The 461373-nt window shown below is 56.4% G+C and carries 446 protein-coding genes, 10 tRNA genes, 4 pseudogenes, 5 riboswitches and 1 other annotated feature (1 of these 466 cut by a window edge); of the genes and pseudogenes, 153 read left to right on the top strand and 307 right to left on the bottom strand.

Features of this window, described 5'->3' with window-relative positions:
- On the top strand, window positions 1-446 hold the end of the coding sequence (locus EJL02_RS00490; protein ID WP_125114463.1) for a stalk domain-containing protein. It extends 496 nt beyond the left edge of the window; 446 of the gene's 942 nt are visible here — the last part of the coding sequence; the start codon falls outside the window, past its left edge; the stop codon is at window positions 444-446.
- Between the two features lie 136 nt (window positions 447-582).
- Here the strand turns inward: EJL02_RS00490 and EJL02_RS00495 are convergent, their stop codons facing one another.
- From EJL02_RS00495 to EJL02_RS00510, 4 genes are all read right to left on the bottom strand, one after another.
- A complete protein-coding gene (locus tag EJL02_RS00495; protein WP_125114464.1) occupies window positions 583-828 on the bottom strand; it encodes a hypothetical protein in 246 nt (81 codons plus the stop codon).
- Window positions 829-930: 102 nt separating this feature from the next.
- On the bottom strand, window positions 931-1908 hold the full coding sequence (locus EJL02_RS00500; RefSeq protein ID WP_125114465.1) for an NADH:flavin oxidoreductase: 978 nt from the start codon (window positions 1906-1908) through the stop codon (window positions 931-933).
- Window positions 1909-1931: 23 nt separating this feature from the next.
- The gene (locus EJL02_RS00505; protein ID WP_243114365.1) at window positions 1932-3305 is read right to left on the bottom strand and encodes an MATE family efflux transporter; all 1374 of its coding nucleotides are present in this window, start codon (window positions 3303-3305) and stop codon (window positions 1932-1934) included.
- Between the two features lie 157 nt (window positions 3306-3462).
- Window positions 3463-4251, bottom strand: a complete 789-nt coding sequence (locus tag EJL02_RS00510; protein WP_125114467.1) for a MerR family DNA-binding transcriptional regulator — start codon at window positions 4249-4251, stop codon at window positions 3463-3465.
- Window positions 4252-4355: 104 nt separating this feature from the next.
- Here EJL02_RS00510 and EJL02_RS00515 point away from each other — a divergent pair, with 104 nt between their 5' ends.
- Window positions 4356-4637, top strand: coding sequence for a TIGR03905 family TSCPD domain-containing protein (locus tag EJL02_RS00515; RefSeq protein ID WP_125114468.1), 282 nt, complete (start codon window positions 4356-4358; stop codon window positions 4635-4637).
- Between the two features lie 219 nt (window positions 4638-4856).
- Here the strand turns inward: EJL02_RS00515 and EJL02_RS00520 are convergent.
- A tRNA-Ala gene (locus EJL02_RS00520) sits at window positions 4857-4932 on the bottom strand.
- Between the two features lie 143 nt (window positions 4933-5075).
- Here EJL02_RS00520 and EJL02_RS00525 point away from each other — a divergent pair.
- Window positions 5076-6467 carry a glycine--tRNA ligase gene (locus EJL02_RS00525; protein ID WP_125114469.1) on the top strand — a complete coding sequence of 464 codons (1392 nt, stop codon included), beginning with the start codon at window positions 5076-5078 and terminating at the stop codon, window positions 6465-6467.
- 52 nt (window positions 6468-6519) lie between these two features.
- On the opposite strand, the gene EJL02_RS00530 is transcribed toward EJL02_RS00525, so the two are convergent.
- The 3 genes from EJL02_RS00530 to EJL02_RS00540 form a co-directional block, all read right to left on the bottom strand.
- Window positions 6520-6738 carry a DUF378 domain-containing protein gene (locus EJL02_RS00530; protein WP_125114470.1) on the bottom strand — a complete coding sequence of 73 codons (219 nt, stop codon included), beginning with the start codon at window positions 6736-6738 and terminating at the stop codon, window positions 6520-6522.
- A gap of 84 nt (window positions 6739-6822) precedes the next feature.
- On the bottom strand, window positions 6823-7539 hold the full coding sequence (locus EJL02_RS00535; protein ID WP_125114471.1) for an NAD-dependent protein deacylase: 717 nt from the start codon (window positions 7537-7539) through the stop codon (window positions 6823-6825).
- A 14-nt stretch (window positions 7540-7553) separates the two neighbouring features.
- A complete protein-coding gene (locus tag EJL02_RS00540) occupies window positions 7554-8075 on the bottom strand; it encodes a nitroreductase family protein (protein WP_125114472.1) in 522 nt (173 codons plus the stop codon).
- 167 nt (window positions 8076-8242) lie between these two features.
- Between EJL02_RS00540 and EJL02_RS00545 the strand changes: the two genes are divergently transcribed.
- The 3 genes from EJL02_RS00545 to EJL02_RS00555 all read left to right on the top strand — a co-directional run bounded on the left by EJL02_RS00545 (window position 8243) and on the right by EJL02_RS00555 (window position 10976).
- Window positions 8243-9847: an ABC-F family ATP-binding cassette domain-containing protein gene (locus EJL02_RS00545; RefSeq protein WP_125114473.1), complete on the top strand. Its 1605-nt coding sequence runs from the start codon at window positions 8243-8245 to the stop codon at window positions 9845-9847.
- Window positions 9848-10213 (top strand): DUF2752 domain-containing protein, encoded by a 366-nt coding sequence (locus tag EJL02_RS00550; protein WP_125114474.1) that lies wholly within the window; start codon window positions 9848-9850, stop codon window positions 10211-10213.
- Between the two features lie 151 nt (window positions 10214-10364).
- Complete coding sequence (locus EJL02_RS00555) at window positions 10365-10976, top strand: CpXC domain-containing protein (protein WP_125114475.1); 612 nt, start codon at window positions 10365-10367, stop codon at window positions 10974-10976.
- Between the two features lie 44 nt (window positions 10977-11020).
- Here the strand turns inward: EJL02_RS00555 and EJL02_RS00560 are convergent, their stop codons facing one another.
- The gene (locus EJL02_RS00560; RefSeq protein ID WP_125114476.1) at window positions 11021-11872 is read right to left on the bottom strand and encodes a putative manganese transporter; all 852 of its coding nucleotides are present in this window, start codon (window positions 11870-11872) and stop codon (window positions 11021-11023) included.
- A 129-nt stretch (window positions 11873-12001) separates the two neighbouring features.
- On the opposite strand from EJL02_RS00560, the gene EJL02_RS00565 reads away from it, so the two are divergent.
- From EJL02_RS00565 to EJL02_RS00575, 3 genes are all read left to right on the top strand, one after another.
- The gene (locus tag EJL02_RS00565; protein WP_125114477.1) at window positions 12002-13612 is read left to right on the top strand and encodes a DEAD/DEAH box helicase; all 1611 of its coding nucleotides are present in this window, start codon (window positions 12002-12004) and stop codon (window positions 13610-13612) included.
- A 60-nt stretch (window positions 13613-13672) separates the two neighbouring features.
- Complete coding sequence (locus EJL02_RS00570; RefSeq protein WP_125114478.1) at window positions 13673-14854, top strand: phosphodiester glycosidase family protein; 1182 nt, start codon at window positions 13673-13675, stop codon at window positions 14852-14854.
- Between the two features lie 89 nt (window positions 14855-14943).
- Window positions 14944-15034, top strand: a tRNA-Ser gene (locus EJL02_RS00575).
- Window positions 15035-15122: 88 nt separating this feature from the next.
- Here EJL02_RS00575 and EJL02_RS00580 read toward each other — a convergent pair.
- On the bottom strand, window positions 15123-15962 hold the full coding sequence (locus tag EJL02_RS00580) for an aldo/keto reductase (protein WP_125114479.1): 840 nt from the start codon (window positions 15960-15962) through the stop codon (window positions 15123-15125).
- A 146-nt stretch (window positions 15963-16108) separates the two neighbouring features.
- Here EJL02_RS00580 and EJL02_RS00585 point away from each other — a divergent pair, with 146 nt between their 5' ends.
- The 26 genes from EJL02_RS00585 (at window position 16109) to EJL02_RS00710 (ending at window position 44794) form a co-directional block, all read left to right on the top strand.
- The gene (locus EJL02_RS00585; RefSeq protein ID WP_164510214.1) at window positions 16109-17584 is read left to right on the top strand and encodes a DUF3794 domain-containing protein; all 1476 of its coding nucleotides are present in this window, start codon (window positions 16109-16111) and stop codon (window positions 17582-17584) included.
- 14 nt (window positions 17585-17598) lie between these two features.
- Window positions 17599-19074, top strand: coding sequence for a stage IV sporulation protein A (gene spoIVA / locus EJL02_RS00590; RefSeq protein WP_125114481.1), 1476 nt, complete (start codon window positions 17599-17601; stop codon window positions 19072-19074).
- 163 nt (window positions 19075-19237) lie between these two features.
- Window positions 19238-19612 carry an ArsR/SmtB family transcription factor gene (locus tag EJL02_RS00595; RefSeq protein ID WP_243114366.1) on the top strand — a complete coding sequence of 125 codons (375 nt, stop codon included), beginning with the start codon at window positions 19238-19240 and terminating at the stop codon, window positions 19610-19612.
- 4 nt (window positions 19613-19616) lie between these two features.
- Window positions 19617-22067: a heavy metal translocating P-type ATPase gene (locus EJL02_RS00600; protein ID WP_125114482.1), complete on the top strand. Its 2451-nt coding sequence runs from the start codon at window positions 19617-19619 to the stop codon at window positions 22065-22067.
- 108 nt (window positions 22068-22175) lie between these two features.
- Window positions 22176-23999, top strand: coding sequence for a TIGR03960 family B12-binding radical SAM protein (locus tag EJL02_RS00605; RefSeq protein ID WP_206426941.1), 1824 nt, complete (start codon window positions 22176-22178; stop codon window positions 23997-23999).
- Window positions 23992-24660, top strand: a complete 669-nt coding sequence (locus EJL02_RS00610) for a TIGR03936 family radical SAM-associated protein (RefSeq protein WP_164510215.1) — start codon at window positions 23992-23994, stop codon at window positions 24658-24660. Before EJL02_RS00605 ends, EJL02_RS00610 begins: the two co-directional genes overlap by 8 nt.
- 13 nt (window positions 24661-24673) lie before the next feature.
- A complete protein-coding gene (miaB, locus tag EJL02_RS00615) occupies window positions 24674-26068 on the top strand; it encodes a tRNA (N6-isopentenyl adenosine(37)-C2)-methylthiotransferase MiaB (protein WP_125114485.1) in 1395 nt (464 codons plus the stop codon).
- A 15-nt stretch (window positions 26069-26083) separates the two neighbouring features.
- Window positions 26084-28678, top strand: a complete 2595-nt coding sequence (gene mutS / locus EJL02_RS00620; RefSeq protein WP_125114486.1) for a DNA mismatch repair protein MutS — start codon at window positions 26084-26086, stop codon at window positions 28676-28678.
- A gap of 22 nt (window positions 28679-28700) precedes the next feature.
- Window positions 28701-28988 (top strand): hypothetical protein, encoded by a 288-nt coding sequence (locus EJL02_RS00625; protein WP_125114487.1) that lies wholly within the window; start codon window positions 28701-28703, stop codon window positions 28986-28988.
- A gap of 26 nt (window positions 28989-29014) precedes the next feature.
- On the top strand, window positions 29015-30967 hold the full coding sequence (gene mutL / locus EJL02_RS00630; protein ID WP_164510216.1) for a DNA mismatch repair endonuclease MutL: 1953 nt from the start codon (window positions 29015-29017) through the stop codon (window positions 30965-30967).
- Window positions 30968-30977: 10 nt separating this feature from the next.
- On the top strand, window positions 30978-31919 hold the full coding sequence (gene miaA / locus EJL02_RS00635; RefSeq protein WP_125114489.1) for a tRNA (adenosine(37)-N6)-dimethylallyltransferase MiaA: 942 nt from the start codon (window positions 30978-30980) through the stop codon (window positions 31917-31919).
- Between the two features lie 30 nt (window positions 31920-31949).
- On the top strand, window positions 31950-32198 hold the full coding sequence (gene hfq, locus EJL02_RS00640; RefSeq protein WP_206426942.1) for an RNA chaperone Hfq: 249 nt from the start codon (window positions 31950-31952) through the stop codon (window positions 32196-32198).
- 18 nt (window positions 32199-32216) lie between these two features.
- Window positions 32217-33497, top strand: coding sequence for an HlyD family efflux transporter periplasmic adaptor subunit (locus EJL02_RS00645; protein WP_125114491.1), 1281 nt, complete (start codon window positions 32217-32219; stop codon window positions 33495-33497).
- On the top strand, window positions 33494-34225 hold the full coding sequence (locus EJL02_RS00650; RefSeq protein ID WP_243114367.1) for a YggS family pyridoxal phosphate-dependent enzyme: 732 nt from the start codon (window positions 33494-33496) through the stop codon (window positions 34223-34225). The genes EJL02_RS00645 and EJL02_RS00650 overlap by 4 nt, the downstream gene beginning before the upstream one ends.
- A 12-nt stretch (window positions 34226-34237) precedes the next feature.
- Window positions 34238-34738 (top strand): cell division protein SepF, encoded by a 501-nt coding sequence (locus EJL02_RS00655; RefSeq protein WP_243114368.1) that lies wholly within the window; start codon window positions 34238-34240, stop codon window positions 34736-34738.
- Between the two features lie 12 nt (window positions 34739-34750).
- A complete protein-coding gene (locus EJL02_RS00660) occupies window positions 34751-35017 on the top strand; it encodes a YggT family protein (protein ID WP_125114492.1) in 267 nt (88 codons plus the stop codon).
- A gap of 93 nt (window positions 35018-35110) precedes the next feature.
- The gene (locus EJL02_RS00665; RefSeq protein WP_125114493.1) at window positions 35111-35740 is read left to right on the top strand and encodes a DivIVA domain-containing protein; all 630 of its coding nucleotides are present in this window, start codon (window positions 35111-35113) and stop codon (window positions 35738-35740) included.
- Between the two features lie 26 nt (window positions 35741-35766).
- Window positions 35767-38559, top strand: a complete 2793-nt coding sequence (ileS, locus tag EJL02_RS00670; protein WP_125114494.1) for an isoleucine--tRNA ligase — start codon at window positions 35767-35769, stop codon at window positions 38557-38559.
- Window positions 38560-38627: 68 nt separating this feature from the next.
- Window positions 38628-39134 carry a signal peptidase II gene (lspA, locus tag EJL02_RS00675; protein ID WP_125114495.1) on the top strand — a complete coding sequence of 169 codons (507 nt, stop codon included), beginning with the start codon at window positions 38628-38630 and terminating at the stop codon, window positions 39132-39134.
- Window positions 39127-40047, top strand: coding sequence for an RluA family pseudouridine synthase (locus tag EJL02_RS00680; RefSeq protein ID WP_125114496.1), 921 nt, complete (start codon window positions 39127-39129; stop codon window positions 40045-40047). Before lspA ends, EJL02_RS00680 begins: the two co-directional genes overlap by 8 nt.
- Complete coding sequence (locus EJL02_RS00685) at window positions 40044-40856, top strand: HAD-IIB family hydrolase (RefSeq protein WP_125114497.1); 813 nt, start codon at window positions 40044-40046, stop codon at window positions 40854-40856. Before EJL02_RS00680 ends, EJL02_RS00685 begins: the two co-directional genes overlap by 4 nt.
- Window positions 40857-41013: 157 nt before the next feature.
- Window positions 41014-41385: a GntR family transcriptional regulator gene (locus EJL02_RS00690; RefSeq protein ID WP_125114498.1), complete on the top strand. Its 372-nt coding sequence runs from the start codon at window positions 41014-41016 to the stop codon at window positions 41383-41385.
- Between the two features lie 14 nt (window positions 41386-41399).
- A complete protein-coding gene (locus EJL02_RS00695) occupies window positions 41400-42116 on the top strand; it encodes a hypothetical protein (RefSeq protein ID WP_125114499.1) in 717 nt (238 codons plus the stop codon).
- Window positions 42103-42579 (top strand): hypothetical protein, encoded by a 477-nt coding sequence (locus tag EJL02_RS00700; protein ID WP_125114500.1) that lies wholly within the window; start codon window positions 42103-42105, stop codon window positions 42577-42579. The genes EJL02_RS00695 and EJL02_RS00700 overlap by 14 nt, the downstream gene beginning before the upstream one ends.
- Window positions 42580-42595: 16 nt before the next feature.
- Window positions 42596-43348, top strand: a complete 753-nt coding sequence (locus EJL02_RS00705; protein WP_125114501.1) for an ATP-binding cassette domain-containing protein — start codon at window positions 42596-42598, stop codon at window positions 43346-43348.
- A gap of 3 nt (window positions 43349-43351) precedes the next feature.
- Window positions 43352-44794, top strand: a complete 1443-nt coding sequence (locus EJL02_RS00710) for a hypothetical protein (protein WP_125114502.1) — start codon at window positions 43352-43354, stop codon at window positions 44792-44794.
- 155 nt (window positions 44795-44949) lie between these two features.
- Here EJL02_RS00710 and EJL02_RS00715 read toward each other — a convergent pair whose 3' ends face one another.
- From EJL02_RS00715 to EJL02_RS00750, 8 genes are all read right to left on the bottom strand, one after another.
- The gene (locus tag EJL02_RS00715) at window positions 44950-45798 is read right to left on the bottom strand and encodes a metallophosphoesterase (RefSeq protein WP_164510217.1); all 849 of its coding nucleotides are present in this window, start codon (window positions 45796-45798) and stop codon (window positions 44950-44952) included.
- Between the two features lie 68 nt (window positions 45799-45866).
- Window positions 45867-46481 (bottom strand): ECF transporter S component, encoded by a 615-nt coding sequence (locus EJL02_RS00720; RefSeq protein ID WP_125114504.1) that lies wholly within the window; start codon window positions 46479-46481, stop codon window positions 45867-45869.
- Window positions 46482-46571: 90 nt separating this feature from the next.
- Window positions 46572-46703, bottom strand: a riboswitch (FMN riboswitch).
- A gap of 44 nt (window positions 46704-46747) precedes the next feature.
- Entirely contained in the window at window positions 46748-47353 is a 606-nt protein-coding gene (locus EJL02_RS00725; RefSeq protein WP_125114505.1) for a toprim domain-containing protein, read from the bottom strand.
- 1 nt (window position 47354) lies between these two features.
- Window positions 47355-48401 (bottom strand): DNA polymerase III subunit delta, encoded by a 1047-nt coding sequence (gene holA / locus EJL02_RS00730; RefSeq protein WP_164510218.1) that lies wholly within the window; start codon window positions 48399-48401, stop codon window positions 47355-47357.
- Between the two features lie 4 nt (window positions 48402-48405).
- Window positions 48406-50640 (bottom strand): ComEC/Rec2 family competence protein, encoded by a 2235-nt coding sequence (locus EJL02_RS00735; protein ID WP_125114507.1) that lies wholly within the window; start codon window positions 50638-50640, stop codon window positions 48406-48408.
- 63 nt (window positions 50641-50703) lie between these two features.
- Window positions 50704-51042 (bottom strand): histidine triad nucleotide-binding protein, encoded by a 339-nt coding sequence (locus EJL02_RS00740; protein ID WP_125114508.1) that lies wholly within the window; start codon window positions 51040-51042, stop codon window positions 50704-50706.
- A gap of 43 nt (window positions 51043-51085) precedes the next feature.
- Window positions 51086-53713, bottom strand: coding sequence for an alanine--tRNA ligase (alaS, locus tag EJL02_RS00745; protein ID WP_125114509.1), 2628 nt, complete (start codon window positions 53711-53713; stop codon window positions 51086-51088).
- Between the two features lie 353 nt (window positions 53714-54066).
- The gene (locus EJL02_RS00750; protein ID WP_125114510.1) at window positions 54067-55437 is read right to left on the bottom strand and encodes an MATE family efflux transporter; all 1371 of its coding nucleotides are present in this window, start codon (window positions 55435-55437) and stop codon (window positions 54067-54069) included.
- A 154-nt stretch (window positions 55438-55591) separates the two neighbouring features.
- Here EJL02_RS00750 and EJL02_RS00755 point away from each other — a divergent pair, with 154 nt between their 5' ends.
- Window positions 55592-56458: a helix-turn-helix domain-containing protein gene (locus EJL02_RS00755; RefSeq protein WP_125114511.1), complete on the top strand. Its 867-nt coding sequence runs from the start codon at window positions 55592-55594 to the stop codon at window positions 56456-56458.
- 53 nt (window positions 56459-56511) lie between these two features.
- Here EJL02_RS00755 and EJL02_RS00760 read toward each other — a convergent pair whose 3' ends face one another.
- The 20 genes from EJL02_RS00760 to EJL02_RS00855 all read right to left on the bottom strand — a co-directional run bounded on the left by EJL02_RS00760 (window position 56512) and on the right by EJL02_RS00855 (window position 81717).
- On the bottom strand, window positions 56512-58704 hold the full coding sequence (locus EJL02_RS00760; RefSeq protein ID WP_125114512.1) for an S-layer homology domain-containing protein: 2193 nt from the start codon (window positions 58702-58704) through the stop codon (window positions 56512-56514).
- 106 nt (window positions 58705-58810) lie between these two features.
- Window positions 58811-60061, bottom strand: a complete 1251-nt coding sequence (locus tag EJL02_RS00765) for an ABC transporter permease (RefSeq protein ID WP_125114513.1) — start codon at window positions 60059-60061, stop codon at window positions 58811-58813.
- On the bottom strand, window positions 60058-60816 hold the full coding sequence (locus EJL02_RS00770; protein ID WP_125114514.1) for an ABC transporter ATP-binding protein: 759 nt from the start codon (window positions 60814-60816) through the stop codon (window positions 60058-60060). The genes EJL02_RS00765 and EJL02_RS00770 overlap by 4 nt, the downstream gene beginning before the upstream one ends.
- 11 nt (window positions 60817-60827) lie before the next feature.
- A complete protein-coding gene (locus EJL02_RS00775) occupies window positions 60828-62792 on the bottom strand; it encodes an efflux RND transporter periplasmic adaptor subunit (protein WP_125114515.1) in 1965 nt (654 codons plus the stop codon).
- Window positions 62793-62877: 85 nt separating this feature from the next.
- Entirely contained in the window at window positions 62878-63390 is a 513-nt protein-coding gene (locus EJL02_RS00780) for a hypothetical protein (RefSeq protein ID WP_125114516.1), read from the bottom strand.
- A 130-nt stretch (window positions 63391-63520) separates the two neighbouring features.
- Window positions 63521-64432: an SPFH domain-containing protein gene (locus EJL02_RS00785; protein WP_125114517.1), complete on the bottom strand. Its 912-nt coding sequence runs from the start codon at window positions 64430-64432 to the stop codon at window positions 63521-63523.
- Between the two features lie 25 nt (window positions 64433-64457).
- On the bottom strand, window positions 64458-64901 hold the full coding sequence (locus EJL02_RS00790) for an NfeD family protein (RefSeq protein WP_164510219.1): 444 nt from the start codon (window positions 64899-64901) through the stop codon (window positions 64458-64460).
- 93 nt (window positions 64902-64994) lie between these two features.
- A complete protein-coding gene (locus EJL02_RS00795) occupies window positions 64995-66428 on the bottom strand; it encodes a hypothetical protein (RefSeq protein WP_125114519.1) in 1434 nt (477 codons plus the stop codon).
- Window positions 66429-66435: 7 nt separating this feature from the next.
- The gene (locus EJL02_RS00800) at window positions 66436-67254 is read right to left on the bottom strand and encodes a sensor histidine kinase (protein ID WP_125114520.1); all 819 of its coding nucleotides are present in this window, start codon (window positions 67252-67254) and stop codon (window positions 66436-66438) included.
- 9 nt (window positions 67255-67263) lie between these two features.
- Window positions 67264-68847: a response regulator transcription factor gene (locus EJL02_RS00805; RefSeq protein WP_125114521.1), complete on the bottom strand. Its 1584-nt coding sequence runs from the start codon at window positions 68845-68847 to the stop codon at window positions 67264-67266.
- Between the two features lie 127 nt (window positions 68848-68974).
- Entirely contained in the window at window positions 68975-69946 is a 972-nt protein-coding gene (locus tag EJL02_RS00810; protein ID WP_125114522.1) for a sugar ABC transporter substrate-binding protein, read from the bottom strand.
- 69 nt (window positions 69947-70015) lie between these two features.
- A complete protein-coding gene (locus EJL02_RS00815) occupies window positions 70016-70963 on the bottom strand; it encodes an ABC transporter permease (RefSeq protein ID WP_125114523.1) in 948 nt (315 codons plus the stop codon).
- A 15-nt stretch (window positions 70964-70978) separates the two neighbouring features.
- On the bottom strand, window positions 70979-72454 hold the full coding sequence (locus EJL02_RS00820; RefSeq protein ID WP_442857992.1) for a sugar ABC transporter ATP-binding protein: 1476 nt from the start codon (window positions 72452-72454) through the stop codon (window positions 70979-70981).
- Between the two features lie 297 nt (window positions 72455-72751).
- Window positions 72752-74377 carry a chaperonin GroEL gene (gene groL, locus EJL02_RS00825; RefSeq protein ID WP_125114525.1) on the bottom strand — a complete coding sequence of 542 codons (1626 nt, stop codon included), beginning with the start codon at window positions 74375-74377 and terminating at the stop codon, window positions 72752-72754.
- A 29-nt stretch (window positions 74378-74406) separates the two neighbouring features.
- On the bottom strand, window positions 74407-74691 hold the full coding sequence (locus EJL02_RS00830) for a co-chaperone GroES (RefSeq protein WP_125114526.1): 285 nt from the start codon (window positions 74689-74691) through the stop codon (window positions 74407-74409).
- 189 nt (window positions 74692-74880) lie between these two features.
- On the bottom strand, window positions 74881-76005 hold the full coding sequence (locus EJL02_RS00835; RefSeq protein WP_125114527.1) for a THUMP domain-containing class I SAM-dependent RNA methyltransferase: 1125 nt from the start codon (window positions 76003-76005) through the stop codon (window positions 74881-74883).
- A gap of 108 nt (window positions 76006-76113) precedes the next feature.
- Window positions 76114-77676, bottom strand: a complete 1563-nt coding sequence (locus EJL02_RS00840; RefSeq protein WP_125114528.1) for an oligosaccharide flippase family protein — start codon at window positions 77674-77676, stop codon at window positions 76114-76116.
- Between the two features lie 94 nt (window positions 77677-77770).
- Window positions 77771-78913, bottom strand: coding sequence for a tRNA guanosine(34) transglycosylase Tgt (gene tgt, locus EJL02_RS00845; RefSeq protein ID WP_125114529.1), 1143 nt, complete (start codon window positions 78911-78913; stop codon window positions 77771-77773).
- Window positions 78914-78946: 33 nt separating this feature from the next.
- Window positions 78947-79972, bottom strand: coding sequence for a tRNA preQ1(34) S-adenosylmethionine ribosyltransferase-isomerase QueA (gene queA, locus EJL02_RS00850; protein WP_125115023.1), 1026 nt, complete (start codon window positions 79970-79972; stop codon window positions 78947-78949).
- A 62-nt stretch (window positions 79973-80034) separates the two neighbouring features.
- Complete coding sequence (locus EJL02_RS00855; RefSeq protein ID WP_125114530.1) at window positions 80035-81717, bottom strand: SpoIID/LytB domain-containing protein; 1683 nt, start codon at window positions 81715-81717, stop codon at window positions 80035-80037.
- Window positions 81718-81798: 81 nt separating this feature from the next.
- Window positions 81799-81980: riboswitch (Lysine riboswitch) on the top strand.
- Window positions 81981-82114: 134 nt separating this feature from the next.
- Between EJL02_RS00855 and asd the strand changes: the two genes are divergently transcribed.
- Genes asd through dapB form a run of 3 tightly spaced genes read left to right on the top strand, consistent with a single transcriptional unit; the run spans window position 82115 to window position 84898 of the window.
- Window positions 82115-83197 (top strand): aspartate-semialdehyde dehydrogenase, encoded by a 1083-nt coding sequence (gene asd, locus EJL02_RS00860; protein WP_125114531.1) that lies wholly within the window; start codon window positions 82115-82117, stop codon window positions 83195-83197.
- 14 nt (window positions 83198-83211) lie between these two features.
- A complete protein-coding gene (gene dapA / locus EJL02_RS00865) occupies window positions 83212-84102 on the top strand; it encodes a 4-hydroxy-tetrahydrodipicolinate synthase (protein WP_125114532.1) in 891 nt (296 codons plus the stop codon).
- 28 nt (window positions 84103-84130) lie between these two features.
- A complete protein-coding gene (dapB, locus tag EJL02_RS00870) occupies window positions 84131-84898 on the top strand; it encodes a 4-hydroxy-tetrahydrodipicolinate reductase (protein ID WP_125114533.1) in 768 nt (255 codons plus the stop codon).
- A gap of 44 nt (window positions 84899-84942) precedes the next feature.
- On the opposite strand, the gene EJL02_RS00875 is transcribed toward dapB, so the two are convergent.
- Complete coding sequence (locus tag EJL02_RS00875; RefSeq protein ID WP_125114534.1) at window positions 84943-85968, bottom strand: tyrosine recombinase XerC; 1026 nt, start codon at window positions 85966-85968, stop codon at window positions 84943-84945.
- A gap of 132 nt (window positions 85969-86100) precedes the next feature.
- On the opposite strand from EJL02_RS00875, the gene EJL02_RS00880 reads away from it, so the two are divergent.
- Both EJL02_RS00880 and EJL02_RS00885 read left to right on the top strand, forming a co-directional pair.
- The gene (locus EJL02_RS00880) at window positions 86101-86625 is read left to right on the top strand and encodes an O-acetyl-ADP-ribose deacetylase (protein ID WP_125114535.1); all 525 of its coding nucleotides are present in this window, start codon (window positions 86101-86103) and stop codon (window positions 86623-86625) included.
- Window positions 86618-87616 (top strand): helix-turn-helix transcriptional regulator, encoded by a 999-nt coding sequence (locus EJL02_RS00885; protein ID WP_125114536.1) that lies wholly within the window; start codon window positions 86618-86620, stop codon window positions 87614-87616. The genes EJL02_RS00880 and EJL02_RS00885 overlap by 8 nt, the downstream gene beginning before the upstream one ends.
- A gap of 228 nt (window positions 87617-87844) precedes the next feature.
- On the opposite strand, the gene EJL02_RS00890 is transcribed toward EJL02_RS00885, so the two are convergent.
- From EJL02_RS00890 to metF, 3 genes are read right to left on the bottom strand one after another with little or no spacing between them, the layout of a single operon-like run.
- Window positions 87845-90217 carry a homocysteine S-methyltransferase family protein gene (locus tag EJL02_RS00890; protein WP_125114537.1) on the bottom strand — a complete coding sequence of 791 codons (2373 nt, stop codon included), beginning with the start codon at window positions 90215-90217 and terminating at the stop codon, window positions 87845-87847.
- Window positions 90218-90219: 2 nt separating this feature from the next.
- A complete protein-coding gene (locus EJL02_RS00895; RefSeq protein ID WP_125114538.1) occupies window positions 90220-90867 on the bottom strand; it encodes a vitamin B12 dependent-methionine synthase activation domain-containing protein in 648 nt (215 codons plus the stop codon).
- Entirely contained in the window at window positions 90864-91724 is an 861-nt protein-coding gene (metF, locus tag EJL02_RS00900; protein WP_125114539.1) for a methylenetetrahydrofolate reductase [NAD(P)H], read from the bottom strand. Before metF ends, EJL02_RS00895 begins: the two co-directional genes overlap by 4 nt.
- A 104-nt stretch (window positions 91725-91828) precedes the next feature.
- On the opposite strand from metF, the gene EJL02_RS00905 reads away from it, so the two are divergent.
- Window positions 91829-92737, top strand: a complete 909-nt coding sequence (locus EJL02_RS00905) for a radical SAM protein (protein ID WP_125114540.1) — start codon at window positions 91829-91831, stop codon at window positions 92735-92737.
- Window positions 92734-93516 (top strand): bifunctional hydroxymethylpyrimidine kinase/phosphomethylpyrimidine kinase, encoded by a 783-nt coding sequence (gene thiD / locus EJL02_RS00910; RefSeq protein WP_125114541.1) that lies wholly within the window; start codon window positions 92734-92736, stop codon window positions 93514-93516. Before EJL02_RS00905 ends, thiD (EJL02_RS00910) begins: the two co-directional genes overlap by 4 nt.
- 48 nt (window positions 93517-93564) lie before the next feature.
- Here the strand turns inward: thiD (EJL02_RS00910) and pyrB are convergent, their stop codons facing one another.
- The 5 genes from pyrB to EJL02_RS00935 all read right to left on the bottom strand — a co-directional run bounded on the left by pyrB (window position 93565) and on the right by EJL02_RS00935 (window position 98977).
- Window positions 93565-94626 carry an aspartate carbamoyltransferase gene (gene pyrB, locus EJL02_RS00915; RefSeq protein WP_125114542.1) on the bottom strand — a complete coding sequence of 354 codons (1062 nt, stop codon included), beginning with the start codon at window positions 94624-94626 and terminating at the stop codon, window positions 93565-93567.
- 71 nt (window positions 94627-94697) lie between these two features.
- On the bottom strand, window positions 94698-95870 hold the full coding sequence (locus tag EJL02_RS00920; RefSeq protein ID WP_125114543.1) for an ABC transporter permease: 1173 nt from the start codon (window positions 95868-95870) through the stop codon (window positions 94698-94700).
- The gene (locus EJL02_RS00925) at window positions 95867-96826 is read right to left on the bottom strand and encodes an efflux RND transporter periplasmic adaptor subunit (protein ID WP_125114544.1); all 960 of its coding nucleotides are present in this window, start codon (window positions 96824-96826) and stop codon (window positions 95867-95869) included. Before EJL02_RS00925 ends, EJL02_RS00920 begins: the two co-directional genes overlap by 4 nt.
- A gap of 80 nt (window positions 96827-96906) precedes the next feature.
- Window positions 96907-98262, bottom strand: coding sequence for a DNA repair protein RadA (gene radA / locus EJL02_RS00930; protein ID WP_125114545.1), 1356 nt, complete (start codon window positions 98260-98262; stop codon window positions 96907-96909).
- A gap of 10 nt (window positions 98263-98272) precedes the next feature.
- Entirely contained in the window at window positions 98273-98977 is a 705-nt protein-coding gene (locus EJL02_RS00935) for an N-acetylmuramoyl-L-alanine amidase (RefSeq protein ID WP_164510220.1), read from the bottom strand.
- 137 nt (window positions 98978-99114) lie between these two features.
- Here EJL02_RS00935 and EJL02_RS00940 point away from each other — a divergent pair, with 137 nt between their 5' ends.
- The 5 genes from EJL02_RS00940 (at window position 99115) to EJL02_RS00960 (ending at window position 102105) form a co-directional block, all read left to right on the top strand.
- A complete protein-coding gene (locus tag EJL02_RS00940) occupies window positions 99115-99675 on the top strand; it encodes a cysteine hydrolase family protein (RefSeq protein WP_330548615.1) in 561 nt (186 codons plus the stop codon).
- A gap of 225 nt (window positions 99676-99900) precedes the next feature.
- Window positions 99901-99976, top strand: a tRNA-Pro gene (locus EJL02_RS00945).
- A 90-nt stretch (window positions 99977-100066) separates the two neighbouring features.
- Window positions 100067-100660, top strand: coding sequence for a sugar O-acetyltransferase (locus EJL02_RS00950; protein WP_125114547.1), 594 nt, complete (start codon window positions 100067-100069; stop codon window positions 100658-100660).
- 156 nt (window positions 100661-100816) lie between these two features.
- Complete coding sequence (locus EJL02_RS00955) at window positions 100817-101341, top strand: TetR/AcrR family transcriptional regulator (protein WP_330548616.1); 525 nt, start codon at window positions 100817-100819, stop codon at window positions 101339-101341.
- A gap of 89 nt (window positions 101342-101430) precedes the next feature.
- Window positions 101431-102105 (top strand): hypothetical protein, encoded by a 675-nt coding sequence (locus EJL02_RS00960; protein WP_125114548.1) that lies wholly within the window; start codon window positions 101431-101433, stop codon window positions 102103-102105.
- A gap of 486 nt (window positions 102106-102591) precedes the next feature.
- Here EJL02_RS00960 and EJL02_RS00965 read toward each other — a convergent pair whose 3' ends face one another.
- From EJL02_RS00965 to EJL02_RS00980, 4 genes are all read right to left on the bottom strand, one after another.
- Window positions 102592-104361 (bottom strand): ATP-binding protein, encoded by a 1770-nt coding sequence (locus tag EJL02_RS00965; protein ID WP_125114549.1) that lies wholly within the window; start codon window positions 104359-104361, stop codon window positions 102592-102594.
- A 6-nt stretch (window positions 104362-104367) separates the two neighbouring features.
- Window positions 104368-105657, bottom strand: coding sequence for a hypothetical protein (locus EJL02_RS00970; RefSeq protein ID WP_125114550.1), 1290 nt, complete (start codon window positions 105655-105657; stop codon window positions 104368-104370).
- Window positions 105658-105752: 95 nt separating this feature from the next.
- On the bottom strand, window positions 105753-105950 hold the full coding sequence (locus EJL02_RS14370) for a helix-turn-helix domain-containing protein (RefSeq protein ID WP_442857993.1): 198 nt from the start codon (window positions 105948-105950) through the stop codon (window positions 105753-105755).
- 24 nt (window positions 105951-105974) lie between these two features.
- On the bottom strand, window positions 105975-106451 hold the full coding sequence (locus EJL02_RS00980; RefSeq protein ID WP_125114552.1) for a hypothetical protein: 477 nt from the start codon (window positions 106449-106451) through the stop codon (window positions 105975-105977).
- A gap of 110 nt (window positions 106452-106561) precedes the next feature.
- Here EJL02_RS00980 and EJL02_RS00985 point away from each other — a divergent pair, with 110 nt between their 5' ends.
- Complete coding sequence (locus tag EJL02_RS00985; protein ID WP_050624078.1) at window positions 106562-106873, top strand: helix-turn-helix domain-containing protein; 312 nt, start codon at window positions 106562-106564, stop codon at window positions 106871-106873.
- Window positions 106874-106930: 57 nt separating this feature from the next.
- Here the strand turns inward: EJL02_RS00985 and EJL02_RS00990 are convergent, their stop codons facing one another.
- The 5 genes and pseudogenes from EJL02_RS00990 to EJL02_RS14635 form a co-directional block, all read right to left on the bottom strand.
- Window positions 106931-107176 carry a DUF6061 family protein gene (locus EJL02_RS00990; RefSeq protein ID WP_125114553.1) on the bottom strand — a complete coding sequence of 82 codons (246 nt, stop codon included), beginning with the start codon at window positions 107174-107176 and terminating at the stop codon, window positions 106931-106933.
- A gap of 421 nt (window positions 107177-107597) precedes the next feature.
- Window positions 107598-108773 (bottom strand): annotated as a pseudogene (locus EJL02_RS01000) (AAA family ATPase).
- Window positions 108763-109098 (bottom strand): plasmid mobilization protein, encoded by a 336-nt coding sequence (locus EJL02_RS01005; protein WP_125114555.1) that lies wholly within the window; start codon window positions 109096-109098, stop codon window positions 108763-108765. The pseudogene EJL02_RS01000 and the gene EJL02_RS01005 overlap by 11 nt, the downstream one beginning before the upstream one ends.
- 2 nt (window positions 109099-109100) lie before the next feature.
- Window positions 109101-110174, bottom strand: a complete 1074-nt coding sequence (locus EJL02_RS01010) for a site-specific integrase (RefSeq protein WP_125114556.1) — start codon at window positions 110172-110174, stop codon at window positions 109101-109103.
- A 76-nt stretch (window positions 110175-110250) separates the two neighbouring features.
- Window positions 110251-110370: a helix-turn-helix domain-containing protein gene (locus tag EJL02_RS14635; RefSeq protein ID WP_442857994.1), complete on the bottom strand. Its 120-nt coding sequence runs from the start codon at window positions 110368-110370 to the stop codon at window positions 110251-110253.
- A 302-nt stretch (window positions 110371-110672) separates the two neighbouring features.
- Here EJL02_RS14635 and EJL02_RS01020 point away from each other — a divergent pair, with 302 nt between their 5' ends.
- Both EJL02_RS01020 and EJL02_RS01025 read left to right on the top strand, forming a co-directional pair.
- Window positions 110673-111161 carry a helix-turn-helix domain-containing protein gene (locus EJL02_RS01020; protein ID WP_022289261.1) on the top strand — a complete coding sequence of 163 codons (489 nt, stop codon included), beginning with the start codon at window positions 110673-110675 and terminating at the stop codon, window positions 111159-111161.
- Between the two features lie 173 nt (window positions 111162-111334).
- The gene (locus tag EJL02_RS01025) at window positions 111335-111670 is read left to right on the top strand and encodes a helix-turn-helix domain-containing protein (RefSeq protein ID WP_125114557.1); all 336 of its coding nucleotides are present in this window, start codon (window positions 111335-111337) and stop codon (window positions 111668-111670) included.
- 141 nt (window positions 111671-111811) lie between these two features.
- On the opposite strand, the gene guaA is transcribed toward EJL02_RS01025, so the two are convergent.
- The gene (guaA, locus tag EJL02_RS01030; protein WP_125114558.1) at window positions 111812-113356 is read right to left on the bottom strand and encodes a glutamine-hydrolyzing GMP synthase; all 1545 of its coding nucleotides are present in this window, start codon (window positions 113354-113356) and stop codon (window positions 111812-111814) included.
- Window positions 113357-113559: 203 nt separating this feature from the next.
- Between guaA and EJL02_RS01035 the strand changes: the two genes are divergently transcribed.
- On the top strand, window positions 113560-114498 hold the full coding sequence (locus tag EJL02_RS01035) for an S-layer homology domain-containing protein (protein ID WP_125114559.1): 939 nt from the start codon (window positions 113560-113562) through the stop codon (window positions 114496-114498).
- 52 nt (window positions 114499-114550) lie between these two features.
- Here EJL02_RS01035 and EJL02_RS01040 read toward each other — a convergent pair whose 3' ends face one another.
- The 16 genes from EJL02_RS01040 to trpS all read right to left on the bottom strand — a co-directional run bounded on the left by EJL02_RS01040 (window position 114551) and on the right by trpS (window position 130464).
- Window positions 114551-116326 carry an Rqc2 family fibronectin-binding protein gene (locus EJL02_RS01040; RefSeq protein WP_125114560.1) on the bottom strand — a complete coding sequence of 592 codons (1776 nt, stop codon included), beginning with the start codon at window positions 116324-116326 and terminating at the stop codon, window positions 114551-114553.
- Window positions 116327-116338: 12 nt separating this feature from the next.
- Window positions 116339-117115, bottom strand: a complete 777-nt coding sequence (locus EJL02_RS01045) for a Nif3-like dinuclear metal center hexameric protein (protein ID WP_125114561.1) — start codon at window positions 117113-117115, stop codon at window positions 116339-116341.
- Complete coding sequence (locus EJL02_RS01050) at window positions 117112-117801, bottom strand: tRNA (adenine(22)-N(1))-methyltransferase (RefSeq protein ID WP_125114562.1); 690 nt, start codon at window positions 117799-117801, stop codon at window positions 117112-117114. The genes EJL02_RS01045 and EJL02_RS01050 overlap by 4 nt, the downstream gene beginning before the upstream one ends.
- Before the next feature lie 49 nt (window positions 117802-117850).
- Window positions 117851-118051, bottom strand: a complete 201-nt coding sequence (locus EJL02_RS01055; RefSeq protein ID WP_125114563.1) for a DUF1858 domain-containing protein — start codon at window positions 118049-118051, stop codon at window positions 117851-117853.
- A 156-nt stretch (window positions 118052-118207) separates the two neighbouring features.
- Window positions 118208-118486, bottom strand: a complete 279-nt coding sequence (locus EJL02_RS01060; RefSeq protein WP_125114564.1) for a zinc-ribbon domain containing protein — start codon at window positions 118484-118486, stop codon at window positions 118208-118210.
- 77 nt (window positions 118487-118563) lie between these two features.
- Window positions 118564-119181, bottom strand: a complete 618-nt coding sequence (locus EJL02_RS01065; RefSeq protein WP_125114565.1) for a sigma-70 family RNA polymerase sigma factor — start codon at window positions 119179-119181, stop codon at window positions 118564-118566.
- Window positions 119182-119297: 116 nt separating this feature from the next.
- Window positions 119298-121142 (bottom strand): glutamine--fructose-6-phosphate transaminase (isomerizing), encoded by a 1845-nt coding sequence (glmS, locus tag EJL02_RS01070; protein ID WP_125114566.1) that lies wholly within the window; start codon window positions 121140-121142, stop codon window positions 119298-119300.
- Between the two features lie 310 nt (window positions 121143-121452).
- Window positions 121453-122805, bottom strand: a complete 1353-nt coding sequence (gene glmM, locus EJL02_RS01075; protein ID WP_125114567.1) for a phosphoglucosamine mutase — start codon at window positions 122803-122805, stop codon at window positions 121453-121455.
- 37 nt (window positions 122806-122842) lie between these two features.
- Window positions 122843-123883, bottom strand: coding sequence for a Holliday junction branch migration DNA helicase RuvB (ruvB, locus tag EJL02_RS01080; RefSeq protein WP_125114568.1), 1041 nt, complete (start codon window positions 123881-123883; stop codon window positions 122843-122845).
- 12 nt (window positions 123884-123895) lie between these two features.
- Window positions 123896-124504, bottom strand: a complete 609-nt coding sequence (gene ruvA, locus EJL02_RS01085; protein WP_125114569.1) for a Holliday junction branch migration protein RuvA — start codon at window positions 124502-124504, stop codon at window positions 123896-123898.
- Window positions 124505-124999: a crossover junction endodeoxyribonuclease RuvC gene (gene ruvC, locus EJL02_RS01090; RefSeq protein WP_125114570.1), complete on the bottom strand. Its 495-nt coding sequence runs from the start codon at window positions 124997-124999 to the stop codon at window positions 124505-124507. It abuts the gene before it with no gap.
- Between the two features lie 106 nt (window positions 125000-125105).
- Window positions 125106-126359 (bottom strand): methionine gamma-lyase family protein, encoded by a 1254-nt coding sequence (locus EJL02_RS01095; RefSeq protein ID WP_243114370.1) that lies wholly within the window; start codon window positions 126357-126359, stop codon window positions 125106-125108.
- Complete coding sequence (locus EJL02_RS01100; protein WP_125114571.1) at window positions 126349-127134, bottom strand: hypothetical protein; 786 nt, start codon at window positions 127132-127134, stop codon at window positions 126349-126351. Before EJL02_RS01100 ends, EJL02_RS01095 begins: the two co-directional genes overlap by 11 nt.
- Window positions 127131-128279 (bottom strand): non-hydrolyzing UDP-N-acetylglucosamine 2-epimerase, encoded by a 1149-nt coding sequence (wecB, locus tag EJL02_RS01105; RefSeq protein ID WP_125114572.1) that lies wholly within the window; start codon window positions 128277-128279, stop codon window positions 127131-127133. The genes EJL02_RS01100 and wecB overlap by 4 nt, the downstream gene beginning before the upstream one ends.
- On the bottom strand, window positions 128266-129429 hold the full coding sequence (locus EJL02_RS01110; RefSeq protein ID WP_125114573.1) for an MraY family glycosyltransferase: 1164 nt from the start codon (window positions 129427-129429) through the stop codon (window positions 128266-128268). Before EJL02_RS01110 ends, wecB begins: the two co-directional genes overlap by 14 nt.
- A 24-nt stretch (window positions 129430-129453) precedes the next feature.
- Window positions 129454-130464: a tryptophan--tRNA ligase gene (trpS, locus tag EJL02_RS01115; RefSeq protein WP_125114574.1), complete on the bottom strand. Its 1011-nt coding sequence runs from the start codon at window positions 130462-130464 to the stop codon at window positions 129454-129456.
- A gap of 275 nt (window positions 130465-130739) precedes the next feature.
- Here trpS and EJL02_RS01120 point away from each other — a divergent pair, with 275 nt between their 5' ends.
- The 3 genes from EJL02_RS01120 to EJL02_RS01130 all read left to right on the top strand — a co-directional run bounded on the left by EJL02_RS01120 (window position 130740) and on the right by EJL02_RS01130 (window position 132347).
- A complete protein-coding gene (locus EJL02_RS01120) occupies window positions 130740-131108 on the top strand; it encodes a VOC family protein (RefSeq protein ID WP_125114575.1) in 369 nt (122 codons plus the stop codon).
- Between the two features lie 133 nt (window positions 131109-131241).
- Entirely contained in the window at window positions 131242-131784 is a 543-nt protein-coding gene (locus EJL02_RS01125; RefSeq protein ID WP_125115027.1) for a chromate transporter, read from the top strand.
- A complete protein-coding gene (locus EJL02_RS01130) occupies window positions 131781-132347 on the top strand; it encodes a chromate transporter (RefSeq protein ID WP_125114576.1) in 567 nt (188 codons plus the stop codon). The genes EJL02_RS01125 and EJL02_RS01130 overlap by 4 nt, the downstream gene beginning before the upstream one ends.
- 56 nt (window positions 132348-132403) lie before the next feature.
- Here EJL02_RS01130 and EJL02_RS01135 read toward each other — a convergent pair whose 3' ends face one another.
- From EJL02_RS01135 to hprK, 6 genes are all read right to left on the bottom strand, one after another.
- Window positions 132404-132817 (bottom strand): DUF6514 family protein, encoded by a 414-nt coding sequence (locus EJL02_RS01135; RefSeq protein WP_330548618.1) that lies wholly within the window; start codon window positions 132815-132817, stop codon window positions 132404-132406.
- A 13-nt stretch (window positions 132818-132830) separates the two neighbouring features.
- On the bottom strand, window positions 132831-133235 hold the full coding sequence (locus EJL02_RS01140) for a C-GCAxxG-C-C family protein (protein ID WP_125114578.1): 405 nt from the start codon (window positions 133233-133235) through the stop codon (window positions 132831-132833).
- Between the two features lie 21 nt (window positions 133236-133256).
- A complete protein-coding gene (locus EJL02_RS01145) occupies window positions 133257-135035 on the bottom strand; it encodes an N-acetylmuramoyl-L-alanine amidase (RefSeq protein ID WP_164510222.1) in 1779 nt (592 codons plus the stop codon).
- 146 nt (window positions 135036-135181) lie between these two features.
- A complete protein-coding gene (locus EJL02_RS01150) occupies window positions 135182-136102 on the bottom strand; it encodes an ROK family protein (RefSeq protein ID WP_125114580.1) in 921 nt (306 codons plus the stop codon).
- 21 nt (window positions 136103-136123) lie between these two features.
- Window positions 136124-136846 (bottom strand): phosphatase, encoded by a 723-nt coding sequence (locus tag EJL02_RS01155; RefSeq protein WP_125114581.1) that lies wholly within the window; start codon window positions 136844-136846, stop codon window positions 136124-136126.
- A gap of 138 nt (window positions 136847-136984) precedes the next feature.
- Window positions 136985-137917, bottom strand: coding sequence for an HPr(Ser) kinase/phosphatase (gene hprK, locus EJL02_RS01160; protein ID WP_125114582.1), 933 nt, complete (start codon window positions 137915-137917; stop codon window positions 136985-136987).
- A 201-nt stretch (window positions 137918-138118) separates the two neighbouring features.
- Here hprK and rpmB point away from each other — a divergent pair, with 201 nt between their 5' ends.
- The 4 genes from rpmB (at window position 138119) to EJL02_RS01180 (ending at window position 141660) form a co-directional block, all read left to right on the top strand.
- Complete coding sequence (gene rpmB / locus EJL02_RS01165; RefSeq protein ID WP_078096872.1) at window positions 138119-138307, top strand: 50S ribosomal protein L28; 189 nt, start codon at window positions 138119-138121, stop codon at window positions 138305-138307.
- Window positions 138308-138400: 93 nt separating this feature from the next.
- Window positions 138401-139090 carry an AzlC family ABC transporter permease gene (locus tag EJL02_RS01170; RefSeq protein WP_125114583.1) on the top strand — a complete coding sequence of 230 codons (690 nt, stop codon included), beginning with the start codon at window positions 138401-138403 and terminating at the stop codon, window positions 139088-139090.
- Complete coding sequence (locus EJL02_RS01175) at window positions 139087-139416, top strand: branched-chain amino acid transporter permease (RefSeq protein ID WP_125114584.1); 330 nt, start codon at window positions 139087-139089, stop codon at window positions 139414-139416. Before EJL02_RS01170 ends, EJL02_RS01175 begins: the two co-directional genes overlap by 4 nt.
- Window positions 139417-139512: 96 nt before the next feature.
- Window positions 139513-141660 (top strand): Tex family protein, encoded by a 2148-nt coding sequence (locus tag EJL02_RS01180; RefSeq protein ID WP_125114585.1) that lies wholly within the window; start codon window positions 139513-139515, stop codon window positions 141658-141660.
- 57 nt (window positions 141661-141717) lie between these two features.
- Here EJL02_RS01180 and EJL02_RS01185 read toward each other — a convergent pair whose 3' ends face one another.
- The 4 genes from EJL02_RS01185 to EJL02_RS01200 are packed head-to-tail and all read right to left on the bottom strand — an operon-like array spanning window position 141718 to window position 145625.
- Window positions 141718-142260 (bottom strand): VanZ family protein, encoded by a 543-nt coding sequence (locus EJL02_RS01185; protein ID WP_125114586.1) that lies wholly within the window; start codon window positions 142258-142260, stop codon window positions 141718-141720.
- A complete protein-coding gene (locus EJL02_RS01190) occupies window positions 142257-144386 on the bottom strand; it encodes a hypothetical protein (RefSeq protein ID WP_125114587.1) in 2130 nt (709 codons plus the stop codon). The genes EJL02_RS01185 and EJL02_RS01190 overlap by 4 nt, the downstream gene beginning before the upstream one ends.
- Window positions 144361-145260: an ABC transporter ATP-binding protein gene (locus tag EJL02_RS01195; RefSeq protein ID WP_125114588.1), complete on the bottom strand. Its 900-nt coding sequence runs from the start codon at window positions 145258-145260 to the stop codon at window positions 144361-144363. Before EJL02_RS01195 ends, EJL02_RS01190 begins: the two co-directional genes overlap by 26 nt.
- Window positions 145257-145625 carry a GntR family transcriptional regulator gene (locus tag EJL02_RS01200; protein WP_125114589.1) on the bottom strand — a complete coding sequence of 123 codons (369 nt, stop codon included), beginning with the start codon at window positions 145623-145625 and terminating at the stop codon, window positions 145257-145259. The genes EJL02_RS01195 and EJL02_RS01200 overlap by 4 nt, the downstream gene beginning before the upstream one ends.
- A 143-nt stretch (window positions 145626-145768) precedes the next feature.
- Between EJL02_RS01200 and ung the strand changes: the two genes are divergently transcribed.
- Complete coding sequence (ung, locus tag EJL02_RS01205) at window positions 145769-146446, top strand: uracil-DNA glycosylase (protein WP_125114590.1); 678 nt, start codon at window positions 145769-145771, stop codon at window positions 146444-146446.
- Window positions 146447-146499: 53 nt separating this feature from the next.
- Here the strand turns inward: ung and EJL02_RS01210 are convergent, their stop codons facing one another.
- Entirely contained in the window at window positions 146500-149868 is a 3369-nt protein-coding gene (locus EJL02_RS01210; protein WP_125114591.1) for an S-layer homology domain-containing protein, read from the bottom strand.
- A gap of 347 nt (window positions 149869-150215) precedes the next feature.
- The gene (locus EJL02_RS01215) at window positions 150216-151286 is read right to left on the bottom strand and encodes a LacI family DNA-binding transcriptional regulator (protein ID WP_125114592.1); all 1071 of its coding nucleotides are present in this window, start codon (window positions 151284-151286) and stop codon (window positions 150216-150218) included.
- A gap of 506 nt (window positions 151287-151792) precedes the next feature.
- Between EJL02_RS01215 and EJL02_RS01220 the strand changes: the two genes are divergently transcribed.
- The 3 genes from EJL02_RS01220 (at window position 151793) to EJL02_RS01230 (ending at window position 155537) form a co-directional block, all read left to right on the top strand.
- Window positions 151793-153241 (top strand): MFS transporter, encoded by a 1449-nt coding sequence (locus EJL02_RS01220; RefSeq protein WP_125114593.1) that lies wholly within the window; start codon window positions 151793-151795, stop codon window positions 153239-153241.
- A gap of 389 nt (window positions 153242-153630) precedes the next feature.
- Window positions 153631-154644, top strand: coding sequence for a Gfo/Idh/MocA family protein (locus EJL02_RS01225; protein WP_125114594.1), 1014 nt, complete (start codon window positions 153631-153633; stop codon window positions 154642-154644).
- Window positions 154645-154670: 26 nt separating this feature from the next.
- Window positions 154671-155537, top strand: a complete 867-nt coding sequence (locus EJL02_RS01230) for a sugar phosphate isomerase/epimerase family protein (protein ID WP_125114595.1) — start codon at window positions 154671-154673, stop codon at window positions 155535-155537.
- An 82-nt stretch (window positions 155538-155619) separates the two neighbouring features.
- On the opposite strand, the gene hcp is transcribed toward EJL02_RS01230, so the two are convergent.
- On the bottom strand, window positions 155620-157263 hold the full coding sequence (gene hcp, locus EJL02_RS01235; RefSeq protein ID WP_125115028.1) for a hydroxylamine reductase: 1644 nt from the start codon (window positions 157261-157263) through the stop codon (window positions 155620-155622).
- A gap of 123 nt (window positions 157264-157386) precedes the next feature.
- Between hcp and EJL02_RS01240 the strand changes: the two genes are divergently transcribed.
- Complete coding sequence (locus tag EJL02_RS01240) at window positions 157387-158061, top strand: Crp/Fnr family transcriptional regulator (protein ID WP_125114596.1); 675 nt, start codon at window positions 157387-157389, stop codon at window positions 158059-158061.
- Window positions 158062-158152: 91 nt separating this feature from the next.
- Here EJL02_RS01240 and EJL02_RS01245 read toward each other — a convergent pair whose 3' ends face one another.
- From EJL02_RS01245 to mtaB, 11 genes are all read right to left on the bottom strand, one after another.
- Window positions 158153-158686 (bottom strand): HdeD family acid-resistance protein, encoded by a 534-nt coding sequence (locus EJL02_RS01245; protein WP_125114597.1) that lies wholly within the window; start codon window positions 158684-158686, stop codon window positions 158153-158155.
- A gap of 19 nt (window positions 158687-158705) precedes the next feature.
- Window positions 158706-160550, bottom strand: coding sequence for an ATP-dependent zinc metalloprotease FtsH (gene ftsH / locus EJL02_RS01250; RefSeq protein ID WP_125114598.1), 1845 nt, complete (start codon window positions 160548-160550; stop codon window positions 158706-158708).
- 1 nt (window position 160551) lies between these two features.
- Window positions 160552-161010, bottom strand: coding sequence for a MarR family winged helix-turn-helix transcriptional regulator (locus EJL02_RS01255; protein ID WP_164510223.1), 459 nt, complete (start codon window positions 161008-161010; stop codon window positions 160552-160554).
- Window positions 161011-161281: 271 nt separating this feature from the next.
- On the bottom strand, window positions 161282-161428 hold the full coding sequence (locus tag EJL02_RS14065) for a hypothetical protein (protein WP_164510224.1): 147 nt from the start codon (window positions 161426-161428) through the stop codon (window positions 161282-161284).
- A gap of 138 nt (window positions 161429-161566) precedes the next feature.
- Window positions 161567-162079, bottom strand: a complete 513-nt coding sequence (locus EJL02_RS01260; RefSeq protein ID WP_125114600.1) for a deoxyuridine 5'-triphosphate nucleotidohydrolase — start codon at window positions 162077-162079, stop codon at window positions 161567-161569.
- A 28-nt stretch (window positions 162080-162107) separates the two neighbouring features.
- Entirely contained in the window at window positions 162108-162593 is a 486-nt protein-coding gene (nrdG, locus tag EJL02_RS01265; protein ID WP_125114601.1) for an anaerobic ribonucleoside-triphosphate reductase activating protein, read from the bottom strand.
- Window positions 162593-164713, bottom strand: a complete 2121-nt coding sequence (nrdD, locus tag EJL02_RS01270; protein WP_125114602.1) for an anaerobic ribonucleoside-triphosphate reductase — start codon at window positions 164711-164713, stop codon at window positions 162593-162595. The genes nrdG and nrdD overlap by 1 nt, the downstream gene beginning before the upstream one ends.
- Before the next feature lie 167 nt (window positions 164714-164880).
- A tRNA-Val gene (locus EJL02_RS01275) sits at window positions 164881-164956 on the bottom strand.
- A 41-nt stretch (window positions 164957-164997) separates the two neighbouring features.
- On the bottom strand, window positions 164998-165558 hold the full coding sequence (gene efp / locus EJL02_RS01280) for an elongation factor P (protein ID WP_125114603.1): 561 nt from the start codon (window positions 165556-165558) through the stop codon (window positions 164998-165000).
- A 197-nt stretch (window positions 165559-165755) separates the two neighbouring features.
- Window positions 165756-165908 carry a hypothetical protein gene (locus EJL02_RS14070; RefSeq protein WP_164510225.1) on the bottom strand — a complete coding sequence of 51 codons (153 nt, stop codon included), beginning with the start codon at window positions 165906-165908 and terminating at the stop codon, window positions 165756-165758.
- Between the two features lie 69 nt (window positions 165909-165977).
- On the bottom strand, window positions 165978-167258 hold the full coding sequence (mtaB, locus tag EJL02_RS01285) for a tRNA (N(6)-L-threonylcarbamoyladenosine(37)-C(2))-methylthiotransferase MtaB (RefSeq protein WP_125114604.1): 1281 nt from the start codon (window positions 167256-167258) through the stop codon (window positions 165978-165980).
- 167 nt (window positions 167259-167425) lie between these two features.
- Here mtaB and EJL02_RS01290 point away from each other — a divergent pair, with 167 nt between their 5' ends.
- On the top strand, window positions 167426-167725 hold the full coding sequence (locus EJL02_RS01290; RefSeq protein WP_125114605.1) for a hypothetical protein: 300 nt from the start codon (window positions 167426-167428) through the stop codon (window positions 167723-167725).
- 34 nt (window positions 167726-167759) lie between these two features.
- Window positions 167760-168686 (top strand): C40 family peptidase, encoded by a 927-nt coding sequence (locus tag EJL02_RS01295; RefSeq protein WP_164510226.1) that lies wholly within the window; start codon window positions 167760-167762, stop codon window positions 168684-168686.
- A gap of 72 nt (window positions 168687-168758) precedes the next feature.
- Here EJL02_RS01295 and EJL02_RS01300 read toward each other — a convergent pair whose 3' ends face one another.
- The 21 genes from EJL02_RS01300 to EJL02_RS01395 form a co-directional block, all read right to left on the bottom strand.
- A complete protein-coding gene (locus EJL02_RS01300; RefSeq protein ID WP_125114607.1) occupies window positions 168759-169322 on the bottom strand; it encodes a hypothetical protein in 564 nt (187 codons plus the stop codon).
- A 123-nt stretch (window positions 169323-169445) separates the two neighbouring features.
- Complete coding sequence (locus EJL02_RS01305) at window positions 169446-170378, bottom strand: hypothetical protein (RefSeq protein ID WP_206426930.1); 933 nt, start codon at window positions 170376-170378, stop codon at window positions 169446-169448.
- Window positions 170379-170444: 66 nt separating this feature from the next.
- Window positions 170445-171647, bottom strand: a complete 1203-nt coding sequence (locus EJL02_RS01310; protein WP_125114608.1) for a class I SAM-dependent methyltransferase — start codon at window positions 171645-171647, stop codon at window positions 170445-170447.
- Between the two features lie 108 nt (window positions 171648-171755).
- Entirely contained in the window at window positions 171756-172319 is a 564-nt protein-coding gene (locus EJL02_RS01315; RefSeq protein WP_164510227.1) for an ABC transporter ATP-binding protein, read from the bottom strand.
- Window positions 172316-173083 carry an ABC transporter permease gene (locus tag EJL02_RS01320; RefSeq protein ID WP_125114610.1) on the bottom strand — a complete coding sequence of 256 codons (768 nt, stop codon included), beginning with the start codon at window positions 173081-173083 and terminating at the stop codon, window positions 172316-172318. Before EJL02_RS01320 ends, EJL02_RS01315 begins: the two co-directional genes overlap by 4 nt.
- Window positions 173058-174083, bottom strand: coding sequence for an ABC transporter substrate-binding protein (locus tag EJL02_RS01325; RefSeq protein ID WP_125114611.1), 1026 nt, complete (start codon window positions 174081-174083; stop codon window positions 173058-173060). Before EJL02_RS01325 ends, EJL02_RS01320 begins: the two co-directional genes overlap by 26 nt.
- A gap of 12 nt (window positions 174084-174095) precedes the next feature.
- Window positions 174096-174332, bottom strand: coding sequence for a TM1266 family iron-only hydrogenase system putative regulator (locus EJL02_RS01330; RefSeq protein ID WP_125114612.1), 237 nt, complete (start codon window positions 174330-174332; stop codon window positions 174096-174098).
- Between the two features lie 260 nt (window positions 174333-174592).
- Window positions 174593-174763 carry a DUF1540 domain-containing protein gene (locus EJL02_RS01335; protein ID WP_125114613.1) on the bottom strand — a complete coding sequence of 57 codons (171 nt, stop codon included), beginning with the start codon at window positions 174761-174763 and terminating at the stop codon, window positions 174593-174595.
- A gap of 68 nt (window positions 174764-174831) precedes the next feature.
- A complete protein-coding gene (locus tag EJL02_RS01340; RefSeq protein WP_125114614.1) occupies window positions 174832-175407 on the bottom strand; it encodes an RNA polymerase sigma factor in 576 nt (191 codons plus the stop codon).
- Between the two features lie 314 nt (window positions 175408-175721).
- Entirely contained in the window at window positions 175722-177824 is a 2103-nt protein-coding gene (locus tag EJL02_RS01345) for an ATP-dependent helicase (RefSeq protein ID WP_125114615.1), read from the bottom strand.
- A 1-nt stretch (window position 177825) separates the two neighbouring features.
- Complete coding sequence (gene yaaA, locus EJL02_RS01350; RefSeq protein ID WP_125114616.1) at window positions 177826-178590, bottom strand: peroxide stress protein YaaA; 765 nt, start codon at window positions 178588-178590, stop codon at window positions 177826-177828.
- 78 nt (window positions 178591-178668) lie between these two features.
- Window positions 178669-179130, bottom strand: a complete 462-nt coding sequence (gene bcp / locus EJL02_RS01355) for a thioredoxin-dependent thiol peroxidase (RefSeq protein ID WP_125114617.1) — start codon at window positions 179128-179130, stop codon at window positions 178669-178671.
- A 233-nt stretch (window positions 179131-179363) separates the two neighbouring features.
- A complete protein-coding gene (locus EJL02_RS14075; RefSeq protein ID WP_164510207.1) occupies window positions 179364-179540 on the bottom strand; it encodes a hypothetical protein in 177 nt (58 codons plus the stop codon).
- 19 nt (window positions 179541-179559) lie between these two features.
- Entirely contained in the window at window positions 179560-180012 is a 453-nt protein-coding gene (locus tag EJL02_RS01360; protein WP_125114618.1) for a hypothetical protein, read from the bottom strand.
- Window positions 180013-180281: 269 nt separating this feature from the next.
- Complete coding sequence (gene tsf, locus EJL02_RS01365) at window positions 180282-181214, bottom strand: translation elongation factor Ts (RefSeq protein WP_125114619.1); 933 nt, start codon at window positions 181212-181214, stop codon at window positions 180282-180284.
- 131 nt (window positions 181215-181345) lie between these two features.
- Window positions 181346-182083 carry a 30S ribosomal protein S2 gene (gene rpsB / locus EJL02_RS01370; RefSeq protein ID WP_125114620.1) on the bottom strand — a complete coding sequence of 246 codons (738 nt, stop codon included), beginning with the start codon at window positions 182081-182083 and terminating at the stop codon, window positions 181346-181348.
- Between the two features lie 152 nt (window positions 182084-182235).
- Window positions 182236-183171 carry a DMT family transporter gene (locus EJL02_RS01375; RefSeq protein WP_125114621.1) on the bottom strand — a complete coding sequence of 312 codons (936 nt, stop codon included), beginning with the start codon at window positions 183169-183171 and terminating at the stop codon, window positions 182236-182238.
- 71 nt (window positions 183172-183242) lie between these two features.
- Complete coding sequence (locus EJL02_RS01380) at window positions 183243-183482, bottom strand: YlmC/YmxH family sporulation protein (RefSeq protein WP_206426931.1); 240 nt, start codon at window positions 183480-183482, stop codon at window positions 183243-183245.
- A 4-nt stretch (window positions 183483-183486) separates the two neighbouring features.
- Window positions 183487-184344: a polysaccharide deacetylase family protein gene (locus EJL02_RS01385; protein ID WP_164510228.1), complete on the bottom strand. Its 858-nt coding sequence runs from the start codon at window positions 184342-184344 to the stop codon at window positions 183487-183489.
- A gap of 84 nt (window positions 184345-184428) precedes the next feature.
- Window positions 184429-184980, bottom strand: a complete 552-nt coding sequence (locus EJL02_RS01390; RefSeq protein ID WP_125114623.1) for a FumA C-terminus/TtdB family hydratase beta subunit — start codon at window positions 184978-184980, stop codon at window positions 184429-184431.
- A 2-nt stretch (window positions 184981-184982) separates the two neighbouring features.
- The gene (locus EJL02_RS01395) at window positions 184983-185708 is read right to left on the bottom strand and encodes a hypothetical protein (protein ID WP_125114624.1); all 726 of its coding nucleotides are present in this window, start codon (window positions 185706-185708) and stop codon (window positions 184983-184985) included.
- Between the two features lie 192 nt (window positions 185709-185900).
- Here EJL02_RS01395 and ilvA point away from each other — a divergent pair, with 192 nt between their 5' ends.
- From ilvA to EJL02_RS01410, 3 genes are all read left to right on the top strand, one after another.
- The gene (gene ilvA, locus EJL02_RS01400; RefSeq protein ID WP_125114625.1) at window positions 185901-187112 is read left to right on the top strand and encodes a threonine ammonia-lyase; all 1212 of its coding nucleotides are present in this window, start codon (window positions 185901-185903) and stop codon (window positions 187110-187112) included.
- 181 nt (window positions 187113-187293) lie between these two features.
- The gene (locus EJL02_RS01405; RefSeq protein ID WP_164510229.1) at window positions 187294-189267 is read left to right on the top strand and encodes a CapA family protein; all 1974 of its coding nucleotides are present in this window, start codon (window positions 187294-187296) and stop codon (window positions 189265-189267) included.
- Window positions 189268-189291: 24 nt separating this feature from the next.
- Complete coding sequence (locus EJL02_RS01410; protein WP_125114627.1) at window positions 189292-189936, top strand: YczE/YyaS/YitT family protein; 645 nt, start codon at window positions 189292-189294, stop codon at window positions 189934-189936.
- Window positions 189937-189979: 43 nt separating this feature from the next.
- Here EJL02_RS01410 and EJL02_RS01415 read toward each other — a convergent pair whose 3' ends face one another.
- Window positions 189980-190321: a phenylpyruvate tautomerase MIF-related protein gene (locus EJL02_RS01415; RefSeq protein ID WP_125114628.1), complete on the bottom strand. Its 342-nt coding sequence runs from the start codon at window positions 190319-190321 to the stop codon at window positions 189980-189982.
- A gap of 170 nt (window positions 190322-190491) precedes the next feature.
- Between EJL02_RS01415 and EJL02_RS01420 the strand changes: the two genes are divergently transcribed.
- Window positions 190492-191460 carry an alpha/beta fold hydrolase gene (locus tag EJL02_RS01420; RefSeq protein ID WP_125114629.1) on the top strand — a complete coding sequence of 323 codons (969 nt, stop codon included), beginning with the start codon at window positions 190492-190494 and terminating at the stop codon, window positions 191458-191460.
- A gap of 55 nt (window positions 191461-191515) precedes the next feature.
- On the opposite strand, the gene EJL02_RS01425 is transcribed toward EJL02_RS01420, so the two are convergent.
- The 3 genes from EJL02_RS01425 to rpe all read right to left on the bottom strand — a co-directional run bounded on the left by EJL02_RS01425 (window position 191516) and on the right by rpe (window position 193927).
- The gene (locus EJL02_RS01425) at window positions 191516-192136 is read right to left on the bottom strand and encodes an HAD family hydrolase (RefSeq protein WP_125114630.1); all 621 of its coding nucleotides are present in this window, start codon (window positions 192134-192136) and stop codon (window positions 191516-191518) included.
- On the bottom strand, window positions 192117-193115 hold the full coding sequence (locus EJL02_RS01430) for an ROK family protein (RefSeq protein WP_125114631.1): 999 nt from the start codon (window positions 193113-193115) through the stop codon (window positions 192117-192119). The genes EJL02_RS01425 and EJL02_RS01430 overlap by 20 nt, the downstream gene beginning before the upstream one ends.
- Before the next feature lie 128 nt (window positions 193116-193243).
- Window positions 193244-193927, bottom strand: coding sequence for a ribulose-phosphate 3-epimerase (gene rpe, locus EJL02_RS01435; RefSeq protein ID WP_125114632.1), 684 nt, complete (start codon window positions 193925-193927; stop codon window positions 193244-193246).
- A gap of 290 nt (window positions 193928-194217) precedes the next feature.
- On the opposite strand from rpe, the gene EJL02_RS01440 reads away from it, so the two are divergent.
- From EJL02_RS01440 to EJL02_RS01460, 5 genes are all read left to right on the top strand, one after another.
- Entirely contained in the window at window positions 194218-194796 is a 579-nt protein-coding gene (locus EJL02_RS01440; RefSeq protein WP_206426932.1) for an RNA polymerase sigma factor, read from the top strand.
- Window positions 194711-195730 carry a hypothetical protein gene (locus EJL02_RS01445; RefSeq protein ID WP_125114633.1) on the top strand — a complete coding sequence of 340 codons (1020 nt, stop codon included), beginning with the start codon at window positions 194711-194713 and terminating at the stop codon, window positions 195728-195730. The genes EJL02_RS01440 and EJL02_RS01445 overlap by 86 nt, the downstream gene beginning before the upstream one ends.
- Window positions 195731-195906: 176 nt before the next feature.
- Entirely contained in the window at window positions 195907-199638 is a 3732-nt protein-coding gene (locus tag EJL02_RS01450) for a phosphoribosylformylglycinamidine synthase (protein ID WP_125114634.1), read from the top strand.
- Window positions 199639-199774: 136 nt separating this feature from the next.
- Window positions 199775-200359, top strand: coding sequence for a helix-turn-helix domain-containing protein (locus tag EJL02_RS01455; RefSeq protein ID WP_125114635.1), 585 nt, complete (start codon window positions 199775-199777; stop codon window positions 200357-200359).
- 162 nt (window positions 200360-200521) lie between these two features.
- Complete coding sequence (locus tag EJL02_RS01460) at window positions 200522-200962, top strand: acyl-CoA thioesterase (protein ID WP_125114636.1); 441 nt, start codon at window positions 200522-200524, stop codon at window positions 200960-200962.
- 79 nt (window positions 200963-201041) lie between these two features.
- Here the strand turns inward: EJL02_RS01460 and EJL02_RS01465 are convergent, their stop codons facing one another.
- From EJL02_RS01465 to EJL02_RS01510, 10 genes are all read right to left on the bottom strand, one after another.
- A complete protein-coding gene (locus EJL02_RS01465) occupies window positions 201042-202067 on the bottom strand; it encodes an ABC transporter substrate-binding protein (RefSeq protein WP_125114637.1) in 1026 nt (341 codons plus the stop codon).
- A gap of 31 nt (window positions 202068-202098) precedes the next feature.
- Complete coding sequence (locus EJL02_RS01470) at window positions 202099-202848, bottom strand: ABC transporter permease (RefSeq protein WP_125114638.1); 750 nt, start codon at window positions 202846-202848, stop codon at window positions 202099-202101.
- Window positions 202845-203600, bottom strand: a complete 756-nt coding sequence (locus EJL02_RS01475; protein WP_125114639.1) for an ABC transporter ATP-binding protein — start codon at window positions 203598-203600, stop codon at window positions 202845-202847. Before EJL02_RS01475 ends, EJL02_RS01470 begins: the two co-directional genes overlap by 4 nt.
- Window positions 203601-203604: 4 nt before the next feature.
- Complete coding sequence (tenA, locus tag EJL02_RS01480) at window positions 203605-204276, bottom strand: thiaminase II (RefSeq protein WP_125114640.1); 672 nt, start codon at window positions 204274-204276, stop codon at window positions 203605-203607.
- Window positions 204277-204342: 66 nt separating this feature from the next.
- On the bottom strand, window positions 204343-205170 hold the full coding sequence (gene thiM, locus EJL02_RS01485; RefSeq protein WP_243114371.1) for a hydroxyethylthiazole kinase: 828 nt from the start codon (window positions 205168-205170) through the stop codon (window positions 204343-204345).
- Window positions 205167-205676, bottom strand: coding sequence for an energy coupling factor transporter S component ThiW (gene thiW, locus EJL02_RS01490; RefSeq protein WP_125114641.1), 510 nt, complete (start codon window positions 205674-205676; stop codon window positions 205167-205169). Before thiW ends, thiM begins: the two co-directional genes overlap by 4 nt.
- 6 nt (window positions 205677-205682) lie before the next feature.
- Window positions 205683-206474 (bottom strand): bifunctional hydroxymethylpyrimidine kinase/phosphomethylpyrimidine kinase, encoded by a 792-nt coding sequence (gene thiD / locus EJL02_RS01495; protein ID WP_125114642.1) that lies wholly within the window; start codon window positions 206472-206474, stop codon window positions 205683-205685.
- A gap of 84 nt (window positions 206475-206558) precedes the next feature.
- Window positions 206559-206662, bottom strand: a riboswitch (TPP riboswitch).
- Between the two features lie 26 nt (window positions 206663-206688).
- Window positions 206689-207456, bottom strand: a complete 768-nt coding sequence (locus EJL02_RS01500) for a carboxymuconolactone decarboxylase family protein (protein ID WP_125114643.1) — start codon at window positions 207454-207456, stop codon at window positions 206689-206691.
- Between the two features lie 21 nt (window positions 207457-207477).
- Window positions 207478-208017 carry a flavodoxin family protein gene (locus EJL02_RS01505; RefSeq protein WP_125114644.1) on the bottom strand — a complete coding sequence of 180 codons (540 nt, stop codon included), beginning with the start codon at window positions 208015-208017 and terminating at the stop codon, window positions 207478-207480.
- Between the two features lie 16 nt (window positions 208018-208033).
- Window positions 208034-209200: an iron-containing alcohol dehydrogenase gene (locus EJL02_RS01510; protein WP_125114645.1), complete on the bottom strand. Its 1167-nt coding sequence runs from the start codon at window positions 209198-209200 to the stop codon at window positions 208034-208036.
- Window positions 209201-209377: 177 nt separating this feature from the next.
- On the opposite strand from EJL02_RS01510, the gene EJL02_RS01515 reads away from it, so the two are divergent.
- A complete protein-coding gene (locus tag EJL02_RS01515) occupies window positions 209378-210268 on the top strand; it encodes a LysR family transcriptional regulator (protein WP_125114646.1) in 891 nt (296 codons plus the stop codon).
- A 44-nt stretch (window positions 210269-210312) separates the two neighbouring features.
- Here EJL02_RS01515 and EJL02_RS01520 read toward each other — a convergent pair whose 3' ends face one another.
- Window positions 210313-210966 (bottom strand): peptidylprolyl isomerase, encoded by a 654-nt coding sequence (locus EJL02_RS01520; protein WP_125114647.1) that lies wholly within the window; start codon window positions 210964-210966, stop codon window positions 210313-210315.
- A 40-nt stretch (window positions 210967-211006) separates the two neighbouring features.
- Window positions 211007-211756: a GntR family transcriptional regulator gene (locus EJL02_RS01525; RefSeq protein WP_125114648.1), complete on the bottom strand. Its 750-nt coding sequence runs from the start codon at window positions 211754-211756 to the stop codon at window positions 211007-211009.
- A 302-nt stretch (window positions 211757-212058) separates the two neighbouring features.
- On the opposite strand from EJL02_RS01525, the gene treP reads away from it, so the two are divergent.
- Entirely contained in the window at window positions 212059-214017 is a 1959-nt protein-coding gene (treP, locus tag EJL02_RS01530; protein WP_125114649.1) for a PTS system trehalose-specific EIIBC component, read from the top strand.
- An 18-nt stretch (window positions 214018-214035) separates the two neighbouring features.
- On the top strand, window positions 214036-215688 hold the full coding sequence (gene treC / locus EJL02_RS01535) for an alpha,alpha-phosphotrehalase (protein WP_125114650.1): 1653 nt from the start codon (window positions 214036-214038) through the stop codon (window positions 215686-215688).
- 62 nt (window positions 215689-215750) lie between these two features.
- On the opposite strand, the gene EJL02_RS01540 is transcribed toward treC, so the two are convergent.
- The 5 genes from EJL02_RS01540 to EJL02_RS01560 form a co-directional block, all read right to left on the bottom strand.
- Window positions 215751-217088 (bottom strand): MATE family efflux transporter, encoded by a 1338-nt coding sequence (locus EJL02_RS01540; protein ID WP_125114651.1) that lies wholly within the window; start codon window positions 217086-217088, stop codon window positions 215751-215753.
- A gap of 76 nt (window positions 217089-217164) precedes the next feature.
- Window positions 217165-217240, bottom strand: a tRNA-Pro gene (locus EJL02_RS01545).
- 158 nt (window positions 217241-217398) lie between these two features.
- Window positions 217399-218397: a M42 family metallopeptidase gene (locus EJL02_RS01550; RefSeq protein ID WP_125114652.1), complete on the bottom strand. Its 999-nt coding sequence runs from the start codon at window positions 218395-218397 to the stop codon at window positions 217399-217401.
- Window positions 218394-219416, bottom strand: a complete 1023-nt coding sequence (locus EJL02_RS01555; protein WP_125114653.1) for a M42 family metallopeptidase — start codon at window positions 219414-219416, stop codon at window positions 218394-218396. The genes EJL02_RS01550 and EJL02_RS01555 overlap by 4 nt, the downstream gene beginning before the upstream one ends.
- Window positions 219413-220447: a M20/M25/M40 family metallo-hydrolase gene (locus tag EJL02_RS01560; protein WP_243114372.1), complete on the bottom strand. Its 1035-nt coding sequence runs from the start codon at window positions 220445-220447 to the stop codon at window positions 219413-219415. The genes EJL02_RS01555 and EJL02_RS01560 overlap by 4 nt, the downstream gene beginning before the upstream one ends.
- 243 nt (window positions 220448-220690) lie before the next feature.
- On the opposite strand from EJL02_RS01560, the gene EJL02_RS01565 reads away from it, so the two are divergent.
- Complete coding sequence (locus EJL02_RS01565) at window positions 220691-221002, top strand: DUF6442 family protein (protein ID WP_125114654.1); 312 nt, start codon at window positions 220691-220693, stop codon at window positions 221000-221002.
- Between the two features lie 3 nt (window positions 221003-221005).
- Window positions 221006-221215: a helix-turn-helix transcriptional regulator gene (locus EJL02_RS01570; protein ID WP_125114655.1), complete on the top strand. Its 210-nt coding sequence runs from the start codon at window positions 221006-221008 to the stop codon at window positions 221213-221215.
- 38 nt (window positions 221216-221253) lie between these two features.
- On the opposite strand, the gene EJL02_RS01575 is transcribed toward EJL02_RS01570, so the two are convergent.
- From EJL02_RS01575 to EJL02_RS01675, 21 genes are all read right to left on the bottom strand, one after another.
- Window positions 221254-221670, bottom strand: a complete 417-nt coding sequence (locus EJL02_RS01575) for a hypothetical protein (RefSeq protein WP_125114656.1) — start codon at window positions 221668-221670, stop codon at window positions 221254-221256.
- A complete protein-coding gene (locus EJL02_RS01580) occupies window positions 221667-223205 on the bottom strand; it encodes a Y-family DNA polymerase (RefSeq protein ID WP_125114657.1) in 1539 nt (512 codons plus the stop codon). The genes EJL02_RS01575 and EJL02_RS01580 overlap by 4 nt, the downstream gene beginning before the upstream one ends.
- Window positions 223206-223383: 178 nt before the next feature.
- Window positions 223384-223884: a hypothetical protein gene (locus EJL02_RS01585; protein WP_125114658.1), complete on the bottom strand. Its 501-nt coding sequence runs from the start codon at window positions 223882-223884 to the stop codon at window positions 223384-223386.
- 45 nt (window positions 223885-223929) lie between these two features.
- A complete protein-coding gene (gene gatB, locus EJL02_RS01590; RefSeq protein ID WP_125114659.1) occupies window positions 223930-225354 on the bottom strand; it encodes an Asp-tRNA(Asn)/Glu-tRNA(Gln) amidotransferase subunit GatB in 1425 nt (474 codons plus the stop codon).
- 15 nt (window positions 225355-225369) lie between these two features.
- Window positions 225370-226839 (bottom strand): Asp-tRNA(Asn)/Glu-tRNA(Gln) amidotransferase subunit GatA, encoded by a 1470-nt coding sequence (gatA, locus tag EJL02_RS01595; RefSeq protein WP_125114660.1) that lies wholly within the window; start codon window positions 226837-226839, stop codon window positions 225370-225372.
- A gap of 16 nt (window positions 226840-226855) precedes the next feature.
- Entirely contained in the window at window positions 226856-227143 is a 288-nt protein-coding gene (gatC, locus tag EJL02_RS01600) for an Asp-tRNA(Asn)/Glu-tRNA(Gln) amidotransferase subunit GatC (protein ID WP_125114661.1), read from the bottom strand.
- A gap of 1 nt (window position 227144) precedes the next feature.
- Entirely contained in the window at window positions 227145-229133 is a 1989-nt protein-coding gene (gene ligA, locus EJL02_RS01605) for an NAD-dependent DNA ligase LigA (protein ID WP_125114662.1), read from the bottom strand.
- Between the two features lie 65 nt (window positions 229134-229198).
- Entirely contained in the window at window positions 229199-229891 is a 693-nt protein-coding gene (gene yunB / locus EJL02_RS01610) for a sporulation protein YunB (protein WP_125114663.1), read from the bottom strand.
- An 87-nt stretch (window positions 229892-229978) separates the two neighbouring features.
- Entirely contained in the window at window positions 229979-231910 is a 1932-nt protein-coding gene (locus EJL02_RS01615; protein WP_125114664.1) for a bifunctional 4-hydroxy-3-methylbut-2-enyl diphosphate reductase/30S ribosomal protein S1, read from the bottom strand.
- Window positions 231907-232494, bottom strand: a complete 588-nt coding sequence (locus EJL02_RS01620) for a lysophospholipid acyltransferase family protein (protein ID WP_125114665.1) — start codon at window positions 232492-232494, stop codon at window positions 231907-231909. The genes EJL02_RS01615 and EJL02_RS01620 overlap by 4 nt, the downstream gene beginning before the upstream one ends.
- Window positions 232491-233171 carry a (d)CMP kinase gene (cmk, locus tag EJL02_RS01625; protein WP_125114666.1) on the bottom strand — a complete coding sequence of 227 codons (681 nt, stop codon included), beginning with the start codon at window positions 233169-233171 and terminating at the stop codon, window positions 232491-232493. The genes EJL02_RS01620 and cmk overlap by 4 nt, the downstream gene beginning before the upstream one ends.
- A gap of 3 nt (window positions 233172-233174) precedes the next feature.
- Entirely contained in the window at window positions 233175-234404 is a 1230-nt protein-coding gene (locus tag EJL02_RS01630; protein WP_125114667.1) for an NAD(P)/FAD-dependent oxidoreductase, read from the bottom strand.
- The gene (locus tag EJL02_RS01635) at window positions 234401-235270 is read right to left on the bottom strand and encodes a MurR/RpiR family transcriptional regulator (RefSeq protein WP_125114668.1); all 870 of its coding nucleotides are present in this window, start codon (window positions 235268-235270) and stop codon (window positions 234401-234403) included. Before EJL02_RS01635 ends, EJL02_RS01630 begins: the two co-directional genes overlap by 4 nt.
- Before the next feature lie 84 nt (window positions 235271-235354).
- Window positions 235355-236080, bottom strand: a complete 726-nt coding sequence (locus tag EJL02_RS01640; protein WP_125114669.1) for a pseudouridine synthase — start codon at window positions 236078-236080, stop codon at window positions 235355-235357.
- Between the two features lie 24 nt (window positions 236081-236104).
- On the bottom strand, window positions 236105-237190 hold the full coding sequence (locus EJL02_RS01645) for a D-alanyl-D-alanine carboxypeptidase family protein (protein ID WP_164510230.1): 1086 nt from the start codon (window positions 237188-237190) through the stop codon (window positions 236105-236107).
- Window positions 237191-237263: 73 nt separating this feature from the next.
- Window positions 237264-237695, bottom strand: a complete 432-nt coding sequence (ytfJ, locus tag EJL02_RS01650) for a GerW family sporulation protein (RefSeq protein WP_125114671.1) — start codon at window positions 237693-237695, stop codon at window positions 237264-237266.
- A complete protein-coding gene (locus tag EJL02_RS01655; protein ID WP_164510231.1) occupies window positions 237688-238338 on the bottom strand; it encodes a DUF2953 domain-containing protein in 651 nt (216 codons plus the stop codon). Before EJL02_RS01655 ends, ytfJ begins: the two co-directional genes overlap by 8 nt.
- Window positions 238339-238345: 7 nt before the next feature.
- Entirely contained in the window at window positions 238346-238963 is a 618-nt protein-coding gene (gene scpB, locus EJL02_RS01660; RefSeq protein ID WP_125114673.1) for an SMC-Scp complex subunit ScpB, read from the bottom strand.
- A gap of 6 nt (window positions 238964-238969) precedes the next feature.
- Complete coding sequence (locus tag EJL02_RS01665) at window positions 238970-239680, bottom strand: segregation and condensation protein A (RefSeq protein WP_125114674.1); 711 nt, start codon at window positions 239678-239680, stop codon at window positions 238970-238972.
- A gap of 12 nt (window positions 239681-239692) precedes the next feature.
- A complete protein-coding gene (locus EJL02_RS01670) occupies window positions 239693-240349 on the bottom strand; it encodes a site-2 protease family protein (protein ID WP_125114675.1) in 657 nt (218 codons plus the stop codon).
- Window positions 240350-240584: 235 nt separating this feature from the next.
- On the bottom strand, window positions 240585-241160 hold the full coding sequence (locus EJL02_RS01675; RefSeq protein ID WP_125114676.1) for a hypothetical protein: 576 nt from the start codon (window positions 241158-241160) through the stop codon (window positions 240585-240587).
- A gap of 250 nt (window positions 241161-241410) precedes the next feature.
- Between EJL02_RS01675 and EJL02_RS01680 the strand changes: the two genes are divergently transcribed.
- Together EJL02_RS01680 and EJL02_RS01685 are read left to right on the top strand one after the other, a co-directional pair.
- Window positions 241411-242487, top strand: coding sequence for a sensor histidine kinase (locus EJL02_RS01680; RefSeq protein ID WP_125114677.1), 1077 nt, complete (start codon window positions 241411-241413; stop codon window positions 242485-242487).
- 2 nt (window positions 242488-242489) lie between these two features.
- The gene (locus tag EJL02_RS01685) at window positions 242490-243197 is read left to right on the top strand and encodes a response regulator (RefSeq protein WP_125114678.1); all 708 of its coding nucleotides are present in this window, start codon (window positions 242490-242492) and stop codon (window positions 243195-243197) included.
- A 65-nt stretch (window positions 243198-243262) separates the two neighbouring features.
- On the opposite strand, the gene EJL02_RS01690 is transcribed toward EJL02_RS01685, so the two are convergent.
- Entirely contained in the window at window positions 243263-243685 is a 423-nt protein-coding gene (locus EJL02_RS01690; RefSeq protein ID WP_125114679.1) for an HIT family protein, read from the bottom strand.
- Between the two features lie 70 nt (window positions 243686-243755).
- Entirely contained in the window at window positions 243756-244823 is a 1068-nt protein-coding gene (locus EJL02_RS01695) for an FkbM family methyltransferase (RefSeq protein ID WP_125114680.1), read from the bottom strand.
- Between the two features lie 153 nt (window positions 244824-244976).
- On the opposite strand from EJL02_RS01695, the gene EJL02_RS01700 reads away from it, so the two are divergent.
- Window positions 244977-245582 carry a hypothetical protein gene (locus tag EJL02_RS01700; RefSeq protein WP_125114681.1) on the top strand — a complete coding sequence of 202 codons (606 nt, stop codon included), beginning with the start codon at window positions 244977-244979 and terminating at the stop codon, window positions 245580-245582.
- Window positions 245582-246445 carry a hypothetical protein gene (locus EJL02_RS01705; protein ID WP_125114682.1) on the top strand — a complete coding sequence of 288 codons (864 nt, stop codon included), beginning with the start codon at window positions 245582-245584 and terminating at the stop codon, window positions 246443-246445. The genes EJL02_RS01700 and EJL02_RS01705 overlap by 1 nt, the downstream gene beginning before the upstream one ends.
- Before the next feature lie 49 nt (window positions 246446-246494).
- Here the strand turns inward: EJL02_RS01705 and EJL02_RS01710 are convergent, their stop codons facing one another.
- The 8 genes and pseudogenes from EJL02_RS01710 to EJL02_RS01740 all read right to left on the bottom strand — a co-directional run bounded on the left by EJL02_RS01710 (window position 246495) and on the right by EJL02_RS01740 (window position 254247).
- Window positions 246495-247457 carry a carbohydrate kinase family protein gene (locus EJL02_RS01710; protein ID WP_125114683.1) on the bottom strand — a complete coding sequence of 321 codons (963 nt, stop codon included), beginning with the start codon at window positions 247455-247457 and terminating at the stop codon, window positions 246495-246497.
- Entirely contained in the window at window positions 247454-248320 is an 867-nt protein-coding gene (locus tag EJL02_RS01715; RefSeq protein ID WP_125114684.1) for a Cof-type HAD-IIB family hydrolase, read from the bottom strand. The genes EJL02_RS01710 and EJL02_RS01715 overlap by 4 nt, the downstream gene beginning before the upstream one ends.
- A 14-nt stretch (window positions 248321-248334) precedes the next feature.
- Window positions 248335-249729: a glycoside hydrolase family 32 protein gene (locus tag EJL02_RS01720; RefSeq protein WP_125114685.1), complete on the bottom strand. Its 1395-nt coding sequence runs from the start codon at window positions 249727-249729 to the stop codon at window positions 248335-248337.
- 23 nt (window positions 249730-249752) lie between these two features.
- Window positions 249753-251639 (bottom strand): PTS beta-glucoside transporter subunit IIBCA, encoded by a 1887-nt coding sequence (locus EJL02_RS01725; protein WP_125114686.1) that lies wholly within the window; start codon window positions 251637-251639, stop codon window positions 249753-249755.
- A 213-nt stretch (window positions 251640-251852) separates the two neighbouring features.
- Window positions 251853-252659, bottom strand: a complete 807-nt coding sequence (locus EJL02_RS01730; protein WP_330548619.1) for a trehalose repressor — start codon at window positions 252657-252659, stop codon at window positions 251853-251855.
- Window positions 252660-252707: 48 nt separating this feature from the next.
- Window positions 252708-252839: pseudogene (locus EJL02_RS14605) on the bottom strand (LacI family DNA-binding transcriptional regulator); the annotation flags it as partial.
- Window positions 252840-252860: 21 nt separating this feature from the next.
- The gene (locus EJL02_RS01735; RefSeq protein ID WP_125114688.1) at window positions 252861-253376 is read right to left on the bottom strand and encodes a M48 family metallopeptidase; all 516 of its coding nucleotides are present in this window, start codon (window positions 253374-253376) and stop codon (window positions 252861-252863) included.
- The gene (locus tag EJL02_RS01740; RefSeq protein WP_442857995.1) at window positions 253363-254247 is read right to left on the bottom strand and encodes a DMT family transporter; all 885 of its coding nucleotides are present in this window, start codon (window positions 254245-254247) and stop codon (window positions 253363-253365) included. Before EJL02_RS01740 ends, EJL02_RS01735 begins: the two co-directional genes overlap by 14 nt.
- A 173-nt stretch (window positions 254248-254420) precedes the next feature.
- Here EJL02_RS01740 and selD point away from each other — a divergent pair, with 173 nt between their 5' ends.
- Window positions 254421-255458 carry a selenide, water dikinase SelD gene (selD, locus tag EJL02_RS01745; RefSeq protein WP_125114690.1) on the top strand — a complete coding sequence of 346 codons (1038 nt, stop codon included), beginning with the start codon at window positions 254421-254423 and terminating at the stop codon, window positions 255456-255458.
- Here selD and EJL02_RS01750 read toward each other — a convergent pair.
- A complete protein-coding gene (locus EJL02_RS01750) occupies window positions 255445-256596 on the bottom strand; it encodes an aminotransferase class V-fold PLP-dependent enzyme (protein ID WP_125114691.1) in 1152 nt (383 codons plus the stop codon). The genes selD and EJL02_RS01750 overlap by 14 nt on opposite strands.
- 130 nt (window positions 256597-256726) lie before the next feature.
- Here EJL02_RS01750 and yedE point away from each other — a divergent pair, with 130 nt between their 5' ends.
- Genes yedE through yqeC form a run of 4 tightly spaced genes read left to right on the top strand, consistent with a single transcriptional unit; the run spans window position 256727 to window position 258965 of the window.
- On the top strand, window positions 256727-257815 hold the full coding sequence (gene yedE, locus EJL02_RS01755; protein ID WP_206426945.1) for a YedE family putative selenium transporter: 1089 nt from the start codon (window positions 256727-256729) through the stop codon (window positions 257813-257815).
- The gene (locus EJL02_RS01760; protein WP_125114693.1) at window positions 257812-258024 is read left to right on the top strand and encodes a sulfurtransferase TusA family protein; all 213 of its coding nucleotides are present in this window, start codon (window positions 257812-257814) and stop codon (window positions 258022-258024) included. Before yedE ends, EJL02_RS01760 begins: the two co-directional genes overlap by 4 nt.
- Window positions 258021-258263, top strand: coding sequence for a DUF3343 domain-containing protein (locus EJL02_RS01765; RefSeq protein WP_125114694.1), 243 nt, complete (start codon window positions 258021-258023; stop codon window positions 258261-258263). Before EJL02_RS01760 ends, EJL02_RS01765 begins: the two co-directional genes overlap by 4 nt.
- A gap of 3 nt (window positions 258264-258266) precedes the next feature.
- Window positions 258267-258965, top strand: coding sequence for a selenium cofactor biosynthesis protein YqeC (gene yqeC, locus EJL02_RS01770; RefSeq protein ID WP_125114695.1), 699 nt, complete (start codon window positions 258267-258269; stop codon window positions 258963-258965).
- A 66-nt stretch (window positions 258966-259031) separates the two neighbouring features.
- Here the strand turns inward: yqeC and EJL02_RS01775 are convergent, their stop codons facing one another.
- The 3 genes from EJL02_RS01775 to EJL02_RS01785 all read right to left on the bottom strand — a co-directional run bounded on the left by EJL02_RS01775 (window position 259032) and on the right by EJL02_RS01785 (window position 265883).
- Window positions 259032-264503 (bottom strand): S-layer homology domain-containing protein, encoded by a 5472-nt coding sequence (locus EJL02_RS01775; protein WP_125114696.1) that lies wholly within the window; start codon window positions 264501-264503, stop codon window positions 259032-259034.
- A gap of 173 nt (window positions 264504-264676) precedes the next feature.
- Entirely contained in the window at window positions 264677-265519 is an 843-nt protein-coding gene (gene yqeB, locus EJL02_RS01780; RefSeq protein ID WP_125114697.1) for a selenium-dependent molybdenum cofactor biosynthesis protein YqeB, read from the bottom strand.
- A 7-nt stretch (window positions 265520-265526) separates the two neighbouring features.
- Window positions 265527-265883 (bottom strand): winged helix-turn-helix domain-containing protein, encoded by a 357-nt coding sequence (locus tag EJL02_RS01785; RefSeq protein ID WP_125114698.1) that lies wholly within the window; start codon window positions 265881-265883, stop codon window positions 265527-265529.
- 247 nt (window positions 265884-266130) lie between these two features.
- Here EJL02_RS01785 and EJL02_RS01790 point away from each other — a divergent pair, with 247 nt between their 5' ends.
- The 12 genes from EJL02_RS01790 (at window position 266131) to EJL02_RS01845 (ending at window position 274503) form a co-directional block, all read left to right on the top strand.
- The gene (locus tag EJL02_RS01790; protein WP_125114699.1) at window positions 266131-267156 is read left to right on the top strand and encodes a molybdopterin-binding protein; all 1026 of its coding nucleotides are present in this window, start codon (window positions 266131-266133) and stop codon (window positions 267154-267156) included.
- A 1-nt stretch (window position 267157) separates the two neighbouring features.
- Window positions 267158-268126, top strand: a complete 969-nt coding sequence (gene moaA, locus EJL02_RS01795; RefSeq protein WP_125114700.1) for a GTP 3',8-cyclase MoaA — start codon at window positions 267158-267160, stop codon at window positions 268124-268126.
- 1 nt (window position 268127) lies between these two features.
- Window positions 268128-269060: an MOSC domain-containing protein gene (locus EJL02_RS01800; RefSeq protein ID WP_125114701.1), complete on the top strand. Its 933-nt coding sequence runs from the start codon at window positions 268128-268130 to the stop codon at window positions 269058-269060.
- Window positions 269061-269137: 77 nt separating this feature from the next.
- Window positions 269138-269983, top strand: coding sequence for a molybdate ABC transporter substrate-binding protein (gene modA, locus EJL02_RS01805; RefSeq protein WP_125114702.1), 846 nt, complete (start codon window positions 269138-269140; stop codon window positions 269981-269983).
- 67 nt (window positions 269984-270050) lie between these two features.
- Window positions 270051-270719: a molybdate ABC transporter permease subunit gene (modB, locus tag EJL02_RS01810; protein ID WP_125114703.1), complete on the top strand. Its 669-nt coding sequence runs from the start codon at window positions 270051-270053 to the stop codon at window positions 270717-270719.
- Window positions 270716-271759 (top strand): sulfate/molybdate ABC transporter ATP-binding protein, encoded by a 1044-nt coding sequence (locus EJL02_RS01815; protein WP_125114704.1) that lies wholly within the window; start codon window positions 270716-270718, stop codon window positions 271757-271759. Before modB ends, EJL02_RS01815 begins: the two co-directional genes overlap by 4 nt.
- A gap of 12 nt (window positions 271760-271771) precedes the next feature.
- Window positions 271772-272725, top strand: coding sequence for an XdhC family protein (locus tag EJL02_RS01820; RefSeq protein WP_125114705.1), 954 nt, complete (start codon window positions 271772-271774; stop codon window positions 272723-272725).
- 129 nt (window positions 272726-272854) lie between these two features.
- A tRNA-Leu gene (locus tag EJL02_RS01825) sits at window positions 272855-272939 on the top strand.
- Between the two features lie 22 nt (window positions 272940-272961).
- A tRNA-Leu gene (locus tag EJL02_RS01830) sits at window positions 272962-273047 on the top strand.
- A gap of 187 nt (window positions 273048-273234) precedes the next feature.
- A tRNA-Leu gene (locus EJL02_RS01835) sits at window positions 273235-273319 on the top strand.
- Between the two features lie 22 nt (window positions 273320-273341).
- A tRNA-Leu gene (locus EJL02_RS01840) sits at window positions 273342-273427 on the top strand.
- Window positions 273428-273597: 170 nt separating this feature from the next.
- The gene (locus tag EJL02_RS01845) at window positions 273598-274503 is read left to right on the top strand and encodes a DUF2806 domain-containing protein (protein ID WP_164510232.1); all 906 of its coding nucleotides are present in this window, start codon (window positions 273598-273600) and stop codon (window positions 274501-274503) included.
- A 94-nt stretch (window positions 274504-274597) separates the two neighbouring features.
- Here EJL02_RS01845 and EJL02_RS14530 read toward each other — a convergent pair whose 3' ends face one another.
- A complete protein-coding gene (locus EJL02_RS14530; protein ID WP_125114707.1) occupies window positions 274598-276328 on the bottom strand; it encodes an ammonium transporter in 1731 nt (576 codons plus the stop codon).
- Window positions 276329-276465: 137 nt separating this feature from the next.
- Window positions 276466-278553, bottom strand: coding sequence for a glutamine synthetase III family protein (locus tag EJL02_RS01855; RefSeq protein ID WP_125114708.1), 2088 nt, complete (start codon window positions 278551-278553; stop codon window positions 276466-276468).
- 479 nt (window positions 278554-279032) lie between these two features.
- Between EJL02_RS01855 and EJL02_RS01860 the strand changes: the two genes are divergently transcribed.
- The 11 genes from EJL02_RS01860 (at window position 279033) to EJL02_RS01910 (ending at window position 290545) form a co-directional block, all read left to right on the top strand.
- The gene (locus tag EJL02_RS01860; RefSeq protein ID WP_125114709.1) at window positions 279033-280130 is read left to right on the top strand and encodes a class II glutamine amidotransferase; all 1098 of its coding nucleotides are present in this window, start codon (window positions 279033-279035) and stop codon (window positions 280128-280130) included.
- Window positions 280130-281635 carry a glutamate synthase-related protein gene (locus EJL02_RS01865; RefSeq protein WP_125114710.1) on the top strand — a complete coding sequence of 502 codons (1506 nt, stop codon included), beginning with the start codon at window positions 280130-280132 and terminating at the stop codon, window positions 281633-281635. Before EJL02_RS01860 ends, EJL02_RS01865 begins: the two co-directional genes overlap by 1 nt.
- A 14-nt stretch (window positions 281636-281649) precedes the next feature.
- Window positions 281650-282078: a 4Fe-4S dicluster domain-containing protein gene (locus EJL02_RS01870; protein WP_125114711.1), complete on the top strand. Its 429-nt coding sequence runs from the start codon at window positions 281650-281652 to the stop codon at window positions 282076-282078.
- A 5-nt stretch (window positions 282079-282083) separates the two neighbouring features.
- Window positions 282084-283322 (top strand): NAD(P)/FAD-dependent oxidoreductase, encoded by a 1239-nt coding sequence (locus tag EJL02_RS01875; protein WP_125114712.1) that lies wholly within the window; start codon window positions 282084-282086, stop codon window positions 283320-283322.
- Window positions 283322-284050, top strand: coding sequence for a glutamate synthase (locus EJL02_RS01880; protein WP_125114713.1), 729 nt, complete (start codon window positions 283322-283324; stop codon window positions 284048-284050). Before EJL02_RS01875 ends, EJL02_RS01880 begins: the two co-directional genes overlap by 1 nt.
- A 51-nt stretch (window positions 284051-284101) precedes the next feature.
- Window positions 284102-285421, top strand: coding sequence for a glutamine synthetase family protein (locus EJL02_RS01885; protein WP_125114714.1), 1320 nt, complete (start codon window positions 284102-284104; stop codon window positions 285419-285421).
- A gap of 39 nt (window positions 285422-285460) precedes the next feature.
- On the top strand, window positions 285461-286036 hold the full coding sequence (locus EJL02_RS01890; protein WP_125114715.1) for an ANTAR domain-containing response regulator: 576 nt from the start codon (window positions 285461-285463) through the stop codon (window positions 286034-286036).
- 179 nt (window positions 286037-286215) lie between these two features.
- Entirely contained in the window at window positions 286216-287061 is an 846-nt protein-coding gene (gene dapF, locus EJL02_RS01895) for a diaminopimelate epimerase (protein ID WP_243114373.1), read from the top strand.
- Window positions 287058-288674, top strand: a complete 1617-nt coding sequence (locus EJL02_RS01900; protein ID WP_125114717.1) for a CTP synthase — start codon at window positions 287058-287060, stop codon at window positions 288672-288674. Before dapF ends, EJL02_RS01900 begins: the two co-directional genes overlap by 4 nt.
- Entirely contained in the window at window positions 288661-289839 is a 1179-nt protein-coding gene (locus EJL02_RS01905) for an LL-diaminopimelate aminotransferase (RefSeq protein WP_125114718.1), read from the top strand. The genes EJL02_RS01900 and EJL02_RS01905 overlap by 14 nt, the downstream gene beginning before the upstream one ends.
- A 55-nt stretch (window positions 289840-289894) precedes the next feature.
- Complete coding sequence (locus EJL02_RS01910) at window positions 289895-290545, top strand: ComF family protein (RefSeq protein ID WP_125114719.1); 651 nt, start codon at window positions 289895-289897, stop codon at window positions 290543-290545.
- Window positions 290546-290557: 12 nt separating this feature from the next.
- Here EJL02_RS01910 and EJL02_RS01915 read toward each other — a convergent pair whose 3' ends face one another.
- The 6 genes from EJL02_RS01915 to EJL02_RS01940 all read right to left on the bottom strand — a co-directional run bounded on the left by EJL02_RS01915 (window position 290558) and on the right by EJL02_RS01940 (window position 296024).
- Window positions 290558-291709 carry a helix-turn-helix domain-containing protein gene (locus EJL02_RS01915; protein WP_125114720.1) on the bottom strand — a complete coding sequence of 384 codons (1152 nt, stop codon included), beginning with the start codon at window positions 291707-291709 and terminating at the stop codon, window positions 290558-290560.
- Window positions 291710-291871: 162 nt separating this feature from the next.
- Window positions 291872-292060, bottom strand: coding sequence for a hypothetical protein (locus EJL02_RS01920; protein ID WP_125114721.1), 189 nt, complete (start codon window positions 292058-292060; stop codon window positions 291872-291874).
- 115 nt (window positions 292061-292175) lie between these two features.
- A complete protein-coding gene (locus EJL02_RS01925; protein WP_125114722.1) occupies window positions 292176-293384 on the bottom strand; it encodes an aspartate kinase in 1209 nt (402 codons plus the stop codon).
- Between the two features lie 48 nt (window positions 293385-293432).
- Window positions 293433-294323, bottom strand: a complete 891-nt coding sequence (gene thrB, locus EJL02_RS01930) for a homoserine kinase (protein ID WP_125114723.1) — start codon at window positions 294321-294323, stop codon at window positions 293433-293435.
- Window positions 294324-294341: 18 nt separating this feature from the next.
- Entirely contained in the window at window positions 294342-295553 is a 1212-nt protein-coding gene (locus EJL02_RS01935; protein ID WP_125114724.1) for a homoserine dehydrogenase, read from the bottom strand.
- Window positions 295554-295583: 30 nt separating this feature from the next.
- A complete protein-coding gene (locus tag EJL02_RS01940) occupies window positions 295584-296024 on the bottom strand; it encodes an ACT domain-containing protein (RefSeq protein WP_125114725.1) in 441 nt (146 codons plus the stop codon).
- 231 nt (window positions 296025-296255) lie between these two features.
- Between EJL02_RS01940 and EJL02_RS01945 the strand changes: the two genes are divergently transcribed.
- Window positions 296256-297581, top strand: coding sequence for a sodium-dependent transporter (locus EJL02_RS01945; RefSeq protein ID WP_125114726.1), 1326 nt, complete (start codon window positions 296256-296258; stop codon window positions 297579-297581).
- A 40-nt stretch (window positions 297582-297621) separates the two neighbouring features.
- On the opposite strand, the gene EJL02_RS01950 is transcribed toward EJL02_RS01945, so the two are convergent.
- The 8 genes from EJL02_RS01950 to EJL02_RS01985 all read right to left on the bottom strand — a co-directional run bounded on the left by EJL02_RS01950 (window position 297622) and on the right by EJL02_RS01985 (window position 306442).
- The gene (locus EJL02_RS01950) at window positions 297622-297816 is read right to left on the bottom strand and encodes a helix-turn-helix transcriptional regulator (RefSeq protein WP_125114727.1); all 195 of its coding nucleotides are present in this window, start codon (window positions 297814-297816) and stop codon (window positions 297622-297624) included.
- A gap of 4 nt (window positions 297817-297820) precedes the next feature.
- Entirely contained in the window at window positions 297821-298285 is a 465-nt protein-coding gene (locus EJL02_RS01955) for a hypothetical protein (protein WP_125114728.1), read from the bottom strand.
- Window positions 298286-298424: 139 nt separating this feature from the next.
- A complete protein-coding gene (ftsH, locus tag EJL02_RS01960; RefSeq protein ID WP_125115033.1) occupies window positions 298425-300404 on the bottom strand; it encodes an ATP-dependent zinc metalloprotease FtsH in 1980 nt (659 codons plus the stop codon).
- A gap of 42 nt (window positions 300405-300446) precedes the next feature.
- Window positions 300447-301001, bottom strand: coding sequence for a hypoxanthine phosphoribosyltransferase (hpt, locus tag EJL02_RS01965; RefSeq protein ID WP_243114374.1), 555 nt, complete (start codon window positions 300999-301001; stop codon window positions 300447-300449).
- Window positions 301002-301003: 2 nt separating this feature from the next.
- The gene (tilS, locus tag EJL02_RS01970; protein WP_164510233.1) at window positions 301004-302341 is read right to left on the bottom strand and encodes a tRNA lysidine(34) synthetase TilS; all 1338 of its coding nucleotides are present in this window, start codon (window positions 302339-302341) and stop codon (window positions 301004-301006) included.
- 4 nt (window positions 302342-302345) lie between these two features.
- Window positions 302346-303710, bottom strand: a complete 1365-nt coding sequence (dnaB, locus tag EJL02_RS01975; RefSeq protein WP_442857996.1) for a replicative DNA helicase — start codon at window positions 303708-303710, stop codon at window positions 302346-302348.
- Between the two features lie 236 nt (window positions 303711-303946).
- Entirely contained in the window at window positions 303947-304393 is a 447-nt protein-coding gene (rplI, locus tag EJL02_RS01980) for a 50S ribosomal protein L9 (protein ID WP_125114730.1), read from the bottom strand.
- Between the two features lie 51 nt (window positions 304394-304444).
- The gene (locus tag EJL02_RS01985; RefSeq protein WP_164510234.1) at window positions 304445-306442 is read right to left on the bottom strand and encodes a DHH family phosphoesterase; all 1998 of its coding nucleotides are present in this window, start codon (window positions 306440-306442) and stop codon (window positions 304445-304447) included.
- Window positions 306443-306609: 167 nt separating this feature from the next.
- Here EJL02_RS01985 and glpK point away from each other — a divergent pair, with 167 nt between their 5' ends.
- Window positions 306610-308100, top strand: a complete 1491-nt coding sequence (gene glpK / locus EJL02_RS01990; RefSeq protein WP_125114732.1) for a glycerol kinase GlpK — start codon at window positions 306610-306612, stop codon at window positions 308098-308100.
- 18 nt (window positions 308101-308118) lie between these two features.
- Here glpK and EJL02_RS01995 read toward each other — a convergent pair whose 3' ends face one another.
- From EJL02_RS01995 to EJL02_RS02055, 13 genes are all read right to left on the bottom strand, one after another.
- Window positions 308119-309342: a peptidase U32 family protein gene (locus EJL02_RS01995; RefSeq protein WP_125114733.1), complete on the bottom strand. Its 1224-nt coding sequence runs from the start codon at window positions 309340-309342 to the stop codon at window positions 308119-308121.
- Between the two features lies 1 nt (window position 309343).
- Window positions 309344-310504: an endolytic transglycosylase MltG gene (mltG, locus tag EJL02_RS02000; RefSeq protein ID WP_125114734.1), complete on the bottom strand. Its 1161-nt coding sequence runs from the start codon at window positions 310502-310504 to the stop codon at window positions 309344-309346.
- A gap of 29 nt (window positions 310505-310533) precedes the next feature.
- Complete coding sequence (locus EJL02_RS02005; RefSeq protein WP_125114735.1) at window positions 310534-311424, bottom strand: CPBP family intramembrane glutamic endopeptidase; 891 nt, start codon at window positions 311422-311424, stop codon at window positions 310534-310536.
- Window positions 311411-311983 (bottom strand): 5-formyltetrahydrofolate cyclo-ligase, encoded by a 573-nt coding sequence (locus EJL02_RS02010; protein WP_125114736.1) that lies wholly within the window; start codon window positions 311981-311983, stop codon window positions 311411-311413. The genes EJL02_RS02005 and EJL02_RS02010 overlap by 14 nt, the downstream gene beginning before the upstream one ends.
- Window positions 311970-312521, bottom strand: coding sequence for a DJ-1 family glyoxalase III (locus EJL02_RS02015; RefSeq protein WP_125114737.1), 552 nt, complete (start codon window positions 312519-312521; stop codon window positions 311970-311972). The genes EJL02_RS02010 and EJL02_RS02015 overlap by 14 nt, the downstream gene beginning before the upstream one ends.
- Window positions 312522-312535: 14 nt before the next feature.
- A complete protein-coding gene (locus tag EJL02_RS02020; RefSeq protein WP_125114738.1) occupies window positions 312536-313333 on the bottom strand; it encodes a GNAT family N-acetyltransferase in 798 nt (265 codons plus the stop codon).
- Entirely contained in the window at window positions 313330-314244 is a 915-nt protein-coding gene (locus tag EJL02_RS02025) for a DUF2156 domain-containing protein (RefSeq protein ID WP_125114739.1), read from the bottom strand. Before EJL02_RS02025 ends, EJL02_RS02020 begins: the two co-directional genes overlap by 4 nt.
- Window positions 314245-314410: 166 nt before the next feature.
- Window positions 314411-315145 (bottom strand): WecB/TagA/CpsF family glycosyltransferase, encoded by a 735-nt coding sequence (locus EJL02_RS02030; RefSeq protein ID WP_125114740.1) that lies wholly within the window; start codon window positions 315143-315145, stop codon window positions 314411-314413.
- Window positions 315146-315311: 166 nt separating this feature from the next.
- On the bottom strand, window positions 315312-315632 hold the full coding sequence (locus EJL02_RS02035; RefSeq protein WP_164510235.1) for a phage holin family protein: 321 nt from the start codon (window positions 315630-315632) through the stop codon (window positions 315312-315314).
- An 81-nt stretch (window positions 315633-315713) separates the two neighbouring features.
- Window positions 315714-316790: a 3-isopropylmalate dehydrogenase gene (gene leuB / locus EJL02_RS02040; RefSeq protein WP_125114742.1), complete on the bottom strand. Its 1077-nt coding sequence runs from the start codon at window positions 316788-316790 to the stop codon at window positions 315714-315716.
- Window positions 316791-316793: 3 nt separating this feature from the next.
- Window positions 316794-317285 (bottom strand): 3-isopropylmalate dehydratase small subunit, encoded by a 492-nt coding sequence (gene leuD / locus EJL02_RS02045; RefSeq protein WP_125114743.1) that lies wholly within the window; start codon window positions 317283-317285, stop codon window positions 316794-316796.
- A gap of 18 nt (window positions 317286-317303) precedes the next feature.
- Window positions 317304-318566 (bottom strand): 3-isopropylmalate dehydratase large subunit, encoded by a 1263-nt coding sequence (gene leuC, locus EJL02_RS02050; protein WP_125114744.1) that lies wholly within the window; start codon window positions 318564-318566, stop codon window positions 317304-317306.
- A gap of 21 nt (window positions 318567-318587) precedes the next feature.
- A complete protein-coding gene (locus EJL02_RS02055; RefSeq protein ID WP_279221161.1) occupies window positions 318588-320132 on the bottom strand; it encodes a 2-isopropylmalate synthase in 1545 nt (514 codons plus the stop codon).
- A 31-nt stretch (window positions 320133-320163) separates the two neighbouring features.
- Window positions 320164-320405 (bottom strand) — a binding site (T-box leader).
- A 142-nt stretch (window positions 320406-320547) separates the two neighbouring features.
- Here EJL02_RS02055 and EJL02_RS02060 point away from each other — a divergent pair.
- Genes EJL02_RS02060 through EJL02_RS02070 form a run of 3 tightly spaced genes read left to right on the top strand, consistent with a single transcriptional unit; the run spans window position 320548 to window position 323760 of the window.
- Window positions 320548-321744: a cation:dicarboxylate symporter family transporter gene (locus tag EJL02_RS02060; RefSeq protein WP_206426934.1), complete on the top strand. Its 1197-nt coding sequence runs from the start codon at window positions 320548-320550 to the stop codon at window positions 321742-321744.
- A 24-nt stretch (window positions 321745-321768) separates the two neighbouring features.
- Entirely contained in the window at window positions 321769-322341 is a 573-nt protein-coding gene (locus tag EJL02_RS02065; RefSeq protein ID WP_164510236.1) for a phosphatase PAP2 family protein, read from the top strand.
- Window positions 322342-323760: a lipopolysaccharide biosynthesis protein gene (locus EJL02_RS02070; RefSeq protein WP_125114748.1), complete on the top strand. Its 1419-nt coding sequence runs from the start codon at window positions 322342-322344 to the stop codon at window positions 323758-323760.
- Window positions 323761-323805: 45 nt separating this feature from the next.
- On the opposite strand, the gene EJL02_RS02075 is transcribed toward EJL02_RS02070, so the two are convergent.
- Both EJL02_RS02075 and EJL02_RS02080 read right to left on the bottom strand, forming a co-directional pair.
- Entirely contained in the window at window positions 323806-324234 is a 429-nt protein-coding gene (locus EJL02_RS02075; protein WP_125114749.1) for an RrF2 family transcriptional regulator, read from the bottom strand.
- A gap of 62 nt (window positions 324235-324296) precedes the next feature.
- Window positions 324297-326867: a translation factor GTPase family protein gene (locus EJL02_RS02080; protein WP_125114750.1), complete on the bottom strand. Its 2571-nt coding sequence runs from the start codon at window positions 326865-326867 to the stop codon at window positions 324297-324299.
- Between the two features lie 248 nt (window positions 326868-327115).
- Here EJL02_RS02080 and EJL02_RS02085 point away from each other — a divergent pair, with 248 nt between their 5' ends.
- On the top strand, window positions 327116-327331 hold the full coding sequence (locus tag EJL02_RS02085; protein WP_125114751.1) for an alpha/beta-type small acid-soluble spore protein: 216 nt from the start codon (window positions 327116-327118) through the stop codon (window positions 327329-327331).
- A gap of 72 nt (window positions 327332-327403) precedes the next feature.
- On the opposite strand, the gene ptsP is transcribed toward EJL02_RS02085, so the two are convergent.
- Window positions 327404-329116 carry a phosphoenolpyruvate--protein phosphotransferase gene (ptsP, locus tag EJL02_RS02090; RefSeq protein WP_125114752.1) on the bottom strand — a complete coding sequence of 571 codons (1713 nt, stop codon included), beginning with the start codon at window positions 329114-329116 and terminating at the stop codon, window positions 327404-327406.
- A gap of 211 nt (window positions 329117-329327) precedes the next feature.
- Between ptsP and EJL02_RS02095 the strand changes: the two genes are divergently transcribed.
- The gene (locus EJL02_RS02095) at window positions 329328-330638 is read left to right on the top strand and encodes a DUF1015 domain-containing protein (protein ID WP_243114375.1); all 1311 of its coding nucleotides are present in this window, start codon (window positions 329328-329330) and stop codon (window positions 330636-330638) included.
- Here the strand turns inward: EJL02_RS02095 and EJL02_RS02100 are convergent.
- The 5 genes from EJL02_RS02100 to EJL02_RS02120 all read right to left on the bottom strand — a co-directional run bounded on the left by EJL02_RS02100 (window position 330631) and on the right by EJL02_RS02120 (window position 334428).
- Complete coding sequence (locus tag EJL02_RS02100) at window positions 330631-331245, bottom strand: hypothetical protein (RefSeq protein WP_125114754.1); 615 nt, start codon at window positions 331243-331245, stop codon at window positions 330631-330633. The genes EJL02_RS02095 and EJL02_RS02100 overlap by 8 nt on opposite strands.
- 71 nt (window positions 331246-331316) lie before the next feature.
- On the bottom strand, window positions 331317-331679 hold the full coding sequence (locus EJL02_RS02105) for a type II toxin-antitoxin system PemK/MazF family toxin (RefSeq protein WP_125114755.1): 363 nt from the start codon (window positions 331677-331679) through the stop codon (window positions 331317-331319).
- A 152-nt stretch (window positions 331680-331831) separates the two neighbouring features.
- Entirely contained in the window at window positions 331832-332953 is a 1122-nt protein-coding gene (gene alr / locus EJL02_RS02110; protein ID WP_125114756.1) for an alanine racemase, read from the bottom strand.
- 19 nt (window positions 332954-332972) lie between these two features.
- Window positions 332973-333530 (bottom strand): hypothetical protein, encoded by a 558-nt coding sequence (locus tag EJL02_RS02115; protein ID WP_125114757.1) that lies wholly within the window; start codon window positions 333528-333530, stop codon window positions 332973-332975.
- A gap of 19 nt (window positions 333531-333549) precedes the next feature.
- On the bottom strand, window positions 333550-334428 hold the full coding sequence (locus EJL02_RS02120) for an NAD(P)H-hydrate dehydratase (protein WP_164510237.1): 879 nt from the start codon (window positions 334426-334428) through the stop codon (window positions 333550-333552).
- Window positions 334429-334575: 147 nt separating this feature from the next.
- Here EJL02_RS02120 and EJL02_RS02125 point away from each other — a divergent pair, with 147 nt between their 5' ends.
- Window positions 334576-335148, top strand: a complete 573-nt coding sequence (locus tag EJL02_RS02125; RefSeq protein ID WP_125114759.1) for an N-acetylmuramoyl-L-alanine amidase family protein — start codon at window positions 334576-334578, stop codon at window positions 335146-335148.
- A 49-nt stretch (window positions 335149-335197) separates the two neighbouring features.
- Here the strand turns inward: EJL02_RS02125 and ymfI are convergent, their stop codons facing one another.
- The 13 genes from ymfI to EJL02_RS02190 all read right to left on the bottom strand — a co-directional run bounded on the left by ymfI (window position 335198) and on the right by EJL02_RS02190 (window position 349102).
- Window positions 335198-335911, bottom strand: coding sequence for an elongation factor P 5-aminopentanone reductase (gene ymfI / locus EJL02_RS02130; RefSeq protein ID WP_125114760.1), 714 nt, complete (start codon window positions 335909-335911; stop codon window positions 335198-335200).
- Complete coding sequence (gene pfkA / locus EJL02_RS02135) at window positions 335911-336885, bottom strand: 6-phosphofructokinase (protein ID WP_125114761.1); 975 nt, start codon at window positions 336883-336885, stop codon at window positions 335911-335913. The genes ymfI and pfkA overlap by 1 nt, the downstream gene beginning before the upstream one ends.
- A gap of 51 nt (window positions 336886-336936) precedes the next feature.
- A complete protein-coding gene (locus EJL02_RS02140) occupies window positions 336937-340452 on the bottom strand; it encodes a DNA polymerase III subunit alpha (RefSeq protein ID WP_125114762.1) in 3516 nt (1171 codons plus the stop codon).
- A complete protein-coding gene (gene whiA / locus EJL02_RS02145; protein ID WP_125114763.1) occupies window positions 340453-341346 on the bottom strand; it encodes a DNA-binding protein WhiA in 894 nt (297 codons plus the stop codon).
- Between the two features lie 25 nt (window positions 341347-341371).
- Window positions 341372-342229 (bottom strand): RNase adapter RapZ, encoded by an 858-nt coding sequence (gene rapZ, locus EJL02_RS02150; RefSeq protein WP_125114764.1) that lies wholly within the window; start codon window positions 342227-342229, stop codon window positions 341372-341374.
- A 31-nt stretch (window positions 342230-342260) separates the two neighbouring features.
- A complete protein-coding gene (murB, locus tag EJL02_RS02155) occupies window positions 342261-343175 on the bottom strand; it encodes a UDP-N-acetylmuramate dehydrogenase (RefSeq protein ID WP_125114765.1) in 915 nt (304 codons plus the stop codon).
- 167 nt (window positions 343176-343342) lie between these two features.
- Window positions 343343-343831 (bottom strand): DUF6376 family protein, encoded by a 489-nt coding sequence (locus EJL02_RS02160; protein WP_125114766.1) that lies wholly within the window; start codon window positions 343829-343831, stop codon window positions 343343-343345.
- 20 nt (window positions 343832-343851) lie between these two features.
- Window positions 343852-344865: an NAD(P)H-dependent glycerol-3-phosphate dehydrogenase gene (locus EJL02_RS02165; protein WP_125114767.1), complete on the bottom strand. Its 1014-nt coding sequence runs from the start codon at window positions 344863-344865 to the stop codon at window positions 343852-343854.
- Window positions 344862-345506 (bottom strand): glycerol-3-phosphate 1-O-acyltransferase PlsY, encoded by a 645-nt coding sequence (gene plsY, locus EJL02_RS02170; RefSeq protein ID WP_125114768.1) that lies wholly within the window; start codon window positions 345504-345506, stop codon window positions 344862-344864. Before plsY ends, EJL02_RS02165 begins: the two co-directional genes overlap by 4 nt.
- Window positions 345507-345541: 35 nt before the next feature.
- Window positions 345542-346867, bottom strand: coding sequence for a ribosome biogenesis GTPase Der (der, locus tag EJL02_RS02175; RefSeq protein WP_125114769.1), 1326 nt, complete (start codon window positions 346865-346867; stop codon window positions 345542-345544).
- Window positions 346868-346897: 30 nt separating this feature from the next.
- Window positions 346898-348202 carry a DUF512 domain-containing protein gene (locus tag EJL02_RS02180; RefSeq protein WP_125114770.1) on the bottom strand — a complete coding sequence of 435 codons (1305 nt, stop codon included), beginning with the start codon at window positions 348200-348202 and terminating at the stop codon, window positions 346898-346900.
- A gap of 150 nt (window positions 348203-348352) precedes the next feature.
- Window positions 348353-348538, bottom strand: coding sequence for a 50S ribosomal protein L32 (gene rpmF, locus EJL02_RS02185; protein ID WP_125114771.1), 186 nt, complete (start codon window positions 348536-348538; stop codon window positions 348353-348355).
- Window positions 348539-348586: 48 nt separating this feature from the next.
- Window positions 348587-349102 (bottom strand): YceD family protein, encoded by a 516-nt coding sequence (locus EJL02_RS02190; RefSeq protein WP_125114772.1) that lies wholly within the window; start codon window positions 349100-349102, stop codon window positions 348587-348589.
- A gap of 172 nt (window positions 349103-349274) precedes the next feature.
- On the opposite strand from EJL02_RS02190, the gene EJL02_RS02195 reads away from it, so the two are divergent.
- The gene (locus EJL02_RS02195) at window positions 349275-350246 is read left to right on the top strand and encodes an RluA family pseudouridine synthase (RefSeq protein ID WP_125114773.1); all 972 of its coding nucleotides are present in this window, start codon (window positions 349275-349277) and stop codon (window positions 350244-350246) included.
- A gap of 48 nt (window positions 350247-350294) precedes the next feature.
- On the opposite strand, the gene EJL02_RS02200 is transcribed toward EJL02_RS02195, so the two are convergent.
- From EJL02_RS02200 to EJL02_RS02370, 35 genes are all read right to left on the bottom strand, one after another.
- Window positions 350295-352112 (bottom strand): polysaccharide deacetylase family protein, encoded by a 1818-nt coding sequence (locus EJL02_RS02200; RefSeq protein ID WP_125114774.1) that lies wholly within the window; start codon window positions 352110-352112, stop codon window positions 350295-350297.
- Between the two features lie 104 nt (window positions 352113-352216).
- The gene (locus tag EJL02_RS02205; protein WP_243114376.1) at window positions 352217-353116 is read right to left on the bottom strand and encodes a DegV family protein; all 900 of its coding nucleotides are present in this window, start codon (window positions 353114-353116) and stop codon (window positions 352217-352219) included.
- A 12-nt stretch (window positions 353117-353128) separates the two neighbouring features.
- Window positions 353129-353317 carry a hypothetical protein gene (locus EJL02_RS02210; protein ID WP_125114775.1) on the bottom strand — a complete coding sequence of 63 codons (189 nt, stop codon included), beginning with the start codon at window positions 353315-353317 and terminating at the stop codon, window positions 353129-353131.
- A gap of 221 nt (window positions 353318-353538) precedes the next feature.
- On the bottom strand, window positions 353539-354342 hold the full coding sequence (locus EJL02_RS14315; RefSeq protein WP_206426936.1) for a collagen-like protein: 804 nt from the start codon (window positions 354340-354342) through the stop codon (window positions 353539-353541).
- Complete coding sequence (locus EJL02_RS02220) at window positions 354326-355969, bottom strand: recombinase family protein (RefSeq protein ID WP_243114377.1); 1644 nt, start codon at window positions 355967-355969, stop codon at window positions 354326-354328. The genes EJL02_RS14315 and EJL02_RS02220 overlap by 17 nt, the downstream gene beginning before the upstream one ends.
- Before the next feature lie 31 nt (window positions 355970-356000).
- Window positions 356001-356249, bottom strand: coding sequence for a DUF6870 family protein (locus EJL02_RS02225; RefSeq protein WP_330548620.1), 249 nt, complete (start codon window positions 356247-356249; stop codon window positions 356001-356003).
- A gap of 324 nt (window positions 356250-356573) precedes the next feature.
- Window positions 356574-357353 (bottom strand): sirohydrochlorin cobaltochelatase, encoded by a 780-nt coding sequence (locus tag EJL02_RS02230; protein WP_125114777.1) that lies wholly within the window; start codon window positions 357351-357353, stop codon window positions 356574-356576.
- Window position 357354: 1 nt separating this feature from the next.
- The gene (locus tag EJL02_RS02235) at window positions 357355-357993 is read right to left on the bottom strand and encodes a precorrin-8X methylmutase (RefSeq protein WP_125114778.1); all 639 of its coding nucleotides are present in this window, start codon (window positions 357991-357993) and stop codon (window positions 357355-357357) included.
- Entirely contained in the window at window positions 357987-358517 is a 531-nt protein-coding gene (locus tag EJL02_RS02240) for a cob(I)yrinic acid a,c-diamide adenosyltransferase (RefSeq protein ID WP_125114779.1), read from the bottom strand. The genes EJL02_RS02235 and EJL02_RS02240 overlap by 7 nt, the downstream gene beginning before the upstream one ends.
- The gene (locus tag EJL02_RS02245; protein ID WP_125114780.1) at window positions 358514-360016 is read right to left on the bottom strand and encodes a cobyric acid synthase; all 1503 of its coding nucleotides are present in this window, start codon (window positions 360014-360016) and stop codon (window positions 358514-358516) included. Before EJL02_RS02245 ends, EJL02_RS02240 begins: the two co-directional genes overlap by 4 nt.
- On the bottom strand, window positions 360016-361071 hold the full coding sequence (locus EJL02_RS02250) for a pyridoxal phosphate-dependent aminotransferase (protein WP_125114781.1): 1056 nt from the start codon (window positions 361069-361071) through the stop codon (window positions 360016-360018). The genes EJL02_RS02245 and EJL02_RS02250 overlap by 1 nt, the downstream gene beginning before the upstream one ends.
- Before the next feature lie 13 nt (window positions 361072-361084).
- Entirely contained in the window at window positions 361085-362053 is a 969-nt protein-coding gene (gene cbiB, locus EJL02_RS02255; protein ID WP_125114782.1) for an adenosylcobinamide-phosphate synthase CbiB, read from the bottom strand.
- Window positions 362044-362379, bottom strand: coding sequence for a bifunctional adenosylcobinamide kinase/adenosylcobinamide-phosphate guanylyltransferase (locus EJL02_RS02260; protein WP_125114783.1), 336 nt, complete (start codon window positions 362377-362379; stop codon window positions 362044-362046). The genes cbiB and EJL02_RS02260 overlap by 10 nt, the downstream gene beginning before the upstream one ends.
- Entirely contained in the window at window positions 362376-363164 is a 789-nt protein-coding gene (gene cobS, locus EJL02_RS02265; RefSeq protein WP_125114784.1) for an adenosylcobinamide-GDP ribazoletransferase, read from the bottom strand. The genes EJL02_RS02260 and cobS overlap by 4 nt, the downstream gene beginning before the upstream one ends.
- Window positions 363161-363691, bottom strand: coding sequence for a bifunctional adenosylcobinamide kinase/adenosylcobinamide-phosphate guanylyltransferase (locus EJL02_RS02270; RefSeq protein WP_125114785.1), 531 nt, complete (start codon window positions 363689-363691; stop codon window positions 363161-363163). The genes cobS and EJL02_RS02270 overlap by 4 nt, the downstream gene beginning before the upstream one ends.
- A gap of 31 nt (window positions 363692-363722) precedes the next feature.
- Window positions 363723-364781, bottom strand: a complete 1059-nt coding sequence (cobT, locus tag EJL02_RS02275) for a nicotinate-nucleotide--dimethylbenzimidazole phosphoribosyltransferase (protein ID WP_125114786.1) — start codon at window positions 364779-364781, stop codon at window positions 363723-363725.
- A 6-nt stretch (window positions 364782-364787) separates the two neighbouring features.
- Window positions 364788-366128 (bottom strand): cobyrinate a,c-diamide synthase, encoded by a 1341-nt coding sequence (locus EJL02_RS02280; protein ID WP_125114787.1) that lies wholly within the window; start codon window positions 366126-366128, stop codon window positions 364788-364790.
- On the bottom strand, window positions 366118-367311 hold the full coding sequence (gene cbiE / locus EJL02_RS02285) for a precorrin-6y C5,15-methyltransferase (decarboxylating) subunit CbiE (RefSeq protein ID WP_125114788.1): 1194 nt from the start codon (window positions 367309-367311) through the stop codon (window positions 366118-366120). Before cbiE ends, EJL02_RS02280 begins: the two co-directional genes overlap by 11 nt.
- Window positions 367312-367555: 244 nt before the next feature.
- Window positions 367556-368836: a glutamate-1-semialdehyde 2,1-aminomutase gene (gene hemL / locus EJL02_RS02290; protein WP_125114789.1), complete on the bottom strand. Its 1281-nt coding sequence runs from the start codon at window positions 368834-368836 to the stop codon at window positions 367556-367558.
- A complete protein-coding gene (hemB, locus tag EJL02_RS02295; protein WP_125114790.1) occupies window positions 368836-369822 on the bottom strand; it encodes a porphobilinogen synthase in 987 nt (328 codons plus the stop codon). The genes hemL and hemB overlap by 1 nt, the downstream gene beginning before the upstream one ends.
- Entirely contained in the window at window positions 369812-371311 is a 1500-nt protein-coding gene (gene cobA / locus EJL02_RS02300; RefSeq protein ID WP_125114791.1) for a uroporphyrinogen-III C-methyltransferase, read from the bottom strand. The genes hemB and cobA overlap by 11 nt, the downstream gene beginning before the upstream one ends.
- Window positions 371308-372171, bottom strand: coding sequence for a hydroxymethylbilane synthase (gene hemC, locus EJL02_RS02305; RefSeq protein ID WP_125114792.1), 864 nt, complete (start codon window positions 372169-372171; stop codon window positions 371308-371310). Before hemC ends, cobA begins: the two co-directional genes overlap by 4 nt.
- Window positions 372168-373373 (bottom strand): precorrin-6A reductase, encoded by a 1206-nt coding sequence (cobK, locus tag EJL02_RS02310; RefSeq protein WP_125114793.1) that lies wholly within the window; start codon window positions 373371-373373, stop codon window positions 372168-372170. The genes hemC and cobK overlap by 4 nt, the downstream gene beginning before the upstream one ends.
- On the bottom strand, window positions 373370-374098 hold the full coding sequence (gene cobJ / locus EJL02_RS02315) for a precorrin-3B C(17)-methyltransferase (RefSeq protein ID WP_125114794.1): 729 nt from the start codon (window positions 374096-374098) through the stop codon (window positions 373370-373372). Before cobJ ends, cobK begins: the two co-directional genes overlap by 4 nt.
- On the bottom strand, window positions 374095-375300 hold the full coding sequence (hemA, locus tag EJL02_RS02320) for a glutamyl-tRNA reductase (RefSeq protein ID WP_125114795.1): 1206 nt from the start codon (window positions 375298-375300) through the stop codon (window positions 374095-374097). The genes cobJ and hemA overlap by 4 nt, the downstream gene beginning before the upstream one ends.
- Entirely contained in the window at window positions 375297-376346 is a 1050-nt protein-coding gene (locus tag EJL02_RS02325; RefSeq protein ID WP_125114796.1) for a cobalt-precorrin 5A hydrolase, read from the bottom strand. Before EJL02_RS02325 ends, hemA begins: the two co-directional genes overlap by 4 nt.
- On the bottom strand, window positions 376343-377098 hold the full coding sequence (gene cobM / locus EJL02_RS02330) for a precorrin-4 C(11)-methyltransferase (protein WP_125114797.1): 756 nt from the start codon (window positions 377096-377098) through the stop codon (window positions 376343-376345). Before cobM ends, EJL02_RS02325 begins: the two co-directional genes overlap by 4 nt.
- On the bottom strand, window positions 377095-377787 hold the full coding sequence (cobI, locus tag EJL02_RS02335; RefSeq protein WP_125114798.1) for a precorrin-2 C(20)-methyltransferase: 693 nt from the start codon (window positions 377785-377787) through the stop codon (window positions 377095-377097). The genes cobM and cobI overlap by 4 nt, the downstream gene beginning before the upstream one ends.
- Window positions 377784-378920 carry a cobalt-precorrin-5B (C(1))-methyltransferase CbiD gene (cbiD, locus tag EJL02_RS02340; protein WP_243114378.1) on the bottom strand — a complete coding sequence of 379 codons (1137 nt, stop codon included), beginning with the start codon at window positions 378918-378920 and terminating at the stop codon, window positions 377784-377786. Before cbiD ends, cobI begins: the two co-directional genes overlap by 4 nt.
- A 65-nt stretch (window positions 378921-378985) precedes the next feature.
- Window positions 378986-379318, bottom strand: a complete 333-nt coding sequence (locus tag EJL02_RS02345; protein WP_125114799.1) for an energy-coupling factor ABC transporter substrate-binding protein — start codon at window positions 379316-379318, stop codon at window positions 378986-378988.
- Window positions 379315-380064, bottom strand: coding sequence for an energy-coupling factor ABC transporter permease (locus EJL02_RS02350; protein WP_125114800.1), 750 nt, complete (start codon window positions 380062-380064; stop codon window positions 379315-379317). The genes EJL02_RS02345 and EJL02_RS02350 overlap by 4 nt, the downstream gene beginning before the upstream one ends.
- A 147-nt stretch (window positions 380065-380211) precedes the next feature.
- A riboswitch (cobalamin riboswitch) is annotated at window positions 380212-380406 on the bottom strand.
- Between the two features lie 59 nt (window positions 380407-380465).
- Entirely contained in the window at window positions 380466-381293 is an 828-nt protein-coding gene (locus EJL02_RS02355; RefSeq protein WP_125114801.1) for an energy-coupling factor ABC transporter ATP-binding protein, read from the bottom strand.
- 17 nt (window positions 381294-381310) lie between these two features.
- Window positions 381311-382096 (bottom strand): cobalt ECF transporter T component CbiQ, encoded by a 786-nt coding sequence (gene cbiQ, locus EJL02_RS02360; RefSeq protein WP_125114802.1) that lies wholly within the window; start codon window positions 382094-382096, stop codon window positions 381311-381313.
- Window positions 382097-382206: 110 nt separating this feature from the next.
- A complete protein-coding gene (locus tag EJL02_RS14080) occupies window positions 382207-382368 on the bottom strand; it encodes a hypothetical protein (protein ID WP_164510238.1) in 162 nt (53 codons plus the stop codon).
- Window positions 382369-383315: 947 nt separating this feature from the next.
- A complete protein-coding gene (locus EJL02_RS02370) occupies window positions 383316-384383 on the bottom strand; it encodes a glycosyltransferase (protein WP_125114804.1) in 1068 nt (355 codons plus the stop codon).
- A gap of 171 nt (window positions 384384-384554) precedes the next feature.
- On the opposite strand from EJL02_RS02370, the gene EJL02_RS02375 reads away from it, so the two are divergent.
- The gene (locus tag EJL02_RS02375; RefSeq protein ID WP_125114805.1) at window positions 384555-385871 is read left to right on the top strand and encodes a hypothetical protein; all 1317 of its coding nucleotides are present in this window, start codon (window positions 384555-384557) and stop codon (window positions 385869-385871) included.
- A 54-nt stretch (window positions 385872-385925) separates the two neighbouring features.
- Here EJL02_RS02375 and EJL02_RS02380 read toward each other — a convergent pair whose 3' ends face one another.
- The 5 genes from EJL02_RS02380 to rpsT all read right to left on the bottom strand — a co-directional run bounded on the left by EJL02_RS02380 (window position 385926) and on the right by rpsT (window position 388828).
- The gene (locus EJL02_RS02380; protein WP_164510239.1) at window positions 385926-387017 is read right to left on the bottom strand and encodes an S-layer homology domain-containing protein; all 1092 of its coding nucleotides are present in this window, start codon (window positions 387015-387017) and stop codon (window positions 385926-385928) included.
- Window positions 387018-387237: 220 nt separating this feature from the next.
- The gene (locus tag EJL02_RS02385; RefSeq protein ID WP_125114807.1) at window positions 387238-387891 is read right to left on the bottom strand and encodes an SdpI family protein; all 654 of its coding nucleotides are present in this window, start codon (window positions 387889-387891) and stop codon (window positions 387238-387240) included.
- Window positions 387875-388159, bottom strand: a complete 285-nt coding sequence (locus EJL02_RS02390; protein ID WP_125114808.1) for an autorepressor SdpR family transcription factor — start codon at window positions 388157-388159, stop codon at window positions 387875-387877. Before EJL02_RS02390 ends, EJL02_RS02385 begins: the two co-directional genes overlap by 17 nt.
- A complete protein-coding gene (locus tag EJL02_RS02395) occupies window positions 388156-388395 on the bottom strand; it encodes a hypothetical protein (protein WP_125114809.1) in 240 nt (79 codons plus the stop codon). The genes EJL02_RS02390 and EJL02_RS02395 overlap by 4 nt, the downstream gene beginning before the upstream one ends.
- Window positions 388396-388564: 169 nt before the next feature.
- A complete protein-coding gene (rpsT, locus tag EJL02_RS02400) occupies window positions 388565-388828 on the bottom strand; it encodes a 30S ribosomal protein S20 (protein ID WP_054326254.1) in 264 nt (87 codons plus the stop codon).
- A gap of 139 nt (window positions 388829-388967) precedes the next feature.
- Here rpsT and gpr point away from each other — a divergent pair, with 139 nt between their 5' ends.
- From gpr to EJL02_RS02430, 6 genes are all read left to right on the top strand, one after another.
- Window positions 388968-389855 carry a GPR endopeptidase gene (gene gpr / locus EJL02_RS02405; protein WP_125114810.1) on the top strand — a complete coding sequence of 296 codons (888 nt, stop codon included), beginning with the start codon at window positions 388968-388970 and terminating at the stop codon, window positions 389853-389855.
- A 75-nt stretch (window positions 389856-389930) separates the two neighbouring features.
- Window positions 389931-390992 (top strand): stage II sporulation protein P, encoded by a 1062-nt coding sequence (spoIIP, locus tag EJL02_RS02410; protein WP_125114811.1) that lies wholly within the window; start codon window positions 389931-389933, stop codon window positions 390990-390992.
- Window positions 390993-391037: 45 nt separating this feature from the next.
- On the top strand, window positions 391038-392489 hold the full coding sequence (locus EJL02_RS02415) for a spore germination protein (protein WP_125114812.1): 1452 nt from the start codon (window positions 391038-391040) through the stop codon (window positions 392487-392489).
- Complete coding sequence (locus EJL02_RS02420; protein ID WP_125114813.1) at window positions 392486-393118, top strand: Ger(x)C family spore germination protein; 633 nt, start codon at window positions 392486-392488, stop codon at window positions 393116-393118. The genes EJL02_RS02415 and EJL02_RS02420 overlap by 4 nt, the downstream gene beginning before the upstream one ends.
- Window positions 393111-393944 carry a hypothetical protein gene (locus tag EJL02_RS02425; protein WP_125114814.1) on the top strand — a complete coding sequence of 278 codons (834 nt, stop codon included), beginning with the start codon at window positions 393111-393113 and terminating at the stop codon, window positions 393942-393944. The genes EJL02_RS02420 and EJL02_RS02425 overlap by 8 nt, the downstream gene beginning before the upstream one ends.
- Before the next feature lie 61 nt (window positions 393945-394005).
- Entirely contained in the window at window positions 394006-394341 is a 336-nt protein-coding gene (locus tag EJL02_RS02430; RefSeq protein WP_125114815.1) for an arsenate reductase family protein, read from the top strand.
- A 72-nt stretch (window positions 394342-394413) separates the two neighbouring features.
- Here EJL02_RS02430 and EJL02_RS02435 read toward each other — a convergent pair whose 3' ends face one another.
- Window positions 394414-395736, bottom strand: a complete 1323-nt coding sequence (locus EJL02_RS02435; RefSeq protein WP_206426946.1) for a class II D-tagatose-bisphosphate aldolase, non-catalytic subunit — start codon at window positions 395734-395736, stop codon at window positions 394414-394416.
- Between the two features lie 211 nt (window positions 395737-395947).
- Here EJL02_RS02435 and fba point away from each other — a divergent pair, with 211 nt between their 5' ends.
- Window positions 395948-396799 carry a class II fructose-1,6-bisphosphate aldolase gene (fba, locus tag EJL02_RS02440; RefSeq protein ID WP_125114817.1) on the top strand — a complete coding sequence of 284 codons (852 nt, stop codon included), beginning with the start codon at window positions 395948-395950 and terminating at the stop codon, window positions 396797-396799.
- A gap of 52 nt (window positions 396800-396851) precedes the next feature.
- On the opposite strand, the gene EJL02_RS02445 is transcribed toward fba, so the two are convergent.
- Together EJL02_RS02445 and nagA are read right to left on the bottom strand one after the other, a co-directional pair.
- Entirely contained in the window at window positions 396852-397382 is a 531-nt protein-coding gene (locus EJL02_RS02445; RefSeq protein ID WP_125114818.1) for a hypothetical protein, read from the bottom strand.
- Window positions 397375-398520, bottom strand: a complete 1146-nt coding sequence (nagA, locus tag EJL02_RS02450) for an N-acetylglucosamine-6-phosphate deacetylase (protein ID WP_125114819.1) — start codon at window positions 398518-398520, stop codon at window positions 397375-397377. Before nagA ends, EJL02_RS02445 begins: the two co-directional genes overlap by 8 nt.
- 185 nt (window positions 398521-398705) lie before the next feature.
- Here nagA and EJL02_RS02455 point away from each other — a divergent pair, with 185 nt between their 5' ends.
- Entirely contained in the window at window positions 398706-399881 is a 1176-nt protein-coding gene (locus tag EJL02_RS02455) for a helix-turn-helix transcriptional regulator (RefSeq protein ID WP_125114820.1), read from the top strand.
- A 15-nt stretch (window positions 399882-399896) separates the two neighbouring features.
- On the opposite strand, the gene yajC is transcribed toward EJL02_RS02455, so the two are convergent.
- From yajC to lepA, 18 genes and pseudogenes are all read right to left on the bottom strand, one after another.
- Complete coding sequence (gene yajC, locus EJL02_RS02460; RefSeq protein WP_125114821.1) at window positions 399897-400172, bottom strand: preprotein translocase subunit YajC; 276 nt, start codon at window positions 400170-400172, stop codon at window positions 399897-399899.
- A 191-nt stretch (window positions 400173-400363) separates the two neighbouring features.
- Window positions 400364-401545 (bottom strand): SIS domain-containing protein, encoded by a 1182-nt coding sequence (locus EJL02_RS02465; RefSeq protein WP_125114822.1) that lies wholly within the window; start codon window positions 401543-401545, stop codon window positions 400364-400366.
- 112 nt (window positions 401546-401657) lie between these two features.
- The gene (gene agaF / locus EJL02_RS02470; protein WP_125114823.1) at window positions 401658-402086 is read right to left on the bottom strand and encodes a PTS galactosamine/N-acetylgalactosamine transporter subunit IIA; all 429 of its coding nucleotides are present in this window, start codon (window positions 402084-402086) and stop codon (window positions 401658-401660) included.
- Between the two features lie 30 nt (window positions 402087-402116).
- Entirely contained in the window at window positions 402117-402812 is a 696-nt protein-coding gene (locus tag EJL02_RS02475) for a hypothetical protein (protein ID WP_243114380.1), read from the bottom strand.
- Window positions 402813-402922: 110 nt separating this feature from the next.
- Window positions 402923-403924 (bottom strand): PTS system mannose/fructose/sorbose family transporter subunit IID, encoded by a 1002-nt coding sequence (locus EJL02_RS02480; RefSeq protein ID WP_125114824.1) that lies wholly within the window; start codon window positions 403922-403924, stop codon window positions 402923-402925.
- Complete coding sequence (locus EJL02_RS02485; RefSeq protein ID WP_125114825.1) at window positions 403914-404738, bottom strand: PTS mannose/fructose/sorbose/N-acetylgalactosamine transporter subunit IIC; 825 nt, start codon at window positions 404736-404738, stop codon at window positions 403914-403916. Before EJL02_RS02485 ends, EJL02_RS02480 begins: the two co-directional genes overlap by 11 nt.
- A 34-nt stretch (window positions 404739-404772) precedes the next feature.
- Window positions 404773-405249 (bottom strand): PTS N-acetylgalactosamine transporter subunit IIB, encoded by a 477-nt coding sequence (agaV, locus tag EJL02_RS02490; RefSeq protein ID WP_125114826.1) that lies wholly within the window; start codon window positions 405247-405249, stop codon window positions 404773-404775.
- Between the two features lie 390 nt (window positions 405250-405639).
- Window positions 405640-405716 (bottom strand) — tRNA-Pro (locus tag EJL02_RS02495).
- An 87-nt stretch (window positions 405717-405803) separates the two neighbouring features.
- Complete coding sequence (locus tag EJL02_RS02500; RefSeq protein WP_125114827.1) at window positions 405804-406622, bottom strand: purine-nucleoside phosphorylase; 819 nt, start codon at window positions 406620-406622, stop codon at window positions 405804-405806.
- A 15-nt stretch (window positions 406623-406637) separates the two neighbouring features.
- Window positions 406638-407924: an amidohydrolase gene (locus EJL02_RS02505; RefSeq protein ID WP_125114828.1), complete on the bottom strand. Its 1287-nt coding sequence runs from the start codon at window positions 407922-407924 to the stop codon at window positions 406638-406640.
- An 85-nt stretch (window positions 407925-408009) separates the two neighbouring features.
- Window positions 408010-408297: pseudogene (locus EJL02_RS02510) on the bottom strand (sigma-70 family RNA polymerase sigma factor); the annotation flags it as partial.
- A gap of 143 nt (window positions 408298-408440) precedes the next feature.
- The gene (locus EJL02_RS02515; protein WP_125114830.1) at window positions 408441-408932 is read right to left on the bottom strand and encodes a GNAT family N-acetyltransferase; all 492 of its coding nucleotides are present in this window, start codon (window positions 408930-408932) and stop codon (window positions 408441-408443) included.
- A gap of 72 nt (window positions 408933-409004) precedes the next feature.
- Window positions 409005-409706 (bottom strand): RNA polymerase sporulation sigma factor SigE, encoded by a 702-nt coding sequence (gene sigE, locus EJL02_RS02520; protein WP_206426937.1) that lies wholly within the window; start codon window positions 409704-409706, stop codon window positions 409005-409007.
- A 14-nt stretch (window positions 409707-409720) separates the two neighbouring features.
- Window positions 409721-410560: a sigma-E processing peptidase SpoIIGA gene (locus EJL02_RS02525; RefSeq protein ID WP_125114832.1), complete on the bottom strand. Its 840-nt coding sequence runs from the start codon at window positions 410558-410560 to the stop codon at window positions 409721-409723.
- A gap of 121 nt (window positions 410561-410681) precedes the next feature.
- Window positions 410682-412040 carry a PFL family protein gene (locus EJL02_RS02530; protein WP_125115040.1) on the bottom strand — a complete coding sequence of 453 codons (1359 nt, stop codon included), beginning with the start codon at window positions 412038-412040 and terminating at the stop codon, window positions 410682-410684.
- A gap of 16 nt (window positions 412041-412056) precedes the next feature.
- On the bottom strand, window positions 412057-412326 hold the full coding sequence (locus tag EJL02_RS02535) for an ACT domain-containing protein (protein WP_125114833.1): 270 nt from the start codon (window positions 412324-412326) through the stop codon (window positions 412057-412059).
- 51 nt (window positions 412327-412377) lie between these two features.
- Complete coding sequence (gene hemW / locus EJL02_RS02540) at window positions 412378-413550, bottom strand: radical SAM family heme chaperone HemW (RefSeq protein WP_125114834.1); 1173 nt, start codon at window positions 413548-413550, stop codon at window positions 412378-412380.
- Window positions 413547-415358: a translation elongation factor 4 gene (gene lepA, locus EJL02_RS02545; RefSeq protein ID WP_125114835.1), complete on the bottom strand. Its 1812-nt coding sequence runs from the start codon at window positions 415356-415358 to the stop codon at window positions 413547-413549. Before lepA ends, hemW begins: the two co-directional genes overlap by 4 nt.
- Before the next feature lie 343 nt (window positions 415359-415701).
- Window positions 415702-415833: riboswitch (FMN riboswitch) on the top strand.
- A gap of 163 nt (window positions 415834-415996) precedes the next feature.
- Here lepA and ribD point away from each other — a divergent pair.
- The 4 genes from ribD to ribH are packed head-to-tail and all read left to right on the top strand — an operon-like array spanning window position 415997 to window position 419469.
- Complete coding sequence (gene ribD, locus EJL02_RS02550) at window positions 415997-417082, top strand: bifunctional diaminohydroxyphosphoribosylaminopyrimidine deaminase/5-amino-6-(5-phosphoribosylamino)uracil reductase RibD (protein ID WP_279221132.1); 1086 nt, start codon at window positions 415997-415999, stop codon at window positions 417080-417082.
- Between the two features lies 1 nt (window position 417083).
- Entirely contained in the window at window positions 417084-417737 is a 654-nt protein-coding gene (locus EJL02_RS02555; RefSeq protein ID WP_125114836.1) for a riboflavin synthase, read from the top strand.
- A gap of 23 nt (window positions 417738-417760) precedes the next feature.
- Window positions 417761-418969: a bifunctional 3,4-dihydroxy-2-butanone-4-phosphate synthase/GTP cyclohydrolase II gene (locus EJL02_RS02560; RefSeq protein WP_125114837.1), complete on the top strand. Its 1209-nt coding sequence runs from the start codon at window positions 417761-417763 to the stop codon at window positions 418967-418969.
- Between the two features lie 38 nt (window positions 418970-419007).
- Complete coding sequence (gene ribH / locus EJL02_RS02565) at window positions 419008-419469, top strand: 6,7-dimethyl-8-ribityllumazine synthase (RefSeq protein WP_125114838.1); 462 nt, start codon at window positions 419008-419010, stop codon at window positions 419467-419469.
- Window positions 419470-419565: 96 nt separating this feature from the next.
- Here the strand turns inward: ribH and EJL02_RS02570 are convergent, their stop codons facing one another.
- The 6 genes from EJL02_RS02570 to EJL02_RS02595 all read right to left on the bottom strand — a co-directional run bounded on the left by EJL02_RS02570 (window position 419566) and on the right by EJL02_RS02595 (window position 426318).
- Complete coding sequence (locus EJL02_RS02570; protein WP_125114839.1) at window positions 419566-420990, bottom strand: DUF4340 domain-containing protein; 1425 nt, start codon at window positions 420988-420990, stop codon at window positions 419566-419568.
- Window positions 420977-422431 carry a GldG family protein gene (locus EJL02_RS02575; RefSeq protein WP_125114840.1) on the bottom strand — a complete coding sequence of 485 codons (1455 nt, stop codon included), beginning with the start codon at window positions 422429-422431 and terminating at the stop codon, window positions 420977-420979. Before EJL02_RS02575 ends, EJL02_RS02570 begins: the two co-directional genes overlap by 14 nt.
- A complete protein-coding gene (locus EJL02_RS02580) occupies window positions 422431-423294 on the bottom strand; it encodes an ABC transporter permease (protein WP_125114841.1) in 864 nt (287 codons plus the stop codon). The genes EJL02_RS02575 and EJL02_RS02580 overlap by 1 nt, the downstream gene beginning before the upstream one ends.
- Complete coding sequence (locus EJL02_RS02585; RefSeq protein WP_125114842.1) at window positions 423291-424298, bottom strand: ABC transporter ATP-binding protein; 1008 nt, start codon at window positions 424296-424298, stop codon at window positions 423291-423293. Before EJL02_RS02585 ends, EJL02_RS02580 begins: the two co-directional genes overlap by 4 nt.
- Window positions 424299-424436: 138 nt before the next feature.
- Window positions 424437-425648 (bottom strand): sensor histidine kinase, encoded by a 1212-nt coding sequence (locus EJL02_RS02590; protein ID WP_125114843.1) that lies wholly within the window; start codon window positions 425646-425648, stop codon window positions 424437-424439.
- Window positions 425641-426318, bottom strand: coding sequence for a response regulator transcription factor (locus tag EJL02_RS02595; protein WP_125114844.1), 678 nt, complete (start codon window positions 426316-426318; stop codon window positions 425641-425643). Before EJL02_RS02595 ends, EJL02_RS02590 begins: the two co-directional genes overlap by 8 nt.
- Window positions 426319-426555: 237 nt before the next feature.
- Between EJL02_RS02595 and EJL02_RS02600 the strand changes: the two genes are divergently transcribed.
- Window positions 426556-427287 carry a YoaK family protein gene (locus EJL02_RS02600; protein WP_243114381.1) on the top strand — a complete coding sequence of 244 codons (732 nt, stop codon included), beginning with the start codon at window positions 426556-426558 and terminating at the stop codon, window positions 427285-427287.
- 91 nt (window positions 427288-427378) lie between these two features.
- Here the strand turns inward: EJL02_RS02600 and EJL02_RS02605 are convergent, their stop codons facing one another.
- The gene (locus EJL02_RS02605; protein WP_125114846.1) at window positions 427379-428416 is read right to left on the bottom strand and encodes an aldo/keto reductase; all 1038 of its coding nucleotides are present in this window, start codon (window positions 428414-428416) and stop codon (window positions 427379-427381) included.
- A gap of 11 nt (window positions 428417-428427) precedes the next feature.
- Entirely contained in the window at window positions 428428-428907 is a 480-nt protein-coding gene (locus tag EJL02_RS02610; RefSeq protein WP_125114847.1) for a flavodoxin, read from the bottom strand.
- Between the two features lie 145 nt (window positions 428908-429052).
- On the opposite strand from EJL02_RS02610, the gene EJL02_RS02615 reads away from it, so the two are divergent.
- From EJL02_RS02615 to EJL02_RS02640, 6 genes are all read left to right on the top strand, one after another.
- A complete protein-coding gene (locus tag EJL02_RS02615; RefSeq protein ID WP_125114848.1) occupies window positions 429053-429940 on the top strand; it encodes a LysR family transcriptional regulator in 888 nt (295 codons plus the stop codon).
- 82 nt (window positions 429941-430022) lie between these two features.
- Window positions 430023-430394 (top strand): MerR family transcriptional regulator, encoded by a 372-nt coding sequence (locus tag EJL02_RS02620; RefSeq protein ID WP_125114849.1) that lies wholly within the window; start codon window positions 430023-430025, stop codon window positions 430392-430394.
- 61 nt (window positions 430395-430455) lie between these two features.
- A complete protein-coding gene (locus tag EJL02_RS02625; RefSeq protein WP_125114850.1) occupies window positions 430456-430695 on the top strand; it encodes a flavodoxin in 240 nt (79 codons plus the stop codon).
- A gap of 182 nt (window positions 430696-430877) precedes the next feature.
- A complete protein-coding gene (locus EJL02_RS02630) occupies window positions 430878-431852 on the top strand; it encodes an alpha/beta hydrolase (protein WP_125114851.1) in 975 nt (324 codons plus the stop codon).
- Between the two features lie 24 nt (window positions 431853-431876).
- Window positions 431877-432371, top strand: a complete 495-nt coding sequence (locus EJL02_RS02635) for a cyclophilin-like fold protein (RefSeq protein WP_125114852.1) — start codon at window positions 431877-431879, stop codon at window positions 432369-432371.
- A gap of 207 nt (window positions 432372-432578) precedes the next feature.
- Window positions 432579-433313 carry an EFR1 family ferrodoxin gene (locus EJL02_RS02640; protein ID WP_125114853.1) on the top strand — a complete coding sequence of 245 codons (735 nt, stop codon included), beginning with the start codon at window positions 432579-432581 and terminating at the stop codon, window positions 433311-433313.
- A gap of 44 nt (window positions 433314-433357) precedes the next feature.
- Here EJL02_RS02640 and EJL02_RS02645 read toward each other — a convergent pair whose 3' ends face one another.
- Complete coding sequence (locus EJL02_RS02645; protein ID WP_125114854.1) at window positions 433358-433807, bottom strand: helix-turn-helix transcriptional regulator; 450 nt, start codon at window positions 433805-433807, stop codon at window positions 433358-433360.
- A 285-nt stretch (window positions 433808-434092) separates the two neighbouring features.
- On the opposite strand from EJL02_RS02645, the gene EJL02_RS02650 reads away from it, so the two are divergent.
- Entirely contained in the window at window positions 434093-434638 is a 546-nt protein-coding gene (locus EJL02_RS02650; protein ID WP_125114855.1) for a pyridoxamine 5'-phosphate oxidase family protein, read from the top strand.
- A gap of 80 nt (window positions 434639-434718) precedes the next feature.
- Here EJL02_RS02650 and EJL02_RS02655 read toward each other — a convergent pair whose 3' ends face one another.
- The 3 genes from EJL02_RS02655 to amrA are packed head-to-tail and all read right to left on the bottom strand — an operon-like array spanning window position 434719 to window position 437526.
- Entirely contained in the window at window positions 434719-435279 is a 561-nt protein-coding gene (locus tag EJL02_RS02655; RefSeq protein ID WP_125114856.1) for a flavin reductase family protein, read from the bottom strand.
- A gap of 37 nt (window positions 435280-435316) precedes the next feature.
- Complete coding sequence (gene amrS, locus EJL02_RS02660) at window positions 435317-436141, bottom strand: AmmeMemoRadiSam system radical SAM enzyme (protein ID WP_125114857.1); 825 nt, start codon at window positions 436139-436141, stop codon at window positions 435317-435319.
- Window positions 436138-437526: an AmmeMemoRadiSam system protein A gene (gene amrA / locus EJL02_RS02665; RefSeq protein ID WP_125114858.1), complete on the bottom strand. Its 1389-nt coding sequence runs from the start codon at window positions 437524-437526 to the stop codon at window positions 436138-436140. Before amrA ends, amrS begins: the two co-directional genes overlap by 4 nt.
- A gap of 356 nt (window positions 437527-437882) precedes the next feature.
- Between amrA and EJL02_RS02670 the strand changes: the two genes are divergently transcribed.
- Window positions 437883-442832, top strand: coding sequence for a M60 family metallopeptidase (locus EJL02_RS02670; RefSeq protein ID WP_164510240.1), 4950 nt, complete (start codon window positions 437883-437885; stop codon window positions 442830-442832).
- A gap of 25 nt (window positions 442833-442857) precedes the next feature.
- Window positions 442858-444123 (top strand): S-layer homology domain-containing protein, encoded by a 1266-nt coding sequence (locus tag EJL02_RS02675; RefSeq protein WP_125114860.1) that lies wholly within the window; start codon window positions 442858-442860, stop codon window positions 444121-444123.
- 230 nt (window positions 444124-444353) lie between these two features.
- Here EJL02_RS02675 and EJL02_RS02680 read toward each other — a convergent pair whose 3' ends face one another.
- Both EJL02_RS02680 and EJL02_RS02685 read right to left on the bottom strand, forming a co-directional pair.
- Entirely contained in the window at window positions 444354-445241 is an 888-nt protein-coding gene (locus EJL02_RS02680) for a helix-turn-helix domain-containing protein (RefSeq protein WP_125114861.1), read from the bottom strand.
- Between the two features lie 37 nt (window positions 445242-445278).
- Complete coding sequence (locus EJL02_RS02685) at window positions 445279-446211, bottom strand: sugar phosphate isomerase/epimerase family protein (protein ID WP_125114862.1); 933 nt, start codon at window positions 446209-446211, stop codon at window positions 445279-445281.
- 244 nt (window positions 446212-446455) lie between these two features.
- Between EJL02_RS02685 and EJL02_RS02690 the strand changes: the two genes are divergently transcribed.
- A complete protein-coding gene (locus EJL02_RS02690) occupies window positions 446456-447307 on the top strand; it encodes an AraC family transcriptional regulator (RefSeq protein ID WP_125114863.1) in 852 nt (283 codons plus the stop codon).
- Between the two features lie 40 nt (window positions 447308-447347).
- Here the strand turns inward: EJL02_RS02690 and EJL02_RS02695 are convergent, their stop codons facing one another.
- The 4 genes from EJL02_RS02695 to EJL02_RS02710 all read right to left on the bottom strand — a co-directional run bounded on the left by EJL02_RS02695 (window position 447348) and on the right by EJL02_RS02710 (window position 452557).
- Window positions 447348-448979, bottom strand: coding sequence for a solute:sodium symporter family transporter (locus EJL02_RS02695; protein WP_125114864.1), 1632 nt, complete (start codon window positions 448977-448979; stop codon window positions 447348-447350).
- A 121-nt stretch (window positions 448980-449100) separates the two neighbouring features.
- Window positions 449101-450105 carry a sugar ABC transporter substrate-binding protein gene (locus EJL02_RS02700; protein ID WP_164510241.1) on the bottom strand — a complete coding sequence of 335 codons (1005 nt, stop codon included), beginning with the start codon at window positions 450103-450105 and terminating at the stop codon, window positions 449101-449103.
- Window positions 450106-450181: 76 nt separating this feature from the next.
- Window positions 450182-451360 carry a Gfo/Idh/MocA family protein gene (locus tag EJL02_RS02705; protein ID WP_125114866.1) on the bottom strand — a complete coding sequence of 393 codons (1179 nt, stop codon included), beginning with the start codon at window positions 451358-451360 and terminating at the stop codon, window positions 450182-450184.
- Window positions 451361-451966: 606 nt separating this feature from the next.
- On the bottom strand, window positions 451967-452557 hold the full coding sequence (locus EJL02_RS02710) for a DUF1349 domain-containing protein (RefSeq protein ID WP_125114867.1): 591 nt from the start codon (window positions 452555-452557) through the stop codon (window positions 451967-451969).
- Window positions 452558-453061: 504 nt separating this feature from the next.
- On the opposite strand from EJL02_RS02710, the gene EJL02_RS02715 reads away from it, so the two are divergent.
- Both EJL02_RS02715 and EJL02_RS02720 read left to right on the top strand, forming a co-directional pair.
- Window positions 453062-453643: a GNAT family N-acetyltransferase gene (locus EJL02_RS02715; RefSeq protein ID WP_125114868.1), complete on the top strand. Its 582-nt coding sequence runs from the start codon at window positions 453062-453064 to the stop codon at window positions 453641-453643.
- A gap of 15 nt (window positions 453644-453658) precedes the next feature.
- Window positions 453659-454012 (top strand): DUF3795 domain-containing protein, encoded by a 354-nt coding sequence (locus tag EJL02_RS02720; RefSeq protein WP_125114869.1) that lies wholly within the window; start codon window positions 453659-453661, stop codon window positions 454010-454012.
- Between the two features lie 111 nt (window positions 454013-454123).
- Here EJL02_RS02720 and EJL02_RS02725 read toward each other — a convergent pair whose 3' ends face one another.
- Window positions 454124-454741 (bottom strand): cyclic nucleotide-binding domain-containing protein, encoded by a 618-nt coding sequence (locus EJL02_RS02725; protein ID WP_125114870.1) that lies wholly within the window; start codon window positions 454739-454741, stop codon window positions 454124-454126.
- A 92-nt stretch (window positions 454742-454833) separates the two neighbouring features.
- On the opposite strand from EJL02_RS02725, the gene EJL02_RS02730 reads away from it, so the two are divergent.
- The 6 genes and pseudogenes from EJL02_RS02730 to EJL02_RS02755 all read left to right on the top strand — a co-directional run bounded on the left by EJL02_RS02730 (window position 454834) and on the right by EJL02_RS02755 (window position 459170).
- Window positions 454834-456168, top strand: coding sequence for an MATE family efflux transporter (locus EJL02_RS02730; RefSeq protein ID WP_125114871.1), 1335 nt, complete (start codon window positions 454834-454836; stop codon window positions 456166-456168).
- A gap of 317 nt (window positions 456169-456485) precedes the next feature.
- Window positions 456486-456764, top strand: a pseudogene (locus EJL02_RS14640) (hypothetical protein); the annotation flags it as partial.
- Between the two features lie 46 nt (window positions 456765-456810).
- Window positions 456811-457050, top strand: a complete 240-nt coding sequence (locus EJL02_RS14535; protein ID WP_279221138.1) for an EFR1 family ferrodoxin — start codon at window positions 456811-456813, stop codon at window positions 457048-457050.
- An 11-nt stretch (window positions 457051-457061) separates the two neighbouring features.
- Entirely contained in the window at window positions 457062-457784 is a 723-nt protein-coding gene (locus tag EJL02_RS02740) for an alpha/beta fold hydrolase (RefSeq protein WP_125114872.1), read from the top strand.
- Between the two features lie 139 nt (window positions 457785-457923).
- Window positions 457924-458433, top strand: a complete 510-nt coding sequence (locus EJL02_RS02750; RefSeq protein WP_125114873.1) for a GNAT family N-acetyltransferase — start codon at window positions 457924-457926, stop codon at window positions 458431-458433.
- Window positions 458434-458657: 224 nt separating this feature from the next.
- Window positions 458658-459170 (top strand): helix-turn-helix domain-containing protein, encoded by a 513-nt coding sequence (locus EJL02_RS02755; RefSeq protein WP_125114874.1) that lies wholly within the window; start codon window positions 458658-458660, stop codon window positions 459168-459170.
- Between the two features lie 111 nt (window positions 459171-459281).
- On the opposite strand, the gene EJL02_RS02760 is transcribed toward EJL02_RS02755, so the two are convergent.
- The 3 genes from EJL02_RS02760 to EJL02_RS14540 all read right to left on the bottom strand — a co-directional run bounded on the left by EJL02_RS02760 (window position 459282) and on the right by EJL02_RS14540 (window position 461369).
- Window positions 459282-459665 (bottom strand): rhodanese-like domain-containing protein, encoded by a 384-nt coding sequence (locus EJL02_RS02760; RefSeq protein WP_125114875.1) that lies wholly within the window; start codon window positions 459663-459665, stop codon window positions 459282-459284.
- Between the two features lie 225 nt (window positions 459666-459890).
- Window positions 459891-460970 (bottom strand): endonuclease NucS domain-containing protein, encoded by a 1080-nt coding sequence (locus EJL02_RS02765; RefSeq protein WP_125114876.1) that lies wholly within the window; start codon window positions 460968-460970, stop codon window positions 459891-459893.
- Between the two features lie 270 nt (window positions 460971-461240).
- On the bottom strand, window positions 461241-461369 hold the full coding sequence (locus EJL02_RS14540; protein WP_279221139.1) for a hypothetical protein: 129 nt from the start codon (window positions 461367-461369) through the stop codon (window positions 461241-461243).
- Window positions 461370-461373 lie beyond the last annotated feature (4 nt).

Consider the following 461373-nt stretch of genomic DNA (forward strand, 5'->3'; position numbering starts at 1 on the left):
GGCAGATTGAGGTGGTTTGGGAGCCGGATGACCAGCGCGTCATCCTTACGATGGCAAGAAACGAAAACGGCATACCGGGGTTTGCTGTCGGAAGCGACTTCAGCGGGCTGGATGATGCGGTTCAGGAACGGTTTTACCCTGTGGAAGATGCCCATCCCGCGCTGGGTCTGGGAGGGTATTGTGAGCAGACCTATACGGATGGCGATATTGAACTGGTTCTGGGTTCCGGATACCGCGAATGGCCGGCCTCCCGAAAGGAGATACGGAGCGTAAAGCTGGTTACAGACCGTTATTCCTCGATCCGGGGACTGCGGGTCGGCGACAGCATGGAGCGGTATAAAGATCTATATGGAACCACCTTGACGGTATCAAAAGACAAGATGCCTATCGAGGTAATAGATGGCCGGATCACATCGATCAGCTTTGTGGCGCAATCCCTCTACTGAACTATCATATTGTTACAGAAAGCCCTGCTTTTGCAGGGCTTTCCATGTGATAAAGCTTATTTTGTGAACACAGAGTAATAATTGCCAGAAGTACAGGAGGTAACCTGTTATTTTTCCCAGCGATGGCAAATGCGTATCACCGGATATTCATACTGTTTGTCACTATTTTTCTTCCATCAATCAGTTGGTATTCTGGGCATATATGCAACATATAAACACCGTAATACTCATTTACAGCGCTGCGAACATCCTCAACATAATTGTTTATCATGACGCTGCCCAAAGTACCACTTATTGCTTTATAAGGTTCTCCCTCATAGCAAATGATGAGTTCCTTCGTTACATCTGCAAGATGAGGGGATTCTTCATAGTAAAGCAGCATTTCACTTTTTGCTTTTATACTGCACGCTGCATCCGAATCCTGTCAGATAGGGTCTGCAATTACATGTGAGTTTCCCCAAAGGGGGGATACAAAACGGAAAACTCAGTCTGCCCAGTGGGCATTTTTAAAGATTGCTCGGCCCACGCCGATGAGGTCGGCACAGCCCTCCAGCAGGAGGGTTTCGGCCTGTGCTGGGGTGGTGACCCCTCCTGTCAGAAGAACAGGGAGACAGACAGCCTGCTTTACGGGAACAGACAGATCCCGGAAATACCCGGGTTCGGTGTGTCCGGGTCGAATGAAGCCGTGCATGCCGCCGGTGAGATGAATCAGATCGATGCCGCTGTGCTCCAGCAGCCGACAAGCCTCCACACAGTCCAGAGCGGTACTTCCTCCCTCTGCATAGTCACAGCCGCCCAGCCGCAGGGCAATGGGAAAGTCATCCCCCACAGTCTGTCGAACTGCCTGAATGACTTCCCGATGGAAGCGGATGCGGTTTTCCACTGACTGAGGACCGTACGCATCGGTTCTCTGGTTGGCCAGCGGGGAGAAAAACTGATTGAGGAGATAGCCGTGGGCGGAGTGGATCTCCACGCCGTCAAAGCCAGCCTGTTTTGCCCGAACGGCAGCCTGCGCAAACCATTCGGTTACCTGCCGGATCTGTGCAAGCGTCATCTCCGCAGGCGGTTCTTCCTGCTGCTTGGGGTGGCAGATCGGGCTGGGGCCTACGGGCGGCTGCCCAGTGATCTTGGACAGCGCCGCCGACCCCGCGTGGCTGAGCTGCGCAAAGACTTTGACACCCTCCCGGTGGATGCAGTCGGTCAGCTGCCGAAAAGAGGGGATCACATCATCCGAGGCCAGCGAGGTTTGGCCTGGATGGGCCTTGCCTTGCAGATGAATATAGCTGTGTTCGGTGATGATCAGGCCGATTTTGCTGTATTTTGCGCGTTCGCGGTAGTAGTCGCATACCGCATCTGTCACATGGCCGTTTTCGTCCGCCTTTGCGGTGGCCATGGGAGGCATCACCAGACGGTTGGACAGGGTCAGGTTCCGGATGGTAATGGGATCGGAAATATGAGTCATAACAATATCCTCCATAGAAAACTTTATGTTTGGGATTGGCCACAGCGTCCGGTTTTTCTCCATTCCGCAAAGCCAAAGGCCAGTGCCAACACAAAGGCGCAGGCGTCGCCTACCGGTCCGGCCCACAGGGCACCTTCCACCCCAAAAAAGCGGGGCAGGATCAACAGAGCCGGCAGCAAAAAGAGCACTTGACGGGATAGAGAGATCAAAGTGGCCTGTATCGGCTTTCCGATTGCCTGAAAAAAGGTGCCTGTGCACAGCTGAAATCCGTTCAAGAGGATGAGCAGCAGAAAGATCTTCAGGCTCTTGACTGCAAATTCTCGATACAGCTCGGACTCTGAGCCAAAAATACTGACGATCGAGTCGGGGAACAACTGAAACAACAGCGTACCTGCACCCATGACGATCGTGGAAAAGATGATCGCCAACAAGTAGGTTTTCTGCGCCCGTGCTGTCTTTCCGGCACCATAATTGTATCCAATGATGGGTTGGGAGCCAACAGAAATTCCGATGACAATGCCGGTGATAATCTGGTTGACCTTCATGGTAATGCCCAGCGTGGTCATGGGGATTTCAGCGCCATACTTGGAGGCTGCGCCGTATTTGACCAGCACATTGTTCATTACAGTGATCACAATGGTGGCCGCCAGCTGAAGAAAGAAACTGGAAATGCCAAGGCTGCATACCTTGCCGCACAACTTCCATCGGAGGAGCAAACAGTCAGGGGTCAGGGTGATGCACCGGAATTTTCTCAGATAAAGCAGGGTCATGATGCAGGAAACGATCTGCCCCAGAACCGTGGCTATGGCAGCTCCCTTTACCCCCATGTGGAAAACAAAAATAAAAACTGGGTCCAGAATGGTATTCAAAATCGCGCCGCTCAGTGTCGCCAGCATGGCATAGACCGGGCTCCCGTCCGCACGCATAATGGAGTTAAATCCCATGCTGAACATATAAAAGGGAAAGCCCAATACAATGATGTACCCATACTCCAGAGAGTAGGACATGGTGGCGTCTGTGGCGCCAAACAGAACGCAGAGGGGTTTCAGAAAGAGCAGAGACAGGGCGGTCAACAGAATGCTGACTATCACCGTCAGGGTAATGGCATTGCCTACGCCCTGTGCGGCTCTCTGACGGTTTTCCTGCCCCAAGCACAGACTGAAATAGGCTGTGGTACCGTCTCCGATCATCAGGCCAAGCGCCAGGGCAATTACGGTCAGGGGCAGGATTACATTGGTTGCACCGTTTCCCAAATAGCCGACACCGCGGCCTATGAAAATCTGATCGACGATATTATACAGGGTACTGACTACCATGGAAATAATGCTGGGCACGGCGAAGGTGCCAAGCAGCTTTCCGACCGGCTCATACCCAAGGGGATTGGTTTGCGCCTGCATGGTTTTTCTTCCTCCATTTTGGTTTTGATTGGGCGGGAAATCCCCGCAATATGCAATCATAAACCTTACTATAATAGGAAAGTCAAGGGGATTTTTTGAGTAAAAATTATTCAAAGAAAGAGGGCGCGGGGAGAAATGCTCCCAGCGCCCTTTGGGGTCAAATTGGTTGCTGTAATTCGAGTAGCGGTCCTTTCAGATCAAAAAATGCGGAAGTCAGATTGGTGATGATCACCTGATTTGCTTCGGGATGCTGCACAAAGTATTCTGTGATCAACGCATCCACATGTTCCAGCGCCTGTGCGGGTCTCTGCTGGCAGAGATAATTCCCTTCGGGCAGCACGTCCAGATTGGTAATCCCATCTTCCTGCTGGAGTACCTCCAGAAAAATATCAGTATCTGTGCGGTCTCCCTGTCGCTGGGCAATTAGTCCAATGGGAAAAGTGAAGGCGGGCAGCAGACCCAGGGATTGTCCGCGGAGAAAAATCTCCGTGGAGCTCTGCTTGAACGCCAACTCTCCGCCGGAGGGAGTGAAGGGTTGCCGCAAAATAAGCCGCTGGCGCAGATGCCGTCGATAAACACCCTCCTGTTCCTGATAGCGTTTGTTTTCTTCGATCCGGCGGAGCGCTTCCTCCATTTGCTGCATGGTGTTGCGCAGGTGGGCCAGCTTTTCGTGTGCTTTTTGCTGGCCATCCTCGAGCAAGCGGCGAATGTCCAGCGTCTGGTCGGACTGCCGGTATTGCTCTGCATTTCGCAGGGGAATGTCCAGCTCCAGACACATCAAAATCATGTCCATTTCCACCAGCTGCTCCAAGGCATAGTACCGGTAGCCAGTTTCCGGGTCGATATATGCTGGAATCAGCGCACCGATCCGCTCATAATATCGCAGCGATTTGGGGTTTACATTGCGAAGCTTGGCAAAGTCACCGATGGAAAGAAAGCCCTGCATCTGTCATTCCTCCTGATTACTACTTGACTTTCCTATTATGGGAAGGACTATTTTGTTATTATACAGCAAATCGTCAAGGATTGCCAGAGACAGGAGAGAACCGTATGATTTATGAGACCAAAGGCACCTGTGCCAAGGAAATTCGATTGGAAGTAGACCATGGAGTGATTCGGTCGGTGGAATTTGTGTTGGGCTGTCCAGGATTTACGCAGGCGCTCAGCCGCCTGCTGATAGGGATGCATGTGGAGGACGCGATTGCGCGGTTACAGGGAATCCAATGCCTGGATAAAGGGACTTCCTGCCCGGATCAGTTAGCCCTGGCACTGGCACAGGAATTGGAACAGGCAAATGGGGAAAAGAGTATAACAAGATCATGTCCTGGATGATCTGTATGCGGGGAGCCATATAGATGGAAAGAGGACGATCCTGCGGCAAATTATTGAGCGGGTAAATATTAGGCAGAAGTTTGAAATCGAAGTGGAATTTAAAATCAGTGTCACACAGCTCTTTGACTGATTACATCCGGAAGGGGACAAGAGTGTGTATCATCACGCATCCTGGGAGCATAAAAAATCGGGAGATCTCAAAACGAGATCTCCCGAGCATGGTGGACCTGAAGAGATTCGAACTCTCGACCTCTCGGATGCGAACCGAACGCTCTCCCAACTGAGCTACAGGCCCATATTTTGTTTTTTACAGTGTTTCGTAACTGCTCTTGACAAGTAAATATTATACATGTAGAATAAACACATGTCAAGCATTTTTTTGATGCCTGATCAAAAAAAGCGTGCATCAGCCAGATGCGCCAAAAGGAGAATTGAAAAATGAAAAACAGCGAAAAGACAATGGAAAAAATCGTTGCCCTGTGCAAGGGCCGTGGCTTCGTGTATTCCGGCTCGGAGATTTACGGCGGTCTTGCCAACACTTGGGACTACGGCCCGCTCGGCGTTGAGTTTAAGAACAACGTCAAGGCTGCATGGCGGAAAAAGTTCGTGCAGGAAAGCCCGTACAATGTCGGTTTGGATGCAGCCATTCTGATGAACCCGACGACTTGGGTGGCTTCCGGCCATGTAGGCGGTTTTTCCGATCCGCTGATGGATTGCAAGGACTGCAAGACCCGTCATCGTGCCGACCAGCTAATCGAAGATGCGACCGGCGAAAATCCGGCCGGCTGGACCAATGAGCAGATGAAGGCCTATATCGATGAGCATCAGATTGCCTGCCCGAACTGCGGCGGTCATAACTTCACTGATATCCGTCAGTTCAACCTGATGTTCAAGACCTATCAGGGTGTTACGGAAAACGCAAAGAATGAGATTTATCTGCGTCCTGAAACCGCGCAGGGCATCTTTGTCAACTTCCAGAATATCCAGCGCACCACCCGTAAGAAGATCCCGTTCGGCGTCGGTCAGGTGGGCAAGTCTTTCCGCAATGAGATTACGCCCGGCAACTTTACCTTCCGTACCCGTGAGTTCGAGCAGATGGAACTGGAGTTCTTCTGCAAGCCCGGTACCGATCTGGAGTGGTTCAAGTATTGGAAGGACTATTGCCACAACTGGCTGCTGTCCCTCGGTATGAAGGATGAGAACCTGCGTCTGCGTGACCATGATCCGGAGGAGCTGTCGCACTACTCCAATGCGACCACCGATATCGAATTTCTGTTCCCGTTTGGCTGGGGCGAGCTGTGGGGCATTGCCGACCGCACCGACTTTGACCTGACTCAGCATCAGAAAACTTCCGGTGTGTCGATGGAATACTTCGATCAGGAAGCGAACGAAAAGTATATTCCGTATGTTATCGAGCCTTCGCTCGGTGCCGACCGTGTTGCGCTTGCATTCCTGTGCGATGCGTACGACGAGGAAGTCGTGGGCCAGGATAAGAACGGCAAGGACGATGTCCGCACCGTACTGCGTCTGCATCCGGCGCTCGCGCCGTTCAAGGCTGCGGTGCTGCCGCTGTCCAAGAAGCTGTCCGACAAGGCAATGCCGATCTGGCAGGAGCTGTCCAAGCAGTTCTCGGTGGACTTTGACGACGCCGGTTCGATCGGCAAGCGTTACCGTCGTGAGGACGAGATCGGCACGCCGTACTGCGTCACGGTGGACTTTGAAACCGAGCAGGACGGCTGCGTGACCGTCCGTGACCGTGATACGATGGAGCAGGTGCGCATCAAGGTAGAAGATGTGGCTGCATATATCGCAGAAAAGGTTGCGTTTTAAGCAAAGATAAGTAGAAAAACCGCTGCTTTGAGCAGCGGTTTTTCTTTTTGCGTCAGGAAGTATGTCGTTCTTCGGAATCGTTGTTGCCGCGGAACAGCAGGGAAATGCACCATAGTGCCGCCAGACCTACAAGGGAAAAGATAATGCGGCTCATGGCGCTCGCTTGTCCGCCGAAGAGAAATCCCACCAGATCGAAACCGAACAGACCGATGCTGCCCCAGTTCAGACCGCCAATAATGGCCAGAATCAATGCAAGTTTATCAAGAAACATGAAAACTCCCCTTTCCGGTTTTTCGTAGTATTGCCGGAAAGGGGAGAAACCATGCAGAAAAATGGATTTTTTCGATGCTATCGATTAAAGCTGAGAAAACACTTGCCCAATCGGCGCGTGGATTACCAAATCGGCGCGGCGGTCGGCCGGGGTTGCGGATTTGTTGACCAGAACCAACTTGTTGCCGCGGTAATAGTCGATGAGTCCGGCCGCGGGATAAACGGCGAGGGAAGTGCCGCCGATAATGAGGATATCGGCATTCCGGATATACTCCACGCTCTTGTTGATCGTGTAACTGTCCAGACTCTCCTCGTACAGAACAACATCCGGTTTGATCGTGCCGCCGCACTCGCACTTGGGCACACCCTTGCCGGCAGCGATGTCGCGCACATCATAGGGCTTGTGGCAGCGCATGCAGTAGTTGCGCAGCACCGAGCCGTGCAGTTCGAGCACTTCTTTGGAACCGGCTTTCTGGTGCAGGCCGTCGATGTTTTGGGTGACGACCGCGCGGCATTTGCCCATGCGTTCCCATTCCGCCAGTTTCAGATGCGCAGCATTGGGCTGCGCATCCAGCGCAAGCATTTTGGCGCGGTAAAAACGGTAAAATTCCTCCGGTTCTGCCATAAAAAAGGTGTGGCTCAAGATGGTTTCCGGCGGATATTTATATTGCTGGTTGTACAGGCCGTCCACCGAGCGGAAATCCGGGATGCCGCTTTCGGTCGAAACACCGGCGCCGCCGAAAAACACGATGTTATCGCTGGCATCAATCCATTCTTTCAGCTTGGCAACTTGTGCATCCATTGAGAGGACCTCCTTTATTCCACGACAGAAATGGTGCCTTCCTTGCGGGGCTTTGCCGGGGTTTCCTTGGCGATATAGCCGATCGCGGCAGAGCAGATGACGATATGATCTTCCGGCACACCGTATTCGGTCAACAGCGCGCGCACCTTCGGGTCATCGCAGCATTCCCGGATCTGGTTGATCCAGCAAGAGCCCAGTCCAAGTTCGGTCGCCATGAGCAGCAGGTTTTCCATTGCTGCGGCGCCATCGACAAAAGCGTGATGCTCGTCGCGTTTGTAGGAAATAATAATGTTGACCGGCGCACCGTAGAAGTTGTATTCCGGGCCGCGGTTGTCCGCTTCTGCAACGGCGCGTGCCAATGCGAGGGATTTATCGGCGCTGTAAACCACCGTGAAGTGCCAAAGATATTTGCTCATGCCGGAGGGCGCCCATTCGGCGGCCTCAACCAACTGCATGATTTGGTCTTTCGGGGCGAGCTTGGATTCAAACGCGCGCGTGGAGCGGCGGGATTTGATGATTTGCATCAGGTTGGACATGGAAAAACCTCCTTGATAAGAATAAATATAGTATAGACCCTGTGCGGTCCGGTTTCAATACAACATCACCAAAAATGCGGACGGACGTGTAAAAAAACTGTGAAAAGCAAAGTTTGTATGATATACTGTTACAGATCGAAAAAAGACAAACAGGAGGCGGATGCAGCATGATTACCATCAGCGATCTGAGCTTGAATTTCAGCGGGGAGCCGCTTTTTAAGGACGTCAATCTGAAGTTTACGGAAGGAAATTGTTACGGCGTGATCGGCGCAAACGGCGCCGGCAAATCCACGTTTCTGCGCATTTTGTCGGGTGATCTGGACCCGTCCACCGGCACGGTTTCCATCGCGCCCAAAACGCGTATGAGCGTCTTGAAGCAGGACCATTTTGCGTTTAATGAGGAGACCGTACTCAATACTGTGCTCGGCGGCAATCCGCGCCTGCTGGAGGTCATGCAGGAAAAGGATGCGCTTTATATGAAGGACCCCTTTACCGAGGAGGACGGCAACAAGGCGGCGGAACTGGAAGCGGAATTTGCTGAGATGGGCGGCTGGGAAGCGGAAACCGAAGCCAGCCAGCTGCTCAACGGCCTTGGTCTGGATGCCGACGCGATCCTTTATACCGAAATGCAGTATCTGGGCGACGTGGAAAAGGTAAAGGTGCTGCTGGCGCGCGCCTTGTTCGGCAAGCCGGATATCCTGCTGCTCGACGAGCCGACCAACCATCTGGATATCCAGGCAGTGCGCTGGCTGGAAGATTTCCTCGCGGACTTTGAAGGCACCGTGCTGGTTGTTTCGCATGACCGTCACTTCCTCAATAACGTTTGTACGCATATCGTGGATATTGACTATGGCAAGATCAAGCTGTACGTCGGTAACTACGAGTTCTGGTATGAGTCCTCTCAGCTGATCCAGCGCATGATTAAGGACCAGAACCGCAAGAACGAAGAGAAGATCAAGGAGCTGCAGAACTTCATTCAGCGTTTTGCGGCAAACAAATCCAAGTCCCGTCAGGCGACCAGCCGCCGCAAGCTGATCGACAAGCTGACGGTGGAGGAACTGCCGGCGTCCTCGCGCCGCTATCCGTGGGTTTCGTTTGCGGCGGATCGCGAGGCGGGCAAGGATATTCTCGAGGTGCGCGGCATTTCCAAGACAATCGACGGCGAAAAGGTGCTGGACAACGTCTCCTTTATTGTGCGCCGCGGGGATAAGATCGCATTCATCTCGGACAACGAACTGGCGATGACTACGCTGTTCCAGATTCTGATGGGAGAGATCAAGCCGGACGAGGGCAGCTTTAAGTGGGGCGTTACTACGTCGCAGAGCTATTTCCCCAAGGACAACAACGAGTTCTTTGAAGGACATACCGAAAACATGCTGGACTGGATTGCGCCGTATTCGCGCACGGACACGCTGGAAAGCACGCTGCGCGGCTTCCTTGGCCGCATGCTGTTCTCAGGCGACGATGTGTATAAGCCGGTGCGTGTACTGTCGGGCGGTGAAAAAGTGCGTCTGATGCTGGCGCGGATGATGCTGTTTGGCTCCAACGTGCTGGTGATCGACCAGCCGACCAACCATCTGGATCTGGAATCCATCACGGCGGTCAACAATGGCGTGCGCGATTTCAAGGGTACGGTGCTTTTTGCTTCGCATGACCATGAGTTCGTGCAGACCATTGCAACGCGCATCATCGAAATCCGTGACAAGGGCGTGCTGGACAAGGAGTGCACCTATGACGAGTTCCTGGAGTTCCGCGAGACCTATCAGGGTTAAATGAAAAAAGGGGTATGCGGCCTTTTGGTGCTGCTGGCCATGACTGCGGCGGCGTTTGTGTCCTCCTCGATTTTGGGATGGGGCTGTCCGCTGCAGCATTTTACCGGTATTCCTTGCCCGGGCTGCGGGTTGTCGCGCGCGGCGGTCGCGCTGCTGCGGTTGGATTTTGGGCTGGCGTTTCGCTATCACCCCATGATTTATGTGCTGCCGCCGGTGGTGCTTCTGGTTCTGTTCCGGCAAAAACCGCTGCTCGGCTCCAACCGGCGTGAGCGAATCTTCCTTTGGGGCGTGATGGCGCTGTGGGCAGGGATTTGGATCGTACGACTGCTCTTGCGCGATCCGCTGATTTGCGGCACGGCGATATAGAGATAAGACCACAAAAACGCATGGCAGCAAACCATGCGTTTTTCCTTTATAATATTTAAGAAACAGGATATGCTGCATCGCTTGCTTCGAGCGTTTAAAATATGGTATAATACATTGAATTGGGTATATACCGAGGAGGAAAACCAAAAACATGCTTATCACTTGTCCGCACTGTCAGGCCGAAACCGACCATAAGGTGCTTGATCATATCAATATTGACCGGAGCCCGGAACTCAGGGCACAGGTGCAGGATTTGTCCTGTTTCCGCGTCAAATGCCCCAATTGCGGCGAGACGGCGTTGGTGGTGCATCCCTGTCTGTATCACGATATGGCTAACCAGTTCATGGTCTGGCTGTGGCCGGAGGAAGGGGAAGCTCCCAAAGCGCAGTTTGATCCGCTGTCCGGGTACACGCTGCGCATTGTGGACAGCCTGAACGCATTCCGCGAAAAGATCAACATTCTGGAAAAGGGATTGGATGATCGCGCGGTGGAGATTATGAAGCTGCTGCTGTTTTCGCAGCTGACCCATGATCTGGACGTTGTGGAACTGCTGTTTCACGAGCTGGATGAGCGCACGGGCGATTTCCGTTTTGTGGCGGTGTTGTCTGACGGCGCAGAGCAGTATGCTGCCATGCCCGGTACGGTGTATCAGCGACTGCGGGAGGACGTGGAAACCTATCTGTATACACCCGGTGGTGATTTTTCCAAGATCGATATGGCGTGGGCGCACAGCGCGCTGGAGCTGCTGCACGAACTGGGATAAAAAAACGGCCTTCCCGTAAGGGAAGACCGTAGAGAGTCCTTGTATCAGCCGATCAACACCTGCACAAGCGTACCGCCGATCACGGCGACAGCAAAAGTAGCTGCAATGACGGGAAGCGCACGGCGACGGCCTTCTTTTTCTTCGAACAGCACGATGTAGCCGAAGCCTGCGCCGGTCGAAAGGCCGGCGATCAACGCGCCGAAGCTGATGGTGCCGCCGACAAACAGTTCGCTCAGCAGCACGCTCATCGCACAGCTGGGGATCAAACCCAGGATGGCGCACAGCAGCGGCTGGAAAATGCTGTCGGAAAGCAGAAGGGACGCCAACACCTCTTCACCGATGATATGAACGACCGTGTTGAGAATGAACAGAACGGCAAACAGGAAGAACGCGGTTTTCAGCGTATGCCAGACCACGCTCCAAACCGGGGAACCGGCGCTGCAGTCGCAGGCGGACATTTCAATTTCCAGTTCTTCGTCGCTGTTCGGGCGGTGGCTGCGGAATACGGTATAGCGCAGGATGTATCCACCGATGACGGCGATGGCAAACTTGATCACCAGCAGCCAGACCACTTGCGGTACACTGGCGCCGCCCGCCAGCATGACGGGAACGGCTTCATCCGAGGTAGCCAGAAAGACGGCAACCAAGGTGGCAGGCGCCAAATACCCGGCAGAGAAAAGCGCAGCCGCGGCGGCGGAAAAGCCGCACTGCGGGATGGTTCCGGCGAGCGCGCCGACAACCGGACCGAATTGCGCTGCGCGGGAAAGCAGTGCCGGTGTATTGGTCAGGCGGTTTTCGATATAATATAGAAGAGCATATACCACAAGTAAAAGCGGAATGGTCTTTAATACATCGAAAAACGCTTCCGGCAAAACATGAGATAGGATATCGAGCAAAAATTTCACCTCATAGCTATTTTCAGTTAAACGGAGACAACTGTAAAACAGTATAACACATGATTGTGCAATCGGGCAAGCGAGATTTGCTGAAATGCACCAGTTTTGAAAAGGAAACGAAGTACGGTTATGAAATTTAGTGATTTGAAGATTGAAAGAAGTATACTCAAGGCGCTGCGCGAGGCGGGGTATGAGGAACCGACGCCGATTCAGCAAAAGGCGATTCCGCCGGTGCTGGCGGGACACGATCTGATGGGCTGCGCACAGACCGGCACAGGCAAGACCTGTGCGTTTTCGGTGCCGATCATTCAGCGGCTGGATCGGGAAAGCGGAAAGGCCGGTACGATCCGCGCGCTGATCCTGACGCCGACGCGCGAACTGGCGCTGCAGATTTATGAAAATGTCTGCCAGTATGCGCGCTATACGCCGTGCACCGCAGCGGTTATTTTCGGCGGCGTGTCTCAGGTGCCGCAGGTGGAAGCGATCGCACGCGGCGCGGATATCCTGATCGCCACGCCCGGCCGCCTTTGGGACCTGATGGGACAGGGGATTGTCAAGCTCAATAAAGTGGAATGCTTTGTGCTCGATGAGGCGGACCGCATGCTGGATATGGGCTTTTTCCCTGATGTCAAGCGGATCATTAAGTATCTGCCGTCCAAGCGGCAGACCCTGCTGTTTTCCGCGACCATCCCGAATGAGATCGCCGCGTTGGCGGACAGCCTGCTGACCAATCCGGCGCGCATTTCGATCACGCCGTCGGCAAAGCCGGTGGAAAAGATCGAGCAGAAGGTTTTCCTGGTGGAAAAAGCGGAAAAGCGGGAACTGTTGGTTGACCTCATTCGTCAAAGCAATGTGCACCAGACTTTGGTGTTTACACGAACCAAACACGGTGCGGACCGCGTTGCCCGCGATCTGAACCGCGCAGGCATCAAGGCAAAGTCCATCCACGGCGACAAAAGCCAGAATCAGCGGCAGCGCGCACTGGAGGATTTTAAGGAATGTAAGATTGCTGTCCTTGTTGCGACCGACATCGCCGCACGCGGCATTGACATCAACGAATTGCCGCTGGTCATTAACTTTGATCTGCCCAATATTCCGGAAACCTATGTCCATCGTATCGGCCGGACGGGCCGCGCGGGACAGGAAGGTACTGCTATTTCTTTCTGCGATCAGTCCGAGCGTCCGTATTTGGCGGATATTGAAAAGCTGATCGGCAAGCGCATTCCGCTGGCAGGGGAAATCCCGCATGTGGAAAAAGAGAAAGAACACACAGGACGGGACAGCGGGCAGCGCAAGACCACCAACGTGCGTACGCGCCGCAAGCCGGTTTCGGAGAATGCTTCGGCGGAAGAGGTCGCGGCGGATGTGGCCAGAGAAAAGGCTGCAAAGCAGAAGGCGCGCAGAAATGCGGCGGCCAAGCGTCCGTCCCGCAAGGAAAAAGCAGCGGAGATTCAGAACGAGCAGCGTGCCAAGGCGTCTGCGCCCCGCGCGCGGAAAACGGGTGCGGCTTCGCGCGGAAGAGGCCGCCGCAATGATCCGTACGCGCGTTATGAAAAGAATGAGCCGCGTGTGGATGCACATACGCCTTCGCGCGCCTATGCGCTGAGCGAGGAAGCGGCAGCGCGCATTCGCAAAAAGGTGGAAGCCGGTCTCGCGGCACGCGCACAGAAAAAAGCAGCGGCTCCTGCGGAGCCAGCCAAAAAGCCTGCTGCACGTCGCAGACGCCGTCGCGCAAAATAAACAGAGTTAAAAACATCCTTTTGATAGAAAAATACGGAACGGGAAAAGGAGTAAACGACAATGAACGGCGCACGACACCGCTTTGCCCTTGGGCTCACCTGCTTTTTTATGATATGCCTGACCGTGGTTTACCCCTTTTTGCTGTATACTCCGAACGAGTTCATCACGCGGTGGCGGGAGTGGTATATCGAAACGGCGATGGGCACCATGACGCATCAATGGCTTGCCACCTGGTTCATTCCGGGCGATATCATTGAAGAAGTGATGACCAAGCGGTATTTGCTCAACCAGAAACAAGAAGGCGTGGTCAGCGCGTGGGGCAATGTAGATGATGAAGACCGCACTGCATCCACGCCGGAAGAGCAGTTTTATCAGACGTTTTCCGAGTTGGACCGGGATAGCTTTGAGGCTTTCCTCCGGGACAATCCGGATTACATAGCCAATGGGTATGAGCATATCAATATCGATTTGATTGGGGACGCGACGCAAAAGAATTACAACACCGGCATTGTGACCAAGCAGGGAGATACCGTTTTGGCCATCAACGCGGAACACGGCATCATGATCGCGGAAATTGTCGGCGAGGACTCTCTCGGTATGGAATATGCGGGCAAGATCGCGCTCTGCAAAAAACCGGAAAATATTTTTGTTGGGACTTGTGAAGGCCTGTTTTCCTATGGTTCTTATGTTTCGGACATGGTGCGTAAGTATGATGCGATCCTGGGTATCAATGCGTCGGGCTTTGCGGATTATGAAGGAAACGGTACCGGTGGCCTGCCGTACGGTTTCCTCAAGAGCGAAGGCGTGAAATTACAGAATGCCGTAGGGGACACCTGGAAAATCATCGGCTTTGACGAGGATGACCATTTGCAGATCGGCGCGTTCAACGATACTTCCAATCTGCGCGATGCGGTGGAGTTCCATCCGGCGCTCATCATCAACGGAGAAAATTTGGTTGCCGGCACCGGCTTGAATGAGCAGCAGCCGCGCACTGCGATCGGTCAGGCGGAGGACGGAACGGTCATGATGCTGGTCGTCGATGGTCGCCAGTTCCATTCTTTCGGTATTTCGATCGAAAAATGCGCGGATATTATGGAAAAATACGGCGCGTATCAGGCATCGATGCTGGATGGCGGTTCGTCCTCGGTCATGGTGTACAGCGGACGGGAAATCACCAGCCCGACCACCTTGTCCAAAAATCCGGAGGGACGATATCTGCCGGACGCATTTTTGGTGCGATAAAAAAGATAGCATTGAATTTGAAAAAAGGCTTGTTTTTCTTTGCTTTGCATGGTATAATAATCAAGCGCCTGTAAGACAGGCGCTGTCATGGAGAAGTATCGAAGTGGTCATAACGAGCTCGACTCGAAATCGAGTTGACGGTAACACGTCACGTGGGTTCGAATCCCACCTTCTCCGCCACAAAAACAGCACTTTATCTTATGATAAAGTGCTGTTTTTTATTTCATTTCTATATACGAAAAAGCGGGGCGTTGACGCCCCGCTTTTTTCATGAATCCGCTTTGGGATAGTCCGGATGCAGACCGGACCAGCCGAATTGCGGCAGAGTGAGAATGCGATCCATATCCTCATCCGAGATGCAGAAGTCGAAAACATCCAGATTTGCGGCCATCCGTTCCGGGGAAGAGGATTTTGGCAGCGGAAGCACGCCGCATTGCAGCGCGAACCGGACGCAAAGCTGTGCGACCGATTTGTGGTAGTTTGCCGCGATCTCAGCCAGACGCGCATCCTGCAGAACGCGCTGGCGGCCGAGTGGACTCCATGCTTCCGGCAAAATATTGTTTTTGCGGCAAAACTCTACCGTGTAGGTTTGCGGGTAACCGGGATGGAATTCGATCTGATTGACCATAGGCATGATGTCCGCGCTTTCCATCAGGTTTCTCAGATGATGCGGCAGGAAATTGCTCACGCCGATGGCGCGGACGCGTCCGGCGCGGTAAAGATCTTCGAGCGCACGCCAGGTATCGTGGTCCAGCTGCCGCCATTCGGCGGACAGATCATCCGTGCGGGGCCAATGGATCAGATACAGATCCAGATAGTCGGTATGAAGCTTTTGCAGTGAACGTTCAAATGCCGCCAGCGCGCCATCATATCCCATTTCGGTTTTCCACAGTTTGCTGGTCAAGAACAGTTCGCTGCGCGGCACATGGGAGGATTGGAGCGCGTCGCCGAGCGCCTGCTCCGTGCCGTAGAAGGAGGCGGTATCAAAATGCCGGTATCCGGCCTCAAGCGCAGCTGCCACAGTTCCGTCGTCCCGCTCGCTGGTGAGATAGGTGCCGAAGCCGACGGCCGGGATGACAACGCCATTTATTAAAGTAAAGTTGTCCATGCGGATCACATCCTTGTCTGTTTGGTATTCTCAGTATACCATGATCCCGTGTTCTTTGCATGAGGAATTGCTGGTACTTCTCATATTTTCTTTTGGGTGGACATATCGTTATACAGGAGCGCAGCGAAAAGGAGGAGACAGCATCAATGGAACTAAACCAAACAAGCATCCAATATTATGACAAGCGACTCGCGCGAATATCGACATGCAGCGAAACGGCAGATTCGATTGTACCAGACACGTTTCCGGATATCGGGAGGATTGTTTGCGCGTATGGCACCGCTGCGGTACGCGACCAATCGCCGCAGAGCGGCCGGCTGCTGGCTTCCGGCATGGTACAGGTTGTTGTTTTGTATGAGCCGGAAAAAGGGGATGGACTGCGCCGGCTGACGGTGCCGGTCAGTTTTGCGCACATTGAAGAGTGCGAGGGAATCGATGCGGAAACTGTAAACATCGTGGATTGCCGGGTGGCGACGGTCGATGTGGTTGCCGTCAACAGCCGCAAGGTAAATGTGAAGGTACAGCTTTGCTTTTCGATGGAAGGATATTGCCAAACTCAGTGTGAAATTACCGAGGGCACACAGGAAAAGCAGGTGCAACTGCTCAGTGAAATGCAGACGGTGACGCTGACCGAGCAGGCGCGCGCCTATCCGATCACAATTTTGGATGATGTCACCATGCAGGAAGCGGACGACGCAGCGCTTCTGCATGCCAAATGCATGTTGCGCACGTCCGAGTGCCGCGCCATGCGGGGAAAGATCGTCCTGAAAGGGGAAGCTGAGGTGCAGTGCCTTGTGCTGCAGGAAGACGATGCGGTGCGGGTGTTATCCAATACGACGCCGTTTACGCAGATCCTCGAGCTGCCGGAAGTGGAGGAGCAGGATACTGTCGCTGCACAGCTGGCGGTGCGGGAAATCGACTGCCGCTTGGAACAGGACGGTTTGCTTTCGTATACCGTATCGGTAACCGCGCTGATTACCGTCCGGCGCACCAGATCCCTGTGCTGCATCAAGGATCTCTATTTACCGGGACAGACGCTGCGGTTAAGTGAAGAAAAAACGCTCCTGCATTCCACGCCGCCCTGCGTACCGTTTACCGCCGATGCCACGGAAACACTGCCCACCGCGCAGCATGCGGCGCATATCGTGGCAGCGGAAGCGGTTTGCTGCGGCGCAAAACGCAGCAAAGAAGGCGAGATCCAGATGACGGCTGCCGTGCGCATCCTCTATTTGAGCGATGAGCAGCAGCTATATATGTTGGAACGGTTGGTGCCGCTTAGCATGTCGTGCATTGCGACGGGAGAAGTTTCGGATATCACACTGGCGGTGCGCGCATCGGCTGCCGGGGAAACCGGGATTTTGCTGAACATGACGGCGTCAGGCATGGCGTCAGCAGAAGAGCGGGTCGCATTTCGCCACATCAAATCGCTGGAAGCCGGAGAGGCACAGCAAAAAACGGCGGATGCAACGCTGCTGCTTCGCTACATTGAGCAGGAACAACAGTTATGGGAAATTGCCAAAGACTGCGGCACGACGATGGATGAGATCCGGCAGGCAAACGATCTTCCAGCGGATGCCACCTGTGTTTCCCATACGGTATTGCTGATACCGATTCAGGTATGAAAGGCGGGGGAATCTTGGATCATCAAATTTACAATCAGATCAGCGCGCGCACCGGCGGCGATATCTATATCGGTGTGGTGGGACCGGTGCGCACCGGTAAGTCAACGTTTATCAAGCGGTTTATGGAAACCATGGTGCTGCCCGGCATGGATAACGTGTATAAGCGGGAGCGGGCGCGCGATGAACTGCCGCAATCGGGCGCGGGCAAGACCATCATGACGGCGGAACCCAAATTCGTGCCGGAGGAAGCAGCGGAGATCGCCCTGCCGGACGGCGGTATGTGCCGCGTGCGTTTGGTGGATTGCGTTGGTTATCTGGTGGATGGTGCATTGGGCGGCATGGAGGACGATATGCCGCGCATGGTTTCCACGCCATGGCGCGAAGAGCCGATGACTCTGGCTGAAGCGGCGGAAACGGGTACACACAAAGTCATCGGCGAGCATTCCACAATCGGCCTTGTGGTGACGACCGACGGCAGCTTCACAGAGATCCCGCGGGAAAACTATGTTCCGGCGGAACAGCGCGTGATCGAAGAACTGCGGGCGTTGGGCAAACCGTTTTTGGTGTTGGTCAATTCCGCGGAACCGGATGGAGAGCGCGCCAAGGCGGTGTGCGAGACGCTACGCACCCAGTATCAGATCGAACCGCTTGCCGTCAACTGCATGGAACTGGATGAAAACGACATTGCGTTCATCATGCAGCGGGTTCTGTATGAGTTTCCAGTGTGTGAAATTGCCTTCGTTTTGCCACGGTACATCAGCGCCTTGCCGGCGCAGCATGCAGTCCGTCAAAGCATTTTCCAATCCGTTCGCACTTCGGCGCAGGGCGGAGAAAAAATGCGGGACATCCGCAGTATCTGCGAGAAGATCGGACAAAACGAATATGTCGGGCGCGTGGATATCGATCAGATGGCGTTGGGTAACGGAAAGGCCAGTATCCGGATCGAAATTCCGGAACGGGTGTTTTACGAGATCGTCGGCGATCAGACCAATATTCGTGTGCAGGACGCGGCAGATCTGATCTCTGTGCTCAGCGATTTCGCAGAGGTGAAAAAGAAATATGAACGGCTGCGCGGTGCGCTGGATCAGGTTTATCAGACCGGTTATGGCATTGTCATGCCGTCGGTGGATGAACTGACGCTGGAAGCGCCGGAAATTGTCCGACAGGGCGGCCGGTACGGTGTTCGCTTGCGTGCGTCGGCGCCGTCCATTCATCTCATGCGTGCCAACATCAAGGCAGAGGTCAATCCGATCGTAGGCACGGAAAAGCAGTCGGAGGAGCTGGTGCATTATCTGCTTAGCGAATTTGAGGAGCAGCCGGAAAAGATTTGGGATACAAATATTTTCGGCAAATCCCTCAATGAGCTGGTGCGGGAAGAGCTGTCTCACAAACTCAGCCGCATGCCGGATGATGCGCGGGGTAAAATCCGGGAAACACTGGAAAAAATCATCAACGAAAGCGCGGGCGGACTGATCTGCATCATTCTTTGACGCGTCAAGCGGGTATCCATGTGATACCCGCTTTTTTCTGCTGCAAAGCAAGCGGCAGCGCGGAAAAACTCCTGTTTGCCGCATTTTGATGTATTCTTGACAGGAGAGACATTCGATGATACTATAATTTAATAGATAATTGTGTGTTGCGGGAGGGATCCGGTTGGCTGATACGCGTATCAATGAGGAAGTGGAATGCTGCGAAGAGCATGTCATTCATACCGATGCCGTGTCGCATGCGCGTGCAGCTATGCCGGGGGATGAGATCACCTCTGCGGCTTCGGATTTTTTTAAGGCTTTTTCCGATAAAACGCGTTTGCGTATTTTGACTGCGCTGGTTGCAGACGAATTGTGCGTATGCGATATTGCCTCGCTGTTGGGGATGAGCCAGTCGGCGATCTCGCATCAGCTGCGGTTTTTGAAGCAGGCCCGTCTGGTGAAAAGCAGGAAAAGCGGAAAAACAGTGTATTATGCGCTTTGCGATGACCATATCCAAGTGATTTTAGCGCAGGGAATCGCACATGTGCAGGAGGGATAGATGAATGAGTGATATGAATAACCGCCTTGCGGGACAGCCGGAAGAGGATCAGCGGCTGGAACAAAACGGTTCGGTGACTGAGACGCCTGCTGCGGATTCGGCTGCTCCGGTGCAGGAAACCGAACTGCCTTCTCCGACGGAACTGCTCAATAATCTGTTGTCCGGTTTGGAAAACAGTGTGGCGCAAGCGCAGCCGGTGCAGGCTGAACAGCCGGAAGCCGTCACCGAAGAAACGACGGAAGAGCAGCCTTTGGAAGAGGCAGCGCCGCAAACCATGCCGGAGCAAACCGAAGAGGTGCCCTCGGCGGAAGCGGTACCCGAGCAGACTGCGGAGCAGGAAGGGGAACCGGAAGATACGGCCGAAGATGCTGCGTCTCAAGTAGTGCTCGAGACGGAACCGGCAGAGGCGGAAGAAGAGGACGAAACCGAACTGCCGCCGATTTCGGAAACGGCTTTGACGGTGAAGCCGAGCGGCGCGGATGAAACCGAAGGCATGACGCTGATTGAGCGTGCGCAATACCATGCGCGGATGCGCCGGCGTGAACAGACACGTCTGCGCCGTGAAAACGCCAAGCGGGGCGCTTCCGGCGGAGAAGTGCCGTATCAGGCGATGACACCGATGGATATGCGCTTTACGCTGGTTCGTTTGGCCATTGCTGCTATTTTCCTGATCTTTGGCGTTTTCCTGCGGCAGACCGGCGTCGGTGTCGTATTTTATCTGATCGCGTATTTGATTACGGTTTTGCCGATTCTGACGAAGGTTGCATATCATTTTACCCATGGCAAGTATTTTGACGAATATCTGCTGATTTTTATTGCATCGCTCGGCGCGTTTCTGCTGGGTAATCACGCGGAAGCCAGCGTAGTGCTGATTTTGCATGGGGTCGGCAAAATTGTCAGCGATTTGGTGCTCAGCTCCACCCATAAATCGCTCACGCAGCAGACGGATTTCATTCCGGACCGCGCATCTGTGGTCAATATGCAGGGCGAGGAGCGTCAGGTCGCTCCCAGTGAAATCAAAATCGGCGATTTCATTCTGGTTCGTTCGGGAGAGCGTATCCCGATCGACGGTGTTGTCCTTCGTGGCGAAGGCACGGTGGATGACACGGTTCTGACCGGTGAAAATGAACCGGTTCCGGTTGTCAAAAACGCAAAGGTGCTGGCCGGCAGCCTGTATAACGGCTCGCTGCTGCTGCTTCGTGCAGCAGCCCGGTTTGATGACTGTGCGGTAAATCAGATCCTGCGCGTGCAGGAAGAAGGCAAAGATCGAAAAGCAGCGCTGGAGAACAGTGTAGTGCAGGGCGCGGCGCGCGTGATTCCGGTGATCATTGTGCTGGCGGTGCTGTTGTCTGTGATCCCGCCGCTGTTTAATTCCGGTACGTCGATGTCCAACTGGGTGTATCGCGCGCTGACCATTTTGGTGGTTTGCTGCCCGACCGCACTGATGATTTCGGTACCGCTGTGCTTCCTGTGCGGCGGCGGACGATTGATGCAAAAGGGTATCCATGTCAAGGGCAGTGAGGCCATTGAGAAAATGGCAGAACTGCGCATGGTGGTGTTTGACAAGACGGGTACGCTGACCGAAGGCAATCTGCGCGTCAAGGAAATTCATGGCACGCAGGACTTCAATCAGGAGAGCTGCCTTGCATTGGCGGCGGCTGCCGAGCAGCTGTCTCAGCATCCGGTTGCCCGTGCGGTGGTTGCGGCCTATCAGGGCGTGCCCCAGAAGATCAGCGAGTTTGAAGAGTTCCCCGGCCGCGGCGTGCGGGCAAGAATTGGAAACCGCAATCTGCTGGCCGGTAACCGCAGGTTGATGATCTCCCGTGGTGTGAAGGGCGTACCGGATATCCGCGGCACGGTGGTATATGTCGCGTACGAAGGCGATTATGCAGGTGCGATCGTGCTGGAAGATACCGTTCGCGCGGAAGCGTCGGACGCGATCAAGGAACTGAAAAATCAGGGCGTTCTGCGCACGGTCATCCTGACTGGTGATACCGAGTTGCCCACGCATCAGGCGGCGGAAGCCATCGGCATCGATACGGTGCATTTCGGCTTGCAGCCGGAAGAGAAGGCATCCAAAATGGAATTCCTGATGCGCACCATTCCGACAGACGGTACGGCAGCTTATGTTGGCGACGGCGTCAATGACATCGAAGAACTCAAAATGGCGGATGTCGGTGTCGCAATGGGTGTCGCTGGTTCGCAGCAGTCGGCGTCGGCGACCAATGTGCTCGTGATGAGCAATGATCTGACGCGTCTGAGCGATACGTTGCGGATTTGCCGCCGGACGCACAGCATTGCGCTGCAGAACATGGTTGTTGTGATCTTGATCAAAATCGTTTTGGCGCTGCTGACGTTGGTGGGCGTTGCCTATATGTGGCAGGCCGTTGCGGCAGATGTCTTGCTCACGGTGCTGACCGTTTTGAATGCAGCCCGTATTTTAGGCATTAAGTAAATATAGGAAAAGGGGCCATGCCGGCGCAAGTCGGTATGGCCTTCTTGCACCTTTTATGCTATAATAACTTTGTATTTTGCTTTGGAGGAAAACGACTTGCATAAGAAAATGGAAGCGATCCTGTCCCGCGTGCAGAAGCCGGCGCGCTATGTCGGCGGAGAGTGGGGTTCAGTGACAAAAGATAAGGCAGAAGTCGACTTGCGCTTCGCTTTTTGTTTCCCGGATACCTATGAGGTTGCCATGTCGCATCTTGGTTCCCGTATTCTGTATGGTCTGCTCAACGACCAAAAGGGAATCTGGTGCGAGCGCGTTTGCGCGCCTTGGATCGATATGGAAGCCGAAATGCGCGCCGCCGGCATTCCACTGTACGGTTTGGAAAGCGGCGACCCGCTCTATGATTTTGATATCATTGCATTTACCCTGCAATATGAGCTTTCTTTCTCGAATATTCTGAACATGCTTGATCTCGGCGGTGTCCCGGTGCTGGCGAAGGACCGCACGGAGCTCAAGCACATTGTCGCCTGCGGCGGACCATGCGCGTATAACCCTGAGCCGCTTTGCGACTTTGTCGATCTGTTTATGATCGGCGACGGCGAGGAGATCATGCTCGAGTTTACCGACCTGTACCGCAAGGCAAAGCGGGAAAACTGGAGCAAGCAAGAGTTTTTGATCGCGGCCGCTCAGATCGAGGGCATGTATGTGCCGTCGCTTTACGAGGTTAGCTATCATGAGGACGGAACGATCGATCAAGTGACGCCGACGCACGGCGCGCCCGCCATGGTACAAAAGCGCATTGTCAAGGATTTGGATACCATGTATTATCCGGAATCCTTTGTTGTACCGTCTACCGACATCGTATTCGACCGCGCGATGATCGAGCTGTTTCGCGGCTGTCCGCGTGGCTGCCGGTTCTGTCAGGCGGGACACACCTATCGTCCGCTGCGCACCAAATCCAAGGAGACGCTGCTTCGGCAGGCGAAAGCGGTGCTGAAAAAATCGGGCTATGAGGAAATCTCGCTTTCCTCTCTGTCCACCAGCGACTATGGCGATCTGTCCGGCTTGACCGAGTGCATGCTTGACTACTGCGAGCCGCGTCACATCAGCCTGTCGCTGCCCAGCCTGCGTGCAGACAGCTTCAGCGCCGAACTGATGCAGCGCGTGCAGAAAACGCGCAAGAGCGGTCTGACCTTTGCCTGCGAAGCGGGCACGCAGCGCCTGCGCGACGTCATCAACAAGAATATCCGTGAAGAGGACGTGCTGCACGCGTGTGAAATCGCGTTCCAGGGCGGTTGGAACAATGTAAAGCTGTATTTCATGATCGGCCTGCCGACCGAAACGACCGAAGATCTGGACGGCATTGCGGAGATCTGCAAAAAGGTGGCCTACTGCTGGCGCATGAACACCAACAACCGCGCGCGCGGCGTGCGCATCACGGCGTCGGCATCCTGCTTTGTGCCCAAGCCGCAGACCCCGTTCCAGTGGGACGCGCAGGACACGCTCGAGCAGTTTGTTGAAAAGCAGGCGCACATGAAGGAGATCATGCGCACGCGCAATGTGACGTATAACTGGCACGACGCCAAAACCTCGGTGCTGGAGGGGGTCATTGCCCGCGGCGACCGCCGTCAGGGCGCAGCGATCTATCTGGCATGGCAGCGCGGCTGCAAGATGGATGGTTGGGACCAGTGCTTTGACTTTGATAAGTGGATGCAGGCGTTTGCCGACTGCGGTCTTGATCCTGCGTTTTACGCGTCCCGTCAGCGTCCGCTGGATGAAGTGTTCCCGTGGGATCACATCGGCTGCGGCACGCGCAAAGAGCATTTGAAGCGGGAATGGGAGCGCTCGCGTGAAGCGGCCATCACGCCCGACTGCATGCATCAGTGTGCCGGCTGCGGCGCAAATGCGCTGCTGGAAGGGGGCAAGTGTCATGTTTAAGGCGCGGATGAAGTTTGCCAAAGAGGGGAGAGCCAAGTATATCTCCCACCTCGACTTGATGCATACCATGCAGCGCGCGATGGCACGCTGCCAGATGCCGCTCTGGTTTACCGAGGGATTTAACCAGCATGCGTATGTGTCGGTCGCTCTGCCGCTTTCGACCGGATATTCGGGCGAATGTGAGTTTTTGGACTTTAATATCATCGCGGATGCTGTGCCGGAAAACGCGGTCGAGGCGCTCAATGATGTATTCCCGGAAGGGCTGCGCGCGATCGAGATTTATCCGCTGGAGGACGGCGGCATGAAGGTCGGCGCGATCGCATGGTCGCAGTACCGCATTACCTGGGGCTTTGAGGACGGAATCCCGTCCGGCTTTTTGCCCGCGGTGCGCGAACTGTTTGGACGGCAGAAAGTCGAGATCGTAAAGCGCAGCAAGCGCGGCGAAAAGACGGTCAATATGAAGGAACTGATGCGCGATCTGACCATCAACGAGCAGGATGGGGAGATCGTGGCAGTCGTGACGACGGCTGCCGGCAATAACAATATGAGCCCGGAATACCTGACCCGTGCCATTCGCCAATATCTGCCGCAGTTTGAAATCCCATTCTGCGCCTATCACCGTCTGAATGTGTTCACGGCAGACGGCACTCCATTCCGATAAGAGGAGGCACAAGATGCCTGTTACCGTTTCTCAAGAACAACTGCAAAGTCAGTTCACTTATATCGACGCAGTCGCCGCGCTGATCCGCGGTAAACAGCTGCGCGCTTATACCCACACCTTTGGCTGCCAGCAGAACGAAGCGGATACCGAACGCATCCGCGGCATGCTGCATGAGATGGGATACACCATGACCGACAAGCCGGAAGACGCGGATTTTATCCTGTTCAATACCTGTGCGGTGCGTGAGCACGCGGAGGACCGTGCGTTTGGCAATATCGGCGCGCTCAGCCATTTGAAAAAACAGCGTCCCGACGTGGTGATTGCGCTGTGCGGCTGTATGGCGCAGCAGGAGAAAAACGTCGAAAAAATCAAGAAAAGTTATCCGCAGGTTAGCCTTCTGTTTGGAACGCATGCGCTGTGGCGTTTTCCGTCGCTTCTGTATCGGGCGCTGACCGAGAAAAAACGGGTGTTTGACATCGGCGGTGAGGATGATATTGCCGAAGGTCTGCCGGTGCTGCGTGCGCAGGGCCCGAAGGCGTGGCTGTCAATCATGTATGGCTGCAACAACTTCTGCACTTACTGCATTGTGCCCTATGTGCGCGGACGCGAGCGCAGCCGCCGGCCGGAGGAGATTGAAAAAGAGCTGCGTGAGCTGGTGGCAGCAGGCTATAAGGAGATTACGCTGCTGGGCCAGAATGTCAATTCCTACGGCAAGGATCTGGGATTGGATATCGACTTTGCTGACCTGCTGCGGCGGCTCAATGCCGTGCCGGGCGACTTCTGGCTGCGGTTTATGACCAGCCACCCGAAGGACGCGTCGCCCCGTCTGTTTGACGCGATGGCCGAGTGTGACAAGGTGGCCAAACAGCTGCATCTGCCGTTCCAGTCGGGCAGCGACGAGATCCTGCGCCGCATGAACCGTCGGTACACAGCGGAAGAATACCGCGCGTTGATTGCGGATGCACGGGCAAAAATGCCGGATATTACGCTGTCGAGTGATATCATTGTCGGTTTCCCGGGGGAAAACGAGGAGGATTTCCAGCAAACGCTGCGTCTGGTGAAAGACGTCCGTTTTGATCTGCTGTTTACGTTCCTGTATTCGCCCCGTACCGGGACGCCGGCAGCTTCCTACGAGGATAACGCCACTTCGCAGGAAAAGCAGGACCGCTTTGAACGGCTACTCAAAGCACAGGATGAGATCGTCGCTGAGCGGCAGGCAGCATATCAGGGGAAAACGCTTCGCCTGCTGGTAGACGGCACGGCAAAGGGGCCAGAATACCCGTTTACTGCGCGCACGGAGGGTAATCTGCTGGTATGCGTGCGCGGTGAGAATATCCAAATTGGTCAGTTCATCGAAGCAAAGATTGAAAAGACCAGCCTGCGCTGTCTGTTTGCGCAGAAATTGTAGAAAGAGGTAGAATCAATGGCAGAACTCACGCCCATGATGAAACAGTATTTTGAAATCAAAAACAAAAACAAGGATTATATCCTGTTTTATCGTCTGGGCGATTTCTATGAAATGTTCTATGAGGATGCCAAGCTGGCCTCCCGTGAACTCGAGCTGACGCTGACCGGCCGTGACTGCGGACAGGAAGAACGCGCGCCCATGTGCGGCGTGCCGTATCACAGTGCGGAAGGATATATTGCAAAGCTGGTGCGCAAGGGGTATAAAATTGCCATCTGCGAACAGGTGGAAGATCCCAAGCTGGCCAAAGGGCTGGTGAAACGAGAGATCGTCCGCCGTGTCACGCCCGGCACGGTTGTGGAAGCCTCTATGCTGGACGAGGGACGCAATAACTTCCTCGGCTGTGTTTACGCGGAGCAGGGCGGCATCGGCGTGAGCTTTGCCGATATCACCACTGGTGAGGTCTGGGCGACCGGTTCGGATAACTGGCAGGATATTGCCAGTGAACTGGGACGGTTTGGCCCGCGCGAGGTGTTGGTCGGCGGTGTGGCCGCGTCTGCAGAAGCTTTTCTGACGTTTTTGAAAGATCGGCTGGAGGCCCTTGTCGAGCCCATGGCGGAGGAGAGCTTTGAAACGCAGCATGCCGCGGAACGGATCCGCTCGCATTTTCAGGTGGAGGATTTCGATGCTGCGGGTCTGACCGATCTGCCGCAGACGATTCAATGTCTGGGCGGATTGCTCGAATATCTGGAACAGACCCAGCAGGCAAGTCTTGCGGCGCTCAATCATTTGCAGGTCTATCATCAGGGACAGTACATGGAGCTCGATCTGATTGCACGCCGCAATCTTGAGCTGTGCGAGACCATGCGAACCAAAGAGAAAAAGGGTACGCTGCTTTGGGTGCTCGACCGCACCAAAACCGCGATGGGTTCGCGGCTGATTCGCCAGTGGCTGGAGAAGCCGCTGTATAATCCGCTGCACATTGTTCGCCGCCAGCAGGCGGTAGGGGCGTTGTGTGATGATGTGATCGCACGAACCGCGCTGTCCGACGCCATGAAAAAGGTGTTTGATATCGAGCGCTTGATCGGGCGCGTCACCTACGGCACGGCCAATGGCCGTGATCTGCACGCGCTTTCGTCGGCGATCGCCTGCCTGCCGGAAATCCGAGAGCAGGCGGCGCAGTTTTCTCAGCCCATGCTACGGGAGATCACGCAGAATATGGATTTGCTGGAAGATATCCATGCGCTGGTGGAACTGGCCATTGTGGATGAGCCGCCCATTCTGCTGCGCGAAGGCGGTTTGATTCGGACCGGCTATAACGAGGAAATTGATTATCTGCGCGATCTGGCATCCGGCGGTAAAGGCAAAATCGCCGCGATCGAGCAGACCGAGCGCGAAAAAACCGGCATTAGCAAGCTGAAAATTGGATACAACCGTGTGTTTGGATATTACATTGAAGTCAGCAAATCCAATGTGGATGCCGTGCCGGATTACTATATCCGCAAACAGACGCTTGCCAACGGCGAGCGGTACATTACAGAAGAGCTCAAACAGCTGGAAAGCACGGTGCTTGGCGCGCAGGAGCGGCTGACGACGCTGGAATACGAGGTGTTTGTATCGGTTCGCGATCAGATCGCGGAGCAGGTACACCGCGTGCAGAAAACTGCACAGGCGGTCGCGGCGCTCGATGTTCTGTGTGCGCTGGCAGAAGTTGCATGCGATAATAATTACACCTGCCCGGTCGTTGATTTCTCCGACAAGATTGAGATTCATGACGGCCGCCATCCGGTTGTCGAGAAAATGTTGGCGGACAGCCTGTTTATCCCGAATGATACGCTTTTGGACAGCGGCGAAAACCGTGTGGCGATCATCACGGGTCCCAATATGGCAGGTAAGTCCACTTATATGCGGCAAGTGGCACTCATCACGATCATGGCGCAGATCGGCTCGTTTGTGCCGGCGTCCTCTGCCCATATCGGCGTTGCCGACCGGGTGTTTACCCGTGTAGGTGCGTCGGATGATCTGGCAAGCGGCCAGTCCACTTTTATGGTGGAGATGAGCGAAGTTGCGGACATTCTCAAGCACGCCACCAAGTCCAGCCTGCTGATTCTGGACGAGATTGGCCGCGGCACCTCGACGTACGACGGTATGTCGATTGCCCGCGCGGTCATTGAATACGTCGCGGACAAGCGGAAGGTAGGTGCGCGCGCGCTGTTTGCCACGCATTATCACGAGCTGACCGTGTTGGAAGAAATGGTCAAGGGAGTCAAGAATTATAACATTGCGGTCAAAAAGCGCGGCGACGATATCACGTTCCTGCGCAAGATCGTACGCGGCGGCGCGGATGACAGCTACGGCATCGAGGTGGCGAAGCTCGCAGGCATTCCCAATGCGGTCATCAAGCGAGCTAAAGCTGTGCTGGCTGATTTGGAGTCAACGATGCCCAAACCAGAACTGCACGAGCTGTCTGACGCCGAGGACGAAGGCCCGCAGATCACGATGGAAACACTGGCGGACAGCGCGGTCGCGCAGCGTCTGCGTGCGCTGCAGGTGGATACCATGACGCCGATCGAAGCGCTCAACGCCCTATATGAACTGAAAAAACTGCTCTGATGACGCTGGGAGGCGGATGGATATGACCGAGCGAAACTGTTTGCAATGCGGCGTGCCGCTGGAGCCAATCGTTTGCAGCACGATCCAGCTTGGCAAAACCAGCTGGATTTTTGGCGATCTGCCGAATCTGATATCCGGTGGGCTGGATGTGATGATTATGTCCTGCCCGCAGTGCGGCCGGATCGAGCTGTTTCAGCCTACCGATGAGGACCGCCATTTGACGCAGTCCAAAGTTACTTGTCCCAAATGCGGCAAGCAGTCCGTGCTCGGTACACGGCGCTGCCCGGACTGTGGGCATACTTTTTACTGAGAATCCCAAGTGGAAAGGACACTGGAATGGCAGTTATCCATGAATTATCTCCGCATCTGGCGGATTTGATTGCAGCCGGCGAGGTTGTGGAGCGACCTGCTTCGGTTGCAAAAGAGCTGGTCGAAAACGCGATCGACGCGGGTTCGACCCGTATTACCGTGGAAATTGAAAACGGTGGAATCACTTATCTGCGCATTGCGGATAACGGCTGCGGCATGTCTGCGGAAGACGCGCCGGTGGCGTTTCGACGTCACGCGACCAGTAAGCTGCGCACGGAGGCGGATCTGGCGGCAATCGGAACGCTGGGCTTTCGAGGAGAAGCACTGGCGGCAATTTCTTCGGTCACCCGCATCGATCTGTTTACAAGGCAGAAAGGCGCGATCGCGGGCCTGCATCTGCACCTGGAAGCGGGGGAGATCCTGACCCAGGAGGAAGCCGGTTGCCCGGAGGGCACCACCATCGTGGTGCGGGATTTGTTTTACAACACGCCTGCGCGCATGAAGTTTTTGAAGAAAGATTTTACCGAAGCGGGTTACATTTTAGGCGTTGTGCAGCATGCAGCGCTTTCGCATCCCGAAATCGCCTTTTGCCTGATCCGTGACGGCAAGCAGGTGTTTTCCACCGATGGCAAAGGCAAACTGATGGCGCCTGTGTTTGCGGTATTCGGCAAAGAAATGACGGCCAACATGATCGAAGTGCCGCGCTCTGAGCGAAACGGCATGACGGTTTACGGATACATTGTCAAGCCGCACGCCGGGCGGCCCAACCGCTCCATGCAGCACTTTTTTGTCAACGGCCGATATGTGAAAAGCCGCCTGATGCAAGCGGCGCTGGAGGAAGCCTATCGCAACGCCATTATCACGGGGAAATACCCGTCCGGCGCGGTATTCCTGGAAATGCCGCTTTCTGCGGTGGATGTCAATGTACATCCGGCCAAAACTGAGGTCAAATTTTCGCAGGAAAAGCCTGTGTTTGAAGCGGTATATGTTGCCTGCAAGAACGCCATCGCGGCAAACGACAATATACCGCGTTTGGCGCACCAGGAGAAGGCTTCGGCGGAGGAAAAACCGAAGGAAAGTGTTCCTGTGTATACGCAGCAGCGCTTTGCGGTGCCCAAACCGACGTCCCTCCCATCTTCCGGCAAGACGTTGGATCCGCCGGATCTGGAAGATTTTCTGGTTGCTGTGCCGCCGCGTGCCAAAAAGCCCGTACATACAGGCACCGTGCTTTCATCACCGCGCATTTTGCAGGATCGGCCAACCGAATTCGTGCAGGACCACTCGTTTGTAAGTTCGCCGCGCGCAGTTGAGGAGCCTGTGTCTGCCGTGCCTGAAAACGTTTCTGTATCGCGCAGTCCGGCAGAACCGATCGAAGAACAGGTGTCGGAACACGAGGTACTGGAACCGATCGACAGCGGTGCGCGGGTGATCGGGGAATGCTTCCAGACCTATTTGATCGCGGAAGATCAGGACGGCCTGATCCTGATCGATAAGCATGCGGCGCATGAGCGACTGTTGTTTAACAAATTGCGCAAGGAAACCCAGATGCCGCAGCAGGAATTGCTGACGCCTGTTGTCGTGGAACTGACCGGGGAAGAGGCGGCTGCGGTGCAGGCTGGTTTGGAGGAAATCCGGCAGGCTGGTTTTGTGATTGATGCGTTCGGGGAAAACAGCTTTGCGGTGCGCAGTGTGCCGGCCTATCTGGACAGCGCTGATGTCCCGGCCGTTATCGGAGAGCTGGCGGAAAAGCTGATGAACAGCCGCATAGCGGTGCCGGACCGGCTGGACGATCTGATCCATACGGTTGCCTGTAAGGCGGCAATCAAGGCAGGAAAATCCTCCAGTCTGACTGAATTGCAGGATCTGTGCGACCGAGTATTGGCGGACGACGATGTGCGGTCTTGTCCGCATGGACGGCCGACCACGGTACGGCTGACCAAATACGAGCTGGATAAAATGTTTAAGCGAGTCAATCAATGAGGAGAACAGAATGGAAAACCGTTTGATCTGCATTTGCGGACCGACCGCCAGCGGGAAAACCGCGTTGTCGGTTGCGCTGGCCAGACAACTGCACACAGAAATCATATCGGCGGATTCGATGCAGATCTATCGCGGCATGGATATCGGTACGGCAAAGCCGACCATGGAGGAACGGCAGGGTGTGCCGCACCATTTGTTGGATGTTTGTGAGCCGAACGAGGCTTTTTCCGTGGCCCGATATGTGGAATTGGCGGATGCCGCCGCGCAGGACATCCTTTCGCGTGGTATGACGCCGATCGTCGTTGGCGGCACAGGGCTGTATATGGATGCGCTCATCGAATGCAGCACGTTTTCCGGCGATGAGACCGATCTGACGGTGCGGCAGAAATATCAGCAAATCGCAGATACACAGGGCAATTTAGCGGTGCATGCGCTGCTGGCTAAGGTGGATCCGGAAAGCGCGCAGCGCCTACATCCGAACAATCTCAAACGAGTGATTCGAGCACTCGAAGTATATGAACAGACCGGCATGACGATCGGTGAATTCAATCGCATGCACAAGCGCCCGGAACCAAAATATCAGGCGGTCAAGATCGGTGTTTGCCCTGCGGAGCGGCAGGTGCTTTATGATCGAATTGATCGGCGCGTGGATGAGATGCTTTCGGCGGGGTTACTGGAAGAAACACGGCGTTTGCTGCACCAGGGCGCTCTGTCCAGTACGGCGGCGCAGGCCATTGGCTACAAGGAGCTGCTGACCTATTTGGACGGGTCGGATTCTTTGGATTCTTGTGTGCAATTGCTCAAACAGCGCAGCCGGAATTATGCAAAAAGACAACTAACATGGTTAAAAAGGGATGACAGCATCCATTGGATTTATTATAATAGAGAAGAGGACTTCTCTTGCGTCTTACAGGATGCGACAGAATATCTGCAAAATCAAAGAGTACAATGATACCATAAATTGTAAAATATTGGAGGAGTCATTGTGCGAAACGAAATGAATCTGCAGGATCGGATGCTGTGCGCGCTGCGCCAGCAAGGAGTTACCACCACTGTTTTTTTGACAAATGGGTTTCAGATGCGCGGGGTTATCCGCGGGTTTGACAGCTTTGTTGTGATTCTGGACAGCGATGGCAAACAGCAAATGATATACAAACATGCCATTTCCACGTTGATCCCGCAGAATCGCATAGATCTGCATGCGCCGCGAGAGGAGCGTGCAGCAGAATGATTCGATACGAGGTTCTATATGCAGCAGCAAACCGAAAACAAACAACAACATAGAAGAAACCGTATTGACGGCAGCCGCCTCATTTTTTTGCTGATTGTTGTGGTCATTGTGGTCTACATGGGACAAAAAGTGATCAGTGCATTCTCTGTTACCACAGAAACCGTTCCTGCGGTACAGGTATCTGTCAACGACAGCATCGAAGCGGAAGGTTGGTTTTTCCGTGACGAAGTTCCGATCAGCGGCAGCACGGGAGGATCGGTCAAACATATCGTATATAGCGGTGAACGGGTACAGCAGAATGCGCCGCTTGCCATTGTGTATTCGGATGCGGATGCGCTTGCTTTGAGTCAGCAGCTGGATCCGCTGGAAAACCGGATTTCGCTGCTGAACACAGCTCTGCAATCCGCGACGGACGGCTCGGATGCGGCAAAACTCGATCAAATGATTATCTTGTCGCTGCAGCAGATGGCCGATCAGGCGAAAACCGGCTCGGGCAGTGCACTGTCGTCCTCTGCGGATTCGCTGCGTACCCTTTCTCTCCGACGGGAATCGGATAGCGTGGACACGGCGGCAATCACCGAAGAGCGCAATACCTTGGAAGCAGAACGAGATAGCCTGAATGCGCAGCTGTCCGGTCACACGACACAGTTGACTGCGCCGGCCGCCGGCTATTTTTCCGAAGTGGTGGACGGTTATGAAGATATCCTTACATTGGATGCGCTGGATGACCTAACAGTCGATCGTTTTCGGGAGCTGACACAGACCCAGCCGGCTGCCAGCACAGACAGCTGGGGCAAGATCATTCAAGGGTATACCTGGTATTTGGTTGCAGAAATTTCGCAGGAGGACGCTTCCCGGCTTTCGGTGGGGAAGAGTCTTCGTGTGAATTTTACGCAGGCATCTTTGGAGGCGCCGGTTACCGTCTACTCCATTGTGAAGGATCGCAACAGCGACTCTGCGTTGGTCATTTTGGCGGGCACGGAATTCAACAGCGAGATGGTTTCTATGCGCCAGCAACCGGTCGAAATCATCATTGCAACTTACACCGGCTTGCGCGTGCCGAAGGAAGCGGTCAGCGTGCAGGAAGTCACGGAAAGCGATGGTACGGTAACACAGGAGACCGGCGTATACATTCTCAGCGGTTCGTTCTCCAAGTTTAAGATTATCAATAAACTGTACGAGGCAGATGACTATTATGTAGTGGAGCAAAGTGCAACGAATTCGGACATGCTGGTGGAGCAGGACCAAATTATCGTGCGAGGAAAAAATTTGCAAAACAATATGGTGGTGAAGACATGACGGAGCAAGAAAACATGGAACTGACAGAGCGTATTAAGTCAGTTAAGGAGCGCGTAGCGCAGGCCGCTTTGCGCGCAGGAAAAAAGCCGGAAGATATCATTCTGGTGGCGGCGTCTAAAATGAATGATGCAGAGCGGGTTCGCGCTGCAATTTCTGCCGGAATCAAGGTTTGCGGAGAAAACCGGGTGCAGGAGCTGCTGGAGAAATATGAGCAGCACGCATATGACGGTGCGGATCTGCAATTTATTGGTACGCTTCAGACCAACAAGGTGAAATACCTGATCGGAAAGGTATCGCTCATCCAGTCGGTCGGTTCGGTCCATTTGGGCGAGGCCATCGCGAAGGAAGCGGCAAAACACAATGTCCGTCAGGATATCCTTCTGGAAGTCAATATCGGCAGAGAAACCGCTAAAAGCGGCTTGCTGATCGAGGAATTGGACGAAGCGATTGCACGGTTGAGCGAGAAACCGTCGCTTCATATTCGCGGCTTGATGGCAATTCCACCCATTGCGGATGAAATATCGAAAAATTCAAGCTACTTTACTGAAATGCATCAAGTATTTGTTGACATTTTGACGAAAAAATACGATAATGTAAATATGGATTATTTGTCTATGGGAATGACGAATGATTTCGAAACGGCGATTGAGTGCGGTGCGAATATGGTTCGCATCGGCACGGCGATTTTTGGTGCGCGTCCGTATCAGATCGTTTCGCCTAAAACATAAGGAGGAACTTTCATGGGTTCGATCAAAGGCTTTATCGATTGGGTTAAGGGCGAGGATGTAGAGGACGAATACGAAGAAGAAATGCCCCGTCAGCGCAGTGAAGAACCGGTGAAGAGCAGTGCAGCATCCTCGTATGAGCGGTCTTATGACAGATCGTATGACCGTTCCTATGATACCGCATCTGCAGACGCGGCTTCACCCCGTCGTGGAAATAAAGTAGTCAACATCAATACAACGACACAGCTTGCGGTTGTTCTGGTCAAGCCGGACCGCTTTGAAAATGCAGCAGAGATTGCAGATCATCTCAAGGACAAGCGCACGGTTGTGCTCAATCTGGAGCAAACCAACAAGGATGTGGCGCGTCGTCTGGTTGATTTTCTCAGCGGCGTTGCGTATGCAAACGAAGGAAAAATCAAGAAGGTTGCGAACAGCACATACATCATTACGCCCTATAATGTCGATATTATGGGGGATTTGATTGATGAACTGGAAAGCAGCGGAATGTATTTTTAAGGTCATAGCGCCGTGAATACAATAGTGGTATATGTGGTCAGCAGCCTGCTGCGGATTCTGGAATTTCTGTTTTTTGCACGGGCGATCATGAGCTGGTTTGCACAGGGCAGCAGTTCACAAATATACGAATTTCTGTGTTTGGTTACCGAGCCGCTGATCCAGCCGTTCCGCAGTTTGCTCAGCCGTATTGATGCGCTGCGAAACAGTCCGTTTGACTTGGCGTTTTTGGTGGCGTTCTTTGTTCTGATCGCGTTGGAACAAGTTTTATACATGCTCTAAGCCTGTCGAAAATACGGCAAAATAAGTGGTCGGGCTGCGCCCGACCATTTTCCCGTAAGGACGACAAAAGATAAAAAAACGGAGGAGAAACATATGACGGTACAGGAAATTCAGGAAATCGGCTTTGAAAAGGCGGTTTTCGGTGGGTATGATATGAAATCAGTCGATACCTTCCTGGAGCGCGTTGCAGAAGAATTCGCTGCCATGCAGAAGGAAAACGCTGCTCTGAAAGCGAAAATGAAGGTGCTGGTGGATAAGATCGAAGAGTATCGCGGCGTGGAAGACGGCATGCGCCGCGCACTGATGAGCGCTCAGACGATCGCGCAGGACACGATCGATAAGGCGAAAAAGGAAGCGCAGGATATCGTCTCCGCGGCAAAGGACGAGACGGAAAACAAGGTTAAAAATACGCGCGATGAGATCGAGCTGGAAGAGCAGAAGCTCGAAGCTGCGAAAAAGAATACGATTGAATTCATTGCGCGTGTTTCTGCGGTTTATCAGGCGCAGGCAAAGGCTTTGGTGGAACTGGCCAAGGCGGAGCAGCTGGTGCGTCAGCAGCAGGAACCGGCTAAGCCGGCAGCCCAGCCTGCGGAGCAGCAGGCGCCGGCGCAGCAGCCGAAGCAGGAAGAAAAAGCCGATGCCCCGATTGAGGACGCCACGCGCAAGTTTGATTTTGGCGAACTGAAATTCGGCGCCGATTATGACCCCAAGGAAGTAAAGTAACAAGCGAAAGGACTGAATACTGCACAATGCAGCAGGATTACAATAACACGATCAATTTGCCGAAAACCGACTTCCCGATGCGTGCGGGACTGCCCAAGCGTGAGCCGGGCTTTCTGGAAAACTGGGAAAAGAACGATCTGTACCACGAACTGATGAAGAAGAACGAAGGCAAGCCGCTTTTCGTTCTGCATGACGGCCCTCCGTATGCAAACGGCAATCTGCATATGGGGCATGCGCTCAACAAGATTTTGAAGGATTTCATCGTCCGTTCCCGCAATATGATGGGCTATCAGGCGCCTTATATTCCGGGCTGGGATACGCACGGCCTGCCGATCGAGCGTCAGGCGATCAAGGCATACGGCATGGACCGCGACAAGGTTTCCACGGCGGAATTCCGTTCCAAGTGCGAAGAGTTTGCGCATGACCATGTCAACACGCAGCGCAGCCAGTTCAAGCGTTTGGGCGTTGTGGGCGATTGGGATCGTCCGTATCTGACGTTGACGCATGATTATGAGGCAACGCAGATTGAGATCTTTGGCGAGATGGCCAAGAAGGGCTACATCTACAAGGGCATGAAGCCAGTTTACTGGTGCCCGCATGATGAAACGGCGCTGGCTGAGGCGGAGATCGAATATCAGGATGAGCCCTGCTCTTCGATTTATGTCAAGTTCCATGTGACCGATGATAAGGGCGGCAAGATTTCTGCCATCACCGGCAGCTTGGACAATGTTTACTTTGTCATTTGGACCACGACGACCTGGACCCTGCCGGGCAACCTTGCGATCTCGGTCAATCCGGTCTTTGAATATGATCTGGTTAAGGTTCCGTCGGGTGATATCTATGTGCTCGCCAAGGAACTGGTGGAGTCTGTGATGCAGGCCGCCAAGATCGACTCTTGGGAAGTGCTGGGCACGCTGCTTGGCTCGGATCTGGAACTGATGCGCACCAAGCACCCGATTATGGATCGTGACAGCGTTGTTATCTGCGGCGACCATGTTACGCTGGATGCCGGTACCGGCTGCGTTCATACAGCGCCTGGCTTTGGTGCGGATGACTTTATTGTCTGCCAGAAGTATGATATTCCGATCATCGTTCCGGTTGACGGCAAGGGTATGACGACAGAGGATGCCGGTAAGTACGCAAACATGTACTACGAAAAGACCACGCCGATCATTCTGGAAGATCTGAAGGCTTGCGGTGCGCTGCTGGCGATCGAAGAAATCGTGCATAGCTATCCGCATTGCTGGCGCTGCAAGAACCCGATCATTTTCCGCACGACCGAACAGTGGTTCTGCTCTGTGGATGCGCTCAAGGACGATGCGGTCAAGGCATGCGAAGGCATCCAGTGGATCCCGGGCTGGGGTCAGGAGCGCATGACCTCCATGATCCGCGAGCGTTCGGACTGGTGCATTTCCCGTCAGCGTGTTTGGGGTGTGCCGATCCCGATCTTCACCTGCAAGAAGTGCGGCAAGCCGCTGGTCAACGAGCAGACGATCAAGATTGTAGCCGATCTGTTCCGCGAAAAGGGTTCGAATGCTTGGTTTGATATGGATCCGTCCGAGATCCTGCCGGCTGATATCAAGTGCGAATGCGGCTGCGGCGACTTCGATAAGGAAACTGACACCATGGACGTATGGTTTGACTCCGGTTCGTCTTGGCGTGCGGTCATTGAGAATCGTGAGCATCAGTCTACGCCGGTTGATGTCTATCTGGAAGGCAACGACCAGTATCGTGGCTGGTTCCAGTCCTCTATGCTGACGTCGATCGCAACGCAGGGCAAGGCACCGTACAAGACGGTCATCACGCACGGCATGATCGTGGATGAAGAGCGTCAGAAGATGTCCAAGTCGCTTGGCAACGGTATTGCGCCGGAAGATATCCTGAACCAGTATGGTGCAGACGTGATGCGCCTGTGGGTTGCTTCTTCCGATTATCGTCAGGATATGCGTATTTCCAAGGACATGCTCAAGCATCTGTCCCAGAACTACCTCAAGATCCGTAATACGGCGCGGTATATCCTGGGTAATCTGTTTGATTTCGATCCCAAGACCGATATGGTTGCTTACGCGGATCTGCCGGAGCTGGATAAGTGGGCACTCATGCGCCTCAATGAACTGGTCGCAAAGGTTCGTGAGGGGTACGATTCCTATGAATTCCATACGGTATTCCATGCGATCCATAACTTCTGCGTTGTTGATATGTCCAACTTCTATCTGGATGTCATCAAGGATCGTCTGTATTGCGACGAAACGACCGGGCTGAGCCGCCGCGCTGCACAGACCGCGATTTATCGCATTCTCAGCGCTTTAGTGCGCATGCTGTCCCCGATCCTCTGCTTCACCGCTGATGAGATCTGGCAGTCCATGCCGCATACGGCGGAGGATGACGTGCGCAACGTGGCATACAACGAAATGCCGGTAGCAGATGAAACGCTGGCGTTCAGCGATGCGGACGTTGAGAAGTGGTCCAAGCTGACGGCGTTCCGCGATGATGTGAATAAGGCGCTGGAAGGTGCGCGCAATGCCAAGACGATTGGCAAGCCGCTGGAAGCCAGCGTGACGGTTTACGCAGATGCGGATTTGGCCGTGTTCCTGAACGGCTGCGGTCAGGATTTGGCGGATCTGTGCATCGTGTCCGAGCTCGCGGTTGTCGAAGGTGCTGGTGAGGGCACGGCAAGTGAGAACCTGCCGGGTATGACGATTGCAGTTGCCCGCGCGGCAGGCGAAAAGTGCCTGCGCTGCTGGAAGCAGTCCAAATCGGTTGGCACGGATGCAAAGCATCCTGGCCTGTGCGCTCGTTGCGCCAAAGTTGTTGGTTAACAGGACAAAGGGGAAGGGGAACAGAATGTTTTCTGTTCCCCTTTTTAAGCGGTAAGGAGTTTGCTCAGATGCTGTATTTTATCATTGCAGTGCTTATGATTGCACTGGATCAGGCCGTAAAATATTGGGCCTATACCAGCTTGCAGGCGCAGCACACGATCCCGCTGCTGGATAACATTTTCCATCTAACCTATGTGGAAAATCGCGGCGCTGCATTCAGTATGTTTGCGCAGTTTGATTCGCGCTGGATTTTTACTTCTTTGGCCGTTATCATTACGGTTGCAATCATCATTGCGCTGCGAAAGCATTGGGTGCAGACTGCGCTGGGGCGTTGGTCGCTGGTGCTCGTGGCGGCCGGTGCAATTGGCAATGCGATCGATCGTGTGGTGCATGGATTTGTGGTGGATTTCTTTGATTTTCGCCTGATTCATTTCCCGGTTTTTAATATTGCGGATATTTTTATTTGCGTTGGCGGTGTTTTGTTCATCGTATATTTTATGTTTCAGCACAAGGATGAGCAAAAAAGTATCGAGGATCAAAACACAGAGATGACGGAGCAGGATGACCATGAATGAACTGTGTTTGACCGCATCGGCAGATCAGGCTGGCGTTCGGGTGGACAGTTGGCTGGCGGAGCAAATTGATGGTTTGACCCGCTCTGCGGTGCAAAATCTGCTTTCGGAAAAGATGGTTTGCTGCAACGGACAGCCGCTCAAGAAAAATTATAAGCTGATCGGCGGGGAATGCATTACTGTTACTTTGCCGGAACTGCGCGAGGTCGATCTGGTTCCGGAGAATATCCCACTGGATATCATTTACGAAGATTCAGATATCATCGTTGTCAATAAGCCGCGCGGCATGGTGGTGCATCCGGCGCCTGGAAACTGGTCCGGCACGCTGGTCAATGCACTGATGTATCATTGCGGCGATAGCCTGTCCGGTATCAACGGCGAACATCGTCCCGGTATCGTGCATCGCATCGATAAGGATACCAGCGGATTGCTGGTGGTGGCCAAGAATGATGCCGCGCATCAAAGTCTTGCATCACAGATCGCTGCGCACACGGCATACCGTGGTTATGAAGCGATTGTCGTCGGAAGCCCGCGCGAGGATTCCGGAACGATCAATAAGCCGATTGCACGGCATAAGACCGACCGCAAGAAAATGGCGATCATGGAGGGCGGCCGGGAAGCCATCACGCATTATCGGGTGTTGCAGCGCTTCCGCGGATATACGCATATGGCGTTTCAGCTGGAAACCGGACGTACGCATCAGATTCGTGTGCACATGGCGTCTATTGGGCATCCGATTATTGGAGACCCGGTTTATGGCCTCAAAAAGGATCGTTTTTCCGACATTGGCGGGCAATGCCTGCATGCAGCACGTTTGACGCTTTGCCATCCGACGACACAGGAAATGATGCACTTTACTGCTCCGCTGCCGGAGTATTTTACGCAGATTCTGGATAAATTGGAGAAGATGGGATGAAAAAGTTTGATGGAATGCTGCTTGCCTGCGATATGGATGGTACGCTGCTGGACAGTGACCGTCAGATATCGGACGCAAATCTTCAGGCACTGCGTTATTTCACAGCACAAGGCGGACTTTTTTCTCTCGCGACCGGGCGCGCTTTTGCGGCTGTGACCGACTATATCGATTTGCTGCCGATCAATGCGCCATACAGCTTGCTCAATGGTTCGCTTGTGATGGATGCGCAGCATCGTGTGCTGCACTGCGCCGGTATGCCGGAACAATCACCAGATTTGACTCAACAGATCTTATCTGCTTTCCCGCAGGTCGGCTGTGAGGTGTTCCTGCCGGATCGGATTTTGGTTTGCCGGATGAGTTCGGAAACCGAGCATCACATGCGTGTGCTGCATTTGGCATATGATTGTGTGGAGGTGACGGATCTTCCGGATCCGGCTGGGTGGTGCCAAATCAATTTTACTGGAAAAGCATCCGAGGTGGATCCGGTGCGCGCATTTTTATCTCCACTGGCGGATAGCTTTCACGCGGTTTACACCATGCCGACATTTTGCGAAGTGACACGGTGTGGCGTCAGCAAAGGGGCGGCTATGATGCAGATTGCAGCGGATTGTGGTGTGCATCCCAAAAACATTTATGCCGTTGGTGACAGCGACAACGATTTGTCCATGCTTTGCCATGCGGCGGTATCTTTTGTGCCGCAAAATGCTGCACCGGATATTTTGCAGCAGGGAACCATACAGGTGCGTGACAACGATCATGATGCTGTGGCGCATGTAATTGAATATTTGGATCAATTTCAAAACGTCTGACAGAATGAACAATTCTGCCAGACGTTTTTCTATATCCGGGAAGCACTGCATGGAACGGTATTCTATTGACGTACAACCGTATTATAGATATAATACAGTTACAGAGAAGTGTATTATAGGAGTGATACACTTTGAGTGGGAAGGAGGCTGATACGGATTGATTTCATTTGATGATTTTCATATGGAAGAGGGAATACCGATCTATCAGCAGATCCTTTTGTACCTGAAACGAGGGGTTGTGGCAGGGGAGTTTCATAACGGGGATGAGCTTCCTTCACGCCGCATGCTAAGCGCGCTACTTGGAGTAAATCCGAATACCGTCCAAAAGGCCTATCGGCAGCTGGAAGAGGAGAACCTCATCTGTTCGCATACCGGCGCCAAAAGCTATATGGTTTTGGATGAAAAAAAGGTCGAACAAATTCGCAGGGAATTGCTGAAAAGCGATGTGAAAAGTGTGGTGCAGTCGATGAAGCAGATGGGGCTGTCCAAATCGGAGGCACTTCGATTGATTCAGGCATATTGGGATTGAGAGGAGGAAGGAACATGGGGAGAAAACATCTTTCTGTATTGATGTTATATGTGCGTGGCTGCATCTATCCAGCGCTTGCGGTACTGCTCCTTTTGGCTGCTGTGCAAACAGGATTATTCTGTTGGCTGATACAGCGTGGCGCAGGTTCGTTAGATGCCATTATGCAAAACAGAGGTTGGTGGATCACTTGGATGGTCGGCATCGTGCTGGTAATTGTGCTATTGTTCCGTATGCATGGAGGCAATTATACGGTACGCCGTTTGCGCATTTCTGAGCGCGCAGCCTTTCTATGGCAAAGCTTATCCTGCTTATTCTGTTATGTGCTTCTTTGGCTGACAGAGGTAATCCTTTTTACAGTGCTGTGTCGATATTATCTTAAGTTGCCGGCAGCAGCCAGCGCTTCAGAACAGACGCTGTTTCTTACGTTTTATCACAATACATTTTTGCATAGTATGCTGCCGCTCGAAGAGCTCAGCCGGTGGGTTTATTTGTTGACAGCTTTTGTGGCGTTGTCCATGGGAACTGCAAATGCAGTAGTACGCATGCGATATGGCAGCAAGCCGTTTCCGCTGCTTTTGGCAGTAATATCATTTCAATGGTATTTTTCGCGGTCGCTTGGCAGCCTGACGTCCGATGTTCTTGTCAGCCTGCTGCATTTAGCAATCATTGCTTACACCATTTGGGATGCATGGTTCAATATGGAGGAGGTGCCAAGTGATGAAAACAATTGATCTTTCGCGTCTCGCACCGCCGGGCACCGCGATCAAAGAGGAAATTAGACGCTTATGCGTTGGTCTTGCGGGTGCGACCGGCTGCGCGGTTCTGATTTATGGAGTCAATTATCGAAACGCTTATGATCTTCTGTTTGATCGTTATGGTGTGGATCGCGTACTGCGTCCAGATGCGGTCATGCCGCCCTTTGATGCATTATCATGGGGATCGTTGACGTTCTTTTATTTCGTCGCGCTTGGTTCGCTTGCGGCAGCGATTTTCCATCACTTCAGCTTTTATTCCGGCGGCAGCAAAAGTATCTATCTCATGCGTCGCCTGCCGCAGCGCTGGGAACTACTGCGGCGGGATATCACGCTGCCGATTGCAGGGGCGGCGATCAGCCTGCTGGCAGCGCTGCTGCTCAAGCTGCTGTTTATGGGAGTGTATTATTTTGTGACACCAGAGCAGTGTCTGGGAATTTGAATAGGGGGGATTTCAGATGCTGGAAATCAAGAACGTGAGCAAAAGCTATACGCTGAACCAGCGGCTGCATGGAAAACAGGCGCTCCAGTCAGTCGATCTGTCGATCGGTCCGGGCGAGATTGTCGGCCTGTTTGGAGAAAACGGTGCAGGCAAGACAACATTGATGAAGTGTATCCTTGGTTTTCTGCGGTACGATGGCGAGATCCTGCTGGACGGGGCGCCGATTACCTGCAACAATATCGAGCGATTGTCCTTCGCAACGAGTGAGCACTCTTTTTTTCCCAATCTAACCGCAGAAGCACATCGGCAGTTCTACAAGGAACACTTTCCACGTTTCATTGACAAACGATTTTATGGATTGATGGAGTTCTTTGAACTTCCGCTGCACAAGCTGCTGCACAGTTTTTCGACCGGTCAGAAAAACCAATTTGAAGTGATTCTTGCGCTGTGTCAGGGTGCGGATTATATCCTAATGGATGAACCGTTTGCAGGCAACGATGTGTTCAACCGGGAGGATTTCTATAAGGTACTGCTCGGCATTCTCGAGCCGAATGAGACGGTTATCCTGTCCACACACCTGATCGAAGAGGTTTCCAACTTCATCAGCCGCGCGGTGCTGATCCGCCAAGGGCAGATCGTGGGAGATGTATTGGCTTGTGATCTGGATGAAAGCGGCATCAGTCTGATGGATTATATTAAACAAACCTACCATTACAGCGCCGACCGCGTCAGCCGTGCGCTGAACGACATCACAGGTGGGGAGGGATGAGCCATGCGCAAAGCATTGGGTTTGATGGCGATACTGCTGATGCTGGGCATTGCTGCATTCGGCTGGTGCGCAAAAACCGTGTATGAGCCACACGATCAGGTGCAGTTTACCCAAACCGTGTTAGCCGGCGATCCAGCTGCGGCAAAAGGATTATCTGTCCAGACACATGCTACGTTAGGAAACCAGTTGTTCTGGGATTGTGCAACACTGTTGCAAGGGGATGCGCCTTCGATCACGCAGACGGAATACCGCTTTTCCAACACGAAGCAGCAGGAGGAAACAGAACAGTCTTATCCAGGCGTTGTGCTGTTTTCTGGACTCGATTCCAGCAGTGACTTTCTGGATATACCGGAAAGCCAATACACAGGCCTGGACCGTGCCTATCGGGAACTGTATGACAGTGCAGTACCTGGACAGGAATCGCAGAAAACCATCAAGGTTGCGGATTATTACGATTATTATCCGCTCGCGGGATATATCAGCTTACAAGGTATCCGTTACGATTTCGACATTTGGAGCCGCATGCTTCCGGGATATGATGCCTCGATACAGAATAAACTGGAGGAGTTTTTTCGTATTCCAGTGCTTCCGGATGAGAAACTCACGATTTTATTGGAAAAAGACAGCGCTGGTACGGTTATCTCCTCCGGAACGAGTACGGACGAAGGGGATCAGTTCAGTTTTTACACACAAGGAGTTGTTACGCCGCAAACTGTTTATTTCTCTTTCTATAATCGTACAAGTCAAAACAATATCGTAGATACTAGTTTGATTCCGGGTGGATATGGTATTTATGCGATGGACTATACGGCAGGAACAGTACAGCAGCAAGGAAATGCAACACAAACATTAGAAAGTGGGGAGTTGAATCTCGACAGTCTGCGGCTTGCATATCCGATTGATCCCAAAGAGGAGCTCCTTGATCTGCGTCAGTGGTCGGATGGAAAAACATTACTTTTATATACGCGAGAAGATAATACATACTATTTAACTGTGATCTTAATGGATACTATGCAGCGGGTGCAGCGACTGAAAATCCAGACAATAGCCAATTCTTATCTAGTCAATAATATGGTGTTGGAAAATCGTAGTTTTTTGGTCACTGTCATCGGTAAGACGGTAACTGTTTTGCTGCCAAACGGCGACGGAACATTCCGGATTGATATGCAGACGCCCAATACACTGGATTATCAGCAAATGCGATTTCTTGACGGTGAATCGATGGATTATCGGGATGGCAAATTGGCCGTGGTCTATGGAGCTGATGGCAGCTATACGGAAACACGCGATTACACAGGTTTTGATGTCATAATTCTGGATCAAGACGGCCTACAGTTTTGGGCGCGATACAAAAGCAGTCTGCAAAATGATCTGACAGGCGGATATAATACCGATGAAATTGTGCGGCTATTGTACAATCATCCAGTTGATGTGACATGGCAATAAGAAAAATCCGGATGCGAAAACGGTATGATCGTATCCGGATTTTCTATCGGCAATATCAAATTTTATATCCCCTCAATTATACAAAACTTTTCTTTTGTATAATTAAATATATTGCTTATTTCATTACCCTATGGGATGATAGATTCGTTTACTTGTCAGTTCATACCAACGATATCTACTACGACAATTTCCGGCGGATTAAAGATACGCGGTTTCCAGTCGCGTGCCAAGCCGCGGCCGACGATTTCTGTCATGGTTCCGCAGGTGTATACGCCGCCAGCGTATTTGGGAAACAATCCTTGGTTTGGTGCAATCAAGCCGTTGAGTAAATATGGGATACGCCATTGTCCGCCGTGTGCATGACCGCACAAGACCAGATCAAACGGATATTTTGCATATTCCAAAATATACTCCGGACGATGCGCCAGAAGAATGTTTAGCTGCTTGGATGGCAAATTGTGAAAGGATTGTAAGATACGCTGATACGTCGTTGCCTCTCCATAAGATTTGGGTCGTTGGTCACCTGTGGCCGCCGGGTCATCCACGCCGCAAAGCGTAAAACTGACTCCCTGGATCGTCACAGTTTCCTGCTCGTTACGAAGCACACGAATTCCATACGATTCGATCATATCAAAGATCTCTTCCGCTTGATTGCTCCAAAATTCATGATTCCCTGAGACATAATAGCATGGCGCAATGTCGGTGATTTGCTGCAACAACTGTTCGGCTCCAGCACGTGGCGCCTTATCATCTACTATATCGCCGCACAGCAAAATACAATCCGGTTTTTGCTGTTGGATTTGATAAATCAATTGACTTTGATTTTCGCCATATATACAACTATGCAGGTCGGAGAGCATCAGGAAGCGGATCCCCTGCCCCTCCCTTATCTTATTGGTCTCTAATTTGTAATATCGTGTGATCAATCCGCATTGCAGGCCGGCAATGCCGATACCAACAGCGCATAATACCAGTGCATGCAGAAATTTCTTTTTGATGGCCATGATGTGTCCTTTCTGAAAACAGAAAGGGACACGAACAGCAGTTCTGTTCATGTCCCCCATTTGACAGATTAGTTTGCTTTTTGTTTGGTATGAATGGCGATTTGCTTGGATTTGATGAAAACACTCAGCTTCTTATATGCAACCATTGTGATGATGGTCAGGATCACACCTTTGATCAAATTAAACGGTAAAACGCCAATCAGAAGATAGGCTGCCATACCGTTGATTGCAGGATTGACAGCACGACACAGATCAAAAATCGCATCCAGATTCCAACCCATGCCGTTGACGTAAAACGGAATGATGAGGAAGTAATTGGTCAGCATACCCATACACGCCATGGCAAGCGAACCGCACAAGCAGCCGACTACCGCCATCTTACGGGTTTTGTGTGCACGATAGATCAGAACCGCAATAATAACCAACGTTGACAGCATCAGAAAATCAGCCAACTCGCCGGAACCCGCTGTCTGGGTCTGCGTTAAATGAATCAAATCCTTGATGCCGATCATGGTGATTGCCGGGCCGATACCAAAAATGAAAGCACCGATCAATACCACTGCGCCGGACAAATCGACTTTAAGAAACGGCGGCATCAGTGGAATGGGAAATTCAAAATACATCAAAACGGTTGCGATAGCCGCAAAGACAGCGGTATAGGTGATTTTGCTTGTTTTGGTCATGAAGAATATCTCCTTTTTCAGGAGTTCTGTTTGGTTGGGTAATAAAAATGCCCTTGGAAAGCTCCAAGGGCGTGCAGACGTACCGAAATACACCTGTTTCTTCCATCCGGACTATAACCGTCGGTCGGGATTTACACCCGTCATGCCTTGCGGCTCGCAGACTATCGGACACAAGATCCGTATACTGCCGGTGGAGACTTTCACTCCGCCCTGAAACAGAACTGTTTATTTTTACAGTGCTATTATAGAACGATCAGCTGTTTTTGTCAATCCCCTACTGTTATGCTGGAAATAACCTTCTCGATTTCCGCGCGTGTGCTGACGGCGTTGATATATTCCAACAACGCATTGGCCGTCATATGCGCGGGTAGATCCAATGCTTTGAGCACGGCAGCGCGGCGATTTGCGCTGTCCTTTTGTCCGGATAAGCCCCAAGCGAAGAAATCCGCTTTATTAATGGGTTTGGCTTTCTGTGTTGCTTGCTCTTCCTCGTCCTCAAAGGTTGCTCCAGCGCGGCGCAGGGCCTCCAGAATCACTTCCGGACGCATCCCCTCCACGCCGAGCTTCCCTTCTTTGGAACCATGCCGTTTGCGACGTTCTTTGCCGGCAATATCCGGTATATAAGCCTGCTTGATGCTGCCGGGCGGCAATGCCCCTTTGAGGTAATTGCGAATGACAAATCCGGCTCCATCGCTGTCGGTCAGCACAATCAACCCGCGTGAAGAAGCGATGCGCCGCAGCAAGCGGAGCTGATCTTTGTCGTTAAAGATGCGAAATCCGCCGCTTTCCAGAACCACTGCATCCACAACCTGCCGAACTGTATTGACATCGTATCGCCCTTCAACCAAAATGGCTTCCCGAATGCGCTGCATGCTATCCCTCCTTCAGAGCGGACGCCATGGAAAGAAGCGTCAACTCAATTTGCTTTTGCCGATCCACCGCGCTGCCTTTGAGCGCGGCATCAGTCTGTGCGCACAGCGAAGCGGCTTTGCGAAGCCAACGCAGAGAGACACGGCGTGCGGCTGTTTGAATCTGTTTGGCGTAATATGGGGACTTGGAGCCGATCATCTCCATCAGCTGCTTCTCCCCGGCACGCGCTTCTGCGCATAACTTTGCGGCATACAATCGCTGGATATGCCGGGTGATGGTGGTGAAAATCATCACTTCATTATTTTTTTGCGCAATTAGATCACCGACCAAAGACACCGCGCGATCAAATTTTCCGGCCGTGATGGCGTCGGTCAAGTCAAAGACAACGGCATCCAAAACCGGCGAACAGACAGCGTCGATGTTATATTTCTTGATTTGCCCGGTGGTCGTATGGGCTGCGGCTTTTTCCATTTCCCCAGCGAGATTGGTCATGGAATTGCCGCACAGAAAAATCATATACGAAGCATCATCCGGTGCAATCATGCAGCCGAGCGCACGGGCGCGCCGCTCCAGCCAGGCCACCAGTTCGCGTTCTTCCATATGCGAAAACTCGGCAAAGCAGCCGATTTTTTGCAGCACCTTATATAATTTCGTACGCTTGTCCGGTTTGCCGTCCAAAATATCAAAATAGAACACCAAACACACATATTCAGGCAGATCGCTCAGTAACGCAGGCAGCATGTCAGAGAAGCCGGCGGGCGGTTTGTACAGGTCAAAATCCGTCAAGATAATCAGCTTTTTTTCCGACATCGCCGGGTAGCTGTCCACCGCTTCGGTCAGCTGTTCCGGTGTCATCCCCTTCCCTTCCAGTTCGATCAAATTGAAGTCTGCAAAGGTGGGATCGATCACGTTTTCCCGCAGCTGCTGCAAATAATATTCTTTCAAATAGCTTTCTTCACCGGAAATCAGATAGAGTGGTGCAAACTCCCCTGTTTTCAAATCGCGAATCAGCTGTGCCTTTCCGTTTGATTTGCTTTTCTCCTGTGACATGGTTTCACTCCTTTGTAAACTGCCGTACGATTTCGCCCTCAATATACGGACTTTGTATCGGCAGCCCATCATATTGCGATGCAACTTCTCCAAATCCGGCTTGTACGATAATCTTCTCCGCATGCATCGCGGTCAATGCCTGTGTCAGCAAGGCTTCATCTTCCATGTTGCTTTGTGAAAGCACGATTTCCGGAGCAGAGATCGAAACGGTTTCCAGATATGCGGCTAACTGCTTTTGCGTCGGACTGTGCAAAACCAGAATTTGATCGGCAATTTGCACGCCGGTTTTGCCGTCGGTGATTGGAAAGACCGTAATGGGTGCGGCGCCGGAATACAAGATCTCTGTCTGATCGATTTCTATGGCGCCGTACTGTGTGCAAAGTGCCAGCAGATCCGTATTGTACTTGGTGGTTTTGCATCCAGCCGGCATCAGAATCTCGCCTACCGGAACTGTTTCCAGCAGCGCCGGCAGATCTCGCGCGTGTCCCCGATCCACCGCAGTCAAAATCAGTGTATCGATGCGGTCAATGTTGTGGTAGCGCATCCATTTTGCAACCAGTTGCGCTGCGTCCCGATATCCGCCGTCTCCGGCACAATCGATCAAGGTGGCATGGCTCGTATCGGAAACCAGTATTGCTTGCCCGGTGCCGCATGGCAAATAGGTGACGCGATAGGTTTGCTGATATTGGTAGGTGCTCAAACCGCTGAAAAGAAGCAGAAATACACAAATCGTCGGCAATACGATCTTCCATTTGACGTGGCTGCCTACCATCAGCCAAAGTAAGACTGCGGCGAAAAAGAGAAACAGCGCGGCAAGACCGTAATTGTCGCCCCAGTTGACCAGGCCGAACGGAATGGATGATATCCGTTCAGAAACCCAAAGGATGTAATGCAGTGGCGGCTGGGTAAGCGCAGCTAAAGCCGGAACTGCGCCAGGGAAAATCGCTGATGCAATACACAGGAGAAACCCTCCGATAAAGCAAACCGCTGTGACCCCAACGACCAACAAATTGCTCAAAACGGACAAGATTGATACATAACCAAAGGCAGACAGTAAAATGGGTGTTGTAAATATGGTAGCGCAAACCGTACAGGACAGTGCGCCTGCGAAAAAAGCAAGGATTTTTCTTGAAATGTGTGACAGCCCATGAAATGGGTGCAGCAGTTTGGCCTGCATCTTCCCTGCAAACAGCACCAATCCCAGTGTAGCAGCAAAGGAAAGCTGCAAGCTGAGACTTGCGATGGCATAAGGATTTTGTATCAATAAGATCGCGAGCGCCGCAAACAAAGAATTTAGGGTGTTTGCCTCTTTGCGCGTGATAAATGCAGCAGCCGCGATCAGATACATGATTGCGGCGCGGATGACCGACGGGGACGCACCTGCGATCGGGACAAACAAAAGAATCAGAGGAATGGAACAATAGGTTCCCCATCTGCGGCCGAAAAGTAAATAGCAAAAGGCAACCAGAAATCCGACATGCAGGCCGGAAACAGCCACCAAGTGGCTCAGTCCGGCAATACGCAGCGACAGTGTATCACCGGAAGAAAGGTTGTCCGTGTTGCCGATCAGCAGGCCGGTCAAGAGGCCGGCTTCCCGCTCCGGCAAAGCAGTTGCAATGGCTTGCCGGCAGAAGCGCGCGATGCGCTGCGGCAGCCAACGGATCGATTTATTTTCCGTTTGCGTGACAGCAAAGGAAACCGGGGTATCATCTTCGTTTTTCGTATAGGAAGCGGTGATATAGCAGCCTTCGGATGCCTGATAGGCTGCCCGGTCAAACCCTTCCGAATTACCCGGCAGATAAAACCCGACATTGACTTTGATCCGATCTCCGGCTTGCAGCGGCGTTTCGGTCAACGGCAGATAGCAATACATCCGAAAACTGCGTGGCAGGACGTCGTTATCTTCCGCGGTTAATTCGGCGCGCTGATTGTCCTCATATACGGCAGCATCCTGCAAAACGGTTGCCGTGATTTCTGCGTGCGTTTCCGCAAGCAGACGTACCGGCTCGACGAAAACGGTTTGATACGCAGCAAAGCAGGCAGACGCAAGGAAAAAGGCGGAGAGCATACAAGAGAGCGTAAATAGCCGCCGGAAATCGATCAGCGCACCAGCTGCTGCCAGAGAAACCGCCAGCAAAAGGAGCGAGAGACTGGGCGGCAATGCCCAATGCAGGCATACAGTGCTGTACACGGCCGCCGCAGCTGGCGGCACCAAAAACACAAGCGGTCGCTCACGCATCTGTCTCCCTCTTTCCTGTGATGAGAAAAAAGAAGTGGCGGTGAGGCCACTTCTTTTTGTTAATCAGCCCGGAGGCCAGGTCATATCACGGCCGGAAAGCACATGGAAGTGCAGATGGAACACGCTCTGCCCCGCCTGCTCTCCAATATTGGAAACCACGCGGAAGCTGTCCATCTTCATATCTGCCGCAATCTTCGCGATCACCTCAAAGCAATGTGCGACAATTGCACTGTTGGAGGCATCCACAGCAGCCACCGATTTGATATGCTGCTTGGGAATCACCAGAAAATGTGTCGGTGCCTGCGGATCGATGTCATAAAAGGCATAGCACAGGTCATCTTCATAAACCTTGTTGGAAGGAATCTCTCCAGCAACGATTTTACAGAACAGGCAATCTTCCATTCAAACCGCTCCTTTCTGTTCTTCTGCTTCCATTATACCGGATTTAGATCAGCGATTCAACAATATTGTTGACCGCTTCCAGCGCTTCTTCCAGCTTCTCCGGCTGCTTGCCGCCAGCGGTTGCGCTGTCCGGACGGCCACCGCCGCCACCGCCGACCATCTTGGCGACTTCCTTGATGATCTTGCCGGCGTGTGCGCCCTTCTTGACGGCTTCTGCGCCGCAAACGCACAGCAGATTGATCTTGCCGTCGTTGACTGCAGAGAGAACTGCCACCATATTCGGCGCCTTTTCCTTGACGCTGTCGCCCATGGTGCGCAGGACATCCGCGGTTGCGTCCTCCAGCTTGGTTGCAACAACGTTGACGCCCTTGACATCGCGAGAAATGTTGAGCAGATCCACCATCTGCATCGATGCGATCTTGCCGTTAAGCTTTTCCAGCTTTTTGTTCATCGCACGCAGTTCGCCAACCGTCTGCTCAATCTTGGCAGGCAGCTCGTTCGGCGAAGTTTTGAGCGCTGCAGAAGCCTCGGTCAGCAACTGCTGACGCTCGTTGAGGTAGTTGAGCACTGCCTTACCAGTTACCGCTTCGATACGGCGTACGCCGGCCGCAACGGATGCTTCACCGATGATTTTGAACGAACCGGCCTTTGCAGTGTTGTCCAGATGTGTGCCGCCGCACAGTTCGATCGAATCACCGGCCTGTACCACGCGGACAACAGCGCCGTATTTCTCGCCAAACAGCGCCATGGCGCCCTTTTTCTTGGCGTCGTCAATGGACATTTCCTCGGTGATCACCGGGCTGCCGGCCAGAATTGCATCGTTGACCAGCGTTTCCACCTGTGCCAGTTCTTCCGCAGTCAGTGCAGCAAAGTGCGTGAAGTCAAAGCGGATATGGTCGTTGGCGGTGTAGGAACCGGCCTGCTCAACGTGATCGCCCAGCACCTTGCGCAGCGCCTTCTGCAGCAGGTGGGTCGAAGTATGCGCACGGCAGATCGCCTGACGGTATTCCGCATCGACCTTAGCCTGCACCTCATCCTCTACCGAGATTTCGCCCTCGGTGACGACACCGATGTGCATATACTTGCCGTCCTTGGTCTTCTGCACATCGGAAACGGTTACGGCACCATTCTTGCCTTCCAGAATACCGTGGTCGCCGATCTGGCCGCCCATTTCTGCGTAGAACGGCGTATGGTCGAGAACAACGGTAATTTTTTCACCCTTGGCTGCGGCTCCGGACGGTTCGCCCTCGTTAACGATCGCCAGCACCTTGGCTGCCTCGCCCAGCGTTTCATAGCCGTCAAAACGGGTCTTGATCGACTTGTCCAGACCCAGATCCTCGCTCTGCCAGCCCAGATCGCCCATCTTCTTGCGGTCTTCACGCGCGCGTTCGCGCTGCTCGTTCATCAGGCGGTCAAATTCCTCACGGTTGGTGGTCATGCCCTGTTCTTCGAGGATCTCGAGCGTCAGATCGATCGGGAAACCGTAGGTGTCATACAGCTGGAAGGCATCTGCCGCCGGCAATTCCTTGCCATTTGCTGCTGCAATGCGTTCGTTCAGAATAGACAGGCCGCTGTCAATCGTCTTGTTGAAGCTGGCTTCCTCGTTTTCAATGACCTTATGGATATACTTCTGCTTCTCGACCAGTTCCGGATAAGCGCCGCCGGATTCCTGGATGACGGTCGTTGCTACATCAGACAGGAACGGATGATCGATGCCGAGCAGCTTGCCGTGACGCGCAGCGCGGCGCAGCAGGCGGCGCAGCACATAGCCGCGGCCTTCGTTGGACGGGATAACGCCGTCGCAGATCATCATAACGGTCGAACGGATGTGGTCGGTGACGACGCGCAGCGAAATATCGGTCTTTTCGCTTTCGCCATAGTGTTTGCCGGCGATCTCGGAAACTTTGTTGGTGATGTTGCGGACGGTATCAACGTCAAACAGAGAGCCGACGCCCTGTACCACACAGGCCAGACGCTCCAGGCCCATGCCGGTATCGATGTTCTTCTGCTTCAGTTCGGTATAGTTACCATGGCCGTCATTGTCAAACTGCGAGAATACGTTGTTCCAGACCTCCATATAACGGTCGCAGTCGCAGCCGACCGTGCAGCCCGGCTTGCCGCAGCCGTATTCCGGTCCGCGGTCGTAGTAGATCTCGGAGCAAGGGCCGCACGGACCGGAGCCATGCTCCCAGAAGTTATCTTCCTTGCCAAAGCGGAAGATACGCTCAGCCGGAATACCGATCTGCTTGTTCCAGATTTCAAATGCCTCGTCATCATCCTCATAGATAGACGGATACAGGCGGTCCGGGTCAATGCCAACCCAGTCCGGGCTGGTCAGGAATTCCCAGCTCCAGGCAATAGCTTCCTTCTTGAAATAATCACCGAACGAAAAGTTGCCCAGCATTTCAAAGAACGTGCCGTGACGCGCCGTCTTGCCAACGTTTTCGATATCGCCGGTGCGGATGCACTTCTGGCAGGTGGTAACACGATGACGCGGCGGCTCCTGCTCGCCGGTGAAGTACGGCTTCATCGGCGCCATACCGGAGTTGATCAGCAGAAGCGACGGATCGTTCTGCGGGATGAGCGAAAAGCTCGGCAGGCGAAGATGCCCCTTGGTTTCAAAAAACTTCAGGTACATTTCGCGCAGTTCATTCAAACCTCTGTACTGCATTTTTGTTATCCTCCAAATTTTGATTTACAAAACAAAAAAGCCTCCGCCCACTCGTTAGGGGCGAAAGCATTTCTTCCACGGTACCACCCTAATTTGTGCCCATCAGGACACATCTTAGTGATCGGATATCGCGGATCAGGCGGTCTGCTTTCACAGACTGCTCGGAAGTGGCTGTCATTCGGATTGGCAAAGGGCTTGCACTCTCCCCTCTCGCTATCTGCCAAAGATCGAAAAACTCGTTTCCTCATTGCATTTGCATATTGGCTCTTATAAAAGTATATCATTTATTCCGCGTTTGTCAACAGAAAAACCGGCCTTTCGGCCGGCTTTTCGGGAGAGAGAAAGAGAAATATTCATGTAGATGATGCGGAATCCGGTCGGGTGACCTTTTTGACCCATTTCCAGCTGCGCAGCCGGATGACCACCGGAATCGCTTTATAGAGCTGATCCCATTTGAGTAGGAAGAAGACAATGATCGGCGGGCACTTCCACCAGAAAGCCGCCATGGCAGAAAATGGAACGATAATCAGCCACATACTGATGAGATTCATTTTGGCGCTGAAAGTGGTGTCTCCGCCGCCGCGGATGATGCCGTTGTCACAGGCCATTTGATAAGAAGTACCGACAGTCGTAATGGCGAGCACCAACATAAACTGCATGGACAGCTCATAGGCACGCTCGGTCAATGTGCCGCCAAACACCGCGAGGATGGGCACGCGCAAAATAAAAATCAAAAATCCGGAGCAGATTCCGATGGTAATAAACAATACTTGCAGTGTGGTGACAAGTGGATGCAGACGCTGCTCGTTTCCCTCGCCGATGGTGCGTCCAACCACAATACCCGAAGCGGAGGCTGCACCGTAGGCCACAACCGACAGCACCTGATATACCTGAACTGCGATGGCATTTGCCGCGGTCACGTCTCCGCCGAGATGGCCGAGAATACCGGTCTGCACCATTTGAGCCACTCCCCAAAGCGCCTGATTGATCAGAACCGGCGAGGAAACCCGGCCGTAGTCGCGGACATAGCTGGTATCGATATGCAGCAGCTTTTTTAGGGTCAAATTGAGTTTATGCTCTTTGAATTTCAGGTAATAGATGACGATCAAGAGTTCCACGCAGCGGGAAACCAGTGTTGCAACAGCCGCACCGCGTACACCAAGCTCCGGGAAACCCAGATTGCCGTAAATCAGGCAGTAGTTGAGGCAGACGTTGATGACCAAGGTGGAACCGGAAATGACATATCCGATTTTAACAATGCCGATCGAACGCAGCGACGCCACCAGGATGTTGGTTACGGTGAAAATGATGTAAGTAAAGCAGATGATCTGAAAATATTTTGCCCCTTCCGCAATCACCGCGCTGTCGTTGGACAACAGGCTCAAAAGCTGCGTCGGAAAAAGCAGCACAATGCCAAACATGATCACGGCCAGACTGCCGCCGAAGCGCAAAGCCACGCCGATGATGTGCGGGATGGGTTCCAGCTTTCCTTTGCCCCAGTATTGCGAACCGAGTACCACTGCGCCTTCCCCTGCGCCGACAACCAGCATTTGCAGCAAATACTGCACTTGGTTGCACAAGCTGACGCCGCCCATGGCGTCCTGACTGTATCGGCCAAGCATGACCGTATCCATCATGTTGACACCGTAAGTCAGCAGGTTTTGAAGCGCCAATGAAAGCGCCAAAACCATGAAGGATTTATAAAATGTCTTTTCCTTAATCATGTAAAACACCTTTGAAAAATGAGGATAAAACCGCATTTGTGACATCTTGCTGATTTCTATGATAGCATACTGGATTATGTTTCGTTTTGCAATAATAAAACACTGCAATTTATTTATATTTTGTGCTATCATAAAAACAGAGAGGTGATTTCACTTGAAGGTAACCAATGAACCGGGGGTTCTGCTTCGGTCGGAACGTTTTTTTTCCACGCCGTCTGCTATGGCGCGTTCGTTGTTTTTCTATGTCACTCGTGTCGGACATTACTACTATGATGAACGATATAACTTTTTGGATTCTTGTGACGTTGCCAATCAGGAAAGTCATAAAAACTTCTTTCTAACTTATGTTCGTTCGGGCACCATTTACTATGAGACATCTCAGCAATTTGCTGCCGAACAAGGACAGGTTGCATTGGTGGATTGCCGTAAACCGCACCGTTTTTACACCAAAGGCCCGGCAGAAGCCATGTGGATCCATTTCGATGGCGCCAATGCGGCTGCTTTTTTCGATCAGATTACCGCGTTTCGCGGCGGAAAGCAATCTTTCCGTCCTGCGCCGGACGGCAGGATCGAGCAGGAAATGGCGCAGATCATTTCCGGACTGCGCAGCGCAACCATCAGCGAAGTAGAGTGCTCCAAGTGTATTTATCGCATCCTATGCGCGTTGCTGTTTCCGGCTTCTGCGAAAAAGAACGTGATTGGAAACGATGCGATTTCAGAGGCGATCGGGTATATTGACCGGCATTTGTTTGAGCAGCTCAATGTGAACCAAGTGGCGTCTAAGGTGAATTTGAGCGCTTCGCATTTTTCCCGCTTATTCCGCAGCACAACCGGTTTTTCTCCGCACGAATATATCATGCTGCATCGCATTGACGAGGCGAAGGCCCTGCTGCAATCAACTTCCCTGTCCGTAAAGGAGATTGCTTTTCGAGTCGGCTACCGCAGTGAGGTGAACTTCATCATCGCATTCACGGACAAAACCGGTATGTCTCCAACGCAGTTTCGAAAAAATACATATTAACAAACAAAAGAGCAGCCGCAGAATGAATCTGCAGCTGCTCTTGGTTTATGGACTCAGGAGGCAGTGATCACGCGGATCTTACCGCCGTTCTCCGCAGTTTTATTGGCATAAACCCGGAAGGAAGTGTAATTGGACTTGGCGCTTTGCAGTGAAATAAATTCGCCTTGCGCCGGGATATAGACGCCGATATTGCTTGCCAAAGCGTAATAGCCATCCTTGGTTTTGACACCGGACGAGCCGTCAAACGCCGTTACATCGACGGTATCCACAAGGGTCAGTTTCTGCGTAGAAAGCGAAGTATTGACAATATCCTTGTTGGTAGAATATCCCTTCGGAATACCAACAGGCGTTCCGTTCAAAGTGCTTGTCAGCACAGGAACGCGATATTTTACTTCTGTTTCTGCTGAACCGGACCAGTATTTCAGCTTGATGAAATACGTTTTGTCGGAATCGCTGGACTCATCGCCAATGGTTTCACCATTGGCAATGCCGTATACCCAACTTTCGCCGGTCACATCGCCAAGCACAATATCCGTTACCGTACCTGCGGTGTCAGTCACCGTATAGCGGATCTGCTGCGACGGCACCGTGCTGAGCGCGATGTCCGAAGCATTGATGGCGCAAAGCGGTGCACCGGACAGTACCTCCTCATATACTCGCACCTTCGGCGATACCACGCGATCACCGAGCTTGTTTTCCGCAATGTTCCAACTGCCGGATACCTTGCCGGACAAGGTGCGCTTTGTGAGGTATATACTGCCGTTGGTGGACTGGCCAACCGTTACCACGCGGCCCAGCATGCTGGTCAGTTCATCCGCTTGGACGGAAATGTCCCGCAGCGTCAGTCCGTTAAACAGCGCGATCGTTGCCGAGGAATTCTCCTTGATATCGGTGACAATACCCTGCATATCTGCGTTGATTGCACTCTTGGGATATGCAGCTGCAACATTTCCATCCGCATCGAACAAGAGCGTGATGAAATCTTTGAGCTTGATATCCTTAAAGGTCGCGGCTGCACTATCTGAAATGGTGAAATTCTTACCAAACAGTGTGATCGTCTGCGGATAGCTAAAGGTCGGCGTACCGCTTTGATATTGGCCGCTCAGCTTTGCATCCGAAACAAGCGCCTGCTTGTTTGCAGCGTCCAGTGTTACCACGTCATACTTTTTCAGCTTGGTGCGATCGACAACCGTACCGTTCTTTATGATCTGATACTCTTCCGGAATGTTGATGGAAGTCGAAACACCATAAACGAACGTTCTTCCGGAGGAGGTGGAAATACGCGGCAGTACGGCCATCAGTTCCATCGTGCCATATTCGTTATAATAGCACGTCAGGGTATCGCCGGGCTGAATGCTCGACCACATTTCCGCAAAGGTGCCCAGTTTTCTGCCTTCGCTGGAAACATACAGGTTGGCATTCCGATCCGGGCGCAGCATCTGGGTATCCGTCTGGATCCCATCGGCAGTAACAGCACGCACCGTATACGTTTCAACCTTATTGTTGTTGGGCACCACACCGAGTGCAACCTTGTCGCCTTCCTTGCCGATCACAATGGTGCCATAAACACCGATCAGGCTCTTGTCCAGCGTACCGGCTGTCTTGCGCGGTGTTTCGGTAACCGAACCGCCTTCATAGAAAATCGCTTCATCGACGCCCAATTCGCTGTCAGTATCGCAGGTTTCGAGCAGAATGCTGTCCTTAATGGTGGCAGAAGCCACACGGTCCAGCAGCAGGCCGCCCTCATTGCCCTTGAGCGGCGTACCGAGCGTGTTGAGCAACATGGTTGCGGCATCCGAGCGCTTGACAACGGATTTGGCATCCGTCAGCGACACATTGCGGGTCAAGCCAAGGGACTGTGCTTTTGCGACATAGTCCGCAGGCCAGAAAGGACCGACATCCGCTTCGGAATAGCCGAGCATGCGCAGCAGCATCGTACAGACCTCACCGAAGTTTACCGTTTTATCCGGGCCAAACGTGCCATCGGCATAGCCACGGATAATCGCCTGTTCCTTCAGGTCCGGATGACGGACCGCAGCGTTGATGTATTGTGCCGCCCAGTGGGTGTTTTTCACATCGGGGAAAATGGTGTAGCTGCCATAGGCACTGACATCAGAGAAGCCCAAAGCGGTCACCGCCAGTTTGCAGAACTGCGCGCGTGTCAACGAGCTGTTCGGATCGAAACGGTTGTTGCCCATGCCCTGCATAATGCCAAGTGCATCCAGAACGGAAGCCGTCTGTGCCAATCTGGTATCCGAGATATCAGAAAAAGCAGCAGAGGCGGAAGATAAGACAAACAATAGAGATAATAATATGCTGATAAATCGCTTTTTCACGATGGTTCACCTCGCTTTATTGCGTGCGCAGCGCGTCAACCGGCTGCAAATTGGAGGCCTTATTGGCAGGATAAAGGCCGAAAATAATACCAATCAATGCAGAGAACAGGAAAGCACCAATGATCAGGCCGAAGGACGGCAAAACCGTAAACTGTTCAATGGTCGGCATATAGCTGTTCTGCATTTGCGGCACCAAAAGTATATTGCCAAGGATCGCGGACAAGAAGCAGCCGAGTATAATTCCGATGATGCCGCCAAAACACGATACAACTGCCGCTTCGATCAGAAATTGGCTGATGATATCGCGCTTTCGAGCGCCGATTGCCATACGGATACCAATTTCCCGTGTGCGTTGCGTGACGGACACCAACATAATATTCATAATTCCGATGCCGCCAACCAGCAAGGAAATGCCGGCAATGCCGCCACCGATCATGGCATACATGTTGGCCGATGCTTCGGATTGCTCCTGCCACTGGCTGTTGGAATAAGCACTGAAATATCCGCCGTTGGATTCGCATCGACTCTGCATAAAATCAGGCAGCAGCTTATCCGTCAACTCTGGGATATCCTCTTTCGTGGCGGCCTTGATGACATATTGTTTATCCGACATGCCACTTATGCTCATCATGCTGTTTTGCAGCGTATAAGGGAATACGATCAATTGGTCCTCGGTATTTAATTTACCGTCATATTTGCCGGTATACACACCGACGACTTCAAAACTCTTGCCGCCGATGCGCAGTTTCTGTCCCAGCGGACTCATCGCACCGAAAAAGTACTTTTTCAGGGTTTCACCAATGACACAGACGCGTGCGCGGGTATTACAGTCCTCCTTGGACAGGTCGCGGCCAATCGAAATCGTTCGGCTGGTCACTTCTCCATAATCCTGATTGCCGAAATACATATAGGTATAACCGTTGTCATTGGTCAGTTTCTTGGTGCGATATTGGATGCCGTCACTCTGCCAGTCATAATACTGGCTCTGCGGCGACCAGGCGGCAATTTTATCCGCAAGTTCGGTGTCCAGGTATTCTTCAAAATCCTGCCAGTCCTTGCTCTTGGCTCCATATCCGTATACATCAATACGATTGAGGCCCATCGCTTCATATTGCAGGCGCTGCAGCTTGGTACCGCCTTGGATGTATGAGACGATGGCGATAACCGAAGCTACGCCGATGATAATGCCAAGCATGGTCAAAATCGATCGCACTTTATTATCCATAATGGATTTCAAAGCCATGCGCATGCTTTGCAGCCAGTTCATGCTTCCAATCCTCCTTTCGCGGGAGCATCGGAAATAATATGTCCATCCTGAATGGTCACAATCCGCTTTGCCATTTGAGCAAGATGATTATCATGAGTGATCAGGATGATGGATGTTCCCTGCTCGTTCAATGTCGTCAGCTGCCGCATGATTTCCAAACCGGACGCGGAATCCAGATTGCCGGTAGGCTCATCTGCCATGATGATCGGCGGTTTTGCCGCGACGGCGCGTGCAATCGCAACACGCTGCTGCTGGCCACCCGACATCTCGCCCGGACGATGGTCCATGCGCTTTTCCAGTCCAACCGAAGTCAGTGCGTCGATTGCCAACTGCCTGCGCTCTTCCCTGCCCATACCGCGATAAATCAGCGGCAACTCGACATTTTCCAGCGCGGTCAGCGCGGGGATCAGATTGAACCCCTGAAAGATAAATCCAATTTCACGATTTCGGATACCGGACAAGACGGACGGCTTCATATCGCTGACTGCCTGTCCGTTCAGGTAATACGTTCCATAAGTCGGGATATCCAGGCAGCCGAGAATATTCATCAGTGTGGATTTGCCGGAACCGGATTGTCCCAAAATGCAGAGAAACTCTCCCCAATGGACCGCCAGTGAAATGTTATCCAAAGCACGGACTTCATTTTCCCGGCCTTCATTATAGATTTTACTCATTTGCTGAACATCAATCAGCAGATCGGTTGCGGCCGTTTCCACATCGGCCTGCACCGACTGAGGCGCTTTTTTCCAGAACATTGCGCCCCTCCTTATCCAACCGCCATCACGCCGGAATCGCCACCCATATCCGCATACAGATCCTGCGGTCCTGCAAGGAATACGGTTGTTCCTTCATCAATACCCCAGAGGATTTCCGTGTTGGTGGAATCCGCAATGCCAATTTCAACCGGCACCAGAACAAAACCTTCCGGGATATCCTCGGTTCCTTCTGGAATCGGCAGCGTTTCAGTAAAGGGAATTTCCTCGCCATTTTCATCGATCAGCGGTTTTGCAAATACAGCTGTGCCGCTGTCCGTATTGACGATTGCGCGGGACGGAACCATCAGACAATCCATCGAAGACGCGGTTGTGATTTGATATTCCACCATCATACCGCTGTAAATGGACTGTCCTTCGATCGGATCGATGGAAATAACAGCGCGGAACGTGGGCATGCTGCCCTGTCCGCCGCTGCTGTCTTGCGAGGGCTCCAGCGCCACCGAGTCCACCGTTCCGGTAAGCGAGAGCTGCGAACCATCATAAGTATACATACTCATGGTGGCAGGCTGGCCGGGCTGCACGGCTCCGACATCCGTGGACAGAATGTCTGCATTAACTACGATATCATTCAGGTCGGCCACAACAACCAGCGCGTCCGTTCCAGTGACTTCCTGATCCGGGACCGCATTCAGACTGACGACTACGCCGTCAATCGTGGATTCCACCGTGGAATTTGCAATCAATTTTTTTAGTTCTGTGATGCGCTCCTGCTTATCCTTGACCAGATTTTGCGCTGTCGTGACGCCGTTGCGCGCCGTTGTCACGCCGTTCTGCGCATTTTTCACTTCATCCTGTGCCGCATCGCTCGACAGACGCATAATCGTTGCACCACTATTATAATTATAATAGTCGATGCCATTGAGGGACGTGATTTCACCGCTGATCTGTGCGGTGACTGCTTCCTCACGGTTATATTCCAGCGTGCCGGACTCCGCCGGATAAACGGTGCCTGCACTGCTCGTGGAGATCGTTGCTGTCGCCGTCATACCCTTGGTCAGCGTACCCGGGTTCTTCATGGAAATTACAACGCGAAATACTTTGACACCCTCAGCCGAGATCTTTTCTGTCTTTTCCACCGAAGAAACCGAGCCCGAGATCTCGCTCATTGCCGACGGGATCGAAACGGTTGCCGACTGGCCGCTCTTGATATTATTGATGTAAGCGGAACTGAAATACAGCGAAAGGTTCATCTTGCTGTCATCGACCATGTAACCGATAACTTCGCCTTCGCTGATCTGCTGACCTACGCGATAGGACGTGGAATTGCCATCCGAATCCGTGGAAGGAATGATCTTGCCGGTAAACGGTGCGGTAACATTCAGCTTATTCAGCTTTTTCTGTGCAGTGCTCAATGTATTCTGCGCCTGCGTTACTTCAGCCTGCGCATCGGTAACGGAACGCTGCGCATCCGCCAATTCGTTTTGCGCGGTTTCCAGTTCCTTGCGCGTTTCAGTGGGATTGACAACGACAAGCTTGTCTCCCTTCTTGACCTCGTCACCAACCTCTACCAAAACATCGGTGACCTTACCCTTTAAATCCCGGCCAAGCTCTTCCCGCTTTTTGGCCGCGGTCACGCCGCTGCCTTCAATATAGGTTTCCAACATGCCGCGAGATGCGACAGCCGTTGTTTCGCCCTGCAGTTCGGTTCCCGTGTTGCGGGTTTTGAAAACCAGGAAGATTCCGGCGGCGATCAGCAAAACGATGACCGCAATGCCGATGCCGATACGCACGCCTTTGCTCAGACGGCTTTTCTTCTTATTCATCTTATCTGCATACTTGTTGCGTTTGGGGAGCGCGTTTTTATCCCCTTCCGCTTTGGCCGGTTCCGCGGCGGCTGCGGCAGTGGTAGTCTTTGCAGCCGTGGATGCAGCTACTGCAACCTTGCTGCCTGCTTTGGCGACATGTGCGCCGCCCTTGGAAGCGGTTTGCGGCTTCTGCTTGTTTTCTTCACTCATAAACGTCGTTCCTTTCTCTTCTCTATCCTGAAGCTATATGCGGAAAGCATGCACAGGGGTTTATGTTGATTTGATTTTTGGCTTGTCACAGCGTCATAAATTGCTGAAAAAACGTGTGAACCTGATCCGGCAAATGCTCCAGTGTTCCGTCGTTGACGAAGATGCCGTCATAGGTGTAATTGTTGACACCATCATCCGAACGGTTTCCAAGTGCACCACGGGCCTGTTCCAGACTGGGTCTATGCACCAGAACAGTTTTACAGTCCCCACCGACCGCTTGTCGGAAGCGTTCAATCGCTTCCGGTTCCCGTATATGGACAAACAGTATTTCTGCATCGCTTTGCAAAAACTGCTCATATTGCTCCATACAATACCGGAATGGCAAATCGTTAAACTCTGTGCAGATTTCCTTGAGTTGGGATAAGAAACGCCGCGCTTCCGGCGTTTTGTTGCCATCCCATCCCGCGGAACGTGCTACTTGAAGGATCGGAGTGATGGAAGATATGTTCTGCACTTTCCAAAAAGCGGCTGCTGTTTGGCAAATGGTATCTTTTCCTACGCCGCCGCTGCCATTGATAATAAACACATGCTTCTGCATCAAAACGCCCCTCCAAAGCACACTTTAACGCATATAGTGTACCACAATATATTGCGCGTTGCAAGCAAAGGCGCAGGCGATATCGTGAAAAACAGCCCGCCTAAAACGGCGGGCTGCATGAGTACCAGAGTTACTTTTCGGTTTTGGGGTCGGTAATGACTTCTTTGAACGAAGTCGCAAGGCCGGCAAGGCTCTGGATCTCGCTCGGGATGATGATTTTGGTGGATTTACCATCCGCTGCTGCGCTGAACGCTTCGAGGGATTTGAGTTTGATGACCTGTTCGGTCGGTGCCGCTTGGTTGAGCATGGCAATCGAATCGGCCAGTGCTTTTTGCACTGTCAGCAGTGCTTCAGCTTCGCCTTCCGCTTCCTTGATCTTTGCCAGGCGATTTGCTTCCGCAGCCAGAACAGTGGCTTCCTTTTCGCCTTCTGCCACCAGAATCGCGGATTGCTTTTTGCCTTCCGCCACCAGAATGGATTCGCGGCGTTCGCGCTCTGCCTTCATCTGCTTCTCCATGGATTCCTGGATTGCAGCCGGCGGGATGATGTTCTTCAGCTCCACGCGATTAACCTTAATGCCCCAAGCGTCGGTTGCTTCGTCCAGAATCGAACGCATCTTGGTGTTGATGATATCGCGGCTGGTCAGCGTCTGATCCAGTTCCAAGTCGCCGATGATATTACGGAGTGTGGTTGCTGTCAAGTTTTCGATCGCAGCCATCGGGCTCTCAATACCATAGGTGAACAGCTTGGGATCGGTGATCTGGAAATATACGACTGTGTCGATCTGCATCGTAACATTATCCTTCGTGATAACCGGCTGGGGCGGGAAATCCACAACCTGCTCTTTGAGGGTCACTCTGCGTGCCACGCGCTCAAACAGCGGCACTTTAATATGCAGACCGGTGTTCCAAGTGCACTTGTATGTGCCCAGTCGTTCCACAATATAGGCTTTTGCCTGCGGAACAATAACGATGTTGCTTGCCAGAAAAGCAATCAGCAGGATGGCTAAAACGATCCAAAGTCCATAAATCAAAAACGGCATACTGTTCTCCTTTACTCCTCAAAAATTATCCAACCTTTTGCACCACGGCTTTGACGCCGCGGATTGCAACAACCTTGACTGTCGTGCCTTCCGGGATAACAGAATCATCCTCGCTGCGGGCGGTCCAAATAGATCCCATAATCTTGACCGCGCCGGTTTCATGCACATTATCAATCTGCTCCGTAACCACTGCGATCTCACCGATGATACGATCTGCATTGGTGGGTTCATTTTTTGTTTTCAGAAATTTGCGGCAGAACGGACGAACCAGTGCAAGCAGCGCCGCGGAAAACAGGACGAAAATCGTCAGCTGCGCAGAGATCTCCAACGAAAGGCTTGCGGCGATCAAGGCGGCAACACCACCGACTGCAAACCAAATGGCACACAGATCCAGAGTGAATGCCTCAACTGCTACACATATAATGATGACACCCATCCAGATATAAAGGGTGTTGATTCCAAACAGCATCTTGCAGATCCCTCCTTTGGCAACAGTATAGCATGCAGGTGTGAAAATGTACAGTAAAACCATAGTAACAATCAGCGGTGGGAATGCATCAATTCATTCGTTGATATAATGCAGCCTCTGCAGAAATTCCTTGTTCTGTGTTTTCTCACAAATTGCATCAATGCCGGAGGATATGACCCAGATCGCCATGCCCCGTCTGGCGCAAGTCACAAGCATATCGATGATCATTTCATGGTGTGCCGACTCCTGCCCGGCAAACGGGAAAAAGCAGATCAGCAGCCGTGGATTGATCAAATACCATTTATAATAGGAAAACCGTAACCGCTCCGGTAAGGTCCATTCGCATAAGGGACGCAATAACGCTTCCCGCGTGAACCACCCGGAGGCTTCCTGCAAAATATTTTCCATGATTTTCTTTCGGACGATATGCCGTCCGGCTTTGGGAAGCAGGCAGGTGCTGAGATTGTCTAATGCGGTCAATTTGTCAAACAAGACACCGCTTGGACGATCCGGGCGTTCAATTTGAATCCCGATATCCGTACCTATGATTTTTGACAGTTCACTGTGCTCATATTTTTTCCCATCCAAACGAAATTCCCCGCTCAACCAGCTTTTTTCCCGCAAAAAACAATCCCGGATCTGTGATACGGTATTGTAATTCTCATCCCGCAGGAACGCGATCTCACCGCTGCGGATCTGAAAATTCATCGGTTTTAACGTAGGGAAAGTCAGATTGGCAACTGACAGGATAACTTTTTCATCATCACGAGGCTCCGAACGCACCGCGCTGTTGCTGCTTCGGCGTTTCCACCCCAATATTTCATACAGCCGGTCATCGTATTCTTCCGGATACAGCCGATAGAACGATTTCCGGTTTTTGATGATATCCACCCGGTTTGCATACTGATACAGAAATTCCTCATTCATATCGCAAACCAACACTGCAGAGCCCTGCTTGAGCAAATACTGGACGCATTGCATCAGCTGTTTCAGATCTCTCCAACGAAGGATTTCTGTCAAACGATCCAGAATCAGCAGCTCACTCTTCCAAAACCAAACACGAAAGACCGAAAGGCGATAATAATCCAACAGAGAAAGCGCGGAAAGCTTCTGTTCCCATGACAAAAACAACCCCATCTGCTGCATCATGTCTGCGGTTGCTTTTGCATGAAGTTCTTCTTCCGCAGCCTTGTTTTTTCTCCACCGAGTGGGTTTTCCCAAAGACATGACAAAATCCCATACGGTCAGTTCCTTGGAATCGAAGCGGAATTTGTCGGCGATCATGCTGCGCTGCGTGATCCAACGCTCCAAATCAATGGAACCAGCACGGCGGCCATACAGGAATACTTTGCCGCTTCTCATATGGGAATATCCTTTGAAAATGTCCAGGAAAGCCGTACCGGAAGTAAGGTGATCATCAACGTATATGCCAATACATTCCCCGCGTGAGATAGCAATATCAAATTGATAGTCGCTGCCTTCACGCTGGAAATGGCCATTCTCAACGCGGATCAGTTCCTCTTTCATTGATTCCTCAGTCCTCCTGCGAAAGCAGCGGCAATGTGATACAGCACTCTGTGCCGATGCCTGCAGCACTGTAAATGCGCAGGCCGTAATCCTCTCCGAACATCAAACGGATACGACTGTTGACATTTCGCAGCGCGATACCGCCTCGCTGTTGTCCGCTTACGGTTGTGCTGTCCCCCGCGAATTGTGCATTTAATCGCTCGACCTGTTCTTCCGGCATACCGATTCCATCATCCCGTACACGCAGAAACAAAGTTTGTTCACTGTTTTCTACGATGATCCGCACGGTACCATGTTCGATTTTTCCTTCCAGGCCATGCGAAACCGCATTTTCAACAAGCGGCTGCAAAATGAGCTTGGGCATACGCGCTTCCAGCAGCTCTTCGTTTTCCATTTCAAGCTCGAGAGAAAGCTTATCGCCAAAACGACAGCGCTGAATGGTGAAATAATTTTCTGCATTATCCAGTTCATCAGAAAAGGTGACATATTCCTGCACATTGGAAATGGTATAACGAAAAAAAGTGGCCAATGCCTCTGTGGTTTCTGCAATTTCTTCGCAGTCTGCTAAAAGGGCATCCGCGCGGATCGCTTCCAATGCATTATACAGAAAATGCGGATTGATTTGGTTTTGCAGGGCGAGATATTCCGCCTGCTTTTGCTGTAGCTTCGTGATTTCTTCGCCATGCAGCCGGTCTTCGATGTCGCCCAGAAACACATTCAGATCGGGGCTTTTGCTCCAATCCATATGTAATACGGCTTCCAGGTTTTTATCATTGCGATAACGCCGCAACGCACGCCAAAGTTTCCATCCACCTCTCAGCGACATATGCTCACCTTACTTGTACAACTTTTTATAGTCCGACGGACTGACGCCCGTTATTTTCTTAAACAGACGGGAGAAATATTTCAGATCCCGGTAACCCACCATCTCCGCGACGTCCTGAATGGACAAATTATCCGTGCAAAGAAGTTCTTTGGACTTATTGATGCGCAGTTCGGTCAGGTAATCCATGAAATTCTGACCGGTTTCCTTTTTAAACAGCGCAGAAAAATAGGTTGCGTTAAATCCGACCGCACTGCTGACATCTTCCAGGCGCAACGCTTCCTGATAGTGCTGTTGGATATAGTGTTTAGCTTCTGTGATGGGACGTGTTTCCTGCATGGATTTTACTTCCCGAAGGCGCTGGATCTGCCTTTGAACCCCTTCCCGCAGCAACCGGAATATATCCTGAGCGTTAGTGCAGCGCCAGAAGTTTTCCTGCATGGTTTCCTCAAAACGCTCCTCTACATTGCCGCTCTGCTTCATACCATAATTGGCAGCCTCCAAAATCTGCTCGAACCAATCTTCGAGCATTTGTCCGTTGAGCGGTTTCCGGGGTAAAATGCAGCGATAACTATCCTCCAATTCCTGTTTGAAGCGCTCCTCGTCCAGATACTCTGCCGCTTCCTGGAATCGTTTTTTCTGTGCAGGGTCCATTTGGTACCGTTCGTCGAAGGCGGGCGGTTCAGTTTCCGCGTCACGCCACGGCTGCACCCGGCAAAGCCGATCCAGACAAAGCCAAAGTGCCTCGCGCATAGATTCATCCATTTGTTCCAGACTGGATTTTCGACTTCCAAGGCAAATAGTGCCTCGAATATCCCAAAAAAGATCCCGCTGTTTTTCAATTTCTTTCCGGATTTTAGTAAAGCACTGTTTCACCTCAACCGCCTGATAATCCCGCAGGAACAAAACGGCGGCTACGCCTTCCTTCTGCACGGAGACTGCATATTCATCAGCCAGCTGCTGTACCTCTCGCCGCACAATCTCCAATGTGTGGTGCATCATGATCTGGTACCCATCCAAATACTGTTCCGCATTGGAAATATCGGGTTTGACCAATACAGCAAAATAGCTTCCCGCACCAAAGTGGAAGCCGTATTCTGATTCGGCCTGTTCCGCGCTCAGAAAAGGTTGCTGCCGTTTGGTGGCATTTTTCAGTGCAGTCATCAGCAGTTCCTGACGCCGCTCGCCGCTCTTTTTCAATTGGAATTCCAACGCGGCTTCCTCGCCCAATTTATCTTTCAATCGAAGCAGAATCCCGTAGAGTTCTTCCTGCTTGAGCGGTTTGAGCAGATAATCCTCTACACCATATTTCAAGGCATTCTGCGCGTACTCGAATTGGCGGTATCCACTGATTACGATTGAGTGCAATTTAGGCTGCAGCTCTTTGGCGCGGCGTATCAAATCAATCCCATCGCAACCAGGCATGCGAATATCGGTTATGAGCAAATGCGGCTGTTTTTCTTTCACCAGCTCCAGTGCCCGATAACCGTCGTTGGCAATTCCGACGACTTCGTAACCAAGCGATTGCCAGTCGATCAATTTCTGCATCAGCAAAATCACTTTGATCTCATCGTCTGCAAGAACTACCCTTAACATAATCCACCCCCGGTAAAATACGGATCCTATGAGAAAAGGGAAAACGAATTCGTTTTCCCTTTTCCATATTCATCATAACACGTTCGCTGGCATTTGCCAAATGGAAATCATGCGCATACGAATTATCTTATTCGTAATCTGCAACGTTGGATGCATCGATCCAAGTGTTGTCCGTAATGATAACATTCTCATCCAGCGTGCCGCCGCCAAGCAGCGTAACCGCAGCTTCGATGGCATTTGCCGCCATTGCGCCGCCGTTCTGAGAAACCGTACCGGTGATGCGGCCGTCATTGATCGCTTCAAAGCCGTCCGGCGTGCCGTCAACACCCGTGATAATAATACCGCTGTTCGCGCCTGCTGCATTACCGGCGCCAACCGCCATGCCGTCGTTCTCGCAGATGATCGCATCCAGATCATATGCGGACAGCCAGCTCTCAACCGTTGCCTGTGCGCTTGCAGTATCCCACTGGCAGTCTGCCGGTGCAACCACCTGAACCATGTCCGGATAGTTCTTCAGGACATTCTCATAGCCTTCCATGCGCTGCAGTCCGCCGGAGTCGCCGGAGGGGCCGGTCAAGATTGCGATGTTGCCCTTACCATTCAGCAGGTCCGCAACATGCTGCATTTCGGTTTCGCCAGCCTTGACGTTATCGCCGTAAGAAACTGCCGAGATACCGTAGTTTTCCCAATCGGTGCATGCAGAAATGATATTGATGACCACGACGCCCGCATCCGCCGCGCTCTTAGCCGCATCACACAGGCCGTCCGGATCAACAGGCTCGAACAGGATTGCGTCATACCCCTCAGAGACACACTGCTCGATCTGGCTGATCTGCGTTGCAGCGTCCTGATCTGCGCTCAGGATCGTCAGGTCAACGCCCATTTCCTCTGCCTTTGCCTCAGCCGCTTCGGATACTGCGATCTGAAATGCGTTGGTCTGATGCTGCTGGATCAGTGCGATCTTATAAGCACCATCGGTCGAATCTGTACTCGCGTCGGAATTCTGCGAGTCGTCGGTTGCGGTGTTGCCGCAGCCGGTTGCCATACCAAGCGTCATTGCGCCGGCCATTAACATGGCAAGAAGTCTCTTTTTGCTCATTTTACTTCCTCCTCAAAAGCTTTTATGATAAGAACAGGACGCAACACTTGTCCTCGTTCCTAACATCCGTCAGTTTTTCTTGCTTTTTCCCTTGACATCGATCAAAACGGCCAAAACGATGATGACGCCCTTGACAATCTTCTGCCAGTGAGACGAAACGCCCATGATGTCCAAGCCGTTTGCAATCACCGTAATCAACAGACAGCCGATCACAACGCCCCACGGCTTGCCGACGCCGCCCGACATGGATACGCCGCCAACCACGCATGCCGTAATGGCATCCATTTCATAGCTTTCGGCTGCAGTCGGCTGACCGATGGTGACACGCGAAGTCATCAGAAAACCGCTTAAACCCGCCAGCAGGCCTGCGATCGCAAATGTGGAAATGCGAATCAAGGTCGTATTGATACCGGAAACACGCGCAGCCTGCAAATTACCACCGCAGGCATAGACGCGGCGGCCGTAAACTGTTTTGGCCAAAATAAAAGAGCAGATAAGAATGACTATCACAAGGAAAACTGCCAGCATCGGAATGCCTGCAATCGAGCTTGCTGCAACAGCCTTGTATTCCGCGCTGATACCGGTGATCGGTTTGCCGTTGGAAGTCAGGAGCGCCAAGCCGCGCACTGCGGTCATGGTACCAAGCGTCATAATAAACGGAGGCAAATCTCCTACTGCAACGCCAACGCCATTGACAACTCCGACAGCCAAACCCGCCAGCATGGCGACAACAAGCGGAACGATCAGCGGATACTGCCCCTGCCCCAGCATAGCAGCCAAAATGCCGGCAAATGCGACAGTGGAACCGACCGACATATCAAAACCGCCGGCAATGATGACAAACATCATGCCAAAGGCCAAAATACCGTTGATAGAAGCTTGCTTCAAGATGTTGACCAAGTTGCCTGGCTGAATGAAACTGGGCTTTAAGCACGTCAACACAATGACCAGCACAATAAAGATTACAAAGATAAAGTATTCGCTGATCAGCGCTTTTGCATTTTTCGTCTTTTTCATGTTTTCCCCTTCCTTTTATACCTCGATGGCAGAGGCAAGCGTCATAATCCGCTCCTGAGAGAACTCTTCTCGCGTGACCTCACCCGAAAAATTGCCTTCGCACATTACCATGATCCGGTCACAAACACCCATCAGTTCCGGAATTTCCGAAGAAATCATGATAACCGCCTTGCCCTGCTGTACCAGACTGCCCAGCAGCAAGTAAATATCGCGCTTTGCACCGACGTCAATGCCGCGAGTGGGTTCATCCAAAATGATGATATCCGGATCATTCAGCAGCCACTTTGCAATAACCACTTTCTGCTGATTGCCGCCGGACAAATTCCCGACAATCTGATCTCCGGAAGGAGTTTTGATATTCAGCTTTTCGATATACTCTTGTGATGCGCTGCGCGCTTTGTTTTTGTTATACAAGCCGTTGGTGACCAGTTTTTGGATGGCTACCATTGCAATGTTGTCATTGACCGAACCGCTCAGATTCAGACCGGTTACCTTGCGATCCTCGGTAATCAGTGCGACGCCTTCCTTGATGATATCGCGCGGCGAATGCACATGGACCTTTTTGCCCTTCACAATAATTTCTCCGCCGGACAATTCATGCATCCCGAAGATACCTTCTACCAATTCACTGCGTCCTGCGCCGACCAGACCGCCAATGCCAAGAATTTCGCCCTTGCGAACAGAAAGGCTGACGCCCTTGACTTTATTGTCCGCACGAACGATGTCCTTCGCTTCAAAAATCACTTCGCCGATCTTGGCTTCCAGCTTGGGAAATACATCCGTGATTTCACGACCGACCATCATTTTGATCAATTGTGCTTCATTCAGATCTTTTGTCTCACCGGAACCAATGTATTGGCCGTCCCGATATACACTGACACGGTCACAAATGGAGAAAATTTCATCCATACGATGCGATATGTAAATGATCGCAACGCCCTTTTCCTTCAATCTGCGAATATGACCAAACAGAAGCTCAACTTCGCGCTCGGTAATGGCCGCTGTCGGCTCATCCATAATGATAACCTTTGCGTTGATCGAAATCGCCTTGATGATCTCGATTAACTGGCATTGTGCAACCGTCAGGTTGCGAAGCCGTTCTTTGGGAGAAACATGCAGACCACATTCTTCAATCAGACGCTGCGCTTCTTCGATTTCCGCCTTGTTATCTACCAAGCCATGCTTGCGCAGCTCCCGGCCTACAAAGATGTTTTCAAACACGGTCATATCCAGAATCGGATTCAGCTCCTGATGGATCATTGCAACACCATGATCCATGGCCTCCTTTGGATTGGCTACTTTATAAGGCTGTCCGTTGAAAAGGATCTCGCCGCCTTCGTCCTTTGTGTAAATACCCATCAGGATTTTCATCAATGTGGACTTGCCGGCGCCGTTCTCGCCCATCAATGCATGCACTTCTCCAGGCTTCACCTGCAATTGCACATGATCCAGCGCTTTGACACCCGGGAAGGTCTTGCTGATATCCTTCATTTCCAGTATATATTCCATGCTTTCTTCCCTCCTCACTCTTCATTTCTTTGTGATTATTTTATCAAAGCATTTATCTTCGCGAAACTTCTATTTTTCACATGAGGGGGGAGATTCTTTGGAAATTTCTCAAAAAAGTCAATTTAGAAAAAAATAGAACCAATACTTTGTATGATTTGCATATATTTTACATAAGACGCACAGCAAAATACCCAAAAAGAAATTGCCTGTTTAGTAAAAATACAAAAAGGACAGCAATTTTCATTGCTGTCCTTTGAGAACGATGTTTGAGGGAAGCTATTAATACATGCCGCCCATATCCGGAGCTGCCGGTGCCGGAGCAACCGGTTCCTTCTTATCGGCAACCAGGCTCTCGGTGGTCAGAACCATAGAGGCAACGGAAGCCGCATTCTGCAGGGCCGAACGGTTTACCTTGGTCGGGTCTACGATGCCGTTGGCAATCATATCGCCGTAGGTTTCGGTAGCCGCATCAAAGCCATAACCCACCTTGCCGGAATTCTTGACCTTATCGACAACGATAGCACCTTCGATGCCCGCGTTGTAAGCGATCTGCGTCATCGGTGCTTCCAGGCCGCGTGCAACGATCTGCATGCCGGTCTTCTCGTCGCCTTCTGCCGCCTCAGCCAGTGCTTCAACCGCTGCGATTGCGTTGACATATGCTACGCCGCCGCCGGCAACAATGCCTTCTTCCACAGCTGCACGGGTTGCATTGAGTGCATCCTCGATGCGCAGCTTCTTTTCCTTCATTTCGGTCTCGGTAGCAGCGCCAACCTTGATGACGGCTACGCCGCCAGCCAGCTTAGCCAGACGCTCCTGCAGCTTCTCACGGTCAAAGTCAGAAGTGGTGCGCTCAATTGCGCCGCGGATCTCAGCCACGCGGTTTGCAATTGCCTGCTTGTCGCCAGCGCCGTCTACAATCGTGGTATTCTCCTTGGTAACCTTGATCTGACGCGCGGTGCCCAGCATATCCATGGTCGCATCCTTCAGCTCGATGCCGACTTCCTCGGAGATAACCGTGCCGCCGGTCAGGATCGCGATATCACGCAGCATATCCTTACGGCGATCGCCAAAGCCCGGCGCCTTAACAGCAACACAGGTGAAGGTGCCGCGCAGGCGGTTGACGATCAGGGTGGACAGGGCCTCGCCCTCGATATCCTCTGCGATGATCAGCAGCTTCTTGCCGGACTTAACAACCTGCTCGAGGATCGGGAGCAGCTCCTGAATGTTGGAGAGCTTCTTATCGGTGATCAGCACGAGGGCGTCATCCAGATTGGCTTCCATCTTCTCGGTATCGGTGCACATATAAGGAGTGACGTAACCGCGGTCAAACTGCATGCCCTCGACAACCTCGGAATAGGTCTCAGCGGTCTTGGACTCTTCCACGGTGATAACGCCGTCGGTGGAAACCTTCTCCATTGCCTCAGCAATCAGCTTGCCGATCTCGTCGTCGCCGGAAGAGATCGCACCAACACGGGCGATATCATTGGTGCCGTCAACAGCCTTGGAGTTCTTTGCAATGGCCTCAACTGCAGCATTGACAGCCTTGGAGATACCGCGGCGCATTACCATCGGGTTTGCACCGGCTGCAACATTCTTCAGGCCCTCGCGTACGAATGCCTGCGCCAGAACGGTTGCGGTGGTGGTACCGTCGCCCGCGATGTCGTTGGTCTTGGTCGCAACTTCCTTGACCAGCTGCGCGCCCATGTTCTCATACGGATCGTCCAGTTCGATTTCCTTGGCGATGGTGACGCCGTCGTTCGTGATCAGCGGAGCGCCGTACTTCTTATCGAGCACTACGTTGCGGCCCTTCGGACCGATGGTTACCTTAACGGTATCGGCGAGCTGATCAATGCCGCGCTGCAAAGCCTTGCGTGCATCTTCGCCGTAAATAAGCTGTTTCGCCATGATAAATTACCTCCTGATAAACCTGATTCTTACTCAACGATTGCAAGGATATCGCTCTGACGAACGATGATATACTTCTCGCCGTCCAGCTTGACCTCGGTGCCAGTGTACTTGCCGGTGATAACCTTCTGGCCCTTCTTTACTTCCATCTTGATTTCCTTGCCGTCTACCACGCCACCCGGGCCGACCTCAATAATCTCAGCAATCTGCGGCTTTTCCTGCGCAGACGCAGTAAGGATGATGCCGCTGGCAGTAGTTTCCTCTGCCTCGACCATCTTGATAACAACACGATCGCAAAGGGGTTTGAGTTTCATAACGGATGCCTCCTATGAAAATTAAATTAACAAAGTCAATGTTTTAGCACTCGAATCACCTGAGTGCTAACTCGAGTATTATATTACATCAAGTCTTTCCATTTATCAAGAGGTTTTTTGGAAAACGCACCAAAAAAATTATGAATTTTTTGTGAATCCCACGCAGCATTTTGCTGGTTGATTAGCAATTCAATGCCGGGAGTGCTTAAAGTACATATGCAGTTCACATTTGATCATGCCGTTATACAATTTCCGGCGTTTGTCCGCTTTTCGGCCGAAACAACGTTCAAACAACGGATCTGAGCTGAGAATATACTGTTTCATTGGCGATTTTCCAATCGCAGCGCCCAGTTTCTGATACAGCGCTTCGGCTTCCTGCAGATCCATCAGGCGTTCCCCGTACGGCGGATTGGCAATCAATACGCCGTTTCCGGTATAATCCCGCGAAACCGCATCGGCCTGTTCAAAAAATACGGTATTGGCAACGCCTGCCTTGCGTGCGTTCTCGATCGACAGCTGTACACACGCCGGATCGATATCACTGCCAACAATGTCAAACCGTGCTCCGCCATCTGCCATGCCAATGGCATCCTCTCTTGCCCGTCGCCAAACCGAAGAATCAAAGCAGGGCCACTTTTCGGCGTCAAATGCGCGCATGAGACCGGGCGCGCGTCGCTGCGCAATCATCGCCGCTTCGATCGCAATGGTGCCGGAACCGCAGAACGGATCGACAAACGGCTCTCTTCCCCGCCAGCGTGCCAATTTTACCATAGCCGCCGCGAGCGTTTCCCGCAGCGGCGCCGCATTGCTGTTGGCGCGATAGCCACGCTTGTGCAGTCCGGCGCCCGACGTATCCAGATACAGCTCTGCGGTGTCGTGCATGATCGAAAACTGGATCTGGTATTTTGCGCCGCTTTCCTCAAACCAGTTCTGATGGTACTGCGCGCCCAACCTAGATACCACGGCCTTTTTGATGATCTTCTGGCAATCCGGAATGGAATGCAATGCGGAATTCAAACTATGCCCCTTGACCGGAAACGCGCCATCCTTCGTGATAAACTGTTCCCATGGCAGCGCACGCACCCCTTCAAACAACTGGTCAAAGGTTTTCGCCGGGAAAGAACCCAGCCGAATCAGCACTCGCTCCGCGCAGCGCAAGTTCAGGTTGGCCCATGCCAATGTATTTTCATCGCCTTCAAACAATACCCGCCCGTTTTCCGCATGCACGTCGTTCAGCTTTCCGCCAAAGCGGAGCTCATCTGCAACAAGGCCTTCCAAACCGAACAACGTCGGGCAACACAGGGTCAATTCCATGTATGCACTCCCCTTTTCTCCTGCAAAAAGGCTCCTGCCGGAATCGAGGGCAGGAGCCGTCCTATTGTGTGTTTATCTTATCTGTTTCCCACCTGTTTGTCAAGCGGTTTACCAGAGATGCATCTGCGGCAGCGTGGGTTTTTCCATCCGTTTGGACAGATAATACAGCAGACGAATCCCCATCAGACGCAGCACGAGCACATACAAGATGCCTGCACCGACCGTCGTACATGCAAGCGCGGAAAGCTCGGAAGCGAACATCTGTGAAAAAAATTGAAAGAAAATGCGCGTCCAGAAAAACAATGCGGCTCCGCACAGCATCGGAACGCCGAATCGGCGCATCAGCCGCAGAGAAAAGCCCACTTTTCGGTGAAGAAGAATAAAATCCAACAGAAAAGCGACCGATTCGGTCAGTAACATGGCAATCAGATATCCGTATATCCCAAGGGACGGATTGGCACACCACCAATACATCAGAACCACCTGACACAGTTCGGACCCAACCGAAATCAGCACATTCCAATGCTGCAACCCCAACGCGTTGAGCAGACTGCCGGACGCCATCTGATAATAGCAAACCGCGGCCGCGGCGCCCAGCATGCAAACATACGGCGTACTGAGCGATTGCCCGAAAAACAATATGCTCAGTTTTGGCGCGATCGGAATAAGAACCGCCGTTGCCGGCACACCGATTAGCCCTACGGTCGTAATGGCTCTGCCGACCAAGACACGCACTCGTTTATCATTACCGGTTGCCTGCGCGCCGGTGACCGCCGGGAGCAGCGCGGTGCAGACTGAACTGACCAGTGCAATCGGCAAAAGCAGCAGCGGCATCGCCATTCCGGAAAGCACGCCCAGCGCAGACAGCGCCTGCTCATAACTCAACCCGGCAACCATCAGCCGTTTTGGCAGCAGAATCGAACCGGCCGATCCGATCACATTGCCCAGCAGCGCAGATGCGGAAACCGGCAGCGCAATAAAGAAAAACTGACGCACGGTCTCGCGTTCCAGCGGCGTATATTTGACGCCGCGCACCTTCCAGTTTCGGAACAACAGGCTTAAAAAAGCCGCGCTGAATATTTCGCTGACGACCATACCGGCAAAAATCAGCATGGCGATGGTGCCGTAATCGTCGCCCTGATATTGATACAGCAAAAACCAAACCGTTCCGATGCGGATCAGCTGTTCGCAAACCTCGGATGTTGCTGCATACTGCATGCGCTCCAGCCCGATAAAGAGCGACTTGAAAATATTCTCCACACCGGTCAGTGCCAAACAGAGCAGCATAAAGGGAAAAGCGCGCGCACATCGGATATCGCCCAAAATATCGGACGCAATCCAATGCCCGCCCAGCAGCAGCCCTGCGCCGCAAAACAGGCAGGCCGAAAAGAATACCCAAAAGGCAAGGCGCAGGATGGCGCCAATCTTACGCCGCTCGCCTCTGGCTTCGCTTGCCGCACTCAGCCTGGAACATGCCATCGTGACGCCCGACAGGCACCCGGCATTGCACACCAGATAAACCGAGTTGACCAGCCGGTAAACGCCAAGGCCTTCTGCGCCGGCATAATGGCTGAGCAGCACACGATAGAGAAAGCCAAGGGCCTGCAAGGCAATGTTGCCGCATGCAAGCACACCCGCCGCGTATAAAATGGTTTTTTTCTCAATTCGCACGGCAAAACCCCATTTCAAAACAAGGTATGCGGCGAAAAAAAGGAATATGTATGGCAAAAGCCGGATTTCAAATGAAATCCGGCTTGCATTTTGGTTAAATTCGTTTGCTCATTTTGTCACTGTATTCCGCACGGAATGCCGCGAAGGTGCCGTTGTCCAGCGCATCGCGGATCTCCTGCATCAGATGGTTATAGAACCACAGATTATGCATGACGAGCAGCCGCTGGGACAGCATTTCCCCACTCTTGAGCAGATGGCGCAGATAAGCGCGCGAGAACTTGCGGCAGGTCGGGCACTGGCAGCCTTCTTCAATCGGGCGGTCATCCGTCTGATACTTGGCGTTCATAATATTGAGAATGCCGTTGTGCGTGAACAGATGCCCGTGCCGCGCGTTGCGCGTCGGCATAACGCAGTCGAAAAAGTCAATGCCACGGGCAACGCCCTCAATGATGTTGGACGGGGTTCCGACGCCCATCAGATAACGCGGCTTGTTCACTGGTGCGTGCGGCAGCACCACATCCAGAATATGATACATCACTTCTGTGCTTTCTCCCACGGCCAGACCGCCAATGGCATAACCGGGCAGATCGAGCTCCGCGATCTGCTCCATGTGCTCGATGCGCAGATCGTCATAGGTGCCACCCTGATTGATGCCGAACAGCATCTGATGCGGGTTGATGGTGTCCGACAAGCTGTTCAGTCGATCAAGTTCCGCCTTGCAGCGTTTGAGCCAGCGCGTTGTGCGGTCGATTGAATTTTTGACATATTCCCGCGGCGCCGGGTTTTCAATGCACTCATCAAACGCCATGGCGATATCCGAACCCAGATTGGACTGGATGCGCATGCTCTCCTCCGGCCCCATGAAGATTTTGCGGCCGTCCACATGGGAATGGAAAGTGACGCCTTCTTCCTTGATCTTGCGCAGCGTTGCCAGCGAAAACACCTGAAATCCACCGGAGTCGGTCAGCATAGGGCCGTCCCACCGCATGAATTTATGCAATCCGCCCATTTGCTTGACGATCTGGTCACCCGGACGCACATGCAGATGATAGGTATTGGAGAGTTCGATCTGGCAGCCGAGTTCTTTTAAGTCGAACGCATCCACCGCGCCTTTGATCGCGCCGGCGGTGCCGACATTCTGAAACACCGGCGTCTGCACGGTGCCATGTGCCGTACAGAATACACCTCTTCTGGCGTTTCCTTCGGTTTTTAACAGCTCAAAAGTTCCGATTTGCATAATTCCCTCTTTGTTGTTGTGATATTACTTCGGTTAATAAAGCAGCATGGAGTCGCCAAAGGAGAAAAAGCGGTATTCCTCTTCGATCGCCTGGCGATAGGCTTCCATGACCATTTCGCGCGTTGCAAAGGCAGAAATCAGCATCATAAGCGTGGATTCCGGCAGATGGAAGTTGGTGACCAGATGATCGATCGCTTTGAAATGATACCCCGGATAAATGAAAATATCTGTCCAGCCGGACTGCGGCCGCACCATGCCGTTCTCATCTGCAATGGTTTCCAGCGTGCGGCATGCCGTCGTGCCGACCGCCCAGATCTTGCCGCCAGCCTTGCGGGTGCTGTTGATTTGTTCTGCGGTTTCCTCGTCCATGATATAATATTCCGAGTGCATCACATGATCGGTGATTTCATCTTCCTTGACCGGACGGAAGGTGCCAAGGCCGACATGCAGCGTGACAAACGCCAATTTGACACCTTTTTCCCGCAGCTTGTCCAGCAGATCAGGGGTAAAGTGCAGTCCCGCCGTCGGCGCCGCCGCCGAACCCGGAGTTTTGGAGTATACCGTTTGATATCGCTCGGGATCGTCCAGTTTTTCCTTGATATAAGGCGGCAGCGGCATCGTGCCGAGCTTGTCGAGAATTTCCAGAAAAATACCGTCATAGTGGAAACGGATCAGACGGTTGCCGTCCGGCTGCACCGACTCCACCGTCGCGGTTAGCAGGCCGTCGCCGAAAATCAGTTCTACCCCTTCGCGCGTTTTGCGGCCCGGACGGGTCAGACATTCCCACAGTCCATCGCCCTTATCCGTCAGCAGCAGCACCTCGATCGGCGTGGTCTTGCCAACCGCATGGCCCATCAGACGTGCCGGAATGACGCGGGAGTTGTTGAACACCATACAGTCGCCCAGCTGCACATATTCCAGCAGGTCGCGAAAATGGCGGTGTGTGACCGAGCCGTCTGCGCGGTCCAGCACCAGCAGACGCGACGCATCCCGCTGCTCCAGCGGATGCTGAGCGATCAAACGCTCGGGCAAATCAAAGTAAAAATCGCTTTTTTTCATTGCAAAAGCATGGGCGCTCACAAGGAGCACCCATGCCATACGCCTCCTTTATGGTTGGATCATCAGCCGGCAATCGAAATGCCGGTATAATAGAATTTCAGGATCTCTTCATAGCTGAAGCCCTGCTGTGCCATTGCATAGGCACCCCACTGGCTCATGCCGACACTGTGTCCCCAGCCCGAGCCGGTAAACGTGTAGCTGACGGGCGGAACCGTGGTATCTGGCGTAGACGGGCCTTCGGGGTCAGTGGATGCAGACGAACCGGACGAAATCAAAACGGTTTTGTTGGCATCATCATAATCCACATCAAAGCCGAGGGCCGCGCCGACGTCGCGCAGTTTATAGTAGTTATTGTCATTGACAAGATAACCGGTCAGGGAAACCGTTTTCCCATCCAGCACAATGGAAGAGCTGGACGGAATGCAGTTTTTGATCTGCGAGGAAACCGATCCCGTCATTTCGCCGCCGACCGACTGATACGCCTTGCCGCTTTCCAACAGAATGCGATTGTTTTCGGAATCCCAGGTCACATTGAACTGGCTGTCCGTTCCGTTCAGTATGTAAGCAATGTCGCGCAGCTTATAGTAATTGTTATCCTGGATATTATACCCCTGCGGCGCGACCGCCTTGCCGTCCAGCGTCACCTTATGGGTAGACGGGCTGATTTTCAGGCTGGCACTCTGCGGCAGCGAAGCCGATACAGACTTGGCCGCATTGGGCGTAATGGTATAGCGGATGCTGTTCAGGCCGAACACCGTGCGGACCTTATCACGCTGGATCGTGACGGTCTTGCCATCCGTATCCGTTACGGTAACTTCGTTGACGTTATCCGTATCCGTGCGCTTGGTCACTTCCACATTGGCAACCGTACCGATCGAATATCCTGCATTGAGCAGTTTCTGCCGCACTTCATTTGCTGTCAGAGTGACGCTCCAGGAGCTGTCATAGGTTTCGTACGGGTCTACCTTGCCCTGCAAATACGGATAATCGCCGCCCCATACATTGACAGCGTCTTCCGTTGCGCCACCGTCCGACGAGAAGAAGTAGCCGATTACCAGCTCACCGTTATAGGACAGATATTCACCGCGGGTCGCTTCGACCGCAGCATCGGAGGCAGCCGTTGCAAGGTTGGCGCCAAGATACACCTGACAATTGGTGGTGTTGCAAAGGTCGTAGCCTTCGCTGGTGTGCTTATGCGTGCCGAGCGCAAAGGAACGGGCGCACACTGCCTGTGCCTTCTGCGCTTCTGCCGGCCAGCTGGCGCTAATCTCATACGGCAGAACGCCCTTCACATAATCTTCCAAACCAACATAATTTATAACAGTCAGATTGTTGCCGGAGGCACGGCGGTATACAAAATTGCCATACCACTTATACCCTTTGAACCAGGTCAGAGCGCTGTTGGGCCGAATCGCCAGATGATCCGCGCCCTGTGCCGAGGTATACAGCACTTTTCCCGTTGCGGTATCACTTACCTGAAAAGCATCGTTTACCAGCTGAATAGTCAGCTGCGAAGAAGATACCGTTGTCGAGCCTGTGAACGTGGTCCCCTGCATCTGGCCGATTGCATAGCCGGTCGGTTCACCGGATACGTTTTCCAGCTTGGGATCTGCAAAACTGCTCGCACCGTTGATCGTCAAGCCAACCCGGAGTGTAACATTGGTATCGACTGCGGAAGCCGGAACAGCGCACAGACCGCCAATTGAGATAATCATACAAAGCAATAAGGAAACGATCCTTTTCATTGTTTCAACTCCTTTTAATTTTTTGTGCGTTCTATTGACAAATAAATTGCCTTACCTTACAATAAGAACGAAAAGTACATTTTCACAGATAGAGGCGCGGTTTTCATCAGTATCGTCTGGGAGGGTCCGTAAACCCGTTAAGCAGCCGAGAAAGGGTCTTCCGCCGAAGCCGGTTCTTGTTGCGGCAAGGCCGTGCTGGACGTTCCGGAGAATATCCCTGCGTCTGTCATCAGCAGAAATGCCGGTGGAGAGCTATTCTGTTTAGAAAGTCGTGGCCCGTCCACTCTTTCTATTATAGTATAGATCATACCGGTTTTTCAACCGGTATTTTTCTTTGTTTCCCCTGTGTGGCAAAAAATCAACATGTTAGTAAATCTTTTGGAAGGATTTGATCAAAATGAATCACTACAAAGTAGGTATTGTCGGTGCAACCGGCATGGTGGGACAGCGCTTTTCGCTGCTTCTGGAAAACCATCCCTGGTTCGAAGTGGTAGCGCTTGCCGCTTCCGCGCGCAACCGCGGCAAAACCTACGCCGAAGCCTGTGAAGGCCGCTGGAAGATGACTGTTCCGATGCCGGAAAAGTTCAAGGACATGGTTATGTACGACGCGACGGCGGATGCAGAGGAAATTGCCTCCAAGGTTGATTTTATTTTCTGCGCAGTGGACATGAAAAAGGATGAAATCCGCGCGCTGGAAGAAAAATATGCAAAGCTGGAATGCCCGGTATGCTCCAACAATTCCGCGCACCGCATGACGCCCGATGTGCCGATGATCATTCCGGAAATCAACGCGGATCACGCCAAGATCATTCCCGCGCAGCGCAAGCGTCTTGGCACCAAGCGCGGCTTCATTGCCGTCAAATCCAACTGCTCGATCCAAAGCTATGTCCCGGCACTGTCCGCACTGATGGATTTTGAACCGACCGAAGTTGCGGTCTGCACCTATCAGGCGATTTCCGGTGCTGGCAAAACCTTTGAGACTTGGCCCGAAATGGTGGATAACGTCATCCCCTACATCGGCGGCGAAGAAGAGAAGAGCGAAAAGGAACCGATGAAGGTTTGGGGCCACATTGAGGGCGACCACATTGAACCTGCCACCACTCCGGTTATTACGGCACAGTGCCTGCGCGTGGCCTGCTCGGATGGCCATATGGCTGCGGCATTTGTCAAGTTCAAGAACAAGCCCACCAAGGAGGAGATGATCGCGCGCTGGCGCAGCTATAAGGGCCGCGCACAGGAGCTCAACCTCCCCTCTGCCCCGGAACATTTCCTGACCTATTTTGAAGAAGACAATCGTCCGCAGACCCGCCTCGACCGCGATCTGGAAGGCGGTATGGGTGTTTCGATCGGCCGTCTGCGTGAGGATGCTCTGTATGATTACAAGTTTGTCAGCCTGTCGCACAACACCCTGCGCGGTGCAGCCGGCGGCGCCGTCCTGATGGCGGAACTGCTGTGTGCCGAAGGCTATATGGACCGCTAAAGGAGGCAGCTTAAATGAAGAACCCTGTTTTCACCGGCGCTGGCGTTGCCATTATCACTCCGTTCAAGTCCACCGGCGAAGTAAACTATGAAGAATTTGGTCGCATTGTGGATTATCAGATCGCGCACGGCACGGATGCCATCATTGTTTGCGGCACGACCGGCGAGTCCTCTACTCTGCACGACAAGGAGCACCGCGAAGCGATTGCATGGTGCTGCGAATACGTCAACCACCGCGTCCCCGTTGTGGCCGGTGTTGGCTCGAACGATACCGATTATGCCATTCAGCTGACTAAGTTTGCCAAAGAATGCGGTGCAGACGCTGGTCTTTCGGTCACGCCGTATTATAACAAGACTTCTCAGCGCGGCCTGATCGCGCACTACACCGCAATTGCGGACAGCTGCGATCTGCCGATCATCCTGTATAACGTCCCCAGCCGCACCGGCGTCTGCTTCACCGCAGACACCCTTTACGAGCTGTCCAAGCATCCGAACATCAATGGCTTGAAGGCGGCTTCCGGCAACTTCAGCCTGATTGCTTCTGTAATGGCAAAGTGCGGCGACAATCTGAATGTCTGGTCCGGCAACGACGACCAGATCGTACCGCTCATGGCATTGGGCGGCAAGGGTGTCATTTCGGTGCTTTCCAATGTCGCACCGCAGGAAACCCACGATCTGACCCAGCTTTGTCTGGAAAATCGTTATCCGGAAGCTGCAAAGATGCAGTTTGCGTATCACGATCTGATCGACGCCCTGTTCTGCGAAGTCAATCCCATCCCGGTCAAAAAGGCGATGGAAATCCTCGGCTGGAACGTCGGTGCGCTGCGCCTGCCGTTGGTCGAGCCGACCGAAGAACATATCGCCCTGATCCGCAAGGAACTCGCGGCGGCTGGCTGCAAGATCTGAACAGGCATTTAAAAGGAGTTTTAAAAAGATGTTGAAAATTGCACTTTCCGGCTGCAACGGTCGGATGGGCCATGTCATCACCGATATTGTGGGTCAGAAAAAGGATATGGAGATTGTCGCCGGCTTTGATATCAATACCGAAAAGCAGGCTGATTTTCCGGTTTATGCCGATCCGTTTGAATTCAAAGGCGAATGCGACGTCATCATTGACTTTTCCAATGCATCGAGCACGGAACACCTGCTCGCCTATTGCGAGCAGCATCATACGCCGATTGTCATCTGTACAACCGGACACTCGGCGGAACAGCTGCAAAATATCCGTGCGGCATCGGCAAAATTCCCTGTCTTCCGTTCTGGCAACATGTCCATCGGCATCAACCTGCTGATGGATCTGCTTCGCAAATCCGCATCGGTACTCGGAGAGAACTATGATGTGGAAATCATCGAAAAGCATCATAATCAGAAGTTGGATGCACCGTCCGGTACTGCGCTGATGCTTGCGGATGCAGTAGCAGACGCTCTCCCCTATGACGCAGAGTATGTCTATGATCGCCATGAGCGCCGCGAAAAGCGCCCTGCGCATGAGATCGGCATTTCCGCGATCCGCGGCGGCACGATCGTCGGTGAGCACAGTGTTATGTTCTGTGGCCGGGATGAGATCATTGAAATCAAGCACACTGCACTTTCGCGTGAAGTATTTGCGGTTGGCGCGGTAGATGCGGCTGCTTTCATGGCCGGCTGTACACAGCCCGGCATGTATGACATGAGTGATGTCATTGCCGCACACGGCAATTAACTTAAATCAAAAAAGCTGCACTGCCTTTTGGCAGTGCAGCTTTTTTATTGTTGTTTACTTTCCTGTGGTTTTACCGATGCCAATGGGTTTTTGGCCGCAGCTTCCCGCAGGCTGCTATCCTCAATATGCGTATAGATCATCGTCGTATTGACACTGGTGTGTCCCAGAATATTTTGCAAGGTACGAATATCTACGCCGTTTTGATACATCAGAGTTGCGGCTGTATGACGAAGCTTATGTGCAGAATATTTCTGCGTATCCAAACCGGCCTGCTCCAAATGTTTTTTGACCAGCCACTTGACCGTCTGCACATTGATCCGATTGTGATTCCGGCTGATAAACAGCGCGTTTTTGTCACGCTCGTGCGGTGTCAACCGTTTGGGCAAATAGTTTTCCAGCGCCAGTTTACAGGCCTCATTGAGATATACTGTGCGCTCTTTGTTGCCCTTGCCGAGTACTCGTACGGTATCACCCTGAAAATCGGTCAGATTGAGGCCGACCAATTCGGAAACACGCAGACCACAATTCAGGAACAACGTCAGGATACAGAAATCCCGTTCCGCATATTCTCCTTGCACAGACTGCAGCAAGCGTACGCTGTCGTCTGTTGTTAGATACACGGGCAGAGTTTTACGGATCGTAGGAGATTCCAGATTACTGACCGGGTTATTGTCCAACACATGCCGCTTATCCGTCAGATATCGGAAAAATGCGCGGATTGCAGAAACTTTTCGTGCGCGGGATGTGCCGCTTAGACCATAATCCGTAAACGCGCTGTTTTGCTGCGTCGGTCTTTCACCGGACATATACTCCAGATAATCATAGGCATCCGAAAGCGTAACCTGCGATAAAAAGTCGACATCAATATCATCGATCGGAATCTGGTCCATCGGCATATCCTTTGATACCAGCCCCTTATTATGTTTGAGAACACGAAAGAACAGCCGAAGATCCAGATAATATTCATGTGCTGTTTTCGCGGATTTTCCTTGGATGGTGGAGATATAGGTCAAAAAATCTCTGAGTACACGAGGCGCATCCGCCGCATATTGCGACATTGGTTTGTCCATTGCGCAGCCTCCTTTGCGTGACTTTTATTCTATTTTTATTATAACGTATCGTTTCAAAACCGTCAAACTTGCTTTATCCTCACCACGGATGTATAATAAGTCCAATAAATCACCCTGAAAGAAGGCATGTTTATGGAACGGCTGCAAATCATCCAAGGCGACATCACCAAATGCCAAACGGACGCGATTGTCAATGCTGCGAACACCTCTCTGCTGGGCGGCGGCGGTGTGGACGGCGCGATTCATCGTGCCGCGGGGCCGGAACTTCTGGCAGAGTGCCGCACGCTTGGCGGCTGTCCCACCGGCGAAGCCAAGGCAACCAAAGCGTACCGGCTGCCCTGCCGGTATGTCATCCATACGCCGGGACCTATCTGGCGCGGCGGCAAAGCGAACGAAGATCAACTTCTGGCTTCCTGCTATCGCAATTGCCTTGCACAGGCATCCGCACTCGGGTGCAAGACCGTTGCATTCCCTTCGATCAGCACTGGCGTCTACCATTTTCCGCTGCAAAGAGCGGCACACATTGCCATTCAGACCATTTCGGAGTATCTGCAAGCTCATTCAGACATCCAAGTCGTGACCATGGTCTGCTTTGACGGTGCTTCTCTAGCTGCGTATCAGCAGGCGCTTGCAGAATGGGAGCAGCAGCATGGCTAAAAATCCAAATCAAAAGCTGAAGCTGTTGTACCTTTATCAAATTCTTCTCAAAAAGACGGATGAAGAGCATAAACTGAGCATGGAGGAACTGCTGCGCGCCTTGGCTCGCTGCGGGATCGAAGCAGAACGGAAAAGCATTTATTCAGATATCGCGGCGCTGCAGGATTTTGGATTGGATGTGATGCTGCAGCGCGGACCGGGCGGCGGATATTACGTTGCCTCCCGCGATTTTGAGCTGCCGGAGCTCAAACTTCTGGTGGATGCGATCCAGTGCTCGCGTTTTATCACGGAAAAAAAGTCCGGCGAACTGATTCGAAAAATCGAATCGCTGGCAAGCGAGCCGCAGGCACGGGTATTGCAGCGGCAGGTTTATATCGCCGACCGGATCAAAACCATGAACGAGAGCATCTACTACAATATTGATACCCTGCATGCTGCGATCTCGGCCGGTGTACAGATCACGTTTCAGTATTTTGAGTGGACGCTGGATTTCTCTTCTCAGCAGCGGATTCAAAAGCGATACCGCCGCGATGGCGCGTTCTATCAGGTCAGCCCATGGGCGTTGACCTGGGATGACGAAAACTACTATATGATTGCCTACGAGCAGGCTTCGGATTCCATCCGGCATTACCGCGTGGATAAAATGGAACACATCGCATTGACTGAGCAAGCGCGTGAAGGACAGCGTTTGTTCCACGACCGTTTCAATCTGGCAGACTACTCCCGCAAGGTGTTCGGTATGTTTTCCGGTGAGGAAAAAACTGTGCGTCTGCGGTGCGAGAACCGGTTTATTGGAGTATTGCGGGATCGTTTTGGAGCAGATCTTATGGTGCAGCCCGTAGACGACACGCATTTTGCAGTCAATGTGACGGTTGCCGTCAGTCCACAGTTTTTTTCCTGGGTGTTCGGCCTTGGCGGCGGCGTGCAGATCGTGGAACCGCTGGATGTGCGCGAGCAATTCCAACAGCAACTGCATCAGCTTCTTGAATGAGTCCGTTTTATGGTACTCCTTCTTTGGTACACTAAGTACATCAAAGGAAAGGAGAACCGCAAATGGATTACTCGATGGAATATGTAAACGGACACATTGAAGTGTATGATGAAAACGGCGTGTTTCTGTTTTCCGCCGACAGCAAGCAGGAAGCGCTCAGCGAACTGGCTGCGGCATAAGTGGATGAAATCAACAGGGCTGCGGGAGAATCCCCGCAGCCCTGCTTTTTTAATTTCCGAAAACCTGATCGGCAAAGTGTACCGTTGCCATGGCGTCCCGCGCATAGCAATCCGCACCGATCGAGTCTGCATACTCCTGCGTCAACACCGCACCGCCGACTACGATCTTCGTATCTGGTTTTTCCGCACGAAGCAGACGGATGGTCTGTTCCATGCTGACGACAGTGGTCGTCATCAGCGCACTCAGTCCAACCAGCTGGATGTTCTCCCGCTTCGCTGTATGCACGATCAGCGACGGATCTACGTCCTTTCCAAGGTCGATGACCTGATATCCGTAATTCTCCAGCAGCACTTTTACGATATTCTTGCCGATATCATGGATATCGCCTTTGACCGTCGCCAGAATGATCTTTCCACGGCTTTGCTGCGGCGCACCACGCATGGCGTCTTTCACGACCTCAAACGCAGCTTTGGCCGCTTCCGCGCTCATGAGCAGCTGCGGCAGGAAAATGGTTCCCCTCTCAAAGCCCTTGCCCACGCGATCCAGTGCAGGAATCAGCTCGGTATTGACGATTTCAAGCGGCGCAGTATGCCCAAGCGCTTCACGGGTCGCCTGTGCTGCACGTTCACTGAGGCCACGCTCAATACTCTCCCCCAGCGTCATTGCCGCGCCAGCAGAGGTATTTTGCGGAATTGCCGCAGGCTGGTTGCCGTAAGCTGCGATATACTCGCTGCACTGTGCATCCTGATTGGTCAGCGCCAAAAATGCGCGGTACGAGCGCATCATGGCCTCGGTGTTAGGATTGATGATCGCACAGGACAGGCCATTTTGCAGCGCCATGGTGAAGAAGTTGGCGTTGATGATCTCGCGCTGCGGCAAGCCGAACGAGATGTTGGACACACCCAAAATCGTATGACCACCCAGCTCATCACGCACACGGCGCAGCGTTTCCAAGGTCACCAATGCCGAACCACTGTCCGACGAAATGGTCATTGCAAGGCCGTCAATCACAATGTCATCGCGCGAGATGCCGTATGCCGCTGCGGTGTCATAGATTTTCCGGGCAATCTGCACACGGCCTTCTGCCGTGTTCGGAATCCCGTTTTCATCCAGCGTCAAGCCGACCACCACGCCGCCATACTTCTGCACCAGCGGGAATACGGCGCGCATGCTTTCCATCTTGCCGCTGACCGAGTTGATCATTGGTTTGCCGTTGTACAGCCGCATACCCCGCTCCATCGCTTCTGTGTTGGAGGTATCAATTTGCAGCGGCAGCGCGAGTACACTTTGCAGACGCGACACAACGGTTTCCATCATCTTGGGTTCATCAATTTCGGGCAGGCCGACATTGACATCCAGAATATGTGCACCGCTGTCCTCCTGCGTAAGCCCTTCGGACAGGATATATTCAATATTATTTTCGCGCAGCGCCGCTTTGAATTTGCTCTTACCGGTCGGATTGATGCGTTCACCGATAATCACCGGCTTTTTCCCGATCTCCACAGCCTGCGAGAAAGACGATACCACCGTGCGATGCTTCGGGGTAACGGGCGCAACTGGCTTTGCCTTGCAGGCTTCGATCATGCGGCGAATATGATCCGGTGTTGTACCGCAGCACCCGCCCAACACCTGCACGCCCATATCTGCGATTTCCGCCATGAGCTGTGCGAAAGCATCTGCATCGATATCAAAGACGGTTTTGCCGTTTTCACTGCGCGGCAGGCCGGCGTTGGGATTGACAATGATCGGCAGCGAGCTGACCTGCGTTAAACGCTGTACGATCGGTTTCATTTGCTCCGGTCCCAGACCGCAGTTGACGCCGAGCGCGTCCACACGCAGTCCTTCGAGCATCGCGACAACCGAATCCACGGTGCCGCCGGTGAGCATTTTGCCGTTTTCATCAAAGATCATCGTGGCAAACACCGGCAGATCGCAGTTTTCCTTCGCCGCGAGCACCGCAGCTTTGGCTTCGTAGCTGTCGCTCATGGTTTCGATCAGCACCAGATCCGCGCCCGCAGCGGCGCCGATGCGAACCACCTCGCCAAACAGCTCCACCGCGCGTTCAAACGGCAAATCGCCCATCGGTTGGAGCAGACGGCCGGTCGGTCCGATATCCAGCGCAATATAAGCATCGCTTCGACCGGACAGCGCCCGCGCTTTTTTTGCATGCATGACCGCGGCTTCCACGATCTCCCGCAGGTTGTCCGGATATTTGAGCGCATTGGCGCCGAACGTATTCGTATTGATGATATCGCTTCCGGCCTCAAGATAGCCGCAGTGCAGCGATACAATCTCCTCCGGATGCGTCAGATTCCATGTTTCCGGCAGCTCGCCTGCCGCAAGGCCGCGCTCCTGCAGGATCGTGCCGGTGCCGCCGTCAAAAAATAGCCATTCCCGGCCCAGTTTTTCCAATAGATTCATTGTTATCTCCTAAATGCACAATCCTTTTTATCACATTCTTCACAGCCCTTGCGATGGCATGGCTGCGGTGAGTTAGACAGGCCGATCACAGCTGTGACCGATTTGATCGGAACGAGCAGACAGCTTTCGGTCACGGTCAGTCCGATTTTTTTCGGCGTATTCAGCAGTCTGCTGAAGTCCCGCTGGTGTTCAATGCGGAAGTCGCCGTATCCGGGGCTGAACCGCGGACGGCAATACAGCCCAACGCGCTCGGCCTCCTGCCGCAGGACTTCATTGACTTCGTCGCAATAGGCTTCGATCATGGCTGCTGCGATCGCCTGATACATTACCGCGTCGCTCATCCGAACCGCACTGGCACGGGCAATGAGCCGATCAACGTCAATACCCAGCGTTGCCGCCATCAGATATACGCTGGTGCAGCCCTTGAGGGTGCGGGACAGATTCTTGCTGTGAATAAAGACATCCGCCAGCTTCATTGTCCCTTCCACCGGATGTGTTAGTGGAAACGCTTGGAACACCGACTTGGGTGCCACTACATTTTGCAGTTCGTCCGCGCAACGATCCAGACTCTGCTGCACCGCTTCATCCGGCTGCTGCGTTCCATGATATCCGAGATACCGCAGCGCTTCGCTGCGTTCAAAGGCGATCACTTGAGAATCTCCGACAGGCTGGTCTGAATACCGGCTGCAATCTCCGGCTTATTCATCGAATAAACGTGGATATGATTGACGCCATTTGCAATCAGATCGATGATCTGTTCGGTGGCATAGATCACGCCCGCCTGCTTCATGGCATCCGGATTATCCGCAAAGCGATCCACGATGGCCTTGAAACGCTCCGGCAGATAAGTGCCGGACATGGAGGTGATCCGCTTGATCTGCTTGACATTGGTCACCGGCATGATACCGGCAATGACCGGAACAGTAATCCCCTTTTCGCGAATGCGATAGAGGAAGTTATACAGGATATTGTTGTCAAAAAACATCTGGGTCGTCAGGAATTCGCATCCGGCGTCCACTTTTTCTTTCAGATGCAGGATATCCTCAGTTTTGCTGGCCGCTTCTACATGCCCTTCCGGATAGCATGCGCCGCCCACGCAAAAATCCCCCTGTGCTTTGATATCCCGCACCAGTTCTGCAGCATAATGATAGTCATTTGCCGGTGCACCGCCTGCCGGAATATCGCCGCGCAGTGCCAGAATATTCTCAATCCCTTCCTGCTTGAATTTTTCCAGCATAGAGGATACATGCTGCCGCGTCGAAGAAACACAGGTCAAGTGCGTCAGAACATTTACGCCATACTGTGCATGAAGATCTGCTGCAATGTGCACGGTGTGTTCGCTGGTACCGCCGCCGGCGCCGTAAGTAACGCTCATAAAATCCGGGTGCAGCGCAGCAATTTCCTGCGTAGCACGCGCAACCGATTCATAACTGCTGCTGGTCTTCGGCGGAAACACTTCGAACGACAGCGTGACTTTATCCTGCTTCAAAATATCTGAAATCTTCATGACGCTTATCTCCTGTTTTTTGCTTTTTCAAATAGTATAGCACAAATCCTACCTTTATTTCCAGCCTTAAATACGATATAATAATTTTGATTGGAGGGATAACTTTGACGGCTTTGCTGAAAAACTGCAAGCTGTGTCCACGTGCCTGCGGGGCAGATCGCACACGCGTGCGCGGTTTATGCGGCGCAAACGACCAGATCGAGGCCGCACGCGCTTCCCTGCATCAATGGGAAGAGCCGCCGATTTCCGGCACCAGAGGCTCCGGCACGGTATTTTTCTCGCATTGCTCTCTTGGGTGTGTATTCTGCCAGAATCGGCAGATCAGCCGACGCGATGGCATTGGCAAGCCGATCTCGGTGCAGGATCTGGCGCAGACCTTTCTCTCCCTGGCGCAAAGCGGCGCGCACAACATCAATCTTGTCACCGGCGCGCATTATGTGCCGCAGATCATCCAAGCATTGTCGCTTGCCCGTAAACACGGTTTGCAGATCCCTGTCGTCTACAATTCCAGCGGGTATGAATGCGTGGAAACCCTGCGTCTGCTGCGGGGTTATGTGGATATCTACTTACCGGATTACAAATATTACAGCAGCTATTATGCCGCCCGCTACTCCCACGCCGAGGATTACCGGGAAGTGGCGGTTGCAGCCATTACGGAAATGGTGCGTCAAACAGGGGCGCCGCAGTACGATGCAAACGGCCTTCTCATCCGCGGCACGGTCATCCGTCATTTGATGCTGCCGGGCCTTGCCGGCGACACTGCGCAGGTACTGCGCGATATTGCCGACCGCTTTGGCGACACCGTACTGGTCAGCCTGATGCGGCAGTATACACCGTTTGATATGCAGGATTGGCCGGAGCTGGATCGCACCATCACAGACGACGAATATGCAGATGCCTGCGAATTGTTTCAATCGCTCGGGCTTGCCGGATTCTTTCAGCAGGCCGGATCGATCAGCGAAAGCTTTATTCCCGCATTTGACGGAACCGGATTGGAGGAATGTAAGTTATGAAAACCGTTTTATCGATTGCCGGAACCGACCCGACCGGCGGCGCCGGTATTCAGGCCGACCTAAAGACCATCGAGGCGCACGGCCTATTTGGTATGAGCGTCATTACGGTCGTAATCGCGCAAAACACGACCGGCGTCTTTGGTATGCAGCCGATTTCCCCTGACCTAGTCAAAAAGCAGATTGACTGTGTGTTTGACGACATCCGTCCGGATGCGGTCAAACTCGGTATGCTGTACGATCCTGAAATCGTCCATGTGACCGCAGAGCGGCTGCGCGCACATCACGCGCAGAACATCGTGCTTGATCCGGTTATGATGTCCTCCAGCGGACATGATTTGCTGCGGCCGGAAGCGGCAAAAGCGATCGTGGAAGAGATTTTCCCGCTTTGCACATTGGTGACGCCCAATTTGGCGGAGGCATCCGCGCTTTCCGGCGCCTATATCTCTAACAAAGAACAGATGGAACAGGCTGCAAAAATGATTGCACAACAAACACGCGGCGCAGTACTGCTCAAGGGCGGACATTTATCCGACTGCGCCGATGATCTGCTGTATGCGGAAGAACAAATGCACTGGCTGCCGGCTGCCCGCATCAACAACCCCAATACCCATGGCACCGGCTGCACGCTTTCTTCTGCGATTGCCTGCGGATTGGCGCAGGGTATCTCGCTGACCGGCAGCGTCAAACGTGCCAAGCGGTATTTGACCGCCTGCATTCAGTACGGGCTGGATCTGGGGCACGGCTCCGGCCCCTTGCAGCATAAAGTGCACTGGGAATAAAGTGATATTGCAGAAAAAGTCCTGACCAGAATTGGTCAGGACTTTTTCTTATAAAAGCATTTCCAGCGGCGCATCACAGTACGGGCACCGCTCCCCCGCTTTGCCGGTCAGCGGCAGATAGGGTTCGGTCTTGGTGATGCACTTGTGGTTGGAGCATTTGACACCGTGTGCACCAATATCCTGATGCCCCGCACGAATAAACGGCAGCTTGGACAGGGTCAGCAAAAGCGCCATACGGCCGAACATACCGAATCGCGCCTGACGGAAATACACTGCACGCGGGTCATCATCCACGTCCTGCGCGATTTCGTCCACGCGCGGCAGCGGATGCAGCACCAGCATATCCTTTTTGGCACGCTTGAGCTTTTCCGCGGTCAGGCGGTAATTCCCTTCGAGATTCTGATATTCCTCCGCGGTGACAAAACGCTCACGCTGGATGCGCGTCATATACAAAACATCCAGTTCAGGCAGCGCCTCGTCAATGCTGTTCACTTCGCAAAACGGCATATTGTGCTCCTTGAGGAACTGCACCATATAATCCGGCAGACCAAGCACGTCCGGCGCAATCAGATAGATCTGCACATTGTGATACCGCTCCAAAAAGTGCAGCAGCGAGTGTACCGTGCGGCCGTATTTAAGGTCTCCGCACAGACCGATCTTCATATCATCCGCCGAACCGCGCATGCGCAGAATGGTGACCATATCGGTCAGCGTCTGCGTCGGGTGCAGATGTCCGCCGTCGCCCGCGTTGATAACCGGCACAGAGGAATACATGGAAGCCGCCTTGGCTGCGCCTTCCCGCGGATTACGCATGACGATCATATCCGCATAGCTGGATACCATATTGATCGTATCCTTGAGCGTTTCACCCTTGGTCGTGGATGAAGAACCCGGATCGGAAAAACCGACCACACTGCCGCCCAGACGCATCATCGCGGTGGAAAAGGACAGGTTGGTACGGGTAGAGGGTTCATAAAACAGGCTGCCCAGCACCTTGCCGCGGCAGGCATCGGTATAACCTTCGGGGCGGTCAATGATGTTGGTGGTCAGCTTATATAGGTCGGAAAACTCTTTTTCCGTCAAATCGCACAAATCAATGATGTGGCGCATTTGGATGATCCATCCCCTTTTCTTTCTTTTCTGTGTTCTATCATACCACAGGGGAAAAAGAAAGAAAAGGCTTATTTCCGCATTGCCTCAATCGGATCGAGACGCGCCGCACGGACTGCCGGCAGCAGACCAGCCACCACACCGCAGGAAATGCACAGCACAAACAGTCCTGCGGTTATACGCCAATCGGGTAAAACTGATATTGTGCCATATAAAACCGCCTGTACCATTGCCATACCGCATCCGCCGCCCACCATGCACAAAAGCGCAGATTGCAGCAAAAAAATCCGTCGGATGTCTTTTCGCTGTGCACCGAGCGCTAGCAGCACTCCGATTTCACCGGTTTTTTCATAAGCTGCCGCCAGCATGCTGCAAAGCACGCCGATCAGCGCAACGCACAGCGTGATGCCGCCAACCGCGGCAAACAGCATAACTCCCAAATCCGCCAGATGGTTGACGGTATCCACCATGCCGGACATGTTCTGCACCCGTACCGTTCCATCCACGTCACCATATCCGCTCAAATAACGCGAGATTTGTTCGCTGACCGAAGGCAGGTCTGCCTCCGCGGCGCATTGCACAAAGACCTGATCGGCATTATCCTGCCCAGTTGCCAGATAGGAATATGGGATATAAACCAAATGTGGTGCAAACGAGGCGGCCAAAGACCCAAAGGCACTGGTTTGCGCTTTAACCACACCGCATACGGTAAAATCTATTTCTTTTCCGTCAAAGCGAACACGGATCGAACGGCCGACGATATTGTCTCTTCCAAACAGCGCCTGTGCCAGTTCATCCCCTACCACAGCCACCGGCTGCACACTGTCTGCCTGCCGTTCGGTCAGCAAAGCACCTGCCAGCACATCCAGCTGCATGACCTCGCCCAGCCGCTCGTCAACACCTAAGAAGAGCACGTCTTCATCGGCATGCCCCGCCCGCACGGAACCGGATTTTGCCTTGATCGGCATCACGCTGTCCCCCCCGGCAACCGCCTGCTCCATGCGGTCCGCCAGTTCCGCGGAAAGCGGATTGCCGGAACCGTGATCCTCCAGATAAACGGTCAAACCGCTGACGCCAAGGGTTTTGAGGCCTTCACTTACCTTTTCCTGTCCCATCAGCCCGATCGCTGCAATCAGGAGCAGCGCGCCCGTCCCCACGGCCACGGAAAGCGCACACAGCAAGGTGCGCAGCGGATTCTCGCGCAAATTTCCGGCGGCGAGCCGCAGCAGATCTATCCCCCTCACGTCTTCACCTCAACCAAATCGCCGTCTGTCAAAGTGTCCGGCGGAGAAAGAATCACAACAGAATCTGCATCCAGTCCCTTGCGGATTTCGGTCACGGTTTCCAGCATGTATCCCGTCTCAACCGCATGCATTACCGCGCGTCCATTCTCAACGCAAAATACATATTCCTTATCGCCCCGCTGACAGATTGCCTCCATCGGTACCGCAATGGCATCCGAATGAAAATCCGTGAAAATCTTGACGGAAGCCGAGTAGCCCGGCCGCAGACCTTCCGTATTCCCGTTTAAGGATAAAACCGCCTCAACAGTGGCTTCCCCGCTCTCGCCTGTCAGGCTCATCGCGCGCACCGCCACGGGCGACAGACTTTTTACCTGTGCGCCAAACATTTCCCCTTCCACCGCGGCCACGGTTACATTGGCACGCTGACCGCATTGCAGTTCACCCGCATATAACTCGGGCGACTGCGCACGCACCTGCAAGCAGTCCAGATCGGCGACTTTTGCACAAGGAATACCGGAAAAAATATTTTCACCCACTTCCGGAAGTTCCAAAACCGTTCCGGAAACCGGCGCTCGAAGCACGCACTCCTCTTCTGCGGTCACGGACTCGCTGCTTTCATCCGAGACTGCACGCCAAACAGACTGTACCCCATCTTGCAGCGAAACCGTTTCGGCATCTGCCGGTACCAGCGTACAAAGGACTTCCCCCGGTTCCACATTCTCCCCTACCGCAGCATATACCGCCGACACAATTGCATTGGAAGCGGGTGCAATCGCCGTGCTGTCCGCCGCCTCGATGACACCGGAAACCGTAATACTGTTGTAGATATCCTGTACGGACGCCGTACCGGTCTGCACTGATACGGGTGTCGGCGCACGCCCTTTCCAATACCATAACGTCAATACGAACAACACCACTGCGGTTGCCCCCAACACCATCCGCGCCTTTTTTTCCACAAAAACCGACCTCCTGCCGCAAGACTGCTGTTAGTCTGCGGCAAAAAGGCCGGTTTTACACATGTAAAAACTGGTTGTGGTCACAGCACCGCGCGTATGGCATCCGCAACGGTTTTGACGCGCACAATGTTCATTTTTTTTGCAAGCTCTTCATCAATATCCTGCATCGGCATGATACAGGTGTGAAAGCCCAGGCGATATGCTTCATTGATCCGCTGCGAAGCATTGGAAACCGCGCGCAGCTCGCCAGTCAGACCGATTTCCCCAAAGCTCATCACCCCCTCCGGCAGCGGCTTGTCGCGAAAACTGGAAGCGATCGCCAGCACCATCGGCAGATCCACCGCCGGTTCCTCCAGCCGCATGCCACCTACCACGTTGACATACACATCCGACGAAGAGAGAAACAAGCCGCAGCGCTTTTCCAAAATCGCAAGCAGCAAGACCATACGGTTGTAATCCACGCCTGCTGCCGTGCGGCGCGGTACGCCAAACTGCGTTTTGGCCGCTAGCGCCTGCACCTCGGCCAGCAGCGGCCGACTGCCCTCCATCACGCAGGCAATGCAATTGCCGGACGCCCCCTGCGGATGACCAGCCAGCATCGCAGCCGAAGGGTTCTGCACTTCCAACAGACCGTGATCGCTCATTTCGAACACACCAATCTCATTGGTCGAGCCAAAACGATTTTTCGCCGCCCGCAAGCAACGGAACGGGCCGGTAGTTTCCCCTTCAAAATACAACACACAGTCCACCATGTGTTCCAGAATCTTCGGGCCGGCAAGCGTTCCTTCTTTGTTAACATGGCCAACTATGAAAATCGTCACATTCTTGTTCTTGGCGTACTGCATCAGGCTCATCGCGCATTCCTTGATCTGCGTCGTGCCGCCCGGCGCTGCCGTTAAATCACGCTTGTAAACCGTCTGGATGGAATCCACGATCAGGATATCCGGCGCCATCTGCTCGGTTTCCGCAATGATCTGATCCATATCGGTTTCCGAAAGAATGTACAGATCGGGCGACGAAATATGCAGGCGGGCTGCCCGCAGCTTGATCTGCCGCAAGGATTCCTCACCCGACACATACAGGACCCGTGCAGACTTACACATTTCCTGACACATTTGCAGCAAAAGGGTGGATTTGCCGATGCCGGGCTCGCCGCCGACCAGCACAAACGAGCCATGTACCGCGCCGCCGCCCAGCACACGGTCCAGCTCTCCGATGCCGGAATAGAACCGGCTTTCGTCTCCGCTGTCAATGTCCTTCAGCAAAGTCGGCCGCGACACGCCGCGCTGAAAGCTCTCCGTACCGCGCGATACTGATTCCGGTTTCACTTTGTATTCACTCATGGTGTTCCATGCTCCACAGGATGGGCATTTGCCAAACCATTTTGGGCTTTCATAGCCGCAATCGCTGCAAAGATAAACGGTTTTCTGTTTCATATTTCCTCCATCAAATGCCGCTTTCATACCGAAGATAACCGGTTACAATGCTGGCGGCGAGTTTTTTATGATATTCCGGGTCGCCAAGCAGTGTTTCCTCTGCCGGATTGGACAAAAATCCACACTCGACGATCACTGCCGGGCACTCCAATGTTTTCATCAAATAGATATTGCGGTCGGCCGGTTTGGCCTGCCTAGTATTCGTCGGATCACATCCAACGATCAACGCATCCTGCAGCAGCTCTGCCAGTGCACGGCTGCCCGCATGATTGGTGGAATAAAACACCTGTGCGCCATGATACTGTGCATCACTAAATTTATTCAGATGAATGCTGAGAAAAACCGGGTCGGATGCGCTTTTGACAATTTGTTCCCGCGCCTGAATATCCGTAACTTTATTATCCCGAATCGAGCGGGATGCATCGTATCCAAGCGCGTTTTCATCCTCACGCGTCATGGCTGTCTGCACACCGAAAAACGACGCGAGCAGCCGCACTCGCTTGGCAATGCTCAGGTTGATATCCTGCTCGGTCGTTCCGTTTGATCCGATGGCGCCGCCGTCAAACCCACCGTGCCCGGCATCGATCACCAGCGTGCGCACGGCATCATGCGGCGCCACCACCTGCACAACGCTTTCTCCTTTTGTCCATGCCAGGAACCCGATCACCATCAGCAATGCAACGCCCAGCGCACGTTTCTTCCATGGTTGCTTCAATGCGCACACCTCCATCATCCAAAAGGTATGCTCATTCTTTGTCCATTATAATTGACAATGCATTTGCACGCAATAATTTCGTTGTTCATTCCATAAAATTATGCTATGATGATATCATCAAACGGGAGGAATGAGAAATGCGCAAGATTTCCAAACTGCTTGCAGTTATTGATTATCAGAACGATTTTGTAACCGGTTCGCTTGGTTTTGATGGAGCGGCTGCAATCGATGACGGCATTGCACATCTCGTGCAGACCTATCTGGCACAGGGCGATCATGTTTTGTTCACCTATGACACGCATGATGATTATTATCTGGAAACACGGGAGGGACGTGCGCTGCCGATCCCGCATTGCAACCCAAAGGAAACCGGATGGAGGTTGTATGGCAAAACGCAGGAACTATGCTGCGAAACCTGTGCCAATCATCAAATCCATACGGTATGCAAAAACACCTTTGGCATGTCCCCTGCCGATCTTTGTGCGCTGGGAAAGGAGCTGCCGGACGTTCGTGAAATTCTGGTGGTTGGCGTTGTAACCAACATGTGTGTCATTTCCAACGCGGTTTTGATGCAAGCACAATGGCCGGAAGCACAAATTACGATCGACGCCGCGTTGTGCCGCAGCTTTGATCCGATTCTGCATGAGAAAGCGCTGGATGTAATGCAGGGATTGCAGATGAACGTGATCAACCGGTAAATCCGTAATATCAGCGCTATGCCGCATAGGATTTAATGTATTCCGTACGGTTTTCAGCTGTATTCGAAAACCGTACGGAGTGCTATAATCGACTTTGACACAAAATACGCTGAAACAATGATATTCTGATATTGACATGAGCGCAGATTATTTGGTATATTTAATAGGATGATATCGCGTGGTTGTATGCCGATCATGGCATTTTAACCGCAGAAAACAAAATATCCGGGTGTAGCGGAGTTGGTACCGCGCCACATTTGGGATGTGGAGATCGCACGTTCGAATCGTGTCACTCGGACCAGACAAATACCTCAAAACGGATGTTTTGAGGTATTTTTTAACCCGATTTTATTTGCATTTGCAACGCAATGATACAATAAGGAGCACGAACATGAATATTCTCGAAATAATGAAAAGCCCACACGGATATGCTGGAAACAATCTGCAAATCCCACGGGAGCTGAAGAATACTGCCAAGCAATTGTGCTGGGAATACAACCAACTGCCGCCGGATCAGGAAGACAAACGTCAAACCATTTTGCCGCAGTTATTCGGCACTTGTCACCCGTTGACCTTTATCGAAGCCCCTTTTCACTGTGACTACGGCTTTAACATCCATACACATGGTTTGACGGTTATTAACTATAACTGCGTGATTTTGGATACCTCTCCCGTCCATATTGGTGCAGGCGCTTTTATTGCACCGGGAGTGTGTCTGGCCTGTGCCGGGCACTCTATCGACCCGCAGCAGCGCAGTGCCGGCATCAGCACGTCTCAGCCCATCACCTTAGAAGACGATGTATGGATCGGCGCAAATGCCGTGATCTGCGGCGGTGTTACCATCGGCAGAGGCTCTGTCATTGGAGCCGGCAGCGTAGTGACACATGACATTCCGGCCGGTGTTGTGGCTGCTGGCTCCCCTTGCCATGTCATTCGAGCAGTAACGCAGCAAGACAAGATCGATCCCAGCGAATTATCTTTTTGACGCATCTTCGCTCGCCTCGGACAAATCCACTCCAAACCGTTTTTGCATCAACTTATTTCACCAGCGCTTGACAATATCTCTCTACTCCTCTATAATGAACAGCGTTCAGAAGGAGGTGGTATCATCCATTCTACCATTACATCCAGAGATGAAATTTTGAAAGTCTGCCGGGATATGATTCAGAAAGACGGTTGGACTTCTGTCAATATCCGTGCTCTGGCCAACGCCTGTGATATTTCAGTCGGATCTGTTTACAACTATTTTAATTCCAAAGCAGATCTGACAGCCTCCATGATCGAGAGTGTCTGGCGCGATATTTTCTGCCTTCCGCAAGATCCAGATATCCTGCACAATATTCTGTCCTGCATCACTTGGATCTTCCAGCGGCTGAAGGATGGCGAAAAACGATATCCCGGGTTTTTTCATCTACATGCTGTCAGCTTTTTCGGAGAAGAAAAGGAAGACGGCAAGGAGCGGATGTTGCAATCTTGGCAGCATGTCATGCAGGTGCTTTGCACCGTATTACAGCAGGATCCGCAAATTCGGCCAAATGCTTTTACCGATACTTTCACAAGGGAGCATTTTGCAGATTTACTGTTCTCTTTGATATTATCCGCACTGTTGCGCAACAATTATGATCCATCCCCTGTGTTGGAAGTGATCCGCCGAACCGTATATTAAAATTCCCGCGACAAGCGGGAGTTTTTCCGGCGTAAAATGAACACCGTTCACCATCTATTCATTCATCAAATAAAAGAAAGGAAAATATTATGCAAGCCATTGCAGAAACCATATTTGACATTGCTTACCTAATTACCGTTATTTCCATCGGCATTCGAATGATCCGTAAAAGCCCGGCACATACACAATTTCGTTTGTTTGGTATCATGGCTGTTATTCTCGGATGTGGCGATGCCTTCCATCTGATTCCCCGCGTGATTGCATTATGTACTACCGGTTTAGACCAATACACCGCACTGTTAGGGTTCGGAAAATGCGTTACCTCCATTACTATGACCATATTCTATGTCCTTTTGTACTATGTTTGGCGGCAGCGTTACAAAGTCCATCATGGTACTCTGCTGACGGTTTCCATTCTGGGTCTGGCGTTTATTCGGATTCTCCTCTGCCTGATGCCGCAAAACCAATGGCTCAGCAGCGATGCCCCGCTCTCTTGGGGTATTTACCGCAACATTCCGTTTGCAATCCTCGGATTAATTATCATTGTCCTGTTCTTCCACAGCACACGAAAGCAGCAGGACCACGCTTTCCACTGGATGTGGCTGACCATTCTTTTAAGCTTTGGTTTTTACATTCCTGTTGTGCTATGGGCAGACACCTTCCCCTTGATCGGCATGCTCATGATTCCCAAAACCTGCGCTTATGTTTGGGCAGTTATGATTGGATATTGCGCGATGCGAAAAGAGCAGGAGGATAAACGATAACCGCCTCAAACAAGCAAATCAGCTCAAATACATAATATCAAAATTTATATCAATATTTCTGATAAAATTGCTTGTCCGTACAGACTGGATCTAAAACAATTCGAATCCACAGTTTTTCCTGTGGGTTCGTCTATTTCTCATCAGATCGGCATTTCATGTTCTCTCGTCAAAAAATTTCCGATACTTTCTCTACCTACGCAAAACACCGCATGAATTTGTTTTCTTCTGTCACAACAGTCCATTATATCAGAAAAAGCATCCCGGAAAGCCATGATGAATCAAGACTTCCCGGGACACGGTAACACTAAAATATTATTCCCACCCGCTCCTGTCAGAAGTTTTCTAAACAGATTTGCTTATGGGATTTAGCTCAGAATATTGACATTATTTCCATTATTCAGATAGTGACGGCTATCTGATTTTTTGTTGCCATGGTGTTGCCAGTACTAACTTTGGTTATATGCTAAATTGACTTGCTATTCAAGTCTATTCTTTTCTCCAACGCTTGATTACTTCTTCAAACGCAATATCAATCCAGTCTTTATTCCATTCATCATAGACATTCACATTGCTGGAACTAGGAGCAGGGTCTGGCATATCCATTTTAATAACAGCTGGTAACGGAACAGCGTCTCCTACCGCCAAGCATTCCCCAGCAGAAAGAGTAGGAAGCACCTCTACCAAAGAAGCATTGTTATCTGGCAGCAAATTCTTTATACAGTTTTGATCGTTTACATTCGTTAATTTAAGCACTAAAAAGTTATTGCATTGAGAAAAAATAGTTTCTGACACTTCTGACGGACGTTGACTTACAACCATTAAATTCAATCCGTATTTCCGGCCTTCCTTTGCTATCCTTTCAATAGAATGCCTTGAAGCTGCATATTCTGCTCCACCATTTTTCGGAATATAATTATGAGCCTCTTCACAAACAAGCATAAATGGTATGTCATTGACCAGACTCATCTGATGCCTCATTTTAGAATAATGGAAAGCAAAATCAAAAATAATTCTCGAAAGCAAGCTTATTACAATACTAAGAACTTCGAACGGAATTGCACTTAGGTCTATAATTGTGACATTACACTTATCTATGTAGCCCAGGAATTGTTTGAGAATTTCGGCGAAATCTTGGGTAGTATACGGTGTTCCGTCTTTTTTCTCAGGCTTTGTAATAAATCTCAACCGCTTATCCGAAAGTTTAGTTTCCAATCTTGTTACAAATCTTTCAAACTCTCCATTATACGGTCCAGATGACGCTTTTGTTTCTTTAGACGTACTTGTAGGTGCAAACTCAATTTCCCTCGTCAGATAAGCATTATCACAATCTTCAATTAACGTTCCATTGATTTCCTTCGGAAGGCGAGGACTTCCTTCTTTTCTATTGATCACCTCAGCATTTTTATTTTTTATATAACGGTATACTTCTTGGATATCAAAATAAACCGGCGTATCGTATGTAATATGTTCCATTTCTGGATTGTGCTTTTCTTTGCTCAAGATGACCGCCTTTTTAAACTGAGAGATTTGATTATGAGAATTCATTTCGTTGCTCTCAATAAAAAGCGATTCCAACTCCTGAGAGTTCATGAGCCAATACGGCAAGCACAGCTTTTCTACATCTAAACAGTTCAAGCTAAATGCTTCCTGTTCATCTAATGTAAATGCAGACTGATACTCAGAATGAATATCAAAAATTATAATGTGTGAATTTTTAAGAGAACCTGCGTTTTCATTATGTCCCTGGTTAATCTTCATAATATTTTGCAGCAATCTTGCAACCGCACAAGATTTTCCCGAACCAGTGGAACCAACAACTGCAATATGTTTTCCAAAGAAGCGATTTCCATCTACAAAGTATTTTACGGTTTTGTTATTAGTTAATTGACCCACATAAAAAGAAAAGCTCTCATTACTACTAAATATAGCATTTATTATCTCGTCTTCTGGTATATATACAGGCTCAGTAGGCGATGGTAAATTTACGCCACCTTGTCTAAAGTTGATGCCTTCTTCTCCCTCCGAATAACAACCAATAGGGGAACAAGAAAGCGTGTAACTGATTGTTTGTGCATCAGATTGCACTGCCGAAATATTTTGAATCGATGCAAGGATCTTCAAATCATTTCCATCTTCGATTACAACATATCTTGAAATACGTATTTTAGCTTTGTTGTTTTCAAATATATCGACACCATTTAGCATTACCTGAATAGAGCCAGGCGTACTGGTAATAACTTTTCCAATTTCAGTCATATACTATTACACCTCCAATTTTCTTGACAGACCAACTAAATATCTAAGCTCATCTACATTTTCAACATCAAGAGTTTCAACAAAATAGTTGGGACTATTGTACTCTTCATCTGGTTTTCCTATTATGTATAGTTGATTTACTTGACACTTCTCTAAAATTCTCGTGGTGATGTTTTTCTCCGAAGTCACTTTACATGAAAAATTTGATGGGCAATTAGTGTTATTAATAAAGCTTTCTTCAATAAAGCAATCCCCGATTGTACCGTAGTTCGCAGGTTTCTGATGTTGATGTAACCCTAGTAAAACAGACTGTTGCAATTTCGAACTATGATTACCAAAAACGAAGATTGGCTGTTTTTGTAGTCGTGGTTTCTTAAAATATTTACCCAAATATTCAATAATAAAAGGAAATATGTTATCTTGATTTGCTGCCAAAAACTTATCAGAGAAAATGAACGCACGAACTCCTGGATTTCCAGCGAAATAGCCTGAGAGGTAGTCTTTCTTATCCCTAAGAATTTTACTTTGATCCATAGCGGCCAATGTCCATCTATTAAGTAACACAGACTGCTGCTCACTTAGGTAGGCTAACATTTTAGCTTTAGTTATAACGCGATCTTCAACATTTGATTTTGCAGAAAGATTTGCTACAAACGAAAATGAATTGGGATAGTAGAGGTTTTTTGCTGTATCCGTATCCACAATTTTCTCAAACAGAGCAATAATTTTATTTTGCAATGCATCAAATTGCTCGGCTGGCATATAGGTAAACTCATTCCAAAAACTCTCAATACTTACTTTGAGCTCTAAATCATCTCTATGCTCTCTATAATAATCAATCAGCTCCTGCTTCTCTTCTTTCTTTTTTTGCGACTTAATTGCAATCGCAAGCATCTTTTCGTCAGGAATGGTATATATTCTATGAAAATATTTAGATTGAATATCTTTATCCTTGGTGGTGCTAAGAAAATCAGAAAAAGCTTCCATACTTACGCTATCAGTGTTTTCTGCGTAGTAAGCATATAAAACGTACGACACAGACTTTCCTAAAGCAGTACTCTCACAATAGTGGCATAACATTTCCAATATCGGAGTAGCTACACTAGAAATCTGATATTTTTTATCTTCGTGGTATTTGCATTGGATTGTGGTTAGGCTAGAAGGAGATTGAATATCAATATCCTCAATAACCCCTTCCAGTGTAATTTTTGTATCATCTTCTGCTTGTAATATCTCATAAATGGATTTATTGAATTGATACAGGTATCCTTTAATTGTACTATCCGCTTGCCTCATATTATCACCACCCGCCTACAGTAGCAGCCTATTTAGCGTCAAAATGAAAAGATAAAGTCCAAATTGGATACAAAATGTTAAGCGTAGCGCTTTTGCTAATTGTCAACTTTCACCTTGCGTTTATAACAGGTAGGCTTTTCTGCGTTCTCTGGAATAATCCAGATGCGGCTTAATCGAGTTGCACCGGGAATTCGATTTGTCTTGCACAGTATTTGAACCTGTCGTGGAGTTATACCCCATTTTTCAGCTGCCTCTTGAACTGTAATATAACCGTTCATTTCGTAACACCTCATTAGCCAAAGGTACAAAAAACCATGTTAATTATATTCGTTTAAACGAAATCTGTCAATCTTAGTAATTACAACTTTTTCTATTCTTTTATGCCTTTCAGCATATTCAACTAAATCTTTCGCACTACTCGCCGGGTGCCAGACGAAGGCAATCAAATAGTCTACATGATCTACAACATATCGATTTGCCCTAACGATTGCGATTTTTCGTGGGACGCTCTCCATTCCAGGCGGATAGAATGTGTCATCAAATCCATCTGGCGTTGAGATGGGCCGCTCTGCTGGATGGTACGGCAATAGCAAAATGAGCTTCACTTCTGGGTAGAAACGCTTTGCTTCTTTGACTGCTGACGCTGCAAGACGGTCAAATCCGCCGTAGTGGCCAACGATAAATTCTGTAACGCCATATTCCAAAATGTGCTGCTCCACAGCCGCATACAATGCCGGATAAATCTCTTCTGATGCCTCTCGGTGTCCGATAAAGAAACAGCTTTTTCCGCCCAAATTTCTCACTCCTTTATAGTTGTGTTTATCGTTAAAATTATACGATATAAATGATTAAATCACAACGATTTATCAAAGTATAATTTACGAAGAACACAAGCAAAGGAGTGATGCAGGTGAAGGATATTCTCTCGGTTATAACCGCGTATCGAGAGGAGCGGGGCTGGACAGAGTATCAGCTTGCAGAACGCTCCGGTTTGCCGCAATCCACGATCTCCTCATGGTATCGCAAGAACATGGTTCCGACCATTCCATCCCTGGAGAAAATCTGCACAGCCTTTGGCATTACGCTGTCTCAACTGTTTGCCGAAGAAGATGCACCTGTTTCCTTGACTGAGGCGCAGAAAAAGCTTCTGGAACGCTGGTCAAGGCTAAGTGAAGAACAGCAGGCTGTTGTATTTGCTTTGATTGATAAGATGTAAAAAATCCGTCAGAGGCGCACCCTTTAGAGTGCTGCTTCTGGCGGATTTTCTTTGCCATCAATCTAACGGAGTTTTCTGTGTTACTGCTTTTAGATATAATTCAGGGGCCCCATTCAAAATCAGTTCGGCATAGGCCAGCGGATCGTTATAGATCAGCCAGTCCAGTTCTGACCGCTGGTACATACTGTTTGCCACCTCGTTCTCCACGGCGGTGCAGTTGATGGAGAGCAGCGTCCCGTCATCCAGGCGCAGCTCCACGCAGGCGGTGTCCAGTTTAAACTCACAGGACAAAATCTTTCTCATACTCGTTACCTCCCAATATGTGAATTTCAGTTGATTTTCCGTAGCGGCATAAAGGCCGTTGCAGTCGTTTTAGATATCCGCAAGCAATGCGTGTGGATAGCCACACACAAATCCGGCAAGCAATGCGAGTGTTAATACACCCTCACATTTCCTGCCGTCTGCTTGTTGAGGGCAGTGCCCCCAAACCCTTTTTGAACACAGAATTTCATTCTATGGCTACGCGTTCTACGAACGCTTTTAAGGGGCGGAACAAAATCGTTCCACCCTATTATTTTTGGGGCGACAGTGAAACAGAGTGGTCCTTGGAAGCCGGGGTGGCAAAATACCACCCCATTTTCCCTTTCCGCGACGGTTGCGACGGTCGCAACGGTGCTGGGAGTACCCCTCAAAACACCGTCGCGACCGTTGCGAGCGTCGCGCTTTACTCGATTACTTCAAACGCAGGTGCTTCCACCACCATGTAAGTCAGCCGGATACGCCGCCCGGCGTGCTTGGTTTTGTTCTCGTACTTCACCTGATGTTCTTCTAACAAGAGGCTGGCATTCACATTCAAATGCTTGGTGAGCCGGTTTACCGCCATATCCGTTTGAATCGCCTGAGCCAGCTCAGTGGGACTGCCTTCCCATTCCCGGTTGTCAGCAGACACGATCTTCGCTACGGCCTCCAGTACGGGGTCCGTGGGCTACTTCCAAAGCTCATTTTCTGCATGGTCGAGATCCCATACCAGGCTCTCCTGATCCTTGCTCAGATACAGCCGCTGATCCGGCTGGTCTCTGCCTACCACTTCCAGAGTGGCCTTGCTATCTGTCCGTTTCTCCTTCTGCATCAGGAGCGCACCATCCGCACAGCCCAGCAGGCCCGTGGTCCCCGAGATCATCTCAAAACTGTCTCCCGCAGGCTGCTTTCTCGTATGGTGGACGATCAGGACGCAGACGCCATAGCGGTCAGCAAATTGCTTCATCTTGCCGATTACCTCATAGTCGCTGGAGTAGCTGTAACTATCATTCACCACCTCACGGACTTTTTGCAGGGTATCCACGATAATCAGCTTGGTATCACTGTGTTCCCGAACGAGCTTTTCCAGCTGTTCCTCCAGGCCGCTACCGATCATCTTAGCGTTGGTGGCGAAGTGGAGGGAGCTTGTCCCCTCCACCCCGAACATTCGAAACATCCGGCGCTGTAAGCGGCTCTCGTCATCTTCCAAAGCAAGATAGAGGACGGTTCCCTGGTGGACTTTGTAGCCCCACAAGTCTTGCCCGGTGCTGACATGATGGGCAATCTGTGCCACCAGGAAGGACTTGCCGATCTTAGGCGCTCCGGCAAGGATGTACGCTCCTGTATAGAGCAGGTTCTCAATCACCGCAGACTTGCCCTCGAACACATTGTCCATCAGCTCGTCCAGGGTCACAGTATGGAGGTAAGTCGGGTCACTCATACGGCGCATCTTCCGGTAAAGTTCCTCTAAATCTCTTTCGGGGGAATTGCTTTTTTCGTCCGGGTCTGGTATAGTGAACTTGGAATTTGTAGAGATTGACTGCCCATCATCTGCGCCAACAGATGAGCCATGGGCGGTCATTTTCTTTTTCTCATCGGTCATAGGCAAAATCCTCCTGCATCCCGTTCATAATGGTAGCAATCATCTGAATGGTGTCCAGCAGCTCATCGTTTACGCCCTGCCCGGTCTCGATCCGGCGCAGCTCGTCCAGCACGGCGGCCAACTGGTCCCGCAGGGCCTTGTAGACCCTGGGGTTGCCCTGGACCACCACATCCCGTTCCAGCAGCCGCCGGATGATGTAGTCCTGCTTGGTCAGGCCGGTGAGCTTCACCGCCGTTTCGATCTGGGCGTCCTCCTCCGGGGAGACTCGGAAAGCCACGGTCTTGTTCCTCCAACGATTGTGCTTGTCCAAATTCTTTGCTGACATTTTTAATTGCCCCTTTCCATGTTCAGTTTATCCGCCATTTCCGCCTGCTTGGACGGAAACAGGTGTGCGTAGTTATAGGTGATGTCGATGCTCTCATGGCCCACCCGGTCCGCGATGGCCGTGGCAGAGAACCCCATGTCGATCAGAAGTGAAACCGCGCTGTGACGAATATCGTGAATTCTAATGCGCGGCACACCCGCTTCTTTGGCCCCTCGATCCATCTCCCGGTGAAGATAACTCTTGGTGACGGTGAACATCCGGTCATCCGGCCCGATTCCGTAGAGCATCTTGATGTAATCCTGGATTTCCTCGGCCAGAAATTGCGGCATGGTGATGACCCGATTGCTCTTTTCCGTCTTGGGAGTGGTAATCAGATCTTGACCGTTCAGCCGCTGATAGGACTTATTGATGGTGACGGTGCGCTTCTCGAAGTCAAAGTCCGCTGGAGTTAGAGCCAGCAGCTCCCCCTCTCGGATACCGCACCAATAAAGCATCTCAAAGGCGTAGAAGGACAGCGGCTTGTCCATCATCACCTCCGCAAATTTCAAGTACTGCTCCTTGGTCCAGAACATCATCTCCCGGTTTTTCTTTTTGCCCATGCTGCCTGCCTTCTTGCAGGGGTTATCTCGGAGGTTGTAGTACCGAACTGCGTGGTTGAAGATGGCGTTGAGCTGGTTGTGGACCGTTTTCAGGTATACCGGCGAGTAGGGCTTACCGTTCTCGTCCTTGTGGTTCAGCATCTCGTTCTGCCAGGTGATAATCTGCTGGGCAGTGATGTTACACATTTTAAGCTTGCCGAAGTAGGGCAGCAGCTTGGTGCGGATGATGTGGTCCTTGGTGGCCCAGGTGTTTTCCTTGAGCCGAGTTTTCATATCCGCCGTGTAGAGGTCCACAAAGCTCCTGAAGGTCATATCCAGGTCGGCACTGGTCTTGTTGAGCTGTTCCCGCTCCCATGCCTGCGCCTCTCGCTTGGTCTTGAAGCCCCGCTTCTGAGTCTGCTTGCGCTCACCGTTCCAGTCCGTGTAGCGGTAGACCGCCCGCCAGGTGTTGGTCTTTTCTTCTTTGTAGACTGCCATGATTAGCCCTCCTTTCCCGTCTTGCCGTAGCAAAACTTCTCCACGAAAAAGTTCCGATTGACCCGCCCGGAGATGGTCAGATAGCCCTTCTACGGAGTTCGGCGTTGAGCTTGTGGATCACCTTGTAGGCGTGGGACTTGGAGATACCCAGCTCCTGGGCCACTTCCTCCACACGCATAAAGTTTTGTGCCTGCATTGAAAATACCTTCCTTTCCTCATTGATGGCTGCTGCGGCTGGATATTGTGTTCCATAAATGCCTCCTCACTTCCGTCCGCCACTTTTTCTCGGATGTATAACCAGGGGATTGCGGCAGTTCTTTTTTATTTATTGATTCTAAGCTATTATGCTTAGTATATTGTCATTATACTAAGCATAATAGCTTGTGTCAATCGGAGTACGCAAAATAAATTAAATAAAATTGTTTAGTATTCTCTTGACTTTCCTAAGCATTTCTGCTACGCTTTTCCTAAAGACAACCAACGATTGGAGTGGATGATATGGCGATTGGCGAACGGATTCACTTTTTCCGTCTCCTGCGTGGGATGACTCAGAAATATCTCGGCATGGCGCTGGGCTTCCCGGAAAAGTCTGCCGATGTGCGCCTTGCCCAGTATGAAACAGGATCAAGAACCCCTAAGGCGGACCTTACCGCTGCCCTGGCCCAAGTATTGGATGTCTCTCCCCATGCCCTCTCCGTCCCGGACATAGACTCCTATGTGGGGCTCATGCACACCCTGTTTACCCTGGAGGACAACTACGGGCTCAAGATCAGCGAGATAGATGGAGAAGTCTGCCTAAAGGTTGATGTACGGAAGAACAAGGACGCCGCCCGGCTGCATGAGATGCTCTGTTCCTGGCAGCAGGCCGCTGCCAGGTTGGAGGCAGGCGAGATCTCCAAAGAGGATTACGACAAGTGGCGCTACCACTATCCAGAGCTTGATAAGACCCAGAACTATGTGAAGGTGCCTCCCCAGGACCTCTTTTGACCCGCTCACTTGTAGGTCACGGGAAAGGCCGTTTGTTGCACAGAATAATAATATAAAGAAAAAGAGAGCTAACTGACCACAAAGCGAATACCTAGATTACTTGTTTGCACTCTTGACTTTTCATTAAATGAATATTAAACTAATATTAGTTTAATAAAAGGAGGGGACGGGTTATGCCTACGACTCTTATGAACGTATTCAAATCTGTTGATCTAAAAGGCGCTGGTAAGACAGCCGCTAACATTGTGTCTTTGGCGTATAAACCCAACAAAAAAACTGGGGCTAGAATTGCACGAGCTGTGTTGGATGATGGGACAACGCTAATCAAAACTGTAACCGCTTCCGGCGTCGTATCAGAGACTGTTCATCGGCTTCCCGAAATTATATCCGTTGCCCAGAGAAATGCAGTTATCAAAGATTTGGCTAAACAAAAGATGACCCAAGAGACCATTGCTGCCATGCTGGATATATCACAGTCTACCGTATCCAATGTTTTAAAAAAGAAATAACAAAAAAGAGAGCTAACTGACTAATCAAAATCAGTTAGCTCTCTTTTCATAAATAATGAAAAAATGTTGCCAAATCGTTGCCACAGAGGGGCTTAACCCCTAAAAAACCCGGTCATATCAGGCTTTTCCGGGCCTCTGAAATCATTCCCACTCGATGGTTGCCGGGGGCTTACTGGTGATGTCATAAACGATGCGGTTAATATGAGCCACTTCGTTTACAATACGAACCGAAATACGATCCAGAACATCATACGGAATACGCGCCCAATCGGCCGTCATGAAGTCTGTCGTCGTCACGGAACGAAGCGCCAGCGTATAGTCATAGGTGCGTCCATCACCCATTACACCAACCGAACGCATATTGGTCAGAACCGCAAAATACTGGTTCATGGTCTGCTCCAAGCCAGCCTTTGCAATTTCATCGCGGAAAATGAAATCCGCTTCACGCAAAATATCCAGCTTATCCTTCGTGATCTCACCAATGACACGAATGGCCAGACCAGGACCGGGGAACGGCTGACGCATAACCAGATATTCCGGCAGCTCCAGTTCACGGCCCAGCTGACGGACCTCGTCCTTAAACAGCAGGCGCAGCGGTTCGATGATTTCCTTGAAATCCACGAAATCCGGCAGACCGCCAACATTATGATGGCTCTTGATGACAGCGGCATCACCTGCACCGGACTCAATTACGTCCGGATAGATTGTGCCCTGTACCAGATAGTCGACCTTGCCGATCTTTTTGCCTTCCTCTTCAAAGACGCGTATAAACTCTTCGCCAATGATCTTGCGCTTGGTTTCCGGATCGGACACACCTGCCAGTTTCCCCAGAAAACGTGCCTCGGCATCCACACGGACAAAGTTGATATCCCACTTGGCAAATGCAGCCTCTACCTCATCGCCTTCGTCCTTACGCATCAGGCCATGATCCACAAAGACACAGGTCAGCTGATTGCCGACTGCCTCTGCCAGCAGTGCTGCCGCAACCGAAGAATCCACGCCGCCGGACAGCGCCAGCAGAACCTTGCCGTCGCCCACCTTTTCACGGATGGACTGAATCGAACGGTTTTTGTAGTCCTCCATCGTCCAGTCGCCCTTGGCGCCGCAAACTTCATAGAGGAAATTCTTGAGCATCAGCGAACCGTTCTCCGTATGGTTAACCTCTGGATGATACTGTACGCCATAGAAGCCGCGCGCCTCATCCGCAATCGCCGCAGTCGGGCACATCTCCGTATGGGCAACAAGCGAAAAGCCCTCCGGTACCTTTGCCATGTAATCGCCGTGGCTCATCCAGGAAATACCCTGCTCCGGCAGACCCTTAAACAGCTTACAGGAAGTGTCGTAGAAGGTCTCCGTCTTGCCGTACTCGCGTGCCGTATCCTCCTGCGCCGCAGTCACTTCACCGCCAAGCGAATAAGCCATAAGCTGGCAGCCATAGCAGATGCCCAGCACAGGAATGCCCAGTTCAAACAAAGCCGGGTCGCACTTGGGGGATTTTTCGTCATACACGCTGTTCGGTCCGCCGGTAAAAATAATGCCGATCGGATTCATTGCGCGGATCTCATCAATCGAGGTTTTGTAGGGCTTGACCTCGCAATAGACATGATGCTCGCGTACGCGGCGTGCAATCAACTGATTGTACTGACCGCCGAAATCCAGCACCAGAACAAACTGATGGTTCTCCATCGTTGATCTCCTTTCTCTATCATGCTTTCCTGATTAAAATTATGCCACATTCCTGCGTTTTCGGCAAGCACTTTTGTATGATTTTCCGTCTTTCGGCAAGGCTTCCGAAAGCACGCCGAAAGAACTGACAATTTTATGCATAAAGCCCTTATGTTTGGTGCATACTGCGATCAGAAAAGCTGTTTGGAAAGGGTGAACCAACTTTGAAAACAGATAAAAAGCTGCTCGCTGCCGTTATTCTGCTGCCGGTAACCGTTCTGTTTATGGCAGCAGCTCTCGCCTCCAGCCTGACAACCGCGTCCGCTGCCGGCAATGTCCCCATGGTACAAGCCGTGGAAGCGGAAACCTATGTGGATATTCCGATCGAAGTGGAATTGCAGGCCATGGATGCCGATAACGATATTGTTTTGTATCAGCTTGCGGAAGAACCCCGTCTCGGCACCGCCAAAATCGAGGGCAATGTTCTCTCCTATTCCCCCGGTGCCAAAGCAGGCAAAGACCGGTTTTCCTATACCGCTGTTGACGCCGAGGGCAATACCGCGCAATCTGCCGATATCACCATTCAGTTGCAGAAAAACCGAGCGGGCCTTACCTACTCGGATATGGTCGGCAATCCTGCGCATTACGCCGCGCTTTGCCTTGCGGAAAACGGCATCATGACTGGCGAGAACATCGGCGGCTGCTCGTTTTTCCATCCCACGCAAACGGTAACGCGCAGCGAATTCATCGCCATGGCGGCTTCGGTTGCCGAGCTTCCCGTGGAACCAACCGAACAGACTGATTTTGCGGACGATTCCGGCCTGTCAGCTTGGTCCAAGCCGTTCATCAGCACCGCTGCCGCCAACGGCTTGGTCAACGGATATCAGACTGCGGGTGGTCTTGCCGAAATCCGCGGCCAAAACCCGATTACCCTGGCAGAGGCAAGTGTGATCGTAAGCAACTTGTTGACCGAAACCATGGACGGCCTGCAATATACGCTCGCTGAGGACCACAGTGACATGGATTGGGCGCTGGCTGCCGTCAGCAGCTTAAATCGTCTGGATGTCCTGTCCCCTCTCACTGCCATGCGGGACGACAGCGAGCCGATCACACGGCAGGACGCGTGCGAAATGCTGTATCGAACCATGTGCCTGATGCAGTAATAACGAACTCCCATACTACAAAAACGGCGTGCAAAAAGCACGCCGTTTTGATTTATTCGATGCGAAGTTTTTCAATCGCCTGCTCATCCGGCGTGACGTATGCCGTCTGGTAAACATGATAAATCACCATGCCCGGCTTCGCGCCGGCCGGCTTTTTCACCTGCCGCACGGGCGTATAATCCACCGGCACGAGCGAGGACTGCCGCGCTTTGGAGTGATACGCCGCAATCATGGCGGCTTCAGTCATTGCCTGATCGGTCGGCTCCCGCCCATCCGTCACAAGAATGACATGCGAACCGTGAATTTTCTGCGTATGGAACCAGATATCGCTCTTGAATGCCGTTTTGAGCGTAAGCAAATCATTTTGCAGATTGTTCTTGCCCGCAAAAACATCAAATCCGTCGCTCGTACGGTAATGGAACGGTTTGGCCGATACCGGCTTTGCGCGCAGTTTTTTGTTGCGCGTCTGCTTGCTCGACAAAATGCCTGTCTGGGTCAGCTCCTCGCGCAGCTGTGACAGATCGCGCTCGCTTTCCGCTTCGCCCAGCGATACCAGCACGCTTTCCAGATACTCCAGATCCGCCCTGCCCCGCTCAATTTGCTGCGTAAGCATGATTTCCGCGGTCTTGGCCTTATTGTACATCTTGAAGTATCGCTGCGCATTCTGCTGCGGCGTCAGACGCACATCGAGGGTGATCTCGACCTCCGGGCAATCCTCTGTGTAATAGTCCACCACTGTGGCCTTATTCATGCCTTTCTCCAGCTGATACAAATTCGCCGTAATCAAATCGCCCATGCGCTTGTACTGTTCGCGATTGTGCGTGGCGTCCAGTTCTTTCTGCTGCGCCGCCAGCTTGCGTGCCAGACGGTCGCGCGCATTTGTTACAGTCTTATGCAGATCGGCCGAGCGCCGCGCCATACGCTCGATTTTTCCCTTTTTCTCATAAAACGCAGCCAGCAGCGAGGAGAAACTGTCCGCCTGCGAAACCGTCATCAGTCCTTCGTATTGCGTCACTGGCAGGAAAGTAAAATCGAACACCGCGCCGTTTTCTGTCTTGGTGAGCAGAAAAGGCTTCCATCGTTTTTCCTGCACATAGGCGATGAAATCATCATACACTTGCCCCAAGCGCTCCTGCGGCGCTGCCGAGAGCGTGCCGATCCGCGCCGCCGCGTCACCGGTTGCACGGTAGCTCAGCTCGCGGCACAGCAGCGGCGAGAAACCCAGCAATTGTCCCAGCAGAAAGCGGTCAAGCGGCTGCTCTCCGTCCGCTTGCATGACCGCAGCCACCAATCCGGCGCCGGACAGAGAAAACGGGTCGTGCTTATCCTGCGCCGGCGGCATCCGGTAAAACAAACCGGGCAGTACCTGCCGTCTGCCGGACAGATCACCGTCAATGCGCCGCATGGCGTCAATGATGCGATTGTCCTCCCCGCACAGGATCACGTTCGAGTGCTTACCCATCAGCTCACAAATCAGGTGTTTCTTGCAGGGCACACCCATTTCGTCGGTGGTGTCCAGCTCGATCGTCAGCATGCGTTCAACCGCAGGCTGCACAATGGCAGAAATCTTTGCGCCCTGTACATGTTTGCGCAGCAGCATGCAGAACATCGGCGGAGCGGCAGGGTTTTCGCGCGCCGCATCAATGAAATGCACGCGTGCCGCACCTGCTGCGATCGAGATCAGCAGGCGCTTTGCGCCGCCCTGTCCCCGCGTTTGCAGCACGATTTCATCGCGGTCGGGTTGATAGACCTTTTCCACGCGGCAGCCCGCCAGTGCTTCATTCAGTTCATGGGTCACTGCCCCAAGGCAGATGGCATCTAATGGCATATCGAATCTTCCTTAAACAAATTGAATGCAGTCGGCATGACGTTCGGACACCATCGTCCGCACCTGCGGGAATGCGCCGCAGATCTGCTCGGCAAATACCGCCGCGATCGGGTTTTCCGTTGGGAAATGTCCCGCATCGACCAATGTCAAGCCAATCGACTGCGCGCGCTGCATCAGATCATAGCTGCAATCGCCGATCACAAACGCATCCGCGCCCTTGGCTTGTGCGTCATCCATCATTTTACCGCAGGCGCCGCCGCCAACCGCCACACGGCGAATCGGACGGCCGCCATCACAGAATCGCACGCCGCCCGCGCGCAAGCACTCCTTGACATATTCCGCAAACTCCCGCGGCTGCATCTCGCGCGGCAAATCGCCCACTCGCCCGAGCATGCGGTTGTCCCCCGCTTCCATGTTGACCACATTGGTCAAAAATAATGCAGCGGCCAGCGCATCATTCACGCCGCCCCACGCGCTATCCGCATTGGTATGCATGCAGATCAGGGCAATGTCATGCTTGATGGCTGCGCGCAGCACCCGACCGGTCGCGTCGTCGGTGGTCACACGGCTGACCGAAGTGAAAATCGCCGGATGATGCGCAACGATCAGCTGTGCGCCGCACGATACCGCTTCTTCCACCACCTGTTCGGTGATATCCAACGCACACAAAGCTGCTGTTACCGGCTGGCTGCGGTCGCCGCACAGCAGACCGACGTTATCCCAATGCTCCGCCAGATCGGGGGGTGCAAACCCTTCCAGAAAGGTTAAAATATCCTGTACCGTACTCATTGTAATCCCTCCAATGCCTGTTTCATCTGCATTACCAGACGGCGCTGCGCCTCTATACGCGATGCCTCCAATTCACTGGCCCGTTCCATGCCGTCCAGCGCGCGCTGTTCCCGCGTCAGCAAAACACGCAGATAGTCCTGCGCGCCGTCCGCTTGCAGCAATGCCGGGGAAAAAGCGCATTGCCACAGCGGCAGTTGTTTTTCCTCCGCGCCGCCGCGCACCGATAAGATCACATACCGCCGCCGATCCTCCCGGCACACTGTCTCACGCGTAATCTCATAGCCGTTGGCCCACAGCCACTGGCGCAGCTCATACACCATTGTCATCGGCTGGAGCAGCAGCAAATGCCGGCCTTGCGCACACCACGGAGCAGCTTGCAAGATTTCTGCGATGGTCTGTCCGCCCATGCCGGCGATGCTGACCGTATCGCACTCCTCCGGCTGCACGGCGTCCAGGCCCGCTGCAAGCCGCAGTGAAAGGGCAACACTATGTTCCGCTGCATTGCGCGCGGCATGCGCGAGCGGTCCTTCGCGAATATCTGAGCCGATTGCCGCCGTGATTTTTCCCGCAAGCAAAAGAGAAATCGGCAGCTTTCCGTGATCGGTACCCACGTCCGCCAATCTTGCATTCTGCGGGACAAGCGAAGCCAAGCACGCAAGCCGCGGCGTTAAAACCATACTTTCCATATTTCACCCAAAAAAACAGAGCCGGCATCTGCCGGCTCCGGTTTTGCTTTTACTCGCCCAGAAAAGCGTTCAGCTTGGCAACCAGCTCGTCTGCGTTGGTGCCGTGTACCATGCAGGCTTCCTCAATGCTCTCGCCCTGAGACGCCGGGCAGCCCAGGCAATGCATGCCGATTTCCATGAAAAACTTTGCCGTATCCAGATTGCGGTTGAGTACCTCGCCAATCGTGGTCTTTTTCGTAATCGCAGCCATATTGGACCTCCATCTATTTTTATTTGTTATCAGTATACCGCAAAAACGCGTATAATTCAATCACAAATCCAAAAAATTTCGCCGTTTTGTGCCAGCTCGATCAAGCAAACAAAAGGTGTCCGGCACAGAAACCGGACACCCTTCTGTTTTTTGCAATCAGCCCTGCTCGCGCATCTTGGCGAAGCACTCGCTGCAATATACCGGACGGTCAGACTTGGGCTCAAACGGAACGCGAGCCTCGCCGCCGCAAGCAGCACAGGTAGCGGTGAAGTATTCACGCGGGCCACGAGCCGCGTTCTTGCGCGCATCGCGGCAAGCCTTGCAGCGCTGGGGCTCATTCTGGAAGCCGCGCTCTGCGTAGAACTCCTGCTCGCCGGCGGTGAACACAAATTCCTTACCGCATTCCTTGCATACTAAAGTCTTGTCTTCGTACATGGTTTTTACCTCTCTTTGATACCGTTCCCTCGGGAAACTGAAATTATATGCGCACAGGCCTTCCCGCCTGCAATCGCCTATTGGGGTTTGATAGCTGCCGATTTCCGCTTGATGCGCTGGATGGCATTATCCACAGACTTGATCGGTTTTTGCAGCGTTTCGGACATCTCCTCATAGGATAAGCCGTCCAGAAACAACGTCAAAACCCTCGCCTCGAACTCAGACAGGAGCGAGTAGAGCCGACGGATCAGCTCTTCCCTCTCTTCGTTGCCGATCACCAGCGATTCTGGATCACCAATCGGTGCCGTAACCCGGGTGTGCGATTCCGCAAGGTCCTCAAAAAGAGGTCGATCGATTGACACGGAACGGTTCAGCGGATCATGCTTGAGCGAAGCAGCCGCGCGCACTGCGGAAAAGATTTTCCGCATGACACACAGCTTTGCAAAGGCGCCGAACGGAGCCCCTTTCGACTCATCATATTCGCGGATAGCTTTCATCAGTCCCAGCATACCTTCCTGAATCAAATCCTCTGCATCCGCCCCCACCAAGAAATAGGGTCGCGCACAGGTTTTCACCAGCCGGGTATACCGTTTTACCAAATCTTCCGCCGCAGTTCCGTCGCCCTGCTGCGCCATGCGGCACAGTTTTTCGTCAGAAACCGGTTCGGAGGAAAGCATTTTATTACCATTTCTCATGTCAAGACTCATTATATGCGATACTTCTGGAAATGTCAAGAAATTTTTGTGAATTCTACTGTTTTGTCCCAAAAATACTATCGTATTTTTGTGCCGTTTGAACAATAGCTGTGTGTTTATTCAACCGTTACCGATTTCGCCAGATTACGCGGCTTATCGACATCGCAGTTTCGCTCCACCGCAATATAGTATGCCAAAAGCTGCATGGGAATAATCGAAAGCGATGCAGAAAATTCCGACAGGCACTTCGGCAGACGGATGATATGCTGGCAGACCGATTCATCGCCGGTAAAATCGTCGGTCGTAACCAATACAACCACCGCGCCGCGGGACACGACCTCGCGGATATTGGAGACGGTTTTTTCAAACAGCGCCGGCTGCGTCGCAAGCGCAACAACCAGTGTGCCTTCTTCGATCAGCGAAATGGTACCGTGTTTGAGTTCGCCCGCAGCATATGCCTCCGAATGGATATAAGAAATCTCCTTAAGTTTGAGCGAGGCTTCGAGCGCCGCTGCATAGTCCAGTCCGCGGCCCAGGAAGAAAACGCTCGGCCGGTTAGCATAGAGTGTTGCAATGCGCTGCATATCTTCCTGACATTCAAGCGTCTTTTCAATGCAGCTGGGCAGGCGCTGCAATTCCGCGCACAGCGCACGCTCATCCCCGATGGAAATCAAACCGCGGGTGCGTGCAATCTTGACCGAAATCAGATACAGCGCAGACAGCTGCGCAGAGTATGCCTTGGTGGTTGCAACCGAAATCTCAGGTCCAGCCCAAGTGTACAGCACGCCGTCTGCCTCACGGGCAATCGTGGAAGAAACAACGTTGACGATCGCGATCGTAAACGCGCCAGCCTGCTTGGCCAGACGCATCGCAGCAAGTGTATCTGCTGTTTCGCCCGACTGGCTGATCACGATGCAAAGATCCTTCTTGCCGATGATCGGATTTTCATAGCGGAATTCCGAGGCGACCTCCGCCGAGCAGCGGATGCGGCACATCGCTTCGATCACGCGTTTGCCAACCATACCGGCATGAAGCGCCGAGCCGCAGCCTACAATGTGGATGTTTTCAATATCGCGCAGCCGTTCGTCGGTCAGACCGTTATCCTCAAATACAACCGCGTTGTTCTGAATGCGCGGTTTGACGGTGTCCGCCACTGCCTTGGGCTGCTCCATGATCTCCTTGAGCATGAAGTGCTGATAGCCGCCCTTTTCGGCCGCCGACATATCCCATGTCACCGTCTGTACGGTTTTATCCACCACGTCACCGAATTCGTTCATCACAACGACGCTGTCCGGACGGACGATCGCAACTTCGTTGTCATCCAGAATGATATATTTCTTGGTTCTGCCGATGATGGCCGTGATGTCGGACGCGATCATATTCTCGCCTTCGCCCACGCCGATGACCAGCGGATTGTCGCGGCGTGCCGCGACGATCTCTTCCGGATTGTCCATCGACACCACACCCAAAGCATATGAACCGCGGATGCGCTGCACAGCATTCAGCACAGTCTTTGCCAGATCCTCCTGTTTGCCCGTATGCAGATAGTCCACCAGATGCGCCACGGTTTCCGTATCCGTCTCCGACTGGAAGGTGTAGCCGTGCGCCTCCAGGCGCTCACGCAGCTCCTTATAGTTTTCAATGATACCGTTATGGACGACCGCAACCTTGCCCTTGCCGTCCTTGCCGCCCAGATGCGGGTGCGAGTTCCGGTCGGACGGCTCGCCATGCGTCGCCCAACGGGTGTGACCGATACCGCAGGTGCAGTACAGGTCGCCTTCCTCGCGGATCTTTTCTTCCAGATTGGCAATGCGGCCACGTGTTTTGACCACGCGCAATCCATCCTTGGTAAACGCTGCAATACCGGCCGAATCATAGCCGCGGTATTCCAAGCTGTACAGACCTTTAATCAAAATAGGCAGCGCGTTTTCGCGTCCCGTAAAACCGACAATTCCACACATAAAAAATAATCCTCCAAAAAAAAGAAGCCAGATTTCTAAAAATAGGTATAAAAATAGTGCGTTACGCATAACTGCTCTGTCCGCACAGTCGCCCGTGCGTTTTAACAGTCTGCTGACGACCAACTCACTCATGGCCGAAGGGCACCCGCCGAAACTTTCGATTAACCCTTACCTCGTCAACTGCGATACCGGCTGCACCGCAGTTCTGGCGCTTTGACTGCTATTCACTTGTCATCATGGGTTCTCACCTTCTTTCAAACAAAACAAGGTGGATGCGAAAACCACATCCACCCTCGTTGGCTCTTTCTTATTATACGACAGACTCAATGACTTTGGCAACCCTTTTTGCCAAAGTATCTACCTGCTCGCTGTCCTTGCCCTCGACCATCACACGGACCAGCGCTTCCGTACCGGAAGGACGCACCAGAATACGGCCGTTTTCGCCGAGTTCCGCCGATGCCTGATCGATCGCCGCCTTGACTTCGGGCAGCTGTTGCAGCGTTGCTTTCTGATCGTTCGGTACCTTGACGTTGATCATCAGCTGCGGCCACGGCACCACTTCTGCCGCGATTTCCGAGCACTTCTTGCCGCTTGCCTTGAGGATCGACATAAACTGCAGTGCAGTCAGTTCGCCGTCGCCCGTCGAAGCATATTCCAGGAAAATAACATGGCCGGACTGCTCGCCGCCCAGAATATAGCCCTTCTGCAGCATCATTTCCAGCACATAGCGGTCGCCCACGTTGGAACACTCAATGCGCATGCCATTCTTCTCGGCGTAAGCGTGCAGGCCCATGTTGGACAACACCGTTGCCACAAATGCGCCGCCGCGCAGTTTGCCTTCCTTCTTCATGTGCGCCGCACAAACCGCCATGATGCGGTCGCCGTCCAGTTCTTCGCCGGTTTCGTCCACGATCAGGCAGCGGTCCGCGTCACCGTCGAACGCGACACCCAGATCAAAGTCGCCATTCCTGACGCGCTTTTTCAGCTGGTCCAGATGCGTGGAACCGCAGTTATCGTTGATGTTAATACCGTCCGGCTCGTAAAAACGGATTTCCGCCTTACACTCGACCAGACGCATCAGACGCTCCACCGTGGTGGAGGAAGCGCCGTTTGCGCAGTCCACTGCAACGCGCAGACCGGACAGGTCGCCATTGATAGTCTCCGCCAGATGATCGGTGTATTCCACCACCGGGTCGATCTCACTCTTGATGACACGGCCCAGCTTTTCATGGGTCATCTTCGGAATGGACTCGAAATCGTCAATCAAATCTTCAATCTTCGCTTCGGTTTCATCCGGCAGCTTATAGCCGTTGCCCGCAAAAATCTTGATGCCGTTGTATTCAAAGGAATTGTGGCTGGCCGAAATGACAATGCCCGCATCCGCCTTATGCTTGATGGTCAGGAAAGCGACTGCCGGCGTTGGAATCACGCCAAGCAGCTCCACATCCGCGCCGACCGAGCAAATGCCCGCCACCAGCGCATTCTCCAGCATATCCGAAGAGATGCGGGTGTCCTTGCCGATCAGCAGCTTTGCCTTACCGGCATGTGTTGCTTCCTGTGTCAGCGCATACGCTGCCGCAGCGCCGATTTTAAAGGCCAGCAGCGCATCCAGTTCGAGGTTTGCAATACCGCGGACGCCGTCCGTTCCGAAATATCTACCCAATATAAAACACCTAACTTTCTTATTTTAAGCGGCGGCTTCACAGCATCTGCTGTCCGTCCGCCGGTTCCATATGCATATGACGGTAAGCCTGCATCGTGACGCAGCGTCCCCGCGGGGTGCGGCTGAGAAAGCCGATCTGCATCAGGTACGGCTCATAAACATCTTCCAGTGTGATCGCTTCTTCGCCGATGGTCGCGGCCAGCGTATCCAGTCCGACCGGACCGCCGCCATAATTGAGCATGATGCTTTTGAGCATCCGCCGGTCTACGTTGTCAAGGCCCAGCTCATCGATCTCCAGTGCGCGCAGCGCCATATCCGCGCTCGCCTTGTCGATCGTACCCGTGCCGCGCACCTGTGCAAAATCGCGCACGCGGCGCAGCAGACGGTTGGCAATACGCGGTGTCCCGCGGCTGCGGCGCGCGATCTCAAACGCGCCTTCATGCTCACACGGCACATTCAGAATACCGGCCGATCGCTCAACGATCTGACACAATTCTTCCGGGGAATACAATTCCAGCCGAAGCATGACGCCAAAGCGGTCGCGCAGCGGACTGGTCATCTGTCCTGCCCGCGTCGTCGCGCCGATCAGCGTAAACCGCGGCAGGTCGATCCGGATAGAACGCGCGGACGGCCCTTTGCCGATAATAATATCCAGCGCGTAGTCTTCCATTGCCGGATACAGGATTTCCTCTACCGCGCGATCCAGACGGTGAATCTCGTCGATAAACAAAATATCATTTTCTGAAAGGTTTGTCAATAAAGCTGCCAAATCTCCTGCTTTTTCGATTGCAGGACCGCTGGTGACACGGATGTTAACACCCATTTCACTGGCGATGATTCCGGCCAGCGTCGTTTTGCCCAAACCGGGCGGGCCATACAGCAGCGTATGGTCGAGCGATTCCCCGCGCATTTTCGCCGCCTGGATATAGACGCTCAAATTTTCCTTCGCTTTGGTCTGGCCGACATAGTCCGCCATGGTTTTTGGCCGCAGCGAATTTTCTGCTTCATCCTCGGAAAGCTGACGGGTGGAAATGATCCGCTCGTCGTCCGCCATCCCGCCGGAAAATTCTATACTCAAAGGAACACTCCCTTACTGTTTGACCAGCTTTTTCAGGCACTGGCGGATGATATCCTCCGCCTCCATCTGCGCGGTATCCAGCCCTTCCATCGCATGCAGCGCTTCCGCCTGACTATAACCGAGCACCATCAGTGCCGCCACAGCTTCCTGCGTATGGTTGACGCCGCCGGACGCTGCCGCAGCCACAGCCGGTGATGCCGCAGACGCTGTTTCAAGCTGCTCTTTGCTCATTTTGTCCCGCAGCTCAAGTACAATGCGCTGTGCGATCTTCTTGCCGATGCCGGGTGCCTGCATGAGGATCTTTTCGTCGCCTGTGATGATGGACAACGCCAACCGGTCGGGCGGTGCGATCGACAAAATGGACAGCGCCGCCTTGGGTCCGACGCCGGACACGCCGATCATCATTTTAAAACACGACAGTTCTTCCTCGTCGATAAATCCATATAATTCAAAAATATCCTCACGCACATTCAAAAAGGTGAGGAGACGCGCATGTGCGCCGATTTTAAGCTTGCCGATCGTGTTCTGCGACGCATGGCACGCATAGCCGACGCCGCCGCAATCAATGACAGCAAGCCCTTGTTCCAGCACGGTCACCGTGCCATCCACATAATAAAACATTTACAGTAAGCCCTCGTATCGCATCGCCTGTCTGGAATGTCCATGGCAAATGGCAAGCGCCAGCGCATCCGCTGCGTCATCCGGCCGCGGCAGTTTGGTCAGATGCAGGATGCTTTTGGTCATCTCCATCATCTGCTTCTTTTCCGCGTTTCCGTAGCCCACAACTGCCATTTTCACCTGATTCGGCGTGTAAGAAACCGGGTTCAGGCCTTTCTGCGCAAGCGCCAGCAGGATTACCCCGCGTGCCTGCGCAACCTGAATGCCGGTCGTGATGTTTTTGGAAAAAAACAGTTCCTCTATGGCGACTTCATCCGGATGGAATGTATCCACCAATGTACAAATATCCTCGTAAATCTCACACAGGCGCAGATGCATCGGCATGCCCGGCTTGGTCGTGGCAGCGCCATACTGCACGGGCGTGAATTTTTGATTGTCAAACCGCACCACGCCATAGCCGATTGTGCCATAACCCGGATCAATGCCAAGAATCGTCATAAACGCAAACCTCTGTCTCTTAACTTATGTATTTTACCATGAAACCGCGCATTGTGCAACCATATTTGCGTGCAAAAAGAGCGGCTGCACGCCGCTCTCTGTTTTTTCACTTTGTCTGGTTTTTGATGCGCTCTGCTGCGAGCAGGATACCTGCCTTGCCCGAAGAATACGTCAATCCACCCTGCATGTAACACACATACGGCTCGCGCATCGGCGCATCCGCGGACAGTTCGATCGAGGCGCCCTGCACAAATGCGCCTGCTGCCATGATGACCGGATCATCATAGCCCGGCATAGCCCACGGCTCTGGTGTGACGAACGAATCAACCGGCGCACCGGCCTGAATGCCTTCGCAGAAGCGGCACAGCGGCTCGGGCGCGCCGAACGAGATGGTCTGGATGATATCATAGCGCGGCTCTTCCGCCTTGGGGCTGACTTCATAGCCCAGCTTTTCCATCACCTTTGCGCAGAAGATCGCCGTCTTGAGCGCCTGCGCCGTGATATGCGGCGCCATGAACAAGCCCTGATACAGCAAACGGTTCTGCCCCATCGTACAGCCGCACTCGCCGCCGATGCCCGGCGCCGTCAGCTTATACGAAGCATTCTCCACCAGATCCGCACGGCCCGCAATGTAACCGCCTGTCGGCGCAAGGCCGCCGCCCGGGTTTTTGATGAGCGAGCCCGCGATCAGATCCGCGCCTACCTGTGTCGGCTCGATCTCCTCGACAAACTCACCATAGCAGTTGTCCACCATAATCGCGGCATGCGGATTAACCGCGCGCACGGTTTGGCAGATCTCACCGATCTCCGCGCAGGACAGCGTTTTGCGCACGGCATAGCCGCGGCTGCGCTGGATAAAGACCAGCTTGACCGTTTCGTCCTTTGCCGCTTGCGCAATGGCCGGCAAATCCGGCATCCCATTCACCAGATCGACCTGCTTGTAGCCGATCCCATACTGCTTCATGCTGCCACAGTAATCGCCCGTAATTGTGTTTTGCAGCGTATCATAGGCAGGACCGGTCACAGACAACACCGTATCCCCTGCCTTGACCGCCGAAAACATGGCGCAGGAAAGCGCATGTGTTCCATTGACAAAGCCGATACGCACCAACGCCGCTTCCGTACCAAAAATGTCCGCATAAATGCGATCCAGCGTATCGCGGCCGTGATCGTCGTAACCATAGCCGGTCGTGCCGGCAAACAAGTTGTCCGACACGCGGTTTTTCGCAAACGCCGCCAACACTTTTTCCGTATTGCGGTCGCAAATCTCCTCAATCCGCGCAAAGTACGGCATGATTTCGCGCTCGGCCTGTTGACCGAGCGCGCGAATTTCCTCTGATATCTTTAACTTATCCATCATCTTGTGTTTCTTCTCCCAATAGCTTTTCACCATTCGGCAGCGTGAACAATTTCTCATCCGGCTGCTCGGTCTTGAGATTGCTGACGATCACCTGCCGCACCAGCTGGTCCCCGTCATAAAACAAGGCCTTTTTCAGCAGGCCGGAAGCCGCAGAAACCGAGTAAATGCAACGATATCCGCCCTGCTCAAATTCCACCATGATGCAGGGTTCGTTATCAATGGTCTGCCGACCCGCGCTGGTGACTACAACATTCTCATCCAGCACATCCTCATAAGTGGGCAGCATCGCCGCAGCATCGTCCGAAAAGTCGCCCCAAGTGCCCTGATAGAACGTTGTACTGCCGTTCTCCCATGCGTATGCGGTATCGCCTGCATGCACGAGTGTGCTTTGAATCCCACCGGATTCGGTCAGCCTGTCCGTGCGGACGATATCTTCCCGCATATAGCGATGACAGCGCAGCGTGGAAGAACCACCATCATAATACAGCGTATTTTCAATCGTGCAGCTATACGCTTCCGGCCGCGTCAAAGACGCAATCACCTTTTGCGCGTTGTCCGGCCCGATCGTCACATCCGCCACGCTCTGTGCGGTGAGCAGTTGGCTGCCCGAACTGACTGTCGGTGTGTTTTCTGTGCCGTTTTGCAGCACAATACCGGTGTCCCGCCGGTGCAGCGCACCGGACGACAGCAGATAACTCAGAAACAGCAATCCTACAAGCACCGCGGCGCCGATTGCCGCCAGCATCGGAGTGGACGGATTTTTGTGCGGCTTCATGGTGCAAACGGAGCCGGGCCATCCGGCCGCAAGCCAAAATAGTGTTCAATCGCCTGCAAAATGCGCGCGGAAGTCTTGCCGTCACCATACGGGTTGACCGCATGCGCCATGGCAGCGTATGCATCCTTATCGTCAAACAGTTCCCGTGCCAGACGCACAATATTTTCCTGTTCCACGCCTGCGAGCTTGACGGTTCCTGCTTCAATCGCTTCCGGCCGCTCAGTCTCGCGGCGCAGCACCAGCACCGGCTTGCCCAGGCTGGGTGCCTCTTCCTGCAATCCGCCCGAATCAGTCATAATCAGATAGCAGCGCGCCATCAGGTTGTGCATCTCATCCACTGCCAGCGGATGAATCAGATGGATGCGCTCATTGCCGCCCAGGAACTTCTCCGCCGTCTCACGGACATACGGGCTTAAATGCACCGGATACACAAAATGCACATCCGGATACGCCGCCGACAGCTCCGCGATGGCGCGGCAGATGTTCTCCATCGGTTCACCGTAATTCTCGCGACGGTGCGCCGTTACCAAAACGACACGGTTGTTTTCAAAATCCAGCGTTTTCAGCTGTTCGTCACGGAAGGCAAAATCCGGCTTGACCGTCATATGGATCGCGTCAACCACCGTATTGCCCACAACGCTTACGCCTTCCGTGATGCTCTCGCGCGCGAGATTATCGCGGTTGCGCGGTGTCGGCGCAAAGTGCAGCGTTGCGATCTGGCCGGTCAGCTTGCGGTTCATCTCCTCCGGGAACGGGGAATATTTGTCATAGGTGCGCAGGCCGGCTTCCACATGGCCCACCGGGATTTTGTGATAAAATGCAGCCAGCGCGCCCGCAAAGGTCGTCGATGTATCGCCGTGCACGAGCACAATATCCGGCTTTGCCTGCTCGAGCACCTCATCCAGACCGTGCAGGCTCTTTTCCGTGATCAGCGCCAATGTCTGACGCGGCTGCATGATATTCAGGTCGTAATCCGGCTTGATCCGGAAGATATCCAGCACCTGATCGAGCATTTCACGGTGCTGCGCCGTGACGCAGACAATCGACTCGGTATTTTCATTCTGCTCCAGCGCGTGCACCAGCGGCGCCATTTTGATCGCCTCCGGGCGTGTGCCGAAAACCGTCATTACCTTAATCCTGCTCATTCTTCTTATCCTCCTGTGCAGCGTTCTCTGTTTCTGCCGTCTGTACGGATTGCTCCGATTCCGGTTCGCTGTCCTGCTCCATCTCATGCTCCGCAGGATGCTTGGCCCAATGCTCCGCGCCATAGATCACGCCTGCACCAACCAGAATCGCCGCCAAAATTGCCAGCAGCAAGAAAATCGCCTTAACCTCACCGGACGAGGTCAGTACCACCGCCGTCAGGCCAAGCGTCGCGCTGATGGCATACAAAATTGCCACCGCCTGCTTCTGATTGAAGCCCATGTCGATCAGCTTGTGATGCACATGGCCACGGTCCGGACTCATCGGGCTGCGGCCTGCCGCCACACGACGAATGATCGCGTTGGCCGTGTCGAAAATCGGCAGGCCGAGGATCAAAAACGGTACCGCAAACGAAATCACCGCATAAAACTTGAACAGACCCATGATGGACACGGTCGCCAGCATATACCCCAAAAAAGTGGATCCGGTATCGCCCATAAAGATCTTGGCCGGATTGAGGTTGTACGGCATAAAGCCGATGCAGGCGCCCGAAAGCGCCGCCATCGTTACGGCAATGGTCATGTTGCCGGTCAGTAATGCCACTGCAAGCATGGTGATCGCCGCAATTGAGGAAACGCCGACCGCAAGGCCGTCCAATCCGTCGATCAGATTGACCGCATTGGTGATGCCGACAATCCAGATGATGGTCACTGGAATCGCCAGTATGCCCAAATGGAAATACGGTGCATCCGAAAACGGATTCAAGTTGGTAAACAGCTTGATCTGCAAATCTCCAACGCAGACCGGAATGGCAGCTGCCACGATCTGCACCACAAATTTCAGCTTGGCGCCGAGCGCCAACACGTCGTCAAAAATGCCAAGCGCCACAATAATAGTTGCGCCAAGCAAAACACAAAGCATCGTCTGGTCCAATTCGCCGAAAATCAGAATAGAGGCCAGAAACCCGCCGAAAATCGCCAATCCACCCAATCGTGGTATCGGCTTTTTGTGCATGCGGCGGTTATCCTTCGGCACATCGATTGCACCAACCTTGTGCGCAAATCGTTTGACCGGCGGCGTGAAAAAATAGGAAAGCACGCCAGCTACGATAAACGCAGCCACAATCACACCAATCACAATATATTCAGGCATTGTTTGTTCCTCTCAAACCGATGATCAGCGTCCGACAAAGCCAACCTTCCGGTAAACCTTGCTGAGCGTCTTACGCGCCAGATAGGACGCTTTCTGCGCGCCTTCGGTATAAACCTGCTCCAGATAATCCTTGTTGCGCAGCAGGTCTTCGGTTTTCTCGCGGATCGGACGCAGCAATTCCACGACCGCTTCGCCCACTGCGGGTTTGAATTCGCCATAACCCTTTCCGGCAAACTCTGCTTCCACTTCCGCAATCGATTTTCCGGTTGCCACCGAATAAATTTGAATGAGGTTGGATACACCCGGCTTGCCGACCGGATCCATGATAATACGGGAATCCGAATCGGTGATCGCGCGCTTGAATTTCCGCATGATATCCTCCGGCTTATCCATCAGCAGAATAAAGCCGTTGGGGTTCTCATCGGACTTGCTCATCTTCTTTTCCGGATCCTGCAGGCTCATGATCTTCGCACCTTCGCCAGCCTTGGGGTAAAGGCCTTCCGGGATCGTGAACGTATCCGGGAACAAGCCATTGAAACGGTTGGCAATATTGCGGCAGATCTCGATATGCTGACTCTGATCCACGCCAACCGGAACCAGATTGGTCTGATACAGCAGAATATCCGCTGCCATCAAAACCGGATAGGTGAACAGGCCAACGTTTACATTATCCGCATGCTTGGCAGACTTATCCTTAAACTGCGTCATACGGGACGCTTCGCCAAACATTGTAAAGCAGTTGAGAACCCAAGCAAGTTCGGCATGCGCCGGAACATGGCTCTGAATAAACAGGATGCTCTTTTCCGGATCCAAACCGCAGGCAATATACTGTGCCAGCACCTCAAGCGTCGCGTGACGCAGCTTCACCGGATCCTGACGAACCGTAATTGCGTGCATATCGACGACACAGTATATGCAATTATAATCTTCCTGCAACAGCGGAAAATTACGAATTGCACCAAGATAGTTGCCCAAAGTCAGCTTGCCGGAAGGCTGCACACCGGAAAAAATGGTTTGTTTCTGGTTTTCGCTCATAGATAAGACTTCCCTTACTAAATGGATTGTGATTCTTTCGTACGAAGCAAACCACCCCATACTTATGAATAATCATATCATATTTCCCGTTTTCTTGCAACGAATTTTCTTGTTTTTACGCCTGATTTGCGCCGCCTGTCCCGATGTTTCCCGTGCGGCAGACGAATTACCCTTCGGTATATTTTTGATAGGATCCGGTAAAATTTCCGGATAGCGATTGTGTTTTTTCGGAAAACGTGGTACAGTAACTTCACCAAGACAAGGAGGAACCTTTCATGCAGTTTACTTTTGCACACAATAATTATAATGTGCGCGATCTCAATCGATCGCTCACTTTTTACAAAGATGCGCTCGGATTGAATGAAGTGCGCCGCATCAACGCAGACGATGGCAGTTATGTCATTGTCTATCTGAGTGACGGCGTTTCCAAGCATCAGCTGGAGCTGACCTGGCTGCGCGACTGGGATCGCCCCTACAACCTGGGTGACAATGAGATCCATTTGGCGTTCCAGGTGGACGACTTCGCCGCAGCATATCAGAAGCATCAGAAAATGGGCTGCATCTGCTTTGAAAATCCGGCAATGGGCATTTATTTTATTGCCGATCCGGATGGTTACTGGCTGGAAATTGTTCCCGGCAAGTAATATTTTCTTTGCACCTTGCGGCATGCATACAGGAACAGCCTTTGAGGCCGCCATACCGGCGGCCTCAAAGTTTGCCCTTGGAGATTTTTCCCGCTTTCATACGATATTATTTTCAGAAAGGAATGACTTTCCTTTGAATCCATTTCTGGATCTTTTTCTCACCTTTGCCCGTATCGGTGTGTGCACCTTCGGCGGCGGCTATGCCATGCTGCCGATCCTTCAGCTCGAAGTAGTTGAAAAGCGCGCTTGGGCAACCGAAGATGAATTGATGGACTATTATGCCATCGGTCAATGTACGCCCGGTGTCATTGCGGTCAACACGGCGACCTTCATCGGCTATCGTCATCGCGGTATTCGGGGCGCTATCTGTGCCACGGCCGGCGTTGTTTTTCCGTCGCTTGTCATCATCATTATCATTGCGGCATTCATCCAGCAATTTGCGCATCTGGCTGTCGTGCAAAATGCGTTTTCCGGTGTGCGTATCGCGGTATGCGCGCTGGTTGTACAGTCTGTCTGGAAACTGGCCAAAAAAAGCGTGGTTGATCTGCCGACCGCTGCGCTTCTGCTCATCACTTTTGCCGCTGTCGCATTCTTCGGTGTCTCGCCTGTCATCATGGTCATCGTGGCCGGCAGTGCCGGTATTCTGATCGGACTGTTACGGAGGCGCCGCACATGATCTTTTTACAACTTTTCTGGGAGTTCTTCAAAACCGGTCTTTTTTCCATTGGCGGCGGCCTGGCAACACTCCCTTTCCTGCAGGATATTGCCCAAAACTACCCGTGGTTTACCTCCAGCGATCTGCTGGACATGATTGCTGTCTCCGAATCCACCCCCGGCCCGATGGGCGTCAATTCCGCAACTTATGCCGGTTTCCGTGCTGCCGGTATATTGGGTTCGCTGACTGCAACTTTCTCCCTCGTTTTGCCGTCAATCATCGTCATTGTACTGATTGCGCGTGCATTGACACGATTCCGGGATTCAACCTTGGTGCAGGATGGTTTTTACGGGCTTCGCCCTGCGTCTGCTGGCCTGATTTTCGGCGCCATGCTGGAGGTCTTTGCTTCTTCCCTGTTCCATACCGAGCTGTGGAACGGCCTTTCCAGCATTGCCAGCGTATTGAATATACCGGCAATCGCTTTCTTTCTGGCGCTTTCTTTTGCCATCTGGAAGTTTCCCAAAATTCATCCGATCGTTTTTATTGGAATCGGGGCTGTCTTTGGAATACTATTTCATTTTTGAAAACGCAAGACGCGGCAGGAGCCAACCGTTTCCTGCCGCGTCTTATTTTACCTATTTCATTTCGCCAGATAATCTTCCACAACATCCCGAAAATGTACTGCCGCAACGCCATTTTCCTGCAAAAAAGCCGCCAGCAAAGCCGTTTCTTCAAAAGAAGGCGCAATATCCGCAATGCTGTCCTCCTCTTCTTCATCTTCTATTACGGTAATGCCATATTGTTCTTTGCCGGATGTGTTCTCTTTGGTAACGATATAGCGAACCACTTTTTTCACCCCCTGTTTCTTACTCAGTCTGTTCGATCCATAACGCTTCCTTTGATCTTTATTCCTCATGCTGCACATTACCCGCGTCGCACCATGGTTTCCCCCTTTGGATCGTCTTTTCCCATTCATTTTACGCGCTTGTAAGATATGTATCTGTCGAATTTGGCTGAACAAAAGATAAAAAATATACCGCAGATGCCTTGACATCTGCGGTATTTGATTATTTTAACAAATTCTCTTCGATCAAACTGCACGCATCTTCAATACAGCCCTGGCAGGAACGACGCACTTTACCGTCCGTCACGCCCTTCAGTTCCCGGCAAAGATACGTTCCGTTTTTTTCCTTGAACGCCGCCGCCAAAGCCTTGGTCGTCTTATACGTCTGTCCTTTCGTAGCGCCCGGGAAATCTGTTCCCTTGCTGCCCTGCACACCGGCCAGCATGAAAGACGCCGATAATGCGCCGCAAACCTCCATCAGCCCCATACCGAGGCCGAAGCCTTCTGCCATGCGATACGCCGTTTCCTCATCCAGACCAAACTGATCGCAATACGCACAAATCACCGCCTGCGCACAATTATAGCCCTGATCGTGCAGCTGCTGCGCACGTTCCGCCCGCTCTATCATCACTTCAAAACTCCTTTTTCCTTAATACTCTACCTGCGTGAAATAATACATAATCGCATTATACTGTGCACGCGCTTCCGCCTGCCAATCTTCTTCGCTGTCGATAAACTTCTGATCCTCTTCATTGTCGATAAAGCAGAACTCGCTGGTCACTGCCGGAATGAACAGGGATGCCGCAATACGGTTGGTGTAATAATAGTCGCCGTTGCTGCCCTCCTTGAATACGACCTGTCGGATCGGAACCCCCAGATCGCTGTATTCCTCCAGCAGCGCTTCGGCTAAGATCTTGCTCGGACCGCCGTTTTTATCCGCGATCTGCGCAAGCACCTCCGCACCGCGCGCTGTCGTATTGGCCGCGTTATGGTGCACACTGAAGAACAGGTCTGCAGACGCCGCATATTGCTGCATCACCGTGCCGCGCAGAGAAAGCGAGCTGCCTTCCTCCATGGTATCACGCACCATGATCACATTGACGCCTGCGTCCTCCAGATAGGACTGCAAATACTGCGCCACATACAGGTTGACATGTTTTTCATCCAGCGACATATCCGCATTATGTGCGCCTACATCGCTTCCGCCATGACCGGCATCAAGAATGACCGTCATTTTTCCATCCAGATGCGATGTACGCGGCGGATCGACCGGATCATCCGGCTCGCCCTGACTGGCATCGTAGTCGCCGATTCGGGTCAGATAGTCCAGACTGCAATACCGCCCGGACCCAACGCTGGTATCCATCAGGTGCGCCCAGCCGTTTTTGATGCTGTCAACCACGATTTCATCGCCGTTCTGCAAACGGCCAACGATGTTATAACTCGTGCCCGGACCGGAACGCACGGAAAGGGACGATTCCACCTTGACGCGGTAAACACCGGTTACAAATGGCTTCTCTGGTTCTTCCGGCTCGGGTTGTTCCACATCGCCATCTCCGGTATAATCCTTGATGCGGGTCAAATAATCCGCGCTGCAATACTGTTCTTTCCCGTCGCTGCTGACAATATGCGCCCAACCGTTTTTGATGCTGTCCACTACAATCTGAGTGCCGTTTGTCAGCTGTCCGATCACGGAATAACTTGTGCCGGGTCCGGAACGCACAGAAAGCCAGGACTCCACCTTGACCTGATATACGCCCGTCACAAACGGCTGCTCCGGTTCCGGATCAGGTTCAGGCTCCGGTTCCGGAGCGGACGGCGTGGAGATCTTGACCGTCTGCGTCGTGCTTTCATAAGCAGCCGTAAATCCAATGGCCGTGGAAACATCTGCAATCTTATAATAGTTGTTGCCGTTGATGTTATATCCCTTGATGGTGATACCGCTGCCGTCGAGCAGCACCTTGGCCGTGGATTGCTGCACGCGCAGCGCTGTTGTGGACGCTACGGTCATCTCGCCGCCGACCGCCGCATAAGCTTGTCCCGAAATCAGGTTGACCGCGTTTTTCGCGCTGTCCCAAGTCACATTAAACGACACAGTTGTGCCGTTGAGCAAATACGCAATGTCGCGCAGCTTGAAATAGTTATATCCGTCAATGTTATAGGCCTGCGGATTGACGGCCTTGCCGTTAACCTGCACATGGTGTGTCGAAGGCACAACCTTCAATGTCGTCGCCCGCGCCACGGGCAAATCCGTCTCCACCGCCGTTTCCGGCTGCACAGACGCCGTCTCGGGCGTCTGCACCTCTGCTGCAACCGCCTGTTCTGTCGTGTCGGTATCTGCTTGCTGCGGTACTTCCGCCGCCGCAGCGCCCGCAGTAGATATGTAAATGGCCGCGCACAGTAACGCGATGATTCGCTTAAAACGCATGAGAAACCTCCGTGCCGTCCGTGTGAACATTTGCTTATATGTCATGTATTTTAACACGAAACCGCTCGAATTTCAACGCTGGCAACCGCAAAACAGGGCATTTGTAATATTACAAATGCCCTGTTTATGTTACAGTTTCAATTCATTTACAGCATTGCAGCACCGATCAGACCGGCGTCATTACCAAGTGATGCACAGACGATTTCAGTGTTGCGCTTATCGCTGCGGAAGGTCTGCGGAATAGTCAGGCGGCGCAGCGGCTCCAGCAGCTTTTCGCCATATCCGGCCAGGCCACCGCCCAGCACCACACATTCCGGCTGGAAGATATTGATGTAGCTAGCCAGACCGTTGGACAGGTTTTCACAGTACTCGTCAAACAGGACCCGCGCCAGCATATCCCCGGCGTCCACCGCGTCACAGATCATTTTGGCATCCAGATGGCCCGCGTTTTTGCTCAGCAGGCTTTCGCGCCCCTCCGCAAGCGCCCGTTCCGCAAATTTTACAAAAGCGGCCGCGGAAGCATAGGCTTCCAAGCATCCTTTCCGCCCACAGTTGCAGGGCTCGCCGTCACGCTGGATAACGATATGCCCCATCTCACCGGCAATCCCGTTGCAGCCGGTGTACAGCTTGCCGTCAATGATGATACCGCCGCCCACGCCGGTGCCCAGCGTGACCATCAGCATATTGCGCGCATCCTTCGCTGCACCCGCGGTCGCTTCGCCCAGCGCCGCACAGTTCGCGTCATTATCCAGCTGTACGGTGCAGGAAAATTCGGGCTGGAACGCCTCCGCAAAGCACACGTTATTCATCCCAAGGTTGGTGCCGAATTTGAGCGTGCAGGTTTCCTTGTCAAAGGAGCCGGGCACCCCGATGCCGATGCTGCTCACCTGATTGGGGGCGATCCCGCGCTCGCCGCACAGCGCCAGCGCCAACAGCTTCATATCCGCGCACAGTCCCGCAGCGTCTCCCGTTCTGGTCGGCGTGCTCTGCTTTGCCAGCAGCGTGCCGTCCTCTTCGCACAGCGCCGCTTTGACCGATGTTCCTCCCAGATCAATGCCAATCCGCATTTTCTTTCCCGTCCCTTCCGTTTATTCAAATAAATGCAGCCCGCGGCCGCGGAAATACGAATCCAACCGTTCCCGGCTGCTGTTGATTACCAGCTCCTCCGGGAACCCGATCTCCTCCAACATGGACAGCGCGTTATCCACGCATCCAACCCGGTATTCAATATGCGAATCACTGTCCACCACAATCGGCACCTGATATTTTTTGCACAACTGCGCGATTTCCGTGCAATTTTCGCGGCTTCCTTTCCGGATCGCAAACGAATTGCTGTTGATCTCTACCAGCTTATCATATTGATTGCAGCGGGAAATAATGTATTCCTTATCAAAATCGTACTTTGCATTGCCCGGATGCCCCAGCGCGTTGACACGCTTGTCCTGCAGCACCGCTTCCAGCGCTTCGGTATGCGCCGCTTTGGTGGATGGCGCAAAACAGCACTCGTGGAACGAGGCCAACGCAAATTCGATCGGCTTAAGGCTGCTCTCCTTGATGTGATCCAGCGCGCCGCCCGGACAGATATTAAATTCGATCCCGCGGATCACCGTAACGCCTTCGATTTGACGCGGCAGGATATCCAGATTGGAAAAATGCCACTCGTGCGGGCCATCTGCCATATCCGGTCCGTGATCCGTAATGCCGATGGCAATGAGCCCTCGATTTTTCGCGCCGCGCGCCATTTCATAAACCGTAGAATACGCGTGTGTGCTTGCGATGGTATGTGTGTGCAGGTCTGCTACAATTTGCATGGGAATGCTTGTCTCCTTTGAAAAGTGCTAATAAAATGCAACATCTCGTCCGATATTGCCGTGCGTTTTGTCCGCTTACACCAAAAGCCCAGCGTTGCCGGGCTTTTGGTTGAAAATCATAACTAGAATCTTGCCGATTTAATTGCCGTACTGCTTGAGCATGCGCTCCTGCAGCTCCTTGGCGGCATTGAAGCCCATCTTCTTCTGACGGTCGTTCATCGCGGCGACCTCAATGATAACCGCAAGATTTCGGCCGGGCTTGACCGGAATGGTCATGCTGGGCACTGCGATATCCAGAATCGAAGTGGTCTGGCCGTCCAGACCCAGACGGTCATACTGTTTGCCTTCTTCCCAAGGCTCCAGATTAATGACCAGCTCGACCTTTTCGGTCATCTTGATCGCGCCGACGCCAAAGATACGGCGCACGTCCACGATGCCGATGCCGCGCAGCTCGATAAAGTGGCGGATGACCTCCGGGGCCGTGCCCACCAGCGTCTTATCCGACACGCGCTTGATCTCGACCGCATCGTCTGCAATCAGACGATGGCCACGCTTGACCAGCTCGATTGCCGTCTCGGATTTACCGACGCCGGAATCGCCCAGCAGCAGCACACCTTCACCGTAGATCTCAATCAGAACGCCGTGCAGCGTCACGCGCGGCGCCAGATTGACCTTCAAAGACGCGATGATGGCGCTCATAATCGTCGAAGTAAACTCATTGGTGCGCAGAATCGGCACGCCGCATTTCTGCGCCGCCTCCATGCATTCCGGGAACACATCGATGTTGCGCGAAATGATCAGCACCGGGATACCGGTGGAAAACAGGCGCTCAAAGCAGGCCCGGCGCGCATCCGGTTCCATCCGCTCCACATAACTGGATTCTACTTTACCCATGATCTGGATGCGGTTGGGATCAAAATAATCGAAAAAGCCCGCCAGCTGCAAACCGGGACGGTTGACGTCATCCTTCGTGATCTCGGTTTTTTCAAATCCTTCGGGACCGTAAACCACCTCAAAATTAAATTCCTGAATCAGGTCCCCCAAACTGACGCCAAACTCTTTTAACTGCATAAACCAGACTCCCTTCCGCAATGGCAGGTGATAAGATGATTGTATTATACCCCCTTTTGCCCCACTTTTCAACGGTTTCCGTTGTGCCCGCGCCAAAACTTGAAAAACCAATTTTTTTGTAAAAAATAACTTGCATTTTACTCTTTGTTGTGGTATTATAATATCCGTTATGCAATGCACAAGAGAAGGAGGTGCAGGAAAATGGCAAAGTGCGATATTTGCGGCAAGGGCGTGACCTTTGGTATTCAGGTTTCCCACTCTCATCGTCGCTCCAACCGTACCTGGAAGCCGAACGTTCGTCGCGTAAAGGCTCTGGTTGACGGTACTCCCCGCCATATCAACGTGTGTACTCGGTGCCTCCGCTCCGGCAAGGTAACCCGCGCGATCTGATTTGCAGACGCGATACCGTTGAAACTGTCAAAGCGCTCTGCTTGCAGAGCGCTTTTCTATTGTCTATCCACCCCCTGAAAAGGTGATTTTCCTATGAAAAAGGCATTTCGTCCCGCTTTTGCGGTGACGATTCCGGTTTTTTGCGGCTATCTGTTCATCGGTTTCGCATTCGGCGTGATGCTGCGCGATATCGGCTACACCTCACCATGGGCATTTCTGACGAGCCTGACGGTTTACGCCGGTTCGGGTCAGTATCTGCTGGTGTCGCTTTTGGCGGCAAACGCGTCGCTCATTACTGTTGCGCTGATGACGCTGCTGCTCAACTGCCGGCATATTTTTTACGGCCTGTCCTTTCTGGAGACCTTTCACAAAATGGGACACGCCAAGTGGTACATGATCTTTTCCCTGACGGATGAGACATATTCGCTACTGTGCTCGCTCAAAACCCCGCAGGACGTCGATCCCAATGCTATGCGCCTGTGGATCGCGATGCTCGATCACAGCTATTGGATTCTCGGCTCGGTTATCGGTGCGATCATCGGCGGCGTGCTGCCGTTTGACTCCACAGGCATCGACTTCGCCATGACATCGCTGTTCACCGTCATTTTTGTGGAGCAGTGGATGAGCTCCAAGCAGCATATTCCCGCGTTTCTGGGAATCGGCGCCGCCGCCATCTCGCTTGCGCTGCTCGGCCCGGATAATTTTATCCTGCCCGCGATGCTCGCGATCTGCGTCATGCTGATCGCGCTGCGCAGCCGTCTGGAAAAGGAGGTGCCGCAATGAGCGCTGCACGAGCACTGACAATGATTTTGGTCGCTGCCGTATGCACCTTTGCGACCCGCGTTGCGCCTTTTCTGCTGTTCAATGGCAAAAAGCCGATTCCGCCGATCGTGCGTTATCTGGGCGAAGCGTTGCCGCCCGCCGTCATTGCGCTGCTGGTGGTTTACTGCGTGAAAAACGTAAATTGGCTGGCAGCCCCGCACGGTGTTCCCGAATTGCTGTGCATCGCCGTAACGGCTGCGCTGCATGTATGGAAACGCAACAATCTGCTTTCCATTGGCGTGGGCACGGTGCTGTATATGTATCTGATTCAAAACGTATTCATCTGAATTTCTTTCCGCGCTGCTTTATGCAGTGCGGTTTTTTATTTTCCCGCCGCCCAATCTGTGGTACAATAAAACACAGTCCAAAAAAGGAGCGACACCATGGAAAACATTACGCAAATTCTCGCCCGGGAGTTCGGGCAAAAGGAAGAATACGTTACAAATATTGTAAAACTGCTCGACGACGGCAATACGGTGCCGTTTATCGCGCGCTACCGCAAGGAAATGCACGGCACGATGGATGATCAGACCATCCGCCAGCTGGCCGACCGGCTAACCTATCTGCGCAATCTGGATGCACGTCGGGAGGAAATCCGCGAAGCAATCGAAGCGCAGGGCAAACTGACAGACGAACTCAGCGACGCCATCGCGGCAGCGGGGACGCTCGCGGCGCTTGACGACCTCTACCGTCCCTATCGGCCCAAGCGCCGCACCCGCGCATCCGTTGCGCGTGAGAAAGGTCTTGCACCGCTGGCCGAAGCGCTGCTTGCCGCATGCGGCAACGCGCCCGACGCGGAAACTCTCGCGCAGCCGTATGTCAATCCGGAAAAAGGCATAGAAACCGCAGCCGACGCGCTGGCAGGCGCGAGCGATATCATTGCAGAGGATCTGTCGGACGACGCCGCGCTGCGCGGACGGCTGCGTGCGCTGCTGCATCGCACCGGCGTAATCCGCACGGCAGGCTGCGACCAAGCCGACACGGTCTACACCATGTACCACGAATTTTCTGAGCCGGTGCGCCGCCTGCAAAGCCACCGCATACTGGCTATCAACCGCGGCGAAAAAGAAGGCAAGCTCAAGGTCACGTTGGAATGTGACGAAACCGAAGCGCTCGCCGCCATCATCCGTGCAGCCGTACATCCGAAAAACCCGTATGCCGCCTTGCTGCGGGAAACATGCGCCGACAGCTGGAAGCGCCTGCTGTTCCCCTCTCTCGAACGCGAACTGCGCGGCGAATTGACTGACGCTGCCGACGAGCAGGCCATTCACACCTTTGCGCTCAATCTTCGTCCGCTGCTCATGCAGCCGCCTGTACGCGGCCGCGTCACACTGGGTTTTGACCCGGGCTACCGCAACGGCTGCAAGCTGGCCGTCGTGGACGAGACCGGCAAAGTGCTCGACACAGCCGTCATCTATCCCACGCCGCCGCTCAAGAAAACCGAGGACAGCAAACGCACCCTGCGCCGTCTGTGCGACCGATACCAAATCACCTGCATTGCCATCGGCAACGGCACCGCCTCCAAGGAAAGCGAGATTTTCATTGCGGATTTTATCCAGGAATACGGCGGTGGCATCGATTATATGGTGGTATCCGAAGCCGGCGCGTCGGTCTACTCGGCTTCGCCGCTCGGCGCGGAGGAATTCCCGGATTTTGACGTCAATCTGCGTTCCGCCGTGTCGATTGCGCGCCGCTTGCAGGACCCGCTGGCCGAACTGGTCAAGATCGATCCCAAATCGATCGGCGTAGGACAGTACCAGCATGATATGCCGCAGGCGCGGTTGAGTGAAACACTGGACGGCGTGGTTGAGGACTGCGTCAACGCGGTCGGCGTGGATCTCAACACCGCATCCCCTTCCCTGCTGCGCCGCGTGGCCGGTATCAGCCCGACCGTTTCCAAAAATATCACCGCATACCGCGAGCAAAACGGTAGCTTCCAAAACCGCAAGCAGCTGCTCAAGGTCAAGGGGCTTGGTCCCAAGGCGTTTGAACAGTGCGCGGGCTTTCTGCGCGTGCCGGACAGCGCTGATCTGCTCGACCGCACCGGCGTACACCCGGAAGCCTACGAAGCCGCACGCACGCTGCTCATGTTGTGCGGCTACACGGTCGAGGATGCAGCACAGAGCAAGATCGGAGAACTTTCCGCCCGCGCAAAGCAGCTCGGACTGGCCGAGCTGGCGACCCGATGCGGCGTCGGCGTTCCGACTCTGACCGACATCATCGACGAACTGCAAAAGCCCGGCCGCGACCCGCGCGACGAGCTGCCGCCTCCGCTGCTGCGCTCGGACGTGCTGGACATTGCCGACCTCAAACCCGGAATGAAACTCAAGGGCACAGTGCGCAACGTCGCGGACTTTGGTGCATTCGTGGATATCGGCGTGCATCAGGACGGACTGGTTCATATCTCGCAGCTTTCCAACCGATATGTCAAGCATCCGTCCGAGGTGGTCACGGTGGGAGACGTCGTCGATGTCACCGTATTGTCTGCCGACCCCAAAACACATCGCATTTCGCTGACTATGAAGCAGTAACAAAAAGGGATCACCCCTCGAGGGTGATCCCTTTTCTCTATCCGTCGGCTCCCTATCCTACCAAATCAGGCCAAGCGCCATTACATCGGTGACCGTTGCCAGCACAATAACCGCCAACCAGCACGCGAGCGGATAGCCCCATGCTGCACGGCTGTCGCGCTGCGGTGCAAGCCACGGACAGGACCGCAGCAGCAGTTTTGCCAGTGCAAATCCGAGTGCTGCGCCCACGGTGTTCAGGATGAGGTCATCCACCGAGGTGACGCCGCCTGCTACCAGCTGGATCAGCTCGATACTGAGGGACATACCAAACCCGAACAAGATCGTGCGTTTGGCGCCGTCGAAATACGACCAGAACAGTGGCAGCAAGAATCCGAGCGGTGCAAGCAGCACTGCGTTGCCTGCAATATTCGCAACCGCACCAAGGCCAGGGGAATCTTGATCGCTTACGATCGCGATCATATCCGCAAACGGGATCAGCTCCAATTTTGGCACCGGCAGCCGCCCCACCAACAACTGGTAGAGAGACGGTCCGGTCACCAACCCGACACCAAGCAGGTAAAGCAGCAGCACCAGCACGCCGAACAAATCGCGCCGTTTCATGCTGCGGCCTCCGTCGCAGGCACGTCGGCAACCGCGTTGTTATCCAAGTTTGCTTCGTCCGGACGATATTTTTCTACGATGGCTTCCGGCCAATCGCCATCGGCGTACGCCAGCTGGTACCAATTCTCCTCACCATTCTGCTTGATGCGGGCTACGATTTCCATACTATCCGTGCGCGGATCAATCCAGATGCCCTGTTTTGCCGCGTTTCGTATGCTGCCAAACCCCATCGTATCCCGGTTTGCCGCGTTCTTCAGCAGCGCCGCGATGTCCGACTTGTCGGTGACCTGCACGGATTCCACGCGGTACTCGCCGTTTCCAACCGAATAGCTGAACTGCAGATCGATCATGTCAACATTATCCGTTGTCAGCGGTACCGGGCTGACCCCTGTCAGCTGCTTGATCAGCGCCAGCGTTTTTTCATCCTCCGCAGTAACATATACATCAGCCTCGTACTGGGTATAGTCCTCGCCCTCGCGCATAAACTGCAGCCGCAGCACCGGCAAACTATTTTTCTGCCGTGTGAGCGACTCTTCGCGCAGCGTGGTCACAATCTGCCGAATGTCTTGCTCATTCTTCACGGCAGAGACAACATTATAGTCGCTTGCGTCGGAGTAAATATCCATGACGAGCGTGCTTTGTTCATCCTCCAGATCCAACTGGAACAACGGCCATGCCGCACGTTTATATTCTTCCGAAGCATAAATCTGATGCAGCAGCGTCTGCACCTCCGCATCCTCATCCGGCAGCAGGAAAGTGCGCGCCGCACTGCGGCCGCTAAGCTGAAAACGCAGCGTAATGCTACTGAAATTGCCCTGACCATACAGCGCATCCCGGTTGATCTGCGTGCCGATCTCGCCCAGACGATATGCGGCGTCGATGTTGGCCGCCTCATAAAGCAGTTCGCTCGCGTCGCCGCCTACACTGACCGCCTGAATATCGTCCCGGTCGGGCAGCCAGCTGTCATAACCGGTCACATCAAACTTCATGCACAGGATGCCCGCAAACAGCACCACCAGAATGACTATCAGATGCAGCGGCTTTCCGAGGATCGCACGGAAGTCGAATGCATAAATGATCTCAACAATCCAGTGGAACAGCACCGTGCCGATCACCAGACCGATCCAGAACCAGAAGTTCCCGGCGATCATGCTAAACACCATGCCGAACGCCACACCCATAAACAGGCACATGTAAACCTTAATGGGCAGTTTCGCGCGCGGGAAAGCCAGCGCCACGCCTGCGCGCTCGCTGCGACGAATGCGGAACAGGAAGAGCGCCAGCGCGGTCGCAGCGACTGCAACAATCAGATAAGCGATCAGCAAGCCGACTGCGGAGACCGGGGTTTGCGTTGCAAGCAGACTTGATACCCCTTTTCCGCCCCTTGTAAAGCCGTTGATTTCAAACATTTCAATCAGCGGAGACAGATAAAACGCTTGCTGCACATGCTCGCTTTCCATTGCATATGTCTGATAAAACTTTTCACACAAACCGACGAACAGAAAGCGCGCCAACATGGGCGACAGATGCACCCACGCGAGCAGCAGCAGCGTAATGACCGTGTTGCCGCACACGATCGTAGTCAGCACGGTCAGCGCGTAAATCGTCAGGAACAGGATCAACTGGCTGACCAGCGCGCTGCCGATCGCGCCCCAATCGACCGCCGCACCAAAGCCCATGCCATAAACACAGGCAACCGACAGGACAAGCATCACCAAATAGGTGGACAGCGAAAGGATGATGCCGGTCAGAAAGTTGTTTGCAAACAGCCGGGTGCGCAAAATGGGCAGGCTGTGATAAAAATCCACCTTTTGGCGGGAATGCAGATACGCGAACATCGCCACACCGCACACGATCGCCATGATAATGAGCATGGTTTTGACAAAATAGTTGCCGCCGTCCAGCAGGGACGCAACTTGGTTCAGTGCATTTTTCCAATCGATATCGACCAAGTCCGGCAGATCTTTCGTATACCGTGCACGGTTTTCCAGCGCCTTCTGCATCGTCATCAAAAGCGGCAGCGGCAGGGACAGGAAGAACCCGACACCGCCCAGCACAAAACCCCACAAATTGCGGCGCAGGCTGTCGCCCAGCAGGCCCTTAGAAGAGAAGTTTCTTGAGGTCATACCCCGCCACCTCCGTTTCATTGATAAAGATTTCCTCCAGCGTCAGCGGCAGCAGTTCGCAGAAGCTGGGGTGCATCGCGTTTACCTTGGCCAGCAGCTCTTCCCGGCTGCCGCGCGCCGTCAGGGTGTACAGCGAACCGCGCTGCTCCAGATGCAGCAAATCCATGTCCTGCCATGCATCCGCCGGCAGCGGTTCTGTGAAGATACACTGCATTTTGAACATGCCGAGCTTCATCTCATCCAGATCACGCGAAAACAGGATGCCGCCGCGGTGCAGCAGACCGACATGATCACAAATATCCTCCAGCTCTCGCAGGTTATGGGACGCGATCACCGGCGTCAGGCCGCGGCTCTCAACATCCTCGGCAAACAGGCTCTTGACCGTCTGCCGCACGACTGGGTCCAGACCGTCGAACGTCTCGTCGCAGAACAGATAGTCCGTGCCGGCGCAAATGCCGCAAATCACCGATACCTGTTTTTTCATGCCCTTGGAAAACGTGCGGATTTTCCGTTTTTCGTCCAGACCGAAGCCCTGCATCAGCTTTCGATAGCGATCCTCATTGAAATGCGGATAAAACCGCTTGTAGTAATTCTTCATCTCCTCCGGCGTGCAGTTGGAAAAGAAAAACTGCTCGTCGGAAATAAAGAAAAACCGTTCTTTCAGCGCAATGTTTTCAAAAATATCCGCATCATCGATGCGCACTGCACCTTCATCCGGCCGCAGAATCCCTGCCAGCATACGAAGGAACGTCGATTTGCCCGCCCCGTTGGAACCGATCAGACCGTAAACTGATCCGTCCCGCACTTCTGCACATACATGATCGACCGCAGTAATATTGTCAAAGCGTTTGGTTGCATTTTCCGCTGTAATCATGCTTTCTCCTCTCCTTCCTCCAACCACCGGCGCATCTGTTCATCCGTTGCGCCCAGCATATGTGCCTGTACGGCAAGTGTGTGGATCTGTGCTGCGATTTCGTCCAGACGTCTCTGCCGCAGCGCCGCCGTATCATCTGAAATGAAATTCCCGCGCCCTTTGGCAGAATAAATCACGCCGCGCCGTTCAAGCTCCGCATATGCGCGTTGAATGGTGTTCGGGTTAATCGAAAGCTCCATGGCAAGCTGCCTGACACTGGGCAGCTGACTGCCGGCCGGCAGCGCGCCGCGCAGCGCAAGGTTTTCCACGCCATCCACGATCTGCTCATAAATCGGCCGCGCATCCCGGTAATCAATCTTGATCACACCCGCGCCTCCTTTCCTTCAGTGTTCTATCTGTACTATATGTGTTAATACAGTTAGAGTATAGCCGGAGCAACGCATTCTGTCAATAGCTTTTTTCAAATGCTTATGATATAATGTTAGCAAACCCGATGCAGGAGGTTATCATGGTACATTTAGGAAACGACTGGGATGAAATACTGGCGGATGAATTTCAGCAGGACTATTACAAACGCATTCGCTACTGGCTGAAAAAGGAATACGCGGAACAGACCATTTACCCTCCCATGAACGATATTTTCAACGCCCTGCGATACACCGCATACGCGGACGTCAAAGCAGTGCTGCTTGGGCAGGATCCCTATCACGGCCCAGGACAGGCGCACGGGCTGTGTTTTTCGGTGCAGCCCGGTGTGGCGCCGCCTCCCAGCCTGCAAAATATTTTCAAGGAACTCAAGAGCGATCTCGGCATCGATCCGCCGCAGAATGGCACACTGACGCCATGGGCCAAACATGGTGTCCTGCTGCTCAACACGACCTTGACCGTCCGGCGCGGACAGGCCAACAGCCATAAGAACATCGGTTGGACCACCTTTACCGACCATGTGATCCAAAAGCTCAACGAGCGGGAAAAGCCAATCGTCTTTCTCCTTTGGGGCGGCAATGCCCGTTCAAAAAAGAAGCTGATTACCGCGCCGCAGCATCTTGTTCTGGAATGCGCGCACCCCTCCCCTCTCTCGGCCTACAACGGCTTTTTCGGCTGCCGCCATTTCTCCAAGTGCAACGCCTTTCTCGAGCAGCACGGCATCGAGCCGATCGACTGGGATCTGCGGCACGCGGAGTAATCAATCACTTCTATTGCATAAAAAAACCACGCTGCAACAGCGTGGTTTTTTCTTTATGACTGCGAAATCATCTTATCGCCCAGGAACAGATCCCCGGCATATCCGTATACATAGGTTGTGACCGCACTGTCAACATGCTTCACAGACGCAGAATCGAAAATCAGATAGGTGCGTCCGTCCTCTGCCGAAACAATCGCAACCGGATTGCCTTCGCACAGATAGTCGTACGCAAGTTCCGTATCCGCCTGAATAATACCTTTTCCCACTGCCGTCTCAGAGTCATACGCATATACTGCGTCTCCTGTTTTCAGCAGCGTATCCTCGCCCGGAGCCGAAGCGTAGGACAGCGGGACCATCACATCGCGGCCATTCATTGTGCCGCCTCCGACTTCGATTGCCGTCACCTTGAAAATCAGCTTGTAGTCGTATTGGTCATCATTAATCTGATATCCATCCGTACCCTGATACACCTTCAGGTCCAGCGCGTCCAACGGATTGGTCGTGTTATCCGAAATCATGTATTGTCCTTCGATCGAATCTCGATAGGCTTCATTGAGCAGGATTTTCGTTCCGTTGGCACTGAAAATACCGGCATTTTCCGCGCGTACCACACCGTTGAATGTGATATTCTCCAGAACCACCAACTCGCGGACCTTTTCCAATTGCTCTGTCTGATCGGTAATCCCACTGTTTTTAAGCATCACATCAATGTACGCATGATAAGACGGATTGCCAAACAACAGACCCGCATATTTCTGACCAGAGACATTGCCGTTCATGGTGCAGTTTCTCAAAACCAGCAGCGGACAGTCCTCCCATTTTTCCGCCGGGAAGTAACCCGAACCAATAAAGCCGGACGTGCAGGTGGCTGTATTCTGAACGCTGGCATTGACCGTGCAATTCTCCAGCGTGATCGTCTGACGCTCCGTGGGGTTTTGCCGGCTGTCAAACACGCAGCCCATAATCAGGAAACCGAAGTTCGACTGATTTTCCAGCTTGACCGTACACGCCGCCGTCGCCGTGATATCCGACAGAGTCAGATGATCCACCAGCCACGGGTCAGTCGTCACGGTCAGTCCAACCGAAGCATTGGAAACCAGAGAAAGGTTTCGCACGGTTACATCGCCGTAAACCTGACCGAACAGCGGCAAAGCCTTTTTGGCCGACTGTGCGGAAGCGGCAATGGAATACCCCTGTCCGTTGTAGGAACCGCAAAACGCGGAAATGCTCTTATCCAGCCCAGAGAGATCCGCTGTCTGCACAAACCAGAATGGCGTACCGGATTTCATTTTGGCTGCCAGATACTCGATCGCCGCAAATTCCTTTGCATTCGCAATCTCATACGGCGCCTGCTCGGTGCCAAAGCCGCCGGAAAACGCCTTGATCCATGCCTGCTTGCCGCCAACTTCCAGCTGCAGATAGCCTTCCGGCGCATGCACCGTGACCCCGCCCCGGTCACTGTATACCGGCGCAGCCTCTTCGAAAATCGAAGTCGCATCAAAGGTCAGCGAAGTTTCATTTTCCTCCACCTGACAGTCGATATTGACGCCGCCCCACGCATTGCCCACGGTATGCAGTCCCACCGCAGTTACCGAAGAGCTGTTGACCGTCAGACCGGCGCCCAAGCTATTCTGCAGCGTGACATTTTCCAGCTTCAGATCCGCCACACAATACGGCTGCAGACCATAGGCCTTTCCGCTGCTGTTCAGCGTCAGGTTTTTGATGGTGACATGATCGGCCGCTTCGCCTTCCACGCCGAGCAGGTGCTTTTCCAGATTGCTGCTTCCTCCAGTCCAGGTATCCGCTGCCGTGATGGTCTTGCCATTGCCATTGATCGTGCAGGACACCGACACAAACAGCTTTTTCTCTGTTTGGAAATCCGCGGTTACCAGAATATTCTTACCTGCTTGGATCGCAGCGTTCCACGTTTCCGCGCTGTCCACCTGTGCCCATGTGGGATCTATTTCGCCGCACGAACAAATGCCGTCGGTATACTGGTGGCTATGGCTGCTGCCGCCGGAAGAACCGCCAGAGGAACCGCCCGAAGACGAACCGCCATTGGATTCAACGGGCGTTGTTGCGGTCTCGCCCGCACCGATCGTACCGTTTCCAGTCGTGACCGATTCCGAGCTGTTGTTTTCCACCTTGGTGCCCGCAGTGGAGACCGTCACATTGGTGGCGTTTTCCGCTGCCTCAACGCAGGAAACCGTGCCGGAGCCTTCCACCGTCGTGCCACTGCCGGCGGTACTGATCAGATCGATTTTGGAGCCGCCCTGCGCCGCAATGGCAGCATCCGAAACCGCGTCATTGACCGCAATGGTTCCGACCGTTCCGGCCACCTGCACCGTCGTGCTGTCCGCTGCAACCGAAACCTGTCCCACGGCTGCATTGCCCAAAACAATGACGGTCGCATCCACTGCATCTTCCGTCACCATTACTTGCTTGACGGTATCGCTGATTTCCACAACTGCACCGGCACCCTGCACACGCACTTGCTCCACTGCGCCGTTCAGTTTCACCGTGTCCGCGCCTGCGTCCACCGTAAACAGACCAACCTCAGCATGATCCTCCACGGAAACGCGCACCGTGCTGTTTTGCCGACCTACAATGACCGGTCCGATCACGCTGTCGCCCTTGATGATCACCGAATGTACGCCGCCGCCGCGGATAATCAGTTTGCCTTTCACGGCAACGCTGTCGAGGACAACATGTCCATCCCCAACACCTTCGGCCACAATCAGATCACCGAATACCGTCATGTTCTTGAGCGTGACCTGATCCGCATTGATGACGGCAGAACCATTGATGTCTTCCGTATATTCCCCGGCATTCTGATAAAAACCAACGAACACATTGTCCAGAATCGTGATGACTTCCGCACGGGTAATCCCTGCTTCCGGAGCGAAACGACCGTCGCTTCCCTGAATGTACCCTTTATCTGCCATCGCGTTGACGGCGCCAACCGCCCAATCCGCAATTTCCTTTTGGTCACCAAATGCCGCATCCGGCGCATTCTGTGTATCCAGCTTGAGCACACGGGCAAACACAACAGCTGCTTCCTGGCGGGTAATGGTATCAGATGGCCGCACCGTACCAGCAGCATCGCCTGCAATCACGCCAGCGGCATTTGCTCCGAGGATAGCATCCGTATACCAGCTGTTATCCAGATCGGAAAAGGTGTTATCCGCCTTGACCTGATATTCCATCACGCGATCGAGCATAACCGCAAACTCGCCACGGGTAATACTGCGATCCGGCCGCACGCTGCCATCTTCATATCCCTGTATGATGCCGTAGTTCATCCAGGTGTTCATTGCCTGCTTCGCCCAATGGCCATCCAGATCTTTTGCCGCCATGGCCGAAGGCATCATGCACAAAACCAATGCCCCGGCAGCCGTGGCTGACAGGATTTTCTTTTTCATTCGTTTTCTCCTTTAAATATCATCCTACACCGTGTTCTTTGTTCATCAATGCGTTTTCCTGCCACATATAGGCATGCCATTTTGATGAAACCCTATCTGCGTCAAGACAGTCTTGCTTAGTATAGCAAAATTTCTTTCTCCTGCCAAGCACTATGTTTACCACATTTGTATATTATTGGATTATTCATAAAATTTTTTGCAAAACGCATTGATTCTATGTAGGTATTTCCAAATAAACCGTTGTCGCTATCCTTTTTTTGACTGTAAACGCCATCAACACACAGTCCCTTTACAAAAAAGCAGGGAGACCATAAATATGGTCTCCCTGCTTCTTTCGGTTCTCTGCTTTATGCTTTGCTGTCGGGCAATTCACGGTCAAACCGCATCAAATCACTATTATATTTGGTTCGAATCGCAATATCCGTATACAACAGCTCACGTTCTGGCTGTTTTTTATGCATCAGGTACTCATACAGCAGATACGGCGGTCGATATCCCTGTTCAAACGCTTCCTGATCGAGCACAATGCTCAGACTGTCAGATTGCAGCAGGCGCATATTGGGCTCATTCAGGTCATATGCGATGATTTTAACCTGTCCTTTTCGGCCCTCTTCGTCCACCGCCTGACACACGCCTTCCTGTCCATTCGAAGCGACATAAATGCCCACAAGATCCGGGTTTTCCCGCAGTGCATGCTGCGTAATCTCGTGCGCATAATCATCTCTGTCAAAACAGGGCTGAAACGGTAAGATCCGCAGATCACATGCGCCCGGTTGCTGAAGCGTATCCAAAAAACCATTCAGTCGGTTGTTATGAGCCGTATTGTTCAAATGTCCGGCAAGCGGCAGCACCTTGCTGCCCGCGGGCAGCATTTGGCACATCAAACCAGCAGCGGTTTGCCCCGCACGATAATTATCCATACCGATAAAACAGATTCGCTTGCTTCCCGGGATGTCGGAATTCAGGGTAATCACAGGAATGCCCTGCTCATACAGCCCGTTGATACACTGCCGCAGCTCCGAAGTGTTGTTTGGGGAAATGGCAAGCCCCTGTATGCCTTGCGAAGTCAATTCCTCAATACTTTCGAGCACCAGTTCTTCGTCCAGACCGCGCAATTCACGCACAATAAATTCCACGCCGGATGCACGCAGCTCGGACGCGGCACGTCTGAGCCCTTCGCGTACGATCTGCATGGTCGGCGTTTCGACAGACTGCAAAATCGCGCCAATCTTGAAATCACGCTTTGTTCGCACCAACGCCTGCCCCACCAGATTGGGCTTGTAGCCCAGATCGGCCGCAATCTGATGGATGCGTGCAGCAACCTCTGGATTGACACGGCCGCGGTTGTGCAGCGCACGGTCCACTGTGCCGCGCGAAACCCCTGCCAATTCGGCAATCTGCTGTGCAGTAACTGCCATGATTTCTCCCTCCCAACCGGATGTACCATCAGTATAGCACACTGCACGCATTTTGCAAGCGCACTTTCCCAGTGAAAAATTCAAATTTGCAACTTTTGGAATGCCGCACAGTTTCCGAATGACACTTCTGGTCGAATGCCACACACAATTGCACGCATTTGCACGCATCCAAAAAATAATTCCCGTCAATTTGGCAAAGTCGCTGTTTTGTTTTTGTTCGCAAATCACGAAAAGCATTTTCCTCTCCATTTTATCATTGAAAACCAAATATTTTCGTGCTAACCTTTATTTGTAAAAACAATTCAGCTTGTTTCCATCCACATTTGATGCGTGATGGAGCCGCGACACGGAAAGGCATTTTATCTTTTGTGTTCTCGTGAACATCTGTATGTTCTTCTTCTTCACTTTTCGTCTCAGGGCATTGGCATCTGCCTTGATTCGTCACCGCTCTGTATTTCACCATACGGCAAATTGCAATGAGAGAATATCAAGAAGGAGTGTAGCAAATGAAAGGCGGAATTGCAGAACTTCTGAACTTCAAACAGAAGCGCAAGAACATGGATGAATTCATCAAGGTTCCCGTTTCCGAAAAGCTTGCGTATTGCTTTGGCGATCCTGCGCTGACCTTGATGTACACCATGACATCCACGCTGCTGATTTACTTTTACACCAATGTGGTTGGTATTTCAGCTGGTGCAGTTGGAATGATCATGCTGATCTCGCGTATTTTCGACGGCTTTTCCGACGTCGCAATGGGCACCATCATTGACCGCACGCATTCCAAATACGGCAAAGCACGCATCTGGATCCTGCGGCTGGCTGTCCCTTATGCCGTCGCAGCCGTTCTGCTGTTCACCATGCCGAATGTCGGCAATATGGGCAAAATCCTCTATGCCTTCGTCACCTATAACCTGATGAACACCGTGGTTTATACCGCAATCAGCCAGCCATTCCACGCGCTTGGCTCACTGATGACCCGGGACCGCCGTGACCGTGACACCATCAGCAACATCCGCATGATGCTGTCCATTACCGCAAGCATGATTATCACCGCATTTACCTTGCCGCTGATCAACTACGTTTCCGATGTTACCGGCAAAGAGCAGCTTTCTTGGATTTTGGTCACCGGAGGATATGCGATTGTTTCAGTATTTATTCTTCTGAATACCTATGCAACCTGTACCGAACGTGTTCAGGCCGCCCCACAGACCAAAAAGGAGAATATCCCCTTCTGGACATCGTTTAAAATCACTTTTACCAATCGGTATTTCCTGATCGCGCTTGGTCTCATGATCACTTATACCGCATATCAGGTCATCATCGGCACCGACCTTACTTATTACTGTCAATATGTTCTGGGCGACGCTAACCTGGTCATGCCGCTTTCGTCGGCAGAAAAGGTGTGCACGATTGTCGGCATCGCCATGCTTCCCAAGCTGCTGCCTCGCTTCGGCAAGCGCAACCTGATCTGCTTCGGCTGCGCAATGGGTGTTATCGGTCAACTTCTGTTCCTGGTCAATACCACCAGCGTGTCCCTTGGCGTTGTATCCTGCATCATCCGTGGCTTTGGTATCGCTCCGTTCTACGGCGTACAGTATTCTCTGCCCGGCGACGCGATCGAATATGGTCACTGGAAACATGGTTTGCGCGTCGAAGGACTGATGTTCTCCTCGATGAGCATGGGTCAGAAAGCCGGCTCCGGCTTTACACAGGCAATTATGGGCGGTATCCTATCCATGGCAGCGTTCGACGGTCTGAAGGCGACAGCTGCGGAACAGACTGTGGAAGCCATTGCAACAATCGAAGCCTTTTATCTCTATGTTCCGATTGCACTGTGGGCAATCATGTTTATCATCGCTTCCTTCTACAAATTGGATAAAAGCTATGACAAAATGATGCGTGAACTGCTCGAACGCGAAGGGAAAAAGCAAAAACAAAGCGCAGCAATCCACTAAATTGCCCGAATATCCGCCCCCAAGCAGCACTTGTGCTTTGGGGGCGGATATTTTTTCGCTCCCCACGCGTATTGCGTGCATCAATTTTGATGCACGCATTTTTGTTGTCCAAGTTCGATAAAAGCACACTGCCTCCCTTTTTCATATATTCCAACCATCTTGTTTCATTTGCGTGCATTTGGATGATATTTATATATTTTTCATGCCATATTTGTACAATAATTTATATTTTTCCTCTTGTGTTCTCGTGAACGCAATGCTACAATCATTTCGAAGAAGAAAACAAACAGTGAACGCAAAGCACATCCAATCCACCCTGTACGGTTCGCCAAACCGCACACCGAAATTATTATCCATCATTTCAAAATTATTTTTTGGAGGTATTCATTATGTCCCTGAACATTGCATTGATTGGCTGCGGCATGATCGGCCGCGAACACATTGAGCGCATCCAGAACCGCATTCGCAACGCAAAGGTAGTCGCTGTTTGCGATGTCTTTGAAGAAGGCGCCAAAAAGGGCGCGGAAATCGCTGGTGAAGGCACTAAGGTTTACACCGATTTCCACGCTGCCATCAACGACCCGGATGTCAACGCGGTTGTCGTCACCACGCCGGGCGCGTTCCACAAAGATCCGGTCATCGCAGCGATCCAGGCCGGCAAGCCGGTATTCAGTGAAAAGCCCCTAGCCAACACCGCTGCCGACTGCAAAGCAGTCGTAGACGCCGAAATGGCATCCGGCAAGCATCTGGTGCAGGTCGGCTTCATGCGCCGCTACGACCGCGGTTACAAGCAGGTCAAGGAACTGCTGGATTCCGGCAAGTTCGGCGCACCGATGGTGATCAAGTGCACGCACCGCGCAGACGGCGTTGCCCCGGACTACACCACCGCAATGGCTGTCACCGACACCGCGATCCATGAGATCGACGTGCTGCCGTGGCTTGTCAACGATGAATGGGACGAGGTTCAGTGCATCATGCCCAAGACCTCTTCCAAAGCGCACGAAGGCCTGAAGGACCCGCAGATCATGATTATGAAAACCAAGGGCGGCATCATCAACGTGCTCGAGGTCAACGTCAACTGCGGTTTCGGCTACGATATTAACTGCGAAGTCGTGTGCGAGAACGGCGTTGTCAACCTGCCCTGCCCGTCCTTCCCGACCGTACGGTTTGAAAACAAGGTATCCACTAAGATTGAGGACAACTGGATCCTGCGCTTCATCGATTCCTACGACGTCGAGATTCAGGACTGGGTTGACCACGCACTCAAGGGCGAGACCGGCGGCTCCTCCGCTTGGGACGGTTATGTCGCTTCCATTACGGCGGACGCGCTGGTCAAGAGCCAGACTTCCGGCAAGCCTGAAAAGGTTGTCACCGGCGGCACCCCGGATTTCTACAAGAAGTAAGATTTGTTTGAAGGGAGAACATCACCATGAAAATCGGATTCAACGAAGGCTGCAACCGTTTCTGCGAAAACCATTCCGTACTCGAGGACCTCGACCTGTGCGAAAAGTACGGTTTTGACTACATCGATATCCAGTCCGAATGCCTTGACCGCGAAATTGCGGCCGGCAAATACACCATTGACGATCTGGCGGCTTGGTTCGCCGATCCGTCCCACAAGCTGCGCATGCTGTCCTACAACGCGCTGATCTTCTTCAACATGAAGCAGACGCAGGAGGAAAAAGACGCGGTGATGGCGAAGCTCGACCAGATCATCGCAGACTGTCTCAAGTTGCAGTGCAAGATGATCGTCGTTGTGCCGTCCATGGATCTGACCGTGCCGGCCACACTGGACGCAATCCGCGCAGACGCAGTTGCGGTGCTCAAGGAAATGGTCAAGAAGGTCGAGCCGCACGGCATCAAGCTGTCCATCGAGTTTTGCGGCAGTCCGGCCATGTCGATCAACCGCTTTGAGGACGCCTACGCGATTGTGCAGGAAGTCAACTCTCCGCTTGTCGGCATCACACTCGACCAGTATCACTTCCACGCCATGGCATCTGGTTGGGATGCACTGGAGAAGGCAGACGGCAAGAAGATCTTCGTCTGGCATCTCAACGGCATGGAAAACATGCCTTGCGGCGCAGCGTACAACAACGACGAGAAGCGCCTGTGGCCGGGCGAGCCGGGCGACTGCCTCGATCATAAGCGCTATGCCGATACGCTCAAGAAGATCGGCTTTGAGGGCGATGTCTGCACGATGGAAGTTTTCCGTCCGGACTACTACAAACTCTCCAACGAGGAGAACATCAAGAAGGCCGCGGAAGTCACGCGCACGCATGTAGCGAAGTATTGGTAACACACACTTCATCTTTCTTTTCATTTCGGCGCTTTAACGCCATAATAAAAGGGACGCTGCAAAGCAGCGTCCCTTTTGTCATTTATGCGTTTTCACCGAAAAACAGGCGGATGTCATCCTCTACCGTGCCGATACCGGCAATGCCAAAGTTGTCTACCAACACCTTGGCCACATTCGGGCTGAGGAACGCGGGCAGCGTCGGCCCCAGATGAATATTCTTGACACCCAAATACAGCAGCGACAGCAATACAATGACCGCCTTCTGCTCATACCATGCGATGTTGTACACGATCGGCAGATCATTGATGTCTTCCAAGCCGAAAACTTCTTTGAGCTTGAGTGCAATCACAGCCAGCGAATAGGAATCGTTACACTGACCGGCATCCAGCACACGCGGAATCCCGCCAATATCGCCAAGATCCAGCTTGTTGTATTTGTACTTCGCACAGCCTGCGGTCAGAATCACGGCGTCATGCGGCAGCGCCTTTGCAAAATCGGTATAATAGCTGCGGGACTTGGCACGGCCGTCGCAGCCTGCCATGACGACAAACTTGCGGATCGCACCGCTCTTGACCGCTTCGACGATCTTATCCGCCAGTGCCAGCACCTGTGCATGCGCAAAACCGCCCACGATCTCGCCATGTTCGATTTCCTGCGGCGGTGCGCAGCGCTTCGCATGTGCAATGATCGCCGAAAAGTCCTTGCTTTCCCCCGGCTCGCCCGGAATGTGCTTGCAGCCCGGATATCCTGCCGCACCCGTGGTGTACATCCGGTCCTGATAACTGGCCGCCGGCGGGACAATGCAGTTGGTGGTCATCAGAATAGGACCGTTGAAGGACGCAAATTCCTCCTTCTGCTTCCACCATGCGTTGCCGTAATTGCCGACAAAATGCGGATATTTCTTAAACGCCGGATAATAATGCGCCGGCAGCATTTCCGAATGCGTGTAGACGTCCACGCCTGAATCCATCGTCTGTTCCAGCAGCATCTCCAGATCGCGCAGATCGTGACCGGATACCAGAATACCCGGACGGGTTCCGACGCCAATATTCACACGCGTGATTTCCGGATTACCATAGGCTTCGGTATTGGCCTTGTCCAGCAGCGCCATACCCTGCACGCCGAACTTGCCCGTTTCCATTGCCAACGCAACCAACTCATCCGCAGAAAGGCTGTCATCCAACGTCGCCGCCAATGCGCGCTGCAGGAAAGCATCCACCTCTGCGTCGTCCTGCAGCAGGGCGTTCGCGTGCTTGGAATAGGCAGAGAGGCCCTTGAGACCGTAGGTAATCAGCTCACGCAGCGAGCGGATATCTTCGTTTTCAGTCGCCAATACACCAACCGTTGCAGCCTTTGCCGCAAAGTCCGCTTCCTCCGCCGTCCAACGGGCAGCGTCCGGCAGCAGGTCGGGCTGCGCTACACGACCCAGCAGCGTCTGCTTGACTGCCAGCGTATCACGAACGCGCGCAACAATCGCATCTTTGTCAAAATTTGCATTGGTGATTGTAACAAACAGATTCAGGGTGATCAGATGATTGATTGCCTGGGCAATCTCCTCCCCCTGCTGCCGCAGCGCGGTCGTTACCGCGGAAAGGCCTTTGGTTACATATACCAGCAGATCCTGCATCGCGGCAACATCCGGCTTTTTACCACATACACCAGACATTGTGCAGCCCGAGCAGCCCGCAGTCTCCTGACACTGATAACAAAACATTTTCGGTTCCATCATTCATTTCCTCCACATGCGGCACAGTTTTTTTCTTCTGTGCGGTTGTTGACCTTACAAGCGAAGTATACTATACTTAAAGCAACAGGTATGTTGTTATAACAACAGCGGAGGGATGTTTTTTTGAATTTCAAAATTTTATCCGAAAGCGCATTGTTTCGCGGCATTCAAGCGGATGAAACAGCGGAAATGCTGCGTTGTCTTGGAGCTGACCGGCGAACCTTTGAAAAAGACGCCCGCATTTTTCGCACCGGAGACACCACTGCAGACCTCGGTCTGGTTATCAGCGGCAGTGTTCTGATTCAAAACGATGATTTCTGGGGCAATACCACGGTTTTGGATCACGTTGTACCGGGTCGAATTTTCGCGGAGACCTATGCGTGCACCGGTGAGCCATTGATGGTCGATGCGGTAACCGCAGAACCAGCCGAAATCTTGTTCCTCAATATCGGACGCATTCTGCAAACCTGCCCGCAAGCCTGTACGCATCACAGCAAGCTGATTCGTAACCTTTTGTTCCTTTCCGCACGCAAAAACCTTAATCTGTCCCGCAAAATCTTCCATACCTCATCCAAATCCATCCGCGGACGGCTGTTGTCCTATCTTTCTTTCCAATCCACCCGCTGCGGCAGCCGCAGTTTTACTATTCCATTCAACCGGCAGCAGCTTGCAGATTATCTGAACGTCGATCGCAGTGCGCTCTCCAACGAACTGAGCAAAATGCAAAAAGACGGGCTTCTTCGCGTGGAACGCAACCGGTTTGAGCTGTTGGCGATGGATGACCTGCTGCAAGGATAATCCAAACGCTCACTTTGCCCCAATGCCACATTTTTTGACCAAAAAAACGAGAGAGACAGATTCTGTCTCTCTCGTTTTTCTTCTTTGCCTATTACCGATCCGGGAACGATGCAAACAAACCGCGCATCAGCGCCATCAACCCTTGTGCAATCAGTACAATCGAGATGACCGCCGAAATCGCCACCACTGCAATCATTGGACGCAGTAAAATCGCCACGCCGAACAGCAGCACGATCACTCCAACGCCAAACTGCACGCCCCAAAACGGCATACCGCTTTGCCGGTAAATCAGTGCACCCGCACATTTGACTACGCCCGAAACCACTGCCCATACCGCCAGAATGTACGGCAACATTTCGACCGCCAGCCAGCCATTGCACAAAAAAGCTACACCAAGCAATACGTCAATGATGCCATCCGCCAAAAACCATGCGGACAGCCCATAGACCCATTTGCGTGCCACATAAACGATCAGGTCCGCTGCACCAGATACCAGCATGGTCAAGCCAAACAGCCAGGCCACCGACAGCAGCGTTTCCTGTGGGTGGATGAGAAAATACAGTCCCATCACCAGCAAAAACAGTCCGATCAAGATCCATGGAATGCTTCCAGGTTTATTCCTCATTTCAACCGCTCCCTCTATGTCACCCGTTCTGTGTTTTGTTCAGCAAGTCCATAAATTCTTCGCCCGTAATGGTTTCCTTTTCCAGCAAATGGTGCGCCAAGCGGTGCAGCGCATCCATATTTTCCTGCAAAATACCGATTGCCTTTTCATGCGCCGCCTTCACTGTCTGCACCACTTCCTCATCGATCTTGGACGCGGTTTCCGCTGAGCAGGCAAGCGACGTATCACCGGACAAATACTGGTTGGTAACAGTCTCCAGCGCAACCATATCGAACTTGCGGCTCATGCCATATCGCGTGATCATCGACCGCGTCAGCTTGGTCGCCTGTTCAATGTCATTGGAAGCGCCGGTCGTCACAGAACCGAAAATCAGTTCTTCCGCCGCGCGGCCGCCGGTCAGGGTCGTCACCTTATTGAGCAGTTCTTCCCGCGTCATCAGGTAATGCTCGCCTTCGTCCACCTGCATGGTGTAACCGAGCGCACCCGAAGTACGCGGAATAATCGTAATCTTGGTGACCGGTGCGGAATTGGACTGTTTCGCCGCCACCAGCGCATGTCCGATCTCGTGATACGCGACGATCTCCTTTTCCTTCGCGCTGAGCACTGCGTTTTTCCGCTGCGCACCTGCGATAACCGTCTCGACGCTTTCTTCCAGATCTGCCTGCTCGACTGCATTGCGTCCCAAACGTACCGCACGCAGCGCCGCCTCGTTAATGATATTGGCCAAATCCGCGCCGGATGCACCCGAGGTTGCCCGGGCAATCGCATTAAAATCAATATGCCCTGACATATGAACATCCTTGGCATGCACTTTCAAAATGGCAATACGGCCTTGCAGGTCGGGCAGCTGCACCGGAATCCGGCGGTCAAAACGGCCGGGACGCAGCAACGCGGGGTCCAACGATTCCGGCCGGTTGGTTGCGGCCAGAATAACAACACCCTTGGTGGCATCAAAACCGTCCATCTCGGTCAGCAGCTGATTGAGCGTCTGCTCGCGTTCATCGTTGCCGCCCAAACCGCCGCCGTCGCGCTTTTTGCCAATGGTATCGATCTCATCGATAAAAACAATGCACGGTGCTTTCTCATTTGCCTGCTTGAACAGGTCGCGGACCTTGGCCGCGCCCATGCCGACAAACATTTCAACGAACTCCGAACCGGAGATCGAGAAAAACGGAACATGCGCTTCGCCTGCAACCGCCTTCGCCAGCAGCGTTTTACCGGTGCCCGGAGGGCCGACCAAAAGCGCACCCTTGGGCAGCTTCGCACCGATGGCCGCATATTTGCTCGGGTTGTGCAGGAAATCCACAATTTCCGTCAGCGCTTCCTTGGCCTCATCCTGACCTGCCACATCTGCGAATGTTTTTCCGGTCTCGGTTTCCGCATAGATCTTTGCGCCGGATTTACCGAAGCTCATCGCATTGCCGCCCATACTCTTCATCATTTTCTTGCTCAGCCATTGTCCGACCACAATGATGAGAATGATCGGAATCGCATAGCTGACCAAAATGCTGAGCAGCGGCGAGGTCTGCGTCGGAATCTCGGCCGCAAACTTGACGCCTGCATCATCCAGCCGATCATACAAATCCGGATCGGGGAAAATACCGGTCTTGTAAATTGCGGTTTTCCCGTTGTCATTGGTTGCTTCAAATACGATCTGACTCTCTGTCTGATCGTATGCCACGGTCTGCACCTTGCCGTCATCCAGCATGGATATGAATTCATCGTATCCAACCTCAACCACCTGACGCTGGGCCAGCATCGGCACCAGCAGCCAGTTGAGCAGCATCAACACCAACAGCGTGACCGCGTAATAAAAAATCAACGGACGCTTTGGTGTTTTGGAACCTTTGCCCGGTTCAATCATACTATTTCACCTGTCCTTCCATGTCGTTCAATACTTCGTCCAAATTGCGCTGCATTTTTTCCATAATGTTCTGCACCAGCTGCATTTCCTCTTCGGTTACGCCCCGGCGAAGCTGCTCCGCAACACGGCAGCCGGTCTGATAAAGCTGCTGCGCAATACCAACACCTTCTCCGCACAGATGCAGATGAACGATCCGTCTGTCATTGGGATCCCGTTCTCCCTGTACAAAGCCGCGCCGATGCAGACAATCCACGCTTCGTGCCACTAACGCTTTGGAAATGCCCTGCTTTTGCACAATATCGGTTGCAGTATCCCATTCCGGTGCATAGCGCCGCAGAAAAAGCAGCACAGCAATTTCATTGGGGGTCAGCTGATAATCGCTTGCCGCTTCTTTCACACAGCTGCGGTACAGTTTCTCCATTTTTACCGCGTCGATTAAAAATTTTTCTTCCCACCACATCATGCTGCCACCTCTTTTTTGAAATGGTTTCCTGTTAACCCTATCATAGCGAAAACAGTCAACACTGTCAATCGTTCAATTGTGAACAATTTGCAAATTCCTTTTTTCTGCAAATAGACAAAGCGGTACAGCTATCCGCCATACCGCTCTGCCCCATCCATTTGTTCTAAACCGTTTTCGTTCATGTAATATGAAACAGCCTGCACAGGATACCTCGCAGATATTTCGGACTCTTCCAAACAACCACTTTCATCATACCGTCCACCTCCCGTCAACACTGAAGCAGGAACCACCCTGCTGCGATCAGCGCCAGCGCAAGCAGCCAGACCGGCAGACACAGCGAGAGCAGCCCACCCAGCAGCATACCTGCCCCCAGGCAGAGACAAACCAAACCGATCACCTGATTACGACAGAACATTGCGCATCACGCTCCTGTCATCAGTATAAGCAGAAGCGAGCGAAAAGGTGACAACAGCAAAAGCTTTTCTGTCAAAAGGAAAGCGCCTGCAGCCCATAAAACAGGCTGCAGACGCTCGAAATCACTGCAATACCGTATTTATTTTTTCGTAGTACTGCCGAAGCCGCCTTCCCGGCATCCGTCCGCATCATCATCCTCCGTGATGCCGAACGGTACGAAAATACCCTGCGCAAAGCCTTCTCCCGCGCTGACCGAAAGGGTTTTGCCCTGTCGGTTGCAGTTGGTCATCTTGATGAAAATATGTCCCTCATTCTGGGCATTGAAGTAATCACTGTCAATGATGCCGACCGTATTGTCCATCTGCAGGCAGAACTTGAACCCCAAACCCGACCGCGGGTAGAGCTGCAACACCCACCCTTCTGCGATCTGAGCACGAATGCCGGTAGGAATCAGAATCGTCTCATGCGGCACAAGCGAAAACGATTCGGGTGCAAAAAAATCATATCCCGCTGAGCCAACCGTTGCCCGACGCGGCAAACGAATCTTTTCATACAGCAGCTTTGCATCGTTTGCACTGCACCTCGTGACACCACACCAGTCCGTAACAAACTGTTTTTCCGATACCTTTTGAAATTTTGCAACCTTTTGCATGATGCTTTCGCCTTCCTTATTGAAACTTTTACAGCAATACAACTTCCTGCGATGCACGGGTACGCTGCACATCGATCACCCGCTGATTGGCGCTGCCGCGCCAGTGCAGCTGAGAATCTGCAAGCGCCTGCACAAACCGCCCGTCTACGACCACATCCACGTTTTTCAGCAGCGGAAGATTCTGAATTTCCTCCCAAGTGTAACCGGTATACAGCCAGATAGTTTTATCGGGAAACCGCTGCCGGATGCGGGCACACAGCGCGGCAATATCCGCGCGGTTGCCCGGAAACAACGGATCGCCACCCGAAAGCGTCACACCCGACACATAATCCTTGCTCAATTCCGCGAACAGCTCGTCCTCTGCCGCCTCATCAAACGGCAAGCCGCCGTTCGCATCCCATGTCACAGGATTGTGGCAGCCCGGACAGGCATGGCCGCAGCCGGCCACCCACAGCACGACGCGCAGGCCTTCCCCGTTGAGCATATCGTCTTTGGTTATGTTGTGATACCGCATCACATGCTTTTCCTTTCTGCAATCTCCGCCATCTTCGCGTCATTCAGACGGGTGTCACCCTTGACGCGCGAGTAAGACAGATAACCATTCATGCGGTCGATCTTGGTCAGGTTGCGGCTGCCGCACTTGGGGCAGACGTCCATCGACAGCTCTTCATGTCCGCAGTCGTCGCAATACGCCAGAGACAGGTTGACGCCTTCGTAGAAGCCCAGCCGCATCGCACGACGCACGAGCGAGCGGATCGCCTCCAAATTGTAATCGATCGGATACTTGACGTACTGGATCTTGCCGCCGTTGCACAGGTTCCAGAAACGGCCTTCCAGATCCTGCTTTTCAATCGGGGTCAGGTCCTCGGTCACATGGCAGTGGAAGCTGTTGGAGACATAAGGACGGTCGGACACGCCCTCGATGATGCCGTACTTGCGGCGGAACTGCTCCACCTGCAAACCGCACAGGCTTTCCGCGGGCGTACCATAGATGGCATACAGATTGCCATCCTCTTCCTTAAACTCATTGACCTTGTTGTTGATGTATTCGAGCGTATCAAGCGCAAACTGCCCGTCCTCGACCAGCGATTTGCCGTTATACAGCTCCTGCAATTCGTTGAGCGCCGTAATACCGAACGACGCGGTCGCGGTTTTCATAATCGGCTTAATCTTGTCCGACGGCTTGAGATGGCCGCCGTAGAAGCCACCCTCGCAATACGCCAGCGGATTGGTAGACGCACGCATCTCGCCCAAATATGCATAGGTGCGGATGTGCAGACGTCGGATGAGCTCCAGATAGTAGTCCAGCACCTCGTGGAAATCGCGGTTCTCCTGCTGCGCCTTGGCATAGATCATCGGCAGGTGCAGCGACACCGCACCGATGTTCCAGCGGCCGATAAAGACCGGCTTGTCCGCTTCGTCCGCAGGCTTCATACCGCCGCGTTCATACCACGGCGACAGAAACGCACGGCAGCCCATCGGGCTGATGATCGCGCCGTACTTTTTATACATCGACGGCACATAGCCCTCGCCGGTCAGGCTGAGCCAGTCCGGATACATCGCCTTGGACGAACACAGAATGCCAGCCTCGAACACGTCCTCGAGCGGCTTGCCCGGGCCATGCAGATTCTCGTCATACAGGAACACAATCTTGGGGAACAGCACGGGCTTTTTCTGGCCCTTCTTGCCCTGCCCCTTGCGGCGGACATTGAGCATCGTGATGGACGCGAGCTTGGCAAAACGGCCGGTACCGGTACCCATTGTCATGGTAATGAACGGATAGTCACCGCGGCTGGACGCAACCGTATTGAACTTGTATTCCCAGCCCTGGAAGCCCTGCTCAAAGTCATTGAGGATATCTGCCATGACCTCTTTTTCAACCGTCTCGGCATCCAAACCCAGACGGCTGTACTTTTCGGTCAGCATCTTATAGCTGCGCTCGGCATACGGCTCGAGCAGCAGGTCAACCGACGGCACGGTAAACCCGCCATACTGCTGGCTAGCAGCGGACAACACGATATCGCCGATTACGTCAAACGCGACATTGAGCGTCTTGGGTTCATTATACCACAGGTTGCCCATCTCAAAGCCGCCCTTGAGCACATGCTCGACATCAAACAGGCAGCAGTTCATCGTGTCGCGGCGTGCGGACATATCGTGTACATAGATGTAGCCGTCCCGGCAGGCCTGCAATTCCTCGGTGTTCATAAAGAACTTCTGATACAGCTCCTTATTGAGCTGATTGAAGATCAGGCTGCGCTTGGTAGACACCAGCGCGGAATCCGTATTGGAATTCTCCTTATCGCCGATATACATGATCGACTGGCTCTTTTTGTACACGCTGTCCAGCATGCCGACAAAGTCTTGCTTGTAGTTGCGGTAATCCCGGTAGCTCTTGGCGACCTCGGGACGCACGGCTTCCAGCGCAGACTCGACGATGTTGTGCATCTGCCAAATCTGTACTTCGGCCATGCCATGATCGCGGATATATCCCTCCACATGGTCGCAAATTGCCCGCAGTTCCTCATCGGTAAACGTATACAAGACGCGGTTTGCAGATTTATTGACTGCAATAACCACTTTCTGAATGTTGAATGCTTCTTTTGTATTATCTTTTTTGATTACACGAACCATAGTATTTCCTCACTCATGCTATTTGGTGTAGGGTTTCATTATAGCACACCATATGTAGTGTGAAAAGAGAAAAAACTAAACAAAAAGAACAACCACAATTTGACGGATTTTGACGCAGCGGCAAGGCCGGTCAAAAAGAAAGACCGCCTCTGTCAGGCGGTCTTTGTTGGTGGACATTGACGGGTTCGAACCGCCGACCTTCCGCACGTCAAGCGGATGCTCTTCCAGCTGAGCTAAATGTCCATATACCGGACGATGCAATGCATCGTCCGAATGAAATTATCTTACTTCTTGCAGCGCTCGAGATACTCGCCCGTGCGGGTGTCGATCTTGATGCGCTCGCCCTGCTCAATGAACAGCGGAACCTGAACGGTCGCGCCAGTCTCAACCTTTGCAGGCTTAAGCGTGTTGGTTGCCGTGTTACCCTTGAAGCCCGGATCGGTCTCCGTGATCTCAAGTTCAACGAAAAGCGGCGCCTCAACCGCGTAAACATTGCCCTTGTAAGAGCAAACCTTGCAGTTCTCGTTTTCCTTCACGAAACGGAAATCATCGCCGAGCGTATCCTTGCTGATCGGGATCTGCTCATAGGTTTCGTTATCCATGAAGTAGTAAAGATCGCCTTCGTTGTAAAGATACTGCATGTCGCGGCGCTCTACATAAGCCGCTTCATATTTATCCGTCGGATTGAAGGAACGCTCCGTTACTGCACCAGTAATGACATTCTTCATCTTTACGCGAACGAACGCAGCACCCTTGCCCGGTTTTACGTGCTGAAATTCTACTACCTGCAGCACCTGACCGTCCATTTCAAAAGTTGTGCCGTTACGAAATTCGCCTGCCAGCATATCGGTATTCCTCCATAGTTATTTTGTCCTCGTTTCGCGTTGTCCTCTCGAACAGCGCTCATTTATTCTACCGCATCTTTCCCCTTTTTGCAAGAGGTATTTGCAATTTTCTTGAAAAAATTTTTTTGACATGACAACAGGCGGCGCAGCTGACCGCCGCGCCGCCTGTCATACACGCATTGGGATATGTGGGAAAATCAGCAGCAGCAGTTGTTGCCGCACGTGCAGCAGCCGTTATCCGAACCACAGCCGCAGCTGTTGCCCTGGTCACAGCAGATCCAGATCAGAATGATCACAACAATGATCCACCACCAGTTGTTTTCACCAAAAATAGAGTTAGAAGAACACATAAGGGATTTCCTCCTATCAAAGATTTCACTTCATACTATGGAGTGCCCCCTCATGTGGTGACAGATCTGTTATAAGATTTTTCCGCGCAGACCGTCTCGATGCAGCGCTTCCAGCCGCACCATCACCGGTCCGTTTTTATGCACCCGTTCGTCCTCTTCTATATATATAGGAAAACCGTACATACCATGCGACGCCCAAAGTCCGTCGGTACGATGCTCCGGCAGCACAGACAATTCTCTCCCGACAAAATCGCGGCGGTAATCCTCGCTCAGCTGCTGCGCAACTGCTTTTGCCCGCTCCGCGCGCGATGCTTTTTCCTGCTGGGAAAGCTGCCCCGGCATAGCGGCCGCGCGTGTGCCCTCCCGCACGGAATATGGAAATACATGTACAGCCGCGAAAGCACAGCGTTCAAGGAACGCCAGCGTTTGCGCAAACTCCTCCTCGGTTTCGCCCGGAAATCCGACAATTAAATCCGTGGTCACGGATGCCTCTGGAAACGCCGCACGAATCCGCTGCACCGCTTGAATATATTCCTCAGACGTATATTTTCTCCCCATCCGCTGCAGCACGCTGTCACAGCCGCTTTGCAGGGAAAGATGAAAATGCCGCGCCAAATTGTCAAACCGCGCCAGACGCGTGCAGAACGCCGCATCGACCACGCGCGGGTCCAGCGATCCCAGTCGGAACCGCATCGCCGGATGGGCCGGCAGCAAATCACACAGCAGATCCACCAAAGTATATGCCGGCTGTAAATCCCGCCCATAGGACGCGATCTCAATGCCTGTCAACACAATCTCATGCACACCCTGCGCTTCCAGGCGCGCAGTTTCCTGTTCTGCCTGTACAGGCGGCAGCGAGCGCACTCGTCCGCGCGCATACGGAATGATACAATAGGTGCAGAAATTGTTGCACCCATCCTCTATTTTGAGCAGCGCCCGTGTGCGCCCGTGCGGAACACCGGCCGGCAGGAACTCATAAGAATCGGTATCGTGTGCGCAGGGCGCAGCAGGATTGCCCTGCACCGCAGCCTCGCACAACCCGATCACCTCTGCGCGATTGCTGGTGCCGCAGATCAGATCGATTTCCCCGGTGGCACGGATACGCGCGGGATCGGTTTGCGCAAAGCAGCCGCATGCGGCAATCACCGCACGGGGATGATCCTTGCGCAGCCGATGGAATGCCCGGATATTCTTATGATCGGATACCGAAGTGACCGTACAGGTATTGATAATGACCGCATCGGCGTCCCGTTCCACGATCTCGTGTCCGCGTGCCTGTGCCAGCTGCTCCAACGCCTGCGTTTCAAATAAATTGACCTTGCAGCCCAAGGTGAAAAAAGCAAATCTCATAAAAGACCCTACCAAATTGTTGTATTGACTGCCCCATTGTATCACAAAATAGCCGTTTTTCCAACTAATTTCATTTCGCATTTGACAAACGCTGATAGACATGCTATACTGTTTCCATAATGTAACTTTGGAATGTAACCGTTTTGTAACTATAAGGAGTGTACAAAATGCCTACCACCGCCAAGAAGAAAGAACTTCTGGAATATAAAGGTCACCCGCTGATGCGCAAGGAAAACATCATTTATTATGGGTCGATGAGCGATTCCCACATTATTATGATGCAGATCCTGGAGTCCGGTGATGTCAAGGGACTGCCGGTTGCCAAGCGTGTTTCCGTACAATTGCAGCAAACCAACCCGAACGTTCGCATCAAGGATCGCATCGTAAAAAAGACTGAAAAGAACAGCCTGTGGGCCGCCATGGACATTGCCTCCATCTGGCTTGGCCGCGCACTGAACAGCAAGTAACCCAACAGTTCGCATGACAAACGGAGGCTTATCCATGAAATCAACGAAAAAATTCTTCCGCATCGCCGTCACCGGCGCGCTTGCGATGTCCATGCTTCTGCCGAATTCCCTGGCTCTGTATCAGGCCAAGGTAAAGGCGGACGCGCTGTACCTTCGCGAATCCCCCGGCGGCGACGTAATCACCACCCTGTCGCAGAACACGGTTGTGGCCGTGCTGAACAACAGCAGCAGCTGGTATAAGGTTGTTGTCAACGGCAAGGAAGGTTACGTCAGCGGCGAATATCTGACCGGCACAACCACCACGGATTTTTCCGTCGGCAACGGTAAGATCGTCTGCGATACGACGGTCAACTTCCGTTCCCAGCCGAACACCTCTTCCAGCGTGCTCGGTTCTCTGACGAACGGCACTACCGTCAAGGTCATTGGCGTACAGGGCGGCTGGTATAAGGTCAGCTACAACGGCAAGACCGGTTATGTACATCCCGATTACCTCACCTTCTCCGGCGTACAGAGCTCCAGCTCCAGTTCGGGCAGCAGCTCGAGCGTGATTACGCCGTCGAACAACGCTGTTTCTTACACCGGCACGAGCGAAAAGCGCGCAGAAGTGCTGGAATACGCTGCACAGTTCCTTGGAACCCCGTATGTTTACGGCGGCAGCACGCCGAGCGGCTTTGACTGCTCCGGCTTTACCTCGTATGTGTTTGCCAACACGGTGGGAACCATTCCGCGCGTAGCGCAGTCCCAGTTTGACGCAACCACGCGCGTATCTCTGGAAGATCTCGAGCCGGGCGATCTGGTATTCTTCGGCAGCAGCGCTTCCTCGATCAGCCACGTCGGCATCTATGTCGGCAACGATACATTCATCCACTCTCCGCACACCGGCGATGTGGTCAAGTATGAGTCCCTGTCGGGCAGCTACCTGTCCCGCTTCCAGGGCGGCGGCCGCGTCATTTTTGACTGAAGCCGAACGACAACATAACAAACGCAAACGGCATGACCAACAGGTCATGCCGTTTTATTATTTCCCCATCGGCTATTCATTCAGCCGCAGCACACCGTCCTGCCATATCACCGTTTCTGGCGTGATTTCGGCATCTGTAAAATACGCATTCAGAGATGCGGACAACTGGTCAGTGAGCGTCGATACCATCTCCGCCGGCACAGTTATACTCCCGATTTCTGCACTTTGGCATTGCAGAACCAGCTTTCCCTCCGTGACGGAAGCAGTCCAAGCACCGTACAAGCGGCATGTATCCGGCAAATACAAAAGCGCGGTGCGCAGTCCGCCCGGCACCAGTCCGCTGTCCTGCAAAGACTGTTTACTTACTAATACAACCACAGAAATCGTTTGATCCGCCCCGATCTTTGCCGTTACTTCCTGCACCGGTACCGGCAGAGCCTGCTCAATCAGCGAGCACAAATCCGATTCACGTAATTCCATTCCGGTCTCCTCCTGCTCCGGCGTAGTTGGGTTTTCCGTTTCGGGCAAAGCGCTTTGCTCCGGATGGCCAAGCAGCATTCTGCCGATCATCATCAGACACAGCAGCATACATATCCCCAGAATCATCGTATAGACAAAGCTTTTCTCCTCCTGCATTCCTGCGCTGCCCCCTTCCTACGCCCATTCTATGCACCGGAATGTGCCGCTATGCCTTTGGCGCAGGCAAGAAAAAGGGACGCTCCGAAAGGAGCGTCCCTTTTGGGTTTTCGGAAAACGCAATCAGCTATTGCACTTGCTGCCGCAGCCACAGCCACCCGAATTGCTGTTGCCGCAGCCGCAGCCATTCGAGCTGCCGCTCAGCGTGCCGCACAGATTCTCGCCGCAGTCCTGCTTGGGCGGGAAGAACTCGTCGATCGGGAACTCAAAGTTTGCAAAGATCTCACACGGATCCTGCTCGCCGCCCACACCGCTGTTCGAGCAGTCGCGGCGCGGCAGGCAGATGTCATACGCAGGCATCAGCAGCTGGATATCGCGTTCCAGACGGATGATGGCAAACTGACCGAGCGTGACAAACAGCTGGTAGCCGTCGTTATCCAGCACCAGGTTATCACCGCCGAAGCAAGAGCAGATCGGACGCGGTACCTCGTGCAGGGTGCAGCAGCAGCAGTTGCACGAAGTCTCCGGTGCAACCACGCGCGCATCCAGCACAATCGGATCGACCACTTCGACCACCGCGGTCGGCTTGTTGCTATCGGGCGCCAGCTGTACATCCATGCCGTCCTCGACATAGCGGGAAGAGAAAATGCGGGCGCCGCCTTCGCCGCCGAACAAAACGACGCGCTTGTCAAACACAGCCAAGCCATCGATGATGCGCGGACGACCGACTACGCAGCTGACCTCGCACTCGATGCGATAGAAGAAGCGGATATCGACGGTATAGCAACCGCGATTAAACTGCACATGCTCCACGTCGATCTTCACGCACAGCAATTCTGCCGCACGCGGTTTGACCGATGCGATGCCGCCGGCATTGAGCAGTTCCTGCGCATCGCGGCACAGATATACACGGATGTCGCGCAGGCACTCTTTGCTGCGGCAGGAATCATAAACCTTTTTGGTGTGGACGCAGACCGCCTCGCGGAAACCGCCGGCGGTACCGTTATTGTTATTACTGCCGCAGATCGGACCCGGGCAGCAGACTTTTTCAGCCATGTAGATTACCTCCAAATATTGATTGAAGAGACTTCACTAACAGTTTATTCAGAGGCAATCTTCGTGTTACAAAATCAGATCTTCGTCCGTAACAAAGAATTCGTTGTCCATGTCCGCGCAGCGCCGGTCGAGTTCGGAACATGTCCCGACCACCTGCCGCACCGCATCATATTCCTTGCGGGCACGCGGATTGTCATGCCCGGTGCGTACTGCGCGGATGAGCAGGTTTTTCGGCGTATCCAGCGGCGAGATATACTCCACGACCGATACCTTATACCCTTCCGCTTCCAGCTTGAGCGCACGCATGCTATCAGTCACTACATCGTTGAACCGCGCCTTGAACACGCCGAATTTGGTCAGCGGTTCCAGTCCCGGCAGCGTGTACTGGTCAAGCAACTCCTTGTGGCAGCAAGGCACGCATGCGATATACTTCGCGCGGGCGCGAATGGCGGTCGCGAGCGCCAGATCGGTCGCAATATCGCAGGCGTGCAGCGAAATCACAGCCGTCACACCCTTGGGCGGCTGATAGGTGCGCAAATCGGCGCACTGGAACACCATGTTATGATACCCCAGCCGCTTGGCCATCGCGCGGCTTTCGTCGATAACGTGCTCGTTGATGTCCACGCCAATCACGCGGCAGCGGCGGCGCAGCACCTCATGCAGATAATAATTCATAACGAAGCTCAAATAGGACTTGCCGCAGGCGCAGTCCAACAGGACGATCTCCTCGCTGTCATCCTGCTCAAACATGGGCGCCACCAGTTCGACGTAATGGTCGATCTGGTTGTACTTGCGGATCATATCATTTTTGAGTTTGCCGTCCGCGGTCAAAATCCCGATCTCGCGCAGCAGTGCCGCCGCACGATCCACGCGGATAAGGTACTGCCGTCCCTGATCGAGCAACGGATTGGCGGCCGCCGCCTGCTCTTGTGCTGTGGCCTGTCGCTCGGCCTGCTTCATCTGCACGCCGCGCGCCGTGACCGAAAGCGTGACCACCGAACCGCGCTCGGTATAGGTGAGCACCGCTTCGTCAAACTTCTCCGCCTGTTCGGCGAAAAACGCGCAGAAACCTGCGGCATCCACCGTGCGGACGGTTCCCTGAAACCGCAGCTGATAGTCCTCACCCTCACGCTTGAGCTGGGCTTCAAACTTTTTCTTTCCCGAAGTAAAGACACCGACTGCCTGCACAAAGAAGTCCTTGTTTTTGGTCAGGCGCGCCGAAATTCCGCTGAGCAGCAGCTTGAGTTTTGCCGCTTCTCCCTTTTGCATTTATATCACAACCTTTACGCATGATATCTTATCATATTCCCCCGCCCTTTTGCAAACCATTCCTGCGCTGCTTTGCAAAAAACGGCTGCCCGTTCGGGCAGCCGTCTGTCACTCTCTTAAATCCAGTATCTGAAAACCTTGCAGCAAATCATCCGTGCCGTGCGATACGATCACGAGTGTGCGTCCTGTCCGATACTGTGCAATCACCGCCATGGCCTGCTGCCCTGTTTGCGCGTCCAGACCGGCAAACGGTTCATCCAATACCAGCACATCGCCCTCGGCAGCCAACGCGCGCGCCAAGGCCACACGGCGACGCATGCCGCCTGACAGCGTGCGCACCGGCTGGTCGAGCGCATCCTCCGGCAGCAGCGCGCCCAAAATTGCACGCACATGCGCGGCATCCACGCAAACCAGCGACACATTGCCGACCGCGCTCCAGTGTTCGACCAGGCGATCTTCCTGAAACACCGGCAGAAAGCGCACGGTTTCCGATCCCACAATGCGGCCTGCATCCGGTGTTTCCAGTCCCATCAGCAACCGCAGCAGTGTGGTTTTGCCGATGCCGGATACCCCGCGCACCTGCCACTGCTCCCCCGGCTGCAAGCGCCAGTTCAGATCGTGCAGCACAGTTTTTCCGTCAAATGATTTGCCCACTCCGTGAAATTCGATCATGCCGCGGCACCCCATTTCTTTTGCAGCGCGGCAGCCGCATGCACCAACAGCTTTTCGAGCGCCAGACTGAGCACAATGATGGTCAGCGACCACGCAAACAGGTCGGCCGTGTTCAGATACAGCTTGGACAGATACAGCTGCTCCCCGATGGACCAGCGCGGCAGGCCGATGATCTCACCCGCAACGCCTGCCTTGAGCGCCATGCCGACCGAAACGCGGCATGCACTGAGCACATACGGGAGCACCGCAGGCAGGTACACCGCGCGGAAGCGTTTGCCGCCGGATAAGCGGAACACACGCGCCATTTCCAGCATTTTCACGTCCACACCTGCAAGGCCCTGCTGTAAATTGATGTACACCGCGGGAAACACCACGAAAAACGCCGTCAAAACCGAGATCCATGCCGACCGCACCCAGATGAGTGCGACCACCACAAAGCAGGCCACCGGCACGCTTTTCATAATCTGCACCGCAGGCTCCAGCAGCACACGCGCGAGCGCCGCACGATACGCCAGCACCGCCAGCAGACATCCGAGCACAAAAGCAAGCACAAAGCCGCCTGCGATTTTCCCGATGGAACACCCGATCGAAAGCCAGAAATCCGTACTCCCGATCATGGAAAACAGGCTCTGCACGGTTTGTGCAGGGCCTGCAAACAACAGCTTGGGTAGGGCAAGCGATACCACTTGCCACAGTCCCAGCCAAAACGCCGCCGCTGCAATGCAGCGAACCCAGCGTTTATCCCAGATAGTAGAAGCCTTCATCCGGCAGCTTTCCTCCTACAGCATCCGGCGCCACCTCATACAGCATTTCCAGATAGCCGGAGACCCACGTCTTCATGTCCTCGCCGGTCGTTGCAACCATAGGATTGAAGTTCTCGATGACCTGCTGTGCGACCGCTGCCTTGACAATGCCGTATTGCTCGATCAGAGCCGCCGCGTCCGCTGGATTCTCCTCCGCTTTCGCGACCGATGCCTGATGATCCTGCACGAACTGTGCCACAGCCGCCGGGTGCTCCTCCGCAAATTCCGTGCGCACCACGGTCACGCCGGTTGCGATGCCGCTACCGTCCGGGCTGTATTCCTTCCACGCATTCTCGAGCGGGAAGTTCATCGACAGTTCCTGATCCTGCATCATTGCGACCGTCGCAAACGGCTGCGGCAGAATACCGACCGCAGTTGCATCCTGCGCCAGCGCGGAAACAACCTCGGTTGCCTCGGACTTAAACTCGATCGTCAGATCGCTTTCACTCATACCAGCCTTCTTAAGCAGATATTGCAGCGTCCAGTCCGGCGAAGTACCCTTGCCGGTCATATACACCGTCTTACCCTTGAGTCCACTCAGGTCGGTCAGCGCCTCATCATGCGAAACCACATACAGCACGTTGCCTGCGTTGACGTCCAACACCTGCACGCCGCCTTCGGTCTTCTGATAAAGCGTTGCAGCCAAATTGGTCGGAATCAAGGCGATATCCACTTCCCCTTTGCCGATCAGCGGCACGATCTCATCGCCCGAAGTATACAGATCGAACGAATAATGCGCGTCTTCGCCCTCGTTTTCGCCCATCAAGCAAACCAGCCCCATTGCAGTCGGTCCCTTGAGCGCGGCAACGCGCGTGGTCAGGCCTTCTTCATAGCCCGGCTCCACCGTGGACTGCTGCGTCTGCTGATCCTGTTCCGCCGTCGTGTTGCCCTGCTGTCCGCAGCCGGTCAACAGAGTAAACGATGCCGCAATCGCCAATAAACCTGCTAAAAAACGTTTCATGCTTTCTTCTCCTTACTTTGCCATCATGGATTTGACCTGCACGCTTTTGAGGCGTCCCAGCTTACCGGATAAGGCATTAATCGTATCATTGGCACATTCCATTACCACCGTGATGATGGAACATCCCTCACGCGGAATCCCCATGCGGCCGATGATATGCTCACCATACTCGTGCAGCAAACGATTGACCTCTCCGCTGGCCTCACGGTCGGAAACGATGATCCCCAAAATGGCAATTCGTTTTTCCATAAAAACTCTCCTTTTCACAAAAAATGCGTCCTGCAAGACGATGCAGGACGCAAAATGACCACATTTCGGTTCTTTCATCGCAGACCATATCTTTGACAGCAGATCATATCAGTTACATAGATGCTTGCCCGTCAGCCACGCTTTCGGGAAAGGTAATCTACTGTTTCAGTATAGCTGTTTGATAAGAATTTGTCAATATCTCTTCTCCAAAACCAGGAAAGGAGGACGCCGAAATCCGGTGTCCTCCTTCTCCCGTCACATCAGCACTTGCGCTGGAAAGATTTGCAGTCGGTGCACTGATCAACCGTCGGGTTTGCCTCGTGCGTACCTACCGTAATGCTGTCGAGCGCGCAATACTCTGCACTGTCGCAGTGGTTGGCACACTGTGCAACCGTGCAGCGGATTGCCTTATTGCAGCGAGAATGATCCATTGAATCTGACCTCCTTTTTTGGTTTGCTTCTATGATGTCCAGAATCCGATGGTTTATGCGCATGCAAACTACTCTTCCCACCATGCGCTCAGAATCTTTTTCATTTTCCCCACGGCTCTTGCATACCTGCTTCGTGCGGTTCCCGGATTCATTTGCATTTTCTCCGCAATCTCCCGAAAAGAATAACCCTGATAGCGCAAAAAGATAATATTGCGCGTGTCCTTCTGCAATGCAGACAACAAACGTTTTATTTCAAGTTTTTCAATGATATCGTCCTCAATGCCATGACTGGAAAAGGCCAAATAATTTTTCCCAGCCAATTGATCCAAGGAAGCAGCATTCAACAAACGTATTTCACGTTTTTTCAAATAGGAAATCGTTGTATGATGCACTACCGTTATCAACCAGCTGGTCGCGCCGACTCGAGGCAGTTTTTCTGACGTTAATGTGATCAGATGAAGAAAGACCTCATGCAAAATTTCTTCCGCTATGCTTTCATTATCGACTATGCGCAAAATTTGAAAATAGATAAAATTGCCGTAGTCATAGTACAGCGTTTCAACCGCCTGCGCATCTCCTTCTGTCACACGCTTCAGCAGCCGATACAGCTTATGATTTGCCATTGTATCTTGGTTTGGTAGCATATTTGATCATCCTACCGTCAGCGCAGATTGGTCCCAAACATAACACGATTGCGAGCAGGCAGTGACCAGCTGCATATTGCCTGCGGGACACTCACTTATGATATGTTTATACTATCACGATATTTTTTCTGTTTTCCAACGAATTGCCCCCTCTGTTATCCGCTTTTATTTTGCGCAAGCGTTTTGATTCATCGTCCTGATTCCACCAGAGATAACAGATGGCTCTGTAATGAAAAACTGCTTTTCAAAACATGCTCAAACAAAAAAGGCCTTGCATATGCAAGGCCTTTTGCGCCATAGACAACTTATCTTTTTTATTCCCGCCGAATCTGCCCATTCCGCAATGCAACCACAACAGAGATTTTTTTCGTATCGCCGCGGTCAAATGCGATCTCACAAATATCACCGCTGCGGCTGACCAATGTACCCGGGCCGAACGCCTGATGGACCAGCCGAACCCCGGGGAAATAATCCTTGGCAATGGCACGGATACGGCTCTCGTCCGGTTTGTGCACGACAGCAGCCTTTTTGATTTCGGTCGCGGGTTGTTGTCTCGGCTCGGCTTTGGACGGAAAAATCTCCTGCGCAAAGCTGGATTCCAACCCGGCCTTACGAAAGGTCATAATGGCAAGCTCCCTTTTGGCCCGCGTCAGCCCAACATAGAACAGCCGTCGTTCTTCTTCATAAGCGTCGAGCTGCGCCTGTTCCGCGTTCGGCTCGGGCAGGACCTTGGGCAGCAAACCGTCTGCCACATCCATCAGAATGACCCTGTCGTATTCCAGTCCCTTACTGGAATGGATGGTGGAAAGCACAAACGGACAGTCCTCTCCCGTTCCGCCGCGCAGCACTACCTCCCGCAGCTCTTCCAACCGTTCAAGCAATCGCTCCGGCGTGGGTTCCTGCGCGCCCAGCGCCTCCAAAATATCCGCTTTGGTCAGGTCACCGCCCCGCCCTTCCAGATATTCTCCGTATCCCATAAAATGCACGATGCGGTAAACCGCTCTGTCTGCCCGCTCCCGCAGCAGGTTATTGAGATGCGTCTGCAACGCCCTGCACTGCTTTTGCGTCCACGGAGAAGCCGCAGAAGAAGCAGCGATGCACTCCAGAATCGTTCTGCCTTCTTTTTCCGCGTGATCCGCTGCGATCTGCGCCATGACTTTACTGATCCCTGCGTTCAGCTTATAATACAGGCTTAAAAACAGCTCGCCGTCATTTTGATTGCGCGCAAAACGAATGATATCCGTGATATCGCGCACGACACGGTTGGAGAAAAACAGGCTCTCGACCTGCCGGCAGCGGTACGGGATGCCAAGGCGATCCATCCGGTCAATGAGCGGCAGCGCGCTGTCGTTATCCCGGTACAAAACCGCCGTTTCCTCGGTACAATTTTCCGCCAGCTTGCAGAGATAGGCATACTGCTTCTGCCGGTCATACACCGAACACGCCCGCACCGCCGGACCGCTGCCCTGCGTAGCCTTCATATGTTTTGGGCGACGGTTGTGATTTTTCTGAATAAACCGGTCGGCTGCCGCCACAATTTGCTGCGTAGAACGGTAATTTTGCTCCATGTACAGCACTTTTGCTTTCGGATACACGGTATAGAATTCGGTCAGTGCCTGCGGATAAGCCGCCCGGAAACCGTAAATACTCTGGTCTTCGTCACCGACCATAAACAGATTGCCGCTCTGCCCAGCCAGCAGCCGAATGATGGTATGCTGGATTTTTGAAGTATCCTGCGCTTCGTCCACGCAGAAATATTGATATCTTGCCTGCACCGCATGCAGAATTTGCGGATACCGGCACAAAATCCGCAGCGCGTACACCATCTGGTCATCATAGTCCATCCACTGCCGTTCGCGCAGCGCCTGACCGTAGGCATCGAAAAACGCGGCGAAATCGATCCCTTCCACTTCGACCGCGGACAGCTCCTCCCGTTTTAGCATCTGGTTTTTGGCATAGGTGATAGCGGTTTGCAGCGCCTTGATCGTGCTTTCGGTGGCAAACTCTTTGCTTTGCGCCCGGTAGATCTCACCCAGAAGCGCGCTTTTTTGTGCGCCATCCTCGATCAGTCGAAACGCGGTACGCCCCAGTGTTCGCTCATAATATCGAATGATCCGGCTGCATACCCCGTTGATGGTGCGAAATTCCAGCCGCTGCGCCTGTTCCGCGCCGAAAAAGGCGGCGTACCGCGCCTGCATATCCCGCGCGGCCGCCACTGTATAAGTCATAGTCAAAATACGCTCAGGCGGAATACCCCGCACATAGCACATATAGCCAAGGCGGGTCACCAACACCGTGGTCTTGCCGCTGCCCGGCACCGCCAGCAGAAGGACCGGTCCGTCCACCGTCTGCACCGCCGTCTCCTGCTGTGCATCCAGAGAAATGGGAAATTGTGTTTTGAATTGTGAATACTCCATATTATTCCTCGGAATCCTGTGACTTTTTCTGCAAAAACACATAGGTGCTTTCGTCCGAATGCGCCGGGGAAAAGACGTAGTTCAAACAGGCAAAGTCCTTCATCGCTTCTGGGCTTTTGGCATTCGCTTCCGCAAGATAACGCACCATCTCGCCGCGCGCCATTTTGCACAGCGTGCCTTTCTCTACGACTTTGCCGTCTTTCTCCTCGCCGAAAACACAGGTGATAAAACGTGTCCCCGGCTTCTGATGTCGCGAAACGCACACACTGTATTCCTTGGACGCGAGATTGATGATGCAGTCGGTCTCCTGATACAGCTGGTCCGCAATAGCGCTGCCCCAAAACCCATACAGGTCTTTTGCGCCTTCGATCGGCAGTTTCGCCTGCATCTCCAACCGATATGGCGTCACCCCGTCAAATGGGCGCACCACGCCATACAGGCCAGATAAAATGCGCAAATGTTCCTGCACATAAATAAGTTGCTCGTCCGTAAACACACCGGGCGCCATGTACTGATACTGGATGCCCTCATAGGACAAAATTGCCGGTGTAAGACGGATACGCAGGTCACTGTTGTGCAAGCGCTCCACATTGAGCGCCGCGATGGCATCATTGCACTTCCAAAGCCGCTTTAACTCATCATAGGACATGGAGGCAAGCTTGTCATAAAGCACTTCCGCCCTGTCAATCATGCATGGCAGGTCGTGCCACGCCAGCGTGTCCGTGTCCACACGCATTTTTTTCGCCGGTGAAATAATAATCCGCATTTTGTTTCTTACTCCATTTGGTTGTGCCTGTTCAGCAGAATGAAACAGACCCACGCTGCTGTCAATCTGCCTTTTCCGTCATTCTCCGGCCAGATACGCCAGAATGTCCGCCGCGTTGGTGTCCGGCTTCACCTTGGGCATCACCTTTTCAATGACGCCCTCTTCGTTGATGAGATACGTCGTGCGCACCACGCCCATGCTCACCTTACCGTAAAGCTTCTTTTCCTGCCACACATCATATGCCTGAATCGCCTGCAATTCCGGATCGGAAAGCAGGATAAACGGCAGCTCATGTTTCTGCGCAAATTTCAAGTGCGAGGCAACCGAATCCTTGCTGATCCCAATGACGGCCACATTCTTTGCCTCAAACGCGCTGTAATTCTGGGCGAACGCACAGGCCTGACGAGTGCAGCCGGGCGTGTTATCACGGGGATAGAAATATAACACCACTTTTCTGCCCAGAAAGTCCGACAGACTGACCAGGTTTCCTTCCTTGTCGGGCAGCGTAAACGCCGGGGCTTTCATGCCAACTTCCAGCATTAAACATTCTCCTTTTTTAATAACAGTGTATTCCGCGCAGACAAGTTTTCATCCGCACGACTGAATTTCTCCTATACTTCTCCATTATAATCAGCACACTGCGCTTCGTCAACGCGTTCTTGCCGTTCATTTTTGCCCCTCTCCCTGTCTTTTCCGTGTACGCTTTTCCCGCCGCGCGGCGAATAGGAGCAGCAAAAAAGACGGCGGTCTGAACGACCAGCCGTCTCTTGCTATCAAAATAAGTTTTCTTCGCGCCACTCGCGATCCGCATCTATCACGGCCTGACGCGCTTCCTCATATTCCTCCTTGCTGACGCCCGGCATCGGACTGCCGGAAGAAGAAGAGCCGCAAGCGGACAAGAGGCTTGCGCAAATGCAAGCGAGAACACAAAGTGCGATAAACTTTTTCATGCCGACTTATCCCCCAACATTACTGAAAGAAACCGTTTTCCGAATCCCATGTACCCGAACTCCACCCATCTTCCAGACTCTGATAGTTGTCATAGGAATTCCGATCATTTTCGTACAGGTAGTCCTCGAAATCATCATCCGAGCTGTAACTATCGTCTCCAACAAACCCATTTTCCGAATCCCACTCACCGGAGTTCCATCCCTCTTCCAGATCCTGATAGAACTCATACGAATCCGGATCGTTATCCTTCAGATAATCCTCAAAAGAATAATCCTCCGAATCAATGTCGGAAGAACTGCTGCCAGAATACGAACCCGAGCTGGTGCCGGAAGAACCTGAATAGGAAGAACCGGTATCCGAAGTCGTTTCCTGTTCCGGCTCGGTCGTTGCCGTCTCATCGGTACCGCCGCAAGCCGCAAGCGTCCAAACCAGACTTGCCGCAAGAAGCATACCTATCATCTTTTTGTACATGGTTTACCCGCCTTTCAAATTTACCTTGATGCAGTTGACTTATACTGCTTCTTTCAGTATTGCACGAATATTGAAAAATGTCAATTTCCTCTATATTACCTTATATCTTCCAATCGCTTTTATATTTATTTGTTTTCCGTTTTTTCCCTCTTTTTCACCTTTTCTGCGATAAACAAAAGACCTAAGGTATCGAAAATACCTTAGGTCTTCATCATATGCTGTTTCAGTAAGAAGAATGGATTCCGTCTGCATCAGACAGAACAGCCATCTTACTTAGCCATGGAAGCAACTTCTGCTGCGAAGTCGTCCTGCTTCTTCTCAATGCCTTCGCCCTTCTCAAAGCGTACGCACTTGACCAGCTTGATCTCGCCGCCCAGTTCCTTGGCAACCGCTTCGATATGCTTCTCAACAGAGATCTTGTTCTCCTTAACGAAAGCCTGCTGCAGGAGGCAGTTCTCCTCGTAGTACTTGCCGATGCGGCCTTCTACCATCTTGTGGATGATCTGCTCCGGCTTCGGCTTTGCAGCGGTCTTGTTCTCCTCGAGCGCCTGTACCAGCAGGATTTCCTTCTCCTTGGCCAGAGTCGCTTCGTCTACATCGGACTTGTCCAGGAAGGACGGGTTCATCGCAGCAGCCTGCATGCCGATATCCTTGCCCAGTTCCTTAACGGTCGCGTTGTCCTTGAGGTTATCGGAAACCTGCAGGCCAACCAGAACGCCGATCACGCCGCCCATGTGGTTGTACGCAACGTTGACGGTGGAGTCGTCGAAGCGCTCGAAACGACGGATCTGGATGTTCTCGCCGATGGTGAGCACCTTCTCCTGCAGCACTTCCTGAACGGTCAGGTCGCCCATCTTGCAAGCCTTCAGGGCTTCGACATCCGCCGGAGCGTCCTTCATAACAACGCCGGCCAGATCTGCAACGAACTGCTGGAAATCCGCATTCTTCGCAACGAAGTCGGTCTCGGAGTTTACTTCGATGATTGCGCCTACGCCGCAGTCATCGCAAACCGTTGCGCAGACAACGCCTTCCGCCGCGATGCGGTCAGCCTTCTTGGCAGCCTTAGCCAGGCCCTTCTCACGCAGGATCTCGATCGCCTTGTCGAAGTCGCCATCCGCCTCGGTCAGCGCCTTCTTGCAGTCCATCATGCCTACGTTGGTCATTTCACGGAGCTTCTTTACGTCAGCAGCAGTAAAAGCCATTTTATATTCCTCCAAATCAAGTTTTTTCAACAAAGCCACAGGGCGCGACAGCCCGACGCACCGCTACACGGCCAAAACCGGACGGCGCGCCGGGGGCGTCGCGCCCTGCGGAAATATTACAATATCAGAAATTACGCCTCGGTCTTCGCGTCAGCCTCGTCAGCCTTCGCCTCAACCTCGAGCTGCTCGCCCTGCTTGCCTTCCAGAACAGCGTTTGCCATGGTCTGGGAGATCAGCTTGATGGCGCGGATTGCGTCGTCGTTGCCCGGGATGACGTAGTCGATCTCGTCCGGATCGCAGTTGGTGTCAACGATTGCAACGATCGGGATACCCAGCTTGCGAGCCTCTGCGATCGCGTTCTTCTCCTTGCGGGAGTCAACCACGAACAGAGCGCCCGGGAGCTTCTTCATTTCCTTAACGCCGCCGAGGTACTTCTCGAGCTTGGCGATTTCGAGCTGGAGCTTGATAACTTCCTTCTTGGGAAGCAGATCAAAGGTGCCGTCCGCCTGCATCTTCTGCAGCTGGTTCAGACGGGCAATACGGGTGCGCATGGTCTTGAAGTTGGTCAGCATGCCGCCCAGCCAACGAGCGTTGACGTAGAACTGACCGCAGCGCTCAGCCTCTTCCTTGATCGCGTCCTGCGCCTGCTTCTTGGTGCCGACAAACAGGATGGACTCACCAGCAGCAGCCATATCGCGCACGAAGAAGTAAGCTTCCTCGAGCTTCTTTACGGTCTTCTGCAGGTCAATGATATAGATACCATTGCGCTCGGTGAAGATGTAGGTTGCCATCTTCGGGTTCCAGCGGCGGGTCTGATGGCCGAAGTGTACGCCGGCCTCCAGAAGCTGCTTCATAGAGATTACTGCCATTTTTCTTTTCCTCCTTGGTTGTTTCCTCCACCCCTGATCATCTGACAGCGGCAACCGGCCAAAATGACCCGTCACCGGCCGCTTTCATCACGAGGTGTGCGAATTCGTGCTTTAACAGTATACGCCGCACGCAAGACTTTGTCAATCATTTTTTATGCTTTCGCAGAATTTTCCGCGATTTTTCGCAAATTTTTGTCTTCTGTCTGATCACTGTCCCCGCCAAGCAGGACCATCGCCGCGACGATCAGCGCAATGCCGCCGAAATCCATGCCGCCCAGCGGCACACCGAGCCAAACCACGCTCAGCACAGCCGAGGCGACCGGTTCCACAGACGCCAAAATGCTGCCCTTTGCCGCGCCGATGCGGCGAACGCCCTCCAGATAGCAGCAAAACGCGCAGATCGTGCCGAAAACGATAATGTACAGCATCCCCATCACGGTGACCCAATCCCACTGGCCCACCACATGCCATGGCTGAAAAATCACGCAAAGCCCCAGCCCGCCGATCAGCATGCCGAAGCCCGTGACCGGCATGGTACCGTACTGTGCAATCAACCCGCGCGGCTGCACACTGTACACCGCAATCGACGCCGCTGCCAGCACGCACCAAAACAGCGCCTTTGGTGACAGCGCCAGCTGAGACGGATCACCATGCGTTGCCAGCAAAAACGCGCCGCCCATCGCACACGCCACTGCGATCAGTTCCTTCCGCGTCGGCATCCGCTTCTCACGCAGCGCCAGCCAAAGCAGTACGATCGCCGGACCGGTATATTGCAGGGTGGTCGCGGTGGCCGCGTTGGACAGTTCGATCGAGCGGAAATAGGAATACTGGCACATCGCCATGCCGAATACGGCAAACACCAGGATCGAACCGACGCTTCTGCGCGACCGGAACAGCCGTACCGCACCGCCGCGCATGCGCCCGAGCGAATACAGCACCAGCAGCAGACCCGCCATCGTCAGGCGCACAGAAACCAGCCAGTCCGCATCCAATCCGCGGTGCTGGAACAGATACTGCCCGCACGCACCGGAAAACGCCCAGCAGATCGCGCCAAACACCGTTAAAAGATATCCCGTTTTGTTTTTCATGTTTCTCTGCTCTTTTCCCCGATTTTTCTCGCTTTCCTATCCTATCACAACAGAATCACTTTTTCCACCCGTTACGGATGAAATTTTACCAGAATATAATCCTCCCCCAGCGTTTCGATGCATCGCCAGGGGATCTCCTGATCCTGCTTTGAAAACATGCCCAGCAAGCCGCCCTGACCGGGCACCACGATCGCGGTGATCTGACCGCACACCGGGTCGAATACCAGATCGCTCACCTCGCCCAGCCGCGCCCCGTCGCACAGGTTGATTACCTCGCGGCAATGCAGTTCGGAAAATCGCATCAGACCCATGTTATCACTCTCCCAGTGCTCTTGCGAGAAAATGCTCCGTGCTTTCTCCTGCCCCACGGTTATATCGCCCCATTTCATATAGGCATGCCGGATCATCCGTCACCAGATTCATGCGCTCCTCGCAGCCCAGTGTGCACAAAAACCCCATGTCCTGCAAAATGCGTTCGCTCTCTTCCGAGCAGGCGCCAAAGGGATAAGTATAGCAGGTCGGCGCGGGCAGCCCAGCTTCCGTCAGCATCTCCTGCGTCTGCTCGGTATCCTCACGCAGCAGGGCTTCGTAACTGCTTTCATCCTCGCCGCGCCGGCGCAGACAGCCGCGCCGCTCGCCGTATTCATGCAGATTCCACGAATGATTCTGCACTTCGAACACATCCTGCATTTCCGCCAGCCGCTCAAGCCTCAGATGCGACCAGTAAGCGTTTTCCACCCCGTTTTCCGTATACTGCGCGGTCTGGCTGCCGATGACGGATATCACCGCCCGCATCCCGCGCTGCTCGAGCAGCGGATACGCGTAAACATAATTGTTATAGTAGCCGTCATCAAAAGTGATCATCACCGGCTTTTCCGGCAGCGGCACGCCGTCATTTACATACGCCAGCAGATCCGCCACCGTCACGGTCTGATAGCCGCGCGTCTGGAGCGCATCCAGATCGGCGGCGAGCACTTCCGGTGAAACCACATATTGTCCCTGCCGCGCGCTGTCTTTGAGGATGCTGTGATACATCAGGATCGGAACCTGCACGCCTTGCTGCTCCGCGAGCGTCATTACCGCTTTGCTGCGGCCGAGCAGCCCCAACGCAAACCCTAGTGCCAACACCGTACACACCGCCTGCAACGCCGTATGCCGGAATCCCAACTTCAAAAAAATCCCCTCCCCGGACTGCATTTCAGATCAGTTTATGTCCGGAAAGGGGCAAATATGCGGTTGTTGCAGCAAAGCCGCGCGTCAGCGCTTGTACTTTGCCACGCCTTCGGTATACAGATTGCCGCCGACACAGTCCTGCGAGACGATGGCGGTGAAATTCTCGACCGTCAGCCGCTTGACCGACTCACAGCCCAGATCATCGTAGGCAATCACCTCGACGTTCTTGATCGATGCCGCCTTGGCCGCGCCCGCGCCGCCGATAGCCACCATATATACCGCGCCGTTGCGCTGCATCGCGTCCTGCACAGTCTGGCTGCGCACGCCTTTGCCGATCATGCAGGCAAGGCCGGCATCCAACAGACGCGGTGCGAACGGATCCATGCGGCCCGAGGTCGTCGGTCCGACCGAACCGATCACCTGGCCCGGCTTGGCCGGCGTCGGGCCCGCGTAATAGATCGCAGCGCCATCCAGATCAAAGGGCAGCGCTTCGCCCGCATCCATTGCGGCCACGATCCGCTTGTGCGCCGCGTCACGCGCCGTGTATACCGTGCCGGTCAGCGTAACCGTATCGCCCGCGCGCAGCTTGGGCGCCATCTCCTTTAATTCCTCGGTTTTCAAATCATAATGCGCCATGCTTATTCCTCCGCTTTCGGCCGCAGATTGTTCAGAACATCCCGCAGCCCGCCTTTATTCTTTTCCGCTTCTCCCTTGCCCAGCGCCGCGCTGATCCGGTCGATCTCGCCGAGCACCTCGCTGGCCTTGCGCGCCATCTCCGCCGACTCCTGCTGGCTGCGCGTGAGCACCGTACGGTAATTTTCCTTGGTCGCGTCCAGCTGCCGCTTTACCTGATCGATCATCTCGAGCGACTGCCGGCGCAGCTTCTGAAGTTCGGTCTTGGCGTCCTCTTCGATCTGCTTGGCACGCCGATAGGCGGAAAGCTCCATCTCCGCGATCTTATCCTTGGAGGCGTCATACTCGCCGCACTTGGCGGTCAGCTTGGCGTTTTCCGCCGTCAGACGGTCATTTTCCGCCGCAAGTTCTTCCGCGCGGGCGTTCTGCGCTTCAATCTCTCCGGTCTGCATGGAAAAGCCGCGCTCGATCTGGTCCAGCTGGGCGCGGATCTTGTCGGTATCCAGCGTCATTTCCCCCAGCCGCTCGAGCAATTCTGCATTCTTTGCGGTCAGCGTCTTGTTCTGCTCGCTCAGTTCCGACATGGCCGCCTGCGCTTCGGTCAGCTGGCGGCGCAGCTCCTCGGTTTCGGAAAAATACTTGCTGTCGGTTTCCTCTATGTATCGCAGCACGTCCTCCCGCTTAAAGCCGCCGAACAACGCCCCGCGGAAGCCCTTATTCTGCTCGTCCATTCCTGTATTTCCTCCACATTACGATCTCTATGATAAAGTATAGTATAGCAAAAACCGCTTCCAATAGCAACAAAAAACGCGCTCCCCTTTGCAGCGCTCGCATTACCGCCCGGCCGCCTTACTATTTTTTCTTGCAAAAAACGATCGGCAGTGTTATGATAAATTTATCTAGCTAAATTGAGGAAGAATGCCATGTTAGAATTAAAAGATTTTGAAGCAGCGGCGGATCGACTGAAAAATGTCATCCACGACATCCCGCTGTCCACCTCCTGCACCTTCTCGGATATGACCGGTGCGGAAGTGTACCTGAAATACGAAAACCAGCAGAAAACCGGCTCCTTCAAGGTGCGCGGCGCGTACAACAAGATCATGAAGCGTTATGCCGAGGGCGATCTGCACGCTGTCGTCGCCTCGTCCGCAGGCAACCACGCACAGGGCGTGGCCTTTGCGGCCAGCTCGGTCGGCGTCAAGTCCACGATCGTCATGCCGCGCTCGACGCCGATCGCCAAGGTTTCGGCCACGCAGGGCTATGGCGCAGAAGTCGTGCTCGCGGGCAATATTTACGACGAAGCCTATGCCAAAGCGTGCGAAATCTGCGAGGAAACCGGCGCGGAATTCATCCATCCGTTTGACGATGAGGATGTCATGGCCGGCCAAGGCACGATTGCGCTCGAAATCCTGCGCGATCTGCCGTTTGTGGACATGATTTTTGTACCTGCGGGCGGCGGCGGACTGATTTCCGGCGTGGCGGCCTGCGCCAAGCAGATCAACCCGCGCATCCAGATCATCGGCGTGCAGGCAGAAGGCGCACCGGCCATCGCCAACTCGTTCCGTGCCGGCACACTGACCCCCTCGGATTCGGTGCGCACGATCGCGGACGGCATCGCCGTCAAGACGCCGGGCACAAAAACCTTCGAATATATTCAGAAGTATGTTGACCGCGTGGTAACGGTATCGGACGACGAGATCTCGTCCGCCGTTCTGCTGCTGCTCGAGCGCTGCAAGCAGGTCGTGGAGACCTCGGGCGCCGCTTCGCTTGCAGCCGTGCTCAACAACAAAGTGGACGTCAAGGGCAAAAAGGTCGTCTGCGTGCTGTCCGGCGGCAATATCGACGTGTCTTTCATTCACAAGATCGTTGAAAAGGGCCTTGTCACCCGCTGCCGTCACCTCAAGTTCTCGACCATCATGCCGGACGCGCCCGGCGCGCTCGAACGCTTCGCGCATCTGGTTGCCCAGGAAAACGCCAATATCATCCGCTTCCAGCACGATCGCGTGCAGGCCGATCTGGATATCGGCGAGGCGATCATTCAGGTCGTTTGCGAGGTTGGCGGCGTGGAACACGCCAAGCGTCTGCTCGATGAAATGGAGCGACAAGGCTATCAGGTCTTCACTTCGCAGATCTGATTTTCATCACCCAAGCAGTTTATCAGGCAGGCAGCCAAACAGGCTGCCTGCTTTTTTGTGCGCTTTTCCGCACAGACAAACCGCAAAGCCGATTGACAGCGCAATCCCCTTTCCTGTATGATGGAAACATATGGAGCGGCACGTCTTTGCTGCCGCAAACCGGAAAAGGCAGGTAAAAGAGATGAAAAAACGGCTTTGTGCCGCGGCCTTACTGGCCGCATTTCTCACCGGCTCCAGCGCCGCCGCATGGGACGGCAGCGGAATCGGTATCAGCTGGTGGGCGACCGACGAAGTGCAGGCAGCCTACGACAGCGGTGCGGTATCCCAGGACTTTGATCTCGGCACAGACTACACGCGCCCGATCACGCGCGGCGAACTGGCGCGGCTGACGGTCGATCTGGTCGCGCATGAGCAGCAGCTTTCGGTCCCCGACCTGACCGCACAGCTCGGCATCACACTGCAATCCGTTCCGCTCACGCCCGCGCAGCCCGCGGAAGAGCCGACCGCACCGAGCGAAAGTGAACCCGTCGAAACGGCCGATCCGCCCGCCGTGGACCAAACCGTATCCACCGATCCGGAAACGCCCGCATCCGAATCGGATAAACCGGTATCTGACGCCGATATGGATGATACGGCAGCGCCGCCGCTCTCCGGCGCCGACGGCGACGGGTCCGACAGCGTTCCCGACACAACCACGCCGGATACGGACCTACCTGCCGATGTGGCGGACACAGCCGACGACCGCGATATCGCAGCCGAAGCAGAACAGTCGGTTTCCGACACCGATCTCCCCGCAGACGGCTCCGCTTCTTCTGGCGACGAAGACGCACAGCTCCAACCAACTGACGAAGCTGTCCCCGCCTGGGGCGATCCACTCGACGGCGGTCTGCCCTTTGTGGCGTCCGGCAGTTTTGGCGACACACAAAGTGTATACATTGAAATTGCAGCACGGCTCGGCATCGTCAACGGCTCGAACGGCCTGTTCCGCCCGAATGATCTGGTTTCCCGCGCAGAAGCCGCTGCCATGATGCAGCGCTGCATGGGTGTGCTGGGCTGTTCGGAGGCCAACCGCCAGCCGCAGAGTTTTTCTGACAATTACGATATTCCGCGTTGGGCAGTGGAATCGGTCAAGTACATTTCCGGTCGAACCGATGTCAATGGACAAGCCATCATGGGCGGTTCGGGCGGCAAATTTTCTCCACTCGGCACCTATACGGTGGAACAGGCCATTCTGTCGCTGCGGCGCATGCAGTCCTCGCTCGCGGTCACTGAAGTGGCCGAAGGTTGGCGTGACGCACCCGGCTACAACAGCGTGCAGCTGGCGCTTACCTTTGGCGGCGACTGCACCCTGGGCCGCGGCCACAACTTCGCATACAGTGGTTCGTTTGATGAGATGTACGACAAACAAGGCCCTTCCTACTTTTTCTCCGGCATTACCGAATTTTTTAACGACGATCTGACCATGGTCAATTTTGAAGGCACGCTGACCACCGCGACCGCCCACGCCGACAAAACGTTCGTGTTCAAAGGCCGTCCGGCTTATGCCAAAGTACTGGACGCAGGCAGCATCGACGTCGTCTCGCTTGCCAACAACCATTCTATGGATTACTTACAGCGCGGCTATGACGACACGGTTCGCAATCTGTCTCCCTATGTCGCAGTTTCGGGCTACGACCGCATGCCGATCGTCACAGTCAAGGGAGTGCGCATCGGTTTTGCCTCCAATGTCGGCTGGTCATTCGACACGGCACAGAAATCCTTCATCACGAACGCCATCCGCAGCCTGCGTTCCCGCGGCGCGGAACTCATCGTGTTCAATTACCACTGGGGCATCGAAAAATCCTATCACAGCGATGCGACCCAGCGCGCCATCGGACACTACTGCATCGATCAGGGTGCGGATCTCGTGATCGGCCATCACCCGCATGTTGTGCAGGAGGTCGAAGTTTACAAAGGCAAGCCGATCGCCTATTCGCTGGGCAATCTGGTGTTCGGCGGCAACAACAACCCCTCGGATAAAAACTGTCTGATCTTCCGTCAGAACTATACCTTCGATCTGGATACCCGCGACATCACCGCTTCGTCTTATCAGGCAATTCCGTACACGGTGTCCTCGGTTTCCTGGCGCAACGACTATCATCCCACCAAAAAATAATGTGTTGAAAAGGATCGTCCCTCTATGAAGCACTTTCCCCTTCTGCCGCAGCGGCTGTTTGTTCTGCTGATCGGCGTTGCCGTAACCGAGTTCGGCAGCCAGCTTTTCGTCGCACTCAACGTCGGTGCAGACCCGTTTATGATTCTGGTACAGGGTGTTTCGCGGCAAACCGGACTGAGCTACGGTCAGGCCAGCACCGCACTGATGCTGCTCTGTCTGGCCGGCATCTTCCTGTTTGACCGCCGCCAGATCCACCCCGGCACGATCTTCTGTATTTTCTGTCTCGGACCGCTGGTGGACTTTTATGCCTTCCTGTTTGGGCGTCTGCTGCCGCAGACCCGCCCCCTTCTCCTGACCATCCTGCTGATCGCTCTTGGCTGCATCATCGTCTCGATCGGCATCGGAATTTCCGTGCGTTCGGACGCCGGCGCCTGTTCCAATGATCTGATTCCCGTTATCGCGCACGAGCGCCTTCCGTTCCTCCAACTGCGCTGGACGCGTATGATCTGGGATTTTGGCTGCATCCTGATCGGGTTCCTGCTCGGCGGCCAATTGGGTATCGGCACGATCATCGCTCTGACGCTGTACGGCCCCGGCCTGCAATTCTTTTTGCCGGTCGCCAATCGGCTGGCAGCGGCTGTCGGGCTGCCGCAAACCCAAAACCTTTAAAAAAGCACGCCGGTTTCCCGGCGTGCTTTTCGCGTTCTGTATCTTATTTCATGCTGCCCTTGGTGCCCCAGTTGGCGAACTCACTGTATGTCAGGTAGATGCCGTCCTCCGGCAGCCCGGTCGTCTGCTGCACCGCCTGAAACGCCGCCTCGGTAAACGCCTTTTGATTGGCAAATTCGGTCGAACCATAGCAGCGAACGTCCAAAAATGCCAGTTCCCGCTTTTCGCCCGCGAAATACATCGTGTGGCCGTCCGCAATATCCACCATCAGCGCTTTTTCACTTTTGCCCGGGATGACGCTGATTTTTTCCCCCAGCACGGTCTTGAGTGCGTCCTTTTGCTCATCTGATAATTTCTTTGACGTGGAAATACCGATATACGGCATAGTTTGCACCTCATTTCAAACATTTTCTCTATTATATCATGCACATTCTCCCAGTACAAGACAAGGAATTTATAAACGCTTTGTTAATTTTGCTCAAAAAATGTGCACATTTGGTTGCTTGTGTGGTATGATATTAGCAGTAATTTATACTGCCGAACGGATGTGTGCTTATGAATATCAAGTGTACGCAAAATATTTATAAAAGCGCCAACGGTGTATCCAATGTTACCTACTACATTCTGGTGCCGGAGGAAGTGGAAGTGCGCGGCATCGTGCAGCTTTCGCACGGCATGTGCGAATATTTCTCCCGATATACCGCGTTCGCAAAATATCTGTGCAGCCTCGGCTTCATCGTCTGCGGCAATGACCATATCGGACACGGTGCATCCGTAGCCCGCGCTTCCGAGCTTGGCTTTTTTGCCACCCGTGACGGCTGGAAGTATCTGGTGCAGGACGTCGAACAGCTGACCGATCTGATGCAGCGCCGCTATCCCGATCTCCCCTATTTTTTGCTGGGACACTCCATGGGTTCGCTGATCGCCCGGCTGTATCTGACCGAGTACGGAGACAAGCTGTCCGGCTGTATCCTGATCGGCACAGCCGGCCCCAATGCCGCCGCCGTCAGCGCGGCACATCTGGCCGATTCGATCGCCCACTCCCGCGGCATGACCTATCGCAGCGGTTTCCTGTCCAGTCTGACCTTCAAAGGCTTCAACCGCAAAATCAAAAACCCACACACGGTTTTCGATTGGCTCAGCCGGGATGAATCCGTCGTTTCACTCTATCAATCGGACGAAAAATGCAATTTTATTTTTACGGCGACCGGTTTCCGCGATCTGTATACCCTGATTGCCAAAGCCAATTCATCCCATACCTTTCGCCGCACTCCGCGCGAGTTGCCTTTGCTGTTTCTGTCCGGAGATAAAGACCCTGTCGGAAAATACGGGGAAGGCGTGCGCCGGGTGGTCAATCTGTATCGCGGTGCAGGCGTTAAAAACATTGAGGTCATCTTCTACAAAGATGCGCGCCATGAAGTGCTCAATGAACTGGGCCGATTGGATGCGTTCGGAGATATTTCCCGTTGGCTGGAAAATCAACTTACTGCGCAGGCGGAAACTGCGGCGCAGGCTGTCAACTGAATTTGTTTTCTCAAAGCAAAAACCGCGCTGCGATACGCAGCGCGGTTTTTTTCTGTCATTTTCTCAGCCGCAGAATCTCGCGCGGGTGTGACAAGCGGATGTCCGCCTGCAGCTGATCCGGCGCATGGCAGCCCCACATGGCCAGCGCGCCCGGAATCCCGGCAGAACGCGCACACTGCATGTCATACGGGCTGTCGCCGATGAATACGGCCTCCTCCGCGCTGCCGTCCATGCGTCTGAGGCACTCGAACAGCTCGTCCGGCGCAGGCTTGGGCGCCGTGACATCATCCGAACAGACTACTGCGTCAAAAAACTCTGCCAGACCGAGCGGCTTAACGCCGCGCGTATACTGCGAACGGTTGCGCGATGTAGCAATACCGAGCTTGTGGCCTGCGTCCCGCAGCGCGCGCAGGGTATCCATGATCCCGTCGTAAATTTCCACATGCTCCAGGTGGCGGTACGCTTCCTCTTCCCAGCTGTGCATCACCGCGTCAAATTGCTCTTCCGGTACACCGCAATAGGCAAGCCCCTGCCAGCCGGTCATGCCGAACGCAGTCTGAATTTGTTCCGGCGTCGGCGTATATCCGTGCTCGTGCAGCGCCTGCCCCAGCGCAGGCAGATAAACCGGCGCGGAATCGATCAGCGTTCCGTCCACATCAAAGATAAAGCAACTCATGAATTCTATCCTCCGTTATTTTGTTCGCCCGGTCCCACAGACCGGCATCATAATCCATATCAAACGCAGCGGAAACCACCAGTTCCGGCAGTGCCTGCGCCGGAAGCGTCTGCGCACAGGCATAGCGAATCCGCTCCAACCGCCCTTGCAGCAGCGGATTCTGATACAGCACCACCCGTTTGGGGTTGACCAGCGCCGCATACGCCCGGATCACCTGCATGTAATATGCCGTCATATCCGCCCCGGCAAACTGCGTTTTCGCGTAATCCAGATTGTGCTTGATCGGCAGATAGTGCAGCGCACCCGCAAACGACGACGCCCCGGTAAACACCTGCCCGTTCATCACAAGCCCTGCCTGCATGCCGGAAGCACTCAGATGAATCGCAACGACGACCTCGTCCATCCAGCCTTCCCGCACGCAGCAACCCATGGCCGCCAGAAAAATATCCCGCATGACAATGCACAGCGCGCCGCATCTCGCGGTCAGCTCACCCGCCAGATCTAAGCCGCGCAAATCCGCATAGGCCGCGTCCTCCGACACCTTGCCGTCGTGCACCGCGCAGTCCACACCTAAAACCGCACTGCCCAGATTGGGGTATTGCTGCCGCATCCGCGACGCCAGCTCGTACAGCATCTGCAAAACCGATGTTTTGCGCTGCTGTTCTCCCTGCTGCACCACAGCGCCGTCCAGATCACGCACCGCATAATGCAGCCTGCCGTTTTCCAGCCGGGCACACAGCATTACGCGGAAGTGCGGATCGCGCATATACTGCTGCGCACAGCGTCCGCCCGTCGATGCCGCGGCGCCCGCTTCGCGGATCTCCCCGAGCAGCACCAGCTGGTCCACCGTGCGGCTGACGGTCGGGAAACTCAATCCCGTCTCCCGCGCCAGATCGTTTTTGCTCATTGCGCTGCCGCTTCGCAGTGCATGCCGCACGAGTTCGGTATTCATGTTACGCAATCGGGTTGCATCTGCCATACGCGCACCTTCTTAAACACTTTTTAATAGTATTTTACTATTGGCAGTCTATCACAGTTTTCATACCGCGTCAAGAAAATCGCATACAAAAGCGGACGGTCAAGGCCGTCCGCTCTTATGAAAATCTGTTACTTGGTCCACTGCGCCTTTTTCACGCCCTCGGCAAATACCTCGTGGAAACCGCGAACATTGGCTGCGATATCGCCGCCGAACACCGCCGAACCCGCGACAATGACATCTGCACCGGCCGCGACAATGTCCGCCGTATTGGAGAGCTTCGCGCCGCCATCGATCTCCAGCTCGCAGGCATAACCATTCTTCTGGATCTCGGCGCGCACCGCACGGATCTTGTCCATACACTCCGGGATGAACCCCTGGCCGCCGAAGCCGGGCTCCACCGTCATGATGAGCACCATATCGCAGTACGGCAGCAGCGGGAACAGCACTTCCGCCGGGGTCTTGGGCTTGATGACGCAGGCCGCCTTGACGCCCGCAGCGCGGATCTTCTGGAGCTGCTCGAGCGTATCGCCGTTGGATTCATAATGAACGGTGATGATATCCGAACCCGCCTTGATAAAATCATCCAGATATTGATCCGGATCGGAAATCATCAGATGTACGTCGAGCACCTTGTCGGTCGCGCGGCGCAGCGACTTGACCACCGGTGCGCCGATTGTGATATTCGGGACAAAATGGCCGTCCATGACGTCCACATGCACATATTCCGCGCCCGCATCGGTCGCAATTTTGATATCCCGCTCCAGATTGGCAAAATCCGCCGAAAGAATGGACGGCGACAGTTTGATTTCCATGCTTGTTCCTCCTGTGACCGCGCAGCCGCGCACGGCATATTTTGATGATAAGCGGGCTTTGCGCGGCATCGTGCCGCCGCCTGCTTTTTCGAATACAGGGAGCGGCAGCGCGTGCGCCGCTCCCCTTTTGTTTTCATTATACCGCATTTTTCCACTTTTTCAATCTTTTTTCCGGCCCGGTCTCGTGCAATTTTCATAATCCTATGGTAAAATGGCAAAACTTCTTTTTTTCTGTTGATTGAGACGTTTATTGTCTTCCAATCGTTTTCCATGTGAGGAGGTGAAGTCCAATGCCGCTGCAAAAAGATAAGGATCAAGAAGAACTGACCGCACTATATCAGCGCAACATAGACGCGGTCTACCGCTTATGCTATGTATATCTGAGAAACCGCGCGGATGCAGAGGACGCAGTGCAGTCGGTGTTCCTACGCTATTTGCAAAAGCGACCAGAGTTTCATGGGGTGTCGCACGAAACCGCATGGCTGCTGCTGACCGCTAAAAACTGCTGTCGTGACCAACTGCGCTGCTGGTGGCGGCGGCAACGCGTCGATCTGGACGCACTGCCCGAGGCAGCCGTCCTTATGCGGGATGATGAATCGCTCGATCTGCTGAAAGCTCTGCTTGCTCTGCCGCAAAAATACCGTATACCGCTGTACCTGCACTATGTAGAAGGGTATCCGGCGAAGGAACTCGCGCCTCTGCTTGGCTGCCGAGAGAGTACCGTGCGCACGCGGCTGCAACGAGGACGCAATCTACTGAAAACACAACTGGGAGGGATACACAATGCGGACACGCAGCATACAGGAAATGCTCAATCCGAGCGAACTGCAAAAAGAACGGATGCTGCACAGCATCCAGGAGAAGCATGAACGGCTTCATGTCCCGCGCCGCCATATGCTGCGTACTGCACTGGTATGCGCCGCAGTCTGTGCGGCGATCTGCACCAGCGCATTCGCTGCCGTCTCTTTCGGCCTGATGGATGGGCTGCGCAACTTTTTACAGCCTGCAACACCGGAGCAGGAAGAGCTGCTCGCGCAGGGTGCTTATGTGGTAGACAAAAGTGACCGCAACCCCAATGGCACTCTAGAAGTCAAACAGGTCATTGGCGATAGCAATCTGGTCTATCTCCTGCTGGAATTTACCGCGCCTGAAGGCACTATACTCGACCTCGACGGATACCGTTTCAGTGGTTCGCTTGATGCCGGACAACAGCAAACGTCCGGTGCCGGATTTATCAAAATCGCGGATGATAACGAAAAAGATAACAAGATCACACTTGTCATGTGTACGCCTACCCGTGAACCGCTTGCAGGCAGCCATGCCATGCTGGAACTTTATGATCTGGAAGGCGCAAACACAGAAGAAGAAGAATACCAGACTGTGCTGTCCGGCAGCTGGTCGGTTCGCTTCCCGCTGGATTTTGAAGATTGTTCGGTCACCTATCCGATTGCGCAGACCATCTCTGCAGAAGGATACGACATAACCTTACAAAGCATTTCGGTATCCCCGCTCTCGATCACACTGCGCGCAAACAGCCCATATACCCGCGAGATCATTCAGTCCCTGGACGGGAAATACGCCCCCTATTCAGATGACTCCCCCCGTTGGTTCCCCGTCACTATTCATTATGAGGACGGAAGCACAGAGACCGCCTCCCACGGCGTACACATGGGCAGTACATCCGAAATAAATCATCTGACCGGCAATATTCTGGATATCATCACCTTTGACAGCCTGATCAACGACAAAGAAATCAATTTCATTGAAATATGCGGCACAGATATCCCGCTAACGCAGAACTGACTCCGAAAAACGCCCGTCAAAAGCGGGCGTTTTCTCATGTGCTCCGGTCTACACAAAGAATATACAGAGAATCTCCCGAATCGCCTGATATTTTGTCGCCCTCACCGATTGATTTATGCCCATAAAACAGGTAAAATAAAAATATCTTTTATCGAATGAAGGAGAGGACACGATACATGAGCGTCAATCGTTGTTATTCCGAAAAAAAACCGGGCTTTGATGTAGAAGCGCGCAGTCTGTTTTCCAGCCTGCACGACCTGCTGGAAGTCAAAAGCCTGACCCATGTGCGGTATCTTTGCCGCTATGATACCGAGGGACTCGCCCCGGAAGCCTATGAAAAAGCCAAGGGCATCGTTTTCTCCGAGCCGATGGCGGACGTATGCTACGACGAGGACTTCCCCCGTCCGGCAGGCGCTCACACGGTACTCGCGGTTGAGCCGCTGCCCGGCCAGTTCGACCAGCGCGCGGACTCCTGCGCACAGTGCATCCAGCTGCTGACCGGCGGCGAGCGCCCGACGGTTGCGGCGGCAAAGATCTATGTGCTCGAAGGCGAACTGTCGGACGCCGATATGGACAAGATCCGCGGCTACCTGATCAACCCCGTTGAAGCGCGCGAGGCGTCGATGGACAAGCCCGCGACCCTCAAGGTGGATTATGCCATCCCGACGACGGTTGCATCGGTCACTGGTTTCATCCATATGGACGAAGCCGCACTGAATGACCTGCTGACCCACATGGGACTTGCGATGGATTTGGACGACCTCAAGTTCCTGCAGGCCTATTTCCGCGACGAGGAAAAGCGCGACCCGACCATCACCGAAGTCCGCATGGTAGACACCTACTGGTCGGACCACTGCCGCCACACCACTTTCCTGACCGAGATCGACGGCACCAAGATCGACGACCCGATGGTGCAGTATGCGTTCGACCGCTATCTCGCGGCGCGCATCGAGGTCTATGGTGAGGAAAAAGCGGAAAAGCGTCCGGTCACGCTCATGGATATTGCGACGGCGGGCGCCAAAGTGCTCAAAAAGCGCGGCTATCTGAAGAACATTGACGAATCCGAAGAGATCAACGCCTGCTCGATCAAGGTCAAGGCTCTGGTAAACGGCCATTACGAAGACTGGCTGCTGATGTTCAAGAACGAGACCCACAACCATCCGACCGAGATCGAACCGTTCGGCGGCGCGGCGACCTGTCTGGGCGGCGCGATCCGCGACCCGCTCTCCGGCCGCAGCTACGTCTACCAGGCCATGCGCGTGACCGGCGCGGGCGACCCGACGGTGCCGCTCTCCGAGACACTCGAACACAAGCTGCCGCAGCGCAAGCTGTGCCAGACCGCAGCGGCAGGCTATTCGTCCTACGGCAACCAGATCGGTCTGGCCACCGGTTTGGTGCATGAAATCTATCACCCGGGTTATGTCGCCAAGCGCATGGAGATCGGTGCGGTTGTCGGCGCGGCGCCGCTGGAAAACGTCATCCGCGAAGTGCCCGAGCCGGGCGATATCGTCATCCTGCTCGGCGGCAAGACCGGCCGCGACGGCTGCGGCGGTGCCACCGGCTCCTCCAAAAAGCACACCGAAGCGTCGCTCGAGACCTGCGGCGCAGAAGTCCAGAAGGGTAACCCGCCCGAGGAGCGCAAGATCCAGCGCCTGTTCCGCGACGGCAACGTCACCCGTATGATCCGCCGCTGCAACGACTTCGGCGCGGGCGGTGTATCGGTCGCCATCGGCGAGCTGGCCGACGGTCTGGACATCAATCTGGATGCTGTTCCGAAGAAGTACGACGGTCTGGACGGCACCGAGCTGGCCATCTCCGAATCGCAGGAACGCATGGCGGTCGTTGTTCGCGCAAAGGACGCGGATGCGTTCATCGCCGCCGCTGCCAAAGAGAATATCGAAGCGGTCGTTGTGGCTGTCGTCACGGACAAGAACCGCCTGTGCATGACATGGAACGGGAACACGATCGTAGATGTTTCGCGCGACTTCCTCAATACCAACGGCTGCGCCAAGCATGTGACCGCCGAGGTTGCTGCCCTGCCCGCGCCGTCCATTTCCTGTGCGCCGGAAGGCAAAACCGAAGCGGAAAAGCTGCTCAACCACGCTTCCACCCTCGGCATCTGCCTCGAGCGCGGTCTGGTCGAGCGGTTTGACGGCTCGATCGGCGCAAACTCGGTCTTTATGCCCTTCGGCGGCAAGTATCAGCTGACCCCGACGCAGGTCATGGCAGCAACCATGCCCGCGCAGAACGGCCAGTGTGAGACCGCATCTGTCATGGCGTTCGGCTTTGACCCCTATTACACCGAGCAGAACCCGTTCCTCGGCGCATCGGCCGCAGTGATTGAATCGGTGGCCAAGCTCGTGGCCGCGGGCTGCGACTTTGAAACCGCCTACCTCACCTTCCAGGAATACTTCGAGCGTCTGGGCAAGGACCCGAAGCGCTTTGGCAAGCCGCTCTCTGCGCTGCTCGGCGCATACACCGCGCAGGAAGAGCTGTGCCTCGGCGCGATCGGCGGCAAGGACTCGATGAGCGGCTCGTTCGACGACATGGACGTACCGCCCACGCTGGTCTCCTTTGCGATCGCCCCGCAGGATGCGTCCCGCCTGATCTCGCCCGAATTCAAGGCAGCAGACCATCCGGTTTACTTCTTCGACGCACCGTACTTCCAGGATGGCTCGGCAGATTACCAAACCATGAAGCACGTCTGGAACGAGGTTGCAAACCTCATTGCATCCGGCAAGGCGGTTTCCGCGTGGGCGCTGTCGGTCGGCGGCATCGCCGAGGGCATTTGCAAAATGGCGCTCGGCAACAAGATCGGCTTTGCGTTTGACGAATCCTTCCCGACCGAAGCGCTGTACCTCAAAAACTTCGGCGGCATCCTGATCGAAGCGGCGGAAGAACTGCCCGCCTACTGGCTGGTCGGCCGCACGACCGCAGACGAGAAGATCACAGTCGCAGGCGAGTCGGTTTCTCTTGACGAGCTGACGAACGCCTTTGAAGGCCGCCTGGAGAGCGTGTTCCCGACCAAGGCGCCGGCTGAGGACGAGCACCTGACTACTGTCTCCTACACCGAGCGCAATACCAAGGCGCCAGCCGTCAAGTCCGCCAAGCCTTTGGCCGTCATCCCGGTATTCCCGGGCACCAACTGCGAATATGACACCGCGCGCGCGGTGGAAAACGCAGGCGGCGCGGCCGAAATCATCGTCGTGCGCAACTACTCCGCCAGCGCGCTTGCGGAAAGCGCAGAGCAGCTGGAAAACGCCATCCGCCGCGCCCAGATGGTCATTGTACCAGGCGGCTTCTCGGGCGGCGACGAGCCGGACGGCTCGGGCAAGTTCATCGCCTCGTTCCTGCGCGGCCCCGGCATCAAGGACGCGATCCACGAACTGCTGCGTCAGCGTGACGGCCTGATGCTCGGCATCTGCAACGGCTTCCAGGCGCTCATCAAGCTGGGTCTGGTGCCCTACGGCGAGATCCGCGACGAGATGACCGGCGACGACCCGACGCTGACCTTCAACCTGATCGGCCGTCACCAGAGCCGCTATGTGACCACGCGCGTGGCCTCGGTCAAGAGTCCGTGGCTGTCGTCCTGCAACGTCGGCGACCTGCACTCGATCGCGATTTCGCATGGCGAAGGCCGCTTCGTCGCCCCGCAGCACGTCATTGACGACCTCGCGAAAAACGGCCAGATCGCGTTCCAGTACACCGATCTTGCGGGCAACCCGTCCATGGATATCGCTTGGAACCCGAACGGCTCGATGTGCGCGATCGAAGGCATCACCTCGCCCGACGGCCGCGTCCTCGGCAAAATGGGCCACACCGAGCGTTACAGCCCGTTCGTCGGCCGCAACATCTACGGCGAAAAGTACCAGCCGATCTTCGAAAACGGCGTCAAGTACTTCAAGTAACCGTCCCTACCGCAACAATAAACGCCGGCACCCATTGTGCCGGCGTTTTTCTTGTTCTTTGCTGACACTCTACGTTTCGTAGGTTGCTTCCCCGGCATTCCGCATGGTATCCTACGGTATGAAAGGAGCAAAACATATGAATCACTATATCACAGGCGCGGTCATCAAGCGGCTGCGCGAGGCAAAGCACATGACGCAGGCACAACTGGCCGAAAAGCTGTGCGTGAGCGATAAAGCCGTTTCCAAATGGGAAACCGGCAAGGGTTTTCCCGACGTTTCCCTGCTTGAATCCCTGGCAAGCGTCCTGCAGGTTTCCCTGCCCGAGCTGCTCAGCGGCGAGCAGGTCATCAATACCAACCGCGCAGCCAATCTGCTGCGCTCGCAGCTGTATGTCTGCCCGATCTGCGGCAACGTGCTGCACAGCACCGGTCCGGCCGTCATTTCCTGTTGCGGGCTGACACTGCCGCCGCTCGAAGCGGAAGAAGCGGATGCGGAACACGCCGTGCAGTGCGAGGTGATCGAGCACGAACACTATGTCACCATCGACCATCCGATGACCAAAAGCCACTACATTTCCTTCCTCGCCTGCGTTACCGGCGACCGGTTTGACATAGTCAAGCTCTACCCGGAAGGCAATGCACAGGCCCGCTTTTTCATCCGCGGACACGGCATGCTGTACTGGTACTGCAACCGCCACGGCCTGTTCCGTCAGCGTATCTGAGTTTGTCTGCCCGACGCTCGACAAACGCTGTTTTTTGTGCTACCATAGAGGTGCAAAACCGTCCACGCTTTTGTTTTGGCCGCGTCTGGCGCGCGGTCCGCTGTATCAAACAAACCGAAGCGCCCCGTCGGGCGCTTTCTCTTTTGGAAAGGAATCAATGCTATGACCCCCTATGAACACAAAGTACAGTATTACGAGACCGACGGCATGGGCATCGTCCATCACTCCAACTATATCCGCTGGTTTGAGGAAGCCCGCGTCGATCTGCTCGAGCAGCTTGGCTACGGCTACGACCGCATCGAAGCGGAAGGCTTCGGCAGCCCGGTACTCGAGGTGCACTGCAAATACAAAACTATGGCGCGCTTTGGCGATACCGTGCTGATCTACGCGCAGATCACCGAGTACAACGGTGTCCGCATGGCGCTGCACTATGAGGTGCGCGATGCGCAGACGGACACCTTGCGCTGTGAAGGCGAAAGCCGCCACTGCTTCATGGGACGCGATGACCGTCCGGTATCGCTCAAGCGCAGCTGGCCCGCACTGGATAAGGTCTTTGCCGCGCAGCTGGAAGCCTATCAGGCAGCCAACAGTGCGCAGCCGTAACCGCAACACAAAAAAGAAAGCCGTTTGGGAACATACATGCTCCCAAACGGCTTTTTACTTGCATAGAATCCGAATTTACTCAAAAATCGATGGTCGCCATCACTTCGGAAACGTCTGGCTTGGTCGAAATCAGACCTTCATCATACATCCAGTCGATGTTCTCCTGCCAGCAGGTTTCGCTCTGGCTGAGGAACGGCGCATCCGCGGTCTCCATCAGCGGCAGCAGCGTCTGACAGGACTGCTTTTCCACATCCGGATCCAGTGGGAAGTTGGATTCGTCCTGATTGTCCAGCAGCACCTGCAAAACTGCGTCGGTATCGTTCTGGAAATCATCAAAGCCCTTAGCGCAGGCGCGCAGGAAGCCCGCGAGCACCTCCGGCTCGTTTTCGATCATGTCGTCGTTTGCCAGGAAAATACCTTCGTAGTACTGCGGCACACCGTAGTCGTCCGGGAAGAAATAGTTGACCTCAAAGCCTTCCTTCTCCATCTGCGGCACTTCGTGGTTGACCAGACAGCCGATCGTTGCATCGACGTTACCCGTCACCATCGAGCTCATCAGGTCAAAACCAACATCGACCATCTTCACGCTCGACGGGTCCTGACCGCTGTTCTTCATAATGCTGCGGATGAGCGCTTCGGACAGCTCGGTGCCTGCATAGCCGACCGTCTTGCCGACCAGATCGGCAGGCTCGGTAATGTTCTTCTCCTTGAGCGAAAGAATGATGTTCAGCGGTGCCTGCACAACAGCCGCGATCGACTTGACCGGCACATCTTGCTCCACGCGCGCCTGAATGACGTCCTGCTGATAATACAGGCCGATATCCGCCTTGCCGGCAGCGACCATGCTCATCGCGTCGTTGACGCCCGCCGGCGGCTGGATGTTGACCTTCAAGCCTTCCTCCGCGAAGTAACCGGCCTGCTCTGCCTGATACAGGAATGCGTGCAGCGCATTCGGATACCAGTCGAGCACCACGGTCAGCTCGCGCAGATCGCCGCTGTTCGTATCCTCCGTGTTTTGCGCGTTATCTCCGGCCGTCTGGCCGCCGGCGCAGCCGCTCAGCAGCAGCGCACATGCCGCCAGCGCGGCAAAAAATCTCTTTTTCATTTATATTCCGTTCCTTTCTGTTGTATCTCTGTTATAAACTGCCGCGCCAGGTGACGACCTTTTTCTCGATCCACGACACGATGGCCACCGCCACCATTGCCACAACACTGAGCAGCACGATGGGCGCAAACACGCCCGCGCCGTCCAGCTGGGTCATCATGCGGCGGCTGAAGTAGCCCAGACCCGCCTGCGCACCCAGCCATTCGCCGATCGCCGCACCGATGATGGACAGCGGGATCGCCATTTTGATGGCCGAGAAAAAGTACGGCAGTGCCGCAGGCAGCTTGAGCTTGAGAAAGATCGCACGCTTGCCCGCGCCGAAGGTTTTGAGCATGTCGATCATGTCCGTGCTGGCCGAGCGGAACCCGTCGAACACGGTAATGGCGATCGGGAAAAATGTGATCAGCACGGTCACCAGCACCTTGCTCCAGATCGTGTAACCGAACCAGAGCACAAAGAGTGGTGCAAGCGCGGTGGTCGGGATGGTCTGCGAGGCGACGATCAGCGGATAGAGCATTTTCTCCGCAACCGGACTGGCATCCATCCATACAGCGAGCAGCAGGCCGAGCACGATCGAGATCGCAAGGCCGATTCCCGTGCAAAGCAACGTCGCGGGCAGATGTGCGGTCAGCAGCGGACCGCGCAGTTCCCACATGCGCACCAGAATCTGCGTCGGCGACGGCAGGATATACGCCGCATTCATGCCCATTGCCCCCGCCTGCCATACGATCAGCAGCGCAAACAGAAACAGCAGCGCGGGCAGATTTGCGTTTTTCTTCATGCCGACACCTCCCGCCGCAGCAGGTCGATCAGCTGCTCGCGCAGAGCGAGCATGCCGGGCTCGGTCAGGCACGCACGCGTGCGCGGATACGACACGGGTACGTCAAATGACACCAGCCGGCGGATCGGTGTTTCCTCAACGACCAGCACGCGGCTGGACAGGAAAATCGCCTCTTCGACGTCATGCGTGATGAACAGCACGGTCTTGTGGTCGCTCTCCCACTGGTCAAGCAGCCACTCCTGCATATTGATGCGCGTGAGAAAATCCAGCGCGGAGAACGGCTCGTCCAGCAGCAGCAGTTCCGAGCCGGTCAGCAGCGTGCGCGCAAAGGCCGCGCGCTGCCGCATACCGCCGGACAGCTCGTCCGGACGCTTGTCGCCCCAGCCGGTCAGGCCGACGTGCGCGAGCGTCTCGTCCGCGCGGCGTACCATCTCCGCGCGGCTGATGCCGCCGCGGATCTCCATGGGCAAGCACAGGTTATCCCGCACGCTCCGCCACGGAAACAGCAGGTCGCGCTGCGGCATATAGCCGCAGTAACCGCGCCGCCCGTCGATCTTCTCCCCGCCGACCAGAATCTCGCCCGACTTTTTGGGCAACAGCTGATTGGTCAGGCGAAAAATCGTGGACTTGCCACAGCCCGACGGGCCGATGACTGAAACGAACTCGCCTTTCTCGATGTGAAACGACAGGCCGTCGATGATGTTGAAATCCTCGCTGTCATACTGGAAAACGACGTTTTGAAACTCGAGCATTGTCTTACATCGCCTCGTTCCACGCCATGTCCCAGAACATCGCCTCATAACGCGAGCAATCGACGAAAATATCGGTCAGCCGCTGAAGCTGCGGCTCGGTGTAATCCGCGCTCAGTCGCTCCATCAGCGCGATCAGACGCTGGTTTTCCGCAGCGTAGCCCTCGCTCGCGTAACTGCGCACCCATTCGCCATAAAAGTCGTGGTTTTCCGCGTCAGGGTAGTTTTTGACGATCCACTTGGCGATGTACTCATAGCTGATCGCGCAGGACAGCACAGCCGCCATAATCTCGGCCGGGCCTTCCTCCGCCGCGACCGCGCGCATATAGGCGGTATAGGACTGATTGCTCAGCGAGGGCTTGACGGACTCCGCCTGCGCCTCCGTGATGCCCAGCCGCGCCATATAGCCGCGATGGACCTCCATTTCACCGTTCAAGATGCTGGCCACATAGGAAGCATACGTCCGCATGACCTCGGGTTCGCGGGACTTGACCACACCCTGCGCGAATACCTTTGCGTAATCGAACAGGTACAGGTAGTCCTGCAACAGATAGAAACGGAATTTGTTTACAGCAAGGCTGCCGTCTGCAATGCCCCGGACAAAGGGATGGGTCAAATAACCCGCCCAGATTTCCCGGGACGCGTCCAGCAGTCTTTCGGTGGTTTTGTTATTTTTCAAGGTGGTACCCCCAATGAACGAATTGGACTGACGGCAGATTGCCGGCAGCACTTGTTGTGTTTTTGCTTAAATCAGTTGAATTTGATGTGCGTTTGCCAGATCATCAGCAGTCAGTAAACTGACCGCATCGATCAGGCGTGTGCGAAAGGAAGCGGTGCCCTCCATCTCTTTACGCACGCGCACCTGCGCTTGTTCTCCGCAACGGTTCATCACCTCCGCCGCCGCAACTGCGGCCTCAAATAATTTATTTGGATTCGCACCGCAGTACAATGCGGTCAGCGACGTGAGCATACAACCGGCGCCGGTAATGCGACCCATCAGCTCACTGCCGCCCCGCAGCACTGCGGTGCGTTGTCCATCGGTTATCAGGTCGATCACGCCGGTCAGCATGACGACCGCGCCGGTCTGCCGGCTGAACTGTCCCAGCCACGCGGCAGATTCGGCAAGGTTTTGTTCGGTCACGCGGTCGAGCGCATCGACTTCCACGCCAGCAGCGTTCTCCTGCCCTGCGGCCAGCGCACGAATCTCGGACGCATTGCCGCGGATGACCGACACCAGCCGTTCGGCCAGCAGACGGCCGCACATTTCGCTGCGCAGGCGGCTTGCCCCCGCCGCGACCGGATCGAGCACGACCGGATGACACAGCCGTTTGGCAGTACGCGCAGCCAGTAGCATGGCCTCCTGGGCACGCAGCGCGCCCATATTGAGCGCAAGCGCGTCCGCATGCGACGTGATCTCCTCAACCTCACGCTCATCCTGCGCCATGATGGCCGTACCGCCCGCCGCAAGGATGATGTTCGCGCAGTCGTTGATGGTCACATTGTTGGTGATCGAATGCACCATCGGCCGCACCGCTTGGGTATGTAACAGGATCTGTTTCAGGCTTTCCGTCACCGCAGAGCCCCCTCGAGCTGGCTGAATACCTGCGTGCGCTTGAGCGCTGCCAGCACAAAGACCGAGATGGCCGCGCCGACCGCCGTCGAAACCAGGAAGGACGGCACAAAGGTAAAGAGCGCTGCGGCCGAGTTATTCATCAGCACTGCCGCGATCGGATAGGACGCGATGCCGCCCAGAATGCCCGTGCCGAACACTTCGCCGACATAGGCAACCGGCAGTTTGGGGCACAGCTTATAGGCAAGGCCGCACAGCAGCGCACCAATCATCGAGCCGGGGAACGCCAGCAGACTGCCCAGTCCCAGCAGGTTGCGGATGAGCGAGGCGGCAAACGCCATGCCGAAGGCATACCACGGTCCGAGCAGCACCGCGCCCAGCACGTTGACCATATGCTGCACAGGCGAGCACTTTGCACCCAGCACTGGGATGGAAAACAGGCTGCCGACAACCGCCACTGCCACCAAAAGGCCCGCAATCGTCAGTTTGCGAATGGATTGTTTTTTCATTGATGTTCACTCCTCCGGAAAAATACGACAAAAATGATTGAGCGGCCCGCAGCCGTTTCCGAAACCGGGCGCATGCCGGATGGCGTCGGTCACATAGGCCTTGGCGCGCTCGACCGATTCCGGCATGGAATACCCCAGCGCCAGATTGGACGCAATTGCAGATGACAGCGTACAGCCCGTGCCGTGTGTGTTGGTGGTATCCAGCTGCACGATCTCATAGCGGTGAAAATCCGTGCCGTCATACAGCACGTCCACCGCGCCCGCCATGTTTTTGCCGCCCTTGACCAGCACATTGCGACAGCCCTTGGCATAGATGCGGCGCGCCGCCTCTTCCATATCCGCCGGGGTTTTGATCTGCATATCTGCGATATACTGCGCCTCAGGGATGTTGGGCGTCAAGATGTCCGCAAACGGCAGCACAGATTCGATCAGCGTGCCGACGGACGCGGGGTCCATCAGCGCATCGCCGTTTTTGGCAAACATCACCGGGTCGATGACCACATGCTGCGGCTTGTACTGCGCCAGCTTGCCCGCAACCGCTTTCATGCACGCAGGTGAAGAGAGCATGCCGATTTTGACCGCATCCGGCACGATGTCCTCAAACACCGCGTCGATCTGCTCCTCGATCATCTTGGGACTGATATCCTGAATATCGATCACGCGGGCGGTGTTTTCCGCCACCACCGATACGATCACGCTCATGCCGAACACGCCGTGCGCCGCCATGGTTTTGAGATCCGCCTGCACACCTGCGCCACCCGAGCAGTCCGAGCCGGCAATCGTAAGCACCTTTTTCATCCTGTATTTCCTCCTGTTCATCCGTCCAATAAAAAAGGAACATCCCACATTGGGATGTTCCTTCGCGTCCGAAAATACCCGCACGCATGTGCGGCACCAGCATCCCTACGTTGGCATTATCCAAATCAGGTAAGGTCGAGGTCGAAACCTCCTCTCAGCCTCCCACGGAAGCTCCCTTGCTAGTATATTACGTTATCACTTGTCGAACGGTTTGTCAAGCGTTGTGTCCGCATGCGGCAGCATAAGCTGCGTCATCCACGGCTTCCAACCACTCGTTGCTGCCGTTTTCACCGGGTACCTCGACCGCCAGATGCGAGAACCAGCTGTCCGGCGCGGCGCCATGCCAATGCTTGACACCGACCGGGATATTGACCGTATCGCCCGGATGCAGTTCGACCGCAGGCTTGCCCCATTCCTGATAATAGCCCCTGCCAGCCACACACACCAGAATCTGTCCGCCGCCCTGATCCGCATGGTGGACATGCCAGTTGTTGCGGCAGCCCGGCTCAAAGGTCACGTTGAAAATGCCGACCTGCTCGGTCGAGACCGGCGCGAGATAGCTCTGTCCGACAAAATACTGCGCATATGCGTCGTTCGGCTGGCCGATCGGGAACACCATTTGGTTCTGGTGCGCGGTCTTGCCGTCCGAGGCCTGTTCTTCGTCCGCCCAGACCTCCTTTGCCATGCGAAACGCCGCCCATGCCTTGGGCCAGCCTGCGTAGAACGCCGCATGCGTCAGGATCTCCGCGATCTCGGTGCGGGTAATGCCGTTGTTCTTGGCCGTAGTCAGGTGATACTGGAACGAAGCATCCACCAGTCCCTGCGCCATCAGGCACACCACCGTCACCAGCGAGCGGTCGCGCAGCGAGAGCTTATCCTCCCGGCTCCAAACCTGTCCAAACAATACATCGTCATTGAGTTCGGCAAATTTGGGGGCAAATTCCCCCAGTGAATCCCGTCCTGCCGTCTGCTTAACTGCCATTATGATACGCTTCCTTTCCTGTTAAATCCCACTGCCCATCTCAAACGCGGTTTGCAGCGCCGGATGGCCCTCAATATCTCCTGCGTCCGTCACGCCGCCGGCAAACACACTGCCTGCCAAATGCGCTTTTTCAAAACAGCTGATCCAGCCCTGCAAACCATGCACCGCGCCTTCCGGCGTTTCCGGATCGTCCTCCGCTGCCGCGGTCAATAAGTAGATATCCCGGAAGGCATACTCGGACGGAAACAGCGGATTGGCCCGGTCTAGCATGGTCTTCATCTGGCCGCTCATGCCATAGTAGTAGATCGGCGTTGCAAACACCAGCACGTCTGCCGCACCCATCTGCTGCGCAATGGTATCCGCGTCGTCGCGGATCACGCAGCGCATGGTCTGCTGACAGGTCAGGCAGCCGCGGCAGAACCCGATGTTTTTCTCACACAGATACACCATTTGCACCTGATGGCCCGCTTGCGATGCGCCTTTGGCAAACGCCTCGGCCAACCGGTTGGAATTGCCGTGGCGCCGCGGACTGGAAGCAATGATCAACACATTCTTACCCATATTTTTGCTGCCTCCCTCACATGCTCGCCTTGAGGATCTGTACTACGTCTTCATGCGTCAGCACGCGATAGCCGCCCTGCATGATAAAGGTACCGTCCGCAATGCCTTCCAGCATGTCCTCGGTTACCCCCAGCTCGGAGATATGCATCACCAGCCCGATCTCCTTCATGTATGCTTCCATACGGTCCAGTCCTTCGCGCGCAATCTGCTCATCCGTCTTGCCCGCCGGGTCCACATCCCAAACATTGACCGCATACCTCTTGAATTTCTGCACGCCATAGGGCAAAATAAACTTATAATACGGAATGGAAACCGCCGACAGCGTCATGCCGTGCGTAGCGTCCGTGTACGCGCCGATGGACTGGCCGATCATATGCACTTCCCAGTCGGTCGCCTTGCCCATCGCCACAAAAGTATTGAGCGCCCAAGTCGCGATCCACATGATATTGCTGCGCGCCTCATAATCCGTGGGGTTGTTCACCGCGATGCGCGAACTGTGGATCAGCGAACGCAGCAGGCCTTCCATGACGTAATCCGAGGTGTTGTCGTCCTCTCCGGAAAAATACTGCTCCAGAATATGCGACATAATGTCGAAAAAGCCCGCTGTCATCTGATATTTGGGCAGCGTGAAAGTGAATTTTGGATTGAGGATCGCAAATTTCGGCATCACGTTGTCGCCGAACACATGGCCGATCTTGAGTTTCTGCGCATGGTTGGTGATGACCGAACCGCCGTTCATCTCCGAGCCGGTGCCGACCATGGTCAGCACGCAGCCGACCGGAATGATTTGGTTGTCCACATCCTCCATATTGAGGTAATATTTCTCCCACGGGTCCTGCTCACAATAGGCGGAAACCGATACCGCCTTGGCATAATCGCACACCGAACCGCCGCCAACAGCCAAAATCAGGTCGGCTTTGCCTTCCTTGGCCCGTGCGCAGCCCTCATACAGCTTTTCCACGGTCGGGTTGGGCATCACGCCGCCGTCCTCGATCACATGTTTGCCGCACGACTGCAAAATCCGCATCACGGCATCATAAATCCCGTTTTTCTTGATCGAGCCGCCGCCGTAAACCAGCAGCACGTTTTCCCCGTATTTTTCCAGCTCTTTTTGCAGGCCGTCCAGCGCCTGCTCGCCAAAATACAATCTTGTCGGATTGCAATACACGAAATTTCCCAGCATGACTTTTCTCCTTTCCGGGCATTGCTATGTATCTTTTCTATGTCTTTATTATAAAAAGAAACCATTCAAATAGCAAATGCCTATCTTTTTTGTTCTGTCATGCTTGACAAGCATATATTAATTTTCGTACACTGATGGCATCCCTTGAACCCCTCCCATCGGAAAGCGAGGTACAATATGGAACTTCGGGTTTTGGAATATTTTCTGGCTGTCACACAGGAGCAGAGCATTTCCGCTGCGGCGGAGCATCTGAACCTGACGCAGCCCACCATTTCGCGTCAGCTGAAAGATCTGGAAGAGGAACTCGGCAAACAGCTTTTGGTGCGCGGCAAACGCAATCACAAAATCGGGCTGACCGAAGAAGGCCGTCTGTTCCGCAAACGCGCGCAGGAGATTGTCGAACTGGTGCAAAAGACCGAAAATGAAATCCGACAGTCGGGCCACGGCATCGCTGGAGACGTGTTTATCGGCGCGGGCGAAACCGATGCCCTGCGCGTCATCGCCCGTGTGGCGCACCGAATCCAAACCGAATATCCAGATGTACATTTTCACATCGTCAGCGGCGATGGTCAAGACCTGATGGACCGGCTGGACAAAGGACTTTTTGATTTCGGTCTGCTGCTCGGTACCGGCGATTCCTCCAAATACGATCATCTTTCCCTGCCCATGCAGGATCACTGGGGTGTGTTGATGCGCCGGGATGCGCCGCTTGCGCAAAAAGATCACATCACACCGGAAGATCTGTGGGACAAACCGCTCATCCTGTCCCGCCAGATGATCCATCTGCCAAGCTTCCTGCAATGGATACAAAAGCCCACAGCCGAACTGCAAATCAGCGCGACTTACAATCTGGCGTACAATGCTTCGCTGATGGCAGACGAAAAAATGGGCTATGTTTTGCTGCTGGACAAGCTGATCAATACCAGCGGCAACAGCAACCTTTGCTTCCGTCCGCTGTATCCGGATATCACTCTGGATATGAAACTGGTCTGGAAACGCTATGCTGCCATGTCCAAAGCCGCCGAATACTTCCTGACACAGCTCCGCGCAGATATTGCATTGTTCTGATAGAAAAAACCGTCTCCTAAAGGAGACGGTTTTCTTGTATCTGTTCAATCCAAAATGGTAATACTTTCGATCACCGGCTGATTTTCCGGCAGCACAGTGCCGTTGCTGTCCTCCACCGGCGTGTTTTCGCAAATTTGATCGACAATATCCATGCCGTCGGTCACATAGCCGAAGCAGGCATACTGTCCGTCCAGATAAGTGCTGTCCTGATGGACGATGAAAAACTGTGAGGACGCGCTGTCCATATCCTTCGCACGCGCCATTGAGATCGCGCCGCGCGTGTGCGACAGGTCGTTCTCCACACCGTTTTCCGAAAATTCACCCTTGATGGTCTGGTCCGATCCGCCGGTGCCGTCACCGTTCGGATCGCCGCCCTGCATCATAAAGCCGTTGATGATGCGATGGAAGGTCAGGCCGTCATAAAAGCCGTCTTTCGCCAGATCCATGAAGTTCTGCACGGTGATCGGCGCGGCGTCGCCGTCCAGTTCCACCGTGATCGTACCCATGTCCTGTATCTTGATCTCCGCATGATGCGTGCCGATGCCCGTCGTTTCGGTCTGGGTTTCAGTCTGCGCCGTATCCAGTTCGTCTGTCTGCGTATCCGCAGCGGTATTCTGCTCTCCTGCGCCGCCGCAGCCGCTCAGCAGCAGCGCTGCCAAAATCCCGCAAATGCCCCAAAAACGTTTGCTCTTACTCATTGTGTTGCTCCTTTGCCTGTGTTCATTGGTTTGCGATGTATTATTTTTCTTCCGGTCTGCCGTGCGCCGAAGAGCGCCGCACCGCATTATCCTGAAACCGGAAAAAGTTCGGATGGTGGCGCGACTGGGTATACTCGAACATCACCCCATCGCTGTTGTATGTATGGCTGCTCACGACCGCAAGGCAGTTGCAGTCACCCATATCCAGATATTGCAGGTCAAGCGGCGTAGCCTTCTCCACCGTCACCACACGTTTGCTGTTGATGATAGAGATATGCCGCTCGTTTTCCAGATAACGATAGATTGACCCTTCCGCGATCTCGCGCGTCAGGCCCTGCGCCACATCCTGCCGGAAATAGCTATGGTTGAAAATCAGCGGACGGCCGTTCAAGTAATGCAGGCGCTGGATGTAATACAGCGGCGTCCCCTCCGCAAAGCCGGTCTTTTCCGCCAGCCGCGCATCCGCTTCGACCGAAGAAAACACCAATACCTTGTTCGTGCCGCGCTGCTGATTGCGCGCAGCGGACTCGCTGAATGTCTCGATCGTCCCCAGTGTGAAAGTCGTCTGCTGACTCGGCTGGAAAATATTGCGCATGCCCTTGCCCTGCATGGTCTGCACATAGCCCACCCGCACCAGTTCCGCCACCGCGCGGCGCAGTGTGTTGCGCGAACACCCCAGCTCCGCGATTAAGGTATGCTCACTTGGCAACAGCTCCTGCGGCGGATACTCACCGGATTCAATTTTTTCCTTCAAGAACTGATACAGCTGTTCATATTTCGCCTTTGGCATGGCACACCTCTTCGCAGTACAAACTCATTTTATTATTATAACACATCCCCGCACGCTTGCGGCACCTTGTTCCGTAAATTCACAAAAAATCCAATCATATATCGGATGCATTAGCTTTTTGCACGAATTGCAAAACATTTTATTGTCGTTTTCCCCATTTCGCTCAGCAATACACCCAAAAAAATTTTGAATTTTTTGTTAAAGAATCGGCTTGTTTTCCCGCTTTCAAAGCAGTATCCTATCCTCAATAAACAACTTGTTTGAACAAGTTTGCGGGCAACAAAAAAACGGGAGGAAAATTCATGGGAAAGTACCAGCAGGACGTCCAAACGCTGCTCGATAAGATCGGCGGAAAGGGCAACATTCAGGCGGTTTCGCACTGCATGACGCGCATGCGTTTTGTGCTCGTCGATCCGAAAAAGGCGGACGAAAAGGAAATCGAAAAGATTCCTAGCGTCAAAGGCACATTTACGCAGGCCGGTCAGTATCAGGTCATCATCGGCAACGACGTGGCAAACTTTTATCAGGAATTCACCAAGTTCGCCGGCATCGAAGGCGTAAGCAAGGACGCGGTCAAGAGCGCGGCCAAAACCAACCAGAATCCCCTTCAGCGTATCATGGGCGCGCTGGGCGAAATCTTTGCCCCGATCATCCCGGCGCTGATCTGCGGCGGCCTTGTGCTCGGCTTCCGCAACATCATCGGCGAAGTCGATCTGCTGAATGGACGCACACAGTCGCTGGCTGACGTGTCCCAGTTCTGGGCGGGCATGTACAGCTTCCTGTGGCTGATCGGCGAGGCGATCTTCCACTTCCTGCCGGTCGGCATCACTTGGTCGATCACCAAAAAGATGGGCACAACCCAGATTCTCGGCATTGTGCTCGGCCTGACGCTGATCTCCCCGCAGCTGCTCAACGGCTTCTCGGTCGCCACTACCCCGGCCAGCGAAATCCCGGTTTGGGACTTCGGCTTTGCGCAGGTGCAGATGATCGGCTATCAGGGACAGGTCGTCGCAGCCATTATGGCGGGCTTCGTGCTGGTCTACTTAGAGAAATTCTTCAAAAAGATCTGTCCGGAAGTCGTCAGCATGGTCGTGGTGCCGTTCTGTGCACTGGTTCCGGCTGTGTTGATCGCGCATACCGTTGTCGGTCCGATCGGCTGGAAGATCGGCGACTTTATCGCCAACATCGTCAACATGGGCCTGGCATCCAACTTCAAACTGGTCTTTGCCGCGCTGTTCGGCTTGTTCTACGCGCCGATTGTCATGACCGGCTTGCACCACATGACCAACGCGATCGACTCGCAGCTGGTCAACACCTATGGCGGCACCAACCTCTGGCCGATGATCGCGCTGTCCAACATCGCACAGGGCTCGGCGGTGCTCGCCATGTCCTTCCTGCAGAAGCGCAATGAGCGCGCGCAGCAGGTCAACATCCCGGCATGCATCTCCTGTTATCTGGGCGTGACCGAGCCGGCACTGTTCGGCGTCAACCTCAAGTACGGTTTCCCGCTGGTCTGCGGCATGATCGGTTCAGCCTGCGGCGCGGTCATCTCGATCGGCACCGGCGTCACAGCCATCAGCATCGGCGTCGGCGGCCTGCCGGGCATCCTGTCCATCTTTCCGGAATACTGGGGTAAATTCCTGCTGGCAATGGCCGCGGCGATCGTCGTGCCGTTCGTGCTAACCTATATCGTCGGCAGCCGCAAGCTGTCCCGCGAGGACCGCGTACTCGAAACCGCACCGGCAGCCGCGCCTGCGGCGGAACCATCCGCACCGGCGGCCGTCGAGGCTCCGTCCGAGACCGCTTCCATCACCCTCCAGGCGGTCTGTGACGGCCATACCCTGCCGCTCTCCGAAGTGCCGGATGATGTGTTCTCCAAGGGCGTCATGGGGGAAGGCATAGCCTTTGAACCGACCGGCGACACGATCTACGCGCCGGCGGACGCCACCGTTTCGGTCGTCATGGAGGACAGCCGCCACGCCTGCGGCCTGCAGCTCGCGGACGGCACCGAACTGCTCATCCACATCGGCGTGGACACGGTAGACATGAAGGGCGACGGCTTCACCCTGTTCGTCCATGAAGGCGACCACGTTAAGACGGGCGACAAACTGATCTCCTTCTCCCCGGAAAAGATCGCGGCTGCCGGCCACCCCAAAACCACGGTGTTTATCGTCACCGAACCCGCGGGCCACACCAATATGATGTTCCACACAGGCATTGACGCCAAGCACGGCGAGACGGCCATCGCCGAACTGTCCTGAACCAGGAGGAAACACAAGATGTACGATTTTCGCAAAAGCGTTGTTTATCAGTGCTATTTCAAATCCTTTTTTGACTCGAACGGAGACGGCGTCGGCGATCTCGGCGGTGTGACTGCCAAGCTCGACTATTTGAAAACGCTGGGCGTGGATTATATCTGGCTCAACCCGTTTTTCCCTTCCCCGCAGCGCGACAACGGCTATGACGTGGCCGACTACTGCGCGGTCGATCCGCGTTTCGGCACAATGGCGGATTTTGAAACACTATCCCAGGAAGCCGCAAAGCGCGGCATCCGCCTGATGCTCGATATGGTGTTCAACCACACCTCGACCGAACACGAATGGTTCCAAAAGGCGCTCGCAGGCGACAAGGAATACGAGGACTTCTATATCTGGCGCGAAGGCGGCGCGGATGGCACGCCTCCGAACAACTGGGAGAGCAAGTTCGGCGGCAATGCGTGGCAGTATGTGCCCGAAAAGGGCAAGTGGTACCTGCACCTGTTCGACCCAACGCAGGCCGACCTGAACTGGGAAAATCCTCGTGTGCGGCAGGAGCTGCAAAAAGTCATCCGCTTCTGGATGGACAAGGGCGTCAAGGGCTTCCGCTTCGACGTGGTCAACCTCATCAGCAAAGGCTCATACAAGTCCGACGATCAGGGCGACGGCCGCCGTTTCTACACCGACGGCCCGCGCATTCACGAATTCCTGCATGAGCTGAGCGCTGCGACCTTCGGCACGGATGCCGAGATCATCACGGTCGGCGAAATGAGCAGCACCAGCATGGAAAACTGCTACCGCTACGCAGGTGCGGACACCGGTGAGCTGAGCATGGTGTTCTCGTTCCACCACCTCAAAGTCGATTTTGTCGGCAACGAAAAATGGGTGCTGGTACCGTTTGACTTCTTAAAGCTCAAGAACATCCTGTTCTCATGGCAGACCGGTATGAGCGACCACAATGCGTGGAACGCGGTGTTCTGGTGCAACCACGATCAGCCGCGCGTCGTCTCCCGCTTTGGCGATGAGGGCGAGTACTGGGCACCGTCGGCCAAGATGCTCGGCACGGTCGTGCACTGTCTGCGCGGCACGCCCTACGTCTATCAGGGCGAGGAGATCGGCATGACCAATGCGGGCTTTACCTCGCTCGACCAATACCGCGACGTGGAAAGCATCAACCACTATCATATCCTGCGGGCACGCGGCCTGCACGAGGACAGCGTCTATGACATCCTGCGCGTGCACTCGCGTGACAATGCGCGCACGCCCATGCAGTGGGACGCGAGCGCGCACGGCGGCTTCACCACGGCGGAACCGTGGATCAGCGTCAACCCCAACCACACCCGCATTAACGCCGCGGCGCAGGTTGGCGACCCGGATTCCGTGTTCACACACTATCAAAAGCTGATCGCGCTGCGCAAGCAGTACGACGTGATCGCCTATGGCGACTTTGCCCCGCTTGACCAGCAGCACCCGTCGGTGCTGGCTTATACCCGTCGCTTAAACGGCGAGCAGTTGGTCGTCGTCAACAACTTCTACCGCACCGAAACGGACTGGACCTGCCCGGTCGATCTCGACGGCTTCACCTGCCTGCTGTCCAACTATCCGGACAGCACGGTCCAGACCAAGCTGCACCTGCGTCCCTATGAATCGCTGGTGCTGCACCGCGCGGCAAAATAACATCCTTCCTGTTTTCCCATAGAAAAGGCCCTGTCTCTCCCATGGAGACAGGGCCTTTTCGTTCAGTCTGTTTCAGAATGCCGGATATACCAGAAATAATACGGAAACTCAAACAGCAGCATCACACTCCAGCCGATCGCGCAGGCGATGCTGATGCCGAAGATCCCCCAACGCGGCGCAAGCAGCGCGGTGAAAACCACGCGCAATGAAGTCTGGATAAACGTACCGAGCAGTGTAATGCGAAGCTTTCCCGCACCGCGGAAAAAGCCTTGTATGCCGTTGGTGAACGCCGGAAACAGATAGAAAAACGCCATTGCCGTCAGATATTGCACACCCAGACCGGTTACGGCCTGCGCGTCCGCGTCGCTGACGAACAGCCCCATCACCGGCCGGCGCAGCAGCAAAACCGCCGCACAGATCAGCACCCAGTAAAGGCTTTCCAGCCGCAGACCGCGCCACAATCCTTCCCGCGCACGGCGGAACTGCCCCGCGCCGCGGTTTTGCGCCACAAACGTGGTGATACCGTGCGAAATGCTCTGCTCGGGCGTAAAAGCAAAGTCGTCCACCCGCGTGACGGCATTGAACGCCGCGATCACATCCACGCCAAGCGTATTGACCGTCCCTTGAATGAGCAGCTTGCCGACCGGCTGACAGGCCTGTTGCAGTGCCGTCACCAGACCATACCGCAGTGTTTGCCGGAGCATCGCCGCATCGATCCGCCATTCCTGCCAACGCAGCCTCAACAGTGGCACCTTTCGATAGATATACACAATGGACAACACGGCGGACACGGCTTCCGCCACGACGGTCGTCACGGCGGAACACACGATGCCGAATCCAAGCCATCCGATGAATACGATATCGAGCGTGATATTGAGCAGCGACGACACGATCAAAAACCGCAGCGGCGTTTGCGCATCCCCCACGCTCTTGAGCGCCGCCGCCAGCGCATTGTAAAAATAGGTAAACGGTGCACCGATGAAAATGATCCGCAGATAAGCGGTCGTAATCTGCATCAGTTCCTGGGGCACCTGCAGCAGCTGCAGCAGCGGCACAGCAAAGCAGATGCCCGCCGCCGCCACCGCGGCGGAAAACAGCAGGCCAAACAACAGCGTTGTCGCCATTTCCCGCTTGAGCTTGTCCTGCTTGCCCGCGCCGAAATAGTTGCTCATCAGCACACCCGCACCCATACAGATGCCGGAAATACCGAGGATCAGCAAATTCATCACCGGGCTTGCCATGCCGGTCGCCGCAAGCGCTTCCTTGCCGATAAACCGCCCTGAGATGATCGAATCCGCCGCATTATAGGTCAGCTGGAACAGATTGCCCAAAACCAGCGGCACGGCATAACGAACCAGATGTCTGGTGATATTCCCTTCCGTCATATGAACCGCCGACATATGGCCGTCTCCCCCGTTTTCCGCATGGCTGCATGATGATAATGAAAAACGGAGAGTCCAAAATGGACTCTCCGTCTGGTCCGAGTGACAGGACTTGAACCTGCGGCCTCTTGACCCCCAGTCAAGCACGCTACCAGCTGCGCTACACCCGGATTTCCGATTTCTAATAAATCTTGCTAAAATAGAATATCAAATTTGACGGGCTTTGTCAAGGAAAATCTGCGAAAAACCCGAAATTATCCAGCCCCCAGACGGACGGGAAACCAGCGTTTCCGCTGTTCCCGCCCGATTGGACACCGTTTTTTTAATTTTACGCCCCGAACGATACCGCAAAGCGCGCCAGCATCTTTGCCGCATCCTCCACGTCGCTGACCGCGCACATTTCGCTCGGCGAGTGGATATACCGCGTCGGAATGGACACGGCGCCTGCCTGTACGCCCGCGCGCGCCTTTTGCAGCGCGGCTGTATCCGTGCCGCCAAACTGCAAAATCTCACGCTGGGTGGCAACGCCGCAATCGGCTGCCGCCTGCTCCAGCGCCGCGCACACCGCCGGCGTACAGATCACCGAACGGTCCATCACCTTGACCGTCGGGCCCTTGCCCATATCGACCGCCATCGGCGTCTTTCGCTCGGGCAGATCGCCCGTGTCGGTCACATCCACCGCGATCGCGACATCCGGCTGCACGGCGAACGCCGCCGCGCCTGCGCCGCGCAGACCGACTTCCTCCTGCGCCGTGAACACGAAGTACAGGTCATTGTCGGTCTCCCCGATCTGCTCCATCGCACGCAGTAGGGTCACACAGCCAATGCGGTTATCCAGATACGGGCCGCACAGCACACCGTTCTGCTCAAAGCGCGGCGCTTCAAATACCGCGAAATCGCCCACCTGCACCTGCTGTTCTGCGTCCGCACGATCCTTTGCGCCGATGTCGATGAACAGGTTGTCCAGCGTCAAATCCTTGAACGGCGTTTTCTCCTCATAAGAGATGACGCCGCGCGTGCCGTTGGCAAACCGCACCATAATATTGATGAGATCGCCCTTAAACAGGCCGCCAACCTGCGAAAAGCGGATAAAGCCCTTTTCGTCAATATAGGTGGCGACCACGCCGATCGAATCCATGTGTGCGGCAAACAGCACCTTTTTGCCGCTTCCCTTTTTTCGGCAGATGAGATTGCCGAGCGCATCGGTGGTCACGTCGTCAATATATTCGCCCGCGATCGCCGCAATCGCCTCACGCACGGCATCCTCGCGGCCGGACGGACCGAACGCGCCGCCGACCTCGTTCCATAAATCAAAAACCTTGCTCATTCGGTTTCTCCTCCCAGTTCTTCCAGAAATGCGCGCGCTGCCTGCAAAACCGCCTCACAGTCGCTCAGCGCCGCCACGCTCGACGGCGAATGGATATAGCGCACCGGGGCAGCTACCGCACACACGCGCACACCCGCCCGGCTTTTGTGGATGCGGCCTGCATCCGTGCCGCCGGAAATGCGGGTCTTGGTCTGCCACGCAATCCCGCGCCGGATACACGCGTCGCGCAGCAATTCAAACAGTGATGCATCGTAAATGGTCGCGCCGTCCATAAACGGGATCACCGCGCCGCCGCGCACATGGCAGACGGCCTTGCCGTCCGTGACCTCGGCCAGATCGGCCGCGGTCGTGCCTTCGATCACAAGCGCAAAGCCTGGGTCGAGCGCATAGGCCATGCTCGCCGCACCACGCAGGCCGGTTTCTTCCTGCACGGTGAAGCAGAACCAGGTATCGACCGGCGGCTGCTCTTCGAGCAGCGTCAGCAGCGTCGCACAGCCGATGCGGTCGTCGATCGCCTTGGCCTTAATCAGACCGTCGCCAAACAGCACCACATCCGAGTCAAATACGCCATAGTCGCCGAGTGACACCTTCTCTTCGGCGGCTGCGCGGCTGGTCGCGCCGATGTCAATATACAAATCCTTGGTCTTTGGCATGGTGCGGCGCTCGGAAGCGGTCGTCAGATGCACCGCCTTGATGCCGATGACGCCGCGTATGTCGCCAAACCGCACGCCTTTACCGATCACGACGCGCGGGTCTACCCCGCCGACAAAGCCGAATTTCAGCATGCCGTCCTCGGTGATCTTTTTGACGATCACGCCGACCTCGTCCATATGCGCGCACACGGCGACCGGACGATCCAGCGCCTTTTTTCCCTTACGGAACACCATCACATTGCCGATGGCATCCGTCCGGATTTCATCCGCAAAAGGCTTCGCCTTTTTGAGCACAAAATTGCGCACCGCGTCCTCACAGCTCGACGGGCCGGGCAGTGCGCACAGCGTTTGCAGCAGTTCGGTCATGCTTCCACCTCCCCGTCAAAGTCGCACAGGAAGCGATACATCAGTTCCGCCACGTCCTCCACATCGGACGTTTTGACCACCTCGACCGGTGTGTGCATGTATTTCTCCGGGATAGACAGCAGCGCAGTCGCAATGCCGTGCGCGACGATCTGCATCGTCCACGCATTCGTACCAGTGTTGCCCTCCATCACCTCAAGCGAATAGTCGATGTCGTTGGCCTTGGCCGTTTTAATCAGCATTTTGGTCAGCGCACGGTGCAGGTTGGGTCCCATGCCGATGGCCGGGCCGCTGCCCAGCTCGAACACGCCGTCCGACGGACCGTCCGGCGTTTTGCCGTGCGTCACATCCACCGCGATCGCGTATTCCGGCTGCACCGCAAACACGCCGGTCTGCGCGCCGAGACCGGTGACCTCTTCCTGCGCGCTGATGAGCACCGCAACGTTGCAGCGGCGCTTTTTGTGCTTTTTGAGTTTTTCCAGCGTCAGCAAAATCGCGGCAACACCCGCCCGGTCATCCAGACATTTGCTGCAAACCTGTCCGCCGAGCAGCTTCACCGGCTGCTGCGCGAACACGATCGGCGTGCCGACACGGATTTTCTCTTTAGCGTTTTCCAGACCGGTGTCGATCAGCATCTGATCGATCGGCACGGCCTTATCCTGCTCGCCCGGTTTGAGCAAATGCGGCGGCATGCAGCTGACCACGCCGTACAGCGGCTCATCGGCCAGAATGGTCACCTCGGTGGCGAGCAGCATGCGCGGATCGACGCCGCCGACCGGCGCAAAACGCAAAAAGCCGCCATCCAGCACATCGGTGAGGACAAAGCCGATCTGGTCCAGATGCGCGTCGAGCAGCACGGTTTTGGCATGCTTGCGACCGCAGCCCTTGTAGCCCAGCACATTGCCGTTATGGTCTACCTCGACCGTATCACACAGCGGCCGCAGCAGCGCGGCAACCGCCTGCGCCGCCTGTTCTTCAAACCCGCTCACCGCCGGCAAAGCGCACAGCGTATGCAGGGTTTTCTCTATCTGCAAGGAACATTCCTCCTTTTTGATCTGCGGCGAGCCGCAGCCCGCCCGCAGATTCTATTATACCCGTTTCTCCGGCCGGAGACAATACGACATCCATGAGATGAACAGATTTTGCGTCCCTTTTCCTTCTTTCAGCATCTGCCAAGAAAACTTTGCAAATTCTCTTGACAAGTTCACTTGTCATGTTATACTAAAGGCGCAAAGAATACTTGGCACAAGAAGGATAGAGATAGAGAGGTGCTTTTTATGAACAAAGAGGAAATTCTGGCAAAAAGCCGCAGAGAAAATCTGGATGAAGGCAAAAAAAATGCAGAAAACAAAGGTAGAGAAATAGGCATTGTCTCATTTCTGATTGTCTTGGTTTTTCTCTTCATTTTCAACATGTGCAACGGACAATCAAACGACGCACTGGCCGCCGTTTTTTGGTCTTATGTTGCGGCCGAAGCCTATCCCCGCTATCGGTTCAGCAAAGATAAAACGCTGTTGGTGACCGCCATTGCTGGTGGTTTCCTTTCTATCGCCAATCTCATCACCTATGTAATGCGCGTGGTGGGGTGAGCAATGAACGACAAGCTGATTTTACACAACCGTTTGAAAGAAGCGCGCAGCGAGAAAAAGCTATCACAAGCGCAGCTTGCAGAACTGGTCGGCGTGTCGCGCAACACGATCAGCTCGATTGAAACCGGCCAGTTCAATCCCACGGCCAAGCTGGCCCTCATCCTTTGTGTTGCGCTGGACAAAAAATTTGAAGATTTGTTTTATTTCGAATAACAACGAAAAACGGCTGCGTTTGCAGCCGTTTTTTTCTGTCACAGCAGCCGCAGCGCCATGATCTGCTCGACCGGTATGACCGTGTTGTCCTCGAACACGATCTGCTTTTCCTGCTCGCGGATTTTGCATGCGCGCCCGCGCACGGTAACATACGCGCCGCCCGTCTTTTTCTCATCCGGCACGAAATAGGTGATCTCCACCGCCGGTCGCGTGCCGATCCGCGCGCGCAGCTGACCGATGCGCGCATCCAGCTCCGCGATCACGCCTTCGTCCAGCGCCGCACGCGGCTGGGTCAGGCGCGCGGTTTCCGCGATCGCGTCCCCATGGCCGGTCAGCGCGGCAAAGGGCGCAAACTGCGCCGCGCGGTTTTGCCGCGGCATGGGCGGGTGCCGCAGCGATCTGTGATGCGGTAAATACAGCAGATCCTCATACCGCTCTGCCCCTGTTTTGCTCACGCCCTATGCCCTCCAATCTGGTCGTTGCGCGCGCGTGTTGTCGCGGCTTCCTGCAAATCCATGCCCTTGAGGATCGCGTTTTTCCCAAACTTCCGCTTGATGGAAAGGATCGCCTGCTGCATCTGCTGCTCACGCGCTAGCGCAGCAGCCTGCTCCCGTTCCCGCTGTTGCTGCGCCGCATAGTCGGTGAACAGGTTGATCTGCTCATACTCCGGCGTCCGCTCCACCGCGGCTTCCTCCCGCAGATGATTGGCCGACAGAGAAAGCCGCCGCACCAGCAGTTCCTGCTGCACGATACGGTCATAAAGGGCGCTGACCGCATCGGTCAGCAATCGGGCCGAAGCGGTGTGTCGTCCCAAGTTGGCTGTGCCGTGGGCATGCTTCGGAACGGCACGGCCATAATGGTCGGTCACGACCGGGCCATGATACTGCGCACGCCGCGCGAGATCGGTCAGGCTGACGCGGTCATAGCCCACGGTCAGCACGATCTGGTCGGTCAGCAAATGCTTTTCCACCAGATCAAGGGCAAGCAGATCGACCATTTCACGCACCACCAGCCGCGCGTCGGCAAAGGAATATGGCTCCTGCAGCACCTGTCCGGCGGCAATGCACTTTTCCGCCGGACGGTACGCCCGGATTTCCGCAATGGTACAGGGTTCAAAGCCCCAGGCATGATCGATCAGCAGCTCGGCGTTCACGCCGAACAGACGGTACAGCAGTTCCTCGTTGTAATACTCCTGCGATGCGCCCACCGAACAACGCGCAATATCACCCATGGTGCGCAGTCCAAGCTGTTCCAGCTTGCGCGCATAGCCGCGTCCCACCCGCCAGAAATCGGTCAATGGCCGGTGCGTCCACAGCCGTTGTCGGTAGGACAATTCGTCCAGCTGCGCAATGCGGATGCCATCCGCATCCGGCGCGATATGCTTGGCCACAATATCCATGGCGACCTTGGCCAGATACAGGTTGGTGCCAATGCCCGCAGCCGCGGTGATGCCGGTCGTGTGCAAAATGTCCCGCACGATGCGCGCCGCCAATTCGCGCGCGGACAGTCCATAATGCGGCAGATAGGCGGTCGCGTCGATGAATACCTCATCGATCGAATACACATGGATGTCCTCCGGCGCGATATATTTGAGGTAGATCTCGTAAATCCGCGTGCTCCACGCAACGTAATGCGCCATTTGCGGCGGTGCGGTCAGGTAATCGACCGCCAGAGACGGATTTGCCCGCAGCGCGCCATCGTCGCAGGATTTACCCGTCAGGCGATGCCCCGGCGCTTGATACTGCCGCTTTTGGTTGACCTGCCGCAGCCGTTCGCTCACCTCAAACAGGCGCGCCCGCCCCGGAATGCCATACGCCTTGAGCGAGGGCGACACCGCAAGGCAAATGGTCTTTTCCGTGCGGCTAAGGTCCGCCACCACCAGATTGGTGGTCAGCGGGTCCAGCCCGCGCTCGACGCATTCGACCGAAGCGTAAAAGGACTTCAGGTCAATGGCAAAATAGGTGCGCGTCTGCGCTGCACATTCCGACATCGTCCTTCTCCCCCTTTCCACCGACGCTTTTCCCTTGGTTACCCCCATTATAGCACGCCCCTCCCCGAAAAGCAAACATTTGTTCGATTTTTATCCTGCATCATTCTTCCATTCTTGGGGCATGATCGCATACAAAAAAGCCTGAGGGCAACTCCCTCAGGCTTTTTCATTCGTTTATTCAAGTATCCAGTTCGCAGCAATACAACGTATTGGTGTCGGTATCATACAGGCCCACTGTAAAATTGAAGGAGGCCCGGTTCAAAATATCCGCACCGGTTGCCTTGCCCGGCTCCACTTGTCGGTCGATCAAGCGGTAATAGCCGTTCTGGATCGCAGGCACCAGTGCTTCGCCGTCCTCATCCGTCAAAAACGGACCCGTGCTGCTGGTTTCGTCCGATATCCCGTAAACCAGCGTCTGCACGGTTTCATCCAGCGGAAACGGCTTCCACGCGGCATCCGCTTTGATCTGTTTGATCATCTCGTCGCCGTCATAATGCAGGACGACATAGGAAACACCGTCGCCGTTGCCGCTGTGCGTGTCCATGCTGGACATCGTGCTGCCCGTGGAAGCATCCACCCCCAATGCTTCCGACACCATGTCCTGCGGACTCTGCGCGCCGCAGGCGGCCAGCGAAAAGACGAAAACGAGAACAATCCCTATCCAACCTAACTTTTTCACCGCAAGCACCTCCGCTTGTCCTGTGCGAAAAACGCAGGCAGCCGCTTAGAGCTTGGCAAGCTCCTGCGCGATCAGCTTGTTGATGATCTTCGGGTTGCCCTGACCCTTGGAGGCCTTCATGCACTGGCCCACGAGGAAGCCGGTGACATTCTTGCCAGCCTTGAAGTCTGCAACCGCCTTTTCGTTCTTGGCGATCACGTCCTGTACGATCGCGAGGATCGCGCCCTCGTCGGACACCTGCTTGAGGCCCATGCGCTCAACGATCGCTTCGACCGTCTCGTCGGTCTCGAACATGCTCGGCAGCACCTTTTTGCCTGCCGCGCCCGAAATCGTGCCGGCCTCGATCAGCTTGACCAGATCGACCAGCTTGTCCGCGGTCATCTTGGTATCCGGCAGGTCCACACCCTTGTCGTTGAGGTACTTGGAAATGTCGGACAGGATCCAGTTCGCCGCCGCCTTGGGCTTGACCTGCTTTGCCGCCGCGTCGAGCAGCTCCGCCTTGGCAAAGTTGTCCGAAAGCAGGCGCGCTTCCATCGCGGTCATGCCGTACTCATTGAGGTAACGCTCATAGCGCGTGATCGGCAGCTCGGGAATCTCGCTCTTGATCTGATCCATCCACTCGTCCGAAATCTCGACCGCGATCAGGTCCGGATCGGGGAAATAACGGTAATCCTGCGCGTCCTCCTTGGTGCGCATGACCGTGTTCTTGAGCTTGACGTCGTCCCAGCGGCGGGTCTCCTGCTGAATCTCACCGCCGTTTTCCACGACCTCGATCTGGCGGGCGATCTCATAGTCGATCGCGCGCACCGCGCCCGAGAAGGTGTTGATGTTCTTCATCTCCACGCGCGTGCCCAGCTCCTCCGAGCCTTCCGGACGGATGGAGACGTTGACGTCGCAGCGGATCGAGCCTTCCTCCATCTTGCAGTCGCAGATGTCGAGGTAGGACAGCGTGGTCTTGATCATTTCGAGGAATTCCTTCGCTTCCGCCGAGGAATGCAGGTCGGGCTTGGTGACCATTTCGATCAGCGGTACGCCGCAGCGGTTGAAGTCAACGACCGTGCCGTCGATCTCGTCGTGCAGCAGCTTGCCCGCGTCCTCCTCAAAGTGAATGCGCTCCAGACGGCAGGACTTCTTCTCGCCGTCCACATAGAAGAACACCTCGCCGTTTTCGCAGATCGGCACATCGAACTGCGAAATCTGGTATGCCTTGGGCAGGTCAGGATAAAAGTAGTTCTTACGGTCGGCCTTGCACAGCTGGTTGATCGTGCAGCCGGTCGCCAGGCCCATCTTGGCCGCGTAGTGTACCACCTGCTTGTTCAGCACAGGCAGCGCGCCCGGCATACCGGTGCAGACCGGGCAGGTGTGGGTATTGATCGGTGCGCCGAACGAAGTCGAGCACGAGCAGTAGATCTTGCTCTTGGTGGACAGCTCCGCATGCACCTCAAGGCCGATGACAGCTTGATATTTCATTTGTCTATTCCTCCCTTACAGTGCCGCGATGATGTTCTTCAGGCCGGACGCCTGCTCGAATGCAAGGCCCGCGTCGAGCAGCTTCTGCTCGCCGAAGCGCGGCCCGATCAGCTGCATACCGATCGGCATCTTGTCTGCGTCAAAGCCGCAGGGCTGCACCAGACCCGGCAGACCCGCGATGTTGACCGATACCGTGCAGATATCGCCCGCATACATCTCGAGCGGATTGGTCGTCTTGGAGCCGATCTCATACGCCGTGGTGGGCGCAACCGGCGTCAGGATCACGTCGCACTTTTCAAACGCGTTTGCAAACTCCTCGCGGATCTTGCGCTGCGCCGCGCGCGCCTTCTTATAGTAAGCATCATAGTAGCCGGAGGACAGCACATAGGTGCCCAGCATGATGCGGCGCTGTACCTCCGCGCCGAAGCCCTCAGAACGGCTCTTGGTGTAGAGCGCGATCAGGTCGTCGCCCGCATTCGGCGTACGGTAGCCGTACTTGACGCCGTCAAAACGCGCCAGATTGGACGATGCCTCAGCCGACGACAGAATGTAGTAAATCGGCAGCGCATATTCAACCAGCGGCAGCGAGATCTCAAACACCTCTGCGCCAAGGTTCTTGTAAGTCTCGGCAGCGGCAAGCACGCTCTCGCGCACTTCATCCGAAATGCCCGCACCGAAATATTCCTTGGGCAGGCCGATCTTCATGCCCTTGATATCCGCGTTCAGGTTTGCACGGGTCGAGCCTTCAAACGGGGTCTTGACCGAGGTCGAATCGTGCATCGGGTCGTGGCCGGTGATTGCGTCGAGCAGCATCGCCACGTCCTCCACCGAACGGCCGAACGGGCCGATCTGGTCGAGCGAGGAAGCAAATGCGATCAGGCCGTAACGGGACACCGCGCCATAGGTCGGCTTGAGGCCGACTACGCCGCAGAAGGATGCCGGCTGACGGATTGAGCCGCCGGTATCCGAACCGAGCGCCAGCGGGACTTCGCCCGCCGCAACGACCGCCGCCGAACCGCCGGACGAGCCGCCCGGTACTCGGTTCAAGCCGTGCGGGTTATGGGTCGGGTGCGCGGCCGAATTTTCGCAGGACGAACCCATTGCAAACTCGTCCATATTCGCCTTGCCGGTCATGACCACGTCATTCGCCGCCAGCTTTTCGATCACCGTCGCGTTGTACGGCGGCTTGAAGTTGTACAGCATCTTGGACGCACAGGTGGTCAGCGTCCCTTTCGTGCAGATGTTGTCCTTGACAGCAACCGGGATGCCCGCCAGCGCGGACAGTTCTTCGCCCGCGGCGCGCTTCTTGTCCACCTCGGCCGCCTGCGCCAGTGCGGATTCCTCCGCGACCGTCACATAGCCCTGCACCTTGTCCTCGACCGCCTTGGTGCGGGCAAAGACGTCCTGCGCCAGCTCCACTGCGGAAATTTCTTTATCGGCGAGCATTTTGGAAAGCTCGGCCGCTGTTTTTTCAAAAAGTGCCATTGTTTTCCGTTCCCCCTTATTCTACCACGCGCGGTACGGCTACGCCGCCTGCCTGAAAGTCCGGCGCGTTCGGCTCGATGAGCTGATCGGGCGTGTATTCCTGCACGACCACGTCCTCGTGGAACGCATTCTTGCGCTCGGTGTTGATCACGTCCGTGATATCGCCCAGATCAAGCTCCGCGAGCTTGTCCACCATGCCGACGATGCCCTGCATGTCGTCCGCGAGACGGTCGAAAATGCCGCCCGTCGAGTCCAGACGCGCAAGGGACGCGATGTGCTCAATTTCTTTTCTGGAAATTGCCATGTCAAAGTTCCTCCTGCTGTATCATATTTTTGAATTCTTCCTCTGTTAAGACCGGGATGCCAAGCTCAGCCGCCTTTTGCAGCTTGCTGCCCGCGTTTTCCCCGGCCACCACATAGCTTGTTTTCTTGGAGACCGACCCGGCCGCCTTGCCGCCAAGTGACTCGATCAGGTCGTTGATCTCCTTACGGGTATAGAGCGTCAGACTGCCGGTCGCGACGATCGTCTTGCCGGCAAGCAGATCGCTTTTGGCGGTTTTTTCCCCGATGAAGTTGACGCCCGCCGCACGCAGCTTTTCGATCAACTCTTTCGACTGGTCGAGTTCACGCCACGCCGCGATGCTCTCGGCTGTGGTCTGGCCGATATCGCGGATCTCGGTCATTTCCTCGACCGACGCCGCAAGCAGCGCGTCCAGACTGCCAAAATGATTGCTTAGGATCTTGCCCGCCTTCTGCCCTACATGCCGGATGCCGAAAGCAAACAGCAGCCGCGACAGATCGCGCGTTTTGCTCGCTTCGATGCCACGAATCAGATTGTTTGCCCAAGTGTCCACCTTTTTGCCGAGCGGCAGTAGCTGCTCGACCGTCAGGTCATACAGGTCGGCGGCGGATTTGACCAGTCCCGCGTCGATCAGCTTTTGCAGGTTGCCTTCGCCGCAGCCGTCGATATCCATCGCGTCGCGCGAGGCAAAGTGCATCAGGTTGCGCAGCAGCTGCGCCGGACACGCCGCACCCGTACAGCGGATGGCGGCCTCCTCCTCATCGTCGTATACCGGCGCGCCGCACACCGGACAGAACTTCGGCATTTCATACGGCTGCGCGTCCACAGGGCGCTTGTCGAGCGCCACTCCGATAATTTCCGGGATAATCTCGCCCGCCTTGCGCACCGAAACCGTATCCCCCACCCGCACATCGAGCTGGCGGATGAAGTCGCGGTTGTGCAGCGTCGCACGCGATACAGTCGTGCCCGCGAGCCGCACCGGTTCCAGCACCGCATTGGGCGTCAAAACGCCCGTGCGTCCGACCGAAATGATGATATCCTTGAGTAACGTCTGCTTGACTTCGGGCGGGTACTTGTACGCCGCCGCCCAGCGCGGGAACTTGGCTGTCGAACCAAGCGTCTGCCGCTGTGCAAACGAATTGACCTTGACCACCGCGCCGTCGATGTCGAAATCCAGATCACCGCGCGTCTCGCCCATGTTCTCGATCTCGCGCTGCACGTCCGCCGGGTCGGTATAGACCGGATAACGCGGGCTGACCGGAAAGCCGAGCGACTTGAGGTAATCGAGCGACGCCGTGTGACTGGTCAGCGGCAGCTCGTCCGCATTCTGGATGTTGAAGCAGAAAATAGACAGCTTGCGCTGTTTTGTGATTTTGCTGTCCTTCTGCCGCAGCGAACCCGCCGCCGCGTTGCGCGGATTGGCGAGCAGCGGCTTTTCGTGCAGCTCAAGTTCGGCGTTCAGCGCATCGAACACGGACTTTTTCATATACACCTCACCGCGCACGATCAGGTGCGGCGGCGCGTTTTCCAGCTTGTGCGGAATATCCTTAATCGTCTTGAGGTTGGCGGTCACGTCCTCGCCGACCTGTCCGTCGCCGCGCGTCGCGCCGCGCACGAACACGCCGTCCACATACTCCAAGGCAACCGAAAGGCCGTCGATCTTATACTCGACCACATATTCCGCCTGCCCGACCGCGCCTTCGACGCGGCCGTAAAATTCGGCAAGCTCGTCAAAGGAAAACACATCCTGTAAGCTCTCGAGCGGATAGGCGTGCGTGACCTTGGCAAACCGGCCGGACGCCGTGCCGCCGACGCGCTGCGTCGGCGAATCCACATCCGCATATTCCGGATGCGCAGCCTCCAGCGCGCGCAGCTCACGCTGCATCATATCATATTCGTAATCCGAGATCTCCGGTGCATCTTCGTTATAATATTTTTCATTGTGATACCGCAGCTTTTCACGCAATGCGGTGATCTGCCCGAGGGCATCCATGCAAGCACCCCTTCATATTCCAATACAGAATATAGTATACCAAATTTTTGCCCCATTCGGAAGTATTATTTTCCGTTTTCCGACGAATTATCATAATCGCTGACCTCACCAAGCAGACCGGAACCCAGATCGTCGATATAGGTATACCGTTCGGGCACGGTGCCCACGATCACCGTGTCGGTGACCGGGTAGCTCGTGACGATTTCGCGGTCTTCCCCGCCCAGCGGCGTCAGGATGCGAAAGCCCGCATGGATCTCAATGATGATGTTATGCCGCGTCTGGTTGATGCCCGCCGCGGAAAAGGCGCTGACGAACTCGGCCTCCATCTGGGTCAGGCCAGCCATGCCGATGTCCACCGACGGTCCCATGCCGGTAAAGAAATTCGGCGCAAACACCGTGCCGAGCGGCACTTCGACGGTCGTCTGCTCCAGATCGCTCAGCCGCTCAAACAGGCCGTTGACCAATTTTGCCTTGATCTGCCCGATCGCGATCACATCCGTGCGCAGTGCGGTAACGTGATTTTCGCTGTCCCGCTCCAGAATCACCATATTCTCATAGGTTTCAGGATCGGAAAAGACCTCTTCCTGCATCAGGTTGTTGATCTCCTGAATCGCGCTGTCCTCACAGACGTTGGTGGCGTATTCCATAAAGATCTGCCGCATCCGCACAGTCGCCAGCACGCCCGCAACCACTATCACCAGCAGCAACGCAAACAGCCGCAAGCCTTTCCGTTTTCTGCGATATCTGCGCCGGCGCATACGCCCACCCCTTCCGGGACAATATACGCGCCACCCAAACAAAAAAGAAGCACCCGCTTTAGGGTGCTTCTTTGCATTTGTTCGGAATTACTCCTCGTCGTACTCGTCGCCAACCAGCAGCGCACGGATGGACAGAGAAACCTTCTTCTTCTCATCGTTGATGTCGATGATCTTTGCGTTCACCATCTGGCCAACCTCGAGCTCATCCTCGGGCTTTGCAATGCGGTGATCCGCGATCTGGGAAATGTGGATCAGGCCGTCCACACCCGGAACGATCTCAGCAAACGCGCCGAACGGCATGAACTTGAGGATCTTGACCTCAGCAACGTCGCCCACGCTGTACTTGGACTTGAATACGTTCCACGGATTGTCCTCCTCGCGCTTGTAGCCGAGGGAGATCTTCTTGTTTTCCTTATCCAGACCAATCACGAACACCTTGACCTTGTCGCCAACGTTGACAACTTCGGACGGGTGCTTGATGCGGCCCCAGGACAGCTCGGAAATGTGAACCATGCCGTCCACACCGCCGATGTCAACAAACGCGCCGTAGGAAGTCAGGGACTTTACCGTGCCTTCGTACTCGTTGCCAACCTCGATGGTGCTCCAGATCTTCTCGGCAGCAGCCTTGCGGGCTTCCTGCTGGATCTGACGGATCGAGCCAACCACGCGCTTGCGCTGACGGTTGATCTCGGTGATATAGAAGGACTGCTTGGTCTTGACCAGCTGGCTCATCGGCTGATCCTTCGGCACGCCGGTCTGGCTTGCCGGGATGAATACGCGCACGCCAAACGCCGTAGCAACAACGCCGCCGCGGTTCTCTTCCACGATGGTGCCTTCCACAACGGTGTGCTCCTCATGAGCCTTCTCGATGGTCTCCCAGCCCTTGAGCTGGTCAACGCGCTTCTTGGACAGGGTAACCGTGCCCTCGCCGTCGTTGACGCGAACAACAACCGCCTCGATCTCATCACCCGGATGGATGTTGGCAGCTACGTCGTAGTTCGGATCATCCGACAGCTCGCTGATCGGGATATACGCAGTGTGCTTGACGCCCAGGTCCACCTGTACGTCGGTCGTGGACACTGCGACAACGGTACCGGTGACTTTCTCTCCTGTATTTAAAGTCTTGAAGGACTCTTCAAGCATTGCAGCAAAATCCTCGCCATTTTCGATTTTCGTTTCTTCGCTCATCATGTTACTGACCTCCTTAATTATCCATGCCGGTGTCGATGCCCCTGCTGTGATCCCGACGCGCCCATCCCGGCAGAGCTCCTGCGTCGTAAGCTCCGCGGCGTCCTCGATAGAAAGCACATTGCTGCACAGCGATCGGCTGATCTCATACAGCCGTTTTGTGTTGGAACTTTTCTTGTCGCCGATCACAATCATTTGATCCGACGCACCGGCAAGCAGACGAGCCTCCGACTGACGCTCATCCGTCGCTTTACATATTGTATCAAAAATTTTGAGGTTTGTACACCTTTTTTTTATCAGACCGACGGAAATATTCCAAATTGCCCGATTGACAGTGGTTTGCGCGACCACGGCAAGCGGCCTGTCAACCATCTCAGGCTGCTCGGTAAACGCCCGCGCCTGCGCCTCGCCCTCGAGTACGACCGACGCGCCGCACCATCCCTGAATGCCGACAACCTCCGGATGCCCCGCGCTGCCCAGAATGACGATCAAGCGTCCGTCCCGGCTTTCCTGATCGACAATGCGATGGATTTTCTGGACAAACGGGCAGGTGGCGTCAAATACCTCGCAGTGTTTCGCTGCGAGCGTATCATAGACCTGCCGCGGCACGCCGTGCGCGCGGATGAGCACCTTGGCTCCGTCCGGGATTTCCTCCAGCGTCTGCGCGGTGCGCACGCCGCGCGCTTCCAGCCGCCGGATCTCATGCATATTGTGGATAATCTCGCCGTAGGCGTAGATCATGCCGTTTTTGCCGGCCTGCTGCTCGGCCAGATCGACCGCGCGGCGCACGCCAAAGCAAAAGCCGGCGGTTTTTGCAACTGTAACACTCATACCTGTTCCTTCAGCGCGTAAATCCGATGCAGAATATCATCCGCGATCACGCCGTAATCCTTTTCCTTGGGGTCCGGGCGGAACGGCTCACCGATGACAACGGTCGCCTTGCACCGAAAACCCTTATTTTCCGTGATGTACATCGGCAGGACCGGTGCGCGGGTCTTGACCGCCAGCATCGCCGCACCCTTCTTGGTCTCGCCCTCGGCCGCGCCGCGCGTACCCTGCGGGAAAATGATCAGCTTCTGGCCGCCGCGCACCGCGCCCAGCGCGGTCTTGATTGCCGTGATATCCGCGCCCTCGCGATCGATCGGGAACGCACCCAGCGCCGCAATCAGCCATGCAAATATTTTTTTGCCCTGAAACAGTTCTTTTTTGGCCATCAGGCGCAGCGGCGTCATGTGTCCCAGCGCGATCGCCGCAAACGGCGGATCGGACAGCTGCACATGGTTGGGGCAGACCACACAGCCGCCCTCCGGAATATTTTTCCGGCCGATCACCTTATAACCGAAATAAATGTGAAAGCCAAGCGCCACAAACGGCACCGCGATCCACTGAAACCAGCGATGGAATTTGAATTTCATCTGTTCTCCTCCGTTTTTTCCCGAATGATGCGCAGCACCGCCTGAATACTCTGTTCCAGCGTCAGCGCGCTCGTGTCCAGCAGCACGGCGTCCTCCGCCTGCCGGAGCGGCGCAACCGCGCGCGTCATGTCCTGATGGTCGCGCTGCCGGATATCGCGCAGCACCTCGTCCAGCGTCACCTGCTGGCCCTTTTCGCACAGCTCCAGATATCGTCGCTGCGCACGCGCTTCGGCCGACGCCGTCAGGAAGATCTTGACCGGCGCGTCCGGCAAAATGACCGTGCCGATATCGCGTCCATCCATCAGAATATTGCCGTTTTTCGCCATATCCCGCTGGGTATCGAGCAAAAACTGCCGCACCTCGGGCACAGCCGACACCTTGGAAGCATACTTTGCGATCTCAGGCGTGCGAATGGCCTCGGACACGTCCTCGCCGCACAGCAGGATATGCTGCGCGCCGTCCTCGTACCGGATGGCAAGCTCGACCTCGGGCAGCACCGAAACGATGCCCGCCGTATCGTCCCCGGAAATGCCCTTGCGGCACACCGCAAGGCCGATTGCACGATACATCGCGCCCGTGTCCACATACACATAGCCCAGCTGCGCCGCCGCCGCGCGCGCAACCGTCGATTTGCCTGCGCCCGACGGACCGTCAATGGCGACCGAAATGTAACCCAATCCCTATTCCTCCTTCTGCGCAGCGGACAAACCGGCCAGCCGGCCGGTAGACCACGCAATCTGCAAATTAAAACCGCCTGTGTAGGCGTCTACGTCCAGCACCTCGCCCGCAAAATACAGGCCGGCGCATTTTTTCGATTCCATGGTTTTGGGGCTGACCTCGCGCACATTTACGCCGCCCGTCGTCACGATCGCCTCCGCGATCGGGCGCTTGCCCGACACTGCGACCTCAAAATGCTTGAGCGTGTGCAGAAGCGAGGCGCGCTGTGCCTTGGTGATGCTGTTGACCTTTTCATGCGGGTCAATCCCGGACATCTGCACCACCACGGGAATGATCTTGCGCGGCAGCAAATCGCCCAGCGCATTGATGAAATCGCTGTTCTTATGCTTGTCAAAATCGCTCAGCAGCCGCTTGTCCAGCGTCTTCTCGTCCAGCGCAGGCTTGAGGTCAATCTCGGCGCAATACTCTTTGCTGCCAAAGTGCCGCATATGCGCGGACGCGGACAGGATCAGCGGCCCGGACAGACCAAAATGCGTAAACAGCATCTCGCCGAACTCGGAAAATATCTTTTTGTTGTTCTCAAACACGGTCACCTGCACATTGCGCAGGCTAAGCCCCATTAATTCGCGGCAAATATCGCCAGCCTCAACCAGCGGCACGAGCGACGGATTGGGCGGCACGACCGTGTGCCCTGCCTGTTTGGCAAAGCGGTAACCGTCGCCGGTCGAGCCGGTCTGCGGATAGGACGCGCCGCCGGTCGCCACGATCACGCGGTCTCCCGCGTAGGTCTTGCCGCCTGCGCGCACGCCAGTGACCTGTCCGTCCCGGATGTCCAGCTGCTCCACCGTTTTCTGTATGATTGTAACACCCAGACGTTTGATCCAGGTAAAAAGTGCGTCAATAATATCCGCGGATTTGTCCGAAACCGGGAAAACACGGTTGCCGCGCTCGGTCTTGAGCGGTACGCCGTGTTTCTCGAAAAACGCCATCACATCCGTGGGCGAAAAGCAGTCCAGTGCAGAATACAAAAACCGCGGATTGACGGGCACATTCTGCAATACGCCCTGCGCATCGCAGTTGTTGCACACATTGCAGCGGCCCTTGCCGGTGATGAACAGCTTGCGGCCGACCTTTTCATTTGTCTCAAACAGCGTCACATGCGCGCCGCTTTCCGCCGCGGTCCCCGCGGCCATCAGCCCGGCCGCGCCGCCGCCGACTACCAGTATGTTCAATTCACGTCGTCCTCCGGCTTTTCGTATACATCATATTCTTCCCAGATGCGCTCGAGCTTGTTGAAGGTCTGCTCGATCTCATCGCGGCGGCTCATGCCAACCGCCACGATCAGCGCATTGATGACCGAAAGCGGCGCCACCAGCGAATCGACAAAGCTCGCCATATCGCTGCGCGCGAGCAGCAGATGGTCAGCCACACGCGCCAGCGGCGACAGCCGCGAATCGGTCAGCGCGATCACACGTGCGCCGCGGTCGCGCGCATACTGCATCGCGCTGAGCGTGCGCTTGGAATATCGCGGGAAGCTGACGCCGAGCACCACATCGCCCGGCCCCACGCGCAGCACCTGTTCAAAAATCTCGCTGACGCTGTTGGTATGTACGAGCGTCACGTTTTCAAACAGCAGGTTAAAATAAAACCCGACAAAGTTCGACAGCGCGCTCGACGAGCGCACGCCGAGAATATAGATCCGTTTCGCCCCGATCAGCGCATCTACCGCGCCCTGAAACGCGTCGCGGTCAATTTCGTCCAGCGTCTGCCGGATCATATCCATGTCCGCGTGCAGCACGGTTTGCAGTACGTCACGCCCGCCCATGCGGTCGCTCGACACCTCCATGCGCTGCACCGAGGTCAGCTTGTTGCGGATCATCTCCTGCAAGGCGCGCTGCAAATGCGGATAGCCGTCGTATCCCAGTTCGGTCGCAAACCGCACCACGGTCGATTCGCTCACGCCGACGGTCGTGCCCAGACGGCTCGCTGTCATAAACGCGGCCTTGTCATAATGCTCGAGAATAAAGCGCGCGATCTGCTTCTGCCCCTTGGAAAAGCCGGGCAATTCGCTCTGGATTTTGTTGATCAGGTCGTTCATGGTTTCTCTCCCCTGGCATGCAAAACCTGCATTTTGCCGTTTCTATTGTAAGCGGTAGTCACGAAAAATGCAAGATGTTTTGCATCAATCCTGCAAATTTGCAGCAATATCCTGCAAATATGCCAGTTCGTCCGCGGTCAGGTCGCGCCATGCGCCGCTTTTCAGATGCGGGTCGAGCGGCAACTCTCCAACCGCCACCCGCTTGAGGCGACGCACCTCCAGCCCGCACTGCTCGCACATTTTGCGGATCTGACGGTTGCGACCCTCATGGATGGTCAGGCGCAGCTTGGCGCTCTGCTCATCCCGCTCCAAAATGACGACATCCGCCGGGCGGATTGCATATCCGTCGATCGTCATCGGTTCGGACAGACGCGGGATATTGTCCAGCCGGCCGCGCACGCGCACCTCATAATGCTTTTCCACCTCATGCCGCGGATGGGTCAGCGCGTTGACCAGATCCCCGTCGTTGGTCAGCAGCAGCAGTCCTTCCGAGTTATAGTCCAGCCGCCCAACCGGCACCACGCGCGCGCTGCAATCCCGCACCAGATCCGCCACGGTCTTGCGGCCGCGCTCATCGTGCATGGTCGTCACATAGCCGCGCGGCTTGTACAGCATCAGATAGCGTTTTTCCTCGGCCATGCCGATCGGTTTGCCGTCCACCTGAATTTTGTCGCGCCGCAGATCCGCACGGTCGCCCAGCGACGCCGCGTGGCCGTTGACCACCACGCGTCCCTCCAAAATCCAGCGCTCCGCTTCCCGGCGCGAGCACAGCCCCGCCTGCGCGAGCAGCTTTTGCAGTCTCTCTTCCACTTGATGTCCTCCATCCTCATTCTGTCAATCTTCTCCGAACAGACGGTCCCAGATCCGTTCGGTCAAGCTTTTTTCCTCAGGCGGCAGCAGCACCGCGCCGCCGTAGACCAGTGTATCGTCCGCCAGCGCCTTCCCGTCCAACCGATATTCAATCCGTCCGGCAGACGCGCTCTGCACCACCGGCGCATAACAGATCCGTTCGCCGTATCGCACGGTCTGGATGCGTTCGCGCTCTCCGGGCAGCAGGTAGGCCGTCACCGTATTGCGCGCCACCAGCGGCACGGTATCCGCGTTGCCGCCGAACACCTGCTGCTGCATGATTGTATCGCCCGCCTCGTGCAGGGTCACCTGCTCATACTGGGCAAAGCCCTGGTCGAGCAGCGCCATATGATCGTTCCAGTCGTCTGCGTCGTTGAGCGTCACGACGATCACCGTGCGGCCATTTTTCTCCGCTGCGGACACCAGACAGCGTCCCGCCGCCTTGGTATATCCGGTCTTGACGCCGATCGCGCCGTCGTACATGCTCAAAAGGCGGTTATGGTTGGTGAACGTGCGCTGCCCCACGGTATAACTCTCGGTCGATACGATCTGCCGGAACACCGGATCGCGCAGCGCTTCGGCCGTCATCACGGCCAGCTCGCGCGCGGTGGTGTAATGCGTCTCGCTCGGCAGGCCGTTCGGGTTGTCGAAATGTGTGTTCGTCAGCCCGAGGGCCGCTGCTTTGTCGTTCATCTTCTGCACAAACGCTTCCAGACCGCCGCACTCGCCCGCGATCGCCACCGCCGCATCGTTGCCCGATTCCAGCATCAGACCGTATAGCGTATCGCGCAGCGTAAGCGTTTCGCCCTCCTGCAAATACATGGACGAGCCTTCCACCTGCGTATATTCCTTGCGGACCTTGTATTCCCGGTCGAGATCGCCCTCGCCGAGCGCCACGAGCGCCGTCATGATCTTGGTCGTGGACGCCATGGGCAGACAGGCATCCGCATTGAGCTCATACAGCGTCTCGCCCGTGTCCGCGTCAATCACGATCGCCGCCTTAGCGCTGACCGCGCCCGCGGCAGGCAGACACAGCACGCAGCACAACAGGCCGCACAGTAGTTTTTTCACGTTCGCATCTCTCCCCTGCATAACAAAACCTACTCAGCATTTCAGTGAGTAGGTTTTGCGGAGAAACGCGGCCTTATTCGTCGGTTTCCGGTGCGGACGGCTGGCTCGGCTGCGCCTTTCCCTTGTAGCCCTCCACAAAGCTGGAAACCTTGTTAATCGCACCCGGGATCATCTCAACCAGGCGGTCCACCGTCGTGGAGGCCTGTGCGTTGACGCCCAGAATATTGGCGCTGCCGTCGCGTCCGATAATCAGAAAGCAGACCGGCGATACGGTCACGCCCGCGCCGCCGCCGCCGCCAAACGCCAGCGGAGCGCCGGAAGGCATATGCTTGGGGGCAAAATCACTGCCGCCCGAGGCAAAGCCGAAGGTCACCTTGGACACCGGGATGACCGTCGTGCCGTCGGCCGTGGTGATCGGCGTGCCGATGATCGTGTTCACGTCCACCATTTCCTTGATCTTGGCCATGGTTTCGGTCATCAGATTGCTGATAGGATGCTCACTCATGTGTTATCGCCTCTTCTTTCTTTATCAGTCGTTTATACATTCGATACAGTTCCCCACTATGCCGCAGCAGGCACCACAGCAGCCGCAGCGGACGCAGCGAACAGAACACGGTAAACGCCCATTCGGTGTGGTCGGCCTCGAAATCCGCGTCCACAGCTGCATGATAGTCCTTCATCTCAAAAGTATTCTCCAAAAACGGGACAATCATGCCGGTCAGCGCCGCGGAAGTGCCCAGCAGCAGGCCGGTTTTTGCCGCGTCGTCCGTCCCGATCACCACGCGCACGCGCAGACGGCTGATGCGCAGCGTATCGGTCAGTTCGCCCAGCAGACGCAGCGCCAGATCCGCGATTTCCCACACATCCAGCGCTTCCCGGTTGAGGGAATACTTGTACTTTTTCTTCTTTGGTTTTTTCTTCGGCTTGGGTTTGCCCTGCTGCGGTGCAGGGGCCGTTTTTTTCTTGACATGCCGGGGCGGCGGCCAAACCGGAAACCGGATCTTGCCGTACCGGATTTCCACGCTCACATCCCCGTTGACCCCAACCGCTTCCACGCCCGTGCGCACGCACAGCAGCAGAAGGCAGACCACAAACAGCGCCAGCAGGATGCCCAGCAATACCGCCAGGATACCGAGTATTACCGACATGGGCTTCTCACTCCGTTCCCTCTTGCGGCCGCTGCAACGTAAACGGCACAGATTGCTCCTGCGAGGCGGTATTGTCCTGCGCGGGATCATCCAGATCGATTTCCATCTGCTCGTTTTCCTCGAGTGCCGGCAGCGCAGGCAGTTCTTCCAAACTGCTCAGCCCAAACGTGCGCAGGAACGCTTCGGTGGTCTGATACAAAATCGGCCGTCCGGGCACGTCCAGTCTGCCCGCTTCCTCGATCAGACCCTTTTCCACAAGGCCCGCCACCGTGCCGCCCGAGTCCACGCCGCGCAGCTGGTCGATGAACGCACGCGTGACCGGCTGACGGTACGCCACGATCGTAAGCACCTCGAGCGCCGCGGCGGACAGCGACGGCGGCTTGCGCGACTCGGTCACGCGGCGCGCCGCATCCGCATACAGCGGACGCGAGCAAAGCTGCAATTTATCCTCCAGCCGCAGCAGCATGATGCCGCGGTTTTCAAAGTCATACAGGTTTTCCAGCGCTGTGGCCGCATCCAGCAAAGCCTCGCGCGAGGTTTCCAGCGCGGCGGCCAGCCGGTCCACCGGCACCGCATCGCCCGCGGCAAACAGCACGGCCTCCAGCCCGGCCTCCAGTTCGGTCATCGCACGTTACTCTCCTTTATCGTCTATCAGCGTCAGTTCCATATCCTCGCCGTCCCCGTCCAGCCGGATGCGGCGGTTTTTGGACAGCTCCAGCACCGCCAGAAAGGTCGCCACGATCTCCGAGCGGCTTTTGGCGTCGTCAAACAAACGGCGAAACGGCAGCCGCACATGATGCAGAAAGCGTTTGAGGATCGCGGTGATGCGGCCTTCGACCGGCACGGGCTCGCGCCCGACGATGCCGGAAAACGCGCTGGCCGGCGGCGGCACACGCCGCTGCGCCCGACGCAGCATATTGTTGGCCGCGCGGATCAGGTCACTGACCGACTGATGGTATTCCTTGGGCGCGTCGCCCAGGTTTTCCGGCTGCTTGACAAAGATATCGCGCCCGATCTCGCCTTTTTCTCGAAAAAACGACGTTGTCTCCTTGATGCGCTGGTATTCGAGCAGCATTTCCACCAGACTGGTGCGCGGGTCTTCCTCTTCTTCCTCTTCATGGCGCGGCAGCAGCATTTTGGATTTGATGTACACCAGCTGCGCCGCCATCGCGACGAAATCGCCCGCCACATCCAGATCCATCGCTTCCGCCGCGTGCAGCACTTCCATATATTGATCGAGGATCTCCGCGATCGGGATATCATAAATGCTGACCTTGTTTTTTGCAATCAGGTGCAGCAGCAGGTCGAGCGGGCCGTCAAAATTCTCCAGATGAAATTCCATGCCGCGTAACCCTTACAAAAACAGGTTGACAAACTGCAGCGCCAGATGCAGGATGCGCATGGCGACCCAGCTCATAATGCCGTTCAGCCAACCGCGCCACAGCGCCAGAATAAACACCAGCAGAATGATGCTCTGGTATCTCTGCAGCTTGAGCGACCACGAAAACGGCAGAAATGCATCAAGCACGCGCGACCCGTCCAGCGGATGCACCGGGATCAGGTTGAACACGCCCAAACCGACCGACATACTCGCCACGATCGACAGGAACATGCCAACCGTCTGCATGAAAGCGCTCGTGCCGTACATCCACACCGGCACATACAAACAATAGGCGATAAACGCCGTGATAAAGTTCGCCGCAGGACCCGCCAACGCGGTCAGCGCCATGCCCGAGCGGCGGTTTTTGAAGTTGGAAATGTTGACCGGCACGGGGCGCGCCCAGCCGAATCCGAACAGCAGCAAGCACAGAAAACCAATCGGATCAATATGCGCCATCGGGGACAGCGTAATCCGTCCCGAATCGTGCGCGGTGCGGTCGCCCAGCAGATAGGCCACGCCGCCATGCGCCGCCTCGTGCACAGACAGGCACAGCACAATCGCAGGCAGCGACAGCGCCAGTGTAATAAACGCGGATTGCAAGTCCCCGCTCAGCAGAGCTCTCCAAAGCAAACCAAATACCTCCTGTGGCAGCGCAGGCCGACGCAAACGCAGGCCGGCACTCCAGTTTACCCGTTTCAGCCGAGTTCTAACATACCCCGGCCTGTATATGTCTGAAATTATACCACGCCGGCAGGAAATTGTCACCACTTTCTTTGGTTTTGCCGCCCGCAGCACGCGCAAAAAAGGACCGCGGTCTACCCTCCGTGGTCCTTTTTCGACAAAAAGCCTGATTTTGCTGAATTATTTATGCAACGATCCGACGGTCACGCTGTTCGAGGATTGCCATCGCACCCTCAACATCAGCGACATCATAAAACACCATGCCGTCTACCTGGCCGCGGTGATCGGAATCCTGCATATTCACCTTGGGATGGCAGGCTCTCCAGCGCATTTCCTTGCGCATGTACTCAAAAATGCAGCTGCCCATAGCAATACACGCATGATCGGCAACGTCGTCCACCACTTCGATTGCATCGATCGCCGACAGTTCCATCGCGTAGACGGCCTTCGGGCCCATCACCAGAAACGCACGCTCATTGGTCAGATAGAACTTTTCCTTCTTCACCCGCATGCGTTCGATGAACGGAGCGGACGCGACCAGCAGCGCAATGACAATAATGCCGACCACAAAACGCATTTCCCACGCCACATTCTGCGTGCAGTATGCAGCGATCAGGCAGGCTGCCAACGCAAAGGTCACAACCCACAGCCGCAGCACACCCAAACGACTGCCCTTTTCCAGCAGCGGAAACGGCTCCGGCGCCCCCTGCCACAGAATGCTTTCATTGTTCCGCAGCATACCTTTTACGATGTTTTCCATCAAAAACACTCCTTTTGCATCATTTTTTTGTTTGTATACAACCTTGTATTCTTGATGGTTTTATTATAGCATGATGTTATGTTTAACTGCTGCTAAGGTCGGTCGACGAGTTGTTAAACATCCGACAAAACAGACGAATTCACCGTTCAGATTTCGTCAAGTTCTTAACAGCGCTTTAACGATTTTTCTGCTATAATATTATTGGAGTAGGATTGGGCTTTGTCCCCAATCGCATACTGGAGGACAATTTATGCGGCAAACTCAGAACAAAATCCCGCTTTTCCCGTTTTCTTTTCGGGACTTTTTGATTTTTATCGGCATTTTTGCCTGTGCGGTCGAGCTATGCATCCTGCTGCGCATGGCGGACAGCAGCGATGGCTTCGCCTCCCCGGTGTTCGTGCTGGCGGTATTGCTGATTTCCCGCTTCACCAACGGCTATCTGTTCGGCACGCTGGCCGCCATTCTCAGCGTGATTGGCATCAACTATATCTTTACTTATCCGTATTGGGAATTTAACTTCACGCTTGCCGGCTATCCGCTCACCTTCCTGACCATGCTTGGCGTTTCTCTCATCACCTGCACGATGACCACCAAGATCAAACAGCAGGACCGTCTGCGCGCGGAAGGCGAAAAGGAAAAGATGCGGGCCAACCTGCTGCGCTCGGTGTCGCACGATATCCGCACGCCGCTGACCTCGATCGTCGGCGCGACCTCCACCCTGCTGGAGACCGACGGCCTGTCAAAAGAAGAGCAGCGTGCCCTGCTGGAAGATGCGCGCGACGAAGCGCAATGGCTGATCCGGGTGGTGGAAAACCTGCTTTCCATCACACGCATGGGAGACGCCCGCACGCAGCTGTCCAAAGTTCCGGAAGCGGCTGAAGAAATCCTCGGCGAAGCGGCACGCAAATTCCGCAAACGCTTTCCGGACATCAAAGTAACGGTGTCCGCACCGGACGAGCTGCTGCTGGTGCCGATGGACGCGATTTTAATCGAGCAGGTGCTCTCCAACCTGCTGGAAAACGCCGCGACCCACGGGCAGACTGTGACACAGATCCAGCTTTCCGTCCGACAGGAAAACGCATATGCCTGCTTTGCTGTGCAGGACAACGGCTGCGGCATTCCGCCCAAAGAACTGCCGTTCCTGTTTGACGGCACGCTCAAGCGCAGCGAAACCCCATCCGGCGATGGCAAACGCAATATGGGTCTCGGACTTTCGGTCTGTATGGCAATCGTCCGCGCACACGGCGGCACCATGGAAGCAAAAAACCTACCCTGCGGTGCAGAATTCACATTCCGTTTGCCGCTTTGTGAAAAGGAGTCTCAGTAAACATGAACATTCGCGAAAAAGTCTTGATTGTTGAGGACGAGAAAAGCATTGCGCACTTCATTTCCACCATTCTCACCTCCAACGGATACGAAACCATTCAAGCGCGCACCGGTAACGAAGCGATGAGCATGATCTCATCCCACTGTCCTGATCTGGTCATCCTCGACCTCGGCCTGCCGGATATGGACGGCATGGAAGTGCTCAGCAGCCTGCGCTCGTGGTCCAGCCTGCCGGTCGTGGTGGTGTCCGCGCGCTCGCATGAGCACGACAAGGTCGCCGCGCTCGACCTTGGCGCGGACGACTATCTGACCAAACCCTTCGGCACCGCAGAACTGCTCGCCCGTGTGCGCACCGCGATCCGCCACACGCGTACGACCTCCGCCAACGGGGAAATCGCCCAGCGCGGCACCTACACGGTCGGCGAGCTGACGATCGACTACAACAAGCATCAGGTTCTGGTGCGCGGCGAAAACGTCCACCTGACGCTGAGCGAATTCCGCATTGTCGCCCTGCTCGGCAAGTACGCCGGCAAGGTGCTCACCTATGATTACATCATCAAGGAACTGTGGGGACCGCGCGCGGGCGGCGACAACCAGATCCTGCGCGTCAATATGGCGAACATCCGCCGCAAGATCGAAAAAAATCCCGCTGAACCGGAATATCTGTTCACCGAAGTTGGCGTCGGCTACCGGCTGGCGGAAAACGAATGAATCTGTTTCAGACATATTAAAAGGCGAACCCCAAAGGGTTCGCCTTTTTCCGTTTGCGCAGAGAATCAGATGTTGAGTTCCTTCTTGAGCGCTGCGATCATTTCCTGATATTCCTCATCCTTCAGGTAAACCGGCTCAGGATTGGTGATGGCAAAGCTGCCGCCGAACTCAAAGCCGCCCTCATACTTCGGGACGATATGGAAATGCAGATGCGGGTTGGTATCGCCGAACGAACCAAGGTTGAGCTTGGTGCAGCCCCACAGCTTCTTGATCGCGCCGGATGCCGCAGCCAGATCCGCCATGTAATCGGTGCGCTCCTGATCGCTGCACTCGCACAGCTCCTTCTTGTGAGTGCCCAGCGCCAGCACGCAGCGGCCCTTGTGCGCCTGATCCTTGAACAGATAGAGCGTACCGGCCTTCATATCGCCAACCTTGAACATGATCGCCTCGCGGCCCTCATGATGCTCATCGCAGTAAAAACATCCCATTGCAAACCTCTCCTTTACAGATTACTGTATCTTCATTATACCGCTTGTCCCATGCAATTGCCAGTGTTTTTTACGGACAGACCGCATATAAATTGGTGTCCCACGCGGGCACATAGGGGTGATGCCGCAGGTACAGCCGGTAATCCGGACAAAGCGTATGGATCAGCAGCGGCAGCTCGAAAAAGTCCGCGCTCCGATGATAGGCCGCCAGATTGAGCTTGGGACGGCAGCGCCGGATGGTCTGCGCCGCACCTGCGATCGCCTCTCGTTCTGCGCCCTCGACATCCAATTTCAGATAGGTGCACGGCGTGCCGTCCAGCACGCTGTCCAGCGCACGCATCTGGGTCTCTCTGCCCTGCTTTGCGACCCGCGACTGCCGTCCCGCCTGATCGGAAAAACACAGCACCGTGTCGCACGACCACGCGCCCGCCTGCTCGCAGCGCACCGTGCCTGTCAGCGTTTCCGCATAAGCCGACAGCTTGCGGAAGCTGCGTCGGTCTGGCTCGAGCGCGGTGATCGACGCAAACGCTCCGTCCGTATAGTGCAGCAGCTCGCGGATCGTGTCGCCCGTGTATGCGCCCAGATCGGCAAAATGCTCCTCTTGTGTCGGGCGCAGAATTGTATGAAACACCTCGTCCTTATCCGTCTCGCTATCCCGAAGATACCGCAGCCGACCGGACAGCTTAAAGCGCACGGTGTCGAGGAACACCTGCCGCGACTGCTCATCCGCGAGCAGGTCAAACGCCCGCTGCATATCCCCTTCGTGCGCCCGCACGAACGCCTCGTCAAAGATCGGCCCCGGGACGACCGGGACGTCGGGCGCGACCACGTCAAACCGCGCATCCAGCGCATACATTTTTTCCAGCACCTCGGGACGCTGGCTGGCAAACGCAATCGCGATCACAATGTCCTCGCCGAACTGTTCGAGCACTTCGGACAGCTTGTGCACCCGAAAACCGTGAAAACTGTGCCCGCGCACAAATTCATCGCTGGCAAAAACACCCGACGCGCGTATGCCGCATGCGTCAAACTGCGCGAGGATCTTGTCCGCACCATCCCCCATGCCATACAGCACAATCGGGCGTTTTTCCTCACGCAAAACCTGCCAAACCGACCGTTCCAGCGACAAAAAATCCATACTTTTCTCTCCTTTTCCGTGCCTTCCATTATAATCGGCACGCGTGCCGCTGTAAAGCGGAAAAAACTTTTTCACGGCGCGATTTTCTCATTGCGGTTTACCCCGCGGTACAGTATAATTTGATTAGAAGACAAATGCAAAGGGGGCGCGGCCATGTCAAAATCCAACGGTATTCTGGCGATGGATCCAAGCAAATACCGGGAGATCGACGGTGTGGTTTTCGATCTGGACAGCTATGCCAAGCATTGCGCACCCCCGGAACAGGACGCCCCCGCAGAGGCCGCGCCGACGCCCGCCGAACCCATCCCCGCGCCGGAAGGCATTCTGGCAATGGATCCGGATCACTACCGCGCGATTGACGGCGTGGCCATGGACGAGGACAGCTTTGAGCGCCACAGCCAGCCCCCTGCGGACGAAACGCCCGCAGAGCAAGCCGCAACGGTCGAGGAAGCTCCCCCCATGGGGGTATTCGCAGTCGATCCCTTTCCGAACGGCTGGTATCCCGCCGAGGACGGCAGACCGCCTGTGCCCATCATGGGCGGCGCACTGCCGCCGGTCGAGATTCTGGAAAACGGCACACATGTGGTCACGGTGATCCGTACGGTCTTTTTGCACACCGGCTCGGGCTCGGGTTCGGGCTCGTATGTGACCTCGTACACCACCTCCTACCGCACCAGCTATCTTTCCTCGGGTTCGGGTTCGTATGTGTTCGGCTCGTGCACCTATCTGGTTGGCGGCTACGGATTGGAGCTGGTCTGATGCTGCGTGCATTTCACTCCAACTGGACGCGCCCGTTTTTCGCGCGTTCGCCCGATCGTCTCTACGCGGTCGAGCCGTTCGAACTGCTGACCACCGCGCTGTCCGCGCTCGCGTGGCGGCGGGAAAACGGTCCCATCCGCATGATCTGTGATACCAAGGCCCAGCGGTACTATGACGCGCTCGGCCTTACTTTTTTGTGGGATGAAGGCGTGCATCCCCTGCTCGACGCCGTGCCCGAGGACGTAAATCCGATGGCGTTCTGGGCAGCGGGCAAATTGTACGCCCTTTCTGCCATGCCGTCCCCCTGCGTGATGATCGACACCGACTTCATCTGCTGGAAGCCGCTCGAACCGCTGCTGCGCGGACTGGACGCGGCCGCCATCCACCGCGAGGATATCATGCCGGACATCTATCCGGATGCGCGCGCATTTACACGGACGCACGGATTTGACTTTTCCTCCTTTGACTGGACGGTCCGGCCGTTCAACACCGCACTGTGCTATCTCGCGGACGACGACTTCCGGCGATACTACACGGACACTGCCATCCGCTTTATTCGCTCTTCGCCCGACGCCGACGACGTGCTAACCTATATGGTCTTTGCCGAGCAGCGCCTGCTCGCCATGTGTGCCGCGCGCAAGCACATCCGTGCCGCCGCGCTGTCCGATTTGGAAGCGCTGTTCACCGGCGCGCAACAGGGATTTTTCACCCATATCTGGGGCTTCAAGCAGCAAATGCGGGATGAGCCCGCGCTGTACGAAGATTTCTGCCGCCGCTGCGCCGCACGCCTGCGGCGCGACTTCCCGGACGCTGCCGAGCGCATCGCCGCCGTCCCCACGCTCGCCCCCTATTTTTCTGATTGACGCAAAAGCAGCCCGCACCAAGTGGTGCGGGCCGTTTTTTTGCAGTGTCTCAGTCCGGGTACGCCTGCTTAACTTCGTCCAGCGTGGCCATGACCGCGCCCTTGTGTTGCACGGTCAGCGAAGCATACTGCGCGGAAAACCGCAGATAGTCTTCCAGCTGTGCCTGCGGCAGCGCAGACAAATCCGCTGCGCCCACGCCGTCGCGCGTCAGCTGGTACAGGAACGAGCCGATGAACGAATCGCCCGCGCCGGTCGTATCCGTGACCGGAACGGACAGCGTTTCGGCAAAAGCCTCGGTCTGCGGCGTATAAACCGCAGAACCGTTTGCGCCGCGCGTGACCAGCAGCAGCTTGCAGCCGCCTTCAAACAGCTGCTTTGCCGCCGCGCGCTCGTCCGTGCAGCCGGTGACAAACTCGACTTCGTCGTCCGACAGCTTGACCAGATCGGCCGACGGCAAAAACGCGCGGATCGCCGCCTGACAATCCGCCGGGTCGTCCCACAGCGGCAGGCGAACGTTCGGATCGAATGAAATCAGCGCGCCCGCGTCCCGCGCCAGCTCGATGGCCCGGCGATGTGCCGCCCGGACCGGCCAGTCCACCAGATCGACCGAGCAGAAATGCAGCGCCGCACAGTCGGTGAACATCTCGGGCCGGATCTGCGTTTCATCCAGGAACAGGTCAGCCGACGGATTTCGGAAAAAGGAAAACTCGCGGTTGCCGGTCGCATCGAGCGAGACAAAAGCAAGCCCGGTGTTGGCGCGCCCCGTGCGGAACACCGAGGAAATATCCACGCCGTTGCCCTTAAGCACCTTGAGGATATGCGTACCGAACGCATCCTCGCCCACCTGCGAGATCATCGCCGCGCGGCCGCCCAGACGCGCAACCGCCGCCGCCACATTAGCCGGCGCGCCGCCCGCGACACGTTCAAAATGCGTCACCTCATCCAGCGCGCAGCCCTTCTGCTGCGGTACAAAATCGATCAGCAGCTCGCCGATCGCCACCACTTTTTTCATACCTGTCCCTCCAAAATATACCGTTTGACCGCCGCCGCCACACCGTCCGACGCGTTGTCCAGCGTCACCGCGTCTGCCGCTGCACGGATATGCGGCGCTGCGTTCGCCATCGCAACGCCCAGCCCTGCCATTTGCAGCATGGTCAGGTCGTTGTCGCTGTCGCCGACCGCCATCACCGCATCCAAACCAAAACCAAGATGCGCCGCCAGGTGCGCAAGTGCCTTGCCTTTGTGCACGCCCTTGCGGTTGATCTCCACATTTTTCAGTTCCCCACCGAACATCACGGACGGCGCAAGCTCAAACAGGCCGGTTTGCGCCAGCGCCTGCATCATTTGATCGACCACAGAGGGCTTAAGATGGTGCAGGATCGCCTTGGCCACCCGACCGTCCTCCCGCTCGAGCACCGCGCGCCACTGCGCCGCATCCGGAACAAATTCGTATCCTTCGGATGTCTCATCGAGGGACACCCGGCCGCGGCGGCGGATCTCCTGCAAAAAGCGCAAAAACTCGTGCCCGTAATACAGATTTTGGGCTGTATACAGGCACGGGTCCACGCCAAACTGCGCACAGACCTGCAAAACCGTCCGGCACATCGCACGGTCCAGTCCGTCAAAAGCAATCTGCTCGCCATCCGCCATGCGCAGCACCGCCGCGCCGTTGGCAATGACCACCCAATCCGCGGGCGCATCCAGCTGCGCGTTGAACGCGCGCACCTCGGTCAGGTTGCGCCCCGTGCACAGGGCGATCTGTACACCCGCCTGCTGCGCCAGACGCACCGCGCGCGCGTTTTCACGCGGCACGCGGCTGTCCGGACCGAGCAGTGTCCCGTCCAGGTCAAGTGCGAGCAGTTTGATTTCCGGCATGCTGATTCTCCATCCTATTTTTCCGTAATTTGCAGCGCGCCCATCTCCCAGATCTCGGTCTCCGCACCGAACACGGTCACACCGTGCATATACGGCGCCGGATAATACCGGGTGGACAGCACCTGCTCCCCGCCGTTGACGAAAATCTCCAGCGAAGACGCATCCGCCAGCACGCGCAGCGTTTGCACGGTGCGCACATCCGCGCAGCGGACCGTGCGGCCCGCGCCGCCGCCGTCGATCGTCAGGCGAAGCAATCCTTCGTCCCATTCTATCACGGCACTGCCGCGGATGACAAGTCTGCCCTTGCTCTGGGTGCGGCACACCATATCAAATACGCGCGCATCCTCGGGCGCAACATGCTTGCCGCGCAGCGCATCGATCTCGGGCGCCGGCATGCGCAGCAGACGGTCGCCGTCGCGCCGCAGCACGCACGGAACGGTCATGCAGTGCTGCCAGCCCTGCTCGACCGTCGGATTGGTATACGGTGCATCCGGCATGCCCATCCAACCGAGCAGCAGACGGCGATCACCGTCCACAAAGGTCTGCGGCGCGTAGAAATCAAAGCCGCTGTCCATCTCCTGAAAGTTGCCCAGCGTATACTCACCACGAAAGTCGCCGTACAGTGGGAAATACCCGCAGGTATATACGTTCTGAAAACGGTTGCCCTGCTGCTCCACGCCCTGCGGCGAGCACTGCAGGAACCACTGCCCGTCCAGGCAGAACAGATCGGGGCACTCCCACATATAGCCGAACTTCTCTGGCGTGGTCAAGGTGTTGATGTGTGTCCAGTGCCGTTTGTCCTCCGATTCGTAAACGAGCAGCTCGCCGCGATCCTCTTTGGTGCGCGCGCCGAGCACCATGTAATACTTGCCGTCCTGCGCCCAGACCTTGGGGTCGCGCACATGGCAGGTCAGATCGGACGGATAGTCCTTGTTTTCCATCAGCAGCTCGTTGCTTTCGACCGTCACACCGTCACGCGAGACGGCGAGCGCGGTATTATGCCCGCGCCCCGTCGTAATGTAATCGTAATCGCCTGCGAACTTGACATTGCCGGTGTAATACAGGTACATCGTCCCATCTTCGACCAGCGCCGATCCCGAATACACGCCGTGAATGTCCCACGGCTGATCGGGATACAACATGGTCGGCAGCTGCTCCCAGTGCAAAAGGTCGCGGCTGCGATAGTGTCCCCACATCTTGACGCCGCCCGTCGGGTCGAACGGACCGTACTGATAAAACACATGATACCACTCGCCGCAGCGGCACAGGCCGTTCGGATCGTTCATCCAGCCGACCGGCGGCATCAGATGAAAATTCTGGCGGAAGGGATCGGCCGCGGCGCGCGGCCCATCCTCCTGCTCAATGCGGCGCACCAGCCGCACAAGATCCCGTTGTAATGCATTGCTCATGGCGATTCTCTCCCTATTTCTGCTTACTTGAGCGTCAGAACCGTATCTTTACCTGCCTGAACCGTGCCGAACGACGGCTCGACCGACGCAAACTGATCGGTGTTGGTCACGATGACCGGCGTGATCACCGGATAACCGGCCTTCTGGATCTCCGCGCTGTCAAACTCCAGCAGCAGATCGCCCGCCTTGACGTGCTGGCCTTCCTGCACATGGCCGGTAAAATATTTGCCTTCCAGATTGACCGTATCGACACCCACATGGATGAGCAGTTCCACGCCGTTGTCACATTCCAGACCGACTGCATGGCCCATGACCGCCGACACGGTTGCGTCGCACGGTGCAATGATGCGGTTTTCCGCGGGCTTAATTGCAACGCCCTTGCCCAGCGCGCCGGACATGAACGCGGGGTCGTTGGTCTCACTGAGCGCGACCGCTTCGCCGGTCAGCGGGGACACCAGCGCGATGTCACCCTGCGGCGCTGCGACCGCCGGTTTTTCCGGCTGCTCAGGCGCAGCATTCGCTTGGTTTTTCTCCTCCGGAATGCCGAGAATCCAGGAGATCACAAACGCAACGCCGGTCGCAATACCGATCGTGAGGATGTACTGAATCGGATGATGCAGATGCAGCAGGATGCCGAAGATGCCGGTAACACCCGTGCCGGTTGCACCCAAACCAACAACCGATGCATACAGCGCGCCGCACGCGCCGCCGATGGACGCGGCGATAAACGGCCGGACAAAGCGCAGGTTAACGCCGAAGATGGCAGGTTCCGTAATACCCATGAACGCGGAAAGCGATGCCGGCAGCGCCATGGACTTCAGCTTCTTGTTCTTGGTTTTAAGCGCGACCGCAAGCGCTGCGCCGCCCTGTGCAACGTTTGCCGCACTGGCCAGCGGCAGCCAGAAGGTCAGGCCGTAAGTGCTGAGCTGACCGAGGTCAATGATCGTGTACATATGATGGATGCCGGAAACAACGGTCGTGGCATACAGGCCGCCCATAATGAACGAGCCGATGCCGAACGGGATGGCGATCAGCCACTGCACACCGTTGATGACGAAATTCTCAACCGTGGTGAATACCGGGCCGATCGCGGCAAGCGTCAGATAACCGGTGACGAACACGGAGACGAGCGGGGTAACGAACAAGTCGAACATCGGCGGCACCACTTTGTGCAGCTTCTTTTCGATGAAGCACATCAGCCAAACCGCGATAATGACCGGGATAACGTGGCCCTGATAGCCGACCAACGGTACCTTATACAGACCGAAGAACACTTCCTGATAGGTATGTACGCCCTCGGTCGCCACCGTCCATGCGTTTTGCAGATTGGGGTGCAGCATGATCATACCGATGACCGCACCCAGGAACGGGTTGCCGCCAAACACCTTGGCTGCCGAGAAAGCAATCAGGATCGGCAGGAAGGTGTACGCCACATTGGAAAACAGATCGGCAAACACGAACAGCGAACTAGTGCTGTCGAGCGTGATAAAGCCGTTGTTTATCATAAACTTGAGCGACTCCATGATGCCCATGAGGAAGCCCGATGCCACGATTGCCGGGATAATCGGCACAAAGATATCGCCCAGCGTCTTGATGCCGCGCTGGAACCAGTTGCCCTTCTGCGCCGCCTGCGCCTTTGCCTCATCCTTGCTGACCGCCGCCGCGCCCGACTGCGCGATGAACTGATCGTATACTTTATTGACCGTACCGGTGCCGAAGATGATTTGCAGCTGTCCCTGCGCCTCAAATACACCCTGCACGCCCGTCGCATTTTCCAGCGCGTCCTTGTTTACCTTGTTGTTGTCTGCGATCACCAGACGCAGACGTGTTGCACAATGTGCCGCCGAGATCACATTGTCCTTCCCGCCGATGCAGCTGAGCACCTCGGAAGCCGCTTTTCCGTAGTCCACCAATATTCCGCCCTTTCGTTTTTATTTTATGAAACCGATTTCATTTTTTCTGCAATCATTATACCGCGAAATCCCTGTTTCTGTAAATGTGCAATTCTATCCAAACCTTTTCGGCAGTTTTTGCACACTGTGCAGTAGGCGCTATATAATATACACAAAAAAGCGGCCCGTGTTTTGTACAACACAAGCCGCTGCTCTATTTTACGGTATTTTTCAGACCGATTCCCCAGGATAAACCTCAAAACCCAGCATCAATTGCTTTTTGCGATCCAAACCCTGTCCGATGATTTCGAGAAGATCACGCGCCGCTTCCTCGCCGCTGGTCTGATAATAATAGTGGGCTGTCGCCAGACGCGGCCGCACCAGCTCGCTCATGCGCGAATGGCCGATGCCCGCGAGCGCCACGTCGTCCGGAATACGCCTGCCGTGCTCCTCCAACCGTTTCTTGACGCCAAGCGCTATGGAATCGGTTGCACAAAAAATCCCTTCGATATCCGGCACGCGTGAAAGCAGCCGCTCCGCCGCCGCATAGCCGCCGTCGATCGAAAAATCACTCTGCTCCATCAAAGCGGGATCAGGCTCCATCCCGGCCGCGTGCAGAGCGTCCTGATAGCCCGTCCGGCGCGCGGCACCCGCCGCCTTATCGCGTGGGGTCACACCGATGTACCCCACCCGCCGGCGGCCGCTGTGCAGCAGCAGCTCAGTCACCGCGCACGCCGCGCCGCGGTCGTCATGGTAGACGCAGGACATGCCGTCCATCTTCTGCCCTGCCAGCACCGCCGGCACGCCGAGCGCCGTCAACGCCTTGCGATGCGCCGCCGACAGAATGGTCGCCACCAGAATCACGCCGTCCACATTGCCGCTGCGGAATACCTCCAGATATTCCAACTCTTTTTCGATGCGGTTATCCGTATTGGCCAGCAGCAGCCGGTAGCCCTGCTCTTCCAGCACGCGGGAAATGCCCGCCACCACGCGGCTGATCGACTCGGAATCGATACGCGGCACGATCACACCGATCATGCGGCTTTTGCCCGTGCGCAGCGTCTGCGCCTGCTGAGAAGGCACATAACCGGTCTCCTCGATCACCCGACGGATGGCCTCCCGCTTTTCCGAGCTGACATAGCCGTTATTCAGATAGCGCGAAACCGCCGCCTTGGATACACCCGCGCGGCGCGCAATTTCCGCAATCGTCATTTTCCTTCCTCCTTCGGCCGCCGGCCCTCATTCCCGCAGCAAGGCGCGGCGGGCACGGTAATCCGGCAGATATTGCTCTACCAGCGCCCAGAACCGCGGACCGTGGTTTTTATGCACAATATGCGCCAGTTCATGCACGACAACATACTCGACCGCTGCATCCGGATACTCCATCAGCCGCCACGAAAAGCACAGCCGGTTCTGTGCACTGCAAGAACCGAACCGCGTCCGCGCGGACGTGATGCGCAGGCCGGCTGGCTTTAGACCCATCCGCTGCGCATAATACGCCACCTTGGGCGGTAATTCTTCCCGCGCACGCCGGATCAGTTCCGCACGCTGCGCGTCATCCGGCTCGGGATGTGCCTCAAGGCGCGCCCGCTGCCGTGCCTGCGCCCGGGCAATCCAATCCGCATGGTCACGGACAAACCGTTCGATTGAAGCCGCCGACGCGCGCAAGGGCGCGCGCACGATCACACGCCCCTCACGCGTGACTTCCAGCCCCAGCGTGCGGCGTCGCGAGCGGATCAGCTCAACCCTGTCCACTGGCCTGCTCCCGGCTTTCCAGCGTGCGGTTATACAGGAACATCGCAACCGACACGCCGCAGATCACAAGATAACCCAACACGCTCAGCCCATCCGGAATCTGGTCGAACAGGAAAAAGCCGAGCAATGCGGAAAACAGCACCTGCGTATAGTCAAATACCGAGATTTCCTTGGCCGGGGCATGCGCATACGCCAGCGTCACGCCGAACTGGCCGAGCGTTGCGGCCGCGCCTGCACCCAACAGGCAGGCCAGCTGCCACCACTGCATCGGATGGAAATCCACGATCAGATACGGTAGACAGAACAAAGTGGAAAACGTTGAGAAAAAGAACACAATCCGCGCACTTTTCTCTCCCTTTTTAGACAATGCGCGCACCGCCGTATACGCTGCACCGGCAAAAACACCGCCGAGCAGGCCGACCAGCGCCGGAAACATATCCGACGAAAAGCCCGGCTTGATAATCAGCATGCTGCCGCCGAACGCCGCGAGCACCGCCAGATACTGCCAGACATTGGCGCGCTCCTTGAGCAGAAACAGCGAAAACAAAATTGCAAAAAACGGCGACATCTTATTGAGGATATTCGCATCCGCAAGCACGAGACGGTCGATCGCATAATAATTGCACAAAATGCCCAGCGTGCCGCAGATCGCACGCAGCAGCAGCATGGGCAGATTGCCCTTTTCCCATTTCCAGCTGATCCCTTCGCGCCGCAGCACGATCCACGCGACAAACATCGCAACCAGATTGCGGAAAAACGATTTCTGCATGGACGGCAGGTCGCCTGCCAGCCGCACAAATGTACTCATCAGCGCAAAGCCGAACGCGGACAACAGAATAAATCCGATCGCTTTGCTTTTCTTGGAAAGCACCAGCTTCCCCTCCCCTTATTTTTTTATTATTCATCCTGCATTATAGCACAATTTTAGCTTGTATGCAAAGGCGTGCGCGCCTGTCGCTTGACCTTTGTCCCGGCTCATGTTATCTTTTTATTAGGATAACGGTCATCTGTCCGTTTTCTTCACATTTCATCAAGGAGCGGCCTATGGAACAGGAAATCAAACTCACCAAGCTCGCCAGCTGCGCCGGCTGCGGCGCCAAGGTCGGTGCGGGTACGCTGGCCCGTCTGCTGGACGGTCTGGAGGTACACACCGACCCCAACCTGCTGGTCGGCTTTGACAAAAGCGACGACGCGGCGGTCTACCGCCTGTCGGACGATCTTGCACTGGTGCAGACGGTGGACTTTTTCCCGCCGATCGCGGACGATCCGTACTTGTTCGGCCAGATCGCAGCGGCAAACGCGCTGTCCGATATCTATGCGATGGGCGGCACGCCCAAACTCGCGCTCAACTTGCTGTGCATTCCCAAATCCATGCCGGACAGCGCGGTGCATGACCTGCTGCGCGGCGGCTACAACAAGGTCTATGAGGCCGGGGCGGTCATCGCGGGCGGCCACAGCATCCTGGACGAAGAACCCAAATACGGCCTGTGCGTGACCGGCTTTGTGCACCCCGACAAAGTGCTGACCAACGCGGGTGCGCAGCCGGGCGACGTGCTGTTTCTGACCAAGCCGCTCGGCGCGGGCATCCTGACAACGGCCGCCAAGGCCGACCTGTGCCCGCCCGACGTGCTGGACGCCGTTTTTGCGCGTATGACCACGCTCAACAAGGCCGCGCGCGACGCGATGGTGCAGTTCCGCGTGCACGCCTGCACGGACGTGACCGGCTTCGGCCTGCTCGGCCACGGACTTGAAATGGCACAGGGCAGCAGCGTGCAGCTCCAGCTGAATGTTGGCGCACTGCCCCTCCCGCCCGAAGCGCTGGAATTTGCCCGCATGGGGATTTTACCCGAGGGGATGTACCGCAACCGCAAATACGCGGAAGCCTTTGTTGCGGCGGACAGCGTGCCGCTCGAAGTGCAGGACGCGCTGTACGACCCGCAGACCTCGGGCGGCCTGTTGATCGCGGTCGATGCCGCGGACGCGGACGCGCTGGCCGCCGAACTGCAAAAAACCGTCCCGGATGCGCGACGCATCGGAACGGTTTCGGAATTTGCGGGAGGCGCCCGCGTTATTCTGCGCTGACGGCGGCGATCGCCTCTATCGCGCGGTCTACCTCACTTTCGGTCGTAAACCAACTGAAGGACAGCCGCACCGTACCGCGCGGGAACGTGCCAAGCGTGCGGTGCGCGCTGGGCGCACAGTGCAGGCCGCAGCGCGTCAGGATGCCGAAACGCTCTTCGAGCACGGATGCAACCTCCGCGTTATCCTTTCCCGGGAAATCCAGACTGAACACCCCGACGCGGCCTTCCACTGTGTCCGGCCCGACCAGTACCGCACCCGGAATGATGCGCACCCCATCCAGAAAGCGCTGGGACAGCGCACGATCATGCGCCTGCACCGCTTCGACGGTCACCTGCTGCAAGTAATCGAGCGCAGCCTCCCAACCGAAAATGCCGGGCAGATTGGGCGTACCCGGCTCGAGCCGGTCGGGAAAATACTTGGGTACCTCTTCGGAATCCGACACGCTGCCCGTGCCGCCACTGACGAGCGGGTCGAGCGTTTCCGCAAAGTCCGGCCGCAGCAGCAGTGCGCCGATGCCCTGCGGACCAAGCAAGCCCTTATGGCCGGGCACGGACAGCGCACTCAGGCCGAGAGAGGCAAAATCGATCGGCACATGCCCCGCCGTCTGCGCGGCGTCCAGGGCAAAGGGAATGCCGCGCGCGCGGCAGATGTCCCCGACCGCTTGTGCGTCCTGTACCGTACCGGACACGTTGGACGCATGCGCGAGCAGCACCAGACGGGTGTTATCCCGCAGTAACGGCTCCACTTGGTCGATCTGCAAGCGGCCTTCGCGGTCACAAGGGATGCGGTCGAATGTCACGCCGCGGCGGGCCAGCTGCCCGAGCGGCCGCATGACCGCGTTGTGTTCCATCGCGGACACCAGACAATGGTCGCCCGGCTGCAGTGCGCCGAACAGCAGCAGATTGAGGCTCCAGGTATTGCCCGGTGTCAGCACCGCATACGGCACCGAGGGAAACGCAAACAGCTCGCACAGCCGCTGACGCAGACGCAGCGTGACCAGTTCGGCCTGCTGCGCAGCCTCGTACGAGCCACGGTTGACGCTCGCGCCGATCCGATCGACGTATTCCCGCATGCGTGCGGCGACGGCCGGCGGCTTGGGGAATGAGGTCGCGGCGTTGTCCAGATAAACCGAATGCATGACATTTTCCTCCCGACGTCTGCGGAGCGCTTTGTCCGCATACTTTTTCATCAGTGTAACACAGGACCGGGCAAATGTAAAACCGGCCTTGTTGCAAAATACATTTCACAAACCAAAGGAGATTCACATGATTAAAAACAAGTATCTGGTGATTTGCACCGGTGTGATCGTCGGCCTTGCGGCGCTGGCGCTCACGGCGGCGGGCAATCCCGCCAACATGGGTTTCTGTATCGCCTGTTTCCTCCGCGACATCGCGGGCGGACTGGGCTTGCACAGCGCGGAAAAGGTGCAGTATCTGCGCCCGGAAATCGTCGGCCTCGTCCTTGGCGCGACGATCGCGGCGCTTGCCGGCAAAGAGTTTCGCGCCCGCGCCGGTTCCTCCCCCGCCCTGCGCTTTGTGCTGGGCATGATTGTCATGGTCGGCGCGCTGGCCTTTCTCGGCTGCCCGCTGCGCATGGTGCTGCGTCTGGGCGGCGGCGACGTGACCGCGATTGCGGGCCTTGTCGGCTTTGCTGTGGGCATCGGCGCGGGCGCGCTGTTCCTGAAAAAGGGCTTTTCGCTCGGCCGTGCGCGCAAAGTGCAGAAGGCGGACGGTTTCGTACTGCCCGGCTTTGTGATTGCCGTACTGGCGCTGCTGCTGGCGGCGCCGTCCTTCATCCGTTTTTCGCAGGCAGGCCCGGGCGCAAGCCATGCGCCTTGGCTGATCGCGCTTGTGGGCGGCCTGATTGTCGGCGCGTTGGCGCAAAAGAGCCGTCTGTGTATGGCGGGCGGCCTGCGCGACGTGTTCCTGTTCCGTGATTTTCACCTGCTGACCGGATTTATCGCCATTTTCGTGACCGTGCTGATCGGCAACCTCGTACTCGGCAACTTCAACCCCACCCTTGCCGTGCAGCCGGTCGCGCACCACGACTATGTGTGGAGCTTTCTCGGCATGGCCATGGCCGGCTGGGGCTCGGTACTGCTGGGCGGCTGCCCGCTGCGTCAGCTCATCCTCGCCGGTGAAGGCAGCGGCGACAGCGCAGTGACCGTGTTCGGCATGCTGGTCGGCGCGGCGCTTGCGCACAACTTCGGCATGGCGGGCAACGCGGACGCAATGACCGACGGCGTATTCACCGCGGGCGGCGTGGCACAGGCCGGCCGCATCGGCATCGTGATCGGCCTGATCCTGCTTGCCGTGATTTCTTTTGCCAATTTACACCGAGAGGAGAAAACGAAATGATCGACGCAAGAGGTTTTTCCTGCCCCATGCCCGTGGTCATGGTGCAGAAGGAAGTCAAGAATAACGCCCCCGATAAACTTGAGGTGCTTGTGGATGACCCGTGCGCGGTGGAAAACATCACCCGTTTTGCGCATAACAACGGCTACGAAGCCGCGTCCCGCGAAACCGGCGACGAGGAATTTTCCCTGACGCTGACCAAAAAAGCATGAGTGAGTTTGTTGCGACCTTTCACACGCACCTGAGCGCGATGCTGAGCTTTCAAGCGCTGCAAAACGCGGGCAACAAGGCGAAAATGCAGCCCGTGCCGCGCGCACTCAGTTCGTCGTGCGGCACCTGCGTGCGCTTTTCAGCTGAAAGTGACTGCCGCGGCCTGCTCGACACGGACGCGGAAGCGCTCTATGCTGTCGAAAACGACGGCTACCGTCTGCTGTGGCAGAATGAGGACTGAGCTATGCCACCGAAATTTGTTTCCGTTGTCGGCGCGAGCGGCAAAACGACCGCGCTGTGCACGCTGGCGCGCGCGCTTTCCGCAAAACGCGTGCTGGTGACCACCACCACCCATATGTTTCCCGTTCTGCCGCCGGATTGCCGCACCGTGCTGACCGATCCCGTACCGGACGAACTGTTGGCGCAGCTCCAGCTGCCGGGCGCGGTCTGCGCCGGACGACAGTCGGACGGCGGCAAGCTGCGCACGCTTTCCTCCGACCTGCTCGCACAGGCAGCCGAGGCCGCCGATCTCACGCTGTGCGAGGCAGACGGCGCACACCGGCTGCCGCTCAAATTGCACCGTGCAGACGAACCGGTACTCCCGCCGCAGACCGATCTGTGCCTGATCGTTGCGGGTCTGTCCGCGCTTGGCAGGCCGGTACGCGATGTGGTGCACCGCTTCGCGCTGCACGCAGACTGGGCGGCAGGCCCCGAACAGCTTGTCGGCATCCCGGAGCTGCTGTACTGCGTGCGCGAAACCGCTGCAGCCTGCGGCCTGCCGCCGGAACGGCTGCGCGTGCTGCTCAACCAAGCGGACACACCGTCGCTTGCCGCACAGGCCGAACCCGCTGCGCGGGCGCTGCGCGCGGACGGGCTGGACTGCCGCATCGGCAGCTTGCATTCCGATCCCGGGCTGCTACACTGCTGGATTTTTTCCGCATAATTTTCTCGTATGTATAAAAAAGCACCCGCTTATCGCGGGTGCTTTTTTGCATCTGTTTTCAGCTGCTCAGTCCTTCCAAATTTCCTGACTGCCGGACTTTTCATAATCATGGGTGTTCGCAGCTTCCATGACATGGTAATACGCCCAGTGGCTGCCCGTCACATCGGAGAAATGACGCAGACTGTCCGCATGACCATCCACATACTGCGTATCGGCGATACGGCCCAGCATGCGGTTGGTGATTGTTGTTACCTCCGCACGGGTGATCGTATTGTTCGGGCGGAAGGTACCGTCCGAATAACCGGTGATCCAACCGTACTGAATCGAGCCGACCACCTGATCGTAGAACCAGTCCGTCGTGTTGACATCCGAGAAGATATTTTGTCCACTCGTATCCAACTCGGCAAAGCGCATGGCAATCACGGTAAACTCCGCACGGGTAATCGCACGGTCAGGCGCAAACTGGCTGTTGCCAACGCCCTGAATAATACCCATTGCGCTGAGTGTATGAACAGCATCTGCGTACCATGCATCCGATGCCACATCAGTAAAGGAAGCACCTGCCGAGACGTTCTGATCGAGCAGCAGATTATAGAACATCTGCGCGACCTCGGCACGGGTCATATTCTGATTCGGGCCAAAAGTGCCGTCCGTATAACCATTCAAATAGGCATTATGATCCTTGGTATTCAGCCAATGGGATACGCCGGTATCATCCGGATCAGCGATTTCACTTTCCGCCTCAAAGATTGCTTCAATGGTGTGTCGTTTGTGCACAGATTCAAACGTGTACTGCTCCACTGCGCCGACGCTCGTGCCATCCACCAGCACATCGGAAATTACATAACCCTTTTCCGCGGTAATCGTAAAGGTCTTATCGCTGCCGCTTCTGACTCGCACGCTGCCGCTCGGGCTGATGGAACCACCCTGACCCGCGCTGGCTGTAATGGTGTACCGCGTCACGCTGCTGCTCGCATCCTTGTAGGTTGCCGTGACGGTCACATTATGGTCCGGCATCTTGAAGGTAGTTTGCGCGCTGGCTGCGTCGTCCAGCGTGATACCATCCTGACTGATCCAGCAGTCAAATTCCTGTCCTGCCGGTGCCGCATCGGCGGTAATCGTAACCACTTCGTCCGGCGCATAGGCACCGCTGCCCGAACCGCCAACGACTGTCACCTGATATTTTCCGGCATCCGGATCAAATGCATCCGGGATTCCATCGCCGTCGCCATCCTCGAGGAATGCAACCGTGATCACATGATCCGTCGTGACGTTCTCAAGCGTCCAGTTTCCTGCAAACGGCTGCTGCGGATCATCATTCTGATACGCAACCGTTCCATCCACCGAAACAGTTGCCAGCGCATACCCCGGATCTGCCTTAATCAGGAACACCTGCGCATCGCTGTTAAGAACGTAAACATCGGTCGGTGAAACCGTACCGTTTCCATCGGACGAGGCAGTCACATGCCAGCTGTGCTCCTTGACATCCGGCACGCCATTGCCGTCCGTATCGTAACCCCAAACCGCAAACACCGTCACGTCGTTACCGTTCGGCACCACACTGGTGATAGTCGCAGGCATTGTGTCGCCCGCCTGATAAATACGCTCGTTATCGTCTGTCATCGTCCAGCCAACAAACAGGACGGTCGTTTCCGTACCGTTCAGCTGTACCGTATCGTGCATCGGCTCCTGTGTGGAAAGCACATAGCGCTGGCCATCATTCAAGCCGGTCTGTACTGCCGGCGCACCGGTGCCGCCGTTGGCGTCATAAGTCAGCGTGCGGTTGTATCGATCCGGCATGACGCCGTCTTTGCTTTCCGCAAACGAAACCGTGATCTTATAATCTGTCACGACATTGGAAAACGCCCAAGAGGTCCATGTGCAGCCGGCCGGCAGCTGTGTGCCCGTCCGGTTGACATAACGAGCGGTCGTGGTAGCCGCACCGTGCGTATCTATCGTCTGCACGATAACGGTATCCACCGCATAGCCCTGATCCGGTGTAATTGCAAAGGTCTTATTCTGGCCTTCCATCACGGAAACCTTGCCCGAAGGGTCAATGCTGCCATTCTGGCTGGCTGAAGCGGTAATGCTGTGGGAAACTTCCGAGATATCCGGTATCCCGTCACCGTCGCTGTCATAGCCCCAAACTGCGTATACTTCCTTATTCCCGGAAATATCCACGGTTTCCGCCCGCGTCAGCGGCTCACTGTCGCCAAACGAATAGATATGATTGGTCTGCGTCTCGGACCAGGTGACAAAGGCGACGTTCGTACCGTTATCCTTTTCATGCGTCGGACGGTTGCCGTCGCTGTAATCAAGCGGATATCCGGTCTGCGCCAGTACAGATACTGTTTTTTCGGTCTCTGCACCGAATGTACCGCCGTTGGCGTTGTAAGTCAGGGTATAACTGTTCTCAGTTACATCCGGATTACCGTCACCGTTCTCATCATAGCCCCATACCGCATAGAGATCGGTATCAGCCGTCAGATGGAACTCAGCACCTGCCGCATAAATGGAATTCTGGATAGCCGCATACTCCGTCTTATCATCTTTGCCATAGATCTGACTTGTCTTGGATTCCGACCAACCAAGGAACACGACTTTTTTCTCGCTCACGACGCTGTGAGACGGCTGCTGAGTGGAAAGCGTAATATCACCGCCGCTTTGCGCACCGCTATCGTTTGGCATACCGGTCACGTGGCCGCCGTTTTGCGCATTGGCATTATATCTCAAATCAAAACTCTGCTGGCTTACATCATACGCGTTCGTCACGTTGATCTCACCGCGCGGCACCGTCTCACCGGTCCCGACACGCCAACGAATGCCGCCCGCCGCATTGACCTGCGTATCCAAGCTCGTATAGGTCGGCGTATATCCGCTCTCCGCCTCCTGAGAAATGCGGAAGACCGATCCCGCCGGCAAGCCACTGATAACAGCCTTTTGTCCCGCTTGCAGCATGAACGTACCTTTATCCTGAATCGTGTCTGTGCTGATTACCGCACCATCCGAGCCAGTGACTTGGATCGGATAGCTTCCGCTCAAGGACGAATAGCTGTTTTTCTCGCTGTTGTACAGCTCCAGCGTGTAGGTAAACGTTTTATTCTTGACGTCATCCGCATTGGCATCCGCACCGGTGGTCTCGTTGAGCTGTACCGTCAGATCACCGGTCGGCGTTGCCTTTTGCATCCGACCGTTGTTGCCCAGATCAACCGTCACCTGCTTGCCGTCCAGTTCAAATTCCGGCACACGATAATTGGCAGACGTACCGGTTTTGTTTTCCTCCTTGGCCGCAGCCATATCGCTGACGCGAGACATCTTGGTGGTGCCCGCCTTGATATACAGGTTGCCGCCTATGGTTTCGGTATGGTTTGCAAGTGCCGCACCGTTTGTCACACGATGATAATCGGTCAAATACGATGCACTGTTGCCCGAGCCGTTTGCCTGGTAATAGCTGTGAATGTAATAATACGCACGGCCTGCCACGTATCCCGTTGCTCTTTCCAGCTTATACTGTACGCCGTTCACCGTTATCGTTTCCTGTCCGGGCGGAACCAGATCTGTCTTCCCGGCCGCTGCGGCATCGGTCAGATAACTGCCATTATTGCTGTGCAGTACATAAAGAGCAGTATTCTCCGTGTAATAGTAAAACGAATTGGTTGATGCCGGCGTAAAGACGGCTGTGGTGCTTCCGTTAGGCGCGCTTTCCGCATCCCATGCGCCCGCATAATAATCCGTTTTGCCGTCCTTGGAATGTGCTGCATAATAGTCATTTTTGTCGTCCGTGCTCAGCGCTGCGGTATCGTCCTGCTTCACCGAATAGAACAGACGGATCGGATAAGCATTGCCATTGCTCGCTTCGGCAATGGAATAGGTCTCCTGCCCATTGCCGTCCACTTCGGTTTTCGCCTCGATTGCACGCAGCGGAACCAGTTCGGCCGGAATTGTCCATGTCAGTGTCTGGCTGCCGTCCGTATTGGTCTTGACGGTCAGCGTAAGCTTGTTGACATTGGTCTGTCCATAAACCGGGGTATCCACAGCTCCCTCAAAGGTGTAGGACGTTATATCACCCGTGGTATTTGAACCCGTTACGTGAAACTCTTCACCGGAAAAGATCACGGTCGGTGTACCGGTTACCTTCATAAAGCTGCCCAGTTGATCGGTAAAAGTCAGGGCACCGTTATCTCCGCCCGTACCGGATGCACCCTCGCCGCTCGCGGTCGGATAGGTCGGCGCAGCAGTATTGACAACATCGGTAATTTGATCGAAAACCTCAGTCCAATCCTCTTGTGAGGCAACGTTGTTCGCCTGATAGAATCCGTCATTGTACTTGAGCTGATCCCATTCGATGGAAATCCCCTGACTATCTGTTTTTTCGATCGTTGCGTGTTGTTCAATTATCCCCAAACTGCCTCTTGCACGCAGCAATTTAACAGAACCGTTATTGTACGCAGCCAGACTATCCCGTAGATTCGTGTCATTTGCTCCTACAACCGGGTCACTTTCCAACTGTGCAGACGGATTGAGCGCCGCCAACGCCAGTTCCTCATTCGAATCGTTCGCTAAATTGCCCACCGCAACCGTGTAAATATAGGCCTCGTGCGCCGGATTGTTGCCATAATAATGCGCTGTCACCTGCTGCTTCATATAGGCCGCCTGCATCAGAGCCATAAAAGTCTGTGCAACATGAGCACTGTGATCATTGTTCGAAACGCACTCTGCCTCAATCTTGTCTTCGTCCTGCACAATATTAACGAACCGCGTATGCGCAAGTTCAGGCTCGCCGGACGACATTGCAATCACAACCGGAGCACGAGTCAGCATCTGACCGTCCACTTCCACAGTTGTATCTGCCGTCTGCGTCAGTGCAGTCATCGCAGTATACAGGCCAACCTGATAATTGCGGTAAGTGCCACTATCAAACGAGAAGGTCGGCACCGATACCGTTTGTCCATTCTTGATGCCGTTACTGCTAATCGTTCTATTGTTCAAGCTCAAAAGTGCTGTTTGACCGCCATTATCATAATTTTCATACCGGTCCAACGGCAGGATGGTTGCCGCCGTATTGTCATATACCGTTACGCCCACCCGGTTATACGGGTTGGATGTCAAAATATTGGCCAAGGCCGCATTGGCAGCCGTCAGCATCTCATTGACAGAACTTTGCATTTTCGGCGACATATCCAGCACCAGCATAACGTCCACCGGAACCGCAGTCTGGTCCGTAATAGTGGCTGTCGAGCCCAAAGCCGATAATTCCACCAAAAACTCTGCATCTGTTTCCTTGGAAATCTGGACAGTTGTATCCCCGGATAGCGTAACGCTATCCTCAGTATAGACGCTCTTATCCGTCCAGATACGTCCGATATCCTTCGTGGACAGCGTTGAGCCGCCAAAGACCTCCTGCCAAGTAAGATGTGTCGTCGAATCTGCTGCCAGATTCGAATCGCCGTCAACTGCCAAAGCAGATGTCGGGAAAATGCCGATCATCATTGCAACTGTCAGCAAGGCAGCCAACCATCTTGATCGCTTTTGCTTCATATACTCTCCCCCTTAGCATTTACAAAGATATTGAATGGGTTTATCCTTCCAACACTGATCATCGATTTGGTTAAGATAAACGAAAAACCATGCCATAATATAGTAACTGTTCCAGAAGATAGTTTCAAGAGTAAATTATCCAAAATTACGATTTTAGTATAAATTAAATTTTATTACAAAAGAATGATATTTTTTCCCATCGCCAGATACAGCAACGCTTCGACCACGCCGCCGCCGATGGCGCGCGCCTTATCGGATATCGTGTCGCAGTAGGCTGTTTGCTCGGGCCGCGGGTCGATATCCGCGATTTTGAGTCCTTCGTTCACCGGATAGCCTTCCCGAATCAGGCCGCGCAGCACGCCGTCGATTGTCGCCAGCACCGGCGTGCCGCCTACGCGCGCAATCACCTGTCCCTTTTGGACCAGCGCGCCGATATCCACGATCTGCCCGTTTTCGTCCTGCACAAAAGTCATCTCACCCGACGCGGGCGCATGGATGACCCGCTCGGCGGCATAGCCCGCGATCACCCCCGGCACACCCGTGTTGGGAATCGCCGCACCCTGCAAAATCACACGTCCCAAATGGTGCCCGCGCATGGTTTCCACCACCGCGTCCACATCCTCGCCCGCAGTAAAGCCCGGACCAAGACCGACCGTGATTGGCGCCATGTCTCGGCTTGTTCCCAGATTACGCTTGGCAAGGATCGCATCTACGACCGCGGCCGGGCGCAGCAAGGCAACGCACGCTGCCTGCTCATCCACCAGCAGCGGCACTTCGCCCGCCTGCGAAACGCGCGCAGCGGCATCCGCGTCCTCCACTCGGCGGCAGGTCACGCCCTCAACTGTTGTCTGTCCCTTCCAGACTGCCTCGCACAGCGCCGCGCGCCGCCGGATCGCGGAAGGATCGACGCACTCGGTCACCGCCACGCGAAAGCCGCAGCGGTGCAGCCGCACAATTACACCGGTCGCGAGATCCCCCGCGCCGCGCACCAATACCCAAGGCTGTTGTTTCCGCATTGTTCTTTCACCTTTCCTTCAAAATATCCGTAAAATATTCTGCCGCCATCTGATCGAGCAATTCGTGCGCTTTGCGTGAAAACGCCTGATAGCGCGCAAGCAGCAGCTTCCCCTTTTCGGTGAGCACCGCGCCGCCGCCGCCCGCGCCGCCGATATGCCGCTCGAGCAGCGCAAACCCCAGCTGCTCCTCGCAGCCGTGCACCACGCTCCACGCCTTGTTATAGCTCATCTCCATGCGTGCGGCACTGCGCCGCAGCGAACCGAGTTCCTCAACCCCTTCCAGCAGCTGCGCCACCCCCGGGCCGAACAGCTTATCCTCGCGCACGATGCGCAGGCTCGCACGCACCTTCAGCGGCTTTTCCATTCGCGTCTCCTCCCCGTTTTATCGTGCAAAATGACACCATTTTTCTCATATCATCGGCATTTTTATTTTTAAATGCGTTTCTTTTACACATTTTCGTTAAACTTTCATAAATATAACGAAAAACTTTGGCCACATTGCAGACCGGATTCGACGGGTTGCCGGTTGCCCCTGTGCGTCCAAATATGATACAATTTTACCATAGCAAGGATTGCATCTGCAATCCGCATTTTACTGTTGGAGGCTTATCATGAAACTGATGCGCACACAGGATGCCGTCGGGCAGGTCCTGTGCCATGATATTACCCAGATCATTCCGGGCGTAACCAAGGATGCGGTGTTCCGCAAAGGGCATATCATCCAGCCCGAGGACATTCCGGTGCTGCTGAGCGTCGGCAAAGAGCACATTTACATCTGGGAAGCGGGCGAAAACATGCTGCATGAGAACGATGCAGCCGAGATTCTGCGCACGCTTTGCCAAGGGCCGCACATGCACGCAACCGCCCCGAAGGAAGGCAAAATCGAACTGATTGCGGATGCGGACGGCCTGTTACTGGTCGATGTAGAGCGTCTGCGCGCGGTCAACGCGCTGGGCGAAATGATGATTGCAACGCGCGCGGGCGGTTTCCCGGTTCAAAAAGGTGACAAGCTGTGCGGTACGCGCGTCATCCCGCTTGTGATCGAAAAGGAAAAGATGGAGCAGGCGCGCCGCACAGCGGGCGATACGCCACTTTTGCAGCTGATCCCCTTCCGTCCGCGCACATTCGGCGTAGTGACTACGGGCAGCGAGGTCGCAAAAGGCCTGATCGAGGACGCTTTTACGCCTGTTATCGAGCAGAAACTTGCCGAATATGGATGTGAAATGGCCGCGCACACCGTTTGCGGCGACGACCCGGATGAAATTACCGCCGCGATCACCAAAATGGCGGACGACGGCGTGCAAATGATATTTTGCACCGGCGGCATGAGCGTGGACCCAGACGACCGCACCCCGCTTGCCATCCGCAACGCAGGCGCACAGATCGTCAGCTACGGCGCGCCCGTGCTGCCCGGCGCCATGTTCCTCGTGTCCTATCTGCCGGACGGGCGGCCGGTCTGCGGCCTGCCCGGCTGCGTGATGTATGCGAAGCGCACGATTTTCGATCTGGTGCTGCCGCGCCTGCTGGCTGATATACCGGTTACGGCCGAGTGGCTGGCCGGTCTCGGCCACGGTGGGCTGTGTCTGAACTGCGAAGTCTGCCACTTCCCCAACTGCGGCTTCGGCAAGGGCGTATAACATGCGGGATTCCTTCGGACGAGAGATCCGCTACCTGCGCCTGTCCATCACCGACCGGTGCAACCTGCGCTGCCGCTACTGCATGCCGGACGAAGGCGTGCCGCCCACTGCGCACGACGATCTGCTGCGCTATGAGGAGCTGCTGCGCGTCGCAGCGGCGGCGGTTTCGCTCGGCATCGACCGTTTCAAGGTCACGGGCGGCGAGCCGTTGGTGCGGCGCGACTGCACAGACTTTATCCGCGCGCTCAAAGCGCTGCCCGGCGTCAAACAAGTCACGCTGACCACCAACGGCCTGCTGCTGCCGCCGCTGCTGGACGAGCTGTGCGCGGCCGGGTTGGACGGGGTCAACATCAGTCTGGACACACTGGACAACGCGCAGTATCAGCGGCTGACCCGCCGCGCACGCACCGCGGACGAAGTGCTGGACGCGGTGCGCCTGTGCGCCGCGCGGCTGCCGACCAAGATCAACGCCGTGCTGCTGCCCGAAACCGCCGACCAGATGATTCCGCTGGCCGAGCTAACACAAACGCTGTCGGTGGATGTCCGGTTTATCGAGCGCATGCCGCTGGGCGCAGCGCAAACCGACCAAATGGCAAGCGCCGATCACGCGCTCGCGCGGTTGCGCGTACGCTGGCCGCAGCTGGAGCCAATCACCGAGCCGCGCGGCAACGGCCCGGCACGGTATTTCCACGCGCCCGCGCTGCGGGGCTGCATCGGCATGATCGACGCGGTCAGCCACAGCTTTTGCGACCGCTGCAACCGACTTCGGCTGACCTGCACGGGGTTATTGAAGCCTTGCCTGTGCTATGATGAGGGCGTGGAACTGCGCCCGCTGCTGCGCGGCGGCGCGGACGATGAAACGCTGCGGGACGCGATCCGCGCGGCGATTTTACAAAAACCCGCCGCGCACTGCTTCCAGCAGCGAGAAAATATCACGGAACACAAATCCATGAACCAAATCGGAGGATAATATGGGAAAAGTACTCGCCGTATGCACCAGTGCGGTGCGCGGCGTTCAAAAAGAGGATCGCGGCACGGCGCTGTTTGTGGCAAACCACGGTCTGGACGGCGACGCGCATGCGGGTGACTGGCATCGGCAGGTCAGCCTACTTTCTGCCGACGAGATCGCCGCGTTCAACGCGCGCGGCGCGGATGTTGCCCCCGGTGCATTCGGGGAAAATCTGGTGGTCGAAGGCATCGACTTCCGCGCGCTGCCAGTCGGCACATGGCTGCGCTGCGGCGACGTACTGCTTGAGGTGACGCAGATCGGCAAAGCGTGCCACCATCACTGCGCGATATTTCAAAAGATGGGCGACTGCATCATGCCGCGCGAGGGCATTTTCGCCCGCGTGCTCGAAGGTGGGCGCATTGCAGCGGGCGACGAAATGACCGTCGTCCCGCGCAGCACACCGCTGCCCTTGCAGGCGGCGGTCATCACCCTGTCCGACCGCTGCGCCGCAGGCGAGCGCGAAGACGCGAGCGGCCCGGCGGTTGCCAAACGGCTGCAACAGGCAGGCTACACGGTGATCGAGCAGCTTGTCCTGCCCGACGGCCGCGAGGGGCTGACCAAAGAACTCATTCGGCTGGCCGACCAGCGTCAGCCCGACCTGATTCTGACCACGGGCGGTACGGGCTTCTCCCCGCGCGACCTGACGCCAGAGGCGACGCTGGATGCCGCTGAACGGCTCGCGCCCGGCATTGCCGAGGCCATGCGCGCGGCCAGCCTGCGCATCACGCCGCGCGCCATGCTGACGCGCGCGGTGAGCGTGATCCGCGGTCGAACGCTCATCATCAACCTGCCCGGCAGCCCTAAAGCCTGCATGGAGTGCATGGATGTTTTTCTGGACCAGCTTCCGCACGCGCACGCGCTGCTGCGCGGCGAGCAGATGGACTGCGCCCGCTGACTTTGATTCGACCGCGTCGTAAAACCGGCGGGTTGAAAATAAAACGTCCCTGAAAGACGGGACAAAGGAGACACACCATGAAAAAATTCCTTGCAGGGCTGCTCGCCGCATGTATGGCGTTCAGCCTGACCGCCTGCTCAACAAGCGGCGGAGCGAACGCTTCAGCAGGAGCGGACAGCGGCGAGGCGACCGAGCTGGTCGTTTTCGCGGCGGCGAGCCTGACCGAAACGCTCGAGCAGATCGCGGAGGACTACAAGGAGGTGGCGCCCGACGTGACGCTGACCTTCAACTTTGATTCCTCCGGCACGCTCAAAACCCAGATTCAGGAGGGCGCGGACTGCGACGTTTTCATCTCCGCCGCACAGAAACAGATGGACCAGTTGGACGCGGCGGCCGATGCTTCGGTCAACACCGAGGGGCTGGACTTTGTGCAGTCGGATAGCCGCCTGAACCTGCTGGAAAACAAAGTCACGCTTGCCGTGCCCAACGATAACCCCAAGGGCATCGACAGCTTTGACTCGCTCGCCAAACACTTACAGGCAGGCGATATCCTGCTGGCCATGGGCAACAGCGACGTGCCGGTCGGCCAGTACACCCAGAAGATCCTGGCGTTCTACGGACTGGACGAAACGGCGCTCGCCAGCGCGGGCTGCATCACCTATGGCTCAAACGTCAAGGAAGTCACCACACAGGTGCGCGAGGGCAGCGTGGACGCGGGCGTCATCTACGCGACCGACGCGTTCAGCGCCGGCCTGACCGTCGTGGACGAGGCGACCGCCGACATGTGCGGGCAGGTCATCTATCCGGCCGCCGTGCTCAAGACCTCGGCGCATCCGGAAGCAGCACAGGCGTTCCTCAACTATCTGTCCACCGACGAGGCGATGGCCGTATTTGCGTCCGTGGGATTCTCCCCGGCCGCTTGATTTCAGTTGACACAGATGGGGCGGGGCGCGTGCTCTGCCCCGTTTGCAAAAGGAGTGTATTTCCCCCTTGGATTGGTATCCGCTCTTCAATTCGCTGCGTATCGCGGCACTGAGCAGCGTGATCGTGTTTTTCACCGGCATCGCCGCGGCTTATTACGCCGTGCGCCTGCCGCGCCTATTGAAAGGCGTGCTCGACGTCGTGCTCACGCTGCCGCTCGTGCTGCCGCCCACGGTCGTGGGCTATTTTCTGCTGCTGTTGTTCGGCTCGCGCCGTCCGCTCGGCATCGCGCTGGCGCAAATTGGCATTAAATTTGTTATGACGTGGTACGGCGGCGTGATCGCGGCAGCGGTCGTCGCCTTCCCCCTGCTTTACCGCACCGCGCGCGGCGCGTTCGAGGCTTTTGACCAAACGCTTGCACAGGCCGGGCAAACACTTGGGCTGTCTAATACCTACATTTTTTGGCGCATCCGCATGCCCGCCTGCCGGGATGGCATCATCGCGGGCGTGGTGCTCGCCTTTGCGCGCGCACTGGGCGAGTACGGCGCGACCAGCATGCTGATCGGCTACACACCCGGCAAGACCGCAACCATCTCGACCACGGTCTATCAGCTCTGGCGCACGGGCGACGACACCCACGCCTTTCTCTGGGTGCTGGTCAACCTCGCGATCTCGGCAGCCGTGCTGCTGACCGTCAACCTGCTCGAGCGCCGTCAGAAGGGGGTGCGCCGCGCATGAGCCTGCATGTGGATATCCGCAAAACACTGGGCGATTTCGTGCTCGAAACCGCCTTTGACGCGGAGGACGCGGTCACCGGCCTGCTGGGCGCGTCCGGCTGCGGCAAGAGCATGACGCTCAAATGCATCGCGGGCGTGGAAACGCCGGACAGCGGCTGCATCGTGCTCGACGGAGAAACGCTGTTCGACTCCGCACGCGGCATCAATCTCAAACCGCAGCAGCGGCGTGTAGGCTATCTGTTCCAGCAATATGCCCTGTTTCCGCACCTGACGGTTGAACGCAATATCTTAACCGGCCTGCACCGCGAGCGTGACGCCGCCGTACGGCAGCGCCGCCTGCGTGAGATGATCCAAATGATGCAGCTGCAAGGGCTGGAAAAGCTGCGCCCGGCGCAGCTCTCCGGCGGGCAGGCACAGCGCGTGGCTCTCGCGCGCATGCTGGTCAACCAGCCGCGCCTGCTGCTGCTCGACGAGCCGTTTTCCGCCCTTGACAGCCATCTGCGCGACCAGTTGCAGCCGCAGTTTCTGTCCTTGCTGCGTACCTACGGACGACAGGCCGTGCTGGTCACGCACAGCCGAGATGAAGCCTACCACCTGTGCGGTCAACTGTGCGTGATGGAGGATGGCCGCGTCGTGCGCGACGGCACGACAAAAGCCGTCTTTGCCGACCCGCGCAGCGAAACCGCCGCGCGCCTGACCGGCTGCAAAAACATCACCCCCGCCCGCAAAATTGACGAACGAACGGTCGAAGCGCCCGCATGGGGCCTGCGGTTTACCGCCGCGCAGCCCGTGCCGGATGATCTGCGCGCTATCGGCCTGCGTGCACACTATTTTCACGCCCGCGCCGCTGCCAATCGCGCCAATGTGCAATGGGTGGGCGAACTCGAAGAACCGTTTGAATGGATTTTGCTGTTCCGATATGCGGGACAGGACGAAACCGCGCCGCCCCTTTGGTGGCGCATGCCCAAAGACCGCAAACCCGCCGCGCTGCCCGATGTGCTTGGCATCGCGCCGGAAAACGTACTGCTGCTGACCCGATAAGGAGGACCAACCATGTTTGAGCAACTGCTGACCACCGCCCTGCGCGAAATGCAAGCCGGTCGCCCGGTCGTACTGGTGTCGGTCGCCCGCGCGGCCGGCTCAACGCCGCGCAAGGAAGGCGCGATGCTGCTGGCGGGCACACAGGGGCTGCTATACGGCACGATCGGCGGCGGTGTCCTCGAACACCACTGTCTGTCCCTCGCAGCCGCACAGCCCACACGCGGCCGTCTGATGCATTTTGAACTGGACAACCGCAAGGCAGGCAGTCTGGGCATGGTATGCGGCGGCTCGACCGAAGTGCTGTTCACACCGCTGACCGCTCCCGCGCCGCTGCGCGCCGCACTTACCGCCTTGCAGGAACGGAAGCCGGTCTGGCTGTGCCTGCCGTTGGACGGTTCCGCGCCCTGCATCGCGCAGGACGATACGCTGCCTACCCGTCCGGCCGTTTTATCCATGCGCGGCAAAGACGCGCTGTGCGCGCCGCTGAGCGACGCAGGACGGGTGTACGTCATCGGCGGCGGGCATGTGTCACATGAGCTGTGCGCCCTGCTGCACCGGCTGGATTTCCGGCACATTGTCGTGGACGACCGTGCAGAGTTCTGCTCCCCTGCCCGCTTCCCGCATGCCGAGCATACGCTGACCACACCGCTGGACACGCTTGCATCCGCGCTCACCGGTGCGCTGTCCCCAACCGAGGCGGATGCTTTCTGTATTATGACGCGCGGCCATGCATGCGATGCAGACGCCGTGCGCTATGCGCTGTCCACCCCGGCCTCCTATATTGGCCTAATGGGCAGCCGCCGCAAGCGCGAAACGCTGTTCGCCGCGCTCGAGTGCGAAGGCTTTGCCGATACGGCCCGGCGTCGTGTCGTCACACCGATTGGCCTGGAGATTCATGCGCAGACACCGGCAGAAATCGCAGTCTCGATTGCCGCGCAGTTGATCGCGTGGCGCGCCAGCTGTTGAATCTTGGGGCCGTCAAATGGCCCCAAAAATTTTTCTAGATTTTTTGTAAAAATATGTTGACAATCCCCCACCTCTTCGATATAATACTATTTGTCGCTGACAGTGAGGCGACTCGATACGAAAGAGAATGCGAGTGTGCTGGAACTGGTAGACAGGCACGTTTGAGGGGCGTGTGTCAATCGACGTACGGGTTCAAGTCCCGTCACTCGCACCACCTTCAAACAACAACCAAATATGCGGATGTGGCGGAATGGCAGACGCGCTAGCTTCAGGTGCTAGTGTTCGCAAGGACGTGGGGGTTCAAGTCCCCCCATCCGCACCAAGAAAAAGCACTGATCTCGAAAGAGATACAGTGCTTTTTCATTTTTTCTCTGTAAGCCTGATGTGCATCGTTCAGACAAACTCCAATTCTGCCCAAAGAGATTTGACAAAACCTATTGACAAATCCACTCTTTTTCGATATAATATTACCCGTCGCTGACAGTGAGATGACTCGATATGCAAGAGATGCGAGTGTGCTGGAACTGGTAGACAGGCACGTTTGAGGGGCGTGTGTCAATCGACGTACGGGTTCAAGTCCCGTCACTCGCACCACCTTCAAGCAACAATCAAATATGCGGATGTGGCGGAATGGCAGACGCGCTAGCTTCAGGTGCTAGTGTTCGCAAGGACGTGGGGGTTCAAGTCCCCCCATCCGCACCAAGAAAAAGTACCGATTTCAACAGAAATCCGGTACTTTTTCTTTTATTATTTCGTGCGTTGTCCCCTATACACACATTTCACACCACTTTTCTATTTACTTCCATTCCGCTTCGTATTATCATAAGGACAAGAAGGGACATCGCCCAATGCGGAAAGGTGGTTGTATCGTCATGGATTTATCCTCATTGCTTCCAACGATCTTGGGCTCAGCCACGGTTGCGACCTTTTTGACTCCCCTTGCAAAAGCGCTATACGAAAAAATCGGATTGATTATGCTGCCAACCAAAGAAGCCGAGCAATACATGATAGAGCAAATCAAAAACTCCGCAGATCCCCTTCCCGTCAAAGCGGTCAAGCTCAAGGAAGTCGCCAAATTATTAAAGGAATGGGAAAACCAATACGATATCTATCAAATTGCGCAACAAGCTCTGCATACAAACGCTGCACACGATCACGCTGCGGACGTTGATGCGGAATGGCTTTCGCGCTTCATGGACTCCTGCAAACACGTCTCTGCGGAAGATGTCAAAATCATCTGGGGAAATTTGCTCGCAGAAGAATGCAAAAACCCCAATACTGTTCCCACGCGTCTCATCTCCATCCTTTCGACTCTCAGCAAGGACCTTGCGCAAGCCTTTTTTCATGTATGTAATTTCAGTTTGCAGCATGTCGATTTCGACGGAACCAATTTTGCCATCACAAACAAATACACACCTATTATCTATTTCGATCATCAAAACGCCTTTTTAGGCTCCACAGTGTTTGACTTTTCCACGCTCGCCGAATTAAATTCGGTTGGTTTGATACAATTCAGCAGCATTGCCGGCTATGTCCTGAAAAGCGATACAGGTTCCACCCCCTATCGGCAACACTTTTTATACCATTCTGTACTTTACGAAATTTCTTCAGAAACCGATCAGATCGCCGTCGGCAACGTATTATTTACCCAATGCGGACAAGCACTTTGCCGAACACTGGCGTTACAGCCTTCCGACAAATTTGCAAACGCCATTCCAACCATATTCGCGGATTACGAAGTGAAAAATTTGGGTTCAAATCAAGAAAAAACGTACTGAGTTTCATCAGTACGTTTTTCTTCATGGCATCCACAAAAAGGAGCGGCAGCGCCTGACGGCGCCGCCGCTCCTTTTTTTAGTATTCACAGATGAATTATTCGTCATCCTGCAAAGCGTCGAAGCCTTCCGCACCCGTACGCACCTTGATGACATTTTCCACGTCGTAAACGAAGATCTTGCCATCGCCAATGTGGCCAGTATACAGAACCTTCTTGACCGTCTCAACCACCGTCTCAACCGGGATCTTGGAGACAACAACCTCCATCTTGATCTTCGGCAGCAGGGTTACATCGACTTCTGCACCGCGGTAATACTCCGCTGCGCCCTTCTGTACGCCGCAGCCGATAACATTGGTCACCGTCATACCGGATACGCCGATTGCACCCAGCGCTTCCTTGAGCACTTCAAACTTGGACTGCTTGGTAACGATAACGATCTTGGTCAGCTTGTGGTCGCTGCCCTCGGTGGTCACCTTGGTAACCGGAACCGCCTTCTCGACCGCAACCGGGATGGTATCTACCATAGAAGCCGCCTTTTCTGCCGCCTTGGTGCCCAGCACATTGGGAACCACCGGCATAAAGTCCGCATACGCCGAGGACAGACCATGCTCGGGCTTGTCGAGGCCCATGATCTCTTCCGCTTCGGAAACACGCAGGCCAATGGTGTGCTTGATGATCTGGAACACGATCGTCATGGTGATTGCAACCCATGCAATGACCGCAACCATGCCGAGGGCCTGAATCGCCAGCGCATGCACGCCGCCGCCGTAGAACAGGCCAACCGGCGCCACTTCCGTGCTGCCGTAAGCATAATAGCCGAACAGACCAACCATCAGCGTGCCGGTCGCGCCGCACAAGCCATGTACGCCAACCGCACCAACCGGGTCGTCTACCTTGATCTTCTGATCGACGAACTCAATACCGAATACTACAACGAAGCCAGCAATGATACCGATGATGGCCGCGCCGAAAGGCGTTACCGTATCGCAGCCTGCCGTGATGGCAACCAGACCAGCCAGAGAACCGTTCAGCGTCATGGACACATCCGGCTTCTTATAACGAATCCAGGTGATGCACATAACGGTGACCGTCGCCACTGCCGCCGCCATATTGGTGGTGACGAATACACGAGCCGCAACCTCAGCGCCGCTGCCGGACAGGGCAACCGTAGAGCCGCCGTTGAAACCGAACCAGCAGAACCACAGAATGAATACGCCAAGAGCGCCCAGCGTCAGAGAGTGACCAGGAATAGCGCGAGCCTTGCCGTCCTTGGTGTACTTACCAATACGAGGACCGAGGATGGCCGCACCAACAAATGCTGCCACACCGCCAACCATATGTACCGCCGTGGAACCAGCAAAATCATGGAAGCCAAGCTGGCTCAGCCAGCCGCCGCCCCAGATCCAGTGGCCGGAGATCGGATAGATGACGGCCGAAATGACCATGGAGTAAATGCAGTAAGCGGAGAACTTGGTGCGCTCTGCCATCGAACCGGAAACGATCGTCGCCGCGGTCGCGCAGAACACGGTCTGGAAGATCAGCGTCGTCCAGTTGTAGCCTTCACCGACTACGCCGTCCGCCAAAAAGTCAAATCCACCAAAAAAGCCATTCATTGTACCGAACATGATGCCAAAGCCGACGAGCCAGAAGATCGGCGTGCCGAGGCTGAAGTCCATCAGGTTCTTCATAATGATGTTACCTGCGTTTTTCGCCCGGGTAAAGCCGGTTTCGACCATCGCAAAGCCCGCCTGCATAAAGAAGACGAGCGCCGCGGCGACCAACGTCCAGCCGACGTCCATCGAAGTCGCAAGTGCATTGATATCCATTGATAAAACCCCCTAAAAATTAAAATGGCGTGTATCCCCTGCCGCCCTTTCGGGCTGACAGGAAATACACGCCATTGTGTACAAAGAGAACGATATACGAAAACTTGTTATCAGCGCAAGCGTATTATGGCTTACGATTATACATAGAACAGAATGTCGGAATAGGTCGGGAACGGCCAGTACTTCTTGCCTACCAGCATCTCGAGCTGATCGGCCGGTGCACGAACCGCATCCATCGCAGGCAGGATCGTGTCATGATAATAATGCGCGATCGTCTCCGCATCCGCATCGGGCGCCTGCGCTACCGCAGCGTCCAGTTCGCGGCACTTGTTGTACAGCTCTTCGGTCAGTGCAGATACGCGGCCCAGCAGATCGGCTTCCATGCCGCCTGCAACGCCGGCTTCCTTCTTGTTCTTGACGGTCTTGGCCAGATCGCTCTGATATACTACGCAAGCCGGCAGGATCTCCTCGCGCACCATGTCGCTCATGGTCAGCGCTTCGATGTGCAGGGTCTTGTAGTATTCCTCGAGCAGCGCCTCTTCGCGGGACTCCATCTCGACACGGGTGTAAACACCGTGACGGGCAAACAGCTCCACATTCGCCTCATCCGTATAGTGCGGTAGTGCATCCGCCGTAGACTTGAGGTTGTGCAGACCGCGCTTCTCCGCTTCAGCCAGCCATGCGTCGTCATAACCGTTGCCGTTGAAGATGATGCGCTTGTGCGCCTTGATCTCGCGCTTGATGAGGGCAACCAGAGCGGTATGGAAGTCGTCCGCCTTCTCCAGCTCATCCGCGAACAGACGAAGCTCTTCCGCGACCGCGGTATTGATCATGATATTCGGGCAAGCGATGTTGATCGCGGAACCCAGCATACGGAACTCGAACTTGTTGCCGGTGAAGGCAAAGGGCGAAGTACGGTTGCGGTCGGTGGTGTCCTTCGGGATATCCGGCAGAACCGAAACGCCCAGATCCATCTTGGTCTTGGCCATGTCGGTGTAGTCCTCGCCGGACTCGATCGCGTCCAGGATCGCCTGGAGCTCGTCGCCGATGAACATGGACACGATGGCCGGAGGAGCTTCGTTTGCGCCCAGGCGATGGTCATTGCCAGCAGAAGCAACCGAAATACGGAGCAGATCCTGATATTCGTCCACAGCCTTGATGACCGCGGTCAGGAACAGCAGGAACTGTGCGTTCTCGCTCGGGGTCTTGCCCGGCTCGAGCAGGTTTTCGCCCTCGTCGGTCGAGATCGACCAGTTGTTGTGCTTACCGGAACCGTTGACGCCGTCAAACGGCTTCTCATGCAGCAGGCAAATAAAGCCATGCTTCTGCGCCACGCGCTTCATGACCTCCATGGTCAGCTGGTTGTGATCGGTCGCGATATTGGTGGTGGTGAACACCGGCGCCATCTCGTGCTGCGCGGGTGCAACCTCGTTGTGCTTGGTCTTGGCAAAAATGCCGAGCTTCCACAGCTCTTCGTCCAGCTCCTGCATGAACGCAGCCACGCGCGGACGGATGGAGCCGAAGTAGTGATCCTCCATCTCCTGGCCCTTGGGCGGCTTCGCGCCGAACAGGGTGCGGCCGGTGAAGATCAGGTCCTTGCGCTGTGCGTAATCCTTCTTATCGATCAGGAAGTACTCCTGCTCGGGGCCGACCGTGGTAGAAACGCGGCGGACGTTTTTGCCGAACAGCTTGAGCACGCGGCAGGCCTGCGTGCTGATCGCTTCCATCGAGCGCAGCAGCGGGGTCTTTTTGTCGAGGATTTCGCCGGTGTAAGAGCAGAACGCCGTCGGAATATAGAGCGAACCGTCCTTGACAAACGCATAGCTGGTCGGGTCCCATGCGGTGTAGCCGCGGGCCTCAAAGGTCGCGCGCAGACCGCCGGACGGGAACGAGGAAGCATCCGGCTCGCCCTTGATGAGCTCCTTGCCAGAGAATTCCATCATTACGCTGCCGTCGTCCGTGGGCGAAATGAAGGAATCGTGCTTTTCCGCCGTTACACCGGTCATCGGCTGGAACCAGTGGGTGTAATGGGTTGCACCCTTGGTGACCGCCCAGTCCTTCATTGCCGTTGCCACAACCGCAGCAACATCAGCGTCGATGGCCGTGCCTTCCCGCATGGTCTTCTTCAGCTTTTTGTAAACGTCCTTGGGCAGACGTTCCTTCATGACGGTCTCGTTAAAGACCATGCTTCCGAACAACTCGGGAACATTCTTTGCTGTGTTCATGAATGGTTCGCTCCTTTATATGTGAATTTGTTACCCAACGAAGAAATAATACAAAACAGGCGCTGCGGGTCGTGTTCCCACAGCGCCTTTGCTGTTAACACCTTGCATTATAGCGACCAAATCGGTCTTTGTCAAGGTCTGCGGGCACTCTTTTTCACCCCGACGAGCGATTTGATGCAACCTTCTGAAAACTTACCAGAAAAATGGCAACGAATCTATGCAAATTGCGAAAACTTGGCGGTACCCCCTGATTTTTCGCTTGACGCTGTCCCCCAATACGCTATACAATAGAAAAAGGACAACGGCGTCCACGATAGCCGGAGATTGTGTTTCGATCTCCGGCTATCGTGGACGCCTTTTTTATTTATATTGTATCCTAAAACACCGTCCGGCAGTGTTTTCCGCGGAAAGCGCACCGACGGCCGGCTTCCCCGCAGCGGGACGCCCTGCAACGCGCATATATAAAAGGAGGAAGCAACATGTTGCAAAAAGAAGGCAAAATCCGCATCCCTGCCGGCTGCGCGATCTCCGGCATTTTCCATAAGGATGGCACACGGGAGAACGGCACACGCATCATTGACTCCATCCGCACCATGCACGACCGTTCCAACGGACTGGGCGGCGGCTTTGCCGGCTACGGCATTTACCCCGAATATGCAGACTTCTATGCGTTCCATGTATTCTATGATACGCAGAACGCCAAAGAGGAATGCGAAAAGGAACTGGAGCGGCACTTTGACATTGTCAACCTTTCCAAAATCCCGACGCGCCGCCATCCCCGCATCACCGACGAGCCGATGATCTGGCGCTACTTTGTCACCCCGCTGCACACCAAGCTGGCAGCCAGCCAGCTCGATGAGCGCGAGTTCGTCGCCCGCTTCGTCATCCGCATCAACCACACGCTGGACGGCGCTTACATTTTCTCTTCCGGCAAGAACATGGGCGTATTCAAGGCCAACGGCTTCCCGGAAGACGTTGGCGAATATTACCGTCTGGAAGACTACGAAGCGTATTCCTGGACTTGCCACGGCCGTTATCCGACCAATACCCCCGGCTGGTGGGGCGGCGCGCATCCGTTTGCGCTGCTGGACACCACAGTCGTACATAACGGCGAAATCTCTTCCTATGACGCAAACCGCCGCTTCATCGAAATGTTCGGCTATTCGTGCGACCTGCTGACCGACACCGAGGTCATCACCTACATCGTCGATTATCTTGGCCGCAAGCTCGGGCTGACACTCGAGGAGATCAGCCATGTGATCGCCGCACCGTTCTGGTCCACGATTGAAAAGCAGGAACCTGCCGAACGCGAGCGGCTGACGTATCTGCGCAACGCATTCGCCTCTCTGATGGTCACCGGCCCGTTCTCCATTCTGGTTGGCTACGAGGGCGGGCTGATGGCCCTCAACGACCGCCTCAAACTGCGCAGCATGGTGGTCGGCGAAAAGGACGAAACCGTATATATTGCCTCGGAAGAATGTGCCATCCGCGTGATCGAGCCCGAACTTGACAAGATTTGGGCGCCGCGCGGCGGCGAGGCTGTCATTGTGAGCTTAAACGACGGAGGGAAGCAGTAATGGCTATTGATTTTCTGTATCCGCAGTACGAGGTCGTGCGCAATTACGACCGCTGCATCGCCTGCCGTGCCTGCGAACGGCAGTGCGCCAACGAAGTACATTTTTACGATCCCGAATTTGAAAAGATGATGGTGGACGAATCCAAGTGCGTCAACTGCCACCGCTGCGTCTCGCTCTGCCCGACGCGCGCGCTCAAGATCGTCAAGACCGATCATACCTTTAAAGAAAACGCGAACTGGACGGGCAAGGCCATTTCCGAGGTCTACCGTCAGGCGGGTTCGGGCGGCGTGCTGCTGTCCTCGATGGGCAACCCGGAACCCTACCCGATCTACTGGGACAAGATCCTCATCAACGCCTCGCAGGTCACCAACCCCTCGATCGACCCGCTGCGCGAGCCGATGGAGACCAAGACCTTCCTCGGCAAAAAGCCGGGCAAGATCGAGCGCGATGAAAACGGACGCCTGATCCCCAACATGTCTCCGCAGCTCGAGCTGAACGTGCCGATCATGTTTTCCGCGATGAGCTACGGCTCGATCTCCTACAACGCGCACGAATCGCTCGCCCGCGCCGCCTGCGCGCTGGGCACTTACTACAACACCGGTGAGGGCGGCCTGCATCAGGACTTCTATCAGTACGGCCCGCACACCATCGTACAGGTTGCGTCCGGCCGCTTCGGCGTACACAAGGACTATCTGGAAGCGGGCGCGGCCATCGAGATCAAGATGGGTCAGGGCGCAAAGCCCGGCATCGGCGGCCACCTGCCCGGCCACAAGGTCGGTCCGGATATCTCCAAGACCCGTATGATCCCGGAGGGCACGGATGCCATCTCCCCCGCCCCGCACCACGACATTTACTCGATCGAAGATCTGCGTCAGCTGGTTTACTCTCTGAAAGAAGCAACCGAATACAAGAAGCCTGTTATGGTCAAGATCGCAGCGGTACATAATGTTGCGGCCATCGCCTCTGGCGTTGCCCGCTCGGGTGCGGACGTCATCTGCATCGACGGCTACCGCGGCGGCACGGGTGCTGCCCCGACCCGCATCCGTGACAACGTCGGCATCCCGATCGAACTTGCGCTCGCCGCGGTCGATCAGCGCCTGCGCGACGAAGGCATCCGCGATCAGGTTTCCGTGGTCGTCGGCGGCTCGATCCGCAACTCAGCCGACCTTTTGAAGGCTATCGCTCTCGGCGCGGACGCGTGCTACATCGCCACCGCCGCCCTGCTCGCGCTCGGCTGCCATCTGTGCCGTTCCTGCCAGACCGGCAAGTGCAACTGGGGCATCGCGACCCAGCGTCCCGAACTGGTCAAGCGCCTCAACCCCGACATCGGCTCGCAGCGCCTGATCAATCTGGTCACCGCATGGGATCACGAACTCAAGGAAATGATGGGCGGCATGGGCATCAACTCGATCGAAGCGCTGCGCGGCAACCGACTGATGCTGCGCGGTCTGGGCCTGACCCAGAAGGAGCTTAACATCCTCGGCATCAAGCACGCGGGCGAATAAGGAGGAATGTGACGATGAAACGGGTTTATGTCAACGAAAAATGGTGCCTCGGCTGCCATTTGTGCGAATATTACTGCGCTTTTGCCAATTCCGGCAAGTCCTCGATGGTCAAGGCGCTCAAGGATCATAAAATTGCACCCCGCATCCATATCGAGGAGCGCAACAACATTTCCTTTGCGGTTTCCTGCCGCCACTGTATCGATCCGCTGTGCGTCAAGGGCTGCATTTCGGGCGCGCTGACCATTGTGGACGGCGCGGTGCAGATCGACTCGGACAAGTGCGTCGGCTGCTACACCTGCATCCTGTCCTGTCCGTACGGCGCACTGTCCACCTCGAATGAGGGTGCGATCCAGAAATGCGAACTGTGCGCCAAGAACGAGTTTGGCCAGCCCATGTGCGTACAGGGCTGCCCGAACAAGGCCATTGTGTACGAGGAGAGGTGAAACGCATGAATTACGTGATTATTGGCAACGGTACCGCCGCAGTCGGCACGATCGAAGGCATTCGCGCCGTCGATCCCACCGGCCCCATCACGGTCATCTCTGACGAGATTTATCCGGTATACGGTCGTCCGCTGATTTCCTATCTGCTGCTCGGCAAAACGACCGAGGACAAAATGCTGCATTACCGCCCGGCCGACTTTTACGAGAAAAACGGCGTCAAGACCATGCTGGGACGCACGGTCACCAAAATTGACGCCGCAGCAAAGGCCGTGCTTCTTGAAGGCGGCGAGTCCGTCCCCTACGATAAGCTGTGCGTCTGCACCGGCTCGCGTCCGTTCGTCCCGCCGATGGAGGGATTGGACACCGTGCAGAACAAGACCAGCTTCATGACGCTGGATGACGCCAAGCGTCTGGACGCCATGCTCGGCGCGCAGAACGACAAGCGTGTGCTCATCATCGGCGCGGGCCTGATCGGCCTGAAGTGCGCCGAGGGCATTTATCAGCGCGTGGGCGAACTGACCGTCATCGATCTCGCGCCCCGCATCCTGCCCAACGTACTGACCGAAGTGCCTGCCGCCATCATCCAGAAGCACATTGAAAGCAAGGGCGTCAAGTTCATCCTGGGCGACAGCGTCGCCCGCTTTGACGGCAATACCGCCACCCTGCAAAGCGGCGGTACGCTCGACTTTGACGTGCTGGTCATCGCGGTCGGCGTGCGGCCCAACACCGAACTGGCTGCGAACGCAGGCTGCGAAGTGAACCGCGGTATCCTGATCGACAACCGCTCTGCCACCACAGTGCCGGATATTTACGCCGCGGGCGACTGCACGGTCTCCCACGACATCGCGGCCGACACCGACCGTATCCTCGCCATCCTGCCCAACGCCTACATGCAGGGCGAGACCGCGGGCCGCAACATGGCAGGCGGCAATATGACCTTCGACAAGTCCATCCCCATGAATGCATCCGGCTTTATGGGCCTGCATATGATCACCGCCGGTTCTTACGACGGTGAAACCTATCTCGAGCAGGACGAGGATCACTACAAGCTGCTGGTAACGCGCGACAACCATCTGGTCGGCTTCATCATGATCGGTGACGTGGACCGTGCAGGCATCTACACCTCGCTCATCCGCGAGCGCACCCCGCTTGACACGATCGACTTTGACCTCATCCGCGAAAAGCCGCAGCTGATGGCATTCTCCCGCGCAGAACGCGCGAAAAAGTTAGGAGGCGCTCACTGATGACCACCGTACAGGCAAACCTCACCTATTATCAGCAGCTCAACGAGCAGATCCGCGCGATCGACGACAAGGACATCACGGTTGAAAACGTGATCGGCCAGCGTTATATCGGCTGCGGCTCTTCCGACCATACCATCACGGTCCACGGCACGCCCGGCAACGGTCTCGGCCAATACCTCAGCGGTTCGACCATCGAAGTGTTCGGCAACGCACAGGAGGCGGTCGGCGACACGATGAACAAAGGCGACATCATCATCCACGGCAACGTTGGAGACGCCTGCGGCTATGGTATGCGCGGCGGCAGGATCTTTATTCAAGGCAACTGCGGCTACCGCGGCGGCATCCATATGAAGGCCTACGAGCAGCACTTCCCCGTCATCGTTATCGGCCGCAGCGCCGGTTCGTTCCTCGGCGAATATCAGGCCGGCGGCCTGATCCTCGTGCTGGGACTGGGTCAGAACGGCGCCTATCCCGCAGGGAATTTCTGCGGCACCGGTATGCACGGCGGCAAAATTGTGTTAAGATGTGATCAGGCACCGGCGGGCCTGCCGCGGCAGGTACTGGTCAGCCCGGCATCCCAGACCGATCTGGAGCACATTGCACCTTATGTCGAGGACTATTGCCGCTATTTTGGCGGCGACGCCGCCACCCTGCTCGCGCAGCAGTACTATGTGCTGTCGCCCAACCCCGAAGCCGGTTACCACCAGCTTTATACCTACGAATCCTGATCACGCGCTGCATCGCGCAGATCTTACTTTTCAGAGAGGAGCGCAGCTCTTATGGATACCACCATGCACGAAGTCATACAATTTATACAGGAGAATGACGTAAAATTCATCCGTCTGGCCTTTTGTGATATCTTCGGCAACCAGAAAAACATCGCCATTATGCCGACCGAACTGACGCGTGCGTTTGAACACGGCATCCACTTCAACGCGTCCTCCATGCGCGGCTTCCTCAATGTGGACGCCTCCGACCTGCTGCTGTTCCCGGATGCGGCAACGCTGTCCGTGCTGCCGTGGCGGCCGGCGCAGGGCCGGGTCGTTCGCTTTTTCTGCGACATCCGCTATCCGGACGGCACGCCCTTTGAGGGCGACGGCCGCCGCCTGCTCCGCGAAGCCAGCCGCCGTGCACGGCAGGCCGGTTACTCGATCACGATGGGAACAGCCAGTGAGTTTTATCTGTTCGAGCTGGACGAAAACGGCCGGCCAACTACCACCCCGCATGACCATGGCGAATATTTTGATGTGGCGCCGCTGGACAAGGCAGAAAACGTGCGCCGGCAGATCTGCCTGACGCTCGAGGAAATGAACATCCAGCCCGAATCCTCGCACCACGAGCAGGGCCCCGGCCAGCACGAGATCGACTTCCGCTATGCGGAGGCGCTGGAAGCCGCGGACAATTTCGTCACCTTCAAATGGGTGGTCAAGTCCATGGCGGCATCGAGCGGGCTGCACGCTTCGTTCCTGCCCAAGCCCCTGCCCAGCATTCCCGGCAGCGGCCTGCACCTATCCATCTCCATCATGCGGGACGGCAAAAACCTGTTCCACCCCGGCTTCGACCAGAGCGAAGACGGCCGCAGTTTTGTCGCGGGCATCTTGCAGCACGCGGCGGAAATGACCGTGTTCGGCAATCCGCTGACCAACTCGTTCCAGCGTCTGGGCGAGTTCGAGGCACCGAAGTATATCACCTGGTCGCACCAGAACCGTGCGCCGCTGATCGCCGTGCCGCTGGCAAACGGCAAGCTGGCCAACCGCATGAAGGTGCGCTCGTTTGACGGCTGCATCAATCCCTATATTGTTTTTGCCCTGCTCATTCACGCGGGCCTGGACGGCATCGAGCAAAAGCTGCCCCTCGCCCCCGCCTGCAACGAAAACCTGTTCACCGCCTCGGATGCGGTGCGCGCACAGTACCAGGCGCTGCCGGGTACGCTGTGCGAAGCCATCCGCTGCGCGCAGGACAGTCCCTTTATCGCCCGCCATCTGCCGACCAAGACGCGCGAAGCCTTTTTCGCCGCCAAGCAGGTTGAGCACGACCGCATCGCACTGGCAGATGACCGCTTTTCCGCGGAACGCTCGCTGTATTTTGAGCGATATTGATTTTTCGTCCATCCTTGCCCGAAAGGGGGGAAACGCTGTTTGGAACGCATCATGATCGTTTCCGCCACGCAAAAATCCCATGCTATGCTGACACAATTTCTCTCTTCCTGCGGAGTGCAGGCCAAAACCGTTGCGGCTGCATCCGGTTCGGAAGCACGCCGCGCGCTTGTGGACGGCGATTTTGATCTGGTTCTGATCAATACGCCGCTGCCGGATGAATTCGGCCATGAGCTGGCGCAAACCGCGGCCACGGACACGCTGGCCGGCGTTATTCTGCTTGCCAAAGCAGAGATTGCAGACAGCGTTGCCGAAAAGGTCGAGGACGACGGCGTGTTTGTCGTACCCAAACCGATTTCGCGCGTGCTGTTCATGCAGGCGCTGCGCATGACGCGCGCGGCGCGCTCCCGCCTGACCGGCCTGCGCAAAGAAAACCGCCGCTTGCAGCAGCGCATCGAGGACATCCGTCTGGTCGATCGCGCCAAGCTGCTGCTGATCGAATGCTGCTCGATGAGCGAACCCGAAGCGCATGCCTATATTGAGCAGCAGGCCATGAACCAGCGGCGCACCAAACGCGAGATCGCGGAGCACATCATCTCCGGCGGCATGCCGGAATAAGCTGCTTTTGTGCGATACCGCCCAAAGCAGCCGCCTCGCTGCGACAAAATTTTTCCCCTTTTTTTGAAATGAATAGAGAAATTTCCGGCGGATTATGATATACTAAATGGTATATGAGCAATGACCCTATTGGGAATCTGCTCATATACCATTTTTGTTTTATCAAGGAGGGAGCCCGCTTGAAGCTGTCCTTCACCAAGATGCACGGCTGCGGCAACAACTACATTTACTTCAACTGTTTTGACCAGACGGTACCCGATCCCGAATCGCTCTCCGTCCGGCTGAGTGAGCCGCACTTCGGCATCGGCGGCGACGGCATCATCCTGATTTTGCCTTCGGACAAGGCGGATGCGCAGATGCGCATCTTCAACGCCGATGGGTCGGAGGGCAAAATGTGCGGCAACGGCATCCGCTGCGTCGGCAAATACCTGTACGACAACGGCATGGTAGACGGGCGCACCACGATCACGGTTGACACCCTGTCGGGCGTCAAAACGCTCGAACTGACCGTTGAGGACGGCAAAATGCAGTCCGCGCGGGTGGATATGGGCGCGGCAATCCTCAAACCTGCCGACATTCCGGTTGCTCTTGAAGGCGACACCGTCATCGGTGCGCCGATCGTTGTGGACGAAAAGGTATATCACATGACCTGCGTCTCCATGGGCAACCCGCACTGCGTCATTTTCCTCGATGAGGACATCGATGGGCTGGATCTCGAGCGGATCGGCCCCAAATTTGAGCACCATGCGCTGTTCCCGGAACGCGTCAACACCGAATTTGTCAATACCCTTCCGGACGGCAGCCTGAAAATGCGCGTGTGGGAGCGCGGCTCGGGAGAAACCTGGGCTTGCGGCACAGGCGCATGCGCGGTGGGCGTGGCCGCAGTGCTGACCGGACGCGCAGCAAAAGGCGAGGATATCACCGTACATCTGCGCGGCGGCGATCTGACCGTGCGCTACACCGACCAGACCGTGTTCATGACGGGCGCGGCAACGACCGTATTTAAGGGGGAAATCGAGTTATGACAAAATATATCTTTGTGACCGGCGGCGTCGTCTCCGGTTTGGGCAAGGGCATCACGGCCGCGTCGCTCGGCCGCCTGCTTAAAAGCCGCGGCCTCAAGGTTGCCGCGCAGAAGCTGGACCCGTATATCAATGTTGACCCCGGCACGATGAGCCCGTTCCAGCACGGCGAAGTATATGTCACCGACGACGGCGCTGAGACCGACCTCGACCTCGGCCACTACGAGCGCTTCATCGACGAGGATCTGAACAAGTTCTCCAACCTGACCACCGGCAAGGTGTACTGGAACGTCCTGAACAAGGAGCGCGCCGGCGAATATCTGGGCGAGACCGTGCAGGTCATCCCGCACATCACCAATGAGATCAAGTCGTTCATCTACTCGGTCGGCAAAAAGACCTCGGCGGATGTGGTCATCACCGAAATCGGCGGCACGACCGGCGACATCGAGTCCCAGCCGTTCCTCGAAGCCATCCGTCAGGTGGCAACCGAGGTCGGCCGCCGCAACTGCCTGTTCATCCATGTGACGCTCGTGCCGTTTATCTCCGGCTCGAACGAACCCAAGAGCAAGCCCACCCAGCACTCGGTCAAAGAGCTGCGCGGTCTGGGCATTTCCCCGGACATCATCGTCGCGCGTGTCGATCAGCCGCTCGACGACGACATCAAGCGCAAGATCTCCCTGTTCTGCACCGTGCAGGAGGACTGCGTCATCGAAAACCGCACGCTGCCCGTGCTGTATCAGGCACCCATGATGCTCGAAGAGAGCCACCTGTCCGATATCGTCTGCCGTGAGCTCGCCATCGGCGCGCCCAAGGGCGATATGAGCGACTGGGTCGCGATGCTCGAGCGCATCGCTTCCCGTAAGGAGCACGTCAAGATCGCGCTGGTCGGCAAGTACGTCAAGCTGCACGACGCTTATCTGTCGGTTGCGGAAGCATTGCAGCACGGCGGCTACGAAAATGGCTGCTTCGTCGATATCGACTGGGTCGATTCCGAGGAAATCAACGACTCGACCGTGGACAAGCTGCTCGGCGAAGTGGACGGCATCATCCTGCCCGGCGGCTTCGGCCCGCGCGGCGTGGAAGGCATGATCTGTGCGGCCAACTACGCCCGCACGCAGGGCATCCCCTACTTCGGCATCTGCCTTGGCATGCAGATCGCGGTCATGAGCTACGCGCGCAATGTGCTCGGCTATGAGGATGCCAACTCTTCCGAGTTCGACCCCGACTCCACCCATCCGGTCATCGACCTGATGGAGAGCCAGCAGGGCATTTCCAAAAAGGGCGGCACCATGCGTCTGGGCGCGTACCCCTGCAAGATCCGTCCGGACACCATCATGGCATCGGCTTACGGCGCGGAGATGATCTCCGAGCGCCATCGCCACCGCTATGAGTTCAACAATAACTTCCGTGACCAGATCGAGAGCCACGGCATGCAGATCACCGGCACTTCCCCCACGGGCGAGCTGGTGGAAACCGTCGAGATTCCGAACCATCCGTTCTACATCGGCGTGCAGTTCCACCCCGAGTTCAAGTCCCGTCCCAACCGCGCGCATCCGCTGTTCAAGGCGTTTGTCGCAGCATCGCTGAAAAGGAGCAAAGACCATGCAGATCAATAAGCACTATGACGATCTGGAGCAGAGCTACCTGTTCTCCACGATCGCACGCAAGGTAAACGAATATTCCGCCGCACACCCGGATGCGGACATCATCCGTCTGGGCATCGGCGACGTCACCCGTCCGCTGGTACCGGCCGTCATCGACGCGCTGCACGCAGCGGTTGAGGATCAGGCCAAGCAGGAAACCTTCCACGGCTACGGCGACGAACAGGGCTACGGCTTCCTGCACGAAGCGCTGGTCGGCTACTATAAGACCCACGGCGTCACCCTCGACACCAACGAGATCTTCATCTCGGACGGCGCCAAGAGCGACCTCGGCAATATTCTCGACATTTTCGGCACGGACAACACCGTGCTGATCCCGGACCCGGTTTATCCGGTATATGTGGACACCAACGTTATGGCAGGCCGCAAGGTCGTGTTCATGGACGCCACTGCGGAAAACGGCTTCCTGCCGCTGCCGGACGCATCGATCAAGGCGGATATCATCTATATCTGCTCGCCCAACAACCCGACCGGCGCGGCTTATGACCGTGCAGGCCTCAAGGCTTGGGTGGATTACGCCAACGCACAGAACGCTGTCATCCTGTATGACGCGGCATACGAGTGCTTTATCGAGGATGAAAATCTGCCTCACTCGATCTATGAGATCGAAGGCGCAAAGACCTGCGCGATCGAGTTCTGCTCGTTCTCCAAGATGGCAGGCTTTACCGGTACGCGCTGCGGCTGGACGGTTGTCCCGCAGGCGCTGCTGGACGGCAAGCTGAACAAGATGTGGCTGCGCCGCCAGACCACCAAGTTCAACGGCGTACCCTATATCGTACAGAAGGGTGCGGCTGCCTGCTTCACCGAGGAAGGCATGAAGCAGATTCACGAGACCCTCGGCTACTACAAGCAGAACGCCAAGGTGCTCGCCGAGACGCTTGACTCGCTCGGCATCTGGTACACCGGCGGCAAGTCCAGCCCGTATCTGTGGCTCAAGTGCCCGAACGGCATGGGCTCGTGGGAGTTCTTCGATTACCTGCTCGAGAACGCCAATGTTGTTGGCACGCCAGGCGCAGGCTTCGGCAAGAACGGCGACGGTTTCTTCCGTCTGACCGCTTTCGGCGATCAGCAGCGCACGCTTGAAGCGGCGGAGCGCCTCAAGAAGCTGCTTTCCAAGTAAAATCAAAGGGCTGTCCCGGCGGACAGCCCTTTTTTGTCAGGCAGGAGGGATCGACATGGGAATCGTGTTCCCCAAGCGATGCGTATTGTGCGGCGAGATGATGCCCGCCGCAGGTGTGGGCAAGGCCATGCTGTGCCCAACCTGCGCCGCCGAAGTGCGGCAGCAGTACCGCTGCACCGAACCCATCCGCATCCCGGGTGCGGCGGATGCGGCCGCCGCGCTGTACTACACCGGCAAGGTCCGCAACGCGATGCAGCGGTTTAAGTTCCAACATAAGCAGCACTATGCGGACTGGTTTGCCGCGCAGATGCTGCCGCTGCTGGCCGATCGGCTGGACGCATGGCAGCCCGATCTGATCACCTACATGCCGATCGGCTTTCTGCGCCTGCACGAGCGCGGCTACAATCAGGCCGAGCTGCTGGGCAAAGCCGTCGCAGAACCGTTTGGCCTGCCTTGCATAGCAACATTGCGCAAGCGCGCCTTCACGCCCAAACAGTCCGCGCAGAAGGATGCCACCGCACGGCAGAAAAACGCCGAGCGCGCGCTTCAGCCGCTGGAAAATGCTGAAGTACGCGGTAAATCGGTCGTACTGGTGGATGATATCATCACCACCGGCGCAACCGCGGCGGCCGCAGTCAAACTGCTGCGCGAGATAGGCGCGGCGAAGGTTTATGTACTGGCCGCGGCACATACACCCGGGAAATAAAAAAACCATCCCTCACGGGACGGTTTTTTCAATTGCAAAATCATGAATCTTCCATTCATTAACTCGACCATAGTTGTCAGTCACTTCTGCCACCAGTTCTAATTTCTCAAACGACTTTGCCACTGTCCAATCTGGCTCACCATAGGCATAATATTGCCCATTTTCTTCGTTATACTCTGCTGCACTCATCTCCATGCTTTTCAGTTCTGTGTCGCCCTCCCGCAGAACCAACCTGCATTTTACCGGATAAGCACGAAACCGATCCGACCATGCATTATAGAACCGGTATTGCAACCGCCCACGCACTGTTGTACTGCCGTTTTCTGACGTGATCGCGCTGCCATCCAGCAGTGCATCTCCTTGCGCATCAAGCCACTGATAATCAAATTGAAGCCGATATTCTTTTTCCACACCGCTGACGGTTTCCAGCAGCAGATTACGCACTTTGCCACTCTCGCGGTCGGTCAGCGTCAGGTATACGGTAAATGCGTCCCGCATTGGAATCTCCGTTCTGCCCACATAGGAATTATCCTGTTCCAAAATTGCTGCACACGTCCAGTTTTCCCACGCGCTCTGGATAGTGAATTTGGGTATCTCGTTATCCGGGTTCAGCTCCTTCGGCCGTGCGGACAGAGACAACGCAAGCGTCGTCGAAACCGTTTTGTTCGGGTCATATTGCATATCGTAGGCAATATCATGGTCAGATAGCGCATCTTCCTCCACTGTTTCTTGCTGCACGGTGCTTTCCGTTCCCTGCACCTGCGCCTGCAAAACGCGCAGCTGTTCTTCCAGCGATTGTACCCGCGCCATGGCATAAATATTACCCAGCACGCTTACCAGCACCAGCGCGGCAAGTCCTATGATAAACCGCTTTGTCTTTCGCGTCAAAACGGGCGCATAGGAGATTTTCAGTCCCTCTGCGGATAGTTTGACGCCCTCCGGCGGCTGAGCCTTATCCGGCAGCGGCTCGTCCGGCCGCAGCAGCGTATCCACCGACACACCAAACAGGCGGCTCAGTTCGACCAGATTGTCCATCGTCGGTACAGCCTGATCAGCCTCCCACTTGCTGACCGCCTGCCGCGATAGCCCAAGTTTTTCGCCGAGCGCCTCTTGGCTCAACCCTTTTTCGCGCCGCAGCGCCGCGATCTTCTCCCCTGTCGTCATATGCGACCACCTGCCTTTCTGTGCTTTCACCTTACCCGAAAGCGCTGCAAAACGCCACCAACCTGGCGTTTCTTTTTGTCAACCAGCGGTTGCGTCCCATTTTTCCGATGAAGAAAGCCCCGAAAGACGTCTCCTTCGGGGCTGATTCGTAAGTAACGCGATTTACTCGACGCCTTCGTCCTCACCGTCATGGCGATTGTTGAACGCATATTCCGGACATTTAGCCTTGGCTTCTTCCTCGGTTTCATAAGGGCAAGCGCGCACGCGGCCTTCCGTCTCGGAAAGCGCAACACACATCTTTTCATTGCCGGCTGCGAAACGGCGCCGGAACAAGCACCAGAGTTTCTTCATGACATAACATCCTTTCCTGCTGATTGTTAATCAAATAACAATAATAGTATAACGAACCTGACTGCACTTGTCAATCAGGTTCGTTATTTTTTTATCAAATTATGTGCAGGTCGTTTTATTCGCCGAAGAATTCCTCATGGATGGCCTTGACCGCCTTCTCGCTGTCCTCCTCATTGATCAGGACAGAGATCTTGATCTCCGAAGTGGAAATCATGCGGATGTTGATACCGGCCATGGCCAGCGCTTCGAACATCTTGGACGCCACGCCCGCGGAGGACGCCATGCCTGCGCCGACGATCGACACCTTGGCAACCTTGGTGTTGATCGAGACATCCTCGTAGCCGATCATCTCGGCGTTGTCCGCCAGAATCTGGCCGACGCGATCCGCGTCGTCCTCGCGGATGGTGAAGGAAATCGACTTCTTATTGTCACGGCCGACCGACTGGAGAATGATGTCGATATTGACATTGTGCTTGGCCATAAGCGAAAATACCTTGAACGCAGTGCCCGGGGTATCCGCTACGTTGATAATGGCAACACGCGCACAATTATTATCACGGGCAACGCCCGATACATTCATTTTTTCCATGTGAGAACCCTCCTTGACTTTCGTACCCGGATTGCGGGTAAAGCTCGAAACGACCTCCAGGTCGACGTTATATTTTTTCGCCATCTCAACCGAACGGTTGTGCAGGACCTGCGCACCAAGCGACGCCAGTTCCAGCATTTCGTCGTATGTGATCGCGTCCAGCTTGCGTGCGCTGGGTACGATGCGCGGGTCCGCCGTATACACGCCGTCCACATCCGTGTAAATCTGACACAGATCGGCACGCAGCGTTGCCGCGATGGCAACCGCGGTCGTATCCGAACCGCCGCGGCCCAGCGTCGTCACATCTCCGAGCTTGTTGATGCCTTGGAAGCCTGCCACAATGCAGATCTTGCCGTTGTCCAGTTCTGCCTGCAGGCGGTCCCCCACGATGCGCTTGATGCGCGCATCCGAATAATTGCTGTTGGTCTCCAGACCGATCTGCCAGCCGGTCAGCGAAACCACGGAAAAGCCGAGTTTCTGAATCGCCATCGCCAGCAGCGACATCGAGATCATTTCGCCCGTGTTGAGCAGCACATCCATCTCGCGCTTGGACGGATGGTCGTTCAGCTCCGCCGCCTTAGCGATCAGATCATCGGTCGTATCACCTTGCGCGGAGACGACAACAACCACCTTGTTGCCGGCCTTCGCGGTCTTGGTTACAATATCCGCAACATTTCTCAGCCGCTCGGTGTCCGCCACCGAAGTGCCGCCGAACTTTTGCACAATAAGACTCATACTGATTACGTTTCCTCCTTATATAGCCTGCCGCAGACGCGGCCTCGCTCACATGCGTTTGACGGTCGCGCCGACTTCGTCGCAGCGCAGCTGCACGGCCTTCCAATGCGGATATTTTTCCGCACAAAGCGCCTGCGCGCGCGACAGATAGTCGCGGTCCCCCTTATATACCATCGCAACGATGGACGGGCCGGCACCCGAAATGAATGCGCCCAGTGCCCCCAGCTGTTTGGCCTCGCGAACGATGTCCTCGCCGTTTTCGATCAAACCAAAGCGGTACGGCTGATGCAAGCAGTCCCCCGTCGCCACATCCAGATTTTCCAGTTTACCGGTCGTCAGGCTGCCGGCGAGCAGAGCCGCACGCGCCAGATTGTACACCGCGTCATGGTGCGCGATGGTTTTGGGCAGCGCGGCACGCGCTTTTTCCGTGGACAGTTTGAAGTCTGGGATAAACACGATAAAGTCGATCGCGCCATGCACCGGCACACGGACATGATGTACATGGCCGTTTTCCAGCAGTGCCACACAAAAACCGCCCAAAATCGCGGGCGTGGAGTTATCCGGATGCCCTTCGATCGTGGCCGCCAGGTCGATGATGGCCTGCCGGTCGAGCGGATCGTTCAGCAGCGCGTTAGCGCCCATGATGCCCGCTACCGTGCAGGCAGAGGACGAACCCAGACCGCGGGTCTGCGGGATGGCGCAGTCCTCCACAATCTTCAGACCGGAAAGCGGCTTGCCGCACTCGTCATAGACGCGCTTGGCACATTGATAGATCAGATTGCGCGCGTCCTTCGGCACAAACTGACCGTTTTTATCCGAAATATCGATCCGGTCGCTTTCTTCCAGATCGATCACATTGTAAAGCTCCAGCGCAATGCCGATGCTGTCATAGCCCGAGCCCATATTGGCACTCGTCGCCGGAACAGTAACACGAACCATTTTTCTGTTTTCCTCCCCTTACAGCATACGCATCGCAGCGCGCACTTCGCCACAGGCGTTCAGCTTTTCGATCTTTTCCTGCATCTCCGCCGTGGACAGCTTGCGCGTCTTGACCACCGTCACACCCTCGACCGGTTCGGTCAGGCTTTCGACCGGCAGCAGCGCTTCCAGATCGCGCGATGCGCCCTTGAAACGAACATACCACGCGCTTTGCAGTGTGTCAAGCGGACGGAGCAGATTTTTCGACCCGTCGCCCCAAGAAATGCGGCGGCGATGGCCGGCATGCTCGATGCAGTCCATCATATCCGCTACCACCGCGGACGCCGTGGCCAGTTTGCCCGCGCCCTTGCCGTAGAACATGACGTCGCCGGTTGCGTTGCCGTTGACCATAATAGCGTTGAACACATCCTCGACCGCGGCCAGCGGGCTTTCCTTGTGGATCAGATGCGGCGCAACGTAGGCATAGGCCGTGCCGTCCTCGCACCGCACGGTGCGGCCGAGCAGCTTAATTACGCAGCCCAGCTTGTCGGCGTTAGCCACATCCTCGAGCGTGATCTTGGTGATACCCTCACAGGGCACCTGATCCGGATCAAACTTATCGCCGAACGCGAGGTCGGCCAGAATACAGATTTTCCGGCAGGCATCATGGCCTTCGATATCGGCCGTCGGGTCTTTTTCCGCATAACCGTTGAGCTGCGCCTGCTTGAGCGCATCGGCAAAGGTGACGCCGTTGTGGATCATCTGGGTCAGAATATAGTTGGTGGTGCCGTTGAGGATACCGCAGATCTCGTTGAACTCATTGGCAGCCAGACATTGCAGCATCGGGCGGATGATCGGGATACCGCCGCCGACCGACGCCTCAAACATGTAGTTAACGCCCTTTTCCTCGGCGATCTTGAGCAGTTCCTCGCCGCGGGTGGCGACCAGTTCCTTGTTGGAGGTGCACACGCTCTTGCCTGCCAGCAGGCAGCGGCGCGTAAACTCATAGGCAGCGCCCACGCCGCCCATAACTTCGGCCACGACCGTGATCTCGGGGTCGTTTTCGATCACGGAGAAGTCCGTGACGAACTTATGGCCATACGGCAGCGCGGAAAAATCGCGCAGATCCAGCACATATTTCACTTCAACCGGCTCACCGACCACGCGCGCGATCTTTTCGGCGTTCATTTCAAACACCTCATACACGCCGGAGCCGACAGTGCCGTGTCCCATGATTGCTGCTTTTATCATAACCCAGTTTCCTTTCCTTCGGTTCTGTTTTTATTCGGATGCCAGGATTTCCACCTTGCTGACGCCTTCCATCTGGGCCGCGCGGTGGATCAGATCCTCCACGGAGTATTTCATCTCTCCGGTGCGGGCGGCAATGGTCACGGAAGCCTGCCCGCGCATGGGGATCGACTGATTGACCGTCAAAAGATTGGCGCCCGAACGGGCCATCAGACCCAGAATGCTCGACAACACGCCCGGTTGGTCGTGCAGCATAAAGTGGAAGGTCACGATCCGGTCGGTCGTGGCCTCAAAGAAGGGGCGCACGCCATCCTTATATTTATAATACGCACTGCGCGACAAACCGGCGATCTTCGCCGCCTCGCTTGCCGTCGCCGCTCTGCCCGAGGCAATGGCCTCATTTGCTTCGATCACACGCTGAAACACTTCCGGCAGCAGTGTGCGTTCGACCAGATAGTACTTTGGTTTTACCATGCCTTGTTTGTCCTCCCTAAAAAGACATGTGTCTTTCTCACGCTTTCCTATCATACCATAAGCGGGCGATAAGTGCAAGGGAATAACTGATAAAATTCCCGAATTTCCGCCCCTGCTTTTGTCGGATCTGACAAAGCGTATTGTCAATTCTGGTTAAATCGTGTATGGCTTTATTCCCACGGGTGTGATATACTATAATGACTTGTGAAAAAGAAACCGGAGACTAAAAAAATGCATCAGAAAAGTTTAAATGGTACCTTTACTTCCAAAGTCGGCTTTGTACTCGCGGCAGTTGGTTCGGCAGTCGGTATGGGCAACATCTGGATGTTCCCCTATCGCACCGGACAGTACGGCGGCGCTGCCTTCCTCATTCCGTATTTGCTGTTCGTCGCGCTGTTTGGCTATGTCGGCCTGTCGGGTGAGTTCGCCTTCGGCCGTTTGACCGGCACCGGCCCGATCGGCTCCTACGAATACGCGATGAAAACGCGCGGCAAACGCGGCGGCGCCTTTCTGGGCGCTATTCCGCTGTTCGGTTCGCTCGGCATCGCGATCGGCTATTCGATCATCGTGGGCTGGGTTGTCCGATGCGCGTTTGGCGCGCTGACCGGCTCGCTGATGACCACCGAACCGGAAACCTACTTCGCACAGATGAGCGCAACCAATCTGTCCAGCGTACCGTGGCACACCATTGTTGTGGTAATGACGGTCGCGATCCTGATTTTTGGCGTTTCGGGCGGCATCGAAAAGATCAACAAAGTGATGATGCCTGCGTTTTTCGTTTTGTTCCTGATCATTGCCGTGCGCGTGCTCTTCCTGCCCGGCGCACTGGAGGGATACAAATATCTGCTCGTTCCCCAGTGGGAATACCTGCTCAACCCCCGCACCTGGATCATGGCGATGGGTCAGGCGTTCTTCTCGCTGTCGGTGACCGGTTCGGGTATGATCATCTACGGCTCCTACCTTTCCAAGGAGGAAGACGTGGTGCACTCCTCGTGCATGACCGCCCTGCTGGACACCTGCGCGGCCATGCTGGCCGGTTTTGCGGTCATCCCCTCGGTGTTCGCCTTTGGCCTGGACCCGGCTTCCGGCCCCAAGCTGCTGTTCATCACGCTGCCGCGTGTGTTCCAGCAGATGCCCCTCGGCCAGCTGTTCGCCTTCCTGTTCTTCATTTCCGTTCTGTTTGCCGGTATCACTTCGCTGGCCAACATGCTCGAAGCGGTATCCGAAGCCGCGCAGACACGCCTCAAGCTCAACCGCAAAGCGGCCGTGCTGGTGGCCGGTGCGGCAACACTTGCGGTCGGCCTGTTCATCGAACAGGAAACCCTGATGGGCCGCTGGATGGATATCATCACGATCTATGTCGTGCCGATTGGCGCGATCCTCGGCGCGGTGATGATCTACTGGGTGCTCGGCGTCAAGACCATCAAGAAAGAATTGATGGAAGGCCGTGACAAGCCGCTCAGTCGGGCATACGACTTCCTGGCAAAATATGTGTATGTGTTCCTCGCGCTCGTTGTCGTCATTTGCAGCTTTGTGATTCCCGGCGGCATCGGATAAGAAAACCAAACAAAAAAGGGAGCGGTATTGCCGCTCCCTTTTATTCGTCCGGAAAGAACACGCACTCGACCGGCTGCCCGAGCAGCCGCGCGACCTTCATGGCAAGCGAAAGCGTCGGGTCGTACTTGTCGTTTTCCATTGCCACGACCGTTTGTCGGGAGACACCGAGCAATTGTGCCAGATCCTCCTGCCGCAAACCGCGGGCCTTTCGCAGTTCTTTGATGCAGTTGCGCATACGCTCACCACACCATCACGGCGATCGCCAGCCCCGCGCCCAGCCCGGCCACCGCAAGACTGAACACAAACACGATCAGCAGAGTTTTCCAGAGCGGATAGGGCTTATATTCGTCGTCCCCCGCTGTACTGCGATGGCGCAGAATAAGCACCGCAACCGACTGCGTCAGCACCCCCATCACATCAATCAGCGTATATGGCTGCATCCCCGCAGCATGTCGGACGAACGAATCATATAGCGAGCAGCCCAGCAATGCAAACAAAACGACCAGATACGCAGCGGAAACCGCCTTGTACTGAATCATCCGTTCCATTTCGTCCGCACGCCGTGCGCCAAATGATAATCCCAACCGATCCGCCCATACAGCCAGACGCGGCGAACGGCTCCGCCCCAGATATACGAACAGCGCGATCAGTCCCACCAGCATGAGAACCGGAAGCGCCATCAAAACATACGCCTTCGCACCCATGGAAAGCCCTCCTTCGGTCGGCAAAATGTAAAATTCTTTTTACATTTTGATCATACCTGATGACCGCCAAAATGTCAAGAACCTTTTACATTTTGACCAAAAGAAATCCCACGGTTTCCCGTGGGATTTTTTACTGAAATCAGTCCTTGTTTTCCGGATGGACAAACGCGGCCTTTTCCATGTCATCAGCGTCATCCGAATCCCCCGCCTCAGCGGCTTCGGCAGCGCTTTCCGGCGCCTTGCCGACCTTGGAGTCGAGCTCTTCCTTGAGCTCGCTCATCAGATCCTCGCCGACGACCTTATCCGGTACAACTTCGCCGTTATACACCTTGATAAAGGTTTCGCCGTCCATGGTTTCGTTGCGAATCAGATATTCCGCAACGCGGGTCATCTGATCCATATGCTCGGACAGCAGCTTTTTGCAGCTGCGGTACGCCTCTTCGATGATGCGATGGATCTCATCGTCGATCTCGGCGGCCTTGACCTCGGAATAGCCCTTGCCCGCAGCAAAATCACGGCCAAGGAAGATCTCCCCGCTGTCCGAACCGTAGTCGATCGGGCCGATCTTCTCACTCATGCCATAGCTGGTGACCATCGCGCGCGCCATCTGCGTGGCCTGCTTGATGTCGCCGTATGCACCGGTGGAAATGTCGTCCATCGTCAACTGCTCGGCCACGCGGCCACCCAGGCAGACGATGATATATTCCTCCATATACTTCTTGGTGCGGTACGCCTGATCCTCTTCCGGCAGCGGCATGGTAAAGCCGCCTGCGCCGGAGGAACGCGGAATGATCGTCACATGATGCACCGGGTCCTGCGTCGGCAGCACATGGAAGCAAATCGCGTGACCCGCTTCGTGATACGCCGTCAAGCGCTTATCCTTATCGGTGATGATGTGGCTCTTCTTTTCGACGCCCATAACCACCTTAAGCAGGGATTCTTCGATCTCTTCCTGCGAAATCAGCTTCTTATTGCGGCGCGCTGCCAGCAGTGCTGCCTCATTGAGCAGGTTTTCCAGATCCGCGCCGGTAAAGCCCGCGGTCGTCTTGGCGATATCCGCAAACTTAACGTCCGGATCGAACTGCTTGTTACGCGCATGCACCTTGAGGATCTCTTCGCGGCCCTTGACGTCCGGCGCGCCGACATAGACCTGACGGTCAAAGCGGCCCGGACGCAGCAGCGCGTTATCCAGAATATCCTTGCGGTTGGTAGCCGCGATGACGATGACACCTTCGTTCGCGCCGAAGCCGTCCATCTCAACCAGCAGCTGGTTGAGCGTCTGCTCGCGTTCGTCGTGTCCGCCGCCGAGGCCAGCGCCACGCTGACGGCCGACCGCATCGATCTCATCGATGAACACGATCGCCGGAGCGTTCTTCTTGGCCTGCTCGAACAGGTCACGCACACGCGATGCGCCGACACCGACATACAGCTCGACGAAATCCGAACCGGAGATCGACAGGAACGGCACGCCCGCTTCACCCGCGACCGCACGCGCGATCAGCGTTTTACCGGTGCCCGGAGGACCGACCAGCAGTACACCCTTAGGGATGCGCGCGCCGATCTGCACGAACTTCTGCGGATTTTTCAGGAACTCAACGATTTCCTGCAGCTCCGCTTTTTCTTCATCCGCGCCGGCCACGTCGTTGAACGTCACCTTGCGCTTATCGTCCTGCGCCAGCCGTGCGCGCGCCTTGCCGAACTGCATCGGACCCGCGCCGCCGCCGGACTGCTTGTTCATCATGAAATACCAGAACGCGCCGAGCAGCACGATCAGGATGACGTACGGCAGGAACTGCGCCCACCACGGGATGGTTGTGCGCAGATAATCGACTTGCTTGAGCGTACCGTCCTCCATCTGCTGGGTGATGGTATCGCCCAGCTGATCCCAGAACACTTCCCCTGCCGCGCCCAGGTCATAGCTGACCATCCGGTTTTCGTCGCGCAGATGCATGGTGATGACCGAATCGTCTACCTTGTATTCGTCTACATCGCCTTCGCTGAAATAGTTATATACATCCGAATAGGTGACCGGCTCGGTCTGCTGGGTCTGGCTGATGACATAGCTGACGCCCGCCAGCAGGAACACCAGTATGATGAGGTAAAGGCCGAAGCCCTTCATTTTTCCTTTCAAATCGGTTTGACACCTCTTCCTTGATACGTTTTACTCGCCGCCATAAACATACGGCTTCAAAATGCCGATATATGGCAGGTTGCGGTATTTTTCAGCATAATCCAGACCGTAGCCGACCACAAACTCATCCGGGATCTCAAACCCCAGATAATCGACCGGTACGTCCACCTTGCGCCGCGCCGGCTTGGACAGCAGCGTGCACAGGCGGATGGACTGCGCGCCGCGCGCCTTGAGCACCTGCATCAGGTAGTGCAGCGTCACGCCCGAATCCAGAATGTCCTCCACGATCAGCAGGTCGCGTCCGTCGATCGGCTGCTCGATATCCTTGATGATCTGCACTTCGCCCGAGGTCTTGGTGCCCTTGCCGTAGCTCGAAACCACCATGAAATCCACGTTGCAGGGCGTATCGATCTTGCGCGTCAGGTCAGCCATAAACACATACGACCCCTTGAGCACACTGATGACCAGCGGATTTTTGTCGCGATAGTCCTCGGTGATGCGTGCGCCCAGTTCAGCTACCTTATCTGCCAGCTGCTGCTCGGTAAAATAGACTTCCTTGATATCGTCCCGCATATCATATGCCATTTTCAATACCCCTCTATTTTTATTTGCATGCGCGCGCCCCCTTGCGGAGAACGCGAACAATCCATACCTATATCCTGCACGGCGATCACGCCGTTTTTGTCTGCCACGACCGCCAGTTCCTCCCGCCGGAGACGGGGGATCTTCCGGTCGATCAACAGCTTTTTGAGCGTTCGGCTGCCGCTTTTTGCCGACAGTCGAATGCGGTCACCCGTTCTGCGCGTACGCACGCACAATGATACGAAATCTATTGTACCACAATCCACGCAAAAAGTATTGAATGATTTGTAAAAAACTTCGTTTTTTTCTAAGACATGCGCCGAAACCCGCACGCTGCCGTCCCACAGCAGCAAGTCGGCCGGTACCGTCAGCGGAACCTCCGGCCGCGCTGTTTGGACATTGCTCTGCATTAGCCGGAACGTGTCGTATTCGCGGTGCGCGGCAAACCCATGCGGCAAATCGCATTGAGCAGACGGGTGGTCGCTCTCCAGCAGCCGCTCCAGCGCATGGATGTGCTGCGCGGTCACATCCCGCAGCGGCATACCGCTCTGTGCGAGCAGCCGCCGCAGCGCACGCGTGCGCACCGCCGGATGCGCCTGCCGCAGTGGCTGGGTGTCCCATGCGCCGTCCGGCCGCGCCGCCTGCGCCAGACATTCCTGCGCCAAACCGCCCAGACAGTCCTCGTCCTGCCGCAGCAGGTCGCCCAGCCGCGCCGCGGCCTGTACCGCGGTCGGCTGGATCGCCCGCAGTGCGGGCACGACCGTATGCCGGATACGGTTGCGTGTAAATCCATTGTCCGCATTCGAGCTGTCGGTGACAAAATCCTGCCCGATGGATGCCAAATATGCCTCCACCTGCGCGCGCTCCACGCCCAGCAGCGGCCGGATCACCTGTCCGCGCACGGGCGGGATGCCCGCCAGCCCTTTGGGGCCGGTGCCGCGCGCCAGATGGAACAGCACGGTTTCCAGATTGTCGTCCGCGGTGTGTGCGGTCGCGATTTTGACGCCCTGCGCGGCATCCTGCAGCCGCGCATAGCGGATGCGGCGGGCGGTTTCTTCGACGCCTCTGCCCTGCTCGCGCGCCGCCGCAGCAACGTCCACACGCTCAACGGTCAGCGCGACGCCCAGGTGCGTGCACAGCGCCCGGCAAAACGCCTCATCCCGATCGGATTCCGCGCCGCGCAGGCAGTGATTGAGGTGAAACGCCCTTGTGGGATAGCCCAGCGCGCGCAGCGCATGCAGCAGCGCCACCGAATCCGCGCCGCCGGAAAGCGCCACCAGCACCGACTCGTCCGGCCGCAGCATTTCATACGACGCAATGGCCTGTTTTACCGCATCCAGCATGGCTTCAGTCTCCATGGATCCGATCAGGATTGGAGAAGGTCGTATACTGGCCGACCCACTGCAATTCGATCGTACCCGTTGCGCCGTGGCGGTTTTTCGCGATGATGATTTCCGCGATGTTTTTGTTCTCGCTTTCATCATCATAATAATCGTCACGGTAGATGAACATAACAATATCCGCGTCCTGCTCGATGGCGCCGGATTCACGCAGGTCGGACAGCATCGGCCGCTTATCCGAGCGCTGCTCGGACGCACGCGACAGCTGCGACAGACACACGACCGGCACATTCAGCTCCTTGGCCATGATCTTGAGCGAACGCGAGATCTCCGCGACCTCCTGCACACGGTTGTCCATGTGCCGTCCGCCGACGTGCATCAGCTGCAAATAGTCGATAACGATCAGGCCGAGCTCCTCGCCCAGGCGGCGGCATTTGGCTTTGATCTCGGCGACCGTGATCGCCGGGTTGTCGTCCACATAGATGTTCAGGCCGGCCAGAACGCCCGATGCGCGGGCAATTTTGACCCAGTCCTCCTCATCGAGGTTGCCGGTCTTGAGCTTTTGCGATTCGATCAGCGCTTCGCTGGACAGAAAGCGGCTGGCCAGCTGTTCCTTACCCATTTCGAGCTGGAACACGCATACGCCCGTCCCCTTTTTGTAGCCGCGCGGCTTATCCTTGACGCTGGCTTTTGCCGCGTTGAGCGCAATGTTGAGCGCAAACGCGGTCTTGCCCATGCCGGGGCGCGCCGCGATCAAAATCAGGTCGGACTTGTTCAGGCCGGTCAGCGCGGTGTCGAGCGCATGGAATCCCGTGGACATGCCCGGGATGTCGCTGTCCGACTTGGCGCGCTCGTCCAGCTCGGTATACAGATCGGCGATGACCTCGCTGAGCTTGGACAGGCCCTTGATCTCGCGCCCCTGCCGAATGCTGTAAATGCGCTGTTCGGCCAGTTCCGCGATGCTGGACGCCTCGCCGCGCGCTTCGAGCGCGTTCTGTTGGATCTCACCGCCCGCATCCGCGAGCTGGCGCAGCAGGCTCTTGTCGCGCACGATGCGCACATATTCGTTTACGTTGCGCGCGCCCGGCGTGACCTCCATCAGCTGGAACAGGTACGCACGGCCGCCCGCCTCGTCGTAATAACCCATGCGCGTGAGCATATCGAGCACCGTGACCGGGTCGATGCGCTGCGCGCCGTTGAACATGGAATAGATGGTCTCAAAGATGCGCTTGTTCTCGTCGGCGTAGAAGTCGTCCGCGCGCACCTGCTCGATCACCTCAGGGATGCAGTTCGGGTCAACCAGCATCGCACCCAAAAGTGACTGTTCCGCCGTCAGGTCCTGCGGCACCTGCCGCATCAAAAGCTCATCCAAAACCGCACCGCCTTTCTTTGAGAGTTTGCTTGCCGCGCAAACCGCGGCCATTGATCAGAACGCTTGTTGCGTCGCAGTAAGCGTTCGTAAAAAGTCAGGACAGGCGCCTGACTTTTTACACTTCTGACGGAGAAAAGTTTCGTATGTCGGAACTTTTCGCAGTCCCTGAACCTTGTCCGCGCCTGCTGCGCGGCAAGGTTCCCTCGATTGAAACTGTACGTTTCAATCGAAGACTTTTACGCTTCTACGACCTGCACCAGAATCTCGCCCGCGATATCCTGATACAGCTTGGCCTTGACGCGGTGTACGCCGAAGGTCTTGATCGGCTCGTCAAGCACGATCTTCTGCTTGGGCACGTTCAGGCCGTACTGCTTGTTCAGTTCTTCCGCGATTTCCTTAGAGGTTACCGCGCCGAACAGACGGCCGCCCGAGCCGCCCTTGGCCGGTACCTTGACCGGGCTGACCTTGAGCTTTTCCGCCGCTTCGCGCGCGGCCTGCTGCTCGAGCGCAACCTTGCGCGCATGCGCCTCGTCCTGCGCCTTCTTGACGTTCAGATTATCGGCCGTAGCGAGCTCGGCCAGACCGCGCGGCATGAGGAAATTGCGGCCGTAGCCCTCGCTGACCTCGATCAGGTCGCCCATCTTGCCCTTACCCTTGACATCGGCTTTGAGAATGACTTTCATGATATTGAATCTCCTTTTCTGACTGTTCTGTATCATTGGAATCCGGCGGAATTATTTGTCCGCCGGTTTTTCGGTTTGCTGATCGGCCAAATAGCCTTGGATCGCCTCGAGGATCATATGATCCGCCTCTTCGGGCGTGGTGTTATGCAGCTGCGCGCCTGCCGCGGAATGGTTGCCGCCGCCGCCCAGCCGCTCCATGAGCAGCTGCACGTTGACCTGGCCGGACGCACGCGCCGACACCGCCATATCATTGCCGCTGCGGAACGCCACCACACTGGCACGCGTACCGATGATGCTCAGCAGCTCATCCGCTGCCTGCGCCGCCGCCACACGGTCCACTTCTTCGCCTGTGATCGCAAAAATAACGCCCTGCCCGCAGTCGCGCGCGGAAGAGATAAGCCTCTGCCGCTCCATGTACTGGCTGAAACTGGACTGGAACAGGTGCTTGACCTCGCCAGCCTCCGCGCCCGCGCGGCGCAGGTACGCCGCCGCTTCAAAGGTGCGCACGCCGGTGCGCATGGAGAAGCCCTTGGTGTCCAGATAGATGCCCGCGAGCATTGCTTCCGCTTCACCCGTCAAAATGCCGCTGGTCGGTACCAGATATTGCAGCAGCTCACTGACCAGCTCGGATGCGGACGACGCATACGGCTCGTGCAGCGAAACAACCGCGTTTTCGATATAATCCGCCGCACGGCGATGGTGATCGATGACCGCCACCTTATTGATGGATTGCAGCAGCGCTTCGCTTTCCACATAGCCCGGGCGGTTGACGTCCACCACGATCAGCAGCGTGTTGAAATCGCACAGGATCATGGCGTCCTCCGCGCTGATGAACACATCCTTATATTCAGGCAGTGTTTCCAGCCGCTCAATCAGGTCGCTCGCCATGGTATGCTCGCGATCGACCACAATATGCACCGGCTTGCCCTTGACACGCGCGGCGCACACCATACCGGACGCGGCGCCGATGGCGTCCATATCACTGTTGCGGTGGCCCATGATGAGCACCTGCGAGGAATCACGGATGAGCTGGGACAGCGCATTCGCCACCACGCGGCTTTTGACCTTGGTGCGTTTTTCGACCTCTTCGGTCAGGCCGCCGTAGAACTCAAACGTATAGCGGTTTTTGATAACCGCCTGATCGCCGCCGCGGGACAGCGCCATATCGATCGCCAGACCAGCATACTGATAGCACTCCGCCAGCGTTTCGCCGTCCTTGCCGATGCCGATGGACAGCGTTGCAATGACGCCTTCATGGTTCTGGATATCGCGCACATCCTGCAAAACCGCAAATTTGCGCGCGCTGAGCTTATCGAGTTCGGCATTTTCGATGATGAAAATGTACTTGTCACGGTCATATTTGCGCAGCACCGCGTTGCAGTCCTTGATCCAGGAGAACAGGCGCTTGTCGATGCCTGCCAAAATGGTGGATTTCTCCGAATCGGTTGCGTTTTTGGTCAGCTCTTCGTAGTTGTCAATGGCAATGATTGCGATTGCCGGCCGACGGGTCTCGGATGCGTCGCGCAGCTGCACATAATCCGTGCAGTCCAGAAAATGCAGCATCATCATCTGTCCCGCGTCACTCGGCACCATGCTGCCAAACACATGGTAGGCCTTTTTGCCCATGCGAAGCTCGCCCGGGAATTCGTTTTTTCCTTCGATCAGCCAGCGGGTTTCAAAAGTCGGCGCCAGCTCGGTCAGGCGCATATGCCGCGCGCCCGCAAACTGTCCGCTGATATCCGCAAACGCACTGTTGGCCCAGACAATCTCCCCCGTCGTGGCCAGCGCCACCACGGTCGGCAGCGGAGAATGCGTAACCGCGGGATGAATCTCCCCGCCGTCGATCACGATATTATCCATCAGCGCCTGCATCTGGCGGCTGCGCTCGGTCTCTCCATGCAGGGAAGCCATGCGCAGAATAACGCACAATATGAGACCGACAACACCATATACCACGGAAAAATACATACTGCCCAGGGCAAACAAAGCAAACACCACAGCGAATGCGCGGCCGCCCGGCCGAAGTGTTTTTCGAGATGGCTTATTCAAATTCTCGTCCCCCTTTCGGACGCAAAAATTCATGTTAATTATACCATCGCTCCTTTACCATGTAAACAAAAATCGTATAAAATGCCCGCATGGCATGGAAAAACAGGAATATTGACAGCAGCATCCCCTCACGGTATGATACAGGTAGGAAAGCGAGGCGACATAACATGGCGCAATACATTCTGGCCCTCGATCAGGGCACGACCAGCTCGCGCGCGATTTTATTTGACCGCGAGCAGAACATTCTGGCCATCCGACAGCACGAGCTGACGCAGCATTATCCGCACGAGGGCTGGGTTGAACAGGACCCCATGGATATCTGGTCCACCCAATATGCCGCGATGCTCGAGGTGCTGGCCGCCTCGGACGTATCACCGCGGGACGTAGCCGGCATCGGCATCACCAACCAGCGCGAAACCACCATCCTGTGGGACCGGGAAACCGGCCGCCCAATCTACAACGCGATCGTCTGGCAATGCCGCCGCACCGCGGATATCGTCGATTCACTCGTCGCGCAGGGGCTTTCCGACCACATCCGACAGACGACCGGCCTTGTGCCGGACGCCTATTTCTCCGGCACCAAGATCAAGTGGATCCTCGACCATGTGGAAGGCGCGCGCGAAAAAGCCGCGCGCGGTGATATCCTGTTCGGCACGGTGGATTCCTGGCTGGTCTGGAAGCTGACCGGCGGCAAGGTACATATCACGGACGCGACCAACGCCGCGCGCACCATGATTTTCAACATCCACACACTCGACTGGGACGACACCCTGCTGCGCGCGCTCGATATCCCGCGCGCCATGCTGCCGCGTGTGTGTTCCTCGAGCGAAGTGTACGGCTATGTTTCCCTGCCGGGCGGCGATATTCCGATTGCGGGCATCGCTGGCGACCAGCAGGCCGCGCTGTTCGGGCAGACCTGCTTTGCGCCGGGCGACGCAAAAAACACCTACGGCACCGGCTGCTTCCTGCTGATGAACACCGGCACGCAGGCCTGCGAGAGCAAAAACGGGCTGCTCACGACCATCGGCATCCGCATCGGCGGCGAAACACAGTATGCGCTTGAAGGCAGCGTGTTCGTCGGCGGCGCGGTCATCCAGTGGCTGCGCGACGAAATGCGCTTTTTCGCGGAAAGCCGCGACGCGGAATACTATGCCAAAAAAGTGCCGGACACGGGCGGCGTCTATCTTGTGCCCGCGTTTACCGGTCTGGGCGCGCCGCACTGGGATATGTATGCGCGCGGCTGCCTGATCGGCCTGACACGCGGCACCTCCCGCGAGCACATCATCCGCGCTGCGCAGGAATCCATCGCCTATCAGGTAAACGACCTGCTGGACGCGATGGCGCGTGACACCGGCGTGCCGCTTTGCTCGCTCTCCGTGGACGGCGGCGCAAGCCGCGACAGCTTCCTGATGCAATTTCAGGCGGATATCTCGAACTGCACCATCCGCCGTCCGGTCATTCACGAGACAACCGCGCTCGGTGCCTGCTATCTGGCGGGACTCGCCACCGGCGTATGGCGCAATCGCGAGGAACTGACCCAGCTCTGGCGCTGCGACACCTTCTATGAACCCGCCATGGACGCGGACACCCGAAAACGCCTGCTTGCCGGTTGGAGCAAGGCGGTTGGCCGCAGTCTCGACTGGGCGGAACACAACTGAAACAAAAAAAGAACGGCCTTATGAAGGCCGTTCTTTTTTCTTGCGTAAAATGGCGTGCTCGTCGATCGGGAACGGGAAGGAAAAATGTACCCGCATCTGCGGCACATTGAACAGATCGAGCGCCTCGCCTTCATCATTCACCACGCCGTCGGCATGGAACTGGTAAGGCGGCTTGCCCGGCTGGATGAGTTCCAGCTTCTCTCCCTTGAAAATACGGTTTTTCAGCACAAACACCGCATGCCCGTCTGCCCCGCAGTCCACCGGCATGCCAACCACTTCGTATTCGCGGATGTACTGGCTGTCACCATAGTGCTGACCGTTTTCCTGCGAGCCGAAATAGAATCCGGTGTAATACTCACGGTGGCTGACCTTGTTGACTTCCTCGCGGCAGAACTGCGGCAGCACAAAGCCCGCCGGATCGGCAGCATAAGCGTCAATCGCCGCGCGGTATGCACCGGTCACGCAGGCGGTGTAATACGCCGTCTTGTTGCGTCCCTCGATCTTGAAGGAATCCACCCCGGCGCGCACCAGCTCGGGAATATGCTCGATCATGCACATATCCTTGGAATTATACAGATAGGTGCCGCGGGCGTCCTCCTCCACCGGGAAGAACTCGCCCGGGCGCTTTTCCTCCATCAAGGCGTAATTCCAGCGGCAGGGCTGGGCGCATGCGCCGTGATTGGCGTCACGCCCGGTCATATACTGCGAAATCAGGCAGCGCCCCGAGTAGGAAATGCACATCGCGCCATGCACGAACGCTTCGATTTCCAGCGTTTTCGGTGTTTTGGCGCGGATTTCCGCAATCTCGTCGAGCGACAGCTCGCGTGCGAGCACGACGCGCTCCGCACCCAGATCCGCCCAGAAATTCGCCGCCTCGTGATTGAGGATGCTGGTCTGGGTGGAAATGTGCAGCGGCACCTTGGGCGCATAGCGCTGCGCCAGCCGAATCACGCCCACATCCGCCACGATCAGGGCGTCCGCCCCCGCGTCCGCCAACAGCTCCAGATAACCGGGCAGCGCAGGCAGATCGCGGCCGGACGGCATGATATTGACCGTAATATAGCACTTGACGCCGTGCGCATGTGCATAGGCGATGCCGTCGCGCAGCTCCTGATCGCCGAAGTTTGCGGCCGCGGCCCGCATGCCGAACCGCTGGCCCGCAAAATACACCGCGTCCGCGCCATAAGCGATCGCGAAACGCATTTTCTCCATGTCGCCCGCGGGCGACAGCAACTCAGGCATGTTATTCTCCCTCACTGCTGCCCTCCGTGTTGGCGGCTGCCGCCGCAGCCTGCGCCGCATTGGACTTGGCAATATTCGCCTCATGCTCCTCATAGCTGTTGGCAAACAGATGCGTGCCGTCCGGCATTGCAACATAATAGTAGTAGTTATGCTGTTCCGGATGGGATGCCGCATACAGGGAAGCATGACCCGGGTTACAGATCGGTCCGGGCGGCAGGCCCTGCTTGGTATACAGGTTGTACGGCGTATCCGACTTCAGATCCTCCTCGCTGAGCGTACCGCCCGTGCGGCCAAGACCGTACAGGACGGAAGCGTCCACCTGCAAATACGGGAACTGGCTGGCATTATTCAGACGATTGTAGATGACGCCCGCGATCGTTGCGCGCTCGCTGTCCACCTGCGCCTCACGCTCAACCAGCGACGCGATGGTGACAATATCATGCATCGACCGGCCGAGGCTTTCTGCACCCGCCTGGATCTCTGCATCATATTTGGTCTCAAAGTTGTTGAGCATCTTGTTGATGGTATCAACCACCGTTGCGTTGCCCTTATAGATCTCATAGGTATCCGGGAACAGATACCCTTCGAGCCAGCCCTCTTCCGCCGGCAGCTCGTCCTGCAGGAAGGTATGCTTGAACGGATACTCATTGAGCGCTTCGTTGAGCGCATCTTCCGTGCAAACGTGCTCGTCCAGCAGCAGCTGCTTGATCTGCGCGATCGAATAGCCCTCGGGCACGGTGATCTTCATGGTTTCGGTGCTGGACGCATTGACCAGCGTGTCGATGATCTGGCCATAGTCCATATTGGGGTTGAGCGAATAAGAGCCTGCGAGCACGCCCTCGTTATCGCCCTTGATGCGGACATACAGCTTGAAGATGGTGCCGTAATTGATAACTCCTTCGTCGTCCAGCTGCTTTGCCAGCGAAATCAGATCGGTGTTTTCCGAAACGGTGACTTCCTTGACGGCATTGTCCTTGACAAATGCAAATACGTCATTGGCCACAAAAATCGCCGCCAGCGACAGGATGACCGAAATACCCAGCACGGCAATCACATACACGACCGTACCCGCACAACCTCCGTTTTTGCGGCGGCGGCTGCGGCGACGGTGCTGCGGCGGCTGCGGAATGCGCTGTGTTTCCTGATTGACATTCTGATCCATCGTCTCACCTCAATAGTTTTCTGTTTTGGTTATAACACTCGGTTCAATACCAGCTTTGCCACAAAAGCAAGCGCAAAAGCCAGCATACCCGGGTTGCGTACCAGCAGCCACAGGTCATATAAGCCGGCACTTTTTTCAAAATGGGGAATACAGCCTCGGACCAGCAGATCCTGCAGCGCGCGCAGCGTCAAATACAAAAACAGCAAAAGCGCCAGCGCGTTGATCGCCGCAAAATAGTTCCAGATGCCGAAAGCCGCATAAGTATCTGTGATCCACAGGACAAACAGGTAATACAGGTTGTTGACGCCGTGCGCCAAAACCGCGGGCCACACGCTGCCGGAGACAAACGTCAGGTACGCATAGGCGATACCGGCCAGAAACGGCCCGGCAAAGTTGAGCAGGCTGCCGTGCAGCATGGCAAACACCAGACCGCTGACAATCAGACAGGCCGACGTGCCGACCATCTCTTCATGCACGGTAAACAGCGCGCCGCGCAGAAAAACCTCTTCCACGACTGCCGACAGTACGACAATAACCGCGAACCGCGCCGCCATGCTCAGCCCCGACTGCGGCGCGTCCAACGCGATCGCCGTCAGGTCCGCACCGACCAGACCCGCCAGATGATAAATCAGCAGGTTAAGGAACAGCGAGAGCACCGCAACCGTGATGCCCAGCCGAACGGTCAGCCCCAGGATCCCTTTGCGCAGCCGACGCGGCTGAAGCCGCCGGCGCAGCTTTTTCTGATCCCGCATGGAAAACACCAGCATAACCAGCGGCAGCGCAAAGGAAACGAATTCCGCCAGCGCCAGCAAAAGCGCGCCGCCGCGGAAATACGCCACCAGTTTTCCCGTTCCGGTCAGCAGACAGAAACACAGAAACAGTGAAAGGCCGGGCAGTAGCGCAATTTTATTGTTCTTCATCCGTGCGCAGCACCTGCCTTTCCGTGACAATCCATTGACACTTTTGATCGAGCGCCGTGTGCGGCAGCTGTTCGACCAGCCGCGCCTCGGCGCAAAGCGCCATGCAAACCGCCGGTGTCCGGCTGAGGAAGCGGTCGTAATACCCGCCACCGTAACCGAGGCGATAACCACTGCGGTCGCAGGCGAGCGCCGGCGCCACCACCAGATCGATCTGCCCCGGCTGGATTTCCGGGGCGCTGCCGTCCGGCTCGTCGATGCCGTAGGCACCCGGATACAGCTCGTCCAACGAGGTGATCCGCCGCGCGGTCATCTCACCCGCCGCGCCGCACAGCGGCACGCAGACGGTTTTCCCGGCATCCAGCGCCGCGCGCAGCAGCGCGCGCGTATCGATCTCCTGCGGCGTCGAAACATAGGCAAAAACACAGGCAGCGCGGCGAAACGCCTCACTTTCGAGCACCCGACGGGTGATCTCCCCGTCGATTGTTTGCTTGTCCGCCGCGCTTTGTGCGGCGCGCTGCGCAAGCATGCGCTGCCGCAGTGTTTTTTTATCTTGCGACATGATGCACGACAGCAGCTGCGATCTGACGCGCCTGTTCCTCGCCGCACAGAGCGGATACCAGCGCGCAGCCAAAGTCCAGCGCGCCGCCAACGCCACAGGCCGTGATGATGCGGCCGTCCACCACGCAAGTGCGCTTGAGCGGGGTCGCGCCCGTCATGCCGTCCTCCATGCCCGGATAGCAGGTCGCCTTGCGGCCCTTGAGCAGGCCCATGCCGCCCAGAATGATCGACGGTGCCGCGCAGATCGCCGCGACATACTTGCCTTCGTCATAGCACTTGCGCACCGCGTTCGTGACGCGCTCATCCGCATACAGATTCGTGGTGCCCGGCATGCCACCCGGCAGAACCACCATATCCGCTTTCTCCCAGTCCACCTGATCCAGCGGCAGGTCGGTCTGGATGCCGATGCCGTGCGAGCCGTGTACCAGCTCACCGGTCACGCCAACCAGCTTCGTTTCCACACCCGCGCGGCGCAGCAGATCGGTCGGGGCAATCGCCTCTGTTTCCTCAAAGCCCTCCGCCAACAGTACATATACCATTTTTGTCACACCTTTCAGTTGAGCATTAAATTCATATATCCACAGGATTGCTCCCGCGTATCATACCATTTGATGCAGCCCAGTGCGGTCTGCGTGCCGCAGCCCGTCACCGTGCACCGCTCCAGCCCGAGCGCCGCGAGCAGTCCCTGCTCGCGCGCGGGCGTCAGTCCGAGCGCTTCCTGCACGTTGTCCGCCCAGCAAAACGCATAGGCCGCAAGCGCGCCGTCCGAAAACCATCCGAACACCCCCGCGCCAAGCGCGTCAAACATGGCAAGCTGCGCCTGCCAGTAGGCTTGATTCCGCACGATGCGGCAAGTTGGGGCAAAACGATCATAGACCGCCGCCAGAAGCGGTGCGTCCGCCTGCGTCAGCCGCCGGGGCGCTTCACCGCCCGCCGTGCGCACGATCTCCCGCTTTTCGATCCGGAAAAACGGCTCGTACCCAAACGGCCGGTAAAAATCAAACAGCCACGGCTCGGCCGGGATGAGCGTGGAAGCCGCTCTGCCCTGCTCCTGGTCAATCACAAAGGATGCCTCGAGCAGCCGCGCCATATGGCCCTTGCGGCGATGCGCCGGATCGGTGCACGCGCCGTAAATATAGGTGACGTCGCGTACTCCGCCGCCGGTCCGCAGCCGGTACGGCAGCATCTGCACCATCGCGCACAGCACGCCCTGCTCTTCGCTGAGCAGCACGGTTCCGTAATCAAAGAAATGCGCGAAAAAGTAATCGTTAAAGCCGCCCTCATCCGGAAAGCAGGTTTCCCACAGCTGCCGGATGCGCGGCACATCCTGCGCCTGCGCCCGCCGGATCATGCCTGCGTCTCCTTGGGCACGGCGGTGTATTTCACGCCGCGCATCACCGGATAATACGACTTTTTCGCCTTGCGCAGGCCTTCCAGGCCAAGGTCTTCCTCTCTATTGACGTACTGCACATCGTCGCAGTTCCGCAAAACGAACTGCTGATTGATCATCTGATACGCGCCGGGGATGGTGTGATCGGCTTTTTCGATCTGCACCACATACATGTCCGGTTCGGCCTTGCAGCCGAAGGTAAAGGCGATCACCTCGCCGTCCAGCCGCAGCAGGCCGCCATGCAGGTCGAGCGCATCGAAATTGTGCAGCGCCTGCACGATCGCGCAGGTCTCGCCCTGAAAATCCCGGCTCTGGGCACAACCGTTCTGGTTGCACCAGCGGATATGATAACCGAACGCATCCTTGATATTGTCGCGCGTCATGTCTTCATAGCTCCAGCGGCCTTCGTACGCCGCCTTGAAGCGATTAACCAGATTGCGTTTGCTTTGCAGCTTTTTGCCCGACAGTGTGCGCAGCTTTTCCGCCAGATAGATGTAGTCGTCGCCGTCCTCGCTGTCATGCGAAAATGCAAACTTACCCGGGCGGACGGCTTCGATCCGCTCGATCATCGGCTCCGCCACCGACACGACCACAAACGGGATGCCGCGTTCGGCGGCGTCCTGCTCGAGCGCATCCAGCGCCGCGCCCAGATCGCCCTCGCCAATGGGGGCGAGATAACAGTCATGCCCGCCGTCAAGCGGCGTCATCTTGACCAGCAGAAATCCGTCCAGAAAGCAGATCTGCGTATTGTAGTGGCTGCGCCACATGAATAAATCGACAAAACAGCGTTCGCACAGATGATAATAATAATGCGAACCGCATTCCTCTACTTTTTGCTTGTCTTCTAATGTAATTTCTCGAAATGGTAACATAAATGATCCTTTTTCCTTAGATTTTCGCGGTGCTCCCCACTGCCGGCCGTCCGGCGGCACCGCAAATGTTTGCCTTGTTCCCTACGGATCCAGTTTCTCCACATGGCCGGTTTTTAACCGGTCTTCCCCCCGAAAGCGGAGCATCCACCCATTTCGCTGCGTGAAATCACCGTCTGCTGCCAAACAGCCGCTCGCGGATCGCAACCAGCAGGAATTTCGGCAATTTCATCATGCGACCGATCCGGCTGGGCTGACAAAGAAGCCGATAAAACCATTCCAGCCCGAGCTTGATGAAGATTTTCGGCGCGCGCTTGGCGACGCCCGCAAATACGTCCAGCGAACCGCCCAGCCCGCAGAACAACGTCGCATGAATTTCCTCCATGCGGCCGGCCATAAATTTTTCCTGCTTGGGTGCGCCCAGGCAGACAAACACCACGTCCGCGCCGCCGCAGGCGTTGATCGCATCGACCGCGACTTGCGGATCGGTAAAATAGCCGTCATGCGTGCCGGCCAGCACAAGGCCCGGATACTTTTTGCAGAGGTTCTCCCCTGCCTTTTCCGCAACGCCGGGCTTGGCGCCCAGCAAAAACAGCCGCATGCCTTCCTTGGCCATAGCCGCGACCAGGTTTTCGGCAAACTCAACGCCGGGCACTCTGCCGCACAGCTCTTCGCCCAGAATCTTGGCAGCGTAAATAATGCCGATGCCATCCGGCAGCACGAGCGCCGCGCGGTTTACAATGCCCATATATTCACTGTCCCTGCGGCACAGGTCCACGATTTCCGGATTCGGCGTCACCACATAGCCCTTCTGCCGGGCTCGGATGCGGCTCATGGCCATTTCGACGGCCTGCTGCATCGTCACTGCATGGAAATGCACGCCCAAAATTGAAGCGGTTTTCATTTTCTATCTCCTGCATCCTTTTTTGTCATTGTAGAACAATGGGTACTCAAAATCTATTTTATTATACAGCACACGCCGCGAAATCTCAAGAGTAAGCGCTGCAAATCTCCTTTTCCTACAAAAATACGCAAAAAGCCAGGCATTTCGCCTGACTTTTTTGCACTTTTTATTCTTTTTTATCCGGTTTCCTGCGGCTGGTGTTCCCGCCCAGGCCCAGATGCGACAGCAGCTCATTGAGATAAACCGACAGTCCGGTGCACAGGATGCCCTGCACCAAACCATCGAAAACCGCCGCCGCCCAGTTGGCATATTCAGCGCTGCGCGACAGCGCAGACAGACACGCGAGTACCGTGCCGCAGCCGGTCAGCGCCAGTGGGATATATTGATTCGGAAATTTCTCGATCGACTTGAGCACACGCCCCAGACAATACAGGACCACGGCAAGGATCGCATATTCCGTTTTGACGTACTGCAAAATTTGATCCAAACGCATTCACCTCCCCTTCATTTTATGACAGTGAGGTAAAAAGGGGGACGCAGCCTGCTGCTGCGCCCCTCAAACGGCGTCTTAGATCTGTGCGCGGATGAGTTCGCCCATCTCGCTGGTGGAAAGCACCTTTTCGCCCTTCGCGGCAATGTCCGCGGTGCGGTGGCCTGCGTCGAGCACGGCCTCGACCGCGTTTTCGATCGCGTCCGCCTCCGCCTTCAGGCCGAAGGAGTAACGCAGCATCATTGCGCAGGACAGGATGGTCGCGATCGGGTTGGCAATGCCCTTGCCTGCAATATCGGGCGCGGAGCCGTGGATCGGCTCGTACATGCCCTTGCCGGTCTCGTTCATCGACGCGGACGGCAGCATGCCGATCGAACCGGTGATCATGGAAGCCTCGTCCGACAGGATGTCGCCGAACAGGTTGCCGGTCACAATCACGTCAAACTGGCCCGGGTTGCGCACGAGCTGCATCGCACAGTTATCGACATACATATCCGAGTATTCGACCTCGGGGTATTCGTCCTTGATGCGGTGCATGGTCTCGCGCCAGACGCGGCTGGTCTCCAGCACGTTCGCCTTATCCACCGAGCAGACCTTCTTGTTGCGCTTCATCGCCATTTCAAAAGCGCGGCGGCCGATGCGCTCGATCTCAAAGACCGAATAGTTCATATCGTCCGCGCCGACTTCGCCCCAGCCCTTTTCGCTCTCGCGGCGATAATGCTTGCCGAAGTATACGTCGCCGGTCAACTCGCGGCAAACCAAAATGTCAAAGCCGTCGCCGATGATCTCAGGCTTGATCGGGCAGGCATCCGCCAGCGCCTTGTGCATCTGCGCGGGACGCAGGTTGACAAACAGGCCGAGCGCGGAGCGCAGGCCGAGCAGCGCCTTTTCCGGACGCTTTTCCGAGGGGACTTCGTCCCACTTCGGGCCGCCGACCGCACCGAGCAGCACGGAATCCGCGTTCTTGCAGATCTCGATGGTCTCTTCGGTCAGCGGGATGCCGTTGGCGTCAATCGAGCAGCCGCCGGCCAGCACCTCGGTATAGTTGAACTGATGGCCGAACTTCTCACCGATCTTGTCGAGGACTTTCAACGCCTCGGTGACGATCTCGGGGCCGATGCCGTCGCCCTTGACGACCGCAATATTGTACTGCATGGCTTATTCCCCTCTTTCCTTGAGCGACTTGAGAAGGCCGCCCGCCTTGATGATGCTCTGGATGAACGGCGGGAATGCTGCCGCCTGATAGGTTTCTCCCTTGGTCTCGTTGGTGATCACGCCGGTGTCAAAATCGATCGAAACCGTGTCTCCGTCGTCAATACCGTTGGCCGCGGCCTCGCACTCGAGGATCGGCAGGCCGATGTTGATAGCATTGCGATAGAAGATGCGCGCGAAGGAAGCGGCGATCACGCAGGACACACCGTTTTCCTTGAGCACCAGCGGCGCATGCTCGCGCGACGAGCCGCAGCCGAAGTTGCGCGTCGCCACGACGATATCGCCCGGCTGCATCTTTTTGACGAAATCCGCGTCGATGTCCTCCATCGCGTGGGTCGCCAGTTCCTTGGGATCTGCAATATTTAGATAACGTGCGGGAATGATAACGTCGGTATCAACGTTATCCCCGTATTTGAAAACTCTGCCTTTTGCGTTCATTGTGCTGTGTTCCTCCCTTTACTTCAGGTCGTCCGGCGCGCAGATGTAGCCCGCAACAGCACTTGCCGCCGCGACCGCCGGGCTCGCCAGATAGATTTCCGAGGTAATATGACCCATACGGCCGACAAAGTTGCGGTTCGTGGTCGAAACCGACTTTTCGCCGTGCGCCAGAATGCCCATATGGCCGCCCAAGCACGGGCCGCAGGTCGGGGTGGAAACGATGGCGCCCGCCTGAATGAAGATCTTGGCAAGGCCCTCCTCGATGCACTGGAGGTAAACCTCCTGCGTGGCGGGGATGACGATGGTGCGCACGTTCGGATTGACCTTGCGGCCCTTGAGAATCTCAGCCGCAACGCGCATGTCGTCGATACGGCCGTTGGTGCAAGAACCGATGACCGACTGCTGAATCTCGATGTGGCCCAGCTCGTCGATCGTCTTGGTGTTCTCCGGCAGGTGCGGGCAGGCAACGGTCGGCCGCAGCGCGGACAGGTCTATCTCGATCGTCTGCTCATACTCTGCGTCCGCGTCGGCCTCAAACACCGTGATATCACGGTTCACGCGGTCCTTGATGTACGCCATGGTCTTGTCATCAACCGGGAAAATGCCGTTTTTCGCGCCCGCTTCGATCGCCATGTTGCAGATCGTGAAGCGGTCGTCCATCGACAGGGATGAAACGCCCTCGCCGACGAACTCCATCGACTTGTACAGTGCGCCGTCCACGCCGATCTGGCCGATGATGTGCAGGATCACGTCCTTGCCGGACACCCACGGGCTCAGCTTGCCCTTGAGCACGAACTTGATCGCGCTGGGCACCTTGAACCACGCCTTGCCGGTCGCCATGCCGGCGGCAAGGTCGGTCGAACCGACACCGGTCGAGAACGCGCCGAGCGCGCCGTAAGTACAGGTGTGGCTGTCTGCGCCGATGATCAGCTCGCCCGGCGCCGTCAGGCCTTTTTCGGGCAGCAGCGCATGCTCGATGCCCATGCTGCCGACGTCAAAGAAGTTGACGATGCCGTGCTTTTTGGAAAATTCGCGGCAGGTCAGGCACTGCTCCGCGGATTTGATGTCTTTATTCGGTGCAAAATGGTCCATGACAAGCGCGATCTTGGTGTTGTCGAACACCTTGTCAAAGCCTGCCTTCTCCATTTCACGGATTGCGACCGGTCCCGTGATATCGTTGGCGAGCGTCAAATCGACCTTCGCCTCGATCAGCTGACCGGCACAAACGCTGTCCAGCCCCGCGTGCTTCGCGAGGATCTTTTGCGTCATTGTCATTGCCATAACGGTTGTTTCCTCCTGCCCTCAGTCGATGAAATACTTGTTGATGCCGTTGATATAGGCCTTGATGGATGCTTCGATCACGTCGGTCGATACGCCGCGGCCGGTCACCATCTCACTGCCGTCAACGCTGATCTTGACGATTGCTTCGGCCTGTGCATCCTCACCGTCGGTCATGGAGCGCAGCGTGTAATCTTCCAGTTCGACATCTTTACCGACGATCTTATTGATTGCACGGAACGCCGCGTTGATCGGGCCGTCGGACGCAGCGGTGCGTTCGAACATCTCGTCGCCCCGCTTGACGCGGATGACTGCGGTAGAGGTGATGGTATTGCCCGAATTGATGACAAAACGGTCAAGCGTGTAGCGTTCCTCGCCGGAAACCGGTACCGCGCCGACCAGCGCTTCGAGATCGCGGTCCTTGATGACCTTTTTCTTGTCGGCCAGGATCTTGAACTTCTCGAAGGTCTTGTCGAGTTTTTCCTTATCCAGCGTATAGCCCAGCTCGTGCAGGCGCTCTTCGAACGCATGGCGGCCGGAATGCTTGCCCAATACGATCGCATTCTTCGGAATGCCGACCGATTCGGGCGTCATAATCTCATAGGTCGCCTTATTGGCCATGACGCCGTGCTGGTGGATGCCCGCCTCGTGCGCGAAGGCGTTGGCACCGACGATCGGCTTGGTCGGCGCGACGGACACGCCGGTGATCGTCTGGATCATGCGGCTGGCGCGGTAAATCTGATGGGTTTCGATGTTGCAGTCCACACCGAACAGATCCTTGCGGGTGTTGAGCGCCATGACGCACTCTTCCATCGAGGCATTGCCGGCGCGCTCGCCGATGCCGTTGATCGTGCATTCGATCTGACCGATGCCGGCTTCGACGCCCGCCAGAGAGTTGGCCACGGCCATGCCGAGGTCGTTATGCATGTGGCAGGACAGGATCACGTTTTCAATGCCCTCGGTGTGCTCACGCAGATAGCGAATGCGGGATGCATATTCCTCAGGAATCATGTAGCCCACCGTATCCGGGATGTTGATGGTGGTCGCGCCGGCCTTGATCGCGGTCTCTACCACGCGGCACAGGAAATCCAGATCCGAACGGGTGGCATCCTCTGCGGAGAACTCAATATCGCTGCAATACTTCTTGGCATAGGCGACGTTATGTGCAACCGATTCAATGACCTCGTCCGGGGTCATCTTGAGCTTATACTGCATATGGACCGGGGACGTCGCAAGGAAAGTATGAATACGGGCGGATTCCGCACGGCGGATGGAATTCCAAGCCGCGTCGATGTCCTTCTCCAGGCAGCGCGCCAGCGAGCAGATCGTCGAGCCGCGCACGTTGTCCGCAATCGCGGCGATGGCTGCCGCATCGCCGGGCGACGCGATCGCAAAGCCTGCCTCGATAATGTCCACCTTCAAAGCTTCCAGCTGCTTGGCAACCTCGATTTTTTCGTTCAGGTTCATGCTGCAGCCGGGGGACTGCTCGCCGTCACGCAGGGTCGTGTCAAAAATTCGGATGGTTCTTGCCATGTTCTTGTCCTCACTTTCTTGTCTTTGGGTGTACAGGGACAAAAAAAGCTTCGTCCCTTAATCAAAATTAAGAGACGAAGCATAACTCCGCGGTACCACTCTTGTTGCCGCACAAAATGCGGCCCCTCATCGCGTATCCAACAATACGCAGCCCCTGTAACGGTGGGCATCCGTTCCCTCCTACCGGCCAAGACGGCTTTCAGCGGACCGCTCCCGGGCGAGTTTCACCGTTTTCCGACGCTGCCTTTCACCAGCCGGCAGCTCTCTGCGGACAGAAGGACGATTACTTTACCCGTTCATCACCTTTTGCAATATGTTATTATATTATCGTTTGGCCGCGCGCTTGTCAAGGGGTATTTTAATTTTTTCCTCGCAGGACTGCCGACTTGCGAAGATTGCAGCAATCTGGTATAGTAATAGTTATACTGTAAAAAAAGAGGAGAAACTTCACGTGAAACAACTGGGATTACTGATTCGTCTGATCATCGGCATCATCGCCGGTACGCTGATCGGCCTGTGCGGCGGCTGGTTCGGCATCGCGGACTCCACCGCATTCATCGCCGTTGTGCGTCTGTTTGCCACGTTTACGTCTCTGTTTTCCACCTTCCTTTCCTTCATGATCCCGTTGATCATCCTTTCGTTCATCACTGTGGGCATGGCGGAACTGGGCAAAAAGGCCAACCGCCTGTTCGGTATCACGCTGCTGCTGGCGTACGGCACCACGGTGGCTTCCGGCTTTCTGACCTTCCTGATCGGCAAGGCCGTGCTGCCCTCGCTGATCCAGCCCATCACGGGCGACGTGTTGGAAAGCAACGCATTCCAGCCGTTTTTCACGATTGAAGTGGAACCGATCTTCGGCGTCATGACCGCGCTGGTGCTTTCGTTTGTGCTTGGCATCGGCATGGCCAACCTGCGCGGCTCCTCCCTGCTGGATGTCTGCCGCGATCTGCAGAAGATTGTCTCGGGCGTACTCAAACGTATCATCATCCCGCTCATCCCGATCCACATTGCGGGCCTGTTCTGCAACATCGCCGCCGAAGGCCGCCTGTTTGCCACGATCAAGATGTTCGCTTCGCTCTATGTCATCATTATTGTGCTGCAGCTGCTGTATATCGCCTCGCAGTTTGGTCTGGCGAGCATTGTCTGCCGCAAAAACCACTTCCGCAGCATCAAAAACGTTGTGCCCGCATATTTTACCGCACTGGGCACCCAGTCCTCCGCTTCGACCATTCCGGTGGCGCTCAACTGCGCTTATAATAATGATGTCAACGAAGATGTGGCGGACTTCGTCGTCCCGCTGTGCGCGACCATCAACTTAAACGGCGACACCATCTGCCTTGTGCTCGGCTCGATGGGCATCATGATCGCCAGCGGCTTAAACCCGACGCTCGCCATGTTCGCGCCCTTTATCATGATGCTCGGCGTGACCATGGTCGCCGCGCCCGGCGTACCCGGCGGCGGCGTTATGGCAGCGCTCGGCCTGATCACCTCCATGCTGGGCTTCACCGATCCCATGCAGCAGCTGATCATCGCGCTGCACTTCTCGCAGGACAGCTTCGGCACGGCCACCAACGTCACCGGCGATCAGGCGATCGCACTGATCGTGGACCGCATCGACCGCACTGGCAGCGAAAAATCCGCTTATTGATTGGAACAGAAAGGAGTGCCCGCTTTGGAGGTATTGCTTGACATCATCCGGGCGTTTGACTTCGATATTCTGTATGAGATCTCCACACACTGGCGCGGCGGCACCTCCGATATCGTCTGGAAGTGCTTTTCCATCCTTGGAAACGGCGGCGCCATCTGGATCGCAGCAGCCATTGTGCTGCTGTTTTTCCGCAAAACCCGGCGTGCCGGCGCGGCCATGCTGGTGGCCATGCTGATCGGCCTGCTCATCGGCAATGTCTGGCTTAAGGAATGGATCATGCGGCCCAGGCCTTTTGTCACGCACGCCGAACTGACTGCCCTGCTCGACCCCGGCGATCAATGGTCTTTCCCCTCTGGACACACCCTGTCCTCGTTTGCCGCCGCAACGGCATTATGCTTCTTCCACCGCAAATCCGGTGCACTTGCTTACGTTCTGGCGATCCTGATCGCGTTTTCCCGGCTCTATGCCAGTGTGCATTATCCGACCGACGTGCTGGCCGGTCTGCTGCTGGGCATTCTGTGCGGCCTTGTTGGCGCATGGCTGACCGACCGCATCATGGACCGCATCCATACCTTACGGCTGAGAAAGGGTGCCTGAATGAATCAATATAAACGGCTGTTAAGCAACACCTTTATCTTTGCGATCGGCACGTTCAGCTCCAAGATCCTCGTGATTCTCATGCTGCGTTTCTACACGGGCGTGATGACCACGGACGAAATGGGCGTTGCCGATCTGATCGTCAAAACGACCAGCATCCTGTATCCTGTCGTGTCTTTGTCCATCGGACAGGCGATCATCCGCTACGGTCTGGAGCGTCGTCGCCGCAAAAGCGACGTATTCACCATTGGCCTGATAACCATCCTGTGCGGTTTTATCATTGCGCTGCCCTTCCACCCGCTGCTCGGCCTGGTGCACTACAACACCTCGACCGGCGCGACCGGTTCGCTGCTTGAATACCAGTGGCTGATCTATCTGTATGTGCTGACTTCGTGCACGCAGAACGCATGCAGCCAGTTTATCCGCGCGCTGGGCTATGTGCGGCTGTACGCCATCGACGGCATCTTCCGCACCTTTGTCACGATCCTGCTCAACATCCTATACCTGACGGTGTTCAAATGGAACATCTTCGGCTATGTGTTTTCGATCATCTGCTCGGACGCACTTTCCACCGTCTGCCTGTTTCTCATTGCAAGCCTGTGGAAATACATCCGCCTGCGCAGACCGAATTTCTATCTGTGGCGCAGCATGCTGGCCTATTCCCTGCCGCTGGTTCCGGACGCGATCCTCGTGTATATCATCGGCTTTTCCGATCAGGCCTTCCTTGCCTCGATGCAGGATACCTCGGTCAGCGCGATTTACTCCATCGCTTACCGTGTGCCGACGCTGATCGCGCTGGTTGCGTCCATCTTCGTTGATGCATGGCAGATTTCCATTGTCAACAATAACTCGCGTGAAGAGCAGATCCAGTTCTTCTCTAACGTCGGCAACACATATAGCTCGATCGTGTTCATCATTGCGTCGGGCGGCATTATGTGTGCCAAGCTCGCCATCACGGTGCTCGCGGTGCCCAGCTATTATATCGGCTGGACCTTCATCCCGGTGCTGGCGGTCGGCGCGGGCTTCAACTGCCTGTCCAGTTTCCAGAAGAGCGTCTATCTGCTGGAAAAACGCACGGTGCCCTCTTTTCTGTCCACCGCGTTTTCCGCGGTTGTCAACATCACACTCAACGCGCTTCTCATCCCGCGCTACGGCGGTATGGGTGCCGCAACCGCAACGCTGATCAGTTATGTCGTGCTGTTTTTGTACCGCGCGATCGACAGCCGCCGCTTTATGCCGGTGCGCTGGAACAAAAAGCGTCTGAGCGGCACGGTATTGCTGCTGTGTGCGCAGGGCGCTCTGATGCTGCTCGAGCCGCCGCTCTGGCTGCTGTGGCAGCTGCTGTTATTCCTTGTCATATTCCTGCTCAACTGCCGCGAATTGCTGATCGGTGTCAAAAAACTGCTGCACCGCACATAAATCCCAAAAAGAAAACGCCGGACATTGCGTCCGGCGTTATTTTTTTCAAATGGAAAAGTCTAACGTCTTGCCGTTGCGGACCAGATCCTCCAACGTCACCGAATCCACATACTGATTGACTACATCATACAAGCCGCGCCAGAAATCCAACGTCATGCATTCCTGCGCGCGTGCGCACTCCACAGGATCGTGCTCCAGGCAAGCCACCGGCACCAAAGCCCCTTCCGTAATGCGCAAAATATCTCCCACGGTATACTCGGCCGGATGCCGGGCCAGCTGATAGCCGCCCTGCGCACCGCGCGTGGATGTCACAAACCCTGCGCGGGACAGCTGAACGACGATCTGCTCGAGATATTTTGCCGATATTTCCTGCCTCTTGGAAATATCCCGCAACGGGATGTAACCGGCTGCATCATGCTGTGCCAAATCGATCATCAGACGAAGCGCATATCTTCCCTTGGTCGAAATCTTCATCATGCATACCCCTTTGCAACATTATTCCTCAAAAGCCGCCACTTTCCAGCATCTTCCGCATATCATTCCTGCTGCAAACGTGCAATCACGTCCGCGATATGCTGACTGGCCTGCTCCACTTCCCATTTCAGTTCCGTGGCGGAAATGCGCTCCGCACCGTGTCCCAGAATGATCATCTGCTCCATGCCATCCGACGTGGCAACGCGCACACGGTGCTTGCGGGAGAGGTCATAGGATGCCTGTTCAATATACATGTCTGCCGTTTCCGCCTCTCTGGTGTAAACAATATGCAGACCATGCCGTTTTTCGATCGAGCCCATACCCCCTTTGACTTTGTATGCGTCAAACACCACGATCAGGTGGCATTTGCGCACGCTCTGATAGTTGCTTAAAATATTGACCAGCGCTTCGCGCGCTGCGTTGATATCCGCAGCCGCCATATTGCGCAATTCATCCCAGGCAAATATGATATTGTACCCATCCACCAGCAGATAATCGTCCGCGCGGATGCGGGTAACATACAACTGCTCGAGCGTTTCCGCCTTCTTGCGGCTCTGCTGGAAGGCTTCGAACCCGCGGTCCCGGATCGGACCGTAGGTGCGCTCAAACAGGGCGCGCAGTTCTTTGTCATCCTCCAAACCGGATGACGCGGAGGCGCGGCACACCGGTTCCGGGTCGGTCTCTGGTTCCTCCTCCGGCTCGAGCCGAACGCCCGCATCCATATGCGCATGCGCGCGCACTTCGTCCCACTTGACCACATAGCCCGCGCCATGCGAACAGAACACCGAGTCCGGCGGGTTGTCCGTATCGTGCTCAGGATCATAACCACACTGCTCGATCACCTGCGCGGCATTGTGGCAAGGCGCGTACCCTTCCGGCGTGCACACCAGCCGGCCGCGCCCCTTAGTATAGGCTGCGACCTCGGTCCAGTAGTTGCGCATCGCAGAAACCGGCGCGGTACCGGTCAGCAGCGTGCCGTCCTCCTGTGCCTCAGGCGGCGCAAACGTCCCTTCCATGCGCTGGATATCATTCATGGCACGGCCCACGCACTCCTCCGGCAGCGTCAGCCGGAAGGCATAGTACGGTTCGAGCAGCACGCTCTCCGCCTGCATCAGGCCGTTGCGCACCGCACGATAAGTCGCTTCGCGGAAATCGCCGCCCTCGGTATGCTTGACATGCGCGCGGCCGGTCAGCAATGTGATCTTGATGTCGGTCACCGGCGCGCCGGTCAGCACGCCGACATGTGTTTTTTCCGCCAGATGCGTCAGGATCAGGCGCTGCCAGTTAAGGTCGAGCGTATCGACCGGACAAATCGTTGCAAACTGCAGCCCGCTGCCGCGCTCGCCCGGCTCGAGCAGCAGATGCACCTCCGCATAATGCCGCAGCGGCTCAAAGTGGCCGATGCCGACCGCAGGCGTGGCGATCGTTTCCTTATAAACAATGCTGCCTTCATCAAACGTGACCGCAACGCCGAACCGTTCCGCGATCACGCGGGTCAGGATCTCCAGCTGTACCTCACCCATGAGCTGCAAGTGGATCTCGCCCAAACGCTCATTCCACACGACCCGCAGCTGCGGGTCCTCTTCCTCCAGCTGCCGCAGGTCTTTCAGCATGGTATGCGCGTCATATGACGCCGGGAACTGCACCCGATAATTGAGCACCGGCTCCAATACCGGCGGCAGCGCGCCCGCCGCACTGCCCAATCCCATGCCGGGCTTGGTATGGGTCAGGCCGGTCACCGCACAGACCATGCCGCTCTCTGCCAGCTCAACCGTCTGAAATTTTTCACCCGAATACACACGGATCTGGTTGACCTTTTCCTGCCAGCCGCCGTCCTCTTCTCCCGACAGCAACGCGCGCACCGCGAGCGTGCCACCGGTGATCTTGAGGTACGACAGACGGTTGCCCTGTCCGTCGCGTGTGATCTTGAACACGCGCGCGCCGAATGTATCGGCATACGCCGGCTGCTGCGTATAGCGCTCCAGTCCGTCGAGCAGAGCGTCCACGCCTTCCAGCCGCAGTGCAGACCCGAAATAACACGGAAACACTTTGCGCGCACGAACGAGCGAGGCGATTTGCTCCTGCTCCACACTGCCCGTTTCCAGATAGCGTTCGAGCAGTGCCTCATCACACATGGCGATCTCCTCCGCCATAGTGTCCGGCTGGTCAAAGGCAACGCAGCCGTCCGACAAGCGCTTTTTCAGTTCCGCCATGCGCGCCTCGCGCGCATCCGGACGGAGGTCCATCTTATTGACAAACACAAACGTCGGCACATGGTGCCGCTCGAGCAACCGCCACAGGGTCTGCGTATGCGCCTGAACGCCGTCCGTCCCGCTGACCACCAATACCGCATAGTCCAGCACTTGCAGCGTGCGTTCCATCTCCGCCGAAAAATCCACATGGCCCGGCGTATCGAGCAGGGTCACCGCAGCCGATGGCAGCGAAAGCTCCGCCTGCTTGGAAAAAACCGTGATGCCCCGTTCTCGCTCGATCGCGAACGTATCCAGGAAGGCATCCTGATGGTCCACGCGTCCCAGCTTTTTCAGTGCCCCCGTCTGGTACAGCAGCGCCTCGGACAAGGTCGTTTTGCCTGCGTCCACATGCGCCAGAATACCGATGACAAATCGTTTCATAGTTTCCTTCTCATCTGTTGATTTATTATATTATATCAAAAAAGTAGTCAAAGCACAAGTCATTCCAGACTTTGCTCGTGCAGAACAATTTCCCCTGTCTGGATACTAAAATTCAAATTTTTGCACATGATTTGCGCATCATTTTCCATGTAGAGCAGCAATTACATCTTATATTGCCGTCTTTTGCGCACAAAATACTATCAGCAAAACCCCAAACACAAAAACAAACGAAAAAGGAGAGAAAAAACATGACTAACACGAAAAATGGTTCGAATCAGGGTATGGTTCCGGAAGCGCGCGCGGCAATGGATCGCTTTAAGATGGAGGCGGCAGCCGAGGTTGGCGTCAACCTGAAGCAGGGCTATAATGGTGATCTGACTTCTCGTCAGGCCGGCTCGATCGGCGGTCAGATGGTCAAGAAGATGATCGAATCCTACGAGCAGTCCATGGCAAATCAGGGCTGATCTGAGGCAATAGAAAGCGCGCGGCTTCCGTAAAGCGGAAACCGCGCGCTTTTTCTTAATTTTTTTGGCAAATCAGCCGCGCCATGCAGCGAAAATCTGCTCCGCATCGGTTGCGCTCGGTGCCGCAACCAGCTTGTCTGCCAGTTCCTTGCACTCCGCGTACGAATGCGCTGCCAAGTCGGCCTTGGCCGCCAGCATGGCGGAAGCGGACATGGACAGGTTGGTTACGCCCAAACCGCAGAGCACCGGCGCCATGCCCGGCGTACCGGCCATCTCACCGCAAACACCGACTTCGATGCCATTCTCGTTGGCTGCCTTAGCGGTCATGCCGATCAGGCGCAGCACGCCCGGATGCAGGGGGCGATACAGATAAGAAATCTTTTCATTGATACGATCCACCGCGCAGGAATACTGAATCAGGTCGTTGGTGCCGATCGAGAAGAAATCGACTTCCTTGGCCAGCATGTCCGCACAAACCGCAGCGACCGGAATTTCCACCATGATGCCGACCTTGACGTCCGGATTATGCTCCACGCCTTCGGCAGCCAGCAGATCCTTGGCCTGCTGCAGAATCTGCTTTGCGTTGCGGATTTCCTCAATGGAGGAGATCATCGGGAACATGATGCGCAGATCGCCGTACTTGGCCGCACGCAGCAGCGCGCGCAGCTGGGTCAGGAACAGGTCGGTCTTGTTCAGGCAGATGCGGATTGCACGGTAGCCGAGGAACGGGTTCTGTTCCTTCTCCAGCTCCAGTGCGGGCACTTCCTTATCGCCGCCGATATCCAGCGTACGAATGATGACCGGCTTGCCCGCCATGGTCTCGCACGCCTTCTTGTATGCTTCAAACTGCTCTTCCTCGCTCGGCAGATCGTCGCGGTCCATAAACAGGAACTCCGAGCGGAACAGGCCAACGCCTTCGCCGCCCAGCTCTGCCACGCGGACTGCGTCGTCCGGCGTGCCGATGTTGCCCTCGATCACGATGCGGCGGCCGTCGCTCGTCGCACCCTGACGATCCTTGAACTTGGCCAGCATCGCCTTGCGCTCGTCCTCCGCCTTTTTCTTTTCGGCAAACTGTGCCAGCGTCTCCGCATCCGGATCGACAACCACTTCACCTGCCACGCCGTCGAGCAACAGATCCGAACCGTCTTCGATGTCATCCACCTTGTCGCCTGCACCCGCGATGGCCGGAATGCCCATCGAGCGCGCCATAATCGCGGAATGGCTGGTACGGCCGCCAATGCGGGTGATAAAGCCGACCACGGGCTTGGAACCGATCTTCGCGGTATCCGACGGGGTCAGATCGTTGGCAATAATGATGCAGGGCTCGGTGATCGTGTCGATCGCGTTATCCGCAATGCCCTTGAGGTTCTTGAGAACGCGCTTGGAAATATCGCCGATATCGGCTGCGCGCGCCTGCATATATTCATCATCCATCGCGCGGAACATCGCCTGGAAATTCTCGCAGTTGACGAAGCAGGCATACTCTGCGCAGACCTTTTCTTCCTCTACCAGATTGGTCATACCCTCGACAAAATCCGGATCGTCCAGCATGAGCAGGTGCGCATCGAAGATTTCCGCTTCGGCCGCACCGATATTTTTCTCCGCCTCATCCCGCAGCAATTCAATCTGCTTTTTCGCATGCTCTACGGCGTCGGTCACACGCTTCTGCTCGGCCTCGACGTCCGTGATACTATCCTTGACGACCGTCAGATCCTCTTCCTTGATTACCAAGGCTTTGGCGTGCGCAAGGCCCTCCGACACGCCAATCGCTTTAAACTTGAACATAGCCATATCCTCCTACTTTCTTGTATTTCTTATACAAAAACCATATGCATTTCTTAAAATACATTGTATAATATTTACGCTCCCCCGTCAAGGGCACAGAACCTTTTTCAGAAAACTTATAAGAATTGAAAATTTTCCGTGCCGAAACAGCGGTTTTCTGCTATACTTATACCATTCCAAACATGATCATCATACAGGAGGAATGACAACCATGGCAAATCGCTGCACCCATATTCCCGAAATCATGCTGCCTCGTGAGGGCACGGATCTTTCCAAATGGGCAGTTATCGCCTGCGACCAATATACGTCCCAGCCTGAATACTGGGCCGAGACCGACCGCACGGTCGGCGACGCTCCCTCGACGCTGCGTCTGACGCTGCCCGAGGTCTATCTGGAACAGGACGACGTTGCCGAGCGCACCGAAAAGATCCACCGCACCATGCAGGCGTACGTCGCAGACGGCACGCTGCGCACCCTGCCCGCCGGCGTTATTCTGACCGAGCGCTGGTCTGGCGGCTCTTGCCCGCGCCGCGGCATTGTGCTCGCGGTCGATCTGGAAGCTTATGAATACACCCCGGGTTCGGCTTCGCTCATCCGCCCGACCGAAAAGACCGTGGTCGAGCGCATCCCGCCGCGTCTGAAAGTCCGTCAGGGCGCATGCATGGAGCTGCCGCACATCATGATCCTGATCGACGACCCCGACCGCAAGATCATCGAGCCGCTGTTTGACAAAACCGCGTCGTTTGAAAAGGTTTATGACACCGACCTGATGCAGAACGGCGGCCATATCACCGGCTGGTTCATCCCGAAGGGCGCCCAGACCGATGAAATCGAAGCCGGGCTGGAATCCCTGTGCGACCGCGAGACCTTCAACCGCAAGTACGGCTGCACGGATGCACAGGCGCTGCTGCCCTACGCGGTCGGCGACGGCAACCACTCGATGGCGACCGCCAAGGCCTACTGGGAGCAGGTCAAGGCCGGTCTCTCTCCCGAGGAACAGGAAAACCACCCCGCGCGCTATGCGCTGGTCGAGGTGGTCAACATCCACGACGAAAGCCTGATTATCGAGCCGATTCACCGTATCCTGTTCGGCGCGGACGCCGACGAACTGCTCAGCGGCCTGACCGCGTTCTATGCCGCGCAGGGCTGCAAGGCCTATGTTGCGGACGAAGCACCTGCGGACGCCGCCGCGCACATCTTCCCGTTCTGCGCCGCGGACAAGGCCGGCGTGCTCGTGGTGGAGAACCCCAAGTGGTCCATTCCGGTCGCGACCATGCAGACCGCGCTCGACGCCTATCTGGAAGCGCATCCGTCTACGCGCATCGACTATATCCACGGCGCGGATGTGGTGTGCAATCTGGCCGAAAAGCCTGGCAATCTGGGCTTTATCCTGCCGGACATCGCCAAAAACGATCTGTTCCGCGGCGTTGTCTTTGACGGCGTGCTGCCGCGCAAGACCTTCTCCATGGGCGAAGCGCACGAAAAGCGCTACTACATGGAAGCCAAGACGATCGTCAAGTAATTTCCCCGGACTCTGCGGACGCAGCCTCATCGGCTGCGTCCTTTTTTGTCCAGTCGAGCACCGCCTCGTCCGCTTCCACGCGGCACAGCACGAACGCAGGCGCAAGGGCGAACGGCCGGTCGGGCGCAAACGCACAGTGCAGGCGGATGCCTTGCTTCATGCGCTCCGCGCACACTTCCCCACTGTCCAGCAGCGCGTCCAGCACGCTGTCCCCTGTCCGCAGGGACGGCTCCGGCGCGGGCGGCGCATCCGACATCGGTTGTTCACGCTGCGGCGCCGGGTCGGCCGCCTTCTTCGGTCCGTCCATCTGCTCCGGTGCGTCCGGCGGGCGCGGACGTTCGGCCAGATAGAACGCCATGGGCGGCCCGTCCGCACAGCCCGCAGCCTTGAGCGTCTCACGCGACAGATGCCGCCGCAGCTGCAAACGGCCGTTTTCCGGCGCGGGCAGACCGACCAGCAGCGGCGCTCCGCCTGTTTCCCCATAGCAGCGCAGCAGCGGCGCATCCGGCGGCAGAACGCAGTCCACTTCAACCTGTACGCCGTACGCATCCGGCTCCCACAGCAGCCAACCCGCCCGCTCTCCCGCATATGTGACTTCAGCCCGCATCGGCCCGCACCTCCCAAACAAAAAAACGCGTATCCTAAATCAGGATACGCGTTTTGCATTGCCGATATGCCTCAGCCCTGCACCGAGCCGAGACCGAAACTGACCGCCAACGCTTCATCCACATGACGCATCGCTTTCTCGTCCAGCGACCCCATTTTCTCGCGCAGCCGCCGCTTATCCAGCGTACGGATCTGCTCGGTCAGGATGATGGAATCCTTGGTCAGGCCGTAATTGGGGGCGCCGAGCGTGATATGCGTCGGCATTTTGGCCTTGTTGATCTGCGATGTAATGGCGGCGGCGATCACGGTCGGGCTGTACCGGTTGCCTACATTGTTCTGTACGATCAGCACCGGGCGGATACCGCCCTGCTCACTGCCGACCACCGGACTGAGATCGGCATAGTAAATATCTCCCCGTTTGATGCTGGTATCCACGTTGGTTCACACTCCGATGAAATAGATTTGCGGTTTGTCCGCAAACCTATTTTCCCCGCGCAGAGAAAAATTATAACAGCCGTCTGTCAATTCGCACCTGTGCGGGCGGGAAATTCTTCCCGTTTCATCTTATGCAGCGCACCGCCCGGTGGTCAGCCCAAATAAAACCGGGGCACGCGGCTGCTCGCCGCGCAGATAACTTCGTACGAAATCGTGCCCGCAGCTTCGGCGACATCCTCCGCCGTCCAGACCCCCGGCCCGAACACGGTTACCTCGTCGCCGCGGTGCACATCCACGCCGTCCGGCACGCGCACCATGCACATATCCATGCAGATGCGGCCGAGCACGGGCGCCTTGCGCCCGCCGAGCACCACATGCGCCTTGCCCGAACCCGTGCGCAGGAAACCGTCCGCATAACCGATCGAAACCACCGCCACGCGGGTCGGCTCGTCCGTTTCATAGGTGCGGCCATAGCTGATTGTGGTGTGCGCCGGGATATCGCGCACTTGCACCACGCGCGCCTTGACCGTCATGGCGGGCCGCAGATCCAGCATGGGCGGCACGGACGTGTCCGGGCGATACCCATACAGGATGATGCCCGCGCGCGTCATCGTGCAGTGCATGCTCTCATAGCTCTGGATGGCGCCGCTGTTGGCACAGTGCCGCAGCGGCAGTTCCAGACCGTGGGAAGCCAAATCATTGCACACATCCGCAAACCGCTGATACTGCAATGCGGTATATGCCTCGCCTTCCGGCACATCGGCAACCGCAAAATGGGTAAAAATCCCCTCGGAAACCAGCCCCGGCAGCGCGGCGCAAGCCTCAATGCGCTGCACGGTCCGCTCGCGCTCCCACCCCGGGAAGCCAAGGCGGGTCATGCCGGTATCCAGTTTATAGTGCACGGTCAGCTTTTCGCCCGTGCGCACCGCCGCATCGCTGAGCAGCTGCGCGGTCTCCTCGTCATACACGGGCGCGGTGATATGCTCGCGCGCAATGGTGTCCATATCGGCTTCGTCCACATAACCCAGAATCAGAATGGGCTTTGTGATGCCGTTTTCACGCAGTTCCACCGCTTCCGGCACGGTTGCCGCCGCGAAATACGGCGCGCCCATCGCTTGCAGACGCTGCGCGACCGGCACGGCGCCGTGTCCGTATGCGTCCGCCTTGACCACGCACAGCACAGGCGATTTCGCCTGCTGGCAGATCACACGGTAATTGTGTTCGATCGCGCCCAGATCCACTTCGGCCCAGGTGCGGTGTTTGCTCGGTTCCATAGTTTGTTCATCCCCAGATTTATGTTTCCCGGTACTCTGTCACCTGAATTTGCAGCACCCGCTCGCCGTCCGCGTACAGTTCGGCGCAGACCGGCTGATAGTCCTGCTCGGTGAGCCATACCTGTTTTTCCACCTTCCCATCCTCGCCGTTCTGCTCATACCGCAGCACCAGCAGTTTGACGCCGTCCGCGCTTTCCGTCCAGATCTGAGTCGGCTCCGCGCGGCGCAGATCGTCCAGCAGGCAGAACCACGCGTCGGCAGGGGTCAACCCCTTGCGCTGCGGCATCGCGTCATCGAGCGCAAGGCCGTCGTATTGCAGCGTGAAGGAGGCACTGTCCGTGCCCGCGATCGTGCCGCCGATCCCGGCAAGGCTTTCGGGCGCGGTGATGATGAAGGTGTCGTTATCCTCCTTATTATAAACGTAATCCTCCTCATATTCCAGTACGGATTGCTCCAGATCGGATAAAATTTTCAGATGCACTTCCATTCCGGCGAGTTCCTCAAAATGCGTGCGCACGGAAGTCCCGTCCGCCGCCGCACCGCCGCAGCCGGTCAAAACCGCCAGCAGCAGCCCCATGCAAAGCACCCGTTTCAGGTCACCACTCCCTTGTATTATACCGTTTGAGCAGGCCGGGCAGCTCCTGCAGCATGTCGCCCGGCGTCATGCCGTATTCGCTCAGCCGGTTTGCCGCCGCGTCTCCCGCGCGGCCATGCAGCCACGCGGCCGCACAGGCCGCCTGCACCGGTGCGATCCCCTGTCCGCACAGCGACACCAGCATGCCCGCCAGCACGTCCCCGCTGCCGCCCTTGGCCATACCGGGATTGCCCGAATGGTTGCGGTATATGGCGCCGTCCGGCGCAAAAATACGCGTGCGATGGCCTTTATAAAGCAAAATGCAGCGGTTTTCCTGTGCAAAAGCGGACAGTTCCCCGGTTTCCGGCTGTTTCAGGCCGCTCAGGCGTGCAAACTCCGCCGCATGCGGGGTCAGCACGACCGGCTGCGCCGTCTGCCGTAATACATCTTTATGCGCGGAAATTGCGTTTATGCCGTCCGCATCCAAAACCACCGGACAGACTGCGCTTTGCAGCAGGCTGCATACGATCTCCGTGACCGCTTCCGACCGCCCGAGTCCGCAGCCCACGAGCACCGCGTCCGCCCGCGCAGCCAGTGCGGTCAGTAGTGGCAGCGCTTCGCGCGACAGCATTCCGTCCGCGCCGCACGGCATCGGCCGCACGACCGGCTCGTTCAGCTTGACCGCCAGCACCGGCCACGCCTTCTCGGGCGTCGCCAGCGTCACCACGCCGCTGCCCATGCGCACCGCACCCTGCGCGGCAAAATAGGCCGCGCCCGTATAGCCCGCCGAACCGCACACGCACAACACCCGTCCGAACGCGTTTTTATCCGCGTCCGGCTGCCTGCGCGGCAAAATCCCATCCACATACGCCTGATCGATCTCAATAAACTGCTCTTGCATGCCGCATCCGCTCCTGTTCCTGCCGACTCTGTCTGCCTCCAGCATAGCACCGCGCCGCGCCCGGCGTCAAGTTTGACGCGGGATTTTGACCGCTCTCCGGTCCCGTTTGCCGCGCGCCGGAATACAATGAACCGAGGAGGTGATTTTTTGCCCATCCGTATTTTCATCGATCCGGGACACAACCCGACCGGCCCGAACACCGGCGCGGAGGGAAACGGCCTGCGCGAGCAGGACGTCAACTATGAGGTCAGCATGTATCTTGCCGACCTGCTGCGCGCCGACCCACGCTTTTCCGTGCGGCTGAGCCGCAACAGCCCGACCGAGATCCTCGGCACGAGCAACGCGACCAGCCTTGCCACGCGCGTGAACATGGCCAACAGCTGGCCGGCGGATTACTTTATCAGCATCCACTGCAATTCCAACGTCAACCCCGCCATCAACGGCACCGAGGTCTACGTTTATCAGCAGAACACGCAGCCCTACTGGCTGGCGCAGCATGTGCTGCAAGGAATCGTCAACCGCGTCGGCACCAAGGACAACGGCGTGCGGCTTAATCCCAGCCTATATGTGCTGCGCCGCACCCGCATGCCCGCCATTCTGGTCGAACTGGCTTATCTGAGCAACGAAGCAGACGCCCAAAAGCTCCAAAACGACCCCTATGGCTTCGCGCAGGGGATCTATAACGGTATGCTCAGTTACTTCGGGCTCAGTCCCTTATAAACGCAAAAAGGTCTTGCCGCAAAGGCAAGACCTTTTCCTTATTCCGTTTTCAGAATCCGCCCGTCACGCCGAGCACCTCGCCGGTAATGAACGAAGCGCGCTCCGAACAGAGGTACAACACGCTCTGCGCCACCTCGTCCGCGGTGCCGATCCGGCAGAGCGGCGTTTGCGATGCCAGCTCGCGCATGGTTTCCCGGCTGTGCATGGCGTTCATGTCCGTATCGATCACGCCGGGCGCCACACAGTTGACCCGGATCCCGCTCGGCCCGAGCTCCTGCGCCAGCGATTTTGTCAGCCCGATCAGCGCCGCCTTGCTTGCCGCATAATGGCTCTCGCAAGAGGCGCCCATCTGGCCCCAGATAGACGAGATCGTCACGATGCTGCCACGCTTGTGGTGCAGCAGGTCAGGCAGCGCGGCACGGATGGTGCGCACCGCGCCCATCAGATTGACGTCCAGCATGCGCTGCCAATCCTCGTCCGTGATGTCCTGAAACAGCTTCTGCTCCGCAATGCCCGCGTTGCATACCACGGCATCCGGCGCACCGAAATGCCCGCGCACCTCGCTGTACGCGCGGCTGACCGCCTTATCGTCATGCAGGTCGGCGCACAGCGCCAATGCACCGGTCTGATCCGCCAGCGCACCGGCCAGTTCGCGGCTCACCTGATAGGTAAACGCGACCTGCCAGCCCGCCGCGGCAAACGCATGCACGCATGCGGCACCGATGCCGCGCGAACCGCCGGTGATAAAAACCGTCTGTGCCATCAGATCGCAACCGTCTGCTGGGCTTCAAACAGGCACTGGTTGAGGTCCTTTTTACGGGACAGGCCCTCTTCAATATCGATATCGGTCACCTGATTGTCATTGGAAACCACAACACGGTTGGTCTTGCCTTCCATCAGAGCGCGCACCGCGGCATATCCCATGCGGGTCGCCATAACACGGTCCTGCGCCGTCGGCGAACCGCCGCGCTGGATGTGACCCAGAATGGTCACACGGGTATCGATGCCGGTCGCCTCGTGGATCTGGTCGGCAACGTCCTGCGCGGAGCCGTAGCCCTCCGCCACGATGATGATATGGTGGTTACGGCCTTTGATGCGACCGATGCGCATCTTCTCCACGATATCGGTATCGAAATCCAGCTCACGCTCGGGCAGGCAGATCGCGGTCGCGCCAACCGCACAGCCAACATGCAGCGCCAGATGGCCCGCGCGGCGTCCCATGACCTCAACCACCGAGCAGCGCTCGTGCGACTGCATGGTATCGCGCAGTTTGTCGATGCATTCGATCGCCGTGTTGCACGCGGTATCAAAGCCGATCGTGTAATCCGTGCAGACGATGTCGTTGTCGATCGTGCCGGGCACGCCGATGCACGGCACGCCCTTGCGGGACAGCGCCTGCGCGCCGCGGAACGTACCGTCGCCGCCGCAGCAGATCAGGCCGTCGATGCCGAGGTATTTGCAGGTATCCGCAGCCTTCTGCAGACCTTCCTCGGTCATCATCTCCTTGCAGCGCGCGGTATACAGCATTGTGCCGCCGCGGCGGATGATGCCGTCCACGCTGCGCGCACCCATCTCGATGATGTCGCCGTTGATCAGGCCGCTGTATCCGCGCCGGATGCCGAGCACGGAAATATCATTTGCGGATGCGGTTCGAACGACCGAACGAATCAATGCGTTCATACCGGGGGCATCGCCGCCGCTGGTGAGTACGCCAATTCTGCGAATCTGCTTGTCCATAATGAGCCTCCCTGTATCAAACCATAAAAAAATTTAAGGCTAATAATTCTTCTATTTTATTATAACATCCTCTTCCCCCAATAGGAAGCGTAATTTTTCGAGAAACGGAACATCCGGCTGGCACCAGTATCGCCGCGCTGCGAGCGTTTTCTTTTTCGTGTCCGTCGGGTACAGATAAACCGGTGTATCACCCGGCTGCGTGACCAGAATCGACTTGATCTGCGGCCATTCGTCGCTCTGCATGCTGGAGATGCGCAGATACAGCTTTTGCGGCGCCAGCTTTGCCGCCTGCGCGTCGGTGTAAACCGATTGCTGCGGATGCTCGCGCGACTGCATGCTGTCCACGGCCGCTTCGGTCAGCGGCTGCGCTTCATTGAGAAGGATTTTGGGCGCTTCGTCCTCGCGCGCATCGATCTTACCGGTCAGCAGCACCGCGCTGTCCTCGGTCAGATAGGCGCCGCACTGCTGGAGCGAGCGCGGGAATACCACCAGTTCAATGGCGGCAGACTCGTCCTCCACCGTGACATACGCCATCATCGAGCCATTTTTAGTGGACTTAAGCCGCACCGCCGTGATGACACACGCCAGATGCACGGTCATGCCGTCCTTATACTTGGGCTGCGCGTTTTCACCGGACAGGTCGTCGATGATCTGCCGGACGGAAGCTGCCTGCGCCCGGCGCGCCAGATCGCGATATTCGTCCATCGGATGGCCGGACAGGTACAGGCCGGTCGTTTCCTTCTCCATCGCGAGCAGTTCACGCTTGGAGACCTCCGGGATGTCAGGCAGCGCGATCTGCGTATCCTGCACCGCGTCGTTGCCCATGCCGAACAGGTCCATCTGCCCTTCAATGTTCTTTTTGCGGCTCTGCGCGATCGCATCCACCACCGCGCCCGCGATCTGGATCAGCTGGCTGCGGCGGTAACCCATGGAATCAAAGGCACCGGCTTTGATCAAACTTTCCAGCGCGCGGCGGTTGAGTTCACGGTCATACATGCGCTCGCAGAAGTCCTGGAACGAGGAGAACAGTCCGCCCGTCTCGCGCTCGGACACCAGCTGCTTCATAAACGAGCGGCCAACGCCCTTGACGGCGGCCAATCCGAAGCGGATATCGCGCCCGGAAACCGAAAATCCGTCAAACGACTCATTCACATCGGGCGGCAGCACGGAAATGCCCATTTCGCGCGCAGCCTGAATATATTCCGAAATCTTATCCGAAGAGTCAAGCACGCTGGTCAGCAGCGCCGCCATATATTCCCGCGGATAATGACACTTGAGGAAAGCTGTACGGAAGGAAACCACCGCATAGCACACCGCATGCGCCTTGTTGAATGCGTAGTTGGCGAAATCCATGATCTCGTCGAACAAGCTCGCGGCAACGTCCTCCGGTACGCCGCGCTTGACCGCGCCGTCGATGCCGAGTTCCGCATTGCCGTGGATGAAGTTGACGCGCTCCTTTTCGAGCTCCTTCATCTTCTTTTTGCTCATCGCGCGGCGCACCATATCCGCCTTGCCGAGCGAATAGCCCGCGAGGCTCTGGAACACCTGCATGACCTGTTCCTGATAGATCATGCAGCCGTAAGTGACCTTGAGGATGGGCTCGAGCAGCGGATGCTTATAAGTCACCTTTTCCGGGTGATGGCGGCACTCGATATACCGCGGGATGGACTGCATCGGTCCCGGCCGGTACAGCGCCACGACCGCGGTGATATCCTCGATGGATTCCGGCTGCAAGCCGGTGACGACGTTGGTGATGCCCGCGCTTTCCAGCTGGAACACGCCCATCGTCGAGCCGCGGCCGAGCATTTCGTAGGTCGCCTTGTCGCTCATGTCCACCTTTTCGATGCTGAAATCCGGCACATGGCGGCGGATCATCTTTTCCGCGTCCGCGATGACTGTCAAGTTGCGCAGGCCGAGGAAGTCCATCTTGAGCAGGCCCAGTTCTTCGAGCGTGGTCATGGTAAACTGCGTGACCATCTGCTCATCGTTGCGCGCGAGCGGCACATAGGTGTCCACCGGGTCCTTGGTGATGACGACGCCCGCCGCGTGCGTGGACGCATGGCGCGGCATGCCTTCAAGCGCGCGCGCCGTGTCGATCAGCTCGCGCACCTGCGACTTCTCGTCATACATCTTTTTGAGTTCCGGATTGACCGAAAGCGCCTTGTCGATCGTGATGTGCAGCTCATTCGGCACCTGCTTGGCAACCACATCGACCTCGTTATACGGAATGTTGAGCGCGCGGCCGACGTCGCGGATCGCGCCGCGCGCCGCCATCGTACCAAAGGTGACGATCTGCGCGACACGGTCCTTGCCGTACTTGTTAGTGACATATTCAATTACCTCGGGGCGGCGCACATAACAGAAATCCACGTCGATATCCGGCATGGACACGCGCTCCGGGTTGAGAAAGCGTTCAAAGTAAAGCGAATAATGGATGGGGTCCAGATCGGTGATGCCCAGGCAATAGGACACGATCGAGCCCGCCGCCGAACCACGGCCCGGTCCAACCGGGATGCCCTGCCGCTTGGCGTAGCCGATAAAGTCGGACACAATCAGAAAGTAATCGACAAAGCCCATGCGCGAAATCATGTCGATCTCGTACTGCAAGCGCTTGCGCACCGTGCCGTCATCGTTCGGATAGCGCACGGCAAAGCCCTCGTCGCACAGCTTTTGCAGATACTCGAGTGCGGTATACCCTTCCGGCACGTCAAATTCCGGCAAATGATATTTGCCGAACTCGAATTCGACCTGACACCGCTCGGCTATCTTGACCGTATTTTCCAGCGCCTCCGGATGATCCGGGAACAGCGCCGCCATCTCGTCCGCGTCCTTGATGTAAAATTCTTGCGTCTCGAACTTCATGCGCGTGGGATCGTCCACCGTTTTGCCCATCTGAATGGACATCAGGACGTCCTGAATGCGCGCGTCCTTTTTGGTCAGGTAATGCGCGTCATTGGTCGCGACCAGACCGATACCCAGCTCTTCCGCGAGCTGGAACAGCCCTTCGTTGACCTTTTTCTGCACCGCGATGCCGTGATCCTGCACTTCCAGATAAAAATGATCGCGGTCGAAAATCTCGAGGAACTGCTCGCACAGCTCATAGGCGCCGTCCATATCGCCCTCGGCCAATGCGCGCGGAATCACGCCCGCCAGACACGCCGACAGGCAGATCAAGCCCTCGCTGTGCTGCCGCAGCAGCTCCATATCGATGCGCGGTTTCATGTAAAACCCTTCGGCAAAACCGAGCGAGACCATATGGATCAGGTTGCGGTAGCCGGTCATATTTTCGCACAGCAAAATCAGGTGGCTATGCCACTCACCGTTTACATAGCTGCGGTCAAAGCGGGAGCGCGGCGCCAAATAGACCTCGCACCCGATGACCGGATGGATGCCCTTGGCCTTGCAGGCGCGGTAAAAATCGATCACGCCGTACATGACGCCGTGATCGGTTAGTGCGCACGCGGTCTGGCCCAGCGCCGCCACACGGTCCACCAGCCCCTCGATGCGGCATGCGCCGTCGAGCAGGCTGTATTCACTATGCACATGCAGATGCGCAAATGGTACCATTTAGTCCTCCTTAGACGCAAATTCTGTAATTTTCTTGAGCCGGTGGCTCAGTCCCGGCTTGGAGATCGGCGGATCGAAGCGCTGCGCCAGTTCTGCCAGCGTATCGGTCGGATAGGCAAGCCGCAGGCGCACGGTCTCGCGCAGGTTTTCCGGAAATGCCTCTTCGCCGTGCGTATCCAACACCGTGCGGATGGCCGCGATCTGCCGCGCAGCCGCGTCCGCGGTTTTGACAAGGTTGGCCGTCTCACAATTGACCTGCCGGTTGATCGTATTGCGCAGGTTTTTCTCCACCTTGGCTTCCATCAGCGCCATCGCCGCGTGCGGCGCGCCGATGCGCGTGAGAAAATCCTCCACGCTTGCGCTGTCCTTGAAATACAGCAGGCAGCTGCCGCCGCGATGCGCCAGCTTAGGCGACAGCCCCAGATCCAGCATCAGGCTCATTTCCTCGCCCGCGAGGCTCTGATGTCCGCTTTTCATCTCCAAATGGCTTTTCTTTTCCGGCCCCGCAACCGTGCCCGCCATCAGGAATGCGCCGCGCAAAAAAGACGCAAGACAGCATGCCTCTTCCAGCTCGTTGCGGTTGAGGTGATAGGTGACGTGGCTTTTGCGGTCATAACCCAGTGCATCGAAAATGCGGCCGATCTGCGCTGACTGGTCGAGCACGATCTGATATTTTCTGCCCTGCCGTTGCGGTTCGCACTCGACAAAAAACGCGCGCTGCAGCAAAGCCTGCAAGCGGCGCGCAACCACGGCGTTCTCCGTGGACAGCCGGATCTCCCGGTGCGAGAAAACCGACGCATGCAGCAATGCGCCGTACGCCTCCGCCCGCGTGCAGCACGCACGCTGCATCGACACACGGCACAGCTCATTTTTTACTTCGCTTGAAAAGGACATACCTTATGTTCCCCGTTTTCCCGTCTCAGCGCTGATAATCGCGGTGCATGGTAACCACGCCGTAGTCATGGCCGCGCAGATGCTCGCTGAGCGCTTCGGCGATTGCGACCGAACGGTGCTTGCCGCCCGTGCAGCCGATGCTGATGATGACATTGGACTTGCCTTCCGCCATATACCGCGGCAGCAGAAAATCGATCATGCTGGTCAGATGCCCCATCAGCGCATCCGCCGTACCGCCTTGGAACACATAATCCCGCACATCCGGGTCGGTGCCGTTTTTCTCGCGCAGGCTCATCTCGTAATACGGGTTGGGCAGGAAACGCACGTCGAACACCAGGTCGGACTCGGGCGGAATGCCGTACTTGAAGCCGAACGACTGCACGATCACCTCGAACGCGCCGGTGCCTTCCGTGCCAGAAAACAGCGCAAGCAGACGCTCGCGCAGGCCGGCGGCGGACAGACCGGTCGTATCAACAATGAAGTCCGCGCGGTTGCGCAGCGCGGCCAGCATGTTGCGCTCCTTTTCGATCGCCGCGGTCATGGACACGCCCTTTTCCATCAGCGGATGCTTGCGGCGCGTCTCCTTGAAACGGCGGATGAGCGTCGGCGTATCCGTATCCAGAAACAGGATGCGGTAATCGCAGCCCATGGTCTTGATCGAATCCAGTGAATCAAACAGCTGCTGGAAATCGCCGCCCGCGCGCACATCCGTGACCAGCGCGACCCGCTCATACCGCTCGGTCGCGGCAAGGCAGATCTCCGCAAAGCGCGGAATGAGTGCGATCGGCAGGTTATCCACGCAGTAATACCCCAAATCTTCGAACGTTGCGACCGCGCGGCTCTTGCCCGCGCCCGACATGCCCGAAACAATTAAAAAATACATCTATGCCATCTCCCTTGTCCGGCAAAACGCATCATCGAACGATGCGAACCTCACATTCCAGCTCCACGCCGAACTTTTCACGCACACGCTGCTGCACCAGCTCGATCAGGCGCAGCATTTCGTCGCAAGTCGCGCCGCCGCGGTTGATCAGAAAGCCCGCGTGCTTCTCCGAAACCTGCGCCGCGCCGACCGAAACGCCCTTAAGCCCCGCGTCCTCGATCAGCCGGCCGGCAAAATAGCCCTCCGGCCGCTTGAAGGTCGAACCCGCGGACGGGTAATTGAGCGGCTGCTTATCGCGCCGGCGCTGTGCAAAATCATTCATCTTATCCAAAATCGCCGCCGGATCGCCCGGCTGCAAACGCATGGTCGTGCGCACGACCGTCCAGTCCGGATGCGCGCGGAACGCACTGCTGCGGTAGCCGAAGCAATGTTCGTCCCCCGTCAGTGTGCGCAGGTTGCCCTCGCCGTCCAGATACTCGGTTTTTTCCACAATGCCCGCCATCTGACCGTCATATGCGCCTGCGTTCATAAACACCGCGCCGCCTACGCTGCCCGGAATACCGCCGGAGAACTCCGCGCCGGTCAGTCCCGCGCGCTGCGCGCGCCGCGCCACACGGCCGAGCAGGGCGCCCGCCTGCGCCACCAGCGTACCATCCTCGCCCGCGCGCACATCATCCATTTCGGTCGTGCAGATGACCGCACCGCGGTATCCCGCGTCCGCGACCAGCATATTCGAACCGTTGCCGAGCACCAAAAACGGCACGCCGCAGCGGCGGATCGCCGCAAGCGCCCCGGCCAGCTGTTCGGTGGTTTTGGGGCTGATAAACAGATCGGCAGGACCGCCGATGGCAAACGTCGTGTGGCGGCTCATCGGCTCGTTGGCCACAACTTCTATTTCCGGCACGGCTTCCCGCAGCGCCGCCATGCAATGATTGATCTTTTCCATACTATCCTCCATTTGATCTGACCAATATGTCAACACAGTATGCCGCAGCGGCAGGCTTGCAACAGCGCCGCACAGCAGCAGTATATCATCTTGTTCGCAAGTATTATACAAAATGAGAACGTAAAGTGCAAATCAAAGGCGCCCCTTTTGGGGCGCCTTTTTCCGGTTTATTCTTCCTGCGAATCTGCATCACCCAGCAGCGGCGCGCCTTCCTGCAGATCGGCAACCGCCGATTCCATCAGGGTCTGCATCTGCTCGGACGACTCCTGCAATGCCGTCTGGTCGGTCTCTCCGAGCGCATCCACCAGCAGATCGATATACTCGATCAGCGATTGGCAGCCGGACTGCAGCTTTGCATGTCCCGCCGCATAGCTTTCCGGCGGATCGATCGCCATGAAATCCTGCAGCGGCGTTTTCAGCTCATCGAGCAGTTCCTTGGTCTGCTCGACATCCGTGCCGTCAATCTCGGACGCACGGTCCTGGATCTCGCTGATTTCCGTGCTGAGCGTTTGAACCGCCTGCTGGTATTCCTCCTTGGTCAGACCGGAGGCCGTATCTTCCTCCTGCTTGCTGTCCGAACCGCACGCCGCCAGCGAAAATACCATTGCCGCGGCCAGCAGCAGCGCCGACAGACGCTTTCCCATCCCGTTTTTCATCTTCTGTCTCCTTCCGGCCGTCAGTGCACCCAAACTTCCTCATGCTCGCCGCGCCGCGGACGGCCCAGCAGCAGACGGCTCGCCTCGGTAGCGGGCAGGCCGTTGTACAGCACTTCATACATTGCCTCGGTGATCGGCATGGACACGCCCTGCTGCTGCGCAAGGTGATAGCCCGCCTCGGTCGCGTAATAGCCCTCGACCGTTGCGCCGACCTCCTTCATGGCCTCCTGCACGTTTTTGCCCTGTCCGATCAGGATGCCTGCACGGCGATTGCGCGAGTGCATCGAGCAGCAGGTGACAATCAGGTCGCCGACACCCGACAGACCCGCAAAGGTCTCCTGCCGCGCGCCCAGCTTGACGCCCAGCCGCGCGATTTCAGTCAGGCCGCGGGTCATAAACGCCGCCTTGGAGTTGTCGCCCAGACCGAGTCCGTCCGCAATGCCCGCGCCCAGCGCGATGATGTTCTTGAAAGCGCCGCCCAGCTCGCAGCCGATGATGTCCGCCGAGGTGTAAACCCGGAAAAACGTATCGTTCATAAATGCCGCCTGCGTCAGCTCCGCCGCCGCACGGCTGTGCGACGCCGCCACGATCGCGGTCGGCACCCCGCGCGAAACCTCCTCCGCGTGGGTCGGGCCGGTCAGCGCGACCACCGGATTGTTGCCGTGCATCACGCGGTCGATCGTCTCGGAAAAGCGGCAATAGCCATGCTTGGAGTCCAGACCCTTGCCGACGTTGACGATCACCGTCCCGGCCGGTACAATCGCGGCCAGCTGCTCTGCCGTGGACGCCACCGCAAAGCTCGGCACCGCCATGACAACAAGATCCGCCTGCGCCGCGCCCGACATATCAGTTGTGATTGCAATGCCCTCCGGAATCTTGACGCCCGGCAGCAGCTTTTCGTTCGCACGCTCGCGCAGCAGCAGGTCACATTCCTCCTGCAGATAGGTCCACGAGGTCACTTCATGTCCGTTGCCGTGCAGCAGCATCGCAAGCGCGATGCCCCAGCCGCCGGTGCCCAGTACAAAAACCTTCATTTTCCGTTCTCCTCTCCATTGCCTTCGGATTTTTCAATGGTTTTCTTGCTTTTGAAGGAAAACTTATTTTCCTCGCCGCGCAGGATGCGCGCGATGTTGGATCGGTGCATAAAGATGACCGCCACCGCCATGCCGAATGCCATCGCGGTCAGCACCGGGTCATCATAAAACACCAGTGTTGTGATCGGGAAGCTGATCGCACCCAGAATCGAACCGAGGGAAATCCAGCGGGTCAACGCCACGGCAAGGAAAAACAGCGCAAATGCGATCAGGAAAATGCGCCAGTCAAACAACAGCAGCATGACCGCACCGACCAGCACGCCCTTGCCGCCGCGGAAGCCGAAATACAGCGGGAACATATGTCCCAGAATGACGAAAATACCCGCCACCAGCTTGCCGACCGGGCCGGCCAGCATCGCGCCGATCGACACGGCCGCCGCACCCTTGGCGATATCGCCCAGCAGCACAAACAACGTCTTGCCCGCGCCCATGGTGCGGTACGCATTGGTCAGGCCCGCGTTGCCGCTGCCGTAATTGCGGATATCCTTTCCCAGCGTGACCTTGCTGACGATAATCGCAAAGCTCAGCGAGCCAAGCAGATAGGCGCAAACCGCAATGATGGCAAAATGCGTCAGTGTCATATCCTTTTCCCCCAGTTTCAGTGATGATTACGGCTTTAGTTCTTGTCCCCGCGCTCACGGATCACCATGCGCACCGGTGTACCGGTCAGGCCGAACACCTCGCGGATCTGGTTTTCCAGATAGCGCTGATAGGAAAAATGGAACAGCCGCGCGTCGTTGCAGAAGCAGACAAATGTCGGCGGGCAGGTGGACGCCTGCGTCATATAGAAGATGCGCAGGCGGCGGCCCTTGTCGGTCGGCGGCTGTACGCGCGCCGTCGCCTCGGCCAGAATGGAGTTGAGGCGGCCGGTCGGGATGCGCATGTGATTCTGCTCATATACCTCGTGGATCAGGCCGAACAGCTTATCCACACGCTGGCCGGTCTGCGCCGAGATGAACAGCACGGGCGCATACGGCATATAAGCCAAGCCCTCGCGCACGCGCAGCGTGTACTCCTTCATGGTGGAGCCGTCCTTTTCGACCAGATCCCACTTGTTGACCACAATGATGCACGCTTTGCCCGCGTTATGCGCTTCGCCCGCGACCTTGGTGTCCTGTTCGGTCACGCCCTCGGTCGCGTCGATCATAATGACGCACACATCCGCGCGCTCGACCGCGAGCAGCGAACGCATGACCGAGTATTTCTCGATCTTTTCATCCACCTTGCTCTTCTTGCGGATGCCCGCGGTGTCGATAAAGGTGAATTTGCCGTGTTCGTTGTCCACATTGGCGTCCACGCTGTCGCGCGTCGTACCCGCGACGTTGGAGACAATCACGCGCTCCTCGCCCAGCACGCGGTTGAGCAGGCTGGACTTGCCGACATTCGGCTTGCCGATGAGCGCGACACGGATGCGTTCCTCGTCCTCTTCGTTTTCGTCCGCGGGCGGAAAATGCTCATACGCGGCGTCCAGCAGCTCGCCCATGCCGTAGCCATGCAGGGCGGAAATGCCGTACGGCTCGCCCAAGCCCAGATTATAGAATTCGTAAAACTCGGGTTCGGGCTGGCCGGGCTTGTCGCACTTGTTGACCGCCAGCACAATCGGCTTGCCCGAGCGCAGCAGCATGGCCGCCACGTCCTGGTCGGCGGCGGTGATGCCGGTGCGCAGGTCGGTGATGAAAATGATCACGTCCGCGTGCGAGATCGCGGTCTCTGCCTGATAGCGCATGAACTGCAAAATCTCATTGTCATTGTTCGGCTCGATGCCGCCGGTGTCGATGATGGTAAAATCCCGGCCGCGCCAGTCGCTTTCCGCGTACAGACGGTCGCGCGTGACGCCGGGCGTATCCTCAACGATCGACAGGCGCTTGCCCGCCAGTCGGTTGAACAGCTGGCTTTTGCCGACATTCGGCCGGCCCACGATCGCTACGATCGGTTTTGGCATATGGTTTCCCTCCTTATTGATCCGGGGGTTTCAGTCTTCAAAGATTTTGGCGAGCAGGTCCGCGCCGTCGATCTCGACCGGCACGACCGGCACGCCGATCGCTTCCGCGACCTGCTGCGGGGTGTAATCGTCCAGAAATACATCGCCGCCATCGCGCAGCATGTTGGCAGAGATCAGCACACGCTCGCCCAGCGCGCGGCCTTTCAGCTGCGCGACCAGATCCTGCCCGGTGATCAAACCCGCGACAGACACGCGCGACCCGAAAAAGTCGTTGCGGATTTCCACCACTTTTCCATTCAGATTATCGCATTTTGCGGCCGCTTCGTCAAGTAAAACCGCCATCGACGGCGCAGCCGCCGTACCGGTCGCGATCGTAAAGGGACGCGCCGTGCGGCCTTCGTAATCGGGCAGCGCCAGACGGAACTCCTCCATAAACAGCGGCAGCATGCCGATGCCGTTTTCAAACTGGGTGAAATCCTCATAGTATTCGGTGTCCGGCAGCGGGCGCTCGGCCTTGAGATACAGCTCGTCGCCGCACCAGACCAGCCGCGTGCCGATTTCGCGCAGGCACTCGTCCGCGAACGGCTCGACGATATCGAGAATGCCCTCCGCCGCCGCTTTGTCGGTCGGCTCGAGCGGATACAATCCCTCACGATGGCGCGTCATGCCGAACGGCACGACCGAAATCGTGTTGACCGCGGGATACAGCGCCTTGAGGTCGCGCAGCGAGCGGCGAAGCTCTTCCCCGTCGTTCAACCCCTTACACACAACCAGCTGGCAGTTCATCTGGATGCCGCCCTCGGCAAAACGATCCATAATTTTGAGTGCTTCGCCCGCGCGCGGATTGCGCAGCATCTTGACGCGCAGCTCTGGATTGGTCGTCTGCACCGAGATATTGACCGGCGAAATATGCATGCGCAGGATGCGGTCCACATCCGCCTCGGACAGGTTGGTCATCGAGATATAGTTGCCCATCAGGAAGGACATGCGCGCATCGTCATCCTTGACGTAGAGCGTTTTGCGCATGCCGCGCGGCAGCTGATCGATAAAGCAGAACACGCACTTATTCGAGCACTGCTTCATGCCGTCCATCAGGTAATGCTCAAAATTCAGCCCCAGCGGCTCGCCCTCGCGTTTGTGCACACGCACCTCGCGCAGCGTTTTGCCGTCTGCCTCCAGCACCTGCAAACGGAGCGCAGCGTCATAACTGTAAAATTTGTAATCCAGCACATCGCGGATCGCGGTGCCGTCGATCTGCACCAGAGTCTCCCCTGCCTGAAGTCCCGCGCGCTCGGCCGGGCTGCCCGCGTCCACACTGACGATTTTCGACGCCATACAGCGCCCTCCTTTCGGTCTGTTCCTCACTTTCCGCGCTCTGCGCGGCATATTTTCCTCGTTTGGCGCACGCCGCGGCCAAACAGGATGAGAAGCAAAAAAAATGGAGAAGTCGTTGCCGCCTTCTCCATTTTCTGTTCTGTTTTCGCCTTACGCTTCCTTAACGGCGACAACCTCACGGCCGTTGTAATAACCGCAAGCCTTGCACATTCTGTGAGCCAGCTTCATCTCGCCGCAGTGCGGGCACTTGGTCATGCCGGGCAGAGAGAGCTTCCAATGAGAGTTACGACGCTTGTCACGACGGGCCTTCGATACCTTTCTCTTCGGTACTGCCATGGTGGATACACCTCCTACTCTATCTTCTTTATTTTTTATTTACGAACTTCAGTTGCGCTCGTCCTTATCGGAATCGAGCAGGGCGCGCAGCGCGGCAAAACGCGGATCGATCTGTTTGCTTTCGCAATCGCAATCGACCTCGTTGCGGTCGGCGCCGCAATGCGGACACAGCCCCTTGCAATCCTCTCGGCAGAGATAAGTCATCTCCACTTGCAGGATCAGCGCAGGCACCATCACATCCGCCGGGTCCACGCTGTCACCGGTCAGCACGAAAAGATCATCCTCTTCCTCCGCATCCGGGTCGTCCGTGAGGACGGTATCGACCTCGGCACGAAGCGGAATATCCAGAGGCTTGAGACAGCGCGCACAGGCGGTGGAGTAGATCGTTTCGATCGTTCCCGTAAGCCGCAGTACGCCGCTTTCACCGGAAACCTCGCCGCTGATCTGAACCGGACTTTGAAACGGCTTGGCGCCGTACAGAGTCTCTTCCCGCAGGTCGATCGTTTCGGAAAACGGAATCGACGCATGCTGGGATGCGGTCAGTTTTTTCAAATCAATCTTCATGTCAACCTCACATGGTACTAAGATAGTATACTACACCCAATCCCGCTTTGTCAACCAAAAAATACGGCAAAAAGACGCATTTTTCTGTCCGGCGCGGGCACTTCCCTTTTCCGGTAAAATGCGGTATACTGAATGCGCTACCTCATTCCATTTCAGAAAAGGATATTGTATCTTGAGAGAATATTATATCACAAAAAACGACAGCGGGCAACGGCTGAACAAATTTCTCGAAAAAGCGGTGCCGCTGCTGTCCGGCGGCATGATGCACAAGTACCTGCGCCTCAAGCGCATCAAGGTCAACGGCAAGCGCACGGAAGCCGCCTACCGTCTGTGCGAGGGTGACGCCGTGCAGCTGTATCTGAACGACGAATACTTCGACGCCCCGCGCGAGGAGGAAGCTTTCCGCCGCATCACCCGGCCGCAGGTGAGCATCGTCTATGAGGACGAAAACATCCTGCTGGCCGACAAAGCGCCCGGCATGGTCGTCCACGCGGACGAGCACGGCGACCAGAACACCCTGATCGCGCATATCCAGGCCTATCTGTTCCAGTCCGGCGCGTGGAACCCGGAGGACGCGGCTTCGTTTGCGCCCGCGCTGTGCAACCGCATCGACCGCAACACAGGCGGCATCGTCATCTGCGCGAAAACCGCCGAGGCGCTGCGCATCCTCAACGACCGCATCAAGGACCGCGAGCTGGAAAAGCGCTATCTGTGCGTGGTGCATGGCAAACCGCAGCCGCCCGCGGGTCTGATCGAGAACTTCCTGCGGCGCGACGAAAAACGCAAGCAGGTCACGCTGCACAAGACGCGCGTTCCCGGCGCAAAAACCGCCAAAACCCGTTACCGCACGCTGGCGACCCACGGCAAGCTGTCGCTGGTCGAGTGCGAACTGCTGACCGGCCGCACGCACCAGATCCGCGCGCACATGGCGTCCATCGGCTGCCCGCTGTTGGGCGACGGCAAATACGGCACCAACGAGCGCAACCGTCCGTACGGCGAAACCGGCCAGCTGCTGTACGCGTATTCGCTGACCTTCCGCTTTGCGGAGGACGCCGGCGCCCTTTCCTATCTGAACGGCCGTACCTTCCGCGTGGGACGCATCCCCTTTGTGGAAAAGTATTTCCCCGATTTCGTGATCTCATAAACAACAGCCAAAAGAGCCGCAGGCATTGCCTGCGGCTCTTTGTTGGTATCAGGTAAATTCGGTCGGTTTGTATGTGCCGTCCTCGATCTGCTGGGCGACCTTTTCGGTCAGTCCGTTATAGACCACGCCCGGCTCGAGCGTGATGCCCTTGATCGCCGCCAGCTCGGAAACCGTGACAAACGCATAGGTCTTGTCGGTCTTCTTTTGCAGGTCGTCAATCGCGGAAAGCGCGCCTTCCACCGAGGTCGGATACAGATCGTGCATCAGCACAACCGAACCATCCGACGCACTCATAATTGCGTCATGGACACTCTGCTTGTTGCGGTTTTTCCAGTCCTGCGTATCCACGCTCCAGTTGATGATCGGCAGGCCGAGTTCCTTGGCAACCGCCTTGACATCACTGTTGACACCGCCGCCTACCGGACGGAGCACGGTCGGCGCCTGTCCCGCCTTTTCCTGAATGGTGCTCGTGGCGGAGGTGATCTCCTGCCGGATGCCATCCTTGCTCAGGCCGGTCAGATGCTGCATCGGATGCGTCATCGTATGGTTGCCCAGTTCATGTCCTTCGGACACGAGCCGCGGCAGCGTGCTGCTGAACATATTGACGCGGTTGCCGACCATAAAGAAGGTCGCGTGCGCACCGCGTTCCTTGAGGCCGTCCAGCAGATATGCTGTCAAGCCGTTGGGATATCCGTCGATCGCGCCGGTCGGGCCGTCGTCAAATGTCAGCGCAATGTAGACATCCGCATCCGGGATATCCCCGCCGACCGCCTGCGTCAGGCCGTTGGTCTGACCGGACAGATAGGCCTTCTGGCTGTCAAAGCCGTCCAGCGACGTAACGGCAAAGACAAAGGAGCCGTCATCCAGAGCGGTGTAGGTCTTATTCAGCAAGGCTGCAAACAGCGGGGCGGATACATAAAACCGCCCAGAATCGGAATCGGTATAAGCACTGATGTCGTCGCCTCGCACCCGTTTTCCGTCCACCTTGGTCTTGCCGTTATCCCGCACCGTGGACTCGAGGCCGTTGAACGAAACCGTCCATTCATTATCCCCGTCAAAGGTTGCGGTACCTCCCAGCGCGTTCATCGCCGCGTCGAGCGGCACATATTGTACTCCGTCCTGCTCCACCACGGGCAGACCGCGATGCGAGCCGTCTTCCTTCATCTGCAGGACGTCGCCCTGATATTGCAGCTTGTCCGAACCCGTGCGCATCAGCACACTGTCAGATGCGAGCTGCTGCTCGGAAGGACCAAGCTCGGCGAGCGCTTCGTCCGCGATCTTGCCCAGACGCTCATCGTCCAATTCCTTTTTGGACTGCGAAACCACGACCAGATCGCCCATATTCGCGTCCAGTTCGCCCACCTGCCAGGAAAATGCCTGACAGATATCGCGCACCGGTACATAAGTCGTCCCATCCTTGATCACCGGCGCCGCCGAAATGGTTCTCGACTCGTCATTGAACTGAATGGTTTTGCTGTCCACCTGCGCGCGCAGCGTATCCTTACGCGCCGTGATCACAGCGGTTTTGCTGCTGTCCTCCCAGGACAGTTCCAGCCCCAGATTATCACAAAGAGATTGTGCCGATACAAAAACATTCCCATTGGTATCGCGATACGGAGCCGCGCCGCTCAAATCGACCGTCCGGCCATCCGAGAATGCACGGGTGTTGTCAATCTGGTACACCAGCTGATTCCGATCCCCACCAAAAATCGCGCTGGAAATGCCCTTGACAACGTGAAATGCTACCGGTACCGCAATGATCACCACCAGAATCAGGGCGACCAGCACCCCATAATGGCTGTTGCGACGACGGTGACGGTACCGATGGCGCCGGTATGTCGACCGGTACGCCGATTGATATGTCATTTTCCATTCATTCCTTCCTACCTGTTTATTGATTGTATTGGTTCTCTATTGGTTTATTATAGCATTAAATCCTAGATACAAAAGTTACAGTACCGTTAATTTTCTTACCGTTGTTCCAATTCTTTTCCAGCGGCGTTCATCGCGTCGGAAAGCATCTGAACACCGACGCCCAGCAGATGCGGTCCCACATACGCACCCAGCGTGCAGTCGATCTCGCCCTCCATCAAATGCAGATGATCCGGCAGGCTTTTCTGCGCCATTTCCCGGATTTCTTTGAGCTCGGCCAGCGAATCCCCGTGCGCCACTGCCAGATTGAACGGCACGCCGCGCGGCACCAACGCCGTCGCCAGCTGCACCATTTTCTGCATGGCGGCCTTCCGTCCGCGGATTTTGGCTACATTGATCAGTTCTCCCTCCGGCGTAAAGGAAATGATCGGCTTGATCTGCAAAAGCGTTCCCGCCACGGCTGCGATCTTGCCGATGCGTCCGCCCTTCTGTAAATATTCCAGCGTGTCCACACAGAAAAACACATGGGTATCCCGGATGAGCGCCGGCATTGCGCGCAGCAGCTCGGTCCACGTCCAGCCTTCCTCGATCCAGCGCGCAGCCTGAATCACCGTCATGCCGATGCCCAGCGAACCGCTCAGCGTATCGAACGACACCACTTCCAGCCCCACGGTCTGTTCGCCGATCAGGCGCACCAGATTGCGCGTGCCGCTCAGACCGCCGGACAGATTGATCGCCAGCACCTTGGTGTAACCGGCCTGTTTGATGCGTGCAAACGCCTGTTCCACCATATCGCCGCCCGGCAGCGTGGTCTTGGGGATTTCCTGCGGCAGCCGGCGGTACACCTCGGTGGGCGTAATATCCACACCGTCCGCATATTCGCCGTCCGAAAAGATCAGCTTGAGCGGCACGACATAAATATCATACCGACGCACCAGTGCCTGCGGGATGTCCGCACAGGAATCCGTCAGCAATGCAATTTTCTGTTGATTGATCATCTCATTCACCTTTTACAAATCTTCGCCGGCACTCCAATTGATCAGATGCGGCGAGGGCTTGGGTTCAGTTTGCCCCGGCGGCGCAACTTTCACACCGAAGAAATCGTACCACTGTCCGCAGGCATCGCATTGCCATGCCGTGGCTCCTGTTTCATCCATGATATAAATTTCGTTTCCACATTCACAGGTTAAAATCGTCATGCCGTTTCCCTTCTTTTGTCTGCCGTTTTTTTCGGCAAACGGATGTTTATGGAATATGTATAGTATACCATACGCATCGTTGGAAGTCGAACATATTTATCTGTTTTTCGGTAAAAGTCCATCGTTTTCAGCATTTTTATCCAGAAAAACCAAAACAAAGCCCGGCCGTCTAAGCGGCCGGGCTTTGTCGGACGGGAAACCGTCGCGGCAGCTGCCAATAATCAGCTGGGAATACTCCCGTTTCGGGTCACAGTTGCGGAAATATTGCTGTACAAAAAGCCGTTTGCTGTACTGACCACTTGCAGGGTCGCCGGTACAGACGAAACCGCGAACGGAATGGTAAACGACTGATTGACTACATCGTTTGCATTGGAAAAGTTATGCTGCGCTGCAGCCCCCGGCAAGCCGGTGCCATTGAGTTGGGCAACCGTACTGAGGTTGAGCGGGAAGCTGACACTTTTACCGGGCGAAAAGCTGCCGTTAAACGCAAGCGTATACACGCCCGGCTGACTGATCGTGAAATTGGGGCTGTTTGTTGTATGGCTGACCGACGTACCATAAGACAGCGCATTGCGGTCAAACAGCAGCGGCGTTTGGCCGGTACCAGACTGCGGCGGCGTAGAATAAGCCGACAACAGCTGCACATCCGAACCCGTACCGGCCGGGCCGGTTGCACCAGTTGCTCCCGTTGCGCCGCTCGGGCCAGTGGGGCCTGTCGGGCCAGTTGAGCCGCTCGGGCCGGTAGGTCCTGTCGGGCCGGTTGCGCCGCTCGGGCCGGTGGGGCCTGTCGGGCCGGTTGCACCGCTTGGGCCAGTCGGGCCTGTCAGACCGGTTGCGCCGCTCGGGCCGGTGGGGCCTGTCAGACCGGTTGCACCGCTCGGGCCGGTGGGTCCTGTCGGACCGGTGGCACCGCTGGGACCAGTGGGTCCGGTCGGACCAGTGGGTCCGGTCGGACCGGTGGCTACATTGTTTTCTGCACAACTTGCCCCCACAGCAGTCTGCTTCTGATTACGATTCTGATGCATTTTGATATGGGTCTGCGAAAGTCAGTGCAATGGTAACTGCACCGTTGCGATGCACATCAATCGTATCCACCAGTTCCACCAACATTCCGCGCTCCAAGCGGTCAATATTCCCGTACTGCTGAAAAGTCGCCCACTTTATATGATCCTGTCCGTCGCCGTTTGCCAGCGCTCGCTGTTCTTCCTGCTGGGCTGCAATTACCGCCTGCAGCTGCGTAATCTGTGTTTCCAGTGTTGCCTTGATTCTCCGATATGCCGCTTCATCCATCTCTCCCATGCGCCAATCCAAATACAGATGATCCCGAGCGGCTATCCGCTTCTTTAATTCTTTTTGCTTGGCATCCAGTAAATCACGAACCCGTTTGGAACGCTCATGACGAATCGGCTCCCTGCGGATGATGTCAATCAGTTCAGCCGGATCACCCATCAATGCAATCTGCGTCTGCAGGACGTGCAGTACGATCTTCTCAAGACAATCTGCACGAATGGTATGCTTTGTGCAGGCGGTTTTAGATTGTCGAGAATAGGTTGTGCAGCAATAATATACATGGTTTTTCGCACTTTTGCGCGTCATTGCCCTGCCGCAGTCTGCACAGCGCACCAGCCCGGAAAACAGGTACACCGTTTTTTGTCCCGGCGCAGTCCTTGTATCCCGCCGATGCAGCGACTGTGCCTTGTCAAAGGTGGCCCGATCGACAATCGCCTCGTGAGTATTCTGCACGATATACCAATCCTTTTCCTCGGTTCGCACCCGCTCATGCACCTTATAGCTGATGACTTTCTGCCTGCCCTGCACCATATTGCCGATGTACATTTGATTGAGCAGTATATTCCGCACCGTCTTGTCATTCCAAAGGCCGTCGTTTTGTTCTGTCTGCGGACTGCGGAAGTGTAATCCACTCTGCCGCTTATAGCCGGCCGGATTGGGAACGCCCAGTTCGTTGAGATGTCTGGCAATGCCGTTTTTGCTCATGCCGTCGTGCACAAACCAGCGGAAAATATCCCGCACAACTTCCGCAGCCGGTTCGTCAATCATCAGACGATTTTTATCGTCCGGCCGTTTCATAAAGCCATATGGTGCAAATGCACCGATAAACTCGCCTTTTTTCCGCTTGGTATCAAAAGTGCGGCGCACATCCACGCTGGTTTTATAGGCATACTGCTCATTTAGAAAGCCGGTAATGCTGACTTCCAGGCTGTGCACTACCTCGGGATTGAGAAATGTATCAATATGCGGCTCGTAGAGAGAAATAAATCGCGTATCATACAGCGGGATAAATTCTTCCAGAAACTTCCCCTGATTGGCGCTGTTGCGAAACGCACGGGAAAGGTTTTTTGTGACGATGCAATTAATTCTTCCTTGCTTTACGTCCTCGACCAAGCGGAGAAATTCCGGGCGGGTATCATCCGAGGTGCCCGTCCGTCCATCGTCCACATATTCGTCAATGATATCGTAGTCACCGCTAAAATATCTTGGGATCTGCTCGTCGAGAATCTTTCGCTGATTCGTAACGCTCTCACTTTCGCTGTTGCCGTCATCCCGGGAAAGGCGGATATATTTCCCAACTCTCCAAATCTTTCGCGGAACCGGCATATCCTCAGCCGCCCTGCTGCGTCTGATACGCGCCAATGTGCCCCCTCCTTGTTTCGTCCAACCACCATCATCGCTCCAGCCGCAGAAAATACATCTTCAGTTTTTCACGCAGATCCGGTTCCCCGGACGCAAATCGAATTCTGACCGGTGTTGTCCCACACAAAAAGCAATATGGATCCCTGATTTGATTCAGGTAGTCACGCAGGCGTTCTTCGGCCGGCAGTGCTGTGTCCACGCGGACATCCTTCAGACGGGTAAGCGATTGCTGTGCTGCGGTTACGGCAGCCATATCATGCGGTTGAGTTCGTTGTGCCATGGTCAAAGTATCACACTCCTCTCTCCGCAGCATATGCCGTACGGCCTGTCCGATATCTGCCGGTCGTGCCATCGGCCGCAATGACATAAGCAAAATGATATCGTCCTGTCCAAGACTTGGATTATATTCCAAGCCTTTTTTATCGCAGCCGTCCTATCGCCCTACAAATCAGCAAAACTGCAACGCCTATCTGATTCATCTGTACGGGTCTTATGAAGCCAAACGGTGGGGCGGAAAATATATCTACCAGGGTTTTCCTATCCCGCTGCGCCGTTCCGATATGATCATGTCAGCACGGCGCTTGCTTTTCTTGCATGCGATCGCTCACATGGCTTCCGCCGCGCGGCAATGGCTGGCGAAAATCTCCCCGACCGCGTCCAGCTCGCCCAAACCGCGCAGATGGGTTTCGACCGTGTAACCCTCGCTTTCCAGGCGACTCTTCCAGCTGTCGTCCTCGTCGCCCGCCAGATCATTGTGCGCGTGGTCGCCCGCCACGATCATCAAGGGCGCAAGGTGCACATGCGTGACCTCGTGCGCGTCCAGCCGCGCGAGCACATAGTCCAGATGCGGGAAGCCTTCGACCGTGCCGACATACACCCGCTCGGCGCGGTGGTAACGGAAACAGTTTTCCACCAGCGCATACGCGGCGTTCGCCGGATGCTCGGTGCCGTGCCCCATGAACACAAACGCCTCATCCTCCGCAAGGCGCGGCATCTCGACCAGCAGCGCACGCGTCAGGCGCAGATAATCCTCGGTGTCCCACAGCAGCGGCCGCCCGATCAGCAGACGCGCAAACCGCCCGCAAAACGGGCGCAGCTGCGCGACCAGTTTTTCATATTCCTGCCCGAAAATGACGTGCAGGCTCTGGCAGCGGACTTCTTCATATCCTTCCGCAGCCAGCTGCTCCATCAGTTCCTCGGGCGCTGGGATGTGCACGCCTTCCTCCCGCTCGATCTTGCGGGCGACGAGCCCCGAGGTGAACGCGCGGAAAAAGTCGTGATCCGGAAACGCCGCGCGCAGCCGTTCCTCAATCTTTTCGATCGCGCAGCGCGCCTCCGGATAGGTCGTGCCGAAACTGACGACCACCAGTGCTTTTTTGCCCATATCAGAATCCCTCCCGTTTGACCAGTTGATACAGCAGCGCGTTGACAATGGCGGCGGCGACGTTCGAACCGCCCTTGCGCCCGCGCGCGATGATGTACGGCGTGTCTCCGCCGAGAAACAGTTCTTTCGCCTCGACCACATTGACAAACCCCACCGGCACGCCGATGACAAGCGCGGGCTGCACCGCGCCCTCGCTTATCAGCTCGTGCAGGCGGATGAGCGCGGTCGGCGCGTTGCCGATCGCGAAAATCAGCGGGCCTTCCAACTTTGCCGCGTGCTCCATCGAGACCGTCGCGCGCGTTACGCCGCGCGTCTTGGCCTCGTGCGCGACCTGCTCATCCGCCATCAGGCACAGGGCGCGCCCGCCCAGTTTGGCAAGCGTCGCTTTGCTGATCCCGGACAGCGCCATGTTGGTGTCGGTAACAATGGTCGCGCCCGATGCAATCGCTTCTTTCGCCCGCTCAACGACGTTTTCCGAAAAGCACAGGTTGTCTGCGTAGTCGAAATCCGCTGTCGTATGGATCACGCGTTTTACCACCTCGGCAACGCCGGGTGCGAAGGTGCGCGCACCGAGTTCCGCCGTGATGATCTCGAAGCTGCGCTTTTCGATCTCCGCCGGCGCCATGCGTCCGTTTACCATTCGATCCCCTCCCTTGCGGTTACGCCGTCGTCAAAGGGGTGGCGGCGCTTGACCATCTCGGTGATATAGTCCGCGCGCGCCTGCAAGGCTTCGGACGGATCGCGTCCGGTCAGCACGACCTCGAGCGTGGCCGGGCGGCTATCCAAAAAGTCCAGCACAGCCTGCTCGTCCAGAAAGCCACAGGAGATCGCGGCGCACACCTCGTCGAGGATGAGCAGTCCCGCACCCTCGCGCACGGCAAAACCGGTCGCCGCGGCAAAGGTACGCTGCACGGCGTCTGCCGTTTGCTTTTTCTCGTCGTCCGTCATCTGGAAGGAGAATTTGCGCACCGGATTGGCCGCGAGCATAGTCACGGTTTCCAGTTTTGCCAGCGCGCGGCACTCGCCCGAGGTGCCGTCCTTCAAAAACTGCGCCAGCACCACCTTGCCGCCGCGTCCGGCAAACCGCACGGCAAGCCCGACCGCCGCGGTCGTCTTGCCCTTACCGTCACCGCAGTACAGGTGCACACAAGCCTTATTGTTCATGCTTTTCCCTCCAAAATCCGGTAAATCAAATCCATATCGAGCGCCTGCCGAACCGCGTCCGCCAAGCGGTCATACTCTCGCTCTTTGTATTGCGCCGTATCCAGCGCCCCATCTTCCAGCGACACGCCCTTGCGTGCGGCCAGCGCCTGCGCAAGCCGCTGCGCAACGCGCGGTGCGTCAAACACACCGTGCAGATAAGTGCCGTACGCGTTTTGCGCCTGACACCCATCCGCAACCTCTGTGCCATCCGCGCGGGTGAGCACGGCAAACGGCTGCGCGGACTTATCGCGCGTGGTCTCTCCCATGTGGATTTCATAGCCCTCGACCGCCGCGCCGGACAGCCCCGCGAGCACGCCGGACAGGCTTTCCACCGTGCCGCGCGCCTGCGTGGTCATTTTGCGCGGGCGGAACACGGTGTCCACCGGCAGCAGGCCGATGCCGCGCAGACTGCCGCCGCCCTCGGTGTTTTCCGGGTCGGACACCGTGCGCCCCAGCATCTGAAAACCGCCGCACACGCCGAACACCGGCGTGCCCGCCGCGTGCTGCTTGAGGATCTGCGCCTCCATGCCGCTCTCGCGCAGCCATTTGAGGTCAGAGAGCGTTGCCTTGGTGCCGGGCAGGATGATGAGATCCACGCCCACAAGCTGCGCGGGCTTGTCTGCGTAAGATACGCCCACACCCGGAACTCTGTCCAGAGAGGCGAAATCCGTAAAATTGCTCAGCCGCGGCAGCCGCACGACCGCGATGCGCACCGCTGCGCTGCGTGCGTCGCTGTCCAGCCGCTCGGATAAGCTGTCCTCGTCGTCGATATCAAAATGCCCATAGGGCACTACGCCCGCGACCGGCTTACCGGTCAGTTCTTCCAGCTGGGCAAGGCCGGGACGCAAAATTTCCACATCGCCTCGGAATTTGTTGATGATGAGAGCCCGGATGCGCGCCTGCTCGTCCTCGTCGAGCAGTTTGACCGTGCCGTAAAGCGAGGCGAACACGCCGCCGCGGTCGATGTCGCCGACGAGCAGCACGGGCGCGTCCACCAGCTTTGCCAGCCCCATATTGACGATATCGTCCTGCTTGAGGTTGATCTCCGCGGGACTGCCCGCGCCTTCGATCACGATGATATCATACTCGGCGGCAAGGCTGTCATACGCGTCTTTCACAACCGGGATGAGCGCTTTTTTATCGCCCCAGTAATCGCGGGCGGTGCGGTTGCCGCGCGCCTGACCCATGACGATCACCTGCGAGCCGACGTCGCTCGTCGGTTTGAGCAAAATCGGGTTCATGCGCACATCGGGCGCGATGCCGGCGGCCTCAGCCTGCACTACCTGCGCGCGGCCCATCTCGCCGCCGTCCGCTGTAATATAGGAGTTAAGCGCCATGTTCTGCGCCTTAAAGGGTGCTACGCGCCAGCCGTCCTGCCGGAAAATGCGGCACAGCGCCGCGCAAATCAGGCTTTTCCCTGCGTTCGAGCAGGTGCCCTGCACCATGATGCACTTTGCCATCAGGTTTCCTCCTTCCGAATATCGTCCAGCGCCGCGAGCAGCGACTTGCTTTCTTCTCTCGTCTTGACCGCCGTGCGGTAGTATCCGCGCGCAAGGCCGCGATAATTGGCGCAGTCGCGGATGAGAATGCCGCGCCGCGCGAGCTTGTCCTGCAAATCTGTATCCCGCGCACGCAGCAACAGGAAATTCGCCTCGCCCGGGCAAACCCACAGCCCACGCGCGGTGAGGCTTTCTGTCAGATACGCCCGCTCCGCCGCGATGCGCGCAGCAGTCTGACGGGCGTAGTCCCGCTCCCCCGCACACGCGACCGCGCATGCCTGCGCGACCACCGACACGTTCCACGGCTGTCCCGCACGGTACAAGCCTTCGATCAGCGCCGTGTCCGCGGTCATGCACCAGCCAAAGCGCACGCCCGGCACGGCGTACATCTTGGTGTACGCCCGCAGCAGCACGAGCGACGGAAACTCGTCCAGATATGGCGCGAGCGTCTCGCCGCCCGGTACAAAATCGAGAAAGCACTCGTCCACGATCAGCCGCGCGCCGATTTGCGCGCACCGCACGGCAATGTCCCGCAGCAGCGCAGGATCGATCGTGCGTCCGGTCGGGTTGTTGGGATTGCACAGATAAACCGCATCCAGATCGGGCGTAATATCCTGCAAAATCCGTTCCGTAACCGCAAAATCCTCGTCCGCGCGCAGTGTATGGAAGCGCAGCTCCGCACCCGCGAGCGTGCGCTCGTACTCAGCAAAGGTCGGCGCGAGCAGCAGCGCGGTTTTGGGCCGCAGCACGGCCGCGAGCCGGTCGAGCACATCCGCTGCGCCGCTGCCGCAATAGATACGGTCGGGCGCAACGCCCTCGGCTTCCGCGATCGCCTGCCGCGGCGCGCGGCAGAATGGGTCGGGGTACTGCGTGCAGGCCTCGATCGCGTCCCGCATCGCCTGCCTGACGCGTTCCGGGATGCCATACGGGTTAATATTGGCCGACAGATCGACCGGTACGCTGCCAAAGCGTGCAGTGTAGGAATATACGTCGCCGCCGTGTACATATTCGGGCATGGGGTTCCTCCTTTTATCCAAGCGGCGGCCAGGCCAGCATCAGCCGCACCACTGCGCACAGCACAAGCGCAAGCACGCTCGCCATGCTCATCAGATCGCAGGTCTGTAAAATATCCGTGCGCCGCACCACACGATCCGGGTCGCCAAACGACGCTTTTTTCACCGTTTTGCCGAAGTAGCTTGCGTCCCCACCGAGCTGGATATGCAGCGCGCCCGCGCAGGCCGACTCAGTTTGTCCGGCGTTCGGGCTTTTGTGACCGTTCCGGTCGCGCCGGAACACGCGCAGCGCGTTGCGGTTGTCCAATCCCAGCATACCCGCCGCCGCAATCAGGCAAACCGCAGACAGGCGCGCCGGAACCAAGTTGAACACATCGTCCATGCGGGCGGAAAACTTGCCGAAATACTCGTATTTGTCGTTGTGATACCCCACCATCGAGTCCAGCGTGTTGACCGCCTTGTACAGCAGTCCCAGCGGCGCGCCGCCGATAAGCAGGAACACGAGCGGCGCGACCACGCCGTCGGTCGTGTTCTCCGCGACCGTCTCGACCGCGGCCTTGATGACGCCCGCCTCGTCCAGTTCTCCCGTGTCGCGGCCAACATACATGGCAATCGCCTTGCGGCCATCGTCCAGCGACTTACCGAGCGCCGCATGCACATGCTTTCCCGCGTCGGCCAGGCATTTTCGGGCCAGAATCAGCCAGCACAGCAGCGACTCCGCCGCAAACCCCAGCCAGAAGTTGACCCCGCGCAGCCAGCGCAGCGCAAAAAACGGCGCGGCAAAGCTGACGCCGCAGACAATGAGCCACAGCAGCACGCCCGCCGCGGTTTCGCCGCCGCGTGTCTTGGGAAACAGTCGCCGCAGCACTTTTTCGGTGATCGACACCAACCGCCCGATCAGGCAGGCGGGATGCAAAGCGGTGTTCGGGTCGCCCAGCAGACTATCAAGCAGAAAGCCGAGCAGCACGGCACAGGTCAGGTACATGATTTTTCTCCTTTGATATATTGCGGCAGTCCTGCCGTCACGCGCACGACCGCGTCCGCTTGCTCGGCCAGCGCGCAGCACAGCCGCCCGACCGCCTCGCGGTACGCTTCGTCCGCGCGGTCGATCGGCACAACACCGCAGCCGACCTCGTCGCAGGTAACCGCGCAGCCGCGCAAAGCTTCCAGCAGCGCCATCGGGTCGCGCCCGGCGGCGAGTTCGTCCCGCACGCGCTCGTGCAGGTTTTGGACGAGCGGCAGTGCGGGATACAAACGCTTCGAGAGCGCCGCCTTGCCCTGGTGCGCCCCGCCAATGATGAGTATGGTCATAGTATGAGTCCTCCTACCGCGGCACAGGCGAGTGCCAAAAGCTCAGCGACCGAAATGCCAAAGCCCGCCAGGTCGCCCGTGATGCCGCCGAAAATGCGGCGAGTCAATTTCTCATGCGCGCCGTACCACACAAGCAGCACGACCGCCCAGACCATAGCTGCATTCAGGCCGCGCGGCACGGCATGCACCAGCAGTCCGGCGACAGCCAGATAGACCACAAGTTCAATGAGCAGCATGATCGCAACCGCTTTTTTATCACTATTCTCAGCAAACAGATGCGCCAAACCGCTGTCCTTGGCGCAGGGCGTCAGCACGACCTTGCAGCCGCCCATGCAGCGCGCGATCGCAAATCCGGCAAGTGCGAGCGGCAGCAGCGCGGGGCGCGCATAGATCTGCGCAAAGCAGCCGGTTTCCGCCAGCAGAAAGGCGATCAGCCACATCGGGCCGAACGCGCCGACATGCGGATCTTTGAGAATAGAAAGCCGCTTTTCGCGGTCGCCGTACGAGCAGAGCGCGTCGCAGGTGTCGCACAGGCCGTCCAGATGGATGCCGCCCGAGACAAACAGCGGAAGAAGCGCCGCGCCGACTGCGTAAAACAGGCTCTCGGCGGCAAAGTGCGTGCAGAACCAAAACCACAGCCACTCGAGCACGCCGATCAGCACGCCGACCAGCGGCAGAAAAGACAGCGCCCAGCGCATCGTGCGCTTTTCCCACTGCACCTGCGGCACGGGAATCGCGGAATACATCGAAAACGCGACCAGCAGGCCGCTCCACGCGCTTTTCATACGTCTTTCTCCCCTTTCAGCGGCAGCAGGATGCCGCAGACCGACTCATAGACCGCCGCCGCCCGCGCTGCCAGTGCGCGGTTGAGCGCTGCAAGATCGCGGATATACTGCACGGTCTCGGACGGATACGTTACGCCATCGGAAAAAATCTCGTCGGTCACCACGACCAGCGTTTCGCAGCAGTCTTGCAGATGTGCAATGCCTGCAAGGATGCTGCCGAACGCCGCGTCGCCCGCGCCTTCAGGCGCGAACCGCTCGTTTGCCAGCAGATTGCCCAAATCCTCCAGCAAAATCCCGTCATAATGCCGGGGCAATGTCAGCCCCGCAAGGTCCGTCGGACGCTCCACCGTCTCAAAGCCCTTGCCCTGCCGCAGCGCGCGGTGCCGCGCGATGCGCGTCTGCGCCGCCGCACCAAAGGGCTGCATGGTCGCCAGATACAGCCGGGAGGACGGAGCATGCGCGCAAAGCAGCCGCTCCGCATGTGCGGATTTCCCACTTGCCGCTCCGCCGGTCACTAAAATCAGCATTTTTTTGCATCTATCCTCCCACTTTTTTGCATCAGGTCAGTGGTTGATAGGCTTCTATCCCCACTTCGTCAAAACTGGGCATGCCGTCATAGGCCGCGAACACCAGATCGAGCAGGCTGACCGCCGCGACCGCGCCCGTGCCTTCGCCCAGCCGCATCCCCGCTGTAATAAACGGGTGCAAACCGAGTTCGTTCAGCAGCAGCGCGCCCGCCGGCTCCTCCGAGCGGTGTCCCGCGATCAGATAATCGCGCACGATTGGGCATAGCCGCACTGCAACCAGCGCCGCTGCGCACGAGATCACGCCGTCCAGCACCGCGGGCAAGCCGCAGGCGGCCGCGCCCAGGTACAGCCCGGCAAGCCCCGCGATATCCAGCCCGCCGACCTTGTGCAGCACGTCGATCGGGTCAGCTGGATCAGGACGATGCAGCGCGAGCGCGGTCTCGATCGCGCGCACCTTGCGGCAAAGCCCTTCCGAGGACAAGCCCGCGCCGCGGCCGGTCACGGTCTCCACGGCCTCACCGGTCAAGGCGGCGGTCACGGCGGCGCTCGTCGTCGTGTTGCCAATGCCCATTTCGCCGCCGCAGAGCAAATCGTATCCCTCAGCGGCACACCGCTCGGCCATCTCGATGCCGACCTCGACCGCGCGCACGGCCTGTTCCCGCGTCATGGCAGGCTCTTTTGTCATATCCGCCGTACCATACCGGATTTTGCGGCGCAGAATGCGATCTCCCTGCACGTCGCGCGCCACGCCGATGTCCACCGGGAAGCTGTCCATGCCGATATGCCGCGCCATCAGGCAGACCGACGACTGCCCGCGGCCCATGTTTTCGGCCACGGCCGCGGTCACCTCCTGCCCGCACTGGGTCACCCCCTGCGCGACCACACCATTGTCCGCGCAGAACATGACGACCGCCCGCTTTGCGATCGACGGGCGCGGCGTGCGCCGGATGGCGGCAATCTGCGCGACCGCCTCCTGCAGCAATCCCAGACTGCCCAGCGGCATGGCGATATCGCAAAAGCGCTGCCGCGCCGCTGCGCGGCTGTTCTCGCACGGCGGATGCACCGCCGCGATCGTCTGCTGCAAATCCATGGTGTTTTATCCTTTCCGCGCCGCGCGGCGCACAAAATTCTCGGCAAATGCCGGATTCGACCGAAAATACAAATGCGGGAAACCGGCATACAGCGTATCTGTCGCGTGAACGCACGCCCATGCACGTCCGTTCGGCTTTTGGGCGTCAAAATCCGCACCCTCGTCGGTTGAGACCGCATAGTGGAACTCATGCGCGCGGATCTGCCCGCCCGCGCGGCACAGCAGGTTATCCCGCCGCGCAGTCAGTGTCACATAGCCGAAAGGCTGGAGTTTTTTCGTCAGCTTCGCGTCCGCGTCGAGCACACCCGCCATTTCCGCGCCGTCCAGCGTGCGGTGCAGATACAAAAAGCCGCCGCACTCCGCGATCGTCGGCAGGCCGCCCAGCACCGCATTGTGGATGCTGTCCCGCATGGTGCGATTGGCGGCAAGCTGCGCTTTGTGCACCTCGGGATACCCGCCGCCGAGGTACAGTCCGTCGATCCTTTCGGGCAGCGCCCGGTCGGTCAGCGGCGAAAACGGCACCAGTTCCGCGCCGAGCGCGCGCAGCACGTCCAAGTTATCCGCATAGTAAAAGCAAAACGCCTTGTCCCGCGCGACCGCAATGCGCACCGGCTGATCCACCACCGGCACAAGCGGCGCACTTTGGTCTGCCAACGGCGGCGCGGTGCGCGCCAGCGCCAGCAGCCCGTCCAAATCCAGCCCGGTTTCCGCTGCATCGGCCAGCCGGTCGAGCTTATCCGGCAAATCCCCGATCTCGGTCGCGGTCACCAAGCCCAGATGCCGGTCGGGGATTTCGCTCTCCGGCACAGGCGGCACAAAGCCGAACACCGGCAGCCCCGCCTGCTCGGCAATCGCGCGATAAAACGGATACATTCCCGCGGACACGCCGTTCAAGATCACGCCGGCAAGCGTATTGGGCGCAAACTCGCGAAAGCCCTTGATCTCGGCCGCGAGCGACAGCGACTGTCCGCGTGGTCGGGCGATCAGCACGGACGGCGTGTCCGTCGCCCGAGCCAAATGTGCTGCCGACGCTATGTCGGTGTTGCCGGACACGCCGTCGTAAAATCCCATCACGCCCTCGATGATGCCGACGCCGTCCGCCGGGACATGGCGTGCCAGCTGTCCGCGCACCTCGGTTTCGTCCACAAAGAACAGGTCGAGGTTGCGGCTGGGCACACCGAGCGCCTCGGTGTGGAACATCGGATCGATATAGTCCGGCCCGCACTTGAAGGCCGCGAGCGGCACGCCGCGGCGCTGCAGCGCGCGCAGCAGCGCGGTCGTGACCGTGGTCTTGCCGCAGCCCGAGCCGGTGCCTGCCAGCAGCAGGCGAGGCGCACTATTCTGCATCGTCTCCCCCTCCCGACAGGATAAAGACCGGGTTGAGCGCAGTCAGCATGGTGTACGGCCCGACGGCCTTGCCGCGCGATGCCGCCAGCTGCGAGACCTCGATATTTGCAAAGCCGAGATCGAGGAGCGCATGCCGTGCTTCCTCCAGCGTTTCCAGCGCGATCGCGGTGACCACCACGCGCACGGCTGGATTTTTCTCCTTGGCGAGCGCCAAAATACGCCGCATCCCGCCGCCGCTGCCGCCAACGAACACACAGTCCGGCGCGGGCAGCGCTTCGAGCGCTTCCGGCGCGCGTCCCGCAACGATCTGCACATTATAACCGCCCAGCTTGCGGCGGTTTTCGTCCAACAGCGAAAGCGCTTCGTTGTTCCGCTCGACCGCATAAACAAGGCCGTCGCACGCGCGGCGCGCAAGTTCAAGCGTCATTGCCCCCGTGCCCGCGCCCACGTCCCAGACCGTATCACGCGGCTGCACGGCCAGCCTGCCGCACACCGTCCAGCGCACTTCCTCCTTGGTCATCGGCACCTTTGCGCGCGTAAACATGCTGTCGCGCAGAGGCTCGGCCGCGTTTACCGCATCCAGATGCTCGATCAGCAGCACCGCCAGATCGCCGCAGGTCCGCGCCGCGAGGTCCGCCGCCGTGCCGTGCACGATGCGCTCCGTTTCAACACCGAGGTTTTCGCCCAAATGGACGGTCAGACTGCCAAGCCCCGCATCCACGAGCGCGCGGCACACGGTCTGCGCGTTCTGCACCCCGCCAGTCAGCGCAAACACCTTTTTGTGATAGCTGACCGCGCCAAGAATGCTGCCTGCGCGCCCGTGCAGGCTGCGCACGCAAGCGTCGTCATAGGGCACGCCAACCTTCGCGCAGAAGTATTGCAGACTGGACAGGCCGCAAATGAGCCGCACATCCCCGTATGACAGCAGTTGCTCCCGCAACCGCGCGGCGGCGCTGAAAAAGCCCACATCGCCCGACACCAGCACAGCGACCGTGTCGCCTCCGGCCTGTACCGCCCGCGCAGCCAACTCTCCGAAGGGGCAGATGACCGCTTTTGCATTCAGCGCGGCGAGCCGCGCAGTTGCCAGCACCGCGTCGGCCTCGTCCAGCGCGCGGCGGGCCTCACCGGTCAGCGTGTCCAGCGTACCCATCCCCGCGCCGATGATAAAAAAGAGGCGATTCATTTTCGTTCTCCTTTCGGTAAAAGCTGTAGCACCCGCGCCCCTCTGGGGCAAACAACCGCGAAAGTTGTTCTGATCCCGCGAGGTGGGCGGCAGGCGGAAGCAGGAAACGCATTTTGCGCGCGCAGCGCGCCCTCAAGGGAAAGAGGGTGATTGACAAGAGGGAGAAAACCGCAGGTTGTCGCCCTCTTGCCCGCCTGCGGCGCGCAGCCGCACCGTTCCTGATGAACGATACAGTACGACACTGTTATAATGCCGCAAGGCTTTCGTCCGCCGCCTGTACGGTAAACTGCAAATCCTTCTGCGTGTGCGCAGACGAGACAAACATCGCCTCGAACTGGCTGGGCGCCAAATACACGCCGCGTAATAACATTTCATTAAAATACTTTGCGTATTGTTTTGTGTCGCTCGTCTTAGCAGCGGCAAAACAGTCCACCGGCGTGTCGGTGAAATACGGACACAGGAGTGAACCGACCTGATTGACCCACATTTTGACGCCGTGCTTGTCCGCGCTCGCGCGCAGGTGGTTGGCGATATACTGCGCCGATGTCTCCATCACGGTGTAAATCTCCGGATGGTCGGTCAGGATTTGCAGCTGCGCGAGTCCCGCTGCCATCGCGACCGGATTGCCCGACAGCGTGCCCGCCTGATAGACCGGGCCGCACGGCGCCACCTGCTCCATGAGCGCGCGGCTGCCTGCGTACGCGCCGACCGGCATGCCGCCGCCGATGATCTTGCCGAAGGTCACGAGATCCGCGCGCACGCCGAAATACTCCTGCGCGCCGCCCGCGGCCAGTCGGAAACCGGTGATGACCTCGTCAAAAATCAGTAGTGCGCCGTGCTTGTCGCATAAAGTACGCAGCCCCTGCAAAAAGCCGTCTTTCGGCGGGACAACGCCCATGTTTGCCGCGACCGGCTCGACGATGACCGCCGCGACCTGTCTCGGATTCGCGTCCAGCAGGCGCTCGACCGACGCAAGGTCGTTATACTGCGCCATCAGCGTATCCTGCGCCGCGCCTTTCGTCACACCCTTGGAATCCGGCTCGCCCTGCGTGAGCGCGCCCGACCCCGCGCCGACTAGCATGGAATCCGAATGGCCGTGATAGCAGCCCTCAAACTTGATGATCTTGTCGCGTCCGGTCGCGCCGCGCGCCAGACGCAGCGCGCTCATGACCGCCTCGGTGCCAGAGTTTACCATGCGCACCATTTCGATGTTCGGCACCATTTCGACCATCTTTTCCGCCATCTCGACCTCCAAAGCGGTCGGCGCGCCGAACGACAAACCGTTCACCATGCGGTCATACACGGCTTTGAGGATATCCGGATGGCTGTGGCCGAGCACCATCGGCCCCCAGGAGCCGACATAGTCGATGTATTCCAGCCCATCCTCGTCCAGCACATGGCTGCCCAGTCCCTTGACGAGGAAACGCGGGTTGCCGCCCACCGCGCGGAACGCGCGCACCGGCGAGTTGACCCCGCCCGGCAGCACTTTGACCGCGCGCGCAAACAGTTCTTCCGATCGGGTCATCAGCCGATATCCCCCTTTCGGATCGCGTCCGCCAGCTCGCAGGCGTAGTAAGTAATCAGGATATCCGCGCCCGCGCGGAAGATCGACACCGCGCTCTCGCACATCACGCCGTATTCGTCGATCAGACCGGCTTTCGCCGCCGCCTTGATCATCGCGTATTCGCCCGAAACCGCATAAGCCGCCACCGGCAGTTCAAACCGTTGCTTGCACTGGTAAACCAGATCCAGATAGCTCATCGCGGGCTTGATCATCAGGATGTCCGCACCCTCCTGCACATCGAGCGCGCACTCGCGCATGGCCTCGCGGCTGTTGTGCCAGTCCATCTGATAGGAGCGGCGGTCGCCGAAGGCCGGGGCCGAGCCCGCCGCGTCGCGGAACGGGCCATAAAATGACGACGCATACTTCGCCGCATAGGACATGATCGGCACGTTAACAAAACCCGCTTCATCCAGCGCCTGCCGGATCGCGGCAACGCGGCCGTCCATCATATCCGAAGGCGCTACCATATCCGCGCCCGCCTTGGCATGGCTGACCGCGATCTGCGCAATGCGCGCGATCGTCTGGTCGTTGTCCACATAGTCGCCGCACAGGATGCCGCAATGGCCGTGGCTGGTGTACTCGCACATGCACACATCGGTGATGACGTACATCTCGGGCGCCAGCTCCTTGATCTTGCGGATGCCCTGCTGCACGATGCCGTCCTCCGCCCACGCACCCGAGCCAATCTCGTCCTTGTTTTTCGGCAGACCGAACAGGATAACGCGGCTCACCCCGTGCATATGCGCCTGCTCCACCATGCGGTACAGCTGATCGGGCGAATAGTGATACTGACCGGGCAGCGAGGGAATTTCCTCGTAAATGCCCTCGCCCTCCTGCACAAAGATCGGCCAGATCAGGCTTTCAGGCGAAAGGCGCGTCTCGCGTACCATGCGGCGCAGGCCGTCCGACGTGCGCAGGCGGCGCGGACGAATGGAATCATTGAACATTGTTTATCTCCTCCTTGATACAGGCGACCAAGTCGTCAATCGTTGCGTTTTTCGATACTTTCACATTGGCAAAGTATTTTCGGGCTGCATCCGCGGTCTGCGCGCCAATGCAGCAGGCCGTAACGCCCTTGTAATCCGCGGCACCCACCGCTTGAGCAAAGCCCTCGACCGTCGAGACGCTGGTGAACGTCACCGCGTCGATTTTGCCGCTCTCGAGCAGACCGCGCAGCGCATCCGCCTTGTCGCAGCGGTGAACCGTGTCATACAGCGGCACATCGGTAACTTGAATGCCTGCAGCGGCGAGCTTTTCGGGTAAAATCCGCCCGCCCTGCTCCGCGCGCAGCAGCAGCGTCGAACCGCCCTGCGGCATCACGTCCACAAGCGCATGCGCCAGATGCTCCCCGTCGTACTGCGTGGGAACAAGGTCGGCGGTCAGCCCGTAAGCGGCGAGTGCGGCCGCCGTGCCCTTGCCGATGACGGCGATTTTCATACTGTACAGCGCGCGCAGATCACGGCCGAGCCCCCGCAGCGCATGCACCGCCGCGGGCACGCCCGCCGGGCTGGTGAACACCGCCCAGTCGTGCGGCTGCTGCAAGGCATCCGCCAGCGGCTGCGTGTCCGTGCGCTGGGCCGTCTCGATGCACGGCGCTTCGATGACGTTTGCCCCCAGAACGCGCAGTTTGTCCGCGAGTGTGCCCGCCCGCTCGCGTGGCCGGGTGACAACGACCGTTTTGCCATGCAGCGGCAGCGGTGTGAACCAGTCGAGCGCATCGCTCAGGCTGCACACCCGTCCGACGATAATCAGCGCCGGGCTTTGCAGCCCCGCCGCGCGCACGTTTGCCGCAAGGTCGGACAGCACGGACACCACTTTGCGCTGCGTGCCGCGCGCGCCGTTTTCAATGACGGCGGCGGGCATTTCGGGTGACATCCCCGCGCGCAGCAGGCCGTCCGTCACCTGCTCAAGCGCGGTCAGCCCCATCAGAAACACCAGCGTGCCGTCCAGCCGCACCAAACTGTCAAAGTCGATGTTCAGCGTCTTGCCCGCGCGCGCATGCGCCGTGATGATGTGCACCGACGAGGTAAAGTCCCGGTGCGTCACCGGGATGCCCGCAAACGCGGGCGCGGCCAGCGCGCTCGTCACGCCCGGAATCACCCGGAACGGCACATGGTTTGCCAGCAGATGCTCGCACTCCTCGCCGCCGCGGCCGAACAGGAAGCAGTCGCCGCCCTTGAGCCGCACGACGTTCTTGCCCTCGCGCGCCAGCCGCACCAAAATGTCGTTAATTTCATGCTGCGGCACGGGATGATGGTTATTTTCCTTGCCGACCGACACCTTTTCCGCCTGCGGCGGGATGAGGTCAAGGATATCCTCGCCCACCAGCCGGTCATATACCACTGCGTCCGCTCGCGCGAGCGCCTGCGCGCCCGCCGTCGTCAGCAGTCCTTTATCGCCCGGCCCCGCGCCGACCAGCGTTACCGTTCCTGTCATGCCTCTCCCTCCGCTTGATGCCTCAGTTGCAGCGCGAGCGTGCGACCGAGCGCAGCGGCCTCTGTCCGCCGTCCGGTCACCGCGCCGCGCGCCATATGCGTTTCATCTGCCGTCACATACAGACCTCGCAGATGCAGCGTGTCATCCTGCACCTCGGCATACGCCGCGACCGGCGCGAAACACCCGCCGCCGAGCGTTTTGACAAACGACCGTTCGGCGGCTGCGCAATCGCGCGCGTCCGCGTCGTCCACCAACCGTGCTGCGTCCTCGTGTTCGCCCGCGCGGCCCTGCACGGCCAAAATGCCCTGCCCCGCCGCGGGGATGATCTCGTCCGGCGAAAAATACCGGCTGATACGCCCTTCCAGCCCCAGTCGCTGCAGCCCTGCCGCCGCGAGCACCAGCGCGCCGTATGCGCCGCCGTCCAGCTTCGCCAGCCGCGTCTGCACGTTGCCGCGCACGGGCTGCACGTCGATCTCAGGAAACAACTGTTTCAGCTGCACCCGCCGCCGCGCGGACGAACAGCCAATCGGCTTAGTTTTATCCCACTGTCCGCTCTCGGGCATCACGAGCGCATCGCGCGCGTCGGCACGCTTGGTAAACGCCACGAGCGGCAGACCGTCCGGCTGCTCCATCGGCACGTCTTTCAGGCTGTGCACGGTCAGATCGACCCGATGGTCGGCCAGCGCGCGGTCGAGTTCCTTGACGAACAAGCCCTTGCCGCCAACCTGATCAAGCGTTTTGTCGAGCACCATGTCGCCCGTGGTTTTCATTGTGATGAGTTCACAGTCGCCCAGCGCGCGGCAGACCTCCTCGGCCTGCACCACCGCAAGGCGGCTGTCCCTGCTGCCAACCCGGATCATGTCATTCCCTCCAATACCGCGCGGATGCGCTTTGCCGCCGCCGCCGTTTTGCCGTGCGCCGTGCCGTCCGACACCACGCCCGCAATCAGTCCCCCGCCCTCACAAACGGCGGGGAAGAAAAAGGTCGATTCCGCTGCGCAGTCGGCCACGCTGCACGGGATCTGCCTTGCTGCGCAGTCTGCTGCGATGCGGTGGTTGACTGCGCGGTCGTTCGTCGCCGCGACTGCCAGAAAAGCCCCCGAAAGATCGCTTTTCTCGTAGCCGCGGCGATGGTCAACCGCGATATCGGACGGGCTTTCCGGCGCCACCACCGTCACCGCCGCGCCAAAGCGCCGTAAAATGCCCACGCGCCGCGCAGCAATCGCACCCGCGCCGAATACGACGCAATGCTTGCCCGCAAGCGACACAAACAGCGGAAAACGCGGCGCAGTTTCCGGCTGTGCCGGTGTGGGTACCTTCCAACCGAAGCGCAGCGCGAGAAAGTCCTGTATTTCACAAAGCGTTTTGCCCTGCTCCTCACGCGGACGGGCAATGACCAGCACGGTCGCGCCGACCTCGCGCGCGGCCGACAGCTTTTCCGCGAAACCGCCCGCTTTTCCGGTGTCCTTGGTGACCAGAATGTCCGAGTGCGTCTGCCGCAGCAGCGCGGCGTTCATTTCGTGCGAAAACGGCCCCTGCATTGCGATCACCTGCGCACCCGCAAAGCCGAGCGCCGCGCACTGCTCGAGCACGGCAGCGCTCGACAGCACGCGCACAATCAGCCGCTCGCGATAGCCCTCGACCGCTGCAAACGCCGCCAGCTCCTTACTGCCGGTCGTCAACAGCGCACGGCCGGGATGCGCATTCAGCCAGCACACGGCAGCCGCCGTATCCGGCACGGTGACGACGCCCTCGCTGTCCAGCTGGGGACGCAGCAGGCGTTCATACTGCGCGCCGGTCTGCGTGCAGGCCGCACGCAGGTTATCCGACACCAGCGCGGCATACGGATGCGTCGCATCCACCAGCAAGGTATCCGCGTCCAGCACCGCTGCCATCGCGTCCGCATCCAGACGGCCCTCGTGCACCGTGATACCGGCGAGCGGTTCCATGACCGCCGCGCCGTAGTCGGTGGCGACGTATACGTCCGAGTTTCCGCCGCAGGCAGACACAAACCGGCACAGCGCGTGCCCCTCGCTCGTGCCCGAAAAAATCACAAGCCTCATACGCCGCGATACCCCCGCGGCGTGACCATGCGCCCGTTTATCACACGCGTGCGGCTGTTGCCGATGAACACGGTCGTCAGCATGTCGGCCGACGCATCGCGCAGCGCACCGAGCGTCGTCAAAGTATATGTTTCGCCGTCACGGCCGATGTTGCGCACCATGCCGCACACGGTGTCGGGTGACATGGTTTCCAGCAGGATGTCGCACGCGCGAAGCAAGTGACCCGTGCGCTTTTTGCTTGCCGGGTTATACAGCGCAATGCAGAAATCGCCCTGTGCCGCGCCGCGCAGGCGCTGCTCGATGACCTCCCACGGGGTCAGCAGGTCGGAGAGCGAAATACAAGCGAAATCGTTGGTTAGCGGCGCGCCCAGCACCGCCCCGCCCGATAGAGCCGCCGTCACGCCCGGAATGACCTCGATTTCGATTTCCGGGTCGTCCGCGCACACCTCGAAAAGCAGTCCTGCCATGCCGTACACGCCCGCGTCACCCGACGAGACAACCGCGACCGTATGCCCGGCTTTCGCCGCGTCGCGCGCCGCCGTGCAGCGGTCCACCTCGCGCGTCATGCCGGTCTGGATGCGCGTTTTGCCCTCGATCAGCTCCGCGATCAGGTCGAGATACAGCCCGTACCCCGCCACGCAGTCGCACTGCTCGAGCGCGCGCACCGCGCGCAGCGTCATCTGCTCCGCGCCGCCAGGCCCGATGCCGATGCAATACAGCTTCATCTGCCGCTCCCCTTTCTCATATGCGCAAGGCATGCCTCCAGCCTGCCCGCGTCCACCAAATCCTTCATGCCGCCCAGCAGCAAATCCACCGTTTTGCCCACCGCAAGCTCGAGCAGTCCATCAATATCGCCGTCGCGGTACAGTGCATCATACGCATGGTCAAAGTGCAGACGGTCGAGCGCGGTGTCCTTGACCGCAGCGATCACGGGCAGTGCCTGCCGGTAGGCATACCAGCGGTAAAACTCGGCCTGCTCCTCATCCAGAATACGCTCCGCCGCCTGCTTTGCCGCCTCGTTGCGGCTATTGTCCAGATCACCCAGATCGTCCAGATTGTACAGCGTCACGCGCGCATCTTCCGCGACCGTCTGCTCGATATCGCGCGGCATGGCGAGGTCGAGCAGCAGCCGCGGCGGCTGCCGCAAATCACGAATCTGCTGCGCGGTGAGTGTAAAATGTGGGCTGGTCGTCGCGCTGACCGCGAGGTCCGCGCCTTCCAGCACCTCACACCGCCGGTCATACGGGAAGGTATCACACCCGGCAGGGACGATGGTCTCGCCGTGACGGTAGCTGCGCAGCGTCACCGTCACCGCGCAGCCCTGCGCCCGCAAGGCGGACGCGGCCAGCCGCCCCATCTCGCCGTTGCCGATGACGACCGCGCGCTTGCCTTCGAGCGAGCCGAAAAAGTCCTGCGCCCGCCGCACGCCCGCCGCAGCCGCCGACGCGGGCACGCCGGTGAGTTTAACCTCGGTGCGCACGCGCTTGCCCGCGGTCACCGCGCGGCGAAACAGCGTGTCCAGCACACTGTCCATGGTCTGCGCCTCACGCGCAAGCGCCGCCGCGTCACGCACCTGCGTCAAAATCTGATCGTCCCCGAAGATCTGGGACTCCAGTCCCGCCGCGACCGCCATCAGATGCTGCACGCACGCCTTGTCCGTGCGCGTCACGCTCAGACCGCGAAACACCGCAACGTCAAACCCCGCCGCGCGGGCCAGCATGGCGAGCGGGTCGGTGGGCGCGCCTTCCTCGCCCTGCACATATAGTTCGGTGCGGTTGCAGGTCGCCAGCAGCACACATCCTCGAACGCCCGGCGTTTCCGCCAAGCGCGGCAGCAGCGCCTGCACCTGTCCGCGCACGAACGACACACGCTCGCGCTGCGCCAGCGGCGCATGCACAAAATCTATCCCCGTCATCGTGAGGTTCACTGTTTTTTGTCCTCCCACTCTTGTTTCTCAAAACAGGCGCGCCAGTCCTGCTGCGCCAAAGCGACCGTCACGCCATCCCGCGCGGTTTTGCGGCAGATGAGCGCGCCGCCCGACGCAGCGCACACCGCCGCGCGCTCGCATACGTTGTCCACGCCGACCGTGCGCGCGACAAAATCGGACGGCGTAAAGTCGCCCGGCACGCTTTGCAGCGTCTCCGCCGAAAAGGCGGTCAGCGACAGGCCGTGCGTTTCGCAGAAGTGCAGCAGCCCCGGCTCGTTTTGCTTTACGTCGATGCTCGCGACGCCGCGCACCGCTTGCCATGGCACACCTGCGGCATCCAACGCCGCCTGTGCGGCGGCTTCGATCATCTTTTGCGCCGTCCCCTTGCGGCAGCCGATGCCAAGAAACACAATCCGCGGCACCAGATGCAGCGTATGCGCAAAGGGCGCGGCCCCGATATCAAAACCGATCACAAAGCCGCTTTCCGGTGCGCCATGCAGCGTCACCTGCGCGGGCAGACGGCCATCGACCGGAAAATCCGACTTCAGACCGATCGACTCGCCGCGCAGCAGCGCGCCCGAAACATATTTAATGTTCTGCGGGTCGACGACAGCACAGTCATGCGCCGCCGCCCAGGTATCGACCGCGAACGCCGCACGGCTGTCGGTCGCGGTCGTGATGACCGTCGTTGCGCCGAGGCCGTCCGCCAGCCGTTCGGCCAGCGCGTTTGCGCCGCCAAGGTGGCCGGACAGAATCGGAATGACGAACCGCCCGGCCTCGTCAATGACCAATACCGCCGGGTCAAACGCCTTGCCCGCAAGATACGGCGCGACCGCGCGCACCGCGATGCCCGCCGCACCGACAAACACGATCAAATCACAGTCCACCATCGCCTGCTGCGCAAAGCGTGAAAGCTGCGTGCCCGCAAGCGATGGGTCCACCGTGCGGGCGTACCGCTCGGTGAGAAAATCCGGCAGCAGCGAGGCTGCTTTTTCCGCAGTCTGCGCGCCGATTTCGGTAAACGAGACAAACTTCGCGTGCTTCATTGGCTCGCCTCTCGGAAGCCCGTGGTGAACGACGGGTCGTAGAGCTTGGACCGGTCGTAGTCGTCGCCCAGAAAGCCGCCGACCGTAATCAGCGCGGTTTTGGTCACGCCCTCGCGCGCGGCAGCCGCGGCAAGGCCGCTGACCGTCGTGCGAATGACCTTTTCGTCCGGCCACGTCGCCTTGTAGACGATCGCGGCGGGCGTTTCGGGCGCATAGCCGCCCGCGATCAGCCGCGCGGACAGTTTTTCCAACTGCCCTGCGGACAGAAAAATCACCATGGTTGCGCCATGCGCGGCAAGGGCGTCGATCTGCTCTTTTTCCGGCACGGGCGTGCGCCCTTCCATGCGGGTCAGAATGACCGTCTGGCTGACGTTCGGCAGCGTGTACTCGGCTTTGAGCGCCGCCGCCGCGCCGCAGAACGAGGAAACGCCCGGGCAGACCTCGTAGTCCAGCCCCAGCCGGTCGAGCGCGTCCATCTGCTCTCGGTGCGCGCCGTATACGCATGGATCACCCGTGTGCAGCCGCACCACCGTCTTGCCCGCCTGCGCTGCGGGCGCCATGACGGAGATCACTTCTTCCAGCGTCATCTTGGCGCTGTCGTACACCGCGCAGCCGTCCTTTTTGTAATCCAGCAAGGTGGGATTGACCAGCGAACCCGCATACACGATCACATCCGCTTCACCCAGCAGCTTCGCGCCGCGCACGGTGATCAGGTCGGGCGCGCCCGAGCCTGCGCCGACAAAATAGATCATGCCTGCCCCTCCTTCACCAGAATGATGGAAAAATACCCGGTCGGGTCGTCAAGCGCTGCCAAATCGGTGACAATGCGCTCACCCTCCATGCCGCACCGCTCAACGAGCGCCGCGTTTGCCAATTCCCCGCGCGCTGCCAGCTTGTCGCGCACCTCGAGAGTGGACTTGCCCGCCTTCATCAGCACGCGGCTGCCGGGCAAGTCGAGCGCCTCGTCCAGCCCACCGTGCGAGGCGGGGATGATATGCAACATTTCGCTGTCCTCACACAGCGCGCGGCCGAGCGCGGCCGCCGCCGCGCAGAACGAGGGCACGCCCGGCACGATCTGCGTCTCATAGCCCCGCGCCTGCACGCGCCGCAGCACATACCAGCAAGTGGAATACACGGTCGGGTCGCCGAGCGTTAGGAACGCGACCGATTTGCCCGCGTCCAGCTGCGCGCAGATCTCGTCCGCCGCGCGATCGTGGCACGCGTCGCGCTTTGCCTTGTCGCGCGTCATGGGCATCTCACAATGCAGCACCGGCTTGTCCCCGATATACTGCGCCGCGATCTGCAGCGCGGTCTGCTCGCCCGCGCCCGACTGCGGCACGGCGATGAGATCGCTCTCGGAAATCACGCGGATCGCCTTGGCCGTCAGCAATTCCGGGTCGCCCGAGCCGACGCCCACGCCATACAACATTCCTTTGCTCATACTGTCTCCTTTAACCGCTCGCACAGCGCCCGTGCACCGGGCGACTGCGCCAAAATCCCGTATTGTCCCGTAAAGAGGATAAACTCCGCGCGCGCCTTGCCGCGCAGCCGCAGCTGGAGCCGCTCACTGATCGCCTTGCCGATACGCGCCATCACTGCGTCCCGCAAGCCGGCCTTGTCCAGCAGTTCGATGCAGGCATCGACCGAAACCGCGTCCATCAGCCCTTCGAGCGTCTCGCGCCCCGCGCCGCAAAGCGCCGCGTGCGCGGTGAAAATCTCCTGCCGCCCGTCCGCGACCGACGAATGTGTGTTCATCACGCCTGCGGCGAGTTTGACCAGCTTGCCCGCGTGGCCGACCAGCAGAATGTTCGCAAAGCCACGGAACGCCGCGTGGTCGAGCGTCTCTCCGATGTAGTTCGAGCACTTGACTGCACGCTTCAAATCCAGCCCCAGCGTGTCGCGCGCAAAGTCCGTACCATAGTTGCCCGGACACAGGAAAGCAATGCGCTGCCCGGCGGCGTACAGGCTGTCCAGCTCCAGCCGGATGGTATCGACCAGCGCCTTCTCGCTCATCGGCTCGACCACGCCGCTCGTACCAAGGATCGAGATGCCGCCTATCACGCCCAGATGCTCATTATAGGTCTGTTTGGATAATTTTTCCCCGTTTTCCGCGGAAACAACCACCGAAAAGCCACCGGTATAGCCCGCCTGCTGCGCGGCACGTTCGACCGCTGCCGTGATCTGTGCGCGCGGGCCGGGATTGATCGCCGCCTCACCCGCGGGCACGGAAAGCCCGGGCCGTGTCACGTGCCCGACGCCTGCACCGCCCGTAATGGCAACGCCCTGCGCCGCACGCCGCACCGCCGCCGAGATGCGCACACCATTTGTCACATCCGGGTCGTCGCCCGCATCCTTGCGCACCGTGCAGACCGCCGCGCTGTCCTCCCAGCGCGGCTGCTCGACCGGCAGATAGAAGGTCAGCCCAGCCGGGGTTTGCAGGGCGATCTCGGACGGGGCTTGCCCCGTCAGCAGCAGCAGCGCCGCGGCTTGCGCCGCCGCCGCTGCGCACGAACCCGTCGTCCAGCCACGGCGCAACGCCTGACCGCCTTGGTAAGTTATTTGCTCCATCGCCATCCGGCTTCACCTCCCCGCAGACAGCAGAAGCAGGACGGACCCGCAAGCCCGCCCTGCCCGGTTTCTCATTGCTCTTCCTGCGCAGCACGCGCGTTTTCCTGCTTTTTCCGCTCGACAAAGCGGCCGAGGAAAAACGCGATCACGCCCACGCCCACGCCGGTCTGCACGCAGAACAGCAGGCTTTCCAGCTCGCCCGGCAGTTCCCCGCCGAGCAGCTGCTCAAAAACAGGCGTCGCCCAAGGCTCGTATTCCTCGCCCGTGATCTCCGCCACCTTTTCGCTGCCCGCGTCGTCCGAGCCGCCGAATTCCGCGCCGCGCAAGGCAAGCACCGGCGTGACGATCAGCGCCACGCACAGCAGCAGCAAGACAACGATCAGCGTTCTGTCCTTTTTCGTCATGCGCCCGCCTCCTCAAATCCGACCGCGCGCAGTTCGGGCTGCGCATAAGCTTCGAGTGCAATCATAATAATGACGGTCAGCACCCCTTCGAGCACCGCCAGCGGCAGCTGAGTCGGCGCAAACACGCCGAGAAACTCGATTACCGAACCGGGAACGCCGCCGGTCGCGGACGGATACGCGACCGCCAGCTGCACGCTGGTCACGCAATAGGTGACAAGGTCGCCCAGCGCCGCCGCCAGAAAGACCGACACCTTTTTGTTGACCTTGAGCCGCAGGCACAGCTTATAAATCCCAAAGGAGACAAACGGCCCCGCGACCGCCATGGAAAAGGTGTTGGCGCCCAGCGTGGTCAGGCCGCCGTGCGCGAGCAGGACCGCCTGAAACAGCAGCACGATCACGCCCAGAACAGACACCGCCGCCGGGCCGAACAGGATCGCACCCAGCCCCGTGCCGGTCATATGCGAACACGAGCCGGTCACCGACGGGATCTTGAGCGAAGAGATCACGAAGATGAACGCGCCCGCCATGGCCACCAGCGTAATTGCACGCCGCTCGCGCGCCACGGTTTTCTTGATCGAGAAATACCCCGCCAGCACAAACGGCAGCGCGATCACGCCCCACAAAATGCACATGGACGGCGGCAGAAACCCCTCCATGATGTGCATTGCGCCCGCTGCCGGCACAACGCCGCACAGCAGCGCGGCACAGGCGGTCAGTCTCACCAGTTTTCGTTGTTTTTGTGTCATATTTTTCTCCTTTCCCGCGAAAAACTGCGGATACAAAAACACGCCGTATCCCGATGCATCCCACGCATCAGGCCGGCGCGAAGCGCCCGCCTCCCCCTTGCCGGAGAGCCGGGCTGACGCACAACCGGCCATCGCTCGTAGCCGTATGCGCTTCCATCCCAAAAGGCAGGTATTCTGGCTTGGGCGTCCTCGCGCGCCGCCGGTCTTCCCGGACCTTCCGATCCAGTGACGTATTCGGCTTCGCGCTCTTCCCTTACAGCGGCGGGACCGCAGAGGAATTGCACCTCTTTCCCTATTCTCCTGCCGGAGAAAATGGCAGGCACCTTTTGGTATCCGGTATATCTTGCCGGAAGAAGCAGTTTCATTATAGCATGCGGACTATCGCTCCGCAAGGCAAATGCCTACTTTTCGTCAAGAAGCCGTGCGAGAGCGTCCGGCGAACGCGGACAGGCCGCATCCGGCGGCACCAAATCCCGCGCGCGCAGCGTGTCCCAAACCTCCATCAGCAACGGACGGCGCAGATGCGCCCGCCGCAGCACGTCGGCATCCGCCAGCACCGCCTGCGGCGTGCCGTCCGCGAGAACGCGCCCCGCGCAAAACACCACCGCGCGCGTCGCCCAGCGAAAAGCGAAATCCATGTCGTGCGTGGAGATCAACAGCGTGCGTCCCTCGTCCGACAGGCGGGCGAGCACACGCTCCAGCCGTTCCTCTCCGGTCGGGTCGAGCGACGCGGCGGGTTCGTCAAACAGTAATATCTCACTCTGCATCGCCAGTATATCCGCGATTGATACGCGTTTTTTCTCCCCGCCGGACAAATCGTGCGGCGGGCGGGCGCGGAAAGGCTGCAACTCCATGTAATCCAGCGCATGATCGACCCGCCGCGCGACCTCGTCCCGCGGCAGGCGCAGGTTCATCGGCCCGAAAGAGACCTCAGCGGCGACGGTCGAGGCGATGATCTGGTCATCCGCGTTCTGGAACACGATCCCGACCCGCTCGCACAATTTTTTGCGTGCTTTGCGGTCCACCGGCTTGCCGTCCAGCAGGATCTGGCCGCTCTCGGGCGCCAGCACCCCGTTCAGGCACAGGAAAAACGTGGATTTGCCCGCCCCGTTCGGACCGAGCACCGCGATGCGCTCGCCTGCATACACATCGAGCGACACGCCGTCCAGCGCGGGCGCGCCGGAATCATAACAAAACCGCAGGTCTTTCGCCTGCAAAATCGGCTGCATCCGTCTTTCCCCTCCTTTCACACAGCGGCAAGCGCCAAAAGCGCCGCCCAAAACAACAGCATCCAGAGCACCTGCGCCCCGCGCACCGGTTTTTCCTCCGCAAGGAAGCGCAGCTCCCCGTCATATCCGCGCGCGGCCATCGCGTCCGCATAGATGCGCGACCGTCGCAGCGACAACACCAGCAGATTGCCCGCCGTACCGCCGAACGACCGGCATGACGTGCGAAAATCCCGCCAGCCCAGCCGCGCGCCCGCGGCCTGTCGCATGCGCCCGTACATATCCAGCAGCACGAACACAAAGCGATAGATCAGGTACATCAGCTCGCACAAAAGCGGCGGCAGATGCGCGCGGCGCAGCACATCTACGAGCTCGCAGGCAGTGGTCGTCAGCGCAAGCAGATACATCGCACTGACCGCGCCGAGCGCCTTGAGCACCAGCGCCGCGGCAAACCGCACACTGTCCGCGTCGGCGCACACATAGAACCACGGCAGACGCAGGTTCCAGTCGCCGGCGGGTGCGAAGACGATATCGCACGCAACCGCCGCGCCGCCCAGCAGCAAAAAGGCAAGCGGCACCAGCAGCAAGCCGAAATAGTCCCGCAGCGGCAGCCTTCCCTTCCCCTTTTGCAGCGCCGCCAGCACGAGAATGACCGCCGCGGACACCGCAGGCCGGTCGGCAGCCAGACACAGGATGAGCGTTCCCACCGCCAGCACGGTCTTAAACACGGGATTCCACCTGCGCATGCCGGACTGATAGGCCAGCCGGTCGATCGAACGCGGTCCGTGTGCATGCCGGTGCGCCATACCGCACGCCTCCCTTCCGTTGCAATATGTGACATTGTATCGTCTGCGCCGCACTTTGTCAACGAAAGAAAACCGTGCATTTGGACAAGCAGGCTCGATTCGATCAGCGCTCAGCCGCGCCAATCAGCTTCTTCACAGTAAATGTTTTCCGTTGTTTTGCAGCAGACATGGAACATTCTTGCCTGCCCTCTGCCCAGCGGCAGCGCACCAAAGCGGCACCGTGAAATGCCGATCCGATCGGTAAACACGCCGGTTTCATTCTGGCACAGCATCCTGTCACCGCCAATGATAGTCCATTTTTATGACTCCCTTGTTTTGCTTGGGTTGTGCATAAAATACAGCATCCGTCGCTCCGGTCGCACCACTCGGGCCGGTGGGGCCTGTCGGGCCGGTTGCACCGCTCGGGCCGGTTGCGCCGCTCGGGCCGGTTGCACCGCTCGGACCGGCGGGTCCGGTCGGGCCGGTTGCACCACTCGGACCAGTGGGTCCTGTCGGGCCAGTTGCACCGCTCGGGCCGGTGGGTCCAGTCGGGCCGGTCGCACCACTCGGGCCGGTGGGTCCTGTGGGACCGGTTGCACCGCTCGGGCCGGTGGGTCCTGTCGGGCCGGTTGCACCACTCGGGCCGGTGGGGCCTGTCGGGCCAGTTGCACCGCTCGGGCCGGTGGGACCCGTGGGGCCGGTTGCACCGCTCGGGCCGGTGGGTCCTGTCGGGCCAGTTGCACCGCTCGGGCCAGTTGCGCCGCTCGGACCAGTGGGTCCTGTGGAACCGGTTGCGCCGCTCGGTCCGGTAGGTCCTGTCGGGCCGGTTGGGCCACCCGCAGGCCCGGTTGCTCCCGTAGCTCCCGTTGAGCCGGTTGCGCCTGTTTGACCTGCAGGTCCGGTCGCGCCGGTTGCGCCCGTCGGACCGGTGGCTCCGGTTACACCGGCAGGACCCGTTGCGCCCTGCAATCCCATCCGTCCCATCGGCCCACGCTCACCGCGGCAACCCCGCGGTCCTGCCGGGCCGGTGGCTCCGGTCGGGCCGGTCGGGCCGCGTCTGTCTTCCGCACCGCAATCACCGCAAAACGGTTCTATCCATTCGTCGGACGCGCGATCTCTGCCGCCGCATCCGCCGAATTGAGGGCGATGATACATATCATTCTTCCTTTCAAGGAATTTGCCGAATATCCGAATCCGGCACTTCAATCTATGCGCGCCCATGCATATCGGTCACCGCACATCAATGCAGCCCTGCAAAATACCGTCGGTTATATGCAACCGCAGGCGACTCCGGCCAATACACCGCCGCCCGCTCGTTCCACTCCGCCGCCTCCGCATGCCGCCCCAGCCGGTCGCAGCACACACAAAGTCCCAGGCACGGCAGATATCCATAGCACAACGGCTTGACAAACCCACCGTTTTGTTCTGCATATGGTGCGCGCAAAGCGGTTTCGTACCAAAATTTTGCCTGTGACAGCCGCCCATCCTCCATTTCGATGCCAGCCAGCGCACAGCAGGTCTCGCCGCGCGGGCAGTCCATCGCAAAGGAGCACACCAGCGCCTGCCGCGCCGAATCGCGCTGCCCCAGCGCCAGCAGGCAGTCTGCCAGATTGCGGCATGCCTCAATCCGGTTTTCCACCCAGCCGTCCGGCCGCTGCAAAAATGTTTCAAACGCCGATACGGCCTGTGCATATCTGCCATGCATCATCAGTTCGCGCGCATAATAAAACTGTCCGCGCGCATCGAGCGTTTCCCCACGCGCCAGCAGCCGCTCGTAAATCCGCAGATTGCGGTCGCTGTCCGGCGCTTTTTCTTTTCGGTGCGAGACCGCCGCGTCGCCGTACTTGATGTTGCCGCGCGGCGTGATGCACTCATGCACCGCGCCCTTCCACCGGAAACCTGCCGCGCGCCGCAGCAGCCGCTCCCGGTAATAGGTGTACGCCGGCCGGCCGCGTTCATCAAACGCCGTATGATACGGCAGCATCACAACATCGGTTGTGTCATCCAACTCCTGTTTGAGCTGCAAAAACCGCTCGCGGTTTTCCGGCGTGATGATATCGTCCGCATCCAGCCACAGGATGAACAACTGCGTCGCCTGCGCAAAGGAAAAATTGCGCGCCGCGGCAAAATCATCCTGCCAGTCAAAATCCACAACCCGCCCATATCGGGCGGCGATCTCCTTGGTTTTGTCAGTCGAGCCGGTATCCACGATAATAACTTCATCCGCAATCCCCGCTGCGCTGTCTAAGCAGCGCGCCAGTACCTCCTGCTCATCCTTGACAATCATGCACAAGCTGATCGTTGTCACATCAATCCCTCCCATCCAGCTTATGCCTTTTTCCGCCAAATGGGGACTGCACCGAACAGTCTGCACAAAAATCTCTGTTACGTTTTTCCAAATTCTGCGTCTATTCTCTGTTTTTTTAACGGAAATTGATTTATAATAAAGACAGAGTTAGCCTGAACCGGAGGTGCTAATATGAACCAAGCGTATCAAGATGCGCTGTTGAAAGTAGACAGTTACGGCGCTATTTTTATGTATGCAACGCACAAAGACCTGACCACGGCACCGCGCCATATCATTCGCATGACTGAGCCGGTTGACCCGCGCGTGCTGCTTGCCGCGGTGCGCACCGCGCTGGACCGTTATCCGCAGTTTGCGCTCGGTCTGGTCCGCGGCGAAACCCAATACAGCTACCGCTTGCTCTCCAAACCGCCCAAGGTGCTGCCGATGGACGACCTGTCGCCGTACTATATCGGTTCGGACGACACCAACGGCTATCTGTTCCTGTGTGGTTACAAGGATAATACCATCTATCTGGAATATCAGCACTGCATTTCGGATGGCCGCGGGTTTGACCAGTTCATCCGCACCATTTTATATTATTATCTCAAAGACATGGGACACGACGTGGATCCCGGCCGCTCGATCCGCACCAACGAAACCGAATTTACGCCGCAGGACTGCGAGGACGGCTATCTGCGTCTGCGCGGCATGCCGCAGTCGGACGCCGACCATCATCCGGACGTCCCCTCTTTCCACATGCCGGAATACGACAGCCGCAACGACGACAACGAACTGACCACCGAACTGACCATGTCGCTGCCGCAGTTGCTGGCGTATACCAAGGGCAACGGTGTCACCCCGATGACCTTCCTGATGACCGCAATCTCCATGGGCATGTACCGCACCTATTATGAGGGCACCGACCGCAAGGAGCCGATCATCGCAGAGGTGCCGATGGATCTGCGCGCCTATGTCAAAACCACGACCACGCGTTTTTTTGTGTCCCTGCTCGACCTGCCGTTCTTCTACGACTATTTCAGCATGCCTTTCCTGGAAGCCTGCCAGGCGTGCAAAGCCTATTTCGATACGCAGAAAAATCTGCCGCACGCGGTCTACTGGGCGCTCAAGAACGCCAACCGCGTTGCCAAGTCGCACAAGCTGGACATGCCCATCGACGAAAAAGAGCAGATGATGCGTCAGCAGGCACGCGACTATATCCGCCGCGACAGCTTCATCCTGACCAACATCGGTGAATTCAAGCTGCCGCCCAGCATGGAACCGCTGGTGGCCGATTATTCCGCGATCCTGCCCTGCGCCTTCCAGCCGTTCGGCATTCTGGTCAGCTCGTACAAGGATACGCTCAAGGTTTCCATCTCCCAGCGTGATTTCAACTATCATCTGGTGGAAAACATCCGCGCCGTGCTGCGTGAGATCGGCTTTGAGACCACCGCACTGCCGTACACCTTCCACGTCACCCGGTATGACGGCCTGCATCTGGCCAAGGATTAACAAACAAAAAAACCCACCGGATAACATCCGGTGGGTTTTTTATGCGCATTTTCGTTATGTTTTGGAATAATAGACCACTGCAACCTCGCCATTGACCACAGACGGATAGCAATACCGGTACACATCCCCCGTGCTGACCGGTTCCTTGATCTGGTGGTACGGCTGCGTCACGTCAACCGCGACACAATCCGCCGCTGCGGGCAGGGTCAATACGTCGTTGCTCTGCGCGCTCTTGAACGAAAACTGTCCGTCCGCATAGACGACCGTGCGGTCGATCTGCTGGCGGTTGGTCAGCGTGATATAGATCACGCCGTTTTCCTGCCGCAGGCTGGTGTACTGCATCAGGCCTTCATACTTGACGCTGGCATCATAATTCTCGATCACCACATCGCAGTAGCTCTGCGCGCCGATGCACACATTGACCACATTGTTGCGCTGTTCATACACCGCATTCGTACCCGCATCGAGCAGATGCGTGGCGCGGTACAGCATGATCGCCATTTCCGCGCGGGTGACATTGGCCGTCGGGTTGAGCTTGCCGTCCGAACCGCCGATCACCCTGGCGTTGACCAGTGCGCTGACCGATTCGCGGGCGTAATCCGCAACCTGACCGGCATCCGAAAAAGCCGCCAGCGAGCCGGCCTGCAGCGTCAGCTGCGTGCGGTCGAGTGTGCGCTTGAGGAACACCATGGCATCCTGCCGCGTCATGTTCTGATTCGGCAGAAACCGGTTGTCGTCCGTACCGGTGGCCACGCCGAAGGCTTTCGCCGCCGTGACCGACTTGCTGTAATACATGTTGCCCGGCACATCCACAAAGGTTCCCTTGGAATCGATCTGTCCGCTGTCCAGCGCCTGACTCATACCGAAGGCGCGATCCAGCATCACGATGAAATCCGCGCGGGTGATTGCGTTTCCCGGGTAAAACAAATGATCTCCGCTGCCCTTAATGACACCTGCGACCGCAAGCGTGTCAATTTCGCGGTGGGCCCATGCGTACTCCTCTGTAACGTCATAGAAATAAACAGAGTGATTGGGCAGATACGCATAGGTTTCCGTGTTGTCCGTCGCAAGCGCTGCTGTCAGCACGCTTACCGCAACGACGGCCACCAGCAGCATTGCTGCTACCAGCTTACGCGTTCTTGTCATAATCTTCTCCTTGCCGTAAGGTGAAAAACATGGGGAAAATCCTCCACCCATGCAAACTTACTGCAAAATTATAACACATCCATCCCCACTTGGCAAGTTAAAAGTTGACTAAATTTGTTGTATCGGTTTTCGTTATTCGTGTTTTTCCGTGTTTTTCCCGGTTTTCCACCGGTTTTTCGTCCTCACTTTGCGTGGAGGGCTTTAGCGGCACCAGATCCGGTCAGGATGCCCGCTGCTCCGCCTGATACCACAGATAGCTGAGCACGGTAGACACCAGTGACGCCGCCAGAATCGGTACGAGCAGCAGCGCCAACCGCACCACGTTATTCGGCACAAACGCACCGATCAATCCCAGTACGCCGGCGGCGAAAAACAGCCGTCCCGCCACGCGATGCGTGCGCGTCCATACGGTTTCGCTCGACAGCGTCCACGGCGTTTTGATGCCGCAGAACCAGTTCATGCGGAATTTGGGCATGACATTGCCCAGATACACCATCATCAGGCTGATGACCAGACAGACCACCATCGCCACATCGACCGTGCCCGGACGCAGGCCCTCTACCACGCAGATACCGTTCATCACCAGCAGGAACAGCATCATAATCACCTGAAACCCAAGATAGGAACCAAAAAATTTATTGTAATTGCGGGTTTTCGGATCAAACCGCGGCAGAAAATAAAACAACGCCGCCAAAGCAGGTCCCAGACACGCCACCAGCCACAAATGCCACTTCGGTTCATAACCGACCTCGCCCCCGAAGTCCCACTGCATCGGGATCTCCGCCGGAAGCCGACGGTAGACCGCCGCCGCGAGAATGATCGGCAGAAGGGATAAAATCCACACAGCCACTTGGCCTTTACTGATCTTTTTCATCGTTGCTGCCACCTTTCAGCGCCGTGACCCATTCCAGAATCTCATCGACCACGGACATATTCAGCTCATAATAAATGTACTTTCCCTGCTTGTCGTCGAGCACCAGACCGGCGTCCCGCAGAATGGACAAATGATGCGAGATCGTCGCGCCGGACACCGAGAAATGCGACGCGATATCCCCTGCCGCCATCGGACCGGCGCGCAGCAGGCTGAGGATATCCCGCCGGATCGGGTCGGACAGGGCTTTGAACGTCTGCTGAAAGCTCATCTTCCGTCCTCCTTCTTGCGGGGCCGCCGCGCCGGGCACCAGCCCTTGCAGCCGCAATGCGGACAGGTCAGCCGCCACTCATCGTTCACATGCTGGCGGAACAGCAGTTTGGTCCACGGCAGGGAAAACAGCGTGCCGCACGACTGGCACCAGAACCGACAGCGGGACAGCGCGCGCGCCTGCCCCACGATCAGCGCTGCCAAAATCAGCAGCACCACGCATACCTCGATCACCATATTGCAGCCCTTCCTTCTCATTTAGACCATTGTCTAATTGAAGAATAGCAAACCCCATCAGGTCTGTCAAGCATTATTTTGATATTTATCTAAATGTTTGTCGGCAGCAGCGCAGGGCAATAAAAAAATCCCGAGACATATGTCTCGGGATTTTCTGCGTATCGGGAACTTACGCCATGCCGTTGAGCTTGACAGTCATCTTGCTCTTCTTGTTGGCCGCGTTGTTCTTATGCAGGAGGTGCTTGGCAGCCGCCTGATCAACCGCCTTGACAGCGGTCGTATAAGCAACAGTCGCTTCCGCCTTATCACCGGCAGCAACAGCCGTATCGAACTTCTTCAGCGTGGTCTTGAGCGCGCTCTTGGCCATCTGGTTGTTCATCGCCTTGACAGCGTTAACCTTAACACGCTTCTTTGCAGACTTGATGTTGGGCATTCCGAAAACACCTCCTTCGTTTTCTATTCGTCAGTGTTTCTATTCTACCATCCCTTTCTCCAAAATGCAAGTCTTTTTTCCACGAAATTGTATAAAAAATCCGACGCACCGCAAAATATAGGAAAAGGAGTGGATATACATGGCTTTTCGCACGGATCTGGCAGTAGAAGCCATCCAAAATGCCGAAAAAACCGCCGATTTACGGCAGGTCAGACAGACCGAGCGCTCGCTGGAAGGCTTTTCGGTCAGCGAAGTGGAGATTCTGGGCGACGACGCCGCGCGCGAAATCGGCAAACCGCGCGGACGGTACCTGACGCTCGAACTCGACGCGCTGGTCCGGCGCGAGGAGGACGCCTTCCCCCGCGCCTGCCGCGCACTGAGCACGCTGCTGCGCGAGCTGCTGCCCAAAAACGCCCCCGCCGGGCCGGTGCTGGTCGCGGGGCTGGGCAACCGCATGATCACCCCGGACGCAATCGGCCCGCAGGCGGTCGATCATGTGATCGCGACGCGCCATCTGGTTGAGCAGGTGCCGGACGTATTCGCCTCGTGGCGGCCGGTGTCCGCGCTCGCCCCCGGTGTGCTCGGCCAGACTGGCGTGGAAACCGGCGAGATCATCTGCGGCGTGCTCGACCGGGTCAAGCCCGCAGCGGTGCTCGCTGTGGACGCGCTGGCCGCCGGACGGCTTTCCCGCCTGCTGCGCACCATCCAGCTGGCCGACACCGGCATCACGCCCGGCGCAGGCGTGGGCAACGCACGGGCGGCGCTCAACCGGAATACGCTCGGCGTGCCGGTCATCGCCATCGGCGTGCCGACCGTGGTGGACGGCGCGACCCTGGCCCACGAGATCGCCGCCCAACTGGGCAGTCCCTCCTGCGAAGCACTCGACGACCTTTCCCTGCCGGTCATGGTGACCACGCGCGATATCGACCGCGAGGTCGCAGATATTGCGCGCGTGATCGGCTATGCGGTCAACATGGCGCTGCACCCGCATCTGACCGTCAGCGACATCGACCTGTATTTGTCCTGATTACTCCGCCATCTTTCGGTCATACTCGCGCGCGGACGGGCGTATGATAAAACAAAACACAGGGAGGTGGCAACCATGACTCGGCACAGGAAACCCATTCGGCGGCGGCACGGCATCAGTCTGCCCGCCGCCGTTACGCTGTGCATCGCCGCCTCGCTGCTGCTGTTTGCGCGCGCGGGCGGCGAATCCACCGCACAGCAGGCGCTGGCGCGGCTGGCCGGCAACGGCGACTTCATTCTGCGCGCAGTGTCACTCGAGCTGGGGCTTTCGCCCGATCAGGCATCGGTTTATGTGCCCCGCACGGCGGCATCCGCTTTGAGCGAGGACGCCGACAACCCACTTGCCGAGAGCACCTATATCCCGCAAACCGAGGAAAACGACAACCCTGTGCTGGATGCCGCAGACAAGGCCGCCACCATCACCATCAACAACGAAACGTCCTATGACGTCGATGTTGCCGCCTGTCTGGCATCGGACGCCGCGATCCACGTCAGCGGCGACGGGCCGCAGGTGCTCATCGTACATACCCACGGCAGCGAAAGCTACACGCCGGACGCCGCCTTCCCCTACACGCCGACCGAAACCGAACGCACGACCGACACCCGGTATAACGTAGTGCGCGTGGGTGACGAACTGCAAAACATTTTACAGGACAACGGCATCCAAACCATGCACATCCGCGATATTTTTGACTCCCCTGTCTATTCCGGTTCGTATGACCGGTCGCTTGCGGCAATCGAGCAGGCCGTGGCGGAATACCCGTCCATTCAGATCGTCATCGACCTGCACCGTGACTCCATTCTGACCGACGACGGGCAGGCATACAAGACATCCTGCACCATTAACGGCGAAGAAATGGCGCAGCTGATGTTCGTGGTCGGCACGGACGACGGCGGTCTGACCCATCCGAACTGGCGGGAAAACCTCAATTACGTCACCGGCCTGCAATATCAGCTCAACCGCGCCTATCCCGGCCTGATGCGCCCGGTCAACCTGCGCACGCAGCGCTTTAACCAGCATGTGCGCACCGGTTCCATGCTGATTGAAGTCGGCTCCTCGGGCAACACGATGCCGGAAGCACTCGCCGCGATCCGCCTGTTCGGACAGACGCTGGCAGACGACCTCAACGACGCATAATCCTGCCTTTTCCGGCACAAACTACCCCTGATAAGGGGTGAAGCCATGGACCATTTCACATTTTCCACCGATCTGGAAAGCAATGTCCGCCTGATGCAGTCGCTTTTCCGGGGGGATAACACCTTTGTGACCCGCCGCGCGGTCGGTCACAAAGGGCTTTCCTGCGCGGTGTTCTTCTTTGACGGCATGGTCAACAACATCGCGATCAACCAAAGCGTCATCCGGCCGATCGTATGCTCCGATCTGTCCCGCGCCTCGGCGGAAACACTCTGCCAGACCGTCCTGCAAATCAACGACAGCCGTGTCGAAACCGACTGTGCCAAGCTGTTTGCTTCCTTCCTCTACGGCGACACCGTGGTGTTCACCGAAGGGGACGCGCGCCCGGTTGTGGTCAATACCAAAGGGTTTTCCGTGCGCAGCGCGTCCGAGCCGGAAAACGAACGCGTGCTTTCCGGCCCGCGTGAGGGCTTTACCGAATGCTTTATGCCCAACCTCGCCCTCATTCGCCGCCGCCTGAACGACCGGCGGCTCAAGTTCACCTTTCTGCGCGTCGGCAGCCGCACCAACACGGTCGTCTGCCTGTGCTATCTGGCCGGCGTGTGCGAACAAAAGCTTATCACCCATCTGCGGCGCAAGCTGGAAGCCCTCGACATCGACAGCGTGCTCGACGCCAACTATCTGGCCGAACGCATCCGCGACCACCGTTTTTCGCCCTTCCCCACTCTCGGCACGACCGAGCGGCCGGATGTGGTCGCGGCGCGGCTGGTCGAGGGACGCTGCGCGATCGTGGTAGACGGCAGCCCGGTCGTGCTGACCGCGCCCTTCCTGTTTCAGGAGTGTTTTCAGTCCAACGACGACTACTATATCAACTTTTTGCAGGCCAATCTGTCCCGCTTGCTGCGCGCAGCGGGTTTTCTCTTCACCATCACCTTTCCCGCGGTGTACGTCGCACTCATGCTATACCATCGCGAATTGGTGCCCGCCCGGCTGCTGTTTGCCGTCTCGGCGGCGCAGCGCGGCGTGCCGCTGCCCATCGGCTGGGAAACCTTTTTGCTGCTGCTCGTGCTGGAAGCGCTCAAGGAAGCCGGTGCGCGCACGCCGGGCGCGATGGGCCAGACCATGAGCATCGTCGGCGGTCTTGTGCTGGGACAGGCCGCGGTTTCGGCGCGCTTTGCCGCCGCGCCGACCGTCATTGTGGTCGCCATCGCGGGCGTCACCGGCCTGATGGTGCCCAAGCTGCAAACCGCTGCACTCTGGCTGCGGTTCGCCCTGCTGGCTGCCGCCGCTGCCTATGGCCTGTACGGCGTCGGCTTTGTGCTCGCGCTCACGCTGACCTGGCTGTGCCGCATGCACTCGTGCTCGGTGCCCTATCTGCTCAACCTCGTCCCGCGCGTGCAGGCGGAACAGGAGGACGCGTGGCTGCGCGCGCCGTGGTTTTTCATGCGGCACGACCGCTTTGCGGTCAAACGGAATCCATCAAAGGGGGACAAACCTTGAAACTGCCCGGAATCATGCTGGTGCTCTGCCTGCTGCTATGCGGCTGCGCACGCGAAGTTTCGCCGGTCTCGGCGCTTGCGCTCGACCGGGAGGACGATGTCTACCGACTCACCGCCGAGGTCGTGCGGCAGGACAGCTTGGATGACGCGGCCTCGCCCGCCTATCTTTCCGCCACGGGCCGCGACCTGCCCGAACTGCTGACCAACCTGAGCAACATCCTGCCCGGTGAGCTGCACCTGAGCCATGCGCAAGTGCTGCTCATCAGCGAATCGGTGGCAGAAGAGAGCATCCTGCCGCTGGCGGATTACCTGTGTACGGATGACGACGTGCGGCTCAGCCTGCGCGTCGCGGTCGTGCGCGACGGCACGGCGACCGAGCTGCTGCAAAGCGACGACGAGGTCTATGCGCTCAGCGAACTGCTCGACCGCGCCGCGCAGCAGGGCACGCTGCCCGATATGCCGCTCTACCGCATGTCCGAAGTGCTGCATGCCGACGGCACCGCGATCCTGCCCGCGCTGTATCTGGACGAATTCGGCCAAACCGCACCCGCGGGCACGGCGGTGTTTGCGGGCGAGCGCCTGTCCTGCTTTCTCGACGGCAGCGAGATTGGAGGCGGCAGCGATGCGTGAACGCCTGTTTCCGCGCTGGGGCGCTGCACTGTTCGCCCTGCTGCCCCTGAGTGAGATCCTATACACGCCCGCAACCGGCCAGACCGTTTATGCGGCGGCGCTCGCCAGCCTGATCTGTGCGCTGGTCTGCGCGGGCGGCGCCCGTCTTGCACCGGCTTGGCAAAGATCGCGCGTGCTGCAATGGCTGCTCGCCCTGTTCTCCCTCTGGCCGATCACCGCTTCGCTCGCCCGCATGGGGCTGTTTTTGCGCACCACGGTATTCTCTGCCCGGCCGCTCTGGGCGCTGATCCTGATTCTGACGGTCTGCACGCTGCTTGCCGCAACGTCCGGCCTCAACCGCTGCGCGATGTGGGCGCTGCCGGTGGCATGGATCGCGGGCGCGGTCGTGATTGTAAGCGGCGCGCTGACCGTATCGCAGTTGCAGCCCGCCCACTGGAGCATGCCGGACGCTTCCCTGCCGCGTGAGACCGGGCGCATCCTGCTGCGCCTGCTGCCCGCCGCGCTTGCACTTTCCCTGTCGCTGCCCGAACGGCTTTCGGGCGCGGCAGCACGCGGTCTGTCCGCCGGCGGCGCGCTGTTTGCGCTGATCTCGCTGCGCACCACCCTTCTGCTGGGCGTGCACACCGCTGCGCTGCTGCCCTACCCCAACTTCTCCGCGGCCGGACTTGCCGCCGTCGGCGACTTTGCGCGCCACGGCGAGGTGTTTTTCGCCGTACCACTGCTGCTGTGCGAACTGGGGCGCTGCGCCGCGCTCGCCTGCGTGCTGCTGCTTCCCTTCTCACACTCTTACGGCGTGCTGCGCCTGTCGCGCCGCGCCAAGCAATAACAGATCGCCCTTGCGCCCGGCCGCGCGCTTTGCTATACTGTTTAAAAAGGAGAAGGGCGCAATGAACATTCAGATTTTCGGCAAAAACAAATGCTTCGACACCAAAAAAGCGCAGCGCTGGTTCAAGGAGCGCGGCATCAAGTTCCAGATGATCGATCTGGCGCAAAAGGGCATGTCCCGCGGCGAGCTGGACAGCGTGCTCAAAGCCGTCGGCGGGCTGGACGCAGTGCTGGACGAAAAGAGCAAGGGTTATGCCTCGCTCGCCTATCTTGCCTATGACGAGGACAAAAAGGAGAAGCTGCTCGAGGACGGCACGCTGCTCAAGACCCCCATCGTGCGCAACGGCAGACAGGCCACGGTCGGCTATCAGCCGGACGTATGGGCAAACTGGGAATAAGATTGACACCAAACAAAAAAGGACGGCTTTCGCCGTCCTTTTTCATTTCACTGAGATTTCAATCCAGAAATCTTACATCAGTTCCTTCTGATGGGTTGCATACAGATACTCGTCCATCGTGTTGATGATGCGGTCCTCGACCAGCGCCACCGGATCATTCTCCAGCAGGCCCTCGCGCACCTTGGTATACTGGATGGGCATAAACTGGCTGAGCAGGTTGAGCGGGATGCCCAGCTTGCGCAGGTTGCCGATCAGGCGATCCTTGGCCGCTTCCACGCCGGGGGTCGGCATGTAGTAACGGCAGCGGTCGGAGAAGGAGAATTTGCGCTTCATGCGAATCTCCAGCTCGGTGCCCTGATAATGCTTCTTCCAGTGCTTGTCGTCGGCGAGCATCGCCTCGTCCAGCGCCTCGATGAAGTGGCTCGGCTCGATATCCGTACCGTAGAGCAGCTCCTGCTCGATATACGCCAGCGCGAACATGCCCTCGCGCATCGCAAACGTCAGCGCCGGGCCGACCTTGAGGATGCCGACACCGTCCTCGACCAGCTCGCGCAGCTTGATCTTGGTCTGATAGTCGGTCGAATGGCCCTCGAACACGAGGTTCGGGAAGTCCTTGATCGACGCCATCAGCTCGGCTGCCTTGGCACGGTCGTATTCGGTGCAGCCGCTGTCCTTCTCTTCCACGCCCGGCTGTACGACAACCGCGATGACGTTGTTCCACGCCTCGTCCAGACCTTCCTTGCGGAACGCGTTCTCAAAGGTCGCGACCGTGTTCTTGAAGTCCTCCACGCGGGTGACCTGCACGCCCTGATCCGCGCCGACCTGACCGCCCGGAATCGGCACTTCGCTGCCGACAATGTAAACCGGTGCGATCGCGTCCGGATCGGTCTCGAGCAGTTTGTGATAGGTATCCTCCGCCACACGCGCCAGACGCGCGCCGCGGCGGGCGATCGTCTCGTCGCTCAGTCGGGTGTTCGGATCGTCGTCCGCAACCTTCATGCTGGTGTCGATGTGGATCTTGGTGAAGCCCGCACCAACATAGTGACGGATAAGCTCCTCCGCGTCCGCCATGGCTTCGGCTTCCGGCTTGCCCGCAAAGGTCAGCGGGCCGAGATGGTCGCCGCCGAGGAACAGCTTGGACTTGTCAAAGCCGACCTTATCCGCAAGACCCAGCACGAACTGCTTGAAATCCATCGGCTTCATACCGGTGTAACCGCCGTTCTGGTCGCACTGGTTGGCGGTGGACTCGATCAGCACGCAGGAGCCGTTCGACAGGCCGCGCTTGAGCGCCGCTTCGATGACATAGCCATTGGCCGAGCACACCGAATAGATGCCCACGTTCTTTCCCTGCTTCTGGAGTTCTACCAACTTTTTCAGCGGATTATAATTCATCAGAAATTCCTCCTCTTATTTTTCCGGCAATGCCGCAGGAACCCCTTCGGCACTGCTTTGATGGTACCTTACAATCGGCCTTTCGGCCGGAATGATCTACAAATGATGCCGCCAGCGCGTTTTTCCGCCCCGAGACTTTTCATCCGCACGCCCCTGTGTTACAATAAAGGCATCAAATACATCCCGCATAAGCAGGAGAAAGAGGGGTATTACAATGCCTTTGGTAACAACAGAAAAAATGCTGCTGGATGCGCAGGCCGGTCATTACGCCGTCGGCGCGTTCAATGTGGAAAACATGGAAATGGTCATGGCCGTCCTTCAGGCAGCGGAAGAGATGCGCTCCCCTGTCATCATGCAGACCACGCCGTCCACCGTCAAATATGCCGGTCTGGACTACTATCTCGCGATGGTCCGCACGGCGGCTGCCCGCACCGATGTGCCGGTTGCGATGCATCTGGACCACGGCGACAGTTTTGACCTTGCCATGCAGGCGCTGCGCACCGGCTACACGTCCATCATGATCGACGGCTCGCACGAAGCCTTTGAGGACAACATTGCGCTGACCCGCCGCGTCGTCGATGCCTGTGCGCCCTCCCGCATCAGCGTGGAAGCCGAGCTGGGCAAAGTCGGCGGCAAGGAAGACGACCTCGAAGGAGGCAACGGCAATCCGTTTACCGATCCGCAGCAGGCCAAGGAATTTGTCGAGCGCACGAGCGTCGGTTCGCTTGCCGTTGCCATCGGCACGGCGCACGGCCTGTACAAAGGCACGCCCAAGCTGGATTTCGAGCGTCTGAGCGCGATCCGCGAAGTCGTTTCCATCCCGCTGGTGCTGCATGGCGCTTCCGGCGTGCCGGACGACGCGGTGCGTGAGTCCATCACCCGCGGCATCTGCAAGGTAAACTTTGCCACCGAGCTACGCATCGCGTTCAGCGACGGCGTCAAGGCGTACCTGCAAAAGGACCCGAATGTATTCGACCCGAAAAAATACTGCAAGGTCGGCATTGCGAACGTCGTCGAGACGGTCAAGGGCAAAATCGCAATCTGCGGTTCCGCCGGCAAGGCCTGATCCCATATTTCCGGATAAAAACCCATCGCTTATGCGATGGGTTTTTCCTTTGTTACTTCATTCGCGTGAGCGCAATGATATGCAGCACACAGAAGTACACGCCCACGATGGCCAAACCCACGCTGAAGACCATCAGACCGATGGAATACTGCTCCGTATAGGCGTTGACCAGTACGAGCACCGCGAAAACCGCCCACAGCACGATCAGCGCGAGCACTTTTTCACGGCTCTTTCTGGCAACGATGGACTGGAGCGGCGTCAGGCGTCGCCCGAAATCCACATCCGTGACCACGTCCAGTTTTTTGAAGAACACGGCGCGGTAATAGATCTCGGCCACTGCGAACAACGCCACGCCGACCAGCGTCGCCTGCATCCAGTTGAGGAAGGTGCCAGCGCACAGAATCGCGATGAACAGGATGATCACAATCCGATTCTGGAAGAACAGGATCCTTCCTTCGTTCTTCTTCTCGATCAGGTAACCCTGCTTGGTCAGGCTGTCATAATAAATGACCCGCTTTTTCTTGTCCGTATAGATGTTGCGGCCGGAAAGTTGGGTATTGGGGATTTGCTGTTTCTTACTCATCTAACATTCCTTTTCCCTTGCAATATGTCTGAAGCACGTTGTAATCGCGATCCAGCACCACCAGATCTGCGTCCAGACCAACCTTGATCGAACCCTTGCGGTCATCGATGCCCAGGCAGGCGGCCGGGTTCTTGGTGCAGGCGTTGATCGCCGCGCTGACCGGCACCTGTGCCTCTTCGATCAGGATGCGCAGGCCCTTGTTGACGCACAGCGTCGAACCAGCCAGACCGCCGGTCGAGGTCAGATGCGCGCTGCCGTCCGGATAAATCTCGATTTCATTGCCGCCGAACAGGAACTTGGAGCCGATCGGCTTGCCCTTGGCCATGAGCGCATCGGTGACCAGCACCGCGTGGTCCGCACCCTTCTCATGGAAAAACTGGTTGAGAGCCGCAGGCGTGGAGTGGTTGCCATCGCAGATGACTTCGCCGTACATGCTGCGGATGCGGTATGCCGCACCGACCAGACCGTTGGCGCGATGGTTGAACGGCGTCATGCCGTTGTACACATGGGTCATCGTGCGCGCGCCGTTCGCCCACGCCATGACCGCCTGCTCGTAGGTCGCAGCGGAGTGACCGATGCTGACCACAACGCCGTTTGCCGCGCAGTAACGGGTCAGGGCGAAGTCCTCGTCGGTCTCGGTGGCCATGGTGATATACTTGATCAGGCCGTTTGCCGCTTCCTGATACTTTTTGAACTGCTCCACCGTCGGCTTGACGATGTACTGCTCGGGCTGTGCACCTTTATAAACCATATCCAGATACGGGCCCTCGAAATGCGCACCCAGGATCTCAGCGCCTTCGTAGCCGTCGGCCACGACCTTGGCGACATTCTTGAGCGCCGCGGTCAGCACCTGCTCGCTCTGGGTGATCGTGGTCGGCAGGAATGCCGTCACGCCTTCCTGTACGATGTGGCGCGTCCAGTAGCGCAGGCCTTCCTCTTCCGCGTCGTTGGTATCAAACCCATAGGCGCCGTGGCAGTGTACATCGATAAAGCCCGGCAGGATGCGCTCGCTGCCGTAGTCCTTGTCAACCGGTTTGCTGTCGTACGGATAAACGCCGGTGATTTTTCCGTCCTGCATTTCCACCTGCGCCGCAACAAACTGGTCCGCAAACCAGACTTTTTTACTTTGAATAATCATTTTTCTTTCCTCCTGCTTTCCCGATTCTACTCCGGTATTCCCCTGCTTTTTCCTGCCGTTTTCAGGAAACAATCTATTTCTACTATACAGGTATGCTTGCAATTACCTGTAAAATATAATAGAATAGAGGGTAGATTTGTACCTCATACAAGATATGCAAAGCGGCGATAAATAGGGGATTCACCATGAACAATCAAGCATTATTTGACAGTTTTCTCGAATTCGGATCGGTTTATTACGAGCCGATCGACTTGGAGGAACACCATCTTGCCTGTATGCAATTTTTTACGCATACCAAAACCATGGAACAGCTTTTCTGCTTTCCCTGCGAAGTATACATTGAATTGATCAGCGGGCTGGCTTCGATTGTCATCGGCACGCAGCCCGATCCTGTTGATCTGAAAACCTTTGCCATTCACCATTATCTGAAAATCAATCCCGGCGTCTGCTTCAATATTCTGCCGGTTTCCGACGAGGCAACCTATTACCTGCTTGCACCGGAAAACCGCTATACCAAGCTGACGCTGCGCGAACCATACACCTTCCAACTCAAGCCGGTTCGCTTCAATGTGTTGGAAATTCTGGATTACAACTACTTTACCGAGGAGCGGGCCTATTGCTTCAACCGCGCGGGACATGAATATTTCGAACTCATCTATGTGAACAGCGGAACGCTGTCTGTATCCCACGCCGACACCCGCTGCACCCTTGCCGCCGGTGATCTGATCCTGTACGAACCGGATGGCGAACACGCCAAGCGGCTGACCAAGGACAGCAGCTGCAATTACTTATCCATTTCCTTCGATATGGACTATCCCGATCCGCAGCGGCTGATCGGACATGTGTTTCACTGCACCAACGGGCTGCGCGACGCAATTCACAAGATCATTGAAGAATGCCCCATGCACTCTCCGCATGCACAAACGCTCATGCTCTGCCACTTGCAGGAGGTCATCACGCGTCTGATCCTGCTTTGCAACGAACTCGACGAAGAGCGCAGCCTGCTCAGCTCCAACCAGAATTCACAAAGCGACCTGCTGCAGCAGATCTTGGCATACATGGACGAAAAAGTCACCGAACCGATCACCATTGAACAGATCTGTCACAAGTTCTTTATGTCCCGCACTTCTTTGCAGGCCTTATTCAAAATGTATCTGCACAATTCCCCGAAAAGCTATCTCCTGAGCATCAAACTGCAAAAGAGCAAAGACCTCATTCGGGAAAATCAATACACCATCAGTGAAATTGCGGATATGCTCGGTTTCAGCTCCATCCACTATTTCTCCCGGCTGTTCAAAAAATACTTCGAGCTTTCCCCCAGCGAATATGCAAAGGAAATCGCGGCCAGCGAGAACAGCTGACCGCCCTGCCTGCTTTTATTCCGCTGTCTGGATGCTGTAACGGGAGATCTGGATCACAACGCCCTTGCTCACTTCCACGTCGATCAGGTCATCCTTGATCTTGACGATCGTGCCGTAAATACCGCCTGCAAACATGATGGACGCGCCCACCTTGATATCCGACTGCAGCTGCGCCATCCGCTCACGGCTTCTGCGCATGTTGCGCGCCGACAGGATGGAGACGATCAGCGCCACGATGATCAGCAGCACGGCAATGGTTGCACAGGTCCACAGGATTACTTCCCAATTCATATTGTTATTAAACTCCTTGCTTTTGGTTTCCCCGTTTTCTTCGGCGGACAAATACAAAAGGGGCGGCTGCGGCCGCCCCTTTTTCTCTGCCAGTGCCGCACGGGTGAAAACATGATGCGCCGTTCCGCCTGCGCACAAACTCTGCGCTGCCGAAGCGGGACGTCATGCTTTTGTTTTTTTACAGGCCGATGTTACGCTCTGGTGTACGGATACAGCGTAACGCCCTTAACAACACGGTTAACCTCGCCGGTCGGGCACGGATTGTCCGGCGTAATGCCCATGGACAGGCTCTTCAGGACCGCCAGCGTCTGCGCGAACAGGATATAATCCAGGCCAAGTTCGCCGTTCTCATAATCGTCCGCCAGATCGCAAACCACCGTGTAATCCACCAGTGCCGCAACCGCATCATCCTGCTTGCTCATCACGGCGACAATCTTGTTGCCCTTGCGCTGGCCGCTCATCTCCTTGACCAGATCGATCTCGTACTGGCGGGTGTAAGCGTTATCGCTCAGGTAAACCACCGTGATGGTGTTATCGTCGATGATGGACTTGGGGCCATGGCGGAAGCCAAGCGGCGTGTCATACATGGTGACAACGCGGCCCGCGGTCAGTTCGAGCATCTTCAGCGCGGATTCCTGCGCAAAGCCCTTCAGGCAGTTGCTGCCAAGGTATACGATGCGGTTGAAGTCGTACTCGCTGACGATCTTCTGCGCGATGCCATACTTGTTGTCGAGGAAGTTCTGGCCGGCTTCCATGATCTTTTCGATCTGGGCAATGGTCTCGTCCAGCGTATCCAGATGGAAGCACAGATAGGTTGCCAGATACATGTTCGAGAAGCTGGAGGTCATCGCGAAGCTCTGGTCATGGGTCTCCTCGGTCAGGTTGATGGCATAGCAGTTATCGGTCGTCGCCGCACGCTTGGACAGTGCGCCGTCCTTGTTGCAGGTGACAAACAGATGATGGATGTTGTCGCAAACCGCCTCGGCAGCGTCGATCGCACCGACGGACTCCGGCGAGTTGCCGGAACGGCCGAAGCTGATGAGCAGCGTGGGCTTGGTGCGGGACAGGTATGCTTCCGGCGTTGCAACGATATCGGTCGTGCCGTAGGACTTGACCTTGTAGTTCAGCTTGCCGGTCAGCGCCGGGAACAGCGCGTTGCCTACAAATTCGCTGGTGCCCGCGCCGGTCAGGATCACGTCAAAATCCTCGCAGGTGATGACCTGATCGATGAACTGCTTAAGCTCATCCTTGTGCGCCTTGATCTGTGCGCAGGTCTTTTTCCAGGTCGCCGGCTGCTGATAGATCTCATTGAGCGTAAAGGTGGACATGGTCTCCTGCATCTTATCCGCAGTGACGTCAAAAATCTTGTTCATTTTCATTTACTCCTTTCGGGCCTGCATGTCACGCAACCGTGCATGCCAGGTCATGTTCCGAAACGTTTCTATTTGTGCAAGGAAAATACAGCGGGTTCGGCAAGCCGTATCCTCAGATACCGTCTTCCGACTCCTGCTGTTCAACCTTCTTGAATTCGTATTTAACAACCTGCTCCTTGCCGGTTTCCAGCGCGGTCTGCGTCAGCGTTTCCAGATCGTCAATGAACTTGCGCGACATGGCGATCTCCACCATCATCGGCAGGTTCGTGCCCGCGATGACATTCACGTTGCCGCGCGGGAAGCCAACCTCCACCGCGGTCTTGAACGGCGTACCGCCCGGCAGGTCGGAGAATACCAGGATGCCCTCGCAGTCCTTCAGCTCATCCATCGCCTTGGTCAGCTCACGCGACAGATCTTCCAGGCTGTACTCCGGCAGAAAGTCCACATACTTATAGTTTTCCTGCTCGCCAGCAATCAAATTGAGCGAGCTGGTCAGGCCGGAACCGAAATTTGCATGTCCAGTTACCAGTAATCCGATCATTGTTCTTCTCCTATCTCCATCATAATGATTTCAGCGACGGCGTGCTCTCGCACGCATCCCTTCCTGTATGTCGTCCGGTTGTCCCAACCGCTTCAGGCTCTCCTGTATCACTGGGATATAGATCGCCTTGGGCGGGAAACAAACCTTGGCATTCCGATAATTGATCCCTGCGTTTTCCTCATCGCCAAGATATTCAAATTGCTTTGCAATCATGAACAAAATGACGCCCAACGGGAAACCGTAATACTGTTTTGCATCGATCTGCGCATCCATGGTATCGATCAGATCGCTGCGCTTGTTGATCATCACTTCATATGCCTGCTCCGTGTAGCGTATGAATTTCTCATCCCCGGTCTTGCGGATGGCATCCAGCAGCCAATCCACATATTTCTGATTCTCCTTTAACAGAAACGTGTGGAAATACTGCTCGAGAAAGCTTTTCTTGTCCGCTGGGTTTTTATAGGTTGCCGCGATCATATACCGCAGCATTTCCTCAAACCGCTCCGTATCACGGGCAAGGTACAAAGCACGCAGCTTGTACAGATCGCAGGTATACTCACCCAGCAGCCTGCGGGACATCGGCATATCTGCCAGCTTTTCCACTGTCTCATAGTCCTTGCGTCCCAGGCTGCCGTTCAACTGCCGAAGCTGAAAATTTTTCATCACCTGAACGCCGACATAGCAGGCAAACAGAAGGAAAATGACCGACGCCGTAATTGCACTCACACGAACACCTGATTTCTTTCATTTCAATCAATAGGGGGAAATGATCCATAACGCCATCTCCCCCTATTGCTTTCCTCAACAGAACCTACATTCTGCCAAGCTCTTCGATTTTATTCGGGCATGGTAACCGTTACGCCGCCATCCTGCAGCTCGGTTACAACCGCAGTCAGAGCATCCCAAGCCTGCTGGCCGGTCTTTTCAGCCGGAGCGGGTTCCGGATAGTCGTACCACTCAACCAGCGGATTGTAGCCGCCGGGGATGGTGTTGCCGTCAGCGTCCATAGCCTGAGAGTTACCGGTCCAGATACCGAACGCACAGCCAACGATACCGCAAACCAGAATGAGCAGGATGCACTTAACCGGCGTCCAGCCCTTCTTGATCAGGGCATACAGAGCGAGGGTGATCAGCAGCGGGATCAGCTTGGGCAGGATGCCGTCCAGCAGAGACTGGATGTTGATCTGGGTATCACCAACGATCATACGAACGGTGGTGCTGCCGTAGTTTGCAATCAGACCGCCGACTACGAATACGCCGAGGATGGACGCCGCACGGGTGAACTCCTTCGCGCTCGAGGTCAGCATGGTAACCGCCTTGGTGCCCAGGCCATAAGACCAGTACATCAGGCCGAAACGAATGGCAAACTGCACTGCATTAAAGATGATCAGGAACAGGATTGCGCCGAGGATATTGCCCTGCAGGGCGATATTCGCGGTCAGGCCTGCGGTGATCGGAACCAGCGTCAGCCAGAACAGTGCGTCGCCGATGCCGCCGAGCGGGCCGGCAGCGGAAATACGTACAGAACGGATCGTCTGGGTGTCGGCCTTGTTCTGCTCGAGCGAAAGCACGATGCCCATTACGAACGTTACGAGGAACGGGTGGGTGTTCAGGAAGTCCAGGTTATGTGCCATGGAAGCCTTAAGGTCTTCCTTGTTGGTGTGGATCTTCTGAAGGCCGGGAAGCATGCCCCACAGCCAGCCGCAAGCCTGCATTCTCTCGTAGTTGAAGGATGCCTGCAGGAAGCAGGACAGCCATACCATCTTATTCAGGGTCTTTTTGTCGACCTGCGGTGCAGGTGTCAGATCCTGATATTTCTCGGGAATATTATATGCCATCCGAGTCACCTCCCATGTTGCCAGCGCCAGCATTCGCCTTGATCTTCGTGTTGATCGAGAAGTCATAGATCGCGATCGCAGCGCCTACGAATGCGCACAGAATGAGGGTCGCGCCAGAAGTGGAGGCGTTAGCAGCGCACAGCAGAGCCATGGCAAAGCCGGCCAGCAGGAAGCCCCACATCTCGTTGGACATCATAACCTTCATCAGGATTGCGAAACCTACAAACTTCATTGCGCCGCCAGCAGCGTCGAGGCCCGCCATGACCCAAGAGAACTGGAACGAGAAGTTCTGCAGGGTCTGGCCGAGTACGGAACCGCCGTACAGACCGGCAACCGACAGCAGGCCGAACAGCGTGCCGAGGATCGCCATTTCCATGAAGTTGATGTTGCGGATACCCTTGACGTCCGCGTTCTCCGCGCACTTGTCAGCCTTGGCCATCATACCGGACATGATGGTGAAGGTCAGGGTAACAGCGTACTGGCCGAATACCGCGAACGGAATTGCCAGACCCAGCGCAGCGCCGACGCCTTCCGGCGTGGCTTCCATGCCGAGCGAAACCGCGAATACGGTAGCCATGATGCCGCCGAGGATCGCGTTGGGGGGCTGAGCGCCGCCGATCGGCATCGAGCCGATCTGGATGAGCTGATAAGAACCGCCGACTACGACGCCGAGCTCAAAGTTGCCAAGGATGGCACCGATGATCGGGCAGGTTACGATCGGCTGATACAAAGATTCCAGGAAGCTGAACTGGTCAATACCCATGATAAAGGCTACCACAAAGACCAAGATCGCCTGGATGATGGTAATTTCCATTACTTACTCCTTTCCAGGTGCTTTCGGGTAAATATCACTTAAACAATTTTTCGATATTCTCCGCGGGCGTGTCCGGAACTCGCTTGATTTCAAGTTCCACACCCAGCTCCTGCAGCTTTCTAAAGCATGCTACATCATCGTCGTTCACCGCGACGGAAGTTGCAACCTGGCGCTTCCCATCCGCCATATGCATATTTCCAATGTTCACCTTTTTGATCGGTACGCCGCCTTCGACCAGCTTCAGGACGTCCTGCGGCGTTTCACAAATGATTGCGATATGCTGGTTCGGCGATGCCTTTCCGATGATGTTGATGGTCTTCTGAATCGAGAAGAAACGAGTCTGCGCATAAGACGGCGCAGCCATGTTCATCAAACCCTGACGGAATTCATCAGTCGATACAGCATCGTTTGCTACAAGCAGCAGATTGGCCCCGACAACGCCGCACCACTGGGTTGCGACCTGTCCATGGATCAAACGGTTGTCGATTCTCGTTAATACAATATCTGGCATATTCCTTCCCCTTTCTCCAGTATTTGCATTGGCCGTGTTGACTAATTCCCCTCTCTTTCACATAGCGGAAGTGTTCCATTTGGGAATGATGAAACCCATCCTCTAAACTACAAGTTTTATTCTACCAGAAAAGTGTTTTAATGAATTTGCACTTTTTATCCGTTTTTTTGCATTTTTGATTTGGTCATTTTACCCAAAATGCACAGGACATATGTCTTTCTGATGCGGACACTGTACATTTTCGTCCTCTCGAGGCGGATAAATGCACAAAAACAAGTTTATTCGTAAACAATCTGGCAAGCTTATCCAATTCATTTTTTACCTTGATAAAACAATTTCTGTTAAAAAGTACAAAAAGGCCGTCGGCATAAGCCGACGGCCTTTTTCAGATGGTCGAGGTGACAGGATTTGAACCTGCGGCCTCTTCGTCCCGAACGAAGCGCTCTACCAAGCTGAGCCACACCTCGAAGTCGCTGTCACTGTTCGCTCAACCGTGACAGCTTTTATATTATATCGCGCTATGCGCCTTCTGTCAACACCTTTTTTCGATTTTTTTAGATTTTTTCCACGAGCGCCCAAATCAGCCGCCGGAAGTCGGTTCCGCGCTGCACGGCGATCTCGTTTACCTCTGCGCCGGACAGCGGCTGCATCAGCACACCCGCCGCCATATTGGTGATCATCGCTATGGCAACCACGGGCAAACCGCAGTGCGCCGCCGCGATCACTTCAAACACCGTGGACATGCCGACCGCATCCGCCCCCAGCGTGCGGAACGCACGGATCTCCGCCGGCGTCTCGAACTGCGGCCCGTTCACGCCGCAGTACACGCCGCGGCGCAGCGTCAGGCCGCAGGCGTCCGCAGCCGCCTGCGCCTTATCGCGCAGCGCGGGTGCGTAAGCGAAGGTCATATCCGGAAAACGCGTGCCGAGCTGATCGTCATTCGGACCAGTCAGCGGGCTTTTGCCCGTCAGGTTGATCTGGTCCTCGATCAGCATGAAGTCGCCGACCGAAAAACCGGTATTGATGCCGCCGGATGCATTGGTCAGGATAAGCGCCCGCACACCCAGCGCGCGCATCACATACACCGGATACGCGATCTCATCCGGCGCATAGCCTTCGTAGCCGTGCAGGCGCCCTTGCATGCAGGCAACGCGCCGTCCTGCCAGCACACCGCAGACCAAACGTCCCGCATGGTCGGGTGCGGTTGAAATCCGGAAATGCGGGATCTCCGCATAGGAAATGATGACAGGATCCTGTAACTGCTCCGCCAGCGGCCCCAGTCCTGAGCCGAGCACCAGCCCGACCTCGGGCAGATACGGCAGCCGCGAGCGCAAATAAGCCGCGGATTCCTCCACCTGCTTTTTGGTAATCATGTTGTTTTTCCTCCCTTACAGACGGCGGATGATGTCATCCGTGCAGCGCTGCGTCTCCGCCTTGACGCGCTCGATGTCGATCGTGGTATATGCGCCGTCGCGGTACAGCACCTCGCCATCCACCATGGTCAGGCGCACATCCGCGCCCTGCGCGGCGTAAACCACGTTGCAGGCCGCATCGGTCATGGGCGTAAACTGCGGCGTGTCCGTATTGATCACGCACAGATCGGCGCGGCAGCCGACACGCAGCAGACCGCAATCCGTTCTGCCCTGCGACAGCGCGCCCGCGCGCGTTGCCGCGTGCAGCGCCTCAGCCGGTGTAATGAGCGTCGAGTCGCGGTAATATCCTTTATATACCACGCCGAACAGATAGAGGTCCTGCAAAATGTTCAGATTGTTGTTGGACGCCGCGCCGTCCGTGCCGAGCGCAACGTTGATGCCCATATCGAGCAGCTTGGGGATATTGGCATAGCCGGACGCGAGCTTGAGATTGCTCGCCGGGCAGCAGGCCACGGTCACACCGTGCGAGCGGAGGATCTCGAAATCCTCCCCTTCCAGCCAGACACAGTGCGCCGCCGTCGTCGGCACGTCAAACACGCCGTGCGCCTGCATATACGCCGCGGGCGTCATGCCGTGGCGCTGCTTGCATTCCTCGTGCTCGGCCTGCGTTTCGGACAGATGGATGTGCATGCGCGCGCCGCTCGCCTTGGCGTGCGCGGCGACCGCCTCGACCACCTTGGGCGTCGAAGTGTACTCGCCGTGGATGCACAGATCGCCGATCAGGCGGCCGTCCCCTGCCCCGTTCCACTCGCCCAGCAGACGCAGGTTGTCCTGATAGGCCGCGGTCTGTGCATAATCGCTGTCGTCGAACACGGTCAGTCCGCGGCTGAGGTTGCACTTGATTTTGCTTTCCAGAATGGCCTTGGTCATGCCGTCAAGGAAGAAGTACATATCGGAAAACGACACCGTGCCGCTTGCCAGCATTTCCGCAATGGCAAGTTGGGTCGCGTAATACACCGACTCGTCGCTCAGCTGATCCTCAAACGGGAATACGCGCTCGTTCAGCCAGCGCTGCAGCGGCAGATTTTCCGCATAGCCGCGCAGCAGCGTCATCGGCGCATGGCTGTGCACATTATAAAAGCCCGGCAGCAGCAGACGATGGCGGCCGTCGTAGCGCTCGCCGTAGTCCTCCTGCGGTTCGGTCTCGCCTATGTACGCAATGCGGCCGTCCTTGACGCCGACATACTGTCCGCGCCGGAGCGCAAAGTTTTCATCCAACAAATCGATATGGCAGAATAGCATTGGTTTCTCCTTTGTCTTTCTCAACGGGGTTTTGTACAGTCTCTTTGTTTCTGTGAGGTGAGGAGGGATTTCCCCAAATACCGTTCATCGGCACGGCATAGGTGGAAAAACGCACGCCGAGCTCGGTGTTGAAATGGTCGATGGATTTCATCAGCCCGATGCAGCCCACCTGAAACAGGTCATCCGGCGACTCGCCGCGCCCCTGAAACCGCTGGATTACCGACAGCACCAGCCGCAGGTTGCCGCGGATCAGTTCGTCCCGCGCCTGCTTGTCGCCCTTGCCCGCGCGCACCAGCAATTCATCCGTCTTTGCCGCCGACAGGGTCGGCAGCCCCGATGTATTCACCCCGCAAATCTCTACTTTGGTTTGCATGGAAAAGTCCCTCCCGTCCTGCGCACCCGATGTGCGTCTATCAGGATTTTCCCCTGTGGGCGGGCGGAATATACCGACGAAATATTTTGCCGAGCGCCATGCTTCGACACACTTTTTCCCGTTTATGTGCTTTATGGCGTGCCTTACAGCAAATGATAATGTGGGATGATATCCTCAAACGAGCCATCCTTCATGCGGAAACCGCCGGGGATGACGCCCAGCTGCTCAAAGCCCAGTTTTTTGTACAGCCGCAGCGCGGGCACATTGGTCCTGACCACAGCGTTGAACTGCAAAATGCCAAACCCCAGTTCCTTGGCTTTGTCCATGCAGTGCAGCACGAGTTTTTCCCCGATATGCTGTCCGCGCAGGCTGCCTTTGACCGCATAGCTGGCGTTGCAGATATGGCCGCAGCGGCCGACGTTGTTCGGATGCAGGATGTACAGGCCGACGATCTCGCCGTTTTGTGCATCATACGCGATGCCCGTAAACGACTGCGACGCGAAAAACGCATGGCCGCTCTGCGCATCGAGCAATTCGGTCTGCGGGAAGGCCACGCCGTCCTCCACAACCTCGTTCCACACCGCAGCGGCCTGCTGCGCGTCGCTCTGTTCGTATTCTCTGATTTCCACCTGCATGACACACACGCTCCCCGTCATTTTTTGCGGTTTTATTGTACCGCATTTTATCCCGCCATGCAAGCGCGCCGCCTATGCAAAGTTTTTCAGGATGTCCTTGCGCATGCGCGCAATGATCCGCTTTTCCAGCCGCGAAATGTAGCTCTGCGAAATCCCCAGCAGCTCCGCGACCTCCTTTTGCGTCATACATTCGGGCAGCCCCAGCCCAAAGCGCAGCGAGATAATCTGCTTTTCCCGCGCAGGCAGGCGATCGAGCGCGTGATGCACCAGCATACGGTCAACATCGTCCTCGATCGGGCGCATGACGCTGTCCGGCTCGGTGCCGAGGATGTCGCTGAGCAGCAGCTCGTTCCCGTCCCAGTCGGACGACAGCGGCTCGTCGAACGAGACTTCGGTGCGCCGCCCCGACAGCTTGCGCAGGTGCATCAGGATCTCGTTTTCGATGCAGCGCGAAGCGTAGGTCGCGAGCTTGACATTTTTGTCGCTGCGGTAGGTGCCGACCGCCTTGATCAGCCCGATCGTGCCGATCGAGATCAGATCCTCCGTGCTGACCGCCGCGGATTCAAATTTGCGCGCGAGGAACACCACCAAACGCAGGTTGTGCTCGATCAGCTTGTTGCGCGCCTGCGCATCCCCCGCCTGACAGGCCTCGACCGCCGCCTGCTCCTCCTCGGGCGAGAGCGGCGGCGGCAGCACTTCGCTGCCGCCGATGTAGTAAACCGTCCGCCGGTTCCACCAACGTAAAAACGCCTGCAACATCCGTTTGAGTATCATATGTATTCTTCCTTTCATACCCCGATCAGTCCGTCATACGCGCCCTGTCCGATGCTGTCCGGCCCAATGGCGCACACACAGTCGAGCACGGTGCCGTCCGCGCGGCGCACGCTGTCTGGCCGAAAATACAGCAGCAGCCCGCTCTCCACGCCGACCGCGCGATACGGCAGCAGGCCGAACCGGCTTGCCGTTTCCGGCGGCAGCGCGGCAAGGCAGGCGGCAGCATCCTTCGTCCCGGCCCAGGCCTGCCGGATCTGCGCACCCAGCAAACTGTCCGCCGCCGTCCGCCCCAGCACCAGCGCCGGACGGCCGGACGCCGGTTCGGTCAGGCTGTTTCCCGTATCGTGCAGCAGGCGCACCTCGCGCTCGCGGCCGTCAAAGCGGATGATCAGCCGCTCCACCTCGCGGCGCAGCGGGCCGTGCAGCGCGTCGCCGCGCAGCAGCACGCCGCTGAGCGCATATCCGGCCGCGGCGGCCAGCAGCAGCACGCGGAACGGCACGGAAACATAATACCCCGCACCAAACAGCAGTTTTCGCCCGGTTGCCACGCCCAGTGCAGCGGCGAGTCCGGCAAAGGACGCCGCCACCACGAAATACAGCGCGCACACCCGCCCGAAGGCGGGCTTTCCGCCGAATGCCGCGGCGCACAGGCCGACGCCCGCGAGCAGCCGTACCGGCAGCGCCGACAAAGCCGGCAGCACCGCGGCCAGCACCGCATACCCGCCGCCCAGCGCGGACGCGGCCAGCCACCGGATGCGGCCGGCGCGCACGCCGCCCAAGGCCGCCGCCGCGAGCAGCGTCACGCCATCCATCAGCGCGTTGACCGCGAACAGCACATCCAGATAAACAACCATAGCTCACCTCCGCCGACCTTCATCTTATCACAGTGCGCGCACATTATTTGCCGAACGCGGGACGGGAGCAAAAAAGCCGCACACCGGTTTTGTCCGATGTGCGGCTTTTGATTCGCCTTGTTCAGTTTTTCAGGCTCTGGATGGGAGCCGGGATGCGGCCGCCGCGATGGATGAACTTCGCGGGAGAGCCGGTCGCGATCGGCATGATGGGCGCCGCGCCCAGCAGGCCGCCGAATTCGACCATATCGCCCACCGTTTTGCCGATGGCGGGAATGACGCGCACCGCCGTCGTCTTGGAGTTGACCACACCGATGGCGATCTCGTCTGCGATCAGGCCAGAAATAACCTCAGCGGTGGTGTCTCCCGGGACAGCAACCATGTCGATGCCGACCGAGCAGACTGCGGTCATCGCTTCGAGCTTTTCGAGCGTCAGCGCGCCCGAAGCCGCCGCCGCGATCATGCCCTCGTCCTCAGACACCGGGATGAACGCGCCCGACAGGCCGCCGACCGACGAGGACGCCATGACGCCGCCCTTCTTGACCGCGTCGTTGAGCATGGCGAGGATCGCGGTCGTGCCGCAGCCGCCGCAGACCTCCAGACCGACTTCCTCTAGGATACGCGCGACCGAGTCGCCGATCGCCGGGGTCGGCGCAAGCGACAGGTCCACGATGCCGAACGGCACGCCCAGACGCTCGCTCGCGATCGCGCCGACCAGCTGGCCCATGCGCGTAATCTTGAACGCGGTCTTTTTGATGACCTCAGCCACTTCGTTGATCGAGCAGTCGCCCGCGCGGCGGATGGCCGACTGGACTACGCCCGGGCCGGAAACGCCGACGTTGATGACGGTCTCCGGCTCGCCGATGCCGTGGAACGCGCCCGCCATGAACGGGTTGTCGTCCACCGCGTTGGCAAACACCACAAGCTTGGAGCAGCCCATCGAGTCGTTGTCCTTGGTCAGCTCGGCCGTCTGCTTGATGATGCGGCCCATCAGGCCGATGGCGTCCAGGTTGACGCCCGCCTTGGTGGACGCAACATTGACCGACGAGCAGACCAGCTCGGTCTCGGCCAGCGCTTCGGGGATGGAGTTAATCAGGATTTCGTCGCCCTTGGCAAAGCCCTTCTGCACGAGGGCGGAAAAACCGCCGACGAAGTTGACGCCGGTCGCGGTCGCCGCGCGGTCGAGCGCCTTGGCCAGCGGCACATAGCTGTTCGCCGTTGTTACCGCGCCAATCATCGCGATCGGCGTGACCGAAATGCGCTTGTTGATGATCGGGATGCCCAGCTCACGCTCGATCTGTTCGCCGGTCGCAACCAGCTTTTCCGCGCGGCGGGTCACCTTGTCGTAAATCTTGTCCGCCAGCACGTTGATATCGTCGCTGGCCAGATCACGCAGCGAAATGCCCATCGTGATCGTACGGATATCGAGGTGTTCCTCCTCGATCATCTTGATGGTTTCCAGAATGTCCTTGGTATTGATCATTGACATGGATGGCACCTCAAATCTTGTGCATCGCGTCGAAGATATCCTCGTGCATGGTGTGGATCTTCATGCCGAGTGCTTCGCCGTCCTGATCGAGCAGATCGGCAAGCTTGGTAAAGTCCACCGTGCACTTGTCGATGTTGACCAGCATGACCATGGCGAACATATCCTCCATGACGTTCTGGGAGATGTCAACGATGTTGACCTCGTGCTGATAGAGCGTGTCCGAGATCTTGGCGATGATGCCGGTGCGGTCCTTGCCGACCACCGTGATGACTGCGCGCATACTTTTTCCTCCAGTTTATATGTTTATTTTTATCGAACACAAAATAAGTTTTTACAGAAACATCGGCGCCGCAGACGCATCCGCCTGCTCCTGCCCTGCTTCCACGATGGTATTGATGATGCTGTTGGACACCAGAAAGCCCTTTTCGGTCAGATACCAGCGAGTTCCCTGATGCGCGACCAGCCCGTTGCCCATCAGGCTGCGGAACGCCTCCTCATAAGGCGTCGAGTCGATGTTATAGCGCTTTTCGAGTTCGAGGAAATCCACGCCCTCCGCCGTGCGCAGGCGCACCATCAGGTATTCGCCCTGCCGCTGGAAGGTCGGCACCTCGTCCTCATCCCGCACGATATCCTCGCCGTTTATGTACGCCTTGATATCCCGTGCAAACTCAAACCGGCGGCCGTTCATAAAGGAATGTGCGCCCGGTCCGAGGCCGAGATACTCGGACAGATCCCAATATTTATAATTGTGCCGCGAGCGGAAGCCGGGCTTGGCAAAATTCGAGATCTCGTAATGCTCAAAGCCGTTTTTGCGCAGCAACTCGCACATGGCGAGATAGGTATCCGCCTGCGCGTCGTCGTCCGGCAGAACGGGGTTTTCGCGCCCCATCGGGGTCGCAGGCTCAAGCTTGAGCCCGTAGCACGACAGGTGTTTGGGGCCAAGCGCCAGACACTGCTCGACCGAGTCGAGGAATTTCTCCTGCGTCTGGCCGGGCAGGCCGTACATCAGGTCAAGGCTGATGTTGTCAAACCCCTTTTCGCGCGCCAAATCAACCGCATCTTTCGCCTGCTGGAACGTATGGATACGCCCGATGCGTTTCAGTTCGTCCTCCTGCGCGGACTGCACGCCGAAGGACAGACGGTTGACGCCGTGCTTTTTCATCGCGTCGAGCACCTTTTTATCCGTGCTCTCCGGGTTGCACTCGACCGTAATCTCCGCGTCGTCCGCGAGCGGGAACTTGTTCCGCACCTCCTGCAAAATGCGGCCGAGGTACTTCGGCCCCAGACAGGTCGGCGTGCCGCCGCCGATGTACACGGTGTCCACCGTGTAGCCGCTGCACGTCCTCCCGTATTCGCGGATATGCGTCAGCAGCGCCGAAACATAGCTTTTCATCAAATCCGCGTCGGTCACCGAATAAAAGTCGCAATAGGCGCACTTTTTGACGCAAAACGGAATGTGCAGGTACAGCCCAAGCGGCCGGTTATTATAACTGAACTTACTCATGATTCCTCATCCAGCTTCAAGACTGCCATGAACGCTTCGGTCGGGATCTGCACCGTACCGAGCGAACGCATCTTCTTCTTGCCTTCCTTTTGTTTTTCCAGCAGCTTCTTCTTGCGCGTGATATCGCCGCCGTAGCACTTGGCCAAAACGTCCTTGCGCATGGCCTTGACCGTCTCGCGCGCGATGACCTTGCCGCCGATCGCCGCCTGAATCGGCACCTCGAACAGCTGGCGCGGGATGTTCTCCTTGAGCTTTTCGCAGATGCGGCGCGCGCGGCCGTAGGCCTTGTCGCGGTGCACGATGAACGACAGCGCGTCCACCTGATCGCCGTTGAGCAGCATATCGACCTTGACCAGATCGCTCGGGCGGTAGTCGAGGAACTCATAGTCGAGCGACGCATAGCCGCGGGTGCGCGCCTTGAGGGCGTCGAAAAAGTCGTAAATGATCTCGTTGATCGGCATTTCATAATGCAGCTCGACCAGATTCGCATCCAGATACTGCATATCCTTGAACACGCCGCGGCGGTCCTGACACATCGGCATGATGTTGCCGACATATTCCTGCGGGGTCATGATGGTCGCCTTGACGAACGGCTCGCGCGCCTCTTCGATCTGTCCCGGATCGGGATAATCGTGCGGGTTGTCGCACTGAATGACCGTGCCGTCGGTCTTGACGATCTCATACACCACGCTCGGCAGTGTTGTGACCAGATCGAGGTCAAACTCGCGCTCGAGGCGCTCCTGAATGACCTCCATATGCAGCATGCCGAGGAAACCGCAGCGGAAACCGAAGCCCAGCGCCACCGAGCTTTCCGGCTCGAAGGACAGCGCCGCGTCGTTGAGCTGCAATTTCTCGAGCGCGTCGCGCAGATCGGGGTACTTGGAACCGTCCTCGGTGTAAATACCGCAGAACACCATCGGCCGCGCAGGACGGTAACCCGGCAGGGCTTCCGCCGTCGGGCGGTCGGCCTCGGTGACTGTATCGCCCACGCGGGTATCGGACACGGTCTTGATGGACGCGGTGAAGTAACCGACCTCGCCCGCGCACAGTTCCTGCTGCGGGGACAGGCCGAGCGGCAGCATATAGCCGCACTCGAGCACCTGGAACACCGCGCCGGTCGCCATCATCTTGACCTTCATACCCGGGCGAATGCTGCCTTCCATCAGGCGCATATACACGATAACGCCCTTATAGGGGTCATACTGGCTGTCAAAAATCAGCGCGCGCAGCGGCGCGTCCGAGTCACCCGTCGGCGCGGGAATATCCGACACGATGCGCTCGAGCACCGCATGGATGTTGATATTCATTTTCGCAGAGATTTCCGGGCTGTCCTCGGCCGGGATGCCGATGATATCCTCGATCTCCTTTTTGACGCGCGGCGCGTCGGCTGCGGGCAGGTCGATCTTGTTGATGACCGGCACCACTTCCAGCCCGGCGTCGATCGCCAGATAGGTGTTGCCCAGCGTCTGCGCCTCAATGCCCTGCGCCGCGTCCACAACCAGCAGCGCGCCTTCGCACGCGGCCAGCGAACGCGAAACCTCATAGTTGAAGTCCACATGACCGGGCGTGTCGATCAGGTTCATCTCATAGGTCTTGCCGTCGTCCGCTTCATATTCCATGCGCACGGCGCGCGCCTTGATCGTGATGCCGCGTTCGCGCTCCAGATCCATATTATCGAGTAATTGCTCCTCCATCTCGCGCTGCGATACCGCCTTGCATTGCTCGAGCAAGCGGTCGGCCAGCGTGGACTTGCCGTGGTCAATATGCGCAATAATGGAGAAATTACGAATTTGCTCGCGATTTTTCACCCTGAAAGCTCCTTATCTGTTCCAGAATAGCAATATGGAAATATTATAACACGTTCCCGCCACTCTCACAAGCGTTCTTTTCCGTTTTGCCGCCCGTCCCGGCCCGCTTCTGCTTTTTTGCACAAATTTAATGTGGTTTTGGGGCGGATTTGATGTTGCCGCGCTATCATAAAAACTGTAATCAAGCTATACTCTTTCTCTTTTCTTTTATACTCTTCCCAAAAGCGGAGGCGGCCCAAGGCCGCCTCCCCATATTTTTTCACAAAAGGCTTGCATTCTTTGGAGGGCGGGTATATACTGTGTTCAGCAAAGCACATAGCTGCTGTGCTAAAAACCGAATATCAGGATTCTTCAGGGCAGGGTGCAATTCCCTACCGGCGGTACAGCCCGCGAGCGGATGCCTTTCCAAAAGGCGGATGCATGATTCGGTGAAACTCCGAAGCCGACAGTATAGTCTGGATGAAAGAAGAATGTGCGGAAAAACGGATTTTGTTCCGTTTCCGTCTGTTTGCTGTTCTGAAACGCGTTTTGTGTTTCAGATTTTTTATTTTTATGACGTTTCGCCCCGAAGCATCTGCTTTCGGGGCGATTTTTTCATTTCACAGCCTTGTCAAGGCTCTTAACACGAGGTGATCCGGTTGCAAAACCAAACGGAAACTTACATGCGCCGCGCACTCGAGCTGGCAAAACGCGGCGCGGGACACGTCAGCCCCAACCCGATGGTCGGCTGCGTCATCGTCAAGGACGGGCGCATCATCGGCGAGGGCTGGCACGAATACTGCGGCGGCCTGCACGCCGAGCGCAACGCGCTGAAAAACTGCACAGAGGACCCGGCGGGCGCGGATTTATATGTCACGCTTGAGCCGTGCTGCCACTGGGGCCGCACGCCCCCCTGCACGGACGCGATTCTGGAAAAGCGCATCGGCCGCGTATTCGTCGGCTGTCTGGATGCCAACCCGCTCGTCGCGGGCAAGGGCGCGCAGATCCTGCGGGATGCGGGCATCCCGGTCGAGACCGGCATCTGCGAGGACGAGTGCCGCCGGTTAAACGAAGTGTTTTTCCACTATATCACAAACAAAACGCCCTATGTCGTGCTCAAGTACGCGATGACGCTCGACGGCAAGATTGCCGCCTACACCGGCGACAGCCGCTGGGTGACGGGCGAAGCCGCCCGCCGGCATGTGCACGAAACCCGCGCGCAGCTGTCCGGCATTATGGTCGGTGTCGGCACGGTGCTCACGGACGACCCGCTGCTCACCTGCCGCATCGAAGGCGGCCGCAACCCCTATCGCATCATCTGCGACAGCCATGCGCGCACCCCGCTGGACTGCCAGCTCATCCGCACTGCGCACGAAATCGACACGGTCATCGCCGTGACCGAATGGAACGAGCGCGCCGCAGCGCTTAAAAAAGCGGGCGCACATCTGGTGCTGTGTCAGGCGAAAAACGACAAAGTAGACCTCACCGACCTGATGCACCAGCTCGGCGCGCACGGACTGGACAGCATCCTGCTCGAGGGCGGCGCGGAACTCGCGTTTGCGGCGCTCGAAGCGGGCATTGTCCACAAGGTACAGGCGTACATCGCGCCCAAGCTGATCGGCGGTGCAGCCGCCAAAACGCCGCTCGGCGGCACGGGCTTTGCCAAAATGGCGGACGCGATGCCGCTCAAAAACGTCACCGTTACGCCGCTGGGCGAGGATTTTCTCATAGAGGGGGTACTATAACGTGTTCACCGGTATCATTGAGGAAATCGGCACGGTACGGCGCATCGAGCGCGGCGCCGCCGGCGCCCGGCTCACCATCGCGGCAAAAACCGTGCTCGAAGGCACCAAGCTCGGCGACAGCATCGCAACCAACGGCGTGTGCCTGACGGTCGTGTCCCTGACCGCGGACAGCTTTTCGGCCGATGTCATGGCCGAATCGCTGCGGCGCTCGAGTCTGGGCGCGCTGCAAAGCGGCTCACCAGTCAATCTCGAGCGTGCGATGCCCTTAAACGGCCGTTTCGGCGGTCACATCGTGTCCGGCCATATCGACGGCACGGGCACGGTCGCGTCCCAGCGCCGCGAGGACAACGCGGTCTGGGTAACCGTGCACGCCCCCGCCGCCTTACTGCGCTACATCGTGGAAAAAGGCTCGATCGCCATCGACGGCGTCAGCCTGACGGTCGCGGCGGTGGACCAAACCGGCTTTGCGGTGTCTATCATCCCGCACACGGGCGCCGAGACCATCCTGCTGGGCAAAAAACCGGGCGAGACGGTCAACCTCGAGTGCGACGTGATCGGCAAATACGTTGAAAAGCTGCTGACGCCGTATGCGCCCGACCAAAAAGCGAAGCCGAGCGGCATCACCATGGAATTTCTGGCCCAGAACGGGTTTTGAGCAATACAAGGAGGAAAACCACTATGGAACAGCAATACTGCACGGTCGAGGAAGCGCTGGACGAACTGCGCGCCGGCCGCATCATCATCACGATCGACGACCCCGACCGCGAAAATGAGGGTGACATGATCTGCGCCGCCCAGTTCGCCACGACCGAAAACGTCAACTTCATGGCCGTCAACGCCAAAGGCTTGATCTGCACGCCGATGAGCGAAGCGGTCGCCCAGCGGCTGGGGCTGGAACAGATGGTCAAGGTCAACACCGACAACCACCAGACCGCGTTCACCGTTTCGGTGGACCATGTGAACACCACGACCGGTATCTCGGCCGAGGAGCGCGGCTACACCTGCCGCATGTGTGCCGACCCGAACACCAAGCCGGAAGAGCTGCGCCGTCCCGGCCATGTGTTCCCGTTGGTCGCGCGCTACGGCGGCGTGCTCACCCGCAACGGCCACACCGAAGCGACCGTAGACCTGTGCCGGCTGGCAGGGCTGGAAGAGTGCGGCCTGTGCTGCGAGATCATGCGCGACGACGGCACGATGATGCGCACGACCGAGCTGCTCGAGCATGCGAAGCAATGGGGACTCAAGGTCATCACGATCAAGGAACTGCAGGACTACTGCCGCCGCCACGATAAACACGTCGTGCGCGAGGCATGCGCCAAGCTGCCCACCCGCTTCGGCGAGTTCCAGATCTACGGCTACATCAACGACCTGACCGGCGAACATCACGTCGCGCTGGTCAAGGGCGACATCGGCGACGGCAAAAACCTGCTGTGCCGCGTGCACTCGGAATGCCTGACCGGCGACGTGTTCGGCTCGCGCCGCTGCGACTGCGGCCAGCAGCTGGCAGCCGCCATGCAGCAAATCGAGCGCGAAGGCCGCGGCGTGCTGCTCTACATGCGGCAGGAAGGCCGCGGCATCGGCCTGATCAACAAGCTGAAAGCCTACGAATTGCAGGAACAGGGCTGGGACACGGTGGAAGCCAACGTCAAGCTCGGCTTTGCCCCCGACCTGCGCGAATACTGGATCGGCGCGCAGATCTTACAGGACCTCGGTGCGAAGGAGCTGCGTCTGCTCACCAACAACCCGGAAAAGATCTATGGTCTGGACGGCTTCGGCGTCGAGATCGTCGAGCGTGTGCCGATCGAGATCGCCCCGCAGGAGGACGATGCATTCTACCTGCGCACCAAGCAGATCAAGATGGGCCACCTGTTCAAGCATGTACTGTAAAGCAATATATTTGAAATAAAAAAACGGAGGAAATCACTATGAAGGTACTCGAAGGAAAACTGGTTGCCGGCAAGGGCAAATTCGCCATCGTCGCATCGCGTTTCAATGAATTCATCGTCTCCAAGCTGGTCTCCGGCGCAGAGGATACGCTCGTGCGCCACGGTGTGGACACGGACGATATTACGCTCGTCTGGGTGCCGGGCGCGTTTGAGATCCCGCTGGCGGCGCTCAAGCTGGCGCAGTCGGGCAAATACTGCGCCGTGCTGTGCCTCGGCGCGGTCATCCGCGGCTCGACCTCGCACTACGACTATGTCTGCAACGAGGTTTCCAAGGGCGTGGCGCAGGTCAACCTGCAGACCGGCGTGCCGACCACGTTCGGCGTGCTAACCACCGAGAACATCGAGCAGGCGATCGAGCGCGCCGGCACCAAGGCCGGCAACAAAGGTGCGGACGCCGCCATTGCCGCGCTCGAGCTTGCCAACCTGCTGCCGCAGCTGTAAGCATCCCAACTGCATCTAAAAAACAGCGCAAAACGGGCTTGCCGCCTGCAAATTGCAGACGGCAAGCCCTTTGTCTGTTGATACGCAAAAATTAGATCAGTTCAAAACAATCGCATTGACCGCCTCGATCAGGTCGACCACATAGCTGCGTCCGATGAGCGAAACCGGTTTTCCATCCACCACGGCAAGACAGTTATTGCCGTCGTAGCGGTAGAGCGCAATGCTGACGCTCGGATAGTTTTCGTTGTCCAGATGCACCGTCAGGCTGATTTCCTCCTTCTGATCGGGCTCTTCGTTGGTAAAGCTGTTCGCGCTGAGCGACGTCAGGGCATCCTGGAACTCCGTGATGTCGATTTCCTCATCGCCGTAGGAGTAGGTTCTGTCATCCGCGTCACCCTCGGTCGTGATCGTATAGGTTTCGCCCTCGAGCGTGATATCCACCTGATTGATATCAGCAAAGTCCGCTGTCAGTACTTCCCGATGCCGCAGGTCGTTATAAGTTGCGGCGATCAAGGCGTAGTACTCCTCCTGCGTAATTTTATAGAGGATCGGCGACTCGCCCACCCGCACATATGCGGTAACGGTCTCCTCCTCGTCGGTTTCAGCGGTATCCGTGTCGGATTCCGCCTCCTCCTGCGCCTTTTCACGCTCTTCCGGGTCGCGGCTGAGGTGCAGCACAAAGCTGTTCTGGGTCTCGTTGCCGTCGTCATCCTCTTCGGTGTAGTCCACCTGCACCGTCAGCTCCGGATCGTCCAGCCCATAGGTCTGCAAATCCTCGTCGGTCGCCTTATAGGTCATATAATCGGTCAGATCCAGGTCGCTGATTGCTTGCAGATAATTGTCTACCTGCTCGGTATCGAGCGGCACGGTTTCCCCGTCCTGCTGCGTGAAATATACGTCGTCCGCGCAGTAGCTTGCGTCGCTGTCCGCATCATAGGTGATCTCATACTCCGCCGCACCCCAGAAGGTGATGCTGTCCGCCTGCTCCACGTCCGGCGTCTCGTCGTTGTCGATCATCTCGCTGAGCGGCGCGTCAAAGTCATCCAGCGGGTCGTTCTGCACCAGATACACGTTCCCGTCGCCGATCGAGACATACCGTTCTTCATCCATCTGGCTGTAATCGCCCAGCAGGATATCATACGTTTGATCCTCGGTCGTGATCGTGATGGTGCAGACCGGATCGTCCAGACCATACTGTCCCAAGTCCTCCGGTTCCTCGATGATAAAGGATACGCCGAACTCCGCAAAGCGGCTGAGCATTTCCTGTATTTTATCCGCGTCCACCGGGAATTCCGCGTCATCGTCATACTGCCAGACGTCCTCTTCCTTGTGGAAGGCCAGCGTGCGCGCATCATACTCCCAAGACAGGGACTGTACCGTGTCGGTATCCAGTTCGAGCACCACTTCGTCGCTGTTCCGGATCTCTTCCTGCCGCTCCTCATACCGGCTGAGCACAAACGTCGCCGCGCACGCGACCACCAGCACGCCCAGCAGAATCATCAGCCGCTTAGACCGCTTCATTTTGCCCCCTCCTCCTTCTCAGCACCACATAAATGCCAATGCCCAGATACGCCAGCGGGAACACGCCGATCATAATGACCTTGAGCAGCGAAGAAGTGGAATCGCTGATGGTCAGATAGTTATAATTAAGCGATTTGCTGCGGATCGCCATGGCTTCGCTCTCCCCGATCAGCGAGGACAGCCCGTTCATACCCAGATTGACGTTTGCGCCCGAAGAATAGGCGTTATACATATCCTCCAAAAAGCTGGACGAGGCAAACCAGAGAATCCTGCCGCCGCTGGTGCACTCGACAGAGACTGCCACAGCAAATGGGCCGTCGATATCGCCGTCCTCCTTATCGTAGGTCGTCATGTCATAGCCGTCCTGCTTGCTGAACGAAGCGTCCGAGGTGGTCAGCAGTTCGGTAACCGTCGCACCGGCCGTATCCTCGCCCACGGTCAGACCCTGCGCAATCGGGAAAATGGGGTAATAATGCTCTTCGATCAGGGAGTCCGTCAGATCGCTGCTGTTCATATCCGGCATCAATGCCAAGGGCGACTGAAACGCGTAGTGTTCCCGATCCCCTTCGACCACGATGCCGTCGGCTGCGGAGACGCCATAATCCCCGATGACACTGTACAGATTATCCAGACTGCCGTCCTGCACCGGCCCCGCCACGACCATCAGCTTGCCGCCGTCGGCCACATAGTCGGCCAGCAGGTCCTTCTCCTCTGTGGAAATATCGCTCGACGGGGCGTAAATCAGGATGCAGTCCGCGTCCTCCGGGATGCTGTCCACGTTGAGCAGCGAGAAGGTCTGCAATTCCATATTCTCCTTTTCGATCTGCTCGCGGAAGGTTTCCGGCAGATCCGCCTCGCCATGGCCCTCGAGCACATAGACCTGTGGCTGTTCGTCGCTGACCACATAGTCGATCGCCGACGTGATCGCGCCTTCGCCGTCAAAAGAGGTGTTGTACGAATAGGAATACAGATCCGCCTCGGCCAGATAGATGTCATCATAGCCGATAAACCGGTATTTGTCGCCGCACTCGACCACCAGACTGTTGTTTTCCACGGTTTCACTGGTGTACTGCTCGGCAAAGGTGGGATACACATCCGGGTTCTTTTTGACCACCTCGATATGGTCGGACAGGCTGTCGTACTTGCTCAGCAGGTTTTCGATGACCTCATCTTCCTCGCCCGACTGCACAATCCAGTAGATGGTCACATCCTTTTCCAGGGCGTTCACCACCACCTTGGTGTTGCTGGTGATCGAATAGAGCTTGGTGGAACTGATGTCGTATTTGGTCAGGGTCGTCGGCAGCGCCGACACAAAGATATTCACGACGATCACGAGCGCCAGTACGATGGCCGTAATCATCAGCGAATACGAACCGCCCTGAAACGCGATACGGTTGCGCGCCGCAGGATCGATCCGGAAAAAGGACAGTATCTTTTTCATCAGTTATACCTCCTTTTCTCCAGCGACTGCACGGACAGAAACAGGAAAAATGCAATCACGCTCAGATAATAGACCACAGCCGTCATATCAAACATGCCGTTGACAAAAACCTTAAAACGCTCAAAGAGCGAAAGCTGGGTCATAATGCTCGGCAGCAGGCCCTCAAACGAGGTGCTGTCGATGAAATACAGCAGCAGCACCGCTGCCAACAACACCAGACAGATGCCGGACGCCAGATTTTCATTCCGCGTCAGATAGCGGATCACCGCACCCAACGCCACAATGATCACCAACAGCGCGATCACCGACCCTGCCGCGGTGGACGAAACATACTCCGACAGGCTGACGCTGTAATAGTTAAACAGGATCACCGCGATGCCGATACCGGCCGCAAGGCCCTGATTGTCCGTCAGGGACGAAAGGAACATACCCACAGCGATCAGCGCCGCGCCCATCAGGAAAAAGGCGAAGATCGAACCATAAGAAGTCAGCAGGTACACATCGCCGAACTGCGCAAAAATCAGCGGATAGACCGAAATGATCGCCAGCGGGATCAGATAGATGATGAGCAGTGCCAGATATTTGCCGGCAATGACCTGCAACGTCGTGATCGGCAGCGAATACAGCAGCTGGTCGGTCTTTTGCCGCCGCTCCTCCGCAATGACGCGCATGGTCAGCACCGGCACGATCACCACAAACACCAGACTGCCGAAACTCAGCACATATTCGAAATTGCTCACCGCCGCCTGAATGTTATACAGCATCGCGCCGATGCCGATGAATGCCAGCAGGAAGGCGCCGAACACATACGCCGTCAGCGAGTGGAAATAGCTTCTGATTTCATGCTTGAATACCGCAATCATTCCGCCTCATCCTCGCTTTCTACCCATTCGATCTCCACCGGCTCCGCCGGGGCCGCGGACGGCTCTTCGGTTTTCTCGGTCAGTTCGATGAAGATATCCTCGAGGTTTGCCTTCTTGAGGTTGACTTCGAGCAGCGCCTTTTCCCGTCCGGCAAAGGCAAAAAACAGCGCGCGGGACAGCGCGTAGATATCCGTCCCATCGGTTTTGACCCGCGCACGGACATAGCCGGTCTCCTGCGCCTCGACCTGTATCTCGGCGATGTGCTCAAGCACGCCGAGGATCTCTTCCGTTTCTTCCGGCGTCGCTTCCGCCGTCAACACGATCTCGCTGGGCGACAGCAGCTGCTTTTCCAGATTATCCGGCGTATCAAAGGCGATCAGCTTACCCTTGGCAATGATCAGAATCTTTTCGCAGATGGTCTGCACCTCGGACAGGATGTGCGAGCTGAGAATGACCGTATGCGTCTGCCCAAGCTGCTTGATCAGATCGCGGATCTCAATGATTTGCAGCGGGTCGAGGCCGACCGTCGGCTCATCCAGAATGATGACCTTCGGGCTGCCCAGCAGCGCCTGCGCAATGCCGACGCGTTGCCGGTAGCCCTTGGACAGCGCCGCGATCGAACGGTGTTTGACCTCCTGTATTTTGGTCTGCTCGACCACCTCGGCCACCTGCCGCTCCAGTTCCGCGCCCCGCAGCCCTTTGGCCTCGCCCACAAAGCGCAGATATTCCAGCGGGGTTTCGTTCAGATAGAGCGGCGGCTGCTCGGGCAGATAGCCGATCCGCTTTTTCGCCTCGCCCGGCTGCTCGAAAATATCATAGCCGTCGATCCGGACATGTCCCTTGGTCGCAGACAGGCAGCCGGTCATGATATTCATGGTCGTGGACTTGCCCGCGCCGTTCGGCCCGAGAAATCCGTACACTTGCCCCTCCTCAATCTCAAAGGACAGGTCGTCCACCGCCATGAAATCGCCGTAACATTTCGTGAGATGTTCCACTGATATCATGCTTGACCTCCTCGTTGAACGATGCGGCATCCCGCACCGGTTTGCAAGGATATTGTAACGGCTGACGCTGAAACGACGCTGAAAGCTGCGCCAAAACCGCAAAAAAAGAGGAAGTCCCGCAAGACTTCCTCTTTTTCGTCAGCATACACAGGGCAATTCCACAAAAAAGCGGTTGACGCCGTCGCGGCTTTCCGCCCAGATCCTGCCGCGGTGCTGCCTTGCGATGCTTTCCGCGATGGAAAGCCCCAGCCCGAAGCTGCCCGACCGGCTGCGCGCCGGATCGGCGCGGTAAAACCGCTTGAAAATGTTTTGCAGCTCTTCCGGCGCAATCTCGGCGCCTTCATCCGCCACCGTCAGCACGCAGCGGGTTTTGCCGCGTTTTTGCAGCGTGACCCAAGTGCGCCCCTTCTCTTTTGCGTATTTCTGCGCATTGTCGAGTAAAATCTCCACCAATTCGCGCAGCTGCGCCTGTCCGCCCGACACGCGGATGCCGTCCTCGATCTCAGTGGAAAGCGTCATGCCTTTTTCGAAAAACACGGATTCAAACGGCAGGACGGTCTGCGATACCAACCGGCTGAGATCCACCTCGGCAAACACCTCTTTGGGCTCCGCGTTGTCCGCCCGCGCAAGCTCCAGCATCTGCCCGATCAGCCGCTTCATCTGCGCGGACATGGTCAGGATGCTGCCGAGGAATTTTTCCCGTTTGCCCGCGTCATAGGACGGGTCCTGCATCAGCTCCGCACTCGTCATGATGACGGTCAGCGGGGTTTTCAGCTCATGCGACGCCGCCGCGACAAACTGCCGCTGCTGCTGCCACGCACGCTCGACCGGACGCACCGCCCATTTGGACAGCAAAATGCTGACCCACAAAAACAGCAGAAATCCAACCACGCCAATAATGCAGCAAGTTTTGATCAGCCCGTTCAGTGTGGCACGTTCGCTGGAAATATCCGCAAACACAAGACACCGATTGAGCGGCGTATCCGCGCGGTAATACCGCAGATTATACTCGGACAGCACGCCGAACTGCTTGGGGGACGCGAACGTTTTCTCGATCAGGTTATCCAGAAAAGCGTTGTCCGACAGGTCGTAATACCCGCCGCCGGTCGCAAGCAGATCGCCGGTCGGCCCCAGCCGCAGCGCAAAAAACGGCAGACGCACATCGCTGTCCGGCTCGTCCGGCGTGTCCAGCCGGAACGGCTGCGCCGCGATGTTGCGCATCATGTTCAGGCTTTCCTGCTCCATGTTGGCACTGGTGAAATAGAACACCAGCCCCAGAATAACGCAGAGCAGGATGGTGACGATGGTCATGTTAATGAGCACAAATTTCAGCCGCAGCTTTTTAATCATCGTCCTGCACCTCCAGATGATAGCCCATCCTGCGGATGGCCGCAATACGGATATTCGAGCCGATGCTGGCCAGCTTTTTGCGCAGGAAACCGATGTATACTTCCACATGGTTTTCCACCGCGTCCGAATCAAAGCCCCAGACCCGCGCCAGGATCACTTCCTTGGACAGGTTGCGTTCGCCCGCCTGCAGCAGAAACCGCATGATATCGAACTCCTTGGCGGACAGGCGGATGCTGTTTTCGCCGCAGACCAGCATGGCGGAATCCAGATCGAGCGACGTATTGCCGAACGTGATTTCGTCCACCTGCGCGCCCTGCCGGCGCAGCAGCGCATTGATGCAGGCAAGCAGCTCCCGCGTGTCAAACGGCTTGGTCAGATAGTAATCCGCCCCGGCGTTCAGCCCGGTGATCCGATCCTCCAAACCGGAGCGCGCCGTCAGCATCAGGATCGGCGTACCCAGCCGCTTGGCGCGCACCTGACGCGCCACCTCGTAGCCGTTCATTTTTGGCATCATCACATCCAGAATCAGCAGGTCGTATACGCCCAGCTCCGCATACTGTGCGCCGCTCTCCCCGTCATAGACGATCTCCACGTCAAAGCCCTTCCCCCGGAGCAATTCCCCGATCGAATCCGCCAGCAGCTGTTCATCTTCGATAATCAGGATTTTCAATGTTTGTCACCACGCTTTTGAGTTGCCACTATCATAATATACAAGTTTGTTGAAACGAAGCTGAAAACGTGTGCAAACGGTGTCTTTTTGCCGGCGGCAACACAAACGATTTTATACAGATAGTGCAGATACCGGTCTTTTTACATGGCAGAAGAGAATTTCCCTCCAACCTCTGTCCTTTTTGCCAGTAAAAGCGTATAATAGGACATATCATACGGAATTTTGGGGTTGGAAATGATGAAGGATGAAAAAAAGGATGGAAAGTATTTTCTGGTCTGTGAGCGCAACTGGGTTTACTTCACCTTAATCACCGTCGCCGGGTTTTGGGGCGCCTATACCTATGCCCTGCGCGGCAATGTGTTCTGCAACGCGCAGACCGGCAACGTGGTACTGATGGGTCTGGCGCTCGGCAATGGGCGCTGGGGCGAGGGGCTTTATTATCTGGTGCCGATCTCCGCCTATGTGCTGGGCGCTTTTGTTTCCGAGCTGCTGCCCAACCCGATCAAGCACCGCCTGTATGTACGTTGGGACACGATCCTGATCTGCATCGAAATGCTCGCGGTGCTCGCACTGGGCTTTGTCCCGGAATCCGCACCGGTGCAGATCTCTCAGGTTGTGATCAACTTTATCGCTTCGATGCAGTATAATACCTTCCGGCAGGCGCAGGGCATTCCCGTGGCGACCACGTTTGCCACCAACCATATCCGGCAAATCGGCATCGGGCTGGCCAAAGAGCTGCGCCACCGGCACAACCCAGACAAAAGCCATCGTGTCAAGCTGGCAAAACACGCCCAAATGCTGTTCTTTTTCGCCTGCGGTGCCACGATAGGCGCAGCCCTCTGCCATTTCTTTCTCGGCAAGGCCATTTGGGCGACGGCTCTGCCGCTGTGCGTCATCTTTGTGACGCTGCTGCACGCGGATCTGACCACAGAGCGAGACTTGGTCGAGCAAAAGCCGGCGGGCCACTGATCCGATACGGCAAAGCGATATAAAAAGGCCATATCCCACAGAATACGCGGGATATGGCCTTTTTGTGTGCCGTGCGGCATGCTTTTTTGTCTTAAAGTTTCTGATTGCCGACCGACCAAACATGGCTTTGTTTTGCCGCCGCTGCGGTATTTTGTGCCATCACGCCCACAAGCGGATGCGGCACATAGCATTCTTCCAAAAATGCGCATTCCTCCGCGGTCAGTTCCAGCGACACGGCCTTGACCGCGCCCTCGATATGGTGCGGCTTGGTGGCGCCCACGACCGGAGCAGTCACCTTGGTCAGCAGCCATGCCAGCGCAATTTCGGTCATGGACACACCTCTGCGGTCCGCGAGCTCCGCCACACGGGCCAGAATGGGAGCGTCCAGATCATGCGCCGCACCATACTTTAGCTGGGCATAGCTGTCCTCCCGCAAACGCTGCGAGGTCTCACCCGGCCGTTTGGACAGACGCCCGCCCGCCAGCGCGCTGTATGGCGTCAGCGCAATGTTTTCTTCCCGGCAATATGGAACCATCTCCCGCTCCTCTTCGCGGAAGATCAGATTATAATGCCCCTGTACGGAGACAAATTTGTCAAATCCCTCCCGCTCAGCCAACGCATTGGCTTTGGCCAGCTGCCAAGCAAAGCAGTTGGAAATGCCAATATACCGGACTTTTCCTGCCTGGACAGCCTGATGCAACCCTTCCATGATCTCATACAGCGGTGTCTGATAATCCCACATGTGATAGATATACAGATCGATGTGATCCATGCCGAGATTGCGCAGGCTTTTGTCCAGCATACGCCGGATATGCTCCTGTCCGCTGATGTTCTGTTCGATTTCTGCCTCGGTGCGGGGCAGGAACTTGGTAGCGACGACCACCTCATCCCTTTTGGCAAAATCCCGCAGGGCACGGCCCACATACTGCTCGCTGGTGCCGCTCTGATAGGCAATGGCCGTGTCGAAAAAGTTGATCCCTTGTTCCAGGCCCTGCCGGATGATCGCGCGTGTCTGCGCTTCGTCAACCGTCCAGGAGTGCTGCCCGTTTTGGGCATCTCCGAACCCCATGCATCCCATGCAGATGCGGGATACCCGCAAATCCGAATGGCCCAGTTTGGTATACTGCATCATCGATTCCCTCACAGATCCAATCCGTCTACCCAGTTTTTCAGGTTTGCCTCGGACAAATGGCCGCTCATCATTCGTCCATCCACGATGCGGGCGCCCGGTGCGCTGCTGCGCAGACCGTCCGCCGATTGCCCCAGTCCGCTGCCGCCGGAAGTTGCGAACAGGACAATGGTCTTGCCGGAAAAGTCATAGCTTTCCAAAAAAGTGTTGATGATCGTGGGCGCCACATACCACCAGATCGGGAAGCCCAAAAAGATCACATCACAGTCCGCGACCGGCGCATCCGTATCCGCGAGCGCAGGGCGGGATTGCCTATCCGCCATTTCCACGCTGCTGCGGGAAGTTTTATCCATCCAGTTCAGATCCGCTCGGGTATACGGAACCGCGGGCTTGATCTCATAAAGCGCCGCTTCTGCGGCTTTTGCCAACGTCTTTGCCGCCTTTGCGGTGTTGCCGCTGGCGGAAAAATATGCAACCAATGCTTTTTTCATCGCAATCTTCTCCTTGACTTCTATTGTAATCCGGCTGCGTAAAAATGTAAAATACTCATTTTTTATCTATATGTATACTCGAAAAGCATTTCTTTCTTGTGTCGCCGCGCAAGAAATGGTACCATAGGAGCAAGGAGGGATCTATATGGAACTGCGTGTTTTGAAATATTTTCTGGCGGTTGCACGCGAGGAAAACATCACCCGCGCCGCAGCGCTGCTTCACCTGACCCAGCCGACCTTATCCCGGCAGCTGATGCAGCTGGAGGACGAACTCGGGGTACAGCTGTTTCACCGCAGCCGATACCGCATTGTGCTGACCGACGACGGCATGCTGCTGCGGCGGCGGGCGCAGGAACTGGTGGATCTGGCGGAAAAAACCGCCCGGGAATTTCATCAGAAGGACAAGCTGCGGGGCGAGATTTCCATCGGCAGCGGCGATCTGGAAGGCATGTCACTGCTCGCCGAACTGCTTGCCTCCTTTCAGCAGCTCCATCCTGAAGTGACCTATCAGATCTGCACCGGCAACGCCGACCAGACCAAGGAGCGGATCGAAGGCGGCACACTTGATCTGGGGCTGCTGCTGGAACCGGTTGATATCAGCAAATATGATTTTATCCGCATGCCGGTGCAGGAGCAGTGGGGTGTGTTGGTCCATCAGGACGACCCGCTGGCCCAAAAAGACAAAATCACGCCGGACGATCTGGCCGACGTTCCGCTGATCATCACCCACCGCGAACTGATCCAGCAGGAGATGGAGCGCTGGTTCGGTGCGCACGCCCAGCGGATTCAGGTGGCCGCCACCGGCAACCTGCCCTATAACATGGCGCTGCTGGCCGGCGCACGCATCGGCGCTTATCTTACGCTCAAGCTGCACTGCACCTATGACAACCTGCGGTTTGTTCCGCTCTCCCCGCCACTGTCCTCCAGCACCGTACTGGCATGGAAAAAGGCAGAGACCTTTTCCCCTGTGGTCAGCGGCCTGATCAGCCATATCAAAAAATGCCTGAGCACTATGTCTGACCATCCGGAATGAGTATTAGACATTGCCATGCCCTCGATCTAAAATGTAGATGTCCGTACGGGGCATCTGCATTTTTCTTTTTGGGAGGCAAACCATGACGATACAGGAAGCGAGCGAACATTATCAAATCCCCATGAACATCCTGCGGGAATATGAAAGCTGGGGGCTGTGCGGCGTCGTCAAAAAAGTGATGGGACTCTGGCAATACGATGATACCGATCTGGAACGGCTGAGCATCATTATGACACTGCACGATATCGGATTTTCCTCGGAGGAAGTAGAAACCTATATGCGCTTGCTGCTCGAAACAGAACATTCCGAAGCACAGCGGCTGCGGATGCTGGAGCAAAAGCGCAGCCGTGCACTGGATGAAATCCATTTCAAGGAGCACCAGCTCCAGCGTCTGGATTACCTGCGCCATGAAATTTACCAATCGCAAAAACAACCGGAGGGAGCCAAACGATGAAACGCTGTTGACCGCGCTTCTGTGCACCTGTTCGTCGGCAGCCTGCGGCGGCCGGATTGCTATGATACCATGTTTCCGGGTCACCGCATTTGGAGAGGAGCAGGCGACAAAAAACATCTCCGCATTTGGGGAGAGTGCCGACTTTACCGGCAAACCCATCATTCCGTTCTGCACTTCCGGCCCGGACAGCACCGACGCCAGTGTCGATCCGCTCCGCACGCTGACGCCGTCTGTAACAGCCACCGCCAAGCCAACCACCCCGACCGAAACTGCATCCGCGATCGTCTTGCAAACAATATAGATTTTAAGCATATAAATGCATTCTTTATAGGTATTTGCTATTGCATTTCCCTGATGTTACAATAGAATCACAAAGCAGAAGCACGCCTGCCGGGCAAAGCTTCTTGCCGCCGGACAGCCTCCGACGGATTACATCCTGCAGCCTTGTACCCATTTCTGATCGACCCAAGGAGGACGACAACCATGCATTCCAAATATAACGGCTACTCTTTCCCGATGCGCAACACCGTCACGCGGGAGAAAGTACATTTTCATAACCGCTACGGCATTGAACTGGCAGGCGATCTGTATCTGCCCAAAGATACTGCCGGAAAGCGCGCTGCCATTGCCATTTCCGGCCCCTTCGGCGCTGTCAAAGAGCAGTGCGCCGGGCTGTACGCGGAAGAACTGGCCAGCCGCGGCTTTGTTGCTCTGGCGTTTGACCCCTCGTTCATCGGCGAAAGCGGCGGCACTGTGCGCAACGTTGCCTCCCCCGACATCAACACCGAGGACTTTTCCGCCGCGGTAGACTATCTTTCGGTCCGTGACGACGTTGATCCGGAGCAGATCGGCATTCTGGGCATCTGCGGCTTTGGCGGCATGGCGCTCAACGCGGCTGCGATGGACACGCGCATCAAGGCGACCGTCACGTCCACCATGTATGACATGACCCGCATCAGTGCCAAGGGGTATTTCGATGCGGACGACAATGCAGATGCCCGCTATCAGATGAAACAAGCGCTCAACGCCCAGCGTACCGCGGACTACAAAAACGGTTCATATGCACGCGCCGGCGGGGTTGTGGACCCGCTGCCCGAAGATGCGCCGTTCTTTGTCAAGGATTACTACGACTACTACAAAACCGAGCGCGGCTATACCGAGCGGTCGCTCAACTCCAACGACGGCTGGAACGTGACCTCTTCCCTGTCCCTGCTCAACATGGCGATTCTGCGTTACAGCAACGAGATCCGCAGCGCGGTGCTGATGATCCACGGAGACAAGGCGCACTCCTGCTACTTCAGCCGGGACGCTTACGCGGACATGATCCGGGACAATCCCTATACCGACAACAAGGAGCTGCTCATCATCCCCGGCGCAGTCCACACCGACCTGTACGACCAGAAGGACATCATCCCCTTTGATAAAATCGAACAATTCTTCCGGACATACCTGAAATAATTTAATTGCAGGAGGAAATGCTGCATGACCAAACTCTTCTGTATCCTTTTGGCGGCCCTCGGCCTGTCCGGCTGCGGCGAAGTGCCGGCTGACCCCGCGCTTCCCCCCACGACGGAACCGTCCATCACGCAGCCGCAGCCGCCGGAAACATCCGAACCCGATCAGGAGGAATCCGCTTTGAAAATCACCGTTGGCGAATATGAGCTGCTGGCTACCTTTGCAGACAACCCCTCCGCAGAGGAATTCAAAGCGCTGCTCGCGCAGGGGCCGATCACCGTCCAGATGGATGACTACGGCGGTTTTGAAAAGGTTGGGCCTTTGGGCACCACGCTGACGCGCAGCGATGAGCAGATCACCACGCAGCCCGGTGATGTGATCCTCTATCAGGGCAATCAAATTACCATCTACTACGGCACCAACTCCTGGAACTTTACTCGACTTGCCCGCATTGACGACCCCACCGATCTGCAAGCCAAGCTGGGTGACGGAACGGTATCGATCACATTTTCTCTTGTCTGACTGATCCGGGCAATCCGGACACAATAACGCGGCACGGCCTTTGGGGACGCGCCGCGTTTGCATTTGCTAGGCTGCCAATGGGTTTTGCCGCAATGCAGCGCCGAAAAAGCCTCCCTGTTGCCCCGTTGACGAACCGCCGATTTTGCTCTACAATATGGCAGGAAGCCCGATTTTCTTCCGCAAAACGCCAAGCAAGGAGCACTTCCTATGATTTTTTATTTTTCCGGCACCGGTAATTCCCGGTGGGCGGCAGAGCAAATCGCAGCCCTCACCGGTGACAAAGCCCTTGATATCATTGCACTGGACCCTGTGCCCGATCTGCACAATGAAGCACAGATCGGTCTGGTTTTCCCCGTTTATGCGTGGGGTGTGCCCGAACCCATGCTTGCTTTTGCTCAATCGCTGGGCAAAACCGACGCCTTTACCTTCGGCGTATGCACCTGCGGCGAGGAAGCCGGCTACACGATGAAAAAGCTCAGTGCGGTTTATCCGCTTCGCAGCAGTTACAGCCTGGTGATGCCCAACAACTACGTCATCGGCAGCGAGCTGGACGACGAGATGACGGTTCGGCACAAAATCGACACGGCATCCGCCGAATTGCAGACGATTGCGCAGGAAATTTTGCAGCGCAAACCGGTGTACCGCGTATCGGAAGGCACGCATGCGGGACTGAAATCGGGTATGGTCAACTTTGGGTTCAATCGATTTGCCCGCAGTACAAAATCCTTCTACGCGACAGATGCCTGCAACGGCTGCGGCCTCTGCGCCCGGCACTGCCCCACCCAAACCATCACGCTTGCAGACGGCAAGCCCCGCTGGGGCAAGCAATGCTATCAGTGCCTGCGCTGCATCAATGCATGCCCGCAGCGCGCCATCCAGTATGGCAAGCAGACCGAAACCCGCGGCCGCTACACGATCGATCCATATGTGAAAAGCCGCTGAACTGCACAAAACAGCGCCCGGAACCTTGGTTCCGGGCGCTTCTTTCACATCTCGCCCTTCCAGACACGGGCCAGAATATCTTTGAGCACCAGCATGGCGTCGGTGTGGTTGTAACCGTAATCCACCCGCAGCTGCGTCAGCATCTCCCGCAAGGCGGGCGCATAGTCGCCGATGCGGACTGTTTTGTGATAGGTTGCCAGCACCGGATATTTTTTGCTCCACACCTTGTTCCAGTCGATCCGGGCCTGTGCCTCGTCGCTGACGCTGTCGATCATCTGCTGTGCCTGCTGCTCGTCAAAGTCGTATTCAATCAGCTCGTCGAGCGTCATGTGATACAGCACCGCCAGCCGCTTGGACTGCCGGATATCCGGCAGCGTTTCGTCGGTTTCCCATTTCGAGATGGTCTGACGGCTGACGCCCAGCTTTTCGGCCACATTTTCCTGCGAAAGTCCGCTCTTCTTGCGGGCGTGATACAAACTGCTTCCCAAACCCATTGTTTCCCCTCCTGTTTTTCTGTCCTGTCTGTCAGTATACCGACACGGCAAGCAAATGTCCACCAATCAAACCGGTCAGTTGCGCCCGATTTGTTAACAACGCGCCCCGCCGCCAGCGGGATGGCTCAAAACGCGGCCGTCCCCGCACCCAGACCGAAAAAATACCGCATAACCGGATTCTCTGCATGATATTTTAAGGATATGGAAAAAACAGGAGCGCGCTTTGCGTTGACCTGTTTTTTCACAAGGCGTACAATAAAAGCATCACGGAAGGGAGCCATCGTCATGGATCAGACTACAAACCAATCCTACTACACCGAACAGACATTGCAGGCCGCCGCCCGCTACTGGGATGAAAAAGACGCGGGCAGCGTCAAACTTGACCAAGCCAAACTGCAAACGATGCTCGAAACCTACATTCAGGCCAACAACACCTGCGCGCTGGCCACCGGCACCGGGGACTATGTGCGCTGCACGCCCATCGAGTACAGTTATCACGATGGGTGCTTCTGGCTGTTTTCCGAGGGCGGCAAAAAATTCATCGGACTGGCGCATAACCCCAACGTGTGCCTCGCCATCTTTGACAAGTACGAAGGCTTCGGCAAGCTGCACGGCGTGCAGGTCATGGGCAAAGCCGAGCTGATCGAGCCGTTTTCCGCACCGTATCTGGCGCATGCCGAATATAAAAAGATTGCGCCGGAATTTCTCAAAAAGCTGAAAAGTCCCATGCACCTGATCTGCATCCACCCCATCCGCATCGACTGCCTGTTCTCCGACTGCAAGGAGCTGGGCTGCGATGCCCGGCAGACGCTGGTGCTGGACAAAGCATAACCAAACCCTCCGGACGAAAACCGGGCAGGCATCTTCCTTTGTCGGAGACGCCTGCCCGTTTTTTCTCTTCCGTAAAAAGGTTATTTGAGCTTCAGCCCGTCCCGGAAGGCATTGCCCACGGTTTCTCCCAGCTTGCGGTAAGTATGGTGAACGGGGTCAAAGGTGATGGGTTCCAACTTGTCCGGGTCGATCTTGCCGTTTGCATCCAGCACGGACTCGTCCGCGCTGACGTTGACGATCTCACCCACCAGGCGGCAGGTCTCCGGATCGTAACAGATCAGGCGGCACTCCAGCGCCATCGGCAATTCGTCGATCAGCGGCGCATCCACAAATTCCGAACGGGTGGTGTGAAAGCCCGCCTTTTCCAGCTTGTTTGCCTCTTTGTTGCCGGACGCGATGCCTACATAGTCGCAGGCAACGACCTGCGCCGCCGTGGCCATGCTGACCGTGAACGCTTTCCGCGCCAGAATGTTCGCCGTCGTCTTGTGCTCCGCACTGATGCACATGGAAAGCTGCGCTTCCTCGCTGATGCCGCCCCACGCCGCATTCATGGCGTCCGGTGTGCCATCCTCCCCGTAGGTCGCGATAATCAGCACCGGCTGCGGATAGGTCCACGGCTTTGCTCCAAAGTTTTTACGCATGACAACATTCCTCCTGAGAATTTCTTTCACTTTTTTATCAGCAGTTGCCCGTATACACCGCTTGCAGGTTTTCCTGGGCAATGTCGGCCAGACGGTAAACCGTCTTAACCGGCGTAGGCGGCCGGTCGGTCATGTGATGGCGCGGGAAAAAGCGTGAAATATGCAGCGGGATATCCGGGCGGACCGCGGCCAGCCAAGCGGACAGCGCGCGCATTTCGTCCTCGCTGTCGTTTTCCCCCGGCACGATCAGCGTCGTGACCTCAACATGGCAGTTCTGCGCCGCCAGCGCGATCGATCGCTTGACCGTTTCCAGATCGCCGCCCAGCCTGCGGTACCATTTCGCGGTAAAGCCCTTGAGATCGATATTGACCGCGTCGATCCACGGCAGCAGGGCGCGCCACGGCTGCTCCTCAATCGTTCCGTTGGTCACCAAAACATTTTTCAGCCCCGCCTCGTGCACCAGCGCGGCGCAATCGCGCACATATTCATAGCCGACCAGCGGCTCGTTATAGGTATACGCCACGCCGATATTGCCGCGCGCCCGCAGCCGGACGGCCTCGCGCACCAACGCTTCGGGCGGGCAATCCCGCGTGGGGATGTCCGCGCCCGAAGCGGCGATCGCGGCATTCTGGCAGAACGGACAGCGCAGGTTGCACCCGAAGCTGCCCACAGACAGAATCATGCTGCCGGGATGAAACCGGCGCAGCGGCTTTTTCTCGATGGGGTCGAGCGCCAACGCGGTCAGCTTGCCGTAATTGATGGAAACGATCTGCCCGTCCCGGTTGGCTCTGGCGCGGCACAGGCCGGTCTGCCCTTCGTCCAGCGTGCAATGATGAAAACAAAGCTCACATACCGCGCTCATACATGCCGCACCACCTCAAACCGTTCCAGCCGATACGGCTCGTTTGCACGAATGCCGCCCTTTTCCCGCGCGATCTCGATCTGCTGCGCTGCTGTGTCCACACCGTCCAGATCGGGCAGCAGCAAACCGCGGCGCGTGCCGCAGGAGACGATCACGCCATAACGCTTGGGGTCGAGCTGCGCGGGCGAATCGACCGGTTCGGGCGCGCCCAGCACGTCCACACTGTATTCCAGCGCGTCCAGCTCCTCGGGATGCACCGGCGGAAAGCGCGGGTCACGCGTCCCGGCGGACACGGCGTTGCGCACGATCTCCTGCGCGACGTTTTTCTGGGTCGGGGAGATGGTGCCGATGCAGCCGCGCAGCCGCCCATCCAGATGCAGCGAGACGAACGCGCCCGCCGCCCGCTGGGTCAGCTCATCCGGCAAGTCCTCCGGCAGCGTTTCCAACCGGCTGCCGGTGCGGATATAAGTCTCCAGTGACAGCCGCGCCAGACGCACCCAAGCGTCCTCGCCCGCGCGGCGCGCGGCCAGCCGGTCGCGCTGCGCCTGTTCGCAGGCCGCCGCAAAACAGCGGGTTTGATCCCGGCCGGTGACCGGGAACAGCGCCACCGCATACCCCACCCCGAACGGCCCTTCATGGCTCAGCAGCTGCGGCTGCACCGCCTGTCCGTCCAGCGCACCGGCCATCATCTGGAACGAGCGCAGGCCGCATTCGGCCGCCCGCTCGCACAATGCCGGGTTCATCATAAGGAATTGCAGGAAATCGCCCGACGCCATGGTCTGCGTCACCGCCTCGTCGAATTTCGGGCCTTCGGGCGCAAACCCATACGGGCCGTCGTCTTTCAGCTTGTGCGACAGGTCGCCGCTCGCCACGAACACCGCGCGGCGTCCCAGCGCCTCGACCGCCGCGGCGACGCACTGCCCCAGCCGGTAATGTGCAAGCGGCGAAAAGCCGGACAGTCCCATGCGCACGATCGGACAGCTGACGCCCGCCTTTTGCAGATAATACAGCGGAATCAGCACGCCGTGGTCGAGCGCCGGGTCGCGCTGACCGAGAAAACCGGCTTTCAGATCAGCCTGCTGCGCCCGGCGCACGATCTCCTCGCGCAGCGCAGTGTCATACCGGGCGAGGATACGCACCTGCGGCGCCCCAAAGGCCGACATATCGCCCACCGCGGCTTCGCCGGGGCTGATGTGAAAGTAATCCCCATACAAAATGGTGTGCGGCGAAGCCACAATGAGCACATCCGGCTTCCACCGCGTCACCTGCTCGGCCGCGGCGCGCATCGCGCGGTCTGTGGCGGCAATTTCTTTTTCCCGCCCACGGCCCACTTCAGGCAGCAGCACGGGCGGATGCGGGGTCAAAACAGCGCCAAGCATCGTCATATCGGTCACTCCTCTCGATTGCGTGCTCTATATGTTCAGTATAGCACGGCAAACCGCAAAGCAAAAGTCCGCGCCGCCGTTTTTCCCTCCCCTTGCGTGCCATGTCTGCCTGCTGCACAAGGCTCGCTTTCAAAGTTTACTTTTGTGGTATACCATGCACGAAGACATTCACAGGAATGATTCTCCTTTTGTGTATCCAGCCGAATCTTGCAATTTGCATATTTTTCTATTATACATATGGGTTTACTTATGTTACAATATGCCACGCTGACCAAAAAATGATTTGTATTTTGGGCTGCACATCACCCAGGCCAAACCGCTTTGCACGGCCTGAGCGAAAGAAAGGAAAAAAGCACATGAAATGGTATCAAAGAACAATGTCCGGTGTGCTGACGGCCGCAATGGGCCTCAGCCTGCTGGGCGGCTTACCGACGGCAGCGGCCGCCGAACCTGCGGCCGTCCCCCTGACATTGTCCACCCCCGCCGATGCAACGGGAGATATTTTGACCGTTGTGCAGATGGATTACCCGATCTACCAGGACAAGCTGAACGGCTCCGCCGTTACGCTGTACCGCGGCGACACGGTGATCGCAACCGGCAGCTTGCAGGACGGTACGCTGACCTTTACCGACGGCAGCGGCGCGTCCGGTTTGGTCACACAGCAGACCAGCGGCCCGCGGGTCACCTCTGTCCGGGTGCAGATCACCGGCTTGTCCGCGTCGGACGGGAAAAACCGGTATCGTCTGAAACTGACGGGCGACGGTTTCAAAACGTATGAAAGCGACGTGCTGGAGCTGTCCGACTATTCCTTGGGGCTGCAGCTCGGCGCCGGCGCCTTCACGCCCGGCGACCTCAACGGCGACGGCGCGGTTGACGCCGCCGATATCGAAGCCGTCAAGCGCCAGCTGAGTACCTCCGACAGCCAGGCCGACCTCAACGGCGACGGCACGGTGGATATTTCCGACCTGGCCATCGTCACCATGGGCGCGGACGCGGCCGAACAGGCGCAGGTCTACCATACCGCGGCCATCGCCGCCAAGGTCGTAGACAGCGCCGCGGTGCAGACCGCGCTGCAAGAGGAAGCCACCATCAAAACCGTTTCCGGCGAAGTGACCGACCTGTTCACCGGCGACGGCTTTGTCAGCATCACCCCGCAGGCGGATGCCGAGAGCGTTGCGCTACCCATTCCGCTGACCGAACAGGGCATCGAAATGGAGCAGGTGGAGATCACCAGCTCGGTGGGCAACCCGGTGGAAAAAGGCACGCTGGTGGCGGAAACCGCGGACGGCGAGATCATTGAGATCCCCTTTGACCAGAGCGCACCCGCCGGCGTGTATGCCATCCAGACCCGCGACGACGGCCGCAAGGTCGTGACCATCTCGCTGGGCAAGCGCGTGCCGGTCAAGAAAATCACCATCAAGGTCGATCTGGACGAGGCCGGCAAGGAAGTGGTTGTCGAGCAGATCAAGTTCGTGCAGGACATCGTGCCGGAAAACGCCGCCACTGAAAACACGCAGGTGCAGAATGTGACGGCGCAGGCAGACAGCAAGCAAGTGACCCTCACTTGGGATGCCTTCGCCAATATCACCGGCTACAAGGTCTATTACGGCACGAGCGAAGCCCAGATGACCACAGTGGTCGAGACCGAGAAAACCACTTGCACTGTCACCGGGCTGGAAAACCTGAAAACCTACTACTTTGCCGTTGCGCCGGTGTCGAACGCCGGCGGGCAGATCTGGGAAGGCACCAAATCCGCCGTGGTGCAGGCGACCCCGCAGCCGGGCAGCGTGCCCGACAAGCCCGACAACGTGACGGTCACCCCCGGTGACGCGCTGCTGTCGGTCAGCTGGAAACCCGGCAAGGACACGGCATACAGCAAGGTGCAGTACCGCGTGCAGGGCGAAGATGCCTTCACCGTGCTGGACGGTTCGTTCCAATCGACCGCCACGATCACCGGTCTGACCAACGACGTGACCTATGAAGTGCAGGTGTTCGGCGTCAACGACAAGGGCAACGGCCCGGTCTCGCTGACCGCCGTCGGTACGCCCAAGCAGGAGGTCATTGCAGAGCCCGACCTGCCCACGGTCAACCGGCTGGACAACACCATCATCACATCGGCAGAAGTGCCGTGGAACAACACGGACTATACGTTCAGCAAGGGCTCCATGCCCGCTTCCGTCTACGACGGCGACTACCAGACCGGCTGGATCGCAAGCGCATGGTGGAAGGAGCGCAAGTTCACCTTCCATTTCGATCAGGCATATGAGATGGATTACCTGATCTATGTCCCCAATCTGGGCAAGGACGTCCAGAGCAATAACGGCAAGCTGTTCCGCGACTACTTCACCGCGTTCAGCGTATGGCTCAACGGCGAGCAGGTAGAGGCGTCCAAGGTTTCCTTTGAGCGCGCCAAGGACAACGAATACTTCATCGTCAAATTCCCCAAGACGACGGTCACTTCGATCGCGGTCGAAGGCAAGCAGTGGGACGGCGCGGGCAACATCAGCCTGTCCGAAATTGCTTTCTATCAGTATGACGGCCTGGCGGAGGAGATTTCCGCATTGTTCTCCAACGACAGCCACACCGCGCTGGCGCAAGGCGTGGACAGCGGCAAAATTGACGCGCTGCGGGAAAAGGCCGCAAGCGCCGACGCCTACTATGTCGATCGCGCAGTTCTGCTCGACGAGCTGGACAACGCGCAGCAGCTGCTGGACAGCAAGGCGAGCGAGCTGATCGTGCGCGACGGCTTCACCTCCCGCAGCGGCGCGGCCGACAGCCAGTATGGCCAGTCCGCCTCCGCATTGCAGCCGCTCGGCATCTCCGCACTGTCCAACCAGTACATTTCCCTCTATGTTGAGGGGCTGGGTGCAGGCGAAAGCATGCGTCTGGTGCAGTGGCAGCAGTACGCCGAGGCCGGAACCTCGTCCCAAAGCTACACGCTGCACAACGGCCGCAACCGCGTTTATCTGAATCAGATCGGCAACAGCGGCTCGGGCGAGCGCGGCGGCGCGCTGTACATCGAGTACGCGGGCAGCAACGCCGCCAACCTCAAAATCCAGGTGCGTGACACTTCGGCAAACCGGAACGTCGTCACCGTCCTGCCCCTGCTGAACATCCAGCCCGGCCAGTGGTACGGCAAGAGCGAGGCCGAGCGCAAGGCGCTGATCCACCCGTATGTGACCGCGCTGCAGGCGTATGTCTCCGGCCTGACGTTCAACAACGAAGGCAGCAAGCGCACCAACACCCGCAACTGCACCGATATCGCGACCCCGAGCGTGCTGCTCTCGCTTCCGGCCGATCAGGTGCTGACCGGTCTGGGCGGCGCATCTGCGAGCGCGGACGCCATGACGAATCAGCTCTATGACGCGATCTGCGCGTGGGAGCAGCTGATTTTCTTAGCTAACAAGACGCAAGGCATCCTTGCGGCGGACGCAAATTTTGTTTCCTACCAGTATCCCATGCAGACGCGGCAGAACATCCGCATGTCCCGCATGTTCTCCGGCGCGTTCATGTTCGCGGCAGGCAGCTATATCGGCATTGACTACAACGAGACCCGCGCCATGGTGACCGGCTATCCGCTGGAAAAGAGCGGCTCGGGCACCGGCATCGACAGCGACGACCTCAACGGTCTGTACGGCTGGGGCATCGCGCACGAGGTCGGCCACAACATGGACAAGATCGGCTATGCCGAAATCACCAACAACATCTACTCGCTGGTCGCGCAGACGGCGGACGACGGTGACATGACCGGTGCTTCCCGTCTCGAGGGCATGTATCCGGCGATCTTCAACAAGGTCGCGCTGGGCAAGCCGGGTCAGGCCGGCGACGTGTTCACCCAGCTGGGCATGTATTGGCAGCTGCATCTGGCCTATGACGAAGCAGGCAGTCCGCTGGACGGCAGCGGCGCGCTGGACTTCTACAACGCGTTCTTCACCAAATGGAAAGCGGGCGCATACAGCGACGCCGCCAGCAAGGACGACCGCATCGCACTGATCGCGTCCGAGGTGGCAAACAAGAACCTGACCGAATTCTTCACCCGCTGGGGCATGGAGCTGAGCGACAGCACCAAATCCAAGCTGAAAACCTACGGTGAAGAGACTCGCGAGATCTGGTACCTGAGCGACCAGTCCCGCCGCGACCGTCTGAACGGCGCCTCTGCGGCCAGCCTGACCGCATCGCTTTCCGCCGCGGTTGAAAACGACACGCAGGTCAAACTCACCGTCACCATTTCGGCGGACGCCGACCGCGTGCAGGGCTACGAGATCCTGCGAAACGGCACCCCGATCGCCTTCCTGACGGGCGACGACCAGACCACCCAGACCTACACCGACACCGTCGGCGCGGCCAACAACATGGCCTTCACCTACTCGGTGCGCGTGATCGACAAACTGGGCAACGAGGCTGCCACGGCATCTGCCAACGCAGTGCGCATTTCGTACGACAAGGTCATCGACGCAGATCAGTATGACATCGCACGTGAAGCCGACGGCACCATCCGCATTACCGCCAGGGACGGTCTGCTGACCACAGGCGGCATCAAAATCACCGGCAGCAATGTCCCGACGGACGGCAGCTATACCGTGACCGTCTACGCACTCGGAAAGGATACCACCGCCAAGCGCGGCAGCTTTACGCAGAATGAGGCGCAGCAGGACAGCACGTTCCTGTCCTACTTCAATAAGCCGGGTGCAGAACCGTCCGACACCCGCATCTGGATGTATGACGCGGGACAGATCGCGATTTCCGGCATCCCGCAGACCGTCGCACTCGAGGACATCCACCTGCTCAGCTATCCGGGCGACGACATCGCCTTCACCGAGGGCGCGTCGATCGGTGTGCTGGACGCAGACTACACCTACGACACTGGCGACGGCCAGACCGAGACCATCCCGCAGGGCACCATCGTCATCACCGGCAGCTACCGCGGCGACCCGCTCTACAACAGCGTGCGCGTCAAGGCCAAGGTGCAGACCATGAAGCCCGGCTCAAGCGATGCGCCCGTCGTATCCGAGCGGACCCTGTCCGGCGAAACGCTGCTGTTTGCGGAAATCCCCGCGGACGGCGAAGTCAGCACGATCAGCGACGGCTTCTTCCTGTTCATCCCGGAAGATCAGGACGCATTTAAGCAGGTCAACGAGGATCACGGCGACAACCACGCCGCCGGCAACGCCGTCATGATCGAACTGCAGGCGCAGATGTGGCGCGCCGAGGACGTCAACGGCACGAACCCGCGCATGACCAGCGACACGCTGTTTATCAGCGTGCCGCGCTACGACAGCATGCCCGGCATCGTGCTCGAACAGTAACTGAAACCAAGAAACGGAGGACGCGATGAAGCGTTGGATCAAACACACCTTCTGGGCGCTGACCCTGAGCGCCCTGCTGACAGTCCCTGTGCTGGCAGCCGAGCTTTCCCTTTCCTTTGACAAGCAGGGCACCACGGCCGCCGTGCAGCTGCGGGACGTTGGCACCGACCGCTATGCGGCCGAAGTCACCTTCCCGATCAGCAGCACCCAGTCGGTGCAGTTTCAGGGCAAGGCAGACACCTACGCCATGACCCTCGACAGCGCGGCAGGTACGGTCACGCTGTACGCCGCTTCCAGCAAGCCGCTGCCCATGTCGGGCGGCGCGCTGGATCTGGGCACACTGACGGTGGCGTCCGGCGCCGAAGTAAGCGGCACCGGCAAGGCCATCGTACTGGACCAGTCCCTCAACCGTTACACCTACGCCGACACGGCGGTGACAGTGACCCGGAACCAAACGCCGGACGCCCCCGACGGCGACTCTTCCGGCGGCGGTACATCCGGCGGCAACTCGTCCAGCGGCACCCCGACCGTGGACCGCACGCCTTCCGTGTCGGTCAACGGTGCGGGCGGCAAGGTCAAGGCCGCAAATGACGGCTCGGTCACCATCACCCCGGATGCCGGCTACCAAATCGCCCGCATCCTGGTCAACGGCAAAGAAGTCGCCGTGACCACCCGTCTGACCGGGCTGACCGCCGCCGACGTGGTGGTGGTCACCTTCGAGAAGATCGCTGCTGAAACGCAGCCGACCTTTACCGACGTCCGGCCCACCGACTGGTACGCGGATGCGGTGCAGTTTGCCGTCTCGAAAAATCTGTTCCAGGGCATGAGCGCCACCGAATTCGGCCCCAACGTGCAGATGAACCGCGCCATGCTGGTGACCGTGCTGTACCGCCTGTCCGGCGAGACCGCCCAGAGCGGCAGCGGCTTTGCCGACGTCGATCCGAACGAATGGTACGGCGCAGCGGTGACATGGGCGCAGCAAAACGGCATCGTGCAGGGCATCACGAGCACAACCTTTGCCCCGCACAACACCATCACGCGCGAGCAGATGGCGGCGATCCTGTACCGCTACGCCAAGCGGCAAGGGACGGTGCAGGAAGGCGATGCCTCGGTGCTGTCCGGCTTTGCCGACGCCGATGCCGTCACGCCTTACGCGCTGCCCGCGATGCGCTGGGCAGTGCAGCAGGGTCTGCTCTCCGGTATGGGCGATCAGACCCTTGCGCCGGGCGGTTTTGCAACCCGCGCGCAGGTGGCGACCATTTTGCAGCGCTTCCTTACCTCAGCGCAGTAAACTGCCCGACCGTCTTTCGGCGGCAAACCGATCTTTGCACGGATAAACAAAGCGGCGGAGAGAGCTCTCTCCGCCGCTTTGCTGCGTCTGTCTATAAACGGTCGTCTTTCTTGTGCGCGCTGATGAGATAGAATCTTTTCGCCGCTATCCCGCTGTGGCACATTCGTTTGCTGATCAGACACAAAAGCAGTTGCTGCAACAGGCAGCAACTGCTTTTTATCTGTGTTCTTCTATTGTGTGATATTGCCGCGCAGCGCCTCCAAATACTGCTTTTTATAACGAATCGGAGGCAGACCCACGACTTTGGTGAAGATGGTGTTAAAATAATTGGTGTTATCATAGCCGACCAAGGTTGCAATCTGCGCCGCGGTATAGTCACTGCTGATCAAATAGGTCTGCGCCATGCCGATGCGCCGGCGGATCACATACTGAATGGGCGAAAAGCCGGTGATCCGTTTGAAAACGTGTGAAATATACGGCTCGCTGCACTGAAATTCCGCCGCGATGCTTTTGAGCGTCAACGGCTCGGTAAAATGCTGATCCAGAAAGTCCCGAATTCGGCCGACGATCTCGCCCTCCTGCTCCGAGCAAATCTGCTGGGTTTGCTCGGTCTCGATCTGGCAGGCCAGCAGCAAAAAGGAAGCTGCCAGGCACTGGGCCGAAGCCTTGGCATAGATGTCCCGGTCGAGCAGCTGGTAGGCCTGTTCACACAGCTGCGCCAGAAATGCAAACCGTGTGCCGCTCGCCCGCACCGGCGACGTGCCGCGCGGAATGATGTGATTGGCCGGCAAGCCCGGCAATTGCAGCCCGCTCAGGCCAAAGCAGTAGGTTCCGATCTCCGCATCCGACATACTGCGCACCTCGTGCAATTCGCCCTGATTGTAAAACAGGATATCGCCCGCCTGAATCGGATAACACTGCTTGCCCACTTCATAATACCCAAAGCCGCGATACACCAGCAGGATCTCACACAGCGACTGATGGCTGTGCATCGGACGATCCCGCTTTTTGCCGCCGAACTCCTGTTTGGTGATATAGAGCAGAATCGGCGTCAGGCTGCTGCTGTCATAAGTCGGCTGAAAGACCTGCTGAATATAGTTATCTATCTTTCCGCGCATCCTGCCGCCTCCCTGCAACCGCTCTGCTCCGCTGGAATCAGATCTCGTACCCAACGCTTTTCAGATAGTCCACGCTGGCTTTGACGTCGCGCAGGCTGGTATCCGAATTGCGCGGATCACGCTCCTGCTCGATGGTGATATAGCCCGCATACCCGATCTCGGCCAGCGCCTGCTTGATGGCTGGATAGTCGAGCGAGCCTGTACCGATCGGACACATGGCGCCCTTGCCGCAGCCGTCGAAAAAGCGGATGTGTTCGCCCAGCACCTGCCGGTACACCGTCTCGTTGACGTCCTTGAAATGCACATAATCCAGCCGGTCGGCATACTTTTTCAGGTACTCAACCGGGTCCATGTGCGAATAATACAGGTGACCGGTGTCCAGACACAGTCCTGCCACGTCATACGGGATATCGCGCACGACCTTTTCAATCTCATCGGCAAACTCGATGTAGCCGCCCGCATGCGGATGGATCACCGGGCGCACGCCCCATTTGTTGGCGCGCTCGCACACGGCACGCACATTGCCCATGAACCGCGCCCACTCCTCATCCGACAAGCGCGGCGCGGTATCCGGATGACCGGCGGCGTAATCGCGCTCGTCATGGCCCCAGTCCATGACCGTCATGTACGGGGTCGGGAACTTTTGTCCGTCGTGCCGCTTGAGCGTCGGCAGCTGCGGGTCAGTGATCAGCGCGCAGATATCATCCACAGCATGCAGCACGCTTTCCTGATTATCCGCGTCCAGCAGATCGTGGAAAATCGTGCCGGCGACGATTGCCAGTCCGTTTTTCTTAAGTTCGGCGGCAACCAGCCCCGCGTCGATCGGCAGATAGCCGTACGGCCCGAGTTCGATCGCGCTGTATCCCGCTTTGCCCGCCTCCTCCAACACACGGGTCCAAGGCGGCAGATACGGATTTTTCGGATCATCCACGCCCCAGCAGCACGGGGCGCCGCAAATTTGAATGCTCATCTATTTTCCTCTCCTTTGATCGAGAACTTCAGCGATTGATATTCCTGATGATTTTATTATAGTCTGTCATCCAAAACAAGTTTATCGTATCTTGCTTTTCCATATTTGGTTTCCATGAAAAAGTGTACAAATAATGATAATATGAATTTAGTTTATATGGATTCTTGCGATTCACCTTTCTGCGCGATATAATTATTGCAACCCCAGCGGCTCCGCCGCTGTATCCGTACGGAGGTGACTGTCCATGGACAGAATCGGATTTCAGCAAGGGAAAACGCCGCGCCTTTTGTATGCTACAAGGCAGGTCGTGACCCATTCCACCGTGACCCGCGCCATGCATCGGCACGAGGACTGCACCGAACTGCTCTATGTTTATCAAGGCTCCGGCCAATATGAGGTCGAGGGATACCGTTATCCCATCCGCGCGGGAGATCTGCTGCTGTACAACCAGGGAGATCTGCACGAAGTTACTTCGTCCTCCCGGCTGGAGATCGGCACCATCTGCTTTGGTTTGGCCGACGTGGCCCTGCGCGGATTACCGGCGGGCCACCTGACCGCACCGGCACACGGCTTTGTCCGGCCCGCCGAAGAGCAAACCGCACGCTTTCACACGCTCTGCCATCTGGTGTACGAACAGGCCGAACAGCACAGCGCCTCTTCGTGGGAGCTGATCGGCTATCTTCTGCCGGCGCTCGTATTGATGGCGGTCAATTTGCCGCCCGACCAACGGGCCGCAGAGCAGCCGCACAACATGGTCATCGCCAACCGCATCCGCGCCTATATCGGCACGCATTTCACCGAACCGCTGACGCTGGACTCCATCGGGCAGGCGCTCTCCATCTCACCGTACCATCTGGCACATGTATTCAAAGCGGTCACGGGGCTGTCACCCATGCATTACATGATCCGCTGCCGCATCGGCGAAGCACAAAACCTGCTGATTTCCACCGATTACAGCGCCACGCAAATCGCTGCCATCGTCGGCTATACCAGTGTCAATCACTTTAGTGCCATCTTTACCAAGCTGGTCGGCCTGCCGCCGATCCGCTATCGCAAGCAATACCTAAACAGTTTGCAGGGGCAAAGAACCCAATAAGGCAACCGGAACCCGACGGGATATCGGCCAACGATCTGCGTTATGCACCGATACCCAGCGGCGAGCAGATCACATACATGACCACAACCACACCGGCGCCAACAATCGCCCAGCGTTTGCCGGTTTTCCAGCTGGTCATATCCATGACCTTCGCATCCGGCATCTCCCACTCAGTCTTGCGCGGGCACACCTTGATGCAGACCGCATAGATCAGGCATTCCAGTACGAACAGCGCAAACACCACATACAGGTAATGGAACTGGCTGAAGAACGGGATCACCTTGCTCAGGCCATACAGCACCATGTGCAGCGGGATAATAATCTTGGGCGCGATGGACGGGGCGCGCTTGCTGAGCAAGCCAAACAGCACCGCGGTCAGCAGCGGCATGGAGAAAAAGCCCCAGCACTCATTGATGAAGTTCATGATGCCCGTGCCGAAGTACATGACAAACGGCGAAATCACGATGGAAACCACGCCGACGACCGTACCGAAGATCTGGCCGACCTTGACCACCTTTTGGTTGTTGGCCGTCTTGCCCCAAATCGGCTGCCAGATATTGAGGGTAAAAATGGTCGAAGCAGAGTTGAGCACCGAGTTGAACGAGGACAAAATCGCGCCGAACATGACCGCTGCAAAAAAGCCCATCAGCGGCTTGGGCAGCACTTTCATGACCAGCAGCGGATACGCCTGATCGGCCGCCATGCCGACCGAGGTATCCATCTGGCCGTTCATCGCCAGCAGCTGGAACGCGATGATGCCCGGCAGAACGATGACAAATACATCCAGGCATTTGAAGAAACCGGCCCAAATTGCGCCCTTCTGGCTTTCCGCCAGATTTTTGCCGCCTAGCGAGCGCTGGATGATCGACTGGTTGGTTGCCCAATAGAACAGGTTGTTGACAAACATGCCGGTGAACAGCAGCGGCCACGGCACCTCGGGCGGCAGGGCGCTCGGTTCAGACCATGCGTTCATCTTTTCCGGCGTAGCGGTGATCAGATGCTTGACGCCTTCCAGAAAACCGCCGCCGTCGAGCTGCCCCAGCGCAAGAATACCCAAAATCGGAATCGCAAAACCGCCGATAATCAGGCCCACGCCATTGATGGTATCCGAATACGCAACTGCTTTCAGGCCGCCGAATACCGCATAGCACATGCCAACCACACCGGTGCCGACGCAGATGATCGCGATTGCGGTAAAATAATCGATGCCGAACATGGCCTCCAGATCAAAGATCTTGACCAGCGCCACTGCACCGGAATACAGGATTGTCGGCAGCATGGTGACCACATAGGCAATCAGAAACAGGATGGAAAATAGACGCATGGTGAACGTATCGTACCGCATCTCCAAAAACTCCGGGATGGTGGCGATGCCGCCCCGCAGCAGTTTGGGCAGGAACACAAACGCCAGTGCAATCAGCGCAAAAGCCGATGTTGCCTCCCATGCCATCGTGCTCATGTTGCCGGCAAACGACTGGCCGTTGGTGCCGACCAGCTGCTCCGCCGACAGATTGGTCATCATCAGCGAACCGGCAATGACAATGCCTGGCAGGCCGCGTCCTGCCAGAAAATACCCTTCCTTGGTGGAAAGATCATCGTCCTTTGTCTTCCACCAGGACAGCACCGCGACGAGTGCGGTAAACGCGACAAAGGTGACCACCGTAAAAACCATTTTTATTTCTCCTTTATGTTCATTCTTTCTGTACCAGCGACACATTCGCCTTGTACAGACGTCATGCAGATAAGCAGGACGGCGCAGTTCTGATTGCGCCGTCCTGTTTTTGCGGCTTACCTTACATGCCCAGCCGCTCTTCTACCACTTTGCGGCGTTCCTGCGCGTTCTCCGCCGTGACGATGGTGGCGTCCGACGCGATGAACTTCTCCAGTGTTTCGCCGCCAAGCGCCTTGACCGCAGCCTCTACGCCCTTGTAACCAACGTCATATCCGTCCACTGCGACCGTCATGGTCTCCTGTCCGGCGAGGATCGCGTCAATACCGGCCAGATTGCCGCCGCAGCCGACAAAGATGGTATTTTTATACGCCGGATAGGCCGATGCAGCACGGGCAGCACCTGCCGCCATATCATCGTTGTTGGCAACGATGACCGCAACGCCTTCCGGATGCGACTGGATGATGCCCTCCATGGCTGCTACCGCCTTGTCGGCAACGCCATCCGCATACTGGGTCTCATCCGCCAGGAATACGCCGCCGGCCTCTTCCGCGCCCTGCTGGAAGCCTGCAATGCGCGCCTCGGAAGTGGAGTCGCCCTGCACGCCCATGATGCCGATGACGGTCGGCTTTTCCCAGCCGGCTTCAATCGCGGCTTCCACGGCCGCTTTGCCGCCCATGGCAGCCATTTCTTCGTTATTGAAGCCGACAAAGCTGACCACCTTGTCCGAAACCACATTGGTATCGATGGCGATGACCGGAATATCGGTCGAGGCAATCTGATTGGCGACCGTCTCCGCCTGCAGCGGTGCAACCACCATGGCGTCTGCATTGCCGGCGGAAAGGACGGTTTCAATCATTGCGAGCTGTTCGTCATAGGCGGTCTCCGAGGATGCGCCGACGATCTCCACATTGACTCCGAGGTCCTTGCCTGCCTGCTCGCAGCCGCTGGCCACATACTTCCAGTATTCGGACGCCAGGGTCTTGAGCACGACCTTGATGTTATATCCCTCTGCCCCTGCTTCAGTGCCTGTCTCAGATCCTTCCGCTGCGGTCGAACCACAACCGGTCAGTGCCGTCAAGCTGAATGCGCCTGCCATCAGCATTGCTGCAATTGCTCTCTTTTTCATATATATCCTCCTGTTCTCTTCTTCGATTCGGCTTCCTTTCGTTTTGACGCGTTACTTTCGTGTTCTCATGCCTGATTTAGTCGTAATCCACCCACGCTGCACCGTGTTCGGCGGATTCCACGCACTTTTCGATCCACTTGATGCCCTGCGCGCCCGCCTTGACGTCCGGATACCAGAAGTCGCCGTATACGCCCTTGTCCGCGTCCGCCATGGCAACCGCGAAGCGGGCATACAGATTGCTCCACGCCTCGAACAGGCCCTCCGCATGGCCGCCGCCGATGCGGTCCTCGACACGTGCTTCGTCATAGAGGTATCCCGCGCCGCGCTCCAGCACACGGCTCGGCTCGCCCTCCACCTCGTACAGCATCTGGTTGGGGCGCTCGTCGTCCCACTCGAGCGACGCCTTGGAGCCGACCACACGGATCTTGTGATAATGCCGCGCGCCGCTGTTGATCGAGCTGGCCCAGCAGTACACCTGCGCACCCGCCTGGATATGCTCGCTGCCCTTGAGGTTCATGATGACAAACGCGTTATCCTCCAGTTCGCGGCCCTCCACAAAGGCGCGCTTGGTGCACATCAGGTTGTCGATCTGCAGGTCAGGCATCATCGCCTCGATAATGAACAGCGGGTGCGTGCCAACGTCGCCCAGCGCAAACGACGGACCGGCCTTTTTCGGGTCAAAGCGCCACTTGGCCGCCGGATTGGTCTCCTCGATCTTGACGTTGTAGCCGCCGAACGCAAAGCTCATGTTGATGATACGGATCTCACCCAGATCTCCGTGTTTGATCATCTGGCGCGCCTGCTGGATCAGCTGATGGCCGGAATAGCCGTAGGTCACACCGACCACACGCTTTTTCTCTTCCGCCAACCGGATCAGATCGTTTGCTTCCGCCGAAGTGAAGCACAGCGGCTTTTCGCACACGACATGCAGCCCGGCCTCCAGCGCTGCCTTGCAAACCTCATAGTGCATGCTGTTGGGCGTTGCGATGGAAACTGCCTGAATGCCGTCCGGCCGCTTGGCCTCTTCGGCAAACATGGTCTTATAGTCCGGATAGCAGCGCTCGGGCGCCACATGCAGGCTTTCGCCGAACGTCTTGCCGCGCGCCGGATCGATATCGAACGCGCCCGCGACCAGCTGGAAGTTGTTGTCCCGCAGTGCAGCCGAACGATGGATATAGCCGATCTGGCTGCCCTTGCCGCCGCCTACCATACCCCAGCGAATCGGTTCTTCTACTCGTTTTTCACCATAATACATGATAATTCCTCCTTTGAAAACCTTGCTGTACTGCTGTCTGTCTGTGGAAATGGTACATTTTTTTGTTTGCGTTTTCCGATCTTTTTTCTGTATGCGCAAACTCGTTCTGCAACCATTCGCCGCAATTTCTTTTGTTTACAAGCATAATTATAGTGTTTTTCGAATTTTTGTGTTTTTGATTCCTGCTCGGACTCACAAGCCGGACCCGGTAATAATTCACAAATTATCGGTTTTCTTTTTGGTTACTTCACATTCTTGTACGGACCCTCTCGCCGGCGTCCCTGCCCCATCTGAAATCGCATAGCAGGCCGGATGCAGCACACAAGGCAAATTCTCCAAAGCATTTCAAAATCTCACACAGAGGCGACCCACAAAGTACCGTCAAAACCAGCGCGCCAATCAAACCGCTACGTCACTGCATCAAAAAGGCTGACTGCCATCCACCCGTCCGATCAGCAAGGCGATGGCAGAATAGGGCAGAAATATAAAACCGGTTTCCAGCAAAAAAGCGGATATGTTTTCCCTGCAAGGAAAAACATATCCGCTTCTCTTTTGATATCAGGAAGGGGCTTTTGACCTTTCATACCAGTCCCTTACCAAAGGCGCTTATAAATGGGCTCGCCACTGACAATCTGTGATTTCCAGATTACTGAACACCGCTTTAAACGAGGAGTCTTCCGGGCTGCACGCATAAATTCCAAAAGTGATCTCACCGTCCCCGTTCCACAGGTGACAAATGCGCATCTGCTGGAAATGCACGCCGTCCTCGCTGCATTCCACGCAATAATCGCTCTCCCGGCGGCTGAGCCGGTACCACATCTCCCGTACACCGGCCGAAATATCCGTAGTGGCCCAGTCGGAATACCCATGATTGGTCACTACGCTGCCCAGCCGCTGAATTCGCTCATTTTCATATTCGATGGATGCTTTCAGCCAGTTCTCACTATCCAGATAAACCGCCACGCCGCACTGGTCGAAGCGATGCTTGCTCTCAAACCGGGTTCGAACGGTAAAGGAAAAATACTTCTCGTCCGTCCGGGTCTGGAGCACCGGAGCGTTGTCATTTTGAAAACCATAGTAAGTGCGCTGCCACAGATCGGTGTGGGGTTCCGTCACAATTTCCACCGTATCCGGCGTGATCACCGCATTTTGTGGTTTTCTTGTCCAAAGCAGTTCTTGAGATAAAAACTGTGCCATAGAAATATCCTTCCTTTCGTACTGATGCATCACGTTTTTCTCTATCATACCATATATCTCAGCATATTACCATCGAGCCCCCTTTCCATTTCTGCTTTTTCCAGACATGCATGCAGCTGGTATCGCCCTGCTTGCGAATTCTTTTTGGGAATACGCCCTGATCGGCGTGTTATGCAGTTAATACCACGCCTGCTTTGGAAACGCGCAAACCCATCCACGATGGAAAAACCTTAAACCCACCGGAACACTACCAGAAGCGGAAACTTTCCAGCAAAGCCTTTGGTCGAAAAACAACCTTGACTACACATTTAACCGCAGTTACAATATTTTCATATCCGGGTGCCGCGCACATGATCGAGTTCACGAGACCAGATGTTCACATTGCCCTGCTCGAATCAAAATTTCGCAAAATTGTTTGGTTTTGCTGATTTCCCCCTATTGTCGCACCAAACTTTCCAAATGCGTTCTTTTCCTTTTGTTGCAATTTTGTGGAGGTACTGAAGCATGATCATTAAAACGGAAAGACTGATCCTGCGTCCGTTTCTGGAGACAGACGCGGCGGATGTCTATGAATATCTGAAAGAGCCTGCGGTCAACTGCTTTGCCTGCATGAAGCTGAACTCTCTGGATGAGGCCAGGAAAGAAATGAAAAAGCGTCTTGACGAGACGGAGTACTATTTTGCCATTGCTCTGAAAGACGGCGGCAAGGTGATCGGTGAAATTAGCGCCTACCTGGAAGCAGGCGAGCCGCACGCGGATGAAGCGCCTGTGCGTGACACATTCAGCCCCTGCTGGATGCTGAACGAAAACTACCAAGGCAAAGGGTACGCCTTTGAGGCGGCCCATGCGTTCTTTGCTTATCTCTTTTCCCAGAAGGGTGCAAGGCGCATTTACGCCTATACCGAGGACTATAATCTTGCCAGTCAGCACCTGTGTGAAAAGCTGGGCATGCGCCGGGAGGGCGTTTTTCTCGAATTCATCTCCTTCGTGACAAACCCCGACGGCACACCCAGGTATGAAAACACCGTACAGTATGCCATCCTGAAAAAAGAGTGGGACCAAAAACAGCTTGGTCAGATGCGCTGAAGGGAGAACGCCTCGATGAATGATATAGAGCAAATCGGCTGCTGCGGCGCGTATTGCAGGACCTGCCGCGAATATCAGAGCACCTGCAAGGGCTGCAAAACGGGGTATCTGGACGGTTCCCGGAATCTGAGCCGAGCCAAATGCAAGATGAAGAAATGCTGTCTGACCAGAGGCCATATCACCTGCGGGGACTGCACGGAGTACGCGTTCTGCGAGACCATCCAAGCCTTTGTCAACCACCCCGGCTACAAATACTTCAAATACAAACAGGCGCTGGAGTTCATCCGCGCCCACGGTCACGCCGACTTCTTGAAAGCGGCAGAACACTGGAAAAATGCTTACGGCAAATACCCCGAACAGGACACCTGAAAGAAGCAATACCGCCCGCTGAACATCCACGCATTTCAGCGGGCGGTATTCTTTGTCTATTACATATTGAAAACTGCTATACCTTGGGGGATTTGCGGTCCTCTGGTGGGATCATTTTTTCAGCCGGTAGTGCCCCCGGCCCGTCTTGGCGAGCAAGCCCTCGTCGCACAGCTTTTTCAAGACCCGCTGAAGCTGACGGCGGCTGCAATGAAGCGACTGAAGGGCGTGGTTTACCGAAGAGATCTCGTGGTCTGCTTGTACTTTACGCAGGAAAAACAGCACCTTCTCCTCCAGCGTCTGGGCAGAGGCGGTCATCACGGCGGACAGGGACAGTTTCCCCGCCAGTTGACTCAGCACGAACCGCAAAAACACCGGATCGTTCTCCAGAACACTCTGGTTTTCCCGGAACGGCATGGCAAGGCAAAGCACCGTCTCCGCAGCTTCGATATAGAGCGACTGATTGCCCGCTCCGCTGAATTCCATGTCCCCCAGCAACGTCCCGCTGGCCGCTTTTGAAATGTATCGGATGGAGCCGTCCTCGGTGAGATGATAGATGGACACGCTGCCCTTTACGATGATATAAAACTGGCTGAGGAACTGGAGCGGGTCGTTGAGGATCTCGCCCTTTTCAAATTCAATCAGCTGCATCACCGGCGGCCGCTGCCGGAAATGGGCCTGCTGCTCCCCAAAGAAGTGCTCCAGCAGGTCTCTGTCCACGATTTCTTTCATCCCAAGGCACCTCTTTTCGTCTCCATTGTGCCATATGACACAAACAATTGCAACGGGAATCCATATAATAGAGCCTTGTGGAGGTAGAAAATATGGATTCTTTTTTCAATACAAAACACTTATACCGCAGCTATTTCAAGATGGCGCTCCCTGTGGTGCTGGGGCTTGTGGTCACGCTGGTCTACAACCTGGCGGACACCTTTTTCATTGCGCAGACCAACGATACGAACCTGATCGCCGGCGTGTCCCTCTGCGCACCGGTGTTTACCGCCCTGATGGCCTTCGGAAACATCTACGGTCAGGGCGGCAGTTCGCTGATCTCTCGGCTGCTGGGTGAGCAAGATGAGGATGGCGTGAAGCGGGTCAGTTCCTTCTGTTTTTACATTGCCCTGGCCACCGGCATCGTTCTGGCCGTGCTCATGACGGCGTTCAACCGCCCGCTCCTGACATTGCTGGGCGCAGACGCCAACACACTGCCCCATGCCTTTCAGTACTATATCGTGCTGGCAGTCTGCGCGCCTATTATGGTGCTCAGTTTTATTCACTCCAGCCTCGTCCGCTGTGAGGGGATGTCCACCGAGTCCATGATCGGCACTGTACTGGGTGCGGTCATCAACATCATCCTAGACCCCATTCTCATCTCCGTGGTGGGCATGGGTGCCATGGGCGCGGCTGTGGCAACAGTGATCGGCTATTTTTGCAGCGTCCTCTATTTCCTCTGGCTGCTCCATAAAAAGAGCCGCTGCCTGTCTGTCACCCCCTCGCTCTGCCGGGTCAGCAGCAAAGAGCTGCGCCAGATCCTGGGCGTGGGCGTGACGGCGGCCTTGAGCAATCTCATGCAAAGCCTGTGCGTCATCGTGGTCAATCAATTTCTTCTGCCATACGGCAATGATAAGATCGCCGCTATGGGGATCGTGCTGAAGATCAATATGATCGCCCAGCTGGTCCTTACCGGCTTTGCCTTCGGCGGCGTGCCGCTGTTCGGGTATCTGTATGGCGCCCGGCAGCGGGAGGAGATGAAAAAGCTGGTACGGTTCTGCCTTGGTTTCATGTCCGCGCTCTCTCTGGTGCTGACGGCTGCCCTGTGCCTCTTCGCGTCGCCTCTCATGGGCGCCTTTGTAAAGGACGCCGCCATGATTGCCACGGGTGCCGAGATGCTCCGTTGGCAGGCGGCCTCCACGGTATTTGCCGGCATTGTGCTGCTGCTGACAGTGCTGTTTCAGGCAGTGGGCAAGGTAGGGCCCTCCTTCGTGCTGTCCATCAGCCGCCAGGGCGTAGTCTTTGTGGCGGCGCTGCTGGTGTGTGTGAAGCTCTTTGCTTACAACGGCGTACTGATGGGACAGGCGGTGGCGGATGTGGTCAGCGCCCTCATCGCTCTGAGCCTGCTGGCGCTCTGTTATCCCATGGCGCCGAACCGGCCGGAGTAATAAAAGCAAAAGGGCGCGTACCCAAACAAAAAGCGGCGAATTCCGGGGCTTCCGCCCTCCAGCGCGGCAGAGTGTTCCAATTATGTTGAACATCATACCAAATAAACACCCATTCCCGATGAATTTTTTCTTAATGCTCCTATAAGATTGACAGGCCTTGATGCTGACGGTATGATACCCTTGTAGTCAGATAATCACAGCAAGAAAAACGAGCGTAAACGATGATTTTCTATTTTTCCGGAACAGGTAACTCGGCGTGGGCGGCCCGGCAGATCGGCTTTGTATTCCCGATCTATACCTGGGGTGCGCCGAAGATTATGGCGGACTTTGCGAAAAGGCTGCCCAAGCCCCCGTCATTCACCTTTGGCGTCTGCACCTGCGGCGGGGATGCAGGTCTTGCTATGAAGCAATTTTCCAAGCTGTATCCCCTCAACAGCAGCTACAGTCTGGTGATGCCCAACAACTACATCATCGGCTCCGACACCGACGAGGAGGGGAAGATTCGTCAAAAGATCAGCGCCGCCCGGGCGGAACTGGAGCGGATGGCTCAGGAGATTCAGCAGCAAGAGCCGGTATACCGTGTCCATGAGGGTGGTCTGGCCAGAGTGAAGTCCCATCTTGTGAGCTTCTGGTGCAATAAATTTGTCCGAAGCGCAAAGCCCTTCTTTTGCGGGGGACAGCTGCAACGGCTGCGGCCTGTGTGCCGCAAACTGCCCCGTCCACGCCATCGCCATGAAGGATGGCAAGCCCGTCTGGGCGGCACAGTGCTATCAGTGCATGGGCTGCATCAATGCCTGTCCCCAGCAAGCCATACAATACGGAAAGGCCACCGTCGGGCGGCGCTACACCATCCGGGCCTACCTGCTCCAGGACGAGCAATGAGGTGAGCGAGCATGAAAACGAAGCGAATATCTCGTCGCAAAAAATGGCTGCTGGCAGGCGGAATTTTTCTGCTAATCCTGGCCATCCTGGCGGGCGCATTTATCTGGTATGTATCCGATTACTACCGGGCGGAGGATGTGGCCCTGGAGGTGCTGGCGCAGGACAGTACCATCAAAGTGCAGGACAATCTGACCATCCTGTCCCCCAGCTATCCCACCAATACCGCCATCATTTTCTATCCCGGCGCCAAAGTGGAGGCAGAGGCCTACCTGCCCCTGCTGGAGCAAATCCGACAACTCGGTGTCACCTGTATTCTGGTTCATATGCCCTTCCATATGGCGATTTTTGATGCCAACGCGGCGGAAGAAGTGATGGCGCAGTTCCCTGAGTACCAGCACTGGTATATGGCCGGTCACTCCATGGGTGGGGCCATGGCCTCTCAGTTTGCCGCAGACCACCCGGATGAGGTGGACGGCCTCATCCTGCTTGGGGCCTACCTCTACGGTGACTATCCGGAGGAAGATACCCTGACCATTTACGGCTCTCTCAACCAGAGTGTGGAGGACAAAATCGACTATACGGAGAACATTGTGGAGATCGAGGGCGGCAACCACGCCCAGTTCGGCAACTACGGCCCCCAGAAAGGAGATCTCCCCGCCACCATCTCTGCTGAGGAACAGCAGAAACAGACCGTAGAGGCCATTAGGAGCTTTCTCACGCAAAGGGATACATAACGGAACAGGGCTATGCGTTGAATTTCGGTCAAGGCCGGTTCCATCACGAGATTTATTTGAGCGATGTACGACGGTGCAAGCCGGAAAAGCTGGAGGCCGTCATCCGTTAGCCCATTCAACGAGCAGAGGGAGGAAGAAGATGGTTCCGATCATTCGCAAAATACGCCCCGAAGAGTACGATCTTTTGCGGGAATTCCTCTATCAGGCCATCTACCTGCCGGAGGGCGTGGAGCCGCCGCCCCGGTCGGTAGTGGATCTGCCGGAGCTGCAGGTCTATGTTATGGATTTCGGCACACGGCTTGGTGACCATTGTCTGGTCGCCGAGGTTAAAGGCAAAGTGGTGGGGGCAGCGTGGTGCCGCATTATGGAGGACTACGGCCACATCGATAACGGCATCCCCTCTCTGGCCATCGCGTTACTGCCTGCGTATCGCGGGCGTGGGATCGGGACGCGGCTATTAAAGGGACTTTTACTTCTGCTCCGGGAGAATGGGTATCTGCGGGCATCCCTCTCTGTCCAAAAAGATAACCCGGCCCTGCATCTCTACCAGCAGATAGGATTCAAAGTTGTGAAGGAAAAGGGCACAGAATATTTGATGCTTTGGGACGACACCGTCCAGAGCTTTGACGGTCTCTCCCCCATTCGCTGAAACGGGACGAGACCCCGTTTTGCTGGGAGTGCCCGGAGCAACCCTGTTCCCGGTATAAAGAGTTCGGTGAAGGGGATTCTTTGTCCCCTGCTATCTGAAGCGTCGGTAGAAACTGTATCTGGATGATTTGCGGAAAGAACTGCAAAAATAGGGGCTGTTACTTTGCGTTGCTTGCGGCAACGGGCCATTTTGCCCTACAATGTGAGCGAAAGGAGTGAGCCCATATGCTCAATGAAAACATCAAAGCACTCCGGAAATCCAAGGGACTTTCCCAGCAGGATCTTGCCGACAAGCTGAATGTGGTACGGCAGACCATTTCCAAATGGGAGCAGGGATTGTCCGTCCCAGACGCCGATCTGCTCATCGCCCTGTCGGAGGCTCTGGAGACACCCGTGAGCACCCTGCTGGGCGAGACGGTGACCGAGACAGAGGCAGATACCGTCAAAGCCCTCTCGGAAAAGCTGGAAATCATCAACCTGCAGTTTTCCCGGAGAAAGGCTTTCCGAAGAACAGCCCTCCACTGGTCACTGATCACATTCTGCGCGCTCATCGTGGCTGTATTTGCAGCCTTGGCAGTTATCAGCAGCCCTTATCTGGGCTGGGATTTCAGCGACCCGGAGACCGCTGTGATGGGCACCGTTTTTCACGCCTTCGAGTGGGGCTTTGTCCGTCTGGCGCCCTTCGCCCTGGTGGCAGCCTTGGTCGGTGTTTTTCTGACACGGAAAAACACCGTCTGAACTCAGCGAAACCATTGCCAACGAATATGCCCCAAGGGCACCTTCAAGGTGGTCGCCCATTTTCTTCCACTTGTAAAAATCTCCTTGATGGCATCTTTCCAATGGTTATTCTTACGGCTCCGTCTCATAAGGCCAAGTGTTGATGCCGCCAAATTCGTAGATATTGGTGTAGCCGAGTTCGGCCAGTGTGGAGGATGCGGTCTTGCTGCGGTTCCCGCTGCGGCAATAAACCAAAACCGTAGAGTCCTTCTCTGGGATTACCTCTGCAGCGGTCGTTTCATCAATAGTGCCCGCCGGCAGCAGCACAGCATCAGGAATATGGCCGCTGTCGTATTCCTCCTGCTCCCGCACGTCCAAGACGATGACCTCCTGCGTGTCCATCATTTCTTTGGCCGTTTCCTGCGTGATTTGGTGGTAGGACTCGTCTGAAGCATTCCCGCCGCACCCAGTCAGCAGCAAAAGAAAGGAAATCAAAAGCGGTAAAATCCGTTTCATCTAAGTACCTCCAAAAGACAGCTACAAAGTTCTTGTATATTCCTTTGCCGTGTAATGTATACCGTAATAAGCGAGGGAAATGTTTCAGTCGTTCAGCGGTCTGCTCCAGACTTCGGCCCTGTAACAGTTCTGCTGATCTCCAAAATGACAACTAAAAGATCAGTGTCGTCTGAAAAAGCAGGAGCTCCTGCAATACTTTCTCTTTTGCAGCTTGGGCAATATCCCTCACGCGTCAATTCCCCAAACCTTTTTCAAGCGTTCTACCGTATATACCCATTTTTGATCTCTGGGGCGGCAAACAGAATTCTGGTTTCCGAAGAAGCCAATCTCCTTGACTGCCTGACTCTCCAAAACCGTTTTGATCCAATCCACTTGTACAACGTATTCCGCCTTCACAGGATCATCACTAGAGTGCAGATAGTCCCCTTGCGTTTCGAGCGACGAAAATCCGACCTGCTGCCCATCCACGGAAAACAGGACATCTTTTGCCTGTTGGACTTCCTTTCTAACGATACCCACACCGACATAGCCGGTATGCGGAATATTCACCCAGACTCGATCTCCAGGACTAAGCAGCTTCAATGTGTTGGTGTACCAAGTGCCGCCTCCTGCGGAAATGAACCCATACTTTTTGGCATCAACCCAAGAGCGTCCACCGCTTCCAAATGATACATAGTATTCCTGATTCCACTGTCGAATCGATTTGGGGTCCGGCCGCTGTTCTTCTACATTTTCCTCAAACCAAGCCCGACTGATCAGGCGCTTGGATCCACACGAAACCACTCTGAAAAACACAATATTAATATCAACTTCATACTTATCCCGCAGATAACGAATGATCCGTTCGGTGCTGTCATCCATTTTTGCGGCAACAATGACCATTTTGACATTATTATTGATGCTGTCTTCTTCTAAAGCCGTACCATATTTATTCTCGTAGGCTTTATTCAGTGTCACCTGACCACCAGAAAACTGCAGATATTGTTCCGCTAATTCCTCCAATGTCAAGTCTGCCATGCAAGAAGCATAATCGATCGCCTGCGCCGTAACCTCCCTTGGTGTCAAATCCTTTTTCAATTCTACGACGACCAAGTCTCCATCGTGATCCATACAGAGCAGATCAATATATTTCCCCGCAACTGTGCGCACCTGCCGACCAATCAGCAACCAATCCGGATCCAAAATTTCTATATGCTCTGCGAGCAAATCTTCCAACTCTTTTTCATTGATTAACTCTGCTGGCCGCAGCTCAACCCTATCATCCAAAGACCATATTGCTTGAGAAATTGCCAATGTAACCACCATCCAATCATAATACTCATCTATTTCAGACGCTGGGAATACCGCTCCAGCTTCTCATCGCAGATCCGCTCCATCTCCTGTTCTCCTCCAGCGCCGTCAGCGCCTGTTTTTGGGGCTCCTTTAGCCCCAGTTTGCAGCCGTCCAATGACTTGCCCCTATGAGTGGGAAAATAGTCCTTGAAACCAGCTTGAGGTTTTGGAATACCTCGTCGTCCATCTCAATGGCCACCTTCCGCTCACCGTTTTCAATTAGAAAATTGGCAAACCGGCTGTTCTAATAGATGTCAGAGAAAGGATACTGGAAGTAGAGATAGCCGGCCTTCTCGGCACCGAAGGTGTTGGAAAACAGTTTGATAAACAGATCCTCGACACTGCTGCCGGAGACAAAGCGATAGGTTGGCATAGAG

Origin of the sequence: Agathobaculum sp. Marseille-P7918 (genome assembly GCF_900625105.1) — a bacterium.
In the GTDB taxonomy this organism is placed as follows: Bacteria; Bacillota; Clostridia; order Oscillospirales; family Butyricicoccaceae; genus Agathobaculum.

Excerpts from the sequence above, each read along its gene's own strand:
- ymfI (WP_125114760.1), bottom strand. The coding sequence starts at position 335,911 with ATGGCACAGACGGTTTTTATCACCGGCGGTTCGCGCGGCATCGGTGCC.
- EJL02_RS02670 (WP_164510240.1), top strand. The coding sequence starts at position 437,883 with ATGAAATGGTATCAAAGAACAATGTCCGGTGTGCTGACGGCCGCAATG.
- EJL02_RS01050 (WP_125114562.1), bottom strand. The coding sequence starts at position 117,801 with ATGGAAAGTATGGTTTTAACGCCGCGGCTTGCGTGCTTGGCTTCGCTT.
- EJL02_RS02755 (WP_125114874.1), top strand. The coding sequence starts at position 458,658 with ATGCTCAATGAAAACATCAAAGCACTCCGGAAATCCAAGGGACTTTCC.
- EJL02_RS01765 (WP_125114694.1), top strand. The coding sequence starts at position 258,021 with ATGAGTGAGTTTGTTGCGACCTTTCACACGCACCTGAGCGCGATGCTG.
- EJL02_RS00585 (WP_164510214.1), top strand. The coding sequence starts at position 16,109 with ATGGAACTAAACCAAACAAGCATCCAATATTATGACAAGCGACTCGCG.
- rpe (WP_125114632.1), bottom strand. The coding sequence starts at position 193,927 with ATGGAAATCAAACTGTCGCCGTCCATTCTTTCGGCGGATTTTGCCAAT.
- ilvA (WP_125114625.1), top strand. The coding sequence starts at position 185,901 with ATGTTAGAATTAAAAGATTTTGAAGCAGCGGCGGATCGACTGAAAAAT.
- EJL02_RS01310 (WP_125114608.1), bottom strand. The coding sequence starts at position 171,647 with ATGCAAAAGGGAGAAGCGGCAAAACTCAAGCTGCTGCTCAGCGGAATT.
- EJL02_RS00715 (WP_164510217.1), bottom strand. The coding sequence starts at position 45,798 with ATGGCCATCAAAAAGAAATTTCTGCATGCACTGGTATTATGCGCTGTT.
- metF (WP_125114539.1), bottom strand. The coding sequence starts at position 91,724 with ATGAAGATTTCAGATATTTTGAAGCAGGATAAAGTCACGCTGTCGTTC.
- EJL02_RS00725 (WP_125114505.1), bottom strand. The coding sequence starts at position 47,353 with ATGCAGCGCATTCGGGAAGCCATTTTGGTTGAAGGGCGATACGATGTC.
- EJL02_RS00875 (WP_125114534.1), bottom strand. The coding sequence starts at position 85,968 with ATGGACAAACCAATGTCGCAATATGCGGCGGATGCGCCTCGTGTACTC.
- thrB (WP_125114723.1), bottom strand. The coding sequence starts at position 294,323 with ATGGTTCGTGTTACTGTTCCGGCGACGAGTGCCAATATGGGCTCGGGC.
- EJL02_RS01950 (WP_125114727.1), bottom strand. The coding sequence starts at position 297,816 with ATGCGCAACTGCATCAAAGAACTGCGAAAGGCCCGCGGTTTGCGGCAG.
- leuB (WP_125114742.1), bottom strand. The coding sequence starts at position 316,790 with ATGCAGTACAATATTGCGGTCGTCAAGGGCGACGGCATCGGCCCCGAG.
- ftsH (WP_125115033.1), bottom strand. The coding sequence starts at position 300,404 with ATGAAGGGCTTCGGCCTTTACCTCATCATACTGGTGTTCCTGCTGGCG.
- EJL02_RS01040 (WP_125114560.1), bottom strand. The coding sequence starts at position 116,326 with ATGCCATTAGATGCCATCTGCCTTGGGGCAGTGACCCATGAACTGAAT.
- EJL02_RS01305 (WP_206426930.1), bottom strand. The coding sequence starts at position 170,378 with ATGGCTGAAAAAGTCTGCTGCCCGGGTCCGATCTGCGGCAGTAATAAC.
- whiA (WP_125114763.1), bottom strand. The coding sequence starts at position 341,346 with ATGTCCTTTTCAAGCGAAGTAAAAAATGAGCTGTGCCGTGTGTCGATG.
- mutL (WP_164510216.1), top strand. The coding sequence starts at position 29,015 with ATGGCAGTTATCCATGAATTATCTCCGCATCTGGCGGATTTGATTGCA.
- EJL02_RS01215 (WP_125114592.1), bottom strand. The coding sequence starts at position 151,286 with ATGGCAGTTACTGCACAGCAGATTGCCGAATTGGCAGGGGTTTCGCGC.
- EJL02_RS01320 (WP_125114610.1), bottom strand. The coding sequence starts at position 173,083 with ATGAAGGCTTCTACTATCTGGGATAAACGCTGGGTTCGCTGCATTGCA.
- EJL02_RS02620 (WP_125114849.1), top strand. The coding sequence starts at position 430,023 with ATGACGATACAGGAAGCGAGCGAACATTATCAAATCCCCATGAACATC.
- EJL02_RS00805 (WP_125114521.1), bottom strand. The coding sequence starts at position 68,847 with ATGTTAAGGGTAGTTCTTGCAGACGATGAGATCAAAGTGATTTTGCTG.
- EJL02_RS00740 (WP_125114508.1), bottom strand. The coding sequence starts at position 51,042 with ATGGAAGATTGCCTGTTCTGTAAAATCGTTGCTGGAGAGATTCCTTCC.
- EJL02_RS02030 (WP_125114740.1), bottom strand. The coding sequence starts at position 315,145 with ATGAAAACCGCTTCAATTTTGGGCGTGCATTTCCATGCAGTGACGATG.
- EJL02_RS00510 (WP_125114467.1), bottom strand. The coding sequence starts at position 4,251 with ATGCAGGGCTTTCTTTCCATCGGTGACTTTGCCAAGCTTCGCAATGTA.
- EJL02_RS02635 (WP_125114852.1), top strand. The coding sequence starts at position 431,877 with ATGACCAAACTCTTCTGTATCCTTTTGGCGGCCCTCGGCCTGTCCGGC.
- EJL02_RS01820 (WP_125114705.1), top strand. The coding sequence starts at position 271,772 with ATGTTTGAGCAACTGCTGACCACCGCCCTGCGCGAAATGCAAGCCGGT.
- EJL02_RS02020 (WP_125114738.1), bottom strand. The coding sequence starts at position 313,333 with ATGATCCGGCGGGCGCAGGCGCAGGATGTGCCGCGCATCCGGCAGCTG.
- dapA (WP_125114532.1), top strand. The coding sequence starts at position 83,212 with ATGAAGAACCCTGTTTTCACCGGCGCTGGCGTTGCCATTATCACTCCG.
- EJL02_RS02245 (WP_125114780.1), bottom strand. The coding sequence starts at position 360,016 with ATGGCAAAGTGCATCATGGTGCAGGGCACCTGCTCGAACGCAGGGAAA.
- EJL02_RS01935 (WP_125114724.1), bottom strand. The coding sequence starts at position 295,553 with ATGATAAAAGCAGCAATCATGGGACACGGCACTGTCGGCTCCGGCGTG.
- EJL02_RS02700 (WP_164510241.1), bottom strand. The coding sequence starts at position 450,105 with ATGAAAAAGAGAGCAATTGCAGCAATGCTGATGGCAGGCGCATTCAGC.
- EJL02_RS01025 (WP_125114557.1), top strand. The coding sequence starts at position 111,335 with ATGCCTACGACTCTTATGAACGTATTCAAATCTGTTGATCTAAAAGGC.
- EJL02_RS02705 (WP_125114866.1), bottom strand. The coding sequence starts at position 451,360 with ATGTATTATGGTGAAAAACGAGTAGAAGAACCGATTCGCTGGGGTATG.
- fba (WP_125114817.1), top strand. The coding sequence starts at position 395,948 with ATGCCTTTGGTAACAACAGAAAAAATGCTGCTGGATGCGCAGGCCGGT.
- EJL02_RS02590 (WP_125114843.1), bottom strand. The coding sequence starts at position 425,648 with ATGATTAAAAAGCTGCGGCTGAAATTTGTGCTCATTAACATGACCATC.
- EJL02_RS00540 (WP_125114472.1), bottom strand. The coding sequence starts at position 8,075 with ATGTCCAACCTGATGCAAATCATCAAATCCCGCCGCTCCACGCGCGCG.
- EJL02_RS00775 (WP_125114515.1), bottom strand. The coding sequence starts at position 62,792 with ATGAGTGAAGAAAACAAGCAGAAGCCGCAAACCGCTTCCAAGGGCGGC.
- EJL02_RS00815 (WP_125114523.1), bottom strand. The coding sequence starts at position 70,963 with ATGAAAAAGACGAAAAATGCAAAAGCGCTGATCAGCGAATACTTTATC.
- EJL02_RS01880 (WP_125114713.1), top strand. The coding sequence starts at position 283,322 with ATGACCACCGTACAGGCAAACCTCACCTATTATCAGCAGCTCAACGAG.
- EJL02_RS14070 (WP_164510225.1), bottom strand. The coding sequence starts at position 165,908 with ATGTGTTCTTCTAACTCTATTTTTGGTGAAAACAACTGGTGGTGGATC.
- EJL02_RS01750 (WP_125114691.1), bottom strand. The coding sequence starts at position 256,596 with ATGCATTCGGTTTATCTGGACAACGCCGCGACCTCATTCCCCAAGCCG.
- scpB (WP_125114673.1), bottom strand. The coding sequence starts at position 238,963 with ATGACCGAACTGGAGGCCGGGCTGGAGGCCGTGCTGTTTGCCGCGGGC.
- EJL02_RS02485 (WP_125114825.1), bottom strand. The coding sequence starts at position 404,738 with ATGGAAATTACCATCATCCAGGCGATCTTGGTCTTTGTGGTAGCCTTT.
- EJL02_RS01955 (WP_125114728.1), bottom strand. The coding sequence starts at position 298,285 with ATGGGTGCGAAGGCGTATGTTTTGATGGCGCTTCCGGTTCTCATGCTG.
- EJL02_RS01045 (WP_125114561.1), bottom strand. The coding sequence starts at position 117,115 with ATGAGTACGGTACAGGATATTTTAACCTTTCTGGAAGGGTTTGCACCC.
- EJL02_RS01095 (WP_243114370.1), bottom strand. The coding sequence starts at position 126,359 with ATGATGGATAAGTTAAAGATATCAGAGGAAATTCGCGCGCTCGGTCAA.
- EJL02_RS01730 (WP_330548619.1), bottom strand. The coding sequence starts at position 252,659 with ATGATCGGTGTGATCGTGCCGCGTATCGATTCCGAGTCGATCAGCCGC.
- EJL02_RS01550 (WP_125114652.1), bottom strand. The coding sequence starts at position 218,397 with ATGAGCAAGGTTTTTGATTTATGGAACGAGGTCGGCGGCGCGTTCGGT.
- EJL02_RS00765 (WP_125114513.1), bottom strand. The coding sequence starts at position 60,061 with ATGAACTGGCTGCAAAGCATGCGCATGGCTTTGAAATCCATTATGGAT.
- EJL02_RS00545 (WP_125114473.1), top strand. The coding sequence starts at position 8,243 with ATGATTACCATCAGCGATCTGAGCTTGAATTTCAGCGGGGAGCCGCTT.
- EJL02_RS01910 (WP_125114719.1), top strand. The coding sequence starts at position 289,895 with ATGGGAATCGTGTTCCCCAAGCGATGCGTATTGTGCGGCGAGATGATG.
- EJL02_RS01415 (WP_125114628.1), bottom strand. The coding sequence starts at position 190,321 with ATGCCGTATATCGGTATTTCCACGTCAAAGAAATTATCAGATGAGCAA.
- EJL02_RS02600 (WP_243114381.1), top strand. The coding sequence starts at position 426,556 with ATGAAGGATGAAAAAAAGGATGGAAAGTATTTTCTGGTCTGTGAGCGC.
- EJL02_RS01445 (WP_125114633.1), top strand. The coding sequence starts at position 194,711 with ATGCGGACACGCAGCATACAGGAAATGCTCAATCCGAGCGAACTGCAA.
- yunB (WP_125114663.1), bottom strand. The coding sequence starts at position 229,891 with ATGCGCCGGCGCAGATATCGCAGAAAACGGAAAGGCTTGCGGCTGTTT.
- ligA (WP_125114662.1), bottom strand. The coding sequence starts at position 229,133 with ATGGATGCCCTCGGGCAGATCACCGCATTGCGTGAAAAGCTGCGGTAT.
- EJL02_RS01695 (WP_125114680.1), bottom strand. The coding sequence starts at position 244,823 with ATGGATTTTTTGTCGCTGGAACGGTCGGTTTGGCAGGTTTTGCGTGAG.
- EJL02_RS00530 (WP_125114470.1), bottom strand. The coding sequence starts at position 6,738 with ATGTTTCTTGATAAACTTGCATTGATTCTGGCCATTATTGGCGGTCTG.
- alaS (WP_125114509.1), bottom strand. The coding sequence starts at position 53,713 with ATGCAGTACAGAGGTTTGAATGAACTGCGCGAAATGTACCTGAAGTTT.
- EJL02_RS02230 (WP_125114777.1), bottom strand. The coding sequence starts at position 357,353 with ATGGGCAAAAAAGCACTGGTGGTCGTCAGTTTCGGCACGACCTATCCG.
- cobI (WP_125114798.1), bottom strand. The coding sequence starts at position 377,787 with ATGAGCAAAGGAATGTTGTATGGCGTGGGCGTCGGCTCGGGCGACCCG.
- EJL02_RS02750 (WP_125114873.1), top strand. The coding sequence starts at position 457,924 with ATGGTTCCGATCATTCGCAAAATACGCCCCGAAGAGTACGATCTTTTG.
- EJL02_RS02015 (WP_125114737.1), bottom strand. The coding sequence starts at position 312,521 with ATGGTATATGTACTGTTGGCGGAGGGCTTTGAGGAAACAGAGGCGATT.
- yqeB (WP_125114697.1), bottom strand. The coding sequence starts at position 265,519 with ATGCGGAAACAACAGCCTTGGGTATTGGTGCGCGGCGCGGGGGATCTC.
- EJL02_RS00555 (WP_125114475.1), top strand. The coding sequence starts at position 10,365 with ATGCTTATCACTTGTCCGCACTGTCAGGCCGAAACCGACCATAAGGTG.
- EJL02_RS02250 (WP_125114781.1), bottom strand. The coding sequence starts at position 361,071 with ATGCCCGAATATGTACACGGCGGCGACGTATATTCCTACACTGCACGC.
- EJL02_RS01325 (WP_125114611.1), bottom strand. The coding sequence starts at position 174,083 with ATGAAACGTTTTTTAGCAGGTTTATTGGCGATTGCGGCATCGTTTACT.
- dapB (WP_125114533.1), top strand. The coding sequence starts at position 84,131 with ATGTTGAAAATTGCACTTTCCGGCTGCAACGGTCGGATGGGCCATGTC.
- ribH (WP_125114838.1), top strand. The coding sequence starts at position 419,008 with ATGAAGGTACTCGAAGGAAAACTGGTTGCCGGCAAGGGCAAATTCGCC.
- EJL02_RS01515 (WP_125114646.1), top strand. The coding sequence starts at position 209,378 with ATGGAACTTCGGGTTTTGGAATATTTTCTGGCTGTCACACAGGAGCAG.
- EJL02_RS02680 (WP_125114861.1), bottom strand. The coding sequence starts at position 445,241 with ATGCGCGGAAAGATAGATAACTATATTCAGCAGGTCTTTCAGCCGACT.
- EJL02_RS00610 (WP_164510215.1), top strand. The coding sequence starts at position 23,992 with ATGTTTAAGGCGCGGATGAAGTTTGCCAAAGAGGGGAGAGCCAAGTAT.
- EJL02_RS01455 (WP_125114635.1), top strand. The coding sequence starts at position 199,775 with ATGAATCACTATATCACAGGCGCGGTCATCAAGCGGCTGCGCGAGGCA.
- EJL02_RS02605 (WP_125114846.1), bottom strand. The coding sequence starts at position 428,416 with ATGCAGTATACCAAACTGGGCCATTCGGATTTGCGGGTATCCCGCATC.
- EJL02_RS00665 (WP_125114493.1), top strand. The coding sequence starts at position 35,111 with ATGACGGTACAGGAAATTCAGGAAATCGGCTTTGAAAAGGCGGTTTTC.
- asd (WP_125114531.1), top strand. The coding sequence starts at position 82,115 with ATGAATCACTACAAAGTAGGTATTGTCGGTGCAACCGGCATGGTGGGA.
- EJL02_RS01475 (WP_125114639.1), bottom strand. The coding sequence starts at position 203,600 with ATGCTCGAGTTTCAAAACGTCGTTTTCCAGTATGACAGCGAGGATTTC.
- EJL02_RS02235 (WP_125114778.1), bottom strand. The coding sequence starts at position 357,993 with ATGGTAAACGGACGCATGGCGCCGGCGGAGATCGAAAAGCGCAGCTTC.
- EJL02_RS01345 (WP_125114615.1), bottom strand. The coding sequence starts at position 177,824 with ATGGAGTATTCACAATTCAAAACACAATTTCCCATTTCTCTGGATGCA.
- EJL02_RS02720 (WP_125114869.1), top strand. The coding sequence starts at position 453,659 with ATGAATGATATAGAGCAAATCGGCTGCTGCGGCGCGTATTGCAGGACC.
- EJL02_RS01680 (WP_125114677.1), top strand. The coding sequence starts at position 241,411 with ATGCGGCAAACTCAGAACAAAATCCCGCTTTTCCCGTTTTCTTTTCGG.
- EJL02_RS02655 (WP_125114856.1), bottom strand. The coding sequence starts at position 435,279 with ATGCGTAAAAACTTTGGAGCAAAGCCGTGGACCTATCCGCAGCCGGTG.
- ileS (WP_125114494.1), top strand. The coding sequence starts at position 35,767 with ATGCAGCAGGATTACAATAACACGATCAATTTGCCGAAAACCGACTTC.
- EJL02_RS02415 (WP_125114812.1), top strand. The coding sequence starts at position 391,038 with ATGGACCATTTCACATTTTCCACCGATCTGGAAAGCAATGTCCGCCTG.
- EJL02_RS02650 (WP_125114855.1), top strand. The coding sequence starts at position 434,093 with ATGGATCAGACTACAAACCAATCCTACTACACCGAACAGACATTGCAG.
- ung (WP_125114590.1), top strand. The coding sequence starts at position 145,769 with ATGGTACATTTAGGAAACGACTGGGATGAAATACTGGCGGATGAATTT.
- EJL02_RS02580 (WP_125114841.1), bottom strand. The coding sequence starts at position 423,294 with ATGATTGCGGTATTCAAGCATGAAATCAGAAGCTATTTCCACTCGCTG.
- EJL02_RS00565 (WP_125114477.1), top strand. The coding sequence starts at position 12,002 with ATGAAATTTAGTGATTTGAAGATTGAAAGAAGTATACTCAAGGCGCTG.
- EJL02_RS00695 (WP_125114499.1), top strand. The coding sequence starts at position 41,400 with ATGGGGAGAAAACATCTTTCTGTATTGATGTTATATGTGCGTGGCTGC.
- EJL02_RS01945 (WP_125114726.1), top strand. The coding sequence starts at position 296,256 with ATGCATCAGAAAAGTTTAAATGGTACCTTTACTTCCAAAGTCGGCTTT.
- EJL02_RS02690 (WP_125114863.1), top strand. The coding sequence starts at position 446,456 with ATGGACAGAATCGGATTTCAGCAAGGGAAAACGCCGCGCCTTTTGTAT.
- EJL02_RS01505 (WP_125114644.1), bottom strand. The coding sequence starts at position 208,017 with ATGGGTAAGAATGTGTTGATCATTGCTTCCAGTCCGCGGCGCCACGGC.
- EJL02_RS01635 (WP_125114668.1), bottom strand. The coding sequence starts at position 235,270 with ATGAACGACCTGATCAACAAAATCCAGAGCGAATTGCCCGGCTTTTCC.
- ytfJ (WP_125114671.1), bottom strand. The coding sequence starts at position 237,695 with ATGAGTGAGCATCCTATCAGCAATCTGATGACCGAAACCATGGCCAAG.
- tsf (WP_125114619.1), bottom strand. The coding sequence starts at position 181,214 with ATGGCTTTTACTGCTGCTGACGTAAAGAAGCTCCGTGAAATGACCAAC.
- EJL02_RS00880 (WP_125114535.1), top strand. The coding sequence starts at position 86,101 with ATGGAACGGCTGCAAATCATCCAAGGCGACATCACCAAATGCCAAACG.
- cbiD (WP_243114378.1), bottom strand. The coding sequence starts at position 378,920 with ATGGCGATGGAGCAAATAACTTACCAAGGCGGTCAGGCGTTGCGCCGT.
- hemL (WP_125114789.1), bottom strand. The coding sequence starts at position 368,836 with ATGACCCGATCGGAAGAACTGTTTGCGCGCGCGGTCAAAGTGCTGCCG.
- EJL02_RS00770 (WP_125114514.1), bottom strand. The coding sequence starts at position 60,816 with ATGTTCTGGAAAAAAGCGCCTCAGTCGGTGCAGGCCGATGTGGAAACG.
- EJL02_RS02240 (WP_125114779.1), bottom strand. The coding sequence starts at position 358,517 with ATGAACAATAAGGCTTGTGTGCACCTGTACTGCGGTGACGGTAAGGGC.
- EJL02_RS00625 (WP_125114487.1), top strand. The coding sequence starts at position 28,701 with ATGACCGAGCGAAACTGTTTGCAATGCGGCGTGCCGCTGGAGCCAATC.
- EJL02_RS01150 (WP_125114580.1), bottom strand. The coding sequence starts at position 136,102 with ATGCGGATTGGCATTGATCTGGGAGGAACATCGGTCAAAGCGGCGCTG.
- EJL02_RS02465 (WP_125114822.1), bottom strand. The coding sequence starts at position 401,545 with ATGAACAAGATTTTTGACGTCACTGCGGATAAGATGCAGGAGACCATG.
- nrdG (WP_125114601.1), bottom strand. The coding sequence starts at position 162,593 with ATGCGGTATCACAACATAACCAAAGACGATATGCTCAACGGGGAAGGC.
- radA (WP_125114545.1), bottom strand. The coding sequence starts at position 98,262 with ATGAAACAGAAAACCGTTTATCTTTGCAGCGATTGCGGCTATGAAAGC.
- EJL02_RS01800 (WP_125114701.1), top strand. The coding sequence starts at position 268,128 with ATGGGAAAAGTACTCGCCGTATGCACCAGTGCGGTGCGCGGCGTTCAA.
- EJL02_RS00580 (WP_125114479.1), bottom strand. The coding sequence starts at position 15,962 with ATGGACAACTTTACTTTAATAAATGGCGTTGTCATCCCGGCCGTCGGC.
- EJL02_RS01300 (WP_125114607.1), bottom strand. The coding sequence starts at position 169,322 with ATGCAGGAGGAGAAAAGCTTTGTCTATACGATGATTCTGGGGATATGT.
- EJL02_RS02100 (WP_125114754.1), bottom strand. The coding sequence starts at position 331,245 with ATGCGGGCTGAAGTCACATATGCGGGAGAGCGGGCGGGTTGGCTGCTG.
- EJL02_RS00800 (WP_125114520.1), bottom strand. The coding sequence starts at position 67,254 with ATGTCGCTGAGAGGTGGATGGAAACTTTGGCGTGCGTTGCGGCGTTAT.
- EJL02_RS14065 (WP_164510224.1), bottom strand. The coding sequence starts at position 161,428 with ATGTTCTGTCGTAATCAGGTGATCGGTTTGGTTTGTCTCTGCCTGGGG.
- EJL02_RS02640 (WP_125114853.1), top strand. The coding sequence starts at position 432,579 with ATGATTTTTTATTTTTCCGGCACCGGTAATTCCCGGTGGGCGGCAGAG.
- EJL02_RS00605 (WP_206426941.1), top strand. The coding sequence starts at position 22,176 with ATGGAAGCGATCCTGTCCCGCGTGCAGAAGCCGGCGCGCTATGTCGGC.
- EJL02_RS01170 (WP_125114583.1), top strand. The coding sequence starts at position 138,401 with ATGAAAAAGGCATTTCGTCCCGCTTTTGCGGTGACGATTCCGGTTTTT.
- EJL02_RS01790 (WP_125114699.1), top strand. The coding sequence starts at position 266,131 with ATGAAACTGATGCGCACACAGGATGCCGTCGGGCAGGTCCTGTGCCAT.
- tilS (WP_164510233.1), bottom strand. The coding sequence starts at position 302,341 with ATGCTGGATGCGGTAAAACAGGCCATTGCGTCGTATGAAATGCTGCGG.
- gatB (WP_125114659.1), bottom strand. The coding sequence starts at position 225,354 with ATGAAATATCAAGCTGTCATCGGCCTTGAGGTGCATGCGGAGCTGTCC.
- EJL02_RS00985 (WP_050624078.1), top strand. The coding sequence starts at position 106,562 with ATGCAGGTGAAGGATATTCTCTCGGTTATAACCGCGTATCGAGAGGAG.
- rpmF (WP_125114771.1), bottom strand. The coding sequence starts at position 348,538 with ATGGCAGTACCGAAGAGAAAGGTATCGAAGGCCCGTCGTGACAAGCGT.
- EJL02_RS02695 (WP_125114864.1), bottom strand. The coding sequence starts at position 448,979 with ATGGTTTTTACGGTGGTCACCTTTGTCGCGTTTACCGCACTCGTCGCG.
- hprK (WP_125114582.1), bottom strand. The coding sequence starts at position 137,917 with ATGCAGTTAAAAGAGTTTGGCGTCAGTTTGGGGGACCTGATTCAGGAA.
- EJL02_RS01900 (WP_125114717.1), top strand. The coding sequence starts at position 287,058 with ATGACAAAATATATCTTTGTGACCGGCGGCGTCGTCTCCGGTTTGGGC.
- hpt (WP_243114374.1), bottom strand. The coding sequence starts at position 301,001 with ATGGCATATGATATGCGGGACGATATCAAGGAAGTCTATTTTACCGAG.
- EJL02_RS01410 (WP_125114627.1), top strand. The coding sequence starts at position 189,292 with ATGAAGCACTTTCCCCTTCTGCCGCAGCGGCTGTTTGTTCTGCTGATC.
- EJL02_RS00525 (WP_125114469.1), top strand. The coding sequence starts at position 5,076 with ATGAAAAACAGCGAAAAGACAATGGAAAAAATCGTTGCCCTGTGCAAG.
- EJL02_RS00700 (WP_125114500.1), top strand. The coding sequence starts at position 42,103 with ATGAAAACAATTGATCTTTCGCGTCTCGCACCGCCGGGCACCGCGATC.
- miaB (WP_125114485.1), top strand. The coding sequence starts at position 24,674 with ATGCCTGTTACCGTTTCTCAAGAACAACTGCAAAGTCAGTTCACTTAT.
- treP (WP_125114649.1), top strand. The coding sequence starts at position 212,059 with ATGGGAAAGTACCAGCAGGACGTCCAAACGCTGCTCGATAAGATCGGC.
- EJL02_RS01420 (WP_125114629.1), top strand. The coding sequence starts at position 190,492 with ATGAATATCAAGTGTACGCAAAATATTTATAAAAGCGCCAACGGTGTA.
- ruvA (WP_125114569.1), bottom strand. The coding sequence starts at position 124,504 with ATGTTTTATTATGTGGATGGCACGGTGACCGTGCTGGAACAAGGGCTT.
- EJL02_RS01375 (WP_125114621.1), bottom strand. The coding sequence starts at position 183,171 with ATGAAAAACAAAACGGGATATCTTTTAACGGTGTTTGGCGCGATCTGC.
- EJL02_RS02685 (WP_125114862.1), bottom strand. The coding sequence starts at position 446,211 with ATGAGCATTCAAATTTGCGGCGCCCCGTGCTGCTGGGGCGTGGATGAT.
- EJL02_RS01905 (WP_125114718.1), top strand. The coding sequence starts at position 288,661 with ATGCAGATCAATAAGCACTATGACGATCTGGAGCAGAGCTACCTGTTC.
- EJL02_RS01720 (WP_125114685.1), bottom strand. The coding sequence starts at position 249,729 with ATGAGCAATGCATTACAACGGGATCTTGTGCGGCTGGTGCGCCGCATT.
- EJL02_RS01715 (WP_125114684.1), bottom strand. The coding sequence starts at position 248,320 with ATGCCGGAAATCAAACTGCTCGCACTTGACCTGGACGGGACACTGCTC.
- EJL02_RS00600 (WP_125114482.1), top strand. The coding sequence starts at position 19,617 with ATGAGTGATATGAATAACCGCCTTGCGGGACAGCCGGAAGAGGATCAG.
- EJL02_RS01995 (WP_125114733.1), bottom strand. The coding sequence starts at position 309,342 with ATGCCTGAGTTGCTGTCGCCCGCGGGCGACATGGAGAAAATGCGTTTC.
- EJL02_RS02095 (WP_243114375.1), top strand. The coding sequence starts at position 329,328 with ATGGCAAATCGCTGCACCCATATTCCCGAAATCATGCTGCCTCGTGAG.
- EJL02_RS02715 (WP_125114868.1), top strand. The coding sequence starts at position 453,062 with ATGATCATTAAAACGGAAAGACTGATCCTGCGTCCGTTTCTGGAGACA.
- EJL02_RS14530 (WP_125114707.1), bottom strand. The coding sequence starts at position 276,328 with ATGGATATCAATGCACTTGCGACTTCGATGGACGTCGGCTGGACGTTG.
- ruvC (WP_125114570.1), bottom strand. The coding sequence starts at position 124,999 with ATGACGATTCTTGGCATTGATCCGGGTTATGGCACAATCGGCTATGGC.
- moaA (WP_125114700.1), top strand. The coding sequence starts at position 267,158 with ATGCGGGATTCCTTCGGACGAGAGATCCGCTACCTGCGCCTGTCCATC.
- EJL02_RS01665 (WP_125114674.1), bottom strand. The coding sequence starts at position 239,680 with ATGGAATTTCATCTGGAGAATTTTGACGGCCCGCTCGACCTGCTGCTG.
- glmS (WP_125114566.1), bottom strand. The coding sequence starts at position 121,142 with ATGTGTGGAATTGTCGGTTTTACGGGACGCGAAAACGCGCTGCCTATT.
- yaaA (WP_125114616.1), bottom strand. The coding sequence starts at position 178,590 with ATGCGGATTATTATTTCACCGGCGAAAAAAATGCGTGTGGACACGGAC.
- EJL02_RS01500 (WP_125114643.1), bottom strand. The coding sequence starts at position 207,456 with ATGGCAGTTAAGCAGACGGCAGGACGGGATTCACTGGGGGAATTTGCC.
- EJL02_RS01460 (WP_125114636.1), top strand. The coding sequence starts at position 200,522 with ATGACCCCCTATGAACACAAAGTACAGTATTACGAGACCGACGGCATG.
- EJL02_RS02115 (WP_125114757.1), bottom strand. The coding sequence starts at position 333,530 with ATGGGGCTGCTGCTGGCGGTTTTGACCGGCTGCGGCGGTGCGGCGGCG.
- EJL02_RS00710 (WP_125114502.1), top strand. The coding sequence starts at position 43,352 with ATGCGCAAAGCATTGGGTTTGATGGCGATACTGCTGATGCTGGGCATT.
- leuD (WP_125114743.1), bottom strand. The coding sequence starts at position 317,285 with ATGAACGCAAAAGGCAGAGTTTTCAAATACGGGGATAACGTTGATACC.
- EJL02_RS14370 (WP_442857993.1), bottom strand. The coding sequence starts at position 105,950 with ATGAGGTGTTACGAAATGAACGGTTATATTACAGTTCAAGAGGCAGCT.
- queA (WP_125115023.1), bottom strand. The coding sequence starts at position 79,972 with ATGAAAAAAAGCGATTTTTACTTTGATTTGCCCGAGCGTTTGATCGCT.
- EJL02_RS01760 (WP_125114693.1), top strand. The coding sequence starts at position 257,812 with ATGATCGACGCAAGAGGTTTTTCCTGCCCCATGCCCGTGGTCATGGTG.
- EJL02_RS01940 (WP_125114725.1), bottom strand. The coding sequence starts at position 296,024 with ATGGTAAAACCAAAGTACTATCTGGTCGAACGCACACTGCTGCCGGAA.
- EJL02_RS00820 (WP_442857992.1), bottom strand. The coding sequence starts at position 72,454 with ATGAAGGATATCAGCAAGACCTTCCCGGGTGTCAAAGCGCTGGATCAT.
- agaF (WP_125114823.1), bottom strand. The coding sequence starts at position 402,086 with ATGATCGGATTACTGGTAACTGGACATGCAAATTTCGGTTCCGGCCTG.
- EJL02_RS00855 (WP_125114530.1), bottom strand. The coding sequence starts at position 81,717 with ATGAAAAGGATCGTTTCCTTATTGCTTTGTATGATTATCTCAATTGGC.
- EJL02_RS02675 (WP_125114860.1), top strand. The coding sequence starts at position 442,858 with ATGAAGCGTTGGATCAAACACACCTTCTGGGCGCTGACCCTGAGCGCC.
- EJL02_RS02710 (WP_125114867.1), bottom strand. The coding sequence starts at position 452,557 with ATGGCACAGTTTTTATCTCAAGAACTGCTTTGGACAAGAAAACCACAA.
- EJL02_RS01245 (WP_125114597.1), bottom strand. The coding sequence starts at position 158,686 with ATGAGGAATAAACCTGGAAGCATTCCATGGATCTTGATCGGACTGTTT.
- EJL02_RS01360 (WP_125114618.1), bottom strand. The coding sequence starts at position 180,012 with ATGTACAAAAAGATGATAGGTATGCTTCTTGCGGCAAGTCTGGTTTGG.
- EJL02_RS01815 (WP_125114704.1), top strand. The coding sequence starts at position 270,716 with ATGAGCCTGCATGTGGATATCCGCAAAACACTGGGCGATTTCGTGCTC.
- EJL02_RS02730 (WP_125114871.1), top strand. The coding sequence starts at position 454,834 with ATGGATTCTTTTTTCAATACAAAACACTTATACCGCAGCTATTTCAAG.
- EJL02_RS01540 (WP_125114651.1), bottom strand. The coding sequence starts at position 217,088 with ATGTCGGCGGTTCATATGACGGAAGGGAATATCACCAGACATCTGGTT.
- EJL02_RS01180 (WP_125114585.1), top strand. The coding sequence starts at position 139,513 with ATGGAAAACATTACGCAAATTCTCGCCCGGGAGTTCGGGCAAAAGGAA.
- EJL02_RS02140 (WP_125114762.1), bottom strand. The coding sequence starts at position 340,452 with ATGGTACCATTTGCGCATCTGCATGTGCATAGTGAATACAGCCTGCTC.
- EJL02_RS01155 (WP_125114581.1), bottom strand. The coding sequence starts at position 136,846 with ATGCAAATTGTAGCAGACCTGCACACACATACCATCGCAAGCACACAC.
- cobA (WP_125114791.1), bottom strand. The coding sequence starts at position 371,311 with ATGACAGGAACGGTAACGCTGGTCGGCGCGGGGCCGGGCGATAAAGGA.
- EJL02_RS02445 (WP_125114818.1), bottom strand. The coding sequence starts at position 397,382 with ATGAGTAAGAAACAGCAAATCCCCAATACCCAACTTTCCGGCCGCAAC.
- EJL02_RS14080 (WP_164510238.1), bottom strand. The coding sequence starts at position 382,368 with ATGCTGTGCCAGAATGAAACCGGCGTGTTTACCGATCGGATCGGCATT.
- EJL02_RS00570 (WP_125114478.1), top strand. The coding sequence starts at position 13,673 with ATGAACGGCGCACGACACCGCTTTGCCCTTGGGCTCACCTGCTTTTTT.
- EJL02_RS01440 (WP_206426932.1), top strand. The coding sequence starts at position 194,218 with ATGCCGCTGCAAAAAGATAAGGATCAAGAAGAACTGACCGCACTATAT.
- EJL02_RS02120 (WP_164510237.1), bottom strand. The coding sequence starts at position 334,428 with ATGCAAGAGCAGTTTATTGAGATCGATCAGGCGTATGTGGATGGGATT.
- EJL02_RS02160 (WP_125114766.1), bottom strand. The coding sequence starts at position 343,831 with ATGAAAAACGGGATGGGAAAGCGTCTGTCGGCGCTGCTGCTGGCCGCG.
- cbiE (WP_125114788.1), bottom strand. The coding sequence starts at position 367,311 with ATGAATCGCCTCTTTTTTATCATCGGCGCGGGGATGGGTACGCTGGAC.
- EJL02_RS02585 (WP_125114842.1), bottom strand. The coding sequence starts at position 424,298 with ATGATATCAGTGGAACATCTCACGAAATGTTACGGCGATTTCATGGCG.
- EJL02_RS02355 (WP_125114801.1), bottom strand. The coding sequence starts at position 381,293 with ATGCAGCCGATTTTGCAGGCGAAAGACCTGCGGTTTTGTTATGATTCC.
- EJL02_RS00835 (WP_125114527.1), bottom strand. The coding sequence starts at position 76,005 with ATGGAATTGACCCTGTGTTGCCCGACGTTGTTCGGTTTGGAAGGCCTT.
- EJL02_RS02270 (WP_125114785.1), bottom strand. The coding sequence starts at position 363,691 with ATGCTGATTTTAGTGACCGGCGGAGCGGCAAGTGGGAAATCCGCACAT.
- EJL02_RS01330 (WP_125114612.1), bottom strand. The coding sequence starts at position 174,332 with ATGGAAAAACGAATTGCCATTTTGGGGATCATCGTTTCCGACCGTGAG.
- EJL02_RS00970 (WP_125114550.1), bottom strand. The coding sequence starts at position 105,657 with ATGAGGCAAGCGGATAGTACAATTAAAGGATACCTGTATCAATTCAAT.
- alr (WP_125114756.1), bottom strand. The coding sequence starts at position 332,953 with ATGGAACCGAGCAAACACCGCACCTGGGCCGAAGTGGATCTGGGCGCG.
- EJL02_RS02610 (WP_125114847.1), bottom strand. The coding sequence starts at position 428,907 with ATGAAAAAAGCATTGGTTGCATATTTTTCCGCCAGCGGCAACACCGCA.
- EJL02_RS00500 (WP_125114465.1), bottom strand. The coding sequence starts at position 1,908 with ATGACTCATATTTCCGATCCCATTACCATCCGGAACCTGACCCTGTCC.
- EJL02_RS02345 (WP_125114799.1), bottom strand. The coding sequence starts at position 379,318 with ATGACGAAAAAGGACAGAACGCTGATCGTTGTCTTGCTGCTGCTGTGC.
- EJL02_RS02765 (WP_125114876.1), bottom strand. The coding sequence starts at position 460,970 with ATGGTGGTTACATTGGCAATTTCTCAAGCAATATGGTCTTTGGATGAT.
- EJL02_RS02535 (WP_125114833.1), bottom strand. The coding sequence starts at position 412,326 with ATGCGCGCAGTCATCACGGTGGTCGGCAAGGACCGCACCGGCATCATC.
- EJL02_RS14315 (WP_206426936.1), bottom strand. The coding sequence starts at position 354,342 with ATGCATCAGAATCGTAATCAGAAGCAGACTGCTGTGGGGGCAAGTTGT.
- EJL02_RS00785 (WP_125114517.1), bottom strand. The coding sequence starts at position 64,432 with ATGCCGTTTTTGATTTATGGACTTTGGATCGTTTTAGCCATCCTGCTG.
- EJL02_RS01390 (WP_125114623.1), bottom strand. The coding sequence starts at position 184,980 with ATGGCGCATTATGATTTGAAAACCGAGGAATTAAAGGAGATGGCGCCC.
- EJL02_RS02500 (WP_125114827.1), bottom strand. The coding sequence starts at position 406,622 with ATGATTACCAAAAAGCAGGTGGAGGAATCCGCGGCTTATTTGCGCTCG.
- EJL02_RS02515 (WP_125114830.1), bottom strand. The coding sequence starts at position 408,932 with ATGCAGGTGGAAATCAGAGAATACGAACAGAGCGACGCGCAGCAGGCC.
- EJL02_RS14635 (WP_442857994.1), bottom strand. The coding sequence starts at position 110,370 with ATGCAGGCACAAAACTTTATGCGTGTGGAGGAAGTGGCCCAGGAGCTG.
- efp (WP_125114603.1), bottom strand. The coding sequence starts at position 165,558 with ATGCTGGCAGGCGAATTTCGTAACGGCACAACTTTTGAAATGGACGGT.
- EJL02_RS02190 (WP_125114772.1), bottom strand. The coding sequence starts at position 349,102 with ATGAAGATTGATTTGAAAAAACTGACCGCATCCCAGCATGCGTCGATT.
- EJL02_RS00790 (WP_164510219.1), bottom strand. The coding sequence starts at position 64,901 with ATGCTGTTTGGAATCAACACCCTTTATATCTGGATGGGTGTCATCATT.
- EJL02_RS02395 (WP_125114809.1), bottom strand. The coding sequence starts at position 388,395 with ATGGTGATCGAGGTATGCGTGGTGCTGCTGATTTTGGCAGCGCTGATC.
- EJL02_RS01520 (WP_125114647.1), bottom strand. The coding sequence starts at position 210,966 with ATGAGTAAGAGCAAACGTTTTTGGGGCATTTGCGGGATTTTGGCAGCG.
- EJL02_RS02070 (WP_125114748.1), top strand. The coding sequence starts at position 322,342 with ATGAATCAATATAAACGGCTGTTAAGCAACACCTTTATCTTTGCGATC.
- EJL02_RS01430 (WP_125114631.1), bottom strand. The coding sequence starts at position 193,115 with ATGGCAGATGCAACCCGATTGCGTAACATGAATACCGAACTCGTGCGG.
- EJL02_RS01110 (WP_125114573.1), bottom strand. The coding sequence starts at position 129,429 with ATGCCTGAATATATTGTGATTGGTGTGATTGTGGCTGCGTTTATCGTA.
- EJL02_RS01465 (WP_125114637.1), bottom strand. The coding sequence starts at position 202,067 with ATGAAAAAGAGATTTTTTGCCGCGCTGGCGGCATGTGCGCTGCTGCTG.
- cobS (WP_125114784.1), bottom strand. The coding sequence starts at position 363,164 with ATGAAAAGCGCGTGGAGCGGCCTGCTGGTCGCGTTTTCGATGTATTCC.
- bcp (WP_125114617.1), bottom strand. The coding sequence starts at position 179,130 with ATGCTGGAAGTTGGCATGAAAGCCCCGGCGTTTACGCTGCCCGACAAG.
- EJL02_RS00535 (WP_125114471.1), bottom strand. The coding sequence starts at position 7,539 with ATGGATGCACAAGTTGCCAAGCTGAAAGAATGGATTGATGCCAGCGAT.
- EJL02_RS00650 (WP_243114367.1), top strand. The coding sequence starts at position 33,494 with ATGACGGAGCAAGAAAACATGGAACTGACAGAGCGTATTAAGTCAGTT.
- cobT (WP_125114786.1), bottom strand. The coding sequence starts at position 364,781 with ATGGATTTGCAGCAGACGATCGCGGCGGTGCATCCGCCGTGCGAGAAC.
- mltG (WP_125114734.1), bottom strand. The coding sequence starts at position 310,504 with ATGGATCAGAATGTCAATCAGGAAACACAGCGCATTCCGCAGCCGCCG.
- hemW (WP_125114834.1), bottom strand. The coding sequence starts at position 413,550 with ATGAGTAAGTTCAGTTATAATAACCGGCCGCTTGGGCTGTACCTGCAC.
- EJL02_RS02530 (WP_125115040.1), bottom strand. The coding sequence starts at position 412,040 with ATGATCAATACCAAGGACATTCTGGAAACCATCAAGATGATCGAGGAG.
- EJL02_RS01450 (WP_125114634.1), top strand. The coding sequence starts at position 195,907 with ATGAGCGTCAATCGTTGTTATTCCGAAAAAAAACCGGGCTTTGATGTA.
- rpsT (WP_054326254.1), bottom strand. The coding sequence starts at position 388,828 with ATGCCCAACATCAAGTCTGCAAAGAAGCGTGTTAAGGTTAACGCTGTC.
- EJL02_RS01915 (WP_125114720.1), bottom strand. The coding sequence starts at position 291,709 with ATGACGACAGGGGAGAAGATCGCGGCGCTGCGGCGCGAAAAAGGGTTG.
- EJL02_RS01195 (WP_125114588.1), bottom strand. The coding sequence starts at position 145,260 with ATGATTACAGCGGAAAATGCAACCAAACGCTTTGACAATATTACTGCG.
- EJL02_RS02725 (WP_125114870.1), bottom strand. The coding sequence starts at position 454,741 with ATGAAAGAAATCGTGGACAGAGACCTGCTGGAGCACTTCTTTGGGGAG.
- EJL02_RS01060 (WP_125114564.1), bottom strand. The coding sequence starts at position 118,486 with ATGTACGAAGACAAGACTTTAGTATGCAAGGAATGCGGTAAGGAATTT.
- EJL02_RS02075 (WP_125114749.1), bottom strand. The coding sequence starts at position 324,234 with ATGAAGATTTCGACCAAGGGAAGATATGCGCTTCGTCTGATGATCGAT.
- EJL02_RS00830 (WP_125114526.1), bottom strand. The coding sequence starts at position 74,691 with ATGAAACTCAAACCCCTTTGCGATCGTGTTGTTATCAAGATGGTCGAG.
- EJL02_RS01225 (WP_125114594.1), top strand. The coding sequence starts at position 153,631 with ATGTCCCTGAACATTGCATTGATTGGCTGCGGCATGATCGGCCGCGAA.
- EJL02_RS01295 (WP_164510226.1), top strand. The coding sequence starts at position 167,760 with ATGAAATCAACGAAAAAATTCTTCCGCATCGCCGTCACCGGCGCGCTT.
- EJL02_RS01055 (WP_125114563.1), bottom strand. The coding sequence starts at position 118,051 with ATGGCTGCGATTACGAAAAAGACCACGATTGGCGAGGTACTCAACCGC.
- yajC (WP_125114821.1), bottom strand. The coding sequence starts at position 400,172 with ATGAATTGGGAAGTAATCCTGTGGACCTGTGCAACCATTGCCGTGCTG.
- EJL02_RS01555 (WP_125114653.1), bottom strand. The coding sequence starts at position 219,416 with ATGACCGAACTGCTGCAAACGCTGTGCGCACTGCCCGGCCCGTCGAGC.
- hemC (WP_125114792.1), bottom strand. The coding sequence starts at position 372,171 with ATGATCCGGGTTGGCAGCAGGGACAGCCGCCTTGCGGTGGTGCAGGCC.
- EJL02_RS00705 (WP_125114501.1), top strand. The coding sequence starts at position 42,596 with ATGCTGGAAATCAAGAACGTGAGCAAAAGCTATACGCTGAACCAGCGG.
- EJL02_RS02210 (WP_125114775.1), bottom strand. The coding sequence starts at position 353,317 with ATGACGATTTTAACCTGTGAATGTGGAAACGAAATTTATATCATGGAT.
- cobM (WP_125114797.1), bottom strand. The coding sequence starts at position 377,098 with ATGATCTATTTTGTCGGCGCAGGCTCGGGCGCGCCCGACCTGATCACC.
- EJL02_RS01690 (WP_125114679.1), bottom strand. The coding sequence starts at position 243,685 with ATGGGATGTTTTTACTGCGATGAGCATCATGAGGGCCGCGAGGCGATC.
- EJL02_RS01785 (WP_125114698.1), bottom strand. The coding sequence starts at position 265,883 with ATGGAAAAGCCGCTGAAGGTGCGTGCGAGCCTGCGCATCGTGCGCGAG.
- pyrB (WP_125114542.1), bottom strand. The coding sequence starts at position 94,626 with ATGCGCCACATCATTGATTTGTGCGATTTGACGGAAAAAGAGTTTTCC.
- EJL02_RS00810 (WP_125114522.1), bottom strand. The coding sequence starts at position 69,946 with ATGAGCAAAAAGAGACTTCTTGCCATGTTAATGGCCGGCGCAATGACG.
- EJL02_RS00685 (WP_125114497.1), top strand. The coding sequence starts at position 40,044 with ATGAAAAAGTTTGATGGAATGCTGCTTGCCTGCGATATGGATGGTACG.
- gpr (WP_125114810.1), top strand. The coding sequence starts at position 388,968 with ATGGCTTTTCGCACGGATCTGGCAGTAGAAGCCATCCAAAATGCCGAA.
- ptsP (WP_125114752.1), bottom strand. The coding sequence starts at position 329,116 with ATGTTCAAGTTTAAAGCGATTGGCGTGTCGGAGGGCCTTGCGCACGCC.
- mtaB (WP_125114604.1), bottom strand. The coding sequence starts at position 167,258 with ATGAGATTTGCTTTTTTCACCTTGGGCTGCAAGGTCAATTTATTTGAA.
- EJL02_RS01100 (WP_125114571.1), bottom strand. The coding sequence starts at position 127,134 with ATGAAGCCGCACAAAAATCCGTCCACTCCGATGCTGGCGGCAATCGGC.
- EJL02_RS01710 (WP_125114683.1), bottom strand. The coding sequence starts at position 247,457 with ATGAAAAAAGTGGTGGCGATCGGCGAGCTGCTGATCGATTTTGTACCG.
- EJL02_RS01145 (WP_164510222.1), bottom strand. The coding sequence starts at position 135,035 with ATGCGTTTTAAGCGAATCATCGCGTTACTGTGCGCGGCCATTTACATA.
- lspA (WP_125114495.1), top strand. The coding sequence starts at position 38,628 with ATGCTGTATTTTATCATTGCAGTGCTTATGATTGCACTGGATCAGGCC.
- leuC (WP_125114744.1), bottom strand. The coding sequence starts at position 318,566 with ATGGCAATGACAATGACGCAAAAGATCCTCGCGAAGCACGCGGGGCTG.
- rpsB (WP_125114620.1), bottom strand. The coding sequence starts at position 182,083 with ATGGCAGTAATCTCTATGAAGCAGCTTCTGGAGGCCGGCGTACACTTC.
- EJL02_RS01425 (WP_125114630.1), bottom strand. The coding sequence starts at position 192,136 with ATGAGTTGCTTTATCTTTGATGTGGACGGAACGCTGATCGATTCCGCG.
- EJL02_RS02225 (WP_330548620.1), bottom strand. The coding sequence starts at position 356,249 with ATGGCACAACGAACTCAACCGCATGATATGGCTGCCGTAACCGCAGCA.
- cbiQ (WP_125114802.1), bottom strand. The coding sequence starts at position 382,096 with ATGGCGCACCGGCATGCACACGGACCGCGTTCGATCGACCGGCTGGCC.
- murB (WP_125114765.1), bottom strand. The coding sequence starts at position 343,175 with ATGGAAAAGATCAATCATTGCATGGCGGCGCTGCGGGAAGCCGTGCCG.
- EJL02_RS02025 (WP_125114739.1), bottom strand. The coding sequence starts at position 314,244 with ATGTTACCATTTCGAGAAATTACATTAGAAGACAAGCAAAAAGTAGAG.
- EJL02_RS01185 (WP_125114586.1), bottom strand. The coding sequence starts at position 142,260 with ATGAAACGGCGCGATTTGTTCGGCGTGCTGGTGCTGCTGCTTTACCTG.
- guaA (WP_125114558.1), bottom strand. The coding sequence starts at position 113,356 with ATGGAGAACCATCAGTTTGTTCTGGTGCTGGATTTCGGCGGTCAGTAC.
- cobJ (WP_125114794.1), bottom strand. The coding sequence starts at position 374,098 with ATGAAGCTGTATTGCATCGGCATCGGGCCTGGCGGCGCGGAGCAGATG.
- wecB (WP_125114572.1), bottom strand. The coding sequence starts at position 128,279 with ATGAGCAGGATTAAGGTAATGACGGTTTTCGGCACACGCCCGGAGGCG.
- EJL02_RS02260 (WP_125114783.1), bottom strand. The coding sequence starts at position 362,379 with ATGACCATACTCATCATTGGCGGGGCGCACCAGGGCAAGGCGGCGCTC.
- selD (WP_125114690.1), top strand. The coding sequence starts at position 254,421 with ATGGAACAGGAAATCAAACTCACCAAGCTCGCCAGCTGCGCCGGCTGC.
- EJL02_RS00960 (WP_125114548.1), top strand. The coding sequence starts at position 101,431 with ATGCAAGCCATTGCAGAAACCATATTTGACATTGCTTACCTAATTACC.
- EJL02_RS02430 (WP_125114815.1), top strand. The coding sequence starts at position 394,006 with ATGAACATTCAGATTTTCGGCAAAAACAAATGCTTCGACACCAAAAAA.
- EJL02_RS02380 (WP_164510239.1), bottom strand. The coding sequence starts at position 387,017 with ATGACAAGAACGCGTAAGCTGGTAGCAGCAATGCTGCTGGTGGCCGTC.
- EJL02_RS02625 (WP_125114850.1), top strand. The coding sequence starts at position 430,456 with ATGATACCATGTTTCCGGGTCACCGCATTTGGAGAGGAGCAGGCGACA.
- EJL02_RS00950 (WP_125114547.1), top strand. The coding sequence starts at position 100,067 with ATGAATATTCTCGAAATAATGAAAAGCCCACACGGATATGCTGGAAAC.
- EJL02_RS02325 (WP_125114796.1), bottom strand. The coding sequence starts at position 376,346 with ATGAAGCACGCGAAGTTTGTCTCGTTTACCGAAATCGGCGCGCAGACT.
- EJL02_RS01140 (WP_125114578.1), bottom strand. The coding sequence starts at position 133,235 with ATGATAGAGCGGGCGGAACGTGCGCAGCAGCTGCACGATCAGGGCTAT.
- EJL02_RS02570 (WP_125114839.1), bottom strand. The coding sequence starts at position 420,990 with ATGAAGCGGTCTAAGCGGCTGATGATTCTGCTGGGCGTGCTGGTGGTC.
- EJL02_RS02615 (WP_125114848.1), top strand. The coding sequence starts at position 429,053 with ATGGAACTGCGTGTTTTGAAATATTTTCTGGCGGTTGCACGCGAGGAA.
- hcp (WP_125115028.1), bottom strand. The coding sequence starts at position 157,263 with ATGGAACCGAAAATGTTTTGTTATCAGTGTCAGGAGACTGCGGGCTGC.
- EJL02_RS01865 (WP_125114710.1), top strand. The coding sequence starts at position 280,130 with ATGGCTATTGATTTTCTGTATCCGCAGTACGAGGTCGTGCGCAATTAC.
- EJL02_RS00890 (WP_125114537.1), bottom strand. The coding sequence starts at position 90,217 with ATGAATCTATTGGAAAAACTGGGCCGGGAATGGCTATTTTTTGACGGC.
- glpK (WP_125114732.1), top strand. The coding sequence starts at position 306,610 with ATGGCGCAATACATTCTGGCCCTCGATCAGGGCACGACCAGCTCGCGC.
- plsY (WP_125114768.1), bottom strand. The coding sequence starts at position 345,506 with ATGACACTGACGCATTTTGCCATCATTGCGGTTTGCGCCTATCTGCTT.
- EJL02_RS02200 (WP_125114774.1), bottom strand. The coding sequence starts at position 352,112 with ATGACATATCAATCGGCGTACCGGTCGACATACCGGCGCCATCGGTAC.
- miaA (WP_125114489.1), top strand. The coding sequence starts at position 30,978 with ATGGAAAACCGTTTGATCTGCATTTGCGGACCGACCGCCAGCGGGAAA.
- EJL02_RS02560 (WP_125114837.1), top strand. The coding sequence starts at position 417,761 with ATGGAACAGCAATACTGCACGGTCGAGGAAGCGCTGGACGAACTGCGC.
- EJL02_RS00515 (WP_125114468.1), top strand. The coding sequence starts at position 4,356 with ATGATTTATGAGACCAAAGGCACCTGTGCCAAGGAAATTCGATTGGAA.
- EJL02_RS02180 (WP_125114770.1), bottom strand. The coding sequence starts at position 348,202 with ATGGCGTCGAAAATCGTCAGTGTGGACGCGGGCAGCCCGGCCGAGCGC.
- EJL02_RS00645 (WP_125114491.1), top strand. The coding sequence starts at position 32,217 with ATGCAGCAGCAAACCGAAAACAAACAACAACATAGAAGAAACCGTATT.
- EJL02_RS02080 (WP_125114750.1), bottom strand. The coding sequence starts at position 326,867 with ATGAAACGATTTGTCATCGGTATTCTGGCGCATGTGGACGCAGGCAAA.
- hemB (WP_125114790.1), bottom strand. The coding sequence starts at position 369,822 with ATGTTCAATGATTCCATTCGTCCGCGCCGCCTGCGCACGTCGGACGGC.
- EJL02_RS02280 (WP_125114787.1), bottom strand. The coding sequence starts at position 366,128 with ATGCAGAATAGTGCGCCTCGCCTGCTGCTGGCAGGCACCGGCTCGGGC.
- EJL02_RS02005 (WP_125114735.1), bottom strand. The coding sequence starts at position 311,424 with ATGAAGAACAATAAAATTGCGCTACTGCCCGGCCTTTCACTGTTTCTG.
- EJL02_RS00965 (WP_125114549.1), bottom strand. The coding sequence starts at position 104,361 with ATGACTGAAATTGGAAAAGTTATTACCAGTACGCCTGGCTCTATTCAG.
- EJL02_RS02525 (WP_125114832.1), bottom strand. The coding sequence starts at position 410,560 with ATGGTTGTTTATCTGGATGTGCTGTTCGCGGTCAACGCGCTGATGGAT.
- EJL02_RS01395 (WP_125114624.1), bottom strand. The coding sequence starts at position 185,708 with ATGGACGAGCAGAATAAGGGCTTCCGCGGGGCGTTGTTCGGCGGCTTT.
- cobK (WP_125114793.1), bottom strand. The coding sequence starts at position 373,373 with ATGAGGCTTGTGATTTTTTCGGGCACGAGCGAGGGGCACGCGCTGTGC.
- EJL02_RS01920 (WP_125114721.1), bottom strand. The coding sequence starts at position 292,060 with ATGAAGAAACTCTGGTGCTTGTTCCGGCGCCGTTTCGCAGCCGGCAAT.
- EJL02_RS01120 (WP_125114575.1), top strand. The coding sequence starts at position 130,740 with ATGCAGTTTACTTTTGCACACAATAATTATAATGTGCGCGATCTCAAT.
- EJL02_RS00495 (WP_125114464.1), bottom strand. The coding sequence starts at position 828 with ATGCTGCTTTACTATGAAGAATCCCCTCATCTTGCAGATGTAACGAAG.
- EJL02_RS01340 (WP_125114614.1), bottom strand. The coding sequence starts at position 175,407 with ATGCTACCAAACCAAGATACAATGGCAAATCATAAGCTGTATCGGCTG.
- agaV (WP_125114826.1), bottom strand. The coding sequence starts at position 405,249 with ATGCCAGATATTGTATTAACGAGAATCGACAACCGTTTGATCCATGGA.
- nrdD (WP_125114602.1), bottom strand. The coding sequence starts at position 164,713 with ATGGTTCGTGTAATCAAAAAAGATAATACAAAAGAAGCATTCAACATT.
- thiD (WP_125114642.1), bottom strand. The coding sequence starts at position 206,474 with ATGAAAAAGGTGCTTACGATTGCCGGCTCGGACTGCTCGGGTGGCGCA.
- EJL02_RS01190 (WP_125114587.1), bottom strand. The coding sequence starts at position 144,386 with ATGACCTCAAGAAACTTCTCTTCTAAGGGCCTGCTGGGCGACAGCCTG.
- EJL02_RS00795 (WP_125114519.1), bottom strand. The coding sequence starts at position 66,428 with ATGAAAGAGGAACTGATCCGCGTTGAGAATGGCCATTTCCAGCGTGAA.
- EJL02_RS01855 (WP_125114708.1), bottom strand. The coding sequence starts at position 278,553 with ATGAACACAGCAAAGAATGTTCCCGAGTTGTTCGGAAGCATGGTCTTT.
- EJL02_RS01010 (WP_125114556.1), bottom strand. The coding sequence starts at position 110,174 with ATGGCAGTCTACAAAGAAGAAAAGACCAACACCTGGCGGGCGGTCTAC.
- EJL02_RS02425 (WP_125114814.1), top strand. The coding sequence starts at position 393,111 with ATGCGTGAACGCCTGTTTCCGCGCTGGGGCGCTGCACTGTTCGCCCTG.
- EJL02_RS01210 (WP_125114591.1), bottom strand. The coding sequence starts at position 149,868 with ATGAAAAAGAAAATCCTGTCAGCCACGGCTGCCGGGGCATTGGTTTTG.
- EJL02_RS02350 (WP_125114800.1), bottom strand. The coding sequence starts at position 380,064 with ATGACACAAAAACAACGAAAACTGGTGAGACTGACCGCCTGTGCCGCG.
- EJL02_RS01315 (WP_164510227.1), bottom strand. The coding sequence starts at position 172,319 with ATGATCGAATTTCACGGAGTGGGCAAATCATTTGACGGAAAAACTGTG.
- EJL02_RS01700 (WP_125114681.1), top strand. The coding sequence starts at position 244,977 with ATGTCAAAATCCAACGGTATTCTGGCGATGGATCCAAGCAAATACCGG.
- EJL02_RS01525 (WP_125114648.1), bottom strand. The coding sequence starts at position 211,756 with ATGCCAAAGGCGAAATATGAACAGCTGTATCAGTTCTTGAAGGAAAAA.
- treC (WP_125114650.1), top strand. The coding sequence starts at position 214,036 with ATGTACGATTTTCGCAAAAGCGTTGTTTATCAGTGCTATTTCAAATCC.
- EJL02_RS01260 (WP_125114600.1), bottom strand. The coding sequence starts at position 162,079 with ATGCAAAAGGTTGCAAAATTTCAAAAGGTATCGGAAAAACAGTTTGTT.
- EJL02_RS00990 (WP_125114553.1), bottom strand. The coding sequence starts at position 107,176 with ATGAGAAAGATTTTGTCCTGTGAGTTTAAACTGGACACCGCCTGCGTG.
- EJL02_RS01255 (WP_164510223.1), bottom strand. The coding sequence starts at position 161,010 with ATGTGGTGGGAAGAAAAATTTTTAATCGACGCGGTAAAAATGGAGAAA.
- gatC (WP_125114661.1), bottom strand. The coding sequence starts at position 227,143 with ATGGCAATTTCCAGAAAAGAAATTGAGCACATCGCGTCCCTTGCGCGT.
- holA (WP_164510218.1), bottom strand. The coding sequence starts at position 48,401 with ATGTCACAGGAGAAAAGCAAATCAAACGGAAAGGCACAGCTGATTCGC.
- nagA (WP_125114819.1), bottom strand. The coding sequence starts at position 398,520 with ATGATTATTCAAAGTAAAAAAGTCTGGTTTGCGGACCAGTTTGTTGCG.
- EJL02_RS02740 (WP_125114872.1), top strand. The coding sequence starts at position 457,062 with ATGAAAACGAAGCGAATATCTCGTCGCAAAAAATGGCTGCTGGCAGGC.
- tgt (WP_125114529.1), bottom strand. The coding sequence starts at position 78,913 with ATGCAAATCGGAACTTTTGAGCTGTTAAAAACCGAAGGAAACGCCAGA.
- EJL02_RS01130 (WP_125114576.1), top strand. The coding sequence starts at position 131,781 with ATGATCTTTTTACAACTTTTCTGGGAGTTCTTCAAAACCGGTCTTTTT.
- EJL02_RS01335 (WP_125114613.1), bottom strand. The coding sequence starts at position 174,763 with ATGGATCATTCTCGCTGCAATAAGGCAATCCGCTGCACGGTTGCACAG.
- EJL02_RS01685 (WP_125114678.1), top strand. The coding sequence starts at position 242,490 with ATGAACATTCGCGAAAAAGTCTTGATTGTTGAGGACGAGAAAAGCATT.
- EJL02_RS01510 (WP_125114645.1), bottom strand. The coding sequence starts at position 209,200 with ATGCTGGGAAATTTCGTGTATTGCAATCCGACAAGATTGTATTTTGGC.
- pfkA (WP_125114761.1), bottom strand. The coding sequence starts at position 336,885 with ATGGACAAGCAGATTCGCAGAATTGGCGTACTCACCAGCGGCGGCGAT.
- EJL02_RS00940 (WP_330548615.1), top strand. The coding sequence starts at position 99,115 with ATGCGCAAGATTTCCAAACTGCTTGCAGTTATTGATTATCAGAACGAT.
- EJL02_RS01405 (WP_164510229.1), top strand. The coding sequence starts at position 187,294 with ATGAAAAAACGGCTTTGTGCCGCGGCCTTACTGGCCGCATTTCTCACC.
- EJL02_RS01380 (WP_206426931.1), bottom strand. The coding sequence starts at position 183,482 with ATGGGTCTGATGCGATTTTCCGAACTGCATTGCCGCGAGGTAATCAAC.
- EJL02_RS02575 (WP_125114840.1), bottom strand. The coding sequence starts at position 422,431 with ATGAAAAAGATACTGTCCTTTTTCCGGATCGATCCTGCGGCGCGCAAC.
- EJL02_RS14540 (WP_279221139.1), bottom strand. The coding sequence starts at position 461,369 with ATGCCAACCTATCGCTTTGTCTCCGGCAGCAGTGTCGAGGATCTGTTT.
- EJL02_RS01885 (WP_125114714.1), top strand. The coding sequence starts at position 284,102 with ATGGATACCACCATGCACGAAGTCATACAATTTATACAGGAGAATGAC.
- EJL02_RS01870 (WP_125114711.1), top strand. The coding sequence starts at position 281,650 with ATGAAACGGGTTTATGTCAACGAAAAATGGTGCCTCGGCTGCCATTTG.
- EJL02_RS02455 (WP_125114820.1), top strand. The coding sequence starts at position 398,706 with ATGAACAATCAAGCATTATTTGACAGTTTTCTCGAATTCGGATCGGTT.
- rapZ (WP_125114764.1), bottom strand. The coding sequence starts at position 342,229 with ATGTATTTTTTAATTGTTTCGGGCATGTCGGGCGCGGGCAAGAGCCGC.
- mutS (WP_125114486.1), top strand. The coding sequence starts at position 26,084 with ATGGCAGAACTCACGCCCATGATGAAACAGTATTTTGAAATCAAAAAC.
- EJL02_RS00750 (WP_125114510.1), bottom strand. The coding sequence starts at position 55,437 with ATGATTAAGGAAAAGACATTTTATAAATCCTTCATGGTTTTGGCGCTT.
- cbiB (WP_125114782.1), bottom strand. The coding sequence starts at position 362,053 with ATGTACCTGACCTGTGCCGTGCTGCTCGGCTTTCTGCTTGATAGTCTG.
- EJL02_RS02505 (WP_125114828.1), bottom strand. The coding sequence starts at position 407,924 with ATGCTATTCTGCCATATCGATTTGTTGGATGAAAACTTTGCGCTCCGG.
- EJL02_RS00885 (WP_125114536.1), top strand. The coding sequence starts at position 86,618 with ATGGCTAAAAATCCAAATCAAAAGCTGAAGCTGTTGTACCTTTATCAA.
- EJL02_RS01775 (WP_125114696.1), bottom strand. The coding sequence starts at position 264,503 with ATGAAGCAAAAGCGATCAAGATGGTTGGCTGCCTTGCTGACAGTTGCA.
- EJL02_RS00680 (WP_125114496.1), top strand. The coding sequence starts at position 39,127 with ATGAATGAACTGTGTTTGACCGCATCGGCAGATCAGGCTGGCGTTCGG.
- EJL02_RS01570 (WP_125114655.1), top strand. The coding sequence starts at position 221,006 with ATGAACGACAAGCTGATTTTACACAACCGTTTGAAAGAAGCGCGCAGC.
- yqeC (WP_125114695.1), top strand. The coding sequence starts at position 258,267 with ATGCCACCGAAATTTGTTTCCGTTGTCGGCGCGAGCGGCAAAACGACC.
- sigE (WP_206426937.1), bottom strand. The coding sequence starts at position 409,706 with ATGATACTCAAACGGATGTTGCAGGCGTTTTTACGTTGGTGGAACCGG.
- EJL02_RS00720 (WP_125114504.1), bottom strand. The coding sequence starts at position 46,481 with ATGACCAAAACAAGCAAAATCACCTATACCGCTGTCTTTGCGGCTATC.
- EJL02_RS01705 (WP_125114682.1), top strand. The coding sequence starts at position 245,582 with ATGCTGCGTGCATTTCACTCCAACTGGACGCGCCCGTTTTTCGCGCGT.
- EJL02_RS01175 (WP_125114584.1), top strand. The coding sequence starts at position 139,087 with ATGAGCGCTGCACGAGCACTGACAATGATTTTGGTCGCTGCCGTATGC.
- gatA (WP_125114660.1), bottom strand. The coding sequence starts at position 226,839 with ATGGCACTTTTTGAAAAAACAGCGGCCGAGCTTTCCAAAATGCTCGCC.
- EJL02_RS00505 (WP_243114365.1), bottom strand. The coding sequence starts at position 3,305 with ATGCAGGCGCAAACCAATCCCCTTGGGTATGAGCCGGTCGGAAAGCTG.
- EJL02_RS01470 (WP_125114638.1), bottom strand. The coding sequence starts at position 202,848 with ATGAAGAAAAACGCAAATCTGCCCGCGCTGCTGTTTCTGTTTGCGCTG.
- EJL02_RS02165 (WP_125114767.1), bottom strand. The coding sequence starts at position 344,865 with ATGAAGGTTTTTGTACTGGGCACCGGCGGCTGGGGCATCGCGCTTGCG.
- thiW (WP_125114641.1), bottom strand. The coding sequence starts at position 205,676 with ATGAAAAAACAATCCATTCGCAAACTGACGATTGCGGGCCTTTTGGTG.
- EJL02_RS02085 (WP_125114751.1), top strand. The coding sequence starts at position 327,116 with ATGACTAACACGAAAAATGGTTCGAATCAGGGTATGGTTCCGGAAGCG.
- groL (WP_125114525.1), bottom strand. The coding sequence starts at position 74,377 with ATGGCGAAACAGCTTATTTACGGCGAAGATGCACGCAAGGCTTTGCAG.
- EJL02_RS01135 (WP_330548618.1), bottom strand. The coding sequence starts at position 132,817 with ATGTCAAGGCATCTGCGGTATATTTTTTATCTTTTGTTCAGCCAAATT.
- EJL02_RS02390 (WP_125114808.1), bottom strand. The coding sequence starts at position 388,159 with ATGAGCTTTCAGCAGACGTTCAAAGCCCTGTCCGACCCGATCCGGCGG.
- EJL02_RS01845 (WP_164510232.1), top strand. The coding sequence starts at position 273,598 with ATGGATTTATCCTCATTGCTTCCAACGATCTTGGGCTCAGCCACGGTT.
- EJL02_RS01620 (WP_125114665.1), bottom strand. The coding sequence starts at position 232,494 with ATGAAATTCAAATTCCATCGCTGGTTTCAGTGGATCGCGGTGCCGTTT.
- EJL02_RS01860 (WP_125114709.1), top strand. The coding sequence starts at position 279,033 with ATGTTGCAAAAAGAAGGCAAAATCCGCATCCCTGCCGGCTGCGCGATC.
- EJL02_RS02010 (WP_125114736.1), bottom strand. The coding sequence starts at position 311,983 with ATGTCGCAAGATAAAAAAACACTGCGGCAGCGCATGCTTGCGCAGCGC.
- EJL02_RS14075 (WP_164510207.1), bottom strand. The coding sequence starts at position 179,540 with ATGAAAAAGTTTATCGCACTTTGTGTTCTCGCTTGCATTTGCGCAAGC.
- spoIIP (WP_125114811.1), top strand. The coding sequence starts at position 389,931 with ATGACTCGGCACAGGAAACCCATTCGGCGGCGGCACGGCATCAGTCTG.
- EJL02_RS01655 (WP_164510231.1), bottom strand. The coding sequence starts at position 238,338 with ATGTCGGTAATACTCGGTATCCTGGCGGTATTGCTGGGCATCCTGCTG.
- EJL02_RS02645 (WP_125114854.1), bottom strand. The coding sequence starts at position 433,807 with ATGGGTTTGGGAAGCAGTTTGTATCACGCCCGCAAGAAGAGCGGACTT.
- thiD (WP_125114541.1), top strand. The coding sequence starts at position 92,734 with ATGAAAACCGTTTTATCGATTGCCGGAACCGACCCGACCGGCGGCGCC.
- EJL02_RS02760 (WP_125114875.1), bottom strand. The coding sequence starts at position 459,665 with ATGAAACGGATTTTACCGCTTTTGATTTCCTTTCTTTTGCTGCTGACT.
- EJL02_RS02385 (WP_125114807.1), bottom strand. The coding sequence starts at position 387,891 with ATGAAAAAGATCAGTAAAGGCCAAGTGGCTGTGTGGATTTTATCCCTT.
- amrA (WP_125114858.1), bottom strand. The coding sequence starts at position 437,526 with ATGACGATGCTTGGCGCTGTTTTGACCCCGCATCCGCCCGTGCTGCTG.
- EJL02_RS01875 (WP_125114712.1), top strand. The coding sequence starts at position 282,084 with ATGAATTACGTGATTATTGGCAACGGTACCGCCGCAGTCGGCACGATC.
- EJL02_RS01675 (WP_125114676.1), bottom strand. The coding sequence starts at position 241,160 with ATGGAAAACATCGTAAAAGGTATGCTGCGGAACAATGAAAGCATTCTG.
- EJL02_RS00655 (WP_243114368.1), top strand. The coding sequence starts at position 34,238 with ATGGGTTCGATCAAAGGCTTTATCGATTGGGTTAAGGGCGAGGATGTA.
- modA (WP_125114702.1), top strand. The coding sequence starts at position 269,138 with ATGAAAAAATTCCTTGCAGGGCTGCTCGCCGCATGTATGGCGTTCAGC.
- rplI (WP_125114730.1), bottom strand. The coding sequence starts at position 304,393 with ATGAAAGTCATTCTCAAAGCCGATGTCAAGGGTAAGGGCAAGATGGGC.
- EJL02_RS01065 (WP_125114565.1), bottom strand. The coding sequence starts at position 119,181 with ATGAGAAATGGTAATAAAATGCTTTCCTCCGAACCGGTTTCTGACGAA.
- ftsH (WP_125114598.1), bottom strand. The coding sequence starts at position 160,550 with ATGATTGAACCGGGCAAAGGTTCCAAAACACCAAAGCGTCCGTTGATT.
- der (WP_125114769.1), bottom strand. The coding sequence starts at position 346,867 with ATGCCAAAACCGATCGTAGCGATCGTGGGCCGGCCGAATGTCGGCAAA.
- EJL02_RS02205 (WP_243114376.1), bottom strand. The coding sequence starts at position 353,116 with ATGATCAATCAACAGAAAATTGCATTGCTGACGGATTCCTGTGCGGAC.
- EJL02_RS01020 (WP_022289261.1), top strand. The coding sequence starts at position 110,673 with ATGGCGATTGGCGAACGGATTCACTTTTTCCGTCTCCTGCGTGGGATG.
- EJL02_RS01925 (WP_125114722.1), bottom strand. The coding sequence starts at position 293,384 with ATGAGTCTTATTGTGCAAAAGTTCGGCGGCACTTCGGTGGCGGACACC.
- EJL02_RS00735 (WP_125114507.1), bottom strand. The coding sequence starts at position 50,640 with ATGCGTGAGCGACCGCTTGTGTTTTTGGTGCCGCCAGCTGCGGCGGCC.
- EJL02_RS02375 (WP_125114805.1), top strand. The coding sequence starts at position 384,555 with ATGAACCAAGCGTATCAAGATGCGCTGTTGAAAGTAGACAGTTACGGC.
- EJL02_RS00550 (WP_125114474.1), top strand. The coding sequence starts at position 9,848 with ATGAAAAAAGGGGTATGCGGCCTTTTGGTGCTGCTGGCCATGACTGCG.
- EJL02_RS01565 (WP_125114654.1), top strand. The coding sequence starts at position 220,691 with ATGAACAAAGAGGAAATTCTGGCAAAAAGCCGCAGAGAAAATCTGGAT.
- trpS (WP_125114574.1), bottom strand. The coding sequence starts at position 130,464 with ATGAGCGAAAACCAGAAACAAACCATTTTTTCCGGTGTGCAGCCTTCC.
- EJL02_RS01615 (WP_125114664.1), bottom strand. The coding sequence starts at position 231,910 with ATGAGTGTTACAGTTGCAAAAACCGCCGGCTTTTGCTTTGGCGTGCGC.
- EJL02_RS01005 (WP_125114555.1), bottom strand. The coding sequence starts at position 109,098 with ATGTCAGCAAAGAATTTGGACAAGCACAATCGTTGGAGGAACAAGACC.
- EJL02_RS02480 (WP_125114824.1), bottom strand. The coding sequence starts at position 403,924 with ATGGCATATAATATTCCCGAGAAATATCAGGATCTGACACCTGCACCG.
- EJL02_RS01580 (WP_125114657.1), bottom strand. The coding sequence starts at position 223,205 with ATGTCGGAATGTGCAGCGCAGACGCGCACCTATTTTGCCATTGACCTG.
- EJL02_RS01220 (WP_125114593.1), top strand. The coding sequence starts at position 151,793 with ATGAAAGGCGGAATTGCAGAACTTCTGAACTTCAAACAGAAGCGCAAG.
- EJL02_RS00780 (WP_125114516.1), bottom strand. The coding sequence starts at position 63,390 with ATGCAGAAGCATGTGTTTATTATCAATGGCAGCGGCGGCGTAGGAAAA.
- EJL02_RS02630 (WP_125114851.1), top strand. The coding sequence starts at position 430,878 with ATGCATTCCAAATATAACGGCTACTCTTTCCCGATGCGCAACACCGTC.
- EJL02_RS01290 (WP_125114605.1), top strand. The coding sequence starts at position 167,426 with ATGCCTACCACCGCCAAGAAGAAAGAACTTCTGGAATATAAAGGTCAC.
- amrS (WP_125114857.1), bottom strand. The coding sequence starts at position 436,141 with ATGAGCGCGGTATGTGAGCTTTGTTTTCATCATTGCACGCTGGACGAA.
- rpmB (WP_078096872.1), top strand. The coding sequence starts at position 138,119 with ATGGCAAAGTGCGATATTTGCGGCAAGGGCGTGACCTTTGGTATTCAG.
- EJL02_RS01230 (WP_125114595.1), top strand. The coding sequence starts at position 154,671 with ATGAAAATCGGATTCAACGAAGGCTGCAACCGTTTCTGCGAAAACCAT.